We start from the raw sequence: 461,373 nt of genomic DNA, 5'->3' as shown, positions 1-461,373 counted from the left end.
CGAGCTCGAGCACCCGAACACCATCAAGGTCTACGACTTCGGGCAGACGAACACCGGGGAGCTCTACATCGCGATGGAGCTCCTCAACGGGCAGTCGCTGGAGACGGCGCTCGAGCGGGGCGGCGCGCTCTCTCCCGAGCGCGTCGATCGCATCATCGCGCAGACGTGCGGGTCGCTCCAGGAGGCCCATGAGAAGGGGATCGTCCACCGCGACCTGAAGCCCGCCAACATCTTCTTGACCAGGCGCGCCGGCGAGGAGGACTACGTCAAGGTCCTCGACTTCGGCATCGCGAAGCGCGACGAGCGCAGCGCCAAGGCCGAGCAGAAGTTGACCCAGCAGGGGACGGTGCTCGGCACCCCGCCGTACATGAGCCCCGAGCAGTTCACGGGGACCGAGCTCGACGCGCGGAGCGACATCTACTCGCTCGGCGTGCTGACCTACGAGATGCTCACCGGGCGCCTGCCGTTCGACGCCGACACGCCGTGGGCATGGGCGACGCAGCACATGACGGCGCAGCCGTTCCCGTTCGAGGCGGTGCCGATGGGCGCCGCGGCCCCGCCGAAGATGAAGGCGGCCGTCATGCGGGCCCTCAGCAAGAAGCGCGAGGACCGGCAGCAGTCGGCGCGGGAGTTCTACGAGGATCTCACGATCGGCGCGGGCGCCCGCCTCTCGGTGCTCGCGGCGGCGCCCCGTACGCTCGTCGGGAGCGACGCGCCGACCAGCGGGACGGCGCTGATGCCGTCGCGCTCGGGTCAGACGCAGCTCGGGGAACCGCTGTTCGTCGCGGGGCCGCCCACGGGACCGGGACCGGTGAGGACCGTCGTCAACCATCAGGCCCATCAGCCCCATCAGGCCGCGACGGTCATGGATCAGGCTGTCGTGCCGGCGCACCCGGCCGTGCCCACGGGCAGCGGCCAGGTGTTCCCTGCGCCGCCGCCAGCGCCGCAGAAAAGCAAGGCAGCGCCGATCCTCGCCGCCGTCGCGGCCGTCGCGGTGCTCGGCGTCGTGGGCATCGTCATGATGACGAAGGGGAGCGGCGGGAGCACGACGGAGGAGAGCACGTCGACCGCGATCCCGCTGCCCACGGGCGCGCCGTCGGTCACCGTGGCGTCGGATCCCGTGGGCACGCCCACGAGCACGCCCACCACCACCCCGGAGCCTCCCCCGCCCGAGCCCACCAGCCCGGACAAGACGGCTCCGGACACCCCGAAGAACACGTCGACCCCAACGACCCCGACCGCGACCACCGGGCCCAAGGCCCCGCCGCCTGGCAACGAGAAGGCGGAGCAGGAGTGCAGGGCCGCGATCAACCTGGCGAACGGCGGCAACACGGATCTCGCAGTGAAGCGCTTCGCGTCCTGCGATGGCCCCAAGAAGGCCGAGGCGAGGGCCGCCATCAGCGCGAGCGCCAAGCGGGCGGTCGCGTCCAAGGGGTGCGCGGCGAAGTCCCACGCCTTGGCCGCCGCGCGGATCGGGGCAGGCGAGGCGATGTCCCAGCTCCCATCGCAATGTCGATGAAGGAGGGGGGCCGGATCGGGCGCAACGCTCAGCGGGTCCGGACTGTTCCAGGCTTGCCTTGACGCCCGATTTTGACCGGTGCTAGATCCTGCCCCGACAGTTCTGAAAGTTCATTGCACGCCGCGCCCTGGCTTTGTTTGGTCGGCGCTTGACTTTGGAACATGGGGGAGAAGGTCGCTCACGGGAAATGGGCAGTAAGATTCGTTTGGTCGCGCCTCGAATGAGCTGGCGCGACATATGTCGATCTCAAGAGTTCGCTGGGCGATGGATCGCCCTTGACAATGTCAAATACGTTCAAGGCTGTTCCCAGCCGGCCGAGGCCGACGTTGTGGACGCTGACGATGACCTGGCCGACTTATGCGCGAGGATGCGCGAGGCCGACCGCACGGCGTGTGCGATCCTCTTCGTCGAGGACGACGCCGGAGTACCTGCGCGGGTCCAGCGACTGCCGCAGCTTTGGCGCCGCGTCGCGCATCACTGATCCGCCGGAACATCCTCATCCGCCCAGTCCGACCGTCTGACGAAGCGAGCGCGCCCTCAGGAGCGCCTCAGCCAGAGCGGGGTGCAGGTTCGTGTGATACGGGCTCAGCCGCCATGCAGGCGAGTGAGGCGTACGAAAGTACGCCGCAGCGAGCCGAACGACGCGGCTGAGCTCGTAGCGCACGAAGATGCGCCCCGCTCTGACCGAGCGTGGCTCGGAGCGCTCCTGCTCCTGGCGTTCGCCGCGTCGAACGTTGCTCGCGCGTCGATCGCTGCCTTGGGACGTCGCGTCCGCCCTGCCGCCAGCCGATCTTCGGCTACTTGAGGATCGGCTTCAGCAGGGTCTTGCCGTCCTTGACGACGACATCGTAGTCGACGGATTTGGCCGGGTTCGTCGCACGCAGCTTCGCGGCCTGCGCGCGAAGGCTCTCGGCCAGGCGCTCGTAGGTGACGCCGGCCGTTGACTCACGCGCGGCGCGCTTCGTCTCAACGTACTTCGCGTAGATCTGACGCAGCCGCTGCTCCGGGAGCTCGTCGTCGCGCGCAGCAGGTCGCTGCGGGGGCGCGGGTCGCGCGCGCACCGCGGCGTCGAGGCCGGCGCGCGCGGCCTCCGGGGGGCGCGACGGCGTCCGCGGCGCCGTGGGCCGAGCGCCGCTCGCCGCGCCGGTCTCCGCTGCAGGTGGCGCGGTGGAGCGACGGCGCCGGGCCGACGGCGGGCGCTCCGAGTGCACGCGCTCCTGTCGCCTCGCTCCGGCGCCCTTCGCCTCGCCCGTCGCAGCGGCAGCGACGGCTGGAGCTTCGGCCGGAGCGGCAGGAGAAGGCTTGACGGGGCTCGGGGGCGGTGGCCGCTTCGGAGCGGGCGAAGACTCGGGCGCGACGTCCGCCAATGCGTCCGGTGGCCCGGCTGCGGCCTTCGCCGCGTCGCCGGTCTTGGTGCGCTGAGCGCGCATCTCCGCCGCGAGCTCGGCGAGCCGCTGGCGGCTGTTCGCGCCCGCCGCAGGCTGGGCCTTGTCGACGGCAGGGCGCGCCGGCGACTTCGCGCCTGCTGGCGAGGCCTCGACCGGCTTCGCCTCTGCCGGCTTGCTCTCCGCCGACTTCTGCTGGGGCCTGGTCAGGCCGAGCCCCCGGGGCAGCCCTCCCAGCGGAGCGGGCTTCACGGCCGCGGTGGCCTGCGGCATGGCAGGCGGCGCGAGCGCGGGGCGCACCGCCGAGCTGGCGGGCGCCCCGCTCGACGCCTCCGGTGCGGTCAGCGGCGCGACCGCATCGCGAGGCGCGGCCTCCTCGGCGGCCAGCGCGGCCAGCGATCGCTTTGCCGCCAGCAATGCGGCGGGCAAGGGCGGGGGCGCCAGCGTGACCGCCTCGTCGTCGACGTCGATCTCGTCGTGATCGCCGCGGTCATCGGCGCGATGAGCGGGCTCGCGCTCTGTCTCCTGCTGCTCGGCGAGCTCCGCGTAGCGCTCTGCCCGCTTGCGGCCGACGATCGTGAGCGCTTCCTTCGCACCGACCCGCTTCGCTGCGCGGATGACGTCGCGGCGGTACGTGCCGTTCTCGATCTCGCGCGCGATGCGGCCCCAGTACTGCTGGAACGTGTTGTAGCGCTGGATCAGCATCTGGAACTTGAACCGGAGCCCGGTGTTCCTGATCTGCTCCCGCCGCATCACCCAGATGCGACGCTCGACGTCCTTGCGCGGAATGAGCGGCTCCAGCCGCTCGATCCCCATGAAATACTGCTCGTAGAGCGCGCGCAGCCGCTCGATGCGCGTCTCGAGCTCCTCGAGCTCCCGTTCGACCTCGCCCGATTCCATCGCGGCTAGAGGGGCGTGATGCGCAGGTTGTCGAAGCAGACCGGCGCATCCCATGCGTTGAAGCCCATGTGCTCGTGCCCTGGACCGGAGAGCGGCGCAGGGTCGCTGAGCTCCAGATACTCGACGTCGTTCACCGACCAGGAGAGGGTCCTGCCGTCACGACGCTCTATCCGGAAGCGATACGGTTGCCCCGGCGCGACCGGCCGCGCGCGGTCGTCGTCGCTGTCCGGATCCACGTCGATCTCCAGCCGTTCGGCGCTGTGCTCGTCGAGGCGCGCGAGCACGTGCTTCGTGTTCTTCCATCCTCCGAGGATCACGAGGTAGCTCGTCGCGTTCGTGTAGCTCGCCGCCGTCGCCCCGCTCCGACCGTCTCCCCAGAGCTCGGCCTTGAGATCGCCGTCTGGGGCCTCGGCGATGGCGTCGAACTCGATCCGGGCGTTCTCCGGCAGCGGCCGCTTCAACCACACGCCGCGGTTCCTCGCGGCGCGCACGCAGAGCTGCCCCTCGTCGATGGCCCACTTGGGGCTCAAGGCGTTCCAGTCAGGACCAAGCGCCGACCGGTTGAAGTCGTCCTCGAACACGCCCGTCCCCTGCGCTCCCGGAGCGGCGCCCGCGGTCGGCGAGGAGACCGACGGCGCGACCGTCCCGGCTGGCCGCGCGCTCGCGTCCCCCGTGGCCGGCCCTTCAGGAACACACGCCGCGCTCACGAGCAGCCCAGGCACTGCGAAGACCCCGACGGTGGCACGGCCAGAGAGCACGGAATCGATGCTAGCAGCGGCGCGCGCGGACTTCGAGAGCCGCCTCGCGGCGCCGTCGTCAGGGTGGGGAGAACGCCGCGCCGCGCACTGACGGCCCGGGCACATCGAGATCGCCCGACGCGGTTGGACCAGCGTCAGCGAGCGCTTTGGCTCGCTGCGTCATGCGCGAGAGACGATGCTTGATGGTCCCCAAGCCCAGGCGTAAGGAGAGGCGCCATGCATCCCATCCTGTTCCGCGTCCCGCTGCCCGCCTGGACCGTGCCCCTGCTCTGGGTCTTCCTGATCGCTGCGGGCATCGCTTTCGCGGGCGCGATCGGGCTGCTCCTCGCGAAGAACAAGCCAGGCGCGACGGCCGCGGGCATCGCAGGCGTCGCGCTCGCCGCGATCGCCTCCCAGGTCAAGGAGCAGACCTACACCCTGGGTCCGCTGCCCATCTACAGCTACGGTGTCATGCTCGGGCTCTCGCTCGTGGTCGGCTGGTACCTGACGCTCGGGCTCGCGGAGCGCGACGGCCTGCCGAAGGAGACGATGGCCAACTGCTACGTCGTCACCGCCATCGCCGCGGTCGTCGGGTCGCGCGTTCTCTACATCCTCACGAACCTCGACGAGTTCGACTCGTTCGGCGCGATGTTCGACATCCGCCGCGGCGGGCTGGTGGCGTACGGCGGCTTCCTGGGCGGCTTCCTGGGCTCGTACCTGTTCCTGCGCTCCCATCGCATCCCGCTGCTCCCCTGGGCCGACGTCGCCGTCCCGAGCCTCGCCTCGGGCCTGATGATCACGCGCATCGGGTGTTACCTCTTCGGCTGCGATTTCGGCCGGCCGCTCGGCGAGACGGCGCCCGCCTGGCTGAAGAAGCTCGGCACGTTCCCGCGCTGGGCCGAGGGCACGCTGGACCACGGCAGCGGGTCCCCGGCGTGGGTGCAGCACGTCAAGGAGCGCGGGCTGGATCCGACCGCCGAGGCGTCGCTCGCCGTGCACCCGACGCAGATCTACGAGTCGCTCGTCGGCGCAGGGCTGCTCGCGCTCCTGCTCCTCGCGCGCCGCCGGCAGAAGTTCCGTGGCGAGATCTTCCTCATCTTCACGTTCTCCTACGGCGTCTGCCGCTACCTGCTCGAGCTCCTCCGCGACGACGCGGAGCGCGGCTCGATCCCGCCGTCGCTCCCGGAGCACGTGTTGCTCCCAGCCGGCCTCGTGATCTTCGCCGTGGGGTACACGATCGGGTTCTCCCACCTCCTCCGCGACAACGTGGTGCGCAAGGCGACGCAGGTGCTGTCCTTCGTCCCCGCGGTCGCCCTGTACCTGGCCCTCAGGCCCGAGACGTTCGCCGCCTCCGCAACCCTCCAGTACTCGACCTCCCAGGCCGTCGCGCTGGCGACCGGGCTCGCCGCGTCGATCGCGTTCGCGGTCTATCACAAGGCCGCCCTGGACCACCCGGAGCAGGCGATGGCGCTCAGCCTCCCGGAGAGCCCCGCCGCGGCTGCCGACAGGCAAGCAGATGGCGACGACGACGAGGACCAGGACGACGAGGACCAGGACGAGGACGAGACGCCGAGAAAGAAGCGGAGCGCGCCGTCGAAGGCCGGCGACGCGCCGTCGCGGGCCAGGCGAGGCAGCGCAAAGGACGAAGGCCGGGCGACAGCCCGCGAACAGGGCGCCGCCGAGGCGCCCGACACCACCGGAGAGGCATAGACCGTGAAGATCGCATTCGGAGAGGGCAAGCTCGTACCGGCCGTCGTGCAGGATCGGCTGACCGGGCAGGTCCGGATGCTCGCGTACATGACGCGGGAGTCGCTCGCCAGGACGCTCGAGACGGGGCGCGCCACGTTCTTCAGCCGATCGCGCGGCGAGCTCTGGGAGAAGGGGGCGACGAGCGGCAACACGCTCGCGGTGACGAGCGTCCACGCCGACTGCGACGGGGATGCGCTCCTGATCCTTGCGGAGCCCCGCGGCCCGACGTGCCACACGGGGAGCGCGAGCTGCTTCTTCCGGCAGGTCGATGCCCGCGGCGACGAGGAGCCCGAGGCCGCCGACGAGGGGCAGGACGCGTCTGCGCTGATCGAGGCCCTCGAGCGCGAGATCGAGACGCGCAAGACGTCGTCGGCGACGAAGAGCTACACCCGGAAGCTGCTCGACGGAGGCGCGCCGCTCATCGGCGCAAAGCTCCGCGAGGAGGCCGGCGAGCTGGCCCAGGCGATCGCCGGGGAGAGCGACGAGCGCGTCGCGTCCGAAGCGGCGGACGTCATCTACCACCTGCTGGTCGGCCTCGCGTCGCGCGGCGTCCCGCTGCGCGCGGTGCTCTCGGCGCTCGCGTCACGCATGGGCACGAGCGGCCTCGTCGAGAAGGCATCGCGGGCACAGAAGGACAGCGCGGGAAAGCCGTGATGCGCCGCGCGCCGCTGCCTCGATGTGGCGGCGGCGCGCGCTTCGAGATCGACCGCGCTGCGCTGTCCGCGGCGCTGCGCTGCCAGCAACCACAGAGCCCGTTGTAGACGGACGAAGTCCTGTCACCGCAGCCGGGGCTACCGATCAGGATCACCCCGATGGCGGCGGCGCCCGCGAGAGCGAGGCTGCAGGCGGCGAGGCTTCGCCGCCGCAGCTGCGCGCCGGGCCCCGCCCTCCGTGAGGGCGGCGGATGGGCTATTCTGGATGGGTGAGCCCGTTCCGTGAGCCGCCCGGCATCGAGCTCGGCCCGCTGGAGGTCGGCCTCGGGCGCGCGGCGCGGCGGGCCATGGTGGGCCTCATTCCCAGCGGAGGACGGCTCATCGCGCCGGACCGCTACGCGCGGACCCTCCCCGGCGAAGGCGGCTCCTGGCGCGGCCGCCCGCACACCGCAGGCGCGCTGGGCTCCCTGGGGCTCTTGCTGGCGTCTGCCTGCGCCTTCGTCGCGGCGACCGGCGGCTGGAAGCTGCACGGCCTCGAGGCCACGGCGGTGACGGTCGCGCTCGTGATCGCGGGCGGGGTCTCGCTGGCCGCGGTGCTGCATGCCATCGATGCGCCGCGCGAACGGCTCACCGTGCACGGCGCGGTGGTCGGCAGGGCGGCGAGGCGCGCGCTCCGCAGGGCAGGGCGCCTCGCGCGCCACGCGGAGCGCGCGCCGGATAGGTTCGGCCCTCGCCGCATCACCGCGCTGCGCAAGACGTTATCCATGCTCGCGGATCCGCTCATCGCTGACTGGATCCCCGCGGACGTGCGCGGCCGCGCGGAGCTCCTCCTCGCCCGCGCCATCGCCGCGAGCGTCGGCGCGCGCTGGGCGCGCGAGGCCAGCGTCCGGACCGAGGTCCAGGCGCTGCTGCTCGCCGCGGCAGATCACCTGATCGAGCCGACGCCGGCCCGGCTGGACCTGCTCGTGCTGGCAGAGCACACCGAGCCCGCCCCGACGCCGCGCGATGCACGTTGGCCACAGCGCGTGACCGCTGCGGCGCAGATCCGCCGCGAGGCGCCGTCGCCCCCTGTCGCCTCTGACGCCGTCGCCGAGGACGCCGCGGCGGAGGTCGATCTCGACGCGAGCGATTCCTCCGGCGAGGCGATCGATCGTGCTAGGGTGCGCTGCTGAAGGGCGCGTCGCCGACGCCTCGGGAGGCTTCGGCGGCGTTGCAGGAATCCCGTGAATCCACCTCGATTCCGGAGCTCTTCACGCTCCCGGGCCTGCCCCCTGCCCCCTGCGCTCGGCCGCGCCCACCTCGCGCTCTGGTGCGTGTTGCTCCTGGGGACGTGCCCGAGGCGCGCGCTCGGGCAAGGCGCGGGGGCCGCGGCCGGCGCAGTGGCGACGGCGCAGGAGCGAGCGCCGCACGCTTCCGCGCCCGCCCACGCGGCAGCGCTGTCGCCCGGCGCGGCGCTCCAGGAGAGACATCGCGTCCGGTACACCCTCGACGGCATCGAGATCCGAGGCAACGTGCGGACCGCCGCGCGCGTGATCCTCCGCTACGTCAGGTTCCGCGCGGGGGACCTGCTCGACGTCGAGGATCCGGAGATCGAGCTCACGCGCTACCGCCTCCTCGGGACCGGGTTCTTCGCCTCGGTCGGGTTCTCGCTCCGCAAGGGGGCCGAGCGCGGGAGCGCGACGCTCGTGATCGACGTCGTCGAGCGCAACACGTTCGTCGTGCAGGACCTCTGGCTCGGCATCGCGGCGGACGAGGACACCGCGGGCAACGCGAGGCCGCTCTCCGCGTTCACTGGCGTGCAGGTCGCCGAGACCAACCTCGCCGGGACAGGGATCACGCTCGGCGCCGGCGTCGGGCTCGCGGCGGACCAGCTCGCGCTGAGGACCCGCTTCGTCGACCCCGCGTTCGTGGGGACCCGCTGGTCGGCCACGGTGACGGTGCTCTACAACGACGCCCGTGACTTCTTCGGCAACCGGGACGTCGTCTTCGAGTCCCCGTTGCTCGAGCAGCGCGAGGTCACGGGCTACGCCGTCGTCGCCTACAAGCGGTTCGGCGCGACGCTCGGCACAGGCCACGACGTCTCCTCCTCCTCGCGGCTGTCGCTCGACTACCACCTGGAGCAGATCGACGCGACCGTGCCCACGGTCGCCTCGCACATGCGCGGCAACAGCCGCGAGCCCATCGAATTCGACATCCTGGGCGGCAAGACGGTGCTCTCGTCGCTGCACGCCGCGATCGATCACGACACGCGCGACGCGCCCTTCCTTGCGACGCAGGGCACGCTCGCCTCGGTCTCGGTCACGGTGGGCGTACCGCCATTCGGCAGCGATTACGGCTACCAGAAGTTCGAGTTCGGCGCGCAGCGCTGGTTCCGCCTGCCGCTGCGGCACGTGCTCCGCGTCGAGGCGTTCGCCGGCGCGATAGCCGGGGACGCGCCCTTCTTCGAGAAATTCTACGTCGGCGATCTCACCGACCTCCTGCCGGATCGGCTGCTCGACCTCGCGCCCGATCGGAGGCAACCGCCGAACTTCCTCAGCACGGACATCATCGAGGTCCGGTACGGGGACTTCGCCGCGAAGCTCGAGGCGGAGTACCGGATCCCGGTCTACGCTGGCCGCGGCTCCATCTACGGCGTCGATCTCTTCGGCGCCGCGGGCCTGTACGGCCTCGCGACGCGCCGCGAGTTCACCGATGCGCCGACCGGATACGAGGGCTTCGCCCGCGTGCCCGTGGACATCACCTACAACCTCGGTCTGCGGGTCGACACGGCGGTCGGCGGGGTGACGCTCGCGTTCTCGAACCTGCTCGGGCTGATCCCGGCGCGGCGCGGTGAGCGGAAATGATCTGCTCGATCTGCTCGATCTGCTCTCGTGCACATCGCGGACCGAAGCGCGCGGCGCGCGATGCGCGGCGCGCGGGCGGTAGCCGCCGTGCCTGGCACCTCCGAGAGGCGCGGCGAGCGCTCGTGGCGCTCGGCCGCGGCGCGGCGCGCTGGCTCGGGATCGCGCTGCTCGCGACGCTCGCCCTCCGAGCGAGCTGGTCGATGGCCCAGGAGGGGCAGGGGTCCAAGGAGATCGCTGACGCGGACGCGCAGCAGGCGCTCGGCGCGCCGGCCGCGCTGCCCACCCGGGTGGCGAGCTTGACGCTCGACAAGACGATCGTGCAGCTCACCGTGGGCTTCCGCGACGTCGTCGACAGCGAGATCTCGAAGAAGCTGCTCAGCGGGCTCCCCACCGTCATCACGATGCGCGGCTACCTCTTCCACGAGAGCGGGGGCAACCCTGTCGCGCTCGCCGCCAAGAGCTGCCGGATCGTCTACGACCTCTGGGATGAGGTGTTCCGGATCCAGCTGATCCAGGCCGGAGGTCAGTCGAGCACGGTCGCGATCAACGTCGAGGGCGTGCTCCGCAACTGCGCCGAAGCGCGGCGGATGCCGCTCGTGGAGCGATCGCTCGTCCGCGACGGCAGCCGCTATTTCGTCGCCGTGCTGGTCGAGGTGAACCCCATGAGCGCCGAGATGCTCGATCGCATCAAGCGGTGGGTGACCCGGCCGCCCGGCTCGACGGCGATCGGGCCCGGCGACTCGCTGTTCGGCTCCTTCGTCGGCCTGTTCGTGACGCGCATCGGCAGTGCCGACCGGAGGCTCGCCTTCCGCACGCAGCCCTTTTTACCCCCGGTGCCACCGCCCAGCCCGCCTCCCCCTCCCCAACCCCAGAGGTCTCCCGGCCGCTGAGCCGCGCGCGCCGCGCCCTCGCTCGCCGTCACGCCCCTCACCCGTCGGGCGGCGCGTCGGTCTACAATCGCCGCCCGGCCCCCGCGTTCGTGTCGGCTCCACCCCCATGCGCCTCTTCCCCATCGCGCTCGATCTCAACGGCCAGCGGGCCCTCGTCATCGGCGCGGACGGCGAGGCGCCGTACACGGTGGAGCGCCTCCTCTCGGCGGGCGCTCGCGTCTCCGTCGTCGCGCCAGGGCAGGTCGACGGGTCGATCGAGCGGGCCAGCCGGGAGGGGCGGCTCGATCTGCACCGGCGAGCGTTCGTGGAGGGCGACCTCGCCGGGGCGGCGATCGTGTTCCTCGTGCCGGGCGACGAGGCGCTCTCACGGCGCCTCCACCGAGAGCTCGCGGGCGCCGGGCGCCTCGTCTGCACGCTGGATCGCCCGGAGGTGTCGAACTTCGCCAATCCTTCGGTGGTCTCTGCCTCCGGACTGACGATGAGCTTCAGCAGCCATGGCGTCAGCCCTGGAACGATACGGCGCATCCGGGAGGACCTGGGCGCCCTCTTCTCGGATCCTCGGTTCGCCCGCTACATCGAGGCGCTGCGGAGGCTCCGCGAGAGCCTCCCTCGGGGCCCCGAGCGGGCCGCGCGCATGCGCCAGGCGACCCTGGGCTTCGGGCTGGAGGCGAGCCTCCGGTTCCCTGCATGGCTGGAGCGAGGCGACGAGCCTTGATGTCCGAGGAGGCCGCGCCGGAGCGGGGGGGCGCGGCGGGGGCGCGAACGAGAGGGCGCGCGCCCCCGGATGAACGCGAAACCCCTTGTGTAGAGCGGCCTTCAAGGCTTAAGTGGGCGCCCACGCGACACTATCCGCGGAGGAGGGCTTACGGTATGCGTTCACGATCGGGCCGGCTGACGATGTTGACCTCGGCGGCGATGGTCTCTGGGCTCCTGACGCTGACGAGCGTCAGTCCGGCATCTGCGCAGACGGATGCCAAGCCGGCAGCGCCCCCGGCAGGTAAGCCGGCCGCCGCGGCGGCTCCTGCGAAGCCAGCTGCATCCGCGGCGCAGGCGCCCACCCCCGCTGCGACGCCGCCTGCGGCAGGCGCGACACCTCCCGCAGCCGGCGCGACGCCGCCCGCGGCCGCGGCTCCCGCGAAGGCGGGTACGCCCGCGACGGCGGCTCCCGCGAAGGCCGGTGAGCCCGCGACGAAGGTGACCACCACCAAGCCGAAGAAGGCGCTGACCGAGAAGCAGAAGAAGGACGAGGCGAAGAAGCTCTACAAGGAGGCCGAGGCCAGGTTCGACAAGGGCGAGTACACCGTCGCGGCCGACCTGTATCGCCAGGCGGACGAGTACGTGCCCGGCGCCGCACCGAAGTACAAGCTCGCTCTCTCGCTCGACAAGCAGGGCCTCGTCACCGAGGCCGTCGCGGCCTGGCAGGCGTTCCTCGATTCGAAGCCGGACGCCGAGAAGTTCAAGGAGAAGATCGCCGAGGGGCAGACGCGCGTCGAGGCCCTGAAGAAGACGCCGGCGAAGGTGAAGGTCGCGACCGTCCCGGAGACGCCGCCAGGCCTCAAGGTCGCGGTCGACGGTGTGGCCCAGACCGGCAAGGAGCTCTCGGTCCCGCCCGGCAAGCACACCCTCACCGTCTCTGCCGAAGGGTTCGCCGACGCGAGCCAGGAGCTCGACGTCACCTTCGCCGAGGCGCGCGAGGTCAACGTCACGCTGACGCCGCAGGCGCCCGCGCCGGTCGCTGCGACGCCGGCCCAGCCCCCCACCCCGCCGCCGCCCGCCGAGGTGCCGCCCGCGCAGCCGCCGCCGCCGGCAGCGCCGATCGAGCCGCGCTCGCCGGTGCCGGCCTACGTCACCCTCGGGCTCGCCGGCGCCGGTGTGGTGGTCGGGACGATCTTCGGCATCCAGGCGCTCGGCGCGAAGAGCGACTTCGATGACGCCCCGACGACCAAGACCGCGGACAAGGTCGATCGTTTCGCGCTCATCGCGGACATGTCCTTCGCGGTGGCGCTCACGTTCGGGGTCACCGGCGCGGTCCTGCTCCTCAGCGACGACCCGGCCCAGGCGAAGGCCGCAGCGTCGAGCGTGACGAAGAAGGCGTTCGTCACTCCGTTCGTCAGCCCGACAGGCGGCGGCGCCGCCGCGCGGTTTACCTTCTAAGGGGACTACTATGTGGAAGAAACAGCACCTTCTCGCGATGGCGCTCTGCGCTGGCGCGCTCTCGGCTCTCGGGATGGGCTGCGAGCTCATCGCCTCGGTCGATCGCTCGCGCATCCCAGGGGACGAGGACGTCCCCGACGACGGATGTTCTGACGGCAAGAAGAACAACGAAGAGACCGATGTCGACTGCGGCGGCTCCATCTGCCCGAAGTGCGACACCGCCAAGGCGTGCACCGCAGCCACAGACTGCACGAGCGGCTTCTGCGCCGACGACGTCTGCTGCGACGCCGCCTGCGACGCGGAGTGCGACGCCTGCACCGCCGCGCTCAAGGCGTCGGGCGACGACGGCACGTGCGGCCCGTCGAAGGCCGAGACGGAGTGCGGCGAGGCGACGTGCTCCGAGGGCGTCGAGACGAGCCGCGGCACCTGCGACGGTGAGAGCGTGGAGTGCGGGCCCGGCGAGGAGAAAGAGTGCGAGGAGTTCGCCTGCGATCCGGAGGCCGACGCCTGCTTCACCGAGTGCACGGAGGACACGCATTGCGCGAAGTGCCACGAGTGCGCAGACGGCGCCTGCGTGCTGGCCGCGGCCGGCACGGAGGACCTGGGCTGCGACGAGGGCCAGGCGTGCGACGCCGCGGGCGAGTGCAAGCCCGCGAACGGCGTGGAGTGCACGGAAGCGAGCGAGTGCGCCACCGGGCTCTGCGTTGACGGCGTCTGCTGCAACGCCGCCTGCGACACGGCGTGCATGGCCTGCAACGTAGCGGGGTCGGAGGGTACGTGCTCGAACATCCCGCTCGGCAGCGAGGACGAGGCGGACTGCAGCGGCATCAACGCGTGCGATGGCAAGGGCGCTTGCAAGCTGGTGGGTGGCGAGGAGTGCACCACGGACGACCAGTGCGCGAGCGGCAAGTGCCTCCCCAGCCCCCTCTTCACGTGTGACGAGATCCCGGAGACGCCCTGAGCTCTCCCGGGCTTCCGCCGGGCTCCCCAGGGAGCCCGGCGGAGCTCACGCCTCGAACGTCCCTCTCACACGCGAGCTGATCTCTCCTGCCCCGGAGCTCGAAGGCGGACCCAGCACCGTCATCGACTCGGCTTCCCCCTCGAACAGCCCGCCGTCCCCGAGCTCGCCCTCCGCGGCTTCCACCTCGTAGGCAGGCACCATCGCGGCCTCTTCCCAGCGGCTCTTGAGCCGCTCCGCGAGCTTCGCGAGCAGCTCCCGCGTCGTCTCCCGGTCCGTGGCGGACAGGACCACCGCATCCGGGTGCCCGAGGAGCAGCCGCCGCCCCTCCGCCGGGGCGATCAGGTCCGCCTTGTTGAACACCACGATGCGGGGGATGCCGATGAGATCGAGCTCGGTCAGCAGCGCCTCGGTCGTCTCGATGTGCTGGTCGCGCGCGGGATCGCTCGCGTCCACGACGTGGAGCAGGAGGTCGGCGTCGGCGGCCTCCTCGAACGTCGCCCGGAAGGCGGAGAACAGGTCCTTCGGTAGCTCCCGGATGAAGCCGACGGTGTCGGTGATCACCACCTCGCGCTCCTCGGGGAAGCGCAGCCGCCTCGAGCGGGTGTCGAGGGTCGCGAACAGCTTGTTCTCGGCGAGCACGTCGGCGCCGGTCAACGTGTTCAGCAGCGTGCTCTTGCCGGCGTTCGTGTAGCCGACGATCGAGACCACCGGCACGCCGAGCCGGGCGCGGCGTCGGCGGCGCTGCTCGCGCTGGCGGGAGAGCCGCTTCAGCTGCGCCTCCAGGAAGCTGACGCGCTCCTTCGCGCGGCGGCGCCCGATCTCGAGCTTTGTCTCGCCCGGACCGCGCCCGCCGATGCCGCCCGTCAGGCGGGACAGGGAGTCGTCCTTCTGCCCGAGGCGAGGGAGCGTGTACTTCAGCTGCGCCAGCTCGACCTGGAGCTTGCCGTCCGACGACTCGGCCCGCTGGGCAAAGATGTCGAGGATGAGCTGCGTCCGGTCGAGCACCTTGAGGTCCGTGTGCTTCGCGATCGCCGAGGCCTGGGAGGGCGTCAGATCCCGGTCGAAGACCAGCGTCTCCGCGTCGAGCTCCGAGGCGCGCAGCACGACCTCGTCCAGCTTGCCCTTGCCGAGCACGAGCCGCGGGTCGAGCCGATCGCGCAGCTGGAGGACCGTGTCCGCGACGTCGACGCCCGCGGTGCCGGCGAGCTCGGTCAGCTCGCGCAGGCTCTCTTCGGCCCGGGCGAGCGCGCCCACCTTGGATTTCTCGGCGACGTGGACGAGGATCGCGCGGCCGTCCTTCGCCGCGACCGACCGCGTGCGCGACCGCTTCGTGAACTCGTCCTCGAGCGCCTGGATGAGCGCGCCGAAATCGACGTCGGCGCGGCCGATCGCGACGGGGCCCACGGTCCGATACGGCAGCGCCGCCTCCCCGCGGCTGTCGCCGCGTCCCTCGGCCTCGTCCACGGTCACCGTGACCGCTTCCTTCCCGTGGACCGGCACGTTGTACGCGTACTGGAGTGTCCGCGGCTCGCCCTGCGGGGTGAGCTGCACGGCCGCGACCAGGTCGAGCCGGAGACGGACGAGATCCACGAGATCGTCCCGGGTGAGCGGCTCGTTGAAGAGGTGCGTGTGGACGAGCCGGAGCGCCCTGAAGCGGCCCTGCGCGGCGCGGAGGCGCCCGATGTCCGGCAGCATCAGCCGGGTCGCGTCGCCGACGATGACGTAGTCGATCTCGCCCGAGCGGTGGACCAGCGCGCCGACCTGGCGCCCCGTCTCATGCGACGCCTCGGCGAGCGCCTTGATGAGCTCGGGCGTGGCGATGCTGGCGAGCGGTACCTTGCGGCGGTAGATGCGCTCGAGGGTCTTGGTGGCCTGGGGGCTGAGTCCGGTGGTGTTTCCGTAGAGGGTGGGCATTCGATAGTCGAAGGGGGATGTCGCTCCCGCTCCCTCGATTTCATAACGCACGCAGGGCCGGTCCGCGACCAGGGGCACCGCGGATCTTCGTGCGGAGCGCGCATTTTCTCATCGCTCGTCCCCCTTCCGTTGCTCCCCGTCCCTCCTCGCCTCCCGCTCGGCGCGCTCCTCCAGGTTCCTGTAGAGGTCGCGCGCGAGACGAGGCTACCCTGCGCCGCGATGGCTATCCTGACCCCTCTCTCGCTCGCGGATGCCCGCCGCATCGGCGCGCTCTACGGCCTGGAGATCGCCGACGTGCGCGGCCTCCTCGCCGGGAGCGTCAACTCCAACTTCGCGCTGACGCTCGCCGACGGCCACGGACAGGTGTTCCTGCGGGTCTACGAGGAGCAGCAGCTCGGGGCGGCGTCACGCGAAGCGCGCATGCTCGAGCACCTCGCGGCCGGGGGCGTCGCCACCCCGCAGCCGCTCCGGCGCCGCGACGCCGCGATCGGGTCGGAGGGCGCCGCGTTCGTCGCGGAGCACGCTGGAAAGCCGGTCGCGCTGTTCCCGTGGGTCGCGGGCACGTCGCTCTGCCAGGCGCGCGTCACGCCGGACGCGACCCGCCGCGTCGGCGCGGCCCTGGCGCGGGTGCACCTCGTCGGCGCCTCGTTCGAGGGGGCGAACGCCAGCCGGTTCGACCTCGACGGCCTCGACCAGCGGCTCCAGGGGCTCCGTTCCCCTGCGCCCGCCGCGGGCGCGAAGTCGACGGCTCCCGCCCCGGCTCTCCCGCCCGACGTGGCCGCCGCCGTCGACGAGCTCACCGGCCGGCTCGAACGGATCCGCGCCGCGGCGCCGCGGACCCCCGGCCCCCAGACGCTGATCCATGGCGACCTCTTCCGCGACAACGTGCTCTGGGAGGCCGGCGAGATCTCGGCGCTGCTCGATTTCGAGAGCGCCTCGCGCGGGAGCGCCGCGTTCGACCTCGCCGTCACGATGCTCGCGTGGTGCTTCGGCGACGATCTCGACCCGGCTCTCGTGTCCGCCCTCGCCGCCGGCTACACGGCGGTGCGGCCGCTCTCAACCGAGGAGCGCGACCGTTTGTTCCACGAGAGCGTGATCGCGGCGCTGAGGTTCTCCATCACGCGCATCACCGATTTCGAGCTCCGCCCGAAGGGCAGCGGTGTCTACAAGGACTTCCGGCGCTTCCTTGCGCGGCAGCGGACGCTCGAGCGCCTCGGCCCGGAAGGGCTCCTCGCGCTGCTCGGCGTCTGACCCGCGTCGGAATCGCGCCCGGTCCACATCGAGCCCGCGCCAGATGTCTTCCGCTGTCTGATTGCTGTCTGAGTGCCGTCTGATCAGCGTCTACTTGCCGTCTGATTCAGATGTGAGCGGAGGTCGTCTGTGATTTTGCGTTAACTTCGCTGCGCCTGACGATGGCGGCGTTGCGCGGTCCCGGCCTGACCGTTACCTTCGCCGAATGGCACAGGTCGGAACGCTCGATTTCAAGGGCTTCATCGAGAGACGGAAGGGCCAGCGCGCGGGCGGCGGGGACGGCGCGGGCAACGCGTATGCCTACGTGTCCGACAAGAACACGCGGCTCGCCTTCGAGAAGATGCGTCCGGTCGAGCTCGCCGTGACCGCCGCGGTCAGGCTGTTCAAGACGGTCGGCAAGAACGAGCTGCTCGGCCACGCCGTCAAGGTCGGCCCCGCTCAGTTCCCGCGCGTCCACAAGCTCGCGGTCCACTGCGCCGAGACGCTCGGGATCGCGACCCCGACGATCTACATCGTCAACAGCCCCACCCTCAACGCGGCCACCTACGGGACGAACGACGACTCGTTCATCATGGTGCACTCGGCGCTCGTCGATCATTTCACCGACGACGAGCTGCTCAGCGTCATCGGCCATGAGTGCGGCCACATCCACAACAGCCACGTGGTCTACCTGACCGCCATGCACTACCTGACGCGGATGGCGTCGGTCTTCGTGAAGTGGATCGTCGGCCCGGCGATGCTCGCGCTCTCCGGCTGGTCGCGCCGGGCCGAGGTCACCTGCGACCGCGCCGGCCTGCTCTGCGCGAAGAGCCTCGATGTCTCGACGCGCGCGCTCACCAAGCTCGCGCTCGGCTCGACCAAGCTGTACGAGGAGCTCAACCTCGAGGCGTTCATCGCCCAGCACGAGGAGGGCAAGGGCGGCGTCGGCAGGTTCGCCGAGTTCACGGCCAGCCACCCGTGGCTGCCGAAGCGCGTCCTCGCGCTCCGGGCCTTCGCCGAGAGCGAGCTCTACAAGCGCCACGCCGGGCTCGGCGCGAGCGGCCTCTCCATGGAGGAGGTCGACGAGAAGGTGCACGAAGTTATCAAGATCTGGGGCTGAGGGGCTCCTGCTCCTGGCAAGGCGCAAGGCCGAGGTAGACGCACATGCTCGAATCCTTCCACAGCCGCAAAGACGACGTGACCGGGGCGCTCAGGGATCTCGTGACGTTCGCCGAGTCCCTCGGCGCCAAGAGCGTCGCGACGCGCATCACGAACGATCTCGTGAAGAAGCTCGACGCCGATCGGTTCCACCTCGTCGTGGTCGGCGAGTTCAACCACGGCAAGACGACGTTCGTGAACGCCCTGCTCGGCGCCTCGATCCTCCCCGTCGGCGTGACGCCGACGACGGCGGTGATCCACCACCTCGAGTACGCGGCCGATCCGCGCGCCGAGGTGGTCTACGCGTCGGGCGAGCGCACCGGCCTGCCGTTCGAGGACGTGCGGGCCTTCACCGTCGGCGGAGAGCGCTCGTCGAGCGCCGGCGAGGTGAAGTTCCTCGAGGTGGGGTACCCGGCCGAGCTCCTGCGCGAGCGCGTGGTCCTCGTCGACACCCCCGGGGTGAACGACCTCTCGCTCCAGCGGGCGGACATCACCTACAGCTACATCCCGCGGTCGGACGCCGTGCTGTTCCTCATCGACGCCGGCCAGCCGCTCAAGGAGAGCGAGCGGGTCTTCCTCCAGGAGAAGCTGCTCGGCCAGTCGCGCGACAAGATCCTGTTCGTCGTGACGAAGCGCGACATCTGGAGCCAGGACGAGGAGGTCGAGGCGCTCGCCTACATCCGGAGCGAGCTCGGGAAGCTCGTCAAATCGCCCGTGGTCTTCCCGATCTCGAGCGAGCGGGCGCTGGAGGGTGATCGGCCCGGCAGCGGGATGCCGGAGCTGCTCGATCACTTGACCCGGTTCCTCGCCGAGGAGCGCGGGCGCATCCTGCTCGACAACGCGCTCGGCGAGGGCCTCGAGTCCGCGCGCCTGCTCGGCAAGGGCGTGGACGCGCGGCGGCGGGCGACCGCGATGTCGCGCGAGGAGCTCAGCCGCCGCATCGAGATGATCGAGAAGGATCTGGCCGGCCAGTCGCGCACCATCGAGGAGCGGCGCGCCGGCATTCGCGAGGAGGTGAGCGCGATCCGGGCGTGGGTGCACCGCGACCTGGATCGCTTCGTCGACGATGTGCTCCGGCAGCTCCCGGCGATCATCGACGAGGCCCACACCGACGAGATCAAGGTCTACCTCGGGGCGTTCCTGGAGCGCACGTTCGCCGAGTGGGCGCAGGCCGAGACGAAGGAGATCGCCACGGCGCTCGAGGCGCTCGCCGAGAAGACGATCGCGCTCGTGCGCGAGGACGCGCACGACGTGGCGAAGCGGGTCAGCGAGGCGCTCGGCGGCGACGTGAAGACGCCGAACGTCGAGGTCGACACGTTCGGCTACGATGTCGGCGTCTTCGCGCTCTTCACCATCGGCCTCGGCGTGATGTTCACGAACGCCCTGCTCGGCGGGATCCTGGCGCTCGCGGCGCCTGTCCTGGCCGTGTACGTGAAGGAGAAGGTCGAGGCCGAGACCCGCAAGAAGGCGAAGGAGATGGCGCCGATCGCGCTGCGCGAGGCCGCCACCCGGATCGGGCCGAAGCTCGATGAGATGATCCAGGAGTTCGCGAGCCGGCTCGACGCATGGGTGGTCACGGCCGGCCAGGAGCTGCACCGGGAGGTCATCGAGGTCCTCAAGGCGGCGCGCGAGGAGCGGGTCCAGGCCGAGCCGAACAGCGAGAGCCAGCTGAAGGCGTGCGACGCCCAGGCCGAGGCGCTCCAGGCGCTGACGTCGCGCCTGGAGGGGCTGCGGAGCGCGCTCTGGACCGTCGAAAACGGTGAGAGCAGGCCGATCCCTCCGCCCGTGTCCAGCGTGCCCAACGCGCCCGGCGGCTCGGCCTGAGCGGGGCGCATGCCTCCTGACAAGGGAGGAGATCCGGCCCAGCCCGGCCTCCTCCGCCATGCGCCGTGACCATATCCAACCGTCGGGCGCTCATGCGAGAATGCGGCCGTGCAGCTCGACTTCGCAGCCCGTGAAGTGACGATCAAGCTCGTCTATTACGGCCCGGCGCTCAGCGGCAAGACGACGAACCTCGTCTCGCTGCATGGCCTCGCCGGGTCCGACGCTCGTGGACGGCTGATGACGCTCGAGACGCAGGACGATCGCACGCTGTTCTTCGATCTCCTGCCGCTCACCTTCCGCGCGAAGGACGGCGACGTCTCGCTCCGCATCAAGCTGTTCACCGTGCCCGGCCAGCCGATGCACGCCGCCACGCGGCGGCTCGTGCTCCAGGGCGCGGACGGGGTCGCGCTGATCGCCGACTCGCAGATCTCCGAGACGCAGCGCAACGCCGAGGCGTTCTTCGACCTCCGCCAGAACCTGCGAGAGAACGGCCTCGATCTCGCGAGGATGCCGCTCGTCATCCAGTTCAACAAGCGCGACCTGCCCGACATCCGGAGCGACGAGGAGCTGGCGCGGCTCGCCGCGCGGGGCAAGGAGCCGGTGTACAAGGCCGTCGCGACCCGCGGCGTGGGCACGGTGGAGACGCTCATGGGCCTGCTCCACCTCACGTGGGAGACGCTCGATCAGACGCACCAGCTCTCGAAGCGGCTGTCGATCAGCGGCGAGGAGCTCCTGAACAGCGCGGCGCGCCAGCTCGGGGTGACGAGCTCGGTGAACGACCTCCTGGCGAGACGAATGGGCGGCAGCCTCGAGAAGAGCTCCCGGATCGTTCCATGAGGCCCGACGCCCACAAGGGGACGCCGGCGGATTTCGGCCTCGACGACGAGGATCTCCTCAGCATGCCGGGCTCCGCGCCGATGCCGTCGGCGCGCGTCGCGGACGGGCCCAGCTCCTCGAAGCGCGACGGCGCGCCCAGCGCGCATGAGCCCTCGACGCTGCCTCCCCCCGCGGCGGCGCCGATGGTCGACCTGGTCGGCATCGGCCCGCTCTCGCTCGAGGATCTCGTGGATCGCCAGGCCCTCGGGGAGATGGCGGCGTCATTTCACAAGCTGTTCGGCCTGCCGATCCGGATCCAATCGATCAACGGCGCCACGCTCGCGGAGTCGGGCGCGCTCGCGCCGCTCCCGCCGCTCAGCAGCCTGACCGGCGGCGATCAGGAAGGCCGGCGGGCCAGCGTCGCGCCGGCGGATCGGACGGCAAAGCAAGGCGCGTCGGCCGGCAGCGAGGTCGCGGATCCCCGCTTCGAGGGCGCGCTCTACCAGGTGTTCCCGATCGAGTACGACGGGCGTGCGATCGGCCGGTCGATCCTGGGCCCCTACCTCCCCGACGGCCTCGACGAGCCCCCTGCCGCGCAGATCGAGGCGGCGTCCCAGCTCGATCTCGCGCCTGCGGCGGAGGGGCGGCTGCGGATGCCGCGGCTCCGGCCGGAGCGGCTCGGCGCGATCGCGGACCACCTCCGCTCGGTCCTCGATCTGATCCTGTTCAGCGGGCACAAATCGCTCCTCACCTCGACGATGCACGTCGCGTCGATCCGCGAGAGCTTCCGTGAGCTGTCGCAGAAGAACGCCGAGCTGGAGCAGGCGTACGAGCGGCTGAAGGAGCTCGACCGGCTCAAGTCGAACTTCCTGGCCACGGTGTCGCACGAGCTCCGGACGCCGCTCACGTCGATCATGGGGTACAGCGAGATGCTCGCCGAGGGCATCGGCGGGCCTCTGACCGATGAGCAGCGTGAGTTCATCGATACGATCCGGTCGAAGAGCGAGCAGCTGCTCGGGCTCATCATGAGCCTCCTGGACCTCTCGAAGCTGGAGAGCGGCACGTTGATCGTGCATCGCACCGAGGTGGCCGTCGGCCCGGTGCTCGTCGAGGCGGCGTCGACCATCGCGCCTGCCGCCTCGAAGAAGGGCGTCGAGCTCCGGATCCAGGCCGAGGACGATCTCCCGCCGGTGCTGGGGGACGGCGACCGGTTGCGGCAGGTGTTCATCAACCTCGTCGAGAACGCGGTGAAGTTCACGGAGGCGGGGGGCGAGGTGCTGCTCGTCGCGCGCGCCGTGAGCGAGGACATGGAGGACCTCCCCGGGCTGGTGCTCGTCGCGCCCCTTCAGCAGGCGGTCGAGATCCGCGTCGTGGACACGGGCATCGGCATCCCTGCCGGCGAGCGGCTGAAGGTATTCGACCCGTTCTACCAGATCGATCAGAGCTCGACCCGGGAGCACGGCGGCACGGGGCTGGGTCTCTCGATCGTCAAGCGCCTGGTCGAGGCGCACAGCGGCACGGTCCGCATCGAGCCGAACGAGCCACGCGGCACCGTGTTCGTGGTCAAGCTGCCCACGGTCGCTGGCTCGCCGGCGAACAGCGTCCTGCCGCCCATCTTCCAATGAGCGAGCGCTCCGAGTGGAAGCGCATCGACATGCTGCGCGCCGTGCTCGGAGGCGCTGCGGGCGATCATGTTCTGTGCGGCATCGGCGATGACGCTGCGATCCTCGCGCCCGTGGCCCCGCGGGACGGGGCCCATCCAGGCGCCCCGGAGCCGCTCGTCTGGACGGTCGACAGCGCCGTCGAGGGCGTCCATTTCCGGCGCGATCTCCTGGGCTTCGAGGATCTCGGCTACCGCGCGACGATGGCCGCGGCGAGCGATCTCGCGGCGATGGGGGCGCGCCCGGTCGGCCTGCTGGCCGCGCTGGTGCTTCCCCCGAGCGTGAGCGACGACGAGCTCGGCGCGCTGGCGAGGGGTCAGCGCGCCGCGTGCGACGAGATCGGCACGGCGGTCATCGGCGGGAATCTCTCGCGGGGCGGCGAGATCTCGATCACCACGACGGCGCTCGGCGTCGCGGCCGCGCCGCTCAGGCGCGACGGCGCGCGGCCCGGCGACGCGCTCGCGCTGGCCGGTCCGATCGGCCTCGCCGCGGCCGGCTTTGCGCTGCTCGATCGCGGCATCCCGCCGGCCAGCGCCGCGGCCGAGCAGGCGATCCGTGCGTTCCGCCGCCCGGTGGCGCGCATCGACGCGGGCTTCCGCGCGGCGGCGCGCGCCCGCGCAGCGATCGACGTCTCCGACGGCCTCGTCGCGGACGTGGCGCACCTCGCGCGCGCGAGCGGCGTGCGCGCTCTGCTCGATCCTGCGGCGCTCGTGAGCGCCGACCTCCGCGACGCCGCCGCGCTGCTCGGCGTGGACGCCCTGGATCTCGCGCTCTACGGCGGCGAGGACTACGCGGTCGTGGTCGCGGGCCCCGATGTCGGCGAGCTCGCCGGCTTCGTGGCGATCGGCCGCTGCGCGCCGCGCGAGGAGGGCGCGAGCGACGTGGCGCTGCTCGGGCCGGACGGGCACGCGACGAGCGTCGAGGTGCGGGGATACGACCACTTCGCGTGACGTGCTGACCGGGCTCCGGGTGGAGTCCCGCTCCTGGCATCCACCAGCAGTGCACGAAGCTCCGCTCCCCCCAGGTCGAGGCCACGCAGCCTGGTGCATGATGCTCCACCACACCGTGGCGGGTCCGGCTGAGCTAGCGGGTGTAAAGCGTGAAGAACAGATCGCGCGTCGCGGTCGACCAGGTGGCCCCGGCGTTCCCCGAGACGAGCAGACGGCCCGAGTAGGGGTTCGAACCGGGCGCCGAGGTACCGATATCGGCCATCGCGCTGGTTTGACCGCGCACGACCAGCCAGATCTTGGGATAGCTGCCTGGCACCCAGACCGGCACGTCTTGCTCGCCCGCTCGATCGGTTGTGTACGACGTCTCGTTGATCAACACGCCGGGCTTGCCGCCATTGTCGGTGAAGGCGCTGACCACGACCTGCTGCCCGGCGGGGCCGAAGAAGAGTCGAGCGCGCGCCACGTTCGCCCCTGGTGACAGGATTTCCTGCGCGTACCAGATGGTGTTGGTGATGCCGTAGCCGTCGACCCGCGAAGATTGCGACTGGGTCTCGTTGTCGCCCGTCCACACCCTGACGGGCTGCAGCGCGCCCTCGACGTACTTGCCATCGGACCCGCCGACGAAGATGAAGGCGACCCGCGGATCGTCGAGCAAGAGCGCCCCCGGCAGACCAGGCGCTTCGATGGCCCGCACGATGTCGTCGACGTAATACACCCACTTCCCGCCGTCGCCGCCGAAGTAGTCGAGGCGCAGCTTGTGCCAGGTATTCGGCGTCACGCTCAACAGCTCGGACGGGTCGCAGGAGCCTCCGGCATATCGCCAGAGCTTCATCGCGCCGCCGTCGCCGACGTAGGCGATCTGGCGGTAGTTCGATTCGCCGTTGTAGAGCACCACGCCGGCAAAGCAGGCGTCGGCCGCCGGGTCTGGCCCGCAGTACGCGCGCGCCGTGACCTCGACGCTGATGTACCCATCCTTGTCGAAGATCTGCTGAGAATAGAGGGGCAGACCTTCCCAGCCGCCCGTGGGCCAGCGGTCTTCACCGTGAAAATAGAGCAAGTTCGCCGAGGGCTCGGTGGCGAGGCAGCTGTTGGGCCCGGCGACGGTGCACTCGCCGAGCGCCAGGCTCGACGCGTTCGTCAGCCAGCGGTGGTTGACGTCATCGCAGGTGAAGCCGGTGAAGGTAGCGGAGCACTCGGCGCCGCTGGTGCATGCGCCGCCGACATCGACGTCGCTGCGAGCCCAGTCGTCTTCCCAGAAGGTGACGAGCGGCAAGGACGACTCTGCCAGCGAGCCCTCGGGCTCGCCGCCGCTGCACGCGGGTAGCTGCAGCGCCCCCGCGGAAGCCAGCGCTGCGGTGTGGGTCATGAGACGGGTAGCTCGAAGCCACGGACCTGAAGTGTGCAGGTGCGCCATCGTTGGTCTCCCTCGTCGAGGATCGACGTGATGCGGGCAGCCTACACACGCTGCAGGAACGGCTGCACGCGCTCGCTCGCTCGGTAGCTGAGCTTCCCGGGCACGGCGGGCTCGCGGCGGGTCACCCCAGCGCGTGCCTGCGCTGGCTGCCGCCGATCCGCCAGCGTGGCGTCACCGTTCGTCAGCGTTCGTCACCGTTCAGTTGCACTCGGCGGGCGGCGTGGTCCCTGCGAGGCTCGCTCGGATCTGGGTCAGCGCCTTGGCGCGCTGGGTCTTCCCGCTCTTCACGAGCTTCTCGATCCCGGCGCAGAGATGCGATGCCGTCGCCGCCTTCGACTTCGCTTCCGGCGACTTCCCCGACTTGGTGGCGACCGCGTGGAGCGCCGTGCAGCACGCCTGGATGGAGGCGCCTCCCCCGCGTGACGTCCCCGTCCCCGTCCCCGTCGCCCCCTCGCCCGTCGCCGTCCCAGCATCCGCTGCCGCCGCAGCCCCGGCGGAAGCCGCCGCGGCCGGCTCCTGAGCCGCCGCGGGCTCCTGCGTCGCCGCCGCCGTCGGGGTCGCAGCGGGCGTCGCCGCCGGCACCGGATCGGCCGCCACAGGCGCGACCGTCGGCGTAGGCGCGGGGATTGTCTCCGGCTCTGCTTCTTCTTTCCGGCAGGAGCTCGACAGGATGCTGCAGACAAGAACGACAAAGGCGATGGACGAACGCGACCGGATCATGCCCGTCTTCTACAAAGCTTCTCCGAGCGCATCCATACGGCTGCCCGAGTACAAGCCCGTACGGCCCCACCCGCCGCGCTCCCGCGCCCGCCTCACCCCATCACCCCAAACGCTCGGCGATCGCCCCCGCCCCCCTTCCCCCCCGAGTCGGCGGGGGTGGGGGTGACGAGGGAGGGGCCGGCGGGGGAGGGCCCCACGAACCCGAGCGCCGGCCCGCATCGCAGCGAACCCCCTCAGACCCGTCTCCCCCCGTTCACGAGGCAACAGCCACCAAAAGGCGCGAGTTCGTGGGAGGGCCCCCCGCCGGCCCCTCCCTCGTCACCCCCACCCCCGCCCGTCGCCGCTCAGCTGCACCCCATGCTGTTGCCGCAGTTGAGGCACTTGTAGCAGGCCCCGTTCCTCACGGTGATGTGCCCGCAGCCGTCGCAGACCGGCGCGTCGCCCATCATGTCCTCGAGCTGCGCATCGAGCGCGCTCGCCGTCCGTCCCCCGCCCTCGACCAGCGCCGCCGCGGCCGGCGCGGTTTGCGAGAACGACGCCGCGCCGCTCTCCTGCGCCCGCGACTCGACAGGGTCCTCCATGGCCGAGCTGACCGGCTGGACGTGGGCGAGGTCGTAGCGGTTCAGGTACTCGACCCCGAGCACGCGGAAGAGGTAGTCCACGATCGACGTCGACATCTTCACGTAGTCGTGCCCCTCGACGATGCCCTGCGGCTCGAAGCGGGTGAAGGTGTACTGCTCGACGAATGTCTCGAGCGGCACGCCGTACTGGAGCCCGATCGACACCGCCATCGCGAAGCAGTTCATCATCGAGCGGAACGCGGCGCCCTCCTTGTGGAGGTCGATGAAGATCTCGCCGAGCGTCCCGTCGTCGTACTCGCCGGTGCGGACGTAGATCTTGTGCCCGCCGACGCGCGCCTCCTGCGTGAAGCCCTTGCGCTTCCTGGGCAGGCGGAACCGCTCGGGCGCCGCCGCCGAGGGCGAGCGCGGCCGCGCCTGGCTCGCCAGCGCGGTCGCTGCCTGGACGATGGGCGCGGGGACCTCGGCCTTGTCGGCCTTGCCCTTGCTCTCCTTGCTGTCGCTCGAGCTCGAGGTCGACGAGAGCGGCTGCGACGCCTTGCAGCCGTCGCGGTAGAGCGCGACCGCCTTGAGCCCGAGGCGCCACCCCTCCTCGTAGATCCGCTGCACCTCCTCGACCGTCGCGTCGTTCGGCAGGTTCACGGTCTTCGAGATGGCGCCGGACAGGAACGGCTGCGCGGCCGCCATCATGCGGACGTGCGCCATCGGCGCGAGGTACCGCCGGCCCTTCTTGCCGCAACGGTTGGCGCAGTCGAACACCGCGTAGTGCTCCTCGCGCAGGTGCGGCGCCCCCTCCACCGTCATGCGGCCGATGATCGTCTCGTTCGCCTCCTCGATCTCCGCGGCCGAGAAGCCGAGGTGCTGGAGCAGCGAGAAGCCGAAGCGCGCCCGCGACTCCTTGGAGACGCCGAGCCTGTCATAGGCCTCCTCGCCGAGGATCCAGGGGCCGAAGGCGAGATCCAGATCGAAGACGCCGGGGATCGCGGCCTCGACCTTCGCGAGGTCGTCGCTCGTGAGCCCACGCGCCTTGAGCGACGCCCGGTTCACGTGCGGCGCCGCCAGGAGCGTGTTCGTGCCGGAGACGTACGCGACGATCTCCTGCACCTCGGCCTCGGGGTACCCGAGCCGGCGGAGCGCCTCGGGCACCGACTGGTTCACGATCTTGAAGTAGCCGCCACCGGCGAGCTTCTTGAACTTCACGAGCGAGAAGTCGGGCTCGATGCCCGTCGTGTCGCAGTCCATCAGGAGGCCGATGGTGCCGGTCGGGGCGAGCACCGTCGCCTGGGCGTTGCGGTAGCCGTGCTCCTGCCCGATCCGGACCGCCTCGTCCCAGTCGGCGCACGCCGCCCGCCAGAGCGACTCCGGGCAGCGGTCGCGGTCGATCGCGTAGGCGGCGTCGCGGTGCATGCCCATCACCCGGAGCATCGGCTCGCGGTTCCTGGCGAAGCCGGCGAACGGCCCCTTCGCGGCGGCCATCTCCGCCGAGACCCGGTAGGCGTGGCCGCAGAGGATCGCGGTGAGCGCGCCCGCGACCGAGCGCCCCTGATCGGAGTCGTACGGGATGCCCTGCAGCATCAGCAGGGTGCCGAGGTTGGCGTAGCCGAGCCCGAGCGGGCGGTAGTCGTGCGAGTTCTTCGCGATGCCGCGGGTCGGGTACGCCGAGAAGTCGACGAGGATCTCCTGCGCGACGAAGAACACCCGCACCGCGTGGCGGTAGCCCTCGATGTCGAACGAGCCGTCCTCGCGGAGGAACTTCGTGAGGTTCAGGCTCGCCAGGTTGCAGGCCGAGTCGTCGAGGAACATGTACTCCGAGCACGGGTTCGAGGCGTTGATGCGCGCCGTGTTCGGGCAGGTGTGCCAGCGGTTGATGGTCGTGTCGTACTGCACGCCCGGATCGGCGCAGCCCCACGCCGCCTCGGCGATCTGGCGCCAGAGGTCCTTGGAGCTCAGCGTGTCGACGACCTCGCCGGTCGTCCGGGAGCGCGTCTCCCACGCCGCGCCCGTCGCCGCCGCGCGCATGAACTCGTCGCTCACGCGCACCGAGTTGTTCGAGTTCTGCCCGCTCACCGTGTGGTACGCCTCGCCGTTGAAGTCAGAGGGGTACCCCGCGCCGATGAGCGCCATCGCCTTCTTCTCCTCGCGGACCTTCCACTGGATGAAGTCGACGATCTCCGGGTGGTCCATGTCGAGACAGACCATCTTCGCGGCGCGCCGCGTCGTGCCGCCGCTCTTGGTCGCGCCGGCAGCGCGGTCGAACACCTCGAGGAAGCTCATGAGCCCCGAGCTCGTCCCGCCGCCTGAGAGCTTCTCCTGCTTCCCGCGGATCGCGCTGAAGTTCGTCCCCGTCCCCGACCCGTACTTGAACAGCCGGGCCTCGCTCTTCACGAGGTCGTAGATGCTCATCAGGTCGTCCTGGACCGCCTGGATGAAGCACGCGGAGCACTGCGGCCGCTCGTAGGCATTCCGGGTCTCGACCATGTCGTCGACCGCGCCCGCAGCGCCCGTCCGCTGCATGGACGCCTTCCCGTTGGCGCTCCCGTTCCCCGCGTCGGCCGAGGCCTCGTTCCAGGCGTAGTTGCCGCCCGACCCCTCGATGCCGTACCGGTGGTAGAGCCCGCAGTTGAACCAGACGGGCGAATTGAATGCGCCGTACTGGTGGACGAGCAGGTAGGCGAGCTCCGCCTCGAAGGTGTCCGCGTCCTTCGTCGAGGCGAAGTAGCCACCGAAGTGCTCACCCGCTTCGCGGATGGTGCGCGCTAGCCGGTGGACGACCTGGCGGACGCTCGTCTCGCCTAGCTCCTTCTTGCCGTGGATCCCCGCCTTGCGGAAGTACTTGGAGACGACGATGTCGGTCGCTAGTTGCGACCAGCCGGCGGGGATCTCGGCCCCTTCCATCTTGAAGACGACCGAGCCGTCGGGGTTGGTGATGACGCTCGATCGGCGCTCCCAGGTGACCTCATCGAGGGGATCCGCGGCTCGGTGCGTGAACCGCCGGTCGAACCCGAGCCCGCGGGGGCGCGAGGCCCCTTTCTTGGCGCCCTTCTTCGAGGCTGCGCCGTTGACCTGCGCCTTGGCGGCCCCACCGGTCACCGGACGAGCCCCCCCATCTTCCTTCGTCCGTGCCGTCATCTTGCCGTTCCCGGCGGGGAGTTTACCGCCGTCACCCACAACTGCCGACTGGGCCATTTCCAAGTCCTCCTGTGAACCACCGCACCTGGCGGTGACCCGGGTCCTACCGAAAGCACAAAGAGTTCCCTGGAGAACGACGAGGCCTCATCGCCTCGATCTCCACAGGTCTCGTCGCTTCTCCCCTACTACCTGCTCAAACGTTCCGGCTTCAGACCAGTGAGCATAGTTTCAGGTGCCATGCCTGAAAGGCGTGCGCTGACATGCGGGAGCGCCTGACCGCTTGCTATCCAAACTCGCGAACGGTCCGTGCGTCAAGGAGAACCGCTACATGTTGGGATCTCCGTCCGAACAGGGCCCACATATAGGGCCTCTCTGTTCGGTACGGGATTCCTAGCGTTCTGTGATCAGTTCTGAACAGGTGCTACCCACCGGGCGCACAGATTACGCACAGCTTCTCCCGAGAGAAAATCCGCCTCTTCCCGGGAATGCGCCCAACCAACCACCAGCTCTTCCATGGAGCCATGGAGCCGGGCGTGTGGGCGCGTCCCCGCCCGGCCGTCGCCGTCTAGTCGAGATCGTCGGCCTCAGCGCAGTACGCGAGCACCCGCTCCCCCTCGCAGTGGATGGCGAGCGCCACCTCCTGGGCGATCCCGCGAAGCCCGACGAGCTCGAGCAGCGTGGGCACCGGCGCCGGCAGCAGCGGCGGAGGTGGGATGTACCGTGAAGCGCGCACGATGGCCGGCTCGATGGCGGCCGCCTTGGGCCCGATCATCTGGCGCAGCTCGTGGAGCGCCCGCTCGAACCCGCCGAGCATGTCGACGAGGCCGCGCGCCTGCGCCTCGGCGCCGCTGTAGACGCGCCCCTGCGCGAGCGGCTCGATCTCCTCGACCGGGCGGTGGCGGCCGCGGGCGACGACGCGGAGGAACGCCGCATAGATCGCGTCGAGCTCGCGCTCCACCACCGCCCGCTCCCCCGCGTCGAGCTTGCGCGACGGCGAGAACAGGTCGGCCCGCGCGCCGCGCTTCACGACGTCGGTCGAGACGCCGAGGCGCTCGAGCAGCGGACCGAGCGCGAAGCGCGCCGACACCACGCCGATGCTCCCCGTGATCGTCTGCGGCTGCGCGACGATCGCGTGCGCGGCCGCCGCCACGTAGTAGCCGCCGCTCGCCGCCACGTTCGACAGGCATGCCACGACGGGCTTCACCTCCGCGAGGCGGGTGACCTCGTGGTGGATCCTGTCGGACGCGAGCGCGGAGCCGCCGGGCGAGTCGACGTGGAGGATGACCCCCTGGACGCGCGGGTTCTGCCGCGCCGCGCGCAGGCTCGCGACGAGCCGCTCCTCGCTGGCCAGCGAGGCGCCCCGGAAGCGGGCGCGGCTGACGATCGCGCCGTGCACCTCGATGACGCCGAGGATGGGCCGAGGCCACACCGGCATCAGCGAGAGCGCGCGCCGCGCGCCCAGGTAGCGGTCCGCCGACACGAGGCGGTTCTTCGAATGCCGCGCAGCAGCACGAGCTCCTCCGCCCGGCGCGCGGTCCGCGTCTTCCGCGCCGATCTCGGCGCGGCGCGGCGCGGCGGTCGCGCAGGGGAGCGACCCCGCCACGAGCATGTGCTCGAGCTCATCCTCGTACGCGACGGCGTCGACGATGCCTCGCGCGAGGGCCTGCTCCGCGCCGAAGGGGGCCTCGTCGATCCACCGCGCGGCCGTCTCGCGATCGACGCGGCGCCCCTGGGCGAGCGCCGCGGTCAGGTCCCCGAGGCGCCCGTCGAGCAGGGCGCCCACCTGCTCGCGCTGCGCGGCGCTCATCGTGTCCCGCACGAGCACCTCGCCAGCGTTCTTGTACATCCCCTTCGCGAACACCTCGGGCTCGACGCCGACCTGCTCCAGCGCGCGGCGCACGTAGCGGCCCTCCACCGCGAACCCGAGCGGCGACACCATCGTCTCGGGCCCGACGACGATGGCCCGCGCGGCCGAGGCGAGCAGGAGCATCGTGGTGTCGGCGCCCATCGGCAGGTACGCGACGATGTCCTTGCCCCCCGCCCGGATCTCGAGGAGCGCGTCCCGCAGCGAGGCCACCACCGCTGGCCCCGCATGCACCGACCGCATCCGGAGGAGCAGCCCCGCCGGGCGCGGATCCCTCATCAGGTGCTTGCCGAGCTCGCGGACGCGCTCCACCGAGAGCGGAGCCCTCTTCCTGGGACGCCACGAGAGCGCCAGGCGGACCCTGGGCGGCTGAAGATCGACCACGCGGCCGTCGATTTCGAGAACGACATACCCGCCCCGGGGTGCAGCAAACGCCCAGCGGAGCGCGCTGACGGGGAGCAGCAGCAGGCGGAGGAGATTGACGAGCAGGGCAGCGATCACCGGAGGCTCCTCGGAATCAGGGGATGGGCGACGGAAAGGCAGCTCGGCGTCCGCCGGCGTTCACGATGAGGTGGGGGGGAGACAGGGTGTGCAGGAACCGGTCCGCGCGGCACGAGATCCGGTGGCGAGGTCGGCGCCGCCTGGCCCCGGCGCTGGAACTGGAAAGAGAGAGGGTGACGCAAGGGGCCACCCTGTGGCTACACTGTCGCTCCAAGTTTCGAAGGGGACGGCGAGCCAACGTGGGTTACGTCTTGAAGAAGTCGTCCTCTCTCTTTCAGACCAGCTCAGCAAGCCGCGGGCCGTAGGCCTCCGGCGCCCTGGGTGGCAGAGCCCCTCCACAGAACGTGCATCCCGAGCAGAGCGCCCCCGCCCCGAGCCAGCTCCCCCCGCCAGCGCCGTCCACCCTGCGTCTCGTGCCCCTCGGAGGGCTCGGCGAGGTCGGGATGAACTGCCTCGCGCTCCAGCAGGCGGATGGGCTGCTGCTCATCGACTGCGGGGTGACGTTCCCGAGCACGGACCTCGGCGTCGACGTGTACCACCCGCGCTTCGACCACGTGCTCGCGCTCCGCGATCAGGTGCGCGGCATCGTGCTCACGCACGGCCACGAGGACCACATCGGTGGGCTGCCGTTCCTCCTGCGTCACCTCGACGTCCCCGTCTGGGGCCCGCCGCACGCGCTGGAGCTGGTGCGCTACCGGCTCGCGGAGCATGAGCTCGAGGACAAGGTGCGCCTGCTGCCCACGCAGGTCGGGCGCGAGGTCGCGATCGGCGGCTTCGTCGTGGAGCCGCTCCGGGTGACGCACTCGATCGTCGACGCCACGGCGCTCGCGATCCACACGGCCGCGGGGCTCGTCGTCCATACAGGGGACTTCAAGCTGGACCCGACGCCGCTCGACGGCGAGCCGACCGACGAGGCCCGCTTCCGCGCGCTCGGCGACGCCGGCGTCCGGCTGCTCCTGTCCGACAGCACCAACGTGGACTCGCCCGGCGAGGCGGGGAGCGAGCGCGCCGTCGCCCACGCGCTGGCGGAGCTCGTCGAGACCGCGCCGGCGCGCGTCGTGGTCGGCGTCTTCGCCTCGAACGTCCAGCGCCTCCTCGCCCTCGGTCAGGCCGCGATCCGCGCGCGCCGCAAGATCTGCCTGCTCGGCCGCAGCGTGCAGACGCACGTGCGGGCCGCGCAGACCGTGGGGAGGCTCCCGTGGCCGAGCGACCTGCTCGTCCCGCCCGAGGTCGCCTCCTCGATGCCGCGCGAGCGGCTCCTCGTCATCGCGAGCGGCACGCAGGCCGAGCGGGCCTCCACGCTGACGCGGTTCGCCTCTGGAACGCACCCGCTCCTGCGCCTCGAAGAGGGGGATCGGGTCGTGCTCTCGAGCCGCGTCATCCCTGGCAACGACCGCCCGGTCGTCGATATGATGGCCGGGCTGCTCCGCCTCGGCGTCGAGCTCGTGACGTGGTCGACGGATCGGCGCGTCCACGCGAGCGGGCACGCGCACCGGACAGAGCAGGCGCGCATGATCGATCTCACCCAGCCGCGCAGCTTCCTCCCCGTGCACGGCGCGCTGCACCACCTGACGCGGCACGCGGAGCTCGCGCGGGAGCGCGGCGTGACCGAGGTCCTCGTCGCCGAGAACGGCCACGTCGTCGAGATCGGCAAGACGCAGCCGCTCGGCCGGAGCGGCCGGGCCGTCACCGGCCGGGTGGCGACGGCGGGCGGTGAGGAGCTCGGGGAGGAGATCCTCCGGGAGCGAGCGAACCTCGGTCGCCTGGGGGTGGCCTTCGTGTCGCTGGTCGTCGATGTGCACGGCGCCCTCGCGGCGCCGCCACAGGTCCTCGCCCGCGGGGTCACCGGGGAGCTCGAGGGCGGCGCGCTGAGGGCCGCGGCGCGCGCGGTCGCGCAGGCGGTGAACGACTGCGAGCCGCGCGCGCGGCGCCGCGACAACGACATCATCGAGATCGCCCGGCTCGCGGCGCGCCGGACGCTCGAGGCGAAGCTCGGGAGGCGCCCGCTGGTGACGGTGGCGCTCACGCGCCTGTGACGCCGCTCGAGGGGAGCCCCCCGCCCTCGGGCGACGATGGCACCGGAACCGGCGATGGCGGCAGCGCGAGGCTCTCCGCGCGAGATTTCCTGGGTCCGGTGCTGCTCTCCCACATCGAGCGCGTCCGCGCCGATGCGCGGCGCGTCGTCGCCGCGAGCGAGCAGGGCGAGAGCACGGAGCCGGACGTGGAAGCTGTGCACGACTTCCGGGTCTCGCTTCGCCGGCTCCGGACGCTGCTCAAGCCGGCGCGACGCATCTACGGCAGGAGGCGGCTCCGGCCCGTGGCCGAGGGGCTCCGGGAGTTCGCGCGGGAGACCGGCGCGCTGCGCGACGAGGAGGTGCTGCGCGAGACGCTCACCGCGCTCGAGCTGGACGAGGCGACCCAGGCGGCCGTCGCAGGGTGGGTCGCGCAGCGCGCGCACCGCGAGCGCGAGGCGAGGGACCACATCGTCGAGCTGCTCCAGCGGGATCGCCCGGATGGCGCGGGCGCGACGCAGGCCGACGCGCTGGCCGCGGGCGACACGGGCGCGACGCAGGCCGACGCGCCGGCCGCGGGCGAGCGGCTCCGGCTGGAGCCTCACCTCGCGCGCCTAGAGCGGCGCATCTCGCGCCGGAAAGCGAGGAAGCGCGGCGCCGAGGCGCTCGCGAGGCGAGCGATCGGCGATGCCCTGGACGACGTGCGAGCGCTCGCCGGGAGCGACCCGGGCGATGGCGCGGCCATGCATGCGCTCCGGATCCGCTTCAAACGGCTGCGCTACTCCGCGGAGACGTTCTCGCCGCTCTTCGGAGAGCGCGCCGAGCGCACCGCGAAATCCGCGTCACGGATGCAGCGCCGCCTCGGCCAGCTGCACGACGCCGACGAGGCGCTCGCGCAGATGAGGAGCGCTGAGGAGCTGCCGCCCGACGCGCGCGCTGCCGTCATCGAGGCGCTCGCCGCAGAGCGGACGCGGCTCGCTCACAAGGCGACGGAGGAGCTCGCGCGGGAGCTCGAGACGCTCACATCGCTCTGGTCGGACGATCCCCGCGCGCTCCCGAGCGGATGACGCAGCGCACGGGGCGCGGTGCAGCAAGGAGCGCCGCAGCAGGCGCGCTTCGGACCGGGCGAACGGGCACCGGGACCGCTGGCCACGGAGCTCGCCGTGCGGACAGGCGCTTCGTGGTACCGTCGGTCGGGCTCCTTCGAACCGAGGCGAAGCCCGCCGATCCCGGAGGTCGTGTTGCGCCGCTCTGCGTTCCAAAGCGTCACCGCGCTCGTCGCTCTCCTCGCGGCGAGCGCCTGCACCCAGGACTTCGACCAGTTCGAGCCCGAGCTCTTCCCGGGACCGTCCGGGAGCGGCTCCGGCGGGGCCAGCAGCTCCGGCGGAGCTGGAGGAGGCCAGACGTCGGCTGGGAGCACCACGACCAGCGGCGGCGCCGACGGCGGCGAGCGGTGCACCAACGGCGAGGATGACGACGGCGATGGCGCCGTCGACTGCGCCGACGACGACTGCGGAGGGTTCGCCTGCGTCGCCGTGCCCGAGGACTGGCAAGGGCCCGGCCTCCTGTACCAGGGCCCCGAGGCTGCCGACGTCGCCTGCCCCGAGGGCTTCCCCGAGCGGGTGGACGTGGGCGGCCGCGATCCCCTCGACACACCCGCGACCTGCAGCCCGTGCGCGTGCGGCGCGCCAACCGTGGCGTGCGAGACGCCCGCCGTCACGGTGTACGCGGGTGGCGCGTGTGGCGGGGGGAACGCGACGCTGCCGGTGCAGGCGGAGAACTGCATCAACCTCGGCGGCGACTTCCAGCCCGGCAGCTACAGCGGCGAAGCGCCCGACGTCGATTCGGCGACGTGCGCCGCGTCGGGCGGCGAGGCGACGTTGCCGCCGCCGCGCTTCGGTATCGAGGGGCTCGTGTGCGCCCCGGGGCCGGACGCCGGCGGATGTGAGGCCGGCGAGGCCTGCGCCCCGCGAGAGGTCGATGCGCCGTTCGAGCAGGGCGTCTGCATCTGGCGCGACGGGGAGCGGCGCTGCCCCGAGGGGTTCGGCGAGCGACACGTGTTCGCGAGCTCGATGGTCGACAACCGCGGCTGCACGCGGTGCACGTGCGACACGGACGGCGTGCGCTGCGCGGCGACGCTGACGCTCTTCGAGCAGACCCGCTGCCGGGGGCCCGGTGAGACCGTGCCGTTCAACGGGGCCTGCGTCGACGAGCCGCCCCCCGCCGCCTCGGTGTCGATCGAGGTGACCGGAAGCGGCAGCTGCCAGCCGCGCGGCGGCGACCCCAGAGGCGAGGTCGAGGAAGGCGACGACAGGATCACGGTCTGCTGCGCCCGCTGAACGAGCGAAGCACTGCGCTGGCCGCGCGGCGCTGAACGGCGCCGCGCGGCGCGCTGCGCGCTTACTGCCGGAAGATCTCGACGCGCTCGAGGACGACGTCCTGGTTGGGCCGATCGCGCGTTGTCGCCACGTTGGCGATGCGGTTGACGATGTCCTGCCCCCCCACGACCTTGCCGAACACCGTATGGCGGTTGTCGAGGTGCGGCGTCGGCCCGTCGGTGATGAACCACTGCGCGCCGTTCGTGTTCTTGCCGGCGTTGGCCATGGAGAGCACGCCGGGGCCGTCGTGCCTCAGCGAGGGGTTGAACTCGTCGGCGAACTTGTACCCGGGGCCGCCCGTGCCCCAGAGCTGCGCCTTGTCCGGGTAGCGCGAGAGCGGGTCGCCGCACTGGATCATGAACCCCGAGATCACGCGGTGAAAGCGGACACCGTCGTAACAGGGAGTCCCCTGCATCCCCTGGCCGGTCTTCGGATCGGTCCAGTTGATGGTGCCCGTGGCGAGGCCGACGAAGTTCTTGACCGTGTTGGGGGCGCCCTCCTCCTCGAGCCGGACCGTGATGTCACCGAGCGAGGTCTTGAGCCGAGCGTGAAGCTTGCCGGTGCCGGGCACGTTGATCGGGGGGAATTCCATCAGGCCTTCTCCTTTTTTTGGCCGCCGAGGCGGCGCCGTCAGTTCTTGGCCGCCGAGGCGGCGCCGTCAGCCGAGGGAGGTGAGCCGCGGGCCCCCCTTCCTGCGTTCTGCTGCGGCGGTCTTATCTCATCTGGCGCCGCGAACGAGCGGTGAAATGACCTCACGCGCGCTCGAAGAGCGTCGCGATGCCCTGGCCGACGCCGATGCACAGCGAGGCGACCCCGACCTTGGCGCCGCGCGCGCGCATCGCATGCACGAGGGTGCACGCGATACGCGCGCCCGAGCAGCCGATCGGGTGCCCGAGCGCGATCGCTCCGCCACGGACGTTGACGCGCGCCGGGTCGAGCTCGAGCGCGCGCGAGCACGCGAGCGCCTGCGCCGCGAACGCCTCGTTGAGCTCGAACAGATCCACGTTGGGGACGCGCAGCCCGGTCCGCTGAAGGAGCTTCTTCACGGCCGGGATCGGCCCCTCCCCCATGAGGTTGGGATCCACCCCGGCGGTCGCCGTCGCGATCACCCGCGCGCGCGGCGTCGCGCCGGCGGCCTGCACGACGTCGCTCGAGGCGAGCAGGAGGGCCGCGGCGCCGTCGTTGAGGGGGGACGAGTTGCCCGCCGTGACGGTCCCGCCCTCGCGGAAGGCAGGCTTCAGCTTCGACAGCGCCTCGAGCGAGGCGTCGGCGCGCACGCCCTCGTCGCGCTCGAACAGGACGGGCTCGCCCTTCTTCTGGGGGACGAGCACGGGGACCACCTCGGCGGCGAAGCCCCCCGACTCCCAGGCGAGCGTGGCGCGCTCGTGGGAGAGGAGCGCGAACCGATCCTGATCGTCGCGGCTGATGCCGTGCTTCTTGGCCACGTTCTCGGCCGTCTCCCCCATCGACTGGAGCTCGAACCGCGCGGCCATCCTCGCGTTCGGATAGCGCCAGCCGAGGGTCGTATCGTAGACGGTCGGCGCGCTCCGCTCGAAGCGCTCGGCCTGCTTGGGCATCGTGAACGGCGCGCGCGTCATGCTCTCGACGCCCCCCGCGATCGCGCAGTCGGCCTCTCCGGTGGCGATCATCCGCGCGGCGTCGGCCACCGCCTCGAGCCCCGAGCCGCAGAGGCGATTCACCGTGACGCCCGGGACCTCGTAAGGGAGGCCGGCGAGCAGCGCGGCCATGCGCGCGACGTTGCGGTTGTCCTCTCCGGCCTGGTTCGTCGCGCCGAAGACGACGTGATCGAGGCGCGGCGCAAGCGAAGCATTGCGACGCACGAGCGCGTCGAGGACGTGCGCTGCGAGGTCGTCGGGGCGGACCGTCGCCAGGGCGCCGGCGTAACGGGCGATCGGGGTCCGGACAGCGTCGACGACAAAGACAGGGCGCAGGGCAGCAGCCATGACGAGAGCGTAGCGTCGCCTGGTCAGCGCGCAGCGGGAGATCGCGCGCGCCCTGGAATCTTCGCTCGGTTCGACGCGCGCCGCGCAGGCGTCGATGTCGCGTGTGCCCGCCCGGTCACGCCAGGGGTGAGCGCAGCGGCCGATTCGGAAGGCCGGCGCGGACGACAGCCGATCGGCCCGATCCGTCCTGCACAGGGTGAAGAGAAGGCGCGCAGCGGCTCAATAGCTATCGCTGGATCCGCCCCCGCCGGAGCGACCGCCGCCCCCGCCACCGAACCCGGACCCACCGCCGCCGCTGCGGCCGCCGCCGCCACCTCGGAAGAGGATCGCCTGGAGGACGAGCCACAGGAACCAGCGGAAAGAGGGCGAAATCAGCGCGAGCACGAGCGCCGCCACGATGGCGACGACCGTCACGCCGATCTTGATCGGCGAGACCGGAGCGGGCGCCGGCGGGGCGCCGGGCGCCGGCCGCCGTTCCTCCTCGGGGGTCCCGGCGATGAGCGTTCTGGCGATCTCTGCCGTTCCCTGGTCGATCGCGTCGCGGAATCGATCCTGCCTGAGCAGCGGGTTGATGGTCTGCCGGATGATGTCGTTCGACTGGAGATCCGTGAGCGCTCCCCCCACGCCCTTGCCCGTCTCGATCCGGACGCGCCGCTCGTTCGGGGCGATCACGAGGAGAACACCGTTATCGGCCCCACGCTGGCCGAGCTGCCAGGTGTTGAAGGCCTTGTAGGCGACGTCCTCGATCGTCTCGCCTTCGAGGGATCCAGCCACAAAGGCGACGATCTCGAACCCTGTCTCGCGGCGGATGCGCTCGAGCTTCGCGTCGAGAGCGCGGATGTCGGACTGCTCGAGCCGCCCAGCGGTGTCGACGACATGCCCTGTGAGCGTCGGCGGCGTGAAGTCGGCCAGCGCCGGCCGGGCGACGAGCGCGCAGACCAGCGCGAACGCGGCCGCGACGGCCCTGGCCGCGGCCCGCAGCCGCGCCCCGCTCGTGCCGATCCGGCGCACCGCCGCGCCCCTCATCAGAACGAGACCTTCGGCGCCGACTGGACCTCGGGAGAGGCGGTGAAATAGACGCGCGGCTTGAACGGCTGGCCCGTCGCCTTGTTCACCACCTGCCCCCGGATCTTCAGGAGCTCCGCGTTGTACTCGCGCGCCGCCTGGTTGTACTCCTGGCGCGCTCGGAGGATCCGGTTCTCGATTCCCTCCAGCTGGACCTGGAGACTGTGGAAGCCCTGGTTCGCCTTGAGATCAGGGTATTGTTCCTGCACCACGAGGAGCCGCGAGAGCGAGCCGCTGAGCTGCTCCTGCGCCTTCTGGAAGGCCTGCACCTTCTCCGGATCCGTCAGATCGTCGGCCTTGAGCTGGACGCTGGTCGCGCGGGCGCGCGCCTCGGCGACGCTCGCCAGCGTCTGCTCCTCGTGCTTGGCCGACCCCTTCACGACCGCCACCAGGTTCGGGACCAGGTCGTAGCGCCGCTGGAGATCCGCCTCGAGATCGGACCATTTCTGGGCCGCGATCTGATCTTTCTCGACCAGCACGTCGTAGCGCTGGCAGCCGACGACGGACGTCATGACGGCGAGCACCGCCAAGAACAGGGAGGCCACCGCGAGGCGCTTCCGAAATGTCGATTTCTGAACAATCCGCATGACTGGCTCCAGGGTCGCTTGCATTACCCGTCGGGTAAGCGTCGCCAGACGCCTTGCAAAACCCGGCCCCATGGCGCTCGCGGCGGGCCGGCGTGCTGCGGCGCGCCCGCGACGTGATACCCTTTCCGTGTCGTGCCCTCGGCCGGCGCGCTCCCTGCACCGTGCAGGAGGGCCGCAGGGAGGCCACACGCGTGGCGCACCGCCACAATCGCCCATTACGATGAGCCACCGCCCGCGCATCGCAGCCCATTCGCTCAGCCCTGCAGCTTATGCGCCGTATGGCGACATCCTCATGGCCTCGCCGCACGGCCAGCCCGGCAGGCCTGCCAACCAGGGGACGGCGCGGCGCTTCGATCACCTCGCCGCGATCGAGAACCTCCGCCCCGGGCACGCCTCGCTGAACGTCTCGGTGTTCCGCTGCGCCCCGCGCTCGAGCTTCCCGCTCCCGATCGCCCTGCTCGAGAAGCACCCCGGCTCGACCCAGGCGTTCGTGCCGATGAGCGCGCGGCGCTACCTCGTCGTCGTGGCGCTCGGCGGCGACCGGCCCGAGCTCGCGACGCTCGGCGCCTTCATCGCCCACGGCGCCCAGGGCATCACCTATCGCCCCGGCGTGTGGCACCACCCCATGATCGCGCTCGACGCCGAGGCCGACTTCGTCTGCCTGGCCTGGGAGGACGGCTCTCCCGGGGACTGCGCCGTGGTCGAGTACGCAGAGAGCGAGCGGATCGCGGTCGCGATCGACGCGATCGACACGATCGTCCGCTGACGCCCGGACGTCTCCTTCCTTACTCGCCGATCCCGCGCGGCGCGATCGCCCGCGCCACCGCTGCTGGGAGGGACCGCGGCGGGCTGGCGGCGGGCTGGAGGGCGGTCGCCTCCGGGCCGCGCTGCGCCGCAGCCTCCGGGCGCGCGCCGCGCTATAGAGGCGCCCCCCGCCATGCGCCGCTCGACCCCCAATTGCTCGTTCGTCGCGCAGGAGCAGCGAAGGCTGCTCGCCGCGCTCGACGCCCTCGACGTCGCCGACGTCGCCCGCATCCTCGAGGAGTTCGTCACGAACGAGCGCAGGGCCCGGCTGCGCGGCGTCATCGCGGCGCGGCTCGACGCCGTCACCGTGGCCATGGACGCGCCTCACGATCCGCACAACGGGGCCGCCGTGCTCCGCTCCTGCGACGCGTTCGGCTTGCAGCGCCTGCACATCATCGAGCGGGCCGAGCAGTTCCTGGTCTCGAACACGGTCTCACGCGGCTCCGAGCGCTGGGTCGACGTGCGCACGCACGCGACCACCGAGGCCGCGATCGCCGCGCTCCGCGCCTCGGGGCACGAGCTCGTGGCGACCCACCCGGAAGGCGAGCTCACCCCGCGCGACCTCTCGAGCATCCCCCGCCTCGCGCTGGTGCTCGGCAACGAGCGCGACGGTATCCGCCCCGACCTGGCCGCCGCCTGCGCCCGCGCCGTGCGCGTCCCGATGCGCGGCTTCGCCGAGAGCCTCAACGTGAGCGTCACCGCGGCGATCCTGCTCGAGCACGCGACGAACGGCCGTCCCGGCGACCTGCCGGAGCCCTACCAGATCAAGCTCTATGCGCGCGCGCTGGTGCTCACCGTCCCCCACGCGGCGGAGATCCTGGCCGCGCGGGGCATGCACCTGCCGCTGCCCCTCGGAGGAACGCCGCCCCCTCCCCTGAAGCCGCGCGGCCCCAAGCCGCGGAAGCCGCCCGCGCCACCCACGCTCGAGGCGCACGGCGCCGGCGCCCCGCGGGAGCCTGAAGGCGGATAACATGCAGCTCCCCATGCGAAGCCCCGGTCCCCCGCGGCGCGAGCCGCGCGCCCGTCGCGCCGCAACGCGCCTGCCGGCGCCTCACGGCCTCCGCGCGCGCCTCGCCCGCGCGGCGATCGACGTCGCGCGCGTCGCGCGCGGCGCGGCCGCCCTCGCCCTGCTCCTCGCCGGCTGCATCGAGGTGCCGCCGCCCCCGCCCAGGCCGCCCCTCCAGCCGAAGGACATCAAGGTCTCCGAGGGCGTCGGGCTCGAGATCGCCTGCACACCGACGGGGGTCGAGCTCTGCTTCGACGCCCGCGACAACAACTGCAACGGCGTGATCGACGAGGGCTGCGGGCTCCACACCGGGATCCTCCAGTTCACGATCGCGTGGGAGGAGCCCGAGGCCGACGTCGATCTCAACGTCTATGACCCGGCGGGAGAGCTCGCACGCGTCGGGGAGCCGACGGCGAGCGGCCTCATGAAAGACCGCGACTGCCCGCGCGTGAGCGGCGAATGCCAGGAGCAGAACGTGGAGAACGTCTTCCTCACCGAGGGCGATCCGCCGCGTGGCCGCTACCGCGTCGTCGTGCGGCTCGACAAGCTGAACGACGCGACGGCCCCCATCCGCGTCCGTCTGAGCGCGCGGGTCGGCCAGCGCTCGTACAGCATGGCGCTCGATCTGTCTCCCTCTGCCGCGACCGAAGAAAAGAGCGTCGAGTTCACGCTCTGAGCCGCTCGCGCGGCGCGCCGCCCTCGCGACGCGCCGCCCGCGCCCAGCCGCCGCGCGAGGAGCCCCGGCGCACACCGACGTATCCGCCCTTGCAAGAATAGAAATCCGGCGAAGAAGCTCCGCGCGCTCCCTCGCCGCCGCGCGGTTGACGACCGGCAGCCGCCCACCTTAAAAGATGTGGCCATTTTACACCTGGAGACGCCCCGCGAATGAATCCCACGTGGATGCTCACATTGCTCGTCGGCCTCTTCGCCGCCTTTGCGTGGAGCGCCAACCGGCGTTGGCAGCTCCTCAAGGTCGGGCGCGGGGAAGACCGGCTCGACCGGATCGCCGAGCGCCTCAAAGGCACCTGGGAGTACGCGTTCCGGCAACGGAAGATGGGTTACTACCCGCTCGCCGGGCTGGCGCATAAGCTCATCTTCTTCGGATTCCTGGTTCTCCTGCTCCGGACGCTGATGCTGTGGGGGCGCGGCATCGACCCGTCGTTCGACCTGTGGATCCTGGGGCACGAGCCGGTGCGGCTTCCGGGCATCGGCGCGGTGCCGCTCGGCGGAATCTACGAGTTCGTGAAGGACGTCATGGCCACGCTGGTCATGACCGGCGCGCTCGTGTTCATCTACTACCGGGCGATCAAGCGCGAGCGGCGCATGACCCTGTCCGGCGAGGGGCTCCTCATCCTCGGCATCATCTTCACGATGATGGTGAGCGACATGCTCTATGACGGCGCCTCGCTGGTGCTTCACCACCGCTGGTCCACGGCGGCGTGCGGCCCCGCGGACGCGGCGCTCTGCGAGCGCGTCGCCACCGTGACGGCCCCGTTCGCGGGCGTTCCCGCGGACCCGGCGGCGCTCGGCTGGCACCTGTTCCCGGCCCCGGCGGGCTCGCTGTTCGCCGTGCTCCTGAGCGGCGCCAGCCCGGGGACGCTCGTCGTGCTCGCGCACATCGGGTTCTGGACGCACGTCACGCTGGTGCTCGTGTTCCTGAACCTGCTCCCGCACTCGAAGCACTTCCACATCATCACGTCGATCCCGAACGTCTTCACGCGCAACATCGAGGCGCGCGGCCGGCTGCCGCTCGTCGCGGGCACCGCCGAGGCGATCGGCGAGATGGTCATGAAGGCGGCCGAGGAGCCCGAGAAGGCCGCCCCGGTCGGCGTCTCGCGCATCGAGGACTTCACCTGGAAGGCGATCCTCGACTTCTACACGTGCACCGAGTGCGGCCGCTGCAGCGACAACTGCCCGGCCCACAAGACGGGCAAGATCCTGAGCCCCAAGCAGCTCACCCTGGACCTGCGCGATCACCTGTACGGCCGAGAGGGGGAGTTCATCAACAGGCCGGGCGGCCCGCGAGGCGAGCCGCGCGGCGACGGCCACGCGGCCCAGGCGAACGGGCACACCGACGGGGCGGCGGCGCAGGACGGCCAGGCAGCGGAGGCGGCGGAGACGCAGGAGGGCGCCGAGCACGCGGAGCAGGCGGCCCCGGAGAACCCGGTCCCGGTCCCCGAGGTCGCGTACAAGCCGGTCGACCTCGTGGCGAACGTCGTCCATCCGGACGTGCTCTGGGCCTGCACGACGTGCCGGGCCTGCGAGGAGCAGTGCCCGGTGATGATCAGCTACGTCGACAAGATCGTCTCCATGCGCCGCCACCTGGTCCTCGTGAAGGGCGAGTTCCCGGCGGAGCTCGGGAATCCGTTCAACGCGATGGAGGTCAACGGCAACCCCTGGAACCTCGCGCGCATCGACCGCGCCAACTGGGCCGAGGGTCTCGAGATCCCGACCATGGCCGAGAAGCCGCAGGCCCCCGTGCTCTACTGGGTCGGCTGCGCTGCGAGCTACGACGACCGCGCGAAGAAGATCGCCCGCGCGACCGCCAGGCTCCTGAAGGCCGCCGGCGTCGATTTCGCCATCCTCGGCCAGGAGGAGACCTGCACCGGCGATCCGGCGCGCCGCGCGGGCAACGAGTACCTCTTCGCGATGCTCGCCGAGCAGAACGCCGCGACCCTGAACGGCTACAAGGAGCAGGGCGGGATCCGGAAGATCGTCACGACCTGCCCCCACTGCTTCAACACGCTCGCGAACGAGTACCCCGACTTCGGCGCGAAGTTCGAGGTCGTGCACCACACCGACTTCCTGCTCGGCCTGGTCGCCGAGAAGAAGCTCGTCCCCAGCAAGCCGGTCGAGGGGAAGGTGGTCTTCCACGACTCCTGCTACCTCGGCCGCTACAACGACGTGTACGAACAGCCGCGCGACATCCTGAAGCGCATCCCCGGGTTGCAGCTCGTCGAGGCCGAGGGGTGGAACCGGCAGAAGGGGCTCTGCTGCGGCGCCGGCGGCGCGCAGATGTGGATGGAGGAGCAGAACAAGGACCGCGTGAACGTCAAGCGGACACTGCAGCTGCTCCAGACCGAGGCGAAGACCATCGCGACCGCCTGCCCGTTCTGCCAGACGATGATCACCGACGGCCTCAAGGATCAGTCCAAAGAGGAGTCGATCCGCCAGCTCGACGTTGTCGAGCTGCTCGAAGAGAGCTGCGCTCTCGACCGCTCGGCCGGCTCCCGCTCGGCCGCCGCCCAGGACGCCGCCGAGGCGGTCGCGTCCGCCAGCGCCTGATCCCGCCCAATTCCGTCGTCATTGCACGCTGGAACGGTACGTCATGCAGTCCATGACGCGCCGTTCCAGCGTGTTCGCCTACATCTGCGCCATGGAGCAGGCCTGATGGTGTTCAGGCGCAGCCTTCTCGTGCGTCCCGTCTCGGCCTGAGCTAGATTCGGCCCTGCCGCCGGAGGTGGATGTGATTGAAGGCGCTCTGAAGGGGACCGCGAACCAGGACCCCTGCCCTACGCCGGAGGGGACCGCAAGTGCGGATTACCGGCTCACTGGGACACTGGCCCATCCGATTTGCGTCTCGGTCGACGCGATCGCCGACCACGCGCTGCGCGCGCGTCAAGCAGCCTCAGGCGCAACCGAGCTCCGCTGCGACGTGTGCAATGTGGCCATCACGGGGGAGCCCCACGGGCGCGGCCTCTACGTGTGGTCGCGCGGCGATGAGCTCCGGTTCGAGGAGCCCGCCCTGTGCTGCCTCTGCTCGGTCGCCATCGGGATGACCGCGCTGTCCGCCTGGAACGTCGAAGAAGAAGAGGGCTGATCGCCTGCGGCCTTGCCGGGAGGCGTGAGCCGCGCCGCCCTCCGTCGCCCGCCGGACGGATCGCCGCAGGTCAGAACGCCTCGCCGATCGCCAGGTTCACGGCGATGGGCAGCACATCGAACAGCTTGCCCGGGCGCCGCTCGTCCTCGGGCCAGCCTGCTGCGTCTGTCTCGTGGCAGACGCCGAGCACCTGCAAGCAGGGGATGCGGTAGCCGAGATCGAAGCGCAGCGGTCCGACCGGCGTGACGTAGCGCAGCCCGAAGCCCGCCGAGAGGTGCAGGCGCTGCGCTCCCGAGCGGAACAGCCGGTGCTCCCGGGTGACGTCGCCGGCGTCGGCGAAGATCACGGTGCCGAAGCTCTCGCCGAGCGGTATCCGCAGCTCCAGACTCGTCTCCCACAGCAGACGGCCCCCGATGGGGACCAGCGGGGCGTCCTCCTCGTCGGCGCTGTCGCCGGCTGTCAGGCTCGGCACGCGGGCGTGCGGGCCGACCTCGTTGTACCCGTATCCGCGGTTGCTGGTCGCGCCGCCGCTGAAGAACCCACGGAACTGCATCAGCTGAAGGTCGGCCCCCACGTCTCTCCGGCAACGGTCCCTGTCCGCGCCCGCGAGGGCGTCGCACTGGGCAGGATCCACGGAGGCGTCGCCGTAGTCGCCCGTGAACAGCCACCCGGTCATCAAGCGGAAACCCAGGGTCCATCTCCTCGAAACAGGGAAGTAGGCGCGAAACTCGGGCTGAAGGCGGATATCGCGCGCCGAGTGAAACCGCTTGTCCCGCTCGTCCTGCGCCTTCTCGCCGACCAGGGCCTCCGCGATCGCGGTGTCGAACGCCAGATAGCCGGCCAGCTGCGTGTCCAGCGCGATGTAATAGCCGTGATGGGGGGTGACCCTGTCGGGCTTCCCCGCCTGGTTCAGGCGGCGGTCATAGGACACCAGCGCCTGGAGGTAAGGGATGAAGAGGGTCCCGAACCCGGAGGGCAGCCGCGCCGAATTGTAGGTGAACGGGCTGTTCAGCTGGACGTTGTAGAGGAGGGCCGCGTTCAGGTCCGATTTCAGGAAAGGCCGCTCGATGCCGATGGAACCGACGTACTCGCGGTAGCCAACGATCGCGTGCTCCGGAGCCTCCTGGGCGCCATCTGGTGCAGCTCCTGACTCCCCCTCGCCGGCGCCCTGCGTGTCCGGCTTGGTGCAGAACTCACCTGTCTGCGGGCAGTAGAGCTTGAACGAGCCGCGCAGCACCGCGGCCGTGCGCCGCTCGATCGCCCCGGGCTGGCGGAGCTCGGACCGGAGCTGGATCTCCGGCAGGAGACGGAACGTGTCCCCGAGCTCCTTGCCGAACAGGTTCGAGAACTCCACCGGGTAAAAGACGAGCCCCGGCCGGGCCTCGACGCTGAAGCGGCGCAGCCCCCCGAGGAAGTTGCGATCCTCCCACCCGGCGACGAGGTGCGCCTCGACGCGCGAGCCGACCTCGGCGCCTCCGCCGAGCCTCACGGCGCGCAGCGCGGACGGCTGCACGGAGAAGGTCACGGGGACGACCGGGTTCCGGGGCTGTCCAGGCGGCGCGAGCTCGGGCTTGACGGCGACGGAGCCGAACACGCCGAAGTCGGCGAGCGCCTGCTCTGCGTCCGCCAGATCCGCGGTCGAGAAGCGCTCGCCCTCCTCGATGCCTATCGCCGTCCTGACGGGTCCCTCGGGCAGCTCGCCGAGCCCCTCCAGCTTGACCTTGCCGAACCTGCACTCGGGGCCGAGCTCGATCGTGTACCGGATCCGCGCCTCGTTCTTCACGAGGTCGACGTCGACGTGCCCCTCCACGTTCGCGTAGGCGAAGCCGCGATCCGTGAGGACCCGGAGCAGGCGCTTCTTGAGCTCCTCGTACCGAGCCTCGTCCAGGCGCTCGCCGACCTTGAGCTCGTCCTTCGCCTCGGTCACCGGCCGGCCGATGTCCCTGCCCTTCTCCAGGGTCCAGTCCCGCCACGCGAGATCCACCGACGCGATCTTCACCGGCGCGCCCTCGGAGACGACGATGCGCACCCGCACGCGCCCCTCCTTGCCGGGTCCGCCGAAGCGCCGCACCCGCGCCGCCCGCACCCGCGCCCCGTAGAACCCGCGCGCGCGGTAGTACCGCTCGATGCGGGCCAGGTCCCGCTCGAGGACGAACCGGTCGAACCGCTCGTACTCGACAGTGAGCGCGTCCCAGATGCTCAGGATCGGCACCGGCTCGAGCGCGCCGCCGAGGAGGCGCGAGCTCTCGGCCGTCGCGATCCGCGCGGCGAGCTCGTCGCCGCTGATCACCTCGTCGCCCTCGAACGAGATGTCCTCGATGGCGCACCCGCTGAGGTCGGGACGCGTACATGCCGGCGGTTGACGCGAAGCGGCACAGGCGGAAGCCCCGAACACGGTGAACATCACGAGCGCTGCGGCGACGGGGCGAGGCATCGGGACCTGGACAACTGAGAGAGAACTTTCGGCTGTGCCGGCCGAAACGCAATCGCCCCGATGTGCGCGATGGCGAGGATTCAACGTTACGCCTGTGTTTTCGATATGCTGCGTCCGCTTCGGCCGCCGAGGGCCCCGCTCCAGTCTGGGCGGCCTTCGGAGAGCGGCGCGAGCGAGGGAGAGCCTACGAGATGGCAGAGCCGACGCAAAAGGAACCTGGTGCCGGTGGGTACCTGGAACATGGATTGCCGCACGAACCTGGGCCTCACGGGGTGCCCGCGAGCGCCGGCGCGCCGGCCCCCGAGGAGCGGCGTGGCGCCCTGAAGGCGCTCGTGGCGATCGGCGGCCTGGCCTGTGCCGGCGCGATCGCCGTACCGGCGGCGAGCTTCATCGCGGCTCCCGCCGCAGGCAGCGCCGGCGCCGCGGGCGGGCGCGAGCGCTGGGTCCGGGTCGGGCGCCTCGCGGACCTCCCGCCGGGCGAGCCGCGGCGGCTCAAGGTGATCGGCGAGGAGCGCGACGCCTTCACGGTCGCGAAGGACCAGATGCTCGGCGCGATCTGGGTCATCCGGGAGGGCGAGAAGATCCGCGCGATGAGCGCCACGTGCCCCCACCTCGGCTGCGGGATCGAGCTCAACGACGACAAGAAGAGCTTCAACTGCCCGTGCCACGCGTCACGCTTCGGCCTGTCGGGTGTGCCTGAGACGGGGCCATCCCCGCGCCCCATGGATCCGCTGGCGACGCGGGTCGTCGATGGCTGGCTCGAGGTGGATTTCCGGCGCTACCGTGACGGGGTCGCCGAGCTCCAGGAGATCGCAGGATGAGCCTCGGCGACTGGCTGAACGAGCGCATAGGGCACCGCGAGCCGCTGCGCCGATTCCTCGACGCGCCCATCCCCGGCGGCGCGCGCATCGGTTACGTGTGGGGAGGCGCGCTCGCGCTGCTGCTGCTCGTCGAGGTCGTCACGGGCGCGCTGCTCATGTCGGCGTACGCCCCGAGCGCGACCACGGCGTGGGCGAGCGTCGCGCACATCAACTTCACCCTGCGCGCCGGGTGGCTCATCCGAGGCCTCCACTACTTCGGAGCGCAGGCGCTCGTCATCCTGGTCGCGATCCACGTGGCGCGGATCGCGCTCCACGGGGCGTACCGCGCGCCGCGCGAGATCGGTTGGTTCCTGACCCTCGGCCTGCTCGGCGTGATCCTCGGCTTCGCCTTCACGGGCAACCCGCTCCCGTGGGACCAGGACGGCTACTGGGGCGCGCGCGTCGAGACGGGCATCATGGGCTCGGTCCCCGTGGTCGGGTCGTTCACGCAGCAGCTCGTGATCGGCGGGAGCTCGCTCGGCCACCTGACGCTGACACGGCTCTACGGCCTGCACGTCTTCGTGCTGCCGGCGGTCATGGCCTTGCTGCTCGCCGCGAGCTTCGCGCAGTTCCGCAGGCACGGCTTCGGCACGCCCCATGGCGCCGACCTCGGCAAGGCGGATCGGTTCTACCCGAAGCAGCTCGGCCTGATCCTGCTGGCCGTGGCGCTCGTGCTGGTCGTCGTGTTCGATCTCGCGGCCATGGATCACGGCGCCCCGCTCGAGGCGCCCGCGGATCCCGTCAGCGACTACAACGCCCGCCCCGCCTGGTACTTCCGCCCGCTCTTCGAGCTGCGCAAGTTCTTCCCTGGCTCGCTGGAGCTCATCGCGACCGTCGGCCTGCCGGGGGTGGTCGGGCTGTACCTTGCCCTGCTCCCGTTCATCGACAGGAAGCCCGGCCCGCTCCGCGCGCGGCTGCCGGCGCTCGCGCCGCTGTTGTTGATCGGCCTCGGGGCCGTCGGCCTGCTGGGGAAGTCGTTCGCGAAGGACGCGAAGGACGAGGGCTTCCAGCGCTCGGAGGCGCAGAGCGCCGCGCGGACCGCGCGCGCGGTGGCGCTGTTCAAGCAAGGCGTCCCGCCCGAGGGCGCGCTCGCGATGCTCCGGAACGACCCGGAGACGCGCGGCGAGGACCTCTACAAGAAGGAGTGCGCGAGCTGCCACCGGCTGAACGATCTCGGCCCGCCGAAGGAGAAGCAGACGGCGCCGGACCTCACCGGGTTCGGGACGAAGGCCTGGGCGCTCGAGGTGCTGAGGGATCCCGACGCCGACCACCTCTTCGGCAAGACGGCGTTCAAGGAGATGATGCCGTCGGCGGTGAAGCCGCCCGCGGATCCCGAGGCGGCGAAGGTGTTCACGCCGATGAGCGCGGCCGACCAGGAGACGATCGCCGCGTTCCTCGAGGGGCAGGCGCGCGGGGAGCCCGGCGCCGGGACGCCCGGAGAGAAGATGGTCCGGCAGCGGTGCACGAGCTGCCACCGCCTCGACGGCAAGACCGACGACGAGGAGTCGGCCGCCCCCGAGCTCCGCGGCTGGGCTTCGATCGCGTGGATCGAGGCGCAGATCACGAACCCCGGCAGCGGCAAGGCCTACCCGCCCGCGGCCATCGCGAAGGATCTGGAAGGCCACATGCCGGCGTTCGAGGAGAAGCTCTCCGCGAACGACCGGAAGGTCCTCGCTGCCTGGGTGTACCGCCGCGGCCGCGGTGAGTCCGGGACGACGGTCGCCGCCAAGGCGCCCGACAAGAAGCCCTGAGCGAGCCGCCCGCCGGCGCTCGCTGCCCCACCCTTTCCTTCTCTCGCTCCCCCTCTCGCTGAGCGCCACCGCGGCGCGCGATCGGCGTTCGCGCGGCTCGTGGACGCGCGCCGATCCGTTCGGGTCAAGGCGCGCGCTCTGACAGGTGCTCGCGCGGGGCGCGCGATCTGCCAGGTGCGCGCGCGGGGCACGCGGGCGCGACGGGCCGGCACGCGCGGTGCTGCGCGTCCCGAGAGGGAGGGTCGGTGGCGACATTGTGCACGGTCGCCTCCACGCCGGCGTGCGCGCGGCGCTCGCCTCGAGCGCGGGCAGCGATCGAGCCCCAGAAAGAGCAGGACCCGTGGACCTGGATGCGGCTGTGAAGCACCACTTCCTGTGGATCGCGGGCACGATGATCGCGTCCGCCGCCTACTTTCAGGCGTCGGGGGTGTCTCACTTGCTCGGGAGGACGATCATCCCGGACAGAGCCGACCGGCTCTCTTCCACGCCCCCTGCGCCCCACCGCGCGCTGCGCGACGGCCTCCACGCGACGAGCGCTGAAGCGATCCTCCAGCGCAACCCGTTCGACTCGACGACGGGGCCGCTCCTCCCGCCCCCGGGCGGCGCTCCCGAGGAGCGCGCGCCCGCGGCGCACGGCGATCCATGGAGCGATCCGACCTGCGACGCCGGACGCGTGGTGCTCATCGCGGCGTCGCAGGACGCCGCGTGGTCCTTCGCGGCCATCGAGGGCCCCGACGGGCAGACGCAGCTCCGCCGGCTCGGCGGCGACGCGCCGGGAGGCACGCTCACGCGCATCGCGTGGGACCGCATCTGGATCACCGCGGGCGGCGCGCGCTGCCAGATGCAGCTCGGGAAGGCCGGAAAGCCCGGGAAGAGCGCGCGCGAGGAGGCGCCCGCGCCGCCCCGGCCTCAGGCGAGGCCGGTCGGGAGCGACAACAACCTGAGCTCGATCCCGCCGGAGATCGCCGCCCGCATCCGGCGGGTGAGCGCCACGGAGTTCAACGTCGACCGCGCGGCGGTCGATCAGATCCTCGAGCAGCAGGCGCTCCTCATGCGCTCCGCCCGCGTGATCCCGGAGCGACGAGGAGACCAGATCGTCGGGCTGAAGCTCAGGATCAGGCGAGGCTCGCTGCTGGAGACGCTCGGGCTGGAGAGCGGAGATACCCTGAGGTCGATCAACGGCTTCGACATCACCGATCCCCAGAAGGCGCTGGAGGCTTACGCGCGGCTCCGGACCGCGAACCACCTGTCCGTCGCGATCGAGCGCGGCGGACAGCTGATGACGGTCGACTTCAACATCCGCTGAGGACTCGGGCCGGGCGCGCGCGGAGCTCAGCCGAAGGCGTCGACGGCCGCCCGGGCCGCCTGGCCCGAGAGCGACGGCGGCGCGACCGTCTCCCACCACGCCGCCGCGTGCTGCTCGGTCCACTCGGCGTCCATGTGGAGCGCGGCGAGCCGCTCGGAGAGCTCGCGCGCCGACTGCGGCCGCCGCGCGGGATCCTTCTCGAGGCAGTCGAGCACGAGGCGGTCGAGCGCAGGCGGGATCGTGCGCGCCGCGCGCTTCGAAGGCGCGACAGGCGCCTCCGTCGCGTGGAGCAACATCGTCTTCATCGCCGTCTCGGCCTCGAACACGAGGGCGCCCGTGAGCAGCCAGTAGGCGACGCACCCGAGCGCGTAGATGTCGGTCCGGCCGTCGATCGGGCGGTCGCCCAGCACCACCTCCGGGGCCATGAACGCGGGCGTGCCGGTGATCGCGTTGTCCGCCGTCAGCTTGGAGGGGTCCGCGTCCTTCCTGCGCTGGGCCACCAGCCCGAAATCGAGCACCTTCAAGAAGTCGAGATCTGCGCCGTAGCGGCACAGGAAGAGGTTGGCGGGCTTGATGTCGCGGTGCACGAAGAAGGCCTTGTGCGCCTCGTGGAGCGAGTGGCAGGCCTGCCGGAGCAAGTGGACCACGCGCGCGGGCGGCTGGGGGCCGTCCAGCTTGACGAGGGTGTCGAGGTCCATGCCGTCGAGCAGCTCCATCACGTAGTAGAACGACCCGTCGCGAGCGACGCCGAAATCGAAGATCCCGATCGTGTGCGGCGACCGGAGCGCGGCGGTCGCCTGCGCCTCGCGCTCGAACCGCGCCTTCGCGTTGCCGTTGCTCGATGGCTCGCCCTGGAACGCCTCGGGCCGGATCAGCTTCACGGCCGCGGGGCGGGCGAGCATCCGGTGCTTCGCCCGCCACACCTCGCCCATGCCGCCGCCGCCGAGCCGCTCGACGAGCCGGTAGCTGCCGAGCTCCCGCGCCGCGTCGAGCTTGCGCCCGAGCCCGAAGACGACGCGCGACACGAGGACGGAGAGCGCGAGCGCCATGATGCTCGGGAAGAAGCGGCGGAACATCGCCTCGCGCGAGGGCGGCTCCATGAAGCCCGAGCGGACGAGCACCCAGAGGCAGGCCGGATCGGTGAGGATCGCCACCGTCGAGGTGAACAGCGTGCGCACGCTCGGGGCGGGGACGATGATGGGGAACATCAGCACCCAGACGGCCACCGGCGGCCATCCCTGCAACATCGGCCCCTCCGGCCACGGCTGCGCGTTGGAGATGACCGAGAGCAGCGCGGCGCCCAGGATCTTGTAGGCGAACGAGAGATCGACGATCCGCGGCGGCGACAGGAGCCCCTTCCGCGCGATGACGAAGAGCGCGGCCGAGACCAGCATGAGCGGCAGGAAGACCGCGAAGCGGATCGGGTCAGGGCCGAGCGCGAGGCCCGGGATGAGCTCCGACACGATGAAGCCAAGAGCACCCGCCACGATCGTGCAGAGCGCCATCCACGCGACGCGCCTCGTCGCCTCCAGCTCGAGGTCCGGGGGGAGGCGCGCCGACAGCCACTCCCAGCGCGGCCTCGCGCAGGTCTTGCTGGCGTCGGGGCCGAGGAAGACGGTCTCGCTCATGGAGTCGCGCGCGCGGCCCACGGCCGCGTCGGTCTGCTCTAGGGGAGGAGGAAGGCGGCGGGAATAGAAGAGTCGCGCGCGAGGCGCCCGCCGCTCGGCGTGCGCACGGCGGCGCGCCTTCGCGTGCGGGCGGACTCGTCGGCCAGACCGCGCGGGGGCGTTACTTGATGAAGACCTGCGCGGCCGCGATCCCCGCGCCCTTCGTCGCCTTGAGGATCACCTTGCCCGGGCCGCCGATCGGCAGGGGGTTCTTCCAGCAGCCGGAGGCCTTGCCTCCGAGCGTCGCTGCGGCGCCGGTGGTGCTGTCCTGCGCGAGCACGACGGGCGGCAGCGCGGGCGCGGGCTGCGAGACGAGCTGGATGTCGAGCTCCTGGACCCCGAGGCCGATGCCGACGACCGTGTAGCACTTGCCGGGCGAGATGTTGATCTGCTGCTCGAGCGACTGGCCCTCCTGGAACTGCCCTGCGAACGGCCCGCCATCCGGCTTCATCCCCGGGGCCTCCGTCGTGCCCATCCCCTGCAGGATCGGCGTCGCGGCCACCGCGGCGACCGGCGGGATCGGCGTGGCGACGGAGCCTGCGGGCGCGGTGGTGGTGGTGGGCGTGGGCACCGCCGTCGCCGGCGTGGTCGGCACGGCGGAGGCGCACCACTGGCCCGGAGGGCACGGGTTGTTCGGGTCGATCGTCGGCTCGGGGGTCGACGAGCACGCGAGCGCTCCGAGCGCGGCGAGGGAGAGCGGGAGTACGTGGAAGACACGCATCATGAGAATGCTCCTTCGATGGGCATGAGCTCGCCCGATCGCAGAACGAGGTGCCAGCGCTTCTTACACCGGCTGCGGTTCGACGTGTGGGCCGAGCTCACGAAGCAGCGATCTCGACAGCGCGCGGGGTGCACGCCGTGCGCAAGCGGATGCAACCGGATGCAAGCGGATGCAACCGGATGCAAGCGGAACGCAACCGAGCCGCTTTGCGCCCCGCGCGTGGCGTGCTACCGAAGTCGGGCACGCGTGGTCTTGCAATCCCGAGTAGTTAAACTATACACGTGATCCGCGTCACCTGCGTGGGGGCGGCAGCGCGCGCCCAGTGGCGGACTCCGCAGCGTGCCTTGCCTCCTGGCCACGTTTGGCCCAGGCGGCGTGCTCACGCCGCACAGAGCCCGATCCGCTGCTTCCTGTGCGCCCGGCGTCGTCGCGCGGACAACGCGCATCGCCGGAGCAGCCATGAGCCAGGATCAAAAGCCCCCTCCCGCCGACGGCAGCGCCCTCTGGTACAAGGACGCTATCATCTACGAGCTCCATGTCCGCGCGTTCAGCGACTCCAACGCGGACGGCATCGGCGACTTCGAGGGGCTCGTCGACAAGCTCGACTACCTTCAAGATCTCGGCGTCACCGCGATCTGGCTTCTGCCCTTCTACCCCTCGCCGCTGCGCGACGGCGGATACGACATCGCGGACTACGCCAACATCAACCCGTCTTACGGGACCCGGCGCGAGTTCGCCCGCCTCCTGCGCGAGGCGCACCGCCGCGACATCCGCGTCATCACCGAGCTCGTCCTGAACCACACCTCGAACGAGCATGAGTGGTTCCAGCGGGCGCGGACCTCGCCCAAGGGCTCGCGCTGGCGCGATTTCTACGTGTGGAGCGACACGCCGCACCGCTACAAGGACGCCCGGATCATCTTCAAGGACTTCGAGACATCGAACTGGGCCTGGGATCCGGTCGCCAACGCCTATTACTGGCACCGCTTCTACTCCCACCAGCCCGACCTCAACTTCGAGAACCCGGACGTCCACGCCGCCGTCTTCAAGGTGGTCGACTTCTGGCTGGAGATGGGCGTCGACGGGCTCCGGCTCGACGCGGTGCCGTACCTCTACGAGCGCGAAGGGACGAACTGCGAGAACCTGTCGGAGACGCACGAGTTCTTGCGGAAGCTCAGGCGCCACATCGACGCGAACTTCGCCGATCGCATGCTCCTCGCGGAGGCCAACCAGTGGCCCGAAGACGCCGCGGCGTACTTCGGGAGCGGCGATGAGTGCCACATGAACTTCCACTTCCCGCTCATGCCCAGGATGTTCATGGCGGTCGAGCTCGAGGACAGCTTCCCGATCGTCAACATCCTGAAGCAGACGCCCGTGGTCCACGAGAGCTGTCAGTGGGCGACGTTCCTCCGGAACCACGACGAGCTGACGCTCGAGATGGTGACCGACGAGGACCGGGACTACATGTACCGCGTCTACGCGCAGGAGCACACGGCGCGGATCAACCTGGGCATCCGCCGGCGGCTCGCCCCGCTCATGAAGACGCGGCGCAGGATCGAGCTGATGAACGCGCTGCTCTTCTCGCTGCCGGGGACCCCTGTCCTCTACTACGGCGACGAGATCGGGATGGGCGACAACATCTATCTCGGCGATCGCGACGGGGTGCGCACGCCGATGCAGTGGAGCGCCGATCGGAACGCCGGATTCTCCAGGGCGAACCCGCAGAAGCTCTATCTGCCGATCATCATCGACCCCGAGTACCACTACGAGGCGATCAACGTCGAGGCGCAGCAGCAGAACCCTGCTTCGCTCCTCTGGTGGATGAAGCGGCTCATCACCCTGCGCAAGCAGAACAAGGTGCTCGGCCGCGGGACGATCGAGTTCCTGCACCCGGACAACAGCAAGGTGCTCGCGTTCATCCGCGCGCACGCGGACGAGCGGCTGCTCATCGTCGCGAACCTCTCTCGGTACGCCCAGCACGTCGAGCTCGATCTCGCGCGCTTCGAGGGCATGGTGCCTGTCGAGCTGTTCGGCAGGAGCCGCTTCCCGGAGATCACGAGCCGCGGTTACTCCCTGTCGCTCGGTCCGCACGACTTCTTCTGGTTCGCGCTGGAGCCGGCGACGCCGGCGATCTCCGCGGGCGACGCCGACGCAGCGCCCGCGATCGCGACGAAGGGCTCGTGGCGGACGCTCCTCTCCCCGGAGGGGCGCAAGGTGCTCGAGCCGGCGCTCGGGAAGTTCATCGCGGCGCGGCGCTGGTTCCGCGGCAAGGCGCGCACGCGGCGCGCCACGACCCTCGCGGACGTCATCCCGATCCTGCGCGGCGAGCAGACCGCGGCGGAGCACTACCTCCTGCTCGCGCGCGTCGAGTACACGGACGGCTCGCCGGACACGTATGTCGTGCCGATCGGCTTCGCCACGGGCGACTACGCGCGGACGCTGGCGACGCGCACGCGCCACGCGGTGATCGCGGACGTCACGATCCGCGATCCCGAGCCGGAGAGCGCGGCAGCGCCGGAGGGGATCCTGTACGACGCGCTGACGACCCCGGAGTTCGCCGCGCTGATCCTCGCCGCGATCCGGGCGCGGGGCGTCGCGACGGGCACGGCCGGCGAGCTCCATGCGCTGCCGCTCGGGACGACGCTCGAGTCGCTCGGCGAGGAAGGAGAGCTCCCGGCGCGCATCTCCGAGAGCGAGCAGAGCAACACGACCATCGTTTACGGCGACAGGCTGCTCCTCAAGATCTTCCGGCAGGTCGAGGAGGGCATCAACCCGGAGCTCGAGATCGGCAGGTTCCTGACGGACCAGCAGTTCCCCGCGACGCCGCGGCTCGCCGGGGCCATCGAGTACCAGGGCCGCGGTCGCGAGGCGACCACGGTGGCGATGCTCCAGGAGTACGTGCGGAGCCAGACCGACGCGTGGACGAGCACGCTCGAGTCGCTGAACCGCTTCTTCGAGCGGGTGCTCACCGACGAGGGGTCGGTGAAGGGGAGCGCGCCGCCGATGCCGGCCGGCACGCTCGTCGACGCGTCGCGCGCGGCGCCGCCCCCGGTGGTGAACCAGCTGATGGGCACCGAGCTCATAAGGATGCGGCTGCTCGGCGAGCGCACCGCGCAGCTCCACGTCACGCTCGGCAAGCCCAGCAAGGACCCCGCGTTCGGGCAGCAGTCGTTCTCGACGCTGCACCAGCAGTCGATCTTCCAGTCGGCGCACGGCATGCTCGCGCGCACCTTCGCGCTGCTGAGAAAGCGCGAGCGCTCGCTCCCCGAGAGCGTGCGGGAGCAGCTGTCGGCGATTCTGCCGCGCGAGGCCGAGATCAACGCGAAGCTCCAGCAGATCGTGTCGAGGAAGTTCGACATCCCCCGCATCCGGACGCACGGCGACTTCCACCTCGGCCAGGTGCTCTCGACGGGCGACGACTTCATCCTGATCGATTTCGAGGGGGAGCCGGCGAGACCGCTGAGCGAGCGCCGCTACAAGCGCGGCCCGCTCCGGGACGTGGGCGGGATGCTGCGCTCGTTCGACTACGCCGGCGCCTCGGCGCTCCGGGACGCTCGCCTCCGGCCCGAGGACATTGCCGTCCTCAAGCCGTGGACCGACGCCTGGGTGGCGTGGATCTCCGCGAGCTACCTCGCGGGATACATGGAGACGGTCGCGCGCGCTCAGGCGACCGCCGAGCCGCGGACCGACGAGACGGCGCCGTTCGTGCCAGCGAGCGACGCGGACACGGTGCTCCTGCTCGACTTCTACATGCTCGAGAAGTGCATTTACGAAGTCGGCTACGAGCTCAACAACCGGCCTGACTGGCTCGACATCCCGCTGCGCGGGCTGGAGCATCTGATCACGCCCAGAGCATAGGAACGCTGGTGGGGCGATGATCCGGCTGGAGCTTGCGGGCATGCATACGCGGTTGCACTCGACGTTGTGCGGCGCATGCCCGCAGGGCCCGACGGGCTGCTGCGCCAGCCCGCCGGGGGTCGAGTGGTCGGACATCGGTCGAATCGTCTCGCTCGGCGGCGCAGGCTGGCTGCTCGAGCAGATGGCCGCGGGCACCCTGCGCCCGGGCCCGCGCGGCCTGCTCATCTTGCGGGTCGAGCCCCAGGGCAGCGATGGCCGAGCGCTCCCCAAGAGGTGCGCTTTCCATGGTCATGAGGGCTGCACCATCCCCCCCGAGCGGCGCGCGGCGACGTGCAACTACTATGTTTGCGATGACGCCTTCGCGCACGGAGGCGAGCCTCGTGGCGCCCCAGAAGCGCTGGCCGGCCGCAAGGCCCATGACGCGCTCGTGGATCTCTACGGGACCTGGGATCTCGAGCTCGCCGACCGCATACGCGAACGCTGGCCCGACGGCCCTCCGTGGACCCACGATTTCCTCGACTGGCTCGGTCGAGAAGTCCGCCGCCTCTCCGCCAGGTCAGCCCCCTCCATGCGGGTCCTCAGGGCCGGCACCTGAAGTATCCCTCGAATTTTTCGGGGAAATTCACAGGGAGGCGAGGAGACGGGGAGTAAGATCCCTAATTCGAGGGAATTGTGCTGACGTCCTGACGCCGGAGCGCGACGGTGCGCTCGACGACGTCCGACGCGGAGAGCTGCAGGAAGATCGACACGTCGACCCAACCGGCCCTGGACACCACGACGACCTGCATCCCTTGAGGCAGCTCGACGCTGAGGGGTGTCTTGCCAAGCATGGTCCCGTTCCAGCTCACGTTCGCGTCCCCGGGCTCGCTCTTGATCGTGACCTTGGCCTTCATCGGGCTCGGTTCGATCGCCGTCGCAGCCGTGGACATGGCAGCAGGCTGCTCCGACGCGACGGGCTCCACCGAGCGCTCGCGGAACATCACAAATGCCCCCGCGGCGAGCAGCGCGACCACGCCGAGCACAGAGGCGAGATACCCACGCTGCCGCCAGGACGAGGCGCGCCCCACCGTCGCGCCCAGGCTGCCGGGGTCGACGGCCGGGGGCTCCTGATGATGATGGTTGGCCGGGCCGCTGTGGCTCTGATCGCTGAGGATGGGTAGACCGGTCGCGGAGGGCCACATCGAGCGGTTCATCCCCATGACCATCGAGGCGCGGGGGAACTCTCCGACCATCGAGGCGCGCTGGATGTCGCCCGCGACGTCCAGCGAGGTCAGGTACTCGAACTGCGCGGTGACCTGCTGGCGCACGAGCGCCCTGCTCTCCGCGAACATCTCGAGCACGTGCGCGCCGAGCTGCTCCGTGCGGACGTCCTCGCCCGAGCCCCGCAGGTAACTCTCCATGGCGTCGCCCATCTCCTGCGCGGTGGCGAACCGTCGATCCCGGTCCCGCTGGAGCGCCCTCGCCACGATCTCATCGAGCACCGGATCGATGTCCGGCACGACGGTGGAGAGCCGCGGGATGTCCCGCGTGAGCAGCTGGTGCATCACGGCGACATGGTCGCCATCGAACAGCCGCCGCATCGCCAGGAGCTCCCAGAGCACGATGCCGATGGCGAAGATATCGGCCCGCCGGTCGACGTCGCCGCTCGCCATCGCCTGCTCGGGCGCGGCGTAGGCCATCTTGCCCTTGAAGGTTCCGCTCTCGGTGTGCGCCGCGTTGAGGGCCGCCTTCGCGACGCCGAAATCGACGATCTTCACAGCTCCGTCGTACGTGACGAAGATGTTGTGGGGCGAGACGTCGCGGTGAACGATGCCGAGCAGACCGCCATCGAAGTCCGCGAGCTCATGCGCGTAGTGCAACCCGCGCAGCGCCTCGACGATCATCCTGACCCACGCCCCCCGCGTGAAGCTCGCGGCGCCAGGACAGCCGCTCACCACCGCCCTCACGACGTCCTTGAGCGGCTGGCCCTCCAGGTACTCCATCACGATGAAGTACCCGCCGCTCTCGCCCCCGATCTCGTAGGTCTGAACGACGTTGGGGTGATTGAGCCGGGCCGAGAGCTTGGCCTCGTCCAGGAACATCAGGACGTAGCGCGGGTCCTCCGCCATCCCGACGCGGAGACACTTCACAACAACAAGCTTGTTGAACGACCCGGGCCCGCGGGAGACGGCCAGAAACACATCCGCCATCCCACCACGGCCCAATTTTGCAATCAGGCGGTATCGACCAAGCAAGCTGTTGCTCGCTTGCTGGGTCGAAGAGATGGTTTGGCCGCCTGCATTCACGACATCCCCCGCTATAAGAGCTTAATTAGCCCGTTGACCTGGAGTTTGCAAAGACTTTTACGCCTGGAAACAATCCGCGCCCCCTGTAGACGCGTGCCGCGTTGCTCCATCGCCTGACCATCCATCGTGGCCCATCGTGGCGCTCTGGCGCAGTGCTCCATCGCCAGATCGCTGCGCAAGGACTCCCCGCCCGGGCGCCAGATGTCATGGCCCTAACGAAATGGACCCGATCGAACCGGTAAGCACGTGACCACACACCCATGGTGCTCCTGTCGGCACACCCGGTGTTCGGCCACCGCTCCATTGTACACCAGGTGCTTCACGAGCGGTGGAACTGGATGCGTGTCGCAGGTCGATCCTTGAAACCCTCCTCGGGGTCGCACAAAGCCAGCGGAACACAGGCCCGCAGGCGCAAGAAGGGGCCAGTCAGTAATGGCGCATACATGTTGGGCCTGGAGGCGACGGCTCCTGACCGGACCGGACGACGTCGGCTTCCCTGCGGAGCCGGGGGCACCGCAGGAAATCGACGTCCGCCCTGCGCAGAGCTCTCTACCAGGCTGTCCTGGTCGTTCTTTGGAGGAGATCTACCAAGGGTCCTGCGCCCAGAACCTGCGCACGGCATCGAGCGTGGCGTCGAGCTGCTCGAAGTGCGGGAGACCCAGCGTCGGCGCGATGCGGGCGACCTCCACGCGTGCGTTCTGCCGCGTGAGCTCGTCGAGGCGGTCGAAACGCGAATACGGGTCACGATCGTGGAGGATCAGCGTGGCGACGGGTAGACGCGCATAGATGCGCTGGAGAGCGTCGTCCGTGAACAGGGCACCGGCGATGAACGCGAGGGGGGCCCGGTGGGCAAAAGGCTCCTTCGATGCGCTGATGGCATAGTCGACAAGGCCTGGATCCGGCGCGCCGACGAAGCTCTTCTTCAGGAACCAGCGAATGCTGGGCGGCGCAGCCAGCACACGAAAGAGCGCCTCCGCGACGTAGGGAACGCGCGAGACAGCCCGGAAGAGGGCGCTCGCGCCGGGAGGTTCACGGCCGAGCCCCGTCGGGGAGACGAGCACGAGGCTGTGCACAATGCTCATCTCCTCGCAGGCGACGGCGGCGGCGAACTCCGAGGAGAGGGAGAGCGCGATGACGTCGGCGCCGCCCGGCGCGCGGACCACGTCCGTGAGGAAGCGGCGCAGCGCGGCGCGGTAGAGCTCGCGATCGTACACGCGGTCCGCTCGCTCCGAGAGGCCGAAACCGGGAAGATCGAGCGCATAGACCGGCCGCTCGCCGCGGAGCGCATCGAACAGGGGCGCCATCTCCCGGGACGAGGCGGCCGCGTCGACCCCGTGCACGAGCACCACGGGGCGCCCGGCAGCGCGGGCGTCCACGTAATAGGCGAGGCGCCCCGCGCTCCACGTGTCCACGTGCCGTACCTCCGCGTCGAGCGCCGGGGCGAGGGGCGCGCGCTCCGCAGGGCGGAGCGCGCTCGGCACGAGCCGATCGACGAGCCCATCGAGGCTCATCGCGCGTGCGCTCATCACGTCTCCCCCGGCGGCAGCATCCCCTCGTTATCGGCACGCTCGAGGTCGGCGATGCTCGGATTCCTCGGCGCCGGACGCGACTTCACGCCGCCCTCGCCGGGCCTCGCCTCCTGGCTGGCATCGCTGCGCTTCTCGCGCTCGCGACGCTCTGCTTGACCGGCGATCTCCTGCGCTGCGCGCACCAGCCGGTCCAAACGATCCACCTCCAGCTGATGGCGAGCTCCATCGGGACCACCGTGCCGATCCTCGAAACGGTGGTGCCCAGCGTCAGCATGGCCATGAGACACCGCGCGATCAGGTCGAACTGTCATGCTCAGCTCCTTCCGCACGAGGTCAAAGCACGGACCGTGCCCCCGCGGACCGCGGCCCCAGCAGCGCTCGTCGAGCCGATACCGGGCTGAACAGGGGCCAAGACGCCTCGAATGTGACCATTTGCCTCGGTCACCCTCGTTATCCCCGGTGATGGCAGCAGGGGAAGCCGGTGACGAGCCGTATCACGAACGGATGGAACCGGGTCCTCGACGCGGATCCGGAGGGGACATCGTCGCCGGTCAACCTCGCTGTTGCTGCGCCGCCGACGCGGAGTTTGCGCGGGTGCTGGAAGGTCTGGCACGGAGGGAAAGGGCGGCCGGCCCGCGGCCGCGCCGGCGCTGGAAGCCGACGGGGCTGCCCGGCCGCGACTCCCGGGCTCCGGACGTCAGCCCGAGACTTCGAGCTTCCGGCCGGCCGGCTTGTTGATGTCGGCGAAGAAGTCGTTGCCCTTGTCGTCCACCACGATGAAGGCGGGGAAGTCCTCGACCTCGATCTTCCAGACCGCTTCCATGCCGAGCTCGGGGTACTCGAGCACCTCGACCTTCTTGATGCAGTCCTTCGCGAGGCGCGCGGCCGGACCGCCGATCGAGCCGAGGTAGAAGCCGCCGTGCTTCTTGCACGCCGCGGTGACGGCGGGCGAGCGGTTGCCCTTGGCGAGCATCACGTAGCTGCCGCCGTTCGCCTGGAAGAGGTCGACGTACGCGTCCATCCGGCCGGCCGTGGTGGGCCCGAACGAGCCGGAGGCGTAGCCCGCGGGCGTCTTCGCGGGGCCGGCGTAGTAGACCATGAACTCCTGCAGGTAGCTCGGCATGCCGTCGCCGCGATCGAGGCGCTCCTTGATCTTCGCGTGCGCGATGTCTCGCGCGACGATCATCGGGCCGCTCAGCGAGAGCCGCGTGCGGATGGGGTACTTCGAGAGCTCCGCGCGGATCTCGCTCATGGGACGGCGGAGGTCGAGCTTCACGACCTCGCCCTGGAGATCCGCGTCCGTGGTGTCGGGCAGGTACTTCGCGGGATCGGTCTCGAGCTGCTCGAGGAAGATGCCCTCGCGCGTGATCTTGCCGAGCGCCTGACGATCCGCAGAGCACGAGACGGCGATGCCGACAGGGCACGAGGCGCCGTGGCGCGGCAGGCGGATGACCCGCACGTCGTGGCAGAAGTACTTGCCCCCGAACTGCGCCCCGATCCCCGTCCGCTGCGCGAGCTCGAGCACCTTCTGCTCGAGCTCGCGGTCGCGGAAGCCGCGCCCGCGCGCGTTGCCGTCGGCCGGGAGCGTGTCGAGGTAGCGCGCCGAGGCGAGCTTCGCGACCTTGAGCGTGTACTCGGCCGACGTGCCGCCGACGACGATGGCGAGGTGGTACGGCGGGCACGCCGCGGTGCCGAGCGCGCGGATCTTCGCCTCGAGGAAGGACAGCAGGCTCTCCGGGTTCAGGAGCGCCTTGGTCTCCTGGTAAAGATAGCTCTTGTTCGCGGAGCCCCCGCCCTTCGCCATGAACAGGAGCTTGTAGGCGTCGCCGTCCGTCGCGAAGATCTCGATCTGCGCCGGGAGGTTGTCGTTCGTGTTGACCTCCCGGTACATGTCGAGCGGCGCGAGCTGCGAATAGCGCAGGTTCTGCTCGCGGTAGGTCTCGAAGACGCCGCGCGCGATCGCCGCCTCATCGCCGCCCCCCGTGAAGACGAGCTGGCCCTTCTTGCCCATGACGATGGCCGTGCCGGTGTCCTGGCACGACGGGAGCACGCCCCCCGCGGCGATGCTCGCGTTCTTGAGGAGCTCGAGGGCGACGAAGCGATCGTTCGAGGAGGCCTCGGGATCGCCGAGGATCCGCGCGAGCTGCGCGAGGTGACTGGGCCGGAGGAGGTGGGCGATGTCGCGCATCGCCTCGCGCGCGAGCAGGGTGAGCCCCTCCGGCTCGACCTTGAGGAACGTCGAGCCGGCGGCCTCGAAGGTCGAGACATGATCGCGGCTGACGAGGCGGTACGTGGTCTCGTCATGGCCGAGGGGGAGCATGTCCTGGTACTGAAAATCGGTCATCGTTCGGGTCTCCGGGGGAGCAGAGAGGCAGAGCGGCTGCGGGTCGCTCCTTCTTTGCATGGCTCCGGCCCCGGGCTCAACACCCACCCAGCGCCGGCCGTCACCCGGGGAGCTCGCGCTCGACGTCGCCGAGGACGGCCGAGATCGACCGCAGGAGCGGCTCCCGGGCGCTCCGCAGGAAGAAGTGTCCGCCGGGGAACATCTCGACCCGGAAGGCCCCGCGCGTGTGATGGCGCCAGCCTTCGAGATCGGCGCGGTCCGCGCGCTCGTCGTCGAGGCCCCCGAACACGGAGATGGGGCACTCGAGCGGGGCCCCCGGGACGAACGGCTCGACCTCGTTGACCGCGAAATCCGCGCGCAGGACAGGCAGGAAGAGCGCCAGGAGCTCCGGATCGCGCAGCACCTCGTCGGGCGTGCCCCCCATGCGGCGGATCCGCTCCAGAAACTCGGGCTCGGGCAGGCCGTGGAGCGGATCCGAGCCGGGAATGTGAGGCGGGCGCCGGCCCGACACGAAGAGGTGGCGCGGCAGCGGAGCACCCCGGCGGCGGAGCTCGCGCGCGAGCTCAAAGCAGACGAGCGCGCCGAGGCTGTGGCCATACAGGGCGAACGGCTTCGTGAGCCATGGCTCGAGCGCGGTGGCGAGGGCCTGGACGAGCGGCGTGAGGCGCTCGAACGGCGGCTCGCTCATGCGCGCCTCCCGGCCAGGGAGCTTGACCGCGCAGAGCTCGGTGTGCGCGGGGAGCTCGCGCCACCAGGCGCTGTAGATCGACGAGCCGCCGCCCGCATAAGGTGCACAGAAGAGGCGAAGCCGGGCAGCAGGGTTCGGCCGCGGCACGCCGACCCAGGGGTCGCGGCTCGGGCTGGAGGTCGTCATCACGGGGCGATCAGCGTAGCTCACCCCCGCGGCGCTCGCTCCCTACCATTTGCTGCCCAGGGCGACGCGGATGGTGGCGACCTTCCCCTGATCGAGGCCGAAGCCGAGGTCGTCGTCGAGCGCGATCAGCGCGCCGACGCGGGTGAAGGAGCCCTTCACGAGCGGCTCCCAGTCGACGAACGGCTCCGCCGCGAGCTGGGCTGAGTTGCTCGAGGAGAGAGGGAACGCCGCCTGAAGGCGCATGCCGATGCCAAAGTTCCCGAACGGGCGGAACGCGATCTCGTTTCCCTGCTCGATCACGGTCTTCGTGTCCTCCCCGTCCCGGGTCGGAAAGAAGACCTGACTCGCGAGATCGTGGGTGAGAAACAGGACCTTACCGACGTTGATCTCGGTCCCGACGCGCGCCCGGAAGGCCCAGTGCGCGAGCAGCACGCGCTGCGCATCGAAGTAAGCCCGCGCGGGGAAGTTCGCCACCGACGCGACCTCGAGCTCCGTGCCCGGGTGCGGGTGGAGCGGGATCGTCAAGCTCATGCCGCCGAAGAGCGCGAGGATGGGCAGCACGTTGGCAGCGTAGTGGAGGCCGAACGTGGGATTGCCGATGAAGAACTGGCTGTATCCTGCGCGGCTGGAGAACGGCCTGCCGAACAGGTCTGTCGACTGGGGGCCTGAGACGTCGCCGTAGACGAACGGGATCTCCGCGTCGAGGTGGAGACCCGCGAAGAGCTTGTACTGGGTGGCGGCGGTGATGGCGACGCCGAGCCGCGACGACTCCTCGACGGAGGCCTCTTCGCCGCCCGCCGCCGCGATCTCTCGCTGGTAAGACGAGCTGAGGACGTCGATCTCGAATCCGAACCGGCCTCCCTGGCTCTTCGCCCAACGCTCCTTCGTCTTGTCCGTGACGGGCTGCCGCGGCGCCGCCTCTTGCCCGAGCGCAGGCGCGGCCAGGGAGAGCATGAGGAACAGGGTCCCAAGAGACGCTTTGGTCGTGCTCACCTGGTGTCTCCCATCTCGTTCTTGACTCGCGGGCAGCGCGGGCGATGAACCACCTTGTCGCACCGTCGCCGCAGCGTCGCACGGGAGAGGCCCCATGACCGCGGCGATCGCCCGGATCAATGCAGCTCCAGCGCCCTGGATGCAAGCGTTTTGACCGTCGCGACCCTGCGACGCTCTGCGTCGGTCCTAGAAAGAGCCCGCGAGCTCGAGAGACGCAGGCGCGATCTTGAGCGTCACCGGAGGGGATGACGCGCGCTCTCCGTCGGCGCGCTCCGGGCCTGCACCAGCGACAGTGAGGTAGATCGAGATGCCGCCGGCGAGCACGGCGGCGCCCGCGAGCAGGTCGGTGGTGAGCGCGAGCGCCTTGCTCCTCGCCCGCGTTCGTTCGATGGCGCGGGCGTCGCCGGGATACCGATCGAGCTCCGCGACGAGGTCACCGGAGGCGCCGAGCGCGAGGACCCCGGTGGTGGCCGCGCCCACGGCGAGCGCGCCGGTCGCGAGCCAGGGGAACACGGGCACGCTGCGCTGCTGGCGAGGCGCGCGGTCCATCGGCAGCGCGCCCGGCGGCGCCGGTGGCGGAGCCGGCGCGCCGCCCGCGCCCTCGCCGGGCCCTTGCGGGGCTCGCGCTTCGGGGAGCTCGATCTTGAGCTGGACGTGATCGCCACCGGCCACATCGACGACCCTCAACACGGCCGGGCGGCCCGGCGCCTCGGCGACGATGCGGCGGCGCCCGGCGCTCATCAGAAGGGGCTCACGGAGCGGCGTCTTGCCCACCGGCACGCCGTCCACGGAGATCTCGACGTCCGGCGCCGAGGTCGAGATCTCCACCGTCGCGACGCGGCTCCGCAGGACGGCGATGTCCCGCTCCACCTCGGCCCGCCGGCCGCCCGGGATCTGCTCGCCACCGTCGGCGAGGTATCTCTCGAAGGCGCGCAGCGCGCAGGCGTAGTCCTTGAGCTGATAACACGTACCCGCGATGTTGAAGAGCACCTGATACGCGGGCGCGAGCTCGTAGGCGCGGCGAAACTCGGTGAGCGCAGCGCCATAATCAACCTCGTTGTAGAGCTCGACGCCTCGCCGGAAGCGGGCGTCGGCCTCCTCGGTCTTGTTACCGGCAGGCTGAGCGAACGCGCCGAGCGGGGCGCTGAGCACGATCGCGGCGCAGAGGGCGAGCGCTGTCGGGGTTTTCATCGGGCGTACGGGCTCTCCAGATCGATCCCCCCACGCTTCGGCTTCTGCTCGACGGAGGGCGGCGCAGGCGCGCTCGACGGCGGCGCGGCGGACGCAGGCGGCGCCGCGACGACGCCCGCCGGGGCGCCCCGACCGATGGGGGCGAATCTCCCTGGCTGCGCTTCCGGTCCGCTCTTCAGCAACGCGAGGCTCAAGAAGAGATCGTTGCTCGCCGTGATCTTCTCTTCCTGCGCGACGAAACCCGGCGCCTCCACACGGATGACGTGCACGCGGCCATCCCGGGCGAGGCGGCCCTCGTAGGCGCCGATCGACGTCGGGGAGCCGTCGATGGAGACCTTCGCGTCGACCGGCGTGACGCGGACGACGAGGCGGATGTCCTCCTCCTGCTTCGGAGAGGGCTCCGCCGCGGGCGGCGCGGCGATCTGCGCCTGGCGGTGATCGACCGCGGCGATCCGCCATGGCTGCGCGCGCAAGACCCCGACGCTCACGGTGCCCCCGATGGCGACGAAGGTGGCCGCGACCAGGTAGATGGTGCGGTTCGGGCGCGCGGCGCGCTCCTTCGCCTCGGTCGCGCTCACCGAGGGCACCATCGACGTCGCGTCCGAGGAATGGCTGATCGCCGCGGGCGCGGTCATGGTCGGTGTCGTCGACATCCGACCGGTGCCCAGCTTCGGCAGATCGGGCGTCAGCGTGACCCTCGGATAACTCCCGGTCCAGCGCACGCCGCGCAGCTGCTCCTCCACGACCTGCTTGATCCGCGCCCGGTCGTCCGCGAACTGGCTGGCCACGATCTCGCCGGCCTCCCGCGCGGTCATGCCCCGGTGGCGCTCGACGAGCCAGCGCTCGAGATCCGCCTGCAGCTCGGCCGCGGAGGCATAGCGGCCTTCGAGCGCAGGCGCGAGCGCCTTGTGGCAGATCCGCTCGATCTCGGGGTCAACATCGACCTTGGACGCTTCTTCCCTGAGGCTCGGAACCTCTCCGATGGCGAGCCGCCCGAGGATCGCGAGGTCGTTGAAGCCCTTCCACATGCGCCTCCGGGCGATCGCCTCCCAGAGGATCACACCCACCGAAAAGACGTCGGATCGCCGGTCAACGCGCTCTCCGCGCGCTTGCTCCGGCGACATATACGACACCTTTCCCTTGAGCATTCCGGTGCGCGTCTCTGTCAGCGAGTCGGCCGCCTTGGCGATCCCGAAGTCGACCACCTTGATCACGCCGTCATAGGTGACGAAGATGTTTTGCGGGCTCACGTCGCGGTGGACTACCTGGATCGGTGTTCCGTCGAAATCGCGCAAATTGTGCGCGTAATGGAGCCCGGCGAGCGCGTCGCACAGGACGCGCACCTGGAGCGGGAGCGGCACTTTGTCATGCCCCATACGGGCGCGAATGCTGCCGAGCGGCTGGCCGTCGAGGTACTCCATGGCGATGAAGAAGCGCGCCCCCTCATCCCCGACCTCGTACGTCTGCACGACGTTCGGATGATTCAATCGGGCCGCGAGGCGCGCCTCGTCGAGGAACATCGCGAGGATGTCGGCGTCCTCCACGAGCTCGGCACGCACCCGCTTCAGCACGACAAGCTTGTTGAATCCCGCGGGCCCCTGGGCGACCGCGAGGCAGACGTCGGCCATTCCGCCCCTGCCGATCTCGGCAATCGGGCGATATTTCCGCCAACCGTTGGGATCGCTGGGAGCGCTCATTCGACCTGTGCCGGATCGATCCCCAGAGGGAGGCCAGCCCGGGCGGGAGAATGCCCTCGAGCTGTTACCTCGAAGCGGCTGCCATGTGACGTTCTCGCGAATAGGATGGGCTCTTAGCACCGGTTTTCCCCACCTCCTGTCGACCGGACATCACGGTCCTACTTGACAGAAGCAATTCTATTTGTTCTCCTCTGCGCCAGATTCGAGCGCCCGCTTCAGCCCTGCTAGCGAGGACGGCCGTGGCGTTCGCAAAGCCCTCGATGTCCGCCGCGCAGAGCGGCGTGGTGGCCCAGCTCGCTCCAGAAGAGCGCCGGCGCGATGGTCCGGCCCCGGTCCTGGCGCACGACCATCTCTCCCGAACGCGCAGTGCCCGCCAGCGCTCGGCGCGGCGTCAACAGCCCTCTTTGCTATCGGGTCATTGCCATGAACCACAAGCGCCGTCTCGTCGACTCATCACCTGCCGCCGCCCTCGCGCTCGCCATGGGCGCGCTCGCCACGGGCGCCTTCGCGTGCTCGTTCATCATCGAGCAGCGGGATGTGCAATGCAATTCCGACGCGGATTGCGCGCAGTTCGACGGCGCCATCTGCAATCTCACGGACAGCATCTGCGTCCCCTCGTCGAGCGGCTCAGCCGGCGGCGAGGGCGGCAACCCGCCAATCGGGTGCACGTCGGCCGACAAGCCGACCGTCGAGATCGCCGGTGATATCACGGAGAATTTCACGCTTAAATGTGACAAGAATTATATCCTCAAGGGGCAGGTGAACGTCTCGGCCAAGGCGACGCTGACCATCGAGAAGGGCACGACCGTCCTCGGCGAGACGAACCCGCAGGTCCCCGCCGCCCTCGTGGTGCACCCCGGCTCCAAGCTCATCGCCGTGGGCACCAGGGATGAGCCCATCGTGTTCACGAGCAGCAAGCCCCCGAAGGATCGCATGCCCGGCGATTGGGGCGGCGTCATCCTCCTCGGCAACGCGCCGACCAACCACGTGGACGCGAACGGCACGCGCACCCCGGGCCAGATCGAGGGATTGACGAACAACGGGCAATACGGGGGCATCGACGAGAACGACTCGAGCGGCACGCTCAAATACGTGCGCATCGAGTACTCCGGCGTGAAGCTCGCGCCGAACAACGAGATCAATGGGCTCACCTTCGGCGGGGTCGGCAGGGGGACGATCATCGATTTCGTCCAGGTGAGGCACGTGTCCGACGACTGCTTCGAGTTCTTCGGGGGCACGGTGAACGCAAAGCACCTCGCCTGTCAGTACAGCGGCGACGACGCCTTTGACTGGGACCAAGGCTATCGCGGAAAGCTCCAGTTCCTCGTGGCGCAGCAGGACCCGGACATCGCGGAGGAGACGAACGGGTTCGAAGGGGACAACGACCCGCTCGCGCTCACGCCGGCGCTCGAGCCCAGGAGCGAGCCGACGATCTACAACGCGACGCTCTGCGGGAAAGGCGTGGACGTGGACAAGGAGCAGTACGGCATCCTCCTCCGCCGGTCGACGAAGGCGAACATCTTCAACACGATCGTCACGGGCTTCGAGTCGGGCCTCGACGTGCGCGACGCGGACCCCGAGCAGAACATATCGAGCTCGATCTTCTCCAATCTGGTGAATGACTTCGCCTACGCCGAGACGAGCGACGGGACAGGCATTCTTCAGGACGACGACGGCGGCTTCGATGAGATCGCGTTCCTGAGCGAGCCCGATCGGAAGAATCGGGAGGAGGACCCCGGTATCCAGGACTGCTTCAACCCGTCCGCGCCGGTCTTCGGTCCCGCGACGTCCCTGACCAAGGACGCGGCCGTGCCGCCGGACGACTTCTTCGACGCGGGCGCCGCGTTCATCGGCGCGTTCAAGGATGCGAGCGACACATGGGCCACCTCGGGGAAGTGGGCCGTGTGGAGCCCGAACTGAAGCACCTCCCCGGATTTTTCGGGGAAATTCACAGCTAGCGCGGGAGGCGCTCCAGCCGCCTGGCGAGGTTACCGCGCTCCACCGACTCCGCGCCCCCCCGCGCGCGCAGCGCGAGCGCGAGCACGCGCGGGAGATCGAGGGCCGCGCCGCGCGCGCGCATCTCCAGATAGGACCGCTCGTAATCGCGAGGGACCCGCAGCGACCAGTTGTGGTCGCCCACCGTCCCGGGCGTGTTGTAGATCTCCTTCATTCCGAGCAGATCGGCGAAGAAGACCATCACGTTCGACGCACGGCTGGCGAAGAGGTCGGCGAGCTTGGCCTGCGCCAGCGCGCGAGGGTCGGACGCGAGCGCGCGCGCCATCGCGCCCTCCTCGGCCGGCGAGGGCGCGAGGCGCGTCGCCAGGTACGCCGCCTGGCGCCCCAGCGCGGAGGCGCGCTCCCAGGTGTCGAGGAGCCTCCAGAGCGGCGGCGTGTCGTGGGTCCCCACCATGATCCAATCGGCGGGCGCGGCGTTCTCGCTGCGATAGACGTCCTTCGGGTTGTCGAGATCGGCCTTCTGCGTGACCCGGAAGCGCCCCAGCCCGTGCCGCTCAAGGACGGCCCCGAGCGGGAACGGGAGCGTGCTCAGGACCTCGCACACGACGTCGGAGATGGCTCGCCCGCGGGCCTCCGCGCAGCGCGCGATCGTGTCGAAAACGACGCTGTAGCGCCCGACCTGCTCCGGGGACAGCGAGGTGACCCAATCGTCAGCATACCGGGGCACGGCGCGGTTCAGCTGCCCAGGAGAGACGATGGCGTACCGCGCGAGCAACGGGTGCTCCGGCAGGTCGGGCGACGAGAAGAGCCGCGCCCCACCCTGGACGGCGCGGAGCGGATCGGGGGCGTCGGCGGCATAGACCCAGGGGCAGACAAGCCCGTGCGGGTGATCGAGGCGCACCCCGTCGAACTCGTCGAACATCTTGTCCATCCGCGCCCGGACGAGCGCGAGCCCGCCGGACGACGCGTCCGCGTACTGCGCAGGATCCAGGACAGGGTAGCTCCACACCTGGCCCTCCGGGTTGGTCCGGCTCGGCGGCGCCCCCATCAGATAGCCCTTGAGGAAGACCGATTGATAGGCCCAGGCATCCTGAGGCGAGTAGCCGATCTGCAGATCGCCGTAGAGCTTGAGCCCGAGATCGGCCGTCACCGTCCGGAGCGCCGCGTGCTGCTCATGCGCGAGGAGCTGGCAGAAGGCGTGGAAGCGGAGCTCGTCTCGGTACCGATCGAGGAGCGCTCTCCTGCGCTCACCGCACGCGATCACCTCGCCGGGGCCAGGCGCGTAGAGGCGCCGGTCCAGATCCGGCTCGCCAGACCAGCCGTGAAACCAGCCGCTCCGGTGCTCGGCGCAGAGGGGGCCGTAGAGCCCGTCCCGCTCGAGCCACGCCGCGTTCTGCCGCGTGAACGCGTCGAGGCGGCGCTCGAGGTCGCCAAGATCGCCAAGATCGCCGCGCCTCCGCCGACCCTCGAACGACGCATACGCCTCGCGGAGCGCGGCGCGCTGCGCGCGGTAGGCATGGCCGTGCTGCGCGCGAGCCTCGCTGCCAGGAGGCCGCCCGGCGACGATCTCCCGGAGCGACTCGGGGCGGAGGAGCGCGCCTGAGGGGCCATCCTCGACCAACCGGGCGAGCGCGATCGACAGCGTGCTCCGCGAGAAGGTGGTGCCGTCATACGGAGACGCGTTGTCGGCAGACGTCTCCCCCTGCGGCCCCAGCTGGACGCCGTTGAAGCCGAGATCCCTCACAAACCGGAGGAATCGGCGCCCCCCCTCGGTGTACGGAGAGCCGCGCCCGATGTCCTCGGCGTCGTCCGAGGGAAAGCTCGGATCGTGGATCGCGAGCACCAGATTGCGGATGCCCAGCAGCCGCAACGCGGCCCCGACGAGCCCGCTCTCGTCATCGCCCCATCGAGCCTCGGCCGGCGCCGCATCGCCCCTGTCGTCCCCGACGTCCTTCATCGTGGCAAGGTATAGCGATGAACGGATCGGACCGCCAACGCACAAGGCGAAGAGCCCCTCTTGCCTCGGTGATGTGATTACACCGCTGTACGGCAAACCCCTAATGCCGCTATCAGGCCCCGAGGCGCGTGCCTGCCGCGACTCCTGAGGTCGCGCTCGTGGCCTCCACCATCGGCAGCGTGAAGAAGAACGTGCTGCCCTCGCCCACCTTGCTCTCGACCCAGATCCGCCCGCCGTGCACCTCGACGAGCGCCTTTGCGATCGAGAGGCCGAGCCCCGTGCCCTTGTGGGCCGTCTCCTTCGCTTGCCAGTAGCGCTCGAAGATCCGCGCCCGCTGGTCCTCCGGGATGCCCGGGCCGGTGTCGCGCACCGAGAGGCGCACCTCCCGGCCCCACGGCTCGGCCCGGACCGCGACCTCGCCGCCAGCCGACGTGAACTTGATCGCGTTGCCGACGAGGTTGGCGATCACCTGCAGGATCCGCTCGCGATCGCAGAGCGCTCGATCGACGCCGAGCTCGACGCTCTGCTCGAGGCGCAGCGACTTCTCCGCCGCCTCCTCCCGCAGGAGCTCGATGGCGTCGCCGAGCAGGCCAGCGACGTCGTGGGGCACCGGCTGGATCGAGATGTGGCCGCCGTCGAGCTTCGCCAGGTCGAGCAGATCGCGGATGAGGCGGTTCATGCGATCAGCCGCCTTCTGGATGCGCTCGACGGGGCGCCGCACCTCGACCGCCTCGTCCGCGCCCGGCAGCTTCCGGCGAAGGAGGCTCGTGTTCATGACGATGGTGGCGAGCGGGCTCTTGAGATCGTGCGACACCACCGCGACGAGCTCCTCCCGGGCCCGGATCGCCCGCTGCGCGCTCTCGTACAGCCGCGCGTTGTCGATCGCCAGCGCGGCCCTGCGCCCGAGATCCTCGGCGAGCGCCCGGTCCTCCACGCCGTACATCAGATCGTCGCGGCCGGACGCGATGGTGAGCACGCCGAGCATCGTGCCGCGCGTGACGAGCGGCACGGAGATGTAACGCCGGAGGCCGAGCTCCATGAGGAGCGCCTCGCTGGCCGATACCGGCGGCTCGCTGTCGTACGAGCCGCGCTCGCTCTCCGGGGCGAGGGGCGCGCCCGCGACCTCGCAGAGCGCCGCCTCGCCCGTCTCCAGCACGCGCGCGACGCCGGACGGGAGGACCGAGTCCATCGGCGTCTGGCCCTGCAGGAGGCGCGCGAGCTCGCTCTTCTGGGGATCGGCGTGGACGACGACCGCGCGCCGGAGCATCGCCTCGCGCTCGATGATGTCGACCATGCACCAGTCCGCGACGAACGGGACCGGCAGGCGCGCGACCCGCACCAGCGTCGCCTCGTAATTGAGCGAGCTCGAGAGCAGCCGGCTCGCCTCCGAGAGGAACGCCGCGCGCCGCTGCGACGCCTCCGCCGCCGCGCGCCCCGCCTCCGCGGCGGCGAGGTTCCGCGCCCGCTCGCGCTCGTTCTCGATCATGCGGGCGTAGAGCAGGCGATGCACAAGCGCCGTGCGGAAGGTCGCCGTGAGCCGGCGCATCATGCCCCGGTACCGGGGCGCGAACGGGGGCTCGCTCTCGAAGCAGAGGAGGAGGCTGGATGCGCCGCTGTCGCCCTGCCCCTCCAGCGAGAAGTGCCACGTCACGAGCCCGGGCCGCGCGAGCTCGGGGTACGGCAAGGAGAGGCCCGCGCCCCCGCCGGTGGGCCCTGCCGCCGCGGCGGTCGAGCGCGACGGGATGGGCAGCGCGCGCGAGCTCGCCGACAGGCCGGCGGCGTCGAGGAGCCGCGGGGCGAGCGGGGCCGGCTCGACGAGCACGAGCACGGCAATGCAGCTCAAGCGCTCGGCGAGCCGCTCCAGGAAGACCCCCATCGACTGGTGCGGATCGAAGAGGTCGAGCGCCGCGACCGTGAGCTCCTGGAGGACGCTGAGGAGCGCCAGCCGTTCCTCCTGGATCTCGTGCTCTTCGCCGCTCGCCATGACAGGGCTCCAACCGCTCCCGCGCTCAGGCCCCCAGGGCGAGCACGACAGCGGTCTTGTTGTGAAACTGCGGTACTCCTCGGCCCAGCGTACCGACTTCTCCAAAGGTCAGACAGCCCATCACCGGGACGCTGTCGCCGAGCTCGCTCTCGAAGGTGGTCAGCTCGTCGCGCACCGTTTCGCCGAGCATCATGCACCGCGAGATGCAGTCGAACACGAACGCGCCTGCGATGGGCCCAGCCACCGCGTCGCGCGCCGTGGTCGCGGCCTCGCGCGCGGCGCCGACGAGGCCGATGGGGTCGCCCTCCATGACGCGGATGAGGCACCCGTCCGGGACCTCGCCGACGCAGTAGAGCCCCCCCGGCGAGACGACGCGCAGCGGGTCCCGGATGACGTGCTCGCCGTCGGCCTGCGGGATGCCGAGCGGGTGGGTCATGGCGAACGTGGCGAAGCCGTCGATGTTCACCTGATCCCCCCTCGCCCGCGCGGTGCGTTGGTAGACCGAGAAGGCACCCTCGTACTCGAGCTCGGCGAGGACCGTGCCCTCGGCGCGGGTGACCATCGTGGGCGGACCATAAGGCCGGAAGCCGTGGCGGATGCCGGTCGCCATGCGCGCCGGCGAGTCGATCGCGACCACGACCACGCTGTCCGAGTACGCGCTGCCGCCCGCGAACTGCGCGGTGCGCACGAAGCGGAGGTTGTCGCCCGCGCCGCCGCCGGCCCAGACGACGCCCGTCCCGCCGACCTCGACCGCGCCGCGCACCACGTCGGCCGCGTTGCCCGTGACCGCGTCCGGCAGCACGATGAGCGCGCGGCTCCACCCGGGCGCGACGGACGACGGGAACGCCTCGAGGGCGCGCGAGGCGGCGAGCACGCCGGCGCGCCGCCCGTCCTGGCTCACCGGCTGCGCGACCCCGACGCCGACACGCACGGTCTCCGAGGCGACAAGCCCCACCACGAGCCCCTGCCGGAGCAGCCGGCTGCCGGCGAAGACCCCTGCAGTACAGCACCCCGCCCAGGGGATGCCCGGCAGCTCGCTCGTCACGGCCGCGGCGAGCGCGTCGGCGTCGTACTGGTCCGTCGATAAGACGAGGGCGAATGCCGGTCGCGCCACATGCTCAGTACGGGAAGACCCGCGGAGCGCCGTCGCCACGGCCTCTGAGGCAGCCTCTTTCGGATCCGCCGCGGAGCTCGCCCCGACAAATACCTGTGTCGCCATGTTCCCTCCCCCCCTCGGAATTTCGGCACTCGCGTTATACTGGAGATTCATCCGATCGTCACGGCGGGTGATTGTCCCGTGATGTCATCCGTACAGGGCGCTCCCGTTCGTCGAGCGACTCACGATTTTCCCGGCGCGACGCTCCTTGCCGAAGAGCCGAGCAGGGCCGTGAGAAAGCGCTGCGAAGCGCTGACGTGCGAGGAGAGAGGGAGGCGCCTGAGACCGAAGGGGCAGAACCCTCATCCTCCAATAAGACAACGTGCGCTGCAAGCTCGGCAGACATGCTGGACACACTCGAGTCGGCCGTACAGAAGCAATCAGGGTCTTGCGCAAATACTGGACAACACGGCACCACACGGCAGTATCGTGGCATTGCGAACCGCGCTCGATAGGGCCTTAATGCCCGAGGCGGAATCGAGGCGAGTTCACAGCGCGCTGCCAGGCGAGGCGTGGTCGTTCCGTCCGACGAGAGACGGTGAACACCGGAACCTCGCAGTTCATGGGATGATTCGGGAACAAGCTCAGGGATTCGCCCGCAAGAGCGAGTACGTCAGGGGGTGCCAGAACCCGCCCCGCTCCGCCCCCGGAGCAGCCCCGACGGCGACAAGCACGAACCCCTGACCGTCCCCGATGTCCGCCGCCGGCACGTCGCTGCTCGCAAGGATCTCGCTCATCGGCACCGATGACGTCACCGTCCCCTCGATGGGATCGCGGGTCTCGATCGCGATCTCGTCGAGCGCGCCGAGATCGCCCACCGAGAACCCGGTGGACGGTGGGAACGGCGCGATCGCGCCGTAGGAGAGGTCCTGCGCGAGCGTCACGCCGGTCGCGTCCTCGCGCCCGGGCGTCAGCTCCACATGGACCACGGGCGTCGCCGCGCTCGCGTGCGCGACCTGAAGGCTCACCCTGTCGAACCGCGTCTGCCGCGACATGGCGACCGCGACGAGGCCGGCGGTCGGCGTGTCGATCGTGTAGGCGTCGCCGCAGCCTTCCTTCTCGCTGTCGTGGGTGTGCCCCTCGCCGCCGAGGCATCCTGTGGCGACCACGAGGAGGCTCTTCTCCTCGGCGAACACGGGCGCCGGCAGCACGGGGAGCCCCGCGGCCACGATCGGGGCCGCGCTCTCCCCGGCCAGCGCGAGGATCTCCGCGCAGTCGAGCCCCTCCGTCGCGCGGAGGTCGCCAGCGATCACGTGCGCGCGCAGGCTCGTCCCCTCGGGGATCGCCGAGCCGAGCGGCTCGACCTCCTGGGCCCGGGCGAACGCGAGGCCCGCGGCGGCGCTCGGCCAGGGGTCCACGCCGGCGCCGGTCCCGTCGGGGTATGCGAGGAAGCAGAAGCGGACCGCGTCGTGATCGCTGATGCCGTTCACCACCGTGAGCTTCGTCGGCCCCGGCGGCTCGACCGCGCCTCCGCCCGCGCCCGTGGTCGTCGTCGCGACGCTCGTTGTCGCTCCCGGGCCGCCGCCGGCGCCCGAGGTGCTCGCCCCGCCCGACGGATCCCGGCCGAGGACGTCGTGGTCCTGCGTGCAGGCCGCCGCGACGGCAAGCGAGATCCCGCCGAGGCAGGCCCATCCGGACGAACGAACTCGGTGCAGCACGCTGCGAGCTTACCGTGCTAGGCGGGGTCGATGCGGGTCCATCTCACCGCGACAGCCGCCGCCGCCGTCCGCCGCGGCCATCCATGGGTCTACCGAGACGGCATCACGGACGGCGGTGGGCACGGGAGCAAGCGCGGCGAGGGCAAGCGCGGGGAGCGCGCGCATCGCGGCGGCGGCGCAGCGGCGTCAGGCGACGTCGTCGAGCTGTCGGCCGAGGGGGCGCCGTTCCTCGGGCGGGGGCTCTGGGACGCGGACTCGGCGATCGCCGTCCGCGTCTTCCAGCGCACGCAGGCGCCGCCGCTCGACGAACGGGCCATCGCGGAGCGGCTCGAGCGCGCCTTCGCCCTGCGCGACGGCTGGTTCTCCGGCCGCGACACGACGGCCTACCGGCTGTGCAACGGCGAGGGGGACCGGGTGCCGTCGCTCGTCATCGATCGGTACGACCGCGCCGCGGTGATCCGCCTCGACGGCGACATGCTCGCGCCCTGGCTCGATCGCCTGCTCCCCCACCTCGCGCGCGCGCTGGGCGCCCACGGCGTGCGCTCGATCGGCCTGCGCGCGCGCGCGTCGGCGGCGGGCGAGGACGCGGACGGGAAGAAGCTCGCGCACCTGCACGGGCCGCCGCTGCCGGATCGCCTCTTCGTGAGGGAGACGGGGGTCGCGATGGAGGTCGATCTCGCGCGCGGGCAGAAGACAGGGGCGTTCCTCGACCAGCGCGACAACCGCGCCCGCGTGCGCGCGCTCGCGCCCGGGCGCCGGCGCGTGCTGAACCTGTTCAGCTATGCGGGGGGCTTCTCGGTGGCCGCGGCGCTCGGCGGCGCGGGCCGGGTCACCTCCGTCGACTCGGCGTCGGCCGCGCACGCGTCGGCGCAGCGCACGTTCCGCGAGAACGGCGTGGATCCGGCGGCCCACGAGTTCGTGACGGCGGACGCATTCGACTTCCTCGAGAAGGCCCGCGCGCGCGGCGACCGGTACGATCTCATCATCTGCGACCCGCCGAGCTTCGCGCCGAGCGAGCGCGCCAAGCCGCGCGCGCTCGGCGCCTACCGGCGGCTGCACGCCGCGGTCGCGCGCGTGCTGGATCGAGGCGGCATATTGTGCGCAGCGTCGTGCTCGAGCCACATCACGGCGGAAGACTTCCTGGCGACGCTGGACGACGCCACGCTGGAGCGGGACGACCTGCGGATCCGGGCGATCCACGGGCAGCCGGAGGACCACCCGACGCTGCCGGCGTGGTGGGAGGGGCGGTATCTGAAGTTCGTGGTGCTGGAGTGACGCGCTGACGCGCCCGCCGGATTCGCCGCGTGTTCAGGGGTGCGCGTCCGGACGGGCCACGGCGCAGAGGAGGTGGCCGGAGCCGGCCGCCGCGAAGCCCCCACCGGAGATCCCCTGCGGGTCGGGGCGATTGACCATCGGACCGCCGGTGACCCAGGCGCTGCCGGCCTGGCGGAAACGGCTGTCCCTGGAATTCGCTATTGAGCACCGGCGCTGCCGGCGCAGCGGAAACGGCTGTCCCTGGAATTCAATGTCGATCCCAAAGACACGACCGACACGCGCCGCGTCCGTATCGGCTCTACCGAACGGCGCTCCACGGGATCGGCGGCATCGCGTCTCGACACTTCCGAGCTCCTCCAGAGATCGGCCTTCCCGGGCCACGCTACTACACTGGCCCAGTATTGTCCATTGCTTAGCCAACACACTGCTCACGTGCGTTACCCGCGCGACGCGCGACGATAGCGAGCGATAAAGTCGATTCGAAGCAGGGAATCGATCGAGCGCACCGCCATAGCGCGCGGTATCTTTGGAGAAGAGCCGCGCCGAGCGCTCCAGGAGCTCGGACGCGGCAGACAAGGGGGCTCTATCATGAGGACGCTGAAGATCACCACGGAGCAGATGCGCTCGCGCATCGCGCGGTTCGGCGAGCTCCGGGCTTACATGAATCACACCGTTGACACCAGCATCCCACAAGAGGCGTTCGACGCCGTCAACCCTCCTCTGTATCTCCTGATGGCGCACGCGGCGGAAGGCACGCGCGAGGGGACGGGGCCGGCCATCGTCGGCCCCAAAGGCATGAGCGTGGGCATCGTCAGCTGCATGCCCGGCGACAAAGTCCCTCTGCACGTACACCGTCGCTCGAGGGAGGTGTTTCTGTGCCTCACTGGCCGCTTCGCGCTGCGCTGGAACGAGGGCGCCACGGAGGAGACGACGCTCGAGCCGTTCGATATGATCGACGTGCCCGTGGGCGTCTACCGGCAGTTCGAGAACGTCGGCCAGGAGCCCGGGCTGCTCCTCGCCATCATCACGGACGAGCGGGAAGACGAGCCGGGCGACATCGTCATCTCACCCGAAGATAGGGCGCGCTTCGCCGAGCGCTTCGGGCCCGCAATCCTGGAGAAGCTCACGGCGACGACTGGTATGCTCTTCACCGATCCTCCCACAGAGTAGCGCCTGCCCTCGCGGTCCATCCGCGGACAGCCCCCGCCGAGCCGCGGAGGCGCTGGCTGTTCAGGGCCAGACCCGGCCCCCTGCCGGCGCGGGCCCGGGCGCAGCGCCGCGCAGACCAGAGCAGGGCGCGGCACAGATGAACTTGCTCGGGCAGGAACTCGGGCGGGAACTCCGGCGGGAACTCGGAGATGATCGAGATGAGCCTCCCGATCATCGCCCGAACGATTTTGATCATTCCGCTTGGCAATACTACGATAAAGGATCATTATTAATTCTGTAGACCAAGAAAACGTGTCGCCGGGGGAGGCGAAGACGTCGAGTTCTTGCGTGATGGTTCTGTGACAGGCGTACGCCTGATGCGCGCTCGGGGATCGATTGCGCGCTCGGGAGGACGAGCGCCATGTCACCGAGGACATCGCTGAGCCGACAGCCGGCGCGCGAGCGAGTGGAGTGCCTGACGACCTGCATGGTGCCGCCTGCGCGGCGCGCGTGAGCCCATTGCGAGGGCCCCTCCGAACGCTCGGAGCGGGAGGAGGGAGGTGCTCTCTGACATCAACGGACAGGAGGGCATGCGCCATGGTTGAGCTGACTTACGCGCCACTTTCCTTCGAGCAAGAGACGAAATGGCTCCTTGCTCGAGTCCATGGTCCCGCGCCGGTCATCCATGAACGAGGCGCGGCCTGGCTCGACGGGGATCTCGATGTGCCAAGGCTGCTCGGCGCCATGGAGGCGATCGCGGCGCGCCACGAGCCGCTCAGGACCTCCTTTGTCGAGCGCGAGGGAGAGCCCGCGCAGGTCGTCAGGCCCACGGTGGCGATCGACCTCAGAGAGGTGGACCTGGCCCCGAACCGACAGCCCACCTCGGACGAGGCGGCGCTCGCGGCCGCCCGCGAGGAGGCCACGCGCCCCTTCGATCTCGAGCGTGCCCCGCTCTGGCGGGTGACGCTCATCCGGGCGCACCCGCGCCGCCATCTGCTCGCGCTATCCATGCACGGCCTCGTCGGCGACGGCGCCTTCAGCGTGGGGCTGTTCTTCTCGGAGCTCTGCGCCCTCTATCATTCCATGACGCCTCCGGCGCTGCCCATACGTTATCAGGACCACGTCCGGCGCCAGCTCGACCGCGCCGCCGGCGCTCGCCTCGGCGCGCGGCTCGACCACTGGACACGGGAGCTCGCCGGCGCGCCGACTGCCCTGGATCTTCCGACGGACCGGCCGCGGCCCGCCGTGCACACCTTCGACGGAGGGTCGGTCGAGCGCGCGCTCGACGGATCGCTCCTGCAGCGCCTCGAAGCGGCGGCCCGGGACGAAGGAGCGCGCCTGTTCACCGCGCTGCTCGCGGGGATGCTGGCTGTCCTGCACCGGATCACCGGCGAGGAGGATGTCTTGATCGGCACGCCCCTGCCCGGGCGCGATACGCCGGACGTTCGGGAGCTCATCGGGCTCTTCGGCGGCCCGGTGATCGTGCGGGGCAGGTTCGGCGCACAGCCCTCGTTCCGACAGCTCCTGCGCCAGGTACACCGCTCGATCGAGGAGGGCAGAGCGAACAGCGAGGTTCCCGCCAGGGCGCTGCTGGAGAAGGTCGCCGCGCCGCGCGACCCGGGCCGCGCGCCGATCGTCCAGGTCCTCTTCGCGGCGACGCCCCCCAGCCCCCCGCCGTGCAATGGGCCGCTGCTGACGCTGACCCGAACGGACCTCGATCTGCCGTACGTCGGTCATGATCTCGTGGTGAGCGTCACGGACGCCGCCGCAGGGGTCGTCGCGAGGCTCGATTACCGCCGCGATCTCTTCGAGCAGGCGACGGCGGTCAGGCTGCTCGATCACTGGGAGGCGCTGCTCGGCGGCGCTGCCGAGGCCCCTGATCAGCGGATCTCGGATCTGCCTCTCCTGTCGGCCGACGCGCGGCGGCAGCTCCTTGTCGACTGGAGCAGCGGCGCGGCGACGGCTCCGCCGCGCGAGCTGGTCCACGAGCAGGTCGAGGAGCAGGCGCGCCGCGCCCCTTCCGCCGCCGCGGTGGCGTTCGAAGGCGAGCGCGTCACGTATGCCGAGCTGGATCGGCGGAGCAACCAGATCGCTCACCTCCTCAGGAAGAGCGGCACGGGGCCTGGCGCGCTCGTCGGCATCTGCCTGGAGCGCTCACCGGACTTGATCGTGGCCGCGCTCGGCGTGCTCAAGGCGGGGGGCGCGTACGTCCCGCTCGACCCGGCCTATCCGCCGGCTCGGCTCGCGTTCATGCTGGAGGACGCGAAGGTGTCGGCGCTCCTGACCAGCGACCACCTCGTCTGCCGCGTGCCGAGCCGCGGGCTCAACGTCGTTCACCTCGACGCGGATCGGGCGATGCTCGATCGCGAGCCCGTGGACAAGGTGCCTCCCGCCGCTGGCCAAGCGCCGGACGACCTGGCGTACGTGATCTACACGTCGGGCTCCACGGGCCAGCCGAAAGGGGTGCTCGTGGAGCACCGCGGGCTCACCAACCTTGTCGCCTGGCACCGGCGCCGATTCTCCCTGTCCAGCTCCGATCACGCCACCCTCATCGCGAGCCCGGGCTTCGACGCTTCGGTCTGGGAGATGTGGCCCGCGCTCTGCTCCGGGGCCTGCCTGTACATCCCCTCCGAGCCCCTCCGCCGCTCGCCCCTGGAGCTCCAGCAGTGGCTGATCGAGCAGCAGATCACCGTCTCCTTCGTCCCCACCCCGATCGCCGAGGAGCTGCTGCGCCTCGAGTGGCCCGCTCGCTGCGCGCTGCGCGCCCTGCTCACCGGCGGCGACAGGCTCAGGCGCTGGCCTCACCGCGCCATCCCCTTCGAGGTCGTCAACAACTACGGCCCCACCGAGGCCACCGTCGTCACCACCTCCTGCTCCCTCCCCAGGGGCGCCCACGACGACCACAGCCCCTCACGCCAGCCGCCCATCGGCAGGCCCATCGACAACGTGCGCGTCTACCTCCTCGACCCGCGACGCCAGCCCGTCCCCATCGGCGTACCTGGCGAGCTCTACATCGCCGGCCACGGCCTCGCCCGCGGCTACCTCCACGACCCGCAGCTCACAGAAGAGCGCTTCCTCCCCGACCCCTTCTCCGACGCGCCCGGCGCCCGCATGTACCGCACCGGCGACCTCGTCCGCTGGCTACCCGACGGCAACATCGAGTTCCTCGGCAGGCTCGACCACCAGGTCAAAGTCCGCGGCTTCCGCCTCGAGCTCGGCGAGATCGAGGCCGCGCTCAGGCAGCACCCCGCCCTCGACGACGCCGTCGTCCTCGCGACGGACGATGCCCACGGCGACAAGCGCCTCGTCGCCTACGTGGTCCTGACGAGCGGCGACGCGGCCTCCGCGGCAGGAGCGGAGGCGTCGCCGGCAGCGCTGCGCGCTCACCTCCAGGGCAGGCTGCCCGAGTACATGGTGCCGTCCACCTTCATCGCGCTCGACGCGCTGCCGATGACGGCGAACGGCAAGGTCGACCGAGCGGCGCTCCCGGCCCCTGGCCCCACGCGGACCGCGCTGGCGCACGCCTTCGTCGCGCCTCGCTCTCCGGTCGAGCGGGCGCTCGCCGGGATCTGGCAGGAGGTGCTGCGGCAAGAGCGCGTGGGGGTGCATGACAGCTTCCTCGAGCTGGGCGGCAGCTCTGTGCATGCCGTGCGGCTGCTCTCCCGCGTGCGCAGCGCGCTCGGGGTCGACATCGAGTTCCAGGAGCTCTTCCGCCTTCCGACCATCGCCGAGCTCGCGCCCCTCGTGAGGCGGGAGCGCGCGGCGCGCGGGGCCGAGCGCGCGATCTCGCCCGTCCCGCGCCTCGGGCCGCTGCCCCTGTCCTTCGGGCAAGAGCGCCTCTGGTTCCTCCAGCGGCTGGCGCCGGAGAGCCGGGCCTACAACTGCTTGTTCCCGTTCCGCCTGCACGGGCGCGTCGATATCGGAGCGCTGGACAAGAGCCTCCGCGAGCTCGCGCAGCGGCACGAGATCCTGCGGACGACCTACGCGGAACGCGACGGGCGGCCGGTCCAGATCATCGCCCCGCAGAGCTCGTTGCAGCTCAACGTGATGGATCTCCAGCACCTCTCCCCGGAAGAGCGAGAGGTCGCGGCGCACCAGCGCATCAACGCAGAGGCGCAGACCCTCTTCGACCTCGAGCGAGGCCCCCTACTCCGGGCTTGCCTGCTGAAGCTCGGGCCGGAGGACCACATCCTGTGGCTCCACCTCCATCACATCGCGACCGACGGCTGGTCCATCGAGCTCGCGTTCCGCGAGCTCGCCATCCTCTACGACGGCCACCGCCGGGGCGCCCCCGCGGCGCTGCCCGAGCTCGCGATCCAGTACGCCGACTTCGCCGCGTGGCAACGCGAACAGATGAGGGACAGCGCCCGGGCAGAGCTGCTCGCCTGGTGGAAAGAGCGGCTGCTCCACGCGCCGCCCCTGCTCGAGCTGCCGAGCGATCATCCGCGGCCGGCGATCCAGAGCCTGCGCGGCGCCACCGTCTCCTTCCGGATCGACGCGCCGCTCGTGGAGCGCCTCGGGGAGCTCAGCGCCCAGCGGGGGATGACGCTGACGATGGTCCTCATGGCCGCCTTCGCCGTCCTGCTGCACCGCTACACGCAGCGCGACGACCTGTTGATCGGAATGCCGAGCGCCAACCGTACGCGCATGGATCTCGAGGAGATCATGGGCTTCTTCGTGAACACGGTGCCCCTGCGCGTCGATCTGTCCGGCGACCCGAGCTTTGACGACCTGCTCCAGCGGGTGCGGCAGCTGTGCCTGGAGGCCTACGAGCACGACATGCTGCCCTTCGATGTGCTCGTGCAGGAGCTGAGGCCCGAGCGCAGCCCGGGCTACAACCCGGTCGTGCAGATCGCTTTCGCCCCGCAGAGCCCGGCGGAGCGCGATCTCGCGCTCGCCGGGGTCGAGGTCCGTCCCATCGAGGCCGACGCCAAGAAGACGATCTTCGACCTCTCGCTGTATTCCTGGGAGAGCCCCGACGGCGTGACGGGGATGTTCGAGTACAGCACCGATCTCTTCGACCGAGCGACGATCGAGCGGATGGCGGAGCACCTGCTGACGGTGCTCTCCACCGCGGCCTCGGGGCCGGATCAGCGGGTGTCGTCGCTGCCGCTGCTCACGCGCGTCGAGCAGCGGAGGCTCGTGATCGAGATGAACGACACCGCGGTCGACCCTCCAGGAGACCGGTGCGTCCTCGACCTGTTCGAGGAGCAGGCGGCGCGCGCGCCGCATGCCTTGGCCGCCGTGGCCGACCGCAGCTCGTTGACGTACGGCGAGCTCGATCGCCGAGCGAACCAGCTCGCCCACCGCCTGCGCGAGGCCGGCGTGGAGCCGGGGACGGCGGTCGCGATCCACGCAGAACGGTCGCTCGCCCTCCTGGTCGGCATCGTCGGGATCCTCAAGGCGGGAGGGGCATACGTCCCCTTCGGCCCCGAGAGCTCGAGCGAGCGGCTGGAGCTCATGCTGAACGACTCCAGGGCGCCGGTGCTCATCACCGGGGCGCGCCTCGCCGACCGCATTCCCGCGTTCGGCGGCGCGGTGATCCGCCTCGACGCCGAGGGGCGGGCGCTCACCGGGCAGCCTGACTCGGCGCCGCCAAGGAGCACAGGCCCCTCCGACCTGGCGTATGTCATCTACACGTCGGGCTCCACGGGCCGGCCGAAAGGGGTGCTCGTGGAGCACCGGGGGCTCGCCAACCTGGTGGCCTGGCACAGGCGGCGGTTCGCCCTGTCCAGCACCGATCGAACCACCCTCGTGGCCAGCCCGGGCTTCGACGCCTCGGTCTGGGAGATGTGGCCCGCGCTCTGCTCCGGGGCCTGCCTGTACATCCCCTCCGAGCCCCTCCGCCGCTCGCCCCTGGAGCTCCAGCAGTGGCTGCTGGAACAGCACATCTCGGTCTCCTTCGTCCCCACCCCCATCGCCGAGGAGCTGCTGCGCCTCGAGTGGCCCGCTCGCTGCGCGCTGCGCGCCCTGCTCACCGGCGGCGACAGGCTACGGCGCTGGCCTCACCGCGCCATCCCCTTCGAGGTCGTCAACAACTACGGCCCCACCGAGGCCACCGTCGTCACCACCTCCTGCTCCCTCCCCAGGGGCGCCCACGACGACCGCGACGCCTCACGCCAGCCGCCCATCGGCAGGCCCATCGATAACGTGCGCGTCTACCTCCTCGACCCGCGCCGGCAGCCCGTCCCCGTCGGCGTCCCCGGCGAGCTCTACATCGCCGGCCACGGCCTCGCCCGCGGTTACCTCCACGACCCGCAGCTCACAGAAGAGCGCTTCCTCCCCGACCCCTTCTCCGACGCGCCCGGCGCCCGCATGTACCGCACCGGCGACCTCGTCCGCTGGCTGCCCGACGGCAACATCGAGTTCCTCGGCAGGCTCGACCACCAGGTCAAAGTCCGCGGCTTCCGCCTCGAGCTCGGCGAGATCGAGGCCGCGCTCAGGCAGCACCCCGCCCTCGACGACGCCGTCGTCCTCGCGACGGACGACGCCCACGGCGACAAGCGCCTCGTCGCCTACGTGGTCCCGACGAGCGGCGGGCAGCCCGCGGAGCACGACGCGGGCCTCCAGGCGGGCCACGTCTCGGAGTGGCGCGCGCTGTACGACGATACCTACGCGAAGGACGTCGCCGTCACCGATCCAGACCTCGACACGACGGGCTGGAACAGCAGCTACACCGGCGCGCCCATCGAGGCGGCGGAGATGCGCGCGTGGCGCGATTTCACGGTCGAGCGGATCCTGTCCTTCCAGCCGAAGCGGGTCTGGGAGATCGGCTGCGGGACAGGCCTCCTGCTCCTGAAGACGGCGCCCCGCTGCGAAGCCTATCTGGGGACCGACTTCTCCGAGCAGGCCATCTCCCTGCTCCGCCCAAGGCTCGCCGCCAGGGGGTATACGCACGTGACGCTGGCGCGCCGCGAGGCCAACGACTTCAGCCAGGTCGAGCCCGGGAGCTTCGACGCGATCCTCCTCAACTCGATCGTGCAGTACTTCCCCGGCGCCGACTACCTGCGATCGGTGATCGAAGGCGCCGTCCGCTCGGTCGCTCCGGGTGGGCTCGTGTTCATCGGCGACGTACGGAGCCTCCCCCTGCTCGAGGCGTTCCACACGTCGGTGCAGCTCCACCGGGCGCCGCCGGATACCGCGGCCGAGGAGCTGCGTGGCCGGGTGCAACGGGCGATATCGACCGAGGAAGAGCTCGTCGTCGCGCCCGACTACTTCCGCGCCCTGCGCGGCCAGATCCCGGGCGTGAGCCGCGTGGAGATCTGGCTCAAGCGCGGCCACGGCGCCGAGGAGATGACCCGCTACCGGTACGACGTCGTGCTGTTCGTGGGCGCGGCGGCGGAGCCGACCGCGATCGCTCGATCGATCGGCTGGTCGGCGACGTCGGATCTCGACGAGATCGAGCGGTCGCTGCGGGCGGATCGCCCCGAGGCGATGGAGGTGCTGGGCATCCCGAACGCGCGCGTGCACGCGGACGTCGCCCTGGCAGCGGCGCTCTCGGCGGCGAGCGGGACCAAGGAGGACCTCCGCGCCGCGGGCCCCGCGCGCGCCGGCGTCGCGATCCAGCCGGAGGCGCTCTGGGAGCTCGGCGGCAGGCTGGGCTACGCGGTCCGCGTCACCTGGTCGCGGATCGGAGGCCCGGAGCGCATGGACGTCATCTTCGAGCGCGACGGGGATCCGCGGAGGCCGCGCGCGCTCCTCGGCGCGAGCGCCGCCGAGGGACAGGCGCGCTCGCCGCTGGCCAACAACCCGCTCCGCGCGAAGCAGGCGCGCGCGCTCCTCCCGGCCCTGCGGGCGTTCCTTGCGGCGAAGCTCCCCGAGTACATGGTCCCGGCGACCTTCATGAAGCTCGACGCGCTGCCGCTCAACGCGAGCGGGAAGGTCGATCGGCGCGCGCTCCCCGCGCCCGAGCGCCCGACGCCGAGCGCCGAGCCCAGGACCGCCGCGCCGGCCTCGGACATCGAGGCCGTCCTGAGCGAGATCTGGCGCAAGGTGCTCGACCTCGACCGCGTGGGGCTCGATGATCGGTTCTTCGAGCTCGGCGGCCACTCGCTCCTGCTCGTGCAGGTCCAGGCCGCGCTCCAGGCGCGCCTCGGCCGGAGCGTGCCGATCGTGGAGCTGTTCCAGCACCCGACGATACGCAGCCTGGCCGCTCACCTCGGGGCGGCCTCGCGGGCCGCGGAGGCAGACGAGACCGCAGCGCCGGCGCCGCCGACGCGCCCATCGAGCGGCCGGGGCCTCGCCCCGGAGCGCAAGGCGGCGCCCGCGAACGCCGTCGCGATCATCGGGATGGCCGGGCGCTACCCCAGGGCGCGCGACGTCGACACGCTCTGGTTCAACCTGCGCAACGGCGTCGAGGGCATCCGCTTCTTCACGCCCGAGGAGCTGGAGGCCTCGGGCGTCGATCTGGAGCTGATCCGCGCGCCGAACCTCGTGCCGGCGTGCGGCGTGCTGGACGACGCGATGTGCTTCGACGCGCGGTTCTTCGGCTACAGCCCGAACGAGGCGATGCTCATGGACCCGCAGCACCGGATCTTCCTCGAGTGCGCGTGGGAGGCGATGGAGCGGGCCGGCTACAACCCGCTCTCGTGCGAGCAGTCGGTCGGCGTCTTCGCCGGGAGCGAGGCCCCGCTGTACTGGCTGGAGCGCGTCGGCATGCCCAAGGCACCGCTGAGCGCCGAGTACTACCGGATCTTCACCGGGAACGTCACCGACGGCCTGACGACGCGGGTAGCGTACAAGCTGGGCCTCCGCGGGCCCGCCGTGACGGTCCAGACCGCGTGCTCGACGTCGCTCGTCGCGGTGCACCTGGCCTGCCAGAGCCTCGCCACGAAGGAGTGCGACATGGTCCTCGCGGGCGGCGTCGTGGTCCTCCCGCCGACGCGGCTCGGTCACGTCCACGAGGAGGGCTCGCTCGCGTCGCCGGACGGACACTGCCGGCCGTTCGACGCCGACGCGCAGGGGACCGTGGCCGGCAGCGGCGTGTCGGTGGTCGTGCTCAAGCGGCTGGAGGACGCGCTGAGGGACGGCGACCACATCCACGCCGTCATCCTCGGATCCGCGATCACCAACGACGGCTCGCGCAAGGTCAGCTACGCCGCGCCAGGCACGGACGGACAGGCGCAGGCGATCCTCAAGGCGCACGCCGCCGCGGGGGTGGAGCCGGAGAGCATCACCTTCGTCGAGGCCCACGGGACGGGCACGAAGCTCGGCGATCCGATCGAGGTCGCCGCCCTGTCGCGCGCCTTCAGAAATGGCACTGACAAAGTCGGGTTCTGCGCGCTGGGCTCGCTGAAGAGCAACGTGGGGCACCTGGGAGCGGCCGCTGGGATCACCGGGCTCGTCAAGGCCGCGCTCTCGCTCGAGCACGAGCTGATCCCGCCCACGCTCCACTTCCGGCGCCCGAACCCCGAGCTCCACCTGGAGAGCAGCCCGTTCTTCGTCAACGCCGCGCCGCTCGCCTGGAAGCGCGGAACGCGCCCGCGCCGCGCCGGGGTGAGCGCCTTCGGGATGGGGGGCACGAACGCCCACGTGGTCCTGGAGGAGGCGCCCGCCCTGGAGCCGTCCGGCCCGTCGCGGGCTTGCCAGCTGCTGGTCCTGTCCGCGCAGACGAGCGAAGCGCTCGAGGGCATCACGGATCGGCTGGCCGGGCACCTGCGGCACGCGGCGCACGTCTCCCTCCCCGACGTCGCCTTCACGCTGCAGCAGGGCCGGGCGCCGTTCGCGCATCGCCGCGCGGTCGTCTGCCGCGACCCGGTCTCGACGGCCGCCCGCCTGCGAGCGCGCGATCCCGCCCATGCCTTCAGCGACATCGCCGAGGGCCGCTCGCCGAAGGTCGTGTTCCTCTTCCCCGGCGGAGGCTCCCAGCGGATGGACATGGGGCGAGAGCTGTACGGGAGCGAGCGCGTCTTCCGGGAGAGCATCGATCAGTGCGCCGCGCTGTTCCAGCGCGCGCTCTCCATGGATATCCGGGCGCTGCTCTTCCCGGGCCCCGAGGAGCGGGAGCGCGCGGCCGAGCAGCTGCGCGCCCCCTGCGCGAACATGGCGGCCATCTTCTCGACCGAGGTCGCGATGGCGCGGCTCCTCCTGTCGTGGGGCATCCGCCCCGCGGCGGTCAGCGGACACAGCCTGGGCGAGTACACAGCCGCCTGCGTCGCGGGCGTGCTGTCGCTCGAGGCCGCGGTGACGCTCATCGCGGCGCGCGGGCGCGTGTACGAGCAGCTGCCCAGGGACGTGGCGACGCTCATCGTGCATCTGTCCGAGGACGCGCTGCTCGATCGGCTCGGCGACGGCCTCTCCCTGGCCGCCGTCAACGGCCCGGAGGTGTGCGTCGTCTCCGGGACGCTGCCGGCGATCGAGCGCCTCGAGCGGGCGTGCGCGCGCGAGGGCCACGAGACCCGGCGCTTGCCGATCGCCATGGCGGCGCACTCCTCGCTCGTCGGCCCGCTCGCGGACCGCTTGACCCAGCTGGCAGCCTCCCTGGAGCGACGGGCGCCGCGCATCCCGATGCTCTCGAACCTCACCGGCGCGTGGATGACGGACGCCGATGCCCAGGATCCGTCCTACTGGGCTCGGCACCTCCGGGGGACCGTCCGCTTCGGGCGAGGGCTCGCAGCGCTGCTCCTCGATCCAGATCACGTCTTCGTCGAGGTCGGGCCCGGGCGGACGCTGGCCACGCTGGCGAGCCAGCACCCCGACGCCGGCGCGGAGCGGCTCATCCTCACCACGATGGCGAGCTCGGGCTCCGATCGGACGGACCTGGAGGCGCTGCTCGCCGCCGTCGGCCAGCTCTGGTGCGCCGGCGCCGACGTCGACTGGGCGGCGTTCTCCCAGGACGAGCGGCGCCGGCGCGTCCCGCTGCCGACGTACCCGTTCAAGCGCACGCCGTACGTGCTCGGCGCCTCGCGCCCGGCGCCTGCGACGATGGCGTCCCCCTCGTCGGCGCTCGTCAGCAGCGACGCGGCGTCGTTCCCGGCGCCCGCGACGGAGCGGGTCGACGCGAGCTCCGAGGAGAGGGCGGAGGCGCCTGCAGATCACCTGGCGCGCGCGCTCGCAGACATCTTCAGGGAGGTGCTCGGCGTGGCCAAGGTGCGGCCGCACGACAACTTCTTCGACCTCGGCGGGGACTCCTTGAGCGCGATCGAGGTGCGGGGCCTGATCAAGGAGCGGCTGAAGGTCGAGCTCTCGGTGCACGCGCTGCTGGAGCTCCGCACCGCCGCGGCGCTCGCCGAGCACATCGACGAGAGCGAGCCTTCCAGCGCCTCCGCGCCGCTCAGCGCGCCCCCCACCTACAGGAGCGCGAGCGTCGCGTCAGGGCGCGGGCGCGGCCGGCTCCTCGTCCCGCTCCACGTCGGGTCGCACCGAAGGGCGCCGCTGTTCCTGGTGCAGCCCATCGGCGGCACGATCTTCATCTACCGCGAGCTGGCGCGGCAGATGGGCGCCGACCTGTCCGTCTACGGGATCCGGGCGTCGGGGATGGAGCCCGACGAGCCCGTCTTCACCGAGATCCCCGCCATGGCAGCGCGGTACGTTCAAGAGCTGCGCGCCGTCCAGCCGGAGGGCCCGTACCTCCTGGGCGGCCACTCGGCCGGCGGCGTGATCGCGTACGAGATGGCGCAGCAGCTCCTGGCGGAAGGAAAGAAGGTGCAGCTCCTCCTGCTGGACACCGGATCCCTGGCGTCCGTGCGGGGCGCGTCGATCGAGAGCGCCGACGACGTGCTCCGGCAGATGATCGGGCTCAAGGACGCGGCCCCCAAGGCGTACCAGGGCTTCGTCGCCGCGCTCCAGGAGGACGCGCCGTTCCGCGCCATCGTGCTGAGCACCTGGCGCGCCATGGCGCGCTACGAGCCGCGCCCCACGAAAGCCAGCGTCCTGTTCGTGGGCGCGCGCGAGCACCTCGGCGCGAGCGAACCCGACGACGTCGACTACTGGAGGGACCTCACCCGCGGGCGGTTCGTCGTGCACCAGGTCCCGGGCAACCATTTCACCATGATGGAGCCGCCTCAGGTCGCGTCCGTGGCCCGCGTCGTCCGGGCGCACATCACGGCGCGGAGCCGCGTGCGGGCCAGGATCCCCGAGGGCACCGCGCGCGCGGGGATGAACCGATGGAGCTCCCGGAGAAACGGCCCGGACAGCAGCCCCGACAGCGGACAGGCGAGGACCTGAGCCGGCCGAGCCAGCGCCGCGCTCAACGCGCGGCGCTCTTCACGAGGCCGTCGGGCCTCCCCGTCCTCTGCAGCGCGTACGCGATGCCGCTCTGAAGCGTCCCCCGCGTCACGATCTCTCTGAACTCGATCTCCAGGCCCGTGAGGGTCGTCGCGACCTCGGGGCGGATGCCGGTGAGCACCGCCTGCGCCCCGAGCATCCGGAGGGCCTTCGCCGTGGCCATCAGCGTGCTCGCGACGTCGCTGTCGACGAGCTTCACGCCGGTGATGTCGATGATCACGACCTCGGCGCCGTTCGATTCGACCCCGTGCAGGGCGGTGCTGAGCGCCTGCTGGGCCCGCGCGCGGTCCATCATCCCGATCAGCGGCATGACCATGATCCGGTCGGTGATCGGGATGATGGGGGTGGACAGCTCCGCGAGCCGGTCGTTCTGCACCCGGATGATCTCTTCCTGCAACGACAGGCGCTCCCGCTCGCTCCGCTCTCGCCCGGCGAACTCGACCCCGAGCCGCTGCTCGGCCTCCTGGAGCGCCGCCGTGCGGTGCTCCAGGTGCTCGTAGAGCAGCGCGTTCTCCACGGCCGTCCCGGCCTGGGTCAGAAGGAGCCTGACGAGCTCCTGCCGCGCCGGCTTGAAGGTGCTCGGGGCGAGCCGGTTCTCCAGGTAGATGATCCCCTTGGTGCGGCCCTGGTGGACCATGGGCAGACACAGGATCGACCTCGGGGCGCACGCGGCGATGTACGGGTCGCCCGCAAACCGGGCCTCCTGGGTCGCGTCCGCCAGGATCACGGGCTCCTTCGTCCTCGCGACGTACTGCACGATGGAGACCGGCACGTCGGCGCTCCCCTCGAGCGGGGCGGCCAGGCCTGCCCGGAGCGAGCTCGGCTCCGCCGTGACGACCGCCTCGACGAGCAGATGCTGTTCGCGAGCGAGGATGAGGGCGCCCTTCTGCGCGCCGGAGTTCTTGATGACGATCTCCATCAGCCGGCTCACGACGCTCCCGAGGACGACCTCGCCCGCGAGCGCCTGCGCAGCCTGGATGACCGCTTCCACGTCGAGGATGCTGGTGCTGAGCCGCGTCGTCGACGTGGTCTGCGCCCTGCCGGAGCGCGATGAGGAGACCACGCTGCGCGGCCCGATGAGCCCTCCGTCAGCAGGCACGAGGTGGGGAGCGACCCGCGCCAGGCTCTCCACCTTGGATGTCGCCCCCCACAAGAGGTACGCGTGGTACGCGTCCGTCATGAAGGCCCGAGCGGACCGGAGCAGCCCATCGGCCTCGTACACCTTCGCCGCGATCTCGTTCGCGATCGCCTCGTCGCGCACGAACCGGCTCGCCCTCGCCCCTTCGATCGCCTTCTCGTAGAGCATCATCGCGTCCCGCGTCCTCCCCGAGAGGCGCGCCACCTCGCCGGCCACGAGGGTGCTCTTGTGGGCGTAGTTGGACGGGCTCAGCTCCGCCCAGTGGTTCAGCTTCGCCTCGAGCCTCGCGAGCGCCTCCATGTGCTGCGCGCGCTCGTCCGCCGGCGCCGTGTCGCACGACGCCGCGAGCGTCAAGCAGCCGAAGAACACGATCTCCGTCGCCCAGGCGTGGGTCGTCCACCCCACGGCCTGCCGCTCGGCCGTGGCCAGGAAGGAGCGCGCGGACGCGTAGTCCCCGTGGAGGTAGCTCAGCTGAAGCTTGAAGGCGCTGTACCAGCTGGCCACGTAGCCGAGCTCCGGCCCCTCGATCGACCTCGTGAACTCGGCCTCGTTGAACGAGCCGCCGCTCAGGGAGTGCCCCCCTTCGGTTCGACCCGTGAGGTTCGCGACCACCTGCTTCGCGCAGACCAGGGCGTGGATCGTGGTCAGGTCGCCGATCCGCCGCACGAGCGCGAGGTTCTGCTCGATCTCGGCCGCGAGCGCGTCCAGATCGTCACCGAGGTTCAGCTTCGCCGCCGCGATGTGCATGCAGCAATACGACGCATAGACCAGGTCGCCGCTCGCCAGCCCGGCCTGGCGGGAACGCCCGAAACAGTCGATCGTCTCCGTGAGATGCTCGAACAGATGGAGTATCGCCGCGAAGTAGATCAGCAGCTTGCAGGTGAGGCGAACGTTGTTGAACTTCTCGTTGAGCGCGATCCCGAGCTTCGCGAACTCGTACCCTTCCTCGTATCGCTGAGGGTTGTCCCGGAACAGGGGCAGATCGTTCCCTAGCATGCTGCCGAACGAGACGTACCCGAGGGCCGACATGGCCGAGTTGCCGTGCTTTATCGACAGGTTGATCTGCTTGACCACCGCGAGCAGGCCGAGGGTGGGGTCCACGGCGTTCGCCGGCGTCGCCAGCTCGCCCAGGAGGCCCAGGATCATCTGCGTCTCGGCGCCGGAGGCCTGCGGCAGGTCGATGAGACTCGCTATCTCGCGCCTCTCGAGGCTCGCCCGCATGGCGGCGAGCTCCTCGCGCAGCATCGCATCGCGCTCCTCGGCGGCCCGCGGGAGCTCGACCCCGAGGAGCCCGAGCGCCTCCAGCGCCTGGTCGATCACCCGGTTGATCTGGCCGAGCATCAGGTAGAAGGTCATGCGCAGCACGCAGACGTTGGCGCGATCCAGCGTGCTCTTCGCCTGGGTCGAGAGGACGTCGAACAGCGGCTCGGCCGCCTCGAAGCCGCCGCTCAGGCACCTGCACTCCGCGAGCTCGGCGTGGAGCCCGAACGCGAGCTCGTACTCGCTGTTCCAGCTCTCCGGAGCGAGCAGCGATGTCCCGATCTCGAGGTAATGGACCGCGGCGTCATAGGCCGCCCCCATCTTCGCCCGCTTGCCGGCGTCGAGGTTCAGCCGCGAGAGCGCCCGCTTCTCGCGCTCGTCCGTGATCAGGGCGACGCCCCTGTTCATGTGGCCCACGATGTCGAACAGCTCGGCCTCGGACTGATCTCGCTTGCTGTCCTCCAGCATCAGCCGCCCGATCTGGAGGTGCGCCGCCTGCTTGTCCGCGTCGTCCATGAGCGCGTAGGCGGCCTGCTGCACGCGATCGTGCAAGAACCTGTAAGAGACGTTGAGCTCCTCGTCGGAGCCGTCCTCGGCGACGGCGAGCTCACCATCCATGGCGATATCGAAGAACCTGGACTCCGCGTCCACGGGGAGGATGAAGCCCTCGCGGAGCACGCCCCAGAGCTCGCGGGCCGCCTCCAGGCGCGACCGCCTCGTCACGATCGCCAGCGTCGTCAGATCGAACTGGTGGCCGACGCACGCCGCGAGGGAGAGGATACGCTGGGCGCGCTCGGGCAGCCGGCGCATCTTGCCCACCATGAGCTCGATCACGTTCTCCGAGGCCTTCGCCTCGCGGATGCGATCGATGTCCCATGTCCACGAGAAGCCGCCGGGATCGAACGAGAGGAGCTTCTCGGCGTGCAGGCTCTTCATGAGCTGGCTCATGAAGAACGGGTTGCCCCGGGTCTTGTCGAAGATGAGCCTGGCGAGGGGCTCCGCGCGGTGAGGATCGCAGCTCAACGTGTCGGCGACGAGCTGGTTCACGTCGGAGAAGACGAGCGGCTTGAGCGTCAGCTCGCTCACCCCCGCCGCCTTCTTGCGGAGCTCCCCGAGGACCACGGAGAACAGGTGGCTCGCGTCGACCTCGTTGTCGCGGTACGCGCCGATCAGGAGCATGTAGGCGATCCGCGCTTCGGCCGCGATGGTCTGAAGGAACTTGAGCGACGCCGCGTCCGCCCACTGCAGGTCATCGAAGAAGAGGACCAGGGGGCGCTCCTGGGAGGGGAAGGCGCGGCAGAAGTCGTGGAGCGTCAGCTGGAACCGCGCCTGCGACTCGGTGGGGCCGAGCGCCTGGACGGCCGGCTGAGGGCCGATGAGGAGCTCGAGCTCCGGTATCAGGTCGATGAGGAGCTGCCCGTTCGAGCCGACCGCCGCCGAGAGCCTGCTCTTCCACTCCGCCAGCGCCTCGGCAGGCTCCGCCATGATGTTGCGGATGAGCTCCTGGTAGACGTGCGCGACGGCCGCGTACGGCGTGGTCCGGTTGAGCTGGTCGAACTTGCCGGTCGCGAAATACCCTCTCTCGCGAACGACGTTCTTCTGGAGCTCGTTCACGAGGACCGACTTGCCGATCCCGGAGTAGCCGGAGACCAGGACAGACTCGCTCCCGCCCTGCCTCGTGCGGCCCCAGGCGTCGGAGAGGAGCGCGACCTCGGTCTCCCGGCCGTAGAGCTTCTGAGGCGTCCGCAGCTCATCGACGTAGTCGTATCGGCCGGCGGGGAACGGCTCGATCTTCCCCTTCGAGGAGAGCTGCGACGAGCACTCTTCCAGGTCGACCTTGAGCCCGTGGGCGCTCTGATACCTGTCGTCGGGGCTCTTGGCGAGGAGCTTCATCACGATGTCGGAGACGGCGCTCGGCACCGCGGGCGACACGGTCTGCGGCGCCGGCGGGGTCCGCGCGATATGGCTGTGCACGAGGTCCATGAGGTCCGTCGTCCGGAAGGGGAGGACGCCCGTCACCATCTCGTACAGGGTGACGCCCAGGGAGTAGAGGTCCGTGCGGCGATCGATGACGACGTTCAGCCGCCCGCTCTGCTCTGGCGACATGTAGGCCAGGGTCCCCTCGAAGGACGCGAAGCGGGTCGCTTTGTGGGCTTCCTGCGATAGGCGCGTCGCGCTGCCGAAATCCGTCAGCTTTGCCTGCAGCGTCTCCGCGTCGACAAGGATGTTGTGCGGCTTGACATCCATGTGGGTGACGCCTCGTCGATGGATCGACTCCAGGGCGTCCGCGATCGAGATCGCGATACGGAGCGCGTCCTTCAGCTTCAGCTTGCTCGCGCCGATGATCTCGTTGAGCGGGCGCTCGCCCGCGTCCTCCATGACGAGCGCCAGGCTGCTCCCCACCTTCTCGATCCCATAGACCCTCACGACGCCAGGCAGCGCGAGGTCTCGGGCGATGGCGTATTCGTACTTGAGCTTCGCGATCTCGACCGGCAGCGGGCGCTCGCTCTTGAGCCGCTTGATCGCCACCGGGGAGCGGTCGCTCTCTCGAATTCCCCGGTAGACCGTCGTCGCCGAGGATTCGTGGATGACGCCCGTCAATGTGTAAGCAGCCCCACTTGCCATAAATACATTCTCGCGGGTTCGGGTCATCACAGCAAGGGGATCCCTGACAGGGACAGCACGAGGCAGCCGCCCAGGTGATCAACTGGGGTCGCACGTAGCAGCCTGCGGCAGGCGAGCGTCGGAGTCGCGCGCGCCGTCTGTCAGGCGCGGCGGCCCAGCAGGAACGCCGCCAGCGCCTCCGCCTTGGGGACCAGCGTGCCCACCTCGACGAGCTCGTCCTTTGTGTGGAAGCCGCTCCCCCGCGGCCCCAGCCCGTCGATGGACGGGATCCCGATCTCGGCCGTCGAGCTGGCGTCGGATCCGCCGCCGAGGAGGGGCGCCTCGGCGTCGCCGAGCCCCGCCGCCCGCGCGCAGGCCGCGTACTCACGGTAGAGCGCCGCGCTCGCGTCGGTCCGGGCGAGCGGCGAGCGCGCGATCTCGCCGTCGACCTGCACGGCGGTGCCGGGCACCTCGGCGGCCGCCTCGCGCGCCGCCGCGGCGAGCGCCGCCAGGATCGCCTCGCCGTCCGCGCGGCTCACGAAGCGGACGTCGACCTGCGCCTCCGCCGCGTCGGGCACCGTGTTCCTGCCCTGCCCTCCGCTCACCTTGCCGACGTTGACGGTCACGCCCCGCCCGTAGTCGGTGAGCTGCTGCGCCCGGTCGATGAAGCGCGCGAGCGCCCAGATGGCGTTCGCGCCCTGCCGGTGCGCGTTGCCGGCGTGCGCCGCCTTGCCCGTGGCCCTCACCGTCGCGCCCCCCGTGCCCTTGCGCGCGGTGATGATCCGGTCGCCCTCGCGCCCCGCCTCGAACACGAGCGCGCACGCCGCGCCCGCGAGCTCGCGCTGCAGCAGCGGGCGCCCCTCGGGCGACCCGACCTCCTCGTCCGCCACGATCGCGAACCGCACCGGGATCGCCGGGAGCGCGCCGATCTGCTCGAGCGCCCTGAGCGCCTCGATCGCCACCACGAGCCCGCCCTTCATGTCGAGCACGCCGGGCCCGCGCGCGAGCTCGCCGTCCAGGCGGAAGCCCTCGAAGACCCCGGGGGGGAACACCGTGTCGAGGTGCCCGATGAGGGCGACGTGCCCCGCCGGCGACGCCTTGGCCGCCTCGCTCTCCACCACCCAGTGCGCCGCGTAGCGGGCGCTCGCGAACCGCCGCACGCACAGGCCGGGGATCGTCGAGAGCTCGTTGGCAAGGACCTCGCCCACGGCGTCACCGCCGCGTGGATTGTCCGTGAACGAGTTGAGGTTCACCAGCCGCTCGAGGAGCGCGAGCATCGGCTCCGCGCGGCTGGACAGCGCCTGTCGGAGGGCCTGGATCACCGCGCCAGCATGCCACGAAAGCCGCAGAGGGCCGAGCGCCGCCCCGCGCGAGGGCGCCGGCGACCTCTGCCCTGGCCGTTGGAGAAGTGATACGTGTGCCCCTCATGAAATGTCCCAGAGCAGCGCGGAGGCGCCCGTGACCACGGCGACAGGCCCGCTCGTCATCAAGCTCGGCGGTGAGGTCGTGGGCGGCCCTGCCCTCGCCATCCTCTCCAGCGACCTCGCGGCGCTCACCCGCGCGGGCACGCGCGCGATCGTCGTCCACGGCGGCGGCGCGCAGGCCACCCGGCTGCAGGAGCGCCTCGGCATCCCCGTCCGGCAGGTCGCCGGCCAGCGCGTCACCGACGCGGACACGCTCGACGTCATGAAGATGGTCGTCGCCGGCAAGCTCAACGTCGACCTGTGCGCCGCGCTCGTCGCCGCGGGCGCGAGGCCGGTGGGGCTCCACGGCGCGAGCGGGCCCGCCCTCTCGGCGGTCAAGCGGCCGCCGCAGGTCTACGCCAGCGCCGGGCCCGAGCCGGTGGACCTCGGCCTCGTCGGCGACATCACGGGCGTCGATCGCGGGCTGCTCGAGCTGCTCGGGAGCGGCGGTTACTTGCCCGTCCTCGCCTGCCTCGGGGCCGGCGCGGACGGGCAGGCGTACAACATCAACGCCGACACGGTCGCCAACCGGGTCGCCATCGAGCTCGGCGCGGCGGGGCTCTTCCTCGTGAGCGACGTGCCGGGCGTGCTGCGCGACGTCTCCGATCCCGCCTCGCGCATCCCGAGCCTCACGGTCGCCGAAGGGCGCGCCCTCATCGCGAGCGGCGCCGTCACGCGCGGGATGATCCCGAAGCTCGAGGAGTCGTTCGCCGCGCTCGCCGAAGGGGTCCGCCGCATCCACATCCTGGGGCGGCTCAAGCCGGGCGATCTCGCGCGCGAGGCGAGCGAGCCGGGCTCGATCGGCACCGTGCTCATCCCCTGAGCTGCCCGGCCCGACTCGCCCGAGCCGGCCGCGCGCCGTATGCTCCCCGCCTCACCGCCGTATGTTGCCCGCCTCATCGATGACGGATGCCACCGGAGCAGCGCTCGCGTTCGTCGAGGCGCACCGCGAGCAGTTCGCCATCGGCGTGGGCGTGTGCCTCGCCAGCTTCATCGCGGGCATGGCGCTCGTCGCTGTCGTGCTCGTCCGGCTGCCTGAGGACTACCTGGAGAGGGAGGACCAGGCGCCCTTCCTGGAAGGACGCCCGGCCTGGGTGCGCGTGATGGCGCGCATCGGAAAGAACCTGCTCGGCGTGATGGCCGTCGCGCTCGGGATCGTGCTGTCGCTGCCCGGCATCCCTGGTCCGGGCGCGCTGGTGATCCTGATCGGCGTGATGCTCCTCGACATCCCCGGCAAGCGGCGCCTGGAGCGGCGGCTCCTCGGGGCGCCGCAGGTGCGCGCCGTCGCCGACCGCGTGCGCGCCCGCTTCGGCCGCCCTCCGCTGCGGGTTCAGGCAGGCGCCCGCGGCTCTTCACCCGGCGCGCCCTGAGCGCCGCGGGCGCCCTGCGCGAGCGCCGCCGGCCCTCCCTTCGGGGCCCCGGCGCGCCGCCGGAGGTGCCACCCGAAGAGCGCCGCAGCGAGCGCAAGCGCGAGCCCCGCCGAGATCCACTCGCGCGGCGCGAGCAGGATGCAGCCGGACACGAAGGCGCAGCTCGCGAGGGCGAGGCGCTCTTCAGCGTCGGGCGCGTCGGGCGCGTCGGGCGCGTCAGGTGCTTCGGGCGCGTTGGGCGCGTTGGATATGGCGCGCACGTCGCCCTCCTCGTTACCGTCCCGCGCCGCGCGCATCAAGCGCGCCGTGCGGTCGCGATCCTGCCCACAGGGCGTGACCCGGCGCGCTCGCCCGTCGCGCCCCTGGTCGCCTCGTGCGGCGCCCGCGCGGTTGCGGTAGGTAGGGGATGGGAACGGCGAGCGCTCCGCTCGCGCAGCATCGATCTCGACGCCTTATGAACGCAAAAGACGATCGCGACGAGGGTGGGCCCGAGGGCGCGCTCCGGAACGAGGACCCCGGCGAGAGCCGCGAAGCAGGCCCGGAGGCCGCCGCCGCGAGAGGCTCCGGCGCGAGCGAGGGCGCGCGCGCCGACGACGGCGCAGCGCGCGAGGCGCAGCGCGACGGGGCCGCTGAGGACGATGGCGCCGCGGAGGGCGAGGACGACGAGGAAGGCGACGCGGAGCCGGAGCCGCCTCCCCGGCCGCGCGGGCCCTCGATGTGGGACATCCTCCGGGACAGCTTCTTCACGTTCGACCGGCGGACGCTCGGCTTCACGCGCATCCTGCTCGGCTTCTTCCTGATCGGTGACCTGTTCCGCCGCAGCTGGGCGTGGTCCGACATGTTCGCGGACATCGGCGTCCTGCCGAACCACGTGAACCTCTGGCGCCCGCAGGGCGGCGGGAACTTCTCGCTCGTCAACGCCTTCTCCACGCCGGGCGAGCTCTGGGTCCTCTGGGCCGTGATCTTCGTCACCTACGTCTGCCTGCTCATCGGCTGGAAGACGAAGCTCATGCAGGTGCTCTCGCTCGTGTTCGTCACGAGCATGAACGGGCGCGTCCTGCTCATCGAGAACGGCGGCTACGTCGTCCACAACCTGCTGCTGCTCTGGACGTGCTTCCTGCCGCTGGGCGATCGCTTCTCCGTCGACGCGCTCCTCGCGTCGCTGAAGCGGAGCCGCGAGCGGACCGCGGACGATCTGAACGACCGCTCCACGCTCGACGACCCCCGGAAGCCGGACGCCTATGTGACCGTCCTCGGGCCCGTCCTGCTGATCCAGCTCTCGGCGATCTACTTCTTCAACGTCGTGCACAAGACCGGCCCCGCCTGGAAGAACGGGACCGCGGTCCACTTCGTGCTCTACGTCGACCGGATGGTGACGCCGATCGTGGCGGACATCCGCGACTACGCGCCGAACTTCCTCATCCTGTTCATGACGAAGATGGTCATCTCGTTCGAGGCGGCCATCCCGGTGTGCCTGCTGTCGCCGATCGGCCGGGTGTGGGCGCGGCGGCTCACGCTCGTGATGATGAACCTGCTCCACGTCGGGTTCGGCATGACGTTCGTGCTGGGCCCGTTCGCGTGGGCGCTCTGCGTGTTCTCCACGCTCCTCATCGGCCGCGAGGACTGGGAGATCGCCGCGCGCACGATGCGGCGCATGCACCGGGCCCGCGTGGCGCTGTTCGACCCGCGCTCGCCGGGCGCCGTGCTCGCCTGCCGCGTGCTGAAGCGGATGGACCGGTTCGGGCTGCTCACCTTCGAGGCGTCGAGCTCCGCGCCCTACGGGCTCTCGGTGCGGCGTCCGGGCGGCGAGGCGGCCGAGGGGGCCGCGGCGCTCGCCGACATCGTCGCGGCGATCCCGCTCGGCCCCGCCGTGGCGTGGGCGCTCCGCCTGCCGCTCGTGCGCGACGCGGCGACCGCGGCGATGGCGGCGGCGCACCGCCGCAGCCTGGGCCGGGCGCTCGGCGCGCGGATCCCGGAGCGCTCGGAGATCGCGCCCCCGCCGGCGCCGCTCCGGCTGGCCGGCCGGAAGGCGCTCGCGACGTTGCGCGAGCTCGCCGTGCTCGTGATGTTCGTCGGCGCGGTCAACCAGGCGGCGGTCGAGCTCTGGGTCATCAAGAACCGCTGGAAGGTGCCTCACCCCGAGCCGACGCGTGTCCTCTCGCAGAAGCTCCGGTTCCTCCAGGGCTGGTTCATGTTCTCACCGAACCCCGTGATGGACGACGGGACGGTCGTCGTCGACGCGGTCACCGTCGACGGCCGCCACATCAACCCCTTCACCGGCGAGCCGCCGAACTTCGACCTCCTGCACGTGAAGAGCTTCGCGTACACCCAGATCTGGTGCGACTACTTCGCCCGCATCAAGCTGCCGGCGAACACCTCGTACCGGGACGCGATGAAGGAGTACATCTACCGCTACCCGGAGCGCACGGGCCGGCCCGAGGACGCGATCGTCTCCGGGGAGGTGTACTGGGTGAAGGACTGGAACCCGAAGTGGGGCAGCACGGAGAGCTACGGGGAGGAGCGCGAGAAGCTCTTCATCTTCCAGAACCCGAAGGCCCAGGCGCGCGCGCAGGCCGAGCCTCCGCCGGCGCCCGGCGCGCCCGCGGAGCCGCCGAGCCCTGCCAACTAGCACTTCCTGCCCAAGCTCTTCCCTGGCGCCGCGCCCACGGCAGGCGCCCGGGGAGGAGACGTCCTTCGCGCCGTTGCGCCCCGAGAAGGAGTTGCCCTACTTCTTTCCTCGCCGTGAAGGTGCGGCGCCGAGCGCGGGGATGCCGCTCAGGGGCAGCTCGACGCGGTGTAGAGCCCGTCGGCATCGAAGGCTCCGTTGGTGAGCTCGTTATGGGACCCGTACACCCTGCACGAGACCCCGCTCGCGTCGATGCTCAGGATCTCGATCGTGCCGCCGTCGAACACGCCGGTGACGAGCTCATCCGCCGTGCAGTCCGCGCTGCTCCACGAGTGGGTGAAGGACGCAGCGATGGCCGGATCCGTGAGGTCGAGGATCCCGGGCTTCTGGTAGGCCGGCGGGAGGCTCAACGTCACGCGCGTGGTGCCGGTGCACGCGATGGACGACCAGGGATCCGCGCAGCTCTCGGCCCCGCTCCCGAGGAACAGATGGAGCACGTCGGGATCCGGGATCGGCCCGCCCGGAGGCGCGGCCAGCGCGGCGCCAGGGATCGCGCGCCCCGGTGAGGGCGGGATCTGCGGCGGCGGATCGCCGCAATAGGTGGCCGTGTAGTCGCCGCCGAGGTCCAGATCAGGCTTGTACGGTTGGCCATTGATCTCGATCCGCCACGGCGGGGTCCCCCAATCGAGCTTCATCGAGACGGAGCTCGCGTCGCTGCTCACGATCTCGAGCGTCTTCTCGACATCCCCTCCCAGGGCGCCCCACGTCCCGCCGCCGACGAAGGTCGCGCCGCCGCGCGAGGTATCCCAGACGATTCCGTACGACGTGACGCGAAGGTCCCTGAGGTCGATGAGCCCGGGCCGATTGAGCTCCGGCGGGATGAAGAAGGCAATCTGCCAGAACGCGTAAGGGGCCGGAGGGAGGACCAGCCCGTCCGGCCCCTGCCCGATCAGCGGCTGGCTGCACTCCTGCACGGAATCACTGAAGAAGAGCGCGAGGGAGTCGGGGTGCGGCAGGTGCTGGAACTGCATCCCGTTCATCAACACCTCCCTGTTGAACGGGTCTGACAACAGGTCACCGAACCGCACGGCGATGGCGCTGCGCGAGGGCGGCCCCTCCTCCGGCTCCTCCTCCGCCGGGGTGAGCACCCTCTGGACGCACCCGCCGTTCACGATCACCACCGCCGCCGCGAGGGCCGTCATCCATCGCTTCATTCGATCACCTCCAAGGCGAGCTCCTCGAGTGAAGACCGCAGGGGTGTCGGCCACGGCTCATCAAAACCAACCGAGATCGACGCCGGCCGAGGAGAGCACGCTCGGCCTGCCCCAGGTCCCGGCCTCGCTGGAGACCGCCTCCGTCGACGCCTCGCCGCTGGCGCGCACGGGCGGCGTGGAGGAGGCGATCGCCGCGAGCGCCGAGCAGGCGACCGATCGCTCCGTGAACGACCCGGGCGATCTCGTCTTCCACGAATGCGACAGCGCGGCTCAGGATGCAGGCAAGCTCGGCAACCACGGCGGCCCGAGGCGGCGGGTTGCCCGTCGCGGGCTCTCCACGCCGCCCGTGCGCGCCGCCGGTTGGGCCCCGAACAACGGACGGGCGGTGGAGAGAAAACCGCGATCTATGCTTGACAGCGGCGCCCCGGCGAGTAGAGTCCGCGCTCTCGAAAGCGAGGGCCTGTAGCTCAGTTGGGAGAGCGCTAGAATCGCACTCTAGAGGTCGCAGGTTCGATCCCTGTCAGGTCCACCCTCGAAGCAGTTTCATTCACTTTCTTAGCCGTTCTTCTTCATCCTCCACGCCATCGCCACGCTCTCTCAAGCGTGCGACCGCATGAGAAGCGGTCCGCGGAGAGCGCGTGAGCTCATGCAGGCGTGTGGCCAGCGCCCGGATCGGGCGCGAGATGACCGCGATGAGGTGCTCCCGTCAGCATGGGGGCAGCGCGCTGCGCTGAGCGCCCGCTGCGGCGTTCCCCGGCGTCGCCCTCTGCCTTGCTGCGCTGAACGCCCGCCGCGGCGCGCCTCGACGTCGCCCTCTGCCTCGCTGCGCTGAGCGTCCGCGCGGCGGCTGCTGGCGCTCATCCCGCCGCGTGCGTCAGGCCGATCCGCGGTGGATGGGGCGGAGCGTCCACCGGGACGGCGCGATGCGAGGAGCACATCGGCGCGCGGAGACCGCGCAGCCGATGTGCTCACGCTGCCGCGCCTCTGCGCTATCCGCGGCGCAAGGCTCGCCGAGACGGCGCAGAGGAGCAGCTCGCTCACTCGTCGATAGGCTCGAAATCGGCCTTGGTCGCGCCGCACTCCGGGCACATCCAGGTGTCAGGCAGATCCTCGAACGAGGTCCCCGGCGCGACGCCGGTGTCGGGGTCACCGACCGCTGGGTCATAGATGAATCCGCAGACCAGACACCGATATTTCTTCATCCGTGGTCCTCCTCAGGGGCTCGACGAGCGGCGCCTGACGCTACCACGAGGGCGGACATGGCCGCAGATGAACCTTCTGGTCCGCAGCTCTCGCCGAGGCGCCCAGATCCTGCGCCTCGGCGCGCCGCCCCGGCGACCGTGGCCGCCACGACGCGCGCCTCACGGCGGCGCCGGAGCGCCGCGCACCGCGAGCTGCTTCTTCCGCAGCACGCGCGCGATCGGCCAGTAGGCGAGCCGGAGCAGCCACCGCGGGCAGATGACGCCGAGATGGATGACGAGCCACGCCACCACCCCGGGGACCACGAGCGCGCGGTCGCTGTCCACCGCGCGGACGAGCGTGCGCGCGCAGCGCTCCGGGGAGATCGACAGGAGCGCGGGAGGCTCGAGGCCCGTGAAGTTGCCGGCCACCTCGTTGAACTCGGTCCGCACAGGCCCCGGACAGACCTGCGTCACCCGCACGCCGGTGCCGGCGAGGTCGAGGCGGAGCGCTTCGGTAAAGCTCGTGACGAAGTGCTTCGTGCCGACGTACGCGGCCATCCCGGGACCGAACGTCAGCCCGAAGCCGGAGCTCACGTTCGCGATCGCGCCGCGCCCGCGCGACACCATCGGGCCGACGAGCTGGTGCGTGAGGTACGCGAGGCTCGTCACATTCAGCGCGATCATCTGCTCGGTGCGCGACCACGCGGAGAGATCGAACGCGCCGATGTCGCCGAAGCCGGCGTTGTTGACGAGGACGTCGACCTGCCCGACCTCGGCCGCGACGGCGAGCAGCATCGCGTCGACCGCCGCCCGATCGGTGACATCGCAGCCGAAGACGAGCACGGCGAGCGCCGGGCGCGCCGCGGCGAGCTCGGCGCGCAGCGCCTCCAGGCGATCCTTGCGGCGCGCGACCAGCACGAGCGCCCGGGCGCGCTGGGCGATCTCGTGGGCCAGCGCGCGGCCGATGCCCGACGACGCGCCGGTGATGAGCACGACCCCGCTGTCGATCGGCGATTGCACGGCCGAAAGGGTTGCCCGGCGCCCCCCGGGCGCGCAAGGGGCCCCTCGCCGGCCGGCCTCGCGTCGTCCACGCTCCCGCGCTTCCACGCTCCCGCGCTTCCGCCCTCCCGCGCTTCCGCCCTCCGGCGTTTCCGCGCTTCTACGCTTCCGCCATCTGGCGCTTCCGCTCTTCCGCAGCCCGCCGCTGCATGCCGCAGACCGCGCGAGCGCGCTGGGCAGCACCTCGGAGAATCGGGCGAAGCGGAGAAGCGCACCTCGGAGGAGATAGGCGCGCAGGAGGCACCTCGACACCCATTGCGCTACCTTCGAGACCGCGAGTCGCAACCGACCGGTAACACGCATCACCCGGGGGTGCCCCCCCGCGACCGCCGCCAGCTCCGCGCCTTGGCCGGCGAGCGCGGCGACGGCGCGGCCGCGGCGCGCGTTGACGTCCACGGCGGCTCTCTCATACCGTGGACGGCGTCCTCACGAGCCAGGAGACCTCATGCGTTGGCCCTCATCTCTCATCAGTGTGCTCTTCATCGCCGCCGGGCTGGGCGCCTGCGAACGATCCGCGGAGTACGAGCACAAGGCCGCCCCGGCCTCGAACACGGCGAAGCCCGCCGCGACCGCCGCGGCGACGAGCGACGTGAAGCCGCTCGTCTTCGATCCTAAGGACGTCAAGTCCTTCAAGGTCCTGCCCGCCAAATTCGAGACGGACAAGAACACGATCACCGATGACAAGGTGACCCTGGGAAGGATGCTGTGGTACGAGACGCGCCTCTCGAAGAACCAAGAGATCTCCTGCAACTCGTGTCATGGCCTCTCGACCTACGGCGTCGACAACAAGCAGTTCTCCTCCGGGCACAAGGGCCAGCTCGGCGGCCGTAACTCGCCCTCTGCGTACAACGCGGGCCCCCACATCGCCCAGTTCTGGGACGGCCGCGCGGCCACGCTCGAGGACCAGGCCAAAGGGCCTATCCTGAACCCCGTCGAGATGGCCATGCCCGACGAGAAGCGGGTCATCACGACGCTCAAGTCGATCCCCGACTACGTGAAGCTCTTCAAGGCGGCCTTCCCCGACGACAAGGAGCCGATCACGTACGACAACATGGCCAAGGCGATCGGCGCGTTCGAGCGCGGCCTGGTCACGCCGTCGCGCTTCGACAAGTTCCTGGGCGGCGACGACAAGGCCCTTACCGCCGAGGAGAAGGCCGGGTTCCACAAGTTCATCTCGCTCGGGTGCCCGACCTGCCACACGGGCGTCGCCGTCGGCGGCTCGACGTTCCAGAAGCTCGGCCTCGTGAAGGAGTACCCCGGCCTCAAGGACAACGGGCGCTTCGACGCCACGAAGGACGAGAAGGACAAGTTCTTCTTCCGCGTCCCGAGCCTCAGGAACGTCGAGAAGACCTTCCCGTACTTCCACGACGGCTCGATCGCGACGCTCGACGAGACCGTGACCAAGATGGCGTGGCACCAGCTCGGCGTGGAAGCCAAGCCCGAAGAGGTGAAGGCGATCGTCGCCTTCCTCAAGTCGCTCACCGGCGACCTCCCGACCGACTACATCAAGCAGCCCGAGCTGCCCAAGAGCGGGCCGACCACGCCCAAGGCCGACCCGACGTGAGCTGATCACGCTGATCACGCCGTTCACTCGGTTGCGCCGGGAGGGCGGATCGGCTCTGCTCCGCCCTCTCGGATGAGCACGAGCTCCAGCGACGACGGACGATCCGCGCCCGCTCCAGAGGACGGAGCGGGCGCGTCCGCGGAAGGGGCTCGCGACGCGAGCGAGGGGCGCACCGCGAGGGCGCTCGTCTTCGTGCGCGAGCGCTTCGACGGCGCGTGCCTCGCCTTCCCCGTGGCGGCGCCGGACGTCGCGAGCTTCGGCCGCGACGAGGACGTCCTCATCGAGCAGCAGCTCTTCCTGCGCGAGCACGCCGCACGCGCCCGGCCCGAGGCGGTCTCCCGGCTCTCGTTTCCGCAAGGGACAGGGCTCCTCTCCGTGAACGTCCCCGTCCCGCGCGACGACCTGCCGCGCAAGCTGCGGAACGAGGTGCCGGTGAGCTTCCCCTGCGTCATCGTGCCGGCCGGCGAGCTGGGCGCGCGCGGGCCGACGGAGACGCCGGCGGCGGAGCGCGGCGATGGCGACGCGTGGGTGCTCGTGCCGGGCCTCGGGCACGCGTTCTACGTGGAGGCGGCCGAGCCGATCGAGGCGGCGATCCGGCACGAGGTGCGCCGGCTGCTCGCGTCGCAGGTCCTGTCGACATGGGAGCACCTGGGGCTCCTGCCCGGGAGCGCGCACCGCCTGGAGGTGCTCCACGCGCCGCTGCCCGAGCCCGAGCGCGCGGGCGGGCACGGGCCGCGCGGCGCCTCGATCGTGGAGCGCGCGCGGCGGAAGAAGGCCGTGGAGACGCTCGTCGCGGTGGCGACGCCGCTCCACGTGGCGGCGCAGCGGAGCCCGCTCGCGACGCCGCCGCTCGCCTGCCGCGACGCGGAGCTCGCGCGCCTCGCGGCGCTGCTCGACGGCGAGGAGCGCCTCGGCGTGCTGCTCGTCGGCCCGGAGCACGCCGGGAAGACCGCGCTCGCGCTGGCGTACGTCGCCCGCCAGACGCGGCTCGTCTACGCGACGTCGGGCGCGCAGCTCATCGCGGGCATGAGCGGGCTCGGGCAGTGGCAGGAGCGCATCCACGGCGTGATGGAGGCCGCGGCCGCGCTCGACGCGGTGCTCTACTTCGAGAACCTCGACGACCTCCTGGCCGAGCGCGTCGACGGGGGGCACGTGGACCTGGCCGGCGCGATGCGGCCCTACCTCGACGAGGGGCGGGTGCGCGTCCTGTGCGAGCTCCGGGACGACCGGCTCGACGCGCTCGAGGGGCAGCACTGGGCGTTCTTCGCGGGCCTGAGCCGCATCCGGATCGATCCGCTCTCGGCCGCCGACACCCGGAAGGCGCTCGCCGCGCGCGCGGAGCGCGACGGCCGCGTCGAGCCGCACCGCCCCGCGGTCGCGGGCGACGCGCTGACGGCGCTCGTCGATCTCGCGGAGCGCTACCTGCCCTACAGCGCCTTCCCGGGCAAGGCGGTCCGCCTCTACGAGGACCTGCGCGCCGTGCACGAGCGGGAGCGCACCGCGCAGGGGGAGCCGGTCACGCTCGGGCGGAGCGATCTCCACGAGCTGTTCTCGATGCGCACGGGGATGCCGGCGTTCCTGCTGCGCGACGATCTCCCGCTCCGCGTCGACCGCGTGGCGCGCGACCTCGGCGCGAGCGTGGTCGGGCAGGAGCGCGCGGTGCGGGCGCTCGCCGAGACCATCGCCGTGGTGAAGGCGGGGCTCTCGCCGCCGGACAAGCCGCTCGCGGCGTTCCTCTTCGTGGGGCCGACGGGCGTCGGCAAGACCGAGCTCGCCCGCGCGCTCGCCGGGCTGCTCTTCGGCTCGCCCGATCGGCTCTCGCGGTTCGACATGAGCGAGTTCTCGAGCGAGGGCGCGGCCGATCGCCTGATCCGCGGGACCGACGGCGCGGGCGGGCTGCTCACGCAGCGCGTGCGCGAGCAGCCGTTCTGCGTGCTCCTGCTCGACGAGATCGAGAAGGCCCACCGGGCCGTGTTCGATCTCCTGCTGCAGGTGCTCGGCGAGGGGCGCCTGTCCGACGCGCGCGGCAGGACGGCGTACTTCCACAACGCGATCGTGATCATGACGTCGAACCTGGGCGCGGCGGAGCGGCGCGCGCGGGCGGGGTTCGCCGGCGAGCGAGGCGCGGAGCGGCCGGAGGAGCAGGCCGCGCTGGACGAGGCGCACTACCAGCGCGTCGTCGCGGGCGCGTTCCGGCAGGAGTTCGTGAACCGCATCGATCGCGTCGTGCCGTTCCGGGCGCTGACCCGCGCGGAGCTCGCCGAGGTCGCGCGCCTCACGGCGCAGCGCCTCGCCCAGCGCCGCGGGCTGTCCGAGGCGGGCGTCGCGCTCGAGGTGTCGGAGCGGGCGCTCGCGCGGCTCGCCGAGGACGGCCACGCGCCGGCGTACGGGGCGCGGGCGCTGCGCCGCCACGTCGAGGAGCACCTCGCGGCGCCGCTCGCGCGGCTGCTGGCGAAGCTCGGGGGCGACGCGCGGGATCTCACGGTGTGGGTCGCCGAGGCGGGCGAGCCTGATGCGGCGGCGCCCGCCGACGGCGCCGTGGTCGCCCACGCCGAGACGCCAGCGCTCCGCCTCGTGGCGCGGCGGCGGCGCGCGGCGAAGGCCGCGCAGCAGGCGTTCGGCGTCGAGCAGGTCGGCGAGCTCCGGCGCGAGGTGGACCGGTGGATGGGCCTCGGGCCGCTCGAGCAGCTCAAGGAGCAGATCGACTTCCTGCTGACGCAGCTGAGCCTCGCGAGCGGGCCGTCGCGCGATCGGCGGAAGGAGATCGACGCCGCGGCGCTGCAGGCCGAGCACCACCGGCTGAGCGAGCTCTGGGGGCAGCTCGAGCGCGCGCAGGAGGAGATGCACGGCGTCGAGGAGCTCGCCTTGATGGCGCTGCTCGAGGGCGAGGAGGTGCGCGGGCTCGCGGGCGAGGCGCGCGCTGCGTGGGAGGGCGTGCGCAAGGTGCTGCCCCGCGCCCTCGTCGCGACCGAGTCGCGGCGCGACGCGATCACGCTGATCCTGGAGGAGCTCGACGTGGGGGCGTTCGAGCGGTGGCTCGTGCCGCTCCTCAGGGAGCTCCCGCGGCGCGGGTGGGGCGCGACGCTGCACATCGACGGCGAGCGGGCCGGGCCCGGCGACGGCGCGTGGCCCGCGAGCCGGCGGTGGGGCCCGCCGCGCGCTCCGGGCGACGTGCTGGACGCGCTCGACAAGCCGAAGCGCGGGTTCCGGAGCGTGCTCTTCCGCTGCACCGGCGCGTACGCCGGGGCGTTCCTCTCGCTGGAGCGGGGCCTCCACCGGGTGGTCGCGCGCAAGCGGGACGCGGGCGAGGCGTCCGACGACGGCCGGCTGCACGTGTTCGTGCACTTCGTCGCGCACGCGGCCGACATCGCCGAGGACCAGTGGGAGCACAGGTCGCTCGCCCCGCCGCCCGCCGGCTCGGCCGCGGCGCGGCGGCGCGGGGCGGCCGCGCGCGAGCTCGACGAGGTCGAGGGCGCGGCGCTGATCGCGGGGCGCAGGGCGCGGATCGCGATGGATCCGGCCTGGTACTGGGGGCGGCTCGACGAGGTCGCGCTGACGCACCTGCTCCTGTTCGAGGACGAGGGGAGCGGGCTGGATCGGAGCGAGTACTTCAGCGCAGGCGAGGACGGCGCGGCGCTGGATGATTTGGACGACGCCTGACCGGGCAGAGCCACTACCCTGAGGCCGTGCACTTCACGATCCCGCTCTTCGAACGGCGGACCACGAACGTCGAGTGCGTGACGCTCGGCCTCGGCCCGAGCACGCGCTCGCGCCAGGGGCGGCACTCGGAGCGCGTCCGGCGCCTGCTCACCGAGGAGCTCAGGGCCGTCTTCGAGAAGGTGCGCGCGGCCGAGGTCGCGCGCTTCGAGTTTCCCCGCGGCATCCGGCTCGAGAAGGTGCGCCTCGAGCTCACGCTCTCCGGGACCGCCGAGCGGCGCAAGGTGAGCGGGCTCTGCCCCGTCGTGCTCGAGCCGCGCTGGGCCTCGGAGCACGAGCGCATCGTCTTCGCCTACCACCCCGCGCGCCAGGGCGAGGCCGCGCCGATCCGCGAGGATCTCCCGCTGGACGAGCAGCTCCGCGCGCTGTTCCAGGTCGCGTGGGCCGCGCTCGACGACGACGAGATCGCGCGGCTCTGGAGCCGGGGCAAGGAGCGCATCACGGCGCTGTCGTTCTCGTGCGCCCCGCGCTCGGCGCTCGCGGACCTGCCGGATCGACCGGGCGACGACGACACCGGCGCCGATCCGGCGTTCCGGTGGAAGAAGCGCCGGGGCCTCAAGGTCCTGCCGAACCTCGGCGTGAGCCTCACGCAGCGCGCGGCCCAGGGCAATCTCGACGCGGGCGTGCCGCGATCGCCGCAGCGCGAGCAGCTCGCGCTGCTGCTCGGCGCGGGCAGGGCGCAGCCGGTCGTCGTCGTCGGCCCGCCGGGGTGCGGCAAGACGACCCTGATCCACCGGGCGGTGGTCGACCTCCTCGCGGCCGACGGGTACGGCGCGCACAAGAACCTCGACCGCGTCCGCGACGTCGTCGCCGTGAGCGGCCGCAGGCTCATCGCCGGGATGAGCCACCTCGGCGACTGGGAGAAGCGGTGCGTCGAGCTCGTCGAGGACGCGCGCAGCCGCGGCGCGATCCTTGTCATCGACGACCTCCACCACTTCGGCCGGATCGGCAGGTCGCGCGAGAGCGAGCGCTCGCTCGCCGACTTCTTCCGCGGCCCGCTCTCCCGCCGCGAGATCGTGATGGTCGGCGAGTGCTCCCCCGAGGCGTTCCGCCTCCTCGAGCAGGAGTCCCCGTCGTTCGCGGCCCTGTTCACGCCGCTCTTCCTCCCCGAGGCGACGCCCTCCGAGACGTTCCGCCTCATGGTGCGGGAGGTCCGCGCGCTCGAGCAGCGCCACGCCGCCCGCGTGAGCCCGTACGTGCTGCGGACGATCCTCGACCTCGGCGGCTCGCTCCTGTCGGCGCAGGCGCTGCCGGGCAAGGCGCTCGACCTCTTGCGCGAGGTCGTCCGCGCGGGCGTGACGCCCTCGCCCTCCGGGGAGCCGGGGACGGCGCGCGGCCATGCGCCGCGGCCAGTCGGCTCGCAGGACGTGCTGCGGCTCCTGTCGCAGAAGACCGGCGTACCGCGGCTCCTCCTGGGTGGCGACGAGCCGCTCGACGCCGGCGCGCTGGAGGAAGAGCTCGGCCGGCGGGTGATCGGTCAGCCGGAGGCCGTGCGCGCCGCGGCGGACCTCGTGGCGCGCATCAAGGCGGGCCTCGTGGATCCTCGGCGCCCGTACGGCGTGTACCTGTTCACCGGGCCGACGGGGACCGGCAAGACCGAGCTCGCCAGGTGCATGGCGGAGCTCATCTACGGCAGCGCGTCGCGCCTGCTCCGCTTCGACATGAGCGAGCAGAGCGGCCCGGACGCGCCGGCGCGGCTCGTCGGCGATCGCTACGCGCCCGACGGGCTCCTGACGCAGCGGGTGCGGGAGCAGCCGTTCTCGCTGGTGCTGCTCGACGAGATCGAGAAGGCGCACCCGTCGGTGCACGGCCTCTTGCTCCAGCTCTTCGAGGACGGGCGGCTCACGGACGCGGCGGCGAGGCCCGCGCACTTCCACCACGCGGTGGTGGTGATGACGTCCAACCTGGGCGCGCGATCGCGGGCGCTGGTCGGCTTCGGCGGCGCGGGGTTGTCGGAGGCGCGGGCGCTCGCCATGGCGGAGGAGTCGGCCCAGGAGGTCGCGCGGGCGGTGCGCGACTTCTTCCCGCCGGAGCTGTTCAACCGGATCGATCGCGTCGTGCCGTTCCGGCCGCTGACGCCCGAGGTGGCGGTGCGGGTGGCCGAGAAGGAGCTCGACCGGCTGCTCGGCCGGCGCGGGCTCGCCGAGCGGAGCGTCTTCGTGCGCCGGGGCGCCGGCGTGGCCGAGCGGATCGCGCGCGAGGCGTTCGTGGCCGAGGACGGCGCCCGGTCGGTGAAGCGGTTCATCGAGGACGAGATCGGCTCGCTGCTGAGCGACGCGCTCACCCGCGGCGCGCCCGCGGCGATGCAAGTGATCCGCATCTTCACGACCGCGCGCGGCGACGGCCCTGCGTCCCCCGAGTCGCCCGTGTCACCCGCGTCACCCGAATCACCCGCGTCCCCCACGTTTGCGCTGCACCGCGAGGCGCTCGCGGAGGCCGAGCCCGCGGCCGCGGCGTGGGCCCTCGCGCCGCTCCTGGCGAGGCCGCTCGGCGCGCTCACGGCGGAGCTCTCGCCGCTGCTCGAGTTCGTCGACGTGCTCGATCGGAGCGACGGCCTCGCGCGCCTCTCCGAGCGGATCCGCTACCACCTCGCGGAGCACGGCCGGACCGCCGCGGAGGGGCCCGAGGCGCACGAGCACGCGGAGGCGGTCTACAACCTCGACGCCATGCGCGGCGCGATCCAGGCGTTCCGCGAGCGGATCGACCTCGTCCAGCGGCGGAGCGGCGACGACGACGAGCAGCAGCACTTCGACCTGGAGGTGCGGCGGTTCGGCTACGTGACGGTCGAGGACGAGTGGAGCCGCTCCCGGGTGCGCCTGTTCCACCGGCGCCAGCTGCCGGGCCCGCTGCGCCGGCCGGCGAAGCAGGAGGTCCTGGAGTGCATCGCGGAGGGCCACGCGCTCCGGCGCGCGCTCCGCAAGGTGGACGAGCCGGGCCAGCACGCGGTCCTGATCGAGCTGCTCCGCGCGGCGCGCTTCGACGAGGGGCCGGCCGGCGCGCGCGACGAGCCCGAGGAGGGGCTCTTCGAGGCGCTCGCGCGCGCCTACAGCGAGGCAGGGGGCGAGGTGGAGGGGTGGGCGTGCGCGCCCCTCAGCCGCGCGTCCGACGGCGACGGGCACGCGCGCGTGGTCGAGCAGGGCCGCGGGGCGGCGGGGCTCGAGGCGATGCTCGCCGCCCCCGGGCGCGGGGCGGAGCTCCTCGTCCTGAGCGTCGTGGGCCTGTGCGTGATGGACTTCTTCGAGCTCGAGACGGGCGCGCACGTCTGGACGTCGCTCTCGCGCGGCCCCGAGGTGGTGCGGGTGCGCGTCCTGCCGGCCCGGCCGGGCCTCTCGCCCGCGGGCGCGGTCCGGGAGCACCTCGAGCAGCAGGCGGCGTTCGACGAGGCGGCGCGGCGCGGGCGCGCGCTCCCGCCGAACCCGGCCGAGCTCCTCCCGGTGGTGCGGCGGGTCCGGTTCGACCCGCCGCGCCGCCCGGGCGCGACCGCGCCGATCGAGATCGAGGACTACGTGATGGGGTATGCCGAGTCGTCGCTGGTGCGGAGCCTGTCGCAGGCGCTGGCGCCGCTGTGGCTGCTCCGGATGAGCCGGGAGGACGTGGCGTGAGCCGCGCGCCCCGGGCTGCTGCTCCGGGAACGCGCAGGCGACGGCGGGCGGCCTCTCAGGGCAGCCGGAGCAGCGGGCGGCCGTAGGCCATGAAGGGCCAGGGGATGGCGGCGAGCACGATGAGCAGCGTGAAGACGACGCCGAGCGCCAGGCGCCGGTGCTGCGCGGTGGGGTCCGGGGCTCGCTTCGCCCGGGCCCAGGCGACGTGGGCGACCGCCACCGCCACGATCATGGTGAAGATGTGCTCGACGGCGAAGAAGCGCAGCGCCGGGATGGGCATGGCGGCCTTCAGCGCGGCCATCGACGTGGGCCTGAGCGGGCTGAGCGCGGTGTAGAGCAAGAGGCCGAGGAGGAGCTGGGCGTCGAGCGAGCCGACGAACGCCGCGCCGACCTTGCGATCCGCCGCCGTCCACGGCCCGCGCTGGGCCCAGCCACGGACCGACCGCGCGAGCGCCAGGAGCCCGAGCAGCAGGACCACCCAGCGCAGCCACGAGTGCGCGACGAGGACGAACGAATAGATCATGGACCCTGCTTTCCGGCCGCGGTGCCGGCCTCGATGATGTACTGCGCGATGTCGGCGAGATCCGACTCCCGGACGCCGCGGAAGCTGGGCATCGGGGGGACGTCGGTGCGCTTTCGCCCCGGAGTCACGGCCCAGCGGACGATGGCCGCGGGATCGGTCCTGTAGAGCCCTGCGATCTCGCTGAGCGGAGGGCCGACCAGCTTGGCGCTGGGGGCGTGGCACGCCGCGCAGAGGGTGGAGAACAGGGCCTTGCCCTTCGCGGCCTGCGGCGAGAGCGCGACCGCCTCCTCGGCGGGGTCGGGCCTCTTGCACGCGGCCACGAGCAGGAGCAGGGCGGCGAGGATCGGCGACCACTTCATGCGGGCGGCCCGGAACATAGCGCGCGATGGCCCGCGTGGGGCCCGCGTCGCGCTGCGAGGCTCACCAGGGCGCCGCGCGCCCGGCCAGCCCGGGCTGGGGGCCGCGGCGCAAGGCACCGAAGAAGCGCGGTCGCGTCGCGACGGTCACTGCGTCTTGAAGAGGTCCAGGATCCCCTGCCCGATCGCAGCCGGGTCCGGCACCGCGACGCCGGTCGGCTCGGTGCCCTCGAGGAACACCTCTTCCACCGCGCCCTCCTGGCCAGGAAACGCCGCCATCCCGCTCTCCGGGTCGATCGCGAGGCGCACGATCCCGAGCGGCTCCGGGAAGTCGGTCGCCGGCCGCCCCGCGTGCGCCTTCTCCATGAACGCCACGAAGGCCGGCAGGGCGGCGCTGCTGCCCACCTCGCGCGCGCCGAGCGTCGCGGCGTCGTCGAAGCCGGTCCACACGGCGCACGCGATGTCGGTCGAGTAGCCGACGAACCACGCGTCCCTCGCGTCGTTCGTCGTCCCGGTCTTGCCGGCGATCGGCCGGCGCAGCGAGAGCGCCTGCTTCGCGGTGCCGACCTTCACGACCGAGGTGAGCAGGTCCGTCGTGATGTACGCCTCCGCCGCGGTCATCACAGGGCGGGGCGGGGGCCGCGCCGGCAGGGGCAGCGCCTCGCCGCGCGGGCCCGTGATCTTCGTCACGAGGGCGGGCTCCTGGTACGCGCCGCCCGCGGCGAACGTCGCGTAGGCGGCCGCCATCTCGCGCGGGGTCACCTCGTAGGAGCCGAGCGCGAGGGACAGGTCGGCGCCGAGCTTCGACGTGATCCCGAGCTCGCGCGCCCACGCGACCACGGCCTCGGGGCCGACGTCCCGGAGCGCCGACACCGCGGCCACGTTCACGCTGTGGGCGAGCGCCTCGCGCAGGCGCTTCGGGCTCTGCCCCTCGCTCTCGTCGTAGTTGCCGGGCCGATAGCCCTCGAGCGCCGCCGGATCGGTCTCGAGCATCGACGCGGCCGTGAGCTTGCGCGAGTGGATGCCGTAGCCGTAGACGAGCGCCTTGAAGGTCGATCCTGGCTGGCGGTGCGCGTTGCTCGCCCGATCGAGGCCGCCGCGCGCGCCCTCGTAGCCGCCGGCGAGCGCGACGATCTCGCGCGTGCGCGCGTCGATCGCGATGAGCGCGCCCTGCGGCCCGAGGTCGAGCCGGAGCTTGCCGGCCTCGGGGTCGCCCTCGAAGCGCACGCGCAGCACCTTGCCGACCTCGGCGAAGCGGCTCGGCGCGAGCCCGCGCGGGTTGTACCGGCGCTCCTTGCGCAGATCGACGGTGCCCTGCGCCGTGCCGACGCGGACGGCCAGCGTGCCGCGCGCGTCGTCGGCGCCGGTCACCGCGCCGAGGTAAGCGCGGCCCGCATCCTTGGGCGCGCCCTGGAAGGGCGCCGGATCCCCCTTGGCGCGGGTGAACGGCGCGACGAGCCCGTGCCGCGCGGCGTAGGCGTCGAGGTTCTGGCGCACCGCCGCGCGCGCCGCGGCCTGCATCTTCGGGTCGATCGACGTCACGACCGTGTAGCCACCGTACCTCGCGTCGGGCCCGACGGCCTTTCGCAGCGCGCGCTCGGCCTCGGCCAGAACCTCGGGCGCGAGCTCGTCCAGGTGCTCCGGCTCGGGCGCGAGGCGGATCGGCTCCGCGAGCGCGGCGTCGATCTGCGCCGCGGGCAGGAAGCGCTTCTCGCGCATCTGACCGAGCACGAAGGCGCGGCGCTTCTCGGCGCGCTCCTTGTTCACGCGCGGCGAGTAGATGGAGGGCCCCTTCACGAGGCCCGCGAGGAGCGCCGCCTCGGCCAGCGTGACCTGACGGACGCTCTTGCCGAAGTAGAACCGCGCCGCCTCCTCGACCCCGTAGCGCCCGTGCCCGAAGTAGATGTGGTTCAGGTAGAGCTCGAGGATCTGGTCCTTCGTGAGCTCCTGCTCGATGCGGCGCGCGAGGAGGAGCTCGCGCATCTTCCGGTCGAGCGTGCGCTCGTGCGTGAGCAGCACGTTCTTCACGACCTGCTGGGTGATCGTGCTGCCGCCCTGGCGCGCCTCCGCCGAGCGCAGATTGACGATCAGCGCGCGGAGCATGCCCAGGTAATTGAGGCCGTCGTGTTTGTAGAACCTGGCGTCCTCGGCCGCGAGCGCCGCGAGGCTCATCACCGGCGGGATCTCGATGACGGGCACGAGCGTCCGGCGCTCGACGAAGAGCTCGCCGATGACGGTGCCGTCGCGCGCGAGGAACCGCGTCACCTGCGGCGGGTTGTAGCTCTTGAGCTCCGCGGTGGTCGGCAGGTCGCGCTCGTAGTGGTGGACGACGAGGAAGAACGCGACCACGGCGGCGACGAGCAGGCACGCGAGGGCGATCGCGAGCCGCTTGCCCCAGCGGGCGAGCTGGGCGCGGAGCGGCGGCCTGGGCCCGGCGGCCCGGGGTTTCCGCTGGAAGGCCGCGCGGAGCGCCGCGCCCGCGCGCGCCCACAGCGGGTGATCGAGCGCTGCCCTGACGAGATCGCGGGCTCGGCGCGGCGTTTCCTCCGGCGCGCGGCGGCCCGGCGGCGCTGGCGGGAGCGGCCCAGACGACCACGGGAGGGTCGCGCGCGGCGCGGCGGGCGGAGGCTCCGGGGGCGGCGCCTGCGCGGGGCCTCGAGGCGACCAGAGCCGCGTCGGCGCGCGATCGCTCGGCGGCGGGTCGGAGCTCGCCGCGCCCGCGTCGTGCGGGAGCGTGGGCTCCACCGGGGCGGATCGTGGGCCGGGTCCTTCAGGCGGCGCGGCGGGTTTTCGTGGGAGATCCGAGGCCATGCGTCCGCGCGCCGGTGCCAGCGGCGCCACCGCGGCGCCCGGATGGGGTGTTCCTGCCGCGCCACGGTATCACGAGGATGGGCGCCGCGGAGGGCGCCGGTCTGTCGCCGGTCAATCGATGTTCCGCTCGCAGCTCATCCCCTTGTCCTCGAAGGAATTGCCCGCGAGCAGCCGCGGCGATGGTGGGGCGTGATAGCGTCTGTGGCGCCTGCCATGACCGACCAGGAAATCGACGCCCTCATCGCCGAGAACCAGTTCCATCCGAACGTCGTGTGGCGCCGCATCCCCGGGAAGGGCCGGGGCGTCTTCGCTCGCCGGTTCCTGCCGAAGGGCACCGTCGTCGAGTGGGCCGCTGTCAGCTGCTTCCCGGCCGCGGATCTGAAGACCGAGGAGCACCGCGGCTGCCAGGCGCTCCATCACGTGTTCACGTGGGGGAAGGAGCCCGGGCGGGAGAAGGCGTATGCGTGGGGGTTGCTCGCGCTCTACAACCACTCGGCGACACCCAACGTCGCGATGGATGACGGTCCAGTGCCGGACTCGATGGCTGCCACCGCGCTCCGCGACATCCAGGCGGGCGAGGAGCTCTGCTTCGACTACGGCTACACCTGGTTCGATCCTCGCTGAGGCGAGGACGCCAGCGCCGCGGCCACGGCCGTATCGCTCCGGCTCACATCGACGACACCGTCGCGCTGGTGACCGCCGGGCAGCCTCACCGGCGCTCCGCGCTCGCCTCTTGCGGCAGCGGCATCCAGGTCAACGCCTGGACAACACACAGGCCGGACTGTCGTCGTTGCGGAGGTGAGGACGGGATTCGAACCCGCGTATAACGGTTTTGCAAACCGTTGCCTAACCACTTGGCTACCTCACCGACTGTTCGAAGCGGCGGGAGGTCATGCCTCATCTCTGCCCGGCTGTCAACGCCTTTGATCTCCCCGTCCTCCGTTCACGCGGCCGAGCTCTCGCTTCAGCCGGCGCTCCGCCGCGCTCGTTCCGTCGTCGTTTCTTCCAGCTCCCTCCCGTTCCGATCCTGGAGCCGGCGGAGGGGGGCTCCGGCGCGTTCCCCCCCGCAGCCCTCCAGAAATCCGCGCCGCGCTGCTTACTATTCGCGCCCGTCGCCGCGCCGCGCCCTTCGCGCGCGCGGCACCCTCTCCCGCCCCCCCAGGGCTCGCCCGATGTAGCTGGCCGTGTAGACCGCCCGCCGCGTCGCCTGGAGCAGCCCGCGCGGCACGATCCCCTTCCCCGTCTGGAACGGGTTGAAGCGGAGGGCGCGCTGGTCGATGTCCACCGGCTCGTACAGCTCCATATCGGCCACTGCCATCCACCGCGCGCGCGAGCCCCCTCGCCTCACCTCGAGGCGCAGCAGCGCGAGCCCCGCCGCAGCCGCGCGCTCCAGCTTCTCCCGGCGGTTGCCTTTCACCACCGACACGTGCATCGGCACCAGGCGGAACTCCGCGCGACCGAAGCCGGCCACGTCGAACCGCGCCAGCGCGTAGTAGTCGTTGTCCAGGAAATCGTGCCTCTTCGTCGTGAAGAGGGCGATCGGGAGCAGCAAGAATCGGCGCGCGCTCACGAAGATGAGGTCCTGATCACCGGCGCTCGCGGCCGGCGTCACCTCTTCGCTGGTCCGGAAGCGCACCGCGACCCCCAGCACGTCCGGACGCCGCTCGCCCTTGCCGTCCCGCCACCGCCACATCCCGCCCGAGAGCCGCACGAGCGCCGGCCCCGCCAGCCGCTGCGCCAGCGCGCCGACCTCGCCCTCCGCCGCGAGCGCCTTCACCCCCGCGCAGTAGACCACGCCGTCGGGATGGAACAGCCTCGCTCTCCGGACAAAGCTGCCTCCCACGGCGAGGGGAGACAGCGCTCCCCCGATCACACGCCCCACCGCTTCCAAGAACCGCATGGTGACCCCTCCCTCGAACCTGGAGCGCAGGGGGCCAATCGCAAGTTGGGCGCGCCCCGACAGCGCACATCTCGCGGCGCTCACGCGCGTCGAAGCGCCGGGATCTGCTGTTCTCCGCGCGCCATCCGTTCTCCCGCGCAACGGTGATTCCAGGGAAGCGCCGTGTCCCCGGCGCTCCCGCTCGTGCCGCTCGTGCCGAGTCCTCCAGCGGCCCTCGCTCCTCCGCGCACGCTCTGTCCTGCGCGAGCGCTGGACAGAGCGCGCGCTCTGTCCGACGCGAGCGCGCGCGTCAGCCCACGCCGGCCTTCGCCGCCGGGTCGATCTCCGGAGCGGCGTCTCGCTGCGCCCGGTACTCGATAAGGCGCTTCGCCACGAGCGTCAGGAGCGCGAGCAGGACGAGCAACGAGGCGACGGCGAACGCCGCCGAGAAGTGGAACTCGTTGTAGAGCACCTCGACGTGCAGCGGCATGGTGTTGGTCTGCCCCCGGATATGCCCGGAGACGACCGACACCGCGCCGAACTCGCCCATCGCCCGCGCGTTGCAGAGCACCACGCCGTAGAGCAGGCCCCACTTCGCGTTGGGGAGGGTGATGCGGAAGAACATGCTCCACCCGCTCGCGCCGAGCGAAAGCGCCGCGTGCTCCTCGTCGGCCCCCTGGCTCTCCAGGAACGGGATGAGCTCGCGCGCGACGAACGGGAACGTCACGAACGTCGTCGCGAGGATGATCCCCGGACGGTCGAAGATGACCCGGAGGTCGTGGTCGATGAGCCAGGGGCCCAGCACCCCTTGCGCCCCGAAGAGCAGGACGAAGATCATGCCGGAGATCACCGGCGAGACCGCGAACGGCAGATCGATGAGCGTGACGAGCAGGCTCTTTCCCGTGAACTCGAAGCGCGCGATCGCCCAGGCCGCGGCCACGCCGAAGACGAGGTTGAGCGGCACGGCGATGATCGCGGTCGTCAGCGTCAGCTCGATGGCGGCGATGGCGTCCGGCGCGGTGATCGCCCGCCAGTACCCCCCGAGGCCGTCCTTCAACGCCTCGATGAACACCGCCACGACCGGCAGGAAGAGGAAGAACCCGAGGAACGCGAGCGCCGCCGCCGTCAGCGCCCAGCGCACCAGCGGGGGCTCGGACGTCGCGCCGCGCACCGCCCCGCGCGACCTGACCCGCAGCTTGCCGGCCGCGCCAGCCATTACGACGCGACCCCGGACGCTCTGGCCCCCGAGGGCCGCTCGGGCGCGGGCTGGGGCGCTTCGACAGGGCTCCGCGACGACCCGCGCGCGCCGCTCCAGGACTGGAGTCGGTTGATCAGGAAGAGGAGCACGAAGGAGCAGAGCAGCATCACGAGCGCGAGCGCCGTCGCGCCCGCGTAGTCGTACTGCTCGAGCTTGGTCATGATGACGAGCGGCGCGATCTCCGTCTTGAGGGGCATGTTCCCGGAGATGAACACGACCGACCCGTACTCGCCGAACGCCCTCGCGAACGACATCGCGAACCCGGTGAGGATCGATGGCCAGAGCGCGGGCAGGAGGATGCGACGGAAGATCTCGAAGCGGCCCGCGCCGAGCGACGCCGCCGCCTCTTCCTGGTCGACCTCGAGCTCCTCCATCACCGGCTGGACGGTCCGCACGACGAACGGGAGCCCCACGAAGGTGAGCGCAATGACGACGCCCAGGCGGCTGAACGCGCTCTGGATCCCGAGCGGGTACAGGAACCGACCGACCCACCCCTGCTGCGCATAGATGGCCGTGAGCGCGATGCCACCGACCGCCGTCGGGAGCGCGAAGGGCAGGTCGACGAGCGCGTCGACGATCGACTTGCCCGGGAAGCTGTAGCGCACGAGCACCCACGCCACGAGGACGCCGAAGACCGCGTTGATGCCCGCCGCGATGAGCGACGCGGAAAAGCTCATCTTCAAGGAGGCGACGGCGCGCGGCGAGGTCACCACGGCCCAGATCTCTGCGGGCTGGAGCGTCGCTGTCTTGAGGAAGATCATCGACAGCGGGACAAGCACGAGCAGCGACAGGTACGTTACCGTAATCCCCATCGCCAGCCCGAAGCCGGGCAGAACGCTCTGTCGCCGCCAGAGGATAGCCACGAAGTCTACTTACCGGCCTGGTAGATCTGGTCGAAGACGCCGCTGTCGGAGAAGTGCGTCTTCTGGGCTTTTTGCCACCCGCCGAACACGTCGTCAATCGAGAAGAGCGCCACCTTCTGGAAGACACCCTCCGACTCCGCCGCCGCGAGGATCGTCGGGTTACGCGGGCGGTAGAAGTGCTTCACTGCGATGCGCTGCCCCTCCTCCGTGGAGAGGAAGGCGAGGTACGCCTCCGCCGCAGCCCTCGTCCCGCGCTTGTCGACCACCTTGTCGACCACCGTGACAGGCGGCTCGGCGAGGATGCTGATCGACGGCACGATCACCTCGAACTTGTCCTTACCGTTCTGCCCGCTCTGCTTCACCGCGAGCAGCGCCTCGTTCTCCCAGGCGATCAGGACGTCGCCGAGGCCACGCTCGACGAACGTCGTGGTGGAGCCGCGCGCCCCCGTGTCGAGGACGGGCACGTTCTTGAAGAGCCGGCCGACGAAATCCTTCGCCTTCGCCTCATCGCCGCCCGTCCGCTTCAGCTCGTACCCCCACGCGGCGAGGTAGTTCCACCGCGCCCCGCCGGAGGTCTTCGGGTTCGGGGTGATGACCGCCACGCCCTCCTTCACGAGATCGTCCCAGTCCTTGATGCCCTTGGGGTTGCCCTTGCGCACCAGGAAGACAATGGTCGACGTGTAAGGAGCGCTGTTGTCCTTGAGGCGCGCCTGCCATCCCTCCTTGATCAGCCCGGCGGACGCGACCGCATCGACGTCGTAGGCGAGCGCCAGCGTGACCACGTCCGCCTCGAGCCCGTCGATCACCGACCGGGCCTGCTTGCCCGAGCCGCCGTGCGATTGCTTGATGGTGACGTCCTGTCCGCTCTGCTCCTTCCAGCGCTTCGCGAAGGCGGCGTTCACCTCTTCATAGAGCTCACGCGTGGGGTCGTACGAGACGTTCAGTAGCTGCAACGACCCCGACTTCGAGGCGCCGGCCGCATCGCCCTTCGAGCACGCCGAAAGCGCCAGCGCCAGCACACAACAAAGCATCGTCATCAAGCATCGCATCGCTCGTCCTTGCTCCCTCATCCGGCCGCGAGATAACGCGATTCCCGCTGCGCGAGCGCGTCGAGCAGCTGCTGGAAGCGCGAGGCGCCGCAGCGCCGGGCCATGAACGCCGCGCGGCCGAGCTTCTGGCAGAGCTTCTTGGCGAGGAGCACGCCGCCGTGGCTGTTCACGTCGGTCAGCACGATCACGAGATCGGCCCGCTCGATGGCCGCCCGCAGCTCGGCCGCCCCGCGGCCGCCCGTGTTGCCCGTGTGAAACTCCAGATGGTGCCCCGCCTGCACCGCCATCCGCTCCAGCTGAGCCTGGTTGCGATCCAACCCACCAATCCAGGTGATCCGCATCGCTCCGCCTCCTTGCTCCTCGCAGCGGGTGACCGCCGCTATAACGGACATATCTCACGCTAAAGCAGAGGAGGCAAGGGAGATCTGCCAAAATAACGGAGGACATGTCTTGGATACCGGAGGGACACTGGACGGGTGGGGTCCGAAAACGCGGCGGGGCTACCCGCGCGAACCGTAGGTCATGACGAGGTACATGACGGCCTCGGAGCTGCCCGGGTTGCGGTAGCTGTGCGGGCTGTCGGCCTCGAACAGGATGGCGTCGCCGGTCTCGAGCAGGCGCCGCTCGCCGGCCACGGTGATCTCCACCGAGCCCTCGGTGACGACCAGGTTCTCTGCTGTGCCCGGGGCGTGCGCGTCGGCGTGCTCGACAGAGCGCGGCGCGAGGCGGAGCTCGTAGAACTCCACGTTGCGCGGCCGGTCCATCGGGAAGAGCGCCCGGGAAGAGAAGTCGCCGTTGCGCGAACGCAGGATGCGCGCGTGCGAGGACTGCATGACGGTCGTGACGGGCGAGGTCGCCTGGCTCATCAGCGCCGAGAAGGGGACCCCGAGGGCGCGCGCGATCTTCCAGAGGACGTTGATGGTCGGCGTGCTCTGGCCCAGCTCGATCTGCCCGAGCATCGCCCGGCTCACCCCGGACGCCTTCGCCAGGCGCTCGAGCGACAGGCCCCGCTCGGCCCGGAACCGCTTCAGGTTGGAGGCGACGACCGGCGTGAGGTCCGACGACTCGTCGAGCGCCGGGTCGTCCCCGCCAGGCTCGCTCGCCGGGGGCGGGGGTGGGGACGGCGGCTCGGCGGCCGCCGATCGCGCGGGTGTCTGGGCTCTGCGTGCCTTCACTGGACGCGTATCCGCCATGGTGGAGGGCGCGCGTCAAGCAAGCGGGGGGAAAGGCGCGCTCAGGGGCCGCCGGAGACGACCTCCGCGACCGGACTCGCGGGCGACGGGCGACGCACCGAAGGCACGGGCGCCGCCAGGAGCACCGGCGAGGTATGGCCGGTGATGAGCCGGGCGCCGCGCTTGAAGGTGATGTACTGCCACATCCACGCGAACATGACGGTGAAGCGGTTCCTGAAGCCGATAAGGAACAGCACGTGGACGGCCAGCCAGGCGAGCCACGCGAGCATGCCCGACATCTGCAGGCGCCCAACCTTCGCAATGGCGCGCGAGCGGCCGATGGTCGCCATCGTCCCCTTGTCGAGGTAGGCGAACTGCCCGCGCGGGCGGCGCTCGATATCGTCGAGAATGCAGCGCGCGACGAAGCGCCCCTCCTGGATCGCGGCAGGGCTGAGGCCGGGCACGTCGACGCCGTTCCGGTCGCGGAGCATGGCCATGTCGCCGATCGCGAAGACGTTCGGGTGCCCGGGGAGGGAGCAGTCCGGCCCGACCTTCACGCGGCCGACGCGATCGAGCTCGACGCCGAGCGCGTGCGCGAGCGGGGTGCCGCGGACGCCCGCGGCCCAGATGACGGTCGCGGCGGGGAGGCGCTCGCCGTCCTCGAACTCCAGGCCGTGCTCGTCGATGCGGCGAAAGCGGCGCCCCTTGATGACCTCGACCCCGAGGGACGTGAGCTGCTCCTCGGCGCTCGCCGAGAGGCTCTCCGGGAAGGCCTGGAGGATGCGGGCGCCGATCTCGACGAGCAGCACCCGCGAGAGCGAGGGGTCGAGGGAGCGGAAGTCGCGCGCGAGGATGTAGCGCGCGAGCTCGGCGAAGGCGCCGGCCATCTCGACGCCCGTGGCGCCGCCGCCGATGACGACGAACGTGAGCAGCCGCCGCCGCGCTGCGGGGTCCTCCTCGCGCTCGGCGGCCTCGAAGGCGAGCAGCATGCGCTCGCGGATGGTGAGCGCCTCGTCGAGGTTCTTGAGCGCCGGCGCGAACCGGGCCCACTCCTCGTGGCCAAAGTAGTTGTTCGTCGCGCCGACCGCGAGGACCAGAAAGTCGTAGTCCAGCGGGTCGCCGTCGACGGTGATGCGCCGGCCGGCGAGGTCCACGCCCGTCACCTCGCCGAGCAGGACCCGGACGTTGCGCTGGCGCGACAGGACCGATCGGATCGGGACCGCGATGTCGGCCGGCGAGAGGCTGGCCGTCGCCACCTGATAGAGCAGCGGCTGGAACAGGTGGTGATTGGTCCTGTCGATGAGGGTGACCCGGACGGGCGCGTCGCGGAGCGCCTTTGCCGCGTTCAGGCCGCCGAACCCTCCGCCGACGATCACGACGTGAGGCTCTCTCGCGGTCGTTGCCATGGTGCCTCCTGGCGAGGAACGCTTCCTCGGTGGCACGACGATGGTAGGGGTCGCAGATCACCGCGGCAAGCAGGCGCAGCGCGCGAGCGCGGCAGACAGGCGCGGCGCGCAGGCGGCCGCCAGAGCCCTCGTTGCGACGGCGAATCGGGCCGCAGAAGCGCAGCGCAGGGGCGACGTGATGCCCGGTCGCGGGCGACGGAGATCGCCGCCGCGATCGCTCACGCGGCCGCGGCCTTCACGTCGCTCCTCGCCTCGGTCTTGCCGTCCGGCGCTTCGCCCTGCAGCACCTCGGCGAGCAGCTTCCGGCCGCGGTGCAGGCGGCTCATGACGGTGCCGACCGGGACGCCCAGCCGCGTCGCTGCGTCCTTGTAAGACATCTCCTCGAGGTCCACGAGCACCAGGGTGTCACGGAAGGTCGGCGGGAGCGTCGCGAGCGCGCGCCGCACGCCGGGCGAAAGGGCGTGCATGTCGGCGCAGCGCTCCGGCGCGGTCCACGCGCACGGGTCGGTCGCGAGCACGTCGAGGGCGTTGCGCTCGCGACGGCTGCGCCGGCAGCGGGTGATGAAGACGCTGAAGAGGATCTGGTGCACCCACGCCCGCAGGTTGGTCCCGGGCTCGTAGCTCCCCGCGAACCGGATCGCGCGCTCCACCGTGTCCTGCACGAGGTCCTCGGCCGTCGCGGGCGTCCGGGAGAGCCGCAGCGCGCGGCCGAAGAGCTCCGGTGTCATTTCGACAAGGCCCCGGAGCAGCTCGTCGACCGCTCCCCGCGGCCCCTGTCCGGGCGCCGTCCGCGCCGCGCCGAAGGACGGCCCGCGCCCGAGCGCGCGCGCCGCGCCGGGCGACGGCGGCGCTGGATTCGAGGACCGGGCGGGGGCATGGGCGGCGTGGACGAGCATGGCGGGGACCTCCTGCGTACCGGCACTGGCAAGGCAGGTGCCACCGCGCGGACCTCACGAAGGCCGCAAATCACGCTGAACGGCGCGGGCGGAGACACGCGGGCGCGTGTCAAATCGACAGCAGGGAGAACGGGCGCGCCAGGGTGGCGAGCCGACCTGCGGCGCGCCCGGGCCGGCGGCCCCACCCGCACGGGCGCTGGGCGGGGCGCGGAGCAGGCGCTCGCGTCACGTCGAGAGCGGGTCGCTCCCGGCGACCAGCGCGGCGATCAGGCCCGGGACCAGCTCGGCGATCTCGCCCGCGAGCAGCCCCCGATCGCTGCCCGTCTGCGCGCGCCACACATCCCCGGCGAGCGCGTGAATCAGCACCCCGGCGCTCGCCGCGGCGGAGGGATCCATCGAGCACAGGAGGGCCGCGATCATCCCGGTCAGGACGTCGCCCGAGCCGGCGGTGGCGAGCGCGGGGTTGCCCGCCATGCAGATGAACATGCGGCCGTCCGGGAGCGCGATGACCGTGCGCGCCCCCTTGAGCACGACGATCGCCCGGGTGAGCGCCACGGCCTCGCGCACCGCGCCGAAGCGGTCCTCCTCGACGGCCCGAGCGCTGCGGCCCAGGAGCCGCCCGAGCTCGCCGGAGTGCGGCGTCAGGATGAGGCTCCCGCGCGCGGTAGCGAGCGCCTCCGGGCGGCCCACGAAGTGCGTCAGGGCGTCCGCGTCGACTACCTTCAGGCCGTCCCAGCCGAGCACGACGTGATCCACCGCGGCCCGCGCCCGCTCGTCGAGGCCGAGGCCCGGGCCGATGGCGACCGCCCGCCGCCCGGCGAGCGCGCCGTCGAGCGACGCCGCGATGCGGGCCGGATCGATCGAGGTCGTCATCAGCTCCACGACGCGCGACTCCATCGCGCGCGCGGTGTCGGCCCAGGTGCAGATCGTCACGAGGCCCGCGCCCGTCCGCATCGCCGCGCGCGCGGTCAGCAACGCGGCGCCGAGCTTGCCCGGCGAGCCGGCGATGACGAGCACGTTGCCCGCCTGGTGCTTGTAAACGCTCGTCTCGCGCGGGCGCAGCGACGAGCCGATCGTCTCCTTCCGGAGGACCTCCGCGACGTGGCCCACCTGGGCGAGGATCGGCCGGTCCGGGACCCCGAGATCGACGACGTGGACGTTGCCCGCGAGCCGCGCGCCCTCGGGCGTGAGCAGGCCGATCTTGAGGTGGCCAAAGGTGACGGTCTCGTCGGCCTGCACCGCGGCGCCGAGCGGCGCGCCGCTGTCGGCGTCGAGGCCCGAGGGCACGTCGAGCGCGATGCAGAGGCAGGTCGCCGTGTTGAGGACGCCGATGACGTCGGCGAGGTGGCCCTCGATGGGGCGGTCGAGGCCCGTGCCGAAGATCGCGTCGACGACGATGTCGGCCCCCGCGAGCGCGACCTCGAGCGGGGCGAGGGGCGCGCCCGGGGGGAGCTCGGTCAACGCGCCACCGAGATCCACGTACGCGTCGTGGTTGATGCGGCTATCGCCGGTGACCTTCTCGGACCGGGCGGCCAGGAAGACCTGGACCTCCGCGCCGCGGGCGAGGAGGTGGCGCGCCACGACGAAGCCGTCGCCGCCGTTGTTGCCGGCCCCGCAGACGACGACGACGCGGGCGTGGAGGGGGTACGTCGCGGGCTGCCCTGGGCTCGGGACATGCCGCACCGGGAACGATCGGATGCGCGCGGCGCGGGCCTCCTCGGCGTCGCGGCGGCCGTTCGGCGGCGGCGGGACGCTCCCGGGCCGGCCCCGGAGACCCGCCCCGGAGGGCAACGTCGCCGGCCAGAACGCCCGCGCGGGTGAAAGGCCGGACGCGGGCGGGTGCGGCGCGCGGTGCGCGGCCTCGCCGGGCCGCCCGGCGCTGCGCCCCTCGATGATCGCCGAGATCACGTCGGCAGCGCCGCGGCCGGCGTTCTCCATGAGGACCACGCCGGGGACGTGGCACTGGTGGATCGCGTGTTTGTCGAAGGCGCGCATCTGCGCGCGCGATAGGACCGGAATCACGAGCGCTCTTTCCCTTCGTCGTCCAGGCTGGATCGGCTCTCGCCGTCCTCGTCCGCTTCGGTCGGGGATCGGCTCTCGCCGTCCTCGTCCGCTTTGGTCGGGGATCGGCTCTCGCCGTCCCCTTCCAGGATAGCCACCGCCGCCGCCACGCCTGCATCATGCGTGATCGACAGGTGGACCCGCTGGACGCCCATGCGCTCGGCGAGCGCGCGCGCCGGGCCGTGGAGGGCCATCGTCGGCGGCATGCGCGGCGCGCCGCGCACCTCCAGGTGGTGCCAGCTGACGCCCGGCGCGCCGGCCATCGCCTTCACCACGGCCTCCTTCGCGGCGAAGCGGCCCGCGAGCGCCGTCGCCCGGTCCACGCGGTGCGCGAGCGAGCGGCGCTCCGGCTCGGACAGCACCCGCTCCCAGAACCGCTCCCCCCACCGCGTGAGCGCCTCCTCCATACGTCCGATGCCGCAAACGTCGATGCCGATGCCGAGGATCACACGACCCCCTCGCTCGACCGAGCGTCCGGGTCGGCGGCCGGCGGTTGCACGGCGCCTCCGCAGGCGACGCTCGCCGCGACGCGATTGGCGGGACAGACAGACAGGGGGAAGGCCATGAGGCGACTCTACCCTATTCGATGGCGACGCCCCCTGAAACGGGATCCGCGCCTCGCCCCGGGCGCGGAAGCGGAAGCGGAAGCGGAAAGCGCCTCAACGACGGCACGGGAGCGGGGAAGAGGCCCGGGGCGAGGCGGCCGGCCGCGGCCTCGAGCGCCGCGACCGCGCGGCGAGCGCGGCCGTGGAGCGTCGCCCGCGCGCGCCGATCGCGGCTACCATGCTCGCGGCGCCAATGCAGACAGCCCTCGATCTGACGGTCATGCTCCCGCAGAGCGCCTACGATTACGGCGAGCGCTCGTCGGGCGAGGCCCACGGCGTGGTGCTGACCAAACCCCACGTCGTGAATCTCATCCTGGATCTCGCGGGCTACACCGAGGACCGGGATCTCGCATCGCTGTCGCTCCTCGAGCCAGCCTGCGGCCACGGCGCGTTCCTGGTCCCCGCCGCCGAACGGCTGATCCAGTCGGCGCGCCGCCACGATCGCGACCTCCTCGAGATCGAGCCGGCGATCCGGTCGTACGACGTCGAGCGAGATCACGTCGACCGCGCGCGCCTCGCGGTCGCCGGCGCCCTCGCGCGGCTCGGGCTGCCGCACGGCGACGCGACGCGCCTCTCGGAGGCCTGGATCGCCCACGGCGACTTCCTGCTCACCAGCCAGGGACGCCGGTTCGACGCGGTGGTCGGCAACCCGCCCTATGTCCGGATCGAACAGCTCTCGCCCGAGCTCCAGGAGGAGTATCGACACCGGTACAGGTCGCTCTACGACCGCGCCGATCTCTATGTGGCGTTCATCGAGCGCGGCCTCGAGCTCCTCGCGCCCGGCGGGGTCCTCTCCTTCATTTGCGCCGACCGGTGGACCCTCAATCGGTACGGCGCGCCGCTCCGCCGGATCCTGTCGAGGTGGTTCCGGGTGCGGTGCTACGTCGATCTGCGCGGCGCCTCTCCCTTCGAGTCCGAGGTCGTCGCTTACCCGTCGATATTCGCCGTGTCCCCTGGCAAGACGGGCAGCGTCCCTGTCGCGACGCTGCGCACCGCCTCGCCGGAGGAATGCGAGGCCGCCTCCGCCGCGCTTCGACGCGCGGAGGGACGCGCGGAGGGACGCGCGGAGGGACGCGCGGAGGCGGGCGCGGCGGAGCGCGGCTCCGGCGTCGCCGTGTCGGAGTACGCTTCCTGGTTCGAGGGCGACGACCCATGGGTGCTCGGCTCGCCAGCGCACCTCGAGGCCCTGCGCGCGCTCGAGGCGCGGTTCGCGCCGATCGAGGAGGTCGGCGGGACCCGCGTCGGCATCGGCGTCGCCACCGGGAGCGACAGGATCTACATCGTCGGTGAAGAGGTGGATATCGAGCGCGATCGCCTCGTGCCGCTCGTCATGCGAGACGATATCGAGGACGGCCGCATCCGCGACGCCAGGCGGTTCGTCATCAATCCCTTCGGATCCGACGGCAAGGTGGTCAACCTCGAGGAGTACCCCAGGCTCTCCGGGTACCTGCACGCGCACGAGGCCGAGATCAGGAGGCGCTACATCGCCCGGCGGGGCGGCGCTGGCTGGTTCCGCACCATCGATCGCGTGGTTCCGGCGCTGGCCACCGCCCCGAAGCTGCTCGTCCCTGACATCGCGGGCGCCAACGAGGTGGTCTATGACGAGGGCAGGTTTTATCCGCACCACAATCTCTATTTCATCACCTCGGAGGGCTGGGACATGGAGGCCCTCGGCGGGCTGCTCGGCTCCAGGGTCGCGCTCTTCTTCGTGTGGTCCTATGCGGTCAAGATGCGCGGAGGCTACCTGCGCTTCCAGGCCCAGTACCTGCGGCGGATCCGCCTGCCCCCGCCGGAGAGCGTCGCGGAGGAGCTGATAAGCGATCTCCGCAGCTCCTTCCGGCGGCGCGATTTCGACCGGCTCGACGAGCTCGCGCTGCGCGCCTACGGCATCGACGCGCTCCCCGGGTTCGGCTTCCTCGACACGAGGAGATAGCCCGCTATCCGGGGCCACGCGCGGCGTGATACCGTCGCGCTCTCACGGGGCCTTCGCGGGCGAGGGGACGAGCGATGACGGCCGAGAAGATCGAGTGCGCTAGCCGTATCGAGGGGGTCGTCGTGTACGCGCGCGGGGCGATCGTCACCCGCCGCATCGAGCTAGCGGCGCCGCTCCCGCGGGGGGCGGTCGAGATCTCGGTGCCAGGGATCACGCCCCTCGCCGAGCCGGGGAGCTTCCGCGCGCTCATCACCGCGGCCGCAGGCGCTGACGCCACGGGCGGCGCCGCCGCAGGCGCCCCGGCGGGCGCGGCGGCGGCCTCCGGGCCCCCGCGCGACGTGCGCGACGTGATCGGCGTGCGCGCGCGGCTCGTCGTGCCCCCGGCGCCCGTCTCGAGGAGCGCGCTCTCCGCCGAGCTCCGCGAGCTCGAGCTCGCGATCGCGCGGCTGTCGGCAGAGCGCGACCACCTCCGCCTCTGGCGCGACCAGCTCGGCGCCGTCGCGCTCGATCCGGAGCTCGCGCGGCGCTTTCGGCCGGGCGACCCGGCGGCCCGCATCCGCGACGCGCTCGCGGTGAGCCGCCTGCTCTCGGACGAGCTCGCCGCGCTCGACGCCCGGGCCGCCGCGCTCGACGCGGAGCTCGAGCGCGCCCGGAAGGAGCTCCTGGCCGCGCAGGTCGACGCCGCCCAGGCCACGAGCGGAGAGGTCGAGGAGCGTGACCCGGCGCGCCTCGACGTGGTCGTGCGGCTCGCGCCGGAGCGCGGCGGCGCGGCCGGTGAGCCGGCGCTCCGGCTCGAGTACGCCGTGTTCGCCGCGCGCTGGTGGCCCGCCTACGCGGCGCGGTTCTCGCGCGGCGCGACCGAGGTCGCCATGCAGCTCGACGCGCTCGTCGCGCAGGCTTCCGGCGAGGACTGGAAGGACGTGCGCCTCGCGCTCGCCACCGCCGATCTCGTGCAGGACACGCGGCTGCCGGAGCTCGCCTCGCTGCGGCTCAGCCGCGCGCAGCGCCCCCCGCGCCGCGGCTACCGCCCCGCGCCGGAGGGGCTCGACGCCATGTTCGACGGGTTCGACCGCTTCGTCGCCGCCCTCCCCCAGCCCGCCGCGCGGACCACCGCCGCGCCTGGAAAGCTCCCGCCCGCGCGGGACGGCGACGAGGCCACGCGGAACCGGGCCAGCCCGGAGTCCATCGCGGCGATGAAGAGGCTGGCGCCGCCTGCGCCGTCCGGCGCGGGCGCGCTGCCGCCGCCGGTGCCGGCCGCCGCGCCGATGGCGTTCGCCCCGCCGATGCCGCTCGCCGCGCCGGCGCGCAAGTCGCGCGGGCTGTCGCTCCCGTCGTTCGGCGGCGGCTACGGGGCGCCGCCCCCGGCGCCGGCTCCCCAGGCGAGCGCGCCCCCGGTCCCCCGGAGCGCCCTCAGCTCCGCGGCGAGCGTCGAGATCACGGCCAGCCTCGAGGAGGAATGGCTCGCTCCCGAGCAGGCGCAGGAGGGCGCCGGGGCCGCCCCGGCGCCGCTCGAGCCCGCGCAGGTCGAGGAGTGGCTCGACTTCGACGCGCTGCACCTCCCCGGAGCGGGCAAACAGCGCGGCCGGCTCGAGCGCGACGAGCCTGGGCCCTCGAGGCGCAACGCGCATCGGGCAGAGCAGGACATCGCGGACCTCGGCGCCCCACCCCGGGCCGTGGATCCGCGCGACTCGCGCGGGCAGTTCGACCACCTTTACGTCGGCGAGAGCGCCGCCGACGTGCCGTCGAACGGCAGGCTCCACCGCGTCGCGCTCGGCGCCGCGCGCGCCCCCGCCGCGCCCCGGTTCGTGACCGCGCCCCGCGAGGCCGCCGAGGTCTACCGCGAGGCGCGCGTCGAGAACCCGTTCGACGCCCCGCTGCTCGCTGGGCCGGTCGACATCTTCGTCGACGGCGCCCTCGCGGCGCAGGCCGCGCTCGGCCGCGTGGACCGGGGCGGCCTGCTCCGCGCCGGCCTCGGCGTCGAGGAGCGGATCCGGGTCGCCAGGAACGCGCGCGTGGACGAGTCGAGCGCCGGCCTGCTCGGCGGCTCGCTCGCCGTCGAGCACGCGGTCGTCATCGATCTCTCCTCTTCGCTCGGGATGGGCGTCGAGGTCGAGGTCCTCGACCGCATCCCGGTGACGGACGACAAGGACGTCGAGATCAAGCTCCTCTCATCGCAGCCGAAGGCCGAGCCGTACACCCAGGAGGAGCTCGGTGAGCCGGTGCGCGGCGGGCTGCGCTGGCGCGTCCCGATCGCGCCAGGCGGCAAGGCCTCCGTCGCCTTCACCTACCGCGTGGTGTTCTCGTCCAAGAACGAGATTGTCGGCGGTAACCGTCGGGAATAACAAAGGAAACGAGCGCACCATGGCAACGGATGCGAGCGGTTCGGACCTGGCTGGGCGGAGCGCCAGCGGAAGCGGCGGGAGCGACGGGAGCGGCGCGCACGAAGGCGCCCGCGCGCCGCTCCCGAGCGTCGCGCGCGCGGTGACGCTGTTCGAGGATCGCGCCGAGGTCGTGCGCGCGGCGCGCGTCGAGGTCCAGGCCGGGGCGCAGTGGATCGCGATCGGCGGCGTCTCGGTGTTCGTCGACGAGCGCACCGTGCAGGCGCGCATCGCGGGCGCGGGCGCGGACGAGGTGCGCGTGACGGCGGCGCGCGTACGGTGGAGGGCGCACAGGGAGGCGGCGCTCGGTCGCGAGGCGATCGACGCGCTGGAGCGCGAGGAGCGCGAGGCGTCGCTGCGGGCCGGCGCCGCGGAGCGCGCGCGGGACCGGGCGTCGCGCCGCGAGGCCCACCTCGACCAGCTGCTCGCGAAGTGGGCGCGGGCGATGAGCGAGGTCCCGAAGGACGCCGGCGAGCCCGAGCGCCTCGCCTCGTGGCGCGGCGGCGCCGAGGCGCTGCACGCGGCGCTCGCCGAGGCGCTCGGCGCGTCGGCCGACGCGCGCGCAGCGCGGGCGCGCGCCGAGGAGGACGCTCGGCGCGCCGCGGCGCGGCTGCGCGAGGGGTCGGTCGAGCAACCGCGTTATGAAGCGGTGATCGAGGTCGAGGTGCAGGCCTCCGCGCCGCAGCCCGTCGATATCGAGCTGACGTACCGCGTCGCGTGCGCGATCTGGCGCCCCGAGCACCTGGCGCGGCTCGCTGCCGGCGCCGCGGGCGGCGCGGCAGCGCAGGGGCCGGGCGGCTCGATCGAGCTCACCACCTGGGCGGCGGCGTGGCAGGCGACGGGCGAGGTCTGGGAGAACGTCACCGCGCGCTTCTCGACCGCGCGGCCGTCGAGGAGCGCCGAGGCGCCGCTGCTCGAGGACGACGTGCTTCGTGTGCGGCGCAAGACGGAGATCGAGCGCCGCCGCGTGATCGTCGAGGCGCGCGACCAGGCGATCGCCGCGGCCGGGCTCGACCGCGGGGCGCGGGCTGTCGACGAGATGCCGGGCGTGGACGACGGCGGCGAGCCGCTGATCTTCGAGGCGGCGGAGCCGGTGACCCTCCCCTCCGACGGCCGCCCGACGCGCATCGAGATCGCGCGGCGCTCGCTCCCCGCCGAGCTCGCGCTGGTGCTGTACCCCGAGGTCCACCCCGCGGCCCACCTGCGCGCCACGGTGACGCTGGACGGCGGCGGCGCCGGTGGACGGCCGCGCCCGCTGCTGGCGGGCCCGGTGCGCGTCGCGCGTGGCGGCAGCCTCATCGGCCGCGCCCGGCTCGATTTCGTGGGCGCCGGCGAGCCGTTCGAGCTCGGCTTCGGCGTGGACGACGCCGTGCGCGTGCGGCGCACCATCGACGAGGAGCAGGACACCGCGGCGCTCACGGGGACCCGCAAGATCCGCCGGCGTGTGAAGCTCTCCGTGTCCAACCTCTCCAGCAACGTGAAGCGGGTGCTGGTCACCGAGCGGATCCCTGTCAGCGAGGTGGCCGAGGTAGAGGTCGCGCTCGGCGAGGCCCCCGGCTGGACGCTGGACGAGAAGGACGGATTTCTCCGTGGCCACGTCGAGCTGCCCCCGAAGGGGTTGAAGACGATGTCGTTCAGCTACGAGCTCCGCGCCGCCGCGAGCGTGGTGTTGCCTTTTTGAAGCAGGAAACGCAGAGGGCAGGCGCGGGGAAGGTGAGAAGCAGGGAAGCAGGGAAGCTGAGAGTCTGACGGCCGCCGTCGCACGGTTTGGACGGAGCGCCGTTGACAGGACGCGGTGCGCTTATGTAACGGATCGATCTCCCAGCGGCTTCACTCGCGGAGAAGGAGGATCGCCATGAGGCAGCAGATCGACGGAGCCGTAGTGCTGACCGCGGCCGACGAAGACGTGATGGAGTATCTGCCCAACCGAGGCGTCTTCATGGCGCAGCTGCTGGGAAGAGATCGCGGGCAAGCCTTCGGCTTCTACAAGGGCACGATGGGCCCCGGCTGTGAGATCTCGCGCGAGCTCCACACGGAGACCACCGAGACCATCTACATCCTGGCCGGGCAGGCGCTCGGCATCGTCGGCGACCGCGAGGTGCCCCTCGGTCCCGGCCAGATGATGCACGTCGAGACGAACGTACACCACGGGCTGCGCAACACAGGCGCCGGGCCGCTCGAGTTCCTCGTCATCGGCCATCCTGATTTCTGATCGCGCGGTTCGCTCCTTGAGGTGCGCCGCGCCCCTCCGGTTCGCCTCCAGCGCGCTCGCCGTGGCTGCGCTGCTCGGCGCTGCAGCGGCGCGAGCCGAGCCGTCCGCGGCGCCGTCCGGCGCGGCGACACGGGGAGCCGGCGACACCACCACCCTCCGCTCCGGGGCGATGGTGCCGAGCGCGCCGCGCCGGGCCGCGGCGGAGGAGCTCTCGCGCGCGCGGCCCGAGGTCGCGTGGGATCCGGCCTGGCCGCGCTTCCGCGTCAGCGAATATGTGGCCACGGGGCTCCTGGCCGCGACCGCCTTCGGCACGCTCGCCATCCCGCCGTCGGAGGGCCGGTGGACGACCGTGAACGGCTTCGACGGCTCGGCGCGCGACGCCCTGCGCATCCGCAGCGATCGCCAGCGCGAGATGGCGCGGGACGCGAGCGATCTCCTGCTCACGCTGATGACCAACCACCTCGCGGTGGACGCCCTGCTCGTGACCTGGTGGGGGCACGGCCGCGGCAGCGTCGCGTGGGAGATCGCGATGATCGACGTCGAGGCGCTCGCGCTGAACGCGGCCCTGAACGGCGTCGTCGCGGGGCTCACGAGCCGCGAGCGCCCCTACCGCGCCGGCTGCGCCGGGCCAGAAGAGCAGCAAGACCGAGACTGCCGCGAGAGCAAGCGCTACAGGAGCTTCTTCAGCGGCCACAGCTCGACCGCCTTCACGGCGGCGGGGCTCGTGTGCTCGCACCACGCACACCTGCCCCTGTACGGCGGCGGCGCGCCCGACGCGCTCGCGTGCGCCGCGTCGCTCGGGACGGCGGCGGCCGTGGCGACGCTCCGGGTCGTCTCCGACCAGCACTTCGCGACCGACGCGCTCACGGGCGCGGCCGTCGGCGCCCTGACCGGCCTCGGGCTCCCGTGGCTCCTGCACTACCGCGGCGGCGCCCGCGCCTCGGACGCGCCGCGCGGGGACGGCATCACGCTCAGCTTCGCGCCCGCGCCGCTCGGCGGGTACCTGGTGGGCAGGTTCTAGCGATGGCGCTCCGCCGCGCGCTGGCCGCCGCCGCGGCGCTCGCCGCCCTCACCCTGCTGCCCGCCGGGGCTGGTGCCCAGGATCCGGCCGACCTGCCGTCGCCCGCCGGCGAGCCGCCGCCGGTGCCCTCGGGCATCGACCTCCTGCAGAAGCGCTCTTACTGGGCGCGGAGCGCGGCCGCGCGCCCGTTCCTCTCCGCGCTGATGGATCTCGGCGTCATCTATTTCAGGCCGAGCCTCGCGCTCGGCGTGGGCAAACCGCACTGGTCCTGGCTCGGGATCGAGGCCTACGCGAGCGTATCTCCGAACGGCGGCGCGGAGTACCTGGGCCTCCGCGCCGCGCTGCCCAGCGTGGAGATCCGCGGCGGCGCGCGATACGCCTTCTCGACGACCCAGTACTTCCTCGAGCCTCGGGCGTCGTACACGCGCAGGGACACCGAGCTCATGCAGGGCCCCCCGTCGCGGTACGTCGCGGGGGAGATCGAGGTGTCGGGCTCGATACCCTTGCTTGGAGGCAGCCTGTTCGGCGTCGCGACCGGCTATGCGGTGCTGGGGACGCCGCAGGGGTTCTACCTTTACGAGGAGGCGCTCCACGCGGTGATGAAGCCGCCGTACCTCTACCGGGCCCGGCTCGGCTACATGGCGGAGATGGACCGGTTCGGCGAGCTCCGCCTGGGCGCCGCCGCCGAGGTGCTCGGCAACCCTGGCCGCGACAGCATCGTCGTGCGCGTCGGCCCCGTGCTGGCCGTGTCGCTGACGCACCACCTGGACGCAGTGGGGACGGTGATGGTGGTGGCCGCGACGCCCGATCAGCTCGGCCTGCTGGGCGCGGATCTCGGCCAGCTCGGCCTTCGATACCGGTGGGCGACCGGCGATCGCTGGCCGGAGTTCCCGTGACACATGCGCCTGGCGCGACGCGTGGTAAGCGTCCCCCTATGAACAAGCTCATTTCCCTGACGTTCCTCGCCGCGGCCCTCGCGGCGTGCACCCAGCCCGGCGAGGCGAGCGCGCCCGCGGCCACCGGCGCCGCCGCGCCGCAGCCCGCCAAGGCCGACGCCCCGAAGGCGAAGGCGGCGGACGCGCCGGCGGCTCAGGCGAAGGCGGCCCAGGCCAAGATCGGGCAGCCCGCGCCCGATTTCACGCTGCCGGACCTCGACGGCACGCCCGTCAAGCTGGCCGATCACAAGGGCAAGACGGTCGTCCTCGAATGGTTCAACCCCGGTTGCCCGTTCGTGCAGCTCGCGCACCGCCAAGGCGGCCTGAAGGGCGTGCCGGCGCAGCACACCCAGAAGGGGGTCGTGTGGCTCGCCATCAACTCGGGCGCTCCCGGCAAGCAGGGCACCACCAAGGAAGAGAACGTGAAGGCAAAGGGCGAGTTCGGGATGAGCTACCCGGTCCTCATCGACGAGAAGGGCGATGTCGGGCGCGCGTACGGCGCCCAGCGCACACCGCACATGGTCGTCATCGATCCCCAGGGTACGGTCGTCTACGCCGGCGCCATCGACAGCACGAAGGGCGGTGAGCCCGAGCCGGGCGAGCAGGTCACAAACTACGTCGATGCCGCGCTGACCGAGCTCGCCGCCGGCAAGGCGATCTCCACGAAAGAGACCGAGGCGTTCGGCTGCACCGTCAAGTACTGAGCAGCCCGCCGGCGGGCCCATGAGCAGCGGAGCAGCTGAACCCACCTCGGCATCATGTCGCGCGCCCCACAAATAGCGTCGCGGACGGCGTCCCGCTCCTCGCTGCTCTCTCGCCGGGCTCTCTCGCTGGATCGTTCATTGGCGCTGTCGTCGGCGCGGCTGAACGTCGCTGAACGTCGCTGACCCCGCGCCCGCCGTCTGTTCCCGCCCGGCGCCCATCGCCGCGTCGAGCGCATCGCACCCTGGCCCCCTGCTGGAACATTACAAAACATTACAAACCAAAAGCGCGGTGATAGGCCCCGTCCGGGGTGTTGACATGGACGTAAACTCAGGTTTACCGTTGGGTGACAGTTTTGTCATATCGCTCGTAGCTCACGCCTGAAGCGAGACGCTCGCTGGCAAGCGGCCAGGGGGTCCGGGATGATGGCGATTCGAGGCCATGCGCTGGGGGGCTCCGCCTTCGCTGTTAAAAAGGGTCCGAGTCATGAGCCGAATGGGAGGAGCGGGCCCGGAGAGTGCGAACGCCGCGTGGTCGGCGAACGAGGAGCCCACGTCCCGCCCCGTCTCGATCGCGCCCCAGAGCAGGCCTTCCCGCTCCGCACCGCCGGGGAGCTCGGGCGCCGCGCAGGAAACGGTCTTCATGTGCGTCGAGCCGCCCTCGTCGCGCGTGCCGAGCAGGTTTCCGATCCGCAACTGGGATCGGTATGAGTGCGAGTCGCTCATCGGGAAAGGGGGAATGGGCACGGTCTACAAGGCCAGGGACCCGCGACTCCACAGGTACGTGGCGCTCAAGCTGATACGGGGCAACGATCCGGAGCTCGCCCAGCGCTTCATCTGGGAAGCGCGGGCCCAGGCCCGGGTCGAGCACCCGAACATCTGCAAGGTGTACGAGGTGGGCGAGGCGCAGGGCCAGCCGTTCATCGCCATGCAGTACATCGACGGCCAGCCGCTCCACCGGGTGGCGCAGCAGATGTCCCTCGAGCAGCGGGTGAAGATCGTGGCCGACGTCGCGGAGGGCCTGCACGCCGCCCACCGGCTCGGGCTGATCCACCGCGATATCAAGCCGGCGAACATCCTGGTGGAGCGGACCGCCGAGGGCGCCTTCCGCCCCTACCTCCTCGATTTCGGGCTCGCGAGGGACACCGCGGCGGACGCCCGGGCGACGACGAGCGGCGAAGGGACGCCGGCGTACATGGCGCCTGAGCAGGTGTCCGGGGGCCAGCGCCAGCTCGACCGCCGCACGGACGTCTACTGCCTCGGCTCCACGCTCTACGAGGTGCTCGCCGGGCGCCCTCCGTTCGTCGACCCGTCGGTGACGAGCCTCATCGCCCGCGTCGCGCACGAGCTGCCGGCGCCGGTGCGAAAGATCGACAAGAGGATCCCCGTCGATCTCGAGACCATCGTGATGAAGTGCCTCGAGAAGGAGCCCCAGCGGCGGTACGACTCCGCGAAGATGCTCGCGCTCGATCTCGAGCGCTACCTCGAGGGGGAGCCGATCGACGCGCGGCCGATGGGCCTCGGCTACCGCGCCCTGAAGCGCGCCAGGAAGCACAGGCTCGCGGTCGCGGCGGCCGTCGTGGCGCTCGTCGTGCTCGCGCTCTCGGGCGCCGTCGCCCTCCGCGCGAAGCTCGCCGCCGCGCGGCAGGCCGAGCTCGCCGCGCGCGTGGCGTCCCTGGCCGAGGGCTTCGGTCAGGACGTCAAGGAGATGGAGCTGTTCATGCGCTACGCCTACGCGCTCCCCCTCCACGAGGTGTCGCGGGAGAAGGAGGTCATCCGGGCGCGCATGGGCGAGATCGACCGGAAGATGCAGGGCATGCGCGAGACGACGGGCGATCTCGTCGAGGGCCCTGGCCGCTACGCGCTCGGGCGCGGGCACCTCGCGCTGCACGAGCCCGAGGAGGCGCTCGCGCACCTCGAGGCGGCGCTCGCGAGCGGGTATGCCACGCGCGACGCGAAATTCGCGGCGGGCCTCGTGCACGGCATGCTCTACCTGAAGGGGCTCGATCGGGCGCGGCGCCTCGCCGACAAGGGGGAGCGGTCCGCGCACCAGCTCGAGCTCGAGGAGCGGCACAAGCAGCCGGCGATCAGGTACCTGAGGGACAGCGTGAGATCCGCCGCGGAGCCGCCGTCGTACGCCGTGGCGCTCATCGCGCTCTACGAGGGGCGGTTCGACGAGGCGCTCGCCGACGCGCGGCTAGCGTTCGCGCGATCTCCCTGGGAATACGAGGCGAAGAAGCTGGAAGGCGACATCCTGCTCGCGAAGGGCACGGCGGCGCGCGACCTCGGGGAGCACGCGGCGGCGCTCGTCGAGTTCTGGGGCGCCGTCGCCTCGTACGACGCCGCGGCGGAGATGGCCGAGAGCGATCCCGACGTCCACGAGGCGGCCGCGCGCGCCCTGAGCGAGATCATGCTGATCGAGGCGCAGCGCGGCGGAGACGCGGAGGAGGTCGTCGCGCAGATCATCGCCCGGTGCGACAAGGCGCTCCGGGCCAACCCGCGGGCGAGCGGCGCGCTCGCCAAGAAGGCCTGGGCGCTCGTGCACCGCGCCAGGCGCGACCTGTCGCGCGGCTCGGACCCGAGGTCGGACCTCGTCGAGGCGGTCGCGGCCAGCGAGCAAGCGGTCCAGGGCGACCCGTCGGACGCGACAGCGTACGGCGCGATGGGAGCGAGCTTCTTCCTCCTCGCGTCGCACGAGAGCGCCGTGGGGCTCGACGCGTGGCCCTCGCTCGGCCGCGCGGTCGACAGCGCGCAGCGCTCGCTCGCCCTCGACCCGAACTCCTTCTGGGCGTGGAACGACGCCGCCATCGCCTACGGCATGATGGCCGAGTACGCCGCGTCCCGCGGCGCCGATCCCCTCCCCCTCTTCGAGATCGGCGCGTCGTACGCCGAGCGGGCGCTCGAGATCGCGCCGAACGACATGCCGCCGCTGCTCAACCAGGGCTGGCTCTACGCGCGGCGCGCGCAGTACGAGCTCGACCACGGGGCGTCGCCCGAGGAGTCGCTCGACGTGGCCAAGGACAGCCTCGAGGCGGCGCTGCGGCGGCGCCCGGACAGCTACCGCGCCTACAACAACCTGGCCCTGACCTACCTGATCCAGGCCCGGCACGAGCGGCTCACCGGCGGGAGCCCGGAGGTCTCGCTCGCGCGGTCGATCGAGGCGTACGGCGCGGCGGCGCGCCTCAACCCGGACGATCTCGAGGCGAAGCAGGGGGCGGGCCTCGCGCGCATCGAGGCGGCGCACTGGGCGCTCCTCCGGGGGGAGGATCCGACGGCCGCGCTCCGCGCGGCGAGGGGCGAGCTCGAGCCCATCGTGGCCGCGAGGCCGCAGAACGCGGGGGCGCTCCTCGCGCTCGGCCACATCGAGCTGCTCTCGGCGCGGTGGGCCGCGTCGCGCGCCAGGAGCCCTGCGGCGGCGCTCGACGCCGCGGAGCGGTCGCTGCTCCGCGCCCTCGAGGCGAACGGGGGCAATCCGAGGATCTTTGGCACCCTGGCCGAGGTCCACCGGCAGCGCGCCGCCCTGACCGGACTCGGGCTCCTCGACGTGCGCTCGGAGGTCGAGGCGGGGCTCGCGCTGATCGAGCGCACGCTGGCCATCGACCCGGGCTTCCCGCTGGCGAGCGCCAGGAAGGGCGCGCTGCTCCTCCTGAGGGCGAAGGCGGAGCGCGAGCGCGCGGCGCGCCTGGATCTGGCCCAGCGCGCCGGGGCCTCGCTCGAAGAGGCGCTCCGCGGCAACCCGCTGCTCGCGCGCGAGTACGCGCCGCTCCTCGACGAGGCGGGCAAGGTCGCCGCAGCGAGCCACCCTTAGCCCCGGATCCCCGTAGCGGCGCTACCTGCGTCTAGGCCGGGCGAGCCTGGCCATCGCCTCGTCGTGAGCCCACTTGACGCGCATGAACTCGCGCGCATCGCCGCCGCGATCGGGGTGCGTGACGAGCGCGAGCCGGCGGAACGCCTGGCGGATCTCGTCCGCGCTCGCGGCCTCCGCCAGGCCGAGCACCGCGAACGGCGACACGCCGCGCGCGGACGCTGGCCGCGACGGCGCGCGGCTCGACGGCCCGGGGGGCGGGGGCGCCTCCCGCCGCGCGCGCGGCTTGGGCCACGGGGGCTCGCCGCGCAGGATGCGCGTCCAGGCCGTCGCCCACGCCGGCTCGATCTCGACGAGCGGGCGCCCGGCCGCGCGCTCGGCCTGCGCCCGCGCCTCCTCGACGGTCCGCGCGCCGCCCTGGCTCGCGTCCGGGGGGCGGAACGGCTCGCGCGCCGGCTCGGCCGTCCACCAGGCGGCCCATAGAAAGCGGCGGCGGCGGGTCGGCGTCACCGCGTAGACGCCGCGGAGCGGGAGCGTCATCGGGGCCGGGCCTTCAGAAGATCTCGGGGCACCACGGGGCGCGCGCGGCGCGGAACAGGCTGTCCGCGCGCTCGATGGCGCCTCCGGAGAGCTCATCGACCTGCCCCGCGTCGGCCATGCAACGGAAGGAGACGCCGCCGAGGTACGCCGAGCCGAGCGCCGTGATGTCGAGGCGGAGGTCCGGCGCCGCCGTGGTCCGCGCCGCGCGCCGCTCGCCCCCGTGCAGCCTGAACCGGCCCGCGTTCCAGGGGCAATCGCGGTCGGTGATCTCGAGCGTGAGCGCCTCGCCGCTGCCGTAGGCGCGCGCCGCGAGCGCGGCCTCGACGTCCAGGATGCGCACCCACAGCCCGTCGCTCGCCGTGAGGCGCAGCCGCCGCGGCTCGACGAGGAGCATGCCGAGGGGATGATCGGGCGGCAGGAGGCTCGCCTCGATCCGCTGCGCCAGATCGAGGTCGAAGAGGTACCGCCAGACGAGCCTGGTCCCGAGCGGCGAGGCGCCGATCGCCTCGATGACGCGGATCGAGCCGATCGGGATCGAGGACGCGTCCCACCGGTGGTGCATGCAGTACAGCGCGTAGGCCTCGGCGCGCCCGTCGACCTCGATCACGACGCGCTGGAGCGGGCCGCCCCCCTGGCGGATGAAGTCGTTGTCGCTCAGCCGCCGGCCCTGCCACCACGGCTCCGAGCGCGCCAGCATCCCGGGGACAAGCGGGCGGGCGCGCTCCCAGACCGGCGCGAACGCCTCGAGCGCCTCGGCTTCCCCGAGCAGCCGCGCCCGGCCCTCCGCGCTCGCCTCCCCACGGAACGCGCTGCGATCGCGCTCGATCGAGATGGAGCACGCCTGCGACGCGAGGCCATAGCCGAAGCGGCCGTAGATGGATCCCTCCGTGGCCCAGAGAGAGGAGATCGGCTGCCCCGCGGCCCGCGCCTCGTCGAGGTGCCGCCGGATCAGGCGCGTGAGGATGCCGCGGCGGCGGTGCGTCGGCATGACCGCGACCGCCGTGAGCCCGGCGACCGGGAGGGCGCCGCCCGGCGTGGTCATCGTGAGCGAGAACGTGCCGGCGGCGCCGACGAGCGACTCGCCGTCATACGCGCCGAGGCGCAACGTGAGCTCCTGGAGCCGCTTCATCGCCTCCAGGCGCTCGGGGTTCACGAGCGCGCCGAAGGCGGTGAGGATGGGTTGGACGAACTCGCCGTGCTGCTCGGGGGCCAGCTGCCGCAGCTCGATGTTCATCGGGCCACGATAGCAGTCGCGCCGGCGCCCTCGCGCGGCGTCCTACGCGCTCAGCTGCTCGCGCTCCCTCGCCGCCGCCCGCCGGATGCGGGTCTTCAGCCAGGCCTCGATGAGCGGCCACACCGTGAGCGGCGCGTCCCGGCCGACGACGATGTCGAGGTGGCCGCGGGGGAACGCGCGGTACGTCTTGTCCGAGGAGCGGCTGAAATCGTACGCCGGCTTCACCGATGCCGGCGGCGCGAGGTCGTCGTGCGTGCCCGCGATGACCAGGAGCGGCAGGTCGAGCTGCTCGAAGCGCTCGGCGTAGCCGAAGAGGCTCCCCATGTGGTGGCCGCTCTTCCGCGACGCCGCCGCGTCCAGGAACATGTTCCGGAGCACCGTGATGCTGCCGCTGTCCATCGCCAGCGACATGTGCTGCGTGAGCACCCGCGTTTCCATCGAGCCAGGCACGAACCCCCGGATCGGCAGCGGAAAGATCGGGCTCTCGACGAACGCCCGCACGAACCGGAACGGCTCGCCCCACGCCGACAGCGGGAGCGCCCCCTGCCCGAGCGGGACGCGCCGGTCCACCGTCAGCATCAGCCGGCCGAGCAGCGCGAGCGACCGCGACCCGTGCGTGAACAGGTACGGGCTCCCGAGCGTGACGATCCCGCCGACCGCGTCCCCCATCGTCGGCGCCGTCGCGTAGCTGACGAGCCCGCCGAGCGAGTGGCCGATCAGATACACCGGCCGCGGGCCCGAGATGCGCCGGATCTCCTCGATCGCCGCCGGCACGTCCTCGCGGACGAAATCGGTCACGTGCGCCGGCCGCCGCGCCCCGAGGTGCCGCGACCGACCGTGCCCTCGGAGGTCCAGGTTGAAGACGTCGAAGCCCGCGCGCGCCAGGTAGTTCGAGAAGCTCCGCGACGGCAGGTGCCAGATGTACCGGTTCTGGCCGTACCCGTGGATCAGCAGCACGCTCGCCACCGTGCTCCGGAGCCGCGCGCTCCGCTTGCGGATCATCGCCAGCGGCACGTCCCGCTCCACCGGCTCCGCGTCCTCCACCCCCGGCGCGCGCGCCCCCTCGATCCCACGGCTCGCCGGCGGGGACTCGTGCGCGGTGCTGCGGACCCGCACCACCACGAGTTCCTTGATGAACCTGTCCCGCTCGTCGCGGTCGACCGTCTGCTCGACCTGGGCCTGATGCAGGATCATCCTTTCCGTCTATTGCGGATTATTTTGCTGTACGCAACCTCGTTTGACCCACCAGCGAGGCCATCGCTGTGGGGCCTTGCCACGCCAACATCGCACGGCCACCCACGGCGATCACGAGCAGGCGCGCTCTGGCGCGCCGTCGTGGAAAAAGCTCCGCCGTGGGCGGTCCGCAGGCGTCACACGGCGCTGCGTCTCGTGTACCCTCCCCTCGCTGGTGCCCGGTCCACCGGGGCGCGCGGAGAACCCGAGGCTGGCCTCGGCGCGCCCGTTCCGTGGGCGCCGGAGCCCGGCCCTGAACTTACGCATCGCTAGGTGACCTACAATGTACCACTTGAAGATGGGTCGGCAGCTCGCGGTCGGGGTGCACGCAAGGGCCGCCGCGCTCGCCGCGTTGCTCGGCGCCGTGTGCTTCTCGTCGAGCGCCAGCGCGCAGCCCAAGGACGACGCCAAAGGCGACCTGGACGACTCCCCCGCTGCCGAGAAGCAAACCACGGACGAGAAGGCGCAGGACGACAAGGCGGCCGGCGAGAAGGAGAAGCCGCAGGAAGCGCCGCCCGAGGCGGCGGATGAGAACGCCCCGTTCGAGAGAGAGGGCAAGACCTATCGGTTCGCCGGGCTCCGGTTCCGGAACCTCATTGTGCCGAAGGCCATGATCAACCTCTTCGCGGACGGCGGGTCGAGCGTGAACGTGTTCACGTTTGGCCCGGAGCTCGCGACGCGCAGGGACGGGCTCGAGATCGATCTGGCGATCTCCTACGCGGACTACTCGATGAATCCCTTCCTCTTCAAGGGGAAGAACGACGGCAACGACGCCTGGGAGATGGTGTCGAGCAGCATGAAGCTCGTCTACTTCACGACCGATCTCCTCTACGAGATCCCGCTCGACAAGGAGAAGGGCCGCTTCTCCCTGCTGATCGGCGGCGGCGTCGGGCTCGGCGTCGTCTTCGGCAACCTCTACCGCGCGCAGGCGTACCCGAACAACCCGTCGCGCCTCGACCCCGACGACGTGGGCTCGTGGAACAAGTGCACCGGCCCGACCGGCGGCTTCTGCGACGGCTCCAACGACCATTTCGGCGACTACGACGAGCCGAGCTGGATCAACGGAGGATCCAAGCCGTCGGTGTTCCCATGGATCTCGCTCCCGCAGCTCAGCTTCCGGTACAAGCCGATCAAGCAGCTTCAGACGCGGCTCGACGCCGGCTTCTCCATCACAGGGTTGTTCTTTGGGCTGTCCGCGGGGTATGGGCTCTGATCGAGGGATGAGGTGACGTCGCGTCCGCTGTTTCCCCCGCGCTATGAGCCGATCGGGGCGCTCGGAAAGGGCGGTGGTGGCGAGGTGTGGGCGGTGCGCGACCGCCTCACCGGCAAGACGGCCGCGCTGAAGACGCTCGGCGAGGAGGCGGACGAGCCGGAGGTGCTCGCGCTCGTCCGCGAGGCGGCGGCGCTCTCGGGCGTCGAGGGCCTCGGCGTGCCGCGCGTGCTGCGCTTCGGCCGGCTGCCCGCGTCAGGGCGGCCCTTCATGGTGCGCGAGCTCGTCGAGGGGACGAGCCTCGCCGATCTGCTCGCGCGCAAGGGCGACCTGGCCAGGAACCTCGCGGCCATCGCCGACGCGGCCGATCAGCTGACGCGCCTGCACCGCGCGCTCCTGCTGCACGGCGACGTGAAGCCCGCGAACATCATCGTCGGCGAGGGCGGCCGCGCCACGCTCGTCGACCTCGGCCTCGCCGCGCCGTTCCGGGACGACGGCTCGCGGCCCGTGGGCCTCACGCCCCGCTACGCCGCGCCGGAGCTCTTCAAGGGCGACGCGCTCACCGTCCGCGCCGAGGTGTTCGCGCTCGGCGCGACGCTCGCCGAGGCCCTCCGCGACAGCGGGGGCGAGCGCGATCCGAAGGTCGTCGAGGCGCTCCAGGGGGTCGTCGACCGGGCGACCGCCAAGGACCCGAACGCGCGCTACCCGAGCGCGGACGAGCTCGCGAACGCGCTCCGGCGCGCGGCGCGGCTCCCCTCCGGGCCGGGCGAGGAGGCTGCGAGGCCGGGCGAGGAGGCCGCGAGGCCCGACGCGGACGCGGGCGCCGTGGTCTGGCCGATCGTCGGGCTGGACGCGCCCTCCACGCGGCTGCTCGCGCAGATCCTCGCGCTGCCCGCGGGCGGCGGGCTCTCGATCGACGGCCCGCGCGCTTCCGGGCGGAGCGCGCTGCTCCGGCGCATCGCGTGGTCGCTCGAGGTCGGCGGGTACGCCGTCGCGTGGGTCGAGGCGGCCCGCGTGGCAGACCCGCGCGAGGCGCTCTCGATCGAGCTGTCGGAGCACGATCTCGGCCGGGTGACGGCGCTCGTCGACGACGCCGATCGGCTAGGCGACGCGGCGCTCGAGCGGCTCGACGAGGTGCGGAAGGCCGGCGGCAAGCTCGTGCTCGTGCTCGGCGATCCATCGGAGAGCGGCGCGAACCGGGCGCCAGGCGCGCGGCGCGCCGCGCGCCGCGCGCCCGCTGACGACGCGCCTTCACCCGCGCGCCTGGGCGGCGGGTTCGAGCGCTTCGAGATGGCGCCGCTCGACGAGCAGGTCGCCCGCGAGCTCGTGCAGCGCACCATCCCGTCGCTGAGCGACGCGGTGGCGGCGCACGTCGTCTCTCGCGCGGGGCGGTGGCCCGGGCGCATCCGCGAGATCGTCGCGTGCATCGCGCGCGCGCCCGTCGCGTCGACGGAGGACGTCGATCGGCTGCTCGACGCGCCCCCGACGAGCGCGGCGGCGTCCGGGCCGGGCGGCGCGGGCGCCGAGGGGGCGGCGCTGCCGCCGGCGGAGATCCACCGGCTGCTCGACCGCGGCCACTTCGACGCGGCCGCGGAGGCGCTTGGCCGGCACGAGGGCGACGGCTCGGCCGCCGCGGTGCCCACCTTGACGATCGCGCGCGCGCGGCTCGCCATGAACCGCGGCGACACGGCGAGGGCGCTCGCCGAGCTCGGGCGCGTGAAAGACCAGGTAGAGGCCTCGAGCGATCACGCGCTGGCGGCGTTCTGGTCGCTGCAGATGGCCCGCGCCCTCGTGCGCACCGGCGACTACGGCGAGGCGGAGCGCCGCGCTGGCGAGGCCGTGGAGCGGGTGGGCCCGCTCAAGATCGAGGCGGCGGAGCTCACCGGCGCATCGCGCTCCGAGGTCGCGACCACCGCCGCGTTCGGCGCCTCGCCCGAGGCGATCGTCGCCGAGGCGGTGGCGACGCGCGGGCTCGCGCAGAGCTTCGCCTCGCGGCACGAGGACGCGAAGCGCACGCTGGAGCACGCGGTCCGGCTCGCGCGGCTCACGGGAGAGCCGCGGATCCTGTCGGTCGCCCTCGTGTCGCTCGCCTTCGCGCTCCAGCGGGACGACCGCCTCAGCGAGGCGAAGGCGGTCTACGAGGAGGCGCTCACGGCCGCGGAGCAGGCCGGCGACGCGGGCACGCTCGCGACGACCCGCCTGAACCTCGCCGCGCTCACGAAGCTCCAGGGCGACCTCGGCGCGGCGATCCGCCACCTCGAGGCCGCCGTCGATCTGGGCCGGCGCTCCGGCCGCGTGGCGACGATCCGCCAGGCGCTCCTCAACCTCGCGAACCTCGACCTCTACCTCGGGCGGCTCGCGCGGGCCCGGGTGTCGCTCGACGCGCTCGCCGCCCAGCGCGCGGATCTCGCGCCGCAGCAGCAGGCGCAGCTGCTCGCGCTCGAGGCGGAGCACGCGGCGCGCTCGGGCGATCTCGAGCAGGCCGAGCGGCTCTGCCTCGAGTGCGCCGAGGCGTACGAGGCGATGGGCCGGCGCATCGACGGGGTCGAGGCGCGGCTCGAGCGCGTGCTCTTCGCGGTGGCGCGCGCCGGCGCGGATCCGCGCTCCCTCGGCGAGGAGATCGACGTGGCGTCGGAGCGCCTGGGGACGACCGGCGCCCACCGCGCCCTGCTCGCGCTCGCGCGCGGCCGCGTCGCGGCGCTCGCGCGCGACGAGTGGCGGGCCCGGGCGGCGTACGACGAGGCGCTCGACGCGGCGCGCGCCGCGGGCCAGCGCGACTGGATCTGGCGCTCGCTGGAGGCGCGGGCGCAGCTCGAGACGGAGCGGGGGCACCTCATCCGGGCGCGTCACGACCGCGAGGAGGCGCTGATCACGCTGGAGGAGATCGCCTCGAAGCTGCCGCGCGACCTCCGGGAGGTGTTCTGGAACGACGCGCGGCGCAAGGAGATCCGGGCGGCCGCGATGCTCGAGCTGATGAGCAGCCGCACGGTGCCGTTCACCCAGCAGAGCGCGGGCGCTCAGGCCGGCGCGGCGCCCCCGCAGGGCGAGGACCGGCTGGCGCGGGTCCTCGAGATCAACCGCGAGATCGCCGGCGAGCACGATCTCACGCGCCTGCTTGCGAAGGTGACCGATCATGCGATCGCGCTCCTCCAGGCGGAGCGCGGGTTCATCATCCTGCAGCGGCCGCCGCGCGACGAGCTGCAGCAGGTTGCGGGCGAAGGCGCGGTCGATCTCTCGATCCACGCCTCGCGCGACCAGGCGGGGGACGACCCGCACGCGCGCTTCTCCAGCTCGATCGCCGAGCGGGTGATCTCCACGGGCGAGTCGGTCGTGACCGCGAGCGCGCGGGACGACGCGCGCATGAGCGATTACGTCTCCGTGCACCAGCTCATGCTGCAGTCGGTCGCGTGCGTGCCGATCCGGCAGCGGAGCGGGCAGGTGAGCGGCGCGCTGTACCTGGAGACCCGGCTGAGCGCGGCGGCGAAGTTCGAGGTGGAGCTCCCGACGCTGACGGCGCTGGCTGATCAGGTCGCGATCGCGATCGAGACGGCGCGCCTCGTGAGCGAGAACGAGCGCCGCGCCCGCGAGCTCGAGCGCGCGAACGAGGAGCTGCGCGCGGCGCGCGCCAAGCTGGAGGAGCTCCTCGGCCACCGCACCGCGCAGCTGGCCGCGACGCGGCGGGATCTGCGCTCGGCGCGCGCGGTGATCCGCGGCCATTTCGGCTACGAGGGCCTGGTCGGTACGAGCGAGGCGATGCGCCGCGTGTACGCGCTCATCGACCGGGTGAAGGACACGGACATCCCGATCCTGATCACGGGCGAGAGCGGGACGGGCAAGGAGGTCGTCGCGCGGACGATCCACAACGCGAGCCCGCGGGCGAAGAAGCCGTTCGTCGGCGTCAACTGCGGCGCGATCCCGGAGCACCTGCTGGAGAGCGAGCTCTTCGGGCACGTCCGCGGCGCGTTCACGGGCGCTGATCGCGACCGGAAGGGGCTCTTCCGGGAGGTGACCGGCGGCACCATCCTGCTCGACGAGATCGGGGAGATGCCGCAGAAGATGCAGGCAGGGCTCTTGCGTGTCCTGCAGGAGAAGGTCGTCCGTCCGGTCGGCGGCGCGCGAGAGGAGCCGGTCGACGCGCGGGTCATCGCGGCGACGCACCGGGATCTCTCCGACATGGTCTCGAGGAGCACGTTCCGCGAGGATCTCTACTACCGGCTGCACGTCGTCGAGGTGCGGGTGCCGTCGCTGCGCCAGCGGATCGAGGACATCCCGCTGCTCATCGACTACTTCCTCGGGATCTTCGCGGCGCGCTACGGCCGCGATCGCCGCAGCGTGTCCCGCGCCGCGCTGAAGCGGCTGTCGGCGTACACCTGGCCCGGGAACGTGCGGCAGCTCGAGAACGTGCTGCTCAACGCGTGGGTCCTGTCGGATCGCCCCGAGCTGGAGAGCGAGGACTTCGAGCTCCCCGACGCGGCGCCTCGGTCGCTGCGGGGCTCGCTCGACAGCGGCGCCACGCCCCCGCCCCGAGCGCCCGCTGGCGGCGGGGCGCCCGCGAGCGCGGGCCGGGCTCCGCCGTCGAGCGAGCCGCACCGCGTGGAGACGTCGCTGGACGCGCACAAGGCGAGCGAGCGGGAGCGGATCCTGGTCGCGCTCTCGAGCTGTAACTGGAACCGGGTGAAGGCGGCGCAGGTCGTGGGCCTGCCGCGCCGGACGTTCTACCGGCGCCTCAAGGAGTACGGGATCCAGTGAGCGATCGTTCGAACCTCGCCGCCTCCATCGACGGCGCGCCCCTCGCCGACGAGGAGGCGCGCGATCTCTGGACGCGGTTCAGCCGGTACATGGATGAGCACCGCGGCGACATGGCGGGCTTCGCGCGGGAGAACGGCTACGTGAGCGTGACGCCGACCTTCGAGCGCGGGCAGGCGCTGCTCGTCGTCCGGACGACAGAGGCGCCGCCGGAGAAGCCGGCCCAGCGCCCCAGTGGGGAGAAGCCGGCCCAGCGCCCCAGTCGGGGGAAGCCAGCGCGCGGCAGGCGGCGGCGCTGAGCGCTCACCGGACGGGCGCGAACCGCGAGCTGCCTCGATCCCGGCGGAGAGGCGCCCCGATCGGCCGGAGCCTCACCGCGACTTCCCGGCCCCTCCGGGGAAGTCCTTGCGCTTGATCTTGGCGCGCCGGCCGTCGGGGTGGTGAAACACGATCCCCTCGGCGAGGTGGCCCGGGGCGAAGCGGCTCTCCAGGTGCTGGAACAGGCCATGGAGGCCGTCATAGGTCCTCGGGACGTCGTCGTAGACGGGAATCTCGAGGTTGAACGGCACGACTCTATGCCTGGCGAGCCCGAGCGGGTTGCCCTGAATGCTCGGTCCGAGCGCCTCGGCCGAGTGCTCGCCGTCCGGCCAGCCCTGGAACTCCGTCTCGCGAACCGCCTCGAAGATCCACTTGTCTTCCGGCCCGTGCTCGTCGGCGTCGACGTACCAGCCGTCGATGATTCCCTGCTGCTTCTGAAGCTTGCTCGGGTTCCTGCGCTTCTCGACCCGGACCACGTGGCCCGAGCGAATCGTCAACCGCACATTCGTGCCGTCGAGCTTCTCGGTGGGACGGCCCTCGCCCGCAAAGACCCACTCGCACCCCTGGCGCGGCTTCGGGAGCACCTTGAAGTCGTCGCCGCGATCAAAAATCGTCGGAATCTTCTCCATGACCTGAATGCCCTTTCGTACCTGACCGAGCAGCTCGTCAGGGGTGATGACGCCTGCAGCGAGCCCGCTCGCCAGGGCACGCACCAGCTCCGCGACGGAGGTGCTCGCCTCGAGCGCGACGCGCTTCAGCGCCATCCGCTCCTCCGGCGAGATCCACGCGACCAGGCGTGACCAGCCTTCGGGCGGAACCCATGTCGCGAGCTGCTGCGGATCCTTCCTTGGTCTGCCGCGTGGGCGGCCTGGCGCTGTCACGAGCTTCAGGATAGCCCGATTTTCTATTGTGTCAATTGGCAAAACAATAATTGGGCACGACGCGGGAGAGGTGGGAGCAGGTAGGACGTCGAGCGTTGCCCTCGTGAAGATCGGGAGTCAGGGCGAGCTCCGCGAAGGCGCGCGTGGACGCGCGCCTCGGGACATCGGGGCTCCGTGCGCGGTGACGCCCTGACCCTGCAATGGGGCTGCTCGCCTGCCGCCGCGGGTTCAGTCGAGGACGGTCCAGGTGGCCTTGGCAGTGCAGCCGTAGGCGTCGAGCGCGCCCGGGTGCGAGAGGGGCACGAGCTTGGTCTGGCCCTTGGCGAGCGGCCCGGTGACCGTGCGGGTGTAGGGCCCAGGATCGCCGTAGTAGTGCGTGACGGTGAAGGTGATCTTCGCCGAGTCCGGAACGCCAAAGAGCGAGGTGTTCTTGATCGCGGCGTTCGGGTTGAAGATGCTGGGATAGGTGATCGAGCAGGAGAGGTTCACGGTCTTCGTGACCGGGCCGCCGCCGTCATCGCCGCCAGGACCGATGATCGCCTCTGCACCCTCGCCCACGACCTCGGCGGCGTCGCTCGCGCCCTCATCGACGCTATCGCCCTCGAGCGGCTCGGCGATGCAGCCGACGAGCGAGAAGGACGAGATGAGCGAGCAGAGGAGCAGGTTCTTGATGTTCATGGTGGTGTGTCCTTGGGTCGGGTGTTCGCGCTCGCGAGATCGCGTGTCGGCGGCCTCCGGCGAGCTCGAGCTCGCCTCGGCGTCCCTCGTCGCTGTCTCGCGGCGTCGCATCCGGATAGAGCAACCGCCGGGCCAGGTTGTCGGGGCGCTTCGGGCCGCCCCCGGCACGCCCAGGATCCGCGGGGAAGACGGCCTATCTCGGGGTTTTCGCGCTCCACCGCGCCGCGCCGGCGGGCGCCCGCGCGGCGCGGTGGAGGTCAGAGCCCCCACGCCGACGGCGTGGGCCTCCACCAGGTGTCCTCTCAGGTGTTCTCTGGTCCGGAAGATCGCGGCGGGCCCAGACTCGATCCACGCCGCCGCGGGGGCCGGTGCTCCCCCTGAAGCCCCGTGACCGGACGCTCAGCGCCGGCGCCGTCGCGACGCCAGCGCGCCGAGCACGCCGAGGAGCATGACGCCACCGAGATCAGCCGATGATCGGCTGGTCGTCGAGCAGGAGCACCCGGCATCGCCGCCAGAGTCCTCATCGCCGCTCTTCGGCGTGTCGTCCGGATCGGCGCCGCCCGCGCCCCCCACCCCGCCGCTCGAGGCGACCGACGAGCTCACGGTCGCGCCCACGGTCGATCCGCCGCCGGCCGATGAGGAGGAGGAGGTGGACACGCTGCTGCCGTCCGCTCCGCCATCGCCCCCGCTGCCGCCGGCGCCGCCGGCGCCGCTGCCGCCGCCATCGACGCCAGCGCACTCGGTGGAGCACTCGGTCGAGCATTCCCCGCAGACGCACTCGAGGATGCGGATATACATGCCGGCCCCCTCGGGCTGGTCATTCAAGCATCGCTCGACGCACGCGTCGTCCGAGCACTCGTTGACACAGCCGATGAATCCCCTGCACGCGAGCGACGCACCGCACGCGTCATAGGCCGCTTTGCAGGTGTTCGCGAGCGAATCGTTCGAGCAGCTATCGCAGCTGCCGCCGCCGCTGGCGGCGCTCGTGGCGCTCGCGGCGTTCGCGGCCGTGGTCCCGCCCACGGGATACAGCGCGCACACGCCCTCGATGTCGTCTGCCTCGATGGTGCGCATCGAAGAGCCCACGACATAGTAAGGGGTCATCGTCGCGTTCCGCTCGCTGGAGTGGCCGAGGCCCAGAAAATGCCCCTCTTCGTGCGTGGCGATCGACTGTGTGTCGACACAGCCGTTGTTGCCGGTGTCGTTCCAGCAGAACCCGACGTCGTTGAAGACCATGTCGGCGTCCACGATGGCGCCGTCGAAGCTCCAGACCGGCATCGTGACGCCGATGACCGAGTTGACGTCGCCGAGCATGTTCGGCCAGGAGGAGCTGATCCACTGAAACACGTTCTTGCCGTCGTTGTAGTTGTAACGATCGGTGGTGTCGCCGACGAGGTTGACTTGCCAGGCCGTACACCCCGCGTTCGACCACGTCTCGAACCCGGTCTCGACACGGTCAACGGCGAAGGCGGAGATCTCGCCCGGGATCGTCGAGCGGTTGATGTAGTAGGCGACGGGCAGCTTGTCCCAGCGGGGGACCACGTCATCGAGCGGCGTCCACGCGGCGGCCTCACGGGCCACTGCGAGGGACGAGGCGGCGCCGAGCAGGGCGGCGAGGGCGACGCGGCGCCTCACCTCACTTCCCTCCCGCGATGCGCACGACGTCCGTCATGAGGCTCTCGATGGGCTCGACCTCCTCGATGGGCGCCTCGATGGGCACGAGCGCGGCTCCGGTCCGCCGGACGAGGTGCAGCCCATCGAGGATGCGCCGCGCCATGCCCTTCTTGTCCACGTGATAGGCCGACAGCGCCAGCGCCGTGAGGTGCCACCGCCCCTTGTCGCCCGAGCGCAGGAAGACCACGGCGTCCTCGCCAGGCGAGAGCTTGGCGTCGCCGAGCAGCCGCTGTGTCTTGCCGTTGTAGGTCCCGCCCATTTGCTCCAGCACAATCATCTTCGAGCCCCCCTTGTCCGCAGCGCCACCCTTGAGCGGCTGGGTGATCGTGAGCTCGGTGCGGGTCACGATCGATTTTCCGTCGTCGGATTCCGCCGTGTACGATCGGCCGACGATCACGCGCGCGATCGTCGCCGACTGGCGCACGAGCTCCTCCCGCGAGAGCAGGACGGCCGTCGTCGCGTCCGCGGGCGCACCGATGCCGAGCAGAGCGAGCGCAGCGGACAGGGCGAGCACTGCTTTCAAGCCTCTCTTCATGTAGATGACTCCTTAAGACCCTCTTTTCTATCCCGAAGCGCGCGCGGCGGCCAGACAGGAAACAGCACTGCAACGTGCTCGCGATGCCGTGGTATTGCCCATCTGTCGTGACGGCGGATCATCACACCGCGGCGCGAGGCCATGCCGACATGTACGGAAGCGCGCATTACCACCCGCGCCGTGGTGCGCCTGGATTTGTGCCGTACACGTAGACGACGCACTCGGGAGCTCTCCCGCAGGCTCTCGGCGATGAGACACCCTTATCGGGTCATCCCCGCTCTCGACAGCATCGGGCGGAGTCAGGGTGGCTGTCCGTCGATCGGGTCAACTCGCCATCAGCGCCATCCAAGGCTGTCTCCGCTCGCCGTGAGCGGCGCTCGGGTCCTCGGTGCGGCGCCGCGCCGCCCGTGGGGGCACAGGCGCGCGGAGGCTCGCCTCGACGCCGTCCGCGCGCCTGTGCCTCCGCGCGCGGCTCAGGGCCTCTCTCAGTCGAACCGCTTCAGGCCGTTCGGTACCCTGGAGTCGCGCTTCGCGAGAGCCTCGTCCCGCGGCACGATGCGGCCGGCGAGGACCGCCTCCGCGAGCTCGCGGCACTCGGCGCTCGTCGCGCGATCGGCCCGCGCGAGCGCCTGCTCCGCCGCGGCGCGCGCCTCGGCCGCGCGGCCCGCGAGCGCGTGCGTCCGGGCGATCTCGGCGAGGGTCGCCGAGAGCTCCGCGGCGTTGCCCGACACCTCAAGGAGCCGCTTCGCGCCAAGGTAGAGCGACAGCGCCCCGGCGAGATCCCCCTGGATGCGCGCCAGATCGCCCCGCGCCCGCAGCACGCCGGCCTGGCCCGCGCCGTCCTCGAGGACCTCGAACAGGGCGAGCGCCTGCTCGTAGTCCGAGAGCGCCTCCTCCAGGTCCGACGCGTCGGCCGCCGCGACGCCCACGAGCTCGGCCACCAGCTCGAACTGCTTGCGGCGGAGATCGCCCCGCACCTTGAGCGTCGCGGCCTGCCCGCGGCGCTCGAAGCCCGTGCGGAACAGCGCGAGCGCTCGGTCGTAGTCGCGCACCGCGTCCACGAGGTCCTCCTGCACGGAGCGCAGATCGCCCCGCGCCTTCAGCACCGCGGCCTGGCCGAGGACGTCGCGCGTCGCCGTGAACAGCTCGAGCCCCTGATCGTAATCCTTCTCGGCGCCCACCAGATCCCCCTGCCGCACCCGGAGATCGCCGCGCGCCTTGAGCACGCCGGCCTGCCCGAGGTGGTCCTCGGTCGCCTGGTAGAGCGTGAGCGCCCAGTCGTAGTCGCGCGCGGCGCCCGTCACGTTGTCCTGGCCGAAGCGCATGTCGCCCCGCGCCTTCAGCACGCTGGCCTGCCCGCTCCGATCCCCCGTGTCCTGGAAGAGCGCGAGCGCGGTGCTGTAGTCGCGCGCCGCGCCCGCCAGGTTGCGGAGCCGGACCCGCAGATCGCCGCGTGCCTTGAGCGCCCGCCCGTGCGCGGCGCCGTGCTGGCGGGCGCGAGGAGGCTCCGAGGGGCCCGGGACGTCGACGTCGGCGGCCGCCCCGCGCGACCCGGCCCGGGGCTTGAGCGGCTCGCGATCGCCGAGCTGCAGGAACAGCTGGATCGCCAGATCGTAGTCGCACACCGCGCCGCCGAGATCGCCCTCCTCGGCGCGCGCGAAGCCCCGCGCCCTCAGCGCGTCGCCCTCCGCCGCGCGATCGCCCGCGGCCTGGAACAGCGCCAGCGCCTCGTCATAGTCGCGCACCGCCTGCACGGAGACGCCTTCCCGCAGGCGCAGCGCGCCCCGATCCATGAGCACCTGGGCCTGCCCGAGCACGTCGCTCGTCGCCCGGAACAGCGCGAGCGCCTCGTCGTAGTCGCGCGCGGCGCCCGCGTAGTCGTTCCGCCGGAGGAGCAGGTTGCCGCGCTCCCGCAGCGCGTTGCCGCGCGCCTCCGGCGGGGTGCTGTTGAGGCTCGGGGGCGCCGCGCTCGAACGGGGCCCCCGCACCACCCCCTCGCCGAGCACGTCGGCCAGCGATCCGCTCCTCGGCGTACAGCGATCCGTCACGCTGTCGAACGAGCGCTGCGTGGGAGGATCGCCATCCACGCCCTTCAGCTCGGACTGGACTTCGGGGAGGCGACGCATGCCAGGCGGAACATCATACCGCGCCGGCGCCCCCCTCGTGGAGACATTGCGCGATCAGCGCGGCGGCAGCGTTCGGTCTCAGCTCCGCCCCGCCTCTGCCGCCGTCCAGGTCGCGAGCGGAGGCGGCGGAGCTGAGGCGACGGCCGAGGCCGCCGCCTCAGCGCACGTTTGCTCGCTCACGCAATCGCGGGCTCGCCCCCGGCCACCCCGGCCGTGAAACGCCGCAGATGGCCGGTCAGAGGCCCTTGCGCGAGACCAGCACCGCGTCCCGCTCGACCTCGTACATCGCGTGGGTCACGAGCGCCGCAGCCGTGCGCTCGCGCACATGCACGACCCGCAGCTCGGCGTAGGTCTCGTCCGGCAGCAGCTCCTCGTCGACGCCGAACTTCGGCTCGTCGACCTGCGCCGGACGCTCGTCCTGCACCCGCGGCCGGACCGTGGCCAGCTTGCCCGCGCCCCCGATCTGCTGCAGCCAGCGGTCGCCCCGCCGGACCGCGAAGAAGCGCTGCCCCGGCTTCACGCCGTCCTTCTCGCCCTTGTCGATGAACACCACCTGGTGCTGCCCGACGAGCTGGTAGGGGTAGACAGCCGCGATGATCTTCGCCTCGAGATCCGCCTCGGCGCCCACCGGCGGCACCACGTCGAGGCGCCGCAACACCGCGCCGACCCTGTCCGTGCGCTCGACCACGTCGAGCGACTCGATGAGCCGCGCGCGCACCATGTGCGTCTTCGGGTTGTAACGATCCACGCGCGCCGTGCCGCGCACCGTCACGAGCTCGCCCTTCACATCGCCGCTCTTCACCTTCTTGATCTCGCGGAAGATCGTCAGCTCCTGGCCGATCGAGACCTCGTGATCGTCCGAGAGGCGGAGGTAGACATCGTCGCCCTCGCTGAGGAGCATCTGGTCGTCGGGGCTCGCGACGAGCTCCCCCCACGTGTCCTTCTTCACGTCGTCGACCCAGCCGAGCTCGCGCAGGAAGATCGTCTTCGCCGGCACGCGCCCCCCTCGCCCCAGCTGGTTCGCGCCGACCCCGATGCTGCCGCGGGTCGGGCCCTCGCTCGGGTCGCGGAGCCGGATCCGGTCGCCCGGGTAGATCCAGTGCGGGTTCTGGAGCTGCGGGTTCAGCGCCCAGACCTGCGGCCACGCATAAGGGTTCGTGTAGTACCTGCCCGAGATGTCCCAGAGCGTGTCGCCGCGCCGCACCGAGTGCGACTCGGGCACGAACTGCCCCTCGACGACGTAGCTGCCGTTCGCGCCGCCCTTCACCGAGGCGGGGCCCTCGCTGCGGCGGCCCAGATCGAAGCCGTCCGACGGGCGGGACGTGTCCGTCGTGCCCCGCGAGCTCGAGGGCAGGTGGGCGTTCGGATCGAACCCCGGCTGCGGATAACCCGGCACCACGACCTGCGTCTCGACGGTCGGCTCGCCCTTCGGGAGCTGGACCACGGTGACGCCCGGCGCCTGGCCGGCGCCCTCTTCGCCGCCCTGCTGATCCTGAGCGCGCGCCAGCGGCGGCGCCGCGACGAGCGCCAGGGAGATCAGGACCAGCGTTGCCTTCGCGGGGAACTTCATCGCTTGCGCCTCGACAGGGGTGAGGGTGGCGGGCTCGGCGGCGGCGATCCGCCCGGGGGCTCTTCGATCACGACGCCGGTCGCGGTCGAGCGGAGCACCGGCGGCCGCGCGCCGTTGTCCTCCGGCACGAGCCGCACCACCTCGAGGTCAGGCCTGTCCGGCTCCTCCGGGGGCACGGCGCGCGCCCCGGCCTCGTCAGGGCGCGCCGCGCTGCGGACGCCGCCCCGCGAGCGCTCCAGCGAGCCCACCCGATCCGCGAGCACCGCGTTCTCCGCGCGCACCCTGACGAGCTCCGCGCGCAGCTCGGAGAGCTGTCGTTCGACCGCGTCGTGCCCTCCGCCGCAACCGACGTTGAGCGCGGCGAGCGCGAGCGCCATCGCGCCGATGCCCAGGCCAATCCTCATGGGACGCCCAGCCTACCCGCCGCCGCGCCGGCCGGCCAAACGCGCGGCGATCTCCGCGCACCGCGACGGGACGCCGCGCACCGCGACGGGGCGCCGCGCCGCAACAATCCGACGCGACCCGAGGTGGGCGGCGCGACGTCACGCGTTACGGAGCGCGCGCAGTTCTGCTAGGGTCCCACCCCGACATCTGGGTGCGAGGGGTGAACGTGCGGAAACTCTTCCTGATTTTCCTTGTCGCGACGGCCTGCGCCGGCGCCGGCTGCGGCGACGACGGCCCCGGGCCCGCGGCGACCGAGTGCTTCGACTACAGCAAGTTCGACGGCACCACGCCCGAGGTGAGCTTCGCGGCCGAGGTCCTCCCCATCTTCCAGCGGTCCTGTTCGTTCAGCTCGACATGCCACGGCGCCGAGGCCGGCTCGGCCGGGTTCGCGTACCTCGGCCCGACGCTGAGCGAGCAGGCCACGCAGGCGCAGATCGACGCGATCGCGGCCCAGAACATCGGCGCCGCGTCGAGGGCGCCCTCGGGGATGCCGCGGATCACGGCCGGGGACCCCGCGAACAGCTTCCTCCTGCACAAGCTCGACGACACGCTGAGCTGCGGGGACCTCGAGTGCGCCCCCGACGGCTGCGGGGACCCGATGCCCTTTGGCGGCGACCTCCTGCCCTCGGCGGAGCGCGACGTCATCCGCAGGTGGATCCAGCAAGGGGCCAAGGTCAATTGATCGGCCGGCTCTCCGGCCACGTCGTGGAAGAGGGCGACGAGGGCACGGTCGTCCTCGACGTCAGCGGGGTCGGCTACGAGGTGAGCGTCCCGCTCGGGGCCGTGGGGCGCGCGCGCGGCATCGCCGCGAACGCGAAGCCCGGCTCGGACGCGATCACCCTGTTCGTCCACACCCACGTGCGCGAGGACGCGCTCCTCCTGTACGGCTTCGCGACGCGCGAGGACCGGGCGGCCTTCCGCGTGCTCATCGGCATCTCCAGCATCGGCCCGAAGATCGCGATGGCCATCCTCAGCGCGCTCGGCGCGGGGGAGCTCGCCGCGGTGATCGCCCGCCGGGAGACCGCGCGCCTCACCGCCATCCCCGGCGTCGGTAAAAAGACCGCCGAGCGGCTCGTCCTCGAGCTGAAGGACAAGCTCGTCCACCTCCCCTCGGCCCCGCTCTCCCCCGCGGCCCCCCCGCCCGCGGCCACCGGCGCCAATCAGGACCTCCTCCACAGCGCGCTCACCCGCATGGGCTACCGCCCTGCCGAGGCGGAGCGCGCCGTCACCACCCTCGGCGCGCGCGTCGACAGCGCCCCGCTCGGCGACCTCGTGCGCGAGGCGCTCGCGCTCCTGTCCAAGTGAGCCAAGCCGCCAGCGCCCGACGAGCCCGGCAGGCCCGGCCGCCCGCGCCCGGAAAACCGCGGCTGCCCGCGCCCGGCAAACCGCGGCCGGCCGCGCCCGGCGAGCCGCGGCTGCCGCGCGGAATCGCCCCAGCGAACGGGCGGACGGCGGCGCGCGACGCCCCGCGCGAGGTCGGAGGAGCGACAGACAGTCGACAGAGGGCCGCCGCGGCGAATATGCTCCCGCCGCCGTTCGCCCTGGCACCCAGTCCGGTCGCTCGTTGTGAGGAGGCGTGGTGATCACCTGCCCGAAGTGCTCCAAGGAAAATCAGGACCATTACAAGTTCTGTCTCGGCTGCGGCGCCGAGCTGCCTCGCGACGTTTCGCCCAAGAAGTTCGCGGCAGGCACCCCGCCCCACGGCGTGCCCGCGGCTTCGCGGGCGAAGGACTACGGCGATGAGCCGACCGCCATCGGCACAGGCGCCCAGAAGGGCCCCGCGGTCGCGCCCCCGCCGCCCGCGCTCGTCGATCCCGCGGCGTTCATCGCCCCGGCCCGCGGGGAGGACACCGGCGCCAGCAAGAAGGCCGCTGCGGCCGCGGCCGCGGCCGCGACGCCGGCAGCGGCGGCCGGCGCAGGGACGGTCGTCTGCCCCCAGTGCCAGGAGCCCAACCCGCCGTCGAACAAGTTCTGCGCGCTGTGCGGCTTCAAGCTCGTCAAGCCGGCGGGCCAGGCCGCGCAGCCCTCCACGCCGGTCGTCTCCACGTCGGGCGCCGCGAACGTCGTGCTGACGGCGCTCCGGGCCGACGGCACCGAGGCCGGCTCGTACACGCTGCCCACGAACCCCACGCTGATCGGGCGCGACTCGGGCACGATCTTCGGCGGCGACAGCTACCTCTCCCCGCGCCACGCGACGTTCTCGATCAAGGGCGGGCGGCTCTTCGTCAAGGACGAGGGCTCGCTGAACGGCGTCTACCGCAGGCTGCGCAGGGACACGCCGGTGCAGCTCGACAACGGCGACGTCTTCCGCATCGGCCAGGAGATCGTCCGCGTCGAGCCGCTCTCTCCGGCGCCCACGACCCCCGACGGCGTCGAGCGGCTCGGCAGCCCCTCGAAGGGCTACGTCGCGCGGCTGGCCCTCATCATCGGCAGGGACGCGACCGGCAACGCGTTCCCGGTCCCCGACACCGGCCTGCACCTCGGGCGCGAGCGCGGCGACATCCTCTTCCCCGAGGACGGCTACGTCTCCGGGCTCCACTGCCAGATCTCGCTCCAGGGCGGCCGGCTGTTCCTCACGGACCTCGGCAGCTCGAACGGCACCTTCCTCCGCGTCCTCGGCGAGACCGAGATCACGAGCGGCGACATCCTGCTCATGGGTCAGCAGCTGTTCCGCATCAACGTCTGAGGGCGCGCCACCGGCGCCCCGAGGGCGCGACCGTCCCGCTCGCACAACCCGTCGCCCCATCGTACGCTCAGCATCCCTGAGGCACTCGCCATGGAAATGGTCCGCACCATCCGCGTGGTCGCCGCCGTGATTGAACAGGACGGCCGGTACCTCATCACCCAGCGCCGCCCGACCGCCGTGCTCCCGATGCTCTGGGAGTTCCCCGGGGGACGCGTTGAGGAGACCGAGACGGACGCGGCTGCGCTGAAGCGCGAGGTCCGCCACCGGCTCGACGTCGAGATCGAGGTGGGCCAGCTGATCTCGTTCGTGAGCCACCCCTACGAGCGCTACGTCGTCGACCTGTACCTCTACGAGTGCCACATCAAGAGCGGCGAGCTCGCGTCGCTGGCCGTGAACGTGTTCCGGTGGGTCACGAGCGCCGAGTTCGATCGCTACCCGTTCACGCCGGCGGACGAGGCCAGCATGAACAAGCTCCTCGGCATGACCTGACGCGCCCGCGCCTGCGCCCTCACAGACGCGGCGAGCGCCGCAGCAGCACGAGGAACATCGGGCCGCCCAGCACCGCGGTCACCGCGCCCACGGGCGGCTCCGTGCCGAGCCACCGGAACAGGAGCCGCGCGACGAGGTCGCACGTGGTGAGCAGGACCGCGCCGGCCACGAGCGACAGCGGCAGGAGCCGCCGGTGATCCGCGCCGCAGAGCCGGCGGACCGCGTGCGGGACGATCAGCCCGACGAAGCCGATGAGGCCGGTGCGGCTGACGATCGCGCCGACGACGCACGAGGACGCGAGGAAGACCCGGCGCTCGACGGCGCGGACGTCGACGCCCAGCGTCCCGGCCGACTCGTCGCCGAGCGAGAGGAGGTTCAGGCGCGCGGCGTCGGCGAGGAGCACGGCGCAGCCGGCGGCGACATAGGCGGCGACGCCGAGGAGGGCCGAGGTCGTGGGCAGCTCGACGAAGCCGATGAGCCACCGGAGCAGCTGCTGGGCGCGCGAGGGGGAGACGAGCGTCTTGAGGAAGGAGATGAGGCCCGCCGCGATGGAGTTCACGATGACGCCGGCGAGGAGCATCGAGGCGCCGGAGGTGCCCTCGGCCGCGCCGCGCGCGATGGCGTAGACGAGCAGCGTCGCAACGAGGCCGCCGGCGAGCGCCGCCGCGGGCAGGAGCGTGGCGCCGAGGACGGTCGTCGCGCCGATGCCGAGCGCGATCGCGACCGCGGCGCCGAGCGCGGAGCCGCCGGAGACGCCCAGCACGTACGGCTCGGCCAGCGGGTTCCTGAGCAGCGCTTGGAACGCGGCGCCCACGGCCGCGAGGCCGGCGCCGGAGACAGCCGCGAGGAGCACGCGCGGCAGGCGCACGTCGATGAGGAGGGTCCGGTCGAGGCCGGGCTCGGCGACGGCGCGCGCGATCGAGACGGGCTCGGCGCCGAGGAGGACGGCGAGGAGCAGCGAGAGCACGAGCGCCGCGGGCGCCGCGGCGAGGACGAGCGCGCGGCGGAGGCCCCGCCCGGACGCCGGCGGCGCCGGGAGGGAGGGCGCGCTCGCTGGGCGCGGGGCGCGGCCGGACACGGGCGACGTCAATCCTGGCCGCCTCCGCCCGCTGCGGGCGGCAGCGGGGCGTGCCCTCCGCCTCGCTCGGCGTTCCGCTCGTAGATAAGGCGCAGCCCGGTGAGCGTCAGGTCATCGTCGACCCCCTCGATGGTCTCGGTCTGCGGCGCGATGAGCCGCGCGAGGCCGCCCGTGGCGATGACCCGGCAGGGGTAGCCGAGCTCCCGCCGCAGGCGCCCCACGAGCCCGTCGACGAGCCCCGCGTAGCCGTACACGATGCCCGACTGCATCGAGTGGACGGGGTTGCGGCCGACGACCCGGGGCGGGAGCGCGATCTCGACGCGGGACAGCCGCGCGGCGCGGGAGAAGAGCGCCTCGGCGCTGATCTGGATGCCCGGCGCGATGACGCCGCCCAGGTACTCTCCCTTCGGGGTCACGCAGTCGAACGTCGTCGCCGTGCCGAAGTCGACGACGATGACGCCGGCGGCGGCGTGATCCCCCCGGTCGGGCTCGGCCGCGTGCGCTCGCGCTGGTGCGGCGCGGGGCGCGGGCTCGGGCTGCCGCCGCACCCACTCGTGCGCCGCGACCGCGTTCACGATCCGATCGGCGCCGACCTCGCGCGGGTTCTCGTAGAGGATGGCCATGCCGGTCTTGATGCCGGGCCCCACGACGAGCGGCTCGATCCCGAACGCCCGCTCGACGAGCCCCACCATCGTGTCGGTCAGCGTCGGCACGACGCTCGCGACGATCGCGCTGTCGATGCGGGCGAGGTCGACGCGGCGGAGGTCGAGCATCTGCCGGACGAGCACGGCGTACTCGTCCGAGGTGCGGGAGCGCGCGCTCTCGCAGCGGAGGTGGTGCTGAAGCACCTCGCCCTCCAGCACCCCGAAGCTGATGTTGGTGTTCCCGACGTCGATGGCGAGCAACATGCTGGCCCGACTCTAGCGCCGCGCGCCCGGGATCCGGCCAGGATTTCGGACGCGCTGCCGGCGCTCGCGGCGCGCCCGGCCTTCAGCGCTTGCGCGCGAGCGTCACCCCGTCGCGCACGGTGAGCATGACCTTCTCGACCCGGGGATCGCGGAAGACGAGATCGTTGAAGGCGACGATGGCGCGGCCATCCGCGCTCTCGGGCGCGAGGACCTCGCCGCTCCAGAGGGTGTTGTCGGCGACGATCAGCCCGCCGCGGCGGAGGCGCGGGAGGGCCTCCTCGTAGTAGGCCGGATACCGCTCCTTGTCGGCGTCGATGAACACGAGATCGAAGGCCGGGCTCGCCGGCATGGCGCGGAGGGTGGCGAGCGCGTCGCCGAGCGCGATCCGGATCTTCCCGCCGTGCTCGCTGCGGTCGAAGAACGATCGGGCGATGCGGGCCACTTCGGGGTCGCGATCGCACGTGATGAGCTCGCCGTCCGGCGGGAGCGCCTCGGCCATGCTGAGCGCCGAGTAGCCGGTGAACGTCCCGATCTCGAGCACCCGGCGCGCCTGCATGAGCGCGACCAGCATCCTGAGCAGGGCGCCTTGGACCCGCCCGACCTGCATGACCGCCCTCGGCTCATGGGCCAGCGTGAACTCGCGCAGCTCGTCGAGGAGCGCGGCCGGCGGCTCGGAGTGGTCGTGGACGTAGCGATCCAGGTCTGGATTGACGATAGGGATCATGTCGAGGTTCCTCGGCCAGGCACCGTAGCATCGGTGCGCGCTCGCTCCTCACCTTGAGCCGCCGGCGGCCTTCGCGGTAGCGTCGACCATGGCCTTCTCTTCCTGGACGACGTGCGCCGCAGCGGCGCTCCTGGCGGCGGCCTGCAGCTCGACGGACGGCCCCCCCGGGACGGGCGGCGCTGGCAGCACCGGCACGGGCGGCTCCGGCGGCGCCGGCCTGGGCGGCTCCGGCAGCGCCGGCATGGGCGGCTCCGGCGGGGGCACGGGCGGCGCCGGCGGCTCCGGTGGCGCCGGCGCCGGCGGTGGGACGAGCTCCACGACGGCCGGCGGCGGCGCGGGGGGAGAGGCGGTCTACGATTGCGCGTCGCTCGGCGATCCGTGCACGACCTGCCTCGCCCTGCGCTGTCAGGAGAGCTATTGCGCGTGCCAGCGGAGCGCGGAGTGCGCCGCGCTGGGCAACTGCCTCCTCGGCTGCGCGGCGGAGGACGTGGCCTGCGAGCAGGCGTGCCTGACGGCGCACCGGGCGGGCATCTCGGGCATCTTCCTCGAGGGCGGCTGCGCGTCCGAGCGGTGCAACGCGCAATGCCCGTCGCGAGACGCGCTGTCCCCTTGTGCGTCCTGCCGATTGACAGGCTGCGCCGCCGAAATGAACGCGTGCGTCGCCGAGCCGTCGTGCAGGGCGATGCTCGCGTGCGTGGATACGTGCCGTGCGGACGGAGATGGGTGCCTGGACGGTTGCGCGGCGATGCACGCGGACGGCGTGCAGGCTGCCGGGGCGGTCTTCGCGTGCGAAGAGGCGCAGTGCGGGGCGGATTGCGAGTGACCGGTGATCCGCCGCGAGCTGCCATGCCGCGCGGCGTCGCGGGGGTCGACGCCCCGGGCGAACAGGCATACCATTCCGTCGTGGCCTTCCTCGGATTGCGCGAGATTGAGCGGGACCCGTACACGGTCGTCCATCACGACCCCGCTCAGCACCTCGTGTTCATCAAGCGATGTTCGCTGAACTATCCGAGCATCGCGGCGATCGAGCTGAGCTTCGATCGCATTGATCGGTCGCTCGAGGCGATCGCCAGGCAGCGCACGCTCCTGCTCGTCGACGCCCGAGACGCACCGCTGCGCAACGACGACGGATTCGAGAATGCGTTCGCGCACTGTCACACGCGGCTGACGGAAGGTTTCAAGAAGACCGCGGTCCTCCTGAAGAGCGCGACCGGGGTGCTCCAGCTCGGCCGGCTTTCGAAGGGCTATACAAAGCCGATGGGCATCTTCACCCGCCCCGAGGACGCGCTCCACCACCTCGGCGTCAGCGTCGACCTGAAGCAGCTCACCAATCCCTGACGCGCCCCTCTCTAGAGCACCGATCGCGTTGATCAAGCGAGAGATGAACCGCCAAGGACGCCAAGGACGCCAAGAAAACACAAAAATCTTGGCGTCTTATGGCGTCTTGGCGGTTCGAAATTCTGCTCTTTTTAGGCAATTTTAACCTGTTTGTCGCTCTAGGAGAGGGGTTTGCCGCCGGTGACTCCGAGTATCTCGCCATTGATGTAGCTCGCCTCGTTCGAGGCCAGGAACACGAACGCCGGGGAGAGCTCGACCGGCTGTGCCGGGCGCTGCATTGGATAATTCTTGCCGAAGGTGGCCACCTTCTCCTTGTCGAACGACTGCTGGATGAGCGGCGTCCACACGGGGCCGGGCGCCACGGCGTTGACGCGGATGCCACGCTCGATGAGGTCCTGCGCCAGCCCCTTGCTGAAGGTGACGATCGCCCCCTTGGTGGACGCGTAATCGAGGATATCCGAGCTCGGCTTGTACGCCTGGATCGAGGCGACGTTGATGATCGAGCTGCCTTTCTTCATGTGCGGCAGCGCGTACCGGATCATGTGGAACATGGCCAGGATGTTGACGCGGAAGGTGCGCTCCAGGCGCGCAGCGTCGATGTCCTCGAACCGCTCGACCGCCTTGCCCTGCTCCGCGGCGTTGTTCACCAGGACATCGATGCGACCGAACTTGCGCGCCACCTCCTCGACGACCTTCCTGCAATGGGCCTCGTCGGCCAGGTCGCCGGGTATCGTGAGCGCCTCGCGCCCCGCCTCTTTGACGACGCGCGCCGTCTCCTTCGCGTCCTCGTGCTCGCTCAGGTACGAGATCGCCACGTGGGCCCCCTCGCGGGCGAACGCGAGCGCGACGGCCCGGCCGATCCCGCTGTCCCCTCCGGTGACCAGCGCGATGCGGTCCTTCAGCCGGCCGAGCCCCTTGTACGACGACTCGCCGTAATCGGGCCTCGGATCCATCTTGGCTTCGACTCCGGGACGCTCCTGTGTCTTGCCCTCGAAAGGCGGCTTCGGGCCCGCGCCTTTCGGATCCGCTGTCGGTCCAGTGTTCTGCATAACCTCCTCCTGACGCTGCGCTGTGGTGAGAGGCCGAACGCGCTCCCAGCGAACCCTGGGCATAAGGGCGGCGGGACAGCCCAGCCATCGGTGGCCGCCTGCTCTCCCGATCGGAGCTCCCCCTACACCGGCGCAGCGACCGGCGAGCGGCGCGCGCCGTCGGATCGTCGCCGGGCGCTCGCGAGCGGACACGGCAGCAGGCATCTCTCGGTGATGGACGTGGATGGAGGTGATGGACGTGATCGGGCAGACGACGCGCGCCCCCGCCGCGACCTGTCACGTCAAGGCTTGACAGGCGACAGCTGGTCCGGTGTCTTCACCCTGCGTTGTCCCGCGGCATGCCGCCAGCGAAGACGCGGAGGAGAACCGTCGTGATGAAACACATCGACGAGAGCCGTCTGGAGTCAGATCTCGAGTATCGGTTCGGATATCTCATCGAGTTTGTCGGCTTCGGCGAGGCGGACATCGCGGCGATCCACGGCGCCGCGCCGCACCTCGCCCCGCGGGTCGAGGCGCTCGTCAACGCGGTGTACGAGAAGCTGTTCCTCTACGACGCCACGAAGCGCCACTTCGTGCCGAAGCAGCACGGCTACGAGGGGGCGGCCCCGGCCGACCTGGCGTCGCTCACGCTGGACCACGAGCAGATCAAGTTCCGCAAGCAGCACCTCTCAACCTACCTCGTCCGGCTCGTGACCCACCCGTACGATCCGAAGATGGTCGCCTACCTCGACATGGTGGGGAAGATCCACACCGCGAAGGCCGGCAATCCCGAGGTCGTCGTCCCGCTCGTGCAGATGAACGCACTCATGGGCTTCGTGTCGGACGCCCTGCTCCAGACCATCCTGTCGCTGGGCCTCGACCGGGAAACCGAGGTGGGCACCCTCCGCGCGTTCAACAAGCTGCTCTGGCTCCAGAACGACCTCCTCGCGCGCCACTACCTCTCGGCGGCCTGATCCCCCTCCCCCTCCGGCCATGCGTCGCCCGCCGGGACGGACCGCAGCGGCGGGCGGCGCGCTGGCATCCCGGGGGCAGCGGCGCGTCGAGCGGACGGCCCATTGCGCAATTACGCGACCGTTTGCGCAAGCGCACAACAGCGCCCGCCGCGCCGCCCCGCCACGCGCGCCGCGCGCCGGCAGGGCCGCCTTCGGATCGCCTGGGTCGGCCGGGAACGCCGCGACGAGGAGCCCGGCACATGCGGTGCTAGGCGCCCGCCCACCATGAACCGATTCTTCGATGGCATCGCGCTTCTCGTGGGGCTGTCCGTCATCCCGACGATCGCCGGCTGCAGCGACGAGCCATCCGAGGAGGAGCGCCGCTTCGCCCGGCTCGCGAAGCGCGCCGAGCAGGTGCGCGAGCTGTCGTTCCGCAACGCCGTGCCGGTCGTCACGATCACGCGGGACGAGTTCGAGGCGGACCAGGAGGCGGCCGCGGCCGCCGCGGAGGAGGACGATCTCGCGGAGATGGCCGCGACCTACGGACGGCTCGGCTACTTCGCCGTCGACGCGGACCTGCGGGAGACGCTGGCTCGCTCGAGGGACTGGGCCGCTGCCTGGTACTCGCCTGAGAGCAAGGGCATCGTGCTCATCGGCGAGGTGGACGACTCCGTCCTCATCCACGAGTATGTGCACGGGCTCCAGGATCAGCATTTCGACCTGGGGCCGGACCAGGACGACGCGCTGACGAGCGACGCGTTCCTCGCGCAGCGGGCGGTCACCGAAGGCGACGCGACGCTCACGGAGGGGCGCTTCATCATGCAAGAGCACCTCGACGCCGATCTGCACCTCGTGGACTGGGGCCCGCTCCTGTCCTCGGTGCATGCGCGCCGGGAGGAGCTCCTCGCCGGGAGCGAGCTCCCCCTCTTGTTCATGGCGTATCCGTCGTTCGCCTACAGCTTCGGGCTCGAGTACTGCGCTCACAACCTGACAGGCGCGAGCGCGGCGACGCCCTTCATCGACAGGCTCCCGCCGTTCGACTGGTCGAGCGAGGACGCGCTCTTCACGACGCGGGCGCCCGCGAGCACCCAGCAGGTCCTCGCCCTCGACGCCCAGGACCCAGAGGTCGGCGTCGGCCTGGACGAGATCCCGTCCACGCTCGACGATCGGATCGAGCGGCTCAACTGGGACACCCTCGGTGAGTGGCTCACCTACCTGCTCCTGCGCCCGCTCGAGGGCGCGCCCGATCTCGGCGACATGCGCGCGCTGGCGGCGGCCTGGGATGGCGATCGCGCCCTGTTCGTGCGCGATCGGAAGACGGACACGATCGGTACGGCGTGGGCGTCGGCGTGGGACGACGCCGGCGCCGCGGCGGGCGTCGAGGCCGCGCTGTGGCAGCTCTACGACGGCTCGCCGATCGCCGGCGAGGAGCCGCGGCTCGGGCGCGCCGGCGACGGCGAGCTCATCTGGATCGAGCGGAGGGAAGAGCGCGTGGTCGCCCTCAAGAACGTCGATGAGGCGCTCATGCCCTCGCTCGCCGAGGCCGCCTTCCCCTCCGGGATCCGGCCGATGCGGCACATGATCCGGACGCGCCCGTCGCTCGCGGCCAGGCTCTCGCGGCGCCTGCCCGGGCGACATCACTGAACCAGCGACGGCGCGGCGCGCTCAGATGCAGAGCGAGTCGCAGTCGTGATCTTCTTCGCACGCCGTGACGCAATCGCCGTCGTCGTCGCACGCCGATATGCAATCGTCTCGTTCCGTCGAACACGCCGTGATGCAGTCGTCGCCTTCGTCCTTGTCGTCGTCCGTGTCGACGAAACAGCCCGTGGCCAGGGGAATCGTGGAAACCAAGAGCACTGCGAGCACCTTGCGCAACATGGGTTGTCCTCCTTCGTGGTGTACTGTCCGCATGCGATGCAGGGGACATCGAACACTCAAGCAGGGGGCGTACCAATCGCTGTTCTGACGCGACTCACCTGTTGGGCCGCAGCCCCGGAGAGCCGTGATGCCGCGCGAGGCGAGCTCGGCGCCGGAGTTCCGGGTCATCCGAGCACGTCGGCCGGCGGACGTGGGGTATCCCGCGAGAAGGCAAATCGCCACAGCGGAGGAGGCCGTGGCGGCGCTCGGCGCCACCGGCGCCGGGATTTTCCGCGCGGCGCGCTGGGCGTGCGCGCCGGGCCAAAGTGTCACACCCGCCTCGACCGTGGCCGACGGACCTCCGTCCAGGCGAGCCTCCGGCCGCGCTGGGTCTCACCGCAGCGCGGCCCCGCAGCTCACCCCTCGTCCTCGGGCTTCTGCGGCTTGGGCGGCGGCCGGTCCACGGCGTAGCGCCGCAGATCCAGCGTGTAGGGCGCGTCGCCGTGGGCGATCGCCTGCTTCGCGGTCACCGGCCAGGGCGTCGGCCCCTCGATCGTGAACCGCTGCGCGCGCCGCGCCGACGCCTCGAACCGCGTGAGCGGCGCGGCGTCGAAGGCGCGGCCCTCGGGGTGCCACACGTGATAGGCGCACGCGCCGATCGAGCGCTTGCCCCACGTGTCCAGGATGTCGATGTGGACCGGGTGGTGGATGCCGAGGTGCGCGTGCAGGCTGTGCGGCGGCGCCCAGGCGCGGAACCGCACGCCGCCCACGTGCTCGCCCGCCGTCCCCGTCGGCCGGAGCGGCAGCACGTGGCCGTTCACGAGCACCGTGTGGCGCTCCGGCGTGAGCCCCTGCACGCGCACCTCGATGCGCTCCATCGACGAGTCCACGTAGCGCGACGTGCCCGTCGTCGTCAGCTCCTCGCCGAGCACGTGCCACGGCTCGATCGCGTTGCGCACCTCCAGCACCACGTCGCCGGCGTGCAGCGTGCCCACCACCGGGCAGCGCAGCTCGATGAACGGCCGGTACGCGTCCGCGGGCAGGGCGAGCCCGCGCTGCTTCAGGTGATCGAGCACGTCCTCGAAGTCGCGCCACAGGTAGTACGGCAGGAGGAAGCGGTCGTGCAGCGCCTGGCCCCAGCGCACGAGCCGGCCCGTGTACGGCGCCTCGGCGAACGAGGCGAGGAGCGTGCGGACGAGGAGCGCCTGGGCGACCGCCATCCGGAAGTGCGGCGGCATCTCGAAGGCGCGCAGCTCGACGAGCCCCTGCCGGCCGTGCGCCGTCTGCGGGTCGAACAGCTTGTCGATGCTCACCTCGGCGCGGTGCGTGTTGCCCGTCATGTCCACGAGCAGGTGGCGGAACAGGAGGTCCGAGAGCCACGCCGGCTCGTTCTGCCGGCGCTCGAACGCGCGCGAGAGCGCGATCTCCAGCTCGTAGAGGTTCTCGTGGCGCGCCTCGTCCACGCGCGGCGCCTGCGAGGTCGGGCCGACGAAGAGGCCGGCGAACATGTACGAGAGCGACGGGTGGTGCTGGTTGAACGTGAGCAGGCTGGCCAGCAGATCCGGCCGGCGCAGGAAGGGGCTCGAGAGCGGCGTCGGGCCGCCGTACGTGAGGTGATGGCCGCCCCCGCTCCCCGCCATGCGCCCGTCGATCAGGTATTTCTCGCAGTGCAGGCCGCTGTGGAGCGACGCGTCGAACACCGTCTCGAGGAGCGACGCGTACGCGCGCACCCCGTCGGAGGGCGGCAGGTTCACCTCGAGCACGCCCGGGTCCGGCGTCACCGAGAAGCGGAGCACGTTGGCGCCGGCCGGGGGCGGGTACCCCTCGAGCAGCACGTCGATGCCCGTCTCCTGCCGGGTCGCGTCGATCGCGGCGATGAGCTCGAAGAAGTCGGCCGGCGAGAGGAGCGGCGGCAGGAAGACGTGGACGAGGCCGTCGCGCGTCTCGACGCAGAGCGCCGTGCGCACGCCGTAGCCCGATCGCCCCGCGGCGGGCGCGGCGCGCTGGGCGTGCACGGCGCGCTTGTCCTCGGAGGCGTGCCGCTGGGCGGCGCGCGCGCGCGCCGCCTCGGCGTGCTCTGGGTCGCCGTCGCCGTCCAGCGGCTCGACGCGGCGCTGCTTCTCGTCGTCCTCGTCGAGCTCGAGATCGCCGCGCCGCGGGTCGTGAGGCGACACGAGCTCCTCGATCGGCGGCGGCGGGGCCACCGCGACGAGCGAGCGGAGCGGGAGGCGCAGGCCAATGGAGCTGTCGCCCGGGAGCAGGAAGAGGTGCCCGCGCCGGAAACCCCATCGCTCGCTGATCCACGATCCCCACTGGCGCGCGAGGGGCAGGACGAAGCCAACCTCTCGCCCGAGCCCGCGATCGAGGACCCGCGCGAGGCGCCGCCGCTCCTCCGGGTCGTCGAGGTTCGCCTTGAGCGGGTCGACGTCGGTGGGCAGGCTCGCCTCGTCCTGGAGGTGGCGCCAGGGGTCCTCGAGGGCCGGGATCAGGAAGTCGGCCAGCCCGAGCCGCGTCGCGAGCGCGTCCGCGAACTTCCGCGAGAGCTCGACGCCGCGCCCGCGCGACGCGCTGGTCGCCGGATCGGCGTGGCGCGCCTGGGACATCTCGGTCCAGATCGGGACGCCGTCGCGCCGGCCGATGATCTCGAGCGCCCAGCGGGGCAGGCTCTCGCCGGGGTAGTGTTTGCCGGCGCGGAGCAGCAGGACGCCGCCCGGCGTGATCCGGCGCCGGAGCTCGTGCGCGAGCCGGAGCCCTTGCGACCACTTCGTCGGGCCGAGCGCGCCCTCGCACCACTCGGGCGCGTCCGGATACTCGCGCGAGTTGAACGTCGGCTCGCCGCCCATGGTCAGGGAGAGGCCCGCGGCGGTGAGCCGCTCGTCCGCGCGATCTGCTACGGACAGGAGCTCCTGCCACACCGGCTCCTCGTAGGGCGTGGTGGGCCGCGGCTCGTGGCCGAGCCGCCCGACCTTCATCTCGAAGGTCACGTCGGTCGCGCGCGTGTCGCTCGTGCCCTCGACCGGCGCCGCGAGCGCGGGCGAAGCGGTGCAGGCGAGCGGGATGTGGCCTTCGCCGCAGAGCAGGCCGCTCGTCGCGTCGAGGCCGATCCAGCCGCCGCCGGGGAGGAAGACCTCCGCCCACGCGTGCAGGTCGACGACGTCGCGGCTCACGCCGCGCGGCTGGTCGGGGATCATCCCCTCGTCCGTGAGCTGCACGAGGTAGCCGCTCACGAAGCGCGCGGCGAGCCCGCGCGACCGGAGCGCCGCGATGAGCAGCACCGCCGAGTCACGGCAGCTGCCGCGCCCTTGCGCGAGCGTCTCCTCCGGCGTCCAGATGCCGGCCTCCTCGCGGATGACGTACTTGATGCGCCGGTTCACGGCGGTGTTCAGCGCGACGAGGAGCGACACGGTGTCGCCCTTCGAGGGCAGCCCGGCGAGGAACTCATCGAGCAGCGGGCCGCGGGCGAACGAGGGGTCGGTGCTGTCGAGGAAGGGGGCCAGGTCCTGCTTGAGCTCGGCCGGATACGCGAACGGGACCTCCTTCGCGCGCTCGTCGAGGAAGAAGTCGAACGGGTTCACGGGGCGCACGCTGACCGCGAGCTCGACCAGGACGTCGAAGTGAGGGACGCGCTCGCCCGCGGGCAAGAGCACCCGGGCGACGTGGTTGCCGTACGGATCCTGCTGCCAGCGCGCCGCGATCGGCGGGTCGATCTTCAGGCTGTACGACTCGATCTTCGCCTTCGCGTGCGTCGCGGGCCGCAGCCGGATGAGCTGCGGGCCGAGCGAGGCGGGACGGGGATAGTTGTAACGGGTCCGGTGCTGGATGAGCAGGCGCACGGTGGTTTGTCTCCGGGGGTGGCCCTATCCAACCAGAAGTGCCCCGTTCCGTCTCGCCTTCCGTGACGCGCGTGAGGCGCGCGGCGAGATCGTTTCGAGGACGATTCGGCCAGGGATCGACGGCGTGGCGGCGCGTGGGCGCGATCGTGCGGCGGGCGAGCGCGCGGGCGTGTGGCGAGCGCGCGGGCGTGCGGCGGGCGAGCGCGTCGCGGCACGACGGGGCGAGCGCGTCGCGGCGCGAGCGCATGACGGTGCGTGGACGCGAGCGCGCCGCAGCGTGCGGACGCGATAACACGAGCGTCTGACGGCGATCGTGAGGCAACGCGACCGCATAGCAACGCCAGCGTGTGACGGAGCGACCGCACAGCGACGCGAGCGTGTGACGGAGCGATCGCACGCCAACGCGGCCTCGCGACGGCGCGAGCCGTGGGACGAAGCGACCGTGCGGCGGCGCAAAAACCCCGTGTTGCGGCGCCTTTGGCGTCGTTCTGTCCGCCTCGCCACGCCGCGCCCCGACACCGGCGCCTCCCGCCCTTGCCGTCCGAGGGCGAAGCGGTGATCATCGCCCGCTGTGTCGGGTTCGGAGACGAAACAGCCCTCGCTGCCCCCGGTCGAGCCGGGGACCGTGCTCGCCGGCAAGTACCGCGTGGAGCGGGTCATCGGCCAGGGCGGCATGGGCGTGGTCGTCGAGGCCCGCCACGTCGTGCTCGACGAGCGGGTCGCCCTGAAGTTCCTGCTCCCCGAGTTCACCCAGCACCCCGAGGGGTCGGCCCGCTTCCTCCGCGAGGCGAAGGCCGGCATGAAGATCAAGAGCGAGCACGTCGCCCGTGTTTCGGACGTCGGCACGCTCGAGAACGGCGCCCCCTACATGGTCATGGAGTTCCTGATCGGGAGCGACCTGGCGCGCCTGCTCCGCGATCAAGGCGTGCTCGGCATCGAGGACGCGATCGATTACATCGCGCAGGGCAGCGAGGCGATCGTCGAGGCCCACGGGCTCGGCATCGTCCACCGCGATCTCAAGCCGGCGAACCTGTTCCTGACGGCGCGCGTCGACGGCTCGCCGCTCGTCAAGGTGCTCGACTTCGGCATCTCCAAGATGGCGACCGGCGCGGTCGACGTCCTGACGGGCACGGACGCGGCGCTGGGCTCGGCCCTGTACATGTCGCCGGAGCAGATGCGGCAGACGCGCTCGGTGGATCACCGGACGGACATCTACGCGCTCGGCGTCTCGCTGTATGAGCTGCTCGCCGGCAGGCAGCCGTACTACGCGGAGACGCTGCCGCAGCTCTGCGCAGAGGTGCTGACGGGCACGCCGACGCCGCTGCGGGAGATCCGCCCCGACGTGCCCGCCGCGCTCGCGGCCGTGCTGGAGAAGGCGTACGCCCGCGAGCGCGAGCACCGGCACGCGTCGGTCGCCGAGCTCATCGTGTCGCTCGCGCCGTTCGCGCCCGCGCGCACGTACACGACCCTGGCCCGGATCGCGCGCATGGGCGGCCTGTCGCTGCACGCCGCGATCCCCGGCGGGCAGCGCGCGTCGCAGCCGTCGTTCCCCGCCGTGGACTCGAGGCTCCCTGGCCCGGCCGCTCGCGAGCCGTCGTGGCCGGGGCCCACCTCGCATCCCGCCTGGCAGCGCGACACCGCGCAGCCGCGCCCGCCGACGCCGCTCCCCCACGGGATGCCGTTCTCGCAGGCGCCGTCGCCCACCGCCCACGCCTCGACGCCTTACCCCCATCCATCGTCGCCGTTTTCCCAGCTCCCGTCGTCCGGCGGCGGCGCCTTGGGGCCTCACCCTGCCGAGGACGGCAGGCCAAGCCCGATCCCGCCGAACGGCTTCCCGGCGCCCACGCCGCATCAGCAGATCGTCCCCGGTCCGTACAGCGCGCCGATGAGCTCCCGCGCCGCCGCGACCTTCGCGTCGTCGACCCACCTCGGGATCTCGTCGGACGGGCGCCGGATCCCTGGGCTATCGGTCTCGCCTTCCGCGATCCTCGCGATCGCGCTGATCTCCGCGACCCTCCTCCTGGGGGTGATCGTCGGCAGTGTCTACGTGCTCCGCCGGGGCGGCGCCGACGGGACGGAGGGCACGGCGGCGGCCCCCACGGTCGCCGTGAGCGCGACGGAGACCGCCGCGCCGGCGCCAGCGCCGACCCCCGAGCAGCCCGCGCCTGCCGCCGCGACGACGACGCCGGACGGGCCGACGATCCGACCGACAGGGGCGGCAGCCGACGCAGCGACGACGGCTGACGCGGCGGCGAGCGCCTCCGCTGCCGCGAGCGCCCCCGCGGCGAACGCCGCCGCGGCCGCGAGCTCCCCCGCGGCGTCGCCGAGGACGGCGCCCACTGCCGCCCGGGGCGGCGCGCCTGCGGGGCGCACCACGCCGGCCGCCCGCCCGTCGCAAGCTGCGACGACGCAGCGCCCTCCGAAGGGCATCGACCTGAACGACCCGCACTGAGCCCACAGCCATGATCCCCTCGATAGTCCATGCCCCCCGCGCGCTGCGTCGCGCCCGCCTCGCCCTCGCCGCGGTCGTGCTCGCCTCGGCCGCCCTGCTCGCGCCCTCGGGCGCCGCCGCGCAGGGCGCGGGCGGCGATCCGACGCTCGCCCAGACGCTGTTCGAGGAGGGGCGCCGCCTGATGGAGGCGAAGTCGTACGCGCAGGCGTGCCCCAAGCTGGCCGAGAGCCAGCGCCTGCGGCCCGGCACGGGGACGCTGCTCAACCTGGCCCTGTGCAACGAGGGGCTCGGCAAGACGGCGACCGCGTGGGGGCAGTTCAAGGAGGCGCTCTTCGCCTCGAAGAAGGAGGGCAACGCCGCGCGCGAGGCGTTTGCGCAGGAGCACATCGACGCCCTGGAGCCGAGGCTCTCGAAGATCCAGCTCAACGCGGAGAACACGCCCGGCCTGCTGGTCCGCGTCGACGGCGGCGACATCCCCGCGGCCGCGCTCGGCACGCCGATCCCGATCGATCCTGGGGCGCACGAGGTCGAGGCGACGGCGAGCGGCTACACGGTCTGGTCGACGACCGTCCAGGTCGGCGAGAGCGCCGATCTGAAGACGATCGCCATCCCGAAGCTCCTGCCGGTAGCGCCCACGAGCAAGACCGCCGGGCCGCAGGTGCCGCCGGCCGGCGGCGCCGTCAGCGGCCGCAGCGGCGGCGGCCTGCAGACCGCGGGCTTCGTGATCGGGGGCGCTGGCGCGGCGGTGCTCGGCGTCGGCGCCGTGTTCGGCATCCTCGCCGCGGGGCAGGCGAGCGACGCGGAAAAGGACGAAGCGCTCTGTCCGGAGAAGCTGTGTACGCCGGAAGGTCGCAAAGAGATCAACGCGGCGGAGACCAAGGCGCTCGTGTCCACGATCGGCGTCGGCGTGGGTGTCGCCGCGCTCGCCGCGGGGGCGGTCCTCGTGCTGACCTCGGGCCCATCAAGGGCGGAGGGCGCGAGCGCCGCGGGGGCACGGCAGGGCTCGCCAGCGCGGGTGCACGCGCGCATCGTGCCGCTCATCGGCCCGGAGGGCGGCGGGGTCGGGGTGCTGGGCGCGTTCTAGCGCCGAGGCGCGGCAAACGCCGATCGGCCGGGGCCTTACGCGCCGGCGGGTCGAGGGCGCAGACATCGGGCCCGGTGGCCGAGGGCGGAGATGTCGGGCCCGGTGGCCGAGGGCAGAGGCGTCGGGCCCGGTGACGGTCACTTACGCGCCAATCAGGGGGTGTCCTCACGTGACATCTGCGCCGGCGAGCGCTCGCTTTGTATCGATGGATGACGCCGGCCCGCTAGCAAAGACCTCCGCTGCCTCCCGGCTCCGCAGCTGCAAGCGCGACGTGCTCGATCGCTGGACGCGCCGGGTGCTCGACGATCCCAGGGCGCCGACGCCGCGGCGGGGCGAGCGTCCGGTGCTCGTCGACGCGGCGCCGGCGCTGCTCGAGCACCTCATCGAGGCGCTCGCGGCGAGCCGGCTCTCCGGCGAGGACACGGCGCTCCGCGGCGCGTACGAGCGGGTCGAGGACCACGCGCGCCGCTGCGTCACGCGGGGCCGCTGCATCGAGGCGGCGCTGCGGGAGCTATCGCACCTCCGGGCTGCGCTGATCGAGGAGTGCGTCGCCCAGGACATCGCGCTCGGGGCCGGGGAAGCGCAGGTCCTCCACGCGGTGGTGGACGCGAGCATGTGGACGAGCGCCCTCGAGATCGAGCGGGCGACGCGCGCCGCGCTCGAGGACAGCGGCGCGCGCCTGCGGCTCGCGACGCAGGCCGGCGGCGTTGGCGTCTGGGATTACGACACGGTGACCGGCAAGCTGCGCTGGGACGACCGCTGCCGGGAGGTGTGCGGGCTGGAGCCGGCGTCAGACGTCGATTACGAGCTCTTCCTTTCGGCGATCCACCCGGACGATCGCGCGCGCGTGCAGGAGGCCGTGCGGCGCTCGCAGGCCCCGGAGAGCGGCGGCGAGTACAACATCGAGTACCGCCTCGTGGGGATCCGCGACGGGATCGAGCGCTGGGTCTGCGTGCAGGGGCGCACCTTCTTCGACGCGACCGGGCGCAGCGTCCGGATGGTCGGCACGGCGATCGACATCTCCGATCGCAAGCGTGCGGAGGCTGCGCGGCTGGACGATCTCGCGTTTCGCGATCGATTCCTGGCCGCGCTCAGCCATTACCTGCGCACGCCGCTCACGGCGGTCACGCTGGCGTCGAGCACGCTGATGCGCCACGGCAACCTGACGCCGCGCCAGGCGACGAGCGTCGAGGGGATCGCGGCGAGCGCGCGCCGCATGGCGCGGACGATCGACGACCTGCTCGACCTGACCCGGAGCTGCTTCGGCGACAGCATCCCGATCGCGCGGAGGCCGGGGAACCTCCATGTCCTCTGCAAGGGGGCGATCGACGAGCTCCGGGCGACGCACGCGGGGGTGCCGATCCGGCTCGATCTGCGGGGGAGCGGCGCGGGGCTGTGGGATCCCGAGCGGATCGCCCAGATGGTGACGAACCTCGTGCAGAACGCGGTCGACCACGCGGAGGCCGGGAGCGCGGTGCGGGTGGCGATCCGGCCGCGCGGGGGAGACGTGCTGATCGAGGTGCACAACAAGGGCCCGGAGATCGCGCCGGAGCGGCTGGCTACGCTGTTCGAGCCGTGGCAGCAGGCGTCGCCCGCGGAGGGGCGAGCGAGCGCGGGGCGCGGGCTCGGGCTCGGGCTGTTCATCGCGCATCAGATTGCGCGGGCGCACGGCGGGGTGATCGAGGTGGCGAGCCAGGCGGAGCGGGGGACGACGTTCACGGCGCGGCTGCCGCGGAGGGGGGCGGAGGCGAGGGGCTGAGGAGCGGCAGCCGTGTCGCTCGAGCATCAGCCTTTCGAGCTCTGGAAATAAGACCTCCCCCGTCAACCCGCCGAGCGTGAGGGCGATTCCCCCACGATCGGTCCGATAGCCAGGCCTATCCTGGCTTCCGGTATCTCATGGGTGCTCGACGCCACCTCAGTGACCCGCTCGTACAGATCGCCGAAGTAGATCGTCTCCTTTTCCCGGGTGGTCTTCCGGATCCGCTGTTGGTCGCCGTCGTAGTCGAACGTAATGCAGCTCGCGCCCTGCGTGATCTGCTCCGGCAGATCGAATGGGGTGTAGCGCACCGTCATGCCACCCGGGCACGCGATCTGCGCGATCTGATTGCCGACGGCGTCGGCTGATGGACCGCTGCATGTGAGCCCGATCCGACCGGACAGGCAATGCATCAGTCGAATTTGACGCGCTTGTATGGGGCGCCAATGGGTCCGGCCGGTGTCTTTACCAGCATTGGCTGCTTTGTGAATGGATTGGTTATCGTGCGTTCGTGAAATGTGAACATCTTCCCAAACAATTTTTCACCTCTGAGCCAATCGATCAACCACGTATGGAAGCTCCAGGGTGTCTCAGTGAGGCCGCTTTCGTCCAATGTGAGCACGGCACCTGTCTCCTCGTCGATGCAAGACCAAATGGAGTCGCCCCAGTCGCACAAAGCGAGTACCCTTTCTGGTAATCCGGCGCTCTCCGGGCCGTTCCACAGAACGTGCCGAAGCTCCACGATAGACCGACCATTGTCATCCAAACGTCCGCCGGGAAGACCAATGAGACCATCACCAGGACCGAAGCCACCGTTACCGACGTCCATCAGCAACCGCCTGTGGAGTGGATGCAGCGGGAAGCCCAGCACGGACTCAGCCTGGGCCACGGCGTATGGCGCTGCTGGGGGCGCTAGCTCAGGACAGTCCCGGTCCGCGTAGTCCGTGCGCGTCCTCACGTCCTTGGCGCGCTGCTTTAAGGCGTGGATAAGCCCGTCTTGGCTCATCGAGATGTCGACCTCAGAACTCATAGGTATACTTTCCGACTGTAGCGCCTAATCCACGGAGAAAGTCGGCGCACCCTCCCGGACCACTGCAGATGATGGTGGACGTGGCTCCCCTCGTCGGGGTCAAGCCCAGCTCTCCGGCACCAGCAATCGCCGTCTTCTCAGCGTGAAAGCCCGGCATCGGGGGCGCGGGGACCAGCCCCAGCCTATGGGCCTCGGCAATCTGAGCGGCTGACAGATCACTTGCGCCGCCTGCGACGAGTGTTGGCCCTTCTGCGGTTTCTAGGACAGTGACCGTCCAGCTGAAGTTCATCGGCGCGCGCTCGACGTTCGCGACTTGCTGCGCCAGTGCGCGTGTCGCCACTGGTCCTCGAACGACTCCAGCCGCCGCCGAGCCCTCCGCCGCCGCGCCCAGCCCTCTGCCCGCACCGAACACCGTCGCCGCGCCGCGCCGCGCCGAGGAGAATCGTCTTCACCCCCGCCGCGCCCGCCGCCCGATAGTCGCTCCGGTCGATAGCAAGGGCCGTGTCGGCGCCGTTGCGCCCAATCTCGTAGAGCGGGTTGACTGCATTGAGCGCGCCGGCGAGGCCGTCTTCCTCATAGCCCTCCCACATCGCGCTGCCGAACTCGTAGCCGCTGTACATCCCGAGCGTCAGCGCATTCAGCACGAGCATCCGCGCGATCCCTGCTCCGAGGTCGCGCGTCCCCTCCGCGGCGCCCAGCAAGGTCTGGCCGACCACGGTGCCTGGGCCGCCGGCGCCCGAGTGCTCCGGCGATACGGTCACCGGCTGCGGCACGTACCCGGATGAGCTTCCGGTCGTGCCCACGTCGATAGGCGCCGTCGTGGCGCCGACCTCCACGGCCTCGCGCGGCCCTTCTTCAGGCTGGTTTGCTTTCGGCGGCGAGTAGAAGAGCTCTACGGCGTATTGTTCCGGGCGCACCACCGAGTAGACCGGCAGGATCGGCGCCTCCACCGGCTCTTCCTGGAACCCGCTCGGATCCACGTGATTGAGTGGGCTGTTGCGCACGTAGCTGTACGGATTCCAGCTCTGCCCGAAGGACGGAATCGAAACGATCGGGTCCGTCGTCAAGAACCGTCCGATCCTTGGATCGTAGATCCTGCCCTTCATGTTCACGAGCCCGAGCTCGTCGTCGCTCTCGTGCCCGGTGAACCCCTGCGTCGTCTCGCTCGGGAACGACGCAGGCGGGCGCTCCCCCCACACGGGGTTCCTGCGCTGTCCGAACGGGTCGTAGCTCCGCCGCTCGATCACGTCGCCGTCCTCGTCGGTGAGGATTGGCATGGTGCTCGTCAAATCAGTCCCGTCCCAAGAACGTGGCGGCTTCGGCTCTTGCTTGCTCTCGGATCTCTCGGACCGTCCTGGCGATTTCTCGATTGTTTGCGGCGAGCAGGGTGCGAACATCTCGCTCCTGTCGACCTAGCTCTGCTTGGATAAGTGGGTGTGAGAGCACACGCAGCTCGTTGTCCGGTGTGTTCGTGTCGATGCTCTCCTTGTTGATAACAAAATTGTCGAGCGCTTCGTACGCGACTCGTGCCGCCCACGCGGCCTCCTGCGCGTCGCCAGCTAATTTCGTGCGCAAGGCGTAGGCCACGGCCATGCCGGCGTTCTGTGCGTTCGTGGCCTCCTGCGTCCACGGTCCTTCGACGCAATTCTCCTGCGGGATCTGACTCATGATTGCCTCGATCTGGCGCTCGAGGTCAGTCGCGTTCTCTGTCGCGTTAGGGTCCGCCCATACCGTCTCCAAGGCGATCTCCATGGAGTTCGCTGGGTTTCGCTCTGTCCGCATTGCAAAGATTCGATAGGCCAGCATCTGTCGCTCGGCGCAGGCTGCTGCAAAAGCAACCCGAAACGGGACAGGCAAGCGCTCCAGGCTTGAGATCAAGCTTCTTTCGTCGAACCTTCGCATTGTTGTCACCTGGGCCATGTGGCTGCTGTTGGACTTGTCAGTTTCCCGCCGCTCGATTCGATCGACGCTGCACACTGCGGACAAATCGCACGTGTGACGGCCAGCGCCTGTGGTGTCATGCCCGCTTGCTGTGCATGGGTAAGCGCGGTTATTTCGGCGTGGGAGTTGGGCAAGCTCGCACCGATTTCCCCTGGAACGAGCAACGCACGTTGTGCAGGGGTGAGGTCCGTTCCGCCTCCGGCAATGATTCGGCCACCGGTCGTATCGAGCGCCGCTGTCGTTCGCATCCGTTGAGCGACCGGATGCAGCGCGCCGTGGATCTGCTGTACCCTCACTGCTAGCGGTGTCGCGGTTGCGGCTCCCGCCGCTGCCGCCTCCTCCGCCGCCCCGAGCCCCCTTCCCATCCCGAAGACGGTGGCCGCGGCGAGGACCATCGTCTTGGTCCCCGCCGCGCCCGCTGTCCGATAGTCATCCCGATCGATGGCGAGGGCCGTGTCCGCCGCGCCGCGGCCGATGTGGTAGAGCGGGTTCACGGCATTGAGCGCGCCGACGAGGCCGTCTTCCTCATAGCCCTCCCACATCGCGCTGCCGAACTCGTAGCCGCTGTACATCCCGAGCGTCAGCGCATTCAGCACGAGCATCCGCCCGATCCCTGCTCCGAGGTCGCGCGTCCCCTCCGCAGCGCCCAGCAAGGTCTGGCCGACGACGGTGGCTGGGCCGCCGACGCCCGAGTGCTCCGGCGATACGGTCACCGGCTGCGGCACGTACCCGGATGAGCTTCCGGTCGTGCCCACGTCGATAGGCGCCGTCGTGGCGCCGACCTCCACGGCCTCGCGCGGCCCTTCTTCAGGCTGGTTTGCTTTCGGCGGCGAGTAGAAGAGCTCTACGGCGTATTGTTCCGGGCGCACCACCGAGTAGACCGGCAGGATCGGCGCCTCCACCGGCTCTTCCTGGAACCCGCTCGGATCCACGTGATTGAGCGGGCTGTTGCGCACGTAGCTGTACGGATTCCAGCTCTGCCCGAAGGACGGAATCGAAACGATCGGGTCCGTCGTCAAGAACCGTCCGATCCTTGGATCGTAGATCCTGCCCTTCATGTTCACGAGCCCGAGCTCGTCGTCGCTCTCGTGCCCGGTGAACCCCTGCGTCGTCTCGCTCGGGAACGACGCCGGCGGGCGCTCCCCCCACACGGGGTTCCTGCGCTGCCCGAACGGGTCATAGCTCCGCCGCTCGATCACGTCGCCGTCCTCATCGGTGAGCGCGTCGATCGAGCCGAGGTGATCGACATGCACGTAGCGCGTGCCGTCGTCCGAGCCTCCCCGGGTCGCGATCGCTACCACGCGCTCCGGCGAGTGGACGTGGTACCGGTGCTCCACGGCGCCCGACGCCGCCTCGATGACCCGTTCGTACAGATCGCCGAAGTAGAGCGTCTCCTTTTCCGGCGTGGTCTTGCGGATCCGCTGCTGGTCGCCGTCGTAGCCGAACGTGATGGTGCTCGCGCCCTGCGTGATCTGCTCCGGCAGGTCGAACGGCGTATAGCGCACCGCCGTGCCGCCAGACCGCGCGGTCTGATTGCCGACAGCGTCATGCGCGTAGCTGTCGGTGCCCGCGCCGGTGACCGCGTGCGGGTGCAGCGGGTCGTCATACGAGAGGTCACCGACATCCGACTTGAAGGTGAGATTGCCGTTCGGATGGTGGCGGTAGCTCAGGGCGCAGGGCGCCGTCGCGCTGTCGAGATCGCCGAAGTACGCGCAGGTCAGCCGTTGGATCGGATCATACCGGAAGCGCTCCGTCGTGTTCTCTGGCTGGAGCGCGTCAGTGCGACGCGTGAGATTCAGGAGATCGTCGAACCCATAGTCCAGGTCTTGCACCTCCCCCGCGCCGCTCTGCGTCGCCATGTGCCTCAGGCGCTGCTTGTCCGCGAAGTAGCTCCGCTCCGTGACAGCGCCGTTGCCGAACACCTCCTCCCGGAAGCGCCCCGCATCGTCCACGTCCGCCAAGCGCCAGTAGGCGAGGTTCGTTCCGCTGTCGCGCACGGCGATCACGTGGCCGTGCGCGTCGTGGCCGTGGGCGACGACGAACGGCGTCGCGCCGGCCGGCGCCGGGTAGGCGACCGTCTCGACGCGGCCGAGCTCGTCGTAGCCCAGCCTGGCCTCCAGGGGAGAGCGCTCGCCGTCGATGCGGAGCGCGATCGTGTCGAGCTGGCCAAGGCCCGTGTACCCGTACGTCTTGTCCCCGTCCGGGCTCGCGAGTGTATGGAGCTTGCCGACGCCATGCGCCGCGGTGTCCCAGGTCCACGTGGTCGTCCGGCTCTCGGCGCCGTCCTGGTCCACGCGCGAGCGGGGTCGACCGAGCGCGTCGTACGCCCACGTGGTCTCTCGCCCGAGTGCATCGCTCTGCGAGATCTGCTCGCCGAAACCATCATGCACCGAGACCGTCGTGCCCCGATCGGGATCGTCGAGCTGCCGGACACGGCCGAACGCGTCGCGCGTCGTGCGCGTCACTGCCTCGCCCGGATCGGTGACCGTGTGCAGCAGTCCGAAGGGGCCGTACGCGTAACGGGTGATCCCGTCGGCCGCGTCGGTGATGGTCTTGATGCGCCCCAGCGTGTCCTGCTCGGTCACGGTCACATGGTCGAGCGGGTCGGTGACGCGCACCTGCAGGCCATCGTACTCCGTCGTCGTGGTCGCGTTCCAGGGCGTCGTATGGCGCACCTCGCGGCCCACGGCATCGTACTCGTAGCGATCGTACAGGATCGCGCTCTCGGGCGTGTCCTCCCTGACCGGCACCGAGCGCCGCGCGATGTGCTCGCCCAGCGCGTCGTACCCGATCTCCTGCATGATGCGCTTCGCACCGCCCGAGCCCTCCGACGGCTCCGGTTCGGGCCCGTATCCCAGCCATCGGATCGGGCGGCCGAGGCTGTCGAACTCCACCGTATCGTCGGCCCCGCCGGTCGTGATGCTCTGCTGCCTCACCCGCCACGCATCCTGCTCCGGGCCACCATCCTTGCTGCGAGCGAGGGAGACGGTCGTCGTCGTGCCGTCCGGGCGCCTCTCGACGCCGAGTCGCCCGAAGCCGTCGTGTGCCCACGTCGTCACGAGCTGATTCGGATCGACCCGCTTGAGGAGCACGCCGAGCGCGTCGTCGAACTCCACGAGCGTGGCGTGCCCGGCCGCGTTCACGTACTTCTCGGGGAACATGCTCTCCTCGTCGAAGTCCGTGCTGGATGTCCGCTTGTGCCCGAAGGCATCCTCCGCCGTGACGCCGGTGATGTTCCCGAAGTCATCGCGCTCATAGGTGAGCTTCAGCTTCGTGTCCGGCAGGCCATCGTCGCTCTCGGTGGACTCGGTCTCGACCTCCCCGTAGATCGTGGTCGTTCGCGTGAGGGTCCGGCACTGCGACATCCCCGCCGCGGCGCTGCACTCCTTCTGCGTCTCGAGCTGGCCGAGGACCCAGCGCTCGGTGTCGTTCTTGAACGTCCGCGTGACCTCGAGCGTCAGGTCGACGCCCTCCGTCGAGACCTCCTCGGCGCGCACGTTGCCAAACGTGTCGAAGTCCGTCACCTTCGATACCGAGTCGCGCAGCAGCGTCGCGCCGTCGCCGCCGCCCTCGATCTCCCGCACGTACGCCTCGACGGAGGGCGTCGCGCCGCCCGGTGGCGGATAGACCCCTTGCGCTTGCCTCACCCGGCGCTCGGTGGGCAGCGTGAAATACGTGGCGCCGTTGTTGGTCGGCACGAGCGTCCGCGTCACGTCGCTGAACGAGAGCTCGATCTGCTCCGATCTGGGCTGGCTCGCGAGCCCCGGAGCCCCGCGCAGCGTCCGCTGGACGCTCCCCGCGAAGGGAAAGACCTGGAGCTCGTCGTTGAAGGTGACGTGGTCGTAGACATCGATCGTCACGGCACCCGTATCCAGGTCGGTGACGATCCGCTCGCCGAACCCGAGAAATCCGCGGCCCAGCCGGTGGTAGCGTCCGTCGCGATACCCGACCTCGAAGCGCCTCGCTCGATCCGCGCCGTTGTTGAGCGCGTACGCGCTGACCACCCGGCGAGGGCCCACGACGCAGCGCCGCGGATAGCCGCAGTCGTCCGCCGCGCCGGAACGCGCGACGTAGAGCGCGCTCCTCCGGTCCGGATCCTCCTCCGCGCCTCCGCTCTTGACCGGCGCATCGGTCAGGTGGCCGTACGAGATGCTCACGTTGGGCACGAAGCCCGGCTCGGTCGGCTCGTGCGCGTTCATCCCGTCAGAGACTGCGACCAGGAGATCCTGGTCGGCCGAGAGGTTCTGGAAGACGTTGAACACGCCGCCGAGCGCCAGGATCACGTCCTGGGCCCCGTCCCCGTTGAGATCGCCGGTGCGCGGCCCGCGCGGATCGGCGAGCGTGATCGCGTCACCGAGCTTGGCCTCGAAAGGAACCCCTGCGTCGACGAGCTTGAACGGCGGCCCCGCCAGGTCGCCCGTCGCTTGCAGGACGGCCCAGGAGGGGAGGACATTGGAGCCACTCAGCAGCATGCCTGGTGGGACGGGCATGAGGAGATCCTGCCGTCCATCGCCGTTGAAGTCGAGCGGCACCGCGAGGCGGAAAAGCGCGTCCTGGTCCGGGACCCCCAGCAGATCGCCGAAGCTGAACGCGTCGACGGTCCGGAACGGCGATATCACGAACGTCGACCCCGTGTTGAGGTAGGTGGTGAGCTGGCCGCTGAAGCCGGATTCGACGGCATCGGGCAGGCCGTCGCCGTTGACGTCGAGAAAGACGACGCGGCCCCCGCGCGGCACGACAGGGAGCTTGGTGTCGATGACCCCCCAGCGTCCCTCGCCCCGGCGCATGATCGCCTCGTAGCTATCTTTGATGAGGGCCGTCCCGTCACCAGACAACCTCACGGAGGGCACGATGAGATCGATCTTGCTGTCGGCGTCGATGTCGAGCGTGTGGAGCTCCATTGCGCAGGGATAGCCGGTGAGCAGCTCGATCGATTCGCCCGTGGGGTCGAACCCCGCGGGCGTCGCGCCGCGCGCGGGCCTCCAGAGGTGGACGGTCCACACGGCGGAGAGCGGGTTCGGTACCAGCTCCTCGGCGTGGTCCTGGCACTGGATCAGATCCGGCACCGAGTCGCCGTCGAGATCGGCGAGGTGCACCGAGGCGCCGGGGCGTCTCAGGCTCGGCGGCGCAGGCGTGACCCCGAGCGGGAACGGCCGGCGGATGCCCGTGTCATGGAGCGCGAAGGTCCGGTCCGGCTGGGACAGGAGCACGTGCCATGTGGTCTTGGTGTCGAAGACGTCGTGAAGAAAGACGTCCATCTGCCCGTCGTCGTTGAATTCGAGCACCGTCCCGAGCTCGGGCTGAAGAAGGGCCGGGTCGGACGGGCCATCCGGATCGGCGACGAACAGCCAATCCTCGAGGAAGGCGAGCTCCGGCGTCGCCAGAAAGGACGGCGAGGCGCGGGGCCCGAGGTTGCGCGCCACCTGCCACGCGGTGATCGGATGCGACGGAGTGCTGGGCCCCGCGACAATGTCCGGAATCACGAGATCGTCGAGGCCATCGGCGTCGATGTCGAACACCATCGGGCTCGCCTTCTCGGAGACCGGCTTGTCGATGTCCGTCGTGAGCCGCTCGAATCCGGGCTTTCCGCGGCTGTACTGAAACCGTGTCGGGGGCTTGCAGACCCCGTCGCCCGCGCACTCTTCGACCTGCGTGAGGAGCGTCCGGCTCGTCGTCGGGCTGAGCTCGTAGCGGAAACCGTAGCTCCGGACCAGCGCGTCGCCCGGACCGAGCATCTGGATCTCCTCCAGGCGAAGCGAGCGCTGGAGCGCCACGCCGCCCGAGTAGCCGGTGCGAACCGCAGCGGAGTCCTTGATGCGATGGGCGCAACTGGCTAAACCGGCCGGACAGGGGGATCGCATGCTCGATGTTGATCTGGCTGCCCGTCACCACGACGCGCTCGATCAAGAGCCGGACGATATGCTGCCGGTCCGCGAAGTCCAGCTTGTCCAGCCCGACGCGTAACGTGGCAGCGAACGCATCCAGGTCCTCCGCCAGCCGATCGAGCCGAGCCTGATCCTGGTCCTGCACCGCGAGTTCCTCGAGGCGTGCGCGCGTGGCCTGCTTGCTGGCTTCCAGCCGCTCGCGCCTCGCCTTCAGCTCCGGAGCCGTGATCGCGCCCGCCATGTATGCGTCCACGAGGCGCTCGACTTGCGCCGCGAGTTGCCTCTCTGTCTTCTCAAGGCGAGTACGATCGCGTGTCCGCTGCGCTGCCCCTTGCTGACTCGTGCGCCACGTCTCGATCTCGTGCTGAAGCATCTCGGGTTGCTGGAGCCATGCGACGACCGCCTTCCAGACCACATCATCGAGATCATCGCGCCGCACGTTGCGCGCTGGACATCGCTGAAGCCGACCTCGATCTTCAGGGGAATCGGAAGGACATACGTAGTAGTCGTACGCGGGGCGACCAGCGCGGGGCGCCTGATGAATGCAGGTCATCCTTCGGCCGCATTCGCCGCAGACAACGAGCGTTCGAAGCAGGTACTCCCATTGTACGTTCCGTGTTGACGTGAGCTTGTTCTTCGCCAGCGCACGCCTCACCTGCTGCTGGGTCTTTTCTTCGATGAGCGGCGGGATCGGCACGATGACCCACTGGTCTTCGGGACGCCTACGCACGGAGCTCTTCTGGCGCTTGCGATAACTTCCGAGCTTCTTCGGTCGCTTGGGCTCGCAGGACTCCCATTTTCCGTAGCCAGCTTGCCCGATGTAGCAGGGGTTGGTCAGCACATTGTAAATGCCGCTCCAAGTCCAGAACTCTGCCTTGCGAGGAGCCACGCCATTCTTGTTCAAACGCCTCGCGATCGCGCGTGTACTCAACCCTTCTTCGATCACCCAGCGGAACATGTCCCGCACGTGCTGCGCCTCAACTTCGTTGATCACCACGATCGGAGGCACGTCTCGATCGCGCTCGAGGATCGCGTAGCCGTAGGGCGGGTTGCCGTGAAAAGGCAGCATCTGCCCGGTGCGCAGCTTGTGCAGCCGGCCGCGTCGGGTGCGTTCGAGGATCTTGGCGCGCTCGTACTCCGCGATCACCCCTTGCATCTGCGCGAGCAGTCGATCCTCGGCGCGCTCGCCCAGCGGGTGCTCCACAAAGTGCACAGCGACGCCATGTCGGTTCAGCTCCTCGATCAGTACGTGCTGGTGGACGTAGTTGCGTGCAAGCCGGTCGGGGCAGTACACCAGCACCCCATCGATCAGCCCATCCGCGGCCGCATCACGAAGGGCGTCGAGACCAGGCCGATCGAGGCGCGAACCGCTGATCCCCTCATCGAGGTAGCGTCGCTCGGAGGGCACCGTCACCCCCATCGCGGCCGCTGCATGCTCCAGGGCCGCGATCTGTGAGGCGATGGTCTGCTCCTGCTCTTGATGCGACGTCGAGACGCGCGCATACAGTGCCATCCGCTCGCTCATGATCCCCCTCCCCTCCGTCGGTCTCCACGTTGCTCTGCGCGCTTGTGTATACCGCTTCCGCTTCGTTCCGTCCCAAGGGTGAGATCGCGTGGTCGATCGCGATCCGCACGGCCATGCCGAGCCGTTGGTTGCCCTCGGGCTGTGGTCGAGCGGTCCACTCGACTGTCCAGACGTGCTTGCTCACCGCGCCCGGCCCTCCCTCCAGGCGTTGCTTCATGCGGGCGAGCCAACGTTGGCAGAGGAGTGGGCCGACTGGGCGCGCGCTTGCTCAGCGGCTGAAGCTGCCGGCGGAGCACAAGCCTCAGGACAGGTTTGTCGATTGTGCCCAGAGCCTCTTGGTCCCGTACACGAAGCGCACCGCCCGGGAAGGCTCAAGCGACGTCGTGCCCTCGAAGCTCGTATAGCGGATCTCGTCCACCGCATATTCGGCGGTATGGCCGTCCTCGGCCTCTGCAAGGCAATATGCGTACGTCATGGCGTTGCCGCGGCCGTCACGCGCCTCGTTCGCGAGCCACGCGCGCGGGACGCCGCTCCGCGCGAGGGGCTTGCTGCCATCGTTGCGCCCGTACTCGACGACGCGGCCGGAGGGCAGATGGGCTTCGAAGAAGAGCGCCTCGGCGGGCGCGCCGCGTTCCGGAGGGTAGTGACCGACCACCTTGACGAAGGTATCCGGGAACGTGCGGTACTCGATGGTTCCCGGCCCCTCTCCCACGGGGACGAGGCGCTGGCCGTCGAGGCAGAGCGCGTCATCCCCGTCGTACCGCACGCCGCGGATCTCACCGTCTTGCGCGAGGCTCTTCGGACATCGCGTGATCGCGGACAGCCCGGTGATGGAGAAGCCGTTGCCGAGCACGCCGTCGCCGCCGTCGCTGCGATAGACGAGTTGGAGCCCGGGACCCATGCCCGCGCGCGAGGGCGGGGAGGCCAGGTCCATGGTGTACACAGCCTCGCCGGTGCTCGTGATGGAGAACGTCCCCGGGATGGTGCCCACGGCGACGGTCTCGACCTCCGGCGCGGGGCGAGACGTGGCAGGGCTGTGCGCGCGCTGCGTCCGGCAGGCGACGAGGCCAGGCGGCTCCGGAATCGGTTCGCCGAAGCTGCACTGGCACCCGCCCGACGCGAGCACGCAAGCCAGAAACATCCAGAGCGGGATCAACGCCCGGAGCAACCGTCGCGGAACTGACGCCATCGCAGCCTCCCCGGCGAACAGCCGTGCCACGGCGCCGCATCGCGAGTCAAGCGCTGCGCTCCTACTGAGCCGCATCATCCATGCCGAGATCGAGTCATTCGAGAAACATCTGTGCCTGCTCGGCGTTCACGCCGGGGGCTCCACGGATGCCTCTCGTCGAGGCGAGACGGGTCGTCCTGATGGAGCCACGACAGGTACCACCGGGTCGATTTCTCGGCCCATGTCGGTGCTCATCGCGTCCCGCGTCGGGTCGGTGAAGATCGCGGCCACGTGATCGCCGGCGTTCACCATTCACCGCCAGCACCTACGCCGACCTGGGTCGCGGGCGCGTTCGTCTCGACGACGGCGGAGCGGACGGGAGGCGACGCGGCGGCGGTGCGCGAGGAGGCGAGGGAGAAGAGCGGTAGCATGAGCAGGCCGGACCGGAGCGCGCGCTGCTCCTCTCGGGGCGCAGGCGCTTCACGGCGGCGCGGTAGTCTTCGCGCGCCAGGCGCAGCCGACTTGAAGCGGTGCTCTCGTTGAGCCCGAGGGAGCGAGCGATCTCGCGCACCGGGATCTCGACCATGTCGGTCATGATCAGGATGGCGCGCCGTTCGGGCGCGATCGTCGCCAGCAGGCGGATCGCGATCGCGATCCGCTGGTTCGTGACGATGCGCTGCTCGCTGCTCGGCGCGACGTCGGCGCTTTCGAAGCATGCCTCGTCTGCAAGGCCCACCGAGCAGCGCTTTCAAGAGCGAGGGGAACGTCGCTCGGGATCGCCGCCCGCTCGTTCCACGTCGTGGTTCACACAGATCCGCGTTGAGGACAGGCGAGACGGAACGCGCGGCTCAGCAGGCCGCGCAACGACGACGAGGCGAAGGCCGTATAACGAGATCCAGCGCTCCGGGCCATGTCTTGTCCCTGAGGGACAGCACGGCTAGGGACGGGGAATGCGCAAGACCGTTTCGACTCGCAGCATCGTCTCGATCGCCATCACCACCTTCGTCTTCGCGACAACGGCCTGCGGCTCTGACGAAGAGTCGCCTGCTCCGGACGAGGAGGTCGTGGTCGCCATCTCCGAAGCCCGCGGCCTGGCCGAGGGCTCCACGGCCACGGTCGACGGTGTCGTGACCGTCGCGCCCGGCACATTCAATTCGGCGACCGGCGAGCAGGGCTTCGCTCTGCAGGACAACACCGGAGGCATCTACGTGAGCCTGCCCGACGCGCTCGATCTCGACCTCGACACCCGGGTGCGTGTCACGGGGACGCTCGGGCAGACGGCCCAGCAGACGGTGCTCAACGCCAAGACAGCCGAGGTCACGACGCTCGGCGAGGCCGGAGCCGTTGGACCGAAGGACGTGACGACCGGAGAGGTCGGAGAGCCCGTCGAGGGCCTGCTGGTGCGCGTGGGCGGCCGCGTGACCAAGGCCGTGGAGGACGACCTGCCCTACGGCTTCAAGGTATACATCGACGACGGCTCGGGCGAGATCCAGGTCTTCGTGCATATCGTGGACGGTCAACCTGTCATCGACACTGCGTCGCTTGCGGTCGATCAGGACATCACGGTGACCGGCCTCGCCGCGCAATACGAGACGACCTACGAGGTCGCGCCGCGCTCGACAGGAGACCTCGCGGTGCAGTGAGCGAGCCGGCCGGCGGGCGAGGGCCACCATCCACTCGTGGCCCTCCTCCAGGTGCCGAGACCCCGTGTCCACGTCGCTCAGAGATCCGGCAGCGAGCTGAGGACGACCCTATGCCCGGCGGGTGATGCATCCGCTTCCGCCGCCGCGAGCCTCGGCCTGCGCCTCACCTTCGCCGAGCCCGTCCGCGGCCCCATCGCCCTCGGCTACGCCTCGCACTTCGGCCTCGGCGCGATGGCCCCATCGCCGTGATCCGCCTCCGCGGATCTCCTTCATCCCCTCCCCCCGCCGCCGTATCCTCCTCGCAGGAGGCTCCATGCCGACCGCGACGCGCCCCCAGAACGCCACGCTCACGGGCACGCTGCCGCTCGACCGCCCCACGGCGGAGCGGCCGCACCGGCTCTACGTGGCCACCTCGAACCACTGCAACCGCTCCTGCCCGTGGTGCTGCACCTGCTCGTCGCCCCGGGGGCAGACGTTCCTCGCCCTCGACCGCTACCTCGCGAGCTTCCCGGCCGAGGGCCCCTTCGAGGTGCAGCTCGAGGGCGGCGAGCCCACGATCCACCCGCACTTCGACGAGATGGTCCGCCTCGCCCGCGCCGAGCCCCGCTGCGCGCGCGTCGTCGTCGTGACCAACGGCGTCGAGATCCCGCGCGATCCGGCCGGGCTCGACGCCTGGCTCCAGAAGCTCGGCGAGCCCGCCACGATCAAGCTCTCGGTGAACCACCACCTCCTCGAGAACGACGGCGGCCTGCTCGCCCTCGCCTGCGCCCTGCGCGAGCGGCTCTCCGCGCTCGGCGGAGATCGCCAGCTCGTCCTGAACGTCCGGTTGCGGAAGACCGAGGCCGACGGCGATGTGTGGGTCGTCGAGGCGGTGCGCAACGCGGGGCTCATCGAGCTCGCCAACGTGTTCCACCTGCAACGCTATGGCTTCGCGCAGAAACGCGACGACTGGGACGAGCCTTTCCTCGTCGGGACCCATTTCACGATGCTCAACCCGGACGGCAGCACCTTTGGCCCCGACCTTGTGGCGCGCTCCGACGCGATGAGGAGGCTGCCGTGAGCGCGCGTCTCTTCCGCGAGGAATGGCGCCGCCTGAAGAGCCGCGCCTTCGATCTCAAGGGCAACAGCACGGCCGGCGACACGGTGCGCTTCGACCTCTGGGGCCAACCGGTCGAGGTCTATCGCAACGCGAACTTCTCCATCTACAGCCGTCAGCCCTGCAACGCGAAATGCCACTTTTGCGTCGAGGAGCTCAGGCCAGCGTCGCGCGGGCGCAGCCTGTCCGTGCAGAAGACCGTCGAGGACGACGACGGGCGCTATTTCGATGCCATGGCGGCGTCCCTGGAAGCGCTCCGGCCGCTCGATCCGACGGTCTCGGTGACCGGCGGAGAGCCGAGCCACGATCCGCGATTGCCCCGCATCCTCGCGCTCGGGCAGGCCCACCGGGGCCGCAAGCGGACGCTCACCACGAACGGCTCGGGGCTGCTCCAGCAGCGCGAAGGAAAGCGGGTGATCGACTGGATCGTCGACACCGGCATCCAGCACCTCAACATCAGCCGTGCCCACCCCGATCACGACAGGAACGCACGGCTGATGGTGATGAAAGACGGCCTCCGCGCCGACGAGCTGCGCAGCGTCGTGGCGGCAGCGACGGCGGGCGGCACCCGGGTGCGCCTCTCCTGCGTGCTCCTCGACGGGCAGATCGACGCGGTCGAGCCCATCGTGGATTACCTGCGCTTCGCCCGGTCGCTCGGCGTGGACAACGTGATCTTCCGGCAGCTGATGAAGACCGACCCGACCGCGGTGGTCGAGAACCACGTCGTCAAATACAGCGATCGCGCCCGCGTCCGGCTCGAGCCGCTCCTCGACGCGCTGAGCGCCGACGCGCGGTTCTCGTTCGAGCGGCAGATCGTGGGTTATTACTACTACGTCGAGGTGTTCCGCTTCGAGGACATGGATGTCGTCTTCGAGGAGGCCGACCTCGCCCAGCTCGAGGAGACGAAGCGCTCGGGCCCGGGCATCGTCCACGAGCTCATCTTCCATCCCAATGCGAGGCTCGCCTCGACCTGGCAACCCTGGGACGGCATCCTCGGCCCTCCCCCTTCGATGCGCGCCTCGCTGCCCACGTCATGACACCGCTCATCATCCCGCTTCCCTACATCGGCCGGAACCTGCTCTTCCTCGAGGAGGTCCTGGACGAGCTCGAAGGGCGCGGCACTCCTCATCCTCTCCTGTTTCGCGCGAGCGAGGCGGACAAGCTGGCTCGCCTCATCGAACACGGCACCGACCGCGCCGGATACCCCGGAGAGAGAGCCTGGACCGACGGCCCGGATCAAGGGCGGCCAATCCGGCACGAAGACGTGGTCTTCGCGACGACCGAAGGCGAGATCCGGAGAGGGGAGCGGGAGCCCGAGCGGTCCACGTCGCTCAAGAAATTCGCCGTGATCGAGCGGCCTCTGTTCATCGCGCACGACGCCCGCTGCTTCGTCAAGCTGTGCGACCGGCAGTACGAGTACCGCGATCCGGCGCAGAAGCGAGCAGCGCTGCTCGCGCTGTTCCCGGTGGCCCGGGTCGCGCCCATCCAGGGCTGGTTCTCCGAGGAGGACGGCCTCGCCTACCGGGCGCTGGTGCGCCCCCTCCGGGGCGGCGCGATGGTCGAGGTGGGCTCGTGGAAGGGGCTCTCCACGGCGTACGTCGGGCGGCTCGCCGCGAGGAACGGGGTCGCGCTCCATTGCGTCGACACCTGGGGAGGCTCGAGCGACCAGTACGCCGACAGGTATCGCGCCATGCTCGCCGCGGAGGACGTGCCCGGCGCGTTCAGGGCGAACATGGCGGCGCTCGGGATCCAGCCAGACGTCCTCCAGATGGCGTCCACGGCCGCGGCGGCGCGCTTCGCCGACGCCAGCCTGGATCTCGTGTTCCTCGACGGCTCACACGACCGCGCGGCCGTGCTCGCCGATCTCGAGGCGTGGTGGCCCAGGCTCAAGCCGGGCGCCGTTCTGGCCGGCCATGACCACAACGAGGATCACGCGGGCGTCATGGAGGCTGTCGCTCACTTCATGTCCCGCGCCGGGCGGGCGATCGAGGGCGGCGCAGGCTCGGTGTGGTGGGCGCGGCGATAGATGGGATGGTGATGAGCAAACCTCTCTTCGTGGCGACAGGGGCCTACTCGTGCGGCAAGACCACGACGCTCCGTCACCTCGCGTCCACGCGGGGCTCTCGCATCCACGGCGAGGCGCACCGGCGCGTGCTCGACGAGCTCGGCGCGCGCACCCACGGCCACGCACCGGACGCGCCTTTTCGCCCGATCGACACGCCGGAGCACCTCTGTCCGATGTGCCGAAAGCGAGAGTTCGCTGCGCGGGTGCTGGAGACACAGAAGGCGATCGAGGCGGACGCGCGGGATGGCGACTGGCTGGAGCGTGGGTACCTCGATCCGGTCGAGTATTACCTCCGCACGAGCGGAGAGGCGGAGTATCCTTGGCCGGAAGGCGAGCCCGCGTTCGAGCGCTATGCGCTGGTGTTCCTGTTCGCGGTGATGCCAGAGCTCCAGCAGCCGCGCTGGGGCAAGAGCAGAGAGGCACGCGCCGCCGAGGCGGAGCGGATCAACCAGCGGCTCAGCGCGCTCTACCGCGCTGCGGGCTTCGAGGTGATCGACGTCGGCCCTGGCACGGTGGAGGAGCGGGCGGAGGTCCTGGCGAGCCGCGCGCGGCACATCGAGCGTGCTATCCTGCGTACGAGCCCATGGTAGCCGCTGCGCACATGCCGCTTCCGTCCTCGACCGCTCCTGCGGGGGAGCAGCGGTTCGTGCTCCACGGCGTCCCCTGGCAGACCTACGTGAGGCTGCGGGACGAGCTCGACACGCCTGGCCTGCGGATGACCTTCTGCGAGGGAACGCTGGAGCTGATGAGCCCGTCGACCGATCACGAAGTGGCGAAGAAGAGCATCGCCCGCCTCATCGAGCTCTTCGCGCTGGAGCGGGACGTGCCTCTCTACGGCTACGGCTCGACCACGTTCCGGCGCGAAGCCAAGTCACGCGGCCTCGAGCCCGACGAGTGCTATTGTGTTGGCGGCACGCTGAAGGAATTCCCCGATATCGCGATCGAGGTGGTGTTGACGAGCGGCGGGCTCGACAAGCAGCCTGTGTATAGCGGGCTCGGCGTCCGCGAAGTCTGGTTCTGGGAGCGCGACGCATTCCACATTCATGCGTTACGAGGCGAGCAGTACGAGCCGATCGCGGCCAGCGAGCTCATTCCGGATCTGGATCTCGCCGCGCTGGCGCGCTTCGTGCGCTGGCCGGATCAACATGAGGCGGTCAAGGCGTTCCGCGGCTGGCTGCGAAGCGGAGACTGAGGCCACCCCGCCGCCAGCGCACGGCCATGCTCGTCGCACCAGGGCGCATGGCGCGGCGACGCGGGGCCCTCACCCCTCCGCGAAGTCCTGAGCGAGCCGCACGTCCTTGAGCTCCGCGCCGAGCAGCTCGATCGCGGCCGTGACGAGCGGGTGGTCGGCCACGGCGCGCTTGGCGGCCTCGATGCGGGCCTTGCGCTCGGCGGTCTCGACCTGGGCGAGCGACGGTCCGGCGCTGCCGCGGGTGATCGTCTCGAAGACCAGCTCGGCGGGGGCGCCGAAGTGGGAGCCGAGGACGCGGGCGAGCAGCTCGCGGGCCGCCGGCTCGGTCGCCTGGCCGGACAGGAACGAGTTCGCCTCATAACCGAGGGCGACGCGGGTCGGCGTGAGCTCCAGCACCGCCGCGTGCTCGAGGACGGAGGCGAGCGCTGGCCGCTGCACCCTGACCGCGGCGATCACCGCGCGCCAGGTGGCGAGGTCCTCGGCGCTCATCGCTGGCGGCGGCGGCGCGCTCGACGCTGGCGCCGGGCTCTGCGCCGAGGGCGGCGCGCTCGACGCTGGCGCCGGGCCCTGCGCCGCGGGCGGCGCGCTCGATCTCGGCGCCGCGAACGGCGGCGCGCTCTGCGGAACGGAGTACAGCGCGCCGCGCGGCGACGGTGGCGGAGCGCTGTCGGCGCGGAACGCGGGCGCGGCTGCGCCGCTCGCGAACGGCGGTGCCTTCGCAAAGGCCGGCGCGGCGCCGCCGCTCGCGAAGCTGGTCGCGGCGCCGTGGACGCCCGGCGCGCCGTTCACGAAGGGGACGACGTTGGCAGCCGACGTGCCCGCGACACCGCCGTTCGCCGCCATGCCGCCGTGCGCTCTCGCCACCCCGCTCCCGCCCGGCGCGCCATAGACAGCCGCCGCACCGTTCACTCGCGCCACGCCGTTCGCCGCCGCCACGCCGTTCGCCGCCGCCAAGGGGCTCGCCGCCGCGCCGTTCGCCGCTGCGCCCGCCGGTCTCCCCGCCGCGCCCGCGCCCGCTGCGCCGCTCGCGAAGGCGACGCCGTTCGCCGGTGCGCCGGTGGCCGCCACGCCGTTCGCCCTCACCACGCCGTTCGCCGCCGCTGCGTCGTTCGCTCTCGCTGCGCCGGCCGCCGCCATGCCGGAGGCGCGCGCGTCCTCGGGCGCAGCCTCGGCCGAAGCCGCCCCGCGCCGGGGCGCCGCCGCTCCGCCGGATGGCGCGCCGGGCCGCTGCGGCCCGCGCTCCGGCGCACCGCCGCCGCCACCCCCGCCGCCGCCTCCGCCGTTCAGGCGCCGCTCGAGATCGCCAAGGCGGCGCAGCAGCTCGTCGATCGGCAGGAGCGGCGGCCTCCGGGCGAGCCGGACGAGCGCCATCTCGAACGAGGCGCGCGGCTGGCCGCTCCGGGCGATGTCGTCGAACGCGCGCGAGAAGCCCTGGTGCAGCCGCGTGAGATCGTCCGCGTCCGCCCGCGCCGCGAGCGCGCGCGTATCGGCGACCTCCTCGTCCGCGAGATCCAGGAGCGGCGCCGGATCCTCGCAGACCTTGGCCACCACGAGATCGCGCAGGTGCGCGAGGAAATCGCGGGCCACGTGGGGCAGATCGTACCCCTCCTGCGCGAGCTCGCCGACGATGCGCACGCACGCCGCCGGGTCGCCGTCCACGAGCGCCCCCGCGAGCCGGTGCAGCACGACGCGGTCGGCGACGCCGAGCACCTTCGCCACCCCCTCGGCCGTGATGCGATCGCCGCTCGTCCCCACCCACGCGATCACCTGGTCGAGCAGGCTCATCGCGTCGCGCATGCTCCCCGCCGCCTCCCGCGCGAGCGCGCTGAGCGCCGGGTCGTCGGCGGGGATCTTCTCCTGATCGAGCACCCAGCGGAGCCGCGCCGCGATCGCCTGCGCCCCGATGAGCTTGAAGTCGTAGCGCTGGCACCGGCTCAGGATCGTGACCGGGACCTTGTGCACCTCCGTCGTCGCGAAGATGAACTTCACGTGCGGCGGCGGCTCCTCGAGCGTCTTCAAGAACGCGTTCCACGCCGCGTTCGAGAGCATGTGGACCTCGTCCACGATGAAGATCTTGAACCGATCGCGCGCCGGCCGGTACGGCAGGCTCTCCTGGAGCTTGCGCACCTCGTCGACGCCGTTGTAGCTCGCGCCGTCGATCTCCTGGACGTCGACGTCTGCGCCGACCGTGATCTCGGCGCACGGCGCGCACGTCTGGCAGGGCGTCGCCGTCGGGCCGCGGACGCAGTTCAGCGCCTTCGCGAGGATGCGGGCGCTCGTCGTCTTGCCGACCCCGCGGACGCCCGTGAAGAGGAACGCGTGGGCGACGCGATCCCGCGCGATGGCGTTGGCGAGCGTCGTGGAGACGTGCTCCTGTCCGACGAGATCCTCGAAGGACTGCGGGCGCCATTTCCGCGCGAGGACGACGTAGCTCATACGCTGCTCGACTAGCACCTTCTCGCGGGCGCGTCGCCGCAGCTGTGGCCGGTACGGAAGTCGCCCTGCATTCCGGAGAGTTTGCCAGAATTGCCGCACAAAATGCACCCCGCCCGCGCCAGGGCCGGGAGCGGGCCACAGCCCGCGCCAAGGAGCCCCTGGAGAGCGCGCCAACCAGCCTCCCGAACGCGCCAACCAGCCCCCGAAGGAAAGAGCCCCTGAAGAGACGGAGACGGAGGAGCCCGCTCGCAGCGGGCAGCCCCGGAAGCTCTCCGCGCGCGAAAGCGGAAACGGAAGCGTCCGCTCGCAGAGGACAGGGGCGTCCACCGCGGAGAGTGGACGCCCCCGCAGCGGAGCCGGCGAGCGCCAGGCCGGCGCCCGCTCCCCGGAAGCGAGACGCCCGTGGTGCCGCGCGCTGCGTCGAACGGCCGCGCGCTGCGTCGGCGGGCCGCGCGTCCCTCGCCCCACCTCGTCCCCGTTCCCCTCCCCTTCACGGTTGCGGCGCGGCGCGGTTCACGGCATAGACGCCGATCTGAATATGCAATTTCGCGGCGGAATGAACGAGCTGGTTCGCCAGGCGGCGCGCGTGCAGCGCAAGATCGACCAGGTGAAGGGCGAGCTGAAGGACCGCGAGGTGAGCGCGACCGCCGCCGGCGACAAGGTCACCGTCGTGGTCTCCTGCGAGGGCAAGGTGCGCCGGATCGAGGTCGACCCCGCCTTCCTCGCCAGCGAGGGCCTGGAGATGGCGCTCGACGCCATCGTGGCCGCATCGAACTCGGCGCTCGACGCGGCCGACAAGCTCGTCGAGACCGAGATCACCAAGGTGACCGGCGGCGTCAAGCTCCCCGGCATGCACACTTGACGGCGTTGCGCTCCCCGGCGTCGCTCCCCGGCTCCTCGAAGGTCCCGAACGGCGACCGGGGCGCGCCCGCGGCCGGCTTCCGGAGCGCCCCCGGCGGCCTGCCCGGCCGGCTGTCGCGGGTCGCCCAGCTGCTCGCGCGCCTGCCGGGCGTCGGCGAGAAGACGGCGCAGCGCTTCGCCCTCTTCCTCGTGACCGCCGGCGAGGACACCGCGCGCGACCTGGGCGGCGAGCTCGTCGAGCTCTGCGATCACATCAGGCCGTGCATCCGGTGTGGCCACATCGCCGAGCTCGACGACGACGGGCGGGCGCTCTGCGCCATTTGCCTGGATACGCGGCGCGACGGCGCGCTCCTGTGCGTGGTCGCGCGTGTCCAGGACCTCCTGGCGATCGAGCGGAGCGGAGCGATGCGCGGGCGGTACTTCGTGCTCGGCCGGCTCCTCTCGCCGCTCGAAGGGGTCGGCGCCGAGGAGCTGCCGCTCGAGGCGCTCCGGGCGCGCGTGCGCGACCCCGAGCAGCCGGTGCGGGAGGTGCTGGTCGCCACCCCGCCTTCCGTCGACGGAGAGGCGACCGCGCTCCTGCTCGCGCGGGAGCTCGGCGCGATGGGGATCCAGGTCACGCGGATCGCCAGCGGCGTGCCGCACGGGGGAGATCTGGAGTTCGCCGACCAGGTGACGCTGGGGCGAGCCATCGAAGGCCGGAAGAGCTTCGGCTAGCAGGAAACTCGAGAATCGGCCCCAGCCCACGAGAGCGAGGGCCGGGGCGGGCGGGCGTTCTTCACGCCGAAGCGCTCACGAATTTCAGAGGTCGACATGTCCAAAATCGCCATCACATCCGATCGGGCTCCGCGCGCCATCGGCCCCTACTCGCAGGCCGTCAAAGCCGGAGATCTCGTGTTCTGCAGCGGCCAGATCCCGATCGATCCCGCGACGGGCGAGCTCGTCGCCGGGGGGATCGAGGAGCAGACGGCCCGGGTGATCAAGAACCTGACCGAGGTGCTGTCCGCGGCCGGCGCGAGCTGGAGCGACGTGGTGAAGACCACGATCTACCTGACGGACCTCGCGGATTTCGCCATCGTCAACCAGGTGTACGGAGCAGCCGTCGGCGGCGTGCTGCCCGCACGGGCGACGGTGCAGGTGGCGGCGCTGCCCAAGGGCGCCGCCGTCGAGATCGAAGCTGTTGCCCATCTTTCGCGATAATCGGGGAGCCGCGCCGCGGTCCCCATCTCCAATATGTCCCCGGGAGCCTCGACATGAGCACAAAGAACGAGAGCGAGAGCACGGAGCGGACCGCCAGCGCAGTTTCCGAATCTGCGCGCGAGGGCGCCCCCGATGCAGAGAGCGGAGACAAGCCGCGCGCGCGGAGGGTCGTCCGCTCGGCGAGCACGTCCGTCGGCGCGAGCGGCGCCAGCGGCGTGAAGCGGGCCGACGAGCCCTCCGAGGGCGCGCCGGCGCAGCCGGCAGGCGAGGCGTCGCGTCCCTCGGCAAAGGCCGCCGCAAAGGAAGCGCAGGGCTCGCTGCTGGACGTCATCGCGCCCCGCAAGCGGCCGGCGCTCGCAGACGCGCCGCCGCCGCCGACGACCGAGGACGCTGCGCCGCCGCCGGCCGCCGCGCCGCGGGTGGTGCGCGACTACCGCGCGCCCAGGCCCGAGCGGCCCGCCGCGGCATCCGGCGGGCCGAGGCCCGACCGCGGGCCCAGGCCCGATCGCGGCCCGCGCCCTGACCGTGGACCGAGGCCCGACCGCGGGCCGCGCCCCGACCGCGGGCCCAGGCCCGACCGCGGGCCCAGGCCTGAGCGGGCCCCTGGAGAGGCGCAGGTCGCAGGCGCAGAGCAGGGCGCGAGGCCCGACCGCGGACCGCGCCCCGACCGCGGTCCGCGCCCCGACCGCCCCTGGTCCGACCGCGGGCCCAGGCCCGACCGTGGGCCCAGGCCCGACCGCGGGCCGCGCCCCGAGCGCGGGCCGAGGCCCGACCGCGGCTTCTCGGCGCGGCCGGCTGGAGAAGGCGGGCGGCCGCAGGGCCCCGGAGGCGCCGAAGGACGAGCGCCCGCCGCGGCGAAGCAGCAGCAGAGCGACCGGATGGTGACCGTGGTCGGCCAGGGCGCGGCCGCGACGGTCGTGACGGGCAAGAGCGCCCGGCAGCCGCAGGGCCCGGCCAAGCCGGCGCACCTCCTCTTCGCGCTGCCGGCGGCCAAGGCGAAGCCGGTCGCAACAGCGGACAAGCCGGCGCTCACGGCGCGTGAGGCGCTCGGCGCGCGCACCGCGAAGGCCCAGCAGGCCGCGGCCACCGCGAAGAGCAAGGCCGAGGGCGGCGCCCGCCCGGAAGGCAGCCCGAGCGCCGGGGCGGCGAAGGTCGACTTCGACGCCGAGGTGCTCGCGGCGGGCTGGGATCGGGCGCTCGAGGCGCTGAAGTCAGCGGGCGACGCCGCGCCGGCGCTCGTCGACGCCTGGCTCGGCGCCTCCAACGCGGAGGCGATCGCGGCGGCGGCCGAGTCGGAGGACGCCTCCGGCGCGGCGCGGAAGGCGGCGCGGCGCGCGCTCAACGTGCTCAAGTCGCGCGGGGCGACGATCCCGACGCGCCCGCGCGTGGTGCGGCTCGCGGAGGAGCGCGCCGAGGTGGTCGAGGCGACGCTCATCCCGCCCGACTCGAGCGGAACCGAGGCCATCGCGATCACGAGCCGCGACACCAGCGGCCGCTACCGGATCGCCGAGGTGATCGTGCGCGACTCGGTCGGCGTGCTGCACGCCGGCGCGGGGTGGCTCAGCGGCTCGCAGATCAAGGAGGGCCGCGCGCGCGCGTACGAGAACCTGGGGACGGCGCCCGTCCCGATCTCCCTGGAGTGGGCGCGCCACCGTATCGCGGCCGCGAAGCGGCAGAACGCGGTGTCGGGGCAGGTCGTGCCGCTCGGGTTCGAGGGATGTCGCGATCTCATCGAGCCCGCGCCGGACGCCGAGCCGAGGCACCCGGTGGCGGACCTCGAAGAGAGCCTGACGGACGAGCTGGTGACGGCGCAGGTCGCTGGCTCCGCCGCGCTGCACGAGGAGCCTGAGTTCCGGCACTGGCTGCCCGCGCGGCCGGCGCTCGACGAGCTCCTGCAGAAGGTCGGCCAGCGGCTCGGAGCCGCCGGGATGCGCGATCCCGGGCTGGTGAACACGGCCCTGCGAGAGGAGATCGAGCTCGCGACCGACCGGTTCTTCTCGCCCGAGGTGCGCGGGCAGCTCGCGACGCGGATGCGAAGCAGCGCCGTGTCGCTGCGGGCGCGCAAGGGCGACGCGGCGGCCACCACCGCCCTCGCCGTCGCGCGCGCCGTCAAGGAGGCCGGGCTGATCACCTCGCCGCCGCGGGAGATCCCCTTCCTGGCGGCCTTCTTCCAGAAGGCGCTCGGCGTGCTGGCGCAGCAGGGCGGCGGGCAGCTGCGGATCCCGGTCCCGGCCGGCGCTGTCCCGCCCGCGAGGGACGCAGCGGCGGGCGGCGAGGAGCCCGCCGAGGGCTCCGGCGCCGAGGCCGAGGCCCAGCCGTCGACCGGCGGGTGATCGGGAGCGCCGGCGCCGCCGGCGCGCCGGTCCTACGAAGCCGGTGACACAAAGACCAAGAGGCGAGCCCGGGGCGACCCGGCGCTCGCCTCTCGGCTTTTGTCCTGGCGCAGCTACTTCACCGCGATGGTGATGTCGCCGTTCTCGGTGAAGAGCTCGAGCAGGCCGCCGTCGCCGTCACCCATCGTGTACGACGTCGCGCTGCCCTCGCCGGCGGTGGCCCACGTCGAGGGGATGCCCTGCTCCACGACGTCGCCGTTGAGCGTCTGCGCGGTCATCGTCCCGTCCACCCCGGCCGGCACCGAGAGCTCGATCGCGCCGTTGCCGGAGCTGATCCCACCATCGGAGCTGCTCCACGCGTCGAGGTCGACGAAGACGTGGCCGTTGTCGGTGGCCACGTCGATCGCGCCGCGCGCGCCGACCACATCGATGCTGCCGTTGTCGCTCACCACGGTGGTGCCGCGGGACGGAGCGCCGTCCAGGTTGATCTCGACGCCGCCGTTGTCCTGCTCGACGCGGAGCCCGCCGTCGAACTCGGCGGGCAGGACGACCTGGATATCGGCGCCCAGCCCTCCCCACCCGCCCGAGACGCGCTGCGTCGAGATCACGACATCGCCGTCGGTGATCGCGGAGAGCTCGAGGTCGTTCTCGATCTCCTCCACCGCGATCTGGTTCTCGTCCTTCTTGCGCATCGTGAACGGGGAGAAGGTGACCTCGACCTCGCTCACGTCCCCGGTGACGACCTCGACGTCGCCGTTCTCGCTCACGATGCGGACGCTCTGGGTCGGTAGGTAGTCGACGCGCGCGCTCTCCTTGCTGCCCTCGTAACGCACGAGGGTCTCAGCGGTGATGGAGTTGTCGTCGATGCTCAGGGCACACCCGGCCGTCGCTGCAGCGGACACGGAGCACACCAGGAAGCAGGCGATTCGAAGCGAGCGATTCATCATGGATTCCTCTCGGGCAGATTGTACGGCGGGCGAAGTGCGAGCCCCATCCGACCCGCGCAGGGAACGTGCCGACCAGTTCTTTGGACGCGCGCTCCGAGCGGCACGTCATGGATCGCAAGATTTCGACGCTGTCGAGCCGGCTACAGCGGGCTCAGGGCGCCTCCCACGGGAGAGGAATCGCACCAGCACCCACCCGCTTGCGGAAAGCGGCATGCAGCGCCCGGGTCTTCGGGCCGGGGACACCTGCGCCGATCGTGAGGGCGTCCACGCGGACGAGCGGGACGATCTCGCGGAGGCTCGAGGTGATGAACGCCTCCTCTGCGGCGAGGAGCCTGGCCATCGTGACCGGCTCGCAGCACACCGGCATGCCGAGCTCGCCCGCGACGTGAATCACATGGGCCCGGGTGATGCCGACGAGGATCCCCGCCTCCTTGGGCGGCGTGATCAGCAGGTGCCCCGGGTCCCCAGCGCCCTCGCGCACCACGGGTCGCCGCTCGACAAGGAAGACATTGGACGTCGTGCCCTCCACGACATGACCTGACGGATCCAGGATCAGCGCCTCGTGCGCCCCCGCGGCCCGCGCATCGCGCAGGGCGAGCAGGCTCTCGAGGTAGTTCGAGACCTTGGCGCCGGGCGCCGCGTCGCCGGCCCGCTGGGTGCGGATCGTGACGGCCGAGATCCCCTCACGGTAGAGCGCGCCCGGCAGCGGCTTCAGCGGCTCGATGAGGATGACGCGGAGGGGCGCGCCCGCGAGCGCGGGATCGAGCCCGAGCGGGCCGCTGCCGCGCGTCAGCATCACGCGGATGGTGCTCTCGAGCGGCGCGGCCGAGCCGCCGCCGGAAGCCGAGCCCGGGGCCCCCGCCGAGCCCTCCGTGGCCCCGGCGCTCCCGGCTGCGGTCGCTACGCGGAGCAGCGCAACAACCTCGCGGCCGAGCTCGTCGCGCGGGATCGGCAGGGCGATCGCGATCCGCTCGGCCGAGCGCTCGAGGCGGGCGAGGTGCTCCTCCAGAGCGAACGGCTCGCCGCCGTAGGTGCGGATGGTCTCGAAGACGCTATCGCCGTAGAGGAAGCCGCGGTCGTAGACCGAGACCCTGGCCTCCTCCGGCCGGTGGATGACACCGTCGATGCTGACAAGCCGCGTCACGCGGCGAGATTACGTCACTTCTTGAGCTGCGCCAGGAGCTCCTTCGCCGGGGCGAAGTCGCGCTCGTTGTCGAGCGCGCGCTCCAGCATCTGGATCGCCTTCTTGTCGTCGTTCTGACGATGGCTGATCACGCCGAGGTAATAGAAGACCTCGCCCTTGCTGATCGGCGCGCCCTCGTCGAGCTTCTGGAGGAGCAGGGCGCGGAAGGTCTTCTGCGCGCGATCGATGTGCGCCGCCTTCGCCGCGTCGTCGCCCGACTCCGACAGATCGAGCGCCAGCACGCCGAGGTCGCGGAGGATGGCGATCGAGCCCGGGTCGATCTTGAAGGCGATGTCGAGCTCGGCGAGCGCCCGCTCCCGCTGCCCCTCAGCCAGGTAGGCCTTGGCGAGGCGGTGGTGGATCGCGGCGAGATCCTTCGAACGGCGGCCGCCGTAGGACTCGACGATCTGCTGGAGCGCCTCGGCGGCCTTCTGGCCGCGGCCCGAGGCGCTGTACGCGTCGCACAGCGCGAGCAGGAGCTCGCGGTCGCCCGGCACGAGCTCGGTGGCCTTGACCAGGAGGTCCGCCGCGCGGCCGGGATCGTTCCGCTTCGCCAGGTGGATGCCGGCCGCCTTGCGGTAGAGCGCCACCTTCTCGGCCGGCTGCGCGGCCGTCTCGGCGTCGCCGGTGATGAGATCGGCGAGCTCGGTGAAGGCCTGCTGCTTCTCGTAGAGGGCGAGGAGCTGCTTCCTGATCTCCTGCGCCGACCCGTCCGCCGCGAGCCCCCGCTCGAGCACGCGCCGGACCGCGCCCTCGTCGCCGAGGGACCGGTGCAGATCCGCGAGCCGGAGCGCCGTGGCCACCGCCTCCGCGGCGCGGGCGTCCTCGAGGATCACCTCGAGCCGCTGCGCCGCCTCGCCCTTCTCCCCGCGCTGCTCGTGCAGGCGCGCCAGCGCGAGGAGCGCGCCGTGGTGGCGCGGCTCGCGCTCGAGGACCGCGCGGTAGGTCTCGATCGCCCGCGCCGTGTCGTTCAGCCGCGCCTCGTAGACCTCGCCGAGGCGAACGCTGTACGAGAGCTCCGCCGCGACGTCGCCGCGGTCCTTCGCGCGCTCGATCTGCGTGACGAACAGGTCCGACAGCTCCTGGTCGCGGCCGGTCTTCTCGAGCAGCTGCGCGAGCAGGACCGTCGCCTTCTCGTTGTCGGGCTGCTCGTCGAGGACCGCGCGCAGGTGCTCGGTCGCCTCGCTCACGGCGTCGAGCCGCGAGAGGCAGATCTCCGCGCTCTCGAGGCGCAGCGCCGAGCGGGCCTCGGGCGACTCCGCCAGGTCGGTGAGCCGCTCGAGCAGCGCGAGGAGCTCCTTGTGCTTGCCGGCCTTCGCGTAGAGCTCGCGCAGCGCCGTCGCGGCGCGCGCGTCGCCCGGATCCGCCTCGAAGAGCGTCTCGTAGAGCTCGATCGCCGCCGCGTCGTCGCCGAGCCGCTCGCGCGCGACCGCCGCGGCGGCGTGCCGCGCGTCGCGGATGCGCTCGGCCTCAGCGTAGAGCTCGGACTGGCGCACGAGCAGCCGGAAGACCTCCTTGTGGTCGCCCGCCTCCTCCCGCACCTTCGTGAGCTCGGCGAGCGCCCAGGTGTCGCCCTCGTCCGCGGCGATCATCTCGCGCAGGATCGCCTCGACGAGCTCGCGGTCGCCCAGCGCGCGCTCCGCCAGCTCCTTCGCCTCGCGGCGAAGCTCGCCCGCGCTCCCTTCCATGCCGTCGAGGGCGGCGATCCGGCGCAGCGTGCCGATGAGGTCGCGCTCGCGCCCAGGCGCCCGCTGCAGCTCCTCGATCGACCGCAGGATGTGCTCGCTCGTGGCATCGTGCGTGAGCGCCGCCTCGTACGCCGCCTCGGCGGCCTTGGCGTCGCCCACCTTGTTCTTCTGCCACTCGGCGATGCGCATCCAGAGGTCGCGCGCCGTGTCGCCGTCGAGCTCGGTCCCGGCCCGCACCGCCCGCTCCAGGGCGGAGGCGGCGCTCGCCCAGCCGCCCGTCAGCGGGGCCAGGCGCTCGATCTCGCCGAGCACGTCGGGGTCCGACGGGTCGTCGGCGAGCGCCTTCTCGAGGGTCTCCAGCGCCGCCCTCGGGTCGTTCGAGCGCACCTCGAGCACCTTCGCCAGGTCGAGGCGCATGCGGATCCGCTCCGCGCCGCCCGGCGCGAACCGGATGCGCTTCTCGTAGAGGCGCGCCAGCGCGGCGTTGTCGCCCCGCGTCCGGTAGACGCCCTCGAGCGCCTCGGCCGCCTCGTCGAAGAGCGCCGGGTCCTCGGTGAGCGCCTCGAGCGCGCCGCTCGCCCGCTCGTGATCGACCGCGCGATCGAGCGCTTGCCGCAGGGTGTTCAGGCCCTGGGGCTTGTCGCCGAACGACCCGATCTGGATCACCGCGAGCCGGTAGAAGAGATCCGCCTGGTCGCGATCGCCGGGCGTGACCGCGACGCGGCGCTCGAGCACGTCCGCGAGCGCCCGCTCGTCGCCGAGGCGGCCGTAGAGGCGATCGAGCGCCTCGAGGAGCTCCGGCGTGTCGCCGGCGTGCTCGACGGCCTTCGCGTAGGCCTGGGCGCTGCGCCGGTCGTCGCCGAGCTTCTCCTCGGCGATGCGGCCGATCCGCAGGAACAGGTCCTTGGCGATCGTCGCGTCGAACGTCGCCGCGGCCCGCTGCGCGAGCGCGTCGCAGTAGCGGCCGAAGCCGTCCGTGCGCTCCGCGAGCCGCTCGATCTCGCCGTGCAGCGACGCGTCGTCCGGCGCGTCCTCCAGCGCGCGGAGCAGCGCCTGCTCCGCCTCGAGCGGGCGCCCGAGCTGGACGTCCTGCACGAGGGCGATCGCCCGGAGGGTCGCGGCCCGGTCGGCCGGCTCGGTCTGCGCGCGCAGGCGCAGCTCGAGCGCGGCGGCGAGCTCCTCGTGGCGGCCGGCCGCGCGGAGGACGGGCTCGAGCACCTCGGCGGCGTCGAGCCGCAGCTCCTCCCGGCCCTCGCCGATGGCGCGGACCGCCTGGATCGCGTGGTTGTTCACCGCGTCCTCGTCGAGGACGAGCCGGTACTGCTCGATCGCGTCGCTCGGGCTCTCCAGCTCCCCCGCGTAGAGGTCGCCGATCGCCGTCCGCAGCTTGATGCGCGCGTCCCTGTCCGCGGCCGCGCTCGCCTGGAGCATCAGGTTCGACAGGAGCTCGTCCCACATCCGCTCGGCCCGGTAGAGCCGCTCCAGCGAGGACAGCACCGCCGGATCGCCCTGCTTCGCCTCGAGCGCCGCGTTGAGCGCCGCGATCGCGTCGCGCGGGCTCGAGAGATCCCGCTCGTAGCGCTCGGCGGCGCGCACGTTGAGGTCGTAGCGCAGCTCCTCCTCGTCGGGGCCCGCGAGCTCGACGCGCCGGCCGTACAGCTCGACGAGGCGGCTCGCGGCGCCGCGCGGCTCGTGCAGCTCGATGAGGGCGTCGATCGTCATCGCGCTCTCGGGATCGAGCTCGAGCGCCCGCTCGTACGCCTGGATGGCGCCCTCCGTGTCCTCGAGCATCTCGAGCTTGGTCTCGGCGATGCGCCGGCAGATCGAGGCGTTCTCCTCGTCCGACGCCATCTCGCTCTTCTTCTCGAGGACGGAGATGAGCGTGTCCCAGTCGCTGAGCAGCACGGCCAGGGTGTCCATCTGCTCGAGCGGCTCGGGATCGCTCGGATCGAGCGCGGACAGGCGCGCGTAGGCGCGGAGCGCCCGGCGCGGGTCGTCGATGCGCGTGTCGTAGACCTTGGCCAGCGACGAGAGCAGCTCGCGCTTCGTGAGCTCGTCCGACGTGGTGCTCACGCCCGCCTCGAGGCTCTCCGCGAGCTCCTCCCAGGCGCCGAGCTGCTCGGCGAGCCGCTCGAGCTCGCCGCGCGTCTCGCCGTCGTCCGGATCGAGGCCGAACGCCGTCCGCGTCGCGTCGAAGGCGCGCAGCTCGTCGTTGCCGCGCGTCTCCCAGAGCTTCGCCGTCTCCCGGAGCACCGCGACCTTCTCGCGCGCGTCCGAGGCGAGGCCGAACCGCTCGTCGTTGAGCCGGACGAGCTGCCGCCAGTCGTCCGCCCCCTCGTAGAGCGGCCCGAGGATCTCGACGACCCGCGCCTTGTGCTGCGGGTCCTGGATGAGCGCCTCGAGCGCCCGGATCGCCTCGGCGTGCGAGGGCACCTCGCCGACGATCGCCTCGAGCTGATCGATCGCGCCCGAGGTGTCCTCGAGCCGCGTGCGCAGCAGCGCCGCGAGCGCGAGCCGGTAGGGCGCCGCCCGCTCGCCGTTCGGGGCCGCCTCGGCCCTGCGCAGGTAGAGGTCGGCGAGGTCCCGCGGCCGGTCGAGCTCGCGGTAGAGCTCCGTCAGCGCGTCGAGCGCCCGGGCGTCGTTCTCGTCGACGTCGAGCGCCGCGCGGTACGTCTCGATCGCGAGCGCGGGCTCGCGGAGCTCCGTCCGCTCCAGGCGCGCGATCGTGTGGAGGGCGTCGAGGCGGTCCTCGTCCTTCCGGTAGTCGAGCGCCGCGCGGTAGAGCTGGATGCGCTCGGCGTGGCGCCCTTCCTTGACGAGCAGCCCGTCGATCGCGTCGAACAGCTCGCGCGAGTCCGGCTCGAACTCGTGCGCGCGCCGGTACCACCGCAGCGCGTCGGCCACGTCGCCGAGCTCGGCGTAGAGCTCGCCGGTGCGCCGGCTGAGCTTCGCGCTCGACGCGTCGTCCGAGGTGAGCTCCCCGAGCTCCGCCGCGTAGATCTCCGCGAGCCGCCGCTCCGCGCTCGCCACCTTCGCGAGCCGCTCGAGCTCCGCCCAGACCCCCTCGTCGGTGAGGTCCTCGTGGAGGAGCTTCGCCACCGTCTCCAGCGCCGCGCGGTAATCCTCGAGCTGCTCCTCGTGCAGCGTCGCGAGCCGCTGCAGCAGATCGCGGCGCTCGACCGGGTCCTGGCTCGCGGCGAGGCGCGCGTCGAGCGCGATCTTCACCCGGTTCCAGTCCGCCCGGCGCAGGTACACCGGCTCGAGCATCTCCCCGGCGCGCGCCCGGTGCTCCGCCTCGGCCGAGCCCTCGAGGATCGCCTCGAGCAGCGAGACCGCGCCCTCGTGCGCCGGATCGATGAGCAGCGCCTCGGAGAGCTCGTCGAACGCGCGCTGCAGGTCCTCGGTGTGCCGGTGCGCGACGAGCGCGATCTTGACGTGCAGCTCGGCGAGGTCGCCGGCGCGCACGTCGAGCTGCCGCTCGTAGAGCCGGATGAGGTCCTGGAAGCGCCCCGCCTCTCGGTAGAGGCCGTCCAGCGCCGCGATCGCGTCCGGGTGGAGCGCGATGTCGAGGATCGTCTCGTAGGTCGCGATCGCGCCGGCCTGGTCCCCGAGCGGGCCCCGCTCGAGCTCGGCGATCCGGAAGAGCAGCCCCGTCTTCTCCTCGTCGCTCTCGGCGTGCTCGACCCGGAGCTTCAGGATCTCGAGCAGCCGCCCTGCGTCGCGCGCCTCGCCGTAGAGCTCCTCCAGCGCGATCATCGCCCGCCGGTCGTCCCCTCGGGCCTCGAGCGCCTTCTTGTACTGCTCGACCGCGAGCTCGCGGTCGTCGAGCTTGTGCCGCGCGAGCTCGCCGACCCGCAGCCGCACGTTCTGCTGCACGTCGCCGTCGACGATGTCCGGCGCGATGCGCTGGAACAGCTCGCACACCTCGGACCAGCGCCCGGTGGCCTCACCGAGCCGCTCGACCGTGGCGATCCAGGTCGTCACCTCGGGCTCACCCGCCGCCTCCCGCACGCCGCGGAGCGCGTAGCCGAACGCCCGCGACGTGTCGCCGAGCGGCCCCTCCGCGGTGCGGAGCGACTTCTGCAAGGTGGCGAGCCGCTCGCTCGGGAGATCCGAGGTCTCGACCTTGATCTCCAGGACCCGGAGGAGGCGCTCGGCGTCGCCGTCCGCCTCGTAGAGCGGCTCGAGCGTCTCGGCCGCGTCGCGCCGCGCGTCCTCCCGCGCGAGCATCGCCTCGAGCGCCGCGCGGCAGCGCGCGTTCGACGGGTCGAGCGAGAGCGCCTGGCGGTACGCCTCGAGCGCCCCCGTCGCGTCGGCCTGGTGCAGCCGCCGCACGTCGCCGAGCCGCGCCAGCAGATCGAGCCGGGCGGGCGTCTCCACGGCGAGGGACAGGTCCACCTCCAGCGTCTCGGCGAGGTCGACCCAGCGCTCGTCGAGCTCGTAGAGCTCCTCGAGGGCCGCGAGCGTCGGGCGCTCGGGGCCGAACTCGTCGAGCACCGCGCGCCACGCGTTGATCGCCTCGGGCACGTCGGCGAGCTTCTGCGCGAGCGTCTCGGCCGCCTTGGTCATCGCGCGGCGCCGCTCCTCCGGCTCCGTCGTCGACTGCTCCCGGGCCCGGAGCACGGAGACGAGCTCCCGCCACTGCGACGTCCGCTCGTAGAGCCGCTCGAGCGCCGCCAGCGCCGCCACGTCGGCGCCGTCGTCGCCGAGCCGCGCCTGCCAGGCCTCGATCGCCTTGGCCGGATCGTCCAGCACCGTTTCGTGCAGCGTCCCGATGCGCTCGTAGAGCGACCGCCGCGTCTCGACGTTCTCCTCGAGGCGCACCTCGATCGCGAGCACGCCCGCGAGCGCCTGGTGCTGCTCCTTCGCCGCGTAGATGCGGCCGAGCGCCTGCGCCGCCGGGATCACCAGCGTCGGATCGGTCGGATCGATGGCGAGCACGCGCCGGTAGACCTTCTCGGCCCGGTCGGCGTCGCCGAGGAGGTCCTCGCAGATCCTCGCGACTTCCATCAGGATTTCGCCGCGGATCAAGGCCGTCCCGCACGCGTCAGCGGCCGCCGTGAGCACCTCGGCGACCTGCTCGTGCTCGCCGAGGCGCCGGCCGATCTCGATGAGCCGCTCGCGCGCGGCGAGGTCCTCCGGCTCGAGCGGCAGGAGCTCCGACAGGCTGGCGAACGCGCCCGCGTCGTCCCTGAGCCGCTCGTCCTGGAGCACGCTGACCCGGCGGAGCAGCTCGCGCCGCTCGGACTCGGTCTCGGCGCCCTGGCGCCGGATCTCGAGGACCCGCACGAGCTGCCGGATCTCGTCCCGCGCCTCGTACACCGCCTCGAGCACGCGCGCCGCCCGGAGCCGGAGCGCCCCGATGTCGAGCAGCCGCTCGACGAGCTCGCGCGCCTTCGGGTCGTTCTGGCGGATCCGGAGCACGTCCTCGAGGTGCCCGAGCGACCCCTCGGGCTCGTGCAGCCGGTCGAGGTAGATGCTGCCGAGCGACAGCTTGATCTCGACGCTCTCGGCCTCGGTCGCCGTCTTCAGGCGCTGCTCGAGGAGCGCCGCGAGGTCGCGGAAGCGGCCCTCGCGCTCGTAGAGCTTCTCCAGCGAGTCGAGCGCCGCCGTGTAGAACGGATCGAGCTCGAGGATGCGCTCGTAGTAGCCGATCGCCTTGGCCGCATCGCCGATGATCTCCTCGGCGATGAGCGCCACCTCGTTGAGCAGCTCGATGCGCTCGCTCTGGTCCGTCGTGCCCTTCGCGGCGCGGTCGTAGAGCTCCTCGAGCTCGCCCCACCGCTCGGCCGCCGTCAGGATCTGCTTCAGCCGCTCGAACGCGCGGTGGTTGTTCGGGTCGAGGCTCAGCACCCGCTCCAGGTAAGGCTTCGCGCCCTCCGGGTCGCCGAGCTGCTCGTCGTGGAGGCTCGCCGCGCGCTCGCAGAGCTCGACCTCCACAGAGCTGCCGAGCACCTTGTCGCCCTCGGTGCGGCCCGCGACGAGGTGCACGCGGTACGCCTCCGCGAGGTCGGTCGGGCGGCCGGCGCGCCGCGACAGCTCGGCGGCGCGATCCCAGAGCTCGATGTCGTCCGAGAACTCGTGCAGCGCCCGGAGGAGCGCGTCGAACGCCGTCCCGGCCGCGTGCAGCTTCGTCTCCTCGACGCTCGCGAGCGTGACGTAGAGCTCCCGCCGCCGCGCCGGATCCCGCTCCGACTCGAGGATGACCCGGAGCGCCATGGCTTCGCGCCGGTGGTTGCCCGTCTCGGCGTACTCGACGGCGAGCACCTTGGCCGCGCGCACGCGCGTCCCCGGGCGCTCGACGAGCCGCGAGAGGACGGCGATCGCGTCCGGGTCGTGCGCCGACAGCTCGAGCGCGCGCACCGCCGCCTCGAACGCGTCCGCCGGCCGATCCAGCCGGTCCAGGTAGAGCGTCGCGAGCTCGATCTCGCGGCGCGCCCGCTCGTCGCCCTCGCTGACGTCGCGGTGCGTGGCCACGATCTCGGACGCCGCCTCGTACTCGCCCGCGGCGTTCAGGAGGCGCGACAGCACCCGCAGCGCGTTGATGCGCCCGGGCGTCAGCGCGATGACCTTGCGCAGGAGCTCGATCGCCTTCGCCGGGTCGCCGAAGACCTCCTCCTCGAGCGTCGCCCACTCCTCGAGGATCTCGGCGCGATCCTCGCCCCCGACCTGGCTCGCCCTGAGCTCGAACAGCCACCGCAGATCGGCCTGCCGCTCGTTCGCCCGGAGGAGCGCGTCGAGCGCCCGCACCGTGTCCTCGTCGGACGGGTCGTCCTCGACGAGGCCGCGGTAAACGGTCACCGCCTCGTCGAGCTTGCCCATCTCGCGCGCGTACACCTCGGCGAGCTTCAGCCGAAGCGTGCGCTGCACGTCGGTCGCGAGGTCCTCCGCCGTCCGGAGCCGGCCCTCGACCGCCTCGACGAACGGCCCCCACGAGCCCGCCGCCCGCGACCAGGCCTCGAGCAGATCGAGCCCCTCGTCGTCCGGCTTCAGCTCGTAGGCGCGGCGCGCATAGCCGAGCGCGCTCGGCTTGTCCGAGAGCGGCCCGCCCGTCACCGCCGCGAGCTTGCGCAGCATGCCGACCTGCGCCTCGGCGTCGTCCGTCGCGTCGAGGAGGATCTCGTAGAGCGCCGGCAGCCGGGCCCACTTCTCCTCCTCCTCGTAGATCGGCACGAGCGCCGCCGCGGCGCGCGCGTCCTTCGGCGAGACGCTGAGCACACGCTCGTACGAGCGCGCCGCGCGCTCGGGCGCCTTGAGCTGCTCCTCGAAGATCCGGGCCGCGCGGAAGGAGATGTCGAGCTTCGTGGCCGGGTCGGTCGCCTTGTCCGCCGCGCCCGAGAGGAAGTCGACGAGGCCCTCCCAGTCGTTCTGCGAGGCGTAGAGCTCCTCGAGCCCGTCCCAGTCGCCCGCGGCGAAGTACGCGTCGCGCAGGACGCGGAGCGCGCGCGCGTGCCCCGGCGAGAGCGTGAGCACACGCCGCCACGTCCGCGCCGCCTGGGCCGGATCCTTGAGGCGCTCGGCGTACACGGCCCCGAGCTTCTGCAGCGAGACGAGCCGCGCCGCGTCGTCGGGCGCGAGGTCGACGCGGCGCTCGAGCACCTCGGCGACCGTGGCGAAGTCCTTCTCGCGCTCGGCCTGCTTCTCCAGCGCGTCGAGCACCCCGGGGGCGCTCGGATCGAGCTCGAGGATCCGCTTCTGCAGCGCGATCGCGTCCGCGCCGCGGTCGAGCCGCTCGGCGGCGAGCTTGGCCATCTCGCCGAGGAGCTCGATCTTCGCGGCGCCCTCGGCGCCCTCGAGCTTGCGCTCGTAGAGCGAGTAGAGCTGCGGCCAGGCGCGCCGCTTCAGGTACAGCTCGCGGAGCTTCTGCTGCGCCTCCTCGTCGATCGGCTCGACCGTGAGCAGCGCCTCGTACGCCGCGATGGCGTTCTGGACGTTCGAGAACTGGTCGAACCAGCGCCGCGCGACCGCGCGGTAGAGCCCCGCCTTCTCGGCGCGGCTCTCGGTCAGCTCGGCGAGGCGCTGCTGGTACGAGAGCAGGTCGCGCCAGCGCCCGAGCGACTCGTAGATGCGGGTCAGCTCCCGGACGGCGTCGACGTCCTTGTCGTCGAGCTGGACGATCTGGGTGAGGACCGTGACGAGGGCCGCGTCGTTCTTGGCGCGATCGCGGTAAATCGCCGCGATCTCGCGGAGCACCGCGACCCTGCCGGCGACGTCGTCGGCGGGCGTGCGCTCCAGGTCCTGCCGGTGAAGCTCGACGAGGGCGTTGTACCCCTCGGTCTGCAGGTAGAGACGCTTCAGGGCGTCGCGCGCCTGGCGGTTCTCCGGATCGGTCCGGAGCACGGACTTGTACTGCTCGATCGCCTTGGCGGCGTTCTCCTGCGACTCGGCGAGCCGCGCGAGCTCCGTGGCGATGGCGCGCTTCTCGGCGCCGTCGGGCACGGCGCGCTGCGCGTCCGTGAGGATCGTCGTGAGCCGCGGCTTGTCGCCGCGCTGCTCGAGGACCTCGCGGTAGAAGTTGAGCATCCCGGCGTGCGCCGGGTCGGCGCGGCGCACGCGGTCGAAATAGGGCTCGGCCGCCTGGGGCTGGCCGCGCATGCGCCAGTGGACCATGGCGATCTGCACGAGCATGCCGAGCTCCTCGCCGGGCTTCACGCCGCCGCTGCGGAGCTGGTCCTCGTAGAGGGCGACCAGGCGATCCCAGTCGCCCGCGGCGGAGTAGGCCTCGGTCAGGAACGAGAGCGCCTCGGGCTGGCCGGGCGAGAGGTCGAGCAGCTCCTCGTACGCCGCGACCGTGCGGGCCGGATCGCTCAGGCGGGCCTTGATGGTGCGCGCCGCGCGGACGGCCGCCGCGATGCGGTCCTCCTTGATCTGGGCCTCGCCCTTGACGATCGACTGGACGCGGACGACGGCGTCCCAGTCCCCCGCGGTGGAGAAGGCGATCTCGGCGAGGTTGGCCGCGCGGAGGTTCTTCGGGTCGAGCGTGAGGGCGAGCTCGATGAGCTCCGCCACCCTGGCGCCGAGCTCGACGCGGCCGTAGCGGTAGCCGATGTCGGCCGCGCTCGTGTAGAGCGCGCTCTTGAAGGCGCCGTCGGTCGCGCCCTCGGCCTCGGCCACGTACCGGTCCACGAGGTCGCGCCACCGCTCGCGCTTCGAGGCGTCGGTCTCGAGCGCCTCGGCCGCGGCGTCGTCGTCGGGGCGCAGCTCGAGCAGCCGCTTGTACGCGGCCGCCGCGCGGTCGACGTCGATGAGCTCTTCGTGGTAGACGCGGGCGAGCTCGGCCTGCATCGCGGGCTCGACGGCGCTGCCTGCGGCGAGGGCGATCTCCAGCTCGAGGAGGCGGGCCACGGCCTGCCATTCCTTCCGCTGCTCGTGCCGCCCGCGCGCCGCGCCGAGCAGGCGCTCGACGTCCCCGGGGCCCGCGCCGTTGTTCGGAGCGGTCACGGCCTCCGCGAGCTCGTTCCAGGCTGCCTCGTTTTCGGGCTCATCCTGCAGACGCCCAAGGGCCATCCGAATCGTCTCAACGCTCATCGTCTCTCCGCGGACCTCGCGAATTCGGTCCGGTCCGTTCACGGGCCGGGCGAAGATAGCCGGGCGGACGACACGGTTTCAAGGTTCCTCGCCCCCGCGGGCCTGGAAGGTGGGGCGGAGCTTTCGCGCGCTTCTGCTTCTGTGGCGCGGGGACGTCCGAGCGGGCGGGCCGTCGGGCGGTCTGGCCGCGGCGAGGGCGGTTCACCGCGCTCTCGGGTTCGGCTATCAACCGCGGCCATGGAAGCTACGACGATCAAGCGCTTCGGGGTGATCGGCGCGGGCCAGATGGGGCGAGGCATCGCCCAGGTCGCCGCGGCCGCGGGCCTCGAGGTGGTCCTGTGCGACGTCTCGAGGGCGCTGGCGGAGTCGGGCAAGGCCCAGATCGCCGCCATTCTCGCGAAGCAGGTGGAGAAGGGCAAGCTGGCCGCGGAGGCGCGGGAGGCGCTCCTCGGCCGCGTCGCGGTGGCCGACGGGATCGCGGGCCTGGGCGGGGTCGACCTGGCCGTGGAGGCGGTGACCGAGAACTTCGAGGTGAAGAGCGGGATCTTCAAGCTCGCCGACGCGGCGCTGCCGAAGGGCGCGATCCTGGCGTCGAACACGTCGTCGATCTCGATCACGCGGCTGGCGGCGGTGACCGGGCGGCCTGAGCGGGTCATCGGGATGCACTTCATGAACCCGGTGCCGCTGATGAAGCTGGTCGAGCTCGTCCGTGGGGTCCAGACGTCGGACGCGACGTACGAGGCCGTCCGGGCGCTCTCGGTGGAGCTCGGCAAGACGGTGATCACCTCGAAGGACCAGCCCGGGTTCATCGTGAACCGGATGCTGATCCCGTTCCTCAACGAGGCGTGCTTCGCGCTCCAGGAGGGGCTGTCCACGCCGGAGGACATCGACGCAGGGGCGCGGCTCGGGCTGAACCACCCGATGGGGCCGCTCGAGCTGGCGGACCTGATCGGGCTCGATACGGTGCTGTCGATCGCGGAGGTGCTGCACCGGGAGTTCGGGGACTCGAAGTACCGGGCGGCCACGTTGCTCCGGAACCTGGTGGCGGCGGGGTGGTACGGGAAGAAGAGCGGGCGGGGGTTCTACGTGTACGACGAGAAGGGGCAGAAGAGCGGGCGGGCGGTGTAGGCGGCTGCTGCGGAGCCAGGGAGGGAGGGGGCGCCGCGCGGGGGGCCGGCGGGGTAGGGCCCCTCCCACGAACTCGCGCCTTTTGGGGGGCTATGGCCGGCTGAACGGCGGGGCCGGTCCGGGAGGGCGTCGCAGGGAGCGGGCCGGCGCTCGGGTTCGTGGGGCCCTACCCCGCCGGCCCCCCGCGCGGCACCCCCTCCCTCCCTGGCTCTCTCCAGGGGGGATCCAGGGGGGATGATGACGGGGAGCGACGACGGTAGCCGCGCGAGGCGAATACGGGTGTGCGGCTCGGAGGACGGGCGGTCTGCTCGACTCACTACGATCGCACGCGGGCTCGCGACAGGGGCGTCACGTCGCGCGCACCCGCACTCAATCGATGAGTTCGGATCGTCGAGCGACGGGCCGTGTCCCGGAACAGACGCGTGACATCCTCTGGAAATCGCTCGCTTGGAAATCGCTCGCTTGGAAATCGCTCGCTCGTCGGCTCGGCAACGGCCTCGACACAGCGGGATCGGGCGGACACGGAATGACGCCTTCCATGGCCCACGGCAGGCGCTTCCCCCCGGCGCGGGGCGCTGCTAACCACGCTCCATGACCGCTCAAGAACAGCAGCCGGGGGCCCCTGCTCGCGGTACGCTCCAGTTCGTCGCCGTCGAGCGCGCGGATCACGTCGCCACCGTGACCATCCAGCGGCCCGACAAACTCAACGCCCTGAACCCCGCCGTCCTCGGCGAGCTCACCACGGCCTTCCGCGATCTCCTCGCGCCCGCCGACGGCAACGAGGTCCGCGCGGCGGTGCTGACCGGCGCCGGCAAGGCGTTCGTCGCCGGCGCCGATATCGCGGAGATGGCGGCCATGAACAGCATCGCCGCGAAGCGGTTCGCCGACGCAGGCCACCGGCTCGCCGAGCTCATCGAGACTGCCCCCTTCCCCGTGATCGCCGCCGTCAACGGCTTCGCGCTGGGCGGCGGCTGCGAGCTCGCCCTCGCCTGCGACTTCATCTACGCCGCCGAAGGCGCCAAACTCGGCCAGCCCGAGGTGAACCTGGGCGTCATCCCAGGGTTCGGCGGGACCCAGCGGCTGCTGCGACGGGTCGGGCCCGGACGCGCGCGCGAGCTCGTCTATTCAGGAGACATGATCACCGCCCAGCAGGCGCTGTCGATCGGGCTCGTCAACGCCGTCTTCCCGGCGACCGAGCTCCTCGCGCGCGCCCGCGAGACCGCCCTCAAGATCGCCTCGCGCGGGCCGCTCGCCGTCGCCGCCGCCAAGCGCGTCCTCCTGCGCGGCGAGAGCCTCGACCTCGCCGCCGCCAACGAGCTGGAAGCCCAGGCCTTCGCCGCGCTCTTCGGCAGCGATGATCAACAGCTTGGAATGAAAGCGTTCCTGGCGAAATCGCAGGCCACGTTCACCGGGAAGTGAGAGCTCCGAAGGCGCGAACCGCGCTCGACGGCAAAAAAATACCGCGCATCACGCTGGAGGGGGGCCCAGAATGACCGCGGCAGGGACACCGCGCCGGAGTCTTGAACGTCCGTCACGGTGCTAAGAAACAAGACCGCATGCGCTCCGGGCTGGGGGGTCCGCGCCGGTGCGCATGCGGTAGTCAGATTGTGGCATCCGCAAGCGCGTTGTCGATAACAAAGTGCAACGCCTGCACGCCGAGCGAGCAGAGCGCTCAAGGCGCGAAGACGGCCAGGCGGGCGCGCGACCCACAACCACCAGCTCTGCGGGAATTCACGTTCGAGCCGGGCATACCCCTCCACCGAAGACAGCGCTCAGCGCAGCGTTCGTCTCGCATTCCGAGACGAGCGAACACGAAATCCCCCATCTCTTCAATAAGAGATGCCACGAGGCAACGGGCCGTACACCGGACACCTGCTCCCGAGTAAAGAGCCAGGACGAACAAAGCACACTGCGGAAAGAACGCGCCGGCGCCTTGTATTCAAGCGCACGAGAGACCCCATGCGGGCGCAGCCCGCGACAGGCGCTGGACCCTCGCGGCGATAAAGTAAACAGATTTTATCTAAGGCGGACATAATTCAAGACGTGTGCTCGACGACTCTTCGCATGATGCGTCTGGGTCAATTTCTCGGCCATCGCATCACAGGGCCTCGATCGCTCGCCGGCGCGTCCATGTCTGCTCGATGGGGCGCCGACGGGCGCGCGGCGCGCCTCGGCAGTGATGGCCTCGTGCGCCTCGGCAGCGCCCCCGAGGGCGGGGTGCCCACCTGCGCGGGCATCACCGCCGCACCGACGCTGTAGACGAGGGCGCTCGCGGCGGGCCGCGGCGAGCCGGACCGCGCAAGGCGGAAGCTCGCGCCCCCGGGTCGACGCACCCGGGTTCGCCCGGTCCGCGCCCTCAGGTGGGCGCGCCCGGCTCCCGCGATCGCGTCGCCAAGACGCGCAGGCCGACGCGCAAGGCAGCGCGCGCGAGGCGGAGCTGGCCCGCGCTCGACGGGAAGCTCGTCTGACATGCCGTGCCGCATGCAGCGCCCGCTGAGCACCTCCTCGGCGATCGGGGCGCGACGTCCTTGACGCCGGGCGCGAAACGGGATTACCGAGCACCGGCCTGACAATCCATTCCTCGGGTGCCCTCCGGGGCATAACAGGGAAGCCGGTGCAAAACCGGCGCGGTCCCGCCACCGTGAGTGGGGAGCTGCCTCCGAAGACCACTGGGCCTCCTTGGAAAAGGCCTGGGAAGGTGGACGCAGCGCAGGGAGCTCGATCAGCTCCCTGAACCCATGAGCCGGGAGACCTACCCGAGCCCCCCACGAGGTGCAGCTTGCGCACGTCTTCGTGGCGTTCGGGTGCGGACTTCACCCGGAGCGCCGAAATCGGTCTTCACGGCCGCGCTGTGTCGATCGCCGCCGTGTCTATAGGGACGCTCCTCTCGCCCCGGCCCGCGGCCGCGATGCACCTCGCGGAAGGCGTCCTGCCGCTCGGCTGGTGCGCCGTCTGGAACGCGCTCGCCCTGCCCTTCGTCGCGATCGCCCTCCACCTGCTCCGGCGCCGCACCCAGCAGGACACCTTCTACAAGCCGTTCGTCGGCCTCATCGCCGCCGCCGTCTTCGCGATCTCGTGCATGCCCGTGCCGGTGCCGACCGCCGGGACCTGCTCCCACCCGTGCGGCACAGGGCTCGCGGCGGTGCTCATCGGCCCCTGGATGACCGTCCTCGTCACCGTGGTGGCGCTCCTTATCCAGGCCCTCTTCCTCGCGCACGGCGGCCTCACCACGCTCGGCGCCGACGTCGCGTCGATGGGCATCGCGGGCGCCTTCACCGGATATTTCGCCTTCCATCTCGCGCGGCGCTGCGGCGCGAACCTGTGGGTCGCGGGGTTCCTGGCGGGCGTGACGTCGGACTGGGCAACCTACGCCACCACGGCGCTCGCGCTGGCGCTCGGGCTCTCGGGCGAGGGGTCGGTGACGTCCATGTTCACGGGTGTCGCCCTCGCCTTCGTCCCCACCCAGCTGCCGCTCGGCCTTCTCGAGGGCGTCATGACGGCGGGGGCGCTCGCCTTCCTGCGCGCCCGGCGGCCCGACATCCTGGACCGGCTCCAGGTCGTCCGGCTCGCCCCGAGGGCGTCGTGATGCGGCGGCTCGGACAGCGCCCGATGTCCGCGCTGCTCGCGCGGCGCGCGCGCGCGGCGCTCCAGCTCGCCGCTTCCCTCTGGCTCGCCGCCTGCGGCAACGCGTCCTGGGACGGCGTCGACGAGGCCGTGGTCCGCCGCGTCGCCGAGGACGCAGGGCGCCACGACACGGGGCCGCTGTTCGCGGGCCTCGAGGGCGACCTCCTGCTCTTCGCGTTCCTCTGGGCGGGGCTCCTCGCCGGCTTCGCCCTCGGCTATTTCTCGCGCGTGCTCTTCGTCGAGCGCGCCGGCGCGCCCGCGGGCAAGGCCGGCGGCGAAGGCCTCCGTGCGGACTGATTCCCCCGCGCGGCTCCGCGACGTGGACGCCCGGCTCCGCCTCGGGGCCGCCGTGGCGGCGTGCTGCGTCGCCGCGGGCGCGCGCTCGTCCGTCACCCCGGCCGCGCTGCTCCTCCTCGCGTGCGCGGCCCTCCGCCTCCAGGGCACGCCGGCGCGCGCCGTCCTCCGCGCCGCCGCGCCCGCGGCGTGGATCGGCGTGGTCGCGGCGGCGCTCGCGCTCGCGCTCACGCCGGGGGCGCCGCTCTTCCCCGGCGCGCCGTTCCCGGTCGACGCGATCACGGCCGAGGGGGCCCGCCGCGCCGTGGCCATCGGCGCGCGCGTCCTCGCGGCGGCCGCGGTGCTCCGCTGGCTCGCCGGCGCCGCCGCGCCCGCCGAGATCGAGGCGGCGCTCGCCGGGCTCGGCGTCCCCGCGGCCCTGGTCGAGCTGCTCGCGCTGACGCGGCGCTTCGCCGGCGTGCTCCAGCGCGCGGCCGACAGCGCGTGGAGCGCCGCCGCGCTCCGCGGCGGGTTCACCCGCCCCGGCGCCGCCGCGCGCTCGGCCGGCGCCGTCGCGGGCGTCGTGGCGCTCCGGACGCTGGAGCGCTCCGAGAGCGCCGCGCTCGCGATGCAGCTCCGCGGCTACCACGGGAAGCTCCCCGTCGCTGACCGAAGGACGAGCGCGCCCGCCGCGAACCTCGCGTTCGCCGCCGCCGCCCTCGCGGCCCTCGGGCTCAGCGTCGCCGCGGGAGAGGCCGGATGATCGCGATCGCGCTGCGCGCCCCCCGGCTCGGCTACCGGCACAGCGAGCCCGTGCTGCGCGACGTGCACCTCGACGTCGCCGAGGGCGAGTCCGTGGCGGTGCTCGGCGGCAACGGCGCCGGCAAGACAGCGCTGCTCCGGACGCTCGTCGGCCTCCTCCCGGCGCCCGGCGGCGGCGTCGAGATCGCCGGCCGCCGCGTGGGCTCGCCCTCGGACGCCGTCGCCGCGGGCGCCGCGCTCGTGCTCCAGGACCCGGACGACCAGCTGCTCGGCGCGACGCTCCTCGACGACGTCCTGTTCGGCCCGAGGAACCTCGGCCTGCCCGCGCCCGAGGCGCGGCGCCGCGCCGAGGAGGCGCTCGCCGCCGTGCAGATCGCGCACCTCGCCGATCGAGCCATCGAGGCGCTGAGCTTCGGCGAGCGCAAGCGCGCGTGCATCGCCGGGATGCTGGCGATGCGGCCGCGGGTGCTGCTGCTCGACGAGCCGACCGCGGGGCTCGACCCGGAGGGCGAGCTCGCCCTGTGCCAGACGCTGCGCGCGCTCTCCGAGCAGCAGGGGACCACGCTGGTCACCGCGACACACGCGGTGGATCTCGTGCCGCTCTTCGCCACGCGCGCGGTCCTGCTGGGCGACGGTCACGTCCTCGCGGACGGGCCGCCGCGCGAGGTGTTCGCGCGGGGAGAGCTCCTCGCGCGGGCGCGGGTGCGGCGGCCGTGGGTCGCCGAGCTCTGGACCCGGATGACCCCCGTGCCGCCGCGGGGCGGCGCGGGCCTACCGCTCACCCTGGAGGAGGCGCTCGCGTGCATGACGACGGTCTCCTGCTGATCGGCCACGGCAGCCGCGACGCCGCGTCGAACGCCGAGTTCGAGGCGATCGTGGCCGATTACGCCGCGGCGCGGCCCGGGATCGCCGTGCAGCACGGCTACATCGAGCTCGCGACGCCGCACCTCGCCGACGCGCTCGCGGCGCTCGCGGCGCGGGCGTCGCGGGTGGCTGTCGTGCCGCTCTTCCTGTTCGCGGCGGGGCACGTGAAGAACGACATCCCGCTCGCGCTCGATCGGGCGCGGGCCGCGCACCCGGGCGTGCGCTTCTCGGCGGCGCGGCCGCTCGGCGTGCACCCGGCGCTCGCGGAGCTCGCGTTCGAGCGCGCCGCGACCGCGCTGCCGGCCGACCCGGCGGCGCGGGCCCGATCGGCGCTCGTCGTCGTGGGGCGCGGGTCGAGCGACCCCGACGCGAACGGCGACTTCTGCAAGACGGCGCGCCTCATCGGCGAGGGCCGCGGGCTCCAGCTCGTCGAGCCGACCTTCATCGGCATCACCCGGCCCTCGGTCGAGGAGACGCTGGAGCGGGTCGCGCGGCACCGGCCGGAGCGCGTCGTGGTGGTCCCCTACTTCCTCTTCGCCGGGCGGCTCATGACGAAGCTCGCCGAGCAGGTCGACCGCTTCTCGTCGACGTACCCGTGGATCCGGGCGTCGCTCGCGCCGCACCTCGGCCGGTCGAGCGCGCTCGAGGGCCTGATCGACGAGCGCGCGCGCCAGGCGTTCGCCGGCGAGGCGCCGCTCCCCTGCGACACGTGCATGTACCGCACCGCGCTGCCGGGGCTCGCCCGGGAGGTCGGCGGGCTCAAGGCGATGCTCTACAGCGTGCGCCACACGCTCACGCACACGCAGGCGTCGAACCACCCGCACGCCCACCGCTCGCTGCGCAAGCACGTGCTCGTCTGCGGCAACGCCGACTGCGTCGACCGCGGCAGCCTGGCGCTGCTCGAGTCGGTGCGCCGCCTCGTGAAGCAGGCCGGCCAGCAGCAGCAGATCCGCGTGACGAGGACGTCGTGCATGGGGCGCTGCGGCGAGGGGCCGACGGTCGCCGTCTACCCCGACGGGGTCTGGTACCGCGGCGTCCGCGAGGAGGACGCGAAGGACCTCGTCGAGGAGCACCTGCTCGGCGACCGGCTGGTGGCCCGGCTCGTCGACGACATCATGCAATGAAGGATGGATAGGAGAGAACCGATATGGCCTGTCACGAGATCGCCGCGCTCCGCCTTGGGCTCATGAACATCCTGGGGATCGACGATCCGGGCGAGCGCGCGCACGAGCTCGCCGAGCTCGGCGCCGCGGCCGCCGAGCCCGGGCCGGTCTCGGCGATGCTGCGCGCCGGCGACCTGAAGAACCTCTCCCGCCTCTTCGAGGGGTCGCTCGTGGAGCTCCAGGAGAAGGTCGCGAAGACCCCTCCAGGGGACGCCAAGCTGCCTTACCTGCGCTCGCTCCTCATCCTCACGAAGCAGGTCGAGCTCGATCTGCGCGCCCAGGTCGACGGGCTCGGCCGGCTCTACCGGGAGCTCGAGGAGATGCACGACTTCGTGCACGAGATCTACCCGGCCGAGTGAAGCGCGCGCCGTCCACCTGAGGGCTCATGTGGCGAACTCTCGCAAGGTACGAGCGCGTCGATCGCATCGGGGCGGCCCACGGCCGCCTCGTCGCCCGCGTCGACGGCGCCGTGCTCCTGATCATCGATCTCGATGACGGACGCGCGCTCAGGCGCGAGCGCGGCACGCGCTGGGCTATCGGGCCGAGCGGCATCGCGATCGCCCACGGCGAGCACGTGACGGGCGTGGCGCTCGACGGGGTGACTCCCCTCGGCGCGCGTCGCATGAAAGCGAACGTGAGCGCGCTCGCGCTGGCGACGGACGGGCGGCTCGCGATAGGCACCAAGGATCAGGTGGCGCACGTCGGCGATTGGGCGCGTGACCACTTCACCTACGCCCCGCCACAGGTCCCCCATGGCGCCGCCGACGTCTATTCGCCGTGCATCCACGGCATCGGATTTCTCGCTGACGGCGGCGTCCTCGTCGTGGGCGCCACGGGCACCGTCCATCGGCTCGACAAGGGCGGCGCGCTCGTTGCGAGCCTGTCCTGGGATGACCTCGCGTACAGCGATGAGGTGGATATCCATGCTGTCGGTCACAGCGGCTGCCTGATCAGGACCGATCTCCTGCTGACCGAGGGGATCGGACGCGTGACGCCGGACCACGCTCTCGTCGATGAGCAATGGGGGGGCGTCGACCTCGCATTCCCCTGGCTCCTCATTCGCGGCGAGGCGATCGTTCGGTTCGACCACGACGGGAATCAGGTGGCGCGGATCCCGATCGACGATCCACGCGCGGTGGCGGTCGGGTGCGACGGCGATGCCGCGGTGATCGGCCGCAGCGACGGGACGCTCGCATGGCGTTCGCCCGATGGCGGTGATGTGCTCGAGGAGCTCGACCTCGGCCTCGGGACCTTGCGCACCGTCGTGGTGGCGGAGGATCGGCTCATCGCGCTCGACGCCGATGGATCGCTCTTGCTCGCCGCCAGAGGGGGCGCCTCCGGGCGCGCGCTGGGAGCGCCTGTGCGGCCCGCCGGCCTCACCCCGGCGAGCGTCCTTGATCTGGGCCCTGTCGGGATAGCGTCGTGGGGCCCGGCAGCGCGCACCATCGGCGTCCTCGACGAATCGTTCCGGGTCCATGACGCCGAGGACGGGCGCTGCCTTACCGAGCTCGCCGACGGCGAGGCGATGGACCTCTTTCGCGCCGAAGGCGCGTGGATCGTCTACTTCCGCAACGCGATTCACGTCGTCGATGGGGCGACGTTGACCACGATCGCACGCGCGCGTGTCCCGCCCGACAACCTCCGTTACGCGGCGACGTCGGGGCACGGCGTCATCCTGGCCTCGGTCGCTGGCCTGGTGCGCGTCGACGTGCGACGAGCGTTGATCGAGCGCATCGACGCCGGGGCGTATCTCGCCGAGGGTACCCTGCGCGCGAGCGTGGACAACGTCATCGCGACCGCGAGGCGCCTCGTCGTGCAGCGCAGGAGCAGCACCACCTGGCTGATCGCGCTGCCGAGCGGCCAACGAATCGCGGAGTTTCCCGAGCAAGACGCGCGCTGGTCGGCCTCACCGGACGGCGCGCTCCTCGTGGATGCGAATTCGGGTGTGATCCGCCGCACGAGCGACGGCGCGAGGGTCGGCCAGCTCGACGACGTCGGCGATACCGCGTCCACGGTCCGTCACAGGCGCCACGTCGCGTGGTTTCCCGACGGCCACGCCCTGGTGCGGGCGGGGGACGGCGCAGCGATCTTCCTCCGCGACGGCACGCGCAGGCGCACGCTGTCCGAACGCGGCGAATCACGCGTCAGCGTGTCGCCCGACGGCGCGCGGTTCGCGCTTGGAGACGAGGGTTATCTTGCGATCCACGACGGAGCTGGCGCGCTCGTCGCCGAGCATCGCTGGAGCGGGCTGGCGCGCATGCCGCACTTCATCACGCCGTCGCGCATCCTCGCGACGACGCGCAATATTTCAAGCGACAACCAGGTCCCATGGCTGCTCGACGCGCTCACGGGGGAGCGCATCGGTCTCTTGCGCGGTCTCCATGGCGCTCCGCACACGAACTCCGAGCTCCTCTGGCGCGGCGATCGCATCGTCCTGGCGACGTGGTCCGATCAGCAGGCGCACGTGTACCGCCTCGACGACGCCGCTCCTCTGGGACCGCTCGCGGGCCACGGCGGGGAGCTGCGCTCCCTGGATGTCGATGCGAGCGGCGCTTCGCTGCTCGTGGCCGACGAATCCGGCCGCGCGAGCGTATGGAGCCGTGTCGATGGCTGACGCGGCGACCGAGACGCGCTGCATGCGCCGTGGTCGCGGCCCGCGGCGTCGTGCAGAGTGCGCGGGAAGACAGGAGTGACGTCATGGCAACACAAGGCAACCCGAAGATCAGGATCGCCCACGCAACGCCGCTCGGCGACGCCGCCCGGCTGCTCCGGCTCGAGCGCGTCGACGGCGCGGAGCTCGGCTTCGCCGGCGGGCAGTACGTGATCATCAACACCGGCGTCACCCTGCCTGGCGGCAGGCTCGCGAAGCGCGCCTACTCGCTGCTCTCCAGCGACGCCGAGCAGCGCACGGTCGAGATCGCCGTGAAGCGCATCGGGGCCGGGCCGGGCTCGAACGTGCTCAACGACATCGCCATCGGCGCCGAGCTCGAGTGGAGCGGCCCCTGGGGCAAGCTGCGGCTCGCGCCGGGCTTCTCCGGCCGCGCGCTCGTGATCGCCACCGACACCGGCATCACCGCCGCCCTCGGGATCGCCCGGAGCGCGGCCGCCGCCGGCGCGGCGCAGCTCGACCTGCTCTGGCTCGTCGAGCCGGGCGAGACCTTCGCCTCCGAGCCGTTCGTCCGCGAGCGCCTCCCCGCCGCCGTCCGCCTCGCGGTCGCCCGCGATCTCCCCCCGATCGGCCACCCCGAGCGGCCGGCGCGCGCGTGCGCCCTCGTGGAGCAAGAGCTCGCGGCGGGGCCCTACGACGCCGTGCTCTGCGCGGGCGACGGCGCCATCCTCTACCCGCTCCGCGACCGGCTCGCCTCGCTCGGCGCGCCCGAGGGCAGCGTGCTCCTCGAGAGCTTCTTCAACAACCCGATGAAGAAATCCTCGTAATCGTTCAGGATCCCTGGATGGTAGAGGTCCGGCCGAGAGACCCGAAAGGGCAGCGCGAGGGGTTCACGACGGGCGCGTGCGCGGCCGCCGCGGCCAAGGCGGCGGCGCGCGTGCTCGCGCGCGGCGCGGCGGTCGACGCCATCGAGACCACCCTGCCGAACGGGCAGAAGGTCACCTTCCCGCTGAAGCGCTGCGATCGCGACGGGCCGCGCGCCACGTGCAGCGTCATCAAGGACGCCGGCGACGATCCCGACTGCACCCACGGCGCCGAGCTCGTCGCCGAGGTCGAGCTCCGCCGCGAGCCGGGCGTCGAGATCCGCGGCGGCGCGGGGGTCGCCGTCGTCACCAAGCCGGGGCTCGGGCTGCCCGTCGGCGCGCCGGCGGTGAACCCCGTGCCGCGCCGGAACATCACCGAGATGGTCCTCGAGGAGCTCGAGGGCTCGGGCTTCGCGGGGGCCACGGTCACCCTCAGCGTCCCCCAGGGCGAGGAGATGGCGAAGCAGACCATCAACGCGCGGCTCGGGCTCCTCGGCGGCATCTCCATCCTCGGGACGAGCGGGATCGTGAAGCCGTACTCGACCGCCGCCTTCCGCGCGAGCGTCGTGCAGGCGATCGACGTCGCCGCCGAGCGCGGCATCGCGACGCTCGCGCTGACGACCGGCGGCAAATCCGAGGCGTACGCGATGAAGCTCTACCCGGAGCTCCCGGAGGAGGCGTTCATCCAGGTGGGCGACTTCATCGGCACCGGGGTCCGCCACGCCGCGCGGCGGCGGATCGCCCGCGCGATCATCGTCGGCATGATCGGCAAGCTCTCGAAGATGGCCGACGGCAAGATGATGACGCACGCCGCCGGCTCGGAGGTGAGCATGGAGCTGCTCGCGCAGATCGCCGAGGAGCTCGGCGCGCGGCCGGAGATCGCCGCCGAGATCCGTCAGGCGAACACCGCGCGGCACGTGCTCGAGCTGTGCCAGCGCGAGGGGCTCACCGGCGTGCCGGGGGGGATCTGCCGGCGCGTCGTCGAGCACACCTCGCGTCACGCGGGCGGCGCCCTCGAGGTGCACGCCTGCCTTGTCGATTTCAACGGGGCGCTGCTCGGCCGATATCCGGCCGGCGACGCCGGTGCCATCGGTGCGGACAGAGCGGAGAGAGCGGAGGAGCCATGAGTGGTGATGAGGTGCGCGCGGTGAACGACATGCGGCAGATGACCGCGCTCGGGCGGCGCATCGAGGACAGGAGCTTCGCGATCATCGACGAGGAGGTCGGCGCGCACGGCTTCCCGGAGGCCGAGTGGCAGGTCGTCCGCCGCGTGATCCACGCGACCGCGGACTTCGAGTTCTCGTCGCTCATGCGGCTCCACCCCGAGGCGATCGCGCGGGGCATCGCGGCGCTCCGGGGCGGCGCGCCGGTCCTCGTCGACGTGAAGATGATCGGCGTCGGCCTGAACGAGCAGCGGCTCGCGTCGTACGGCTGCGCGATCCACTGCTTCATCTCGGACGACGACGTCATGCAGGCCGCCTCCGCGGCCGGCTCGACCCGCGCGATCGAGTCGATGCGCAAGGCGCACCGGCTCGGGCTCCTCGACGGCGCGATCGTCGCGATCGGCAACGCGCCGACCGCGCTGCTCGAGGTCGTGCGCCTCGCCCGGGAGGAGGGGGCGCGGCCGGCGCTCGTGATCGGCGTGCCGGTCGGCTTCGTGTCGGCGGCGGAGTCCAAGGAGGCCCTGATCGAGTCCGGGCTCCCCGCCATCGTGGCGCGCGGCCGCAAGGGTGGCAGCCCCATCGCCGTCGCGATCGTCCACGCGCTGCTGCTCCTGTCGGCGGAATCGGCGGAACCGACGGGCTCCGCCGGCTCGGCCGAGCCGGCCAAGGTGGCGCGATGAGCGCGCGCCGCGCCGTCACCGTCGTCGGCATCGGCGACGACGGGTGCGCCAGCCTGTCGAGCCGCGCCGCGTCCGCCGTCGCCCGCGCCCAGGTGCTCGTGGGGGGCGAGCGGCACCTCGAGTTCTTCCCGCAGTTCCGCGGCGAGAAGATCGCCCTCAAGGGCGGCCTGTCCGCCGCGCTCGACCGCGTGGACGCCCTGTCCGCCGAGCAGAACGTGTGCATCCTCGCCTCGGGCGACCCGCTGTTCTTCGGCATCGGCGCGCTCGTCGTCCGGAAGCTCGGCGGCGAGCACGTCGAGATCATCCCGAGCCTGAGCTCGGTCCAGTGGGCGTTCGCGCGCACCGGCATCGCCTGGGACGACGCCGCGTTCGTCTCGGTCCACGGCCGCTCCCCCGAGGGGTTCGCGACGCGCCTCCGCCGGCTCTCGAAGGTCGCGGTGCTGACCGACGGGGAGAACAGCCCGGCCCGCCTCGCGGCGCGGCTCCTCGAGCACGGCGACGCCGGCTGGAAGGCGTGGGTCTGCGAGAGCCTGGCGGGCGCCGGCGAGCGCGTGCGCGCGTTCGATCTCGCCGCGCTCGCCGCCTGCGAGGACATCGGCCCGCTGAACGTGCTCCTGCTGCTGCGGAGCGATCCCGCGTGGCGCCCGCCGCCGGCCGTCCCTTACCTGCACGAGGACGCGTTCGCGAAGCGCATGCCGAAGAACGGCCTGATCACGAAGCGCGAGGTGCGCCTGCTCTCGATCGCCTCGATGGCGATCCGCCCTGACGCGGTCGTCTGGGATGTCGGCGCCGGCTCGGGGTCGGTCTCGATCGAGGCGGCGATGCTCTGCCCCCTCGGGCGGGTCTATGCGATCGAGGTCGACCCGGAGGGCGTGGAGATCTGCCGCGACAACGTCCGCACGCACGGGGTGGACAACGTGCGCGTCGTCGCGGGCCGCGCGCCCGAGGCGCTCGCGGCGCTCGAGGACCCGGACGCGGTGTTCGTCGGAGGGAGCAAGGGGAGCATGGAGGAGATCGTCACGGTGGCGCTCGATCGGCTGCGTCCCGGCGGCCGGCTCGTGGTCAACGCCATCACGATGGAGAACGTCGCCGAGACATACCGCGCGCTGCGGGCGCGGGGGCTCGACCCCGAGGTCACGCTGCTCTCGGTCTCGCGCGGCGTCCCGCTCGCGCGCTACGTGCGCTACGAGGCGCTGAACCCGATCCACATCTTCGCCGCGACGAAGCCGGCGAAGGCGCAGGAAGCCGTGGACGCAGCGGAGAGCGCGGAGCCGGCCCGGCCCGCGCTGGCCGGTACGCGTACGCCGCGGTCCACCTCGGAGGCGTCATGAGCGGCCTCGGCAAGCTCTATGGCGTGGGCGTCGGCCCTGGCGCGCCGGACCTGCTCACGCTGCGCGCCGTGCGCGTGCTGCAGGAGGCGGACGTGCTCGCGCTCCCCCGCAGCTCGGACTTCGGCGCCTCGATGGCCTACCGGATCCTCGAGCCCGTCGTCGGCAAGCAGCGGGACAAGGAGCGGCTGCTCCTCACCTTCCCCATGAGCAAGGACCCGGATCGCGTCCGCCCCTACGTGGACGCGGCCGTCGAGAAGATCGGCGATCGGCTCTCGCGCGGCCTCACCGTGGCGTTCGCCACCGAGGGGGATCCATCGCTCTTCAGCACCTTTGTCTATGTGCGCCGCGAGGCGCTCCGCCGCTTCCCTGGGCTCGAGGTCGAGGTCGTCCCCGGCGTCACCTCGGTCACGGCGGTCCCTGCCGTGAGCGGGCTCGCGCTCGCCGACGGACAGGAGCGGATCGCCATCCTGCCCGCCACGTACGGCGTCGACGACCTGACCGATGTCCTCCAGCGCTTCGACACCGTGGTCCTGATGAAGATCGGCTCGGAGATGCCGAAGGTGACCGAGGCGCTCACGCGCGCTGGCCTCCTGGATCGGGCCGTGTTCGTGTCCAAGGCGACGATGCCCGAGCAGCGGATCGTCCGCGACCTCCGGGCCGCGCAGGGCGAGCGGGGCGACTGCTTCGCCATGGTCGTGGTCACGCGCGGGGAGCGGAGCGGGCTGCTCGTCGGGGAGGTCGAGGCCTCGCCGCCGGGCGGCTTTGATAAAGCTGTTACCGAACCGGAGGCCCCATGATCGCCGAGCGCAAGCCCTACGCCATCTACGCCATCACGCGGCACGGGATCTCCATCGCGCGCAAGCTCATCGAGGGGCTGCCGGACGCGGATCTCTATGTGTCGCAGAAGCTGTTCGACGGGGCTCCGGCCGGTGCGAAGCCGCTGCCATTGCCGATGGGGCCGCTCTTGACCGAGGCGTTCACGGCCTACGATTGCCACGTCTTCGTGATCAGCGTCGGCGCAGTCGTGCGCATGATCGCGCCCCTGCTCAAGAACAAGAAGGTCGATCCCGCGGTCGTGTGCGTCGACGACACGGCGCGCTTCTCGATCTGCGTGCTCTCCGGGCACGTCGGGCGGGGCAACGCGTTCACCGAGAAGGTGGCCGGGCTGCTCGGCGCGCAGCCGGTGGTGACCACGGCCTCTGACGCGCTCGGGACGCTGACGGTCGACATCCTCGGCCGGGAGCTCGGGTGGACCCTTGACGATCCCGACCGCAACGTGACGCGCGGCTGCGCCGCCGTCGTGAACGCCGCCCCTGTGCTGTTCGTCCAGGAGACCGGCGAGCCGTCGTTCTGGCCCGAGGCGACGCCGCTGCCGCCGGGCGTGCGCTACGCGACGTCGCTCGACGGCGTGGACCCCGGCGCGTGGGAGATCCTGCTCGTCGCGAGCGACCGCGATCTCGGGCGCTCGCACCCCGAGATCGTCGAGCGCGCCGTCGTCTACCGGCCAAAGAGCCTGGTGCTCGGCATCGGCTGCGATCGCGGCGCGCCGCTCGACATGGTGGAGCGCGGCGTCGACCGGCTGCTCGAGGAGCACGGGCTATCGGCGAGATCGGTGAAGGCGCTGGCGACGATCGACAAGAAGGCCGACGAGGAGGCGCTGCTCGCGCTGTCGGCGCGGCGGGGGTGGCCGCTTGTCACGTTCACGCCCGAGGAGCTCGACGCGACCGAGGGCATCGAGAACCCGTCGGAGACGGTGAAGAAGCACGTCGGCGCCCGGGGCGTCGCCGAGCCGGCCGCGCTGCGGGCGGCGGGGGCCGCCAAGCTGCTCGTGCCAAAGCGGGCGTACACCGAGGAGGGCGTGGGGCGGTCCATGACGCTCGCGGTGGCGCGCGTCCCCTTCTCGAAGCGCAACGTGGAGGAGAGTCATGGGTGACAGCAAAGGAGTCCTGTCGATCGTCGGGATCGGCCCTGGCGCCGAGGAGCACGCGTCCCGCGCCGCCCTCGAGGCGATCGCGGCCTCGGACCTCATCGTCGGGTACACGACGTACATCCGGCTGGTGAAGCACCTGATCGAGGGCAAGGAGGTGATCAAGACCGGCATGACCGAGGAGATCGGCCGGGCCCGCGCCGCGGTGGAGCGGGCGCGCGACGGCGCGCGCGTGGCGATCATCTCGTCGGGCGACGCGGGCGTTTATGGCATGGCCGGGCTCGTCTTCCAGGTGCTGGAGGAGATCGGCTGGAAGCGGGGCGAGTCGCCGGAGCTCCGCCTCGTGCCCGGGATGACGGCGCTCAACGCGTGCGCGTCGCTCGTCGGCGCGCCGCTCGGCCACGACTTCTGCGCCATCTCCCTGTCCGACCTCCTGACCCCGTGGCCCGTGATCGAGCGGCGGCTCGAGGCTGCGGCCGCGGCCGATTTCGTCATCGGCCTTTACAATCCTGCGAGCGGGCGGCGCACGCGCCAGATCGTGCGGGCCCAGGAGATCATCCGCCAGCACCGCGCCGGGACGACGCCGGTCGCGCTGGTGAAGAGCGCCTACCGCAAGCTGGAGAGCGCCGTGCTCACCGATCTCGACCATTTCCTCGAGTACGAGATCGGGATGCTGACGACGGTGCTCGTCGGGTCGACCAACACCTTCATGTTCGAGGGGTACATGGTCACCCCGCGCGGGTATACCAACAAGTACACATGGGATGGAGCCGCGCTCCCCGGCCAGACGCCGGGGCGCTCGCTCGTGCTCTCGGACGAGAGCGTCACTGCGGAGGAGGTCTAGATGGCACGCGTAGGGAGGCTGGGCGGCGCGATCCTCGCCGAGACCCAGGGGGCGTATTACCTCATCGGCAACACCAAGGCGCCGTGCGACTTCCGCGCGGCGGGGTTCGAGCCACCGGACGAGGTCGACCTCGTGAAGGGGGCTTATGTCCGGCTCAAGCCGCTGCGCGACGCGAGCGAGATCGAGGTGGCGCCGCCGGTGCTGCTGCTCGACGTCGAGGGCGAGGAGCTCGCGAAGAAGCTTGTCCATCGCTTCGTGATCGACCGGAATGGCTCGGTGAGCGAGCGGCTGTGGCGGCTCGTCTACAGCCACGACGACCCGCTCGACGACGCCGAGGCGCCGGTCGAGCGCGACGCGCGCTGGCTGGGCGGGATCCCCGAGCCGATCTGGCAGCTCGTGCGCGACAACGTCCTGCGCTGCTTGTAGGCCGATCCGGCACGGGGAGGACGCTCAGGCAGCTCGCCTGAAGGTCGGGGTGCTCGAGGCGACCCGCACGCTGGCCGCGCGGGGACACCGGGGAAGAGGTGCGTCCCACGCCCGAGCTTCTGTGACGTCAAGGATGCCGCTGTTCCATGGCGCACCATGGCCACGACGGCGGGATGCCGCTGCTCCCTGGTGCAACAAGGCGATGACGGCGCTACGCTTCGCGACGTGCAAGCGCTCAAGGCCCGCGTCCAGAACGGTCGCATCGTCGTGGACGAGCCCACGGATCTGCCGGAGGGCATGGTGCTCGATCTCGTCATCGCAGATCCGGGCGACGAGCTCGACGACGAGGAGCGCGCGGAGCTGCACGCAGCCCTCGAAGAGGGGCTCGCTGAAATGCGGACAGGGGCGGGTATCGAGGCCGACGTGCTGCTCGCTGAGCTGCGGGCGCGCGGGTGAAGGTCCGATTCCTGGGGAGATCGGCCGAGCAGGCGCGCGCGGTGGATGCATGGTGGCGCGAAAACCGTCCCGCGGCGCCGTCGCTGTTCGCCGATGAACTCGCCTCAGCGCTCCGCGTGCTCCGGCGTACGCCGGAGATGGGGGCCCCCTACGGCCCCAAGGCGAAGGATGGAGTGCGGCGTGTCTTGCTGTCGCGAACGCGGTTGAACCGGAGGCGCGCCTCATCGGAGTGCTCGCTGTCTGGAGCTGCCTGCGCGGCAAGCCACCCAGCTTAAATCCCGTGAAGGGAGTAAAGAAGATGCGCTGAGGTGGCGTGCTCCCCCCGTGCGAGCCGGCTCATGACCAACATGATTGCGGCGTTGCTCGCCCCCCTCAGTGCCAACGTCGGGTGAGAAAAACTGCCCCTGGAAATCGGGCAACGGACCGGGCGCACGAAGTCTACAGCGGGGTAGGATGGTGAGAATGTATAATTTACTAGTAACGAGGGACGCTGAGACATGGGACAGGAAACCCTCTCGCTACAGCTACCATCCACTTCGATTTCTCGATCGATCTTACCCGGAGTTCACAGACGCGAAGATCCGGGACAGATTCGAGAAGCTCAGCGCCGAGACGATCGCCGAGCTGTGCTCTCTGCCCACGCTCTTCGCGTACGAGGACGAAGTCAATCAACCTGCCAGGGTTGGCAAGATCCGCTCAATCGCGCCAAACGGAGATAGCATATCAATCACGTTCGAGCTTGATCCCAAGGAGCCGCCCATTCCGCCGGATACCCTGCTAGAGTCGAGGAGCCACTTCAAGGCTCGTCCCCCTCGAATGCACTCCGGACGTCGTCGTGGCGTGGGGCGTCGAAGTCTTCCTTGAGTTTGATTTGCCCGAGCAAGCCGCCCGCGACCGGCGCGACAGGAGACGGCGGCTGCGCCTCCCCCAGCGCGATGAGCTCGACCCGCTGCCCACGGAGAGGCGAGAGCGCAGGCAGAGCGCGGACGCCGGTCGAGCGCGACGCGCGCTGGCTGGGCGGGATCCCCGAGCCCATCTGGCAGCTCGTGCGCGACAACGTCCTGCGCTGCCTCTGAGCTCGGCTTCGGATCTGGCGCGCCCGCCGCCCCCCTCGCGATGCCGGCATCGCTTCACCCGGTGAAGCGACGCTTCATCGGGTGAAGCAAAACCGGCATCGCTTCACCCGGTGAAGCGACGCTTCATCGGGTGAAGCGACGCCTCGCCATCCCCCCCGAGGGATCCCGCGGGACTATCGGACGATCACGCGCCTCTGGGCGGATACCGTGGAGCAATCGCCCCCTGTGCTGGGTACCCCGAGGGCCGACCCAGGTGGCACATCGCTTGCGAACCTCTGCGATCGATCGAGGCGAAAACAGGCCGGCGCGGCGTCATGGCTGCTTTGGCAATCGGGGAGGCTCGTTTGCGCTGAACGCTCCTCCCCGCGTGCTGCCGCGTCGCGCTCCTCGCAAAGCATGCCTCGACATGGAGGAAGAACATGGGCGTGTCTGATAAAGATGCCATCGGAAGCCAGGACATCACGATCTTCGAAGATGGGGCTCTCCAGATCAAGGCCACAGTCCCCAAGACCATCTCGATGAATCAGCAGGGCGACTGGGAAGGGTCCCTCGTCACCCTCAAGTTCTACAACAGCGGACAGTACCAGTTGACGGTGGACTCGATCGTCCTCCTGGTCTCCAAGCAGGAGCCCAACAACAACAGCAATTTCCGCACTCGATGGAAGGAGACGTTGACGGACCAACTCACACTCACCCCTCCGAACGGGCTGCTCGTGCCCCCTTCTTCGAACTCCTACACCCCCTACAACGCAGGCACCTGGCAATGGTGGGTGACGTCCGGCGGCGGAGGGACCGCGCAGGGTTACCTGACCGCAAAGACGGCGTCGTATCACGTCCAGATCACCAAGGACAACGTACAGGGAACCGGCGCTCAGGCCGGTCCCAACGTCATCGTGTGAAATGCTGATGTCGTGGCCGCGCGGGCGACGCCCGCGCGCGTCCCATCCAGCGCCAGACGCCTGCGCGCGCGACCACGCGCCAGAGGCCGTGCCCATCGAGCCGCACGGGCTATCCCGGAGGATCGGTCGCGGCGCTTCATCGCCGAGCGCGACGCGCTGGGCCATCATGTCATCTCGCCTGCGCAGCTCCTCGGCAGCTAGACGAACAGAGGGGCCGGGTTGAGCTCGCCCTCGGCGAGCGGGCCGGCGAGCCACCCGAGCGCGCACGGCACCTCATAGAGCCTCCCCGGGCCGAATCGGGGCCAGAAATGGCGTAGCCCCGGGACGATCACCTGGACCACAGGCAAGCCGATGTCGGGGCGGGTCTTGTCCACCGCGACGAGCTCCAGGCCCGCCTCGTCGAGGCGACCCAGGCAGTGCTCGATGTCGGCGCGCAGATCGGCGCCGCCGATCCGGGGAAGGTGCTCGGCCGCGACCCGGGGGAGATCGGGGCCGGGGAAGAGATGCGCGCGGTCAGGCAGCCGCTCGAGGTCCCACGGCGCCCGGCGCGCCGCGCCGGGATCGAAGAGCTGGTTCAGCTCGGTGAGCGATCGCTGCACGGCGAGGCGCGGGTCGAGGTGGCATCCGAACCCGATGGTGAATCGATCCTCCCGGGCCTCGTGGGCGAGCGCGACGCAGGTGGGGATACCGAGGTCGTGCGTCAGATCGAGCACCCAGACGGCCCAGCCGAGGCGGGCGTAGTCTGCCTCAAGGGCTTCGAAGTACGGGTCCCCGAAGCTGTCGAGCGCGATGGCCGGGCGCGCGACCCGGTTGTACCACCAGACCGCAGCGGCATCGCGCTCCACGAGCTCGAGCACGGCCTGCAGCACGGCCTCTTCGAGGCAAGTGCCGGCCGCCACGCCGTTGCTGCAGGGGCCGCAGAACGCGGTACCGCTCTCGGCCGGGGCCTCGGCGTAGCAGTAGGCCAGCGGGACGTAGCGCCGCTCGCGCTTGCTCAGCGACCAGGCCGGGGTCCAGTCGATCGGGGTGCTCGCATCGAGCGGCTCGGGTACCCACTGGCGACGATCCGCTGCCCGCGCGTTGAGGTGAGCGCGCTCGCGGTACTGCGCCTCGCTGAAGTTCAGCAGATCGCCGAGCGAGAGCGCCGCCGCGCCGAGCTCGGCCTTGCTTGCGCGGACGCGCGCCTCGTCCCCCTGGCAGACGCCGCTGTAGCGCTCGAGCGCCTCGCAGAGCGCGCTCACCCTGGCCTGATCCGCGCTGCGCCCCTTGCCGGCGCAGCCCTTGTCGAAGACGTTGGTGCGCGGCACGCCCTCCCGAGGGCAGGCCAGGTAGCCGGACGCGTACACGGCGCGGAGCTCGGTGTCCCGCCCCGGCATCGGCACGAGGTACGTCACGGCTCCGGTGATCGGGCTGACGAGGTGCTGATAGCGCTCGTAGGTCCGCCGCGGGGTCTGCCGGCGATATCCACCGTCCTCGTAATGGGCCTTCTCCACCGGCTGCAATTCGATCGGGCGCTCGCCGACGGCCGCCATCCGCGCCGGATCGCCGCACGCGGGGCACTGCGGCCTCCGGACGACCGCGTGCGCGGTGATCTCGAACGTGGCCAGGTCGAGGGCGAGCACCCGGGAACCGAGCGCCTGGGGAGAGCTTGTCTCCTTCCTGGCGAGCGCGCGGGCGATGGCCGAGGCGCCGAGCCCGCAAGCGGTCCGTACGCTCGCCTCGGTGGCCGCCCTGGGGGGAGGGACGTGGCCTTCGTGCCCCCGGCGCCGGCGAACAAGCTCCTCGACCGGGCGGTTCTGGCGGATCCAGAACGCCAGGCAATCCCAGCAGGGGCCGGCGCCGGGCTCGAAGACGGGCCCGATGAGCGGCTGGACGCCGGCAGGCTTGATCAGGAACCAGCGCGCTCCTTCACGCAGCGCGCGGCGGTTGATCGAGGCAATTTCGGGCTGCACATAGTCGTCGGCCACGACCACCTGCACCGCCGCCTCGCCGTCGATCCGCACGCCTGCCTGTTCGAGCGCCTCGGTCATCCATCCGGCGGGAGCGGCTTCGCCGACGGCCAGGACCGACACCGGGGTCCGGCTCAGGGCCTCGGCGGCCGCCTTGCCGTCGAGACCCACCCCGCGCCAGAACGCCGCGTGCTCGGAGGGGAGCTCCGGCGTTGCGGGGACCAGGTAGCCGCGCGCCGCGAGCCGGCTCAGGGCATACAGGGTCTCAGGCTCGGAGAACCGATCGCGCGCGGCGCTCAGGATCTCGCCCACCGTGCGCCGGCCGTCGACGAGCGCGGCCACCTCGGCGGCGCAGGCGCCGGAGACGACGAAGCGCTCGCGCTCGCCGATCAGGAAGACCACGCCCGCATCCATGCGCTCGACGCGCAGCGTGGGCTTGAACGCCAGCACCTGGCTCAGCTCCAGAGGATCCATCGTCGTTCCTGGTTTCACCCGCCGATGAGCAGGTGCAAGTGGCGCGCTCGAGGAGAGCGACCGCTGGATGGCCGGGGATCGCCTCGCCCCCAAGACCCGTCAGAATCCGGGCGGAGTGGAGTCGCACGCGGGCGTTCCACTACATCCCCATGAGGCCGCAAGGGCTCTCCCAGAGGATCGCCCGCAGCGCTTCGTCTCCGAGCGCGCCCCGCAGCGCCATCACCTCGTCGACCATGCCGGGCCCGTGGTCGAGATGGGGGAAATCGGTCCCGAACATCATCCGCGTCGCGCCGATCTCCCTCACCACCCGGTCGAGCATCGCCTCGCCGGGCTCGAGCGCGATCCAACACTGCCGCTGGAAGTACTCGGAGGGCGGCCGGCGCACCCGGCCGCGCACCTCGCCGCGCATCTGCGCGTATTCGACGTGGTCGAGCCGCCAGAGCCAGTAAGGCAGAAAGCCGCACCCCGCCTCGAGCAGGCCCACCCGCAGCGTCGGGTGGGCCTCGAGCACGCCGCCCTCGATCAGCGAGAGCAGCGCCATCATCGCCTCCATCGGGTGAGAGCACGCGTGCTGGCCGAACCGCGTCTCGAAGCGATCGGCCCCCGCCGTGGCGACGCGCGCGTGCGTGCCCTCGTGGAGGAGCACGGTGACACCGTGGTGCGCGCACGCCGCCCAGAACCGCGCGTGCGCAGGGGCGCTCAGCGTGCGGCCCTGCACCGGGTTCGGCCGGAGCACCACGGCGCGCGCGCCGTCGCGCGCCGCCTGCTCCAGATCGCCCGCCATGGCCTCCGGATCATGGCGCGAGAGCAGGGCGGGGCCGAGGAGCCTGTGCGGCGCGCTCGCGCAGAAGTCGCCCAGCCATCGATTGTAAGCGCGGGAGTAGGCGCGCGAGCGCTCGGCGTCGATGCCGTCGTCGTGAACGAGATAGGACGCGTACGTCGGGAGCACGACGGCGACGTCGACCCCGGTCGCGTCCATCTCGGCGAGGTGCCCCCGAGGCGTCTCCGCGGCGGCGAGGAGCGCGCGACGGCGCTCGGTGACCAGCCCGAGTTCGAGGTAAGCCACCTCGGGGACGCGCAGGATAGGCTCGCCGGCCACGGTGAGGATGGGGGGCGCAGGCAGGAGCGCGTGCTCGCCCAGGCGGTTCACCCGCTCGATCAGGGTCTCGGGCGGGCCGAACGGCGCGAGCCGCGGCGCATACGCCCGCATCTGCGCTGGCAGGTACTCCGGCCAGAGGGAGACGGGCTCGAGGACGTGACGGTCCACGTCCATGATCCGGAATCCATCTCGCATGCGCGGATCCTCGGCGGCTAGACGACCAGAGGGACCGGGTTGAGCTCGCCGTCAGCGAGCGGGCGAGCGACCCCGGCGAGCTCACCCGATCGATCCTCCTCCGCCGTCATTGCCTCCATCAGCAGCAGCAGGTGAAGGGGTACTCTGCTCCCGTGGCGTTGTAGACGGCGAGCGCAACGGGCTCGGCGCTCTCGTCGCTCGGCGCCGTGGGCAGGTAGAGCCTGAGCGTGTGCGGTCGAGAAAACGTCCAGTACGACTGGCCCTTCGACGGCGGGTCGCTCGACGCGTCAGGCTTGGTCCATCTGGCCCCGTCGTCATTCATGACACAGATATTCATGTTCCAGGGTAGCTTGTAGCCGCGGATGGTCCGCAGAGCTGCGGCGCAGTCGATCAGGAGCATTTGCTTGAAGTCCTCGCTGGTCCAGGCTTTGGCCATCGCCGCAAGCAGCACGACCTTGAACGCCTCGAACCCCTGGTCGGTCGGGACGAAACCGCCGACAGGAGCGGGACTCTGAGTGCCCACGGCCGGCGTGAGGAGGAATGGTTGCTGCCCGGCCGGACCGTACTCCTTCCCCCAGTCGTCGCTGAACAGCGACGCGCGCTGGCTGTAAAAGTCCGCGAGCGCCATGGCTCGCTCGGCCGCTTCCGCAGACGGGGCCGTGAGCGGCAGGTACATCGTCAAGCTGTCGAGAAGATCCTTGGACCACACCCATTCATCGCCGATCCACTCGAACCGCCCCGGGGGAAGATCGTCGCTCGCGCGGTTGCCGCGCTGCTCGGGCTGGCCGGCGCTCACGATGCGGAGGGTGCATGCGTTCTTCCACGACCCCCAGTCAAAGCCAAAGTAATCGAGCAGTGTATCGGTGGGATTGCTCGTGAGCTTGTCTTCGAAATCGGGATCGGCCCACGCCTTCGCGATCGCGCGCAGGTAGGTCGTGCGAAACGCCATCAACTTGTCCATGCTCATCCAACGGCTCCTTCGTGGCTGTCGGCCTGGATCGCTCGCAGGCCAGGGTGAAGCCTGAGCAGCTCGTCGAGCCGCGCTCGCCGCTGCTCGTCGCCGCTGGAGCTCCGCAGCAGCTCCAGCGTCGCCAGCGCCTCGACCCTCGGCATGGCGAAGCGCCGCGCGAGGAGGGCCGCTTGTTCCAGCGAGGTCCACACGTCTTCGGCCGCAGGAGCCTGCCGCGCCGCGACGATGGCTCGGCGGAGGTGGAGCTCGGGCTCGTAGAAGTGCTCGTCGTTCTCACGACACATGGCGAGACAGCGGTCGATGCACTCGATGGCCGCGGTGAGCTCGCCACGCGCTGCCTGGGTATCGGCGACCAGAGAGGCGTAGTACGAGAGGCCGAGCTTGCACCCGAGGTCCGAGAGGGTGCGCACGATGGCCCGGGGGCGCTCCTCGTCGCCTGCCGCCCAGTCGTGGAGGACCACCCCGTATCCTTCGTAGGCAGGTAGCCCGTATTTCCCGCTCAGGGCGAGGAGCTCTCCGGCCATGGCGGCGACCGCGCGCCGATCGCCGGCGAGCTGGTGGACCATGGCCCCGTACATCAAACAGAGGGCGATCGATGGCACGTGGCCGACCTCTCGAGCCCACTCGAGGGCGCTCGCGATGAGCGCGAAGGCAGCGGCGGTGTCCCCGAAGAACCAGCGGAGCAGGGCCACGAATGACTTCGCCAGGACGAGCGAGTCCAGCCCGAAGCGCGCCCCGTGGTCCCGGTGCAGCTCGGGATCGTAGAGCTCGACGGCGCGGTCGACGGCGCGCCTCGCGTCCGCGTGGTCGCCATCCATGAAAAGGGCAAGGCCGTGGAGCGCCGCGGCGGCAGCGCGGAGCCCCTGGTCGCCGGAGCGCTCGGCGATGGCGACCAGCTCTTCTGCCACCCCGCGCGCGGCTCGGCGGTTGCTGGCCACGTGGTGATAGGTGAACAGGAACCACAGCGTCGGCACCCTGTGCTTGCTGTCCTGATCGAGCCGTTGCAACAGGCTTGCCGAGCGATCGGTCGTCGCCTTGACCTGCGGATCGGCCCAGCCTCTGGTCGCCATCAGAGCCTGGGTCAAGACGCCATTCGCGGCCAGCGCTGCCTCGACCCCTTCGGCGCCCGATAGTGCTTCGGCCCACGCCACGGCATTGGAAGCGTGGACAATGGCCTCGGCATAGGCCGAGCGTCGCAGCGCCTGCTCCGCGGCCCGCTGCGCATAACCGACAGCTTGCCCCTTCTGCTCCGCCGCCGCGTGATGATGTGCGACCAGATCCGGCCGCGTCCGCACCACCTCCGGAAACCGCTCCTCCAGCGTCGCAGCCATCCGCGCGTGGATCCTCCGCCGCGCGCCCGTGGAGAGCGACTCATAGGCCGCATCCCGCACGAGCGCGTGCTTGAACACCCCCACCGCGTCCTTCTGCCGCCGCCTGAACAGCAGGAGCCCCGCGCTCATCAGCCGCTCCAGGTCGTCCTTCACCGCCGCCGGGCCGAGCGGGCTCGCTGCCGAGAGCACCTCGACGCTGAACTCCCGTCCCAGCGCGGCCGCGAGCTGGGCCGTCTCCTTGGCGCGCTCCAGCCGATCCAGGCGCGCCGTGAGCAGCGCCCGCAAGGTCCCCGGGATCGCTGCCCCCGAGAGCGGCCCCGTCAGCTCGTAGCGATCCTCCCGCTCCACCACGAGCCGCGCGTCGAGCATCATCCGGAGCAGCTCCTCCGCGAAGAGCGGCACCCCGTCCGCGCGGTCCGTCACCTGCTCGATCACCGCGGGAGGCAGCGCCTTGTGGCCCACCAGCCCGGCGAGCATCCCCTTGATCTGCGGGCGCTCCAGGCGGCTCAGCGGGAGCAGCAGCACCTCGGCCGTCGAGAACGACGGCGAGAACTCCGGACGAGCCGTCATGACGACGCACATGGGGACCGCGGGCGCCTCGCAGACGAGCTGTGCGAGGAACTCCATCGTGGTGGGGTCGACCCAGTGCAAGTCTTCAGCCAACAGGAGGACCGGCCGCCTGTCGGCCATCGCGAGGAGCAGCGACGCGACCGCGTTGAGCGTCAGCGCCTTCTGCCGCTGCGCCGAGATGTCGGGCGGGGCGTACCGCTCGCCGAGGGGCGCGGGGGAGAAGAGCGGCGCGAAGAGCGGCATGGACTCCGCCAGCGCGAAGCCGTGGCCGGCGAGCTCCCCCTCGAGCCGCGCGATCTTGCTGCCCGCGTCCGGCTCCTGGTCGAGCCCAAGCGCGCGCTCGAGGAGCTCGATCACCGGACGGAGGGGGCTGTTTTGCGTGTCGGGCGAGCACCGCGCCTCAAGGAAGGTGGGGTCCTCCTGCGCTACCCGATCGCGCAGCGCGCGCGCCAGCCGGCTCTTGCCGATGCCGGGCTCGCCCGTGATGAGGATCGACTGGCCCGCCCCATCGCGCGCGCGGCGCCACCGCTCCACGAGGAGCCCGAGCTCCTGATCTCGGCCGGAGAGCGGCGCCTTCGAGCCGTCGGGGGTCGGCCAGCTCGCCGCGGCGCCGTGCTCCTGCCGGAGGCGGTAGGTCTCCACCGGCGCCGCGATTCCCTCGATGGATCGACCCCCTTCGCTCTCGAGGTCGAAGGAGGCGCGCAGCAACGCTTGCGACGCGGCGCTGACCGCCACGGATCCCGGCGGCGCCAGCGCGGCAAGCCGCGCGGCGAGCCGCGGGGTGGCACCGGTGACCAGGTACGCGCCTTCGAGATCCCCCAGATTCCCGTCGACGACCAGGCCGGTGTGGAGGCCGACGCTCACGTCGATCCGCGCGCCCGGCGCAGCGCTGCGCGGGTCCTCGGCGTCCTCGGCTTGCGCGGCACCGGCCATCGCCAGCGCCGCGCGGGCAGCGCGCCTGGCGTCGTCCTCCGCCGCGCTGGGGTAGCCGAAGTAGACGAGCAGATCGTCGCCGAACGCCGCGGCCACGTACCCCCCATGGCGGCGCCCGATGTCCGCGCAGAGGGCGAGCGCCGCGCGCAGGGGGTCGTCCAGCCGCTCGACGTCGACGACGTCGAGGGCCTGCGCGACGGCCGCGCGTGCCCTCAGGTGACAGCAGAGGGCCGTCAGCTGCCGGCGCTCGCCGTCGAGCGCGGGCGGAGCGGGCCCCCTCCGCCGGTCGAGCGACGTAGCGATCGTCGCGATCGAGGACCGAGACCGCGTGTCCGCGCCGGGCGTGTCACCGTCGGACGAGCGGCCGCAGGCGCCGAGCATCGCCTCGCGCGAGAGCCCGCGCAGGTTGCAGGCCTCGAGCGCCTCGAAGAGCCCACGGGCGGTCACGTCGCGCGCGCCTTCGTCCTTGCGGAGAGCACGGGCGAGCAGGTCGCCCAGGGGGTGGCGCTCGAGCGCGGCGGGGATCGGGACGGGATCGGGGCCGAGCAGCCGATAGAAGATCTCGGCCTCTGTGCCGCCGTACGCCGGCTTGCCCGTAAGGCACTCGAGGAACACGAGGCCCCACGAGAACAGATCTGCGCGCGGCGAAGCCTCGGCGCCGCGCCACTGCTCCGGCGCCCCGTAGCCGGGCGTGCCCAGCGCGTCGTGGCTGCCGGTCAGGCGCGTGGATCGCCCGTCGTCGAGCGTGGCGCCGATCCCGAAGTCGAGCACCAGCGCGTTGCGGCGGGCGCCCGTGGGGATCACCATGATGTTGCTGGGCTTGAGGTCGCGGTGGACCACGCTCGCTGCGTGGGCGCAGGCGAGGGCGTCGAGCACCTGGAGCATCAGGTGCCGCGCCTCGGACGGCGCGAGCGCGCCCTCTCGCTCGAGCAGGGCGGCGAGGTTGTCGCCAGGCGCGAAGGCGAACGCGGCGTAGAGGGTCCCATCTTCTGCCTGCCCCGCGTCGACGAGCTGGACGATGTTGGGGTGGTGAAGCTGGGCGCAGAGCCGCGTCTCGCGCAGGAAGCGCGTGATCCGCCTGTCGGCCTGCGCGACGCCTCCCTGCTCGGCGAGGCGCAGGATCTTCAGGGCGATCGGCTGCCCGGTGGTGAGCTGGCGGGCCTTGTGCACCACGCCGAAGCCGCCCTCGCCGAGCCTGGCCAGGATCTCGTAACGCCCGTCGAACGTGGCGCCTGGTGCGAGCGCGGCCCCCTCTGCGACATAGCCCTGCATGCTCGATCTCGTGGTCGCTGGAGGCGCTCGGAGAGCGCTGGCACCGCTCCCTCAGGGCTCCTTGTCGGCGTCGAGCACCGCCAGGAGATCCGGATCGACCTCACCTCCAAGCAGGTCCAGGATCTCGCGCACCCGCGAGAGCTCGCGCAGCAGCGTCCGATGATGGTTGCGGTTCTTGAGCAGCATCTCCTGGCCGAGCAGCGTGAAGGCGTGGTCACGGTTGCCCGTCCGCTGCACCGCCGCGCCGAGGACCATGCCTCGAAATGCGTCGGTCAGATCGAGCGGGAGCGGGGCGCTGCCGCCCCGGCGTCGCTCGGCCTCGTTCACGAAGCTGAGCGCCGCCCGCCAGAGCAGCTTGGTCAGCGCGCTCGGCTCGGCGTCGCTGTCGAAGGTGAGCGCGCGCTCGACGTGGCGCCGCTGGATCACCAGATCGCCGCCGAGGCCGCTCTGCCCGGCGAGCTGGAGCGCGTAAGCGCGCCGGACGATGTTGTCGAGCTGCCGCAGGTTGCCCGGCCAGGGCGCGGACACAAGGAGCTTCATGGCTTCGGGCTCGAAGCGCGCCGTACCCTTGCCGTCGGCCTCCTGATGGCGCCGGTTCAGCATGAAGTCGGTCCAGCGCGGGAGCTCGTCGAGCCGCTCGGCGAGCGGGAGCAGCCGCACCGGCAGGACGTTGATGCGGTAGTACAGGTCCTCGCGGAAGCGGCCGGCGCGCACGGCGGCGCGCAGATCGGCATTGGTGCCGACGAGGAGGCGCGCGTCGGCGCGGCGCTCCCCCGCCCCGTCATCGCCCAGCATCCGGTAAGCGCGCTCCTCGATGAAGCGCAGGAGGCCCGCCTGGGCCTTGAGCGAGAGCTTGTCGATCTCGTCGAGGAAGAGCGTGCCCTTCGCGGCGCGGGCGACCGCGCCTGGGTTGTCCTTGACCGCTCCGGTGAAGGCGCCCCGCTTCCAGCCGAACAGCTCGGCCATCTGCAGGTCCTCGGGCACGCCGAGGAGGTCCAGCGATTCGAAGGGCTGGCCCCGGCGCTGCGAGTGCTCGTGGCACCAGCGCGCGAGCCTGGATTTCCCGGCGCCGGTCGGGCCGGTGATCAGGATGGTGTCGTCCCGTGGGGCGAAGGCGCGGAGCAGCTCGACGAGGTGCGCGGTGCTCTGACCGACGACCGGCAGGAACTCGTCCGGGCTCGCTGGCTCGTCCGAGCGAAGCGGCAGCGCGCGGGCGGCGATGAAGGCCCCGGCGATGCTGGCGAGGATCGCCAGCTCCTCGTGGCACTCCGCCCAGGGGAGCTCGAGCCCGACGGCCCCCCTGCAGTTCACCTCGATCGTGATCATGCCGTCGACGCTGCCGCCCGGCGCGCGCAGCGGGACGACATGGACGTGGGTCGCGTCGCGACCGAGCATCCGCTCGCGTGTCGCGTCGCCGGGCATGCCGGCCGCCCCTGGCGGGTGGCGGAGCGCAATGGCCCCGTCCGGCATCCAGGAGCGGAGCGACGCGCGCTGGACGTCGATCGAAACCGAACAGCGGTGCTTCTCGATCCAGCTCCAGACGCTGCCGGAGGTGAGATAGCCGGTGCCTTCGATGCGCGCGCCGCTCAGGCGGTCGATGCCGAAGAGGCGCTGGTAGCTGTCCTCGGGACGGAGGTGGACGACGCCACGCAGGATCCGAGCGCGGCTGGCGAACGGGCTGCCGGCGAGCGCCTCTTCGACGCAGGTGAACATGGCCTGGAGGACCGCCGTGGCAGCTTCGTCAAAGTACGTGGCCGACACGAGGCGGGGGACGAGGGAGATGAAGCTCTCGTCACGGGATGCGGTCACGGTAGGCAGCAGGAGAGCAGGAGAACCGGGGCGGGTCCAGGTGGAACGAACAGATTCGCGTCTCCAGCGGACGCAGCGCGTCCGGGCGGGACGCAAGCCCCTCTTGCCTCGGAGGCCGTGGCAGCGCCGGCGTCCTGCCCGAGGGACCACGGGGGCCGCCGCGGGTCCGAAAGCCGGACGGCACGCCCGGACGTCGGGGTGTTCGAGGGCCCCCGTACACTGGCCGCGCGGAGACACCCGGGGTAGGCATTGAGGCCGACGTGCGGCTCGCCGAACTGCGGGCGCGCGTGTGAAGATCCGATTAGTTTACGCGGTTGAACCGGAGACACGCTTCATCGGGGCGCTCGCTGCCTGGAGCTGCTTGCGCGGCAAGCCCCCCAGCTTGAGTCACGTGAAGGACGTGAAGAAGAACCGCTGAAGCGGCAGAGCGCTGCCGTCATGCGATCTCGGCCCGCGATCGACGAACTCCTCACCGATTCGCCTCAATTTATGCAATTGAAATGCGATTTTGCCTGCTCGCAGGCGTGCTCTGGCTCGCCTGACGGTGAAGCATGTTCTGGACCTCGTTCAACCGCGGTTCGGTAGCTCAATGTCGAGCGCCGCGCTCGCATAGAGGATCGGGAGCTTCTCCCGCAGCCATAGCGTCTTCCACGTGCGCCGGTACGTGCGGACCCCGATATTCACGAGCAGCCGGACCTTCTCCGTCTCGCGCGCGACCTTTAGTACGAGGAAGCTCCTGAAGTCGTTCTTGCCCTCGAGCGCGCGTCGAACGCGGTACACCCAACCGATGTCGCGATCCCCCTCGCCCGAGACGTCCAGCTCGGTCTGCCCGATGTCGATCGTGAAGGGGCCGGCCAGCACCTTGGCCTCCGCCGCCGCGTCGACGCCCGCGCGGGTTGCGGAGTCGGCCTCGACTGAGAACTTCATGGACGCCTCCAGCGCGACGGAGAGCTGGGCCGAGGCCTGGAAATACGTGGCGTGCACGCGCTGCGGGAAGACCTCGACGGCCCGCGACGCGCGCGGGCCGTCGACACCGTCACGGATCTTCACCACGAACTCGGCATGGTCCGGCGATTCGTCGTCGTCGAGGCGCAGGCTGAACGTGAGCGCCACGAGGAGGAACTCATAACGTTGCTCCTCGCTCGCCACGCGGAGGGGCGGAGGGAGCTCTCGACCGAGCGCCGCATAGAGCGGCAGGAGCGGCGTCGTCTCTGCAAATGGCGCGACGCGCACCCCCCTCCGGACTAGCCCGATCGCGTCTTCCGGATCCGAACACATCGCCGCGGCGGGGCGGAACGGGTCGAAGAACGCCTCGAGCTCCGGCCCGACGGGCGCCTCGCCGTCACCACGGGCCGCCGCCCGGAGCGCTTCTTCCCAGCTCGTCACTGCTTCGGCCGGCAGCACCGCGATGACCTCGCGCATCGATACCTCCAACCGTCAATAGAGCCGACTCGACCCGCCCGGACAAGGCCCGCGCGCCACGCCGCTTGCCCGCGTGCGGCGACTGCGGGTACCCTCGCGTCGTGACCGCGTGCGCCGGCCGCCTGGTTCGCCTGTTCGGACGCGTCGGGCTCGTGCTGGGCTTCGCCTCTTTCGGGCGCGAGGCCCACGGTCAGGCTGCCGCAGGGCCATGCCCGTGGGGCCGCGATCCCGCGACGTTGAAGTGCCTCCCCGAGCCGATCAAGCCGCCGCTTCCTCCTCCTCCGACGCTGGAGCTCACGAGCTCGCCGAGCGAGGCGGAGGTGTTTCGCATCCCGGCGGCACTGGAAGGGTGCCAGTCGGCCGAGGGACGATCCCTCGGCCGGACGCCTTTGACGCTGTCGCCGAAGAACGGGTTGAGGTCGGGCACGCAGAAATTCTGCCTGAAGGCGGCGGGGTTCGGGCCGACGCCCGTCTCGGTGAAGGTCGCCCCGTCGGGGCTCACCAGATCGCCTCCCGTCACGCTGGCCCCGTTCGTGCGGGTCAAGCTCAGGTGGGATCCGGTGTGCGCTTACCCCAGTCCACCCGAGTGGGTCCTCATCGTCCCGGAGGCCTCCGACGCGAAGGTCGAGCCGTCGAGAGCCCCTTTTCCGCCTGATCCCATGCCGCTCCCGCAGGGCGATCACAGATTTGTTGTGTCGGCGGACGAGTTCAAAAAGAAGGAGATCACCGTGACGGTGGGGGCGCCGGGCGGCCCCGACCTGGATGCCTTCATCTGCCTCGAACCGGAGACGTCGGTCACGATTCGCAACGGGGAGAAGAAGCACCCGCTCGATGGCCTGTTCATCCAGCTGGTGAATCGTGAAACGCGGGTGCTGTGGAGCGGTGAGGCCCCCGTCGGCTCGAAGTCCGTCGAGGTGCCTGTGCGGCCGAGGGACGTCGACGACATCCGGGTCTTCGCAGACCGCGATTATACCCTGCGTGTGCCGGAGCAGCACGTCGGGCGCCAACACGGGAGGACCGGCAAGGCGGAGAAGTCCATGCAGAGCGCCGAGGAGCTGGCCCGGTGGGAGGTGTGGCTCGATCTACGCTCCGAAAAAAAGGAAGGAAACGCGAATCACAAATTGATTCGCAAATCGATGACGAAAAAGTGTCTCGATCGCGAGAACCACGACGGCGAGTATTGTGCAAGCGAAGCCTACCTGCGCGTCCACAAGGACCACGTGAACCCGTCGGGCGCGAAGGTCCTGGAGCTCCTCAGGGCCGGCTGCCGGAAGGGCGACATCGCTTCTTGCGCGGCGATGCCCTCGCCGGACGCAGGTGCGCTCGTCAAGCTCGACGCGCAGTGCCAACAGGGCAAAGCCGACCTCTCGTGGCTCGCGTGTGTGCGCCGCCGGCAGGGCTCGCGCCCGGGAAGCGCGTTCCTCTACCTCGATCGCGTCGCGGATCCCTACGAGTTCGAGACGACGCTAGAGCTCAGCTTCGGCGGAGCGACGGCCCTGACCGTCCAGGGGCGGCCGGGGCTCGTGCAGTGGGCCGAACTGGGGTTTGTGGTATTTCCGACGGAATTGTTCGGGATCAAGTTTGCGTTGCGTCCGCTCGACATCGCCGTCCTGCCGGCGCAGAGCGAGTCGGGCCGGCCTCGCGGCTACTTCGGCCTCGCGGGTGCCGGCCTGGAGCTCGGGGCCTCGGTCAAAGCTGCGCCGAGCGTGCGCCTGGATCTCGCGGGCTTCGTGACCGGGTACTACACGGCCTCTGCCTCCAGCGCCGGCGGCTACCTCGACCTGAACGTTTCCATTCCGACGACGGACGACGAGTTCTTTCTTCAGCTCCGCGCCCGCGGCGGGCTCGCGCGCTTCCCGCAGTTCACGTCCATCCGCGACGACGAGCGCGTGCCGCAGGGCGGCGCCGTGCGTCTATTCGTCGGGTTGGGGGTCAACTGGGGGGATCGGGAGCAATGAGGGCTCATCGCTCCGGAAACACGTCCTCGAAGCGCCGGACGCGCTGAGGCCCCACCTCGTCGAACCGCTCGATGCGCGCGCTCTTCCCGTAGCGGATCGTCAGGCCGAAGCGGCGCTGGGCCGCCTCCCACGATCGATCGGTCGAGCGCTCCCACGCGTGCAGCCTCATCCTCCCGACGAGCGGGACCGCGGCCACGACCTGCGTCTGCCAGGCTCCGACCGCCACATCGGCCGGGCTCTCGTCCAGGAGCGTCACGTCGGGCTGGCCCTCCCGCACGAGCACCAGCCAGGCCCGAGATGGGCTCGGGTCATCGACGACCGCGTCGACCAGCAGACCCGCGAGATGAGCCTCGTCGACGCCCGCCACCGCCCGAACGACGCACGACGGCGCGTTGCAGAGGGTCAGGGGCCACTGCTGCTGGATGGCCACCTGATCACCCGAGCGCGCCAGCACACCGAGAATGGGTACGGTCACGGTTTCTCGTTCGACGAAGCTCCCCGTGCCGAACGCGACGAGGCGCGGATTCCCCGCGAAGCTCGCGAGCGCATGAACGAACGGGAGGCGGAGCCCCGGGCCGCCGTTCACCTTCACGCGGCCCTCGCGGCCGGCCGTGGCGATGAGCAGCTGGTCGCCGAGCCACGCCGCCGCGCGGGCGCCATAACCTCCGTCCACCGGAGGCGACTTGTTTCCTTTGGTCAGCCCCTCGAACCAGGCGTCGAGGCGGGCGATCGACTGCCGCCCGTAGGTCCCGTCGGAGCAGACGTAAGCGATCATCTCGCCATCGCCGGACGGCTTGATCTCCAAGCTGATGACGTATGTCGACCGGCGCGCGTCCCGCGCTCCCTGCGCAGGGCATACCGGCAGCGTCACCGCGCCTTCCCGTCGGTTGATCACCAGCGCATCGTCCGCGGCGCCGATCGACCAGCTCCCCTCAGGCCGGATCTGCACGCGCCGGGTCCCGGATCCGGCGATTGATATCGGCGCGCGGTCCGGGCGAAAAACGACGAGCTTACCCGAGCACGAAGCCGTCAGCGTGCCATCCGAGAGCTCCAGCCGATCGCAGGCCTCCGTGCGCCGCTCCTTGCAGCGATCCACCTCGGTGCCCTCGTTGAGCCGCGCGGGGAGCCAGAGCGTGGCTGCGATGTCCGGCTCCGGCACGGCGGGCGCACGGTCAGCCCCACGGCGCGCGGCAGCGAACGCCCGGACAACAGCCGCCTCCTCGGAGCACGCCGCGGCGCCGAGCTGGTCGGCGAGCTCGTCGAGCTCTCTCCCGCGTCGCTCCCAGTAGGCGCGCGCCGCCTCGCGCGCGGGCGAGCCGTCGCCGGCGAGCCCGTAGGCCTGGAGGCTGCTCCAGATCGCCGAGACATTGTCGTCGTCCGTGGCCTCCTGGATCACCTTGGCGCCCCGTCGCGCCTTCTCCTCGATCGCCTCCTGCTCCGTTCGATCCCTGTTGCGCTTCCACATGACCCCGCCCGCCCCGGCGCCCGCGAGGACGACCGTGGCGAGCAGGGCCCAGACCCACCGCGGCACGGGCGGCGCAGGCAGGATCTCCCGGACCCAGCGCTCGTCGAACCGCAGCCCGTAGATGCGATTGCGCAGGCGGAGGCTGCCATCGGCGTTCCGGTGGACCAAGCCGGCGAGGAGCAGGGCTTCCTCGTCGCGCTCGGGCACACCGGGCACGCTCTTGCGCTTGAGCATGGTGAGGTAGCGCGAGCGCGCGTGCGAGGATCCGGCGATGCGCTCCCGGACGATCTGCTCGATCCGGTTGAAGTGGACCTTGAACGTGGTCGGGTCGTTGATCTCCGCGAGCGCGAAGGCCTCGACGTCGGCGCTGCGCGCCCGCGCGGCCTTCTCGCACAGCGCGATCGTGAGGAACGGCTGTCCCGACGTCCAGGCGAGGATCTCGTCGACGACCGCCGCGCCCGGGAGCCCGTGGCCGGCGAGGTAGGCATCGAGCGGCGTCAGGTCGCACCGCTCGCGCGAGAAATCGGTCAGGCGGATGGTGCTGCCCACGTTGTACGGCGTGCTGGTCGAGCGCTTGATGAGCTCGTCCGCTGTGAGGACCCCGACCAGGCAGAAGGTCAGCCGGTCGAGCTCCGGCCGCGAGGCGCGCTCGTTGTGGAGGGAGCGAATGGTGAGGAAGAGGTCGTCTGTGAAGCCGAGGCCTTGCGTGACGTCGACCTCGTCGAAGACAACGACGATCGATGTCGGATCCGCCAGGAAGAACGCCTCGACGAACGCCTGGAATCGAGCGCCCATGGCCTCCTCCGCCGGCCGCTCGGACCACCACGCCTTGAAGGGTCGGCTCGCGCCCATGCTCAGCGCCATCTTGAGGAGCAGAGCTCGGTACCACGCTGTCCCGTCCTTCAGCTGGTTTCCGCCGAGCGCGCTCAGGTCGACCGACACAACCCGGATGCCCGCCGCCTGGAGGCGCTGCATGACCCGGTGGACGAGGCTCGATTTCCCCATCTGGCGCGACGTGAGGATGTTGCAATACGTACCGGCCGCGAGGAGGTCATGGACCTCCTCGTCCTCGGGTCGCGTGATGTAGATCGCGAGGTCGGGGACCGTCCCCCCGACCTTGATGGGTTGCAGCTGACGGATGTCGTCCAGCGGGCTCACGTGAGGGCGCCGAAGAACTGCGCGTAGGCGAGGTTCAACGCGACGAAGCGCGGCGTTGGACGGCCCTCGGCGCGCACGAGCCCAAGCGTCACCAGCGCGGCGGCGGCTCTCGCTTCCGCCGGAGAGAGCGTCCTGTTGTGGACGATCTTGCGCATCACGGAGACGAGCTTCGGTTGGTCCGGGAGCTGCGGCGGGATGCTCCCGATTCGACTCAGCAGGGCCTTGAGGCTCATGGAGAAGGGGCCAGTCAAGGAGCCGCACTGCTCGTGAAGAAAGGCGACGCGGTCGCGGATTTCGGCCGGCGTCGGCGGCGCCGAGGGCTTGCCTTTCCCGGGGGCGAGCACGTAGGCCAGGGCCTGGCGGGTGAGGGCGGGGTGCCCGCCCGTGGCTTGATGGAGCAGATCGACCTGGGCCGCGCCCAATCTGAAGCTCGCCCGCTCCGCGACGATCGCGATGTCACCAGGCGCGAACGTATCGAGCTCGATCGGCCCCTTGTCGATGTTGAACGGCGACCGCGCGATGTCCGTCATGAGGTCGGACGGCTCGGTCGCGATGCACAGCACGAAGCTGCAGCTCAGGTGGACGGCGTCGATCCAGGAGCGGATCGACGAGAAGAACTCCTCGGCGTAGGGGCGCTCGATCACGCGGTCCACCCCGTCCAGGATAAGGACCAGCCGAGGCATGTCCTCGAGGGCCATCATCAGGACCTCCTCGAAATCCGTCGGGCTCTCGAGCGGCTGCGTCGGGAGCGGGAGCTTCAGCCCTTTGCAGAAGACGCGCGCGAGGTCGTTCAGGAACGTCACGTACCCGCGGTTCTCTCCGTCGTCCTTCGGCAGCCGTCCGAACGAGCGAAAATTGATCAGCAGCACCGGGCGCCCCTCGTCCTCGCAGCGCTGACGCAGGCGCAGGGCGAGGCTCGTTTTACCGAAGCCGGACGGGCTCAACATCGTGAGCACGAATGTCTCCGAGCCCATGCGATCGTACGCGTCGGCGTCCACGGGCCGCTCCAGATAGAAGAGATCGCCAGGCGGGAGGGCACCCGCGCTCATCCGGATGCGCTGGAAGTCGGCTTTCGGGAGCGACGGAGGCGCGGCCGGTGCCTGGGGGGCGCTGGGCTCGACGGCCTGGTGGCCAATCGCCGCCATGATGGCGCGGACAGCGCTGGGCGTGTCCTGCTCGCCGCGCCATGGCGCGTACTGGAGCCGCCCGAGGTAGGTATCGAACTCGAAGGGCAGCGCTTCCAGCGCCGGGTCACGCACAGGGAGCAGGATCGGTCGTCCGGTCTGCCGCCATCGGGCGTACGCGATGCGCACCTCTTGCAGGAGCATCTGGCTCTCCAGCGCCTCGGACGTGAGGACGGGGACGAACACGTCGGCCCGCTCCAGCGTGGTCTGGATGCGCCGGGCCCAGTCCTCTCCGACCTTGATGTCGAGATCGACGAATGCCTCGTGCCCCGCGCCCTGGAGCGCGCGCTGGAGCTCCGCGACGAACGTGGCCTCCGGCTCTTTGCGACGGTAGGCGAGGAACACGCGCGACGAGCCCGCGATCGAGCGGAGGAACGAGGGGATCGACTGGAGGAGCCGGGTCGGCACCGCGAACGCCTTCGCGAACGCCGGGCTCACCGAGGGCTTGCCGCCGCCGTCCGGCACGACGCGCCTGTAGAGCTGGTGACTGACCAAGCCAACGACCCCTCGCTCGGTGAGGACGGGCGCGCCGGACATACCCTCGATCGGAGCCGGGTCCCCGTTGACGTGGAGCGAGAGCAGCCAGCCGTCGGTGCCAGCGGCGCGCCGGGCGATCGACCCGTCGACCGTGCCACCCAGCCAGAGCGGCGCCCGCTCGATGGAGAGCGGGTGGCCGAAGCTCCGCCAGTCGGGGCGCTCGGCGAGATCCTCCCCCGAGAGCGGGAGACATGCGGTCCCTTCGACCTCGCGTGGAAGCTCGAGGACCGCGATGTCGAGGCCGACGTCGGGATCGAAGCGCTCGAAGACGACCTTGAACGGGACCTCCGACGCGTCTCGCGCCTGGGTGAAGGAGATGCTCCCCTGCGCAGCCTTCTCCTCCGCTGGCCCTCGGAGGCAATGGGCACATGTGAGGACGCGCGTCGGCGTCACAAGGAAACCCGTGCCGTAAACCGAGCCCCCTCGATTGAGTGTCGCGCGGATCCGCCCGACGGACCTCGGGAGCGCGTCGTGCTGTAGGGTCATAACCGTGGCCTCTCGCCCAGGATCGGGAGGAACCGACGCGGCGTCAAGGCGGGCGGGCGACGGGCGCGCCCTGACACGCGAAGTCGCCATCCAGACGTGCGCCGCTTCGATGGCCAGCTCCCGCACCGTTGGATAGCCAAGCCGCCAACTCCGAAGCTGCTCCGGCGGGAGTCTGCCTTCCAGCTGTCCGATGGCGTGCTTCATCGCAAGCTCCCACCACGATGCGACCGAAATCAGTATCTGCGCACCGGGATCCTGGACCGCATCGACGACCTCCCGCCGTAAGCGGTTGGGGTCGGCGGCGAACCAGATTGCGACGTGCGTGTCGAGGAGCGACTTCAAGGCTCGTCTCCCTCGAATGCACCCCGGACGTCGTCAGGGCGAGCGGCCGTGGCGGCTCATCTACGGCCACGATGACCCGTTCTGACGACGCCATGTCGCCCGTCGAGCGCGACACGCGCTGGCCGAGCCCGCGCTGGCTGGGCCACCTCTTTGAGCCCATCTGGCAGCTCGTGCGCGACAACGTCCTGCGCTGCCTGTAGTCTCGGCCGGATCGCTTTCCCGCGGCACCCGTGGGAGCGACAATCGGAGGTCGAACGTGAAACGGTCTTTCCTCGCCCTCGCGGCGGCGTTGCTCGCGGTGGGTTGCTCGGCGAAGTCGAGGACGTTCTCCGGCGAAGAGCCCCAGGGCGGGGGCAGGAACGACGGCGGCGGCGATGCGGGCACCGGCGGCAGGAGCGACGGCGGCGGGGGGAACGACGGCGGCGGCGACGCGGGCGCCGGCGGCGGGCCGCTGTGCGCCGGCGTGGACTGCGGCCACCTCGACGGCCGCTGCATGCGCGGCGTGTGCATCGAGGGCGAATGCTTCGCCGAGCCGCGACGAGCGGGGACCGAGTGCGCGGCCGCGGCCGGCGAGTGCGACGCGGCCGACACGTGCGACGGCGCGGGCGAGTGCGTCGCGAACCGCGCGCCGGAGGGCACGGCGTGCACGGGGTGCCCAAGCGGGGCGTGCGGCGGCTGCACGATGGGGGTGTGCGCCGATGGGCCCGCGGTCACCTGTGGCCTCCGCTTCGCCGACGTGACCGCCGCCTCGGGCCTGCCGGTGACGGGGAGCTCGGTCGTCGCGTGGCTCGACGTCGAGAACGACGGCGACCCCGACGTGTTCCTGCGCGGCAGCGGCCTGTACATCAACAACGGCGCGGGCGTGTTCACGCAGGAGGCCGCCGCGCGCGGCATCAGGGATCTCGGCACCACCTCCGAGCACTACCCGGTGATCGCCGCCGACTTCGACAATGACGGCGACATGGACATCTTCATCGCCAACGACACCCTCTACGGCACGATCCCGAACCGGCTCTATCGCAACGACGGCAGCGGCACGTTCATGAACGTCGCGCTCTCGGCCAACCTCGAGCTCACGATGACGACGCCCGGTCCGGCGGTGTGGATCGATCATGATCGCGACAACGACCTCGATCTGTTCTTCGGCTCGGAGTTCGGCACGTCCGCCATGTTCCGAAACGACGGAGCCCTGCCGTTCGCCGATGACAACGCGCGCTTCAGCACCTTCCTCCAGGGCGACAGCGCGGCGTGGGCCGATCCAGACGCCGACGGCGATCTCGACCTCTACGTGGCCACCGGCTCGACCGGAAACGGCAACCGCTTCTTCCGCTTCACGTCGCCGAGCTGGACGGACGTCGCGACGTCGGCTGGGCTCGAGGACGCGCCGACGGCCAGCTCCCGCTGGGGCGGCGCGACCTGGATCGATATCGACGCCGACGGCGACCTCGATCTCCTCTCGGTGCGCGACGGGGACGCGGACGATCTGCTCTATTACAATGCCGGCGCCGGCGCGCCGTTCTCCGGCGCCATGGCGGAGAGCGTCGGGCTCGGAGACGGATCGTTCATGAGCGCGAGCGTGTGGGCCGACTGGGATCAGGACGGCGACCTCGACGCGTACGCGGGCAATACGCTCTACCGCAACGACGCGGGCAGGTTCACGGCCGCGGACGCCTCGCTCGGGGTCACCCCGCGGCAGGTCGGCTCGTTCGCGGACGTCGACGGCGACGGCGATCTCGACCTCCTCAGCACGAGCTTCGGAGAAACGGCGCTCTACCGCCGCGACGTGACAGGCATGCCGTGCCGCGCGCCGAGCTACGCGGTCGTCCGCGTGCTGACCGATCGGGACGGCAATGCGACTGACGCGAACGTGAGGGAAGATCGCGACGCGATCGGCGCGCGCGTCGACGTGGACCTCGACGGCGACGGCGACTTTCGCGCGGGCGGCTATACCGGGGCCGATCGCGTGGCGACGTACCTCGTGGGCGCCGGCCAGTGGGGCAACCGGCAGCAGAGCCAGCTCCCGCTGATCATCGGGATGGGGGCCGCGGCGTCGGTCGATATCCGCGTGACGTTCCCCGACGGCTCCGTGGTGACACGCAACGACGTCGCCTCGGGCGCGCGCATCACGATCAACGATGTCTGACGAAGATGGTAAGCGACATCGGCGCGATCTGGAGTGGCGGGTCGATTGTCCAATACGGGTTCAAGGCGCTCTACCCCGAGTTGGGTTATCCGCCCGGTTCGGAAGGTGACTTGACAAATGCCGGGCGAAGATCGGAGCCTGGTGTCGATGGCTCAGGCGCGTGGCGCAGCACGGTGGACCGCGGGATGGCTCGCGGCGGTGCTCGCTGCTGGCTGTGCCCAGATCCTCGGCGCGGACTGGGATAGCTACACGCCTCCCGGAGCGCACGGCGGAGGTGGCACGGGAGGCGGCTCCGCATCCGGCCAGGGTGGCCATAGTGGCGGCCCCGAGCAGGGGAGCGGCGGCGGAGTGGCCGGAGGCGACGCGTCCGGTGCTGGCGGCAGCAGCACCAGCAGCAGCGGAAGCGGCACGGGCGGACAGGACGGCACAGGCGGTCACGGCGGCACAGGCGGCAGCGGCACAGGCGGCAGCACCAGCAGCAGCGGCTCCGGCGGTGGCGATAGCACCAGCAGCAGTGGCGCCGGCGGCAGCGACGGCAGCGGCGGCTCCGGCGGCGGCGTAACCGCCCCAAGCTGTGCGACCAGCCCGCCTGAGACAGGCCCCCTCTGCGGGCCTCCTCCCGGCATCAGCTGCTGTGACAGCCGTGAGGTCCCGGGCGGCACGTTCAACCGGAACAACAACCCTGCGTTCCCCGCGACGGTCAGCAGCTTCCATCTGGATACGTTCGAGATCACCGTGGGGCGATTCAGAGCCTTCATGGAGAGCGGGCACGGCGTGCGGACCTCGCCGCCCGCCGCCGCAGCGGGAGCGCACCCGAAGATCCCGGAGAGCGGATGGCAGTCCGCATGGAACGAGGCGCTCCGCCCGGACGCCACCTCGCTCTCGGCAGCGCTGAGCTGCACCAGCTCGACCGCGACGTGGACCCCCGCGGCTGGACCCAACGAGGCGCTGCCGATCAACTGCATCACCTGGTACGAAGCGTTCGCGTTCTGCGTCTGGGACCGCGGGCGGCTGCCCACCGACGCCGAGTGGAACTACGCAGCTGTTGGAGGGAACATGCAGCGGAAGTTCCCCTGGGGCGATGTGATCACCCATGACCACGCGTCGTACGCCTGCACGGCGCCGTGCACCTTGAGCAGCCTCCTTGAGGTCGGCTCGCTGCCGCTGGGACGGGGACGGTGGGGACAGTTCGATCTCAGCGGCAACGTCTCGGAATGGGCGCTGGACTGGGCCAGCAACTACACCGTTCCCTGGAACGACCAGGCCCAGCTCTCGGACGTGGAGGGCGATAATCAACGCACCCGCCGCGGCGGCTACTTCGCCTCGGATGAGTACACTGCGAGCAACGCGCACCGAGGCACCGACCCTCCAACGGTGCGCGGCCCCTGGACGAGCGCGCGCTGCGCGAGAGACCTCCCTCCCTAACGCCGCGCCCGCAGCGCGCCGAGCCGCGCTCGCGCCTGCTCCGCGGAGATGGATCGCGGGCGCGCCTTGCCCCAGCGCTCGAGGACAGCCTCGTACGCCGCCGCTGCGCCGCGCAGATCGCCTGTCGCCTCGAGGGCCATGCCGAGGTAGAGCCGCGCCTCCGTGATCGAGAACGGGTCGGCCAGGGCCGCGCATGAGCGCGCCACGCGCGTCAGCGGCCCGATCGCCTCCTGCCCCTTCCCCGCGAGCGCGTACACCTTGCCGATCCGCAGATCGAGCAGGAGCCACCGGCCGCTCTCCGACGGGAGCGGCTGGTCGAGCGGCATCGTCTTGAACGCCTCCGCCGCGTCGGCCGCGGTCTCCACGCCGGCGGCGTACGCCTCGGTCCAGAGCAGCCAGCGGTGCTCCGGCTTGATCTCCTGCGCTGCGGCGCGCCACTTCGACTGGACCCGCTCCACCCACGCCGAGCGCGCCGCGTCGTACGCCTCCTGCGTCATCGACGCTGCCCGGAGGCTGTAGGGCAAGAACGCGATGGTCCAGTCGGCCGTGGTCGCCGGCTCGGACCAGGCGCTCATCCGGCGGAGGAAATCGTCCGCCACCCGCCCGGCCTCCCGCGGCAAACCCATCTCACGGTAGAGCTCCGCCAGCTTGAGGGCCGGGCTCGCGTGCGCGTCCTGATCGTTCCTGCCGGCGACCTCGCGCTGCCACGCGCGGGCGTGCTCGACCGCCAGCTCGAAATCGCCGTCCAGGACCGCGAGCGAGATCCGATCGAGCAGCTCCTTCGCCCTCCGCTCGCCCTCGGGGACCGCCGCCCAACCCTGCTCCAGGGCCACGAGCACGCTCTCGCGCGGCGCGCCCCGCGCGTGGAGCGCCAGCGCCAGGTGCCGGTGCGCCGGCGCCGCCTTCGGATCGATCGAGAGCCAGCGGCGCGCGTGCTCCTCCACTTGCTGGCAATCGCCCTGGCGATGGAGGAGGCGCACCCGGTTCGCGAGGCAGAGCGTCGCGCCGGGAGCCGTCTCGGCGCAGGCCTGGTAGGCGGCCAGCTCCGCCGCGACATCCCCCTTCATCCCGAGCGACTCTCCCTTGAGCCCCCACGCGAGCACGTGGCCCCGGTCCAGGGCGAGCGCGCGATCGTAAGCCTCGACGGCGGCGTCGAACCGGAGCTGCGCGAACCTCGCCGCGCCCAGGTACACGAGGAGCTCCGGATCGGCCGGGAACCTCGCGGCCGCGGCGTCGAGCCGCCGCTCCCATGCGACGGCGTCGGAGGGCTGGCGCACGTACGGCTCGGCCGCGTCGAGCAGCGCCATGTCGCGCTCGCCGAGGGCGGCCCGGTGCCGGAGCGCGAGCTGGAAGTGCTCGCGCGCCACGGCCGGCCTCTGTCGAAACGTCCAGATCGCCACGCGCAGGTGGCCGGCGCCGAGGCTGCGATCCAGCTCCACGGCGCGCTCCATCGTGCGCGCGGCCACGTCCGGCGCGCCGTCACGGTAGGCCTGCAGCGCCTCCTGGTAGAGCGCCGCGGCCTCCGGGTTGCTCGAGGCGGGGCGCGGCGGCTCCGGAGCAGCGATCGGCGCGCGGCTGGGCTGTGGCGGCGGCTCCGGGGGGCGCCGGAGCACCGCCACCGCGGCGCCGGCCACCGCCGAGGCTGCGAGCGCGAGCGCGACGAGCCCGCGCCGGCCCGGGCGCGCGCGCTCGTTGCGTGCGGTCCGCACCACCACGGCCTCGCCCGACGCGGCGGCCCTGGGGTCCGGCGGCGGCGCAGGCTCCGCCCCGCCGGCCGCGGCCGCAGCCGGCGCGCCGCCGGGGCGCTGCGGCGCCGGGTCGCTCCGGTGCGGCACGGTCGGCTCGAAGCCGAGCCACTCGGCCGTGCTCACGTGCTCGGCGCCTCGCGCGCCACCGCGCCGCGCGTTCGCGCTCTCGACCCAGGTCTCCGCCTCTCGCGCCGCTGGCGGCGAGCGCGACGGGAGGCTCGGCAGCTCGTCCTCGAGCCCCTCGGCGGCGATCAGCGCGCGCCAGAACGCGCCGGCGTCGGGGTACCGGTCACGCGGAGAGACGCTCAGCGCCCGCGAGAGCACGCGCTCGACCGCGTCCGGCGCCGAGACGCCGCGCGCCCGCAGCGTGGGGCGCAGCGCAGGATCGACGACCACCGAATAGAGCTCGACGATCCCCTCCCCCGCCAGCGCCCGAGCGCCCGTCACGAGCTCCACGAAGACGAGCGCGAGCGCGAAGACGTCGGTCCATGGCCCCGTCGCGCCCCGCTGTTTGTCGAACTGCTCCGGAGCGCCGTAGCGGGGCGTGAACACCGACGGCCCCTGCGCGGTGCTCGCGAGCGCCGCGGTGCGCGAGCGCTGATCGCCGATGATCTTGGCGATGCCGAAATCGAGGACCTTGAGCGTCGTCGCGCCCCCCGCGTCGGCGAGGAAGAGGTTCTCCGGCTTGACGTCGCGGTGCGCGATGTTCTGCTCGTGCGCCACCGCGAGGGCGCGCGCCGCGGGGTCGAGCAGGAGTATCGCCTCGCGGCGGGACAGGGTGCCGACGCCTCCGGCGCGCAGGCGCTCGAGGTGGCTGGCGAGCGTCTCGCCGTCCAGCCACTCGAGCACCAGATAGGGAACGCGCGCGCCGTCCTGGGCCGTGAAGGCGCCGATGTCGAGCGCCTGCACGATGCCGGGCGAGAGGCGCGAGAGCTGGAGCAGGAGCCGCCCCTCGTCGCGCAGCCGTCGGATGAAATCCTGCTGCGCCTCGGGCGAGAGCTCGTCGGGCAGCTTGAGGCACTTGATGGCGACGGGCGCGTCGAACCCCTCGTGCACGCCGCGATAGACGACGCCGAACCCCCCGGCGCCGACGGCGGAGAGGACACGGTATTTGCCGTCGATCGTGGTCCCGCAGAGCCGAAATACGTCGCGCTGGGCGCCGGACATCGGCGGGAGTATACGCCATCTCCGGAGAACGACTCAGGGCGACTCGGGGTTCGCCATGGCGGCCCGGAGCCGGCCGCAGGCGTCCACGAACCCGGTCGAGAGGATCTGGTCGAGGTGCCAGAAGTTCCTCTGCCGCTCGTGCTCGTAGAACCGGGCGATCGTCACCAGGAGCAGGTCCACGCACAACGCCGGGTCGCGCCAGGCGAGCTCCGTCTGCGGCCCGCTCCGCGACCCGCTCCGCGGCCCGCCCGCGCACGACGCGGCGAGCGTCTGCTCGAGCACCGCGGCGACCTGCGCGAGCTGGAGCACCATCCGGCGGCATGCGCTCGCGCGGATCCCTCCGCCCTTGGCAGCCACCGGCCGCAGCGTGTCGTCGAACGCCGTCGCGAACTCGCGCCACAGCAGCGCGCCCGCCTGCTCCACCGCCTCCTTGAGCCCCGCAGCCGGAACGCGCGGCGAGAGCGCGTCGACGAGGCGGGCGCGCGCCCCCTCGTCCTCGGCCAGCGCGCGGTACGGCTTCGACCAGCGGGCGACCTGGCGGCGAACGTCACCCACCGTCAGGTCGAGCTTGAGCCCTGTGATGGGGAGGAGCGACGCATCCGGGAGCTTCAGGGTGGGCCTGTGCCACGCGTACTTGCTCTCCATGAAATCGGCGAGCATCTCGGCGATGCCGTTGCTCGCGGCCACCTGGAGTCGCGCCCTGATGTCGGCTTCGGCGAAGCGGAGCAGCGCCGCCTCGTCGAGCTCGGTGCGGCCCCCGCGCTCGATGAAGGCCGAGGCGATGCCGGGGCCAACCGCGCCGGGAAAGACGGTGTCGAGCGCGAGGGGCTCCTCGAGCCGCGGCAGCACCGCGTACTCCCACTCGAACTCGGCCAGCGCCTCCTGCCACGCATGGCCCCAGGCGTCATGAACCACGTAGTCTTCGACCTCCGGCGTCCGGAGGACCATCACCATGGTAGCGAGGGTCTGTGTGATGACCTCCGTCGGGACCGAGGCCGCGTCCGCGAGGGTGCGCGCGAGCGCCGGATCGATGGCCGCGCGGTCGAAGTAGCCGAACGCGGGAAACCGCGCCGTCGCCGCGGTGTTCGTGTCGTCGCATCGGGCGATGAAGGCGGAGATGGCGCGCCGCTCCTCCTCCGGGCGCTCGTCCCAGCCGGGCACCTCGAGCCGCGGCGCCTCGCTGGAGCCCCCCGCTCCGGGCGAGCCGGCCGCCGGCGCCGACGCGCGGATGCACAGGAAGATCGCGGTCGACGTCATGAGCAGATCCACGTCACCCGGGCGCCACGGCAACGGGCCGTAGATCGCGCTCATGAGCTCGGCGCACGCGGCGGGCGACGGGCCCCCCTTCGCGGCGAGCTCCGAGGCGATCGCCTTCGTGATGCTGTGCTTCACCGCGAGGTTGGAGGTCATATGATCCATCGCGGCCTCGACCTGCGCGAGCTCCGCCTCGTCCCACCCGAGCGCCTCTCGCAGCGCCCGCCGGACGCGCGGGATCCCCTCGCTGCCCGCCGGTAAATCGAGCGGGAAATCGAGGAGCGGGCGCGACGCGACCGTATCGATGAGCGGCGCGGAGCTGCTGCCGGCGAACCGGAGCCAGAGCAGCACCGCCTCGGTGAACCAGGCCCGGAACGACGCGCTCGCCGCGTGGAACTCGTCCGGGGTCGGCTCGCTCAGGGCGTCGATGCCGCGCATCAGCCGATCGTGAAGATCGCGCCCCCTCGCCTCGCGCTCCTCGCGGGTGCCCTTCGTCGCGTCTTGCAGCTCCTCGATGTCGGCGAGCAGATCGAGCGTGGGTCCCCACGCGGCCGGGAGCGTCGGCTCGAAGAGGGCTGCCGCGCACAGGATTGGCGTCGAGGGCTGCGACCTTCCGTTCTGTTGGTCCATGGCCTTTCCTTCAAGAGGGGTGCGACCTGCCATCGCATCACAAGGCGCATGCCCTGAGCAAGGCCCCGGACCAGCACGTCCCAGCGAGAAGACGGGAGCCTTCCGGCACACACCGCAGGTTCATCTCCGCGGGCCTGCGATGTGTCTCTCGGGCCTCCGCACCGAGCGCACAGGCTCCACCATGAACGCTGGCGTCCGCTTCAGGACCGCTCTCGTTTCACGCGCCCGCGGTGCCTTCCGGGATCGCCAGCGCACGAAGCGCACCCAAGTAGTGGTCTCTCGTAAGCGACGAGAGCACTGGATTCATTGGCGGGGGTGCAGGGCGCTCACCAGTGGAGTACCCTCAGTCCCGGTATTCGTGGGAAGCTGCGGTCGTCTCGGGTTGCCACATCATACCCGACTGCGAGCGCCGTCGCCGCAATCAAAAGGTCGTGCGCACCGACAGGTGAGCCCTTCGCCGCGAGTTCAGCAGAAAGGCGAGCGTGCACGCGTGCAACCACGAGATCGAACGGAATCAAAGACAGGTCGGCGAGCAGCCGCTCGACGAACGCCTCTCGCCGGGCGCGTTGCGAAGCTTCCACCGCTCGGTGAACGCCGTGCAAGAGCTCCGATGCGGTGATCGTCGCGATGGCCACCGGTTCGTCCCCGTGGTCACGAAGCACGCGCTCGAGGTCCAGCTTCCCACGCTCGGCCGCGATGAGCACGCTGGAGTCGATCAGCGCTCCCACGGGGTCTCCGGCAGCATCGGCTGGTTCTGTGCGACCTCCTCGACGGCGTCGAAGTAACCATCGTCCGGGCGCGGCGCGGTTTGCAGCAGTCGAACGAGGTCTCGGACCGTGCGCCGCGCGGGAACGATGGGTTCGATCCGGCAGATCGGTTCACCTTCGCACTCGACGACAAACACGTCCCCATGCAAACGGACGCGCTCGAGTACGTCCGGAAACGTCTGCGTGGCCTCAGCTGCGGAAATGTAGGACGCCATGCGGCTCATGGTACCCGGTCCAGCCCACCTGACAACCCGCCAGGCGCTGCCCCTCTCTTCGATGGCTGCGCCCACGCATGCGCGGGACCGGGCGGTGGGCCGAGGCCCCGCTGAAGCGCAGCGGCGGAAGGGGTGGACGCGGCGCGTGGCGCCGCGATGCGTCGAGTGGAGCGAGGCTCGGCGGCAGCGTCAGCACCCGCCGTTTGTTGGGCGGCGCGGCGCAGTTTACAAGCTTCTTCCGAACCAAAGCTTGAGCGCCTTATTGAGGAGGTCCTTTCCACGCTTCTGGATCGCCTCTTCGTCCCACGTATCGTGATCATGAAGCTGCTGATTGATCGGTAGCAATGATGCACTCATGAGTGCAGGCCTCTTCGTTACCCACGCCGAATTCGACACGGTGCCTGCTCTTGAGCAAAGACTGACGAGGCGTAGGGATACGCTGTGAGCTCCCCCCGGAACTCGCCCCTAGCGTTCCTTAACGCCGCAAAGGGCTCGGGCGACCGGCGGTCGAGCTTCGCCCACCAACGCCATGGCGTCAAGCATCGCGTCCGCCTTACCCGAGGTCCTTCGCGCGCCGATCCGGCCTCGGTCTGCGTACGCAAAGCCTCTTCGGTTGCCCCGTCGGCTAGCGTAAGCCTTCGCCCGCCCAACGTCACCACGAGCTTTCGGCAACCCGCGGAGCCTTTCTGCACGCTCCAGAGCACCATCTTTCGCGGAGTTGGCAAGCGCCGACCAGGCTCCGGTCAGTTTCCTCGAGGCTCCGCCTCGGAGGCTCGGCCCCACCCCCTGGCGCCCGCCTCGCGATCGCTCTAGCTTCGCGCGCCCCGCGGTCCCTTCCGGGATCGCCGGCACGAAGCAAGGAAAGAACCCCCATGCGCGTCTACATCATCGGCGCGGGCCCGGGCGATCCCGGGCTCATCACGGTGCGCGGCGCCGAGCTCGTCGCTCGCTGCCCGGTCGTCATGTACACGGGCTCGCTCGTCCCCAAGGAGATCGTGGCCTCCGCGCGGCCGGACGCCCGGGTCATCGACTCCTCCGGCATGACCCTCGACCAGATCGAGGAGGTCTTCGTCGAGGCCAGGGACGCAGGGCACGACGTGGCGCGCGTCCACACAGGCGATCCCGTCCTCTTCGGGTCGACGGCCGAGCAGATGCGCCGGATGGATGCGCTCGGGATCCCGTACGAAATTATCCCCGGCGTCTCGTCCTTCACCGCGGCGGCCGCGGCGCTCGGGCGCGAGCTCACGCTGCCCGAGCTCTCGCAGACCGTCATCCTGACGCGCGCCGAGGGGCGCACGCCGGTGCCGCCCGCCGAGCGGCTCGAGGAGCTCGCCCGCCACCAGGCGACCCTGTGCCTGTTCCTGAGCATCACCCTGCTCAAGGACGTGACCGCGGCGCTCATCCCGGCCTACGGCGCCGATTGCCCCGTCGCTGTCGTGCACAAGGCGAGCTGCCCCGATCAGAAGATCGTGAGAGGCACGCTCGCCGACATCCGCGAGAAGGTGCGGGCCGAGGGCATCAAGACCCAGTCGATGATCCTGGTCGGCCGGGTGCTCACCTCCACGGATTTCGCCGACTCGCGGCTCTATGATCCGGAGTTCAGCCACCGCTTCCGCAAGGCCGAGAAGAAGCTCCTCGTCCCTGGCACGACCGAGGAGGGCTCGTGAGCGCGGACGAGAGCGCCGGGACGGGCACGACGGCCACCGCGGCGACCGCCGGTCGACGAGGGCTCGTCATCGTCTATACGGGCCACGGCAAGGGCAAGACGACGGCCGCGCTCGGGATGGTGTTCCGCGCGCTGGGCCGGGGCATGCGCGTCGCGGTCGTGCAGTTCATCAAGGGGAAGTGGAAGACCGGAGAGCGGCTGTTCGCCGAGACGCTCCCCAACCTGACCTTCCTCGTCATGGGGCGCGGCTTCACCTGGGAGAGCGACGACCTCTCGCGCGACAAGGCGGCGGCGCGCGCGGCCTTCCAGGAGGCCGCGGCGCTCATCGCGGGCGGCGAGCAGGACATCGTGGTGCTCGATGAGATCACGTATGCGCTCCATTACGGCTTCATCGCCGAGGACGAGCTGCTCGCGGCGCTGCGCGCGAGGCCCCCGCACGTGCACGTCGTGATCACCGGCAGGAACGCGCCCGACGCGCTCCTCGCGCTCGCCGACCTGGTGACGGAGATGAAATCGGTGAAGCACCCGTTCGAGCAGGGGCAAAAGGCCCAGATCGGAGTCGATTTCTGATGTCCCGGGCCATCCCCCGGCTCGTCGTCGCCGGCACGGCGAGCGGCGTCGGCAAGACGACCGCCACGGTGGCGATCGCGCGCGCGCTCCGCACCCGCGGCCTCAAGGTCGCGCTGTTCAAGTGCGGCCCCGACTACCTGGATCCGACGTACCACGCCCGCGCCGTGGCCGGGACGTCGCACAACCTCGACGGCTGGATGATGGGCCGGGACGCGGTCCTGTCGACGTTCGCGGCGGAGGCCGCCGGCGCCGACGTCGCGCTGATCGAGGGCGTGATGGGGCTGTTCGACGGGGCGAGCCCGACAGGGGAGGAGGGCTCGACCGCCGAGATCGCGAAGTGGCTCGAGGCGCCGGTCGCGCTCGTGGTCGACGCGTCCGGGATGGCCCGCAGCGTCGCGGCGCTCGTCCAGGGCTTCGCGGGCTTCGATCCGGCGCTGCGCGTCGCCGCTGTCGTGTGCAACCAGGTCGGCAGCCGCGGCCACCTCGACATCCTCCGGCAGGCGCAGGCGCAGGTGAACCGGTCGCTGCCGGTCCTCGGCGGCCTGCCGCGGGACGAGGCGCAGCGCTTCCCCGAGCGCCACCTCGGCCTGCGCACGGCCGACGAAGCCGCGCTCCCCGAGGAGCGCCTCGACCACTGGGGCGCCCAGGCCGAGGCGTGGATCGGGCTCGATGCGCTGCTCGAGATCGCGCGCGGCGCGCCGCCCTTGCCGGCGGCCGACGCGGCCGCGACGCCCTCTGCCGCCGCCGGCGCGCAGCGCGGCCGGGCGCGCATCGGCGTGGCGTTCGACGAGGCCTTCCACTTCTACTACGCGGACAACCTGCGACGCCTCGAGGCCGCCGGGGCCGAGCTCGTGCGGTTCTCGCCGATCCGCGACGCGCGCTTGCCCGACGTCGACGCGCTCTACCTCGGGGGCGGTTACCCCGAGGTGCACGCGGAGCGCCTGGCCGCAAACGCCGCGCTTCGCGACGAGATCCGCGCGTTCGCCGCCCGTGGGGGCCCGATCTACGCCGAGTGCGGCGGGCTCATGTACCTGACCGAGGCGATCCGCACGCTGGACGGGCGCGCGCACCCCATGGTCGGGCTCGTGCCCGCGGAGGCCGTGATGTGCGAGAAGCTGCAGGCGCTCGGGTACGTGGAGGTCGAGACGCAGGCGCGCACGATCCTGGGCGGCGCCGGGCTCCGCTTCCGCGGGCACCAGTTCCGCTATTCCGAGCTCCGCCCGTCGCAGCGCGCGGCGCCGCCGACCGAGCCGCCGCCCGCACAGGCGCCGTCGCCGCCCGAGCAAGCGCCCTTGCCGATCGAGCACGCCTACTCCGTGCGGCGCCGGCGCGGCGGCCAGGTCTCGCGCGAGGGGTACCGGGCAGGGAGCGTCCTTGCCTCGTACGTGCACGCGCACTGGGCCTCGAACCCGCTCGTCCCCGAGGGGCTCGTCGCGAGCGCCGCCGCGCACCGGCAGGAGCGCGCGCGATGACCGGCCCGGGCACGGCGCCGCGCCGGGTCGCGCTCATCGGCGGCGGCGTGCGCTCCGGCAAGAGCGCGTTCGCGCTCTCCCTCGCGCGCTCGCTCGGCGAGCGCCGCGCCTTCATCGCGACGGCCGAGCCGTTCGACGACGAGATGCGGGCGCGCATCGACGCGCACGTCCGCGAGCGAGGCGGCGCGTTCCTCACCGTGGAAGAGCCGATCGCGCTCCCCGAGCGCATCGCCGCGCTCTCCGGCGTCGATGTCGTCGTCGTCGACTGCCTCACGCTCTGGCTCTCGAACCTGCTGCTCCGCGACGAGACCGAGGGCCGCGCGCTCGGGCCCATCGAGGAGCGCATCGAGGCGCTCGCCGCAGCGGTCGAGTCGGCGACGCCGCACGTCGTCCTCGTCTCGAACGAGGTCGGCATGGGCGTGGTCCCGGAGAGCCGGCTCGGCCGGGCGTTCCGCGACCTCGCGGGGCGCGCGCACCAGCGGCTCGGCCGCTCGGCCAGCGAGCTCTACATGGCGGCGATGGGCGCGATCCTGCGCCTGCGCCCCGGCCCGGTCGCGCTCGTCGGCGGCGGCGAGGACGAGCGATGACGGCCGCCGCCGCGCTGATCGTCGCGGTCGCGTTCGACCTCGCCTGCGGCGAGCCCCCCGCCGCCATCCACCCCGTCGTGTGGATGGGCTCCGCGATCCAGGCCTTGAAGCGCGCCGCGCCCACACGCAGCCGCGCCGCAGAGCTCCTCTGGGGCGCGCTCATGGCCCTCGCCGTCCCCTGCCTCTTCGCGGCGCTGGGCGCCGGCGTCGCGGCCCTGCTCGCCCCGCACCCCGTCCTCGCGCTCGCTTTGTCAGGTCTCTTGCTGAAGCCCACCTTCGCGCTCCGCGCGCTCCGCGACGCGGCCTTCGGCGTGCGCGACGCCCTCGAAGCGGGCGATCTCCCCGCGGCCCGCGGCGCGCTGCGCAGCCTCTGCAGCCGCGACCCGTCGGAGCTCGACGAGCCCGCGCTCGTCGCCGCGTCGGTCGAGTCGGTCGCGGAGAACGCGTCGGACAGCTTCGTCGCGCCGCTCTTCTATTTCGCCCTCTTCGGGCTCCCGGGCGCGCTCTTCTACCGCGCGGTGAACACGCTCGACGCGATGATCGGCTACCACGGCCGCTACGAGTACCTGGGCAAGGCGTCGGCGCGGCTCGACGACGCGCTGAACTTCGTGCCGGCGCGGCTCACCGCGCTCCTCCTGCTCGCCGCTGGGTGGCTCCGCGGCGCCGACGCGCGGCGCGGCCTCGCCGTGCTCCTGCGCGACGGCGGCCTCACCGAGAGCCCGAACGCCGGCCGGCCCATGGCGGCGATGGCCGGGCTGCTCCGGGTCGAGCTCGAGAAGCGCGGCCACTACCGCCTCGGCGACCCCGTGGAGCCGCTCCGGCGGGGGCTCATCGACGAGGCCTGCCGGATCGTGGTGCTCGCGGCGCTGCTCTTCGCCGGGCTCGCGGCGGCCCTCCTGGCGGCGGCTTCCTTTGGACAGGAGCTCTTCCGATGACGGCGCTCACGGTGATGGTTCAGGGCACGGCGTCCTCGGTCGGCAAGAGCCTCCTCTGCACGGCGCTCTGCCGCATGTTCCAGCGGCGGGGCCTCCGGGTCGCGCCGTTCAAGTCGCAGAACATGGCGCTGAACTCGTTCGCGACCCTGGACGGGGGCGAGATCGGCCGCGCGCAGGCGGTGCAGGCCGAGGCGGCGCGCGTCGCGCCGACGGTCGACATGAACCCGGTGCTGCTCAAGCCCGAGGGGGACTCCCGCTCTCAGGTGATCGTGCTCGGCAAGCCGATCGGCAGCCTGCACGCGCGCGACTACTTCGCGTACCGGGGAGAGCTCAAGGACATCATCGCCCGCTCGCTCGGGCGGCTGCGCGAGGCGCACGACGTCGTGGTGATCGAGGGGGCGGGCAGCCCCGCGGAGATCAACCTGAAGGACCGCGACATCGTGAACATGCACGTCGCGCGCGTCGCCGACGCGCCGGTGCTCCTCGCCGGCGACATCGACCGAGGCGGCGTGTTCGCGGCGCTGGTCGGGACGATGGCGCTGCTCGAGCCCGACGAGCGCGCGCGCGTGGCCGCGTTCGTGATCAACAAGTTCCGCGGCGACCTCAAGCTGCTGGAGCCGGGGCTCGACATGCTGACGGCGCGGACGAACGTCCCGGTGCTCGGCGTGGTGCCTTATCTGAAGCAGCTGCGCATCGCGGACGAGGACTCGGTGTCGCTGGAGGGCCGGCGGCACCGGGCGCCGGCGGGCCCGGGAGAGCTCGACATCGCGGTGGTCCGGCTGCCGCGGATATCGAATTACGACGACGTGGAGCCGCTGGAGCACGAGCCCGGCGTGGTGGTGCGGTTCATCGAGCGGCCGGACGAGATCGGCAATGCAGACCTCGTGGTGCTCCCCGGGACGAAGAGCACGATGGCCGATCTCGCGTGGCTGCGCGCGAGCGGCCTCGCGGAGGCGGTCGCGGCGCGCGCCCGGCAGGGCGGCTCGACGCTCGGGATCTGCGGCGGCTGCCAGATGCTCGGCGGGGCGATCGAGGATCCGGAAGGCGTCGAGTCGGCCGAGCCCTCGGCGCGGGGGCTGGGGCTGCTCGAGGTGTGGACGCGGTTCGAGCGGACCAAGACGGTGGCGCAGGTGCGGGCGCGGCTCGCGGGCGGCTCGTTCCTGGGGGCGGCGGGCGGGGCGAGCGCGGGAGAGGCCGAGAGCGAGGGCGCGGGAGAGCTGACCGGCTACGAGATCCACATGGGCCGTGTGGAGCGGGTGGGCGGCGCGACCGCGGCGTTCGCGATCGGGTCGAGGGGCGGCAAGGCCGAGTCGGCGCTCGACGGGGCCGTGTCAGCGGACGGCGCCGTGGTCGGCACGATGATCCACGGGATCTTCGAGAACGACGGACTCCGGCGGTCGCTCCTCGCGGCGTTGCGCGAGCGGAGGGGGCTCCCCAGGGCCGCGAGCGAGCCGGCGATACCGAGCCGGCACGAAGAGTACGACCGGCTCGCCACGGCGGTCGAGGAGAGCCTCGACCGGGCGCTGCTCGACCGCATCGTGGGGCTCGACCGGCGCTGAGCGGCGCCCGGAAGACCGGGCCCGCCGCGGCTCACTCCTTCGTGAACCTCACGTAGTGCTTGATGGTCCCCGAGGCGTCCGCTCCCGTCGATATCGGGAAGCCCATCGTGAGCGAGGATCCCTGGGCGCAGAACGGGTTCTCCTCGGGCTCTTCGCCCTCGGACTCGAGGGTCAACGTGGAGCCGGAGACCGACCAGGTGCCCGTCGTCGTCGACGTGCTCGGCGCGAAGACCAGCGTACACGCGCAGCCGGTGCCCGCAGAGGCACACTGAGCCGACGTGAACGGCGAGTCGCCCTCAGCCGCTTGCTGCTGCAGCACGTCGTTGAGCTGCGCGCACGTGACCGTGGTGTCCTCGACCGTGAGACACGCCGGGGGGTACACCACCCTCAGCGGCCCTTGCAGCGTGCCGGTCGTGACATAGGTGTTATCGGCCCGGAACTCGGCGCGCCCGCTCATATCGAAGTCGCTGAGGTCGATCTCCGCGTCACAGCCCTCGAAGAGCCCCTCGAACATCGAGGAATCGAGGCACGTCTCATCGATCGTCCACGAACCTGTCGGATCGCCGCCGCACGCCGCGACCTCTCCGCACGAGGCGCCTCCGCCATCGCTGTTTCCGCCGTCATCGCCGCACGCGGACAGCGCCAGCAGGGACGTCACGATCACAGCCGAGAACACACGAGAAGCGGATTTCATCCTGTCCTCCCTTCGTAAGAATCGCCACTGGAAGTAAATTCCACGCCAACAGGGCCACACACCCGTTCATTCCGCGACTGCACTGGAATACGTGAGCTGCATCAAAATTCTTCCTTCTCGCCGCCGTCGTTTCGCCCCATCGTGCTCCGCGAGCATGAACACGACACGGGCGATGCACGGCCGCCGGAAGCGGCGTTCTTCCCTCGCGATCGCGGCGCTCCCGGCGCTGCTCGCCGTCCTCGCGGGCTGCGGGGACCGGCGGCGGGAGCCAGGCGGGCCGCCCGGCGACGGCGGGCCCGCGGCCGAGGCGCCGCCGCCCGACGCGGCGGCGTCCTCGCCGGCGCCGGCGCCAACGGCCTCCTCGTTCGCCGCCGCCTCCGCGCACCCGGCCGTCCCGACCGCGGTGCCGAGCGCGTCGAGCGACGTGGTCGCGGGCGCGTCGCAGCGCTACGAGGCCGGGCCCTCGGTGATCGCGTCGGACAGCATCGACGGCGCCGCCCTCAGGAAGCGGCACGTCGAGCGCATCAAGGCCGACGACTCGGCCGTGACCGTGCTCCGCGGCCAGGGTCCCCTGGAGCTCGGCAAGCGCATCTGCGAGGCGGTGGTGCCGAGGCGCCCCGCGGCGACTCCCGTGCTCCTCAAGCCGAACATCTGCGGGTTCGACAGCGTGAAGGACCCGGCGAAGTCCAAGGGCGACGACGGCGTGACCGGCCGGATCACCCAGCCGGAGTTCGTGCGAGGCGTCGTCCAGTGCCTCAAGGCGCGCGGACACACGAAGATCACGATCGCGGAGGGCTGCGGCCACTCACACAAGTTCTGGAAGGACATCGCGCAGCGCACCGGCTATGAGGCGATGGCCGCGGAGGAGGGCGCCGCGCTCGTCGCGATGGACGACGACGGGGTCTACGACGTCGCCGGGGACAAGCCCGGAAAGCCCCTCGCCATCCGCGGCATCCAGGCGACCCACGTCCCGACGCTGCTCATGCCGAAGGTGCTGGCCGAGCACCTCGACCACGGGCTCTTCCTGTCGCTCCCCCGGCTCAAGATGCACCGGTACGCGGTCATCTCTGTCGGTATCAAGGGCATGCAGGGCACGGTCATGCTGTCGGACAGCGCGCCTGCCTACAAGCAGAAGTGGAGGATGCACAGGGAGCTCAAGGAGTACCTGGACACGAAGTCCGCTGGCCAGGAGGACAGAGCTCTTTACTTGTCGTCGCTCCGCGTCTTCGCCGAGCGGATGGTCGACGTGCTCGAAATATCGGCGCCGGACGCGGTGCTCGGCGACGGTGCGCCGGCGATGGGCGGAGACGGCTTCCAGGTCCTGCACCCCACGGCGGAGATGGTGGCCATCGGCGGCACGAACCCGGTGCGGGTCGACCGCGTGGCGGCGGAGCTCCTCGGCGTGTGGAACAGCCCCGCGCTCGCGCGCGAGCTCGGCGGCCACAGGACCTCGCCGCTCATCGACGCCGCGGCGAAGCGCTTCGGGCTGGATCTCAAGGCGACGGCGATCACGGGAGATGGGGCAGAGCTCCTGAAGAGCCCAAGGCCCGTCCACTACAAGGCGATGGCGCCCTTCCGGCTCGACTGGGAGCCCGGACAGGCGCCCTTGCCCGGCGGGCCCGCGAAGGGGCTCGATCCCGCGCCGCCGGCCTCGCAGAAGGCGCCCGGCGGTGAGCAGGGCGGCGGATCCGACGGAGGCCCCGCCAAGCCGGAGGCGCACGCGTCGCCGCTGCCGCCGGGAGAGCAGGTCGTGCTCGACGGGAAGGCCGACGACGCGGCATGGAGCCGCGCGAAGGCCGTGCAGTGGGAGACCGACTATGCCGGCAAGCGCACCGGGGTCGCCACGCGGGCGCGCTTCCTCTGGTCGAAACAGGGGCTCCACGCGCTCTTCGAGCTCTCGAGCGCGGGGCTCAACACGGATCGCTCGAAGCCCGTCGGCGCGGAGAGGAAGGGGCTTTACAAAGAGGATTGCATCGAGCTCTTCCTGACGCCGGCCCCGAGCGCGCCAAGGCGGTATTTCGAGGTGGAGATCGGCCCGTTCGGCCATTTCTTCGATATCGCGATCGACCGCGACGCGCGCCAGGAAGACACGGCGTGGTCGAGCGGCGCGACGATCGCGACGAGCCAGGACGCGCGGGCGCGCACGGCCGTCATCGAGGCGCTGCTGGCGGCGCCGGGGATCGTGGGCGCGCTCGCCCCGAACGCGCGGCTGCCCATGAACCTGTACCGGATGGAGGGCAAGGATCCGCGGCAGTACCTCGCGTGGAGCCCGCCCCGCACGAGCAAGCCGAACTTCCATGTCCCCGAGGCGTTTGGAACGCTCGTGATCGATCCCTGAGCCGGACACGCGCTGGTTCCGCCCGTCAGAGGTCCGGCCAGGGATGCTCGCGAGAGATTTCAACGCAAAGGCGCAAAGGCGCAAAGGCGCAAAAAAGAACAAATTCTGTCCATTTTTTGCATTTTTGCGTCTTTGCGCTCTTGGCGTCTTTGCGTCAAAATCTCTCTTCGTTCGCGAGATAGATCCGTGGCGGGATTCCTGACACGCGGAACCAGAGCGATCGCTGTTCACGGGAGAAGCTCCGCGGATTTGACCCGACAGCGCCTCCTCGGTTACGAGCGCGGGATGCCGATCGATCTCGCCGCCCTGCTCCGCTCGGTCGAGCTGCGCCGCGAGGACGAGAGCCCGGATCCCGGGCCGCTCTCGGCCACGTGGGAAGACCCCGCGGCGTTCCGGCGCGCCCTCTTCGCCTTCGCCGCGGAGCGGACTGGCACGCTCAAGAGCCGCGCTGGAACAGCCTATGACGTCTACGCCGACGCCGTGCTGCGACACGCCGCCTCGGACAGGATCGCCTTCGTCGAGGTGCCGAGTCGAGGGGTCCCGGCGCGGCTCCGCTTCTCCGAGCTCCACGCGCGGGCCTCCGCGCTCGCCGCGGCGTGGACGCCCCTCGGCGTCAAGCCCGGCGCCGCGATCGCGATCGTCCTCCCGCCCGGCGTGACCGGCGTCGTGGCGCTCGCCGCCGCGCTGTACGCCGGCGCGTGCGCCTCCTGGATAACGCCCAAGGGCGATCTCGCGCTCGCAGCCGCCATGGAGGCCCTCGCGCCGGCCCACGTCGTGCTCGATCCGAAGGCGCCCGCGAAGGTGGGCGAGAAGCTCGCGAAGAAGGCGCTCCCGGTCGCGGCCCCTCCGCGCGCCCCAGGCGTGGGCCCGCACGCCTACGCCCCGAAGGAGCCGTGCCTCGGCGCGCTCTCCCCCCTCCGCGCGCCGTTCGGGACAGCCACCCTCGTCCCCGCGGAGACGGTGGTCTCCAGCGCCCTCTCGGACGCGATGCTGGTCCATCGCCTCGCGCCAGGAGAGCGGCTGTCAGCGCCGGGGTTCCACCACGAACAGGCCTTCTTGCCCATGGTGCTGTCAGCGTGGCTCGCGGGCGCGGCGTATGTGTCTGTCCCGCTCGCCACCTTCCAGTCGACCCCCGCCGTCCTCGACGCGGAGGGCGTCAACGTGCTCGGCCTCTCTGCGTCCGCCACCGCGGCGCTCCGCGCCTCGCCCCGCGCGTGGCCGGGCTCGCTCAAGGCGCTGTTCCGCGACGTGGGGGAGCCGCTCGACTGGATGGAGACGCGCGCCGCGCTCGCCGGAAATAACCTCGGCAAGCTGCCCCTCTCCAACCTGCTGATCGACACGGCCGCCGGGGGCACCGTGCTGTTCTCGGCGCGGCGCCCTCAGGGGATCAACGCCAAGACGCTGCCTTCCCCCGGGGTGCCGTGGGACCTCTTCGATCCCGCCACGAAGAAGCCCACGACCGGCGACGCCGGCCTGTTCGTGCGGCGCGGCGACAAGCCGGACAAGGACGGGTATTTCCTGCTCGCCCGCGTCGCGTCGGAGTACCTGTGGGGCAGCACGCTCACCCCTCGGAGGTCAGCGCGGGTGTTTCCGGGAGAGGCCTTGTCGCTCGCGGTGAGCGAGCTGCCCTTCTGCGAGGGCGCGGCCGTGGTGCCCTTGCCGGGCGCGGCCGCGCGCGGCGACACGCGGTTCGTGCTGTGCGTGTTCATCGGCGCACGGCAGAACGACCCGAGCTTCACCGACGCGATCGACAAACTCGTCCGCGAGCGCCTCGGGCCAGACTACACCCCGGACGCGGTGGAGCTCTTCCCGCTGTACGGACGCGGGAAAGGCAAGAAGGTCGACCCGGAGTGGTGCGCCTCCAACTACCGCGCCGGCCGCCTCCACGCGCGCGCCGCGAACCCGGGAGTCGCCGCGCTCGTGGAGCTGCGGCGGCGGCTCACGCCGGCATGACGCCGCCGGACGAGGCGTCGCGACCACGGCGTCCCCTCGCCCGCAGACCAGAAGTCGAGGGTCGCCAGGTTCTGGACCGTCAGCGAAAACTTCACCTCTCCGCCGCCCCCGGGCATGCTCGCGCTCCTGCGAGAGGAGCGCTTTCCATGTCCGGTCCCCAGGTCGTCGCCGGCGCGACCATGATGTGCAGCTTCGGGCTCGCCCCCTCGACGCTCGCCGTGCTCCCCGTGAAGGGCGTGCTCTCGAGCGCGCCCTCCGCGAACATCGCCGACATGGCGGCGATCGCGACCATCCCCCCGTTCGGCGCCTGCACCTCGCTCGCCAATCCCACCGTCGCCTCGGCCACCGCGGCCGCGCTGGGCGTGCTCACGCCCATGCCATGCGTGCCGGTCCCGGCCGGGACGTGGCTGCCGGGCAACACCAAGGTGATGATCAAAGGGCCGCCGGCCACCGACGTCTCCTGCAAGCTCATGTGCTCCTGGGGCGGGGTGATCCAGGTGCTCAATCCGGGGCAATTCAAGGTGATGGACGTCTGAGGCATGCTCGATCCCGCGCTCCCCGACAAGGCGCTCTCAGGCGGCGGAAAGGACGCCGAGGACGGCCGCCTGCCCGCGCTCGAGAGCGCCATCGCGAACGACCCGATCGGCGGCGCGGATCTGGCCAGGAGCGCCCTCGAAAAAGGGGTAACCGACGTGCGCGTCATCACCGCGTATGCGCTCGGCCTGTTCGCGGAGCAAGGGCCCCCGGCGCTCGCGCCGATCTTCACCTCCCTCCGGAAGGCCGTCACCGAGAGGTGGAGCGCGCTGCGCCCCGCGGAGCGCAAGGAGCGGACGGTCGATGGGGCGTATTCGACGCTCTTCCGGACGCTCGTCCAGCACATCGACGTCCACGAGAGGATGAAGGACGCGACCTTCAAGCAGTGGAGCCGCGCCGATCACGACGCCGTCGGCGGCCCCGCGCTCCTCGCCTCGGCCGCGCTGCGAGAGGCCATCACCCAGGTGCTCCCGGCGCCGCGCTCGACGGACGCGCTCTCCGAGCTGGAGGCGCGCGTGAGGACACACTTCGATAAGATCGCCGCGCCCGCCAGGCCGGCCCCCCGGCCCGAGCCCGCGCCCGAGCCGCCGGCCCACGTCGCGCCCGAAGCCCCGGAGGCTCCCGAGGACGACCCAGCTCCCGTCTCGGAGACAGTACCCGCCCGTGTCGCTCCCGCGCGCGCGCCGGACACCTCTGCTCCTGCGGGCACGCTGCGCATCTCGCCGGCGTTCGCGCACCTCCTCCGGAAGCTCGACGCCTTCAGCACGCTGGTCGAGAGCGGGCAATATCCGAAGGCGGCGGTCATCGCCGACGACCTCCGTCGCACCCTCAAGAGCTTCGATCCCAAGGTGTTCTTCCCCGACGTCTTCGTGCCCTATTTCCAGGCGCTCTCCTCGCACATCGACGAGATCGCGCCCTGCTGGGAAGAGATGGGCAGCCCGCGGTGGGAGGCGCTGGAGCAGCTCTACCAGGTGGATCTGGACGCCTTCGTGGACGGGTGACCGGCGGTGGCCGCGCCCGAATTGCCCGCCTCCTCCGGCCCGCCGGACGCGCCCCCCGCGGGAGAGCTGGAGTCGGCGCTCGTGAAGCACGCGCGGCGATTCGAGCCGTGGGCGCTCTACCGGCTCGTTCAGCGCCTCTTTCCGGGCCGCCCCATCCACCTCCGGGGCCGCTCGTCCGCCGCGCCGCAGCCCTCGGCCGTGGACTCCATCGGGTTCGGCCCCGCCGGAGTGACCATCACGCTGAACCTGGGTCTCCGGTCGGCCACGTCGGCGCTCCCGTCGTATTTCCGGGAGCTGGAGGCCGATCCGCTGCTCGGGCCGCCCCTCTTCACGCTGATCGAGTGCATCGACGCGGCGCTCCTCCGCGACAGGCTCGAAGCCCTCGACCCCGGCTCGAGCGGCTGGCTCGCTCCGGCGGGGGGGTACCTCGGCGACAGGCTACGCCAGATCTCGCGGCTCGCGACACCCTCGGGGCTGCATTGGCTCTTTTCGCGGGCATTCCCCGAATTCCATGTCTCCGTCCGACGAGGGATGTTCAGCGAGAGCCTCGCCGCCATGGCGGCAGAGCTCGGGCGAGCGGCGCTCGGCTCGGCCATGCTCGGCGGCACCGTGCGCTCCCCGACGTGGGGGTTCGACGTCGTGCTCCACAAGACGTGGAACGACACGTGGATCGACAATGATTGGCCCGTCGAGGTGATGCGCCGGCTGGAAAACACGGTATGGAGCGGGCTCGACCCCACCGAGGCGCTCCTCCGCGTCTGGCTCGTCGATCCGGACGGGCGCGCGGCGCTCCGGCTCGGCGACGGCAGGGTGGGAGTGGAGCCCCTCGTCGTGGCCTCGCGGCCCGAGGTGCGCCTGATCTTCGAGGGTCGCGCGCCGCGCTCGCGCGGCGATTGAAGCGAGGGGCACCGGGGCTGCACCGCGCTTCTTTGGCCCTGGACGCTGGACCGTGAAATGCTTTCCGTATCGCGCTGGAAGGCGGTCAGGCTCGTGACGCCTGCTCCGCGGTGTGAGAGCCCGCGCCCAGGAGAAGATCGTGAGCAATCAATTTCCCTATCCTTTCCCAGAACGGTTCCGTTCCCGGCTGATGCTCCGCTACCGGACGCGCATCAGCGGGACGGAGGCGCAGAAGAAGCTGCCCTTCCGGCTGCTCGTGCTCGGCAACTTCACCGGGGACCACGCTCACGCCGAAGGTGAGTACGCAAACCGGGTCTCCAACCTCCCCTCCCTCTATGACAGGCCCATTCGCTCGTACGTCTTCGGCGTGCTGGGCGCCAGGGTGGACAAGTTCATGGGGGAGCTGCTCCCCTATGTGAAGCTCGAGCCGTGGCTCGCCACCGACCTGCCCGGGACCATCACGGGCCTCCAGCTCACTGGCGCTCTCCCGGCCAGCAAAGCGCCCGAGGGAACGCCCGAGAGCGTGCAAGTGAAGCTCTCCGGCACGGCGAGCTTCACGAGCACCGAGGACCAGAACGGCCTCTGCAAGGTGGCCGGCAAGCTCTCCTTCGGCGCCCAGGTCGAGCTCGTCGCTGACAGCCTGCCCACGATGATCGACGCGGGCCTCGGCGGCGGCGGCAAGGTGCGCGGCCTGTTCACGATCCCGGCGCGGGACGAGCCCGTCGGCGTCGTCGCGGGCGTGGTCGAGACGGTCGGCAAGGGCGAGAGGGCCTTCAGGACGAGGCTTTACGTCCAGAAATCCGAGCAGGACGACACCAAGGTCGTGGCCACGCCGATCACGATGGATCAGTGGGCAGGCCTGGTCCCGGACGAGCAGAAGGGCTTCACCGTGGACGCGACGGCGGCCGTCGATCGAGCGACTCAGCAGGTCACGGACGCGGGCGCGCAGAAGACCGCCACCGACGCCCTGACCGTCGATGCCCTGCCGGACGCCGTCAAGACCGCCCTCGGCGCCACGACGCTGCAAGACGCGAAGGACGCCGCCGACGCCTCGGTCAAGGCTGCGGCCGCGGCCAAGGGCGCCGCGGACACCGCGAAGACCGCCACCGATGCCTCGGCGACCAAGGTCACCGCGCTCGATGGCAAGAACGGCGCGGATCTGGACAAGGCCGCTGCCGACGCGGAGGCCGCGCTGCAGAAGGCCCGCGATCTGATCGATTTCGCGAAGTCGGCAGGCGGGGCCGCCACGGACGCCGCCAACGCCGCGAAGGCGGCCCACGACGCGCTCGCCGCCTTGATCGCCAAGGGGCAGAACGCCACCGCCACGGACGCCACCGACGCCAGGACCCAGGTCCGGAAGGACGTCGCCACCAGGGCCCAGACCAGCGCCGAGGGCGTGAAGACGTCGTCGGACGCGTTGAACGCCGCCCCCCTTTCGCCGATCCCGCCGGTCGTGCCGAACGGCAAGATCCCCTTGAACGCCGAGCGCGTCCTGCCGTTCGACTCCATCGCTGCGTTCAATCCGGACACCATCGCGTCGAACATCCCGGAGCTGAACCGCCTCGGGATCATCAGCGAGCTGGTCGGATCGCTCAAGAGCGAGCTGCGCAACGTGCCCGCGCTCCGCGACACGATGCGCGCCGCCCTGGAGAACGACACGTCAGGCCTCCTCGCCCTGCAGGCCGCTCTGCAGCCCGGCTACCAGCAGCTCGCCATCGTGAAGTCCGCGGCGCCCCCCGGCGCACCGGGCAACGGCTCGCCGGGCGCCCCGCCGGAGCTCCAGAGGGCGGTGCTCAGCGCGGTCGGCTCCTCCGTGGGAGAGACGGTCGACAAGAACGGGGCGCTGGCGCTCGTCAAGCTGCAGGGCCCGGCCCCCCAGAACGGCGCGCCCGTGCGCTACTCGAAGGTCGAGTTCCGCGATCACGACGTCACCGTGAGCGACGGCGCGAGGCTCATGAACGAGCTCGCCGCGCTCCTCCTCAACGTGGACATCGTGACGACCAAGCCGACCGGCCCTCTGGCGCCCGGCGCGAAGCTCAAGCTGTATTCCGGCAAGGGCGCCAACCTGAGCGAGCTCCTCGACGTCTGCTCGAAGCTCAGCGCCCAGGTGGATCGACAGCTCAGCGAATACCTGGACAAGATCTACCACGCCCCCGGGGTCCAGGAGCTGGAGCGGAACTGGAAGGGGCTCGAGGATCTCTGCCAGTACGTGCAGCAGGAGAACATCGTGATCGATTTCCTGGACGTCACGCGCGAGGAGCTGCGCAACGACTTCCTGGATCACGACTCCGACATCTTCTCCAGCGCGCTCTTCCGCAAGGTCTACATCGAGGAGTACGACCGGTACGGCGGGGAGCCGTTCGCGACCATGCTCGGCCTCTACGAGTTCGAGGACGTGCGGGGCGACGGCGCCGACATCAAGTGGCTGCGGACCATGTCGAAGATCGCGGCGTCCGCGCACTGCCCGTTCCTCGCCTCGGCGAACAGCAAGTTCATGGGCAAGGACTCGATGCAGGACGTGGCCGATCTGGCCGATCTCGACGCCGTCCTGTCCAACCCGAAGTACGGCAAATGGGACGCCTTCCGCGACGAGGACTACGCCGCCTACATCGGCCTGATCCTGCCGCGGTACCTCGTCCGGACGCCGTGGGGTTCGACGGGAGAGCCCGAGCTCGGCAACGAGATCGCCTATGAAGAGACGGTGCACCCCGAGCGGCCGGGCGACGAGAACAACTTCCTCTGGGGCAACCCCGTGGTGCTGTTCGGCAAGAACCTCATCCGCTCGTACGCGACGAGCGAGTGGGCGCAGCACATCCGCGGCCCGAAGGGCGGCGGCAGGGTGGACGGGCTCACCGTCTTCTCGTACACGCGCAAGGACGACGAGATCGTCTACGGCAAGAAGGCCATCGGGATCGACGGCAAGGAGGAGTTCCTCCCGCCCGTCGAGATCGTGATCCCCGATTACCGAGAGTACCAGTTCGCGAGGAACGGGCTCATCGCGCTCGTGCACAAGAAGGGCGAGGCGGTCGGCACGTTCTTCAGCGCCCAGTCCGTGAAGAAGGGCAGGAACTTCCTCGAGGACGTCGCGACGAAGAACTCCTTCCTCGTCACGAACCTCGCGTACACCTACTCGATCACGATCATCGCGCATTACGTCAAGGCGATGGTGCGCGACTACATCGGATCGACCGCGGACGGCGACTACATCCAGAAGTCGCTCGCCGAGTGGCTCTCCGGCTACGTCACCACCGTGACCAACCCGGACGATCTCACGCTCCGCTACTACCCCTTCAAGGCCACCTCGGTGACCGTCGAGCCGAAGCCCGGGCCGTTCGGCTGGTACAAGTCGGTCATCTCGGTCCTCCCGCACGTGCAGTTCGAGGGCATGGACGTCGAGCTGCGCCTCGAAGCCAGCCTGGGCGGCAAGTGATCCTGAAGCGATCCGAGGAAAGGACGAGCTGCCATGCCTGAATACAGAAGAAGTCTCGATATCTACCAGGGATATAACTACAAGAAGGACAAGCAGACCCCGGTCGGCTACCTGACCAAGATCAAGGTCGCCGGCACGGATCTCACGGTCGATCAGACCTGCAAGGACCCGACGAACCCCACCACGGATCTCAAGTGCGTGGCGGTGCTGAGCGGCGCCCTGTGGGAGACGGGCGTCACCGACGCGGTGTACCTCTCCGGCCAGGTCTCGGCGCCGAACCGGCAGACCCTCGCGAGCCTGATCATCAACAGCCTGACGAGCGTCGAGGTCGTGTACCAGTTCGCGGTGTACGACTACGACCCGGTCGCCAAGAAGTACTACCTCGCGTTCCACGCGAACCAGACCGACATGAACGGCCTGCTCGAGAAGCGCGGGGAGGACCTCAACGTCTCGGTCGCCGACGACGCCGCCACCGAGGTGCAGTCTCCGATCAACTACGCGTTCCAGATCGGGATCAAGCCGCAGCCCAGCGCGCAGACCCTCCACATCGCGACCGCCGATCAGAAGAACGTCGTCAAGTCCTGGGGCCTGGCCCTCGGCTGACGGGAGACGAGATGGAGAGCCTCGCCCGCGTCGACTGGCACCTCGGACAGATCCTCCGCCCGGAAGACTTCGAGTCTCTGGAGGAGTCCCTGTCCGAGGAGTTTCGCGCGCGGGCCGAGGCTCCCGGGCTCCCGGCGTACGGCTGGCTCGAGCTGGCGTGGGATCCCGGCGACCTCTCGCGCGGGATCCTGCGGCTCGAGAGGGCGACGGCCGCCATGCCCGGCGGGCCGATCGTCCGCTCCTCCGACAACCTCTCTCTCCCTGAGCCCGTGAAGCTCAAGGCCGCGGGCACGCCCGAGGTCGACGTCTACTTCCACGCGCTCCCCGCGGAGCCCACCGAGGGCCAGCGGGCGGGCGCCGTGGGGACTCCCCGCATCACCCTCCGCTCCGAGCTGTCGTTCAAGGAGGCGTCCGCGCGCGGCCGATCGCTCCACGTCGGGCGCTTCGAGACGCGCGACGGCAAGGCGTTCCACGTCGCTCCCGCCGTCGTCCCACCCCTCCTCCGGCTCCGATCGACTCCCCATCTCCACGCGCGCCTCGTCGGGCTGCGAGACCGGCTCACCCGGTACTCCGACGAGCTCCGCAAGCACGTGGCCCAGGCCCGAAGGTCGGCCGGCCCCACGCAGGCCTTCCTGCGCGGGCGCGCCGAGGTGATGAAGGCCGTCGCGCTCCTCGACGACGCGCTCCTCGACGCCCCGCAGGGCGCCGAGAGCCGCTCGCACGCGCGCCTGCACCCGCACACCGTGCTCGCGGCGCTGCGGTCGCTCCTCGTGGAGCTCCACCTCATCGAGGGCATGCTGCCCGACGGCCTCCTTCCGAGGTATGATCACGACAACCTCGGCGGCCTGTTCGGCGACTTGATCTACGCGATCGAGGCCCGGATCGACGGGCTGCCCCTCACGACGCCGACCATCCAGCTCATGGAGTCGGAGGGCCGCTTCGTGGCGCAGGACATCCCCGAGGACGTGCTCGACGCGCCGGAGATCTACCTGGTCATCGAGCGCCCGACGCCGTACGGCGAGATGCCCCTGGAGCGGTACAACGTGCGCCTCGGCGAGCCGAGCCGGCTGCCCTGGATCAATCAGCATTCCACGCGCGGGATCCGGCCCGCCCGGACGAGCGCCTCCCCCGCCGACTTCGGCGCTCGGTTCGACGTCTACGCGCTCCCGAAGCCCGACGGCAAGCAGCGGCAGCGGCTCGACGGGCACCGCGTGGACACGCAGCGCATGGAGCCGCACCGCGCGGACACGCAGCGCACGGAGCCGCACCGCGCGGACACGCAGCGCGTCGCCACGCTCGAAGAAGAGTGGAAGTACGTGCGTGCCAGCCGCTCCATCGGCTTCTGGCGCCCGAAGGAGCTGGAGGGCATCCGCGCCGCCCTCTACTGGACCTATCCGGCGAGCACGGCGCGCTGAGGGCGGACGATGGGCCTCCTGGGACGTCTGGCCGGTGAGCGCATGGAGCCCGCCCTGAAGTCGGTCGCGCGGAACCTCGCGACCGTGCTGAACGCGAAGAAGGGATATGCCGAGGCGGCCGAGGTCTTCGGCCTCGGCGACTACGAAGAACACCTCGCGACGAACCCGCTCATCGAGACCCTGGGCCGCGAGATGCTGAAGCTCATCGAGGACTACGAGCCGCGCGCCGAGAAGCCGGTGCTCACCTTCCTCGGCGCGGACAGCACCCTGTACGCGGCCTTCCAGCTCCAGTGCGAGGTCGAGGGGAGCCCCGCGGCCTTCTGGATCCGGATGCACACGATCCTGCGCTACGTGACCGTCGAGCCCATGGCCCCGGGGCCGGACGGAGGAAAGGCGCCCGCGTGAACGACCGGCTCGCCGCCACCCTGACGCTCACCTGTGGCGGCACGGCCCACACGATCCAGGGCGGCAACGTGCGCGGCTTCTCGCTCCGGCTCACGCCGTGGGGCGCCGAAGGAACGGTGGAGTTCGTCCTCCAGGACGACCAGACACGAGGCGGCCAGTACACGGACGACGTGCTCGCCGACTTCCAGAAGCCCGATCTCGCCGAGGTGAGCCTCTCCGTCACCGCCGTGCGCTCGGACGCGAAGAAGGACCCTACCCTCCCGGCGATCGCGACGCGCGGCCTCGTCGTCGAGCGGAGCGTGACCGAGAAGATCCACGACAGGGGCTTCACGGAGCGCCCGGTGCTCTACCGCAGATATCGCGTCCGCTTCGTGGACGCGGCGCGCGCCCTCTGGAGGCAGCACCACCCGACGCTGCTCTACGTGGATCAGTCGTTCCAGGACGTCCTCGACGCCAACAAGGGCGACAAGATCACGCTCTCCTACGACTGGGACACGCTGTCCGCCGCGGTGCCGATGGTGTTCTTCCACCTCCACAAGGCCGCGGGCGCGAGCTTCTACGATCTCGTGACCTGGTACGTGAGCGACAGGGCGGGCGTCCTGACGTTCGATCACACGGCCGGGACCTACAAGCTCTCGAAGACCAAGGACGCCTCGGGGACGGCGGCGATCCTGCCGCGCGAGGACGTGGTCGACCTGACCTGGGAGATCGCCGAGCCCGCGCGGTACGCCCCGCGCGTCGTCAACGTCTCGGCGGCGTCCCCGAAGCTCTCGGCGATCACGAACCAGGACGCGGCGACTGGCATTTACGAGGACGTGGTGATCTGCACGGATGTCGCGCAGGAGGGCGACGATCAGGTGACCGCCGAGACAGCGCGCGCGCGCGCGCCCGCGACCCGGTTGGCGCTCTCGTTCGCGCGGTTCCCCACCGTGCCTGTCTCCCCGGGCAGCCTGGTCACCGTGTCGGCGAGCGGCGGGTTCTCCAGCTCCATCCGCACCCCCCCGGGCGACCTGCGCGTGCTCGATCTCTCGATGTCGGCGCGCGCGCTCGACCAGGGCCCCGAGGCGGACTACGGCGACACCGCGACGGGGTTCGAGATCGAGCTCGGCCTCCTGCTCGAGGACCAGGACGACCCCTTCGTGTCCCTCTCGCCGTTCGTACGCCCGAGGTTCCCGGGTTACCTCGAAGGAAAGTGCGTGAGCGCGGTCGGCGAGGACACAGACGTCACCTACGAGATCACCGCGAACGAGACAACGTCCGTGGACGAGTACAAGGTCGAGATCCCGTCCTTCGAGAGCAAGCAGATCAAGGCGCCGTACATGTCGGCGCAGGCGACAGGCACCTTCTACCTGCCCGTCTACAAACAGGAGCGGGTGCGGCTCGCGTGCTTCTTCGATCGCGCGGAGATCGTCCGCGTCCTCGATCACCGTCCCGGCGCGCGGGTGCCGCAGGACGGCCAGGGACAACACCTGCTCTTCGGAAAATCCGACAAGAGCAACACCTCGATGCTCCACGACTACCAGAGCGACAAACCGGTCCTCCGCGTGCTCCGCACGAACGAGAAGGACACGGTGCTCTTGCGCCTCGAAGAGGGCAAGATGACCCTCAAGGTCGAGGAGACGGAAGGGGGAGGGTCCTAGTCGTGGGCAAGCTGGTCTGCACCGTGGAGCTCGACAAGGTGGAGGGGATCACCGTCACGATCGAGAACAAGGACGACCAGATCACGCAGACCGTCGCCATGAACGGGACCTCGATCACGCTCACCGTGAAGGGCTCCGACGCGACGAGCACCATCACGCAGACCTCCGCGAAGGTCAGCGTCTCGTGCAAGGAGTTCGAGGTGACGGCCTCCGAGACGATCACCATGAAGTCGACCAAGGCGTCCACCTACCAGAGCGACGACACGATGACCGTGAAGAGCGCGAAGGACATGACCCTCTCGTCGGAGAAGGACATCTCGGCGACCGGCACCAACGTGAGCGTCACCGGCAACACGAAGATCGCCCTCTCTGGAGGCGGTCAGAGCACGGTGGATCTGACGTCCTCCGCGGCCAAGGTCGCGTCGATGGAGGTCGACGCCGCCGGGCAGACCAAGGTGAGCGTGTCCGGGGCAATGGTGCAGATCAAGGCCGACGCGACGCTCAACGCGGAGTCGACGGGCACGGCCACATTCAAGGGCAGCCTCACCAACGTGCAAGGCCAGCTCGTGAACGTGGGCTGAGGGAGCGGCGATATGGACGAAGGACCCCAGTTTCGCGCCCTGTTCCACGAAGAGCTCGCGGCGCTCGATCACACCATCGAGAGCGGCGTCCGCAGGGGCGACCTCGCGGCCGGGACGGACGATCCCGACGTGCGGAGGCTCATCGAGGCCATGGCGTTCTTCTCGGCGCGCACGCGCGCGTCCGCGAGCGCCGCGATGCGGGCGGCGATCATCCGCCTGGCCGGCGGCCTGCTCGACGATCTGTTCGCCCCGATGCCCGCGGCGGCGCTCCTCCAGGCGGACGGGTGGGGCCTCCTGGACGCGCCGATCGAGCTGCCCGAGAGCACCCAGATGCGGGTCGAGACCTATGACGGGCGAGCGTCGGTCTTCTCGACGCGAGCCCCCCTGTCCGTGCGACCGATCCGGATCCAGAAGGCCGAGATCGCGAGGAGCGCGCGCGGCGCGGAGCTGCGCATCCACCTCGCGGCCAGGGTGCCGCAAAAGGGCCAGATCGAGCTCCCGTTCTTCGTCCGGCGGCACGGCGACTACAACGCCGCGGCCGAGCTGCACGAGGAGCTGCGCCGCCACTTCCTGCGCGCGGTCGCCACCAAGGACGACGGGATCGACCGCGCCTGCGACGTGTCGTTCGAGCCGCCCGCGCCCGCGAGGCCGTGGGACATCGGCGAGAGCGGCTCGCCGATCGACCGGATCCGCTCCTTCTTCCACGCCCCCGAGCAGGCCTTGCTCTTCCGCGTCTCCGTGCCGGCCGAAGGGCCCGCCCCCGAGCGGATGACGCTGACGATCTCGCTCGGCGCGAGCTTCCCGGAGCAGCTCTCGGTCACGACCGACACGTTCGCGCTCTTCGTCGTGCCGATGCAGAACGCATGGAGTGATCTGGCCGAGCCGATCTCCGTGGACGGCACGAGCGACGCCCGCCAGGTCCGGCTGCTCCACTCGGCGCTCGAGGGCGTCGAGCCGGTGACGGTGCGCGGCGTCTACAGGCCTGTCCAGAAGGTGCTGACGCCTGTCCCGCCGCGCTCGCTCTCGGGCGAGGAAGGGGACTCGTACGAGGCGCTCTTCCCCGAGGACGGCAGCGTGATGGTGCGGGTCTCTTCGCCCGACGCGGTGACCGCGCCGTGGATCGCGCAGGTGGACGCCGTCTGGTCACAGCCCTCGCTCTGGCAGAACGCGCGGGGCCCGCTGACCGTGCGGCCGCAGCGCAAGAAGGCCCTCGACGGCCTGGCGCTCCGCGTGCTCGGCAATGTGCGGCCGCCCCTGCCGAGCCCCCTCGCCCTCTCGCCCGACAAGGGGCTGGACGTGCTCGCGCTCAAGCAGAAACCCACGCTCGAAGCGCGCGACCTCCGGGCGCTCCTCACGCTCTTCGGCGCCTCCGGCGCGAGCCCATTCGCCCGGTTTCCCGGCCGGATCGCCGGCCTCACCGCGTCGTTCGCGCCCGATCCGATCGGCGCGCGCGGCCCGCGAAAGCGGGTGTATCGTGTGGAGATGCAGCGGCCCGCGGCAGGAGAGGAGGCGCTCGCGCCCTGGTTCCACCGGCAGGTCTCGGCGCTGCTCGACGCGTGGAGCCCCGAGCCCGCGGACGTCGAGACGACCTCCCCGCGCGCGGGAGATCAGGAGATCTCGCCATGACGCAGGCGGGCGGTCCATCCAGCCCGGCCGCGGCGCCTCGCGAGGACGGGGTGCTCCACCTCTTGCGTGACGTGACGGCCGCGCACGCGAAGCTCGAGAAGATCATCGAGGACGCGTTCGACGCCGGCCCAGGCCTGCCCGATCTCGTGGTGCTCTCGACCGACATCTCGGACGAGCTGGACCACCTGCGAGGGCGGGTGTCCCGGAGGACGCGCGCTGCGCCCGAGAACGTGCTGCTGCCGCTCGTGTGCCTGTATGACGAGCGCGTGCTGCTCCGCGCCGCCCCGCTCGGCGGGAGCGAGGAGTGGCTGCGCGTGCAGCGGCGCGACTACGCGCCTCGCGAGGACGGAGGAGACCTGTTCTTCGAGGAGCTCGCGCCCCTCGTTCCGCGCGCCGAGCAGCTCGCGCAACAGCCCCCTTCGGACGAGCGCGATCGGGTCCTGTTGCTCCTGACCCTCTATCGATTCTGCCTCTCGGAGGGCTTCACCGGCGGCTACGCCGGCGCCCCCGATCTGCTCCGCGAGCGCACGGAGGAGGTGCAGAGCGCGCTGCGGCTGCTCGTGCCCCCGGCGCCCCGCGCCGCGCCCCTCACGATTCCAGAGCCCCCGGAATCCTGGCTCGCGAGGCTGCGAAAGGCGCTCTCGCTCTGAGCGCCGATCGCCGCGGGTGAGGGCAGAGACAGCGCAGACGCCTTTTTTTTGTGGCCGCGCGCCGCCCGTGGTCAGATCCCCCCATGGAGCGCCTTGGCCCGGGGTCCGACGATGCCGCACCGGCGCCGCGCCCGTCCGCGCCGCCGGCGAAGGGCGGAGTCTCGCCCGAGCAGGCGCTCCTCGCCAGCGTCGAGGCCCGCCTCTCTGCCTCGCTCTCGAAGACGGCCGTCGCCGCCGTGCTCGCGCCGCTCCACGAAGCCGTGGCCCCGGGGGCGAAGGTCGACCCAGCGAAGCTCGTGGCCACCTTCGAGACCATCGAGGACCTGCTGGAAGCAGTGGGCTGAGCTGGGATGGATGTCGCGGGCGGCTCCGGCGTGGACGGGTGGTTCATCCTTGGGATCATCGCGCTCATCGTCGGGATCCTCTGCTTCGCCCTGCTCGCCGTGGGGTGGATCCGGAAGCGCCGCGCCGCCCAGGGGAAGAAGGCCGAGGACCTGGACTTCGCGGCCACATGGCGCAAGGCCGTCGCCGCGATGCCCCAGCGCGAGCGCGACGGCCCCGTGCTCGTCGTGCTCGGAGAGCGGCTGTCGGGGAAGACGACCCTCATCCGCGGAGCCCTGAAGCAAGGCGACCGGTACACGCCAGACGGCCGCGATCTGGACGTCTATTCAGGCAATGGACAGCGCGTTCAGGAGATCGCCGCAGACCTCCTGTTCGACCCGCGGCCCGAGGCCGAGGACGCGCTCCGCAAGCTCTGGAAGGGCGTGGCGCTCGACGCGCTCCGCGTGATCGCGGTGGTCAATGCGAGCTCGCTCTCGTGGAACGACGCCGGGCTGCGCGATCTCGGCCGCGTGGTGCGGCGCAAGCTCGATATCCTCACCGATCTGCGCGGCTCGCCGGTGAACGTGCGCGTCGCGGTCACGCACTGCGACGCTCGCTCCGCCGGGTTCTTGCCGCTCTGCGACATCCTCGAAGAGACCAACGCCCGCGGCCCGATAGCGCCGAGGGAGTCCGACGAGCTCCCCCCCGAGTGGCGCCGCGTGGCGCCGCTCGGCGCCCGGACCACGAGGTTCCCTGAGCTCGTGGGCTTCGTCTCGTCGGAGGGCCCGGAGACCGTGCGGGCCCTCGCGCCGTTCTTCGAGTCGCTCCTCGCCTCGACGAAGGACGCGCCGATCGTCAACGGCGTGTTCCTCTCGGCCGCGACCGAGGTGGAGCCCTTCCGCTCCACCGGCGACGCGCTGGCCGAGGATCCCGAGCTCGCGAACAGCGACCGTCGAGCCCGGGAGCGCCGCTTCATCACGCGCGTGGGGCTCGCGCTGGCCGCGGCGCTGGCGCTCGGGGCGATCGTGTTCACGATGCAGCGCAGCTCGGTCGAGCGCACCGCGAGCGCCGTCACGGTCATGGCGGACGCGGTGAGCCACGGCGACAGGGTGTCGAGGACCGTCGAGGAGAAGGCCGCGGCCGAGGTGCTCCGGATGGACCGCTCGGCGTGGCTGTTCGAGTCGCGGCGCGCCGAGGTCGAGGAGCAGTATCGGACCGCCGTCGAGGCGGGCATGCTGAATCCGAAGCTCCAGAGCACCGACCGCGCCGCGCGGATCCGCGCGCTCTCCGTGCTCGACGCGGGCAAGGAGGGCGATCCGCTGCGCGCGATCATCCAGAAAGACGAGGCAGCGTGGGCCGCCGCGCTCGGCATGTCGCCCCGGACCCTGAAGAGCTATCTGACCGTGAGCGACGGCGCGGGTCCGACCGAGAAGGAGCTGTCGAGTCTGCCCGAGATCACCGCGTTGCCGCGGGGCTCTTCCCGCGCGGACTGGGCCTCTTTCTTCCGCCGCCTGTCGGACGTGCTGCACGGACAGCGCCTGCGAACAGACCCCTTGAAGGAGCTCCAGGACAGCGCGGGCGAGCTCGATCAGGCGGTCCGCGACGCCGCGGAGCAGACGGAGCTCGACGAGGCGGCGCGGATACTCCAGGCGCGTCATCCGACCCAGAAGAACCTGTTTGGAAAGGGCACCACCAGCGACGCGGGCCCGTGGATGCAGGAGAACGCGGGCACGCTCCAGCACCTGCTCGCGGCCGTGCGGGGAGCCTCGCTCGACGGGCCGTCGGGCGCGGGCAAAGGCTTGCGACAGGCCGTCCTGGACCTCCAGGTGATCGCCGTGCCGCCCGAGATCGTGGAGCCGAAAGAGAAAGAGGCCACGGCGGAGTCGCAGTCTGCCAATCTGCTCGATCGATTGAAGCAGCTCGTCGGAACGGCCGCCGCTTCAACAGGCGGGGTCGGCTCCGCCGCCCCTTCGGCGGCAGGGGTCGCCTCCGCCGCCCCGAGGTCGAGCGCCACGCCGGCGGCCCCCACCGCGCCGGCCTCGGCGAGCGCGGCGCCCTCGGGGAGCGCGTCCTCGACCGCGGCGGCCAGCGCCGAGCCGGAGGCGAAGAAGCCGCCTGTCTACAACGTGGTCCTCGACGCCCAGTCATGGAGCTTCGACATGGCCCAGTGGGCCCAGGCCATCGTCGCCGGCCGCGCGCTCGTCTACCTCGACGCCCTGTTCGCGGATTCGTCCAGGCGATCGGTGCTGTTCCCCAAGGACGCGGCGTATCCCCCCGTGCTCCCGCAGCCCGGGCGAGGCGCGTCCACGTACATCGATGGCCTCTATTCCCACGAGGCGTTCACGGCGGAGGTCGAGCCCGGCCTCGCGGGCTTCGAGGCCGCGCTCGCGGGCACGGGCCTCGACGTCTCGGAGCGCGAGATCTACCTGCGGCCCACGCGCTCGGCGGCGTCGAGCTACGGCGCGGGGCTGCGCGACGCGACGGACGCGTATTACAAGAGCTTCCAGCTCTCGCGAGGGGGCGCCTCCGCGCTCGCGGCGGACGTCGCCGACATGGTGTCTCCGTCCTCGTTCTTCACCACCTTTCAGAAGCGCGTCGCCGATCAGGCGAACATCCCGGGATCGCCGGGGACGCTGCTCCGGCTCGTGGGAGACCCGGTCGCGGACTTCGGCCCGATCGCGCGGCTCCTGACCGGAGAGAACGGCAAGTATCCCGCGCTGGAGCCTTATTACAAGCTCCTCATCACGCTCGTCCCCTCGCTCTCGGACAGGGCCCCTCCGGCGCCGAAGAGGGACGCGCCGCTCGACGATCGCCTGGCCCCGATCGGCGCGCTCGCGCTCTCGGCCCTGCGCATCCCGGCGAAGTCCCCCGACGCCGAGGTCGAGGCGTGGCTGAACGACGCGTCCGTGACCGAGTCGCTCCGCCGGCCGTTCCGCCTCGCGGTGCAGCGGGCGCTCGCGCTCGGGAAAGCCGATCTCGACCGCGCGACGGCCGACGCGTACACAGCGGAGCTCCGCCCGTCGGTGACCCCGATCCTGGGGCGCTTCCCCTTCGACACGCGCTCGACGGTGGACGCGCAGGCGGCCGACGTGGAGGCGACGTTCGGGCCCAAGGGCACCTTCTTCGCGTCGTTCGCGTCGCTGATCGGGCCGGTGTGCCGCGAGGGCCCGGCGGGCAGCTACACGCCGCTGGAGGTCCCCTCGGCGGGCGCGGTCGAGGTCCCGGCGGGGGCGCTCCGGCTCGCGTCGTGGGCGCAGGGCCTCCAGAAGATGCTCTTCGGGCCCGACGGCAAGCCGCAGCCCATCGCGTTCCGCGTCAAGGCCCCTCCCCTCTCGCCGGTCGAGCCCGAGCGCACGATCACCCTGGCGCTCCTGCAGTCGGGGACAGCCACCTTCTATGCCTTCAATCAGGCCCCTTCGTGGCAGCCATTCCCGGTCGCGTGGTCGCCGGCAGGGGGCCAGTCCAACACCTCGAGCGTGGGGATCCAGACCACGCCGACCGGCGGCGGCGAGCCCCGGATCCAGACCATCGACGTCGCGGCCGCGGACTTCTCGTTCTTCCACCTGGTCCAGCGCGCCGAGGTCACGGGCTCGAAGATCACATGGAAGGCCCCGCCCGAGTCCCCCGGTGACCCGCGGAGGTACGCTGCGTTCCTGTTCGAGCCGAACCCCGCCGGGCTGCTCCGGGCGCCGTCCCTCGATTGAGCGCGGATCGCCGAGGAACCGGGCAGGACGGCGGGAGGACGGGGAGGGCGCCGCGGGCGCTCGCCGGCAAAGTGGATTCCTTTGTGCTGTCACGGGATAATCGCCGCGTGCGACTGCCCTACCTGCCCCTCCCCTTGCTCGCGGCCGCCCTCGCGGCGCCGGCGGCGCTCGGGTGCAAGTCGCAGGTGGAGTTCCACGTCCGCCCGGACGACGCGCTGAACGAGAACCGGCCGTGCTACCTGGTGGTCCGCAACGTCGACTCGAAGACGTACCTCGAAGAGACCTACCAGGCGGCCTCTCTCCAGGTGACGGCGCCGGACGACTCGGTGCTGGAGACAGCCGTGGTGTTCCCCGGCACGAAGAAGGAGATCTCGGTGTCGCCGCCCGCGAAGGGGATGGTTGCGCTCTACGTCTTCTTCTACCACCCGACCGGCGACTGGAAGGCGCTCTTCCCCTCCTCCGAGGCGACGTACGACGTCGTGCTGGAGGGGAGTCGGCTGCGCGTCGAGAAGAGGTGAGCCCGGGGCGGAGGCCAGCGGAGAGCGTGCTCGTGAACGGCGATAGGGCGCCGCGGCCCTCAATCGTATGTCTTGCTACCGCCCGTCGACGTGCTGCCCGGCTTCTTCGACCCCGTGCCGGAGCCCGTCGCGGAGGGATCGTACAGCGTGTCAATCTTGGCGGGGTCCGTCAGCCATTCGAGCTTCGTGTTCGGGTACTCGTTGGCGAGGACCTGTGTCATCAGCGGAGAGATGTCCGTCCGCCTCTTCAAGACCGCCTCTTTGTAGTTGTCCATTCCCCAGATGAACGAGTCGAGCACGCCGAAGTTGGGCTGTGCCTTCGGCTTCGAGGAGCTGAGCTTCAGAGAGAGGCTGCTCAGCGGGGCGACCTCGGTCTTCAGCTTGGCGACCAGGACGCAGTCGAAGATCAGCGTGGAGTGGCTGCCCGCCGCGCTCGCATAGTCCTTGTGCCGGAACGTCCTCGTGGCCGGCTGACCCTTCAGCGGCTTGTAGTACGCCGAGTTGTAGGCGAAGAAAGGATACGTGCTGTGCGGCGCCTCCGGCCCGATGCGCAGGCGCGCCGGGGCCCCCACCTTGCCGCCGTCGATCGTGGCCAGCCCATCCCCGAACGTGGTGAGGCGGTCCATGTCGAAAGAGTTCTTCTCCAGGACCGCACGATCGGTGTCGGGCACCCACAGGACCTGGATCATCATCAGGTATCCGAGCCTCCTGGGATAGGAGGCGATGTACTCGATCGACATGGTCGGCTTGTCGACCCCGACAGGCCGCCTGCCCCCCGCGTCCCACCACCACTGGTCGAGCTTCTCGGGCTCGGTCTGGTCCACTGCCAGCGCCCTCGTCGTCGGCATGTAGCCCACCACGACCCTGACATCGATGGTATCGTTCAGCAGCTTGTAGACGAGCCGTTGCCCGGGCATGGCGTCCTGTCTCCTCGCGAGCAGGAAACGCCAGCACGCCCCCGCGTGTCAAATTCCGAGTCGACGGCTCCACCAGGCGGCCGCGATCGTTCAGGTGAGGCGAGCCAGCAGGCGCCCTGCCGCGGCCGTGAGCAGGCGAGGTGAACGGGAGCTTGCGGCCCGCGCGGGGTGCGCCATCGTCCCTCGGGCATGCCGATCATCACGGGAATCACCCCCTCGCCTGACAAACCCGGCCACGTCGTCATCCTGGTGGATGGGGTGCCCTTCGCCACGGTGCCCGAGCAGGCCGCCGCCGGCCTGACCCCCGGCCAGGACAGCCCCGGGGCTGCGGCCGAGCCGCTGCGCAAGGCCGGCGAGGCCGCGGAGAAGACCTACGAGCGGGCGCTGCGGCTCCTGTCGTTCCGGGCGCGATCGGCCAAGGAGCTGGAGAAGCGCCTGATCGAGAAGGGCGAGCCCAGGGAGCACGTGACGACCGCGATCGAGCGCCTCACCTCGAGCGGGCTGCTCGACGACGCGCGCTTCGCGGAGGCCAAGGCGCGCTCCGGCATCGTGGGCAAGCCCCGGTCGCGCCGCCGGATCGAGCAGGACCTCGCCCGCAAAGGCGTCTCGCGCGACGTGGCGGACGCGGCCATACGTCAGGTGATGACCGAGGAGGGGACGGACGAGTCCGCCGTGGCCGAGCGGGCGGCGCGCAAGAAGCTCCGCTCGCTCTCGGGGCTCGCTCCGGCGGAGCAGCGGCAGAAGCTCTATGCTTTCCTCGCGCGCCAGGGCTATTCGCCCGACGTTGTGCGCCGGGCGCTGCGCGCGGTGCTCGACGCGCCGCCGTGAACGGCGCCGGCGCGCCGGCCCCTCCACGTGCGGCGGATCACCCGGGCAATCAAAACCCATCGTTTTCTGCCCTTCTCCCGCCACCCACCGCACGCTACAAGGAGCCCTATGTCGCACGAGCTGGATGGCTCGCCGCCGGATCGCGCGGACGCTCGCGCGGTCCTCGCCGGGGGAGGAGAGATGGGCGCGCGCATGCGCGCGATCGACTGGTCGACGACGCCGCTCGGCCCGGTCTCGTCGTGGCCGCAGAGCCTCAAGACGTGCGTGCGCATCGTCCTGACCTCGCGCCAGCCGATGTTCGTCTGGTGGGGCGACTCGCTCATCAACCTCTACAACGACGCTTACAAGTCGATCGTCGGCGGCAAGCACCCCGAGGCGCTCGGACAGCCCGCGTCCGTCGTGTGGCGCGAGATCTGGGGCCAGGTCGGGCCGCGCGCCGCGTCCGCGATGCGCCGCGACGAGGGCACCTACGACGAGGCGCTCCTCCTCATCATGGAGCGGAACGGCTATCAGGAGGAGACGTATTACACGTTCTCCTACAGCCCTGTGCCGAACGACCAGGGCGGCACGGGCGGGATCATCTGCGCCAATACCGATGACACGCGGCGGATCATCGGAGAGCGGCAGCTCTCGCTCCTCCGCGACCTCGCGGCGCGGACCGCGGACGCGCGCTCGTGGGAAGACGTGTGCGCGCGCAGCGCGAGCGCGCTCGCGACCAACGCGAAGGATCTCCCGTTCACGCTCCTCTACGTCGTCGACCCGGACCGGCGGCGCGTGCAGCTCGCGAGCAGCACGGGGTTCGAGCGAGGGCACGCCGCGGCCCCGGAGACGATCGCGCTCACGGACGAGTCGCCGTGGCCGCTCGCCGCGGTGCTGCGGGAGCACGATGCCTGCCGCGTCGTCGATTTACCGCCACACCTCCGGGCTCTCCCGGCCGGCGCGTGGAAGAAGCCGCCGACGCGGGCGGCCGCGCTCGCGATCTCCCCTCCGGGCGAGACGGGGCGCGCCGGGGTCCTGATCGTCGGGCTGAATCCATTCCGCCTCTTCGACGACGATTACCGCGGCTTCCTCCACCTCGTCGCCGGCCAGATCTCGGCCAGCATCGCCAACGCGCAGGCGTACGAGGAGGAGAAGCGGCGGGCGGAGGCCCTCGCCGAGCTCGATCGCGCGAAGACCACGTTCTTCAGCAACGTGAGCCACGAGTTCCGCACGCCCCTCACGCTGATGCTCGGGCCGATCGAGGACGCCCTCGCGTCGGCGGAGCGGAGCCTGTCGGGCGCGGATCTCGAGACCGCGCACCGCAACGCGGTCCGGCTCCTCAAGCTGGTCAACGCGCTGCTCGACTTCTCGCGCATCGAGGCGGGCCGGATCCAGGCGTCGTATGAGCCGACCGATCTCTCCGCGCTCACCGCGGACCTCGCGAGCGCCTTCCGCTCGGCGATGGAGCGCGCGGGGCTCGCCTTCGAGGTCGATTGCCCGCCGCTGCCCGAGCCCATCCACGTCGATCACGACATGTGGGAGAAGATCGTGCTCAATCTCCTCTCGAACGCGCTCAAGTTCACGTTCGAGGGGACGGTCTCGCTCTCGCTCCGCGCGCACGGCGATCGCGCCGAGCTCACCGTGCGAGACACCGGGACGGGCATCCCGGATCGCGAGCTTTCGCACCTGTTCAAGCGGTTCCATCGCGTCCAGGGCGCGCGCTCCCGCACGCACGAGGGGTCCGGGATCGGGCTCGCGCTCGTCCACGAGCTCGTCCGCCTCCACGGCGGGACCATCCACGTCACGAGCGAGCTCGCCGTGGGGACGTCATTCACCGTCTCCCTGCCTCGCGGGACCGCACACCTGCCGAAGGACCGCGTGAACGCCGCGCAGACGCTGGCGTCGACGACGATGGGCGCAGCGCCTTATGTGCAGGAGGCGCTCCGCTGGCTGCCCGGCGCAGAGGGCAGTTCGCCCCCAGGCGCAGACGGCGGCTCGCCTCCCGGCGCAGAGGGCGGCTTGCCCCCCGGCGCAGAGGGCCGTGACGACGTCGAGCACTTCGCCCCGGCGGCGTGGGCGTCGTCCGACGACGCCGCGCTCGAGGCCGGCCCGGCGGCGCGCGTCCTCCTCGCGGACGACAACGCCGATATGCGCGAGTACGTCGGGCGGGTGCTGCGCGAGCGCTGGACGGTCGAGGCCGTCGCCGATGGCGCCGAGGCGCTCGCGTCGGCGCGCCGCAGCCCGCCGGATCTCGTGCTCACCGACGTGATGATGCCGAACCTCGACGGCTTCGGCCTGCTCCGCGCGCTGCGCGAGGACGAGCGCACGAGGGGTGTCCCGGTCGTCATGCTCTCCGCGCGCGCCGGAGAGGAGTCACGCGTCGAGGGGCTCGAGGCGGGCGCAGACGACTACCTCCCCAAGCCGTTCTCCGCGCGCGAGCTCGTCGCTCGCGTCGCCACGCACCTCCAGCTCGCCCGCCTGCGGACAGCGGCCGAGCGCGAGCGCGAGAAGCTGTACGAGCTCTTCATGCAGGCGCCGGTCCCCATCGCGGTGTTCGGCGGCCCCGAGCACCGCTACGAGGTCGCGAACCCGCCGTACTGCGAGATGGTCGGCCGGCGGGATCTCGTCGGGAGGAGCGTGCGCGAGGTGTTCCCGGAGCTCGGCGAGCACGAGGCGATCGCGATGCTGGACCGCGCGTTCACGGCCGGCCAGCCGCTGCGCATGACCGAGCTGACCATCCCCGTCCGGCGCGGCGGCGCGGTGAGCGAGGCCGTCTTCAACTACGTCGCTCAGCCCATCCGCGACCCCTCCGGCGCCGTCGCGGGCGTCATGGTGGTCGCCTTCGAGATCACCGATCAGGTGCTCGCGCGGCGCCGCATCGAGCAGCTGAGCCAGCACCGAGAGGAGCTCATCGCCGCGCTCGCGAAGACGAACCAGGAGCTCGACCAGTTCGCCTACGTCGCCTCGCACGACCTCAAGGCGCCCCTCCGGGGGATCGCGAACCTGTCCGAGTGGATCGAGGAGTCGCTGGCAGGGAAGCTGGACGGCGAGACGCAGGAGCACATCCACCTCCTGCGCGGGCGCGTGCGCCGCCTCGAGGGGCTCATCGACGGGATCCTCCATTACTCGCGGGCAGGGCGCCTGCGCGGCGACGTGGTCAGCGTCGACACTGGCCATCTGCTCGCGGAGGTCGTCGAGCTGCTCTCGCCGCCCGAGGGCGCCCGGGTCGACATCGCGCCCGGGATGCCGACGATCGCCGCGGAGCGCGTCCCGATGCAGCAGGTGTTCCAGAACCTCATCAGCAACGCCCTGAAGCACGCGCGCCGCAGCGACGCGCGCGTCGAGGTGACGTGTGATGACGCCGGCGCCTACGTCGAGTTCGCCGTGCGGGACAACGGGCCGGGCATCGCGCCCGAGTACCACGAGCGCATCTGGGATCTCTTTCATACGCTCGAGTCGCGCGACAAGGTGGAGGGCACCGGGATAGGGCTCTCCGTCGTGAAGAAGATCGTGCAGAGCCGCGGAGGGAGCGTGTCCGTCTCATCGCGCCCGGGCGCAGGAGCGACCTTCATCGTGCGCTGGCCCAAGCGGATGAAGGACGAGGCCTGACCAATCCCCTCATTTTGTTGGCATTTTTAGCGAAGATAAAATTGAACAGGGAGGCGGGGAGACGGGGAGACGGGGAGACGGAGAGACGGAGAAACCGAGAGATTGATGGGATTTTCTCCCCGCCTCCCCGCCTCCCTGTGAATTTTCTCGAAAGGGAGCTGACGCCCTCGATCGTCGACCCGCGCTCCCCTCCTGCGCAGCCCCGGCGCGTCCCGCGAGCTGCCCCCGGTTGACGCAGGCGTCGCGACGGTCGAGGGTGCGGGCATGCATGCGCGCCGAGAGTCGTTGGAGCCGTGGCTTCGGAGCTTCGTCGCCGACAACGGGGGTATCGCTGGCACGGTGCACCTCGTCGAGGGTGATGCGCTCGCGCTGGCCGCCGCCGTGAACATCCCCGAGAAGGTGCAGGAGATCACGCGCCGCGTCCCGCGGGGCAAGGGGATGGCCGGGCTCGCCTGGGAGCGCGACCAGCCCGTGCAGACGTGCAACCTGCAGACGGACACGTCCGGCGACGTGCGCCCCGGCGCCAAGGCGGTCGCGGCGCAGGCGGCGGTGGCGCTGCCCGTGCGCGACGCCTCCGCGAGCGTGCACGCCGTCGTGGGGATCGCGTTCGCCGGCGAGCGCGAGCTCGGTCAGGACGAGCTCGATCGCCTCGCGCAAGGCGCTGGCGCGCTGCCGACCTGACAAGAGCGCTCCCGCGCCGGCCCACCTCGCCGCCCGCCGCAGCGCCGCCGTACTACCGCGCCGCTGCGCTACTGCCCTGCTGCACCGCCGCGCCGCCGCGACACAAGGCCCTTGTTTTTCGCGGCCGCGATGCTAGCGATGCCCGCTCTCTCATGGAGACGAACGGACGCAGCGCCCCGAAAGCCGCGATCGACGCTCCGCTTGATGCGCTCGATCCGGGCGCCCGCCCGCACGTCCGCGTGGAGGACCTCGTGCGCGGCGCCGCGAACGAGCCCGCGTGCGAGCGCGCCGCGGCCGGGCCTGGCGAGGGCGGCGCTTCGGGCGAGCCCCTCACGGCGAAGCTCGCCCGCCGCACCGTGCCCGGCGCGCTCTACGAGCCCGGTCCCGAGGCGGGGTATCTCCGGTGCACCGCGTGCGCGCACCGCTGCGTCCTCGCGCCGGGGCGCGCGGGCGCGTGCGGGATCCGCTTCGAGAAGGACGGCGAGCTGCGCGTCCCGTTCGGCTACGTCGCGCGCCATTACGTGCGCTCGGTCGAGACGAACACGATCTTCCATGTGCGCCCCGGCGCGAGGTCCCTCACCTTCGGGATGTTCGGGTGCGACCTGCGCTGCCCTTATTGCCAGAACTGGAAGGTCTCCCAGGCCCTCCGTGAGCCGGAGGGCGACGGCGAGCCCATCGACATCAGCGCCGCGGATCTCGTCGAGGTGGCCGTCGCGGCGGGCTGCGGGGTGCTCGCGAGCGCCTACAACGAGCCGATGATCACCGCCGAGTGGGCGCACGCCGTCTTCGCCGAGGCGCAGCGGCGGGGGCTCGTCACGGCGCTCATCTCGGATGGCAACACGACGCCCGAGGCGCTCGCGTACATGCGCCCGGTCGCCGACGTGTTCCGCGTCGACCTGAAGGGGTGGAGCGCGGATCAATACCGGACGCTCGGCGGCCGCGTCGAGCCGGTGCTCGCGGCGATCGGCGAGGCCCGGCGCCTCGGCTACTGGGTCGAGGTCGTGACGCTCGTCGTCCCCGGCTTCAACGACAAGGCGGCCGGCCTCCGCGCCCTCGGCGCCGAGATCGCCAGCGTCGACCCCGACATCCCCTGGCACCTCAACGCCTTCTATCCGCGGTACAAGATGCGCGATCGCATGACGACCGACCCGGCGTTCCTCGTGGACGTGGCGGGCGTCGCCTATGCGCGTGGGATGAAGTACGTTTACGTCAGCAACGTGGCCGACCGCGTCCGTGAGCTCTCACATACACGCTGCCCCGCCTGCCACGAGGTCGTGGTGCGGCGGTTCAACTACGAGACGCAAGAGGTCCTCCTCTCCGGCGGCGCGTGCCCTTCGTGCGGGACGCGCGTGCCCGGGCTGTGGGGACCGGCAGCGCCATAGCGCCGCACAGGCGGACGTCCGGCTCCCGCTGAACCCGCGCGCGCCTCGCCGCCCGGGAGCCGACTGGGCCTGTTGCCGTGAGGTTTCTATCTCATTTCATCAGACGCCCTGTCCGGTGCTCCGCGCATCCCGACAGAACCATATTGCGTCCCTGCCGAACTCCCCCGCTCGCAGGAGCATCGCTGACCGTCTGGCCGCCCAGGCCGACTGGATTAGGCGCCGCCCGCTGATCGGACTGGCCGGCCAGTCGATTGGCCGGCCAGCAGGCCCTCCGATCACCGAAGCTCCCACAAGGGGGCTTGCTACGGCGCCGCATGTGGTAAATTTCGAGCATGTCGTCGCCGTCCGAACGTCTCGCGCAGATCCTTGCGGAAGGCCGAGTCATCGCGACACGCGAGCTCGGCGAAGCGTGTGCGGCGGAGCTTCACACGCACGCCAAGCAGCGGTATCTCGCGCTGGAGGCGACGATGCCGCAGTTTCGAAGCAGCATGAATCGCAAGCTCTTCGAGTTCGGCCCGCCGGTGCTCGCGATCTACCAGGCGCTGCTGCACGACCTCGGCGTGGACCGGGAGCCGGCCCTGCGCCTCGCCGAGGACATGCTGCTGGCCTTCTACCGCAAGCAGCTGAACCGGAGCCCGCTGCTCGGCGCCGCGCTGGATGTGATGTTCCGGCTGAAACCAGCGCGGAGCCTGCTCATGATCAGCCTGCGCGCGGACGAGCCGGACGGCATCCGCTTCGAGGAGGCCAGCGGCACCGGCGCGCTCCTGGCCTTCGACGTGCACGCGTGCCCGATCGTGGCGTTCGCGCGGCGGCACGGCGCGCCGGAGATCGTCCCCATGATCTGCCGCCTTGACGACCTCAAGGTGAAAGAGCTCCACGGAATCGAGCTCCACCGCACCGGCACCCTCGGCACGGGCGCCGAGCGGTGCGACTTCCGGTACGTGACCGCAAAGAAGTAGCGTCGCCATCCGGGGCCCTGGGGTCGACGCGAGCTCGTCCGCGTAGCGCGCGGTGGCGCCCCGTCCTCTCCTTATCTCGTCTTCCGTCCATCCACCGCGTCGGCGCCCCGCTCAGGGCGCCATGCCGGCGCCCCCCAAAGGCCCGTCGCGCTCGAGATCGAGCCCTGTGCCCGAGGGGACACGCCGGGCACCGACGCACCGCCAGAACGCACATGGACTCACCACCCGTCGCTCGGGTGCGCCGTTGGGCTGCACGCGTCACGCCAGCGCGTCGCCATTCAATGCTTGCCTCATGACGCGCCGCACCCCTGAAAACGGTCATGATCGTGGGGCGGTGTACGATGCGCGCTGCGCGCATTTCAACATTGAAACATAAATGCTCTTTCCTGGATCCCCAAAGAGCGTGTCTGTGTTAGTTGTTGAATGATCACTCGATCCCCGATCGCTCCTGAAGTCGCTTTCTCGAGGAGGTCACATGAAGTCACCGTTCGCCCTGCGAAGGGTCGCTGGCGGCCTTTTGTCCGCCGCGACGTCGTCTCTTGTCCTCGCGGCCAGCGCCCCCGCCCTGGCCGAGTCGTCTTACACGCTCTTCGAGAGCGGGCAGGTGCGCCCGCTCACGCTCTCTCCCAGCGGAAACCTGCTCTTCGCGCTCAACACGCCGGATGGCCGCCTCGAGGTCTTCCGCGTCCATCACGGCGCGCTGGTCCACCGGAGCTCGATACCGGTCGGGCTCGATCCGGTCGCCGTGGCGGCGCGGAGCGACACCGAGGTGTGGGTCGTGAACCACCTGTCCGACAGCGTCAGCGTCGTCGAGCTGTCCCCTGGCGGATACGGCGGCCGCGTCGAGCGCACGCTGCTCGTGGGCGATGAGCCGAGAGACATCGTGTTTGCCGGCCCCGGGCGGCGCCGCGCCTTCATCACGGCGGCGCACCGCGGCCAGAACAACCCGAACGATCCAGAGCTCACCACGCCGGGCGTGGGTCGGGCCGACGTCTGGGTGTTCGACGCGAACCACCTGGGCGCGTCGCTCGGCGGCGAGCCGCTCGCGATCCTCACCCTCTTCACCGACACGCCGCGCGCGCTCGCCGCCACGCCCGACGGCGCGCGCGTCTACGCCGCCGGCTTCCACTCGGGCAACAGGAGCACCGTCGTCACCGAGCTGCTCGTGCCCGACGGCGGCGCGGTGAACGGCGGCTCGCCGGGCCCCATGACCAACGCATTCGGCGACCCGGCGCCCGAGGTCAGCCTCATCGTGAAGTTCGACGGCGCGCACTGGGTCGACGAGCTCGGCCGCACCTGGGACGACACGGTGCGGCTCTCGCTGCCCGACAAGGACGTGTTCGCCATCAACGCCATGGCGAACCCCCCGCGGCCGATCGCCGGGCCCTCAGGCCATTTCACCGGCGTCGGGACGATCCTCTTCAACATGGTCGTCAACCCGGTGAACGGGAAGGTCTACGTCTCCAACACCGACGCGCGGAACGAGCAGCGGTTCGAGGGCCCCGGCGTCTTTGCCGGGCAGAGCCTGCGGGGCCACCTCCACGAGAGCCGTATCACGGTGCTCCGCCCCGGCAACGCCCCTCCGCGCGTCGCGCCGCGGCACCTCAACAAGCACATCGATTACTCGGTCTGCTGCGCCCCGACGCCGAACGCCGAGAGCGAGGCGAGCCTGGCCCAGCCGGTCGACATGGCCGTCACGAGCAACGGCGCGACGCTCTACGTGGCCGCGCTCGGCTCCAGCAAGGTCGGCGTGCTCAGCACGGCCGCGCTCGAGGGCGACACGTTCGTGCCCGACGCGGCCGACCACATCGAGGTGAGCGGCGGCGGCCCGTCGGGGCTCGCGCTCGACGAGGCGCGAGGCCAGCTGTTCGTGCTGACCCGCTTCGACAACTCCATCTCGATCGTCGACACCGCGACCCAGGCCGAGACGGCGCACATCGCGATGTACAGCCCCGAGCCGCCGAGCGTCACGCTCGGGCGGAGCTTCCTCTACGACGCGCGCGTGAGCTCGGCGCACGGCGACTCCTCGTGCGCGAGCTGCCATATCTTCGGCGACTTCGACAGCCTCGGGTGGGATCTCGGCAATCCGGACGAGCCGGTCACGACCAACCCGGGTCCCTTCGTCGGCCCGCTGCTCAACCTCTTCACGCAGCAGCCGATGCCCCGGGAGTTCCACCCGATGAAGGGCCCGACCACGACCCAGAGCCTGCGCGGCATGGCCAACCACGGCCCCATGCACTGGCGCGGCGATCGCACGGGCGGCAACGACGCGCCCACCGCGCAGCCGGACAGCGGCTCATTCGACGAGCGCGCCGCGTTCATGAAGTTCCAGGCCGGCTTCACCGACCTCCTCGGCCGGAGCGGCCCGATCCCGGCCGCCTCCATGGAGGCGTTCGCGGACTTCATCCTGCAGGTGACCTATCCGCCCAACCCGATCCGCCGTCTGGACAACGCGCTCACGCCGGATCAGCAGGCCGGGCGCGACACCTTCGTGAGCAGCAACCTGGACGGCACCGCCATCTGCAATGGCTGTCACGTCCTCGACCCGGAGGGCAATCCCGGCGTCAACAAGCCGGGATTCTTCGGAACGAACGGCAACATGACGTTCGACTTCCAGCCGCAGCTCATCAAGACACCGCACCTGCGCAACATGTACCAGAAGGTCGGGATGTTCGGGATGGCCGCCCCGCTGTTCGGCATCCTGCCCGGCGACAACGATCCCATGGGAGACCAGGTACGGGGGTTCGGCTTCCTGCACGACGGGAGCTTCGACACGCTGTTCCGGTTCTTCCGCGGGATGGGCTTCTCGCCGTTCACCGGCTTCACCAACCAGTTCGGCACCTTCCCTGACAACCCGAACGGCCTGCCGGACTCGCCGGCGGGCGACGCGGTCCGCCGGCAGCTCGAGTCATTCCTGCTCGCCTTCGACTCGAACGTCGCGCCGATCGTCGGCCAGCAGGTCACGCTCACGTCCGGCAACCAGGCCGCCGCCGATCCGCGCATCGATCTCCTGATCGCCAGGGCGGACGCCGGCGAGTGTGATCTCGTGGCGAAGAGCCACCTGGCCTTGCAGGAGATCGGCTTCCTTCACACCGGAGCAGGGCAGTTCGTCGCCGACCGGATGGCGCTGCCGCCGATCCCGGACGCGGTGCTCCGCCAGATCGCCCTCGCGGCGGGGCGACCCCTGACCTACACGTGCACTCCGCCGGGCTCCGGCTACCGCATCGGCCTCGATCGCGACGAGGACGGCTTCCTCGACGGCGACGAGCGCAGCGCCGGCAGCGACCCGGCGGACCCGACCGACACGCCCTGAGCTCCGCCTCGCAGCGCGGCGCGCGGCCGGCGCCCGCTGGCCTTTACCTCTGTCCAGTCATCGCACCTGCACGCCGGCGCGGAGCGCGCAGTCCGGGTCGGCCGGGGCCGCGCAGGCGAGGGCGCACACCCCATCTTGGCCGCAGTGGAAATCGGCGCAATCGGGGTCGACGATCTCGGGCCCGACATCACACGCCGCCTCGCAGAGGCCGTCCGCGCGGCACAGGTTGTCCGCTTCGAACTCGTCGATCGTCGGCTGGATGAAGCGAGATATCTGGTCGAGATCGGTGCGCGCCTGCACCCCGTCCAGCGTGCAGGGGTCGTCGCCGAACGAGGTCACGCCGGCGTGGCGCTCGACGCCTCCGCGCACGAGGAACGCCGGACCTCCGGAGTCGCCGGCGCACGTGTTCATGTCGGGGACCTGGTAATAGAACTGGGTCGCGTCGATCGTCCCCGGCGTCCCGCCGACCTGGGCGGGGCCGACCGCCAGGATGGGGAACGTCACAGCGCGGCGCATGCCGAACCCCGTCCCCGCGACGCCGTCGGAGACACCGTAACCGACGAAGGTGTAGCCCGGCCCGACGTACCCGCTTGTATTCTCCATTGATTCGCGCAGGAGCGGCGCGGGTTGCACGGGCGCGTCGCTCTCCAGCCGGATGAGGGTAAGGTCGTTCTCGAGGGTTGCGGGATTGAAGGCGGGGTGCCTCCTCGACGTCTCGATCCGCACGCTCTCCGACCGCCGCCCGAGGGTCGGGCCGAAGAAGACGCGCGTGAGCGCACCATGGCAGTGTCCCGCCGTGATCACGGTGCGCCGCGAGATCACGGTCCCGCTGCAGTACGCCCGGTTCCGGTTGCCCACGCCCACGACATAGGCGTGCGTCGTGTCCGTGGCGCCTCCGACAATCCGCTGCCGGGACGTGAGCAACGGCTGCTCGCCGTCGCCCCCCGCGGGAACGTCGGCGCAACCGGCGCCGACGAGGCACAGGGTCACGATCGGGATGGCATTCTTCATACTGCAACCTTTCCGTCCAGAAATGGTGTCTAGAGCGGCCGATTGCGGAGGCGCCCACGGTCCGGCGCCGCTCGGATCCGCGGGCGAGCGGGGGGCATAACAAGCGTGGTGCCAGCAGCGCGGCGCTCGGCGAGCGCGCAGGCCACGGGGCGCCGCGGTGCTCCTGGAATGGCGCGCGAGCGCGGGGATCTCGGCAGGTCGATCACCGCTGGAGGGACGGCGCGGACGTTCGCTCCGCTCCGGAGAGGGGATGACGCCGCGATCGCGGCCCTCGCGCTCGATCCGATGGAGATCGCCGGTCCGCCGGCGCGTCAGGACGCCGGCGTCGCCCGGGCCGGCAGGGCGAAGCTCTCGGCGGTGCTGACGATGCCAGTATAGCGGAGGACCGCGGGCGGGGCAGCGGCCGTCAGCGAGCTCGCCCGCTGGTCGACCCGCGGCGCCGCCCCAGGGCTTACGCCTGCTCACCCAGGGGCGCCTCGCCGCCGCGCTCGCGATGCCGGCGCTCGCCGGGCCTCGGCGAGCGCCCACGCAGACGCCAACGCCAGGACGAGCTACGTTGCACCTCGACCGCGGCGGCGCCAGCGCTGGGCGCTTTCGCTCTCTGGAGGAGACCATGGAGACCGCTAGAGCAGACGTCGCCCCCGCAGCGGGCGTGAGCGATCTATTGACGCTGCCAGGACCGCGGAGGCTGCCGTTCCTCGGCAACCTTCTCGAGATCCGGCCGACCCAGTTCCACCTCACGCTCGAGGGCTGGAGCCGCAAGTATGGTGATCTCTACACCTTCTGGCTCGGCCGCACGCCGGTCGTCGTCGTCGGCAGCGCCGAGCTCGTCCAGCGCATCCTGCGCGAGCGGCCGAAGGAGTTCCGCCGCTGGAGCCCGCTGCAGGAGCTCATCGACGAGATGGGCTTCGGCGGCGTCTTCTCGGCCGAGGGGGACCAGTGGACGCGGCAGCGCCGGCTCGTGATGAGCGCGTTCAACGCCGGGCAGCTGCGCGAGAGCCACGGCGCGCTCTCCACGATCACCCGCCGGCTCCGGGAACGATGGCGCGCGTCGGCCGCGCGGGGGGCGCCCGTCGACGCGCGGCGAGACCTCGCCCGTTACACGGTGGATGTCACCACCGCGGTGGCGTTCGGCCTCGACATGAACCTCATCGAGCGCGGCACCGACCCCCTGTCGCACCAGCTCGAGACGGTCTTCGCGGCGCTCAACCGCCGCATCTTTGCGCCGTTTCCGTACTGGCGGCACATCAAGCTGCCCGCCGATCGGGCCCTCGATCAGGCGCTCTCGGAGGTGCGCACGCGGATGCTGGACATCCTCCGGACGACGCGCGCGGAGCTCGACAGGGATCCGGCGCGGGCCGCGGCGCCTCGCTCCCTGCTGGAGGCATTGCTCGTGGCGCGCGACGCCGACGACCCGAAGGCGCGGCTGTCGGAGCAGGAGGTGCTCGGCAACGTGCTCACGCTGCTGCTCGCCGGGGAGGACACGACGGCCGACACGATGGCCTGGATGCTCCACTTCATGGCCCTGCGCCCCGACGTGCAGGCGCGGATGCGGGCTGAGGTCGACGCCGAGCTCGGCGACGCCGACCTGCCCGAGAGCCCGGAGCACGCGCAGCGGCTGCGCTATCTCGGCGCGGTCGCGCAGGAGACGCTCCGCCTGAAGTCCGCCGCGCCGATCCTGTTCATGGAGGCCTGCGCGGACACGGTGGTCGGCCCGCTGGGGCTCGCGGCGGGGACGCGGATGATCCTGCTGACGCGGCAGATCGCCCTGAAGGAGGAGCACTTCCACGACGCGGCCTCGTTCATGCCCGAGCGTTGGCTGACCCCGCGGCCGGCGGGCGCCGGCAAGCACGACCCGCGCGCCGCGCTCGCCTTCGGCAGCGGCCCGCGGGTCTGCCCCGGGCGCGCGCTCTCGATGGTCGAGAGCGCCATGGTAGGCGCCATGGTCGCGCGCGACTTCGATGTATCGCTGGTCGACCCGGGGCGGCCCGTGAAGGAGCTCCTCGGGTTCACGATGAAGCCGGAAGGGCTGTTCGTCCGCTTCACCCCCCGCCGCCGCTGACGTCCCATCGAGCCTCGTTCCGGGGCAATGCTGGGGTTGATCCCACCGAGAAAGACGCCCTGAGCCCATCGGGACAAGACGTGCATCCCTCCTTCCAATCCGCAAAACTGCGCTACCTCCTGGTCCTCGGTGTCGCCGTCGTTTCCTTTGCGCTCGGATGGTTCCTTAAGCCATCCGTCCGCGTCGCTGGCTTTCCGGAGATGGGGGAGCTGCAGCCGTTCACGAAAAGGGGCTGCACGAAGGTGGGAAAGCCATTATCGGAGCTCGAGGCGTTCTCGGAGGCCTCGCTCCGCTACTCGCCCGGCGACAGCGCGCGGCTCCAGGTGGTGGCCTTCCGCCGCACAGGCCCGGACGCGGAGCTGCTGCAGCTCGACGCGGGCGAGTACGATGACGAGTTCGACGCCAGCGGGGAGGTGTTCAACCTCCGCTGGGATGCCACCAAGGGCTGGCTGGTCGGCGACTGTCACACGGTCGTGAGGTACTGGCCCGGAAGGCCCTGAGTCGGGCGTCGTGCTCATTCGCCCGAGCCGAGCGGCAGTCTCACGCGACCGACAATGATTTGCACACAACTGGCTCTCCCTGCCGGTAAGTGCATGTTCTCTCCTGCTGCATTACGTGCACAGCTCTACTTTCGCAGCGCAATTGCGACCCTCCGGTTCGCACCGAACAGAGCTGGACATGCCGCGATGATGAATTAGAGTCGCGCGCCAATGCACAACCGCTCCGACCAGTTCACCAAGAGCTTGCTGCGGGACGGGCTGAGCCTCGTCTCGGCGGCCGAGACCGAGGTCGAGGTGCTGGCGGCGACACAGAAGATCGATGTCTACAGCGTGCCTGACCCCGCGCGTGCGTCCGAGCGCGCCGCCATGGGTCTGCTCGGCGAGCTCTCGGCGGAGCCGAGCCTGTTCGAGCCGTTCCACGGCACGCCGAGCCTTCGTCAGGTCCGGCAATGCCTGCGCAAGCAGCTCACGTGGCACCATGAGCTCGAGCGCCGCGCCCGCTCTGCAGCGCGCTCCGTCGCGCCAGACGAGGACACGGACACGCCACCGCAGGCGGCGGTCGCCTTCCCTGCCCTGGTCGTCATCAGCCCGGGGCGTCCTGAAACGGTGCTCGACGCCTACCGGTGCGAACCGGTGCAAGCCGGCGTCTACCACGCCGTGCCGGGCCTGGTGATGCGCGTGCTGGTGCTCGCGGAGCTGCCCCGGACGCGTGCGACGCTGCTGCTGCGGCTGCTCGGCTCGGGCCGCCGCTTGCGCGAGGCGCTGACGGATCTGGCGGCACTGCCAGACGATACCTGGGAGAAGAGCGTCGCCACGCCGCTGCTGGTACACTTCCGGCACGGAATCCAGGAGCCGACGACCGACGAGGAGGACGATGTGAGCGCAGAGATCCGGGCGTGGTTCAAGGAGTACGAGCAGAAGCTCCGCGCCGAGGAGCGGAAGGAAGGTCGTGACGAGGGGCACGCCCAGGGGCGCGCCGAGGAGGCAGCGCGTGCCGTGCTGACCGCGCTCCGGGTCCGCGGTATCGCCGTGCCGGACGCCGCGCGTGAGCGCATCCTGGCCGAGAAGGATCCTGAGATCCTGGAACGGTGGCATGAACGGGCCATCGTCGCGGCATCGATCGCCGATGTGCTCCCGGACCTGAGCTGAGCGATGGCAGCCGGCGGCAGACTGCCCAGCTGCTAGTCCCTCTTACCCCTTTCGGGGCCGTCCACCGAATCTTCATCGCCCTCTGCCGCCTCTCGAGCCACCCCGTGCCCCACGCCGTCATCACCTCCCCCAGCGCCGCCGCCCGCCTCGATCGGGCGGTGGGCTGGCTGCGCCGCCGGCGCCCCGCGGAGCGCGTGCTCCTCGTCGGCGCCTCGGTCGAGGCCGTGAGCGAGCTCGCCCGCGTGTCGATCCGCGGCCGCCGCGCCACCTTCGGCTGGCACCGGCTCACCCTGGGGCGCCTCGCCGCCGCGCTCGCGATGCCGGCGCTCGCCGAGCGCGGCCTCGTCCCGGCCAGCGCGCTCGCCATCGAGGCCCTCTGCGCGCGCACCATCGACGGGCTCGCGCAGGACGGGCTGCTCGGCCGCTTCGCCCGCGTCGCGGATCGACCCGGGCTGCCGCGCGCCGTGGCGCGGACGCTCGACGAGGCGCGGCTCTCCGGCGTCGCGCCGGACGCGCTCGCGCCGGCCGATCTCGACCGCATCGCCCACGCGTTCGACGCCGCCCTCGACGACGCGGGGCTCGCCGATCGCGCGATCGTCCTGCGCCTCGCGGCCGAGCGCGCCCGGGCCGCGGACGACGGCGACCCCCGCTCGCGCCACCCGCTGCTCGGGCTGCCGATGCTCCTGCTCGACCTGCCCGTGCGGTTCGCGCTGGAGCGCGAGCTCCTCGAGGCCGTCGCCGCGCGCTCGCCTGACGCGCTCGCCACCGTTCCGGCCGGCGACGCCGCGTCGCTGCGCCACCTGCAGGCGGCGCTCCGATCGCCGCCGCGGCGGGTCTCGCTGACCGCGGTCTCGGCCGCGCACGACGGCGCCGGCGCGGGCAATGGCGTGGACGACGGCGCCGACGACGGCGCGGGCGACGAGCCGCCGCCGGTCGCGCCAAGCACCTCGCTCGCGCGCCTGCAGGAGCACCTGTTCGACCCGCTGACCGACGAGGCCCCCGGGCTCGGCGACGAGGTCGAGATCCTCTCCGCGCCCGGCGAGAGCCGGGAGTGCGTGGAGCTCGCGCGCATCGCGCTGCGCGAGGCCGCCCGCGGCGTGCCGTTCGAGCGGATGGCGATCCTCCTCCGCGCGCCCGAGCAGTACCGCGCGCACCTCGTCGAGGCGCTGCGCCGGGCCGGGATCCCTGCGCATTTCGCGCAGGGCTCGGTGCAGCCCGACCCGGCGGGCCGCGCGCTGCTCGCGCTGCTCGCGTGCGCCGCCGAGCACCTGTCGGCGTCGCGCTTCGCCGAGTACCTCTCGCTCGGGCAGGTCCCCGACGCGACGCCCGCGGGCGAGCCGCCGCCGGCCGCGCCCGAGGCCGACCGCTGGGTGCCACCGGACGACGAGCTCTTCCCCGAGCTCCTGCGCGGCGGCTTCGACGAGGCGCCTCCGGACGACGACATGCTGGCGGAGGATCACGGGTTCGATCCGTCGGGAAAAAGCTTCAATCCGACGACCCTCAACCCCGGTCCGACGGCCCCCAACCCCGGTCCGACGGCCCCCAACCCCGGTCCGACGACCCCCAACCTCGGTCCGACGGCCCTCAACCTCGGTCCGACGGCCCTCAACCCCGGTCCGACGGCCCTCAACCCCGGTCCGACGGCCCCCAACCCCGGTCCGACGACCCCCAACCTCGGTCCGACGACCCTCAACCCCGGTCCGACAGCTCACGGGGCCGATCCGACAGCCCAACCCCCCGATCCGACAGCCCCAACCCCCGATCCGACAGCCCAGGGCCCCGACGCCCCCGTGCACGACGGCACCCTGCGCGCCCCGCGGCGCTGGGAGCGCATCCTCGTCGACGCAGCGGTGATCGGCGGGCTCGATCGGTGGGAGGCGCGGCTCTCGGGCTTCGAGAAGGAGCTCCGGCTGGAGCTCTCCCGCGCCCCCGAGGACCGCGACGCCGCGCGCATCGCGCGGACGCTCGCGGACCTCTCGGCCCTCCGCGCCTTCGCGCTGCCGCTGCTCGCGGCGCTGCCCGGCCCGGGCGAGCGCGCGACCTTCGGCGAGTGGCAGCGCCGCCTCTCGGCCCTCGCGACGCGCGCGCTCCGGCGGCCCGAGCGCGTGCTCGCCGTGCTCGCCGAGCTCGCGCCGATGGCCCACGTCGGCCCGGTGGATCTCGGCGAGATCCGCCTCTGCCTCTCGCGCCGCCTCACCGACCTCGTGCTGCCACCGGCCGCCCGCCGCGACGGGCGCCTCTTCGTCTCGCCCATCGAGGGCGCCCGCGGGCGCTCGTTCGACGTGGTCTTCGTCCCCGGCCTCGCCGAGCGGATCTTCCCGCAGAAGGTCACCGAGGACCCGATCCTGCGCGACGCCCTCCGCCGGACGATCGCCGGGGGCGACTCGGGCCTCGACACGAGCGACGACCGCGTGGCGCGCGAGCGCCTCGCGCTCCGGCTCGCGGTCGGCGCGGCCCGCCAGCGGCTCGTCGTGTCGTACCCACGCGTGGACATGGATCAGTCCCGCCCTCGAGTGCCGTCGTTCTACGGCCTCGAGCTCCTGCGCGCGGCCGAGGGCAGGCTGCCCGGCTTCGGCGAGCTCGAGCGCCGCGCCGAGCAGGGCGGCGCCGCGCGCATCGGCTGGCCCGCGCCCGCGCGGCCCGAGGACGCCATCGACGCGGCCGAGCACGACCTCGCGCTCCTCGAGACGCTCTTCAGCCTGCCGGAGGCGCAGACGGTCGGCACCGCGCGCTACCTGCTCAACGCCAACCCCCACCTCGCGCGGGCGCTCCGGTTCCGCGCGCGGCGCTGGATCCCGGGCTGGACGAGCGCCGACGGGCTGTTCAAGCCGATCGCGGAGGCGCGCGAGGCGCTCGCGAAGCACGCGTTCGGGCGCAGGTCGTTCTCGCCGACCGCCCTCCAGCACTTCGCCGCGTGCCCTTACCGCTTCTTCCTCTACGCCGTGCACAAGCTCGCCCCGCGCCCGGCGCCCGAGGCGATCGAGGAGCTCGACCCGCTCCAGCGCGGCCGGCTCGTGCACGACGTGCTCTACGAGGTGCTGGTCGCCCTGCGCGACGCGGGCAAGCTGCCGCTCGGCCTGCCGTCGCTCGACGAGGCGCGGGCCGAGCTCGATCGGGCGCTCGACCGCGTCGCCGCGCGCTACGCGGACGAGCTCGCGCCAGCGATCCGGCGCGTCTGGGACGACGGCATCGCGTCGGTGCGGGCCGACCTCCGGGAGTGGCTGCGGCGCGCCGCGGAGGACCGCGACTGGGAGCCGATCCATTTCGAGCTGTCGTTCGGGCTTCCGCGCCGCCTCGCCACCCGCGATCCGGGGAGCTCGGACACGCCCGTGGAGCTCGACTGCGGCGTCCGGCTCCGGGGCTCGATCGACCTGGTCGAGCGGAGCGTGTGGGGCGCGATGCGGGCGACCGACTACAAGACGGGCAAGGCGCGGGCGCCGCGCGATGCGGTCGTGAGCGGCGGCGGCACGCTCCAGCCGGTCCTCTACGCGCTCGCGCTGGAGAAGCTCATGCCCCCAGGCACGCAGGTCGAGTCCGGGCGGCTCTATTACTGCACCTCCGCCGGCGGGTTCACGGAGGTGCCGATCTACCTGGACGCGCGGGCGCGCGACGCGGCTGCCCAGGTGGCGGGGATCATCGGGGACGCGATCGACAAGGCGGCCCTCCTGCCGATGCCGGCGGAGGGCGCATGCGCGCAGTGCGATTACCGGCCGGTGTGCGGGCCCTACGAGGAGCTCAGGACCGGGAAGATCAAGCGGCGCGACATCGAGCCGCGGCGGCGGCTGGAGCAGCTCCGCCGGCTCGCGTGAGCGCGGGTGTCACGCACGCGTCACGCCCAGGCAGCGGCCCGCGATCGCCGCGGGCGTGGCCGGGGATGTATACACTCCATCATGCACAGCAAGATCGCTTTGCCCTGCGCCCTGCTCGCGCTCGCGGCGACGGGCACCGGTTGCAATCTCATTTTCGGCATCGAGCCTGGCACGGAGGGGGCTTCCGCCGCTTCCTCGATGACGAGCGCCGGATCCGGGGACGGAGGCTCTACCCAGACGACGTCGGGCGCCGGCAGCGACGGCGGTGACGGCGGTGACGGCGACGGCGGACACGGCGGTGACGGCGGTGACGGCGCCGGCGGACACGGCGGGGGAGCGCCCTCGTGCCCCCGGCCGAGCTGCGCCGCGGGGGAGTGCCCCGTGACCCAGATGCAAGGGGAGCTCGGATCCAACGTGAAGGGCATGGCGGTCACCCGGGACCTCGTGCTCCTGGCCAACGATGGAGCCATCGTCGCCGTCCCGAAGGATGGCGGGGCCGCGCGCACGCTCCCGGGCACCCTTGGCTTCGGCGACACCGCCTGGGTTACCTACTCGGGCGGGCAGCTCTCGTGGACCAACTGGGGCAACGGCGACGTGCTGGGGATCTCCATCGATCCGCCGAGCTCGAGCCCGATCCGGATCGCGACGGTCCCCCCGCCGGAGGGCGAGCATGTCGTCACGGGCTTCGGCCGCATCGCCTCGTTCGGCGACAGCGTCTACTGGGCGACGCAGACGCCCACGGCCGTCTGGCGGGCGAAGGCCGACGGCAGCCAGGCGCTGGCCGAGCAGGTCGCCTCCGGCGAGCGGGTGATCGGCGTCGCCGTCGACGCGACGCACGTCTACTGGTCGGAGTATTTGGCGCGCCAGATCCTGCGCAAGAGGAAGGACGCCCTCGGCGAGACCGCCGAGGTCTTCGCGGAGACCAACGGCTACCCGTCCGCGCTCGTCCTCGCCAACGGCGTCGTGCACTGGGTGACCGACGGTACCGGCGCGATCCAGTCCAAGGCGACGGACGCGGCGCCGAGCGCCCCGCCCTTCACCACCACGGTCGACGCACAGGCCATCTCCAAGTCGCTCGCGGTGGACGACGAGTTCGTCTACTGGACCGTTTACGAGAACAGCCAGGGGCAAGGTGAGGTGCGGAGGGCGCACCTCGGCAAGGGGGACACGATCACCCTGGCGACCGGGCAGCCGTACTTCTTCGAGATCGCCGTCGATTGCGGGTCCATTTACTGGAACGTCAACAATATAGAAGCCGAAGAGGAAGGCGTGGTGTTCCAGATGCCGAAGCCCTCGAACTGAGCACCTCGTCCCCCGCGTCCGCGGCGGATTGCACCCTTCCGGGCAGCTCGGCATGCGCGGCGGCTACGCGGCGCCCTCCGCCTCTTCCCTCCTGGGCCACGTGAACCGGAACGTCGCGCCGCTCTTGCCGTCCGACTCGACCCACGCTCGCCCGCCGCGGCTCTCCACGATCTTTCGCACGATGGCGAGGCCGATCCCCGTGCTCTCCACCTTGTCCCTCGCCTGCAGCGTCTGGAACATCCCCCACACCTTCTCCTGGAACGCAGGCGCGATACCAGGTCCGTTGTCGGACACGGAGATCTCGATCCTGTCGCCTTGCTCCCGGGCGGACACGGAGACCGCCGCGTCCTCGCGGCCCGCGTGCTTGAGGCCGTTCGTGATCAGGTTCATCAGCACCTGTTGCAAGGGCACCTTGTACGTCCGCAGGGTCGCCGGCGGCACGTCGAGCGTCACCCGCGCGGGCGGCCTCGGGGCGATGAGCTCGACCACCTCCTTCGCCAGCCTCTCGAGATCGACGCTCTCCGGCTTCTCGCGGAACCTCGTGGCGCGAGAGTAGGCCAGGATCCCCTCGATCAAGGCCTCCATGCGCCGCACGCGCCCGCGCAGGAGATCCATCTGATGGCGCGTGTCCGCGGTGAGCTTGTCCGAGAGGTCCTCCTCGATCCACTGGGCGAGGCTCGCGATGCCCCGGAGGGGCGCCTTCAGATCGTGGCTCGTCACGTACGCGAACTGGTCGAGCTCGGCGTTGGTCCGCTCCAGCGCGCGGATGAGCGATTGCGCCTCCTGGAACCGCCTCGCGTTGTCGATCAGCAGGGCGACGCGGCTCCCGAGCTCCTCGGCGAGCGCGACGTCCGCCTCGCAGAAGCGGCGGCCGGACTCCGCGTGGACCAGCGTCAGCGCGCCGATGGTCCGGTCGCGCCCCCGGAGCGGGACGACGACATAGGACCTCAGCCCGAGCGACCGGATCAGGCGCAGGTGCTCCGGGCTCAGCGCCGCGGACTCGATGGCGGCGTCGGGGATGTCGGCCATCCACTCGGAGCGACCGGCGCGGATCACCGCGGACACGCCCGCCGGGGCGTCGGGCCGAGGCGGGGCCATCGCCCGGAGGCGCTCGGCGAGCTCGATCTTCGCGGGATCGCAGTGGTGAACGGCCACGCGCTCGATGGAATCGCCGTTCAGCATGTCGACCGCGCACCAGTCGGCCAGGGTAGGGACCGCCAGGTGGGTCAGGTGCGTGAGCCGCGACGCGACGTCGAGCGAGCCAGAGAGCGCCGCGCCCGCCTCGCTCAGGAGGCGGAGCGTCGCCTGCTGTCGCTCGAGCTCCGCCGCGAGCATCTCCGCGCGCGCCCGGGCCTCGCGCTCCCGCTCGAGGAGGCGCGCCCTGTCCAGCGCCGACGCGCACTGCGCCGCCACGCTGAGCAGGAACTCGCGCTCTTCGGGGCTCCACGCCCGCTCGTTCGCGAACGAGAACGCGAGCCCGCCGAGCAGCGCCGCGTGGGCGACGATCGGCAGGACGGCGAGGCCCTTCACGTCGTCGCGGACAGGCCGCAGGGCCGCGAGCTCGGGGTACGCGGCGTGCAGGCTTTGCCTCGTGTCCACCCAGATGGGGCGGCGCTCCCGGAGCGCAACCGAGAGCGGCAGTCGGGCGTCGAGAGGCACCCTCGCGTAAGGGCTCGTGCGCTGCTCCTCGAGCCCCGAGTGGCCGACGAGCGTCGCGACGCCGGCCGCCTCGTCCGCCGTGTACATCATCGTCGTCGAGGCGCCGAGCACCCGGTGGATGTCGCTCACGACGGCGGCGGACACCTGCTCGACCGTCACCGCGCTGCTCAGCGCGGTGCTGACCGCGAGCAGCGCCTGGGTGAGCCGGGCGCGGCGATCGAGCTCCTCGACCCGCTTCGTGAGCTGCGCGGCGAGCTCGCCGCGCTCGGCCTCGACCTGCTTGAGGCGCGAGATGTCGGCGAACACCGAGATCCCGCCCTCGAGCTCGCCGTCAGGCCCGATGATGGGCGCGGCGCTCCCGAGGACCATGCCATACGTCCCGTCGAAGCGCTGAATCCGGGTCTCCTCGCTCTCGATGACCTGCCGTGCGGACATCGCGCGGGCCATGGCCCAGTCCTCTGCCTCGTACGGGCGGCCGTCCTCGTGGAAGGCGCGATAAAGCGTCCAGTCGTTGATCGATTCGGTCGAGGCGCTGCCGGCCCAGATGCGCTCCGCCGCCCGGTTGTGCAGGACGAGCTTCCCGGACGCGTCGCAGAGGATGACGCCGTGCGGGCTGTGCTCGAGCACGGCGTCAAGCCACCCGCGATCCCGGGACCCCACGGCGCGGAGCCGCTCGAGCTCACGCTTCAGGGCCTCGATGTCCGTCGTATCGACGCGGGCTGCGGGCCCGGGAGACGGGCCGGTGTGCGCGGAGGTTCTCATAGGATGACGGCGACCGGCGCCTCGGCAGAGGGCCGAGGCGGCGCTCGGTCGGACGCCGCCCGGAGCTTACGCGCATCGATGGCGCGGCGGAAGGCGGCGCGACCCGGCCGAGCGGGTTCCTCAGCGCGCGGCGCCGCGCAGGCGCGGGCGGACGGCGCCGACAGCGGCACGCCCTCGCGCGGGCGAGTGCCCGAGCGGGTCCTTGGGATCATCATGGTCGATCGCCGGGCCGGCCGCTGCGCATCGGCTGGGTCTGGGTCAACGCCGAGCGGGACTGCGACTCTCGCGGCGATCGCGCAGGGGGCGCAGGAGCGCTCGGGGAAATGACGATGCTGGCTTAGGGCTCCACCTCGCTCACCATCCTCGCTTCCCGAACCCAGATGTTCGGGGCCGATAACCGGCAGGTGAGCGCGACAGCGCGCCGGTGTCGGGCAAGGAGCAAGCAATGATGGGCAATCGTTCAGGTCGCCTCATGGCGATCATGTTCGCTGGGAGCTTTGTCCTCGCGGGGGCCGGCGGCTGCATCGGCAGCAGCGATGACGCCGAGGCGGACCGCGATGGAAACCAAGAGCGGACCGGCGCGGGCCCCGATGGCAGGAGCCACGGACAGACGGGCCGAGACGGCGCGCGAGGCGCCGGCGGGAGGGGCGGTCGAGCGCAGGCCGGCGGCAGGCAGGGCGGCGAACGGGCCGGCGGCCAGCGCGCGGGCGACAGGCAGATGTGCGGCGAGGAGGCGGGCTATCAAGGCGGCAGGCAAGGAGGCCGCGGACAGATCGGCAGTCAGGGCGGCAGGCAGGGCGGCCGCGGTGAGCGCAGCGCGACGCAGCAGCCGTCGGACGCGGAGCTCACGATGCTGATCTCGTTCATCCACCAGAAGGAGGTGGACCTGTCGCAGATCGCCTTGGACAAGGCCGAGTCCCCGGATGTGAAGCGCTACGCCGAGCAGATCGTCGAGGAGCACTCCCAGTCCGAGCAGATCGGCGCGGGCTCGAGGGGTTCAAGGTTCAAGATGGAGTCGTGCTCGCGCTGCCGAGAGCTCGACAAGAGCTCGACCGAGGTGAGCGGAGCGCTGGAAGAGGAGGAAGGAGCCGAGTTCGACACGGCCTTCATCTGGGCTGAGATCTCCTTCCATCGCCGCGCCCTCGAGCTGCTCGACATGCCGCGCGTCGCGAACGCGGAGAACGCCAAGATACGAACTCGCGTGAAGGCGATGCGAGCGGACGTCGAGCAGCACCTGACGGAGGCCCAGCAACTGTTCTGCTTGCTGCTCCACGAGCAGCAGGCCGGTGACCAGCAGCAACGCACCCAGCAGGAAGGCACCCAGCCCGGCCAGCAGCAACGCGGCCAGTTCGGCTGGGCGCAAACCGGCCAGCAGCAGGGCATCCAGGTCGGACAGCAGCAGGGCGTTCAGACCAGCCAGATGCAGCCTGGCCAGCGGCAGGGCACCCAGATCGGCCAGCAGCAACGCGGCCAGCAGCAACGCGGCCAGGCGAGCCAGATGCAGCCTGGACAGCGGCAGGGCACCCAGCTTGGCCAGCAGCAACGCGGCCAGCAGCAACGCGGCCAGGCCAGCCAGATGCAGCCCGGCCAGCGGCAGAGCACCCAGATCGGCCAGCAGCAACGCGGCCAGGTCAGCCAGGCGCAGCCCGGCCAGCAGCAACGTGACCAGTTCGGCCGACTGCAAACCGGCCAGCAGCAACCCAGCCAGCAGCAAGGCCCCCAGGCCTACGCGCAGCGGCAAGGGGAATCGCAGAAGTCCCAGTAACAGGGCTTCTTGTCCCGCAGGGCGGCGGCGACGGCGCCTGCTCGCGGCCTTCGCGAGCGCCGAGTTCCCCGAGCGCGACCCCGCCTACCCCATCCAATCACGCCGTCCATGATCTCGTGACCGCGATCGCGGGCGAGTAGGCGCCTGCGCGCGGTCGCTCAGGCGAGCCGCGCGCGTCATGGGTCGATCCACGTCCACGGGAAGTCGACCTCCACAAGCGTGTCGGCGCCGTCGAGCACGTCGACGCTCTCGATGCGCACGATGTCGCTCATCGCGTCCCCGTCGAAATCCACGAGCCAGACATCGACGTCATAGTACCCCTCGGAGAGGCCGTCGATGGTGAGGCCGAGATCATCGCAGTCCCCCACGGCGTCCACGATGAGGAAGCCATCCTCGTCCTCGACGCTGACCGCGACCCCGCTCACGTCGTGATCGAAGCACGCCCAGGGGTCGTCGCTGCCGTCGATGGTCAGGGCAACGGTGAGCGAGCCGCGCGTGAGGTGATCGTGGTCATCGTCATGATCGACGACGATGCACCCCGTGAGGGAGGCAGTGGCGAGGACGCAGCCAGCGAGGCCGGTGAGCACCTTCGAAAGTTTCATGGGGATCGTCTTCCTTTATCCAAGTCTGGCGCTGTCGCGCCGATGCGCGGCACGGCAGCAAGCGCTATACCAGCGAGCGGCGCCCTGCGATGCGCCGGGGGCGACGCTCCGCCTTCGCCGCGTGGCATCGCAGTTGCTCCTGTGAACCCCCATGGAGATGAACGTGCCAGTCCTCGATATTTCCTCCCCCAGAGCTGCGGCGCGCGCTCAGCAGCGCAGCAGCAGGCTTGCCGTGCTGGCCGCGCTCGTTGCGCTCGCGCTCCTCGGCGCGACCGGGTGCGCGGCAGAAGTCCACACCAGGGCGCCGGCGCATGCGACCGTCACGTACCAGGAGTTCGCGGTGTACGAGGAGCCGGTCGTTCACATCGCAGCGGCGCCGGTCCACGTCGAGACCTACCCGCGCGTGTACTACCGCGGGACCTACGTTTACTATGTGGACGGCCGCTGGTACTACCCGTCGCACCACGGCTGGGTCTACTACCGCGACGAGCCGCGCGCCTTGGTGCGCTACCGCGTCGACTTCGAGCGACACGGCCACCACCACCATCACCATCACCACGTGCACCGCACAACCACGGTCAGGCCGGCAGCGACGGTCCGGGCGGCGGCCACGGTCCGGGCGGGGGCTTCGGTCAGGCCGGCAACCTCGGTCAGGCCGGCAACCTCGGTCAGGCCGGCAACCTCGGTCAGGCCGGCAGCCTCGGTCAGGGCAGGGGCCTCGGTCAGGGCGGGGGCGACGGTGAAGGCGGGGGCCTCGGTCAGGCCGGCGACTCCGGCGAAGCCAGCGAAGAAGCATCGCGTGGAGCGTCGACGGCACCACGTCGAGGAGAGGCGCCCCGAGCGCTGACGGCCGCCTCGTCGCTGGCACAGACGTTGCCCATGCACCAGCGACGAGGCGGCGACGCGGGTCGCGGCACCACCGCGCTTCCTTCGGGGCCGCCTCGGCCCGTACGCGGGCCCAGCCTCCCCCGATCCCCGGGCCCGCCCTTCCCGCTACCCGCCCTTCGCGGCGTCGGCAAAGGCCTTCCAGGTCGCCTCGGCCGCGCCCACGCAGGCGCGCGTACCGTCGCGCACGATGGGCGTGCGGAGCAGGAGCGGATCGTCGACGAGGAGCTCCGCGAGCCGCGCATCGCTCGGGCCGAGGTGCTGGAGGCCACGCTCCTTCACCCGCGCGCTCTCCGCGTCATAAAGCGCGCGCACGCCGCCCACCGCGCGCGCTACGCTCGCGAGCTCCCCCTTGGAGAGGCCCTTCTCGCGCAGATCGACGAGCTGCACCTTGATGCCCCGGTCGGCGAAGAACCGCTGCGCCGCCCGCGTCGCCTTGCACTTGGCCGTGCCGAAGATCTGGATCATGCGCGTCGCTCCTCGATCGAATGGCTACCTGCGCGCTCCGGAGGGCAGCGCGGGCGCGGAGCATAGCAACCGCTGCCCGGACGGCGCAGGGCCAGCGGCGCGCAGGACGCTCCGCGTCGTGCCCGAAGCGCCTCGCCCCGAGGCGCGGCTCAGCAGCAGCACCGCCACGCGCAAGGGTCAATTCTTCCGACCTACGGTGCCGTCCGCTGCCGTCTCGGATCGCTCCGCCCCGTCGCGGCGGCTCCAGCAGGTGGCGACCTCGCTCCGCCCCCTCCGAGGCCGCCCGCTCCGGTCTCGACCCGCTCCGCTCCCCCCGCCGGACGGTCACGGCATGTCGCGACCTCGCCGTGTCCCCCCTCCGAGGCCGCCCGTGTCGGTTCGAGAGCGCCCTTCAGCGCCTGCCTCTCCGCCCCCCAGCGCCATCAAGCGGGACGCGTCCGCTCGTCCGGCAACGTATGCTCGTCCGGCAACGCACACGCGCGCGCCGCCATCCCAGGACAACGAGAACGCGCCGCGCCGAGCGGGGCAACAACACCGAAAAACGCCGGGGAAATGCGCCATGTCGGCGGTCGATTCGTTTTCCTATTTACGTCCTCAGCGGTTAGGATATCGAGGCGCATCGATGATCGTGCCCCCTCACACCCTTCGCGGTCGGGTACGACGCAGCGGCAACACTGGAGCGCATTGAATGAGGTTCCGTCCCTCGCTCTCGACGAGCGAGTCCGAATCGAGTCATCCCGTTTCCATCGCTTCCGCGGGCGGACGCGCGGGCGAGCGCGCGCCAGCTCGGCGCGCGAAGGCCGCCGGCGCGCAGGCCACGCTCGGCGCGACCGAGCTCTACTTCCGGTCGCTCGCCGGCAGCCAGCCGCTGACGCGCGAGGGCGAGGTCGCGATCGGCCGTCGTATCGAGGCGGGCGTGCTCGCCTGCTTCGAGGCGTGGGTCCGGTCGCCCGTCGCGCTGCGCGAGCTCGCCTCAACGGCGGAGGACGTCCAGGTCGGGGCGCTGAGCCTCCGGGATCTGCTGTGCGAGGCCGACGCGGGTGATCCCGAGGCGGACGCCTCCGCGAAGCGGCTCGCGGAGCTGCTCGCTCTCGCCCGCTCGCTCCTCGGCCGGTCGATCGCCGAGGACGGCGTGGAGACCGCCCTCGCGGGCCTCGCCGCGGGCCTCGCCGAGCTGCGCCTCGATCCGACGTTCGAGGAGCGCATCGAGCGGAGCCTTCGCTCAGCAGCGGCCGAGGCGGACAAGGCAGAGCGCGCCTCGATCGAGGCCACGATCGCGGCGATCGCTCGGGGGCGCCGCGCCGTCGCCCAGGCGAAGTCCGAGCTCGTCCAGGCGAACCTCCGGCTCGCGGTCGCCATCGCGCGGGAGCACCAGCGCTTCGGTGTCCCGCTGCTCGACCTCGTGCAGGAGGGGAACCTCGGCCTGATCCGCGCCGCCGACAAGTTCGAGTACCGCCGCGGCCACCGCTTCGGCACCTACGCCGCGTGGTGGATCAAGCAGGCCATCAAGCGGACGATCCTCAACCAGGGAAAGCCCGTTCGGATGCCGGTCCACCTCACCGCGATCCGCAGCCAGGTGGTGCGCGCCCGGCGAGATCTGGTGCAGGAGCGGGGGCGCGAGCCTTCCGTCGAGGAGATCGCGGAGCGCAGCGGCCTCACTGTGGAGAAGGTGCGGGTGATCAGCGAGCTCGCGCTCGAGCCGCTCAGCCTTGACGCCCCCGTCGGCGAGGAGGGGGATACCCGGTACGGCGATCTGCTGGCCAACGACGAGCCCACGCCCGCCGACATGCTGGCCCGGCGCCGGCTGATCGAGCAGACGCGGGAGCTGCTCGACTCGCTGCAGCCGCGCGAGCGCGAGCTCCTGCGGCGCCGCTTCGGCCTCGACGGCAACGAGGACGAGACGCTCGAGGAGATCGGGCAGTCGTTCTCGCTGACGCGGGAGCGCATCCGTCAGATCGAGGCGAAGCTGCTCGAGAAGCTCCGGACGCGCTCGCGGCAACGAGAGCTCGGCTCCTATCTCGAGGGGTGAAGGCGCGGGAAGCGCCGGCGCGCTTCAGAAGCTGTACCCCACCGCCCCGCCCAGCCGGTGAGACGAGCCGGCCGCGTTCTCGTACGCGACCTCGACGTGGTTGGGGACGAGGAAGAGCATGGCGTCGACGAGCAGGCAGTCGTCCTTGCCGTCGCACAGCCGCTCGTCCCGGCTCCCGAAGATCATGCGCCACTTCACGGGCAGGCCGAGGCCGAGGGCCGCGCGCACGCCGAGCGCGCCGCCAGCCTCGGGGAGCCTGTCGCTCAGCGTCCCGGCGAAGAGGTAGACCGGCGCGACGGCCAGATAGACGTAGTGGTTCATGGTGCCGCTCTCGCCGGCGAAGCCGGCGCGGAGCTCGGGGCCGAGCGCGTAGCGCGCGACGCGCACCTCGCCGTCGAAACCACGGCGATCGTCAACGTCGGTCGAGCCGGCGCTCGCTGAGAGCCCCGCGGAGAAGTACGGGACCCACGATGCGCTGTCGGGGCCGGTAGACCCGCACCAGCCGAGGAACAGCCTGCCCTCGAAGACCCGTACGCCGCTGCCCGCGCGCGCGCCGAAGGCGAGATCCATCTGAAAGGGCCGCACCGGATCGGCGAGGGCTGGGCCCGGGGCGAGGGCGCAGGCCATCCCTGCCACGGCCGCGAGCAACCACGCGGCGCGCGTCACTGCCGCCCGGTCCCGACCTGGCCTTGGCCGTCGCTGCCCCAGCAGAACACCCCGCCCTCCTCGTCGAGCGCGCAGGTGTGCTCTCGCCCGGCGGCGAGGGCGACGGTGCGCACGTCGAGCGCCACCCGCACCGGCGCGGAGACCAGGTTGGTCTCCTCGGAGCCCAGCTGTCCGCTCTGGTTGGAGCCCCAGCACACGACGCCGCCGTCGTCGAGCAGCGCGCAGCTGTGGCGCCCGCCGGCGACGACGGCCTTCGCACCGGCAACGCCCTCGACGAGGGTGACGCCGACAACCTCGTCGGCGCTGTCGACGATGGGCTCGCCGCTGCTCTGGCCGTTGAGGTTCCAACCCCAGCACGCCACCTGTCCCGTGCCGAGCGCAGCGCAACTGTGGCGCCCGCCCGCCGCAACGTCGGTCGCGCCACGCACGCCCTCCTTGCGGGCAGCTCCGGCGGCACCGTCTCCCCAGCACCACACGTCCCCCTGCGCATCGAGGGCGCACGCGTGCGCTTCGCCGGCGGCGACGCGCGTCACACCGCGCAGCGGGAACCCACCCAGGTTGAGGACGAGCGCGGGCTCGCTCCTCACGGCGGTCTCGGGATCGGAGCCGAGCTGGTGGCTCCGGTTGTCGCCCCAGCAGACCACGGTGTCGGCACCGCGCACGGCGCACGTGAACCCGAGCGATGGGTCGCCCGCCTCCACGAGCCCGCCGGCCGCGAGCTCAACCACGTCCTCCAGGCCGGGCACGTCGCGCGGTGGCACCGGGCAACGCCCTCCAGCCACGACATCCGCGCCCCCGGAAGTGCCGGCGCAGCCCGCCGGCACGACGCCGAGGGAGCCACCCACGTCATCCCCCCAGCACATGACCCTCCCCTCGTCGAACAGCGCGCACGTGTGCCGCGGACCTGCGGCGAGACGCACGGGGTCCGCGGCGAGCGAAACCCACCTCGGGGAGGTACTCAGCGAGCCGATGGAAACGTCGCCAAGCTGGCCCGCGTCGTTGTCGCCCCAGCACGCGGTATTACCGTTCCTGAGAATCGCGCAGGTATGGTAGGCACCAGCGACGATCTGCGCCGCGGGTTCGAGCGCCTTCACGCGCACGGGCGTGAAGTGGTAGTCATCCGAGCAGCCGCCGGCGAGGGGCGCCGTGATGAGCAGCGAGGCGGCCGCCCATCGTCGGGAGATGAGACCTCTTCGTCCAATCATCATTCGCCCTTGTGCGCGCGCCTGGGTGCGTGCGCCGCACCTGTTCCCACGGCTTCTACCATAAACGACCCTACCCAGGTTGCGCCACGCCCCAAAACGACCGACCTACGTTGCGTTGCGGCTAGGTTGGGTTCCGGCCATGGTGTGGCGGCGGCAAGCCACCCCCGGAATGACTATCCCATGGGTCCACCTTTCGAGAGGAAATCATTCCGCTCGGCCAACCATGACGTACAGCTCTCTGCCCCTGACGCCGCTTCCTATGCGTTCGGCACCGCCTGCAGCCGTACGAACCGCCGCACGACGATTCGGCCGTCCACACCGCCGGTCCCAGACGGACGCGCCCCACAACAAGGCACGGACACCTCGCCCGTCTCGCCCGCCTCGCTGCCACGCCGCCGCTAGGGCTCTACACCGAGAGCACGACGTCGGCCACGCTGGCGCCGTGAAACGTGCGCATCCACCACGTTCCCGCAGGGAATACAGCGCTGCGTACGCCGGCACGCCATCGCTCCAGTGCCGCACGGTACAACGTTCGAAACGCACGCACAGCGGCACCAGCGATTCGCCACGCGTCTCCCTGCTCGCGACCAACCGCAAACGTCGGATTGCCGTCGCGCAGCGGTTCAAAGCTCGTCACGCGCTCGTAAGGGGACACCTTGCTAGCTCTCTGGGCGCCCAAGAAGCGAAGGCCTCGCCGCTGCACCTCCGCGCGGGCCCGGGCTTCCTGTCGCTCGAGCTCGGCAGAGACGTCCTGGCGAAAGCCCTCCGCGCTGTCCTCCTCGATAGCCGGCGGCAGCGCGAGCGAGACCGTCATCTCCTCGGGCCACTGGGGGTTTTCCGGGTCGAGATACACCGAAGGCCGTGCCGCGCGCAGTACGCCGCGACCGAGCTCGTCCACATCCACCTTGGCGCCCGGCCACTCGCGAGCATGCGGCACCAGGCCAGCGGCGACGGGATTCGCCATGACATAAGCGATCTTCTCCACCACCGCCGCGCGCGTCAGCAGCCGCACTACGCTCGTGGCCTCGTGGTCCCACACCGGGCCTTCCCACCCGCGAAGCACCTTCGTGCCAAGCGCGACGATGCGATGGAAGAATTGCAAGAACCGCGGCAGGACGCCCCGCGAGTCGGTCACGACCAGGTGCAGATGCGTTGACATGGCGCAGAGCGCATGAACCTCGATGCGGTAACGGCGGGTCGCCACCGCGAGCACATAGACGAGGAGCTGGGTGATTGCCGCATCCGGGCGGAAGAGCAGGTGCCGGCGCAGAACGCGACGGGTGATGAGGTAGGTGGCTCCGGCAGCGATCTCGCGGGGCTGGCTCATGACAGGCGCAACAAGGCAAGCGCCGCGCCAGGGATTGCAGCCAATCATTTCGCTGATATACCAAGCTTCGTGGGTGGCGTGGGTGGCGGCCGCCTGGCGGTCGCCACCTGAGTTGGAGCCGTTGCTACTACTCCTAGCCTGACCTGGGTTGCGGTTAGTCCGACCCAGGTTGGGACGGGACGCCAACCCCGGTCTGCCAACCTGGCCCACCGCCAACCTGGGTCGACCCCGATACCGATGGGACCCGATGCGGCTGCAACCTGGTCGGGGCCACCGCCAACCGGCATCGGATCCGCTGCACCTGGTCGGTCCACCGGGTCCGCCCCGCCAACCTGGGTCGGGTCCGCCGCCGCCATCCAGTGTCCGCAACGCTCACACTGTAATTCACGTTTTCTCTTGCGCATCGATATCGCCCAGCCGTATGGCATCGACGGGTCGCAAAGACCCTTCTGAATGGGGGAGGACGAAAGCCACCTAGAACCTCGCCGCGCAAGCGCCCGGGGTCTTCCTGCATGGCGTAGTTCACGGGTTGCGCCTCTGGGCACACCGCGGGGAAGCGTCGCTCTCGGCTCGGTGGTTCACCGGAATGCCCCTGTCCCGGTGTGATTGGCCATCACCCAGCCAGACCCCGCGCGCCTGTGAGGCGCAACCAAGGTATGCCACCTCTGCACGCCGGGGTGCGCGCGACGGCGTTCGACCCCTACAGCGACGATGAGAGGTTGCCGTCAGTATACAAATCGCCCACGCACGTCGAGAGGTGCGGGGGCGCCTGGCCTTCGCCACGAGGAAGCGACGCCGCCCAGTAGCCTCCTCTCCGCGCGCTGCCCGTTGCGCCATTCCTCCCCGGCGTCCTCCTCGGCCGGCGCAGGCGCCGCAGACCCGCCGCCGGCCGTCGACGGCCCGGGCCGTCGACGGCCGCGTGAACCAGGTTGCGGCGCGAAGGCTCCGCGCGAACCAGGTTGCAGCGCGAAGGCTCGTGATAGTCTCGCTTCGCGCTCACCAGGATCCGGGTAGAAGGCGCGAGGGGCGGATTGAACAGCGACGACAGAGGCCGCGGTGCCGAACGGGGTGGACCGTCCAGGGAACGACGTCGCGGGGATCCGCCAGCGTCGGGCGACACGCTGGCCCGCGCCGTGGCCGACGCGTCGATGGCCCTCTCGCGCGCCGGCGACGACAGCCCGCAGCAGGCGATCGTGGCGGCGGCGTCGCGCCTCCTCCACGTCGACATCGCCTGCCTCTACGATGTCGCGCAGGCGCCCCGCACGCTCGGGCTCGTCGCCTGCGCAGGCGGCAGCGCGGGCTCGCTGGACGCCCTCCGGCGCCTGCCGCTCGACGCCCCGAGCCTCGCCGGCGCCGCCGCCCGCTTGAACATCGCGCAGGTCGCGCCCGACGATGAGAGCGCCGACGCGCTCCTGGACGCCGGCCACCTGCGCCGACACTGCGGCTGCACCCACGCGTTCGCGATCCCCATCGCCTTCGCCGGCGCCCTGCGCGCGGTGCTGCTCTGCGCCACGGCGCAGCCAGCCCTCCCGCAGGCCGAGCTGGTCGAGATCGCGGGCGCCCTGTCGAGCCTCTTCGGGATGGCGCTCACCGCCGCCGAGCTGCACGCCCAGCGCGCACGGATCGAGCAGCTCGAGCGGGAGAACCACGAGCTCGAGCGCTCGCGCGAGCAGCTCCACGCGACGATCGCGGAAGCCAGGCAGACGGAGGCAGCGCTCCGGCTGAGCGAAGACAGCCTCGCCCGCGCGCAGAGGTTGGCGAAGCTGGGCAACTGGGACTGGCACATTCTGAGCAACGAGCTGCTCTGGTCCGACGAGTGTTATCGAATGCTGGGCCTGTCCCGCGACGCCGGCGCGCTCACGTACGAGCGGTTCCTCACCTGCATCCACCCGGAGGACCGCGAGGGTGTGATACGCTCCGTCGACCTCGCGCTCCAGGGCACCCTGCCCTATTGCGTCGATTACCGGATCATTCGCCCGAACGGCGAAGAGCGCTTCCTCCACACCGAGGCGGACGTGATCCGCGCCGAGGACGGCGCTCCGCTCCGGATGATCGGCACGGCCCTCGACGTCACCGAGCAGCGGCGCGCCGATCGAGCCTTGCGGCTGAGCGAGGAGCGCCTGCGAATGATCGCGGAGCACGCGAGCGACGTCATCTTCCATATACGGCTCGGCCCGGAAGGGGGCTACGAGTACATCAACCCCGCCGTCCTCGAGCACACCGGCTATCCACCCGAGGCCTGGTACGAGAACCCTGAGCTGTTCGTCACCCTGATCCATCCCGAGGACATCGGGCGTTATCATGCGTTCGTCGAGCACATGGCCGCGGCCGGCGGACGGCTCACCTTCCGGATCGTCGACAGCAGCGGCCGGACCCGCTGGGTCTCGACCCACATGACCATCCAGCGCGACGAGCACGGAAACCCGATCGCCGGGATCGGCATCTCGCGCGACGTCACCACGGAGAAGCTCGCCGACGAGGAGCGCGAGCAGCTCCTCGGACAGCTCGCGGCCGAGCGGCGCTGGCTCCACGCGGTCATCGAGCGCTCGCCGGTCGGCATCCTCCTCCTCGACCGGGCCGGCGCGCAGATCGCCCGGAATCGCCGCGCCCAGGAGCTCGCCGGGACAGACTCGCCGCCCGGGCTCCCGGGCGCATGGTGCCTGTGCCTGCCCGACGGGCAGCCCCTCACGGACGAGGAGCAGCCGTCGGCGGGCGCGCTGCGTGGCGAGGTCACGAGCTCGCGGGAGCTGTCGCTCCGGCGCGCCGACGGCAGCATGCTGGCGGTGCTCGCGAGCGCTGGCCCCATCGTCGACGGGAACGGCAAGCTGCTCGGCGCGGTCGTCGTGTTCGACGACATCACCCGGCTCAAGGACCTGGAGCGGCTCAAGGAAGAGTGGACGTCGGTCGTCGCGCACGACCTGAAGCAGCCCGTGACGACGATCATCGGCTACGCGACGCAGCTCGAACGGAAGCCCCAGGTCGCGGCCGCGGTGAAGACGAGGGCGGGACACATCCTGGCGAGCGCCAAGCGGCTCGGGCGGATGGTCTCCGATCTCACGGACATCTCCCAGATCGAGTCGCGTCGCCTCGCGATCGAGCGCGCTCCCACCGACCTGCGCGCGCTCGTGGAGGCGGTCGTCGAGCGGATGGAGAGCGAGACCGAGGGGCGCGCTGTCGGCGTCGAGAGCCGCGGAGAGATCCCGCTCGTGCGCGCGGACGCCGGGCGCGTCGAGCAGGTGCTCAGCAACCTCATCTCCAACGCCGTGAAATACGGTGATCCAGAGACGCCGATACAGGTGGCGCTGGAGCGGCGCGACGACGCGGTGCAGATCTCAATCCGGAACAGCGGCCGCGGGATCCAGGCCGAGGACCTCCCGCTCCTGTTCGAACGCTTCTTCCGGGGAAAGGCGAAGGAGGAGCGCGTGGTCGGCCTCGGCCTCGGCCTGTACATCGCAAAGGGGCTGGTCGAGGCCCACGACGGCAGGATCTGGGTCGAGAGCCCCGAGGGGGGTCACACGACGTTCCATTTCACGCTTCCGGTGGAGGCGGCGCCGCGCCGGGATGCAACGTAGCCACGAGCCGCCCGGCCCTCGGAGGCGGCCTACCGAGCGGAGGTGCGCGCTACGGAGAGCACCTGGATGATGCGCTGTGGAGCACGGAGGCCCTATCTACCTTTGCTCTGCTTCTTCTGTGCGCTGCCGCTCTAATTCTCTCTCCATCATGAACTGATAGAGATGCAGACCCGGCGTGCACGCCGGCCGAACCGGGTCCATCTCTCGGTGATAGAAGTAGGCGTCGCCGGCGAGGAGCAGTCACGGACGCATCTCCCCCTTCGCGGCTACCCTGCTCGCACGACGACCGCTCGACGAGCTGGCGCCGACGCGGGGCCGCGGCGCGGTGTGCGCTCGAACTGCTCATCGCGACCCGCTCGCCGGAGATCGCAGGACCAGAGCCTGGGCTCACCAGAGCGCATGAGGCCCTGTGACTGCATGGGGTATGCCGATCTCCGGGTTCCAGACGGCGTAAACGATGGAAAAATGGACGCCTGGCCACACGGGGAGGCGCCCCGCACGGGCGGCGCCCTGGATGGGCCGCCTTGACTTTCGTGCCGCGCCTGGACAGTTCCTGACCCCGAGCGCCCCCATGTCCTTCGCCCGCGCCACCGCGCGCCACCCCGAGTTCCGCCGCGGCGCGCGCGAGATGCTGCACGTGTCGCCCGGCGTCGCCGCCTGGGGCCTGGTGACCGGCGTCGCGATGGTCAAGAGCGGGCTCACGGCGCCGCTCGCGGTGCTCATGTCGCTCGTGGTCTTCGCTGGCAGCGCGCAGCTCGCCACGATGCCGCTGCTCGCGTCCGGCGCGCCGCTCTGGGTCGTCTGGGCCACCGCCACCTGCGTGAACCTGCGCTTCGTGATCTTCAGCGCGATGTGGCGGCCCTACTTCGCGCATCTCCCCAGGTGGCGACGGTGCCTGTGCGGCTATTTCAGCGGCGACCTGAACTACGTGATCTTCAGGAAGCGCTTCCCCGCGCTCGATCCGGCGCCCGAGCAGGAGCCCTACTACTGGGGCGGCGTCGCGATGAACTGGTCTGCATGGCAAGGCGCATCGCTGAGCGGCATCGCGCTGGCCAACGTGATCCCGGTCGAATGGGGCCTCGGCTTCGCCGGCGTGCTCGCGCTGCTGGGCATCACCTGCTCGCTGCTCCAGGACAGGGCCACCTGGCTGGCCGCCGGCACCGCGGCCAGCGCCGCGGTGGCCGCCTACGCGCTGCCGCTGAAGCTCAACATCCTCGTCGCAATCGCCGCCGCGGTCGCGGTGGGCCTGGGCCTCGAGGCGGCCGAGGAGGCGCACCGGCGCGCGAGCAAGGTGACCGAAGAGGCCGGACGATGAGCGCCTGGGAGACCCTCGTGGCCATCCTCGGCCTCTCGCTGATCACGGCGTTCACCCGCGCCTTCTTCCTGTACCCCGACCGGGATCTGCCGATGCCAGCTTGGCTCAGGCGCGGGCTGCGCTACGCGCCGCTGGCGGCCCTGGCGGCCGTGATCGTGCCCGAGGTGGTCATGACCCAGGGACACCTCATCGCGACCTTCCAGGACGCGCGGCTGCCCGCGAGCGTCGCGGCCGGCGCCTACTACTTCTTCCGCCGCGGCATCCTGGGAACCATCGTGATCGGGATGGCGGTGTTCTTGCCGCTGCGCATCGGGCTGGGCTGGTAGTGCGCGGGTGCGCAGGTTCTCCTGAGGCGCCAAGGCTGGTACGCTGGGCGACATGTCGGATGAGGGTGCCCGCCGACCGGACCAGGCCACGAAGTCATCCGCTCGCGGGAGCGACTTGACCGGGGCCAGGAGCGTTGGCCCGGGGGATGTCGTCGGCCAGCACTTTCGGATCGACGAGCTCCTGAAGAAGGGCGGCATGGGCCGGGTCTACCGGGCAACCGATCTTCGCCTGGGCGAGCCGGTCGCGCTCAAGCTGATGGATCCGGCGATCGTCGGCACGGAGCGGGCGCGCGCCCGCTTCTTCCGCGAGGCGCAGACAGCGGCGAGGCTGCGGAGCAAGAACGTCGTGCAGCTCCTCGACTTCAACGTCGATGCAGCCACGCAGGTGCCCTACATCGCCATGGAGCTCCTCCGCGGCGAGGACCTGGCACAGCGGATCGCCCGCGGGCCGCTCTCCTATGAAGAGACGAAGGCGATCCTCGGTGGTGTCTGCAGCGCGATCGCCAAGGCCCACCGCATGGACATCATCCATCGCGACATCAAGCCGGCCAACGTCTTCCTCGTCGAGGACGACGATGGCCCGCTCTGCAAGGTCCTCGACTTCGGGATCGTCAAGCTGGGTGACCTGGGGCTCGACCCCCATGGAGCGCCGCAAACGGACGCCGGCGCCACCCTCGGCACGGTGAGCTACATGAGCCCGGAGCAGATCGCCGACGCCCGTGGGGTCGACCTCCGCGCGGACCTGTGGTCGATCGGCGTGATCGTCTACGAGTGCATGACCGGGCAACGGCCCTTCCGCGGCGAGTCGCTCTTCGAGCTCGTCCACAAGATCTGCTTCGATGTCCCCGTCCCGCCGTCGCGGCTGGCGGACGTCCCGAGCGGCTTTGACGCCTGGTTCGCCCGGGCGACCCACCGCGACATCGACCGCCGGTTCACCTCCGCCCGCGAGCTCCTCGACGCGCTCCGGGCGCTCGCCGGGCGCCCGCCGGATCCGCCCCAGCCCCGGCCCTCGCCGCCCGAGCCCCCCACGAACCAGAGCTGGGCCTCGGACGCCAACCAGATCGACATCGGCGCCCTCAAGGACCTGACCTTCAAGAACGCCGTGGTCCGCGAGTTCCTCGACAGCGCCAACAAGCACTTTGTCTCGGGGAGCAAGGGGCTCGGCAAGACCCTCCTCCTCACGTACAAGCGCTCGGTCCTCAGCGAGATCTACCTGGCGGCGACCGGCCGCGAGCGCCGCCACGCCGCCGTGCAGTTCATCCCGGAGGGGCGGCCGTACCTCGATCTGATGGGCGATCTGCCCAGCGTCGATCAGACCCGGAGCGACCTCATGTCGGGTCTCCACGAGTGCAAACGCCTCTGGAGCTTCAGCTTCCGCATGTCGATCGTCTCCCACCAGTCCGCGGCCGCCGGCGCCGGCGATCCCGCGGATCTGGCGCCGCTCCCCCGGAGCCTGCGCGGGCTCCTGGAGGGAAGGCCGGTCGAGCCGACGATGGTGCTGAAGGAGCTGCTCTCGCTGACCGTTCGCCAGATCAACCAGGTCGTCGACGCGATGGAGCGCCCGCTCGAGCGGCGGCTCCGCTCGCTCCACAGCGGCGTCTTCATCTTCATCGACAAGCTCGATCAGGCGCTCCGGCGGCTCCCGCGGGCCGCGTGGATCCACATGCAGGCAGGGATGATCGAGGCCGCGTGGGATCTGATGAACGCCAACCGGCACGTCAAGATCTTCGCCACCATCCGCGAGGAGGCGTTCTCCGCCTACGAGTCCGACATCAAGAACAACCTCTACGGGGCGACGTCGACGCTCCGCTACGCCAAGCACGAGCTCTTCGAGCTGCTCGAGAAGCTCACGTATTATTACGAGCGGCTGCCGCTCCGCGAGTTCATCCACCTCGACGTGGTGAGCGCGGGGCGCTCGGCCCGCGGCGAGTCGACCTTCGACTTCCTCCACCGCCATACCCTCGGGCGGCCGCGCGACCTCGTGATCCTCGCCTCGGAGATCTCGCGCAACCGAACGGCCCTCGACGAGCGGACCTTCACGCAGATCGTGCAGCGCACCAGCGCCGGCCTCCTCGTGGCCAACATCTTCGATGAGATGCGGGTCTTCCTCGAGGTGCTCTGTCACCGCGACAAGCGGTCTCGCTTCCTTGGCCTCCTCCCCTGCGACGTCCTCACCCACGACGAGCTGGTCGAGGTCTGGTGCAAGTTTCATGAGGTCGATCGCGCGTTCTACGACGCCCACGGCCGGGACGCCGACGACGTCTACCACCCTTTCCGAGAGCTCTTCGAGTGCGGCCTCCTCGGGGTGCTCGGCGCCGATCCGGGAGCCGAGCGCCAGGTCCAGCGCTTTCGCCAGCCGCACGACGCCGTGGTCGGCTCGCGCCACGCGCTGCCGCGCTCGCGGTATTACCTGCTCCACCCGTCCCTCCGCGCGTTGATCGAGCCGCTCCCCGGCGGCGGCCCGTTCCACGCGATCCGCCACGTGGTCATCGGCCACGGGGAGCCCTGGCCCCGCCACTGGGACCTCATGGTCGACGTCCAGCGCCAGCTCTTCCGGCGCCCGGACGCCGACGAGGAGATCGCCGGGACGGTGTTCTCCCTCCTCGACCGCCTCTCGACAGAGGTCGCCGACGGCGAGAGCCCCGACGCCGCGCGGCGGGCGATCGCCGCCTCCCCCACCTTCGCCCGCCTCAGCGCGCACCTCGAGCGAATCCACTGGGACGATCTCCACATCCCGCTCCTCGAGCTCTTCCCCGACGAGCGACGGGAGAAAACGGAGCCGACCGACCGGGTGGAGGTGGCGATGCTGCTCATCGACATCGTCCGGTCGACCCACATGATCCGCAGCATCGGCGACACCGGCTTCGTCGACCACCTTCACCGGCTCCGCGGCTCCCTCCGAGGGGCGACGAATCCGCGCCTGCTGAAGGGGACCGGCGATGGGTACCTCGCTGTCTATCCCACGGTGGCCCGCGCCGTCGACGCGGCCCGCATGCTCCGTCGCACGGTCGACGACCCTGCCCAGCTGCGCCTCGTCGTCCACTGGGGCTGGGTGCGGATGAGCGATCACGACGTCATCGGCAGGGAGGTCCACCGGCTCTTCCGGATCGAGGCGGTCACCGAGGAAGATCGCATGGACGAGCCGAGCTCCGGGATCGGCCTGCCGCGCCCCGGCCGCGTGACGCTCTCGCGCTCCGCGGCCGCCGCGCTCCCCGACCCGTCGCGCGCGGACTTCCGCCGAGCGGGCGCGTTCCGCCTCAAGGGGTTCGACGATCCCGAGTCGATCTGGGTGGAGACCGACGAGACCGACGAGATCGACGCCTGCCCGTGAGATCGCTCGCGGTGAGCCCGAGGGCCCACCGGCGGGCCGCGCCCTCTGCCCTCGAGCGATCGGCCCGAGACGCGCGGCGGCGTGTGGTAGTCTGCCGGCGCCATGACCGAGCTACTTGGCCTCGTTTTCTCGCCGTGGACCGAGAAGGCCCGCTGGGCGCTCGACGTCCGGCGCGTCCCCTACACCTTCCGGCACTACCAGCCGCTCGTCGGTGAGCCGGCGCTCCGCGTGAAGCTCCGCCGGCTCACAGGCCGTGTCTCGGTGCCGGTGCTCACCACCGACGACGGGCGCGTGCTCGGGGACTCGGCCGACATCGCGCGCTGGGCTGACGGGCGCGGCGCGGGACCGACCCTGTTCCCTGTCGAGCACGAGGCTGACATCGCGCGGCTCATCGATCTCTCGGAGCGCGGCCTCGCCGCCGGACGCGCCCGCGCGCTGGCGCGCATGCTGGCCGACGAGGAGGCGCTCGCCGAGATGGCGCCGAGGCCGCTCCGCCGCGCGCTCGGTCCCCTCGCCTCGCGGCTGGGAGCGCTGGGGGTCGCCCGCACCCTCCGCAAGTACGACGGCGACAAGACCGACGGCGAGTCGCACCGGCAAACGCAGGTCGCCGTGCTGGAGGAGATCCGCGAGACGCTCGCGCGGGCGGCGCCGTCCGGAGACGCGCCACGGACGCTCCTCGGCCGCTTCACGTTCGCCGATATCGCGATGAGCCAGGTCCTCGTGAACGTCGCGCCGCCCGCCCAGCTGAAGCTCGGCGCGGCCAGCCGGCGGTGCTTCTCCGACCCCGACCTGCGCGATCGCTACGACGACCTGATCGCGTGGCGTGACGAGCTCTACCGCGCCTTCCGCACGAGCTGATCCGCCGCGTCGGGCGAGCGCGCGACCGCAGTATCTCAAGCGCGGTGAAGCCCGGCCAAACCAGCATGACAATGCGCTTCATCGGGGAGCTCTCTCCTTCAGGCGTCGAGGGCGACTGACCGGGAGCGCGGTCGCCCAGCGCTCACCCCCGACCGTTGGCAGGCTCATCCGCAACGCTGGTCCTCGCGTTGCGCCAGAGGCTCGATCATGGACGCCGGATCTGATAGCGGTGGATTTTACCATGAAACAAGCGTGGCAAACGGACGAGGTGGGGCGCTTCTTCGAGATGTCCGTGGATCTGATCGGCACCGCCGGTTTTGACGGGCGCTTCAAGCGGATTGGCCAGGCGTGGGAGCGCACGCTCGGGTTCTCGCGCGAAGAGCTCTTGTCGACGCCGTTCATCGACTTCGTGCACCCCGACGATCGAGAGCGCACGTTGACCGAGTCGGCGCAGGTGTTCTCCGGTAGCGGCAGCGTGACGTTCACGAACCGTTACCGGTGTCGCGACGGCTCTTACCGGTGGATCGAGTGGAACTCGTCGGTTCACCCGGAGGAGGAGCTCGTCTATTTCGTCGCCCGTGACGTCACGGATCGCAAGCGCGCGGAGGAGTCGCTGCTCGCGGCCGAGTCCCGGTTCCGGGCGGCGGTCGAAGGGAGCCTGGACGCCTTCTTCGTGCTCCGGAGCGCGCTCGACGAGGCCGGGACACTCGTGGATTTCGTGATCACCGACGCCAACCAGAGGGCCGTCGAGGGGATGTCGATGCCCCGCGAGGAGATCGTCGGCAAGCGGCTCAGCGAGCTTTCGCCCGCCACGCGCCGCCTCGGGCAGCTGGACAAGTACGCGCGCGTCGTCCGGACCGGCGAGCGGCTCCTCGAGGAGCAGCAGATCGAGAGTCCAGGGCACGAGGACCGGTGGCTCCAGCACCAGGTCATCCCGCTGAGCGATGGTGTCGCGATCGCGATCAGGGACATCACGCCCTTCAAGCGGCTGGAGGCCGAGCTCAGGGAGGCGCTCCAGCGCCGGGCGATCCACGCGGAGGAGCTCGAGGAGAAGAACCGCCTGCTCGCGGCGGAGAACGCCGAGCGCGAGCGCGCCGAGGCGCTGATGCGCCAGCAGCAGGAGACGATGCGCGCCATGTCCACGCCCATCATCCAGGCGTGGGAGGGGGTCCTCGTGCTGCCGATCATCGGGACCGTGGAGACCGGGCGGGCGAATGACATCATGGAGCGGCTCCTCACCGAGATCGTTCGGACGAGCGCGCGCTTCGCCATCCTCGACCTGACCGGCGTGAACGCGGTGGACGCCGCGACCGTGGCGCACCTCCTCGCCGTGGTGCGCGCGGCCAACCTCCTCGGCAGCAGCTGCCTCGTCTCCGGGATCTCGCCCGAGATCGCGCGGACGATGACGGAGCTTGGCGCGGTGGATGGCGGGTTCAAGACCTTCGGCGTGCTCCAGAGCGCCTTGCGTTACGCGCTCTCCCGCTGCGCCGATGGCGCGCGGTGAGCCGCCCGGGCGCGCGGCGCGCGAATCGACGCGCGCTCGAGCTGACGTGAGGTGGCGGGGAGCACCTCTGAGTCGCTCGACGGCTGCCGAGCCGCTCACCCGCGGTTGCGCGCCCGCTTGCCCTCGGCGGGGGCGAGCCATCGATCGAGCTCGTCCGAGATGAGGTGAAAGTCGAACGCTTCGGCGTTGACCCCGAGCTGGGTCATGGCGCCGATGATGAAGGACGTGACCACGCGGGCCGCGGCGCGAGGATCCAGATCGGAGCGCAGCTGTCCGGCGCGCACGCCTTGCCGCACGAGGTGCTCGACAGCGAGGTTCCACTCCTTGTGGGCGGCGCGGAGCGCCGCCTGCGCCGCCGGATCGCGCTGCGCACGCAAGGAGAGCTCCTGAAGGACGGTCGCCAGGCGCGGATCCTCCTGGAAGCTGCGCCATGAGTTCTCGAGGTGTGCTCTCAGGCCCGTGAGCGCGTCCCCCGGACCTGCGGGCCGGCGCTGCTCCTCGACGAATTTGTCCGTCACGTGCTCGACGATGGCGACGAGGAGCGCGTCCTTCGTCCCGAAGTAGTAGTGCAGCGTCGAGATGTTGACGCCCGCGCGCGCCGCGATATCGCGCGTCCGCAGCCCCTCCAGGCCCTTCTCCCCGATGAGCGAATACGCCGCCTCGAGCAGGTCGCGCCTCCGCGCTGCGCCGAGCTCCGTGGCCGAGGTCTTGCCGGCCGAGGCGACGTGTCTCGTCTTCGCCAAGTCCGCGCAAAGCTACAGGTTTCCTCCGTTTCGAGCAAGCGCCCGCGGCGCGCACCTTGACTGGCCGGCCGCCGTCGCGTAATTTCAATCAACTGATTGATTGATTAATTCCCATCGCATGGAGGAGATGCATGATGTCCTCGGAGCTCACCGCCGCGCCGCTCGCCGCACGGGTCCAACGAAAGGCGATCGGCGTGGGGATACGTCTGTTCTTCGCCTGGTCGCACCTTGCGTATCGCCTGCTTCCACCGTGGGGCGGCAAGCTGCGCGCTGTCGATCACCTCACCGTGCCTTGCTCGGATCTTCGGGTGGCGGAGCGGTTCTATGTCGGGCTGCTCGGCGCGCGCCTGATGATGCGCGTCGACGCCCCGTCGCTCGCGCGGATGGGGCGTCCTGCGGACGAGATCGCGCGGAGTGTTCATCTGACGGTCGTGTTCGCGGGGGGGCCACGACTCGACCTCTTCGAGTCGCCGATCGGGCAGCCGCCCCGCGCAGCGGCTCATCCGCACTGCGCGCTCTGGGTCGCGCCGGGGAGGCTGCTCGCCTGGAAGAAGCGCCTGACCGACGCTGGCGTGCCGACGTACGGCCCCACGCGGCTCGGCCCCCCGGGCCAGGCGTCGCTCTATTTCAACGATCCATTCGGCAACCGCCTCGAGCTCACCACGCTCGGCTTCACCGCGGAGATACCGGCCGGGGCGCCCGACGTCTCCGCGCTGGACTACACCTGGGCTGGCCCGTGAGCTGCAAGCGAACTGCAAACGGACTGCAAGCGGACTGCAAACGGACTGCAAACTGCGAGCTCATACCAAGCGGATGACGCCGCGCGGTCGACGCCGGGCGTGATTTCCGGGTGACGTCTCCTCCCGCGGTTGCCCGGGAGGAAAGTGGGGACTATGGGAGCGTACCCGAACGGCGCTGCCCGGTCGGGTCGTGCCCGGCGGGGACGAGCTGCCCGTGACCGGGCTCATCGCCACGAAAGGAACGCTCCAATGCCTGTTGACGTGAAGTACACGACGCAAGCCACGGCCCATGGCGGCCGCGATGGCCACGCTGCCACTGCCGACGGTGCTCTCAAGGTCAAGCTCTCGACGCCGAAGGAGCTCGGCGGCGCTGGCGGCGAGGGGAACAACCCGGAGCAGCTGTTCGCGGCGGGTTACGCGGCCTGCTTCCTGGGCGCCCTCAAGTTCGTGGCCGCGCAGGAGAAGGCCCGGATCCCGGCCGAGGCCACCGTGACGGCGAGCGTCGGCATCGGCCCGCGCTCCGAAGGCGGGTTTGGCCTCGACATCGGCCTGCGGATCGCGCTGCCGGGTTTGGAGCGGTCGCAAGCCGAGCACCTGGTCGAGAAGGCGCACCAGGTTTGCCCCTACTCGAACGCCACCCGCAACAACGTCCCCGTCCGTCTAGAGGTCGCCTGACCCTCTGACGCCACGCGCTCCCTCCATGGGGGCCGGCCCCTTGTGGACGAGCTCCCGGTGGAGCGCCGCAAACGCTCCCCCCCGCGCGAGCAGCTCGGCGTGCGTCCCCTGCTCGACGACCCGCCCGTGGTCGAGCACGACGACGCGATCGGCGTGCCGGATCGTGCTCAGCCGGTGGGCCACAACGAAGCTCGTCCGCCCTCGCAAGAGCCTCCCGAGCGCCGCCTGCAGACGGGCCTCGGTGAGCGCGTCCACGGCGCTCGTCGCCTCGTCGAGCAGCACGATGCGCGGGTTGGCGACCATGGCGCGCAGGAAGCACACGATCTGCCGCTGCCCGAGCGACAGCGCCGTCCCTCGCTCGCCGACCTCGGTGCCCAGGCCGTCCGGCAGCGCCTCGAGCATGTCGAGCACGTCGAGGCCCCGCGCCGCGTCGCGGATCTCGGCGTCCGTCGCGGCGGGGTTGCCCAGGCGCACGTTGTCGAGCACCGTCCCGCTGAAGAGGAAGTTGCTCTGCAGCACCAGCCCGAGCTGCGCGCGCAGCGAGGCGGACGAGGTCGCCGCGAGATCGTGGCCGTCGACGGTGATCGACCCCGCCGTCGGCAGGTAGAGCTTCGCGAGCAGGTTCAGAATCGACGTCTTGCCGCTGCCCGTGTGCCCGACCAGCGCGATCATCTGCCCCGGCTCGGCGACGAGATCGACGCCGTGGAGCACCGGCTTGCCCGGATCGTAGGCGAAGTGGACCCCCTCGAACACGACCCGGCCGTGCGCGGGGGGCAGCGCCGGGAGGCCACGCTCGTCGGGCCAGTCGGGCGCCGTGTCGAGCACGCGGAAGAGCCGTTCGGCGCCCGCCATCGCCGTGAGGGCCTGGTTGTACTGATTGCCCAGGATGGGGATCGGGTTGAACAGGAGGTTCGCGAGGAAGAAGAACTCCACGAGCACGCTCAGCTCGATCGCGCCGTGCAATGCCTGATAGCCGCCGACGACCACGAGGACGGCCAGGAACAGCTGCCCGTTGAACTCGAGGAGCGGGAGGAACGTCGCCGAGTGGCGCGCCGCATCCATATTGTAGCGCGAGTGGTCGAAGATCAGCGCGCGGAACAGCCCGCCGTTGATGTCCTGCCGCACGAAGCCCTGCGTCACGCGCACCCCCGTGACCGACTCGGCGAGCGTCGCGGTCACGCGGGTGAAGCTCTCCTGCGCGCGCTGGTGGGCGGCCCCGAGGCGCTTGTGGAAGTAGACGATCAGCCCCCAGAAGATGGGGACCATCGCGACCACCACGAGGAAGAGCTGCCAGTGCGCGTGGGCCATCAGCGCCATCGCGACCGCCATGGTGCCGAGGTTCACCGTGCTCACGAACACGACGTCCTGCACCGCCACCCGGATCGCGTCGATGTCGGACGTCATGCGGCCGATGAGGCGCCCCACCTTCGTCTTCACGAAGAAGCGCATCGGCATGCGCAGGAGGTGGCTCTCCAGCCGATCGCGCATGTCGAACACCACCGCCTCGCCGAGCTCGAGCGCGAGCCGCGCGCGGTAGTGGAAGACGATCTCGGTGAAGAGGACGAGCGCCGCGAAGCCGAGGACGGCGAGCAGCGTGGCGCGCGCGTCGCGCCGGGCCACGGGGCCGCTGATGATGGCGCCGACGGCCCAGGTCAGGATCGGGAGCTGGATCGACCTGACCACCACGAGGGCGAAGAGCGCGTTCCGCTTGCGCGCGTACGGGCGGGTGAAGGCGAACACCCGCCGCACGAGCCCGAGATCGAGCGTGCGGTGGTGCTGGTCCGACTCGTCGTCGAGCGCCACGCGCGTGAGGCCGAGGCGCACGTCGATCGGCGCCACCTCGACCGTGGAGCGAGCCGTCCCCGACGTCGTCGCGGGGCGGACCGGCGCCTCGGCCCCGCGGCTCACGCCGACTCCTCGGCCGGACGCGCCCCCGCGCGGCGCGAGGGGGTCTCGTCCGCCCGCGCCCCGGAGACGTGGGCGTCGTGCAGCGCGAGGGCGCTCGCGTAGTGGCCGCGCCGCCGGAGCAGCTCCTCGTGGGTCCCCCGCTCGGCGATGCGGCCCCGGTCGAGCACGATCACCTGGTGCGCGCGGCGGAGCAGGTGCGCCCTGTGTGTCGCCATGATCGTCGTCCGCCCCCGCGTCGCGCTGAGGATCGCGTCGAGGATCTCGCGCTCGGTGCTCGCGTCCACCGCCGCGGTCGGGTCGTCGAGCAGGAGCAGCGGCGGGTCGAGCAGCACGGCGCGCGCGATGGCGAGCCGCTGCCGCTGGCCGCCCGAGAGGTTGACCGCCGCCTCACCGAGCTCGGTGTCGTAGCCCTCGGGCAGCTCCCGGATGAACTCGTGGGCGCAGGCGATGACCGCCGCGCGCTCGATCTGCTCGCGCGTCGCGTGCGGGGCGCCGAACGCGATGTTGGCCGCCACCGTGTTGCTGAAGAGGAAGTTGTCCTGAAAGACGACCCCCATGCGCCGGCGGATCTGGTCGAGGTCGTGGCGGCGGAGGTCGATGCCGTCGAGGAGGACGCGCCCCGACGTCGGATCGTAGAAGCGCGGGATCAGGCTGAGCAGCGTGCTCTTGCCGGCGCCGGTCGGGCCGATCACGGCGACGAACTGCCCCGGCGCGACGTCGAGGTGGACGTCGTGGAGGACGGGCCGCTCCGGATCGTACCCGAACGTGACGCGCTCGAACACGAGGCCCCCCTCCACCCGCGCGGGGCGCGCCGGCGCCTCGGGGCTCGTGATCTCGACGGGGGTGTCGAGCACCTCGAAGACGCGCTTCGCCCCGATGAGGCTCTGCTGCGCGGTGTTGACGATCGTCGCCATGCTCGCGATCTGCCCCGAGAATTGCTGCAGGATGCCGGCGAACACAACGAGCTGCCCGAGCGTCATCCGGTCGCGCGTGACGAGCAGCCCGCCCATGCCGAGCAGGATGACGAGGTTGAGCTGCCCGAGGAGATCGATGGTCGGGCTGAGCACGCTGACCGTCCGGAAGGTCTCCTGCTGCTGCTCGCGCACCTCGCGGCTGCGCTCGTCGAAGCGGCGATGGGCCTCGCGCTCTCGCCCGAGCCCCTTGATGACCTGGATGCCCTGCAGCCCCTCCGTGAAGCTCAGGACCATGCGATCCACGAGCTCCCGGTTGCGCAGGTAGGCGGGCTGCGCCCACCGGGCGAAGAGCGTGCTCGCGATCCAGAGGAGCGGCGTCGGGGCGAGGCACGCGAGCGTGAGGAGGACGTGCGCGCGGAGCATGTACGCGACGTACACGCCGAGCGACAGGACCATGATGACGCTCGGGAGCAGCACCCCGTCCACGAAGGAGCGCACGAGCTGCACGTCGCCGGTGACGCGGTTGATGAGCGAGCCGCTCTTGTTGGCGTCGAAGAACCGGAAGCTCAGCCGCTGGAGCTTGTCGTACACCCGCGCCCGGAGATCCGGGACGATCTCCATGTGGACGAGGTAGCCCACCGAGAGCGCGTAACCGTAGTTGATCACCGCGCGCGCGGCCGCCATCGCGAGGATGGCAGCGCCGATCGAGAGGACGGCGCGCATGGGCTCACGCTCGGCATCGACCAGCGCGCCGAGGCCGACCGGCAGCTCGGGGAGGCGGTTCGACGGATCGAGCCGGTGGCGGAGGATGTCGATGGCGAGCCCGGTCAGGCCGAGCCCAGCGAGCCCCAGCGAGAGCAGGACGATCTGGTAGCCGAGGACACGCAGGACGCGCCCCCGGTACGCCCAGCTCAGCCCGAGGAGCCGCAGCAGGAGCGAGCCCCCCTCGCGGGAGCGCCCTGTTTCAGACGAAGCAAGGGAACCGACATCAGGACGTGAACCGGACAACATCAGCGCAGGGCACCTGGCATACCGGCCATGCCGGGGCCCGTAAGCTACCGATTTGTGCGGCGTTCGCCAGCGGCGGGGACACGAACCCCGGGGCGCGCTCCGCCTGTCGTCCAGACCGCTGGGCCAGCGCCCCGACAGGGCTCCTGGCGCTCCGCTAGTACATCAGGTTGCCCTTGCCGAGCTGGAAGTTGATGTTCGATCCGAACTGATCGCGCGCGTTCTGGACGCGCGAGATCGCGTTCGAGATCCGGCCCTGGCGCTGCGACCAGGTCGTCGCCGAGAGGCCCGCCGCGATCTCGGTCTTCGCCAGCTGGAGGCGATCCTTGGAGACGGGGTGCAGCGGCGTGCCGCCGGCGTCGAGGACCTCGAGCGCATCGTCGATCTCCGCCTCGGCCAGCTCCATCAGGCGCTTCTGGACGTCGGCGCGCGTGTCGCGGAACCGGCTCACGAGCACCTGGGCGGCGTTCAGGCGCTGCTTTGCGATGTCGAGGTTGAACGCGGCGTTCAGCACACGAAGGAACCGCCCGATCTTGCCGATGTCGGTGTCGGGGAACTGGACGGGGCTGCCGAACCGCGCCTCCAGCTCCTTGCCGGCCGGCGAATCCTTGAAGAAGTTCGACAGATAGAACGCCACCGCGCCCTCGATCTGGTTCCCGAAGGCGTTGGTATGGAAGAACGGCGGCGTGTCCACAGCCTCGATGAGGGGCGGGGTGCTGAACGTGCCGTCGCCGAAGCCGTTGAGAAAGCCGATGTCCAGGACATCGATGTTGGGCGAGGCCAGCCCGGAGCCGCCGAAGCCGCCGTCGAACGCGCCGATCGAGCCGGTCGCGGGGGCCTTCCGGGTGCCCGTGTCCAGGTTGCGGTTGCGCCCCGTGTCCAGGTGGTTGGCGCCCGCGTTCGCGTGGCACACGTTGCAGCGGCCCCGCGCCGGATCGAGGAACGCCTGCCGCCCCTCGTTCGCCTCGGGATCGGCGAGGTTCACCTGCGTGATGTTGAGCTCGTTCGTCCGGCCCAGGCTCATCTGGAAGGCGAGCGTCAGATCGAGCTCCTGCGCGGTCGGGAGCCGGAAGGCCACCCCCGGCTCGCGGCCGAGATCCGTCGGGTAGTGCTGCGTGATCGCCCCGGTGAGGAACTCGCGCAGCGAGCCGGTGCCCGGGGCGCCGTCGCCCGACCAGCCCGTGCGATGGACCGGCGGGTTCGCTATCCCGTCCACCGGATCCGGCGTGATGCTCGTCGCCAGCGAGAGCGTGTGGGGGACGGCGCGCATCGAGAACTTGTTGTCGAGATCGTCGAAGCCATCGATGTTCTCGCGGATCAGGCCGAGCGTCTTCAGCTCGGGCGTCTCGAGGTCGGTCAGCTCCGGGTCCTGCTCGAAGACGAACAGCGGGTCGAGGGGGTTATCCTCGAGCAGCGCATCGATGAAGGGGATGTCAATCGTGAAGTTGTTTCCGACAGGATGGCACGTCCCGCAGGAGCGGCCGTTGCCCTCGAAGGTCTCGCGAAAGAAGATGTCAGCACCCGCGCAGATCTCCCTCGTGACGAGCCCGGCGATCACGCGAGGATCCTGGTCGCAAGCCGCGAGCCGCTGCTGAGCCGTGAGCGCGCTCGACGCCGCGCCGAGGGTTTCTACCTCGCCCTCGCCCTCCGGCGCGGACGGGGCGCACGAGGCGAGGAGAGAAACAGAGACGATGGGAGCGAGGATCAAGGAACTCAATCTCGGACTTGGCATGACGCTCTCTCTTCCTGTTACGGTTGTTCGACACCGATTTCGAACCACGGCGTTCATGGATGCGGCGCGCCGTTCGGCGGCAGCGCCGGGGAAACACAGTTGAAACCAACCTGGCGCTACGCCGACGACCGACGACCGACGGCTGACGCGGCGCCGGCGCTGCGGGCGAGAGCCGGAGACGAGATGGCCGATTCAGGCCATCCGCGCGGCCTTGAAGGCACGCCGGAGGCCCGAGGCCCGGTCGTCGCGCGCTCCGTGCGACAAGCGCGCTCGGGCCGCTCCGCCTCGATACGACCCCCTACGGGGATCGCGCCACAGGCGATCTCAGGCGGCGACTACTTAGCGGACCGGACCAGATACAGCAATGTTCACGGACGCTCGCAGCACAATTCTGACTTCTTAACGAACCTTTCCAAGCAGGATCACGAGACGACATTCCCCGGCTGCTCGGCCTGCGGCATCGCCGCGTATCGCCGCGACGGCAGGCGGAGCGGGCGCGAGGAGGAGCCGTGAGCCGGGCTCCACGGGCATGCTCGGGAGATCGAAGCGGGACATGGGCGCGAAGCGCCGGCGGCATCCCCCCACCGCTCCTGGTGAGGTCAGTGACCGGGCCGGCTCAACAGCGAACCTGTAGGTCGGCCGATGGCGCGCTTCCAACTCATTAGTAGCATGGGCCCCATGCATCCCGTGCATCTTGCTTCGATCGACCTGAACCTGCTCGTCGTCCTCGACGCCCTGCTGGCGGAGGGGAGCGTCACGCGCGCGGCGGCGCGCGTCGGGCTGAGCCAGTCGGCGATGAGCCACGCCCTCGGGCGCCTCCGCGCGTTGATCGACGATCCCGTCCTGGTGCGCACGCCGCGGGGGATGATCCCGACGCCGCGCGCGCAGGAGCTCATCGGCCCCATCCGCGAGGCCCTCGCCAAGATCGAGGCGACGGTCGCGCGCAGCCCTCGCTTCGAGCCCGCGACGGCGCGCCGCTCGTTCACCGTCGCCACGGCCGATTACGTGGAGCTCATCCTGCTGCCGCGGCTCGTGCAGAAGCTCTGCTCTGACGCGCCCTTCATCGACCTGATCGCGCGCCCCTACGACAGCGAGATGTGGACCTCCATGGAGACCGGCAAGGTCGATCTCGCGATCGGCCTGCTCCCCACCTTGCCCGCGGGGTTCTACCGGCAACGGCTCATCGAGGAGCATTACATGTGCATCGTGCGGAGGGGCCACCCCGTGGTGCGCGGCAAGCTCACGCTCAAGATGTACGCGAGCTTGCCGCACGCGCTCATCAGCCCGCGCGGCGAGGGCGGAGGCCGGGTGGACGAGGTCCTCGCCGAGCGGGGGCTCTCGCGCCGCGTGGCGCTGCAGATCCCGCATTTCTTGGTGGCCGCCCACATCGTGGCCCAGACCGATCTCGTGATGACCGTGCCGGCGCGCATCGCGCGCGAGTTCGCAGAGAGGGAGGAGCTGCAGGTCATGAAGCCGCCCGTGGAGCTCGGCGGCTTCTCGGTGGACCAGGTGTGGCACGAGCGGCAAGCGAAGGACCCGGCGCACATCTGGCTGCGCGGCGTCTTCGCGGAGATCGCCCGCGACAGCTGACGCGCTCTCCCGCGCGGCGGCCAGGTCTCGCGGGAGCGGGGCGAGCCGACGTGCAGAGTCGCGAAAGAATGAACCGGTTAACCGTCGCCTTCGTTCAGACGATGAACGGGGCGCCCTCGGTCTCGGCGAGCTGCCGGTGGAGCGAGGTCAGGCGGGCCGTGACGGGGCCGCGCTCGCCGCGGCCGATCGTGCGCCCGTCGAGGCTCCTGACGGCGATCACGCCGGCGCCGGTGCCCGTCAGGAACGCCTCGTCGGCGGCGAAGAGGTCGAGCCGCCCGATCGAGCGCTCCACGACCGTGAGCCCGATGCCGCGCGCGAGCTCCATGACGGCCGCGCGGTTGATGCCCTCGAGGCACCCGTCGGTGGCCGGCGGCGTCGCGAGCACGTCGCCGCGGAGCGCGAACACGTTGGCCACGGAGGCCTCCGCCACGTGGCCCCGCGCGTTCAGGAGCAGCGCGTCGTCGGCGCCCCGCTGCCTCGCCTCGAGCTTCGCGAGGGCGGAGCCGAGGTAATTCAGGCTCTTGATCCGCATGTCGAGCGCGTCCGCGTTGGGCCTCCTGTGGCTCGACGTGATGAGCTCGAGGCCGCGCCGGCGCTGCTCGTCGTCGAAGAGGCGGATGGCCCCCACGATGCAGAACAGCCCTGGCCGCTCGCAGGTCGTCGGGTCGACGCCGAGCGGGCCCACGCCGCGCGTCACCACGAGGCGCACGTAGGCCTCGGGCTGGCCGTGCGCGCGCGCGGTGTCCTCGACGATGGCGCGGAGCCCGTCGAGCGAGCGCGGGAGCGCGATGCCGAGCGCCCTCGCGCCGATCTCGAGCCGCGCGAGGTGGCGCTCGATCCGGAAGACGCGCCCCGCCGCGACGCGCATGCCCTCGAACACGCCGTCGCCGTAGAGCAACCCGTGATCGGTCACGTTCACGGTCGCATCCGCAGCGTCGACGATCCGCCCATCGATCCATGTCTTCATGCCGTTCACCTCCTGCCCTCGCCCTGGAGGGCGCGCGCGACCCGCTCGGCGGCGTCGCGCGTGTGATTCACCGCGGCGTCACGACGATCGCCGCGCAGGCTCTGGGCGGCCGCGGCGCAGGCGACGCAGCCGTGCAGGCCGCCGCGCGCGAGCACCGGGGCCGCGATGACGGTGAGCCCGTCGATCCACGCCCCCTCGTTGACGTCGTAGCCGCGCTTCGCCGCGCGCCGCGCGGCGCGGAGCGTGGCGGGGTCCGCGCCGGAGGCGCCCACGAGCTCCGGCGCGTGCGCGAGGTAGAGCCGGCCGCTCGCGGTGACGTCGACCGGCACCTCGGCCCCGACGGTGGGCGCCGCGCGCAGGAGGCCCGTGCCCTCCGCCTTGTCGAGCACGACGAGCCTGCCAGCGCGCGCGGCGACGAGGAAGAACGTCTCGCCGAAGGCGCGCGCCGCCAGCTCCAGCTCGGGCCTCGCGACGCGCGCGACCGCGTCGAGCCCCTGCGCCCCGAGCCCGAGCCGGATGAGGCCTACGCCGAGCCGGTAGCGCCCCTCCCCGTCCTGCTCCACCAGCGCGTGCACGGCGAGCGACGCGAGCAGCCGGTGCAGGGTCGCCTTCGGCATGCGGAGCCGCTCCGCGAGCTCCGCGAGCGAAGCGCTGCCGCCGCCCTCGCGCAGCGCCTCGAGGGCACGCACCGCCTTGTCGACCGTCCCGGATCGCTCCATGCTAGTTCCACTATTCGGAATGACGTTCCGATTATTGGTATACCTCCATCCAGGGCCGCGGTCGAGGGCGCGCCTCGGGTGCTGCGCGGCGCCGCGGGATCCCCGTGGCACGGAGGGCGGAGGCGCGCGGGGACCGGCGGAGGCGCAAGGAGAGCGGGCTCGGCGCTGCGGGCGACGCGCGCTGGTGTCGCTCGAGGGGGTCGGATAGCGTCCTTCGGTCCCGCGGTGAGCTGCGGAGGGAAGGAGCACATGCGCAAGATCTCATCGGTCGTACTCGTCCACGGCGCCTGGCACAGCCCGTCCTGCTGGTCCCAGGTCGCGTGCCGGCTGCTCGCCGGCGGGCTCGACGTCCGGGTGCCAGAGCTGCCGAGCGTCGGGCCCGCCGCGGGCGAGCCGGGCAGCCTCGCGGCGGACGCGGAGGCGGTGCGGGCAGCGCTGGCCGAGGCGCCCGGCGAGGCCATCGTGGTCGCGCACTCCTACGGGGGATTGCCGGTCACGGAGGTGGCGGCACGCGCGGGCAACGTCGCCCACCTCGTCTACCTGTGTGCGTTCATGCTCGGGCCGGGGGAATCCCTGCTCTCGGCGATCGGAGGCCAGGAGCCGCCGTGGTGGATCACCTCCACGGACGGCCGGACGATGATGCCCGACCGCGCGCGCGACATCTTCTACAACGACTGTAGCGACGAGGTCGCGGCCGCCGCGGCAGCGGCGCTGCGGCCCCAGTCCAAGGCGTCCTTCGCGGAGCCGCTGAGCGCCGCGGCCTGGCAGGAGCTGCCCTCCACTTACGTGATCTGCGAGCGCGACAACGCCATCCCGGTGTTCGCGCAAGAGGCCATGTCGCGGCGCGCGAGGGACGTGCGGCGCCTCGACGCGGGCCACTCTCCGTTCCTGTCGCAGCCAGACGAGCTGGCCGCGCTCGTGCGCGACATCGTCGCGGCCGCGGCTGACTGAGCCGACGTCGGCGCGCGGCGCGGCGACGTCGGGGGCGGCCGTCGCCCGCGCCTGGCCTCCGGAGCCGCATCGACATTTCGGCTCGGCCAGCGAAACGGCGGCGGAGGGCTGCCGTATCCAGCGAGCAGGGCGGCCTGTCGCGACGGCCTGTCGCGCCAGGCCGACCCGCGCCCGATGCTGCCGTGGAGGATCAAGCCATGACTGTCCTGAACATCGCCTCGATCGAGAAGCTCAGCCTTCCCGGGCTCGCCCACCAGACCCTCGCCGGCCCTCGCGACGGCCTCCGGACGCTCGAGGTGTGGATGCAGACCGTTGCGCCGGGCGCGCAAACGCCGCGTCACCGGCACGCATGTGAGGAGGTGATCGTCGTCCTCCGCGGCTCCGGGACATGCGAGATCGATGGAGTGGCCCTCACGTTCGGCCCGGGCTCGACGCTCATCGTGCCGGCGGGCGTCCCGCACCAGATCGCGAACACGGGTGAGGAAGAGATGCACGTCGTCGCCGCGCTCGGCGCAGCGCCGGTCACCGTGGAGACGCCTGCCGGCGAGCGCATCGAGCTGCCGTGGGATCAGCACCGCTTCGCTCGCCAAAGGAGCGAGATCTGACGTTCGACGCCAGTGCGCCAGGCTGAGCCAGGCCGCCTGTCGCTTTTTGGCGACGTCGCCTTCGCCGAGCAGCCGGGCGGGCGTGCAGTCTTGTTCTGCCCGGTCGCAGGACGCGACCTGCACCGGAGCCAGGCGCGGCGTCCTGGCTCGTGGCACAGGGGTTGCCGCCTGGCACAGACATGAAACCGAACACGCTCTTCAAGGTCCTTGCGCTGGTCGCTAGCTTCCCGTTCGCCGCCGGCTGCGCTGTCGGCTCCGAGGAGGAGCCAGCGCCTGGGCAACAGTCGCTCGGCGCCTCGTCCGAGGCCGAGGGGATCTGGCTCTCCACGAAATACTCCTTCGGGTTCTGCGCCGGCGAGTGCATCACGACGGTGTCCCGCGACGGCGTGGAGTTCTCGCTCACCGCCTGCACGCACACCCAGGGCTGTCCCCGCTCGAACCAGGCGACACTGACGGACGAAGGCTCGCGAAAGCTCGACGAGATCGAGGGCGCGCTCTCGGGCGTCGCCCTCAACAACCGCTACGGCTGCCCTGACTGCGCCGACGGCGGCGCAACGTCGGTGCGCCTGCGCCGCGATGGTCTCGAGACGTCGCACAGCTATCAGTACGCCGACGCGCCTGCGCCCCTGTCGGCGCTCGACCACCTGGTGGCCGACCTCCGGCTCGGCCTGGACTCCTGCACACCGGGACCGCTCCTGAAGCTCTCGCCGGGGTGCACGCCCAGGTGAACGCGCTCGATCGGAGGCTCCGGGCCGGATCGTCTGGGTGAGACCGCCGCCGCCGGAGCCGCGCCCGGCCAGCGCCGCCCGCCGGAGCGGGCGCTACCCGTCGTCCGGCAGGTAGAGCTTCACGTCGTCGAACTCGGCGGTGCCCTCGTAATAGTTGATGTGCGGATCACCGAAGAAGAAGTGATCCGGGTAGGCCGACCCCGCCGGCCAGGTCTCGAAGGTCTTGCCGAAATCGACCGTCTCGTTGTGGTGTTCCGCCGCGATCTCATCGGGGCGCTGGTTGTAGTGCCACGTCACCGGCGGCTCGCGGAAGTCCCTCCGCGCGGCGTACGTCGTGCTGCCGCCGTGGTGGAACCTGCCCGCGGCGGACATCGCATAGCCCCGGCCGTCGCGCTCGACGGTGACCACGTAAGCCTCCCTGTCGAGGTACTTGTCCACGAAGATGGGGCCGTCCTTCCACCCGCCCGCGGTGTACGACGTGAACCCATTTCCGGTCCACGGGCTCCCGAACGCGTCGCCGCGGAGCCATATCATGCTCACATAACGTGATCCATCCTGCTCGGCCTGGCCGGTCAACGGGTTCCAGACCGCCGACCAGGGGCCGTCTTCGCCGAAGTTGCTGTCGGTGTCCATCACGACCTTCCGGTGATGATGGATGAAGACGTTGTTGTGAGGGGCTGGCCGCGGATAATCGGTGATGCAGAGAAAGTAAACACCATTATCGAACGTCGCCGACCGGGGCGCGGTGCTGCGATCGCTGAACCGCCACGGGTCGGCCAGCTCGTCCCCGTCGTAGCCGTTGGTCTTGCCCCCGTGCGTCCAGCTGCCCTCGCGCAGGCCGCCAAAGTCGATGTTCGAGACGGTCACCTCGACGCGGTAGCGTGCGGGCAGCGGCGCGGTCGAGCGGAGGATCGCGCCGTCGTAATGGCGGGTGGAGACGAGCCTCGCCTTGCCGCCCACCGCCTCGAAGCGGCCGCCTGTCTCGGGGACGCCGTCGCGGTCGCTGTCGCGGCCATACAGCTCGACCGTGAGCCAGCCGCCCTCACCATACGTGAAGGACTTCCGGAACGATCGGAACCTCCGCAGCCCTTCCCGGAACACCTCGCCGCCCCGCGCGGAGAAGAACTCACCGTCTTCGTCGAAGACATCGACGTGATAGGGGCTCTCGTCGCCATACCGATCCTCGGTCCACGCCGCGGGCTCCTGGAACGGCGCATCGAAGGTCTCGTGGTGGACGAGCTTCCAGCCGGCGCCGGCGGCCCGCGCCGCCGGCTTCGGCCCGCCGCCGCTCGCCCCGAGCGCCTCGGGCGCGGGCGCGCGCGAGCACGCCGCCAGCAAGACCAGGGCGAGCGCGGCGAGGCGTCGCGTCGACGCCTCGCGCGCGCGGGCGGCGCCACGCCGCATCAGCGGTTGGGCTGAGGGGTGAGGCGCAGGTACGGGCGGACGGCGTTGTACCCCTTGGGGAACTTCTGCGCGAGGACGGCGGGGTCCTGGAGCGAGGGGACGATCACCACCTCATCGCCGTCCTTCCAGTTCGCGGGCGTCGCCACGGAGTGGCTGTCCGTGAGCTGAAGCGAGTCGATGAGGCGCAGGATCTCGTCGAAGTTGCGCCCCGTGCTCGCCGGGTACGTGAACGTCGCGCGGATCTTCTTGTTCGGATCGATGACGAACACCGAACGCACCGTGAGCGTGTCGTTCGCCTGCGGGTGGATCATCCCGTAAAGGCCCGACACCTTCCGGTCCACGTCGGCGAGGATCGGGTAGTTCAGCTTCGTGCGCTGCGTCTCCTCGATATCCACGGACCAGCGCTTGTGCGAGTCGACGTCGTCGACGCTGAGCGCGATGGGCTTCACGCCGCGCTTGTCGAACTCCGCCTTGAGGTTGGCGACCGCGCCGAGCTCGGTCGTGCAGACCGGGGTGAAATCCTTCGGGTGCGAGAACAGGATCACCCACGAGTTCCCGGCCCACTCGTGGAATCGGATGGTCCCGTGCGTGGACTCTTGCTCGAAATCAGGCGCGATGCTTCCGAGTTGCAGGCTCATGACATTCCCTCCTGGCCGCGGCCTATTCTCCGCTATGGCGGAGGAATCTCCGTCAAGCCGCTCAGCGTGTCAAGCCGGGAGCGGCGGTGTTTCGCGCCGGGATGCCGCCGGCGCGCTCGACCGCACCGCACCGCAACGCGCCGCGCTTGGCCGGCGCGGCCGCGCCTCAGAGCGCGCCGACCTCACGCCGGAGGCCGCGCCAGGGGATCTCCCGCGGCGGCGAGGCGCGGCGCTCGCTCGCCCCGTCCGGCTGCGCCGCGGTCGAGCACTCGCCGTGCTCGAGCAGGTGCAGGGCCTCGGCGAGGCCCGTCTCGCCCGCGTCGCCGAGCTCTGCGCTGAGCGTGTCGTCGGCGGCGCAGTCGGGGGGGAAGCCATCGTAGAAGTCGCCCTCTTCCTTCACGTTGAGCACGCGGAACGCGATCGGGTGCACGACCATGTCGCAGTTGTCCCATCCGTACATGCCGACGGGTTTGCCGTGCGTGGTCGAGCCGACGATCTTCACGTCCATGTAGGCGCGCAGGCTGTTGATCAGCGTCTCGCTCGCGGAGGCCGTCCCGCCGGACGTGATGACGACCAGCCGGGACAGGGGGAGCGACGGCTGGTCGAGATCCTCGAACGTCTCCCGCTTGTCCCAGTCGACGTGCCTGTCGTTGTGCGCGGTGATGTCGAGCAGCGCGCCGGCCTCCGCCGGCCGGTGGATCAGGCTCGCGAGGTGCCTCTCGACGGAGAGGCGCCCACCGCCGTTGTAGCGCAGATCGAGCACCAGCTCGTCGACCTGGCTCTCTCTGAACAGCGCGAAGGCGCTGTCGAGCTCGCTCACCGAAGGCTCGATGAAGGTGGTGAGCATGAGATATCCGACGGTCGCGGACCCTGCCTGCAGGACACGCGGGCTCACGACCGTGGTGATGCCATACCACGCCTTCCGGAGCGCGACCGTGAAGGCCTCGGCGTCCGCGCGCTCGATCGTCAGCGACATCTCGTAGCCTTCCTCGTCGGGGCCTGCGAGCTCCTCCCAGAGGTCGTCGCTCACGACCTGCTCGACGTCGATCCCGTTGATCGCCACCACCGCGTCGCCCCGCCGGAGGCCGGCCTCTCCGGCAGGCGAGCCCGCCTGGATCAGCGCGAACCGGAGGCTGCCCTCCTGGTCGAAGCTCCACCGCATGCCAAACCCGAGGGTCTGCCCTTCCCGGAAAAATGCGTCGTCGACGGTCTTGGTCGAGATGTAGCTCCAGCGGTCTCGCGGCTCGGTGACGAGATCCACGAGCAGCGCCTCGGGCGAGGGGTACGCCCGGTAGTCCAGGTCGGGTACGCCTTCGTACCAGAGATAGGCGTCCTTCATCAGCTCGAACAGAAATTGGTTCTGTCCCTGCAGCGAGCAGTCTGCCTTTGGCTCCGCGTCACCGTCCGAGGCGGTGCAGCCTCCCGTCGCGGAGGCGGCCAGCGCGAGGGTGCATGTGGAGAGGACCGCGACGAGCTTCGAGGCGACCATGCGCCTCAGCACACCACGAAACGGAAAGGGCGAGCAACGGGGTTGGGTTGGCGGTTCGACCCGACCGGGGTTGGGTTTGCCGGCATCCCGAGCGGGGTTGCAGGTCGATCCCCGACCCAGGTTGGGTTCACCGACCGAGGTTGGGTTCACCGGCCCGGGTTGGGTTCACCCCGAGCCCCGACCCAGGTTGGGTTCACCGACCGAGGTTGGGTTCGCGAGCTCCGACCCAGGTTGGGTTCACCGACCGAGGTTGGGTTCGCGAGCCCCGACCCAGGTTGGGTTCACTGGGTTCACCGACCGGGGTTGCGGCCTACCAACGTAATCCACCTCACTCTGCTGCGACCAGATCCCGACCGGGGTTGAGGTTTGCCGGCCGCGGCAGCCCATAGTTGTCCCGCAACGTCTTCCCCTCATATTCCGTCCGGAACAGCCTGCGCTTTTGCAGGATCGGGACCACGTGCTCGACGAACGCCTCGAGCCCCGACGGCAGCACCGGCGGCATCACGTTGAAGCCGTCGGCCGCCCCCTGCTCCCACCAGTGCTGGATCGCGTCCGCCACCTGCTCGGGCGCGCCGGCGAACGTCCGGTGGCCACGGCCGCCGCCCAGCCGCCCGATGAGCTGGCGCACCGTCAGCCGCTCCCGCCGCGCCAGGCTCACGATCAGCGTGTAACGGCTCTTCGCCCCCTCGATCTGATCCTCGCTCGGAAGATCCCGCGGCAGCTCCGCGTCCAGGTCGAGATCCTCCGGCTTCACCCGCAGCGTCTGCGCGAGCTGGCGCTTCGCGTACTCCGGCTTGATGAGCCGATCGAGCTCGGCGTCGAGCGCGTGCGCCTCGGCCTCCGTGGCGCCAATGACCGGCACGATCCCCGGCAAGATCTTGATCGACTCCGGATCGCGCCCCAGCGCGCGGGTGCGCGCCTTGAGATCAACATAGAACCGCTGCGCGTCCTCCAGCGTCTGCTGCGCCGTGAACACCGCCTCCGCGTACCGCGCCGCCAGCTCCTTGCCGTCGTCCGACGAGCCGGCCTGCACGAGCAGCGGATACCCCTGCGGCGAGCGCGGCACGTTGAGCGCCCCGTCGACCTTGAAGTACCGCCCCACGTGCCGCGGCGGGTAGATCTTGCGGTCATCGCCCCAGACGCCGTTCTCCTTGTCGCCGAGCGGCGCGTCGTCGGCCCAGCTGTCCCACAGCTTCAGCGACACATCGATGAACTCCGCCGCCCGGGCGTACCGATCGCTGTGCGCCGGCAGGTCATCCAGGTTGAAGTTGCGCGCCGCATCCACGCCCGCCGTCGTGACGATGTTCCAGCCCGCCCGCCCGCCGCTGAGGTGGTCCAGCGAGGCGAACCTCCGGGCCAGGTTGAACGGCTCGTTGTACGTCGTCGAGGCGGTCGCGATCAGCCCGATGTGCTCGGTCACCCCCGCGAGCGCCGCGAGGAGCACCGTCGGCTCGAGCGTCCCGGCCGGCCTGCGGCCGACGTTGTTCCACAGCACCGGGCTGTCGGCGAGGAACACCGAGTCGAGCTTCCCCCGCTCCGCGATGCGGGCCAGGTTCTTGAAGTGCGCGACGCTCGTGTTCGCGAACGGATCGCTCTCCGGCAAGCGCCATGAGGCCTCGTGGTGGCCGACGCTCATGAGAAACGCGTTGAGATGCAGCTGTCCGGGTCGTTGGGTCACGGGGAACTCCGTTCCAGTTCAGGGTTCGAGTCAGAATCTCCGGCAGCGGCCGCGCCCGGCGTGACGCCCAGCGCCGAAAGCAGCGACTCGCGGTGGGCGAGGAACCGCGGATCGCGCAGCGGGCGCGGCGCCGGCAGATCGATCCGCCGCTCTTCGGCGATCCGGCCGCCCTCGATCACCAGCACCCGATCGGCGAGCGCGATCGCCTCGTCGACGTCGTGGGTGACCAGCAGCACGGCCGGCCGGTGCCGCGCGCACAGCTCGCGCAGGAGATCATGCATGCGCGCGCGGGTCAGCGCGTCGAGCGCGCCGAACGGCTCGTCGGCCAGCACGAGCTCCGGATCGCGCACCAGCGACCGCGCCAGCGCCACCCGCTGCTGCTCGCCGCCGGACAGCTCGACGGGCCACGCGCGCTCCCGCCCGGCGAGCCCCACCTCCGCGAGCGCGTCCAGGCCGCGCTCCCGGGCCTGCGGCACATCGAGCCCCAGGATCACGTTGTCGAGCACCCGCGCCCACGGCAGGAGCCGCGTGTCCTGGAACACGACCGCCCGGTTGTCCGGCACGTTCAGCTCGCCCGAGCCGGTCACCTCGTCGTCCAGCTCGGCGATCGCCCGCAGCAGGGTGCTCTTGCCCGATCCGCTGCGGCCGAGCAGCGCGACGAACTCGCCCCGCTCGATCGTGAGATCGATCCCGTCGAGCACCACGCGGGCGCCGAAGCGCCGGACCAGGCCGCGGATCCGCACCGCGGGCGGGACCGCCGTCAGCCGGCCAGGATGCGGCGCCATGACAGGGCCTTTCGCTCGATGAGCCGCACGGCCGAGTCGGAGGCCAGGCCGAACAGCCCGTACACGACGAGGCCAAGGAGGATGATCTCCGTCTGCCCGTACGAGCGCGCCAGCGACATCATGTAGCCGATGCCGCTCGTGGCGTTGATCTGCTCGACCACGACGAGCGCCAGCCACGCCCCGGTCACCGCCAGCCGGAGGCCCATCAGGAAGCCCGGCAGCGCCCCCGGCAACGCCACCTTCCGGATGAACTGCCACCTCGTCAGGCGGACCGTCTCGGCCAGCTCCACGTAGCGCGCGTCGATGGTCCGCAGCGCTGCGTGGGTGTGGACGTAGACCGGGATGACGACGCCGAGGGCGATGGTGAGCACCTTCATCTGCTCGCCGATGCCGAACCAGAGGATCAGCAGCGGGATGAGCGCCAGCGTCGGGATCGCGCGCTTGATCTGCACCGGCCCGTCGAGCAGCGCCTCGCCGACGCGCGTCAGCCCGGCAAGGAGCGCCAGCACCGTGCCCAGGCCGGCCCCGAGCGCGAGCCCCAGGAAGGCCCGCTGCGCCGAGGTGAGCAGGTTGGACAGGAGCCGCCCGTCGGCGATCAGCTCGTGGGCCGTGGTCACCACGGTCCACGGCGCGGAGAGCACCCGCGCGTCGAGCGCGCCCGTCGCCGAGGCGACAGCCCAGAGCACAAACAGCAGCGCCGGGCCGAGCGCGAGGCCGTACGGGATGCGCCGCCCCGGGCCCAGGCGGCGCCGCAAGCGGCGGCTGGACACGCGGCGACCGATCGGGGCGCCGGACGGCGGCGCGGAGACGTCCGCGGTCGCGGTGAGATCCGGGAAGCTGGCGAGGCGCGACGAGGTGGCGCTCGTGGGCAGTGCGGTCGTCATGGAGTGCTCCTGTCGGCCGTCGCCGGCCGGTCCGTCGATCCGGCGCCCTCGGCGGCGCCAGCTACCTCCGCTCCGATCGTCTGGAATCGGAGGTCGAAGATCGTCCTGGCCTCGAACCGCTTCTGGCCGGAGGCCTCGGCGAGCAGGTCGGCGGTCTCCTGGGTCAGCGCGATCGCCTCGGACCAGTCGCCCGGATACTGCGGCTTGCCGGCGGCCTCGAAGAGGAATCGCCCTTCCTTTGCCGAGAGGCCCTGGTCCTTGACGTAGTACGCCTCGATCCACGCCTCCGGGTGCGCATAGGCCCACAGCTGGGCCCTGGCCCGCCACTTCGCGTAGTCGTACAGCGCAGCCGCCTTGTGAGCGTCCTTGAGCACCTCGGCGCGCACATGAAGGAAGCCGAGGTTGTCGCGGACGCCGTGCGCGATCGACGAGGCGCCCTCGGCGCGGTACTCGTTGAGATAACGCAGCAGGGTGACGCCGGACAGCGGCGCGACGTCGACCTGGCGGCTGGTAAGCGCCTCCTTGAACTCGGTGCTCCCGAGCTGGACGAGCGTCACGTCCTTTTGCGACAGCCCGGCCTTCTTCAGCGCGCGCAGGACGAGCGCGCCCTGGGCCTGCCCCGGCGAATAGGCGATCTTCTTGCCGCGGAGATCGCCAATGGACGCGACCCGCGCGCCCGGCGCGGTGGCCAGCTCGTAGATGGGCTTCTCCCGGACCTGCACGGTGAGGATCTTCACGTCGAGCCCGGTGAACGTGGCGTGGATGGGCGGCGTGTCGCCGACCGCGCCCGCGTCGAGCACGCCGGCGCGGAACGCCTCGATGGTCTGCGGCCCTCCGCTGATATTTTGCCAGTCGACGCGGAACGGCAGCCTGTCGATGTCGCCGGAGAGCTGGAGTTGCTTCTGCACCGTCGGATCACCGATGCTGAGCCGCGTCTCGCGCGGGATCTCGGCCGGGATCGGGGCGTCCGGGGCGAGCGTGGCAGCGGCGCTCGCCTGACCGTCGCGCTTGCACCCGGACGATGCGATCAGCGCAGAGAGCGCCACGAGCGTCGCGAGTGAGCGAATCCTGTCGATGAACGAGCGCAGATGGACCTCGGTGCGGGGCTGGAAGCGGTGCCGTTTTGCTGCTGCCCAGGCGCCGCCCAGCCGCCCAGCCGGCGGCGGAGAGGAGCGCTCGGGAGACGCCGGGATGGGCCTCATCGAGCCGACGGCTCGCGGCCCGTCCTCCGGAGCGTCTCGCCATGACCAGCAACGCCCATGCCGCCGCGCCGCTCGTCCGTGGACGGCGCCGTCCAGCGGCCCGCGCCCGCCGTGGCGCGGCGACCGCCGGCCGCGGGACGGCCGTGCCAAGGCCCCGCTGCTTCCCCAGCAACAGCCGGTGGTGATCCGCTGCTCCGGCGCGAGCACGGGGCCAGCCTCCCTCCGGCGGGAGCGGGCGCGGGGGGGCGGCCCGCTACCGCGCCGCGGCGGGGGCGTCGCGCCGGCCCTGGACGCCGAACGCGTCGAGCAGGTAGTCGCGGAAGGCGCGGATCTTGGACGGCAGGAAGCGCGTCCCCGGGTGAACGAGGTACAGGGAGGCGGCGCCGTGGATCGCGTAGTCCTTGAGCACAGGCACGAGCCGCTTCGCGTCGAGGTCGCCTCGCACATTGATCGCGGGGACCAGCGCGATCCCGCCCGCGGCCAGCGCGACCTCGCGGCAGAAGGAGAAATCGGAGGCCGAGATCGCCGCGCGCACCCGGAGCTCCGCGCGATCGCGGCCGTCGCGCGCCGAGAGCGCGATCGTCGCGTGCCCGCGCGCGGTCTGGGCGAGCAGCAGCCGGCGCCCCGCGAGGTCCTCGGGCCGGCGCACGGCCCCGTGCTTGCGGAGGTAGGAGGGCGCCGCGAACAGGCCGACCTCGATGTGCTGCAGCTTGTGGGCGATGAGCGACGAGTCCGGGAGGCTCGCTGTCGCGCGCAGGGCCACGTCGACCTGGTGGGCGTCGAAGTCGAGGAGCGCCTCGGTGAGCAGCAGCTCCAGCGAGATCTCGGGGAAGCGCTCCGCGAACCCGGCCGAGAGCGGCGCCAGGATGCTCAGCCCGAGATCGAACGGCGCCGTCACGCGCAGGTGCCCGCGCGGCCTCGAGCGCGCCTGCTGCACCGCCACGTTCGCGTCCTCCAGCAGCTCGAGCGCCCGGCCCACGCGCATCCGGTAGGCGAGGCCGTCCTCGGTCGCCTGCACGAGCCGCGGGCTGCGGCGGAGCAGCTCCACCCCGAGCGCGTGCTCCAGGCGCGTGATGCGGCGGCTGACGCTGCCCTTCGTCTCGCCCAGCGTCCTCGCGGCCGCCGTGATCGATCCGAGGTCGACCACCAGGCAGAAGGCCCGCAAATCGGCCACATCTGCGTCGATCGTTTCCGTTTTGGCAACCTGGCGTTTCATTGCAGGGTCATTGTACCACTCCTGGAAACGACCTAGGGTGAGCGCACCATGGATCGCCGGGCTGCATTGAGGCTCCTCCTTGCCGCGGGCGGGGCCGTACCGATCGCCGGCGCCTGCGGGCGCTCGACGTCGAGCGCGCCCGGCCCGGCTCCGGCGTCGAGCTCCACGTCCACCGCGGCCGAGAGAGGTTCGATGTCCGACACCCAGCACAAGGCGCGCGAGGGGCGCATGCCGGCCCTGTTCCTCGCGCACGGCTCTCCCTTCCTGCTCGACGATCGCGCGTGGGTCGCCGAGCTCGCCGCCTGGGCGCAGGCGGTGCCGCGCCCCACGGCCATTCTCATGATCTCGGCCCACTGGGTGGACGCGCCGGTCACGCTCGGCGCCACCGAGGCCGTGCCCCTCGTCTACGACTTCTACAACTTCCCCGAGAAGTACTATCGCGTGAAGTACCCCGCGCCCGGCGCTCCCGCGCTCGCGCGGCGCGTCCGGGAGCTGCTCAGTCCGCTGGGGCCGGTCGCCGAGGATCCTCGCCGCGGGCTCGACCACGGCGCCTATGTGCCGCTCGTCTGCATGTACCCGGGCGCGGACGTCCCGGTGCTCCAGATCTCTTTGCCGACGCTCTCTCCAGCTCCGCTCCTCGAGATGGGGCGAGCGCTCGCGCCGCTCCGCGACGAGGGGGTGTTGATCGTCGGCAGCGGTTTCTTGACCCATAACCTCCGCGCGGCAGACTGGCGCGGAAATGCGGTCGCGCAGCCCTGGGCCACGGAGTTCGACGCGTGGTGCGCCGAGGTCCTCTCGCGCCGCGACGTGGGCGCGCTCATCGAGTACCGCGCCCGCGCGCCGGGAGTGCGCATGGCGCTCCCGACCGACGAGCATTTCGTGCCGGTCGTCGCCGCCCTGGGGGCGTCGATCGACGTGAGCGAGCCGGTGCAGTTCCCCATCACGGGGCTCACCTATGGCTCGTTCACGAGACGTTCTGTGCAGTTTGGCTGACAGATAAGGAGATTGTCTCTCATGTTCACCGCTCGTTTCGCTCGCATCGCCCTCCCCGCCGCCCTCTTGCTCTCGCTCGCGGGGTGCGAAGATCCGACCAAGGACAAGCCCAAGGCGACCATCTCGACCGCCGCGCCCGCGCAGACCCAGGCCGCCGCCGCGCCCTCGGGCCCCGCCGAGACGCTGCCGCTCGACGCGGCGGCCTCGACCATCGGCTTCGTCGGCTCGAAGGTCACGGGCAAACACGAGGGCAAATTCGAGAAGATCTCGGGCTCGATCACGCTCGCCGGCGGCAAGGCCGCGGGCGGCAAGCTCGCCATCGAGGCCGACGCGTCGTCGGTGAAGACGGACGCCGAGAAGCTCGACGGCCACCTCAAGTCGCCGGACTTCTTCGACGTCGAGAAGTACCCGAAGGCGACGTTCACCTCGACCGAGATCAAGGCCGGCGGCGAGAAGGGCGCGACGCACACCATCACCGGCGAGCTCGATCTTCACGGCGTGAAGAAGACCATCACCTTCCCCGCGACCATCACCGAGGGCGCCGATGCCGTCTCGGGCAACGCCGAGTTCGTGATCAACCGCAAGGACTTCGGCATCGTCTATCCGGGCAAGCAGGACGATCTGATCCGCGACGACGTGCTGCTGAAGCTCTCGCTCAAGGCGCCCCGCAAGCAGGGCTGAGCGCCGGCCGAACACCGGGCGCGCCGCCCGCGCGGGCGGCGCTGTCCCCCAGGTGAGAGGCCCTCGCTGTTCGAGGGGCCGCCGCAGGAGCTGAAGCGCTGCGAGAGGAGCATCACGGCGCGGTTCATCTGAGTGCGGCGAGGGCGGAGAAACTACCGGCGTGGTGGCCTGTCAAGGCCGCCTCGCTGGAGACGACGCCGGAGGTTCACGATCAGATCGTAACCGACAGGATCGACGAGCTCTCGCTCGAGGAAATCGAGCAGCCGGGCCGCTTCTTCCAGCGTCAGATCATCGGAGCGCCACCCGGTGCCGAGCTCGTCGTCGCCGTGGAGGAGCACGTAGGTGAGCGCCCGGTCCGAGTCCGCGATCGCCGCGGGGATTCCTAGCGAGATGAGCTGAGTCCGATGACGGAGGCGCCAACCCGAGCTCCCGGGGGCGAGGGTCGAGGGCCGGCGGTAGGACATGCCGTGTTTCCAGGAGAGAGCGGAAAGGGCATACTGCTCCAAGTCTGGCGAACGGTCTGGCGCTCAGCGGCGGCGCGAAGCGCTGCCCTCGTTAACACCTTGTTGGGCGACGTCCTCGGCCGACACAGGGTCGTGTGAGTCAGGCGCTTTTCGGGCAGGCGGTGTGACACGTGGCCTTCCGCTGGTCTCTTCCATACGCCGAAACGCCTCGAAGATGGCGTCAATATCATAGCCGTGCTCCCTGGCGATGGCATCGCGGATCGCGCGGACTTCTTCCACGATCGGGTCGGGCGTCATGTCTCCTCCTCGGGTGCGAGCTGCTCCGGTGTACAGATGATGGGCGGTCGAAATCCGCTCTCGCGGCACGCGGCCTCAATATGGTTGCGCATCGCCGCGTTGGCGAGATGAGCGCAGTTCCACGTCAACAGAAAGTCGACGTCGTGAACCGCTGCGACCGCCACGTGCACAGCGTCGATCGCTGCCTTCCGTGGCATCGCTGCCGCGTCGAGAAGTCTCTTCGCGACGGCCTGCGCTTCGACGGTCGCAGAGAGCACCGGCAGACCCTCTGCAGCGGCGACACGGCGCGCAGCCGCGGCAGGATCGCCTCTGCTCGCTTCAGCAAGGACGGCCTCGGAGACGACCAGCTCGAAGCGGTCCCGTCGGGTCCACCACTCGATCGTGATCTGCTGGTGCGCGGCTTGAATCAGGTCACGGCTGGGGCGGGCGGTGAGATAGCCGAGGATCGAGGTTTCGATGTAGACGCGGGGTTTCACCGTGGGTTGCCTCTCGCCGCTGGATCCTGGCTCGATTCTAGCAGATACGTGCGAACGGCGCCGCAGGGTCGTAGACGCGTCTGGCAGGCCGCAGGTCGCTATCCGCGCTCGGTCGGGTCGAGCGGCTGCGGATCCCGACGACCCCGCTCAGACGGCTTGCCCGCACGCTGTCCAGCGCTCCACGCAGGGCTCCGGTCTGGACGGTGATCGTCGTTCTCAGCGGCTCTTGGACGCGGTGAACGACCGGACCACGGTCGAGTCGGGAGACGTCGAGCGCGCCTCCCGGCTCGGGCCGGAGCAGCTCGTCGCGTTGGGGTCGCCAGCAGCCGTGCCTGCCAGAGCCAAGGGCAGGCGATGCGGCCGAGCGGCGTGCGCGGGGCCGGGAGGGCCGGGCGGCGTGCTGCCCCTGGAGCCGACCGCAGAAGAGTAGCTGCTCTTCACGCCGGACGGGGCATCCCACGGGCAGCGGCCGGGAGCATATTCCCCGTGGCCCCCGGTCACCGATCCCCGCCAACACGCCTCCGCCTTGATCTTTTCAGGCCAGATCGCGTAACGAGGGCGTAATGAGTGCGTAACGAGCGGCCAATCTGCCGCGTAGCGAAGCGGCGCCACGTCAGCCGACGCGCTCGCCGAGCACCACCGCGACATCGTCCTGCAGGTTGCCGGAAGGAAGCGTCACCGCCTGGATCAACGCCTCGAGCGCCGATTTCACGTCGCCCGTGCGCGCAAGAGCGTTGATGGTCGCAAGCGACGTGTACTTCAGCAGGCCATCGGTGGCGACCAGGAGGCGCCCCGAGAGCGGCTGGCGGGGAATGATCGCGGGCCTGCACGCGCCGCTGCCGACCAGCGGCTTGCGGCGCTGCGCCGCCGTCAGTTCGATCGGTCCGTCGGGCGTGACGAGGAGCGCGCCGGAGTCCCCCACGCTGGCGCCCCAGAGCTCGCCTCGGCTCACCTGGACCACAACGAGGGTCGTCTCGCCACATCTGGGCTCCGCTTCCAGCTCACGGTCGAGCTGGCTGAGGCGCTCGCACCAGCCGCCCGCGTCGAGCTCCATCTCGGCGCCGAGCGCCACCATCACGCTCGTCGCCGAGCGGGCGGCGGCCGCACCGCCCGAGAGCCCACCCGCCCCGTCGGCGATGGCCACGGTCCACCGATCGCCACGGCAGCTCAGCTCGAGACGATCCTCGTTCGCGCTACCTGCCACGCGGCGTGACCAGAAGCGCATCCAGCCAGAGGGAGGTTCGAGCCGCTCCCACTCGCCGCCGCCCTCCGAGAGCGTGATCTCTATCGCGTGAACAACGTTGTCGCGGAACCAGAGGGCTGCGCCCTCGCCGAGGCCGCATTTCGAGCAGCCGCTTTCGACGAACCCAGGCACTGTGACGAGCCCGCCCACGTTCTCGCCATCATCGCTGAGCGGCGCCGGACGCCCAGGCGGATCGAACCAACAAATTCGGTCACCGAGCCTGTACTCGTGATGCCAGCAGGAGCCATACTTGTACTGGACGCGCCACTCCTGGAAATGTCCGCAGCTGGGGCAGTCCGCTCGGGCGATGACGACGTCGAATACTCCCATGACGCTTCGCTTGGCTAACCTATCACGGATGTCTCTGCACCAGCATCGCCGCGCGGGCGAAGGTCACCAGCACCAGCGCGAACAGGTGCACGACGCCAAAATGCTCCAGATTCCGCTCGAGCCCACCGAAGGCCCTCCGGACCACGAAGAAGGCCACCGCGACCACCACGTACACCCCTCCGAGGTGGCCGGCCGGGATTCGCAGCAGAGAGCCAACGCCGAAGACGGTGAGGGCGAGGCCGGACAGCAGGAGAACGCTGAGCCAGGGATCGCGCCCGCGGCTGAGTAGGATCGCGGGGACCGAGTAGACCCCGCCGAACAGGATCCCGAGGAAGGGCACGCCCAGGCACAGGAGGAGCGCTTCTCGTGCGCGGTCGCCAGGGGTCGGGGGAGTCATGGGCCAGGCAACGTCAACCATCCACGGCGACCAGCTCTTCCGAGTCCTCGGCGCACAATCCGGGCGGCTCGGTTCACCGAGATTCCTCGCGGAGGATCTCGATGCAGAGACGCACGCAGGGACTGCAGATAGTGCTCCGGCCGCCCCCTAACAGCGCGGGCACATCGACCAGCGAACGCTTGCAGAACGAGCACGCAAGATGCGGGTCCCGATAGCTGAGCCCGGTCCGCGTCTTGCTCGGCTCGCCGTCCTCCCAGAATCGCCACCAAGTGCGCCATCCGAGGACGTTACGGCGGCGAAGACGGCGGGCGCATTCCTGAACGCAGGCGCTGCAAATGCTGACATCAGCGGCAGCGATGAGGCGCTCGAGAACGGCCACCCCGCGTCGACAGAACGAACACTGAGAACGCGCATCAGCGACGCTGTCGCTGGCCACCACCCTGTCCGATAGTTCAATCCAGATGCCCGACATGCGAACAAGCTCTCATCACGCCTCGAGCTGTAGCCTGTCATCATAGGGCCACAGATCATCGTGCGGCTTCACCGTGAAGATGAAACAGCGGTTGGTGAGCAACTCGACGCGCTCCTCCCGCGTCAGGCCATCGTCACCTTCGGCCGTTGACTCCAGCGTGCCTGGATCGCGCTTGCCGTCGACGTTGTAGCACAATGTTTGGCCTACCCGATAGTCTCTGCGGAAGGCGGTACGCCACTGCGAGTTGCTGCCCCAGCCATAGGACAGGTCCTGCGCGGGGCGGTTCTTCCGCCGGTACGTCCAGTACATGGTAGATGATTCGGCGATGTCCTTGCGGATGATCTCGCTGCCGCCGCGCACGCGCACTCCGGCCCGAGAGAAGAGCAGGTCGCCGAGCATCAGGCACGGCCAGGCGTAACTGACGATCGACACCGGCTGACGGCGGTCATCGGCGTACTCGACCTCGACGATCTCATGATAGAACGGCGAGAACGAGGAAGTCTCGGCGATGGTGAGCCCTAGCGCCTCCGCGAACGCCAGGTACTCGGCCTGCGAGAGCAATGGCCCCGGCCAATCCGATCCGTCCGCCATCCCGCGCTGAAACCGCAACAGCAATGTATCATTGACGCGACTCAAGGCATACAGCCGCCACAGGTCCTCGACGTCTGCGGACGGAATGGGGCTTCCGCGCCGGGAAGCGAAGGAGCGGAGCCAGATCCGCTCGTCGGCATTCGCCTTGAGCCAGGGCGCGAGCACATCCGGATAGAGCGATCCCTCGTCGTACTCGAGGAGCGAGTCATAGAGCTCACGGTAGCTTGCTTGTGCGCTGTGCATTGCGTTCCCGGATGCCCCTGACGATACTGTCGTTCAGCTGCGGGTGCCAGGCCGAGCGTGGCGAGGGAGGGCGCCGTCATCCGCAACGGCTTGTTGGCGGCGTCGCCGGCCTCACCTAGGCTCCTGTTCTCGCGGGCCAAATACTTCGTCTATGCGGGCTTGGAGTAGCCTCTTGGCGTCGTCACGAAGCGGCTCACCATGAGCGCTGATAAGATGGCGAAACGGCAGGTCGGCGAGGCGGCGAAAATCGGAAATATCGGGGGTACACGCCTCTCGCCAGGTCGCGGGGATGTTCGCCGCACCGATCAACCCTTGAGCGAGGAACAGCGCGCCCGTTTCATCGGAAAAGAAGGGATCGACGTGTGACCAGTTCTGGACGGCGTCACAGGTAATGAGGACCCCGCCCTCCCTCGGAAGTAAAACGGCGGCTTCAGGGAACCGCGCGGTCGTGAACACGAATACGATGCCTCCGTGAGCCGGAAACGGGCCCCCTGCTGCGAGCGCTCGGTCGGCAGGTCGGCCGTCGGCCGCCGCTGCCTCGGGGAGCGCCCACAGGGTGGCGCCGTAACGGTCGCAATAGAAGGGATCATCTCGGCCATGGAATGCTCCGAGCCGCACGATGTGGCGGACCTGGCCGAGGGCGTCGAGCTGGCGCAACCCTTCCTCGGTCAGACGCACGGTGTTCACGAGCGTGAGCTCTCGCCCCTCTCGGAGCACGGTCATCGTGCGGCTCGTCTGGAGATCGATCCCAGCGTGGTGAGTCCTGTTCGTACCCACGACGTAAAAGACCTCTGGGAATGCGTCCTGAACCTCGCCATGCGGCCATGCGGCGCTGTATTCGAGCATCTGGGATGTCTCCACACGGTTGCGGTGCCGCGGCGTTGCGCCGCCGCCGCGAGCCTAACCTGGGCCGCCCCGCGATGGTATGGCATTCGTGTTTCCAGGACGCGGTTCTGAGGGTGGACTATCCGACGATCCGCTGGTCATGCTCGCCTGGAATGCGCTGAGAACCGGCGGCCGAACGCGCGCTCAGGGGGTCAGCTCCTTGGTCATCATGATCCGCGGCGAGACCTTGAACCCCTGCCCCTCGTACAGAGTGAGCGCTCGCTGATTGTCCGGTCGCACCATGAGATGGACGGCGTTCACGTTGCGCTCCCGCAGGTGTTGTATGGTCGATTCCAGCAGGGTCCGCCCGAGGCCCCGTCGTCGGGACCCAGGCTGCACGAAGATTTCTGTCACGAAAGCATCACGCCCCGCGAACTCAAGATCATACCCGAACGTCGCCAGGCTATAACCGACGAGGGTGTGACGCGCGCCGACACGCGCAACCAAGATCAGCCCGAGGTCCTTGTCGGTGAGCACACGGTGCAGAGCGGGAATCATGGCCTCGGGCCTCCATGGAATGCCCTCGGCCTCGTTGAAGGCGACCATCAACGGAAGGATGTCGTGCGCGTCTTCACTCCTGGCGAGCGCTATTTCTTCGGGCTCTTCCATGTTCGTTCACCCGCTCCGCTGTCTTGGTCCGCACGGCGCCGCGCCTCGGCCGCACGGGCTTCCCGCGTCGGCTGCGCACGCAGGTAACCGATACTACATGGGCCTGCGGCCGCTGTCAGGCGGCCCTTCGCGTCTGCTGAGCGCCACGATCGTGCTCGCCGCGCCGGTCTCGGCCAGGGCGTGAGAACGATGCGCGCATGTTCCACAGCGACGTCTCTCGACACGCCCTCTGCCTACTCGCAGCCTTCTCCGCCTCCGCGCTCCTCGCCGGCTGCGGCGCTCAGGACGCCGTGCCGCCGCACGAGGGCGATCCGGTCTGCACCGGTTGGGGCGACGAGGCGCCTGCCGACGGCGTCCTCGAGCTGCCCCGCCCGACCGGCCCACACCCGGTCGGCACGCAGATCCGCGCCCTGACGGACAGCGCGCGTGGAGAAGAGGCGACCGAGGATCCCGACGACCGCCGGGAGCTCGTTGTGCAGCTCTTCTACCCGGCCGATCCTTGCGGCACAGGGCAGCTCGCGCAGTACCTGTCGCCGGAGGAAGGCGACAGCCGCCGTACGACCGGCGGCCTCCCGATCGAGGACGGCTTCGAGGCGAGCATCCTCACGCACGCGCGCGTGGGCGTGCCGCTCGCTGAAGACGGCGCGCCCCACCCGGTGCTCCTCTTCTCGCACGGGTTCGGGATGCTCCGCGCCGACTACACGAGCCTCCTCGAGGACCTGGCGAGCCACGGCTTCGTGGTGGCCGCCATCAGCCACACCTACGACACCGAGCTCACGGTGTTCCCCGATGGCCGCGCCGTGCCCTTCGGCTCGGTCGTCCTGACGCCGGCGATGGACGCGTCGGAGGAGGAGATCGAGGCCTTTTCTCAGGCCATGAACGAGCACGTCGCGGTCTGGGTCGACGACGCGCGCTTCGTGCTCGACGAGCTCACGGCCGCCGCGCAGGACGACCCGGGCGGGCTGCTCACGGGCCGGCTCGACCTCGAGCGGGTCGGCGTGCTCGGCCACTCCTACGGCGGCGCGATGGCCGCCGAGGCGTGCGCCCGCGACGACCGCTTCGACGCCGGCCTCGACATCGACGGCAGCCTCTTCGGGCCGCAGAACGGCGCCGGCGGCAGGAGCCTCGCGCAGCCCTTCTTCATCATGCTCGCGACGGACCACCCCGACGATGCGAGCATCGACGAGACCTACGGCGCGCTGAACGGGCAAGGCTACCGGGCGCGGGTCGACGACACCGCCCACCTCACGTTCTCGGACCTGCCGCTCGTCGTCGAGCACTTCCTTGGCGAGGGCGTCGCCCCGGAGCTGCTCGGCACGCTCGATCCGGCCCGCGCGGTCGAGATCACGAAGGCGTACACGCGCGCCTTCGTCCAGGCGCACGTGCGCGGCGAAGCGGCGCCGCTGCTCGACGGTCCCTCGCCGGAGTACCCGGAAGTGGCCTTCGAGAAGCGGCCCTGACGCCGGGCAAGTTGTTGAGCCCGCTCGTCCACGCGCCGCGCCCGCCCGCCGGCTCCACGCCCGCCCACCCCGCGCTCCTCGCCCTGGCGCTCTGGAACGTTGAAGATGTCACCCCCCCATGTCCGCGGTACACCCACGTCGTGGGCGCTGTAGAGTCGGTCTGCGGAGATCGCCGCCGTCCTCAAGCCCCTGGAGAGGTTCATGCTGACGAAGCTCAACGAGCGTGAAGCCGTCGCGTCCTGCGAGCGCTGCTGGGAGCAGGAGATCGTCCCCGCGCTGCACGACTACATCCGCATCCCCAACAAGTCGCCCGCCTTCGACCCCGCCTGGCGCGAGAACGGCCACATGGACAGGGCGGCGTCGCTCATCGCGGCCTGGTGCGAGGCGCAGCCGATCCCCGGGCTCACGGTGGAGGTGGTGCGCATCGGGAGCCGCACGCCGGTGATCCTGATGGAGGTGCCGGGCACGCGCGACGACACGGTGCTCCTCTACGGGCACCTCGACAAACAGCCCGAGATGACGGGGTGGCGCGAGGGGCTCGGCCCCTGGGAGCCGGTGCGGGAGGGCGACAAGCTCTATGGCCGCGGCGGCGCCGACGACGGCTACTCGGCCTTCGCATCGCTCGCGGCGCTGCGCCTCCTGCACGAGCAGGGGATCCCGCACGCGCGCTGCGTGGTGCTCATCGAGGGCTGCGAGGAGAGCGGCAGCCCGGACCTGCCGGCCTACATCGACGCGCTCGCGGGGCGCATCGGCAAGCCGAGCCTCGTCGTGTGCCTCGACTCCGGCTGCGGCAACTACGACCAGCTCTGGACCACGACGTCGCTCCGCGGGCTGCTCCAGGGCACGCTCGACGTGAACATCCTGCGAGAGGGCGTCCACTCGGGCGTGGGCAGCGGCGTCGTGCCCTCGAGCTTCCGCATCCTGCGGCAGCTCCTGTCGCGCATCGAGGACGAGCGGACCGGGCGCATCCTCGTGGACGCGCTGCACGTGCAGATCCCGGACGAGCGAGCGGCGCAGGCGCGGGCCGCGGCCGACGTGCTGGGCGCGTCGGTCGTGTGCGAGCTGCCGTGGGTGAAGGGCGCGTGCCCGGTGACCGGCGACACGGCGGAGCTCCTCCTGAACCGCACCTGGCGCCCCGCGCTCTCCGTGACGGGCGCCGACGGCCTGCCCCCCATCGCCAGCGCGGGCAACGTGCTGCGCCCGTTCACGAGGGCGAAGCTCTCGATGCGCCTCCCGCCGCGCCTCGACCCGAAGAAGGCGGCGACGGCCCTGAAGGAGGCCCTGGAGAAGGACCCGCCGTACGGCGCGGAGGTCCGGTTCCACGTGAGCGAGCCGTCGTCCGGATGGGACGCGCCGGCGACGGCGCCCTGGCTCGACGCGGCGGTGCGCAAGGCGTCGAAGACGTTCTTCGACCGGCCGGCGATGGGGATCGGCGAGGGCGGGACGATCCCGTTCATGGCGATGCTGGGAGAGAAGTTCCCGGAGGCGCAGTTCCTGATCACCGGCGTGCTCGGGCCGCAATCGAACGCGCACGGTCCGAACGAGTTCCTGCACCTCGGCATGGGGAAGAAGCTGACCTGCTGCGTCGCGAGCGTGATCGCGGACCACGGGGCGCGGCCGCGCTGAGGGGCGCGGCCGGCGCGCTTTGCAGACGCGCGCGCGTCCACGGCGGGGGTGGGCGCGAACGGGAGCCCGCGCGCGCCGCCCGTTGACGCACGGTTGACACACCGCCGAGATCGCCGTGTGCTGGGGCCGAGGAGAACATCGTGATGGCACAATTTCGATACGCCGCGCTCTGCCTCGCTGCGCTCTGCGCGGGAGGCTGCGGTTCGAGCGACGAGCCCGGGGACACGGGCACGCCGGGCACGGGCGGCACGGGCGCGACCACCACGTCCCAGAGCTCGAGCGGCACAGGCGGCGGCGACCAAGGGGGGACGGGCGGCGGGACCACGACGACGACCGTCGTGGTGAACGAGATCTCGGCCAAGGGCGGCGACTGGATCGAGCTCGGCAACCCGGGCCCGGGCTCGGCCGACCTCGGCGGGCTCGGCCTGTGCGACTCCGACGACAGCGGGCAGTGCAACACGGTCGACGCGCTCAGGTTCCCCGAAGGCACGCAGCTCGCCCCGGGCGCGTACCTGCTCATCCTCGGCGACCAGCTGCCCGAGGACGGCCCTGGGCCCCACACCGCGTGCTTGCCGGACGGCGGCCCGAGCAGCTGTTTCTATGCGACCTGGAAGGTGAGCGCCTCCAGGGGCGAGACCGTCTACCTCATCTCCGAGAGCGACCACGTGCTCGCCCAGTTCGAGTACCCGATCGAGGCGGCAGCCGATGGGCAGACGTGGGGCAGGCTGCCCGACCTGACCGGAGAGGGCGCCGCCACGGCGCCGACCCCCGGGGCGGAGAACGCGGCGCCCTGACGCCCAGCGGAGCCGTGGCTCTCTGACGCTCCGGCTGAGCCGCGGCTCCTCCCAGGCGCCCGTCGGCCATCGACGCCTATCCCGCCATGCCGAGCGGCCGTGCCGAGCAGAGCGAAGCGTGCGAAAACGTCACCGAACCGCAATGCTCATGTCACCGACGTCTGCGCTCGAGATCCTTCGCGCTCCGCAGCTGCCACCGCGCCGCCTCCAGGCGCCCCATCCGGAGGGAGGGCCTGCACCAGGCGCCTTGGCACGGCGCTCTGCGGCGCCGGCGCTCGCGCTCTCGCTGCTCCTGGCGGCTTGCGGGGCCTCGGATCCGCCGGAGGTGCGGGAGTCGGGCTGCCCTCGTTGCACGGGGGCCGCGCGAATCGGCGCGCTCCCGCCGGGCGACATCGACGAGTGCTCCGGTGTCGTCGCCAGCGGGCTGCACCCGGACACGCTCTATGTTCACAACGACCACGGCGATGACCCCCGGTTCTTCGCCATCGGGTTCAACGGCGCGCTGCGGGCCGAGGTGACCGTGGCCGGCGCGGCAGCGATCGACTGGGAGGACATCGCGCGCGGGCCCTGTCGTTCGGGCGGGGGCAGCTGCCTCTTCCTCGCGGACATCGGCGACAACGACGGCGAGCGCGACAGCTACACGATCTACGGCGTGCCGGAGCCGGACACGCTCGGAGGAGCGCCGCTCGCCTCGACCGCCGAGGTGTTCGTGCTCTCGTACCCCGACGGAGGCCACGACGCGGAGACGCTGCTCATTCACCCCACCACCGGAGCGATCACCCTCGTGACGAAGGTCAATGACGGCAGCTCGGGCGTCTACGAGCTGCCCGCGCTGCCCGCCGCCGGCGCGCCAGCAACGCTCGTCCGGACGGGCTCCATCGAACCGCCCGCCGGGAGCGCGCGCTTCACCAGCGGCGACGTCCACCCGGACGGCACAGGCGTGCTGCTGCGCACTTCCTCGCACGTGCTCTACTACCCGATCCCACCGGCTCAGACCGTGGCGCAGGCGCTGGCTGGCCCGCCCTGCGTGCTGCCGTCGCCCGACGAGGAGCAGGCCGAGGCGATCGCGTGGGTGCCCGGCGGATGGGACTACGTGACGGTCGGTGAAGGGAAAGAGGAGCCGATCCACCGCGTGTCCTGCCAGGCGCCCTGAAGGACGCGCGAGGTCCCGAGTCCGCGCTGGTCATTGCTCGCGGGACACGGCTTCTCGGTGGACAAGGCTTTCGGTATCCTCATCCTCCTCCGACCACCGAGTCCGCAAGGAGGACCATCATGTCGCCACATGGGAAGACCGCGGCCGCACTGCTCGCCATTGCGCTGCTCGATGCCGGCTGCGCGTCCCCCGAGCAGGACACATCCTCCGGCGCGACGGGCGGCGGATCCACCTCGGTCAGCTCCGCGTCCAGCGCGACCGGCGGAGCCTCGTCGAGCGAAGCCAGCAGCGCGTCGACAGGCCAGCCGCCCGTCAATCCGGGCGAGGTCGACTGCCGCACCTCCGGGGATGGGAAGACCACCCTGGCCTTCGTCAACAAGTGCGACCAGCCGCTCCAGTTCCTCGGGAGCCTCATCGAGGGCGGGGAGCTCGGCCCGGGGCAGTTCGCGTGCCGCGACGTGGGCACCAGCGAGGAGCCGCTGTCGTCCCTGCGTTACTGGGCGTATGCCGGGTCGGACCCCGGCGGCGGCCGACACACGCTGGCCGAGATGACCCTCAACACCGATTTCAACGACTTCGATTGGTACAACATCAGCCACGTGGACGCGCACAACCTCCCCCTGGCGATCGTGCCCGTCGGCCTGCCGGACTGCCGGACGCTGTCGTGCCCGACGAGCCTCCTCGCGGGGTGCCCGGAGGTGGGTCGCTACAAGGACGCAAGCGGCGCGACGATCTCCTGCGTGAGCCCTGATCGGGACGATCCCGCGAGCCCCGTGGCCATGTACTTCGAAGAGGCATGCAAGGACGCGTATTCGTGGTCCGGGGATGATCAGGAGTCGATGGCCGCCTGCGCCGGGGAAGACTACGACATCGTGTTTTGCCCCTGAGCTGCCGCTGGGCCTCCGCTGGCTCAAACGCCAGCGAGGGGCCGATTCACACCGTGATCCGCGTGCCGTCGAACCTGGTGAACGTGAAGCCCTCGAACGGCTCGCGGAAGGTCCGGCGCTCGTCCCGGAGCAGGCTGATCGCCACCTCCTCACCGAGCGCCAGCGACGCCGCGGCGTCCGTGCGCCAGTGGATGCCCGCCCAGTTGCGCCCGAAGGCGGCGTTGGTCGCCAGCTTGTTCAGCTCACCGCCCACGGTCAGGGGCGGCCCGCTGTACGGAACGAGCCGGGTCGGATCGGCCGGATCGGGGACGAACGGATCCTCGATGACATGGTCCTCGTCGAAGAAGGCCTTCAGGAGCGTCACATTGACGCCCGCGATGGCGGCGGCGCCGCCCGGATAGGACCCATGGATCGGGGCGCCCTCCGGGAAGGCCTGCGGAAGCAGGTAGCTCCCGAACGTGTCGAACGTCAGCTCGACCGCCAGCGAGCTCAGGATGTCGTCGTGCAGCGGGTACTCTCGCGCGTCGTCCGCGAGCCGGCGGTGGACCAGCCCGCCGTACGCCTCGGGCCGGATGCTGCGGTGCACGAACCACTTCTGCCAGTAGGCGGCGCGGATCACGCGCGACGTGCCGAAGGGGAGCAGGCCCTGCAGGTAGGCGAGCGCGAAGGTCGCGGCCGCGGAGGCCTGCGTCTCCGACGTGAGGTAGGGGTTCGTGGGGCTCAGGGGGGCCGCGATGCCCCCCGGGGCGTTCGGGTTCGCGCTGCGGGCCGCGCCGAGGAGCAGCGCTGCGCCCCAGAAGCTGGACGCGCCGCCATGCACGTACTCCGCCAGATCGCGCCCAGTCGAGATGTAGCGGCGCACCGGGTCAAATGCGATCGATCGGGTGGGAGCGCGCCCATTCTGCACCGCGAGCCACTCGGCGTAATCGGTCTGGAAGTCGTTGCCCGGCAGCGCCGTGCGGATCGCGCCCCCGATCACCTGCGGGCCATAGGGGATGTCTCGCAGGAGGAACTGCGAGATGTAAGGGCCGTCGAGCACGCCGGGAGGAACCACGTGCCTGGCCGTCCTGCCCGAGCGATCCCGGGGATCGACGTAGGTGACGCTGCCTCGGAACAGCGTGTCCAGCGTGACGCGGCCGCCGACCCGGGGGCCGGTGTAGCCCGACAGGCGATCGATCTCGTCGAGCGCGTCCTCCACGTCGCTGCTGCTGGCATAGCTCTCGAACGGCACGTCCCGCAGGAGCGCCTTCCAGTAGACCTCGACCGCCTCGGAGGCCTTCTGGGCGCTCGCCAGCGCGGGGGCCGGGGGCACACCGAACTGGGCCGGGGTCTTTCCGATCAGGCTGGCGGCGAGCGTGCCGATCGGATTGACCAGCTTGCGCGTGCCGCCGAGCGGGATCGCCTCGAAATCGTCCCATTCGCGCGACGCGTGGGCCTTCGCCGCCACGCGGTACGCTGCCAGGTCCACCTCGCCTCGCTCGTCGTGCGGCAGGCCGCGCGTGTCCGTCCCGATCTTGTTCCGATAGCGCGCCTCGTCGCCGTTGTCCGGGTGCGGCGCGATCGGCTCCTCGAAATCGTCGACCGCGGCCTCCACGCGCACGCGCAGCGCGCGCAGGCGGAGCTCGTGGTCGAGCGGTGAGACGCGCGGATCGCGGCGCGACAGATCGATACCGTCGAGCAGATCGTCGACGCCCCTGCCCCGCGCTGCATTGGCGACACCGGGGCTCGCGGCGAGGACGCCTCCCACGGCGAGCGAGCCGGCAACACTCATGAAGGCGCGCCGGCCTGCGACCTTCTCGGCCCCCGGTCGCCTCGCGGCGCCCTCGGAGCTCACGGGCTTCGGGGCGTCGGGAGTCGAAGCATCGCTCCTGTGATCGCTGTCATGAGAATCGATGGTCATGGCGTTCAGCTCCGTTCGTTGGATAGACCTTCGCGTCCGCCCGCCGCGGCGTTCGCGGCCAGGCACCTTTGAGAATCGGCCTGTGAGCTCAGATCGCAGCGCGTCGTCCCGGAAGCGGAGACGGTGAGGTCGAGCTTCCGACAACGCGCGCGCCTCGAGCGCCGACGAGGCCAGGAAAGGAGCGGACAGCGGCTTCAATCCGCTTCGTCCGTTTTATAGGACAAATATCTACTATAACGGACAGGCTCGAGCAAGGACTTTGTTTCGCAGCGCACCGGCATGACTTCTGTCGTCCGGGGCGCGGTGATATCGAATGGAGATGCGACAGGGCGGCGATGAGCGGGCGGGCTCTGCAATACTCGACGGCATTGTCCGTGGGGCGCAGGCGGGGGATCTTCCGGGGGTCCTGGGGCTCTATCGAGATCTCCACCCCGAAGGCGCGCTGTTCCCTTCCGCCGGCGACGCCGCGGGGCGCCGGGCGGGTCACGGCACCGCGTGGCCGTCGACCCGGAGCTGGAACAGGAAGTACGGCGGGATGCAGGCGCCCTCGCCCGAGCTCGTCCTGGCGCACACGTAGTCCTCGCGGCAGGGCGCCTCGCTCGAGCAGCGGCGCAGGCCCGCGGGCGTGACGTGGCGGCTCAGGCACTCGGTGAACACCGTCCCGCGGGCGAGGCAGCGGTTGAACGGGTCGAGCACGGCGATGGCGCCGCAGACGCCCTCCTCCGGGAGCGCGACGCAGCTGCTTGTGCACATGCCGCCGGGGAACCCGACGGGGCTCGTGTTGCACACCGCCGCGAGCGGGCACGCCCCGGGCTGCGCCGCCGCGGCGCGATCGCGGTGCGGGTCGGCGTGGGGGACGACGGCGCCGACCTGGCACGGGTCGCCGACCTCCGGCGCCGCCGGCAGGCAGACACCGACGGTCGCGCGGTCCTCCTGAGGCGCGTCGTACGCGGAGCACACGAGCCCTTCCGCGCAGGCCCAGCCCGCGAAGCTCGGGTCGCCCAGCCCGCAACGCGCGCCGTACCCGCCGCGCGCGCCGTCGCCTCGCTCGGGATACGGCACCTCGTAGTCCGGGGCGGCGCCCCGAGCGATGGCCTCGACCACCGCCCGCCGGCGCGGGAGATCGCCCGCGAGGTGCGCGGACTCGACGGTGAACAGCGCATCTTGGACGCGGCCAGGGGGCTCCTGCCCGAGCAGGTGGAAGCCGGCGACGGACCCGCTCTGGTGGCACCCGGGACAGGTCATCTGGTCGAGCCGCCGGAGCAGCCCCTCGGGCGAGCGGACGCGCGAGAGGCCGCCGAAATCGACGCCTGCGAAGTCGCGGGGCTCGAACAGCACGCGGAAGGGCCGGTTGGCGCGGCGCGCGAGCCCGTGGGGCGTCGCCGACAGCGCCTTCGTGGCGAGGAACTCCTCGGGCAGGAGCGCGGTCCCCTCGTCGAGGCGCGCGAGGTTCTCGGGGGCCGACAGCCAGGCGCGCAGCCGCTCGCGCCGCGCCGGGTCGCGCGAGAGCCGGGCGACGTCGGGGGTGTTCTCGAGGGCGAGCGGCGCGTAGCGCCCGGCGCGGGCGTCCCAGCGGAAGGCGCGGAGCACGTACTCCGCGTGCCCGCCGAGGTCCGGGCGCACGGTGGAGGGCCACCGGACGCTCTGCAGGTTCACCACGAGCTGCGCGAGGTTCGCGCGATCGGCGGCGCCCGGGGCGAGCGGGCCCTCGGGCGAGGTGAGAAAGCGGACGAGGTCCGGCCCCGAGAGCGCGCCGGCACGCGACCAGGCCTGCGCGAGGCGGCGGCACGAGAGGGGGTCGCCGGCGGGCGCGAGGAGCTCGAACGACGCGGTCATCGGGAGGCGCGAGCGAGCTCCGGCCGGGGCCTCCGCGGCGTAGGCGAGCCGGTACACGAGGCGGGTCTCGCCGCAGCCGGAGGCGTGGAACGGACGGCGGTCCATCCGGTTCACCACGCCGACGAGCTCGAAGCGCGCGCTCTCCGCGGAGAGCCACCGCTCGTCGAAGAGGCGGTGGGCGTGACGGGCGACGCTGGTCCCGCTCCTCGGATCGGCGCGCTGGACCTGCCGCAGGTCGTCGGCGAGCACGCGCGCGATCGAGGCGAGCTCGGCGGTGCGGGACAGCGCGGCGAGGGAGGCGGGCGCGCGCGGCGCCCCCGTGAGAACCGAGCCGAAGTCGAGGCCCGCGGCCTCGAGCTCGGCGAGCGCCGCGTGGTCCGTGATCGACAGGAGAGGCCGCCCCGGCGGCGCGGGCTCCTGCGGGGCCGCGCCGGGCGCGGGTGCGCTGGGGGCGGGAGACGGGCCGGAGGGCCGCTGCAGCGCGGCGTCCCCTGCCCCCGCGACGTCCTGTCCCGGCGCGGCGGGGCGCTCGGAGGGCCACCGCGAGCACCCGGCGAAGCTGGCGCCGGCGAGCGCGACGAAGGCGAGGGCGAGGCGCAGCCGGCGCGGAGGCATGATGCCGAGGCTACACCCGCCCTGGCTGCGCTGCGCAGGGTGCTCTCGGTCCGCCGTCGTGAATGTGCTGCCCGGGGGTCGCATCAGAGGCGGTGACATGCGCGGCGGGCGCCGCGGGAAGGCCGGGTGGCGCGGGCTGCCCGGCGGACGCACGGGTCTATCCGAGAGTCGGGGGCTGAACATGAACTGACATTCAAAGCAGGCTCTGCCACCGGAGCGCTGCGGGCGTGCTCTCGTTTTCCGTGGAGCCCGCCGCGCTGCTGAGTTTCCTCTCGAGGAGTCTTGCGCTCGTCGCCGGCTGCACAGGCGCAGATCCGGCAACGACGATCACGCGGAGACGCAGGAGGCGCAGCGTCGTTCCAGCGCGTGCACCCCAGGTCCGGCGATCGCTCCTGATTCGAGGTCTTCCACTTCGCACCTTGACGCCGCCTCGCGTGCGACAAGCGTGCTGTGCCGCGCCCAGAGCCAGCGTTCCTCGATGGTCCTCACCGCAACCACCATGACGTGCTGATGCGTTTCACGCTCATCGTACGCTGAATGCCGCACCCGTCCCGAGCATCGGAAGCGGCATGGCCAGAACCCCCGAAGCAATCGATTCAACATCCAGGCTTCCCCTCCACGGCCCAGCCTGGGTATGTCTCGCGGCGCTCGTCACGATGGCCGCGTGCAAGCCGCCCATCCGAGGCGGCGATGGTGGCGGCGGCTCCGCGGCCGATGGCGGCGGCGGCTCCGCGGCCGATGGCGGCGGCGGCTCCGCGGCCGATGGCGGCGGCGGTTCCGCGGCCGATGGTGGCGGTGGTTCCGCGGCCGATGGTAGCGGTGGTTCCGCGGCCGATGGCGGCGGTGGTTCCGCGGCCGATGGCGGCGGCGGTTCCGCGGGCACGGGTGGCTCCTCGGGCGAGGGCGGCAATGGCGACTCCGCAGGCAGCGGCGGCTCTACAGGCAGCGGCGGCTCCGCAGGCAGCGGCGGTTCCGCAGGCGGCGGTAGCGGCGGGGAGAGCAGCTCTACCGGCGGCGGCGGTAGCGGCGGGGAGAGCAGCTCTACCGGCAGCGGCGGTTCCGCAGGCGACGGCGGTAGCGGCGGTTCCGCAGGCAGCGGCGGCTCCGCAAGCAGCGGCGGCTCCGCCGGCAGCGGCGGCAACGGCGGCTCCGCAGGCAACGGCGGCTCCGCAGGCAGCGGCGGCTCCGCCGGCAGCGGCGGCAACGGCGGAGCCGCAGGCAGCGGCGGCTCCGCAGGCGACGGCGGTAGCGGCGGGGAGAGCAGCTCGACCGGCGGCGGCGGCTCGCCAGCGACATGCGTGCCGGGTGCCATCGTGGCGTGCTACTCCGGGCCTGACGGGACCAGGAACGTCGGACGCTGCACTGCCGGGACGCAAACCTGTCGGTCCGACGGATTTGGCTACGGCCCCTGCACGGGTGAGGTGCTCCCTGCGGAGGAAGCTTGCGCCACACCGGAAGACGAGAGCTGCGACGGCGTCCCTCATTGCCCTCAGCCGGCGGCGTGGGCGCGCGGCTTTGGCGGTCTCGGCGCCGATAGCGGATTGTCCATCGCCAGCGACACCGCGGGCAACTACTATGTCACGGGCTCTTTCGAACGGACGGTCGACTTCGGCGCCGGCCCTCTGACCAGCGCAGGTAAAGAGGACGTCTTTCTGCTCAAGCTCGATCCCTCGGGCGCGCTGATGTGGAGCAAGCGCTTCGGCACAATCCACACAGAGATCGGCGGTGCCGTGACCGTCGACGGGAACGGTGACGTCTTGCTCTCCGGCCGCTACGACGACGGCTATACGGGCTGGCCGACAGGCCTCGACTTCGGCGGATGCGCCCTGCCGGGACCTCTCAATTTCTACGGGTTGTTCGTGGCCAAGCTCGACCAAGACGGCAACCACATCTGGAGCACGGGCCTCGAGAACGAATCCGGCGTACCAACTCACTTCACCGTTCAAGAGATGGTCGCCGATGCCCTGGGGAATGTGTACGTAGCCTACGACGTGAATGAGGTCACGCGAGTGACGAAGCTGGACACCGCGGGCAACACCCTCTGGACGCGTTCCATGATAGGGTTCATCAGCAGAGAGATAAGCCTCACGGTCGACAGCGCAGGCAATGCGATAGTGGCACACTCAGCCCTTTACCCCGACGAATTCCACAACGGCCTGTTCATATCCAAGCTCTCTCCGTCGGGAGATTTGCTATGGCAATACCAGAGCCCCGAAGACACATGGAACTGGTTTGCCGTATCGGTGGCGGTCACCTCGACAAACGATATATTCGCGGGGATCGTGAACTACGACACGTTCTCCTACATTCTCATCAAGCTCGAGCCGGACGGCGATCATGTCTTCGACCGCCCGATACCAGGCGCGAGGATCACCGTCGATCCCGCCGACAACCTCCTCGTGGCCGGGCCGGGGCTCACCCTGCTCGACGCCGAGGGCACCGAGCTCTGGTCGGTCGACTTCGCCGCCGGCCCGTCGGATATCACTATCGCTCCGAGCGGCACGGTCGCTGTCACCGGCAGCGCGCGGAGCGCGGTGGACTTCGGGACTGGCCCGATCGCGTACGCTGGAGGCTCGGATATCTATGTAGCCACATTCAATCCCCCGGCGATCAGCGGCGGCACGGGGAGCGGCAGCGGCGCGGGCGCCAGCGGCGCGGGCGGCAGCGGCGGCGCGGGCGGCAGCGGCGGCGCGGGCGGCAGCGGCGGCGACCCGGCAGAGCCTTGCGTGCCGGGCTCGGTCGTCGTGTGTTACTCCGGCCCTACCGGGACGAGGGGCGTCGGGGCCTGCGCTGCCGGGACGCAGACCTGCAGGCCCGACGGCTTCGGCTACGGCCCCTGCACGGGCGAGGTGACCCCGACACAGGAGATCTGCGCCACTCCGGCGGACGAGAGCTGCGACGGCGAGCCCTCGTGCCCCGTGCTGCCGCCGTGGGCGCGCGGATACGGCGGCACCGGCGCCGACGAGGGCCTGCTCATCGAGAACGACGCCGCAGGCAACACCTACGTCGCGGGCACCTTCACGGGGACCGTCGACTTCGGCGCAGGCCCGATCACCAGCACCCCGTTGTGGAGGGACGGCTTCCTGCTCAAGCTCGATCCCTCGGGCACGCTGCTCTGGAGCAAGCGCTTCGAGGACCGTCCGTATGCCATGACCGTCGATGAGAGCGGCGATGTCTGGCTCGCCGGCGCCTACGGGTCGGGGCTCCCCGCCATGGGGTTCGGCCAGTGCCTACCCATCTTCGACCACGGCATACCCTCAGATGCAGCCTTCGTGGTCAAGTTCGACCGCGATGGCAATCCGATCTGGAGGCAGGGACCTATCGAGGGGACGATAGGCGTCGACTACAGCCTCGACTTCACCCCAGAGCAGATCGCGATCGACGCCCTCGGCAACGCATATCTCGTCTACGTCAACCACGAGGACCTGCCGAACGCCTTCCTGGCGAAGCTGAGCCCCGCGGGCGACGTCCTCTGGAAGCAGCGGATCGCAGAATGGGCCGACTCGATATACAACGCAGATCTCGCGATCGACGGCGCCGGCAACGTGCTGACGGTGACCTCGCCGGAGTCCGCCGTCGGGCAGCTCACCGTCACCAAGCGCGCCCCGACGGGCACCGTGCTCTGGAACCGGCCGTTCACGCCGGATCCGTCGATCCCGCCCGGCAGCACCGCCGCGGATGCGAGCTGGTCAGTCGCCGTCAACGCGGCCGGCGAGGTGCTCGTGGCCGGCACCACGGACGGCACCGTCGACTTCGGCGGCGGCGTGCTGCCTACCGGCCCCGTGCTCCTCAAGCTGGACGCCGCCGGCGCGTACGTCTTCAGCGACTCGGTCCCCTTCGGCAACGCCGTCGCGGTGGCTCCCACGGGCGACATCGTCGTCGCCGGGCACGGGCTCGCCACGCTCGACGCGAGCGGCGCGGAGGTCTGGACCCTCAGCTTCGGGGCCGACACGAACGACATGACCATCACTCCGAACGGCACGATTGCGCTCACCGGCGCCGCGAGCTCGGCGGTGGACTTCGGGACGGGCCCGATCCCCTACGCCGCGGGCTCCGACGTCTTCGTCGCCACGTTCAACCCCTGAGCGCGTCTCCTGCAGAGGGCGCGGGCGAGCCGCTCCCGGCGCCGTCCGCCGCCCCTCCGCTCGAACCCGCGTTCGCCTCGATCCAGCAGCGGAAGAGGCGGGCCTCGCCCGGCGGGAAGAAGGCGGTGGGCGGCACCTCGGCGTGGTAGCGCCGGAACGCGGCGCTGAACTCCGCAGGATCGCGGTCGAACCACGCCTCGGCCTCGGGCGAGCCGCGCAGGAGCCGCTCGAAGCGCAGCCGCGCCACGAGCAGCGCCGACATCTTCACGCCGTCCTCGTCCGCGCCGAGCAGCGCCCGCCGGAGCACGGGTGGCAGCGCCGGATCCTCGGCCGCGGCGCGCAGCGCGGCCACAAAGTCATCTCGAACGGGCGTATCCTCGCGGCAGCGCGGCCCGGTCCGGAGCTTGCCGGCGCCGCTGTGGGAGGCTTGAAATGCGGAATCGTTGGGGATTGCTTGTTTTGACAGGCGGGCTTCTGGGGGGATTGACCGCGGCGTGCTCGCCAGGGGACGGCAGCGAGAGCCCCGGCGGGAGCGGCGGCGCGGATGGCTGCGGGTGCGTGGCGGACACGATCCGCTGGGGAACGCTCGGAGGATTCGGACCTACCCAGGAGACCAGCACGCTTTCGCCGTGCCGTGCCTTCTCGTTCGAGCGGCGCAGCATCGGGAGTGAGACGTCGCTGCCGGTGTGCTCGCAGGAGCTTGGAAGCTGCGGGGAGGCGGTGAGCGCCGGCGACGTCGCGGATGCGCTCGACCACCCCGATGTTGTCGCGGCGCTCACGGCGGCGCCCGTGCTGTATGGGGTCGACACGCGAGAGGTGGACGGGATCTTGTTCCGGATCCAGGTCGACGGCGCGGTCGTCGATGTCGGGGACGAGTGCGGGGAATGGCCGGCCTGCGTCCCGATTCCGGCCGGGGTGGCCGCGCTGGTCGACATGCTCCAGACGCTCACGCAGGAGCAGCTCGCGCGCCAGACGTGCGGGGCAGTCATGGCGCAGTGAGCGCCGCTCAGGCTTCACGCACGTCAGATGAGCCACCGAAGGCGGAAAGCAGGAAGACGATCCGACCACGGCCTGGCGGTCATCGAGGCTGTGGGTCGCGCGCAGCGGAGGATTGCGCCTCGATCCACCCGCGGAACAGGCGGGCCTCGCCCGGCGGGAAGAAGGCGGTGGGCGGCACCTCGGCGTGGTAGCGCCGGAACACGGCGCTGAACTCCGCAGGATCGCGGTCGAACCACGCCTCGGCCTCGGGCGAGCCGCGCAGGAGCCGCTCGAAGCGCAGCCGCGCCACGAGCAGCGCCGACATCCTCACGCCGTCCTCGTCCACACCGAGCAGCGCCCGCCGGAGCGCGGGCGGCAGCGCCGGATCCTCGGCCGCGGCGCGCAGCGCGGCCACGGGATCCTCGGCGGTCATCGCGCGGGCCACGAGCGCTTCGTAACGCGCGTGCGCCTGCGCCCCGCTCACCCGCGCCTCCCGCGCCGGCCGAGCGCGCGCCGCGCGCGGCGGAGCTCCTCCCGCACGGCGGCCGCGTCGTCGGCGCCGTGCACCGTGCCCTCCATGCGCTCCAGGGTCACCCCGCGCAGGTTCGGGCAGCGCGGCGCGACCTCGTCCAGGAGGCGCCACACCGGCTCCGGCACGGCGTCGTCGTGGCCGTCGAGCCGCAACACCCGGCCGGAAGGCAGCCAGCCCGGATCGCTCGGGCCGCCGCCGGAGAGGTGGATCTCGATCACCCGGGCGAGATCGAGCCGCGCCACGTACTCCGCCGGATCGAAGCCGAAGTTCTCCGCCATGGTGTGGACGTTGTGCAGGTCGAGCAGCAGGTGCGTCCGCGGCGCCCTCAGGATGCGCTCGAGGAAGCGCGGCTCGTCCAGCGGGTCGCCGAGCACGAAGTAGCTCACGCTGTTCTCGACGCCGACGTCCTCCACGACGGCCTGCATCGCCCGGAGCGCGCGGCGGGCGACCGCGGCGCTGTGCGCGCTCATGGGCATCGGGAGCGGCAGCCCGGCCGAAAGCCCGGCGGGCGCGCTGATCCCGAGGTGATCGGTGTACCAGCGGAAGCGGAAGATCGCGTTGTCTCGCCGGAGGGCCGCGAGCCAGCGGGCGCGCCGGCCCGCGTCGGCGGCCGAGGCGCCGCCGAGCGACCAGCCGACGCCGTGGGCGACGAACGGCCGGTCCGACAGGCGCGCGAGCTCGGCGAAGCGGCGGTGAAAGCCGTTCTCCTGGAGATCGGCCTCGGCGGCGTCCGGCACGCGCCAGAGCGTCTCGGGCGCCACCTCGTAGTAGTCGGCGTCGCGCAGGATCACCTCGGCCAGCAGGTCGAGGAACGCCGCGTCGGGCTGGAGCGTGAGGCCGACCGGGATCAACGCGTGGAGGCCCCGCGCCCGTCGACCGCGAAGAAGTACAGGAAGCGCCGTGACTTGGAGGGCACGTGCCCCATGCCGCAGGCCATGAGCCCGCTGTCCCTGGCCCCCTCGACGTCGATCCCGCAGCCGCTGGCGATCGCCCAGTGCGCGCCCGCCGGCGGCGCCTTCACGAGCCGCGCGCGCACGCTCGCGGCGCTGGCCTCCACGTTGCGCCCGTCGGCGCCAAGGCCCTTCCGGAGCAGCGCGCCTAGCGCGCCGATCCGCTGCGCAGCGATCTTGTCGTCGTGCTTCAGCTGCTCCTCCCAGCCCCCGGCCGCCATGCGGCGCATTCCGTCGTAGCTCGGGAGCGCGACGTCGAGCTGCGTCGCGGCGACGGGCACCTTGTCGGTCCTGACCACCACCAGGAGCGGCTCCCCGTTGCCGGCGCCGGGCACGAGCTTCTTCAGATCGGCCATGGTCGCGCAGACGACCTCGACGCCCGCGAGCGGTGCGAGATCCCCGTCCGAACCGAAGTTGAGCAGCTCGCCGAACGCGTGGCCGCGCTCCCATTTGGCGCTGTCATCGACAGGAATGACGAAGACGAGCAGCGCCCTGTTCGCCTGCCGGGCGCGGCGGAACGCGGCCGAGACCTGGACGAGCGACCCCGGGGCGGCCGCCGGCTTGCCCGTCTCGTCGCACGCGGCGCCGTCGCCGAACGCGTCGCGGATGAACGCGGGCCACGCGGTGGCCGCGAGCCCTGCTGCAGTCGCTCCCAGCAAATGCCTGCGCTTCATGGTCACTCCTCACCGCCGTTCCCGAGCAGCTCGCTTTCCGTCTCGCCGCGCCCCGAGGGCTCGGGCGCGAGCGGCGCGAAGGCCACCCCGCCCGGCTGCAACAGCCTATCCTGCTGCCGGCCCAGCACCATCGGCGCCGCCCCCGCAGATCGCAGCATCACGCGATCGCCCGCGGCCGAGTACTCGCCGGTCGCGACCACCTCGCCGGTGCAGCGGTCCTCGAGCGTGAAGCCCCCGGACGCGTCCAGGAGGAGCGTCCGCAGCCCCGCGGCGTAGAGGCCGACCAGCTCCGCCTCCGCGCTGCCAGGCTCCAGCGCGCCGCCTCTGGCGGCCGCGGGCACCGCGGCGAGCGCGTCCAGGGCGTCCTGCGCCGCCGAAGGCGCGAACGCGGCGGGATCGCCGGGATCGCGCTGCGCGTCGGGCAGGGCCTCGATCACGCCCTCGGGCGGCTCGAGGAAAGAGCCACGCTCCAGCAGGTCCGGCGCTGTGAGCGTCCACATGCCGTCGCGGCGCGGGGAGATCTCGCCGCCGACGAGCGCCGCGAGCGCCGCCGCGGCCGCTTTGCTCGAGTGCAGCGTCAGGCGGTCGTCCCGCGCCTCCTCCCCCAGCGCGAGCCATCGGATCTCGCCCTCGGGGCCGCGCACGTGCGCGAGCATGCCCCCGCGCAGAGGAATCCGCTCCGCGCCCTCCGGGCCGCGCAGCACGGCTGTCTCTTCCACGTCGAGGGCGACCGGCAGGATCGGCGCGCCCTGCCAGCCGTCGCTGGCCACGGTCCAGCGAGCGCGCGCCGCGGGATCGAGCAGCACGTACGCGGTCGCGTCGGGAGCGTCGATCGGCTGGGCACACCCGGCGGAGAGCAGCGCCGGGCAAAGAAGGGAGAACGCAAGGAAGAGACCACGACGTCTGGGCATCGGGCGGAACCTCCGGGGAGCTGAGACGCTCCACCGCGGCAAAAGTTTCATCCACCACCACGGGCGCACCCTGCCCGTGGGGCGCCCGGGGCGCCCCGAGCCTTCGCTTCACCTCCACGCCGCGCGCCGGTATAACGAGGAAGCGATGAGCGCCGACGCGTCGGGCCTGAGAAGGCCAAGGCACCCGATCCCCGATTTCGTCGAGAACGCGCTGAACGAGCGTGGCTTGATGGATGCCTACAAGGCCCGCCCCGCGTACCAGCAGAACGATTATATCGGATGGATCGACAAGGCGAAGCGGCAGGAGACCAGGGAAAAGCGGCTCCACCAGATGCTGGATGAGCTCGAAGCGGGCGGGGTTTACATGAACATGGAGCATCCGGCATCGGCGAAGACGTGAGGTATTCCGAGGAAAGGACGAACGGCGAGTCCATGCTGGCCTATGTCTTCTGGCACTGGAGACGACCTGAGACCGCAGCGGAGGAGTACGAGCGCCGGCAGCGAGCCTTCCATGCGGCGCTCGCCGCGGCGCCCGCGTCGGGCTTTCTCCGGTCGTTCAGCGTCGGGCTCTCCGGGGCGCCGTGGGCGGCCGGCGGCGGCGACGTCTACGAGGACTGGTACCTGGTGAACGACTTCGGTGCGCTCGGCGCGCTGAACGAGGCCGCGGTCTCCGCCAGCCGCACGGCGCCGCACGACGCGGCGGCCGCGGTGGCCAGCGGCGGGGCTGGCGGGCTGTATCGCCTGCGGGGCGGAGCAGCCCTGAGCGCGCCCGGCTACGCCCACTGGTTCGGCAAACCGGACGGCGTGTCCTACGGTGAGCTCTTCGCTCGGCTCGCGCCGGCGCTGGACCAGGGGAGCGCCGGCCTGTGGATGCGCCAGATGGTGCTCGGGCCTGGCCGGGAGTTCTGCTTGCACGCGGCGACCCCGGTATCCCTGCCCGCGGCGCTCGATGTGCTCGTCCTCCCGCTCCGGCCAGCCTGGCCGGCGCTCGACGAAGGGGGCATGGCTCCGGCTCGCTGAGGCGCGCGCCTCGCGGCCCCTCTCGCCAGACACGATGCGGATGGAGATCGATCTCGCGTTCGTCCCCGGCTTCTCCGCGTCGCTTGCCGGCTGGGAGGCCACGCTGACCGCGGGCGGCCATGGCGCGGTGAGGTGCCACTGGATCGGGCCTTCGGGCTCCGAGGAGCGAACCGGGACACGCCACGATCTCTTGTTGACCCCGGAAGCCTTCGAGAGGCTCAGTCGCGCGCTCCGCGAGCTCCCCGAGGAGCTCCACCGGTGGGCGCTCGACGACGCTCCTGTCCGGCACATCCGGTGCCGCACCGGAGATGGGGTCATCGAACGTCGCCGGTCGGTATCGGGGAGGACCGCGACGCCGCTCGAGGCGGAGTTCGATCGCATCTGGCTCGAGCTCTTCTCCCTCGTGCGGCCGACCCTGGTCGACCTCGGAATGCCCGAGTCGCTCGTCGCGCTGGCCCGCTGACACGACAGCGCCCGACAGCGGCGATCAGCACGAGCGCTCCGAGGCAGGCTCGCCGACGTGCTCCCGCGTTCCGTGTACACTACGCGCCATGAACCGCTTCCTCCTGATGAGCGTGCTTGTTTTGTCCGCGTGTAGCCCCGAAGATCGAGACTTCGATCCTGAGAGCTCCGATGCCACGAGCTCGGGGACCTCCGGCGGGGGCGGAGGCGACGCCGTGGCCGTGGCCGCGACGGGGGCCGGGGGCGACGCGCCCGGCTGCCAGGATGGCCTGTCCTTCTGCGGCGGCGCCTGCGTCGACAAGACGTCCGATCCGGATCACTGCGGCGCTTGCGGCCATTATTGCCTGGGAGCGCCGTGCGAGGCGTCGCGCTGCCAGCCCCTCGTCCTGGCGTCGGGCGGCGTCGAGCCGACGGACATCGCGGTCGACGACACCACGGCGTACTGGGTCGATCCCGTCGCTCGACAGGTGATGACAGTGCCTATCCGCGGCGGCAATGCGGCGTTCCTCTTCGAGGGAGACCCGCCCTTCGCCCCCCAGAGCATCGCGCTCGACCCCTCCGGCCAGATCTATTTCACCGACTCCGGCCTCGAGATCATCATGCAGGCGTCGTTCGAGGGCGATTCCACGATCCTCGCGGACGGGCAGACCTACGCCATGGGCATCGCGGTCGACGCCGCGAACGTCTACTGGACGAGCGCCGACCAGGGCACGGTCATGAAGGTGCCTATCGCGGGCGGCGCCCCCGTCGCGCTCGCGGAGGGGCAAGACTCCCCGCTCGGCGTCGCGGTCGACGCGACCCACGTCTACTGGGTGAACGAAGGAGGCACGGTGATGAAGGTGCCTGTCGCGGGCGGCGCCCCCGTCGCGCTCGCGGAGGGGCAGCTCAAGCCGAAGGACATCGCCGTGGACGCCGCCGCGGTCTACTGGACGAACGACGGCGGAGGCACCGTGATGAAGGTGTCGCTCGAGGGCGGCAGCCCCGTCGCGCTCGCGGAGGGGCAGCGCAACCCGCAGAAGCTCGCGATCGACGCCGAGAACGTGTACTGGACGAACGACGACGGCAGCGTGAAGAGGGTGCCCATCGGAGGCGGCGATCCCGAGACGCTCGCGACAGGGCAAGATCATCCGCTGGGCATCACCGTGGACGCGACAAGCGTCTACTGGACGAACAGCGCCGCAGGCACGGTGATGAAGCTCCCGAAGTGACACCCCACTTGCCAGGGGCCCGGTTCGAGCGCGACGATCGGCGCATCCATGAAGCGCGCCGCCCTCCTCCCGATCGCCCTCGTCACCGCGTGCGCCGGCGCTCCAGCTCCCCAGCGAGCTCCCGTCGCGCCGCTGCCCGCGGCGCCGCGCCCCGCCATCACCGCGCCCTCGGTCGCGGCGGCGCAGCCCGCGACCGAGCCGGCGGAGCTCGCCTTCGTGCTGAGGATCGCCGATCCGAAGCGGACCTGGGACAACGCCACGCAGCTCCTGCCGAGCAGCGCGCTCGTGTTCACCATGGGCTCCACGGACCCCACGAAGGTGCTCGAGCAAGCGGTGGGCCCGGACCTCGCCGGGATCGTCGATCTGGACAGGCCGCTCGACGTCGCCTTCCTGGGCACCACGGGCGATCACGCCGTGGCCTCGCTGTCGGTCGCGGAGCGGGACGTGCCGCGGCTGGCCGATCGCTTCGTGCTCAAGGAGCTCAAGGAGCACCCGGGCCTGTTGCGCGTGGAGCGCGCGCGTAACGCCGAGCCCGACGAGGAGGCGCCGCCCTGGGCCTGCGCGTTCGATCCCGGCGAGCGGCGGGACGGCGCGCGCCTGCTCTGCGGCACGGACGTGGAGGACATCGAGACCGCCGCGGCCTACCTCGTCCAGGTCGTGGCCCGCGAGCCGCTCGACGCAGACGCGCGGATCGAGCTCTCGGAGCGGACCCTCCGCCAGGCCGTGGAGGAGGCGAGCGACACGGACGACGCGGACGAGGACGACGGCAGCGCGGGGGCGCTGGGCGAGGAGCTCGCCGCGGGGTTCCTGCGCGAGATCGAGAGGTTGAACGTCGACCTCACGTGGGGCCGCGCGGACGTCGAGGTCGGCCTCACGCTGCGCTTCGCGAGCCGGCGGTCGCCCCTCACGCTGGCCCTCGCGCCGGCCACGGCGCAGGACGCCGCGCCGCCGCCGGCGTTCTTCCGCCTCCCGGCCGACACCGCGGTCGCCTTCCACACGCAGGGCGCGTCGCGCGCCGAGCTCACCCCGCTGCGGGAGGCCGCCTTCAAGGCGCTGCGCGACGACATGATCGACGACGGCTACGACGAGACGCGGCTCGATCAGGTCCTCGATCGCCTGGAGACCCTGGCGCTCACGGGCGGTTCCCTCGTCTTCGGCGCGGGCGCGAACGGCGCGGCGGCGGAGAAGGCGCTCGCGGCCTACCAGCGCGACAAGGGCGCGCCGCGCGCGCGAAAGGCGGCGCGCCTCGCGCTCCAGGGGTGGATGCTGGCCTCGGTCGAGGAGCCGGCGCAGACCTGGATCTCCGGCATAAAGGAGCTCCTCCAGCGCGGCGATGAGCTCGACAAGTTCAAGCGGAGCGCGCCGAAGGACGGGGCTCGCAAGGACGACGAGGACAAGCAGCACACGACGCACGCGGTCGTCCGCGCGCCCGCCTCGCTGCCCGCTGGGACGCTCCACGTCGAGTTCCGCTCGAAGCCGCTCACGAAGGACGCCCCACCCGCGCACACGACCCACCTCTACGTCGTCCCCGCCGGCCCGCGGACGTGGTTCGGGATCAGCGAGGACGACGCCGCCCTGGTGGATCGGCTGCGCGTCGCGGTGGCGCCGGGGCGCGACGAGGGCACGCTCGGCGCGGCGCCAGACGTGGACGTGCTGCGGCGGCGCGGGACGCTGGCCGGCGGGCTCTTCTCGCTGGCTGGCTTGGCGCTGCTCGTGGCGAACGGCGACACGCCGGAGGCGCTGGACAAGGCCGCCAAGGATCTCGCCGCGCTCGCGGCGCTGCCGGCGCGGGGCGGGGTCGCGATCCCGCTCGCCGTCACCTCCGAGGTGCTCGGATCCGGCGCGGCCCGCGTCGACGTCCGCGTACGGCTGACACACGCCGGGCTCCAGGACGTGATCGCGCTCCTCGCCCGCTGACGTCGGCCCACCGCGAGCGAGGCCCGGACCGCGCTCGAGGCAGCGTCCTATCGAGACGTTGATCGTGGGGCGGCCAGGGCTGTGCACGCGCACCGTGATCTGGCAGCCGGCCACCGCGTCGTTGACAGGACGCTGCGGAGCTGGCCGCCGCGCTCACGCCCGCTTCGGCGGGATCGGGTACATCGCGGCCAGATCGTCGTTCCGCCGGAACCCGAGCGCCTCCCGGTGCACGCGCAGCTCCCAGACCGCGCGCGCCGCCACCTCTCGCTGCTTGTTGAAGTCCACGATCATCGCCGCCCGCTCCGTCGAGCCCGCGCCCTTCCGGAGGGCGAGCTCGTCGAGCGCTTTGCCTTGCAGCTCGAGCTCGAGCAGCGCGACGTTGACCTTGTCCTCGGACCGCCCGAGCGCCGACGCCATCTCCCTGAGGATCTCACCGGCGAGGTCCGTCGGGCCCGCGGCGGGCAGGCGCTGCCGGAGGCGGTCGAGATACGGGCTCTTGTGCCCCTGGTCCTTGAGCTGCTCGACGAGCTTCTTCCACGCCGGCTCGGTCATGCCACCGCAGCGTAGCAGCGCCGCGGGAACGCACCGCCTGCGCCGCGGATGCGGCAGGCGCGCCCGCGGGCGTCGCGAGCGCCCGGCCGAGCCGCCTGCGCCGGGCCCTCGGCTTCACGAGCGGCCCGGCGACGAGCGGACCCGCGCGCCTCGCGGTCAGCCCCACCCCTCCAGCACCAGCTTGCCCACCGCCCGCCCTGACTCGATGCGGGCGTGCGCGGCGCGCAGGCTCACCGCGCTGATCCGGCCGAAGTGCTCGCGGCGCGTCGTGCGGACCCGCCCCTCGTCGACCCACGCCGCCACGCGCGTGAGGATCGCCCGCTGCGCGGCCATGTCCGCGGTCTCGTAGAGGGACCGCGTGAACATCAGCTCCCACGCGAAGGTCGCGCTCTTCGACATGAGCTTCCCGAGATCGAGCGGCGCCTTCGCCTCGACGATCCCCACGATGCGCCCGCGCGGCGCCACGACGTCCGCCATCGTGTCCCACCACGCCTCGGTGCTCTGCGTGTTGAAGATGAGCTCCACGTGCTGTATCCCCGCGGCCTCGAGCTGCGGCCGGAGCGGCGCGTGGTGGTCGACGACGATGTCCGCGCCGAGGGAGCGCGCCCACGCCCGGCTCTCCTCGCGCGAGGCGGTGGCGACGACCCGCAGCCCTGCGGCCTTGGCGAGCTGCACCACCATCGAGCCCACGCCGCCGGCGCCGCCGAGGACGAGCACGGTGCTCCCCGCGTCGCGCCCCTCGGGGTCGACGCCGAGGCGCTCGAAGAGCCCCTCCCACGCGGTCAGCGAGGTGAGCGGCAGCGCCGCCGCGTCGGCGAACCCGAGCGACCGCGGCATCGGCGCGGCGAGGCGCTCGTCGACGAGGTGCACCTCCGCGTTGCTGCCCGGCCGCGCGATGCTGCCGGCATAGTAGACCTGGTCTCCCGGACGAAACACGGCGACGTCCGCGCCGACCGACTCGACGATGCCTGCGGCGTCCCAGCCGAGGATGCGAGGCGGGTTCTCGACCCGGGGCTTCGGCGCGCGGACCTTCACGTCGACCGGGTTCACGGCCACCGCGCACACCCGCACGCGCAGATCGCGCGGCCTCGGCGCCGGCTCCGGCAGCTGGAGATCGAGCAGGCTCTCGGGGTGCTCGATGGGAAGGTAGCGGTGGACTCCTACGGCGTGCATGGCGTTACTCCTCTGCGGGACCGGCAAGAGGCCCCGTCACGCGCCGCAAGGTGACCCTCGCCGGCGCGACGGACAATCCACGCGCGGCGACGAAGATCTGTGAATGCGGTTCACAGATCGACCCGGTCGTATCCTTGCCACTGCCTATCTCCGCAGGTTGGGCCTGTTACTTCTACGGTATGCGAAGAGGCTTACTCCTGTTTCTCTTGTTCATGAGCGCTGGCCTCGCGTGCCAGCCGGCGCCCCCCGGGTCGGACACAGGCGTCGAGGAGCCGCTCCCTGACGACGGCGAGGAGCCGCTCCCTGACGATGGCAGCGGCCCCAACCCGCTCTGCCCCGGCCCCATCGAGCCGGAGACCAGCGAGGTCGCGGCGCTCTCGCTCCCGGCGCGCACGATATCGACGCCGACCATCGCTTACTACGTGAGCGACCAGCGCTCGACGCGGACGCGCATGGTCGTGGAGGGCCAGGCCGCGCTGGCGCTCGGGCCGGACGCTCCGAGCTCCGTGACGATGGCGCTGGATTCGGTCATCGACGCGCGCTGCTGCTGCAATCCGATCCCGGGCGCGATCACCATTGACCAGATAGGCGCCATCCAGGGTGCGATCGCCGTCGAGCAAACGGGGCCCACGACGTTCTCCGTCCGCGTGAGCGAGGAGGGGACATCGACCTTCGAGGTCTCGGGCGTGATCGCGGTGCCGGAGGGCGGCCTCGACGCGTGCTCCGCGTACGACGACACCCGCGAGCTCCCCGTCACGCTGTTGATGACCGTCCAGGCGGCGCGCCTGAGCTGGCAGATCGAGACCCCGGCGGAGTGCGGCGCGAGCGCCGTCATCCAGTCGAACCGGCCTCTCCCGATCACCACGGCGGCGTTCGACGCGGCGGGCCAGCGCTTCTATCCACAGAACATCGAGCACCCGGCGGTCGACGTGGTGGGGACCGGCGTGGGGCTCCGGGTGCGCGAGGGGGGCGCGCCAGCCGATATCGTCGCGACCGGGGACGGCAGCGTCGTGATCACCGCGGCCGACAGCGGCGCATCGCGCGAGGTCTCGGTGATCCCTGCCGCCCGCATCGACGCCATGGACGTGGCGTTCGCGCTCCCGGGCGTCGCGGGGGGCGTCAGGGCCCTCGTGGATGGCGAGACCCTCGATGGGTTCCACCGCAGGGGGAACCGGGTGGTCGCCGTGATCTCCGGGCTCGCGTCCGGCGGTGTTCCGCTATGCAGCGAGGCGAGGACCGAGGATTTCGAGGTGACGTCCTCCACGCCGGAGGCTTGCGCCGTCGATGGCCGGCTCTGCGAGAGCATCGAGATCCCCCGCGGGGATCTGCTGACCCGCTCCGCGGAGGTCATCGCCGACGGGACGTGCGCGGTGCGCGTCGATGCGCCGGCGTTCGCCGGCGGGGCCGGCCTGGGCGCGGAGATCTCCGTGACCCTGAAGAGCACCGAATCGATGATCGATCTCACGCCCTAGGTTTACCGGCCGCTCGTGATGCTCGAGCTGCAGGCCATGGGGCTGCCGCAACATCAACTTCGTCACGCCCGAGCTCGAGGTGTCCGCTGACACCTACGTGAACAAGGTGGCCCTGCCTTCTTCCTTGCGTGTGAAAGCCGCCCAACGTACTTCTTGGTGCGAGAGCCGTCTCCGCTCGAACAGCTCGAGGAGATCACCATGCCGTGGTATGTCTATTTCGCGTACTTCTTCGGTGGGGCGTTCCTCGCCAATGCGCTCCCCCACTTGATCGCCGGCGTGTCCGGCCAACCGTTGCAAACCCCGTTTGCATCACCGCCATTCAGGGGGTTGTCGCCGCCGCCGGTGAACGTTGCCTGGGCGCTGGCCAACCTCGCCGTCGCGTACCTCTTGCTTGTGCGCGTCGAAGCCCTCGACCTCCGGAGCTGGTCTGACGTTGGTGTCTGTTTTGTCGGGTTCGGCGCCATGGCCCTCCAGTGCGCTCGTTCTCTCGCTCGCCTTCGCAAGCAGGCCGTCCCCTGACCTGCCCCTCCGCGGGGCGACGAAAGCACGCGCCGCGAACGCCATGAGGCCACGGCGAGAAGATTGAATTTTTGCGACGGGCACCACGCACGCCGCCGGCCGCCGGAGATACGGCTCGTCCCCACAGGAGCTCGGCAAACCGCATGGGACCGTGCGGCAGATCCGCGTCGTCACGACGCGAGCCTCGACCGCGTGCTCCAGGCGCGCTCGCGCTCCGATGGGTCGAGGGCGCCGTGCGGCGCAGACCGATGCCGACGTCTTCAGTAAGCTGAATTGTTTGCCCTCGCAGTACTGCGACGGCACCGCGACGCCCTGCTCCGAGCTCGCTCTCGAGGACTGCCGCGACGTGCCGGGCTGCCGCGTCGAGCGGTGATCGGCGGGGCATCTTTCCGCTCGGCGAACGCCCCCGGCCGAGCGAATTACAAATACGTTCACGCGCCCGCGGGGATTATGGGGGGATGGAGACGTGGCAAACGCGGGCATCCGGGGGGCGCTCCGAGTGTCAGCCGGGCGCTGTTTCCACTTAGGCAGGAAAAATACGATCATGGCAAAGCGCGTGAACCGAAGAATTTTCCTCCGGGGGCTGGGCGGAGCTTGCGTCGCGGCGCCGTTCCTCGGCTCGATCTTCGACCGCTCTGTGATGGCGCAGCCGGCCACGCCACCGAAGCGGCTGATCGTGATGTACACGCACTATGGCTGCATCACGACGCGGTGGTTCCCGAAGAAGTCGCACGGCCCGCTCACCGCCGCAGACCTCGAGTCGACGACGCTCAAGCACCTGGCGCCTTACGTCGACAAGCTCCTCATGCCCCGAGGCATCCGCGCGATGAACGAGTGGACGGCGACGATGGTTCGGGGGCAGGGGAACGATGAAAACACGCAGGTGAACGGGTCGTACTTCACTTGCCACCCGGTCACTCCCAACAGCAACGACCCGTTCAGCTTCAACACGGCGACGAAGTTCAACGCCATGCCGATCGGTCCCTCGCTGGATCACGTCATCGCACGACAGCTCAGCCCGCAAGGCACTCCGTTGCTCTTGAACACAAGTGGTCAGAATGATAACTCTCAGTCGGCGATCTCCTACTCCGCCGCCGAGACCCTCTTCAGGGGCTTCAACGCGCAGCAGGCCTTCAGCAGCCTCACGGGCGTCTTGGAGACGGGGAAGCCGCCGTCTCCGGACACCTACGCGGCGATGCGCGGTAAGAGCGTCCTCGACATCGTGAAGGATGATCTGCAGAGGCTCGAGCGGTTCGACATGAGCCGTGCCGACAAGCAGAAGCTCGCAGCCTGGAAGGAGCTCATCCACTCGACAGGCAACGTGGTGGCTTCTGCGCAGTGCGACACGTCCCTCGCCACGGCGCTCGGCGTGACGCAAGCAAACATCGACCTGGTGAGCAACGTGAACTACTCGGACAAGCTGACGCGGCCAATCTCAGGCAGCCTGGACGGAGCGGACCTCTATTCGAACCTCGCCGTGCTCGCGGCGGCGTGCAACGCGAACCCCGTCATCTTCCTGAAGTACCCCCCGGCCTACAGCTTTGGGGGGCTCGGCCTGACGCAGGAGGCCGCGGGTCTCGCGAGTCGCTTGGACCACGCGGGCATGCAGGGCACCTGCGTCCCCGGTGTGATCGAGATGATCCTCAAGATCGACGACTACTATGCGAGGAAGTTCGCCAACCTCGTCGGGCAGCTGAACGGTATCGACGAGGGCGACGGGACGCTCCTCGACAACTGCGCGGCCGTCTGGTTCCAGGACGCGTCGGACGGCTGCGCCCGCAACCTCAACAACCTGCCGATCGTCCAGGTCGGCAGCGCCGGCGGCTATTTCAAGACCGGCTGGGCCGTGAACGTCGAAGACGGCTCGCCCGATCTCACGACCGGCAACAGCGAGATCACGTGCGCCGACGGCACTCCGGACCAGGTCGACGCGATCTCCCAGGAAACGGGGACCGATCCGTCGCTCGCCAACGCGCCGATCAACAAGTACTACTGCAGCTTGATGAACGCCCTCGGGGTCAAGGCAGGCCCGGATGGTTTCCCGGCAAAGGGCGGTTCGGCGCCGGTGACCCACTTCGGCATGTACGACCGGACGGAAGACTTCATCGGTGGCGGGACCAATCCCCCCACCATCCACGATCCAGGCGAGTTCGCCGCGCTCAGGGCGAACTCCTGAGCGGTCTCGTCCCCGAGCCTGCCGCGCGCCCGGGTCATGAATGCGCCGCGGGCGAGGCGACCACCGCAGCCCGACGCGACGGCTCGGTCACGGCGAGCTCCCCGGGCCCGGGGCTTGACAGCTGGGCCCGGTCTGGGTCCATGCCGTCCGAGGAGCTGCGCTCCGCCGTCACGCCCCCCTGAAACCGCACCCGCGCGATCAGCCGGCGCGCGATCGGCCTTCATGTCGGCCGAAACGTCACCCCGCTTGCATCGGCTGCCCGTTCCTGGCTACCCGTCCATGCAAGGAGGGTCCCGATGGCAACGACCGCTGTTCTCCAGTTCCTCCCTGACTGGCAGCACGCGCAGCAGGGTCCGATCGAGCGCGGGGGGAAGCTCAGGATCGACTATGAGCTGAGCCGCCTTTCGCGCTGCTTCACGACATGGCGCGGCGCCGAGATCGGCGACATCACCGCCTACGTCCGCTTTCACCCGCGCGGCGCGATCGTGCAGGGGAGCGTCGTCGAGGAGGTGCGGGCCCCGGGGAACCCGCCCGGGCACGTCATCGCGCACAGGGCCGCGGCCCTGGAGATCTCGGTGCCCGACGACGCGACCCAGGCGGAGATCTGGTTCCACGGCTTCTCTCAGACCAGCCGCCGGTGCGAGACGTGGGACACTCGCTTCGGCGACAACTACTGGTTCGACGTGGGCGGCCCGCCGCCGCGGATCCCCGCGCAGCCGGTCGTCTACCGCGCGGGGGCACAGCGGCGACCCGACATCACGAACGTCCGGGCCTTGCGGGTCTCGAAGGTCAACGCGTTCCCGAGGCCCGCACAGGGGCCGATCATGGGGAAAGACATCCAGACCCACGTGGACCTCGACGCGTGGGTCAGCCATTCGGCGTGGGGCGCCAAGGCATGGATCGATGTTCACGTGTTCGACGGCCACGACGCGCTCGTCCACGCCGAGACGATCCCGCTTTCGTATACCGGGTGGGGCCCGAACCAGCAGTTCAGCTTCGCGGGCAAGATTTTCCAGGGATCTACCGCGACGCCGGGCTCGGTGTCGCCACGGCCGGACGCGCGCAAGGTGCAGTTCCGGCTCTATTACGAGATCGACGGCCAGGTGTTCACGGATGGAGTCCTGCACCAGGCCGAGCTCCCCGAGGACGCGCGGATCTGATCGACGCCGCGCCGCCTCGCCGCGGGAGAGCGCCCCATGCTAAGAGGGCGTTCCCATGGCGAGCCGCTTCTACGTCACGACGCCCATCTATTACATCAACGACGTCCCGCACCTCGGCACCGCCTACACGACGATCGCCGCGGATGTGCTGTGCCGCTACCACCGGCTGCGCGGCCACGAGAGCCGCATGCTCACCGGCACGGACGAGCACGGCCTCAAGATCCAGCGCGCCGCCGAGGCGCGCGGCGTCGCGCCGGGCGCCCACGCCGACGAGATCGCCGCCGTCTTCCGCGCCACGTGGCCGCAGCTCGGCTGCGCTCCCGACGACTTCATCCGCACGAGCGAGCCGCGCCACAAGAAGGCCGTGCAGGAGCTCTGGAGCCGGATCAAGGCGCGCGGGGACATCTACCTCGGCCACTACGAGGGGCTCTACTGCGTCGGGTGCGAGGCCTACTATACCGAGAAGGACCTGGAGCAGCCCGGGAACGTCTGCCCGCTGCACAAGAAGCCCGCCGAGAGCGTCAAGGAAGAGAGCTACTTCTTCCGCCTGTCCAGGTACGGAGACGCGCTGCTCGACTACTACAAGCGCAACCCGACGTTCGTGCAGCCGGCGAGCCGCCTGAACGAGGTGGCGAGCTTTGTGCGCGAGGGGCTCCAGGATCTGTCGGTCTCCCGCACCACGTTCGAGTGGGGCATCCCCGTCCCTGACGACCCGAAGCACGTCATGTATGTCTGGTTCGACGCGCTGGCGAACTACATGACCGCCCTCCGGGAGCCGGAGGACAACACGCGCTTCTGGCCCGCGGACGTGCACCTCGTCGGCAAGGACATCCTGCGCTTCCACGCCGTCTACTGGCCTGCGTTCCTGCTCTCGGCCGGCTACAGCGAGGCGGAGTTGCCGCGTCAGGTCTTCGCCCACGGGTTCCTCACGTACAGCGGCCAGAAGATGTCGAAGACGCTCCGCAACACCATCAGCCCCGTCGAGGTGGCGGCCGCCCTCTCCGAGGCGGCCGCGGCGGCCCTGCCCGGCGGCCCGGGCGCGCCGCCCGTCGGGGTGGACGTGGTGCGGTATTGCCTGATGCGCGCGATCTCGTTCGGCCAGGATGGCGATTTCGGCCTCCAGGATGTGCTGTCGCGGTATGGCTCGGAGCTCGGCAATGCGCTCGGCAACCTGCTGAATCGCGTGCTCCCGTTCGCCGAGGAGGTCCCCGTGAAGGGGGCGTTGGGCCCGCTCGAGGAGGAGCTCGCCGGGGCGCAGCGGCAGGCCGCGACGGGCGCGGCGGCGGCGTTCGACGCGAACCAGCCGACGCGCGCGCTCGACGCGATCTGGACGGTGATCGCCGCGGCGAACCTCTACATCGACAAGGCCGCTCCGTGGGTGGCCAAGAAGACGGACCCGGCGCGCCTCGGGACGATCATCGCGACGTTGATCGAGCAGCTCGAGGCGATCAGCGTGATGATCTCCCCCGTGATGCCGGTCGTGGCGGACAGGATGCGCGAGCAGCTCGGGCTGCCGCCGATCGCGTTCGAGGCGGGCAGCGATCGCTGGCCGATGGCGCTCCCTGCGCGAGCGCCGGGCGAGAAGCTCCGCCGGGGCTCGCCCATCTTCCCGCGCCTCGAGAAGGAGAAAGAGGCCGAGCTGCTCGCCCGGTTTGCCCCGCCGCGGCCGGACGCCGAGCCGGCGAAGGCCGATGCGAAGGCCGGCGCGAAGGCCGATTCGAAGGCCGCCCCGGAGGCGAAGGCCGCGCCCGCGGCGAGCGGCGGCGCCGAGGTGGCCGCCCCGCCGGCGCCCCAGGGAAAGAGCCCCGTGGCGTTCGACGATTTCGCCCGGCTGGACCTCCGGATCGGCGTGGTCACGAGCGCTGAGCGCGTGAAGAAGAAGGACCGGCTGCTCGATCTGCGCGTCGACACCGGCGACGGCGCTCCGCGGCGCATCATCTCGGGCATCGCGGCGAGCTACGCCCCGGAAGAGCTGGTGGGCAAGCGGGTCGTCGTCATCTGCAACCTGCCGCCGCGCGACTTCGGCAAAGGGCTCGTGTCCGAAGGCATGCTGCTGACCGCCGATGTCGAGGGGCGAGTCCGCACCATCACGGTCGAGGACGCCGCGCCGGGCACGCCGGTGCTCTGATACCACACGTCAACAGACACGCGATTCACAGCGCAGCGACACGACGGGAGCGACACACCGGCCTCTGGTGGTGGGGGACTTTGGCCGCAGGTGGGAATCTTTGAACCGCCAAGTCGCCAGAAGACGCCAAGAAAAACCCAAAATCTTGGCGTCTTCTGGCGACTTGGCGGTTCCATCATTCCGGCAGGGTGGGGGAATCTCCTCACCACCCCGCCTCCGCGGCCGCGCGGCGTGTTCGCGATCGCCGCGCCGCGATCGTGCTTTTCACGCCGGGGGGCCGGGGACCACCGGGGATGCCGGTCCGCGCGCCGGGGGGCGTGCTAGACCTGGTCAATGCGCGCTTGCCTTGGCACGAGGAGGCGGTGAGCATCTCCCTGCGGGGGCGCGATGCCGTGGCCCTGGCCATGGCGGTCGCGGCGCACGCCGCGATCCTCACAGCGCCGACGCCGGAGCGGTTGCCGGAGAGCCCTGCCGAGCCGTCCGCGCTCGTGGATGGCATCGATTTCGAGCTGGAATCACCGGCTCCGCAGGCCGCAACCACGGCGCCTGTGGGGAGCGAGCCGGAGGCGGCCGGCGAGATCGGCAAGGCCGCTCCGGCCGAGAAAACACAGGCGCCCGCGCCGGGCGCCGCAGCGGCCAAGGTCGCCTCGGTGGAGCGCGCGAGGCCTGCGCCGGCCGCTCCCGCCGCAGAGCCGAAGGCCGCGCCTCCGGAGACCACGCCGCCCGCAGCCGAAGCCGCCGCCCGGCCTGCGGCCGAGGCCCCAGCGCCCACCGCAGAGGCTCCCGGCGCCCCCGCGCCCACCGCCGAGGCCCCTGCGCCCGCCGCAGAGGCCCCGGGGGCCCCGGCGGCGGCGCCGCCCGGCGACGAGTACGGCGGGGCACCGCCCGCTGAGGGCGGGGGCATCGCGCTCGCGCCAGGGCTCGGGACGCCCCTCTGGACGGTGCCCGGCGTGCTCCCCGGCCCCGACGCGCCGCGCGCCGCCCCGACGGCCGCCCCGCGCGCTCGCCCCGTGGATCCGGCGATCGCGGGCACGGTGCTGAACGAAACGCTGCACAGCAAGGACAAGAGCGTGGGGATCAGCATCCCCGCCGCAGGCGCGGTGGCGAGCACCCTGGCGGACATGGTGCGCTCCTCGACCGCGCCCCTCGATGCGCGGGCGACCTTCGAGGTCAAGCTCGGCGCCGACGGCCAGGTCCTCGGCGTCCGGCTGGTGAGCGCGTCGGCCGGGGACGGCCCCACGTGGGATCGCATCGTGGACGGCGCCAAGGGCGCGCTCGCTGGGAGCGCGCTGCAGATGGGGCCTGACCGGCAGCCGGTGACCGTCACGGTCAAGGTCCAGTCCAAGGTGCAGTATCCGTCCGGCAGCAGGAAGAAGCCCAAACCGGAGCTCGTGTGCGCCGAGGAGGTGCTCGAGCAGCTCCAGCTGGCGATGGAGGATCCGAGTCGGCTCGGCCAGCTGCGTGGCCCGGGCGACGGGGCGCCGCCGGCGGGCGACATGGATGAAGAAGAGCGAAAGAGGATGTTCTGCATCCCGCTCGGGCTTCGCGTCAAAGGCGATCTGTCCGATATCGGCGCGCACAAGGTCAACGTGGTCTCGGCGTCGTTCGCGGTGAAGCGCGAGGGCGAGCGCGCCCTGCCGCACGAGGACATCCTGCCGATCGACACGCGCGTGCCGTGGGCGCCCAAGGACCCGAAGAAGACGAAGCTGCCGCCGCCCAAGAAGAAGAAGTGGAAGAAGAAGAAGGAGCCTTGACGGCCCCGACAGCGCCCGGCGCGTCACCCAGCCGGGGCACGGAGCGTCGCCTCGGTGACGGCCCGCGTGACGGTGACCGGGAGCGTGCGCTGGCCGGTCTGGCGTCGTCCGTCGCAGCTCGATCAGCGCGACGAGGCCTTGATGGCGGCGAGCGCAGACGTGTACTCGGCCATCGCCGCCGAGATCGTTGCGGCTTGCCGATCGAGCATCGATGCACGTTCGAGCGCCTCGCGCTGCAGGCAGAGCGCGTGGCGCGCGAGATCATCGTTACCCGCTCGAACCGCGAGCTTCGCGTTTCGTTCCCATTCACGGGCGTTCGCAGCCTCCCACGCAGCCCCTTGTGCCAGCTTCGCCCCGTATTTCTCAAGTGATTCCAGACAGCGTTGAGCCTCTTCAAATCGACGAGCTCCCTCGTCCTCGGCGCTCGGCTGAGCCGTCAAACCACGTCGAAGCTTTGACAGGACGCGAGTCAACCAATGAGGCACCCTTTCCGGTGCCCGCACAGGTTTGAGCCGAGCAGCAACTGCAGCATCATCGATACGCTTCAAATAGCGTTCAAATCGCTCGGCGAGCTCGGCAAGCTTCTCGGCCTGGGAATCCATCTCGATTGAACCGCCTGCTTCTCATCTTATGCCGGAGCCACGTCCGTTGGAAGACGGGTACCAGCCCCCTGAGCCGTGCCGTCTCCCTCGGCAACGAGGACGCCGCCCGTGTCGTCCACGGGGCGCGATGCACGAGGAGCTGGCACCCCGTATCGCGCGGGCCGTCGAGATCGTCCTCGCCGAGGAAGACCCGGAGGATGTAGCCTGATCCGATAACGGGAGGGTTGCCGTGATGCACACATGCCGGAATGGCCTCGTGGTGGGTGCTTCGATCGTGCTGACGACGGTGGTCCTGGGAGCGTGCGGCGGCGACGACGACGGCGGTGGGACGGGCGCTCAGTCTTCCACCGGAGGGAGCCTCGTCTGTCCCATGTCGCAGCCGACGGCGTGTCCGCCGGCCGCGAGCACCTACTGCGCCGACACCACGAGCGACGCGAACAACTGCGGAGGGTGCGGCATGAAGTGCGGCGCTGGCCAGGCGTGCTCGGAGAGCGCGTGCGTGTGCCCGCCGGCGAACCCGGACGCGTGCTCCCAGGAAGGCTCGACGATCTGCACGAAGCTCGCGACCGATCCGGAGCACTGCGGCACCTGCGACAACGCATGCGCGACGTCGGAGGCGTGCGTCGAGGGCACCTGTCGCGTCGTATGCGAACCGCAGCAGACGACGTGCCCCGCGAGCGGCGGGCAGCCCGCTTACTGCGCGTCGTTGAGCACGACCAAGGACTGCGGGGCGTGCGGAAACGCCTGCGCGTTGGACCACACCTGCTCCGGCGCGGAAGGGAGCGTGGGATGCGTCGTATGCGTTCCCAGCGTCGCGAGCGCGACCGACGACGTGCCCACGCCGCCCGCGGGCTGGAAGGTCACCTGCCTCACCACGCCGTGCCCGATCGTGCGCTGCGGGGAGCTCACCTTCTGGGTGTACTCGGACACCAACAACGAGGAGCTCTTCGGCGTGACCGGGTACGACGCGCAGGACAACCTGGTCAAGGGCCCGGTGACGGTCACGGGCGATCGCTACATCTCGTCGATCACGCTGGACCCCGCGACGGAGACCGCGAACCTGATCGGCCAGAACGGTGGTACCGGCGTCCAGGTGCCCTGGTCGATGTTCCGTCTCCCCTGACGCGAGGGGCCGCGCCGTTGGCTCGGTGAACTCCACAGCCTGCGGCGTGGCGAGAGCGCGCTCTCGTCCTTGTCATCCCCGCGAGGGGAGGCCGACCTTGGCAAGGTAGGCTTCCAGGGCCGGTGCATGATCGGACGACACGATGGCGCCAATGTATCCGTCCGGCCGGACGAGCACCCAGTCGCCGAGCGACACGCCATAAGCAGCGCGGAGATGGCCGCCATCATCGACAATGTCGCCGCGCGGCCCGACGGCGTGGATGTGAAGTCCGGGGCGCGGCTCGACGGCCGAGAGCCGGTCCGGCCCATAACCCAGCAAGGTCCAATGCGTACCTTGGAAGAGCTTGAAGAGCCGTGTCGGCATCCCCGCCACGCCACGGACGGGCGCGTCTGGCGCTCGGTCGCCCGCGAGGACGCCGCCGCTGCGCTTCGGCTTCTCCATGGCCAGCGACGATTCCGGGTATCCGAGATCGAGCTGATGCACCTCGCGACCGCGGCGCATGACGCCTCCCTTGGCCGCCTCCAGGAGCTTCGTTGTCAGGCCGAGCGTCTCCGCGGCGATCGGCCGGCGCTCCTCCTCGTAGGTCGCGAGCAGCGCCTCCGGGGCACCTGCCAGGACGGCGGCGAGCTTCCAGCCGAGGTTGTAGGCATCCTGCACGCTCGTATTGAGGCCCTGCCCACCCGTCGGCGGGTGAATATGCGCGGCATCGCCGGCGAGGATGACGCGCCCGTCCCGGTAACGATCGGCGAGGCGCGCGTTCATGGTGTAAGCGGAGGCCCAGGAGACCGAGCGGATCACGATGTCGCCTCGGCCCGTGCGGCCCGTTACCATCGCTGTAAGGCCTTCCGCGGAGAGATCGACATCGCCCTCGAGAGGAATCGGCGCCTGCAACTGGAACATGTCGGTGCCGGCGAGCGGGCACAGCGACATGTGCTTTTCCATCGACCGGTCGTTGAAGCGATGCCAGGCGGCCCTGCTGAGTCCCTTCAGGACGACGTCGGCGACGACCGCGCGCACCCCCAGGGTCTTGCCGGGAAAGCCGATCGCGAGCGCGTGCCGTACGACGCTGCGGCCGCCGTCCGCTCCGACGAGATAGCGGACGCGGACGGTCTCCTCGCCCATCGGGCCAGCGATGCGCGCGTTAACGCCCTCGCCATCCTGCTCGAAGCTCTTCAGCTCGCGGCCGAACTCCGGGTACGTCCCGAGCTCCGCCAGACGCTCGCGCATCACGGCTTCGGTCAGGAATTGCGGCACGAGGAGCGGCAGACGATAGGGCTCACCCGGCGTCGGGTCCTGAGGCTCCATGATCTGCGACTCCTCGTAGCCTCCGTCGTCGCGATATACCCGCGGGGGTGGGTACAGGCCGCCGGCCGCAACGACGCGGTCAAGGATGCCCAGATCCTCGAACACCTCCTGGCTGCGCGGCTGGATCCCTTTGCCGCGCGAGCCGCGAAATGGCCCGTCCTGCCTGTCGATGAGCCGGAACGCAACGCCCCGACGGGCGAGCTCAATGGCGAGGGTCAACCCAGCAGCACCTGCACCAACGATCAGGACATCCGTCGAAAAAATAGATTCCACAGCGAGCTCCGCTTTGTTGGACCGCGTTTCAGATATGTGTATCATGCATATAACTGCGCCCTCCGAAGCGTCAAGGGAATTTGTGCAAAATACACGCATCACAAAAAAGAAGCTCCGCGAGCTCCACGGAGCCATGGTCGATCTGACGGCGCTCATGAACCAGCCGCAGCGCGATCAGGCGCTGCTCGCGGAGGCAGGCCTCTCCCTGGATCAAGCCCTCTTTCGGCTGCTGGTGGGGATCGAGCGCTTCGGGCCGATCGGCGTGGTCGAGCTCTCGAACCGAGCCGGGCGCGATTACACGACCGTCAGCCGCCAGGTCGCGAAGCTCGAGAGCCTGGGGCTGATCGAACGCCGACCGAGCCCAGCCGATCGTCGCATCCATGAGGCCGTGATCACCGACAAGGGGCGGCAGATGACGGACGCCTTGGACGCCGCGCGTCAGAGGCTTGCGGCACCTATCCTCGCCAAGTGGAGTGAGGAAGACTTCAGCGACCTGGTGCGCCTGATGCGCCGGTTCGTGGACGACTTGATGGCGCCGTCCAGCGGAACGGACAAGACCTGAGGTGGTCGCCGGCCTCCTGCGGCGCCGCCGACGTCCTGGCGCCCTTCAGCACGGCGTGTGCGCCCCCGCGGCGTGCACCGCGGCGCGCCTCCCCGGCTCGAAGCGGATCGGCAAGCGCGCCGGGCCGTGCACGATGATCGCCTTGCGCGGCTCCCACGGCTCGTCGCTCGCGAGCCGGAGGCCCTTCAGCCGGCAGAGCAGATCCGGCAGCGCGATCCGCGCCTCCAGGCGCGCCAGCGCCGCCCCGATACAGAAGTGGATGCCGTGGCCGAACGCGACGTGCGGGTTGGGGTCGCGCCCGATGTCGAAGCGGCCGGGGTCGTGAAACTGCAGCGGATCCCGGTTCGCGGAGCCGATCACGGGCAGCACCAGCTTGCCGGCCGGGATCACCTGGCCGTGCACCTCGACGGCGCGCCTCGTCTCGCGGAACACCATCTGCAGCGGCGAGCGGTGGCGCAGGACCTCCTCGATCGCCGAGGGCAAGCGCTCGGGCGCCGCCCGGAGGCGGAAGAGCTCCGCCGGGCTCTCGATGAAGCACAAGATCGCGTTGTCGATCAGGTTCGTTGTCGTCTCGGTGCCCGCCGCGAGCAGGAGCTGGAAGAAGTTCAGGATGTCTCCCTCGGTCAGCCGCTCGCCGTCCACCTCGGCCTCGACGAGCCGGGTCAAGAGATCCTCCGCCGGCGCCCTCCGGCGCGCCTCGATCAGGTCTGCGAGATACGCCTTCATCTCTTCCTTCACCACGGCGTGCTCGCTCACGGCCCTCGCCGCCTCCTCGCCGCCGGAGATCGCGTGGCTGAGGTTCATTATCACCTCGCTCCATCGCAGCAGCCGCGCCCGGTCCTCGGGGGGAATGCCGATCATCTCCGCGATCACCATCGTGGGCAGCGGCCCCGCGTAGTCCACCGCGACGTCCATCTCCCCGCGCTCGATCCACGGATCCAGGAGCTCGCGCGACAGCTCCCGGATGCGCGGCTCCAGGCCCGCGATCGAGCGCGGCGTGAACGCCCGCAGGACGATGGATCGAAGCTTCGTGTGGCGCGGCGGGTCGGAGAAGATGATCCAGTCCGGCGCCTTGCCGGTGGGAGGCGTCACCGCGGAGCTGAACGCGTCATGATCGGTCAGCGCCCGCTTCACCCCGTCGTAATCAAAGACCATCCAGAGATCGAGCGGAGCGACATGGAATACGGGAGAGCCGGTCCGCAGCTGATCGTAGAGGGGATAAGGATCCCGCCGCATCTCGTCCGGGAAAAGGTTCATCGTCGAAACCTCCGTCGTCTGGAGTCGCCGGTGGCAGCCGCCCTTCGGAGACGATGGTAATCGATGCACCCACGAGATGGAGCGCCGGAACGCGCCTCCCGCGCGGAATGCGCCAGTCGACACGACCCGGACGGACGCGTCGCGCGATCGTCGCGCGCCGCGCGCCGCCGGCGGCCCCTGATGAGCCCGCGGCGCCCGACGTAGCGAGTCCTGGGCGGCGCCTGACACGGGCCCTTTCGCGCGGACGCTGGAACCGGTCGGGGCCCGGCGCCCGTACCCAGGCCGAGACCTCGACGCGCCGGCGCCGCTCGGTAGCGCAATGCCCGCGTTCCCAGGGCTCGAAAGGACATGGACCATGCGTATCGCCTCCTCGTTTGCCGTCGCCGCCCTTGGAGCTTCCTTTGCCCTCGCCGGCTGCATCGCCGACACGTCCGAGCCCGAGCCGCTCGACGGAGAGGGCTCCGCGCAGGAGGACGCGGGCGAGGCCGCTGCCGCGCTCGGCACCTGCTACGGCGCCTCGTGCACCGGGCAGGACCCTGGCGCGACCGGGTGCGAGGCCGACGCAGTAACGCGGGCGTCGAGCGACATCATGTCGGGCACCACCGCGATCGGCAAGATCGTGATCCGGTACTCGCCGAGCTGCAACGCGGTGTGGGCAAGGACCGTCGTGACGAGCGGCAGCGCGTATCTCCGGGCAGAGATCACGAGGAGCTCGCCCTACGCGACAAGCCAGGCCGAGTCGAGCTCACCGACCGACGCGCTGCGCTCGGCCATGCTGGCCGTCACGCCAGGATCCAGGTTCACCGCCGTTGGCAAGATCGGCTCGAACCCTGGCATCTTTCAATTCAGCGGCACCGTCCGAACGAACTTCTGATCCCGCGGTGAACCCGGGCCCCCGGCGGCGCAGCGCAGGCGCCGCGAGCACCGCAGAGCCCGCCAGCCGGGCGCGGCGGCGCGCCCCCGCTCGATCCCGGTCGATACCGCCGCACCGGGGCCGCAGTGCTGATGTCTGTAGACATCAATCGGCCCGCCGCAGAGCCGGCTTGAGGCGCAACATCCCCGACAGACCACCGGCCCCACGCGACGGCGAGGCGCGCACACGCCTTGCATAGACCGCGCTGCGACGCGCTGCGAAGCGCGGCTCGCAGGAGAGCCGCGCTGTCGAGGCCGATCCGAATTCGGCCGGCCGCCCATCGAAAAGTCCACCAGTAGCGTCCTGCGAAGCCTATAAGACGGCCCGGGATTTCGTCGCAGCTCGCCGATCCTCCTCGTCGAGCATGCGGCGTTTCCCCCAACTTGCCTGCGCGCCGGAGCAGTCGACGGCCGCTCGCCCAAAGCACCCAAGGTGATCCTGCGCATGAGAGCTCCCTTGCCCCCCCGATGGATCTGCGGCGCCGCCGCGCTAGCCGCGGCGGCGTGGGCCGCGCCAGCGTCCGCTCAGGAAGCGGGACCGGCGCGCGGCCTAGCCCTCAATCGCTTCAGCCCCGCGCCCGCTGGCGACCGGATGTTCGGTGTGCCGTCGCCGTATGCAGCGTCGCCGAATCAAGACGGCAGCGCGACGCTCCACGTGATGCTGCTCGGTGACTACGCGCACAACCCGCTCGTGCTCACGCGGGAGGGCAGCGACGAGCACCTCGGCGCAATCGTCGGCCACCAGCTGTTCCTGCACCTGAACTCCTCGCTCACGCTCTGGGACCGGCTGCACGTCAACGTCGACCTGCCGCTCGCCGTGCTGCAGCAGGGCGACAGCCCCGCGGCCGAGGGCCTCTCGTTCAGGTCGCCGAGCGACGTGCAGCTCGGCGATCTCCGGGTCGGGCTGCGCCTGCGCCTCCTCGGCGATTACTTCGACCCGTTCCAGCTCGCCGTCGGCGGCTTCGTGTGGGTGCCGACGGGCGACCGCGACGGCTCGTTCGTGGGCGAGGACTCGGTCCGCGGCCTGCCTCAGATCCTCGCCGGCGGCCGGATCCCGGGCTTCGTCTGGTCGGCCGCGGCCGGCGTCGATCTGCGCCCCGCGCAGACGTTCGCGCAGGTGCGGCAAGGCCTGATGTTCAACGGCGGCGCGGGCGTCGGCCTGCTGCTCGGCTCGGAGGAGCAGCTCCAGATCGGCCCCGAGGCGACCGTCTCGACGGTGCTGGAGGACCCGGAGGCCCGCAACACGAACGTCGAGGCGCTGCTCGGCCTGCGCTACCGCTTCGCGCCCGCGCTCCGCGATTTCGAGCTCGGCGTCGCCGCCGGCCCCGGCTTCACCTCGGGCATCGGCACCCCGGACTTCCGCGCCGTCGCGATGCTCGCGTACTCGCCCGAGGTCCGGCGCGCGGACCCGGATCGCGACAAGGACGGCATCGTCAACGAGAAGGACGCCTGCCCGGACGTGCCCGGCGTCGGCGACCCGGATCCGAAGAAGAACGGCTGCCCGCCGTCGGATCGCGACGAGGACGGCATCCTCGATCGCGTCGACGCGTGCCCGGACACGCCCGGCGTCGCGAACGACGACCCGAAGAAGCACGGCTGCCCGCCGCCCGGGGACCGCGACAAGGACGGCATCACGGACGACGTCGACGCGTGCCCGGACGAGGCCGGCCCGGCGAACGAGGATCCGAAGAAGCACGGCTGCCCGCCGCCGCCTGACAGGGACGGCGACGGCGTGATCGACGCGGAGGACGCCTGCCCCGACATCCCCGGTATCCGCACCTCGGATCCGGCGACGAACGGCTGCCCCGGCGACCGCGACGGCGACACGGTGCGCGACGACAAGGACGCCTGCCCCGACGAGAAGGGCAAGCCCGATCCGGATCCGGCGAAGAACGGCTGCCCCGTCGCGGTGCGCGTGACCGAGGCGGAGATCGTCATCCTCCAGCAGGTGCAGTTCGACACCGGCAAGGCGACCATCAAGAAGGTGAGCGACGAGCTCCTCGATGAGGTGGCGGGTGTGCTGAAGGAGCACCCGGAGATCACCAAGATCGAGGTGCAGGGACACACAGACCCGCGCGGCGGACGCGCGTACAATATCAAGCTCAGCCAGGCGAGGGCCGAGTCGGTCACGAAGGCGCTGGTCCAGCGCGGCATCGAGGCCGAGCGGCTGGCGTCGAAGGGCTACGGGCCCGACGTCCCGATCGCGGAGAACGACACCGACGAGGGACGCCAGAAGAACCGCCGCGTGCAGTTCAAGATCCTCGAGAAGAAGTCGAAGCAGCAGCAGGAGGCGCCGTGAAGAGACGTTGGGTCATAGGTAGTCTTGTCGGGCTCGCCTGCGTGGGCGGGCAGAGCGGCCCCGCGCACGCCGCTCCCTTTCTGCGCAAGCAGGTCGACCAGCGGGGCGACTTCATCCTCATCGGGAACACGCTGGGCCACGAGTGCGGCAGGGACGACATCGACGCGCCCGTGGTGGGCGACATCGGTGCCTGCGGCAGCAACATCGGCGACAGCGCGCCCGACACGTACTGGCGCTCCGACTCGCCCGCGGAGGGCGAGGCGGAGGCGAGCACCAGCATCACCGCCGCGCAGGCGCGCACCACCGCCGTGCTCCAGGTGCCGGCCGGCGCGACGGTCACCCACGCGTACCTCTACTGGGGCGCGCACCTCGGGACCAGCGGGACCGCGGACCAGGCCGTCACCCTGGATCGGCCCGGCGCGAGCGGCTTCTCCGAGGCGGTGACCGCCATCGACAGCGTCGAGACGATCAGCTCGAGCCGTGTCTACTACCAGTCGGTCGCGGACATCACCGCCGTCGTGCAGGCGCGAGGCTCCGGCGCCTACCGGGTGAGCGGCGTCAACAGCGACAGCTTCACGAACAGCAACTTCAACAACCACTTCGCCGGGTGGTGGCTGGTCGTGTTCTACGAGCTCGCCTCCGAGCCGCCGCGCAACCTCGCGCTCTTCGACGGCCTCGACACCGTCACCGACGGGTCGCCCCAGAACACCATCCTGGACGGGTTCCTGGTGCCAAACGCGGGCTACGACGCGAAGATCGGGATGGTCGCGTTCGAGGGGGACCTGGCCCACGAGGGAGACCAGTTCTCCTTCAACGGGACCGCGCTCGGCGACACGCTGAACCCGGTCGACAACTTCTTCAACGGCACGCGCTCCTACTTCAGCGCGCCGGTGTCGAACGTCGGTGACCTCCCGCAGCTCGCCGGGACCCAGGGGTCCATGGCCGGCATGGATATCGACGTCTTCAACATCACCTCCCTGGTGACCCCGAGGCAGACCTCGGCGCCCATCGTGGCGTCGAGCACCCTGGACCTGTACTTCCTCGCCGGCTTCATCACGTCGATCTCGACCTTCAGGCCGGACTTCACGTCCTCCTCGAAGTCGGCCGTCGACGTGAACGGCGGGCTGCTGCTCCCGGGCGACCAGCTCCAGTACACGATCGAGGTCGTCAACAGCGGCAACGACGCGTCGAGGGGCACCGTGCTCACCGATCCGCTGCCCGCGGGCGTGACCTACGTGCCGGGCTCGCTCTCCGTCGCGACGGGCGCCAACACGGGCGCAAAGACGGACGCGGCCGGCGATGATCAGGGCGAGTACGACGCCGGGACGCGCACGGTCCGCGTGCGGCTCGGCACGGGCGCGAACGGGACGGCGGGGGGGTCGATCCCCGCCGGGCAGTCGACGCGCGTGACCTTCCGGGTGACGGTCGACGCCAGCGCCGCGGGGGTCATCGCGAACCAGGCGATCGTCCGCGCCGCCGGACAGCAGGGCGCGCCCGAAGAGGACACGCCGACCGACGGCAACGGCCCGACCGACGGCGTGCCGCCGACCGAGGTCGTCATCGACGAATGCGAGACCAACGCGCAGTGCGCCGCGCCGACGCCTCACTGCGACACGGCGGCGGAGCCGAACGAGTGCGTCGAGTGCCTCACGGACGCGCACTGCGGGCCGCTCTCGCCGACGTGCGATCCCGACACGCACGCCTGCGTCTGCGAGCCGACGGGCGCCGAGGTCTGCGGCGATTCGATCGACAACGACTGCGACGGCGTGCTCAACAACGGCTGCGACTCGGACAACGACGGGATTGAGGATCCCGACGAGCTCGAGGCCGGCACCGACCCGAACGACGCGGACAGCGACGACGACGGCGTGATCGACGGCGATGAGCCGGACTTCGATGAGGACTCCGACGAGGACGGCCTCATCAACGCGCTCGACCCCGACAGCGACAACGACGGGCTCTACGACGGCACCGAGCTCGGTCTGCCTTGCAACAACGCCGCCACCAACGCCGCCGCGGGCCATTGTCGCGCCGACGGGGACGCCGGGGCGACCAAGACCGACCCGCTCGACGCCGACACCGACGACGGCGGCGTGCCCGACGGCCACGAGGACTTCGATCTCGACGGCGTCGTCGACGCGGGCGAGACCGATCCGAACGTCCGCGCCGACGACGTGCCGCCGACGGACACCGACGGCGACGGGCTGAGCGACGATCTGGAGGAGACGATCGGGAGCGATCCGCTCGACGCCGACACCGACGACGACGGCGCGCTCGACGGCCAGGAGCCGAACCCCGCCGACGACACCGACGGCGACGGGCTGATCAACGTGCGCGACGTCGACAGCGACAACGACGGGCTCTACGACGGCACCGAGCTCGGCCTGCCCTGCGACAACGAGGACACCAACGCCGCCGCGGGCCACTGCCGCGCCGACGCGGACGAGGGCGCGACCAAGACCTCGCCGGTCGATCCCGACACCGACGACGGCGGCGTACCCGACGGCCAGGAGGACCTCGATCTCGACGGCGAGATCGACGCGGGCGAGACCGATCCGAACAACGGCGCCGACGACGGGACGCCGACGGACACCGACGGCGACGGGCTGATCGACGTGATCGAGGAGGAGATCGGCACCGACCCGAACGACGCCGACAGCGACGACGACGGCGTGATCGACGGCGATGAGCCGAACTTCAGCGACGATCACGACGGCGACGGCCTCATCAACGCGCTCGACCCCGACAGCGACGGCGACGGCCTGTTCGACGGCACCGAGCTCGGCCTGCCCTGCGACAACGCCGCCACCGACGCCGCCGCGGGCAACTGCATCGCGGACGCCGATCCCACGACGACGACGCACCCGCTCGATCGGGACACGGACGACGGCGGCATCTCCGACGGCGCGGAGGACGCGGATCACGACGGCGCCATCGACGAGGGCGAGACCGATCCCAACAACGGCGACGACGACGCGGTGGACGAGGATCGTGACGGCGACGGGCTGCCCGACGCGGAGGAAGAGGCGATCGGGAGCGATCCGGACGACGCCGACACCGACGACGACGGCGTGATCGACGGCCAGGAGCCGAAGCCCGGCGAGGACACCGACGGCGATGGCCTCATCAACGTGCGCGACGTCGACAGCGACAACGACGGGCTCTTCGACGGCACCGAGCTCGGCCTGCCCTGCGACCACGAGGGCACCGACGCGGAGGCGGGCCACTGCCGCCCCGACGGGGACGCTGGCGCGACCAAGACCGACCCGCTCGACGCCGACACCGACGACGGCGGCGTGCCCGACGGTCAGGAGGACGTCAACCTGAACGGCGTCATCGACGCGGGCGAGACCGATCCCAACCTCGGCGAGGACGACGGGACGCCGGCGGACACCGACGGCGACGGGCTTGTCGACTCGCTCGAGGACGAGATCGGCACCGACCCGAACGACGCCGACAGCGACGACGACGGCGTGATCGACGGCGATGAGCCGAACTTCAGCGACGACCACGACGGCGATGGCCTCATCAACGCGCTCGACCCCGACAGCGACGGCGATGGGCTGTTCGACGGCACCGAGCTCGGCCTGCCCTGCGACAACGCGGCGACCGACGCGGACGCGGGGACCTGCATCGCGGACGCCGATCCCACGACGACGACGAACCCGCTCGATCCGGACACGGACGACGGCGGCGTGGCCGACGGCGTGGAGGACGCGAACCACAACGGCGCCATCGACGAGGGCGAGACCGATCCCAACGTCGGCGCCGACGATCAGACGCCCCCTCCCTCGTGCCGGCAGGACAGCGATTGCGGCGGCGCGACGAGCGGGATGATCTGCGAGGAGCACACCTGCGTGGAGGGCTGCCGCGGCGCCGAGGGCAACGGCTGCCCGTCCGGCGAGGTGTGCAGCTCGACCGACAGCACGGCGGGCACCTGCGAACCCTCGACCGACAACGACCCGAGCGGCATCTTCGCCGAGGGCAACGGCTTCTGCGCCGCCCGGCCCACGCCCGCGGGCAGCACCCGCGGCGCCGCCGCGCTCCTGCCCATGCTCGCCGCCCTCGCCGGCCTCGCCCTGCGCCGGCGCCGCGCGGGCCGCTAGCCGGCAGATAGAGAGGCCCACGGCCGCGCACCGCCCCGCCCACCTGGCGGGGCGGCGACCCCTCCAGCGGCCGCGGGCACCTCTCGCCGCGAGCGCCCTCAGGGGCGCCGAAATCCCCCCACCCACTCCCCTCCCCGCGTTCGCCCTCGACCCGCTGCAGCGCGGGGCGCTACCGTGTAAGTTTCTTGTCCACCTGTAGCCGTCCTCCGTAGCGTACCGCGCCAAGGAGAACGACCATGGAGATGCTGCTCGCCAGTGAGCGCCGCGCCACGCGCCGCGCCGCGATCGTGGAGTGCCAGGCCGTGCGCGAGCGGGGCTTCCGGCTGCTCGGGACCCAGGCGATCGACCTGTCGATCGACGGCATGCTCGTGCTGACGAGCGCCCGCCCGCTCACGGGTGAGCCGGTGATCGTCTCGTTCAGGATCCCGGACACGAACGTCTGGATCGACGCGACAGCGACGATCGCGCGCACGCTCCACGGCCGTCGCCAGGGCGACCCGGGGCGCGCCGTGGGCCTGCGCTTCGACCCGCTCGACAGGGCGTCGAGCCGGCGCCTCCGCGAGGCGCTCGAGCGCTTCCCGCCGACGTACCCCTACCGCGCGCGGCGCGTGGACTACGCGGCGACGGCCGCGATGATCGCGCTCAGCTGATCCGCGCGCTCGAGCGGCCCTGACGCCGCTGCGGGGCAACTCCCCGCGGTCGTGCTAATTGGCGCCGATCGAGCTGAGGAACTGGTAATAGGCGTCGATCTTGTCCGACGCGACCACGTCGAGGCCCGTGTTGAGCCGGTAGTCGTCGTTCATCTGCGGAGCGAGGATCGCCTTGGTCGCGTCGAGGCCGATGGCTCGGATGCCATAGAGGATATAGGGCACCAGGTACCCCTCGTAGTACTGCCGCTGCGTGTGCGTGGCATCGATGAGCCCCGAGCGCATGTACTCGACGGTCTTCGGATCGAAGTCGAAGGCGACGATGGGGATGTTCATGCCCGCGGCTTCCGCGGCCATCGCACACCGATACGAGGTGTTGAACAATCCGATCATCCCCACCACGGGCGGGTCGGCGGCCTCGAGCTCCGCCGTCATCCATTCGACGTCCACAGCCTCGCCGTCGGGCTCCCAGTTGGCGTTGCGCACCACGACCTCGTAGCCGGCGTCCTCGAACACCTTCTGGGCCCCCTGCGTTCGTTCGAGCCCGTCGACCCACCCTTCTTCGAGGTTGCCGTGGATCATCACCGTCCCCGGCGGGTCGGGCAGCAGCTTGAGCAGGGTCTCCCCTGCCGTGGCCCCGGCAGCCCGGTTGAGCGTCCCGACGTAAATCGAGCGCTTCGAGCCCGCCACATCGGTGTCGAGCGTCACCACGTTGGCGCCGTTCGCGATCGCCTCCTCGAGGGGGGCCACCTGGGTATCGCCGGAGGGAGCGATGCCGATCCCTTCCACGCCATCCGTTATCGCTTGCTCGATCTGTCGCGTCTGGAGCGCCTCGGATTCCGCGATGTCACCCGACGCCACGACGCACCCGAGGACGTTCCCCTCGACTGCGAGCTCCCCCATGGCGCGGTGCGCAGCCGTGGCGATCGGCGCCCAGAAGCCGGTGACCTGCTTCAGGAGGATCGACATGTGCATCGGCTCGATCGAGCCCTTGTTGATCTCGGCGACGAGGTTGTCGACCGTCTTCTCGAGATCCGCTGGAGTGAATTCGTTCGCCGGGGTCGGCGCTCGCTTGATGGGCGCGGGCTGCTGCCCCGCGTCGTCCGTATCGCTCGATCCGCACGCCGCCGTCGCCAGCGTGAGCCCGATGGCAGCCATCCACGTTCGTCGAAACGTCCCCATGAGCTTCGGCCCCTTTCATGATTCGCCCGGCCGCGCGCGGCGCCGTTGCGCCGCGCGGCTCACCGAGAGATCAATGTCCCATGTAACAAGCGACGGAGACCGGAGCGACGTCGACAAAGGCGTCGCCGTCGATGGTCCACCGCTGCATGATGTAATGCTTGTTCGCCCCGTAGATATCGAACTCGTACTCGGCGGCCGCCCCGGCGTAGCGGAGAGGGATCCCCGCGCGCAGCTTGGCCATCGCCGTCTTCAGATCCCGCCACGAGGCCACCTCGTGCTCAGGGCTGTTGAGCTCGCGGATGATCTCCCGCAGCTCACGTCCAGATGACGGGATCGTCCCGCTGGTCGCCTGGGAGTACACGAGCCCCATGGCGATGAGGACGATACCGTCGTAGTAGATGTGTGCCGCGGGGAACGGCGTCTCGCCGTTCCACCGGTGAGAAAAGTGCCCGCTGAAGGCCGCGGCGTTGCCGGTCGTGCACTCGACCGTCTCCTCCACCTCGTCCACGATGTCGCACTCGCTCCGAAGGCTGAGCGAGGGCGAGACCCCGTAGTATCCATCGAGAGAGCCGGCGGGGATATTGGCGAGGAACACCTCGGTGCGCAGCGCAGGGCCGAGCAGCCACGTGCCCGGGCGCCCGGAGACGGTCCACTCGGTCACGATGGTCGCGGCGGCGGCGGGATAGGCGGACAGCAACGTCTGGTCGCCGTTCCAGTCGAAGGCAGAATGGATGCTGCTCGCGTACGACTGCTGTCCCGACATGAACGTCACCGAGGGCAGGGCTCTACCCCCGAGCCCCCCGAAGATCGTCGTGAACTCGCCGCTGACGCTGGAGCTGTAGTCGTCCCGCGCAGCGAGGCTGTTCACGGTGCCGGCACCCTCGTGGAATGCGACCTTCGCCAGCGCGCAACCGACCGCGAACGGCGTGGGGGCGAGCCGCATCCAGCCCCCTCTCGTCTCGCTGCGCTCGATGGAAGGCGCGGCGTAACCCGGCAACATGTGAAGGATGTCGAGCTCCTTCACGTCCGGCTCGATCTCGCGGGCGAGATCGTTCTCCTCGGGCCCTACGAGGTAGGCGACCTTGTCCACGTAGAGCAGCTCGACCAGCTGCTCGAGCCCACGCTCGCGGTCCGAGTGGCTGTCTCGGCTCAGGAGGTGGAACGGCCTCCCGTCGAGCCCCCCCGCGGCGCTCACGTCGTCGACCGCGAGCAACATGGCTTGCTCGAGGTTGCGGCCGATGGCTGACTCGCTCCCTGAGAAGGGCAAGAGCGCCCCGATGACGATTGCATTCTCGGGACGATCGGACGCCCGGGGCGAGCATGACGCCGAGAGCAAGGATGCAACGGTTACGAGCAGGCAGATCTCGGTACAGCGCGCGCGCCGTCTGCCACGAGCGAACCACCTGCCGGCTCGACGCACGCAATGCAGATCGGCAAGCGTCCCAAGAAACATGCGCATTTTTGCACGTAGGACATAAAATCTAGAAGGTCAAGTGGCGCCTATATAAACAAAGACCGTGGTAAAGAGTGGGGATAGACCACACTCTATGAGAGCAGCCGCGACCTGTGCGGACCGGTAGAGGCAGCTACCACATTGCGCCGTTCACCGAGCGCGACGCGCCAGAGAGGCGACAGTTGCGCCGGCCTCGGAGCGAACACCGGCGGACGCCCGTCCTTGGGCGGCAGTACCTCGCTGCCGAAGTTCTTTGCTGGTTGCGTGTGAGGGAGAGACGAGCCGCGTGGCGCGCGGGCGACGCGCCGTCAGTGCGCGCCGATCGAGCTGAGGAAGTCGTAATAGGCGTCGATCTTCTCCGCCGGGACCACGTCGAGGCCGGTGTTGAACCGGTGATCGTCGGCCATCTGCGGATCGAGGATCGCCTTGGTGGCGTCGAGGCCGATCGATCGGATCCCATAGAGGATATAGGGCACGAGATAGCCCTCATAATACTGCCGCTGCGTGTGCGTGGCCCGGATGCGCCCCGCGCGCATGAAGTCGACGGTCTTCGGCTCGAAGTCGAAGGCGACGACGGGGAGCTCCGGCATGTTCGCGGCCTCCGCGGCCATCGCGCACCGATACGAGGTGCTGAACAGGCCGATCATCCCCACCACGGGCGGGTCGGCGGTCTCGAGCTGGGTCTTCATCCAGTCGACGTCCTCGGCCTCGCCCGCGGGCTCCCAGTTGACGCTGCGCACGAGGACCTGGTAGCCGGCTTCCTCGAACACGCGCTGCGCGCCTTGCGTTCGATCGATCCCGTCGACCCAACCTGGGTTGAGGTTGCCGTGGATCACCACCGTTCCCGGCAGCCCGGGCAGCATGGTGAGCAAGGTCTTCCCTGCCGTGGCCCCGGCAGCCGCGTTGAGCGTCCCGACATAGATCGCGCGCTTCGAGCTCGCCGCGTCGGAGTCGAGCGTCACCACCGGGACACCGCGCGCGATCGCCTCATCGAGCGGGGCCACCTGGACGTCGCCGGTGGGCGCGATCCCGATCCCCTCCACGCCATCCGCGACCGACTCCTCGATCTGTCGCGTCTGGAGCGCATCGGCTTCGTTGACATCGCCCGACTGCGAGGTGGTCCCAAGGACGTTCCCCGTGACCCCGAGCTCACCCATGGCGCGGTGCGCGGCCGTGACGACCGGCGCCCAGAAGCCGGTCAGCTGCTTCAGGAGGATCGCCATGTGCATCGGCTCGATCGAGCCCTTGTTGATCTCGGCGACGAGCTTGTCGACCGTCAACTCGAGATCCACCGGAGTGAACTCGTTCGCCGGAGTCGACGCTCGTTTGATGGGCGAGGCCTTCTCGCCCGCGTCGTCCGTATCGCTCGATCCGCACGCCGCCGTCGCCAGCGTGAGCCCGATGGCAGCCAGCCAACCTCGTCGAAACATCCCCATGAGCTTCCTCCCCTTCCACGGCTCTCCCGGCCGCGCGCGGCGCCGCCGCGCGGAGCAGGCCGTCCGACAGATCAATTCCCCATGTAACAAGAGACGGAGACCGGGGCGAGGTCGACGAAGGCGTCGCCGTCGATGGTCCACCGCTGCATGACGTGATGCTTGTTCGCCCCGTAGATATCGAACTCGTAGTCGGCGGCCGCCCCGGCGTACCGGAGAGGGATCCCCGCGCGGAGCTTGGCCATCGCGGTCTTCAGATCCCGCCAGGAGGCCACCTCGTGCTCAGGGCTGTTGAGCTCGCGGATGATCTCCTGAAGCTCATGTCCGGACGAAGGCGCCTTCCCGCTGGTCGCCTGGGCGTACACGAGGCCCATGGCGATGAGGACGACGCCGTCGTAATAGAAGTGCGCCGCGGGGAACGGCGTCTCGCCGCTCCACCTGCGAGAGAAGTGTTCGCCGAAGGCGGCGGCGTTCCCGCTCGTGCAGGCGATCGTCTCCTCGGCGCCGTCCACCGGTTGGCACTCGCTTCGCAGGCTGAGCGAGGGCGAGACGCCGTAGTATCCATTGAGAGAGCCGGTGGGGATATTGGCGAGGAGCACCTCGGTGCGCAACGCGGGGCCGAGCATCCAGGTGCCCGGGCTTCCGGAGACGGTCCACTCGGTCACGATCGTCGCGGCGGCGGCGGGATAGGCGGACAGCAACGTCCGGTCGGCGCGCCATCCGAATCCGGAGCGGATCCCGCTCGCGTACGACTGCTCTCCCGACGAGAACAACACGGATGGCAGGGCTTTACCCCCGAGCGCCCCGAAGAGCGTCGTGAACTCGCTGCTGACGCTGGAGCTGTAGTCGTCCCGCGCGGCGAGGCTGTTCACCGTGCCGGCGTCCTCGTGGAAGGCGACCTTCGCCAGCGCGCAACCGACCTCGAACGGAGAGGGGGCGAGCCGCATCCGGCCCCCGCGCGTCTCGCTGCGCTCGATGGAGGGCGCGGCGTAACCCGGCAACATGTGGAGGATGTCGAGCTCCCGCACGTCCGGCGTGATCTCACGGGCGAGCTCGTTCTCTTCAGGCCCTACCAGGTAGTCGACCTGATCCACGTAGAGCAGCTCGAGCAGCTGTTCGAGCCCCCGCTCCCGGTCCGAGTGGCTGTCTCGGCTCAGGAGGTAGAACGGCCTCCCGTCGAGCCCGTCCGCGGCGTTCAGATCGTCGACCGCGAGCAACATGGCTTGCTCGAGGTTGCGGCCGATGGCCGACTCGCTCCCTGAGAAGGGCAAGAGCGCCCCGATGACGACCGCATTCTCGGGACGATCGGACGCCCCGGGCGAGCACGACGCCGAGAGCAAGGACGCAAGCACGACGAGCAGGCAGATCTCCGTACCGCACGAGCGTCGTGTGCCATGAGCGAACGACCTGCCAGGTCGATGCACGCAATGCGGAGCGGCAGGCGTCCCAAGGCACATTGCAAATTTGAAATAAGGCACCAGGGACCGAAGCGTCAAGCGGGACAAAAATAAAACATCGGGAGTGTGACGCAGACTTGGAGGATACTTCACACTCCTGAGCGTGGCCGTGACTCACTCGGATAGATGGTGGCCATTGGCCCGCGGCTCCGCTCTCATCATGGCGCCGCGCGATTCGGCAGCGAGGCGAGACATGCGCCGGTGTGAGGGACTGGACACCAGCGGGCGAGCGTGCCCTGAGGGATCAGTGCGAGCGAGGGAGCTCGACGTCGGCGACCGGGAACTCGGCCTGGAAGCTGGAGAGCCGGACGGCGAACACCACACGACCCTCGTCGACGCGCGGCATGCGCCCCGGATCGAGGCGCGCCTCGAGCAGGCGCGCGTGGCGGGCGCTCCCGCGCGCGGTCGGCGCGCAGAAATAGTCGTGCCCGTCGCGGTGGTGCACCAGCCGGCGGAGGCGCGTGGGCACGAGCGCGCTCGAGGCGGGTAGGCTCGGGCCGGCGACCGCGAACCGCAGATCGGCGAAGACATCGCCGCCCTGCGACGCCCGGAAGCGCTCGCTCCCGTCCGCCTCGCGCGCGATCTCGAAGTCGGCGTGCTCCTTGGGGATACCCCAGTTGCGCTGCCCGTTCACCACGCTCTCCCACGAGCTGACGTAGATCTTGCTGATGGACCAGCAGAGGCCGCGGCGCGTGCGGAAGCGCCCGGGGATGAACAGGAGCTCGCGATAAGGCCCCACGTTCGATGACGTGTAGTCGAGCGCCATCAGCAGGCTGTAGCGCCCCTCGAAGCGCGGGCGGAGCGCCTCCGGGATGAAGCTCTGCTCCTTGAGCAGCCGCTCCGGGAGCTCGAGCATCACGATGGTCGCATCGCCGGCCAGCATCCACGGCGCTGGCGCTGTCTTCACGTCAGGAGGATGACTTCCGGCGCTGTGGCTCATGACGACCTCTCCTCGGGCTCGATGGGATCAAGGTACCTCGAGCAGATCGATCGCCCCCGGGGGGCGCCGCGCGCTCGCGAGCTCCGACCTCTCGAGGTGGGCGAGGACGGCGAGGACGGCCGCTTCGTCCCACGCGTCGCCGAGGATCTGCAGGCCGATGGGCAGGCGCTCGGCGTCGACGCCGACGGGCGCCGTGCCGGCGGGGAGGCCGGTGAGGTTGCCGAGGAAGGCGAAGCGGCACATGCCGTCGAGGGCGATGGGATCCAGGAAGGCGCGGCCTTCCTCGGCCTGCGCGTAGGGAGGCGCGGTGATCGCCGTCGTCGGGAGCGCGAGGACGTCGACGCCGGCGAGGGCGCGCGCCACCTCGCGCCGCATGCCCGCGCGCAGCCGCGCGGCGTCGATCTGCTCGAGCGCGGTGACGCCCGAGAGGAGGCTGAAGGTGACGCGCAGGTCCTCGCTGATGAGGTCGCGCTGCTCCCTCCAGGCGCGCTGGAACGCCGCGAGCGTCTCGGGGCCGATGACGAGGTAGCCGATGGAGGCCGCGTGCCTGGCGAGGGGGATCTTCACGTCCACGAGGGTCGCGCCCTCGCGCTCGAGCGCGCGCAGCGCCCCCCAGCACGCGCTCGCGACCGGGGTGGAGGCGTCGCGCCACTCCGCCTCGTCGACGCCGATGCGCAGGCCGCGCACGCCGGCGCCGAGGCGCGCGCCGAAGCCTCCGGGGGGCGGCGGGGGCGCCCATGCGGTGAGGTCGTCGTCGGGGTCGGGCTCGCTCGCGACGGCGTCGAGGAAGCGCGCGAGATCGGCCGTGCTGCTGGCGATCGGGCCGGCGTGGGCGACCGAGCCCTTGAAGCCGTCGCCGGCCCGGCTGACGCGGCCGAAGGTCGGCTTGAGGCCGAAGACGCCGTTCAGCGCGGCGGGCGCGCGGATGGAGCCCCCGCCGTCGCCGCTGGCCGCGAGCGGCGCGAGCCCGAGGGCCACGCCGACGGCGGAGCCTGTGGAGGAGCCGCCCGCGGCGCGCTCCTTGTGGTGCGGGTTGTGGGGCATGCGCTGGTGGACGCTGTTGCCGATCGGCGACATGCCCCACTCGGTGAGCACGGTCTTGCAGAGGAACACGGCGCCCGCCTGCCGGAGCCGGGCGACCACGGCCGCGTCGCGCGGCGCGGGCGGTTGCGGGCCGCAGGGCGAGCCGAGCGTGGTCGGAAGGCCCTCGACGTCGAACTCGTCCTTGACGAGCAGGGGCACGCCGTCGAGCAAGCCGCGCGGCCGCCCGGCGGCGTGGCGCGCGGCCGACGCGTCGGCGTCCCTGAGCGTCGCCTCGCGCGAGGTGGCGACGGCGATGTTCATGCACGGGCGCTCGGCGGCGAGCGCGTCGAGCGCCGAGAGCGCGCGCTCGGCGACGTGGAGCGGGGTGGTGGTGCCCTTGCGGTAGGCCGCCGCGTAGGCCACCGAGGGCCTGGGCCAGTCGCGGACGGGGGGCGCGCCGAGCCCAGCGTCCTCCCAGCGCCGCGGCGGCGCGGCCTGGACGGGGCGCGCCTCTGCAGGGACGTCGTCGCGGAAGGCGTCCGGAAGCGAGGCGAGGCGATCGATGCCCAGGCTGCGCTTCATCACTTCCCGGAGCGCCGCGGAGGATCCGGGCGCCTCGGCGGCGAGGCGCGCCGCGGTGAGCGCGCGGCCGGTGAGTCGGGGGACCTTCATGCGGCGCAGCTTACTCGACGGGCCGGGCGGCGCGGCGGCTCATGGTCAGGGTGCTCCGCGAGATCACGCCGTGGCTGCGTGTCGTCGATGACGGGATCGCTCGTCGTTCCTTGTCGATCCACGCGCGTGGGAGGGCATGGGGCGTCGGCCGACGCGACCCGGAGCTCAGGCCGATGAGGTGAGGTCGTCCCAGACACCCACCGCCTCGGGGCGCAGCTCGCGCAGCCACGTCACTGCGCGCCCCTCGGACAGCCTCCGCTCGAACACCAGCGCCGCGTCACCGGCGTAGAACGTGCCGGTCGAGTCGGTCGCCTCTTCCACCTCGTCCAGGCCGAGCGCCTGCGCGAGCTCACGACCGTGCGACGACCGTGAGACGTGAGCCGGCACTTCCTTGGGGTGTCCCCACAGTGCAATGCGGGAGACGAACGCGCGCACGGAGTCGCTCGTTCGTTCCCACTCGTCCCAGCCGAACCCATACGCCCACATCCTGCCGTCCTCCGTCACGCATGCGAGGGTGTCAGGGTTGTCGACGTCTCGCGGACTCACCAGGATCGCCGGGCCATCCGGCGTCTGCTGAAGCGGCCACTCGGCCACGCTCCCTTCGCCGAGGGCTCGATCGAGCATCTGGATCCCGCCGAAGCGCTGGATCCGATCGACGCTGCGTAAACCACCGAACGAGCCCTCGGCGTCAGCGGCCGTCCTGGCGAGCGCCTCGCTACCGCCGTTCTCCAGCACCCACGAGGCGAGCCGCGCGGGGTCGCCGGGATCGTGCAGCCGACAAAGCCAGCGCGATGCCGCCTCTCTCGCGCGGGGCGATAGCGGAAGGGTCTTCGACGCCGGATCGACGGTTGCGCAGAGAAACCCGACCACGCTCTGCCGAAACCGAGGGTTCGCCTCTTCGAGCGGGAGATCGAGGTGCACGGCTTCGTTGTCCAAAGCCGCACGCGCCGTTAAATCGGCATAGTTGTCGCGGAACTCGATCCAGCCAGTTTCGGGCGCACGAGGCGCCTCTCCCGTCGCTCGCACCACCGGAAAGACGCACTGTAACCGCAAGGTCGCGCACTCTTCGAGCCAGGGCCGCAGGCTCGTTGCTGTAGGGCCCAGCACGCGCAAGAACACGTCGTCGCGCAATGCGAGCACCCCGTCGCAGACATGCCACACGAAGCCGTGCAGGCGAGACGAACGACTCGCTTGGCCGATCCGGCCAGCAACGCCCTTGACGAGAGCGTTCGTCTTGTCAAGAGCGGTGACCCGTCCCGTCTCGGCGTAGAAGTTACCGAGATCGGCACGCACGCGCAGCTCGAACTTTGGCGAGCGCCACCGTTCGAGCCTCTCCGCCACCTCGTTCAACTGGGAAATGGACGCCGCGAGCGGCTTCGTTCCGCACATGGATCGGAGCTCGAGGCCAAACGTGCCCTTCGCTGTGGTTCCGAGGAGGGGATGGCTGAATCGAGGCTTCACGTCGGCCCCCAGTCGTTGTTCAGGCCGGTACCTCCGAAGACGCCTGGCGTCATTCCGGCCACGCGATTGGTGCGGTGCTCAATCTCTGCATCCGAGCCACCTCTATCTGAAGCGACCTGCGATGGCCAGCACGTCGGACACGCTGGACACGCGGCGGGACATTCGCTGAATACCGCACGCCTCGACGAGCCAGACGGCATCCCCGTCCACGAAGACCTGCGCTGCAGCGTCAGAGAGGTCTCCGCGGAGTCTGAGTCCGTGGGGCAGCACCTCCTCCGAACGGCATGTGGCCTCCGATGCGTAACCGTTCTCGAGAAGGTAGACTTGACGCTCGAACCAGCGCTCGACACTCGTGCCCACAAGGCGCAATTGCACATCGTCGTCGTCGGGCTCCTGCCACGAGGCCCACACGCCGCCTGTATCGTCGACGTACAGGCTCGTGCGCACCGTCGTGTTCTCAATCCAGCCGATGAACCAGGCGCCGTTGTAAGGATGGACTGGCTCAGACCAGATGCCAGGTCCAGTCCGCTCCCGGATTGCGCCCGCCGCCCATGGGGCGACGAGCGAAATTCCCCGCCGCGGAAGCCCCCCACGAGCTCGTCCACAGCGAAGACGGTATTGGTAAGCGCCTCCGACGCCCGGTATCGCTCGAGCTGGGCGCGCAGACCATCACGATTCTGCAGACCAGGCTGCCACTCTCCGAATGAGTTGGCGCCCGCGAGTCGATCGGGATGACGCGGAACCGTGGCGATGCTCCCACCGGCCGTCATGTGGAATTGCGTCTCGAAAGCGCCGTCGAGCACCCCACGAATCCAGCAGCCGGTCGCCGTCTCGTACAGCTCGAACGCCTCCGGGAAGTATCTATCCATGTGGTCCACCGACCCGAGCAGCGGTCCATGCGGCGGGACGCCGGCGATTGATCCGTACGAGTACCTCGCCGGCGCGGGCGAGAGGCCACGCGGCAGGGGATATGCGAGCAAAGCTCGAAGCCGCTCGCTGGTCGCGCACGCCACCGTCAGCGCGTCGCACAGCAGCAGGACGATCGCTCCTTCGAACCAGAGCAATTGCTCCGAACGCCCGATCGAGCGAACTGCGCACGGCGGTCCCAGCGCGCCTTCGACCCACGCGGTCATGAGCGCTCCCTGCGCCCCGTGGTTGTGGCGCTCGCGGAGCACGAGTCCCTCGGAGACCAGCCGCGCTGCCTCGCGGAGGACGGCAGGGTCGTCGACGGGCACCGGAGGTCGCGGCTCGAAGGGGTTCCCAGAGAGTGGAACGCGCACCACCGCCCCGTCGTACAGGGCGAGTGAGCCCAGTGGTCCCAGATTCTCGAGCCCCGCGGCGCTCGGCAGATCGTCGCGCTCGGTGAACATCACAGGCGTGGCCTCCAGCACCCCGACGAGTGATGGCAGGGGATCGGCAGGTGGCTCGCTCGGCGCTCCTGGTCGGGCCAGGCGTACGCACGCCCGCCGACCCGGAGCATGCGCTGCTGTGCCGCCAAAGGGAGCGGAGACCGCCGCAACGGAGGACCTACCCTGCGAGGGTCTCGCACACCCGTGCCTCGGCTTGTGGGGTAAAGTACTTCAACAGCGCTCGCTCACCGGAGCGCTGGAACGCTACGATATCGGCAGAGACCGCCAAGGAGGCGAAGTCGTCCGTTCCAATCGGGTCGACCACGAGCCCCAGGCGCTCGCATAGCTCGTTCATCGGGAGATCCGACTCGCGCGTGGCCGCCACCCTCGCGTCGAAGCGGAGGATTCGCTCGACGTAGGCGGCGTAGCTCGATGCCGAGATGGACCACAGGCCCTCCTCGAACGCGTACCGGTGGATGCGGCGGTCCTCACCGAGGTAGACGAACGCGTCCGACGTCCCGATGTCCCAGTATCCGACCAGCAATCGCGATGGCTCACCGGGCAGGAGCCACGCGTCGCCGGAGACTAGGAGCGGCGATTCGAACGCCTGCGCGGAAGCGGCGCCCGCGAAGAACTCGGCGTGGCAGAGCACAGGACCGCACATGGCAGTTCGATCGAACCGCCGGACGCCGTGCGCAAGGCCGAGCGCTTCCGAGACGACATCGCCAAGGCGGGACGATGCTCCCTGTGCGTGGAACCATGCGAGGAAAGACGGGATACCGTCGCTGTTGACGACCACGAACCGCGGGGCCATGGTCACGTCGTTAAACGACGATTGCCACGGAGCATGCAAGCGTACGATCGCTCGTTTCCCGAGCCCCAGCGATACCCCTCCGCCAGGGAGGCGGTAGCGGACGGCCGCGCTGCCGTTGCGCACCCCAAAGGATCCCTCGACGCCCGGCTCCCGGTCGTCGAAAGATAGCCCCTCGCCTTCGACTGGCTCGCCCTCGGCGAGCACGGCCGAGTAGGCAGGGAACCAGATCGGCTTGCGTGGCCGCCGCTCGCCGAAAGCATGGATCCAGGGGATGAGCCGCTCGGCGCTCCGCACGTAAAGGCACCACGTGTCCCGGCTCTCGGTGACCAGCACAGAGCCCTCATACCATCTGAATGAGCCACACGACTCCGGAGCAGGTGGCACATCACCACCGAGTACGCGGACGGCGTCGAGAATCTCATCGCGAGCGACGGTGGGGGCGCCCGTGCAGGCGAGATAGCTGTCTTCCCAACCCGCGAAGCGCGAACGGAGCTGCTCGCGGTCCCTGGGTGGGATGCCAGGGAGAGCAGGGAAATCGAGCCTCTGTAGCGTCTGCGGTGAGGTCACAGCTTCCTCGATCTACTGTGAATACCACGTCGCGTTGGCCCGACGAGCGTCGTCCGGGGCTGCTGCGCTCTCCCCGGGTAACCTGTTGCCACACAGGAGCCAGGAGTGTCCCGTCGCTGCGGACCTGAAGCCGAAGTGCGGGTCCGCCTTTCGAGGATGACGTGGAAATCTTCCCACGCAGCTGGCCCGTGCCCACCAGTGCGTGCGAGCCAACTTCTGCGAGCAGTTCGCGTTCATGGACCGCGGCACCTCAGGCAGACGAGGTGAGGTCGTCCCAGGCAAGCACCGCCTCGGGGCGCAGCTCACGCATGCGCGTCACGGTTCGGTCAGGTCGCCTCCGCTCGAACACCAGCGCCGCGTCGCCCGCGTAGAACGTGCCGATGGAGTCGCTAGCCTCTTCGACCTCGCTCAGGCCGAGCGCCCGCGAGAGCTCACGGCCAAGCGGCGACAGCGCGATACGGGTCGGCACTTCTTTGGGGTGTCCCCACAGCGCAATGCGAGAGACGAACGTGCTCACGGAGTCGCTCGTGCGCTCCCATTCGCCCCAGCTAAAATCGTATGCCCACATACTGCCGTCCTCCGTCATACAAGCGAGCGTATCCTGGTTGTCGAGATCATCCTGGCTCAGGAGAATCGCAGGGCCGCCAGGAGTCTGCTGAATAGGCCACTCCGCCACGCTCCCCTCGGCGAGGGCACGATCGAGCATCAGCATCCCACCGAAGCGCTGGATCCGATCGACGCTGCGCAGACCGCCAAACGAGCTCTCGGCGTCTTCTGCCGTCCTGGCGAGCGCCTCGCTACCACCGTTCTCCAGCACCCACGAGGCGAGCCGCGCGGGATCTCCGGGATCGTGCAGCCGGCACAGCCAACGCGATGCCGCCTCTCTCACGCGGGGTGACAACGGAAGCGTCCTCGACGCTGGATCTACGGTTGCGCAGAGAAACCCGACCACGCTCTGCCGGAATCGCTTATCTGGCGCCGCAAGCGGGAGATCCAGATGCCAGGCTTCGTTGTCCAGGGCTGCTCGCCCGGTCGCATCGACTAGATTGTCGCGAAACTCGATCCAGCCAGACTCCGGCGCGATAAGCGACTCGCCGGCCGCTCGCACCACCGGAAAGACGCACTGTAACCGCAGGGCCGCGCACTCTTCGACCCAGGGCCGCAGGCCGGCCGCCGTGGAGCCTAGCACCCGCAAGAACACGTCGTCGCGCAAGGCAAGCACCCCGTCGCAGACATGCCATACGAAGCCGTGCATTCGAGACGAACGACTCGCCTGGCCGATCCGGTGAGCAACGCCCTTGACGAGGGCGTTCGTCTTGTCGAGAGCGGTGACCGGTCCCGTCTTGGGATAGAAGTTCCCGAGATCGACACGCGCGCGCAGCTCGAATTTCGGAGCACGCCACGGCTCGAGCCTTTCTGCCACCTCGTTCAGCTGCGCCAGGGAGGCGGTGAGCTGCTTGGCCCCGCAGATGGATCGGAGCTGGGGGCTGAACGTACCTTTCTCGATGGTTCCGAGAAGGGGATGACTGAATCGAGTTTTCACGTCGGCCCCCAATCGTTGTTCTCCCCGGTGCCTCCGAAGACGCCCGGAGTCATTCCGGTCACGCGATTGGTGCGGCGCTGAATCTCCGCATTTGATAGATTATTGCGCCCTGCTGCTCGCTCAGCCTCGAGCTGCGCGCGGTACCGCGTCGCGTTGGCCCGGCGAGCGTCGTCCAGGGGCGCTGTGTTTCCCTGGGCGGCCTGTTGCCGCGCGCGATCCAGCGTTGCCCCCGTCCCTGCGGGCCTGAAGTTGAGGGGCGGTCCGCCTCTCGGGGGCGACGCGGGAATCGTCTCGGGCTGCTGGCCTGTGCCCGCCAGCGCATGCAGACGAGCCAAGGTCTGCGAGCAGTTCGGACACGGTGCGCATGCGGTTTCATTCACATCGGTGCTTCCGATCGGTCCCATGCGACGCAAGGCGCGGCGAAGGTGCCGCTGGCCTTCCGATGTACCCGGATCGCATCTCACCCCATTTCGGTCTTCGTAATCACGGAGATAGTTGCTAATCGCATGGGGCTCGGAGCACCAGGACGGATCCCTGCCCTGGCCACGCCCGGAGTCTTGAGGAAGCGCGGCGGCGACGGCAGGATGCAGATCGTACAGCGGCCCCTGGCCCTGAGGGTTGCGGTAGCGGGCTGACTGTCCGGTGAACTCCCGCGTGCCGCCTCCTTGAGATTGTGGAAGGCGCCGGGTGCTGAGGTCGGAGCCCATCAGCCCATCGAGGTCGACCAACGCGAGCGGCCTCCCGCTCACGTACCCGTACGCTTCGAGCCCCCCTTCGAGCCCCAGCGGCTCCGGGCTCAGGTACGTCGCGCTCGCCGGATCGAAGTAGCGCCAGCGGTTGTAGTGGAGCCCCGTCTCTGGCTCGTACCAGTGCCCCGGGAATCGGACCAGCGTGGCTGCAGCGTCGCCTGCGATCACCCGACCGTACGCGTCGGTCTCGAATACCTGGTCGACGCTCCCGTCAGCATTGACCAGCCCGAGCGGCACAGGCGCCCCGTCCCGGTGCACGAAGTACTTCCAGGCGCCGGGGCCCGCCTCGGTGTCGATCGCCTGCGCGACCGGCGCCGGCGAGCCCGGCGAGTACGCGTAGCGCCGGCGCTCCACCAGCGTGAACGCCGCGGATGCGCCTGTGGCGCTCGCCTGGCGCTCCACCGTCTCCTCCAGGAGGTCCTCACCATCCCAGCGGTAGCGGTGCCGCACCATCGCAGCGTCCCGCCGCAGCACCCGCTTCTCGATCCGCCGCGCGAACCCGTCGTGGACGAACTCGATCCGCGTGTCGTCGGGCAGCGTCATGCCCGAGAGCAGGCCGAGCACGCTCCACGCGTACGTGGTCACCGCGGTGCCCTCGACCTTCTTCGACAGCCGGCCGCGCGCGTCGTACGTGAGGGCCGCGCCGTTCGTGGTCACGAGGCGGCCGCCGCTGCGGTGGGACTGCGCACGGCCGTCAATCCACTGCACATCGCCTCGCGGCGAGAGCACGTAGTCCTCGGTCCTGGCCCGCCCCTCATGCTGCTTCTGCGCGATTCGGCCGCGCGCGTCGTACAGGAAGGACTGCGCCCCGCGATCGCGATCGGCGAGCACCTGGAGCTCGTCGGCAGGCGACCATCGGTAGTCGAACCGCAGGGTCTCCGGGCCGCCCAGGCTGCCGACCCACATGGGCTCGCCCGGGCGTATGACGGCGGTGCCACCGCCAAAGACCGCCGAGCGGAGGACGTTGCCGTGCGCGTCTCTCGTGAGCTCGATTCGGCCACCGCCGGCAAAGAAGCGCCCCGTCTCGCCGTCCGTCGGGTCGTACGCGAACGTCGCGATCGGCTGGTCCGCACCCCGGGTACCCGAGAGATCCGAGACGACGAGCGCGGCGCATCGCCCGACGGTGTCGCGCGGGGCGGCGATCGAGAAAGCGCCGAGCACTTCCACCTTCGTGCGATGCAGACCGGCGTCGTAGACGTGCCGGAGCGATGTCGCGAACGATGGATCGTCCTTCCGCTCCGTATCTTCGCGGGTGCAACGCCCTCGCGCGTCGTACGTATAGAGCGTGTAGACAGCCTCCGTCTCGAAGCTCAGGAGGCGCCCGCGCTCGTCGTACTCCAGCTTGTGGGATGTGTCGTCCGAGAAGGTGCGCGCGATCAGCCGATCGAGTTCGTCGTAGACGAGCTCGACGAATTCGCCATCTTCGAAGGTGATCCTCGACAGCCGCCCGGCCTGGTCGTTCCTGTACCGCAGCAAGCGACCGTCGAAGGTGCGCTCCGAGAGGATCCGACCCTCGAGGTCCCGTTCGATGGTGTGCACATCGCCCTCCTCGTTGACGATGCGTACCATGTCGAGCTCTCGATCGTAGGCGTACGAGACGCGCGTGCCGTCGCTCCGCTCGACCGCGATCACCTCGCGGAGGCCCGCGTAGATCAGCCGGAACCAGCGGCCATCCGCGTCGCGCTCGCCTGCGAAGCGGCCGGCCTCGTCGTAGCTCGTGACCGTGCGAGCGCCCAGCGGCGAGCGGTGCTCGACCACGCGCCCCATCGCGTCGTAGATCCAGCGGTGGACCCCGCCCTTCTCGTCACGCATCTCCACGAGTCGCCCGAGGAAATCGTAGCGGAGCGCCCGCGCTCCGCCGTCCGGCTCGACGATCCCGACGCGGTTGCAGAGCGCGTCGTACGTCATCGCCGTCTTGCCGCCGTCGGCGGTCTCGGCGTGGACAAGGCAGCCGCGCTCGTCATAGCGGAAGCTCGCGACGAACCCCATCGCGTCGGAGAGGTAGATCAGGTTTCCGCTAGGATCGCGCGCGTGCTGCGTCTCCAGGCCGTCAGGGCCGCGCGTGGTCACGACGTTGCCGCGATCGTCGTAGCGGTACTCCGTCACATGAGCGAGCGGGTCGACCACGCGGTACGCGCCGTCAGCCTCGCCCATCCGCCATACGCGCCCGAGGCCGTCGCGATAGCCCACAAGCTCGCCTGCGTCGTCGAACACATTGTCGTGCACCTGCCCCGCCCACACGATCCGGTCCGCCTTGCCAAAGGCGTTGACCCCGATCCTCCGCAGGGCGCGCGAGGTGATGACGTTGTTCTCGCCCGCGCCGTATTCGATCTTCGCGTGCAGGAAGCCCTTCGCGCGACTTCCGTCCGCGAGCACCTCGGGCACGCCCTCGGCCAGGAGCGCGCGTTCCTCGGGATCGTTGCACCACGTCTCCACGCAGCGACCGCGGTCATCGTAGCGGTAGTGCACCTCGAGGCCCGTGGGCCAGCGCTCCAGCACGAGCCGATGGTCTACGTCATACGCAAAGGTCATGGCGTGCCCCAGGGCGTCGCGCGCGACCACGAGATCTCCGCGTTCATCGTATTCGTATGTGCGGAAGGACGTCCAGGCGCCTCTCGATGACGCGTTCTTCACCTCGAACGCGGCGATGCGGCCGTCGCGGTGACGACGCACGCGGAGCAGGCGGCCCACGCTGTCATTCACGAACTGGAGCGGACCGGTGCCGTTTTCGTAGAAGAGCCGGGCCTGGTTGCCGTTGTGATCGAGGAGCGCGCTGAGGCGGAACTCGTTGTCGATGGCAAAGACGTCCTCGAAGACCCGCGTGATCCCGTCGTCGGCCTTGAGGAGATAGCCATCGCGGGTGCGCGTCAGCAAGCCGACGGGGAGCTTCACGGTCTCTCCCTCGCCGGGACAGCGGCCCTCGCACGCGAGCGCCGTCGCGGTGACGACGCGCACCCTGCGGCGGCGGAGCTCGATGACGCGCCAGCCGAGCGAATGGTTCCAGCCGTAGCCAAGGCCGTAGTCGAGGTCGCGCTGCGCAGAGTTATAGGCGCGCTCGATCACGAGCGGGAACGCTCCCGGCAGCGCCATGTCGGTGACGGCGAGGGTGTAGACGCGGCCCGTGACCGGATCGATGGGGTGCCCCGCGTGCGTTCCTCCCCCGCCCCCATGCGTCGGGTTGGGGCAGCCGCCGCCGCTGCCCTGACCGCAGCTGCCGGCGTTGCGGCCGCCGCCCTGGGCGCCGTCGCCGCCGTTCTTGCCGCCCGCGCCCTGATCGCCGCCGGCGCCGGTGCCGCCCCGCCCGCCGCTGCCACCGCCGCCCGCGCCGCCGCCGAGGATGAAGACACCAGGGTTCATCCCGGGGATCGCGGGGATGTTCGGAACCGGAGCTGTGCGCGCCATGATGCGATGGTCGCCCAACGAGCCACGGAGTCAATACCCGCTGCCACGCAGAAATGTGCTGGGATGGTGCAGCCCATGATGGGTCGACGGAGCGTGGATGGCGCGCGACGAACCGCAGATTCCAGCGGGTGCGCCATGCCGCCTGCAAGGCCTCTGTGCTGGGCGGCGTTCGCCGCGGGTGGCGGGCGATCGGACGCGGCCTCGCCAGGGCTGCTGACCGCAAGCGCCACACCATCGCTGCTCTGTCTTCAACGTCTCCACGTCGGCTCGTCCATCGGTGCTGCGCTGGATCGCATCTCGGCAGCCGTCTCCTTTGCCGTCGATGCCGCCGATGGTCACGCCCGCATACAGCACCTCTCTAGACCACAAGAGGCATAGACAAGGCACGCCGTCGCGCGCTGCCTCAGCGACCTCGATCTCCCGCCAAACGAACTTCCGCACGCGCGCCCCGCCCCGTGTGTCCCCACGCGCACGCCGCCGCTCGCTCCCTGGCACGGCGCCCGCATACCGACCGTCACGAAGGACGTGGCGGGGGGACCACGCGGAGGAGACCCATGAGCCAGAGAGCATCCGATCAAGCCATCCAGGTGAAGCCGCTCGCAGGGCACATCGGCGCCGAGATCCACGGCGCCGACATCTCAAAGCCGCTGCCCGACGAGGCCGTGGCGGCCATCCGTGCGGCGCTGCTGAAGTGGAAGGTCGTCTTCTTCCGGAACCAGCCGCTCGGCCACGCCGAGCAGATCGCCTTCGCCGCGCGCTTCGGCGAGGTGACCTATGCCCATCCGCACGAGGACGAGCCGTTCGACGAGCACCCGGAGATCCTCGCCATCGACAGCCGCCGCTACGATCGGCGCTACGGCAAGCGCTTCAGCTACGAGAACCGCTGGCATACCGACGTCACCGCGGCCGTGAACCCGCCGGCGGCGTCGATCTTGCGGGCGCACATCCTGCCGCCCTACGGCGGCGACACGACCTGGACGAACCTTGTGGCAGCCTACGAGGGGCTGTCCGCGCCGCTGCGCGCGCTCATCGACGGCCTGCGCGCGGAGCACCGGTTCGGGCTGCGGTTCGCGCCGCAGGACCAGGACAGCCCGTACCTGCGCAAGGTGCGCGAGAACCCGCTGATCTCGATCCACCCCGTGGTGCGCGTCCACCCCGAGACCGGGGAGCGGGCGCTGTTCGTCAGCCCCGGCTTCACCAGCCACATCGTCGGGCTGTCGCCGCGCGAGAGCAGCGCGATCCTCGACCTGCTCTTCGAGCAGATCAGCCGCCCGTCGTACACGGTGCGGTTCCGGTGGGAGCCGGGCAGCATTGCGTTCTGGGACAACCGGGCCACGGCGCACCTGGGGCCGCAGGACCTCGGGCACCTCGACGTCGAGCGCGTCCTCTACCGGGTGACGCTGACCGGAGACATCCCGGTGGGGGTCGACGGGGTCCGCTCCGAGATCGTGGCCGGGGAGCCGTTCGGCAAGCGGCCCCCGAGCAAGCTGAAGCCCGCCCGCAAGGACAAGGCGCCCGAGGCGGAGGTGCAGGCATGAGCGCCGCGAGCGGAGGCGTCGAGAGGACGTCGTTCGAGGGGCCCCACGGGCCAGTGGAGGCGGTGCAGGTCCGCCCGGCGTCGGGCGGGCGCTCGCCGGTGCCGGCGGTGCTGATCCTCCACGAGGGGCTGGGACTCACGGTCCATACGATCGAGCTGGCAAGGCGCTTCGCGCAGGAAGGGTACCTCGCATTTGCGCCGAACCTGTATTCGCACGACGCGACGCACCGGACCTTCACCGAGGCGGAGGTGGCCCGGGGGGTGAGCTTGCTGCGCGCCGCCGACCGCGACGAGGTGGTCGCGCGGTTGCCGGCGAGCGAGCAGGAGCGGCTGAAGAAGGTGTTCGCCTGGTTCGGTAGCCGCGATACGTCGACCTACCTGCCCGACGCGAGGGCGGCGGCGGCGCACCTCGTCGGCCGGTCGGACGTGCGGCCGGGGGGCGTCGCTGCCGTCGGGTTCTCGCTGGGCGGAGGGCTCGTGGGGCAGCTCGCGGTCGCAGGCGTGGCGCTGGCGGCGGGTGCGGTGTTCTATGGGCAGGCGCCGGCTCTGGAGCAGGTGAAGAACGTGCGGTTTCCGCTGCAGGTGCATTATGCGGAGGAGGATCCGGCGATTACCCCGAGGGCACCTGCGGTGGGAGAGGCGTTCAGGGCTGCGGGGCGAGAGCTGATCTCGTTCGTGTACCCTGGGACGCGCCACGGGTTCTTCAACGAGACGCGGCCGGCGTACCACGCGGACGCGGCGCAGCTCTCGTGGCGGCGCACGCGGGAATTCTTCGCCGAGCGCACCGGCAACGTCGCGCAGTGGCGGCCGCAGACCGCCGCCGGCGAAGGCGCACGCGCGGCGGGGTAGCAGCGGCTCCGCCGCTGGCACCTCTGGCACCTCAACCTGTGGCACCTCAACCTGGGTCGGGTCGGAACCTCCGGCACCTCAACCTGGGTCGGGTCGGAACCTGGAACCTCAACCTGGGTCGGGTCGGAACCTGGAACCTCAACCTGGGTCGGGTCGGTCCGTGCCAGCCCCTCAACCTGGGTCGGGTCAGTCCCGCTTCATGGCACGGAGGCTGCTGGGCGCCCGCCATGACCGCCTCCACGCCCATCGCCGAGAGCAACGCTCCGAAGCCCATCCATACCGACGACGCCGGACTCATCGCCGGCGCGATCACCCTTCCCGCTCCCGCCGGTGACCTCCCCGGCTACCGCGCCCACCCTGCCTCCGGTGGCCCCTTTCCTCTGGTGCTGGTGATCCAGGAAATCTTCGGCGTCCACGAGCACATCCGCGACGTGGTCCGCCGCTTCGCGCACCGCGGCTACTACGCCCTCGCCCCGGATCTGTTCGTTCGGCAAGGCGATCCGAGCCACCTCCGCACCGTCGACGAGTTCCGCGCGCTGGCGGGCCGCGTGCCCGACCGGCAGGTACTCTCGGATCTCGACGCGAGCGTGGCCTTCGCCGAAGCCTCCGGAAAGGCCGACGTCCACAAGGCGGCCGCGGTCGGCTTCTGCTGGGGCGGGCGCATCACGTGGCTGTACGCCGCGCACAACCCGGCGCTGAAGGCGGCCGTGGCCTGGTACGGACGCCTGACCGGCGATCGGACCGAGGCTCAGCCCAAGCACCCGATCGACGTGGCGAGCGCGCTGCAGGTGCGCGTGCTGGGCCTCTATGCCGGACAGGACCAGGGCATCCCCCTCCCGACGGTCACCGAGCTGCAGGAGGCGCTCCGTACCGCCTCCGAGACCGGCAGCGCGCCCGGCGCCGCACACTCCGAGATCCGGGTCTACCCTGACGTCCCGCACGCCTTTTACGCCGACTACCGGCCGAGCTACCGGCCGGAAGCCGCCGCCGACGCCTGGCAGCGCCAGCTCGACTGGTTGGCCCGACACGGCGCCGCCTGACAGCGACCGGCCGCGACAGCGCCCCGGCGACCCCTGCTGCGCCGGCAACAAGCTGCGCCTCCACTGCTACTCCTTACGCACCCCGCCCGCGCCACCACGCCCCGCAAATCGGATACCCTGACGCGGTGCGCGCCAGGATCCGAGACACCGAGCTCTACTTCGACGTCGAGGGCATGGGCCTCGTCCCCGACGGCCCGCGGATGCGCGAAAAGCCGGTCGTATTGGTCGTACACGGCGGACCTGGCGCAGATCACTCCTCGCACAAGGGCGGGATGACGCCGCTCGCCGACCAGGCGCAGCTCATCTACTTCGATCATCGCGGACAGGGCCGCTCCGCGCGCGGGCCGAAGGAGACATATACCCTCGAAAACAACGTCGAGGACATGGAGGCGCTGCGCCTGCACCTCGGCCTCGATCGTATCGTGGTGATGGGCACCTCCTATGGTGGCATGGTGGCCATGGCCTATGCGCTCGAATACCAGCAGAACATCTCTCATCTCATCCTGGTGGCCACGGCAGCCAGCCATCGCCTCATCGACCGTGCGAAGCGGATCGTCGCAGAGCGCGGCACGGAGCAGCAGAGAGCGGCGTGCGAGCGCCTCTGGGCCGGCGGGATCGAGAGCGACGAGCAGTTCGCCGACCTCCTCCAGATCATGGGGCCGCTCTACTCGACCACCTTCGATCCACAGAAGGCGGCCGAGGCCCGCGCGCGCACCATCTACAATGTCGATGCGTGGAATGTCGGCCTGGAGGGGTTCATGCGGAGATTCGATTTCACACCGCGCCTCCCCGAGATCACGGTGCCCACGCTCGTCATCGCCGGCCGACACGACTGGATCTGCCCACCCGATCTCTCGGAGGAGATCGCGCGGCTCATCCCGGGCGCCGATCTACGTATCTTCGAGCGCAGCAGCCACTGGGTGCGCGCTGACGAGCCGCGGGCGCTGCTCGACGCCATCGCCGGCTTCCTGGCCCAGACGCGGTAGCGCGTGGAGCGCACCGCCGAGCGCCGCGCCTTCTACTGGATCCCGGCCTTCTTCATCGCCGCGGGCATCCGCTGGACGATGACCGTCCCGACCTTCTTCCCCACCTCGCCGCTGATCTCCGGCAGGAGCTTCGCGGCCTTCTTTCCGACCGGCGTGCCGTAGAACTTGATGAGCTCCTTCAGCTCATCGGCGGTGAACTTCCCCGCGTAGATCTCGACGTTCCACTGGACGAGCTCGTCATACGGCAGCACCTCGGCGACCACCGCCTTCAGCTTGCTGGCGTCCTTGGGCGAGATCTTCGCGCCCGCTTGCTGCATCGAGGCTCCCATGTTGGTCATCAGCTGATCGAGGAGCGCGTTGTAGACGTCCTTCGGCATGACGAGGTGCGTGAGCTCCAGGGCGAGCTTCTTCTCCGCCTCTCCGGCGTACGCGTTACCGAGCGACACGATGGAGAGAAGGGTCACAACGGCGAGCGAGACGATCCATGAACGAAGCGCGTGCTTTCTCATGGGCCCTTTGTATCACGACCGCGCCGCGATCCGCGCCGCGCAGGGTGGCCCGCCGCATCCCCTCCCCGGAACCGCGGCGACACCTGAGGGGCCGCCACACAGGAGCCGTTCGGGCGCTCGGTCACACGACCGTCACCTCGTCCCCTACGCGCAATGTGCCGGATTTCGTCTCCTGGATGTAGTTCTGTCCGAAGTTCACCTCGCCGGGCCTCTGCGCGTCGCGCCGGTACGTGGCCAGCGTGCGGAGCGGCTCCGGGCCGCGCTCTGCGGTGAGCTGGTCGGTCGTGGTGACGACGCAGCGGCCGCACGGGCCGCCGGCGCGGAGCACGAGGTCTCCGACGCGGACGCGGCTCCAGCGGTCCTCGTCGAAGGCAGCGCAGCCGCTCACGACGAGGTTGGGCCTGAAGCGATCCATCGGCAACGGCGCGGCGCCCCGGCCCTCGAGGTGAGCGTTCAGATCGGCGAGGGAGGCCTCGGAGATCACGAGCAGCGGGAACTCGTCGGCGAACGACACGACGTCTTCCGGGCGTGCCACCGAGGCCTTGAGGACGGGCCGCCGGAACGCCTCGCCGATGCGGACGAGCCGCGCCGGGTGCTCCAGGACGCCGCTGAGCCACGCGGCGGCTTCATCACCGCAATCTTCGGCCAGGAGGCCGCTGCTGCTCCAGACCTCGACCGTGAGCAGGCGCGCGCCCTCGGCCCTGCGCGGGACGGAGATCGGCGGCCCGCCGGCGAAGCCGAGCGTGAGCGCGCTCTCGGAGAGCTGCGTCTCGATGAGCGCCATACGCGGCAGCGGGCGCTGCGTGAGGGGCTTTCCCTCGGGGTCGACGATCATGAACCGCCGGTCACCGGCGAGGCCGAGCGCGTCGACGGCGGCCGCGTCGACCGTGAGGCCCCGGCAGCCTTTGACGGGATAGATGTGGATCGCGGAGAGTCGCATTCCGGAGCTTATAACACCCCTCGGGCGCTCGGCGCCCGGAGAAGCACGGAGCGCGCGTTCCGAGCGCCCGCGCCGCCCGTCATGCCACGTCGCCTCCCGCCGCCGGTATCCCGAGCACCTGCCGCAGGTCCATGCCCACGACGACGTCGGCGTTCTGCCGCACCCATTCGACGAGCGCGGGGCGCAGAGCGCGCGCGATCTCTTCCTTGACGAGCCCTTCCACGACGCTCGGCCCGAGGCGCTGCGGGTCGAGCGCGACGCCGCCGCCCGCAACCAGGGCGCCGAACAGGCGCACGAGCGACTCCGCGCCCGCTGCCTGGCGTGCCGCGCCGAGCGGCTCGACCCGCTCGACGGCGATCTCGCCGCCGCGCTTCACGACGAAGCGACGGACGTCGGCCTGGTCGACTCCCCCCTTGAGGAGCACCGCCGAGGAGCAGTCGACCTCGATGCGCTGCACCCGCGGCGCAGTCTCGATCTCCTGCCGGGTACCCTCGATATCGACGCTGGCCGCGATGGTCGCGCCGGTCGGAATGCGGAACCCGTCCGAGCCCACCCCGCCAGCGATCTCCTGGCGCAGCGTCAGCCGCGCGGACAAGCGGGCGCCCCGCACGGCCGTGCTGGCGCCGGACTCGAGGTTCGAGAGCACCTGACGCACCGTCACGACGAGATCGGGATCGCGGGTGGGGTCGTACGGGGGCATGGCCATGGGCGTCGACGTGACGAGTCCGCGCATGAAGGCGCGCGCCTCGTCCTCCGCCGATCCCTTTCCGACCCGGATGAGCCCTCCCGTGTAGAAGACGTTCGGCGCCATCGCGCCTGAACGGAAGTCGTACTCGATCTGCTGGAGCCCCATGTCGCCGAGCGGCGGCGGCAGGTTGATGACGAGGTACGGCTCGAAGGCGATCCGCAGGAGCGCCGGCGCGAGCGTCAGGCGGAGCGCCGTCGCGCTCGACGTGGCGAGCGCGGCCACTCCGGTGCGCTTCAGGACGGTGCGAGCGGGGAGGTCGAACGAGATCGAGACCGACTCGAGATCGATCCACGACGGCAGGAAGCACCAGGCCATTCGAGGAGGGTACACCCACCTGGCCGCCGGAAGCGCGGCCTATTGACCCGCCGCACGGGGCGCGCCCATCATGCCCCGCATGAAACCAGAGGAATTCCTCGACGAGCTCGACCGCAAGGTCGGTGAGCGCCTCGCCCACATCGGCGCAGTGGCCCGCGCGGCGGAGCCGGCGAGCGGCGTCGGCATCCCGGCGCTGCTCGCGACCGCGCTCAAGAAGGAGCTCGAGGCGACCGAGGAGGCCGCGCTCTGGCTCACCACCGAGACCGACGTGGAGGTGAAGCTCGCCCTCGCCCGCCAGTGCGGCGACGAGGCGAGGCACTACCGGCTCATCGCCGAGCGCCTCCGCGCGCTCGGCGTCGACCCCGGCGCAATCCCGGCGAAGTTCGGGCCGCCCACGCCGATGTTCGGGTACTTGAAGGGGCTCGGCTCCACGGTCGAGCGCGTCGCAGCGGGCCAGTTCACGCGGGAGGCGCTCGCGAAGGTGCACAACCAGGCGTTCATCGACTACTGCGAGTCGCAAGGCGACGCCGAGACTGCGCGCCTTTACCGCGAGGTCATCCAGCCGGACGAGGGCCATCACCACGAGATGGGCCGGCGGCTCCTCACGCGCCTCGCGGTCACCGAGGAGGCCCAGGCGCTCGCGCGCACCGCAGCGATGCGCACGCTCGAGATCGCCGAGGAGCTCCAGGAGATCGCGCGCCTGAAGATGGGTATCTGCCGCGCGCCTGGGTGCTAGTGTTCAGGCGCGGTCCTGACGGACCGCCGCCCTGCTCGATCCAGCTGATCCGATGCGGTTCGCCGATCTGACCGTCGACGTCCGGGCGTCGATCGCGAGCTAGCGTGTCGCTGTGTTTCGCTCAGGGAGCGACCAGGGCGGGAGCAGCCGTTCGGGCGGGGCGTTCGCGCATGTCTCGCGGCGTCCCGGCTGTTCGAGAGGCGCGTTCAGGGCACGGCGGTCTCGGCGTCGGTCGCTGTTCCGAGGCCTATATGCGGGATGGCCCGACATGCGAAAGCCATCGAATCCATGCACGCTCCAGATACCCAAGTTGCCGCCTTGTCGCGAGGCGTACCCGCCGCGAGGGGCGGCCAGTTGGATCAAGGGGGTTCTCATGATCAAATTTCCGGGGGACAGATCGTTCCGGGAGGTAGCCCGGTTCACCCAGGATTGTGGTTTGATCTGCACGCATGCGGCTCAGTATTGCCTCGAGATGGGAGGCTCTCACGCGAGCGCCACGCACATGCGGATGCTCCAGGACTGCGCCGACATCTGCGAGGCGGCATCGAAGCTCCTCCTGCGCAGCTCGCCGCAGATCACCCAGATGCTGAGCGTGTGCGCGAGCCTCTGCGAACAGTGCGCGGCGAGCTGCGATAAGCTCACTGGTGATATGCAGATGAAGACGTGCGCTGACGAGTGCCGCCGCTGCGCTGCCGCCTGCCGGCAGATCTGATGGCGGCGGAGACATCGTGGTCCTCCGGACCGTGAGCCGAGGAACGGAGTAGCTTTCCTCGCCTTTTGCGGATCGGCGCCATCCTCCGCGCCAGAGCCCTCGCGCGCGGCGGCCCGACGGCGCCGCGGTCGCGTGTAGTCCGGCAGCGGAGCGACGCCGACAGCGGCGGCGTTCTGGCTCCCCATGGTACCCTCGCGCGCATGCGTTATCGAAGGACCATGGGAGCCGCCGGGTTCGCTCTCCTGTGCGCCGGGTGCGGCGGGGATGCGCCCGAGGCTGCGGTGCGTGCGGTGCGCGACCTGGGTGCGCTGGAGTTTGCCCCTGCGATTCGAGGGCGGGACGGCGGCTACAGCGCGCGGTGGGGCGACCGCTCGGTGTGGGTGTTCGGCGACACGACCCTGGAGATGCCGGGGGAAGACGGAGCGCTCTGGAGGTCGAGCACCTTCTGCGCGACCGACGATCTGGATGCGTCGGATGGGCTCTCGTCGCTCACCGAGCCGCTCGACGCGGCCGGCGCGCCGCGGGAGTTCCTGCCGTTCACCGAGGAGGAGCTCGCGTTCAACCTCGCGCACTTCGACCCTCGGGCGGAGGAGACGTGCAAGGAGGACTGCGGAGCTCGCTATGCGCTATGGCCGGGCCCCATCGTCGTCGACGAGGCGACCGGTCGTGCGCTCGTCTTCTACAGCAAGGTGATGGGGCGGATCGAGGCGTTCGACTTCGACATGCTGGGTTCGTCGATCGCGGTCTGGGAGAGCCTCAATGCGCCCCTCGCGCGTCCGGAGGTGCGCCCGGGCGCTGAGGATCCGACGCTCCTCTTCGGCGCGGATGAGCCCTCGCTCACGTCGGCGGCGCTCGTCCGCGAGGGGATGCTCTACGCCTACGCCTGCGCGTGCTCGGGTCTCACGTGTCCGTGCCTCGTCGCGCGCGCCCCGCTCGCGGAGGCAACGGAGCGCGACGCGTGGCGGTTCTTCTCCGACGAGCGCTGGGTGGAGGGCTATGATGAGGCGGAGCCGGTCATGGCGGGGGCACCGATGATGTCGGTGCATTGGAACGAGCATGTCGGCAGGTACGTCGCGCTGTACAGCGAGCCGGTATCGTCGGAGATCTCGCTCCGGACGGCTCCGGCGCCGGAGGGGCCATGGTCGGACAGCGCGGTGGTTTTCACCGCCGAGGTCCCGCCTACCCCGGAGGCGTGGCCCTATGCCGGCCTCGTGCACACGGAGCTCGCGCGGGAAGGAGGGCGGGTGGAGTACGTGACGTACTTCCGGGAGACGGGATTCCTGGAGGGAGAGATCCGACTCGTCGAGCTGGAGCTCGAGTCGACGACCCGACCCTAGACGAGACGACCCGACCCAGGTTGAGACCGGCGAAGACGACCCGGGCGACCCAACCCGCAACCCAGTGCAGTGACCCGACCCAGGTAGTGACCCGACCCAGGTTGAGCCCTGACGGACGACCCGACCCAGGTTGAGGCCTGCGGGGCTGCCGGAGACCGCCCGACCAGGTGAAGACGGCCGAACCCGGGTTGAGACGATCCGGCTCGGTCGACCATCCGCCATCAACTGAACCCGAATCGCCCCAGCCGGATCGCTCCATCGGTTGGGCTGGTCTACCTTACCCGCACGCAAGGCACCATTCGCTCAGACCCAACCGACCACAACCTTAACGCGGCTTCGTGCGAGCCCAGCGCGGCAATCCATCCCCAGCGCCACGTGAACGCGCTGCCGCTCGCTTCACCGTCCCCAGACGGACCTTCCCCACGACGACGCCTTCGTCCGCCCCGCTGTGGCGCTGTGGCGCACCGCCGAGGCGCCTACATCGTGAGCACGACGTCCGCCACGCTGGCGCCGTGATAGATGTGCATCCACCACGTCCCCGCTGGAAAGACGGCGCTTCGTACTCCGGCACGCCATCGTTCGAGCGCCGCACGGTATGACGCACGAAACGCTCGCACAGCGGCACCAGCGATTCGCCATGCATCCCCCTGATTACGGCCGACGGCAAACGTCGGATTGCGATCGCGTAGCGCCTCGAAACTCATCGCGCGGCTGTAAGGGGAGACCGTACTGGCGCCTTTGATGCCTAATAATCGGAGCCCTTGCCGCTGCAACTCCGCATGGGCTTGCGCTTCCTGTCGCTCAAGCTCGGCCGCGACTTCACGGCGAAAGCCTTCTGCGTTGTCGTGCTCGATGGCGGGTGGTAGCGCCAGCGAAAGCGCTACTTCCTCCGGCCACTGCCGATTCTCCGGATCGAGATACACGGAGGGGCGCGCTGCACGGAGCACGCCACCGCCAAGCTCGCTCACATCCGACTTGGCCCCCGGCCACTCGTGCGCGTGGCGGACGAGACCAGCGGCTACGGGGTTCGCGAGAACGTAGGCGATCTTTTCCACCACAGCCGCGCGCGTCAGCAGCCGCACCACGCTCGTGGGTTCGTGGTCCCACACCGGTCCTTCCCACGTGCGGAGAACCTTCGTTCCAAGCGCAACGATGCGGTGGAAAAACTGCAGGAAGCGCGGCAAGACGCCTTGCACATCGGTCACGACGAGGTGCAGATGCGTTGACATCGCGCAAAGAGCGTGGACTTCGATACCAAATCGACGGGTCGAAACGGTGAGAGTGTAGACCAGGAACTGGGTGAGGGCAGCATCCGGGCGGAGGAGGAGATGCCGGCGCAGGACGCGACGGGTGATGAGGTAGGTGGCGCCGGGAGCGATCTCGCGAGGCTGGCTCATGGCTGGGGCATATGAACAAATGCCGTACCACGGATCGTGTTCAATCATTTCAATGACTTATGCCGACGCGACGGGTGCGACGGGTGGCGGCCGCCACATGGTCCGCCACCTGGACCGCCGTCGCAGCGACGGCTGCTAGCCTTGGCACCATCGTGCTGGATAGCGGAACTTCCGGCTCACACAAACCGGGGCGCGCGATCTGGGTGGGGTGCGCGCAACCTGGGTGCGGTCGCCTTGACCGTCGTCGGTCGCAACCTGGGTGTGGTCATCTTCTCCCTGCCGATCACCTCAACCTGGGTGCGGTCGCCTCGCCGCCAACCTGGGTGCGGTCGCCGTCGAACCTGGGTGCGGTCGCCGTCGCCCCGAGGCACTTTTTTCTGCAACCAGCCATCAGCTACCCTCCGCCTGTGGCAACGTCCGACAGGAGCCGCGCCGAGTACCGGCGGCGGGTAAACCGCGTGATCGACTACATCCAGGCCCATCGCGCGGAGGACCTCTCCCTCGACACGCTGGCGGCTGTGGCTGCGTTCTCGCCGTTTCACTTCCACCGCGTGTTCAAGTCCATGACGGGCGAGAACCTTCGCGAGTTCATCCAGCGAACGCGCCTCGAGACCGCGGCGAGCCACCTCGTGCTGCGGCCGCGCGCCGACATCCTCGAGATCGCCCTCGAGAACGGCTTCAGCTCTGCGAGCGCCTTCGCGCGCGCCTTCAAGGAGCGCTTCGGCATGAGCGCGTCTGCCTGGCGCAACGGTAGCGCCGCGGGCGCGCGCAAGGCGCGGCAAGCGGATCGCAAGCCGGGTGAAGTCGAGCGCAATCCGGGCAAAGCAGCGGCCTGCGCGCCCGACCAAGATGCCTCCTCGTCGGGCACGGACGCCCGCCAAGACGAGGAGGAGATCATGAACGTGACCGTGAAGACCCTGCCGAGCTACCACGTGGCCTATGTCCGAACCGTCGGCCCCTATGGCCCGGAAGGGAGCGTCAGCGAGGCCTGGCAACGGCTCGTGCGCTGGGCCAGCGCGCGCGACCTGTGGACCCCGGACCGCATCTGCCTCGGCATCGCGCACGACAACCCCAAGGTCACCGAGCCTGCCAAGTGCCGCCTCGACGCCGCCATCGTGATCCCGCAGGACTTCAAGGCGGACGGCGACGTCAACGTGACCGACGTCGCCGGCGGCAAGTACGCCGCAGGCGCGTTCGTCGGCGACGGGTACACGATCGGCGCCGCCTGGGACCTGCTCTTCGGGAAGTGGCTCCCTGAGAGCGGCTATCAGCCCGACCACCGGCCCTGCTTCGAGCTCTACCAGGGCGAGTTCCACGATCCCAAGACCAACAAGGTCCGCTGCGAGATCTGCTTGCCGGTGCGCCCGCTCTAGCTTCGCCCCCCAGGGAGCCCGGTCATCCTGTCCGGGCTCCTGCACCGCCTCGCCGCAACACAGGCGGGCGGCCGGGCCCCGGTCGCCTCGTACCTCGCGCCGCCCTTCAGAGCCCGCCGTTGCACCCGCAAACCATCGATATTACACGACTTTCACAGGAGAGCGACGCCGCTCGCGTTTGACAGCCGGGGATCCTTGCACTAGGAGCCGACATGGCATTCATCTACGATGAGCCGAGCAGGACGTTTGGCGAGTACCTGCTCGTCCCGAATCTGACGACGAAGGACTGCGTCCCCGCAAACGTCGATCTCACGGCCCCTGTCGTCCGGTTCAAGGCCGATCCGGGCGCGACGCCGCCGGATCCGAGGCTCGCGCCCCTCACGATCAGCGTGCCGGTCACCAGCGCGATGATGCAGTCGGTCTCGGGCGCCGAGCTCGCGATCGCGCTCGCGCGCTGCGGCGGCCTGTCGTTCGTGTACGGCTCGCAGGGCATCGAGGAGGAAGCCGCCATGGTGCGGCGCGTGAAGAACTACAAGGCCGGGTTCGTCGTGAGCGACTCGAACCTGCGCCCCGACGCGACGCTCGGCGACGTCCTCGCGCTCACCGATCGCACCGGCCACTCCACGATTGCGATCACCGAGGACGGCACGCCCACGGGCAGGTTCGTCGGCATCATCACGAGCCGCGATTACCGGCTCGGCAAGACGCCGCTCAGCACGCCGGTGCGCGAGATCATGACGCCGTTCAAGTCGATCCACTGCGGCAAGGTCGGCCTCGATCTGCAGGAGGCGAATGAGCTCATCTGGCGTCACAAGCTCAACACCCTGCCCGTCATCGACGAGCGTCAGCACCTCCAGTACCTGGTGTTTCGCAAGGACTACGAGTCGCACCAGGCGCACCCGCTCGAGAACGTGGATCACGAGAAGCGCCTGATCGTCGGCGCCGGCATCAACTCGCGCGACTACCGAGATCGCGTGCCGGCGCTGGTGGAAGCGGGCGCCGACGTGCTCTGTATCGACTCGTCGGACGGCTACTCCGAGTGGCAGGGCGACACCATCGCCTTCGTGAAGTCGCTCGGCAAGCCGGTCTATATCGGCGCCGGCAACGTCGTCGATCGCGAGGGCTTCCTCTACCTGGTCGAGGCCGGCGCCGACTTCGTCAAGGTCGGCATCGGCGGCGGCTCGATCTGCATCACGCGCGAGCAGAAGGGGATCGGCCGCGGCCAGGCGTCGGCCGTGATCGAGGTGGCCAAGGCGCGCGACGAGTACTTCCAGCGGACCGGCGTCTACGTGCCGATCTGCTCCGACGGCGGCATCAGCCAGGACTACCACATCACCATCGCCCTCGCGATGGGCGCCGACTTCGTCATGATGGGCCGCTACTTCGCGCGCTTCGACGAGTCGCCCGGGCGCAAGGTCCGCGTGAACAACCAGTTCATGAAGGAGTACTGGGGCGAAGGGAGCAACCGCGCGCGCAACTGGCAGCGCTACGACCACGGCGATACCAGCAAGAAGAAGGATCAGCTCGAGTTCGAGGAGGGCGTCGACAGCTACGTGCCGTACGCCGGCAAGCTGAAGGACAACCTCGACGTCACCCTCGCCAAGGTGCGCTCGACGATGTGCAACTGCGGCGCAACCTCGTTGCGCGACCTGTACATGCGCGCGCGCCTGACCGTCGCGTCGGCGGTGAGCATCCACGAGGGCGGCGTCCACGACGTGATGCTGAAGGACACGCGCGGCAACACGCGCGAGCCCTAGCCAAGCAGGCCGGCCGCGCCGACCGTCCCTCTCGCGCCCCGGGGCGCACACGCTGGTCGACGAAGCGAGTCACCGTGTCGCGCCCCCATCCAACCTGCCAAGCGGCGGCGCGCCTCGAGCGGTGTCAGCCGCCGAGGAGCGCGCGTGTCCGCTGCTCCGCCCGGCGCCCCTCGGCGGCGAGCCGCTCGACGAAGCGCTCGACGATCGGATTGCGCCGGAAATTCTCGCGCGTCATCAGCTCGACAGGCAGCGGGTCGACCTCCGCGACCTCGACGTCGAGCCGCGAGCGCGCCACCTTGGTCAGCGCGAGCGCCGGCGCGAGGCCGATGCCGAGCCCGCCGGAGACGTACGAGACAAGGAGCGACACGCTCGACACGTCGATCGTCGAGATGGGCCGGATCCGCTCGCGATCCAGGTACGCGTCGAGCATCCGCCGCCCCACACTGCCGGGCGCCAGCCGGAGCAGCGGCTCGTGCCGGAGCCGCTCGCGCAGCGCCGGCGCCGTGCCCTTGAGCCGCGGCCCTACCCAGAGGAACGGCTGCACGAACAGCGGCTGCTTCACGAGGTCGCCGCCCGCCGAGGACGCGGACGCGAGGCCCAGATCCACCTCGCCGCGCTCCACCCCCCGCGCGGCGTCGACCGAGTTCGCCGTCGTGATCGCGAACCGCACCGGCGCGCGCTTCTCGAGCATCTGGCGGATCACCGGCACGAGCAGCCCCTTGCCGAGGTAGTCGCTCGCCGCCACGCGCAGGGTCGTCGACGGCTCCCCCGCCAGCTCCGAGAGCAGCTCGAACACCCCCTCCGCCTGGTCGAACAGCCGCGTGATCGCGCCGAGCGCCGCCTCGCCCGCCGGGCTCAGCCGCACGCCGCGCCCATCGCGCTCGAACAGCGCCACGCCAAAGCGCTCCTCCACCCGGCGCACCTGCTGGCTGATCGCCGACGGCGTCTTGTGCAGCCGCCGCGCCGCCTCGGCGACCGAGCCCGACCGGGCCACCATCAGCACATCCTCGAGCGCGGGGAGCAGCGACGCGTCCATGTAGCTTTACTTAATCGATCGTGAAAAAAGTTTCATTCGACTTAATTCTCTCGCGCCCGCATAGTCATGCCGCCCGCCCGACGTTGGGCCGCCAGACCGGCGGCGGCCGGCCGCCTCCGAGGGAGGCCGCTGGCGCGCCCTGGCGCCTGCGCTCGGGCCGGTCCGCTTCGCTTCGCACGCCGTCCCCTTCACCCGTATCCAGCGCACCGCGAGAGGCCATCATGGGTAAGAGTCTCTATGACAAGGTTTGGGACCTCCACAAAGTCCGCACGTTGCCGAACGGCGAGGATCAGCTGTTCATCGGCCTTCACCTGATCCACGAGGTGACGAGCCCCCAGGCGTTCGGGATGCTCCGCGATCTCGGCCTGCGGGTGAGCATGCCCGAGCGGACGTTCGCGACCCTCGATCACATCGTCCCGACCGACAACCGCAAGCGGCCGTTCAAGGACACGCTGGCCGAGGGGATGGTCGACGCGCTCAAGAAGGCGTGCACCGAGCAGGGCGTCACGTTCTTCGATCTCGAGTCGGGGCGGCAGGGCATCGTGCACATCATCGGCCCCGAGCTCGGCCTCACGCAGCCGGGCATGACGATCGCGTGCGGCGACTCGCACACGTCGACGCACGGCGCGTTCGGCGCGATCGCGTTCGGGATCGGGACGACGCAGGTGCGCGACGTGCTCGCCACGCAGACGCTGAGCCTCCAGCGGCTCAAGGTCCGGCGGATCCAGGTGGAGGGCAAGCTCGGGCCGGGCGTCTACGCGAAGGACATCATCCTCGAGATCATCCGCCGGCTCGGCGTGTCCGGCGGCACGGGCTACGCGTACGAGTACGGCGGGTCGACCATCGAGGGGTTCTCGATGGAGGAGCGGATGACCCTGTGCAACATGTCGATCGAGGGCGGCGCCCGGGTCGGCTATGTCAACCCGGACCAGGTGACGTTCGAGTACATCAAGGGGCGTCCGTACGCGCCGAAGGGCGAGGCGTGGGAGAAGGCGCTCGAGTACTGGCGCTCGATCGCCTCGGACGAGGACGCGCGTTACGACGACGTCGTCCGGATCGACGCGAGCGAGATCGCGCCGACGGTCACCTGGGGCATCACGCCGGGGCAGGCGATCTCGGTGAAGGAGAAGGTCCCGGCGGCCGAGGACGTGGCGAACGAGTCCGAGCGGGCGCTGATCCGCGAGGCGCTCGAGTACATGCGGCTCGAGGGCGGCAAGCCGATCGAGGGGACGAAGATCAACGTGGCGTTCATCGGGAGCTGCACGAACGGCCGCATCTCGGATTTCCGGGAGGTCGCGCGGCGCATCCAGGGGCACAAGGTCGCGCCGCACGTGCGCGCGCTGGCCGTCCCGGGGTCGATGGAGGTGGCGCGCGCGGCCGAGGCCGAGGGGCTGGACCGGGTCTTCCGCGAGGCGGGCTTCGAGTGGCGCGAGCCGGGCTGCTCGATGTGCCTGGCGATGAACCCCGACAAGCTCATCGGGGATGAGCTGTGCGCGTCCTCGTCCAACCGCAACTTCAAGGGCAGGCAGGGGAGCCCCACCGGGCGCACCGTGCTCATGAGCCCGGTGATGGTCGCGGCTGCCGCGGTCCGCGGTGAGATCACCGACGCTCGTGACGTGTTCGGAATCTGACGACGCTCGCACCCGAGGGAGATCCCAATGGCACTCGATTTGATTCAATCCGTCACCGGTAGCGCCGTTCACGTTCCGGGGGACGACATCGACACGGACCGCATCATCCCGGCGCGCTTCCTGAAGTGCGTCACCTTCGACGGCATCGGCGAGCACCTCTTCCGGGACGTGCGCTTCGACGAGCGCGGCGAGAAGCGGGAGCACCCGCTGAACGACCCGCGCTTCGCGGGGGCCACGGTGCTGATCGCCGATCGCAACTTCGGCTGCGGGTCGTCGCGCGAGCACGCGCCGCAGTCGATCGCGAAGGCGGGTTTCAAGGCCGTCATCGCCGAGAGCTTCGCCGAGATCTTCTTCGGCAACTCGACGACGCTCGGCATCCCCTGCGTCTCCGTGAGCCGCGAGGACCGCGCCGCGCTCGTGGCGCGCGTGAATGCGGACCCGACGACGCCCGTCACGGTCGACCTGAAGGAGCAGGTCGTCCGGGCAGGGAGCGATCTCACGGTGCCCTTCACCATCAAGCCGGGCGCGCGCGAGTCGCTGATCCGGGGCACGTGGGATCCGATCGCCCAGCTGCTCGAGGGGGCCTCGGAGGTCCAGCAGGTGGCGGCGCGGCTGCCCTACGTTCGGCCCGCCTCCGCGCAGTAGCTCCGCGCTCGATCGGGGCGCTGCCCCAACCTGGGACGCGCGAGCACCTCAACCTCCGAGCACCTCAGCCTGGGTCGGGTCATCCAAACCTCAACCTGGGTCGGGTCAACCGCCTCCGAACCTCAACCTGGGTCGGGTCATCCAAACCTCAACCTGGGTCGGGTCAACCGCCTCCGAACCTCAACCTGGGTCGGGCCACCACGCCCACGCCCCCGGCCGAACCTCAGCCTGGGTCGGGTCATCCAAACCTCAACCTGGGCCGGGTCACCTCCGAACCTCAACCTGAGTCGGGTCAACCGCCTCCCCGAACCTCAAGCTGGATCGGGTCATCCAGGGTCGGGGCATCCAAACCTCAACCTGGGTCGGGTCATCCAGGGTCGGGGCATCCAAACCTCAACCTGGGTCGGGTCATCCAGGTCACGAACCTCAACCTGGGCCGGGTCATCCACGAGAAGATTCCGCCATCCTTCCATCCGCTTACCTGCCGGCACCCCCGTAGCGTCGGTTGGCTCAACGTGACACGTAGGCAGCGCTCCCCGTCACACTGTGGCCCGGTCGCGCCGTGCGGTTGCGCGCAGCGGACGCCCCGCCACCGCGAAAAGCCGGCCGATATGCGTCGCTCCGGGCGGCCGGCGACGCCACCGAGCAGGCGGACGCGCCTGGCATGTCCAGTGCTTTATCTCCACGCGAGCTCTCCGAGTCGGCGCTGAGACGCCGCGCGCAGCAGCGCTCCGCATGCCGCGGCGCAGAGCCATCGTTCCTTGATCGCGTGTCTCGCACAGGCACGCAGGACGGAGTACCCCATGCGTTTCGCGATCTTCTCCTCTCTTATCTCGCGTTCGTCAGCCGCTCGTTCCTCTCTCCAGGGGCTCATTGCGCTCTCCGCGCTCGTTGTGCTCACCGGCGCCAAGGGGCAGGGCTGTGGAGGCGTGGAGGAGCCCTCACCGCCACCAGAGCCCGACTGCGGGCCTGGCTTTCACTGGGAGACGGTCTGTTCACCGTGCGAGATTGGCGAGATGTGCGAGCAGCAGTGTGTGCCCGACAGCATCTGTCCTCCTGACTGGAGCGAGCAGACCATCTGCAGCGGCGGCACCACGTCTTCGGGCCAGGGTGGCTTCGCCGGCGGCACCGCCATCCCCGTCGATCCGGGCGAGTGCTGGACCGAGTGCACCCCGCCGCAGCCGTACTGCCCGCCGGGCACGATCGAGCAGACCGTGTGCGGCGGCACCACCACGGTCGGCGTCGGCGGCTCCGGCGGCTGGGGCACTGGCGGCATGCCGATGCCCTCTGAGCCGTGCTGGACTGAGTGTGTGCCCGTCGGGCCCTACTGCCCGCCCGGCACCACCCCGCAGACCTTCTGCGACGAAGGCACCACCGTTTCCAGCAGCACCAGCGGCGGCGCCGGCGGCTCGGGTGGCTGGATGAACGCCGGCGGCGCCGATGCGGGCGCGGCCCCGCCGTACCCCGGCGGCGGTTGCTGGACCGAGTGCGTGCCCACCGAGCCCTACTGCCCGCCCGGCACCACCCCGCAGACCTACTGCGACGGCGGCACCTCCGTCACCAGCAGCAGCAGCGTCGGCGTCGGCGGCTCGGGCGGCTGGGCGGGCACCGGCGGCGCTGGCGGGGGCACCGCCGGCGGGGGCATCGGCGGCTCCGAGCCATCCGATCCAGGCTTCGCCGCGCCGCGCCCCCCCGGCGGTAGCTGCTGGACCGAGTGTGTGCCCACCGAGCCCTACTGCCCGCCGAACACCATCCCGCAGACCGTCTGTGGCGGCAGCGCGGTCTCGGTCGGCAGCTCGGGCAGCACCGGCACCGGCTACGGCGGCGCCGGCGGCGCAAGTCCGTACCCCGGCCAGGAGTACTGCTGGACCGAGTGTGTGCCTGTCGAGCCCTACTGCCCCCCGGGCACGACCCAGCAGACCATCTGCGAGGGCGGCGCGCCCATGCCCGACACGAGCAGCAGCGGCACCGGCGTGGGCGGCATGCCCTACCCCGGCGGCGGCTGCTGGACCGAGTGCGTGCCCACCGAGCCCTACTGCCCGCCGGACACCATCCCGCAGACCGTCTGCGGCGGCGGCAGCTCCGTCTCTGTCGGCAGCTCCGGCAGCACCGGCACCGGCGTGGGCGGCATGCCCTACCCCGGCGATTGCTGGACCGAGTGCGTTCCCGTCGAGCCCTACTGCCCGCCCGGCATGATCGAGCAGAAGGTCTGCTCCGGCGAGAGCAGCAGCAGCAGCACCGGCACCGGCATGGGCGGCATGGGCGGCGCTGACGCCTACCCCCCCGGCGATTGCTGGATCGAGTGCGTGGAGGGAGCCACCTGCCCCCCCGGCGCGACCATCCGGACCATCTGCGAGGAGATCAGCGCCGGCGGCTCCGCCCCGATCTGCCGGACCGAGTGCGTCCTGATGCTGCCGTGACGCGAAGGGCGCGGGCGATCCCCCCGACCGCGGGAGGTTTCGCGAGCGAAAAGCCGCCGCCCGCGCCCTGGAGCGCCGCCGCTCCGATCGAATGACGAAGGCGCCGGGAGCGCCAGGGGAAGCACGACCCCCTGGCGCTCTCGGCGCGTCGGCGTTCCAGGACGGCACCGCCCTCTCACCGCGCGGCCGCGCGGCCCCGCCGTCAGCCCGCGCGCCGCCCCACCGGAAGCGCCTTCGCGTACCTGAACCCAAAAGCCCACGCCGGGAACACCGTGGCCGCGAAGCCCGCGCCGAGCCCGTAGAGGATCTCGTCGAGCGGCACGCCGAGCAGCGCCCTCCCCGGCAACAGCGCGCTGGGCCGCCAGGTGCGCTCGAACACGGAAGGCACGAGCGCCGCGAAGACGAGGCACAGGCCGAGATAGAGCGCCGCCGACAGGAGCGCTCCGAGCAGGCCCGGCACGAGCAGATCGCCGCGCAGCGCGCCGAGCACCGCGGCGCCCCCCGCCATCGCCGCCACCGACGCATAGAGCACGGGCACCCCCGCCGCGAGCAGCGCCCCGGCCACCGCGATCACGAGCGCGATCGCCGCCCCCGCCCGCCGCCACGGCCGCGCCCCCGGCGCCGCGCAGGGCACCGGCGCGCGGCGGAACACCACGGCATAGACGGTCGAGGAAAATCCGCTGAGCCCGACGACGAACAGCACGTCCTCGATGCCGAACCCGATCCGATCGGCCAGGTCGAACAGGAACTTCGGGGCCCAGTACCTCGGGTAGAACAGCCGCTCGGTCGCCGCGAACGGCAGCGAGGCGAGCGCCATCCGCTTCATCACGGGGCGCAGATCCGGGCGCGCGAGCCAGATGACGGCCCCCGGCAAGAGGAAGAGCAACGAGAGCAGCAGAAACTCGTGCGACATCGCGCCCTCGCTCCTCAGCGCGCGGCGAGGGCGATGACGGTCGCGCCGACCAGCGACAGCGTCGCCGCGCCCGCCGCCGCGACCCGGACCAGCAGCAGGCGCGAGCCCGGGGGCGCTGGGCGGGCCAGCAGCACGACGAGCGCCGCCGCCGCCGGCACGAGCAGGCCTGCCCCAGGGCTCAGGCCCACCGCACCCAGGCCGACCGGCGCGAGCACGAGCGAGAGCCCGTTCAGGAGGACCACGCACCGAGCCGCCCGCTCTCCGCCCACACGCACGGGCAGCGTCCGCTTGCCGCTCTCGCGATCCGAGGGCTCGTCCGGGAGCGCGGTGGCGATCGCGCAGCCAAGGTGGCTCGGCAGCAGGAACGCGAGCAGCGCGAAGGGAAAACGCGCGGGGTCGCCCCCCTGGGCGATGTAACCGTAGAGCGGCAGGACCGCGCCGACGCCGACCATCTGGAGCAGCTCCCCGCCGCCGCGGTACGACAGGCGAAGCGGCGGGTAGCTGTAGGCCCAGAGGAGCAGGAGCGCCGCGATCGCGAGGAGCACGAGGAGCGGCGCGGCGGCCGTCGCCAGCGCCGCGGCGAGCGCCGCCGAGACGGCCACGAGCGCCGCGGCGCACACGACGGCCGCCGCGCCGAGCGCGCGGGGCGAGAGGCGCCCCTCGACCAGCACGCGCGAGCCGCCCGAGAAGGGCGTGGCGGTCCGGTTGCGGCGATCGGTCTCCTGATCGGCGACGTCGTTCGCGTAGACGATGAAGAGCTGGTCCAGCAGGCCGAACAGCTGGACCGCCGCGAGCGTCCCCGCGTCGAGCGGTCGGCCGGCCGCCTGCGCGCCGACGAGCTGCCCGAGCAGCAGCGGGAGCGCGATGCTCGGCTGCGAGGCCAGCCGCGACGCATCGAGCCACGCTCGAAGCGCGCCGGGCCGGACGCTCATCACCCCTCGCCCCGCGACAGACCGAGGCGATCGGCCAGCTTGGCGCGCAGATCGGTGAAGGGGAGGTCCCAGCGGCGCTCGCCGTCGAGGCGCCAGGCCTTGAGCGGGATCAGGTCGACCTGGGCGAGCAGGCAGTGGAGCTGCGACTCCTCGGGCGGCTCGCGGATGAACGAGAAGGGGTTGCGATACTCCCGGCCGTTCAGCTGCGAGTACTTGCGGTCGTTGCTGGCCACGAGCTCGACGAGCGTCCTCTGCCGGCCATCGAGGTAGTCGAAGAACGTGACGTCGAAGGGCCCGATGCCCGCGCGCTCCTCCGGCTTGCGCATCACCCAGCGGGCCCAGTCGTAGCCGTAGAGGAAATCGTGCGCGTAGCGGAAGCGCAGCTTCGACTTGTTGCCGAAGCCCAGGCAGAGCGACACCACGCGGCGGGCGAAGTCGCCGATCGCGGGCGCGCTCCCGGCCTGCCACAGGCAGCAGGCCAGGTAGTCGAGATCCCAGAAGATGTTGTCGGGGAAGTTGTCGGCGACCGCGCAGATCACCTCGCCGAGCCCACGGGCGAAGGCGCACGCCCGCTCGGCGTCCTCGCTGCCGTTCACGATCAGCTCGACCAGGGCGACGGGGGTGGGCGCGCACGGCCGGCCCGGCGCGACCGAGGCCCGCGCGCCCAGCAGGGGCGTGAGGCGCGCGAGCGCGTCGCGCTCCTCCGGGGGGATGACCGCGACGCCCGTCATGTCGGCCCTCCTCCGGCGCGGAGCCCGGCGGCGAGCACGGCCGCCGACAGGGCGGCGATCCCCCACTGGATCGCGCGGTGGAGCTCGCGCTTGTAGCCCGCCTGCGCGGCGAAGGCGTTCGTCACCGCCTCGGGGCTCTTCTTGAGGAGCCGCGCCCTGAAGAAGAGCGCTACGGCCGCCGCTGGCGCGACCGACCAGGCTGGCGGCGCGTCCTCGGCGAGGAGGGACGCCGCGAGCCAGAGGAGCGGACCGAGGCCTGCGAGGGCCTCGGTGGCCCGGCGCGTGGCCGCATTGCCGAGCAGCGTGGCCACGGTGCGCTTGCCGCCGGCGCGGTCGCTCTGCTCGTCGGACAGCCCGCTGGCCAGCGCGCTCGCGAGCGCGAGCACGAGCAACCCCGGCAGGAGCGCGACGAGCCACGCCGGCGCCAGCACGCCGCACTGCGCATACGCGTGCAGCACGGGGAGCACGGCGCCGACGCCGGCCATCTCGAGGAGCTCGCCGCCGCCGCGGTAGTTGAGCCTGATCGGCGGCAGCGTATAGGCGACGAAGACGAGCTGGCCGAGCGCGGCCAGGGGGAGCAGCAGCGGGCGATCGAGCGCGACACCGGCCCCCCAGGCCATGAGCAATGCGGATACACCGGCCCCGAGCCCGGCGAGCAGGAGGGCACTGGCGGGAAGGATGCCGTCCGGGATGGTCTTCGGCGAGCAGCCGTCCGGAAACATACGTCGCTTGAGGGCGTCCACCTCGCGATCGCCCCAGTCGTTCAGGAGCACGACGAAGGCGACATCGGCCATCATCCACAGCGCTCCGAAGGCGAGGGCCCCTGCGGACAGCCGGCCGGCGACGGCCGCGCCCACCGCGTGCCCGCATACGGCCGGGACAAGCACCTTGGGCCAGCTCGCGGGCTTGAGCGCGTACGCCCAACGCGCTCCAGGGCTCATCGACTCGAGGCGCATGGATCAGCTCTCCCTGCTGCTAGCACAAGAACATCCACGCTTACGGGCAACATGAGCCCGTCCGGGAACCGGAGCGCCTTCCGCCGGGCACGGCAGCGTTTCCTTCCACGCCGATCTGAGCCACCTTACTCCCCCCGCTAGCCTCCCCACGCGACCCAGTGCGGCACGTCCTCCTCCCCTCCCCGAGCCTGGCCGGCGCGCTCCTGCCGCGCGCCCCCGGGCAGCGCCTCGAGCCCTCGCGGAGGCGCGCGTGACCGCCGACGGGGTCCGATCGCGCAGCGCGCGGGAGCTCGCGGATGAGCCCGCCCGCCGCCGCATCCGCGACGATCTGCGGACGACGCTCGTCGTCGAGGCCGCCGCGGGCACCGGCAAGACCACCGCGCTCGTGTCGCGGATCGTCGCCGTGCTGCGGAGGGCGCCCGAGGAGGGCGGCGGGACGCTCGATCGCATCGTCGCGGTGACCTTCACGGAGAAGGCAGCCGGCGAGATGAAGCTGCGCCTCCGGGCCGAGATCGAGCGGGCGCGCAGCGATCCGAGCGCCGGCCCGGCGGAGCGCGCGCGGCTCGACGAGGCGCTCGCGCACCTGGAGGCGGCGCGCATCGGGACCATCCACTCCTTCTGCGCCGACCTCCTGCGCGAGTGGCCGGTCGAGGCGCGCGTCGACCCGCTGTTCCAGGTCGCGGCCGCGGATCAGGCCGAGGCGCTCTTCGATCAGGCCTTCGACGCCTGGTTCCAGCGCACCCTGAACGACCCGCCCGAGGGCGTGCGCCGCATCCTGCGCCGGCGCCCGCGCGACGGCGCGCAGGGCCCGCGCGACCTGCTCCGGAGCGCGGCGTTCAAGCTCGCCGAGCACCGCGACTTCACGCGCCCCTGGCGGCGCGACCCGTTCGATCGCGAGCGCGCCATCGACGAGATCCTGGACCGCCTCGCGGCGCTCGCCGACCTGGGCGCCGAGGCCGACCGGGAGGGCGACTACCTCGCGCAGAGCCTCCGGAACCTGGACCGCTACCTCGCTGAGCTCCGCCGCCGCGAGGAGGTCACGGGCGGGCGCGACCACGACGGCCTGGAGGCCGAGCTCGGCGACGTCGCGCGCTGGAAGGAATGGCGCTGGAAGGGGACCGGCAAGGCGTTCGGCGGCGATCTCACGCGCGCCGAGGTGCTCGCGCAGCGCGACCGCGTGAAGGCCGACCTCGACGCCGTGCTCACGGCCGCGAGCGCCGATCTCGCGGCCTGCCTCTCGCGCGAGCTCCGGCCGCCGATCGAGGCGTACGACGCGCTCAAGGCCCGCGCCGGCAAGCTCGACTTCCTCGACCTGCTGCTCTGCGCCCGTGACCTCCTCCGATCGAGCCGCGGCGTGCGCGAGGAGCTGAACCTCCGCTTCTCGCACCTCTTCGTCGACGAGTTCCAGGACACCGACCCGCTCCAGGCGGAGATCCTGCTCCTGCTCGCGGCCGACGACCTCTCCGAGACCGACTGGACGCGGGCGCGCCCGGTGCCCGGCAAGCTCTTCGTGGTCGGCGATCCGAAGCAGTCGATCTACCGCTTCCGCCGCGCCGAGGTCGCGCTCTACGAGGCGACCAAGGCCCGGCTCGTCGCGTGCGGCGCGAGCGTGCTGTACCTGTCGACGAGCTTCCGCAGCGCCCCGTCGATCCAGGAGGCCGTCAACGCGGCGTTCGCGCCGCTGATGCAGGGAGGGACCGCCGAGGGCGAGCGCGCGGCGACCCAGGCGCGGTACGTCGCGCTCGAGCGGTTCCGGGACGATCCACCGGAGCAGCCGACGGTCATCGCGCTCCCGGTGCCGCGGCCTTACGGCGACTTCGGCAAGATCTCCGATTTCCGGGTGCGCCAGTCGATCCCGGACGCGGTGGGCGCCTTCGTCCACCACCTCATCCACGGCGGCGCGGGCGCCGGCGCGGCGTCGGGCGCGCGGCGCTGGACGGTGACGGAGCGCGAGCGCCCGGGCCAGCGGGTGCCGCTCGAGGCGCGGCACATCTGCCTTTTGTTCAAGCGGTTCCAGACGTTCGGGGAGGACGCGACACGCGCTTACGTGCGGGCGCTCGAGGCGCGGCGGATCCCGCACGTGCTCGTGGGCGGGCGGTCGTTCCACGATCGCGAAGAGGTGATGGCGGTGCGGAGCGCGCTGCTCGCCATCGAGTGGCCGGACGACGAGCTCAGCGTCTACGCGACGCTGCGCGGGCCCCTCTTCGCGCTGACGGACGACGTGCTCCTGCTCTACCGCGACCGGTTCCGGCGCTTGCACCCGCTGTTTCAGCCGCCGGACGACGGCGCGCTCGATCTCGCGGTGGAGGGTGGGGCGCGGCCGCTCCGGGAGGTCGCTGAGGCGCTCGCGGTGCTCGGGAGGCTGCACCGCGAGCGCAACCGGCGGCCGATCGCGGACACCATCGGCGGGCTCCTCGACGAGACGCGAGCGCACGCGGGCATCGCGATCTGGCCGACGGGGGAGCAAGCGCTCGCGAACGTGCTGCGGATGATGGATCTCGGGCGGCGCTTCGAGGCGGCCGGCGCGACGTCGTTCCGCGCGTTCGTGGAGCGGCTCGAGCTGGACGCCGAGCGGGGCGAGGTCGCGGAGGCGCCGGTCGTCGAGGAGGGGACGGAGGGCGTGCGGATCATGACGGTGCACCGGGCCAAGGGGCTCGAGTTCCCGGTGGTGATCCTTGCGGATCCCGCGTCGCCGGCGGTGCACCAGCTCCCGTCACGGCACGTGGATCCGGAGCTCGGCCTGTGGGCGGAGCCGATCGCCGGCTGCGTGCCCGCGGAGCTCGTCGAGCGCCGCGACGAGGTGCTGCGGCGCGATCGCGAGGAGGCGGTGCGGCTCGCGTACGTGGCGGCGACGCGCGCGCGCGAGCTGCTGGTGGTGCCTGCGGTGGGCGACGCGCGCCCGGGCGACGGCACGAGCGACGGCTGGCTCGACGTGCTGCACCCCGTGCTCTACCCGGCGCCGCGCGATCGGCGGAGCCCTCGGCGCTGCGACGATCTCGGCTGCCCTCCGTTCGGGACCGACACGGTGCTGGAGCGCCCGGCGCGGTGCGAGGCCGACGAGCGGGAAGCGGTCGCGCCCGGGGAGCACGCGCCGATGGCCGGATCTCACCGCGTTGTGTGGTGGGATCCTGGCGCGCTCGATCTGGATCGCGAGCCGGAGGCGGGGCTGCGGCAGCAGAGGATCCTGCAGGCGGACGCGAGCGGCGCGGCAGCGGGCGTGGCGGCGGCGGGCACCGGGGTCATCGGAAGCGCCGGGGCGACGGCGAGCGCC

The 461,373-nt window shown here is 71.1% G+C and carries 333 protein-coding genes, 2 tRNA genes, 2 pseudogenes and 1 riboswitch (2 of these 338 only partly in view); of the genes and pseudogenes, 184 read left to right on the top strand and 153 right to left on the bottom strand.

Going from position 1 to position 461,373, the window contains the following annotated elements; all coding sequences use genetic code 11:
• Positions 1 to 1,519, top strand: partial view of a serine/threonine-protein kinase gene (locus tag WME79_RS02115; RefSeq protein ID WP_437531314.1) — the 3' portion only. The gene continues 293 nt to the left of window position 1, outside the view; only the last 1,519 of its 1,812 coding nucleotides appear in the window; its start codon lies beyond the left edge, outside the window; it ends in the stop codon at positions 1,517 to 1,519.
• Between the two features lie 797 nt (positions 1,520 to 2,316).
• On the opposite strand, the gene WME79_RS02110 is transcribed toward WME79_RS02115, so the two are convergent.
• Both WME79_RS02110 and WME79_RS02105 read right to left on the bottom strand, forming a co-directional pair.
• Positions 2,317 to 3,804: an MXAN_5187 C-terminal domain-containing protein gene (locus WME79_RS02110; RefSeq protein WP_437531313.1), complete on the bottom strand. Its 1,488-nt coding sequence runs from the start codon at positions 3,802 to 3,804 to the stop codon at positions 2,317 to 2,319.
• A gap of 5 nt (positions 3,805 to 3,809) precedes the next feature.
• Entirely contained in the window at positions 3,810 to 4,562 is a 753-nt protein-coding gene (locus WME79_RS02105; RefSeq protein WP_437531312.1) for a hypothetical protein, read from the bottom strand.
• A gap of 216 nt (positions 4,563 to 4,778) precedes the next feature.
• On the opposite strand from WME79_RS02105, the gene WME79_RS02100 reads away from it, so the two are divergent.
• The 8 genes from WME79_RS02100 (at position 4,779) to WME79_RS02065 (ending at position 13,791) form a co-directional block, all read left to right on the top strand.
• Positions 4,779 to 6,251, top strand: a complete 1,473-nt coding sequence (locus tag WME79_RS02100; RefSeq protein WP_437531311.1) for a prolipoprotein diacylglyceryl transferase — start codon at positions 4,779 to 4,781, stop codon at positions 6,249 to 6,251.
• 3 nt (positions 6,252 to 6,254) lie between these two features.
• Entirely contained in the window at positions 6,255 to 6,944 is a 690-nt protein-coding gene (gene hisIE, locus WME79_RS02095) for a bifunctional phosphoribosyl-AMP cyclohydrolase/phosphoribosyl-ATP diphosphatase HisIE (protein ID WP_437531310.1), read from the top strand.
• A 250-nt stretch (positions 6,945 to 7,194) separates the two neighbouring features.
• Positions 7,195 to 8,115: a hypothetical protein gene (locus tag WME79_RS02090; protein ID WP_437531309.1), complete on the top strand. Its 921-nt coding sequence runs from the start codon at positions 7,195 to 7,197 to the stop codon at positions 8,113 to 8,115.
• Positions 8,116 to 8,166: 51 nt separating this feature from the next.
• Positions 8,167 to 9,786, top strand: a complete 1,620-nt coding sequence (locus WME79_RS02085) for a BamA/TamA family outer membrane protein (protein WP_437531308.1) — start codon at positions 8,167 to 8,169, stop codon at positions 9,784 to 9,786.
• Between the two features lie 122 nt (positions 9,787 to 9,908).
• Positions 9,909 to 10,676 carry a hypothetical protein gene (locus tag WME79_RS02080; RefSeq protein WP_437531307.1) on the top strand — a complete coding sequence of 256 codons (768 nt, stop codon included), beginning with the start codon at positions 9,909 to 9,911 and terminating at the stop codon, positions 10,674 to 10,676.
• A gap of 106 nt (positions 10,677 to 10,782) precedes the next feature.
• Complete coding sequence (locus tag WME79_RS02075) at positions 10,783 to 11,391, top strand: precorrin-2 dehydrogenase/sirohydrochlorin ferrochelatase family protein (protein ID WP_437531306.1); 609 nt, start codon at positions 10,783 to 10,785, stop codon at positions 11,389 to 11,391.
• Between the two features lie 155 nt (positions 11,392 to 11,546).
• Positions 11,547 to 12,830 (top strand): PEGA domain-containing protein, encoded by a 1,284-nt coding sequence (locus WME79_RS02070; RefSeq protein WP_437531305.1) that lies wholly within the window; start codon positions 11,547 to 11,549, stop codon positions 12,828 to 12,830.
• A gap of 10 nt (positions 12,831 to 12,840) precedes the next feature.
• A complete protein-coding gene (locus tag WME79_RS02065; protein WP_437531304.1) occupies positions 12,841 to 13,791 on the top strand; it encodes a hypothetical protein in 951 nt (316 codons plus the stop codon).
• Between the two features lie 45 nt (positions 13,792 to 13,836).
• On the opposite strand, the gene hflX is transcribed toward WME79_RS02065, so the two are convergent.
• Positions 13,837 to 15,705, bottom strand: coding sequence for a GTPase HflX (hflX, locus tag WME79_RS02060; RefSeq protein ID WP_437531303.1), 1,869 nt, complete (start codon positions 15,703 to 15,705; stop codon positions 13,837 to 13,839).
• Between the two features lie 219 nt (positions 15,706 to 15,924).
• On the opposite strand from hflX, the gene WME79_RS02055 reads away from it, so the two are divergent.
• From WME79_RS02055 to thiL, 6 genes are all read left to right on the top strand, one after another.
• Positions 15,925 to 16,956 carry a homoserine kinase gene (locus tag WME79_RS02055; RefSeq protein ID WP_437531302.1) on the top strand — a complete coding sequence of 344 codons (1,032 nt, stop codon included), beginning with the start codon at positions 15,925 to 15,927 and terminating at the stop codon, positions 16,954 to 16,956.
• Positions 16,957 to 17,161: 205 nt separating this feature from the next.
• The gene (locus tag WME79_RS02050; RefSeq protein WP_272097504.1) at positions 17,162 to 18,055 is read left to right on the top strand and encodes a M48 family metallopeptidase; all 894 of its coding nucleotides are present in this window, start codon (positions 17,162 to 17,164) and stop codon (positions 18,053 to 18,055) included.
• 44 nt (positions 18,056 to 18,099) lie between these two features.
• Positions 18,100 to 19,917: a dynamin family protein gene (locus WME79_RS02045; RefSeq protein ID WP_437531301.1), complete on the top strand. Its 1,818-nt coding sequence runs from the start codon at positions 18,100 to 18,102 to the stop codon at positions 19,915 to 19,917.
• A gap of 108 nt (positions 19,918 to 20,025) precedes the next feature.
• A complete protein-coding gene (locus WME79_RS02040) occupies positions 20,026 to 20,754 on the top strand; it encodes a GTP-binding protein (protein WP_012233021.1) in 729 nt (242 codons plus the stop codon).
• Positions 20,751 to 22,358, top strand: coding sequence for a sensor histidine kinase (locus tag WME79_RS02035; protein WP_437531300.1), 1,608 nt, complete (start codon positions 20,751 to 20,753; stop codon positions 22,356 to 22,358). The genes WME79_RS02040 and WME79_RS02035 overlap by 4 nt, the downstream gene beginning before the upstream one ends.
• Positions 22,355 to 23,344, top strand: coding sequence for a thiamine-phosphate kinase (thiL, locus tag WME79_RS02030; protein WP_437531299.1), 990 nt, complete (start codon positions 22,355 to 22,357; stop codon positions 23,342 to 23,344). The genes WME79_RS02035 and thiL overlap by 4 nt, the downstream gene beginning before the upstream one ends.
• A gap of 133 nt (positions 23,345 to 23,477) precedes the next feature.
• On the opposite strand, the gene WME79_RS02025 is transcribed toward thiL, so the two are convergent.
• The 4 genes from WME79_RS02025 to sppA all read right to left on the bottom strand — a co-directional run bounded on the left by WME79_RS02025 (position 23,478) and on the right by sppA (position 31,550).
• Positions 23,478 to 24,710: a hypothetical protein gene (locus WME79_RS02025; protein WP_437531298.1), complete on the bottom strand. Its 1,233-nt coding sequence runs from the start codon at positions 24,708 to 24,710 to the stop codon at positions 23,478 to 23,480.
• 246 nt (positions 24,711 to 24,956) lie between these two features.
• Complete coding sequence (locus tag WME79_RS02020) at positions 24,957 to 25,478, bottom strand: hypothetical protein (RefSeq protein ID WP_437531297.1); 522 nt, start codon at positions 25,476 to 25,478, stop codon at positions 24,957 to 24,959.
• 344 nt (positions 25,479 to 25,822) lie between these two features.
• Positions 25,823 to 29,242 (bottom strand): vitamin B12-dependent ribonucleotide reductase, encoded by a 3,420-nt coding sequence (locus WME79_RS02015; protein WP_437531296.1) that lies wholly within the window; start codon positions 29,240 to 29,242, stop codon positions 25,823 to 25,825.
• A gap of 508 nt (positions 29,243 to 29,750) precedes the next feature.
• Positions 29,751 to 31,550: a signal peptide peptidase SppA gene (sppA, locus tag WME79_RS02010; protein ID WP_437531295.1), complete on the bottom strand. Its 1,800-nt coding sequence runs from the start codon at positions 31,548 to 31,550 to the stop codon at positions 29,751 to 29,753.
• Positions 31,551 to 31,993: 443 nt separating this feature from the next.
• Between sppA and WME79_RS02005 the strand changes: the two genes are divergently transcribed.
• The 3 genes from WME79_RS02005 to WME79_RS01995 all read left to right on the top strand — a co-directional run bounded on the left by WME79_RS02005 (position 31,994) and on the right by WME79_RS01995 (position 35,901).
• The gene (locus WME79_RS02005) at positions 31,994 to 33,586 is read left to right on the top strand and encodes a ribonuclease J (RefSeq protein ID WP_437531294.1); all 1,593 of its coding nucleotides are present in this window, start codon (positions 31,994 to 31,996) and stop codon (positions 33,584 to 33,586) included.
• On the top strand, positions 33,583 to 34,629 hold the full coding sequence (locus tag WME79_RS02000) for a CHAD domain-containing protein (RefSeq protein WP_437531293.1): 1,047 nt from the start codon (positions 33,583 to 33,585) through the stop codon (positions 34,627 to 34,629). Before WME79_RS02005 ends, WME79_RS02000 begins: the two co-directional genes overlap by 4 nt.
• Positions 34,630 to 34,800: 171 nt before the next feature.
• The gene (locus tag WME79_RS01995; RefSeq protein ID WP_437531292.1) at positions 34,801 to 35,901 is read left to right on the top strand and encodes a hypothetical protein; all 1,101 of its coding nucleotides are present in this window, start codon (positions 34,801 to 34,803) and stop codon (positions 35,899 to 35,901) included.
• Between the two features lie 61 nt (positions 35,902 to 35,962).
• On the opposite strand, the gene WME79_RS01990 is transcribed toward WME79_RS01995, so the two are convergent.
• The 4 genes from WME79_RS01990 to WME79_RS01975 form a co-directional block, all read right to left on the bottom strand.
• Positions 35,963 to 36,532, bottom strand: a complete 570-nt coding sequence (locus tag WME79_RS01990) for a peptidylprolyl isomerase (protein WP_437531291.1) — start codon at positions 36,530 to 36,532, stop codon at positions 35,963 to 35,965.
• A gap of 160 nt (positions 36,533 to 36,692) precedes the next feature.
• On the bottom strand, positions 36,693 to 37,904 hold the full coding sequence (locus WME79_RS01985; protein WP_437531290.1) for a thiolase family protein: 1,212 nt from the start codon (positions 37,902 to 37,904) through the stop codon (positions 36,693 to 36,695).
• Between the two features lie 219 nt (positions 37,905 to 38,123).
• Positions 38,124 to 38,930 carry a TPM domain-containing protein gene (locus tag WME79_RS01980; protein WP_437531289.1) on the bottom strand — a complete coding sequence of 269 codons (807 nt, stop codon included), beginning with the start codon at positions 38,928 to 38,930 and terminating at the stop codon, positions 38,124 to 38,126.
• Positions 38,930 to 39,556 carry a LemA family protein gene (locus WME79_RS01975; RefSeq protein ID WP_437531288.1) on the bottom strand — a complete coding sequence of 209 codons (627 nt, stop codon included), beginning with the start codon at positions 39,554 to 39,556 and terminating at the stop codon, positions 38,930 to 38,932. Before WME79_RS01975 ends, WME79_RS01980 begins: the two co-directional genes overlap by 1 nt.
• Before the next feature lie 220 nt (positions 39,557 to 39,776).
• On the opposite strand from WME79_RS01975, the gene WME79_RS01970 reads away from it, so the two are divergent.
• The 5 genes from WME79_RS01970 (at position 39,777) to WME79_RS01950 (ending at position 45,186) form a co-directional block, all read left to right on the top strand.
• Positions 39,777 to 40,322, top strand: a complete 546-nt coding sequence (locus tag WME79_RS01970; RefSeq protein ID WP_437531287.1) for an ureidoglycolate lyase — start codon at positions 39,777 to 39,779, stop codon at positions 40,320 to 40,322.
• A 171-nt stretch (positions 40,323 to 40,493) separates the two neighbouring features.
• Positions 40,494 to 41,330, top strand: coding sequence for a TrmH family RNA methyltransferase (locus WME79_RS01965; protein ID WP_437531286.1), 837 nt, complete (start codon positions 40,494 to 40,496; stop codon positions 41,328 to 41,330).
• A gap of 13 nt (positions 41,331 to 41,343) precedes the next feature.
• Positions 41,344 to 42,042: a hypothetical protein gene (locus WME79_RS01960; RefSeq protein ID WP_437531285.1), complete on the top strand. Its 699-nt coding sequence runs from the start codon at positions 41,344 to 41,346 to the stop codon at positions 42,040 to 42,042.
• 224 nt (positions 42,043 to 42,266) lie between these two features.
• The gene (locus tag WME79_RS01955; protein ID WP_437531284.1) at positions 42,267 to 44,651 is read left to right on the top strand and encodes a (Fe-S)-binding protein; all 2,385 of its coding nucleotides are present in this window, start codon (positions 42,267 to 42,269) and stop codon (positions 44,649 to 44,651) included.
• Positions 44,652 to 45,030: 379 nt separating this feature from the next.
• Entirely contained in the window at positions 45,031 to 45,186 is a 156-nt protein-coding gene (locus WME79_RS01950; protein ID WP_437531283.1) for a hypothetical protein, read from the top strand.
• A gap of 70 nt (positions 45,187 to 45,256) precedes the next feature.
• On the opposite strand, the gene WME79_RS01945 is transcribed toward WME79_RS01950, so the two are convergent.
• Positions 45,257 to 47,620 carry a POTRA domain-containing protein gene (locus tag WME79_RS01945; RefSeq protein ID WP_437531282.1) on the bottom strand — a complete coding sequence of 788 codons (2,364 nt, stop codon included), beginning with the start codon at positions 47,618 to 47,620 and terminating at the stop codon, positions 45,257 to 45,259.
• A 245-nt stretch (positions 47,621 to 47,865) separates the two neighbouring features.
• Here WME79_RS01945 and WME79_RS01940 point away from each other — a divergent pair, with 245 nt between their 5' ends.
• The 3 genes from WME79_RS01940 (at position 47,866) to gspC (ending at position 51,537) form a co-directional block, all read left to right on the top strand.
• Positions 47,866 to 48,441, top strand: a complete 576-nt coding sequence (locus WME79_RS01940; protein ID WP_437531281.1) for a ubiquinol-cytochrome c reductase iron-sulfur subunit — start codon at positions 47,866 to 47,868, stop codon at positions 48,439 to 48,441.
• Entirely contained in the window at positions 48,438 to 50,231 is a 1,794-nt protein-coding gene (locus WME79_RS01935) for a cytochrome b N-terminal domain-containing protein (protein WP_437531280.1), read from the top strand. The genes WME79_RS01940 and WME79_RS01935 overlap by 4 nt, the downstream gene beginning before the upstream one ends.
• 340 nt (positions 50,232 to 50,571) lie before the next feature.
• On the top strand, positions 50,572 to 51,537 hold the full coding sequence (gene gspC / locus WME79_RS01930) for a type II secretion system protein GspC (RefSeq protein WP_437531279.1): 966 nt from the start codon (positions 50,572 to 50,574) through the stop codon (positions 51,535 to 51,537).
• 26 nt (positions 51,538 to 51,563) lie between these two features.
• On the opposite strand, the gene WME79_RS01925 is transcribed toward gspC, so the two are convergent.
• Both WME79_RS01925 and WME79_RS01920 read right to left on the bottom strand, forming a co-directional pair.
• Positions 51,564 to 53,165, bottom strand: a complete 1,602-nt coding sequence (locus WME79_RS01925) for a serine/threonine-protein kinase (protein ID WP_437531278.1) — start codon at positions 53,163 to 53,165, stop codon at positions 51,564 to 51,566.
• 160 nt (positions 53,166 to 53,325) lie between these two features.
• The gene (locus WME79_RS01920) at positions 53,326 to 53,928 is read right to left on the bottom strand and encodes a hypothetical protein (RefSeq protein WP_437531277.1); all 603 of its coding nucleotides are present in this window, start codon (positions 53,926 to 53,928) and stop codon (positions 53,326 to 53,328) included.
• A 456-nt stretch (positions 53,929 to 54,384) separates the two neighbouring features.
• Here WME79_RS01920 and treS point away from each other — a divergent pair, with 456 nt between their 5' ends.
• The gene (treS, locus tag WME79_RS01915) at positions 54,385 to 57,780 is read left to right on the top strand and encodes a maltose alpha-D-glucosyltransferase (protein ID WP_437531276.1); all 3,396 of its coding nucleotides are present in this window, start codon (positions 54,385 to 54,387) and stop codon (positions 57,778 to 57,780) included.
• Positions 57,781 to 57,820: 40 nt separating this feature from the next.
• The gene (locus WME79_RS01910; protein ID WP_437531275.1) at positions 57,821 to 58,375 is read left to right on the top strand and encodes a hypothetical protein; all 555 of its coding nucleotides are present in this window, start codon (positions 57,821 to 57,823) and stop codon (positions 58,373 to 58,375) included.
• A gap of 61 nt (positions 58,376 to 58,436) precedes the next feature.
• Here WME79_RS01910 and WME79_RS01905 read toward each other — a convergent pair whose 3' ends face one another.
• The 8 genes from WME79_RS01905 to WME79_RS01870 form a co-directional block, all read right to left on the bottom strand.
• Positions 58,437 to 60,065: a protein kinase domain-containing protein gene (locus WME79_RS01905; RefSeq protein ID WP_437531274.1), complete on the bottom strand. Its 1,629-nt coding sequence runs from the start codon at positions 60,063 to 60,065 to the stop codon at positions 58,437 to 58,439.
• A 584-nt stretch (positions 60,066 to 60,649) separates the two neighbouring features.
• On the bottom strand, positions 60,650 to 61,591 hold the full coding sequence (locus tag WME79_RS01900) for an alpha/beta fold hydrolase (RefSeq protein WP_437531273.1): 942 nt from the start codon (positions 61,589 to 61,591) through the stop codon (positions 60,650 to 60,652).
• On the bottom strand, positions 61,591 to 61,797 hold the full coding sequence (locus WME79_RS01895) for a hypothetical protein (protein WP_437531272.1): 207 nt from the start codon (positions 61,795 to 61,797) through the stop codon (positions 61,591 to 61,593). The genes WME79_RS01900 and WME79_RS01895 overlap by 1 nt, the downstream gene beginning before the upstream one ends.
• Positions 61,798 to 62,291: 494 nt before the next feature.
• Complete coding sequence (locus WME79_RS01890) at positions 62,292 to 63,938, bottom strand: fumarate hydratase (protein WP_437531271.1); 1,647 nt, start codon at positions 63,936 to 63,938, stop codon at positions 62,292 to 62,294.
• Between the two features lie 100 nt (positions 63,939 to 64,038).
• Positions 64,039 to 64,812, bottom strand: coding sequence for a thioesterase II family protein (locus WME79_RS01885; protein ID WP_437531270.1), 774 nt, complete (start codon positions 64,810 to 64,812; stop codon positions 64,039 to 64,041).
• A 42-nt stretch (positions 64,813 to 64,854) separates the two neighbouring features.
• On the bottom strand, positions 64,855 to 65,805 hold the full coding sequence (locus tag WME79_RS01880; RefSeq protein WP_437531269.1) for a hypothetical protein: 951 nt from the start codon (positions 65,803 to 65,805) through the stop codon (positions 64,855 to 64,857).
• A 186-nt stretch (positions 65,806 to 65,991) separates the two neighbouring features.
• Positions 65,992 to 66,996 carry a PEGA domain-containing protein gene (locus tag WME79_RS01875; RefSeq protein WP_437531268.1) on the bottom strand — a complete coding sequence of 335 codons (1,005 nt, stop codon included), beginning with the start codon at positions 66,994 to 66,996 and terminating at the stop codon, positions 65,992 to 65,994.
• Positions 66,993 to 68,693 carry a serine/threonine protein kinase gene (locus WME79_RS01870; RefSeq protein WP_437531267.1) on the bottom strand — a complete coding sequence of 567 codons (1,701 nt, stop codon included), beginning with the start codon at positions 68,691 to 68,693 and terminating at the stop codon, positions 66,993 to 66,995. Before WME79_RS01870 ends, WME79_RS01875 begins: the two co-directional genes overlap by 4 nt.
• A gap of 423 nt (positions 68,694 to 69,116) precedes the next feature.
• Between WME79_RS01870 and WME79_RS01865 the strand changes: the two genes are divergently transcribed.
• Positions 69,117 to 70,613, top strand: a complete 1,497-nt coding sequence (locus WME79_RS01865) for a hypothetical protein (RefSeq protein WP_437531266.1) — start codon at positions 69,117 to 69,119, stop codon at positions 70,611 to 70,613.
• A 34-nt stretch (positions 70,614 to 70,647) separates the two neighbouring features.
• Here WME79_RS01865 and WME79_RS01860 read toward each other — a convergent pair whose 3' ends face one another.
• From WME79_RS01860 to WME79_RS01845, 4 genes are all read right to left on the bottom strand, one after another.
• Complete coding sequence (locus WME79_RS01860; protein ID WP_437531265.1) at positions 70,648 to 72,606, bottom strand: 4-alpha-glucanotransferase; 1,959 nt, start codon at positions 72,604 to 72,606, stop codon at positions 70,648 to 70,650.
• A gap of 112 nt (positions 72,607 to 72,718) precedes the next feature.
• Complete coding sequence (locus tag WME79_RS01855) at positions 72,719 to 74,590, bottom strand: GAF domain-containing sensor histidine kinase (protein ID WP_437531264.1); 1,872 nt, start codon at positions 74,588 to 74,590, stop codon at positions 72,719 to 72,721.
• A gap of 25 nt (positions 74,591 to 74,615) precedes the next feature.
• Positions 74,616 to 75,704 (bottom strand): FIST signal transduction protein, encoded by a 1,089-nt coding sequence (locus tag WME79_RS01850; RefSeq protein WP_437531263.1) that lies wholly within the window; start codon positions 75,702 to 75,704, stop codon positions 74,616 to 74,618.
• Positions 75,705 to 76,330: 626 nt separating this feature from the next.
• Positions 76,331 to 77,404: a hypothetical protein gene (locus WME79_RS01845; protein ID WP_437531262.1), complete on the bottom strand. Its 1,074-nt coding sequence runs from the start codon at positions 77,402 to 77,404 to the stop codon at positions 76,331 to 76,333.
• 30 nt (positions 77,405 to 77,434) lie between these two features.
• On the opposite strand from WME79_RS01845, the gene WME79_RS01840 reads away from it, so the two are divergent.
• Positions 77,435 to 78,679 (top strand): class I SAM-dependent rRNA methyltransferase, encoded by a 1,245-nt coding sequence (locus WME79_RS01840; protein WP_437531261.1) that lies wholly within the window; start codon positions 77,435 to 77,437, stop codon positions 78,677 to 78,679.
• 588 nt (positions 78,680 to 79,267) lie between these two features.
• Positions 79,268 to 79,849, top strand: a complete 582-nt coding sequence (locus WME79_RS01835) for a cupin domain-containing protein (RefSeq protein WP_437531260.1) — start codon at positions 79,268 to 79,270, stop codon at positions 79,847 to 79,849.
• Here WME79_RS01835 and WME79_RS01830 read toward each other — a convergent pair.
• Complete coding sequence (locus WME79_RS01830) at positions 79,827 to 80,084, bottom strand: hypothetical protein (RefSeq protein ID WP_437531259.1); 258 nt, start codon at positions 80,082 to 80,084, stop codon at positions 79,827 to 79,829. The genes WME79_RS01835 and WME79_RS01830 overlap by 23 nt on opposite strands.
• 341 nt (positions 80,085 to 80,425) lie before the next feature.
• Here WME79_RS01830 and WME79_RS01825 point away from each other — a divergent pair, with 341 nt between their 5' ends.
• Positions 80,426 to 91,993, top strand: a complete 11,568-nt coding sequence (locus WME79_RS01825; RefSeq protein ID WP_437531258.1) for an amino acid adenylation domain-containing protein — start codon at positions 80,426 to 80,428, stop codon at positions 91,991 to 91,993.
• A 22-nt stretch (positions 91,994 to 92,015) separates the two neighbouring features.
• Here the strand turns inward: WME79_RS01825 and WME79_RS01820 are convergent, their stop codons facing one another.
• Positions 92,016 to 97,076, bottom strand: a complete 5,061-nt coding sequence (locus WME79_RS01820; RefSeq protein WP_437531257.1) for a protein kinase domain-containing protein — start codon at positions 97,074 to 97,076, stop codon at positions 92,016 to 92,018.
• Between the two features lie 140 nt (positions 97,077 to 97,216).
• Entirely contained in the window at positions 97,217 to 98,377 is a 1,161-nt protein-coding gene (locus WME79_RS01815) for a M20 family metallopeptidase (protein WP_437531256.1), read from the bottom strand.
• Between the two features lie 109 nt (positions 98,378 to 98,486).
• Here WME79_RS01815 and argB point away from each other — a divergent pair, with 109 nt between their 5' ends.
• Both argB and WME79_RS01805 read left to right on the top strand, forming a co-directional pair.
• On the top strand, positions 98,487 to 99,341 hold the full coding sequence (gene argB, locus WME79_RS01810; RefSeq protein ID WP_437531255.1) for an acetylglutamate kinase: 855 nt from the start codon (positions 98,487 to 98,489) through the stop codon (positions 99,339 to 99,341).
• Positions 99,342 to 99,420: 79 nt separating this feature from the next.
• Positions 99,421 to 99,888 (top strand): hypothetical protein, encoded by a 468-nt coding sequence (locus WME79_RS01805; RefSeq protein WP_437531254.1) that lies wholly within the window; start codon positions 99,421 to 99,423, stop codon positions 99,886 to 99,888.
• Here the strand turns inward: WME79_RS01805 and WME79_RS01800 are convergent.
• Positions 99,849 to 100,148, bottom strand: coding sequence for a hypothetical protein (locus WME79_RS01800; protein ID WP_437531253.1), 300 nt, complete (start codon positions 100,146 to 100,148; stop codon positions 99,849 to 99,851). The two genes, WME79_RS01805 and WME79_RS01800, sit on opposite strands and share 40 nt — an antisense overlap.
• A gap of 194 nt (positions 100,149 to 100,342) precedes the next feature.
• Here WME79_RS01800 and WME79_RS01795 point away from each other — a divergent pair, with 194 nt between their 5' ends.
• Positions 100,343 to 102,517: a hypothetical protein gene (locus WME79_RS01795; protein WP_437531252.1), complete on the top strand. Its 2,175-nt coding sequence runs from the start codon at positions 100,343 to 100,345 to the stop codon at positions 102,515 to 102,517.
• Between the two features lie 146 nt (positions 102,518 to 102,663).
• Here WME79_RS01795 and WME79_RS01790 read toward each other — a convergent pair whose 3' ends face one another.
• The gene (locus WME79_RS01790) at positions 102,664 to 103,728 is read right to left on the bottom strand and encodes a hypothetical protein (RefSeq protein ID WP_437531251.1); all 1,065 of its coding nucleotides are present in this window, start codon (positions 103,726 to 103,728) and stop codon (positions 102,664 to 102,666) included.
• Positions 103,729 to 103,756: 28 nt separating this feature from the next.
• Here WME79_RS01790 and WME79_RS01785 point away from each other — a divergent pair, with 28 nt between their 5' ends.
• Together WME79_RS01785 and WME79_RS01780 are read left to right on the top strand one after the other, a co-directional pair.
• Positions 103,757 to 104,194, top strand: a complete 438-nt coding sequence (locus tag WME79_RS01785) for a hypothetical protein (protein WP_437531250.1) — start codon at positions 103,757 to 103,759, stop codon at positions 104,192 to 104,194.
• A tRNA-Ala gene (locus tag WME79_RS01780) sits at positions 104,185 to 104,257 on the top strand. The genes WME79_RS01785 and WME79_RS01780 overlap by 10 nt, the downstream gene beginning before the upstream one ends.
• Positions 104,258 to 104,765: 508 nt before the next feature.
• Here WME79_RS01780 and rd read toward each other — a convergent pair.
• Positions 104,766 to 104,930: a rubredoxin gene (gene rd, locus WME79_RS01775; protein WP_437531249.1), complete on the bottom strand. Its 165-nt coding sequence runs from the start codon at positions 104,928 to 104,930 to the stop codon at positions 104,766 to 104,768.
• A 159-nt stretch (positions 104,931 to 105,089) separates the two neighbouring features.
• The gene (locus WME79_RS01770) at positions 105,090 to 105,929 is read right to left on the bottom strand and encodes an SDR family NAD(P)-dependent oxidoreductase (protein WP_437531248.1); all 840 of its coding nucleotides are present in this window, start codon (positions 105,927 to 105,929) and stop codon (positions 105,090 to 105,092) included.
• A gap of 484 nt (positions 105,930 to 106,413) precedes the next feature.
• On the opposite strand from WME79_RS01770, the gene WME79_RS01765 reads away from it, so the two are divergent.
• The 3 genes from WME79_RS01765 (at position 106,414) to WME79_RS01755 (ending at position 114,851) form a co-directional block, all read left to right on the top strand.
• Positions 106,414 to 107,532 (top strand): cytochrome-c peroxidase, encoded by a 1,119-nt coding sequence (locus WME79_RS01765; protein ID WP_437531247.1) that lies wholly within the window; start codon positions 106,414 to 106,416, stop codon positions 107,530 to 107,532.
• 72 nt (positions 107,533 to 107,604) lie between these two features.
• Positions 107,605 to 111,192 (top strand): AAA family ATPase, encoded by a 3,588-nt coding sequence (locus tag WME79_RS01760; RefSeq protein WP_437531246.1) that lies wholly within the window; start codon positions 107,605 to 107,607, stop codon positions 111,190 to 111,192.
• Between the two features lie 26 nt (positions 111,193 to 111,218).
• On the top strand, positions 111,219 to 114,851 hold the full coding sequence (locus WME79_RS01755) for an AAA family ATPase (protein WP_437531245.1): 3,633 nt from the start codon (positions 111,219 to 111,221) through the stop codon (positions 114,849 to 114,851).
• A gap of 55 nt (positions 114,852 to 114,906) precedes the next feature.
• Here WME79_RS01755 and WME79_RS01750 read toward each other — a convergent pair whose 3' ends face one another.
• The 3 genes from WME79_RS01750 to WME79_RS01740 form a co-directional block, all read right to left on the bottom strand.
• Positions 114,907 to 115,374, bottom strand: a complete 468-nt coding sequence (locus WME79_RS01750; RefSeq protein WP_437531244.1) for a hypothetical protein — start codon at positions 115,372 to 115,374, stop codon at positions 114,907 to 114,909.
• Positions 115,371 to 115,733: a c-type cytochrome gene (locus WME79_RS01745; protein WP_437531243.1), complete on the bottom strand. Its 363-nt coding sequence runs from the start codon at positions 115,731 to 115,733 to the stop codon at positions 115,371 to 115,373. Before WME79_RS01745 ends, WME79_RS01750 begins: the two co-directional genes overlap by 4 nt.
• A gap of 144 nt (positions 115,734 to 115,877) precedes the next feature.
• Positions 115,878 to 118,475, bottom strand: coding sequence for a penicillin-binding protein 1A (locus WME79_RS01740; RefSeq protein ID WP_437531242.1), 2,598 nt, complete (start codon positions 118,473 to 118,475; stop codon positions 115,878 to 115,880).
• Between the two features lie 279 nt (positions 118,476 to 118,754).
• Between WME79_RS01740 and WME79_RS01735 the strand changes: the two genes are divergently transcribed.
• A complete protein-coding gene (locus WME79_RS01735) occupies positions 118,755 to 119,165 on the top strand; it encodes an SET domain-containing protein (protein WP_437531241.1) in 411 nt (136 codons plus the stop codon).
• 172 nt (positions 119,166 to 119,337) lie between these two features.
• Here WME79_RS01735 and WME79_RS01730 read toward each other — a convergent pair.
• The 11 genes from WME79_RS01730 to acpS all read right to left on the bottom strand — a co-directional run bounded on the left by WME79_RS01730 (position 119,338) and on the right by acpS (position 129,574).
• A tRNA-Cys gene (locus WME79_RS01730) sits at positions 119,338 to 119,409 on the bottom strand.
• 231 nt (positions 119,410 to 119,640) lie between these two features.
• Positions 119,641 to 120,441, bottom strand: a complete 801-nt coding sequence (locus tag WME79_RS01725) for a hypothetical protein (protein WP_437531240.1) — start codon at positions 120,439 to 120,441, stop codon at positions 119,641 to 119,643.
• A gap of 289 nt (positions 120,442 to 120,730) precedes the next feature.
• Complete coding sequence (cysW, locus tag WME79_RS01720) at positions 120,731 to 121,636, bottom strand: sulfate ABC transporter permease subunit CysW (protein ID WP_437531239.1); 906 nt, start codon at positions 121,634 to 121,636, stop codon at positions 120,731 to 120,733.
• A complete protein-coding gene (gene cysT / locus WME79_RS01715) occupies positions 121,636 to 122,541 on the bottom strand; it encodes a sulfate ABC transporter permease subunit CysT (RefSeq protein ID WP_437531238.1) in 906 nt (301 codons plus the stop codon). The genes cysW and cysT overlap by 1 nt, the downstream gene beginning before the upstream one ends.
• 5 nt (positions 122,542 to 122,546) lie before the next feature.
• Positions 122,547 to 123,572, bottom strand: a complete 1,026-nt coding sequence (locus WME79_RS01710) for a sulfate ABC transporter substrate-binding protein (protein ID WP_437539739.1) — start codon at positions 123,570 to 123,572, stop codon at positions 122,547 to 122,549.
• 35 nt (positions 123,573 to 123,607) lie between these two features.
• The gene (locus tag WME79_RS01705) at positions 123,608 to 123,931 is read right to left on the bottom strand and encodes a DUF2325 domain-containing protein (protein ID WP_437531237.1); all 324 of its coding nucleotides are present in this window, start codon (positions 123,929 to 123,931) and stop codon (positions 123,608 to 123,610) included.
• Between the two features lie 159 nt (positions 123,932 to 124,090).
• Positions 124,091 to 124,765, bottom strand: coding sequence for a helix-turn-helix domain-containing protein (locus WME79_RS01700; protein ID WP_437531236.1), 675 nt, complete (start codon positions 124,763 to 124,765; stop codon positions 124,091 to 124,093).
• 59 nt (positions 124,766 to 124,824) lie between these two features.
• On the bottom strand, positions 124,825 to 126,168 hold the full coding sequence (locus WME79_RS01695) for an NAD(P)/FAD-dependent oxidoreductase (protein ID WP_437531235.1): 1,344 nt from the start codon (positions 126,166 to 126,168) through the stop codon (positions 124,825 to 124,827).
• A gap of 218 nt (positions 126,169 to 126,386) precedes the next feature.
• Positions 126,387 to 127,064 carry an RNA polymerase sigma factor gene (locus tag WME79_RS01690; protein WP_437531234.1) on the bottom strand — a complete coding sequence of 226 codons (678 nt, stop codon included), beginning with the start codon at positions 127,062 to 127,064 and terminating at the stop codon, positions 126,387 to 126,389.
• A 225-nt stretch (positions 127,065 to 127,289) separates the two neighbouring features.
• Positions 127,290 to 129,086, bottom strand: coding sequence for an NAD(P)H-hydrate dehydratase (locus WME79_RS01685; protein WP_437531233.1), 1,797 nt, complete (start codon positions 129,084 to 129,086; stop codon positions 127,290 to 127,292).
• On the bottom strand, positions 129,083 to 129,574 hold the full coding sequence (gene acpS / locus WME79_RS01680; protein ID WP_437531232.1) for a holo-ACP synthase: 492 nt from the start codon (positions 129,572 to 129,574) through the stop codon (positions 129,083 to 129,085). The genes WME79_RS01685 and acpS overlap by 4 nt, the downstream gene beginning before the upstream one ends.
• Positions 129,575 to 129,923: 349 nt before the next feature.
• Here acpS and WME79_RS01675 point away from each other — a divergent pair, with 349 nt between their 5' ends.
• The 8 genes from WME79_RS01675 to WME79_RS01640 all read left to right on the top strand — a co-directional run bounded on the left by WME79_RS01675 (position 129,924) and on the right by WME79_RS01640 (position 142,718).
• Positions 129,924 to 131,663, top strand: coding sequence for an Eco57I restriction-modification methylase domain-containing protein (locus WME79_RS01675; RefSeq protein WP_437531231.1), 1,740 nt, complete (start codon positions 129,924 to 129,926; stop codon positions 131,661 to 131,663).
• A gap of 74 nt (positions 131,664 to 131,737) precedes the next feature.
• Positions 131,738 to 134,005 (top strand): DUF4139 domain-containing protein, encoded by a 2,268-nt coding sequence (locus WME79_RS01670; protein WP_437531230.1) that lies wholly within the window; start codon positions 131,738 to 131,740, stop codon positions 134,003 to 134,005.
• Positions 134,006 to 134,024: 19 nt separating this feature from the next.
• Positions 134,025 to 135,722: a DUF4139 domain-containing protein gene (locus WME79_RS01665; protein ID WP_437531229.1), complete on the top strand. Its 1,698-nt coding sequence runs from the start codon at positions 134,025 to 134,027 to the stop codon at positions 135,720 to 135,722.
• 174 nt (positions 135,723 to 135,896) lie between these two features.
• The gene (locus WME79_RS01660; RefSeq protein ID WP_437531228.1) at positions 135,897 to 136,253 is read left to right on the top strand and encodes a cupin domain-containing protein; all 357 of its coding nucleotides are present in this window, start codon (positions 135,897 to 135,899) and stop codon (positions 136,251 to 136,253) included.
• 16 nt (positions 136,254 to 136,269) lie between these two features.
• The gene (locus WME79_RS01655; protein WP_437531227.1) at positions 136,270 to 137,274 is read left to right on the top strand and encodes a phosphatase PAP2 family protein; all 1,005 of its coding nucleotides are present in this window, start codon (positions 136,270 to 136,272) and stop codon (positions 137,272 to 137,274) included.
• A 2-nt stretch (positions 137,275 to 137,276) separates the two neighbouring features.
• Positions 137,277 to 138,170 (top strand): hypothetical protein, encoded by an 894-nt coding sequence (locus WME79_RS01650; protein ID WP_437531226.1) that lies wholly within the window; start codon positions 137,277 to 137,279, stop codon positions 138,168 to 138,170.
• 38 nt (positions 138,171 to 138,208) lie between these two features.
• On the top strand, positions 138,209 to 138,913 hold the full coding sequence (locus WME79_RS01645; RefSeq protein WP_437531225.1) for a thioredoxin family protein: 705 nt from the start codon (positions 138,209 to 138,211) through the stop codon (positions 138,911 to 138,913).
• 484 nt (positions 138,914 to 139,397) lie between these two features.
• Positions 139,398 to 142,718: a protein kinase domain-containing protein gene (locus WME79_RS01640; RefSeq protein WP_437531224.1), complete on the top strand. Its 3,321-nt coding sequence runs from the start codon at positions 139,398 to 139,400 to the stop codon at positions 142,716 to 142,718.
• 21 nt (positions 142,719 to 142,739) lie between these two features.
• Here WME79_RS01640 and WME79_RS01635 read toward each other — a convergent pair whose 3' ends face one another.
• Genes WME79_RS01635 through WME79_RS01625 form a run of 3 tightly spaced genes read right to left on the bottom strand, consistent with a single transcriptional unit; the run spans position 142,740 to position 145,683 of the window.
• The gene (locus tag WME79_RS01635) at positions 142,740 to 143,255 is read right to left on the bottom strand and encodes a J domain-containing protein (protein WP_437531223.1); all 516 of its coding nucleotides are present in this window, start codon (positions 143,253 to 143,255) and stop codon (positions 142,740 to 142,742) included.
• A gap of 13 nt (positions 143,256 to 143,268) precedes the next feature.
• Positions 143,269 to 144,489, bottom strand: a complete 1,221-nt coding sequence (locus WME79_RS01630; RefSeq protein WP_437531222.1) for a GNAT family N-acetyltransferase — start codon at positions 144,487 to 144,489, stop codon at positions 143,269 to 143,271.
• Between the two features lie 42 nt (positions 144,490 to 144,531).
• On the bottom strand, positions 144,532 to 145,683 hold the full coding sequence (locus WME79_RS01625; RefSeq protein WP_437531221.1) for an alpha/beta hydrolase: 1,152 nt from the start codon (positions 145,681 to 145,683) through the stop codon (positions 144,532 to 144,534).
• Positions 145,684 to 146,005: 322 nt separating this feature from the next.
• Between WME79_RS01625 and WME79_RS01620 the strand changes: the two genes are divergently transcribed.
• From WME79_RS01620 to WME79_RS01610, 3 genes are read left to right on the top strand one after another with little or no spacing between them, the layout of a single operon-like run.
• Positions 146,006 to 146,935: a hypothetical protein gene (locus WME79_RS01620; RefSeq protein WP_437531220.1), complete on the top strand. Its 930-nt coding sequence runs from the start codon at positions 146,006 to 146,008 to the stop codon at positions 146,933 to 146,935.
• A 12-nt stretch (positions 146,936 to 146,947) separates the two neighbouring features.
• Complete coding sequence (locus tag WME79_RS01615; RefSeq protein WP_437531219.1) at positions 146,948 to 151,681, top strand: sigma 54-interacting transcriptional regulator; 4,734 nt, start codon at positions 146,948 to 146,950, stop codon at positions 151,679 to 151,681.
• On the top strand, positions 151,678 to 151,977 hold the full coding sequence (locus tag WME79_RS01610) for a hypothetical protein (protein WP_437531218.1): 300 nt from the start codon (positions 151,678 to 151,680) through the stop codon (positions 151,975 to 151,977). Before WME79_RS01615 ends, WME79_RS01610 begins: the two co-directional genes overlap by 4 nt.
• Positions 151,978 to 152,049: 72 nt before the next feature.
• Here WME79_RS01610 and WME79_RS01605 read toward each other — a convergent pair whose 3' ends face one another.
• The 7 genes from WME79_RS01605 to WME79_RS01575 all read right to left on the bottom strand — a co-directional run bounded on the left by WME79_RS01605 (position 152,050) and on the right by WME79_RS01575 (position 159,864).
• Positions 152,050 to 152,760, bottom strand: a complete 711-nt coding sequence (locus tag WME79_RS01605; protein WP_437531217.1) for a hypothetical protein — start codon at positions 152,758 to 152,760, stop codon at positions 152,050 to 152,052.
• Between the two features lie 345 nt (positions 152,761 to 153,105).
• On the bottom strand, positions 153,106 to 153,555 hold the full coding sequence (locus tag WME79_RS01600; RefSeq protein ID WP_437531216.1) for a hypothetical protein: 450 nt from the start codon (positions 153,553 to 153,555) through the stop codon (positions 153,106 to 153,108).
• 399 nt (positions 153,556 to 153,954) lie between these two features.
• Positions 153,955 to 155,190 (bottom strand): matrixin family metalloprotease, encoded by a 1,236-nt coding sequence (locus WME79_RS01595; protein ID WP_437531215.1) that lies wholly within the window; start codon positions 155,188 to 155,190, stop codon positions 153,955 to 153,957.
• A gap of 1 nt (position 155,191) precedes the next feature.
• On the bottom strand, positions 155,192 to 155,764 hold the full coding sequence (locus tag WME79_RS01590; RefSeq protein WP_437531214.1) for a hypothetical protein: 573 nt from the start codon (positions 155,762 to 155,764) through the stop codon (positions 155,192 to 155,194).
• Between the two features lie 485 nt (positions 155,765 to 156,249).
• Positions 156,250 to 157,890: a tetratricopeptide repeat protein gene (locus tag WME79_RS01585; protein ID WP_437531213.1), complete on the bottom strand. Its 1,641-nt coding sequence runs from the start codon at positions 157,888 to 157,890 to the stop codon at positions 156,250 to 156,252.
• A 235-nt stretch (positions 157,891 to 158,125) separates the two neighbouring features.
• Positions 158,126 to 159,460: a LysM peptidoglycan-binding domain-containing protein gene (locus WME79_RS01580; protein WP_437531212.1), complete on the bottom strand. Its 1,335-nt coding sequence runs from the start codon at positions 159,458 to 159,460 to the stop codon at positions 158,126 to 158,128.
• Positions 159,457 to 159,864, bottom strand: a complete 408-nt coding sequence (locus WME79_RS01575; RefSeq protein WP_437531211.1) for a hypothetical protein — start codon at positions 159,862 to 159,864, stop codon at positions 159,457 to 159,459. The genes WME79_RS01580 and WME79_RS01575 overlap by 4 nt, the downstream gene beginning before the upstream one ends.
• A gap of 200 nt (positions 159,865 to 160,064) precedes the next feature.
• Here WME79_RS01575 and WME79_RS01570 point away from each other — a divergent pair, with 200 nt between their 5' ends.
• The 4 genes from WME79_RS01570 to WME79_RS01555 all read left to right on the top strand — a co-directional run bounded on the left by WME79_RS01570 (position 160,065) and on the right by WME79_RS01555 (position 163,079).
• Positions 160,065 to 160,586, top strand: a complete 522-nt coding sequence (locus WME79_RS01570) for a hypothetical protein (protein ID WP_437531210.1) — start codon at positions 160,065 to 160,067, stop codon at positions 160,584 to 160,586.
• On the top strand, positions 160,583 to 161,209 hold the full coding sequence (gene ruvA / locus WME79_RS01565; protein ID WP_437531209.1) for a Holliday junction branch migration protein RuvA: 627 nt from the start codon (positions 160,583 to 160,585) through the stop codon (positions 161,207 to 161,209). Before WME79_RS01570 ends, ruvA begins: the two co-directional genes overlap by 4 nt.
• 274 nt (positions 161,210 to 161,483) lie before the next feature.
• Positions 161,484 to 162,590: an FHA domain-containing protein gene (locus WME79_RS01560; RefSeq protein WP_437531208.1), complete on the top strand. Its 1,107-nt coding sequence runs from the start codon at positions 161,484 to 161,486 to the stop codon at positions 162,588 to 162,590.
• Between the two features lie 90 nt (positions 162,591 to 162,680).
• Complete coding sequence (locus WME79_RS01555) at positions 162,681 to 163,079, top strand: (deoxy)nucleoside triphosphate pyrophosphohydrolase (RefSeq protein ID WP_437531207.1); 399 nt, start codon at positions 162,681 to 162,683, stop codon at positions 163,077 to 163,079.
• Between the two features lie 19 nt (positions 163,080 to 163,098).
• On the opposite strand, the gene WME79_RS01550 is transcribed toward WME79_RS01555, so the two are convergent.
• The 3 genes from WME79_RS01550 to WME79_RS01540 all read right to left on the bottom strand — a co-directional run bounded on the left by WME79_RS01550 (position 163,099) and on the right by WME79_RS01540 (position 165,789).
• Positions 163,099 to 164,169, bottom strand: coding sequence for a FecCD family ABC transporter permease (locus WME79_RS01550; protein WP_437531206.1), 1,071 nt, complete (start codon positions 164,167 to 164,169; stop codon positions 163,099 to 163,101).
• A complete protein-coding gene (locus tag WME79_RS01545; protein WP_437531205.1) occupies positions 164,166 to 165,065 on the bottom strand; it encodes a type III pantothenate kinase in 900 nt (299 codons plus the stop codon). The genes WME79_RS01550 and WME79_RS01545 overlap by 4 nt, the downstream gene beginning before the upstream one ends.
• Before the next feature lie 82 nt (positions 165,066 to 165,147).
• Positions 165,148 to 165,789 (bottom strand): O-methyltransferase, encoded by a 642-nt coding sequence (locus tag WME79_RS01540; protein ID WP_437531204.1) that lies wholly within the window; start codon positions 165,787 to 165,789, stop codon positions 165,148 to 165,150.
• 88 nt (positions 165,790 to 165,877) lie between these two features.
• Between WME79_RS01540 and WME79_RS01535 the strand changes: the two genes are divergently transcribed.
• Complete coding sequence (locus WME79_RS01535; RefSeq protein WP_437531203.1) at positions 165,878 to 166,612, top strand: hypothetical protein; 735 nt, start codon at positions 165,878 to 165,880, stop codon at positions 166,610 to 166,612.
• A gap of 80 nt (positions 166,613 to 166,692) precedes the next feature.
• Positions 166,693 to 167,127 carry a hypothetical protein gene (locus WME79_RS01530; protein ID WP_437531202.1) on the top strand — a complete coding sequence of 145 codons (435 nt, stop codon included), beginning with the start codon at positions 166,693 to 166,695 and terminating at the stop codon, positions 167,125 to 167,127.
• Positions 167,128 to 167,285: 158 nt separating this feature from the next.
• Here the strand turns inward: WME79_RS01530 and WME79_RS01525 are convergent, their stop codons facing one another.
• Entirely contained in the window at positions 167,286 to 168,176 is an 891-nt protein-coding gene (locus tag WME79_RS01525; protein ID WP_437531201.1) for an SDR family oxidoreductase, read from the bottom strand.
• A gap of 374 nt (positions 168,177 to 168,550) precedes the next feature.
• Between WME79_RS01525 and WME79_RS01520 the strand changes: the two genes are divergently transcribed.
• Together WME79_RS01520 and WME79_RS01515 are read left to right on the top strand one after the other, a co-directional pair.
• Positions 168,551 to 169,129 carry a protoglobin family protein gene (locus tag WME79_RS01520; protein ID WP_437539737.1) on the top strand — a complete coding sequence of 193 codons (579 nt, stop codon included), beginning with the start codon at positions 168,551 to 168,553 and terminating at the stop codon, positions 169,127 to 169,129.
• A 264-nt stretch (positions 169,130 to 169,393) separates the two neighbouring features.
• Entirely contained in the window at positions 169,394 to 170,752 is a 1,359-nt protein-coding gene (locus tag WME79_RS01515) for a hypothetical protein (protein WP_437531200.1), read from the top strand.
• 21 nt (positions 170,753 to 170,773) lie between these two features.
• Here WME79_RS01515 and WME79_RS01510 read toward each other — a convergent pair whose 3' ends face one another.
• Both WME79_RS01510 and WME79_RS01505 read right to left on the bottom strand, forming a co-directional pair.
• Positions 170,774 to 170,986, bottom strand: coding sequence for a hypothetical protein (locus WME79_RS01510; protein ID WP_437531199.1), 213 nt, complete (start codon positions 170,984 to 170,986; stop codon positions 170,774 to 170,776).
• A 395-nt stretch (positions 170,987 to 171,381) separates the two neighbouring features.
• The gene (locus WME79_RS01505) at positions 171,382 to 174,798 is read right to left on the bottom strand and encodes a DUF2126 domain-containing protein (RefSeq protein WP_437531198.1); all 3,417 of its coding nucleotides are present in this window, start codon (positions 174,796 to 174,798) and stop codon (positions 171,382 to 171,384) included.
• Positions 174,799 to 175,369: 571 nt separating this feature from the next.
• Here WME79_RS01505 and WME79_RS01500 point away from each other — a divergent pair.
• The 3 genes from WME79_RS01500 (at position 175,370) to WME79_RS01490 (ending at position 180,093) form a co-directional block, all read left to right on the top strand.
• Complete coding sequence (locus tag WME79_RS01500; protein ID WP_437531197.1) at positions 175,370 to 177,250, top strand: serine/threonine protein kinase; 1,881 nt, start codon at positions 175,370 to 175,372, stop codon at positions 177,248 to 177,250.
• A gap of 10 nt (positions 177,251 to 177,260) precedes the next feature.
• On the top strand, positions 177,261 to 178,334 hold the full coding sequence (locus WME79_RS01495) for a hypothetical protein (RefSeq protein WP_437531196.1): 1,074 nt from the start codon (positions 177,261 to 177,263) through the stop codon (positions 178,332 to 178,334).
• A gap of 205 nt (positions 178,335 to 178,539) precedes the next feature.
• The gene (locus WME79_RS01490) at positions 178,540 to 180,093 is read left to right on the top strand and encodes an ATP-binding protein (RefSeq protein ID WP_437531195.1); all 1,554 of its coding nucleotides are present in this window, start codon (positions 178,540 to 178,542) and stop codon (positions 180,091 to 180,093) included.
• 62 nt (positions 180,094 to 180,155) lie between these two features.
• On the opposite strand, the gene WME79_RS01485 is transcribed toward WME79_RS01490, so the two are convergent.
• From WME79_RS01485 to WME79_RS01450, 8 genes and pseudogenes are all read right to left on the bottom strand, one after another.
• Positions 180,156 to 180,503 carry a hypothetical protein gene (locus tag WME79_RS01485; RefSeq protein WP_437531194.1) on the bottom strand — a complete coding sequence of 116 codons (348 nt, stop codon included), beginning with the start codon at positions 180,501 to 180,503 and terminating at the stop codon, positions 180,156 to 180,158.
• A complete protein-coding gene (locus tag WME79_RS01480) occupies positions 180,503 to 181,096 on the bottom strand; it encodes an SMI1/KNR4 family protein (RefSeq protein WP_437539735.1) in 594 nt (197 codons plus the stop codon). Before WME79_RS01480 ends, WME79_RS01485 begins: the two co-directional genes overlap by 1 nt.
• A gap of 239 nt (positions 181,097 to 181,335) precedes the next feature.
• Positions 181,336 to 182,397: an RHS repeat-associated core domain-containing protein gene (locus WME79_RS01475; protein WP_437531193.1), complete on the bottom strand. Its 1,062-nt coding sequence runs from the start codon at positions 182,395 to 182,397 to the stop codon at positions 181,336 to 181,338.
• A gap of 13 nt (positions 182,398 to 182,410) precedes the next feature.
• Positions 182,411 to 182,998, bottom strand: a complete 588-nt coding sequence (locus tag WME79_RS01470) for a DUF416 family protein (protein ID WP_437531192.1) — start codon at positions 182,996 to 182,998, stop codon at positions 182,411 to 182,413.
• 29 nt (positions 182,999 to 183,027) lie between these two features.
• Positions 183,028 to 188,922 (bottom strand): RHS repeat-associated core domain-containing protein, encoded by a 5,895-nt coding sequence (locus WME79_RS01465; protein WP_437531191.1) that lies wholly within the window; start codon positions 188,920 to 188,922, stop codon positions 183,028 to 183,030.
• Positions 188,923 to 189,355: 433 nt separating this feature from the next.
• A pseudogene (locus tag WME79_RS01460) lies at positions 189,356 to 190,459 on the bottom strand (recombinase family protein); the annotation flags it as partial.
• A gap of 313 nt (positions 190,460 to 190,772) precedes the next feature.
• On the bottom strand, positions 190,773 to 191,612 hold the full coding sequence (locus tag WME79_RS01455; RefSeq protein ID WP_437531190.1) for a SpvB/TcaC N-terminal domain-containing protein: 840 nt from the start codon (positions 191,610 to 191,612) through the stop codon (positions 190,773 to 190,775).
• A 352-nt stretch (positions 191,613 to 191,964) separates the two neighbouring features.
• Positions 191,965 to 192,375 (bottom strand): RNA polymerase sigma factor, encoded by a 411-nt coding sequence (locus WME79_RS01450; RefSeq protein WP_437531189.1) that lies wholly within the window; start codon positions 192,373 to 192,375, stop codon positions 191,965 to 191,967.
• A 214-nt stretch (positions 192,376 to 192,589) separates the two neighbouring features.
• Between WME79_RS01450 and WME79_RS01445 the strand changes: the two genes are divergently transcribed.
• The 6 genes from WME79_RS01445 (at position 192,590) to WME79_RS01420 (ending at position 197,635) form a co-directional block, all read left to right on the top strand.
• Positions 192,590 to 193,282 carry a DNA-binding protein gene (locus WME79_RS01445; RefSeq protein ID WP_437531188.1) on the top strand — a complete coding sequence of 231 codons (693 nt, stop codon included), beginning with the start codon at positions 192,590 to 192,592 and terminating at the stop codon, positions 193,280 to 193,282.
• Between the two features lie 313 nt (positions 193,283 to 193,595).
• Positions 193,596 to 194,342 carry a radical SAM protein gene (locus WME79_RS01440; RefSeq protein WP_437531187.1) on the top strand — a complete coding sequence of 249 codons (747 nt, stop codon included), beginning with the start codon at positions 193,596 to 193,598 and terminating at the stop codon, positions 194,340 to 194,342.
• Positions 194,339 to 195,415 (top strand): radical SAM protein, encoded by a 1,077-nt coding sequence (locus WME79_RS01435; RefSeq protein WP_437531186.1) that lies wholly within the window; start codon positions 194,339 to 194,341, stop codon positions 195,413 to 195,415. The genes WME79_RS01440 and WME79_RS01435 overlap by 4 nt, the downstream gene beginning before the upstream one ends.
• A complete protein-coding gene (locus WME79_RS01430) occupies positions 195,412 to 196,404 on the top strand; it encodes a class I SAM-dependent methyltransferase (RefSeq protein ID WP_437531185.1) in 993 nt (330 codons plus the stop codon). The genes WME79_RS01435 and WME79_RS01430 overlap by 4 nt, the downstream gene beginning before the upstream one ends.
• An 11-nt stretch (positions 196,405 to 196,415) precedes the next feature.
• On the top strand, positions 196,416 to 197,033 hold the full coding sequence (locus tag WME79_RS01425) for an ATP/GTP-binding protein (RefSeq protein ID WP_437531184.1): 618 nt from the start codon (positions 196,416 to 196,418) through the stop codon (positions 197,031 to 197,033).
• A complete protein-coding gene (locus tag WME79_RS01420; RefSeq protein WP_437531183.1) occupies positions 197,027 to 197,635 on the top strand; it encodes a Uma2 family endonuclease in 609 nt (202 codons plus the stop codon). The genes WME79_RS01425 and WME79_RS01420 overlap by 7 nt, the downstream gene beginning before the upstream one ends.
• 69 nt (positions 197,636 to 197,704) lie before the next feature.
• Here WME79_RS01420 and dnaX read toward each other — a convergent pair whose 3' ends face one another.
• Positions 197,705 to 200,071 (bottom strand): DNA polymerase III subunit gamma/tau, encoded by a 2,367-nt coding sequence (dnaX, locus tag WME79_RS01415; RefSeq protein ID WP_437531182.1) that lies wholly within the window; start codon positions 200,069 to 200,071, stop codon positions 197,705 to 197,707.
• A 538-nt stretch (positions 200,072 to 200,609) separates the two neighbouring features.
• On the opposite strand from dnaX, the gene WME79_RS01410 reads away from it, so the two are divergent.
• The 4 genes from WME79_RS01410 (at position 200,610) to WME79_RS01395 (ending at position 204,462) form a co-directional block, all read left to right on the top strand.
• The gene (locus WME79_RS01410; protein WP_437531181.1) at positions 200,610 to 200,933 is read left to right on the top strand and encodes a YbaB/EbfC family nucleoid-associated protein; all 324 of its coding nucleotides are present in this window, start codon (positions 200,610 to 200,612) and stop codon (positions 200,931 to 200,933) included.
• A complete protein-coding gene (gene recR, locus WME79_RS01405; protein ID WP_437531180.1) occupies positions 200,930 to 201,646 on the top strand; it encodes a recombination mediator RecR in 717 nt (238 codons plus the stop codon). Before WME79_RS01410 ends, recR begins: the two co-directional genes overlap by 4 nt.
• 96 nt (positions 201,647 to 201,742) lie before the next feature.
• Positions 201,743 to 202,129 carry a RidA family protein gene (locus WME79_RS01400; RefSeq protein ID WP_437279214.1) on the top strand — a complete coding sequence of 129 codons (387 nt, stop codon included), beginning with the start codon at positions 201,743 to 201,745 and terminating at the stop codon, positions 202,127 to 202,129.
• Positions 202,130 to 202,182: 53 nt separating this feature from the next.
• Positions 202,183 to 204,462: a hypothetical protein gene (locus tag WME79_RS01395; protein ID WP_437531179.1), complete on the top strand. Its 2,280-nt coding sequence runs from the start codon at positions 202,183 to 202,185 to the stop codon at positions 204,460 to 204,462.
• Positions 204,463 to 204,575: 113 nt separating this feature from the next.
• On the opposite strand, the gene WME79_RS01390 is transcribed toward WME79_RS01395, so the two are convergent.
• The 3 genes from WME79_RS01390 to WME79_RS01380 form a co-directional block, all read right to left on the bottom strand.
• Positions 204,576 to 205,409: a hypothetical protein gene (locus tag WME79_RS01390; protein WP_437531178.1), complete on the bottom strand. Its 834-nt coding sequence runs from the start codon at positions 205,407 to 205,409 to the stop codon at positions 204,576 to 204,578.
• Positions 205,410 to 205,560: 151 nt separating this feature from the next.
• Positions 205,561 to 206,553 (bottom strand): aminotransferase class IV, encoded by a 993-nt coding sequence (locus tag WME79_RS01385; protein WP_437531177.1) that lies wholly within the window; start codon positions 206,551 to 206,553, stop codon positions 205,561 to 205,563.
• Positions 206,554 to 206,567: 14 nt separating this feature from the next.
• Complete coding sequence (locus WME79_RS01380; protein ID WP_437531176.1) at positions 206,568 to 217,787, bottom strand: tetratricopeptide repeat protein; 11,220 nt, start codon at positions 217,785 to 217,787, stop codon at positions 206,568 to 206,570.
• A gap of 258 nt (positions 217,788 to 218,045) precedes the next feature.
• Between WME79_RS01380 and WME79_RS01375 the strand changes: the two genes are divergently transcribed.
• The 18 genes and pseudogenes from WME79_RS01375 to WME79_RS01290 all read left to right on the top strand — a co-directional run bounded on the left by WME79_RS01375 (position 218,046) and on the right by WME79_RS01290 (position 235,920).
• Positions 218,046 to 218,936, top strand: coding sequence for a 3-hydroxyacyl-CoA dehydrogenase family protein (locus WME79_RS01375; protein WP_437531175.1), 891 nt, complete (start codon positions 218,046 to 218,048; stop codon positions 218,934 to 218,936).
• Between the two features lie 591 nt (positions 218,937 to 219,527).
• A complete protein-coding gene (locus WME79_RS01370) occupies positions 219,528 to 220,355 on the top strand; it encodes an enoyl-CoA hydratase/isomerase family protein (RefSeq protein ID WP_437531174.1) in 828 nt (275 codons plus the stop codon).
• A gap of 711 nt (positions 220,356 to 221,066) precedes the next feature.
• Positions 221,067 to 221,195: a hypothetical protein gene (locus WME79_RS01365; protein ID WP_437531173.1), complete on the top strand. Its 129-nt coding sequence runs from the start codon at positions 221,067 to 221,069 to the stop codon at positions 221,193 to 221,195.
• 307 nt (positions 221,196 to 221,502) lie between these two features.
• Positions 221,503 to 221,710, top strand: a riboswitch (cobalamin riboswitch).
• Between the two features lie 98 nt (positions 221,711 to 221,808).
• Positions 221,809 to 222,522, top strand: a complete 714-nt coding sequence (locus tag WME79_RS01360; RefSeq protein WP_437540114.1) for an energy-coupling factor ABC transporter permease — start codon at positions 221,809 to 221,811, stop codon at positions 222,520 to 222,522.
• Positions 222,523 to 222,545: 23 nt separating this feature from the next.
• Positions 222,546 to 222,857, top strand: coding sequence for a hypothetical protein (locus WME79_RS01355; protein WP_437531172.1), 312 nt, complete (start codon positions 222,546 to 222,548; stop codon positions 222,855 to 222,857).
• Positions 222,847 to 223,596: a CbiQ family ECF transporter T component gene (locus WME79_RS01350; protein WP_437531171.1), complete on the top strand. Its 750-nt coding sequence runs from the start codon at positions 222,847 to 222,849 to the stop codon at positions 223,594 to 223,596. The genes WME79_RS01355 and WME79_RS01350 overlap by 11 nt, the downstream gene beginning before the upstream one ends.
• Positions 223,593 to 224,420 (top strand): energy-coupling factor ABC transporter ATP-binding protein, encoded by an 828-nt coding sequence (locus WME79_RS01345; protein WP_437531170.1) that lies wholly within the window; start codon positions 223,593 to 223,595, stop codon positions 224,418 to 224,420. The genes WME79_RS01350 and WME79_RS01345 overlap by 4 nt, the downstream gene beginning before the upstream one ends.
• Positions 224,396 to 225,583 carry a CbiX/SirB N-terminal domain-containing protein gene (locus WME79_RS01340; protein WP_437531169.1) on the top strand — a complete coding sequence of 396 codons (1,188 nt, stop codon included), beginning with the start codon at positions 224,396 to 224,398 and terminating at the stop codon, positions 225,581 to 225,583. Before WME79_RS01345 ends, WME79_RS01340 begins: the two co-directional genes overlap by 25 nt.
• Before the next feature lie 23 nt (positions 225,584 to 225,606).
• Positions 225,607 to 225,981, top strand: a complete 375-nt coding sequence (locus tag WME79_RS01335) for a DUF3209 family protein (RefSeq protein ID WP_437531168.1) — start codon at positions 225,607 to 225,609, stop codon at positions 225,979 to 225,981.
• 26 nt (positions 225,982 to 226,007) lie between these two features.
• Positions 226,008 to 228,236, top strand: coding sequence for a WD40 repeat domain-containing protein (locus WME79_RS01330; protein WP_437531167.1), 2,229 nt, complete (start codon positions 226,008 to 226,010; stop codon positions 228,234 to 228,236).
• Between the two features lie 83 nt (positions 228,237 to 228,319).
• Positions 228,320 to 229,057 carry an FAD-dependent oxidoreductase gene (locus WME79_RS01325; RefSeq protein WP_437531166.1) on the top strand — a complete coding sequence of 246 codons (738 nt, stop codon included), beginning with the start codon at positions 228,320 to 228,322 and terminating at the stop codon, positions 229,055 to 229,057.
• A gap of 17 nt (positions 229,058 to 229,074) precedes the next feature.
• Positions 229,075 to 230,220 carry a cobalt-precorrin-5B (C(1))-methyltransferase gene (locus tag WME79_RS01320; protein WP_437531165.1) on the top strand — a complete coding sequence of 382 codons (1,146 nt, stop codon included), beginning with the start codon at positions 229,075 to 229,077 and terminating at the stop codon, positions 230,218 to 230,220.
• A complete protein-coding gene (locus WME79_RS01315; RefSeq protein ID WP_437531164.1) occupies positions 230,217 to 230,936 on the top strand; it encodes a precorrin-8X methylmutase in 720 nt (239 codons plus the stop codon). Before WME79_RS01320 ends, WME79_RS01315 begins: the two co-directional genes overlap by 4 nt.
• Complete coding sequence (gene cbiE / locus WME79_RS01310; protein WP_437531163.1) at positions 230,933 to 232,267, top strand: precorrin-6y C5,15-methyltransferase (decarboxylating) subunit CbiE; 1,335 nt, start codon at positions 230,933 to 230,935, stop codon at positions 232,265 to 232,267. Before WME79_RS01315 ends, cbiE begins: the two co-directional genes overlap by 4 nt.
• Positions 232,264 to 233,064, top strand: a complete 801-nt coding sequence (gene cobI, locus WME79_RS01305) for a precorrin-2 C(20)-methyltransferase (protein WP_437531162.1) — start codon at positions 232,264 to 232,266, stop codon at positions 233,062 to 233,064. Before cbiE ends, cobI begins: the two co-directional genes overlap by 4 nt.
• Entirely contained in the window at positions 233,061 to 234,200 is a 1,140-nt protein-coding gene (locus tag WME79_RS01300; protein WP_437531161.1) for a cobalt-precorrin 5A hydrolase, read from the top strand. The genes cobI and WME79_RS01300 overlap by 4 nt, the downstream gene beginning before the upstream one ends.
• Positions 234,193 to 235,464: pseudogene (gene cobJ / locus WME79_RS01295) on the top strand (precorrin-3B C(17)-methyltransferase). The gene WME79_RS01300 and the pseudogene cobJ overlap by 8 nt, the downstream one beginning before the upstream one ends.
• A gap of 225 nt (positions 235,465 to 235,689) precedes the next feature.
• Positions 235,690 to 235,920, top strand: coding sequence for a hypothetical protein (locus WME79_RS01290; protein WP_437297307.1), 231 nt, complete (start codon positions 235,690 to 235,692; stop codon positions 235,918 to 235,920).
• 796 nt (positions 235,921 to 236,716) lie between these two features.
• Here WME79_RS01290 and WME79_RS01285 read toward each other — a convergent pair.
• On the bottom strand, positions 236,717 to 236,956 hold the full coding sequence (locus WME79_RS01285; RefSeq protein WP_437531160.1) for a hypothetical protein: 240 nt from the start codon (positions 236,954 to 236,956) through the stop codon (positions 236,717 to 236,719).
• Positions 236,957 to 237,415: 459 nt separating this feature from the next.
• On the opposite strand from WME79_RS01285, the gene WME79_RS01280 reads away from it, so the two are divergent.
• Positions 237,416 to 237,895, top strand: coding sequence for a hypothetical protein (locus WME79_RS01280; RefSeq protein ID WP_437531159.1), 480 nt, complete (start codon positions 237,416 to 237,418; stop codon positions 237,893 to 237,895).
• Between the two features lie 197 nt (positions 237,896 to 238,092).
• Here WME79_RS01280 and WME79_RS01275 read toward each other — a convergent pair whose 3' ends face one another.
• The 6 genes from WME79_RS01275 to WME79_RS01250 form a co-directional block, all read right to left on the bottom strand.
• Positions 238,093 to 240,318: a TOMM precursor leader peptide-binding protein gene (locus tag WME79_RS01275; RefSeq protein ID WP_437531158.1), complete on the bottom strand. Its 2,226-nt coding sequence runs from the start codon at positions 240,316 to 240,318 to the stop codon at positions 238,093 to 238,095.
• A gap of 139 nt (positions 240,319 to 240,457) precedes the next feature.
• Positions 240,458 to 241,612: an amidohydrolase family protein gene (locus tag WME79_RS01270; RefSeq protein ID WP_437531157.1), complete on the bottom strand. Its 1,155-nt coding sequence runs from the start codon at positions 241,610 to 241,612 to the stop codon at positions 240,458 to 240,460.
• A gap of 118 nt (positions 241,613 to 241,730) precedes the next feature.
• Positions 241,731 to 242,579 (bottom strand): BMA_0021/BMA_0022 family TOMM bacteriocin, encoded by an 849-nt coding sequence (locus WME79_RS01265; protein ID WP_437531155.1) that lies wholly within the window; start codon positions 242,577 to 242,579, stop codon positions 241,731 to 241,733.
• On the bottom strand, positions 242,576 to 246,688 hold the full coding sequence (locus WME79_RS01260; RefSeq protein WP_437531153.1) for a TOMM system kinase/cyclase fusion protein: 4,113 nt from the start codon (positions 246,686 to 246,688) through the stop codon (positions 242,576 to 242,578). Before WME79_RS01260 ends, WME79_RS01265 begins: the two co-directional genes overlap by 4 nt.
• Positions 246,689 to 246,739: 51 nt before the next feature.
• On the bottom strand, positions 246,740 to 248,497 hold the full coding sequence (locus WME79_RS01255) for a sigma-54-dependent transcriptional regulator (RefSeq protein WP_437531151.1): 1,758 nt from the start codon (positions 248,495 to 248,497) through the stop codon (positions 246,740 to 246,742).
• 567 nt (positions 248,498 to 249,064) lie between these two features.
• Entirely contained in the window at positions 249,065 to 249,919 is an 855-nt protein-coding gene (locus tag WME79_RS01250; protein ID WP_437531149.1) for a hypothetical protein, read from the bottom strand.
• A 236-nt stretch (positions 249,920 to 250,155) separates the two neighbouring features.
• Between WME79_RS01250 and WME79_RS01245 the strand changes: the two genes are divergently transcribed.
• Positions 250,156 to 251,877, top strand: a complete 1,722-nt coding sequence (locus WME79_RS01245; protein ID WP_437531147.1) for a hypothetical protein — start codon at positions 250,156 to 250,158, stop codon at positions 251,875 to 251,877.
• Between the two features lie 4 nt (positions 251,878 to 251,881).
• On the opposite strand, the gene WME79_RS01240 is transcribed toward WME79_RS01245, so the two are convergent.
• Both WME79_RS01240 and WME79_RS01235 read right to left on the bottom strand, forming a co-directional pair.
• On the bottom strand, positions 251,882 to 254,500 hold the full coding sequence (locus tag WME79_RS01240; RefSeq protein WP_437531146.1) for an AAA-like domain-containing protein: 2,619 nt from the start codon (positions 254,498 to 254,500) through the stop codon (positions 251,882 to 251,884).
• Positions 254,497 to 256,707 carry an AAA-like domain-containing protein gene (locus tag WME79_RS01235; protein ID WP_437531144.1) on the bottom strand — a complete coding sequence of 737 codons (2,211 nt, stop codon included), beginning with the start codon at positions 256,705 to 256,707 and terminating at the stop codon, positions 254,497 to 254,499. The genes WME79_RS01240 and WME79_RS01235 overlap by 4 nt, the downstream gene beginning before the upstream one ends.
• 413 nt (positions 256,708 to 257,120) lie before the next feature.
• Here WME79_RS01235 and WME79_RS01230 point away from each other — a divergent pair, with 413 nt between their 5' ends.
• From WME79_RS01230 to WME79_RS01220, 3 genes are all read left to right on the top strand, one after another.
• A complete protein-coding gene (locus tag WME79_RS01230) occupies positions 257,121 to 257,249 on the top strand; it encodes a hypothetical protein (RefSeq protein ID WP_437531142.1) in 129 nt (42 codons plus the stop codon).
• 56 nt (positions 257,250 to 257,305) lie between these two features.
• Positions 257,306 to 259,192, top strand: coding sequence for an FG-GAP repeat domain-containing protein (locus WME79_RS01225; protein WP_437531140.1), 1,887 nt, complete (start codon positions 257,306 to 257,308; stop codon positions 259,190 to 259,192).
• 147 nt (positions 259,193 to 259,339) lie between these two features.
• Positions 259,340 to 260,617, top strand: coding sequence for a formylglycine-generating enzyme family protein (locus tag WME79_RS01220; RefSeq protein ID WP_437531138.1), 1,278 nt, complete (start codon positions 259,340 to 259,342; stop codon positions 260,615 to 260,617).
• Here WME79_RS01220 and WME79_RS01215 read toward each other — a convergent pair.
• The 5 genes from WME79_RS01215 to WME79_RS01195 all read right to left on the bottom strand — a co-directional run bounded on the left by WME79_RS01215 (position 260,614) and on the right by WME79_RS01195 (position 266,794).
• Positions 260,614 to 263,532 (bottom strand): protein kinase domain-containing protein, encoded by a 2,919-nt coding sequence (locus WME79_RS01215; RefSeq protein WP_437531136.1) that lies wholly within the window; start codon positions 263,530 to 263,532, stop codon positions 260,614 to 260,616. The genes WME79_RS01220 and WME79_RS01215 overlap by 4 nt on opposite strands.
• Positions 263,533 to 263,565: 33 nt before the next feature.
• Positions 263,566 to 265,416: a hypothetical protein gene (locus WME79_RS01210; protein ID WP_437531135.1), complete on the bottom strand. Its 1,851-nt coding sequence runs from the start codon at positions 265,414 to 265,416 to the stop codon at positions 263,566 to 263,568.
• A 326-nt stretch (positions 265,417 to 265,742) separates the two neighbouring features.
• Positions 265,743 to 266,144, bottom strand: coding sequence for a type II toxin-antitoxin system VapC family toxin (locus WME79_RS01205; RefSeq protein ID WP_437297291.1), 402 nt, complete (start codon positions 266,142 to 266,144; stop codon positions 265,743 to 265,745).
• Complete coding sequence (locus WME79_RS01200; protein WP_437531133.1) at positions 266,132 to 266,398, bottom strand: hypothetical protein; 267 nt, start codon at positions 266,396 to 266,398, stop codon at positions 266,132 to 266,134. The genes WME79_RS01205 and WME79_RS01200 overlap by 13 nt, the downstream gene beginning before the upstream one ends.
• A gap of 225 nt (positions 266,399 to 266,623) precedes the next feature.
• Positions 266,624 to 266,794 (bottom strand): GmrSD restriction endonuclease domain-containing protein, encoded by a 171-nt coding sequence (locus WME79_RS01195; RefSeq protein ID WP_437531132.1) that lies wholly within the window; start codon positions 266,792 to 266,794, stop codon positions 266,624 to 266,626.
• 476 nt (positions 266,795 to 267,270) lie between these two features.
• Between WME79_RS01195 and cobM the strand changes: the two genes are divergently transcribed.
• Genes cobM through WME79_RS01165 form a run of 6 tightly spaced genes read left to right on the top strand, consistent with a single transcriptional unit; the run spans position 267,271 to position 273,187 of the window.
• Positions 267,271 to 268,065, top strand: coding sequence for a precorrin-4 C(11)-methyltransferase (gene cobM / locus WME79_RS01190; RefSeq protein WP_437531130.1), 795 nt, complete (start codon positions 267,271 to 267,273; stop codon positions 268,063 to 268,065).
• Positions 268,062 to 268,634: a cob(I)yrinic acid a,c-diamide adenosyltransferase gene (gene cobO, locus WME79_RS01185; RefSeq protein WP_437531128.1), complete on the top strand. Its 573-nt coding sequence runs from the start codon at positions 268,062 to 268,064 to the stop codon at positions 268,632 to 268,634. Before cobM ends, cobO begins: the two co-directional genes overlap by 4 nt.
• Positions 268,634 to 270,106, top strand: coding sequence for a cobyrinate a,c-diamide synthase (locus WME79_RS01180; RefSeq protein WP_437531126.1), 1,473 nt, complete (start codon positions 268,634 to 268,636; stop codon positions 270,104 to 270,106). Before cobO ends, WME79_RS01180 begins: the two co-directional genes overlap by 1 nt.
• A complete protein-coding gene (gene cobU / locus WME79_RS01175; RefSeq protein WP_437531124.1) occupies positions 270,103 to 270,693 on the top strand; it encodes a bifunctional adenosylcobinamide kinase/adenosylcobinamide-phosphate guanylyltransferase in 591 nt (196 codons plus the stop codon). The genes WME79_RS01180 and cobU overlap by 4 nt, the downstream gene beginning before the upstream one ends.
• Positions 270,690 to 271,628: an adenosylcobinamide-phosphate synthase CbiB gene (gene cbiB / locus WME79_RS01170; protein ID WP_437531122.1), complete on the top strand. Its 939-nt coding sequence runs from the start codon at positions 270,690 to 270,692 to the stop codon at positions 271,626 to 271,628. Before cobU ends, cbiB begins: the two co-directional genes overlap by 4 nt.
• Positions 271,625 to 273,187, top strand: a complete 1,563-nt coding sequence (locus WME79_RS01165) for a cobyric acid synthase (protein ID WP_437531120.1) — start codon at positions 271,625 to 271,627, stop codon at positions 273,185 to 273,187. Before cbiB ends, WME79_RS01165 begins: the two co-directional genes overlap by 4 nt.
• A 31-nt stretch (positions 273,188 to 273,218) precedes the next feature.
• On the opposite strand, the gene WME79_RS01160 is transcribed toward WME79_RS01165, so the two are convergent.
• Positions 273,219 to 273,881 carry a hypothetical protein gene (locus WME79_RS01160; protein ID WP_437531118.1) on the bottom strand — a complete coding sequence of 221 codons (663 nt, stop codon included), beginning with the start codon at positions 273,879 to 273,881 and terminating at the stop codon, positions 273,219 to 273,221.
• Positions 273,882 to 274,035: 154 nt separating this feature from the next.
• Here WME79_RS01160 and WME79_RS01155 point away from each other — a divergent pair, with 154 nt between their 5' ends.
• The 16 genes from WME79_RS01155 to WME79_RS01080 all read left to right on the top strand — a co-directional run bounded on the left by WME79_RS01155 (position 274,036) and on the right by WME79_RS01080 (position 295,497).
• A complete protein-coding gene (locus WME79_RS01155; protein WP_437531116.1) occupies positions 274,036 to 276,219 on the top strand; it encodes a DUF362 domain-containing protein in 2,184 nt (727 codons plus the stop codon).
• A 249-nt stretch (positions 276,220 to 276,468) separates the two neighbouring features.
• Positions 276,469 to 278,172, top strand: a complete 1,704-nt coding sequence (locus WME79_RS01150) for an AMP-binding protein (RefSeq protein WP_437531114.1) — start codon at positions 276,469 to 276,471, stop codon at positions 278,170 to 278,172.
• Between the two features lie 146 nt (positions 278,173 to 278,318).
• Entirely contained in the window at positions 278,319 to 278,708 is a 390-nt protein-coding gene (locus tag WME79_RS01145; RefSeq protein ID WP_437297278.1) for a DUF4280 domain-containing protein, read from the top strand.
• Positions 278,709 to 278,711: 3 nt separating this feature from the next.
• A complete protein-coding gene (locus tag WME79_RS01140) occupies positions 278,712 to 279,707 on the top strand; it encodes a type VI secretion system protein IglI family protein (protein ID WP_437531112.1) in 996 nt (331 codons plus the stop codon).
• Between the two features lie 6 nt (positions 279,708 to 279,713).
• A complete protein-coding gene (locus WME79_RS01135) occupies positions 279,714 to 280,604 on the top strand; it encodes a hypothetical protein (protein WP_437531110.1) in 891 nt (296 codons plus the stop codon).
• A 139-nt stretch (positions 280,605 to 280,743) separates the two neighbouring features.
• On the top strand, positions 280,744 to 284,034 hold the full coding sequence (gene tssC, locus WME79_RS01130; protein ID WP_437531108.1) for a type VI secretion system contractile sheath large subunit: 3,291 nt from the start codon (positions 280,744 to 280,746) through the stop codon (positions 284,032 to 284,034).
• A gap of 33 nt (positions 284,035 to 284,067) precedes the next feature.
• Positions 284,068 to 284,637, top strand: a complete 570-nt coding sequence (locus tag WME79_RS01125) for a hypothetical protein (RefSeq protein WP_437531107.1) — start codon at positions 284,068 to 284,070, stop codon at positions 284,635 to 284,637.
• An 11-nt stretch (positions 284,638 to 284,648) separates the two neighbouring features.
• A complete protein-coding gene (gene tssK / locus WME79_RS01120; protein WP_437531105.1) occupies positions 284,649 to 286,052 on the top strand; it encodes a type VI secretion system baseplate subunit TssK in 1,404 nt (467 codons plus the stop codon).
• A gap of 42 nt (positions 286,053 to 286,094) precedes the next feature.
• Positions 286,095 to 286,457 carry a GPW/gp25 family protein gene (locus WME79_RS01115; RefSeq protein ID WP_437531103.1) on the top strand — a complete coding sequence of 121 codons (363 nt, stop codon included), beginning with the start codon at positions 286,095 to 286,097 and terminating at the stop codon, positions 286,455 to 286,457.
• On the top strand, positions 286,454 to 288,097 hold the full coding sequence (locus WME79_RS01110; protein WP_437531101.1) for a hypothetical protein: 1,644 nt from the start codon (positions 286,454 to 286,456) through the stop codon (positions 288,095 to 288,097). The genes WME79_RS01115 and WME79_RS01110 overlap by 4 nt, the downstream gene beginning before the upstream one ends.
• Positions 288,098 to 288,099: 2 nt before the next feature.
• Complete coding sequence (locus tag WME79_RS01105; RefSeq protein ID WP_437531099.1) at positions 288,100 to 288,678, top strand: hypothetical protein; 579 nt, start codon at positions 288,100 to 288,102, stop codon at positions 288,676 to 288,678.
• 12 nt (positions 288,679 to 288,690) lie between these two features.
• Positions 288,691 to 290,304, top strand: a complete 1,614-nt coding sequence (locus WME79_RS01100) for a type VI secretion system baseplate subunit TssF (protein WP_437531097.1) — start codon at positions 288,691 to 288,693, stop codon at positions 290,302 to 290,304.
• Positions 290,301 to 290,954 carry a hypothetical protein gene (locus tag WME79_RS01095; RefSeq protein ID WP_437531095.1) on the top strand — a complete coding sequence of 218 codons (654 nt, stop codon included), beginning with the start codon at positions 290,301 to 290,303 and terminating at the stop codon, positions 290,952 to 290,954. The genes WME79_RS01100 and WME79_RS01095 overlap by 4 nt, the downstream gene beginning before the upstream one ends.
• Before the next feature lie 83 nt (positions 290,955 to 291,037).
• On the top strand, positions 291,038 to 291,298 hold the full coding sequence (locus WME79_RS01090) for a hypothetical protein (protein ID WP_272097272.1): 261 nt from the start codon (positions 291,038 to 291,040) through the stop codon (positions 291,296 to 291,298).
• Between the two features lie 6 nt (positions 291,299 to 291,304).
• Complete coding sequence (locus tag WME79_RS01085; protein ID WP_437531093.1) at positions 291,305 to 294,979, top strand: hypothetical protein; 3,675 nt, start codon at positions 291,305 to 291,307, stop codon at positions 294,977 to 294,979.
• A gap of 107 nt (positions 294,980 to 295,086) precedes the next feature.
• Positions 295,087 to 295,497 carry a hypothetical protein gene (locus WME79_RS01080; protein ID WP_437531091.1) on the top strand — a complete coding sequence of 137 codons (411 nt, stop codon included), beginning with the start codon at positions 295,087 to 295,089 and terminating at the stop codon, positions 295,495 to 295,497.
• A gap of 59 nt (positions 295,498 to 295,556) precedes the next feature.
• On the opposite strand, the gene WME79_RS01075 is transcribed toward WME79_RS01080, so the two are convergent.
• The gene (locus tag WME79_RS01075) at positions 295,557 to 296,414 is read right to left on the bottom strand and encodes a hypothetical protein (RefSeq protein ID WP_437531089.1); all 858 of its coding nucleotides are present in this window, start codon (positions 296,412 to 296,414) and stop codon (positions 295,557 to 295,559) included.
• A 189-nt stretch (positions 296,415 to 296,603) separates the two neighbouring features.
• Here WME79_RS01075 and WME79_RS01070 point away from each other — a divergent pair, with 189 nt between their 5' ends.
• The 6 genes from WME79_RS01070 (at position 296,604) to WME79_RS01045 (ending at position 307,165) form a co-directional block, all read left to right on the top strand.
• Positions 296,604 to 297,242 carry a regulatory protein RecX gene (locus WME79_RS01070; protein WP_437531087.1) on the top strand — a complete coding sequence of 213 codons (639 nt, stop codon included), beginning with the start codon at positions 296,604 to 296,606 and terminating at the stop codon, positions 297,240 to 297,242.
• A gap of 108 nt (positions 297,243 to 297,350) precedes the next feature.
• The gene (locus WME79_RS01065) at positions 297,351 to 300,830 is read left to right on the top strand and encodes an ATP-binding protein (protein WP_437531085.1); all 3,480 of its coding nucleotides are present in this window, start codon (positions 297,351 to 297,353) and stop codon (positions 300,828 to 300,830) included.
• Between the two features lie 264 nt (positions 300,831 to 301,094).
• Positions 301,095 to 301,511 carry a GAF domain-containing protein gene (locus WME79_RS01060; protein WP_437531083.1) on the top strand — a complete coding sequence of 139 codons (417 nt, stop codon included), beginning with the start codon at positions 301,095 to 301,097 and terminating at the stop codon, positions 301,509 to 301,511.
• Between the two features lie 152 nt (positions 301,512 to 301,663).
• Positions 301,664 to 302,893, top strand: a complete 1,230-nt coding sequence (locus WME79_RS01055) for a radical SAM protein (RefSeq protein WP_437531081.1) — start codon at positions 301,664 to 301,666, stop codon at positions 302,891 to 302,893.
• Positions 302,894 to 303,381: 488 nt separating this feature from the next.
• Complete coding sequence (locus WME79_RS01050) at positions 303,382 to 303,852, top strand: L-2-amino-thiazoline-4-carboxylic acid hydrolase (RefSeq protein WP_437531079.1); 471 nt, start codon at positions 303,382 to 303,384, stop codon at positions 303,850 to 303,852.
• A gap of 475 nt (positions 303,853 to 304,327) precedes the next feature.
• A complete protein-coding gene (locus tag WME79_RS01045; protein WP_437531077.1) occupies positions 304,328 to 307,165 on the top strand; it encodes a hypothetical protein in 2,838 nt (945 codons plus the stop codon).
• Positions 307,166 to 307,222: 57 nt separating this feature from the next.
• On the opposite strand, the gene WME79_RS01040 is transcribed toward WME79_RS01045, so the two are convergent.
• Positions 307,223 to 308,176 (bottom strand): S1 family peptidase, encoded by a 954-nt coding sequence (locus WME79_RS01040; RefSeq protein WP_437531075.1) that lies wholly within the window; start codon positions 308,174 to 308,176, stop codon positions 307,223 to 307,225.
• A 168-nt stretch (positions 308,177 to 308,344) separates the two neighbouring features.
• On the opposite strand from WME79_RS01040, the gene WME79_RS01035 reads away from it, so the two are divergent.
• From WME79_RS01035 to WME79_RS01010, 6 genes are all read left to right on the top strand, one after another.
• Positions 308,345 to 308,554 (top strand): hypothetical protein, encoded by a 210-nt coding sequence (locus WME79_RS01035; protein WP_437531073.1) that lies wholly within the window; start codon positions 308,345 to 308,347, stop codon positions 308,552 to 308,554.
• Between the two features lie 235 nt (positions 308,555 to 308,789).
• Complete coding sequence (locus tag WME79_RS01030; protein WP_437531071.1) at positions 308,790 to 310,238, top strand: cytochrome P450; 1,449 nt, start codon at positions 308,790 to 308,792, stop codon at positions 310,236 to 310,238.
• A gap of 242 nt (positions 310,239 to 310,480) precedes the next feature.
• Positions 310,481 to 310,738, top strand: coding sequence for a hypothetical protein (locus tag WME79_RS01025; RefSeq protein ID WP_437531069.1), 258 nt, complete (start codon positions 310,481 to 310,483; stop codon positions 310,736 to 310,738).
• Between the two features lie 210 nt (positions 310,739 to 310,948).
• Positions 310,949 to 311,887 (top strand): hypothetical protein, encoded by a 939-nt coding sequence (locus WME79_RS01020; protein WP_437531067.1) that lies wholly within the window; start codon positions 310,949 to 310,951, stop codon positions 311,885 to 311,887.
• A 104-nt stretch (positions 311,888 to 311,991) separates the two neighbouring features.
• On the top strand, positions 311,992 to 315,696 hold the full coding sequence (locus WME79_RS01015; protein ID WP_437531065.1) for a PD-(D/E)XK nuclease family protein: 3,705 nt from the start codon (positions 311,992 to 311,994) through the stop codon (positions 315,694 to 315,696).
• An 81-nt stretch (positions 315,697 to 315,777) separates the two neighbouring features.
• On the top strand, positions 315,778 to 316,998 hold the full coding sequence (locus WME79_RS01010; RefSeq protein ID WP_437531063.1) for an ABC transporter permease: 1,221 nt from the start codon (positions 315,778 to 315,780) through the stop codon (positions 316,996 to 316,998).
• A 63-nt stretch (positions 316,999 to 317,061) separates the two neighbouring features.
• Here WME79_RS01010 and WME79_RS01005 read toward each other — a convergent pair whose 3' ends face one another.
• Complete coding sequence (locus WME79_RS01005; protein ID WP_437531061.1) at positions 317,062 to 319,419, bottom strand: ATP-binding protein; 2,358 nt, start codon at positions 319,417 to 319,419, stop codon at positions 317,062 to 317,064.
• A gap of 472 nt (positions 319,420 to 319,891) precedes the next feature.
• On the opposite strand from WME79_RS01005, the gene WME79_RS01000 reads away from it, so the two are divergent.
• Positions 319,892 to 321,184, top strand: coding sequence for a DUF4142 domain-containing protein (locus WME79_RS01000; protein WP_437531059.1), 1,293 nt, complete (start codon positions 319,892 to 319,894; stop codon positions 321,182 to 321,184).
• Between the two features lie 176 nt (positions 321,185 to 321,360).
• Here WME79_RS01000 and WME79_RS00995 read toward each other — a convergent pair whose 3' ends face one another.
• The gene (locus tag WME79_RS00995; protein ID WP_437531058.1) at positions 321,361 to 321,786 is read right to left on the bottom strand and encodes a hypothetical protein; all 426 of its coding nucleotides are present in this window, start codon (positions 321,784 to 321,786) and stop codon (positions 321,361 to 321,363) included.
• Positions 321,787 to 322,018: 232 nt separating this feature from the next.
• On the opposite strand from WME79_RS00995, the gene WME79_RS00990 reads away from it, so the two are divergent.
• Entirely contained in the window at positions 322,019 to 322,633 is a 615-nt protein-coding gene (locus WME79_RS00990) for a hypothetical protein (protein ID WP_437531056.1), read from the top strand.
• Positions 322,634 to 322,779: 146 nt separating this feature from the next.
• Here WME79_RS00990 and WME79_RS00985 read toward each other — a convergent pair whose 3' ends face one another.
• Positions 322,780 to 323,139, bottom strand: coding sequence for an arsenate reductase family protein (locus WME79_RS00985; RefSeq protein ID WP_437531054.1), 360 nt, complete (start codon positions 323,137 to 323,139; stop codon positions 322,780 to 322,782).
• A gap of 688 nt (positions 323,140 to 323,827) precedes the next feature.
• Between WME79_RS00985 and WME79_RS00980 the strand changes: the two genes are divergently transcribed.
• Positions 323,828 to 325,168 carry a sigma-70 family RNA polymerase sigma factor gene (locus tag WME79_RS00980; protein WP_437531052.1) on the top strand — a complete coding sequence of 447 codons (1,341 nt, stop codon included), beginning with the start codon at positions 323,828 to 323,830 and terminating at the stop codon, positions 325,166 to 325,168.
• Positions 325,169 to 325,192: 24 nt separating this feature from the next.
• Here WME79_RS00980 and WME79_RS00975 read toward each other — a convergent pair whose 3' ends face one another.
• The 3 genes from WME79_RS00975 to WME79_RS00965 all read right to left on the bottom strand — a co-directional run bounded on the left by WME79_RS00975 (position 325,193) and on the right by WME79_RS00965 (position 328,366).
• The gene (locus WME79_RS00975) at positions 325,193 to 325,804 is read right to left on the bottom strand and encodes a hypothetical protein (protein WP_437531050.1); all 612 of its coding nucleotides are present in this window, start codon (positions 325,802 to 325,804) and stop codon (positions 325,193 to 325,195) included.
• A 26-nt stretch (positions 325,805 to 325,830) separates the two neighbouring features.
• Positions 325,831 to 327,042 carry an RCC1 domain-containing protein gene (locus WME79_RS00970; RefSeq protein WP_437531048.1) on the bottom strand — a complete coding sequence of 404 codons (1,212 nt, stop codon included), beginning with the start codon at positions 327,040 to 327,042 and terminating at the stop codon, positions 325,831 to 325,833.
• A 403-nt stretch (positions 327,043 to 327,445) separates the two neighbouring features.
• Positions 327,446 to 328,366 (bottom strand): transposase, encoded by a 921-nt coding sequence (locus tag WME79_RS00965; protein ID WP_437531046.1) that lies wholly within the window; start codon positions 328,364 to 328,366, stop codon positions 327,446 to 327,448.
• A 1,133-nt stretch (positions 328,367 to 329,499) separates the two neighbouring features.
• Between WME79_RS00965 and WME79_RS00960 the strand changes: the two genes are divergently transcribed.
• The 6 genes from WME79_RS00960 to WME79_RS00935 all read left to right on the top strand — a co-directional run bounded on the left by WME79_RS00960 (position 329,500) and on the right by WME79_RS00935 (position 339,272).
• Positions 329,500 to 331,938: a PAS domain-containing protein gene (locus tag WME79_RS00960; protein WP_437531044.1), complete on the top strand. Its 2,439-nt coding sequence runs from the start codon at positions 329,500 to 329,502 to the stop codon at positions 331,936 to 331,938.
• Between the two features lie 571 nt (positions 331,939 to 332,509).
• Complete coding sequence (locus WME79_RS00955) at positions 332,510 to 333,253, top strand: AzlC family ABC transporter permease (protein WP_437531042.1); 744 nt, start codon at positions 332,510 to 332,512, stop codon at positions 333,251 to 333,253.
• Positions 333,250 to 333,579, top strand: coding sequence for an AzlD domain-containing protein (locus WME79_RS00950; RefSeq protein WP_437531040.1), 330 nt, complete (start codon positions 333,250 to 333,252; stop codon positions 333,577 to 333,579). Before WME79_RS00955 ends, WME79_RS00950 begins: the two co-directional genes overlap by 4 nt.
• 52 nt (positions 333,580 to 333,631) lie before the next feature.
• Positions 333,632 to 336,910: a P-loop ATPase, Sll1717 family gene (locus WME79_RS00945; protein ID WP_437531038.1), complete on the top strand. Its 3,279-nt coding sequence runs from the start codon at positions 333,632 to 333,634 to the stop codon at positions 336,908 to 336,910.
• A gap of 102 nt (positions 336,911 to 337,012) precedes the next feature.
• Positions 337,013 to 337,768, top strand: a complete 756-nt coding sequence (locus tag WME79_RS00940; RefSeq protein WP_437531037.1) for a glutathione S-transferase — start codon at positions 337,013 to 337,015, stop codon at positions 337,766 to 337,768.
• Positions 337,769 to 338,009: 241 nt separating this feature from the next.
• The gene (locus WME79_RS00935; RefSeq protein WP_437531036.1) at positions 338,010 to 339,272 is read left to right on the top strand and encodes a PAS domain S-box protein; all 1,263 of its coding nucleotides are present in this window, start codon (positions 338,010 to 338,012) and stop codon (positions 339,270 to 339,272) included.
• A 95-nt stretch (positions 339,273 to 339,367) separates the two neighbouring features.
• Here WME79_RS00935 and WME79_RS00930 read toward each other — a convergent pair whose 3' ends face one another.
• Positions 339,368 to 340,015, bottom strand: a complete 648-nt coding sequence (locus WME79_RS00930; RefSeq protein WP_437531034.1) for a TetR/AcrR family transcriptional regulator — start codon at positions 340,013 to 340,015, stop codon at positions 339,368 to 339,370.
• Between the two features lie 131 nt (positions 340,016 to 340,146).
• Here WME79_RS00930 and WME79_RS00925 point away from each other — a divergent pair, with 131 nt between their 5' ends.
• Together WME79_RS00925 and WME79_RS00920 are read left to right on the top strand one after the other, a co-directional pair.
• Positions 340,147 to 340,755 carry a VOC family protein gene (locus tag WME79_RS00925; protein ID WP_437531032.1) on the top strand — a complete coding sequence of 203 codons (609 nt, stop codon included), beginning with the start codon at positions 340,147 to 340,149 and terminating at the stop codon, positions 340,753 to 340,755.
• Between the two features lie 249 nt (positions 340,756 to 341,004).
• Positions 341,005 to 341,430, top strand: coding sequence for an organic hydroperoxide resistance protein (locus tag WME79_RS00920; protein ID WP_437531030.1), 426 nt, complete (start codon positions 341,005 to 341,007; stop codon positions 341,428 to 341,430).
• Here the strand turns inward: WME79_RS00920 and WME79_RS00915 are convergent.
• From WME79_RS00915 to WME79_RS00905, 3 genes are all read right to left on the bottom strand, one after another.
• Positions 341,416 to 343,338 (bottom strand): ABC transporter ATP-binding protein, encoded by a 1,923-nt coding sequence (locus tag WME79_RS00915; RefSeq protein WP_437531028.1) that lies wholly within the window; start codon positions 343,336 to 343,338, stop codon positions 341,416 to 341,418. The genes WME79_RS00920 and WME79_RS00915 overlap by 15 nt on opposite strands.
• Positions 343,335 to 345,263, bottom strand: a complete 1,929-nt coding sequence (locus WME79_RS00910) for an ABC transporter ATP-binding protein (protein ID WP_437531026.1) — start codon at positions 345,261 to 345,263, stop codon at positions 343,335 to 343,337. Before WME79_RS00910 ends, WME79_RS00915 begins: the two co-directional genes overlap by 4 nt.
• 154 nt (positions 345,264 to 345,417) lie before the next feature.
• Positions 345,418 to 346,968, bottom strand: coding sequence for a hypothetical protein (locus WME79_RS00905; protein ID WP_437531024.1), 1,551 nt, complete (start codon positions 346,966 to 346,968; stop codon positions 345,418 to 345,420).
• Positions 346,969 to 347,670: 702 nt separating this feature from the next.
• Between WME79_RS00905 and WME79_RS00900 the strand changes: the two genes are divergently transcribed.
• A complete protein-coding gene (locus WME79_RS00900) occupies positions 347,671 to 348,582 on the top strand; it encodes a LysR family transcriptional regulator (RefSeq protein WP_437531022.1) in 912 nt (303 codons plus the stop codon).
• Between the two features lie 94 nt (positions 348,583 to 348,676).
• Here WME79_RS00900 and ilvE read toward each other — a convergent pair whose 3' ends face one another.
• Together ilvE and WME79_RS00890 are read right to left on the bottom strand one after the other, a co-directional pair.
• Entirely contained in the window at positions 348,677 to 349,549 is an 873-nt protein-coding gene (gene ilvE / locus WME79_RS00895; RefSeq protein ID WP_437531020.1) for a branched-chain-amino-acid transaminase, read from the bottom strand.
• A 5-nt stretch (positions 349,550 to 349,554) separates the two neighbouring features.
• The gene (locus WME79_RS00890) at positions 349,555 to 350,268 is read right to left on the bottom strand and encodes an IclR family transcriptional regulator (protein WP_437531018.1); all 714 of its coding nucleotides are present in this window, start codon (positions 350,266 to 350,268) and stop codon (positions 349,555 to 349,557) included.
• Between the two features lie 249 nt (positions 350,269 to 350,517).
• On the opposite strand from WME79_RS00890, the gene WME79_RS00885 reads away from it, so the two are divergent.
• The 3 genes from WME79_RS00885 to WME79_RS00875 all read left to right on the top strand — a co-directional run bounded on the left by WME79_RS00885 (position 350,518) and on the right by WME79_RS00875 (position 352,552).
• On the top strand, positions 350,518 to 351,219 hold the full coding sequence (locus WME79_RS00885; protein WP_437531016.1) for an alpha/beta hydrolase: 702 nt from the start codon (positions 350,518 to 350,520) through the stop codon (positions 351,217 to 351,219).
• Between the two features lie 197 nt (positions 351,220 to 351,416).
• Entirely contained in the window at positions 351,417 to 351,824 is a 408-nt protein-coding gene (locus WME79_RS00880; protein ID WP_437531014.1) for a cupin domain-containing protein, read from the top strand.
• 179 nt (positions 351,825 to 352,003) lie between these two features.
• Positions 352,004 to 352,552: a hypothetical protein gene (locus WME79_RS00875; protein WP_437531013.1), complete on the top strand. Its 549-nt coding sequence runs from the start codon at positions 352,004 to 352,006 to the stop codon at positions 352,550 to 352,552.
• Between the two features lie 93 nt (positions 352,553 to 352,645).
• On the opposite strand, the gene WME79_RS00870 is transcribed toward WME79_RS00875, so the two are convergent.
• The 8 genes from WME79_RS00870 to WME79_RS00835 all read right to left on the bottom strand — a co-directional run bounded on the left by WME79_RS00870 (position 352,646) and on the right by WME79_RS00835 (position 361,806).
• The gene (locus WME79_RS00870; protein WP_437531011.1) at positions 352,646 to 353,956 is read right to left on the bottom strand and encodes a hypothetical protein; all 1,311 of its coding nucleotides are present in this window, start codon (positions 353,954 to 353,956) and stop codon (positions 352,646 to 352,648) included.
• Complete coding sequence (locus WME79_RS00865; RefSeq protein WP_437531010.1) at positions 353,956 to 354,594, bottom strand: peroxiredoxin; 639 nt, start codon at positions 354,592 to 354,594, stop codon at positions 353,956 to 353,958. The genes WME79_RS00870 and WME79_RS00865 overlap by 1 nt, the downstream gene beginning before the upstream one ends.
• 166 nt (positions 354,595 to 354,760) lie before the next feature.
• On the bottom strand, positions 354,761 to 356,083 hold the full coding sequence (locus tag WME79_RS00860; protein ID WP_437531008.1) for a S41 family peptidase: 1,323 nt from the start codon (positions 356,081 to 356,083) through the stop codon (positions 354,761 to 354,763).
• Between the two features lie 328 nt (positions 356,084 to 356,411).
• Positions 356,412 to 357,761 carry an LLM class flavin-dependent oxidoreductase gene (locus WME79_RS00855; protein ID WP_437531006.1) on the bottom strand — a complete coding sequence of 450 codons (1,350 nt, stop codon included), beginning with the start codon at positions 357,759 to 357,761 and terminating at the stop codon, positions 356,412 to 356,414.
• Positions 357,758 to 358,546 (bottom strand): ABC transporter ATP-binding protein, encoded by a 789-nt coding sequence (locus tag WME79_RS00850; protein ID WP_437531004.1) that lies wholly within the window; start codon positions 358,544 to 358,546, stop codon positions 357,758 to 357,760. Before WME79_RS00850 ends, WME79_RS00855 begins: the two co-directional genes overlap by 4 nt.
• Positions 358,522 to 359,430 (bottom strand): ABC transporter permease, encoded by a 909-nt coding sequence (locus WME79_RS00845; RefSeq protein ID WP_437531002.1) that lies wholly within the window; start codon positions 359,428 to 359,430, stop codon positions 358,522 to 358,524. Before WME79_RS00845 ends, WME79_RS00850 begins: the two co-directional genes overlap by 25 nt.
• A complete protein-coding gene (locus tag WME79_RS00840) occupies positions 359,427 to 360,632 on the bottom strand; it encodes an ABC transporter substrate-binding protein (protein ID WP_437531001.1) in 1,206 nt (401 codons plus the stop codon). Before WME79_RS00840 ends, WME79_RS00845 begins: the two co-directional genes overlap by 4 nt.
• A gap of 253 nt (positions 360,633 to 360,885) precedes the next feature.
• Entirely contained in the window at positions 360,886 to 361,806 is a 921-nt protein-coding gene (locus WME79_RS00835) for a LysR family transcriptional regulator (protein ID WP_437530999.1), read from the bottom strand.
• Positions 361,807 to 362,040: 234 nt separating this feature from the next.
• On the opposite strand from WME79_RS00835, the gene WME79_RS00830 reads away from it, so the two are divergent.
• On the top strand, positions 362,041 to 362,841 hold the full coding sequence (locus tag WME79_RS00830; RefSeq protein ID WP_437530997.1) for a dioxygenase family protein: 801 nt from the start codon (positions 362,041 to 362,043) through the stop codon (positions 362,839 to 362,841).
• 21 nt (positions 362,842 to 362,862) lie between these two features.
• Entirely contained in the window at positions 362,863 to 363,522 is a 660-nt protein-coding gene (locus WME79_RS00825; RefSeq protein ID WP_437530995.1) for a YceI family protein, read from the top strand.
• A gap of 152 nt (positions 363,523 to 363,674) precedes the next feature.
• Here the strand turns inward: WME79_RS00825 and WME79_RS00820 are convergent, their stop codons facing one another.
• The 9 genes from WME79_RS00820 to WME79_RS00780 form a co-directional block, all read right to left on the bottom strand.
• Positions 363,675 to 363,986, bottom strand: coding sequence for a hypothetical protein (locus tag WME79_RS00820; RefSeq protein WP_437530993.1), 312 nt, complete (start codon positions 363,984 to 363,986; stop codon positions 363,675 to 363,677).
• A 63-nt stretch (positions 363,987 to 364,049) separates the two neighbouring features.
• A complete protein-coding gene (locus WME79_RS00815) occupies positions 364,050 to 364,283 on the bottom strand; it encodes a hypothetical protein (protein WP_437530992.1) in 234 nt (77 codons plus the stop codon).
• A complete protein-coding gene (locus tag WME79_RS00810; protein WP_437530990.1) occupies positions 364,280 to 364,759 on the bottom strand; it encodes a type II toxin-antitoxin system VapC family toxin in 480 nt (159 codons plus the stop codon). The genes WME79_RS00815 and WME79_RS00810 overlap by 4 nt, the downstream gene beginning before the upstream one ends.
• A 613-nt stretch (positions 364,760 to 365,372) precedes the next feature.
• The gene (locus WME79_RS00805; protein ID WP_437530989.1) at positions 365,373 to 366,332 is read right to left on the bottom strand and encodes a protein phosphatase 2C domain-containing protein; all 960 of its coding nucleotides are present in this window, start codon (positions 366,330 to 366,332) and stop codon (positions 365,373 to 365,375) included.
• A 22-nt stretch (positions 366,333 to 366,354) separates the two neighbouring features.
• A complete protein-coding gene (locus WME79_RS00800; RefSeq protein ID WP_437530988.1) occupies positions 366,355 to 366,729 on the bottom strand; it encodes a hypothetical protein in 375 nt (124 codons plus the stop codon).
• Positions 366,730 to 366,802: 73 nt separating this feature from the next.
• Positions 366,803 to 367,201 carry a ClpX C4-type zinc finger protein gene (locus WME79_RS00795; RefSeq protein WP_437530987.1) on the bottom strand — a complete coding sequence of 133 codons (399 nt, stop codon included), beginning with the start codon at positions 367,199 to 367,201 and terminating at the stop codon, positions 366,803 to 366,805.
• A gap of 15 nt (positions 367,202 to 367,216) precedes the next feature.
• Entirely contained in the window at positions 367,217 to 368,035 is an 819-nt protein-coding gene (locus WME79_RS00790; RefSeq protein ID WP_437530985.1) for a hypothetical protein, read from the bottom strand.
• A 111-nt stretch (positions 368,036 to 368,146) separates the two neighbouring features.
• Entirely contained in the window at positions 368,147 to 368,881 is a 735-nt protein-coding gene (locus tag WME79_RS00785) for a hypothetical protein (protein ID WP_437530984.1), read from the bottom strand.
• A gap of 183 nt (positions 368,882 to 369,064) precedes the next feature.
• Positions 369,065 to 369,529: a GNAT family N-acetyltransferase gene (locus WME79_RS00780; protein WP_437530982.1), complete on the bottom strand. Its 465-nt coding sequence runs from the start codon at positions 369,527 to 369,529 to the stop codon at positions 369,065 to 369,067.
• A 197-nt stretch (positions 369,530 to 369,726) separates the two neighbouring features.
• Here WME79_RS00780 and WME79_RS00775 point away from each other — a divergent pair, with 197 nt between their 5' ends.
• From WME79_RS00775 to WME79_RS00755, 5 genes are all read left to right on the top strand, one after another.
• Positions 369,727 to 370,989 (top strand): alpha/beta hydrolase family protein, encoded by a 1,263-nt coding sequence (locus WME79_RS00775; protein ID WP_437530980.1) that lies wholly within the window; start codon positions 369,727 to 369,729, stop codon positions 370,987 to 370,989.
• 201 nt (positions 370,990 to 371,190) lie between these two features.
• A complete protein-coding gene (locus WME79_RS00770) occupies positions 371,191 to 372,615 on the top strand; it encodes a M20 family metallopeptidase (RefSeq protein WP_437530978.1) in 1,425 nt (474 codons plus the stop codon).
• A gap of 143 nt (positions 372,616 to 372,758) precedes the next feature.
• Positions 372,759 to 373,409: a lamin tail domain-containing protein gene (locus tag WME79_RS00765; protein ID WP_437530976.1), complete on the top strand. Its 651-nt coding sequence runs from the start codon at positions 372,759 to 372,761 to the stop codon at positions 373,407 to 373,409.
• Between the two features lie 247 nt (positions 373,410 to 373,656).
• Positions 373,657 to 374,562: a hypothetical protein gene (locus tag WME79_RS00760; RefSeq protein ID WP_437530974.1), complete on the top strand. Its 906-nt coding sequence runs from the start codon at positions 373,657 to 373,659 to the stop codon at positions 374,560 to 374,562.
• 119 nt (positions 374,563 to 374,681) lie between these two features.
• Complete coding sequence (locus tag WME79_RS00755) at positions 374,682 to 375,449, top strand: thaumatin family protein (protein WP_437530972.1); 768 nt, start codon at positions 374,682 to 374,684, stop codon at positions 375,447 to 375,449.
• Between the two features lie 46 nt (positions 375,450 to 375,495).
• On the opposite strand, the gene WME79_RS00750 is transcribed toward WME79_RS00755, so the two are convergent.
• Positions 375,496 to 377,349, bottom strand: a complete 1,854-nt coding sequence (locus tag WME79_RS00750) for a vanadium-dependent haloperoxidase (RefSeq protein WP_437530970.1) — start codon at positions 377,347 to 377,349, stop codon at positions 375,496 to 375,498.
• A gap of 483 nt (positions 377,350 to 377,832) precedes the next feature.
• Positions 377,833 to 379,800 (bottom strand): hypothetical protein, encoded by a 1,968-nt coding sequence (locus WME79_RS00745; RefSeq protein WP_437530968.1) that lies wholly within the window; start codon positions 379,798 to 379,800, stop codon positions 377,833 to 377,835.
• Positions 379,801 to 380,369: 569 nt separating this feature from the next.
• Between WME79_RS00745 and WME79_RS00740 the strand changes: the two genes are divergently transcribed.
• The gene (locus WME79_RS00740) at positions 380,370 to 383,885 is read left to right on the top strand and encodes a hypothetical protein (RefSeq protein ID WP_437530966.1); all 3,516 of its coding nucleotides are present in this window, start codon (positions 380,370 to 380,372) and stop codon (positions 383,883 to 383,885) included.
• Here the strand turns inward: WME79_RS00740 and WME79_RS00735 are convergent.
• Positions 383,875 to 384,237: a hypothetical protein gene (locus WME79_RS00735; RefSeq protein ID WP_437530964.1), complete on the bottom strand. Its 363-nt coding sequence runs from the start codon at positions 384,235 to 384,237 to the stop codon at positions 383,875 to 383,877. The two genes, WME79_RS00740 and WME79_RS00735, sit on opposite strands and share 11 nt — an antisense overlap.
• 206 nt (positions 384,238 to 384,443) lie before the next feature.
• Here WME79_RS00735 and WME79_RS00730 point away from each other — a divergent pair, with 206 nt between their 5' ends.
• Complete coding sequence (locus WME79_RS00730) at positions 384,444 to 384,884, top strand: hypothetical protein (RefSeq protein ID WP_437530963.1); 441 nt, start codon at positions 384,444 to 384,446, stop codon at positions 384,882 to 384,884.
• Positions 384,885 to 384,963: 79 nt separating this feature from the next.
• Here the strand turns inward: WME79_RS00730 and WME79_RS00725 are convergent, their stop codons facing one another.
• From WME79_RS00725 to WME79_RS00710, 4 genes are read right to left on the bottom strand one after another with little or no spacing between them, the layout of a single operon-like run.
• The gene (locus tag WME79_RS00725) at positions 384,964 to 385,347 is read right to left on the bottom strand and encodes a hypothetical protein (RefSeq protein WP_437530961.1); all 384 of its coding nucleotides are present in this window, start codon (positions 385,345 to 385,347) and stop codon (positions 384,964 to 384,966) included.
• Entirely contained in the window at positions 385,344 to 386,246 is a 903-nt protein-coding gene (locus tag WME79_RS00720) for a DUF692 domain-containing protein (RefSeq protein ID WP_437530959.1), read from the bottom strand. Before WME79_RS00720 ends, WME79_RS00725 begins: the two co-directional genes overlap by 4 nt.
• On the bottom strand, positions 386,243 to 387,019 hold the full coding sequence (locus tag WME79_RS00715; protein ID WP_437530958.1) for a hypothetical protein: 777 nt from the start codon (positions 387,017 to 387,019) through the stop codon (positions 386,243 to 386,245). Before WME79_RS00715 ends, WME79_RS00720 begins: the two co-directional genes overlap by 4 nt.
• Positions 387,020 to 387,021: 2 nt before the next feature.
• Complete coding sequence (locus WME79_RS00710; protein ID WP_437530956.1) at positions 387,022 to 387,930, bottom strand: hypothetical protein; 909 nt, start codon at positions 387,928 to 387,930, stop codon at positions 387,022 to 387,024.
• Positions 387,931 to 388,075: 145 nt separating this feature from the next.
• Between WME79_RS00710 and WME79_RS00705 the strand changes: the two genes are divergently transcribed.
• The 5 genes from WME79_RS00705 to WME79_RS00685 all read left to right on the top strand — a co-directional run bounded on the left by WME79_RS00705 (position 388,076) and on the right by WME79_RS00685 (position 392,537).
• Complete coding sequence (locus WME79_RS00705) at positions 388,076 to 388,330, top strand: YdeI/OmpD-associated family protein (protein WP_437530954.1); 255 nt, start codon at positions 388,076 to 388,078, stop codon at positions 388,328 to 388,330.
• Positions 388,327 to 388,950 carry a hypothetical protein gene (locus tag WME79_RS00700; RefSeq protein ID WP_437530953.1) on the top strand — a complete coding sequence of 208 codons (624 nt, stop codon included), beginning with the start codon at positions 388,327 to 388,329 and terminating at the stop codon, positions 388,948 to 388,950. The genes WME79_RS00705 and WME79_RS00700 overlap by 4 nt, the downstream gene beginning before the upstream one ends.
• Positions 388,951 to 388,990: 40 nt before the next feature.
• Entirely contained in the window at positions 388,991 to 389,413 is a 423-nt protein-coding gene (locus WME79_RS00695) for a hypothetical protein (protein WP_437530951.1), read from the top strand.
• An 88-nt stretch (positions 389,414 to 389,501) separates the two neighbouring features.
• Complete coding sequence (locus WME79_RS00690; RefSeq protein WP_437530949.1) at positions 389,502 to 390,620, top strand: hypothetical protein; 1,119 nt, start codon at positions 389,502 to 389,504, stop codon at positions 390,618 to 390,620.
• A gap of 48 nt (positions 390,621 to 390,668) precedes the next feature.
• On the top strand, positions 390,669 to 392,537 hold the full coding sequence (locus WME79_RS00685; protein WP_437530947.1) for a hypothetical protein: 1,869 nt from the start codon (positions 390,669 to 390,671) through the stop codon (positions 392,535 to 392,537).
• 153 nt (positions 392,538 to 392,690) lie between these two features.
• Here the strand turns inward: WME79_RS00685 and WME79_RS00680 are convergent, their stop codons facing one another.
• Both WME79_RS00680 and WME79_RS00675 read right to left on the bottom strand, forming a co-directional pair.
• The gene (locus tag WME79_RS00680; RefSeq protein ID WP_437530945.1) at positions 392,691 to 393,089 is read right to left on the bottom strand and encodes a hypothetical protein; all 399 of its coding nucleotides are present in this window, start codon (positions 393,087 to 393,089) and stop codon (positions 392,691 to 392,693) included.
• Between the two features lie 156 nt (positions 393,090 to 393,245).
• Positions 393,246 to 394,262, bottom strand: coding sequence for a zinc-binding alcohol dehydrogenase family protein (locus WME79_RS00675; protein WP_437530943.1), 1,017 nt, complete (start codon positions 394,260 to 394,262; stop codon positions 393,246 to 393,248).
• Positions 394,263 to 394,441: 179 nt separating this feature from the next.
• On the opposite strand from WME79_RS00675, the gene WME79_RS00670 reads away from it, so the two are divergent.
• The 6 genes from WME79_RS00670 to WME79_RS00645 all read left to right on the top strand — a co-directional run bounded on the left by WME79_RS00670 (position 394,442) and on the right by WME79_RS00645 (position 403,471).
• Positions 394,442 to 395,734: a hypothetical protein gene (locus tag WME79_RS00670; protein WP_437530941.1), complete on the top strand. Its 1,293-nt coding sequence runs from the start codon at positions 394,442 to 394,444 to the stop codon at positions 395,732 to 395,734.
• Positions 395,735 to 395,932: 198 nt separating this feature from the next.
• Positions 395,933 to 396,253 carry a hypothetical protein gene (locus WME79_RS00665; protein ID WP_437530940.1) on the top strand — a complete coding sequence of 107 codons (321 nt, stop codon included), beginning with the start codon at positions 395,933 to 395,935 and terminating at the stop codon, positions 396,251 to 396,253.
• A gap of 556 nt (positions 396,254 to 396,809) precedes the next feature.
• Complete coding sequence (locus WME79_RS00660) at positions 396,810 to 398,429, top strand: DUF1552 domain-containing protein (protein ID WP_437530938.1); 1,620 nt, start codon at positions 396,810 to 396,812, stop codon at positions 398,427 to 398,429.
• A 296-nt stretch (positions 398,430 to 398,725) separates the two neighbouring features.
• Positions 398,726 to 399,589, top strand: a complete 864-nt coding sequence (locus WME79_RS00655; protein ID WP_437530936.1) for a DUF6209 family protein — start codon at positions 398,726 to 398,728, stop codon at positions 399,587 to 399,589.
• Positions 399,590 to 399,644: 55 nt separating this feature from the next.
• Positions 399,645 to 401,717 carry a methionine--tRNA ligase gene (metG, locus tag WME79_RS00650; protein ID WP_437530934.1) on the top strand — a complete coding sequence of 691 codons (2,073 nt, stop codon included), beginning with the start codon at positions 399,645 to 399,647 and terminating at the stop codon, positions 401,715 to 401,717.
• Between the two features lie 362 nt (positions 401,718 to 402,079).
• Complete coding sequence (locus WME79_RS00645; protein ID WP_437530933.1) at positions 402,080 to 403,471, top strand: hypothetical protein; 1,392 nt, start codon at positions 402,080 to 402,082, stop codon at positions 403,469 to 403,471.
• A gap of 122 nt (positions 403,472 to 403,593) precedes the next feature.
• Here the strand turns inward: WME79_RS00645 and WME79_RS00640 are convergent, their stop codons facing one another.
• Positions 403,594 to 404,073, bottom strand: a complete 480-nt coding sequence (locus WME79_RS00640) for a hypothetical protein (RefSeq protein WP_437530931.1) — start codon at positions 404,071 to 404,073, stop codon at positions 403,594 to 403,596.
• Between the two features lie 232 nt (positions 404,074 to 404,305).
• On the opposite strand from WME79_RS00640, the gene WME79_RS00635 reads away from it, so the two are divergent.
• The gene (locus tag WME79_RS00635; RefSeq protein WP_437530929.1) at positions 404,306 to 405,196 is read left to right on the top strand and encodes a hypothetical protein; all 891 of its coding nucleotides are present in this window, start codon (positions 404,306 to 404,308) and stop codon (positions 405,194 to 405,196) included.
• Between the two features lie 72 nt (positions 405,197 to 405,268).
• Here the strand turns inward: WME79_RS00635 and WME79_RS00630 are convergent, their stop codons facing one another.
• Positions 405,269 to 406,774, bottom strand: a complete 1,506-nt coding sequence (locus WME79_RS00630; RefSeq protein WP_437530927.1) for an FAD-dependent oxidoreductase — start codon at positions 406,772 to 406,774, stop codon at positions 405,269 to 405,271.
• 43 nt (positions 406,775 to 406,817) lie between these two features.
• Here WME79_RS00630 and WME79_RS00625 point away from each other — a divergent pair, with 43 nt between their 5' ends.
• Entirely contained in the window at positions 406,818 to 407,336 is a 519-nt protein-coding gene (locus WME79_RS00625) for a MarR family winged helix-turn-helix transcriptional regulator (protein WP_437540112.1), read from the top strand.
• A gap of 45 nt (positions 407,337 to 407,381) precedes the next feature.
• Here the strand turns inward: WME79_RS00625 and WME79_RS00620 are convergent, their stop codons facing one another.
• On the bottom strand, positions 407,382 to 408,593 hold the full coding sequence (locus WME79_RS00620; protein ID WP_437530925.1) for a cytochrome P450: 1,212 nt from the start codon (positions 408,591 to 408,593) through the stop codon (positions 407,382 to 407,384).
• A 355-nt stretch (positions 408,594 to 408,948) separates the two neighbouring features.
• On the opposite strand from WME79_RS00620, the gene WME79_RS00615 reads away from it, so the two are divergent.
• From WME79_RS00615 to WME79_RS00600, 4 genes are all read left to right on the top strand, one after another.
• Positions 408,949 to 409,467 carry a DUF2690 domain-containing protein gene (locus tag WME79_RS00615; RefSeq protein WP_437530923.1) on the top strand — a complete coding sequence of 173 codons (519 nt, stop codon included), beginning with the start codon at positions 408,949 to 408,951 and terminating at the stop codon, positions 409,465 to 409,467.
• 630 nt (positions 409,468 to 410,097) lie between these two features.
• The gene (locus tag WME79_RS00610) at positions 410,098 to 411,804 is read left to right on the top strand and encodes an OmpA family protein (RefSeq protein WP_437530921.1); all 1,707 of its coding nucleotides are present in this window, start codon (positions 410,098 to 410,100) and stop codon (positions 411,802 to 411,804) included.
• Complete coding sequence (locus WME79_RS00605; RefSeq protein ID WP_437530919.1) at positions 411,801 to 415,910, top strand: DUF3344 domain-containing protein; 4,110 nt, start codon at positions 411,801 to 411,803, stop codon at positions 415,908 to 415,910. Before WME79_RS00610 ends, WME79_RS00605 begins: the two co-directional genes overlap by 4 nt.
• 236 nt (positions 415,911 to 416,146) lie before the next feature.
• Entirely contained in the window at positions 416,147 to 416,560 is a 414-nt protein-coding gene (locus WME79_RS00600) for a PilZ domain-containing protein (RefSeq protein WP_437530917.1), read from the top strand.
• A 54-nt stretch (positions 416,561 to 416,614) separates the two neighbouring features.
• Here the strand turns inward: WME79_RS00600 and WME79_RS00595 are convergent, their stop codons facing one another.
• The 11 genes from WME79_RS00595 to WME79_RS00545 all read right to left on the bottom strand — a co-directional run bounded on the left by WME79_RS00595 (position 416,615) and on the right by WME79_RS00545 (position 434,602).
• Positions 416,615 to 417,715, bottom strand: coding sequence for a substrate-binding domain-containing protein (locus WME79_RS00595; protein WP_437530915.1), 1,101 nt, complete (start codon positions 417,713 to 417,715; stop codon positions 416,615 to 416,617).
• A 94-nt stretch (positions 417,716 to 417,809) separates the two neighbouring features.
• Positions 417,810 to 419,159 (bottom strand): ABC transporter substrate-binding protein, encoded by a 1,350-nt coding sequence (locus tag WME79_RS00590; protein WP_437540110.1) that lies wholly within the window; start codon positions 419,157 to 419,159, stop codon positions 417,810 to 417,812.
• 341 nt (positions 419,160 to 419,500) lie between these two features.
• Positions 419,501 to 420,622, bottom strand: coding sequence for a substrate-binding domain-containing protein (locus WME79_RS00585; RefSeq protein ID WP_437530913.1), 1,122 nt, complete (start codon positions 420,620 to 420,622; stop codon positions 419,501 to 419,503).
• Positions 420,623 to 420,699: 77 nt separating this feature from the next.
• On the bottom strand, positions 420,700 to 421,977 hold the full coding sequence (locus tag WME79_RS00580; RefSeq protein ID WP_437530911.1) for an ABC transporter substrate-binding protein: 1,278 nt from the start codon (positions 421,975 to 421,977) through the stop codon (positions 420,700 to 420,702).
• Between the two features lie 349 nt (positions 421,978 to 422,326).
• The gene (locus tag WME79_RS00575) at positions 422,327 to 423,022 is read right to left on the bottom strand and encodes an acetoacetate decarboxylase family protein (RefSeq protein WP_437530909.1); all 696 of its coding nucleotides are present in this window, start codon (positions 423,020 to 423,022) and stop codon (positions 422,327 to 422,329) included.
• A gap of 27 nt (positions 423,023 to 423,049) precedes the next feature.
• Positions 423,050 to 424,717, bottom strand: a complete 1,668-nt coding sequence (locus WME79_RS00570) for an amidase (RefSeq protein ID WP_437530908.1) — start codon at positions 424,715 to 424,717, stop codon at positions 423,050 to 423,052.
• Between the two features lie 165 nt (positions 424,718 to 424,882).
• The gene (locus WME79_RS00565; RefSeq protein WP_437530907.1) at positions 424,883 to 426,106 is read right to left on the bottom strand and encodes a hypothetical protein; all 1,224 of its coding nucleotides are present in this window, start codon (positions 426,104 to 426,106) and stop codon (positions 424,883 to 424,885) included.
• A 174-nt stretch (positions 426,107 to 426,280) separates the two neighbouring features.
• Positions 426,281 to 426,625 carry a hypothetical protein gene (locus tag WME79_RS00560; protein WP_437530905.1) on the bottom strand — a complete coding sequence of 115 codons (345 nt, stop codon included), beginning with the start codon at positions 426,623 to 426,625 and terminating at the stop codon, positions 426,281 to 426,283.
• 1,080 nt (positions 426,626 to 427,705) lie between these two features.
• Positions 427,706 to 428,674, bottom strand: coding sequence for a hypothetical protein (locus WME79_RS00555; protein ID WP_437530904.1), 969 nt, complete (start codon positions 428,672 to 428,674; stop codon positions 427,706 to 427,708).
• A 484-nt stretch (positions 428,675 to 429,158) separates the two neighbouring features.
• Positions 429,159 to 430,451, bottom strand: coding sequence for a hypothetical protein (locus WME79_RS00550; protein ID WP_437530902.1), 1,293 nt, complete (start codon positions 430,449 to 430,451; stop codon positions 429,159 to 429,161).
• Positions 430,448 to 434,602 carry a YwqJ-related putative deaminase gene (locus WME79_RS00545; RefSeq protein WP_437530900.1) on the bottom strand — a complete coding sequence of 1,385 codons (4,155 nt, stop codon included), beginning with the start codon at positions 434,600 to 434,602 and terminating at the stop codon, positions 430,448 to 430,450. The genes WME79_RS00550 and WME79_RS00545 overlap by 4 nt, the downstream gene beginning before the upstream one ends.
• A 554-nt stretch (positions 434,603 to 435,156) precedes the next feature.
• Here WME79_RS00545 and WME79_RS00540 point away from each other — a divergent pair.
• From WME79_RS00540 to WME79_RS00525, 4 genes are all read left to right on the top strand, one after another.
• Entirely contained in the window at positions 435,157 to 436,140 is a 984-nt protein-coding gene (locus WME79_RS00540) for a TauD/TfdA dioxygenase family protein (protein WP_437530898.1), read from the top strand.
• On the top strand, positions 436,137 to 436,988 hold the full coding sequence (locus tag WME79_RS00535; protein ID WP_437530896.1) for a dienelactone hydrolase family protein: 852 nt from the start codon (positions 436,137 to 436,139) through the stop codon (positions 436,986 to 436,988). Before WME79_RS00540 ends, WME79_RS00535 begins: the two co-directional genes overlap by 4 nt.
• A 227-nt stretch (positions 436,989 to 437,215) precedes the next feature.
• The gene (locus WME79_RS00530) at positions 437,216 to 438,028 is read left to right on the top strand and encodes a dienelactone hydrolase family protein (RefSeq protein ID WP_437530894.1); all 813 of its coding nucleotides are present in this window, start codon (positions 437,216 to 437,218) and stop codon (positions 438,026 to 438,028) included.
• 125 nt (positions 438,029 to 438,153) lie between these two features.
• On the top strand, positions 438,154 to 439,014 hold the full coding sequence (locus WME79_RS00525; RefSeq protein WP_437530892.1) for an alpha/beta fold hydrolase: 861 nt from the start codon (positions 438,154 to 438,156) through the stop codon (positions 439,012 to 439,014).
• Between the two features lie 32 nt (positions 439,015 to 439,046).
• Here the strand turns inward: WME79_RS00525 and WME79_RS00520 are convergent, their stop codons facing one another.
• The 3 genes from WME79_RS00520 to WME79_RS00510 all read right to left on the bottom strand — a co-directional run bounded on the left by WME79_RS00520 (position 439,047) and on the right by WME79_RS00510 (position 441,526).
• Positions 439,047 to 439,523: a DUF2059 domain-containing protein gene (locus WME79_RS00520; protein ID WP_437530891.1), complete on the bottom strand. Its 477-nt coding sequence runs from the start codon at positions 439,521 to 439,523 to the stop codon at positions 439,047 to 439,049.
• Between the two features lie 121 nt (positions 439,524 to 439,644).
• Positions 439,645 to 440,463, bottom strand: coding sequence for an MOSC domain-containing protein (locus tag WME79_RS00515; protein ID WP_437530889.1), 819 nt, complete (start codon positions 440,461 to 440,463; stop codon positions 439,645 to 439,647).
• A 79-nt stretch (positions 440,464 to 440,542) separates the two neighbouring features.
• Positions 440,543 to 441,526 carry a hypothetical protein gene (locus tag WME79_RS00510; protein ID WP_437530887.1) on the bottom strand — a complete coding sequence of 328 codons (984 nt, stop codon included), beginning with the start codon at positions 441,524 to 441,526 and terminating at the stop codon, positions 440,543 to 440,545.
• A gap of 79 nt (positions 441,527 to 441,605) precedes the next feature.
• Between WME79_RS00510 and WME79_RS00505 the strand changes: the two genes are divergently transcribed.
• The 3 genes from WME79_RS00505 to WME79_RS00495 all read left to right on the top strand — a co-directional run bounded on the left by WME79_RS00505 (position 441,606) and on the right by WME79_RS00495 (position 444,311).
• Positions 441,606 to 442,262 carry a ferritin-like domain-containing protein gene (locus WME79_RS00505; protein WP_437530885.1) on the top strand — a complete coding sequence of 219 codons (657 nt, stop codon included), beginning with the start codon at positions 441,606 to 441,608 and terminating at the stop codon, positions 442,260 to 442,262.
• Between the two features lie 436 nt (positions 442,263 to 442,698).
• Complete coding sequence (locus WME79_RS00500) at positions 442,699 to 442,974, top strand: four-helix bundle copper-binding protein (RefSeq protein WP_437530884.1); 276 nt, start codon at positions 442,699 to 442,701, stop codon at positions 442,972 to 442,974.
• Between the two features lie 218 nt (positions 442,975 to 443,192).
• Positions 443,193 to 444,311: a DUF4185 domain-containing protein gene (locus WME79_RS00495; RefSeq protein ID WP_437530882.1), complete on the top strand. Its 1,119-nt coding sequence runs from the start codon at positions 443,193 to 443,195 to the stop codon at positions 444,309 to 444,311.
• A gap of 476 nt (positions 444,312 to 444,787) precedes the next feature.
• Here WME79_RS00495 and WME79_RS00490 read toward each other — a convergent pair whose 3' ends face one another.
• On the bottom strand, positions 444,788 to 445,708 hold the full coding sequence (locus tag WME79_RS00490; protein ID WP_437530880.1) for a transposase: 921 nt from the start codon (positions 445,706 to 445,708) through the stop codon (positions 444,788 to 444,790).
• Between the two features lie 407 nt (positions 445,709 to 446,115).
• Between WME79_RS00490 and WME79_RS00485 the strand changes: the two genes are divergently transcribed.
• On the top strand, positions 446,116 to 447,081 hold the full coding sequence (locus WME79_RS00485; RefSeq protein ID WP_437530878.1) for an AraC family transcriptional regulator: 966 nt from the start codon (positions 446,116 to 446,118) through the stop codon (positions 447,079 to 447,081).
• A 212-nt stretch (positions 447,082 to 447,293) separates the two neighbouring features.
• A complete protein-coding gene (locus tag WME79_RS00480; RefSeq protein ID WP_437530876.1) occupies positions 447,294 to 448,838 on the top strand; it encodes an IMP dehydrogenase in 1,545 nt (514 codons plus the stop codon).
• A 124-nt stretch (positions 448,839 to 448,962) separates the two neighbouring features.
• Here WME79_RS00480 and WME79_RS00475 read toward each other — a convergent pair whose 3' ends face one another.
• The gene (locus WME79_RS00475) at positions 448,963 to 449,874 is read right to left on the bottom strand and encodes a LysR family transcriptional regulator (protein WP_437530875.1); all 912 of its coding nucleotides are present in this window, start codon (positions 449,872 to 449,874) and stop codon (positions 448,963 to 448,965) included.
• 221 nt (positions 449,875 to 450,095) lie between these two features.
• Between WME79_RS00475 and leuC the strand changes: the two genes are divergently transcribed.
• From leuC to WME79_RS00460, 3 genes are all read left to right on the top strand, one after another.
• Positions 450,096 to 451,505: a 3-isopropylmalate dehydratase large subunit gene (leuC, locus tag WME79_RS00470; protein ID WP_437530873.1), complete on the top strand. Its 1,410-nt coding sequence runs from the start codon at positions 450,096 to 450,098 to the stop codon at positions 451,503 to 451,505.
• Positions 451,506 to 451,532: 27 nt separating this feature from the next.
• Positions 451,533 to 452,150, top strand: coding sequence for a 3-isopropylmalate dehydratase small subunit (leuD, locus tag WME79_RS00465; protein ID WP_437530871.1), 618 nt, complete (start codon positions 451,533 to 451,535; stop codon positions 452,148 to 452,150).
• Between the two features lie 1,034 nt (positions 452,151 to 453,184).
• Positions 453,185 to 454,570 carry a hypothetical protein gene (locus WME79_RS00460; protein ID WP_437530870.1) on the top strand — a complete coding sequence of 462 codons (1,386 nt, stop codon included), beginning with the start codon at positions 453,185 to 453,187 and terminating at the stop codon, positions 454,568 to 454,570.
• A 202-nt stretch (positions 454,571 to 454,772) separates the two neighbouring features.
• On the opposite strand, the gene WME79_RS00455 is transcribed toward WME79_RS00460, so the two are convergent.
• Genes WME79_RS00455 through WME79_RS00440 form a run of 4 tightly spaced genes read right to left on the bottom strand, consistent with a single transcriptional unit; the run spans position 454,773 to position 458,102 of the window.
• Positions 454,773 to 455,483: a lycopene cyclase domain-containing protein gene (locus WME79_RS00455; RefSeq protein WP_437530868.1), complete on the bottom strand. Its 711-nt coding sequence runs from the start codon at positions 455,481 to 455,483 to the stop codon at positions 454,773 to 454,775.
• A gap of 14 nt (positions 455,484 to 455,497) precedes the next feature.
• On the bottom strand, positions 455,498 to 456,415 hold the full coding sequence (locus tag WME79_RS00450; protein ID WP_437530866.1) for a prenyltransferase: 918 nt from the start codon (positions 456,413 to 456,415) through the stop codon (positions 455,498 to 455,500).
• Positions 456,415 to 457,146: a ferrochelatase gene (locus tag WME79_RS00445; protein WP_437530864.1), complete on the bottom strand. Its 732-nt coding sequence runs from the start codon at positions 457,144 to 457,146 to the stop codon at positions 456,415 to 456,417. Before WME79_RS00445 ends, WME79_RS00450 begins: the two co-directional genes overlap by 1 nt.
• Complete coding sequence (locus WME79_RS00440) at positions 457,143 to 458,102, bottom strand: prenyltransferase (protein WP_437530862.1); 960 nt, start codon at positions 458,100 to 458,102, stop codon at positions 457,143 to 457,145. Before WME79_RS00440 ends, WME79_RS00445 begins: the two co-directional genes overlap by 4 nt.
• A 250-nt stretch (positions 458,103 to 458,352) precedes the next feature.
• Between WME79_RS00440 and WME79_RS00435 the strand changes: the two genes are divergently transcribed.
• Positions 458,353 to 461,373, top strand: the 5' portion of a protein-coding gene (locus WME79_RS00435; protein WP_437530860.1) for a UvrD-helicase domain-containing protein. Its footprint extends 699 nt past the window's final position; the window shows 3,021 of its 3,720 coding nt (coding positions 1–3,021); it begins with the start codon at positions 458,353 to 458,355; the stop codon falls past the right edge of the window.

This window comes from Sorangium sp. So ce726 (genome assembly GCF_051521405.1).
Taxonomy (GTDB): Bacteria; Myxococcota_A; Polyangia; order Polyangiales; family Polyangiaceae; genus Sorangium.
Note: the sequence above shows the minus strand (reverse complement) of the source record. Positions and strands in the feature narration are given on the sequence as shown.

Coding starts and splice junctions, on each gene's coding strand:
- WME79_RS02110 (WP_437531313.1), bottom strand. CDS start 3,804: ATGGAATCGGGCGAGGTCGAACGGGAGCTCGAGGAGCTCGAGACGCGC.
- WME79_RS02100 (WP_437531311.1), top strand. CDS start 4,779: ATGCATCCCATCCTGTTCCGCGTCCCGCTGCCCGCCTGGACCGTGCCC.
- WME79_RS02090 (WP_437531309.1), top strand. CDS start 7,195: ATGGGCTATTCTGGATGGGTGAGCCCGTTCCGTGAGCCGCCCGGCATC.
- WME79_RS02075 (WP_437531306.1), top strand. CDS start 10,783: ATGCGCCTCTTCCCCATCGCGCTCGATCTCAACGGCCAGCGGGCCCTC.
- WME79_RS02070 (WP_437531305.1), top strand. CDS start 11,547: ATGCGTTCACGATCGGGCCGGCTGACGATGTTGACCTCGGCGGCGATG.
- WME79_RS02065 (WP_437531304.1), top strand. CDS start 12,841: ATGTGGAAGAAACAGCACCTTCTCGCGATGGCGCTCTGCGCTGGCGCG.
- hflX (WP_437531303.1), bottom strand. CDS start 15,705: ATGCCCACCCTCTACGGAAACACCACCGGACTCAGCCCCCAGGCCACC.
- WME79_RS02055 (WP_437531302.1), top strand. CDS start 15,925: ATGGCTATCCTGACCCCTCTCTCGCTCGCGGATGCCCGCCGCATCGGC.
- WME79_RS02050 (WP_272097504.1), top strand. CDS start 17,162: ATGGCACAGGTCGGAACGCTCGATTTCAAGGGCTTCATCGAGAGACGG.
- WME79_RS02045 (WP_437531301.1), top strand. CDS start 18,100: ATGCTCGAATCCTTCCACAGCCGCAAAGACGACGTGACCGGGGCGCTC.
- WME79_RS02035 (WP_437531300.1), top strand. CDS start 20,751: ATGAGGCCCGACGCCCACAAGGGGACGCCGGCGGATTTCGGCCTCGAC.
- thiL (WP_437531299.1), top strand. CDS start 22,355: ATGAGCGAGCGCTCCGAGTGGAAGCGCATCGACATGCTGCGCGCCGTG.
- WME79_RS02025 (WP_437531298.1), bottom strand. CDS start 24,710: ATGACCCACACCGCAGCGCTGGCTTCCGCGGGGGCGCTGCAGCTACCC.
- WME79_RS02020 (WP_437531297.1), bottom strand. CDS start 25,478: ATGATCCGGTCGCGTTCGTCCATCGCCTTTGTCGTTCTTGTCTGCAGC.
- WME79_RS02015 (WP_437531296.1), bottom strand. CDS start 29,242: ATGGCCCAGTCGGCAGTTGTGGGTGACGGCGGTAAACTCCCCGCCGGG.
- WME79_RS02005 (WP_437531294.1), top strand. CDS start 31,994: ATGAACTGCCTCGCGCTCCAGCAGGCGGATGGGCTGCTGCTCATCGAC.
- WME79_RS01990 (WP_437531291.1), bottom strand. CDS start 36,532: ATGGAATTCCCCCCGATCAACGTGCCCGGCACCGGCAAGCTTCACGCT.
- WME79_RS01985 (WP_437531290.1), bottom strand. CDS start 37,904: ATGGCTGCTGCCCTGCGCCCTGTCTTTGTCGTCGACGCTGTCCGGACC.
- WME79_RS01980 (WP_437531289.1), bottom strand. CDS start 38,930: ATGAGGGGCGCGGCGGTGCGCCGGATCGGCACGAGCGGGGCGCGGCTG.
- WME79_RS01975 (WP_437531288.1), bottom strand. CDS start 39,556: ATGCGGATTGTTCAGAAATCGACATTTCGGAAGCGCCTCGCGGTGGCC.
- WME79_RS01970 (WP_437531287.1), top strand. CDS start 39,777: ATGAGCCACCGCCCGCGCATCGCAGCCCATTCGCTCAGCCCTGCAGCT.
- WME79_RS01965 (WP_437531286.1), top strand. CDS start 40,494: ATGCGCCGCTCGACCCCCAATTGCTCGTTCGTCGCGCAGGAGCAGCGA.
- WME79_RS01960 (WP_437531285.1), top strand. CDS start 41,344: ATGCGAAGCCCCGGTCCCCCGCGGCGCGAGCCGCGCGCCCGTCGCGCC.
- WME79_RS01955 (WP_437531284.1), top strand. CDS start 42,267: ATGCTCACATTGCTCGTCGGCCTCTTCGCCGCCTTTGCGTGGAGCGCC.
- WME79_RS01945 (WP_437531282.1), bottom strand. CDS start 47,620: ATGCCTCGCCCCGTCGCCGCAGCGCTCGTGATGTTCACCGTGTTCGGG.
- WME79_RS01935 (WP_437531280.1), top strand. CDS start 48,438: ATGAGCCTCGGCGACTGGCTGAACGAGCGCATAGGGCACCGCGAGCCG.
- WME79_RS01925 (WP_437531278.1), bottom strand. CDS start 53,165: ATGAGCGAGACCGTCTTCCTCGGCCCCGACGCCAGCAAGACCTGCGCG.
- WME79_RS01920 (WP_437531277.1), bottom strand. CDS start 53,928: ATGATGCGTGTCTTCCACGTACTCCCGCTCTCCCTCGCCGCGCTCGGA.
- treS (WP_437531276.1), top strand. CDS start 54,385: ATGAGCCAGGATCAAAAGCCCCCTCCCGCCGACGGCAGCGCCCTCTGG.
- WME79_RS01910 (WP_437531275.1), top strand. CDS start 57,821: ATGCATACGCGGTTGCACTCGACGTTGTGCGGCGCATGCCCGCAGGGC.
- WME79_RS01900 (WP_437531273.1), bottom strand. CDS start 61,591: ATGAGCGCACGCGCGATGAGCCTCGATGGGCTCGTCGATCGGCTCGTG.
- WME79_RS01890 (WP_437531271.1), bottom strand. CDS start 63,938: ATGACCGATTTTCAGTACCAGGACATGCTCCCCCTCGGCCATGACGAG.
- WME79_RS01885 (WP_437531270.1), bottom strand. CDS start 64,812: ATGACGACCTCCAGCCCGAGCCGCGACCCCTGGGTCGGCGTGCCGCGG.
- WME79_RS01875 (WP_437531268.1), bottom strand. CDS start 66,996: ATGAAAACCCCGACAGCGCTCGCCCTCTGCGCCGCGATCGTGCTCAGC.
- WME79_RS01870 (WP_437531267.1), bottom strand. CDS start 68,693: ATGAGCGCTCCCAGCGATCCCAACGGTTGGCGGAAATATCGCCCGATT.
- WME79_RS01865 (WP_437531266.1), top strand. CDS start 69,117: ATGAACCACAAGCGCCGTCTCGTCGACTCATCACCTGCCGCCGCCCTC.
- WME79_RS01860 (WP_437531265.1), bottom strand. CDS start 72,606: ATGAAGGACGTCGGGGACGACAGGGGCGATGCGGCGCCGGCCGAGGCT.
- WME79_RS01855 (WP_437531264.1), bottom strand. CDS start 74,590: ATGGCGAGCGGCGAAGAGCACGAGATCCAGGAGGAACGGCTGGCGCTC.
- WME79_RS01840 (WP_437531261.1), top strand. CDS start 77,435: ATGCGGGTCCATCTCACCGCGACAGCCGCCGCCGCCGTCCGCCGCGGC.
- WME79_RS01835 (WP_437531260.1), top strand. CDS start 79,268: ATGAGGACGCTGAAGATCACCACGGAGCAGATGCGCTCGCGCATCGCG.
- WME79_RS01830 (WP_437531259.1), bottom strand. CDS start 80,084: ATGATCAAAATCGTTCGGGCGATGATCGGGAGGCTCATCTCGATCATC.
- WME79_RS01825 (WP_437531258.1), top strand. CDS start 80,426: ATGGTTGAGCTGACTTACGCGCCACTTTCCTTCGAGCAAGAGACGAAA.
- WME79_RS01820 (WP_437531257.1), bottom strand. CDS start 97,076: ATGGCAAGTGGGGCTGCTTACACATTGACGGGCGTCATCCACGAATCC.
- argB (WP_437531255.1), top strand. CDS start 98,487: ATGTCCCAGAGCAGCGCGGAGGCGCCCGTGACCACGGCGACAGGCCCG.
- WME79_RS01805 (WP_437531254.1), top strand. CDS start 99,421: ATGACGGATGCCACCGGAGCAGCGCTCGCGTTCGTCGAGGCGCACCGC.
- WME79_RS01795 (WP_437531252.1), top strand. CDS start 100,343: ATGAACGCAAAAGACGATCGCGACGAGGGTGGGCCCGAGGGCGCGCTC.
- WME79_RS01790 (WP_437531251.1), bottom strand. CDS start 103,728: ATGAAGCGATGGATGACGGCCCTCGCGGCGGCGGTGGTGATCGTGAAC.
- rd (WP_437531249.1), bottom strand. CDS start 104,930: ATGAAGAAATATCGGTGTCTGGTCTGCGGATTCATCTATGACCCAGCG.
- WME79_RS01765 (WP_437531247.1), top strand. CDS start 106,414: ATGCGTTGGCCCTCATCTCTCATCAGTGTGCTCTTCATCGCCGCCGGG.
- WME79_RS01760 (WP_437531246.1), top strand. CDS start 107,605: ATGAGCACGAGCTCCAGCGACGACGGACGATCCGCGCCCGCTCCAGAG.
- WME79_RS01750 (WP_437531244.1), bottom strand. CDS start 115,374: ATGATCTATTCGTTCGTCCTCGTCGCGCACTCGTGGCTGCGCTGGGTG.
- WME79_RS01745 (WP_437531243.1), bottom strand. CDS start 115,733: ATGAAGTGGTCGCCGATCCTCGCCGCCCTGCTCCTGCTCGTGGCCGCG.
- WME79_RS01735 (WP_437531241.1), top strand. CDS start 118,755: ATGACCGACCAGGAAATCGACGCCCTCATCGCCGAGAACCAGTTCCAT.
- WME79_RS01725 (WP_437531240.1), bottom strand. CDS start 120,441: ATGCGGTTCTTGGAAGCGGTGGGGCGTGTGATCGGGGGAGCGCTGTCT.
- cysW (WP_437531239.1), bottom strand. CDS start 121,636: ATGGCTGGCGCGGCCGGCAAGCTGCGGGTCAGGTCGCGCGGGGCGGTG.
- WME79_RS01710 (WP_437539739.1), bottom strand. CDS start 123,572: ATGCTTTGTTGTGTGCTGGCGCTGGCGCTTTCGGCGTGCTCGAAGGGC.
- WME79_RS01705 (WP_437531237.1), bottom strand. CDS start 123,931: ATGCGGATCACCTGGATTGGTGGGTTGGATCGCAACCAGGCTCAGCTG.
- WME79_RS01695 (WP_437531235.1), bottom strand. CDS start 126,168: ATGGCAACGACCGCGAGAGAGCCTCACGTCGTGATCGTCGGCGGAGGG.
- WME79_RS01690 (WP_437531234.1), bottom strand. CDS start 127,064: ATGCTCGTCCACGCCGCCCATGCCCCCGCCCGGTCCTCGAATCCAGCG.
- WME79_RS01675 (WP_437531231.1), top strand. CDS start 129,924: ATGCAGACAGCCCTCGATCTGACGGTCATGCTCCCGCAGAGCGCCTAC.
- WME79_RS01670 (WP_437531230.1), top strand. CDS start 131,738: ATGACGGCCGAGAAGATCGAGTGCGCTAGCCGTATCGAGGGGGTCGTC.
- WME79_RS01665 (WP_437531229.1), top strand. CDS start 134,025: ATGGCAACGGATGCGAGCGGTTCGGACCTGGCTGGGCGGAGCGCCAGC.
- WME79_RS01660 (WP_437531228.1), top strand. CDS start 135,897: ATGAGGCAGCAGATCGACGGAGCCGTAGTGCTGACCGCGGCCGACGAA.
- WME79_RS01650 (WP_437531226.1), top strand. CDS start 137,277: ATGGCGCTCCGCCGCGCGCTGGCCGCCGCCGCGGCGCTCGCCGCCCTC.
- WME79_RS01645 (WP_437531225.1), top strand. CDS start 138,209: ATGAACAAGCTCATTTCCCTGACGTTCCTCGCCGCGGCCCTCGCGGCG.
- WME79_RS01640 (WP_437531224.1), top strand. CDS start 139,398: ATGAGCCGAATGGGAGGAGCGGGCCCGGAGAGTGCGAACGCCGCGTGG.
- WME79_RS01635 (WP_437531223.1), bottom strand. CDS start 143,255: ATGACGCTCCCGCTCCGCGGCGTCTACGCGGTGACGCCGACCCGCCGC.
- WME79_RS01630 (WP_437531222.1), bottom strand. CDS start 144,489: ATGAACATCGAGCTGCGGCAGCTGGCCCCCGAGCAGCACGGCGAGTTC.
- WME79_RS01625 (WP_437531221.1), bottom strand. CDS start 145,683: ATGATCCTGCATCAGGCCCAGGTCGAGCAGACGGTCGACCGCGACGAG.
- WME79_RS01620 (WP_437531220.1), top strand. CDS start 146,006: ATGTACCACTTGAAGATGGGTCGGCAGCTCGCGGTCGGGGTGCACGCA.
- WME79_RS01605 (WP_437531217.1), bottom strand. CDS start 152,760: ATGGCGCTGAAGCGCGTCGCGCTCGAGGCGAGCACCTCCGTCGCGGAG.
- WME79_RS01600 (WP_437531216.1), bottom strand. CDS start 153,555: ATGAACATCAAGAACCTGCTCCTCTGCTCGCTCATCTCGTCCTTCTCG.
- WME79_RS01590 (WP_437531214.1), bottom strand. CDS start 155,764: ATGAAGAGAGGCTTGAAAGCAGTGCTCGCCCTGTCCGCTGCGCTCGCT.
- WME79_RS01585 (WP_437531213.1), bottom strand. CDS start 157,890: ATGCGTCGCCTCCCCGAAGTCCAGTCCGAGCTGAAGGGCGTGGATGGC.
- WME79_RS01580 (WP_437531212.1), bottom strand. CDS start 159,460: ATGAAGTTCCCCGCGAAGGCAACGCTGGTCCTGATCTCCCTGGCGCTC.
- WME79_RS01575 (WP_437531211.1), bottom strand. CDS start 159,864: ATGAGGATTGGCCTGGGCATCGGCGCGATGGCGCTCGCGCTCGCCGCG.
- WME79_RS01555 (WP_437531207.1), top strand. CDS start 162,681: ATGGAAATGGTCCGCACCATCCGCGTGGTCGCCGCCGTGATTGAACAG.
- WME79_RS01545 (WP_437531205.1), bottom strand. CDS start 165,065: ATGTTGCTCGCCATCGACGTCGGGAACACCAACATCAGCTTCGGGGTG.
- WME79_RS01540 (WP_437531204.1), bottom strand. CDS start 165,789: ATGATCCCTATCGTCAATCCAGACCTGGATCGCTACGTCCACGACCAC.
- WME79_RS01535 (WP_437531203.1), top strand. CDS start 165,878: ATGGCCTTCTCTTCCTGGACGACGTGCGCCGCAGCGGCGCTCCTGGCG.
- WME79_RS01525 (WP_437531201.1), bottom strand. CDS start 168,176: ATGCAGAACACTGGACCGACAGCGGATCCGAAAGGCGCGGGCCCGAAG.
- WME79_RS01520 (WP_437539737.1), top strand. CDS start 168,551: ATGAAACACATCGACGAGAGCCGTCTGGAGTCAGATCTCGAGTATCGG.
- WME79_RS01515 (WP_437531200.1), top strand. CDS start 169,394: ATGAACCGATTCTTCGATGGCATCGCGCTTCTCGTGGGGCTGTCCGTC.
- WME79_RS01510 (WP_437531199.1), bottom strand. CDS start 170,986: ATGTTGCGCAAGGTGCTCGCAGTGCTCTTGGTTTCCACGATTCCCCTG.
- WME79_RS01495 (WP_437531196.1), top strand. CDS start 177,261: ATGATCCCCTCGATAGTCCATGCCCCCCGCGCGCTGCGTCGCGCCCGC.
- WME79_RS01490 (WP_437531195.1), top strand. CDS start 178,540: ATGGATGACGCCGGCCCGCTAGCAAAGACCTCCGCTGCCTCCCGGCTC.
- WME79_RS01485 (WP_437531194.1), bottom strand. CDS start 180,503: ATGCATTGCCTGTCCGGTCGGATCGGGCTCACATGCAGCGGTCCATCA.
- WME79_RS01480 (WP_437539735.1), bottom strand. CDS start 181,096: ATGAGCCAAGACGGGCTTATCCACGCCTTAAAGCAGCGCGCCAAGGAC.
- WME79_RS01475 (WP_437531193.1), bottom strand. CDS start 182,397: ATGCCAATCCTCACCGACGAGGACGGCGACGTGATCGAGCGGCGGAGC.
- WME79_RS01465 (WP_437531191.1), bottom strand. CDS start 188,922: ATGCGATCCCCCTGTCCGGCCGGTTTAGCCAGTTGCGCCCATCGCATC.
- WME79_RS01455 (WP_437531190.1), bottom strand. CDS start 191,612: ATGTTTCTGGCTTGCGTGCTCGCGTCGGGCGGGTGCCAGTGCAGCTTC.
- WME79_RS01445 (WP_437531188.1), top strand. CDS start 192,590: ATGCGCAAGACCGTTTCGACTCGCAGCATCGTCTCGATCGCCATCACC.
- WME79_RS01440 (WP_437531187.1), top strand. CDS start 193,596: ATGCCGACCGCGACGCGCCCCCAGAACGCCACGCTCACGGGCACGCTG.
- WME79_RS01430 (WP_437531185.1), top strand. CDS start 195,412: ATGACACCGCTCATCATCCCGCTTCCCTACATCGGCCGGAACCTGCTC.
- WME79_RS01425 (WP_437531184.1), top strand. CDS start 196,416: ATGAGCAAACCTCTCTTCGTGGCGACAGGGGCCTACTCGTGCGGCAAG.
- WME79_RS01420 (WP_437531183.1), top strand. CDS start 197,027: ATGGTAGCCGCTGCGCACATGCCGCTTCCGTCCTCGACCGCTCCTGCG.
- dnaX (WP_437531182.1), bottom strand. CDS start 200,071: ATGAGCTACGTCGTCCTCGCGCGGAAATGGCGCCCGCAGTCCTTCGAG.
- WME79_RS01410 (WP_437531181.1), top strand. CDS start 200,610: ATGCAATTTCGCGGCGGAATGAACGAGCTGGTTCGCCAGGCGGCGCGC.
- WME79_RS01400 (WP_437279214.1), top strand. CDS start 201,743: ATGTCCAAAATCGCCATCACATCCGATCGGGCTCCGCGCGCCATCGGC.
- WME79_RS01395 (WP_437531179.1), top strand. CDS start 202,183: ATGAGCACAAAGAACGAGAGCGAGAGCACGGAGCGGACCGCCAGCGCA.
- WME79_RS01390 (WP_437531178.1), bottom strand. CDS start 205,409: ATGATGAATCGCTCGCTTCGAATCGCCTGCTTCCTGGTGTGCTCCGTG.
- WME79_RS01380 (WP_437531176.1), bottom strand. CDS start 217,787: ATGGCCCTTGGGCGTCTGCAGGATGAGCCCGAAAACGAGGCAGCCTGG.
- WME79_RS01375 (WP_437531175.1), top strand. CDS start 218,046: ATGGAAGCTACGACGATCAAGCGCTTCGGGGTGATCGGCGCGGGCCAG.
- WME79_RS01370 (WP_437531174.1), top strand. CDS start 219,528: ATGACCGCTCAAGAACAGCAGCCGGGGGCCCCTGCTCGCGGTACGCTC.
- WME79_RS01365 (WP_437531173.1), top strand. CDS start 221,067: ATGTCTGCTCGATGGGGCGCCGACGGGCGCGCGGCGCGCCTCGGCAGT.
- WME79_RS01355 (WP_437531172.1), top strand. CDS start 222,546: ATGTCCGCGCTGCTCGCGCGGCGCGCGCGCGCGGCGCTCCAGCTCGCC.
- WME79_RS01345 (WP_437531170.1), top strand. CDS start 223,593: ATGATCGCGATCGCGCTGCGCGCCCCCCGGCTCGGCTACCGGCACAGC.
- WME79_RS01335 (WP_437531168.1), top strand. CDS start 225,607: ATGGCCTGTCACGAGATCGCCGCGCTCCGCCTTGGGCTCATGAACATC.
- WME79_RS01330 (WP_437531167.1), top strand. CDS start 226,008: ATGTGGCGAACTCTCGCAAGGTACGAGCGCGTCGATCGCATCGGGGCG.
- WME79_RS01325 (WP_437531166.1), top strand. CDS start 228,320: ATGGCAACACAAGGCAACCCGAAGATCAGGATCGCCCACGCAACGCCG.
- WME79_RS01320 (WP_437531165.1), top strand. CDS start 229,075: ATGGTAGAGGTCCGGCCGAGAGACCCGAAAGGGCAGCGCGAGGGGTTC.
- WME79_RS01315 (WP_437531164.1), top strand. CDS start 230,217: ATGAGTGGTGATGAGGTGCGCGCGGTGAACGACATGCGGCAGATGACC.
- cbiE (WP_437531163.1), top strand. CDS start 230,933: ATGAGCGCGCGCCGCGCCGTCACCGTCGTCGGCATCGGCGACGACGGG.
- cobI (WP_437531162.1), top strand. CDS start 232,264: ATGAGCGGCCTCGGCAAGCTCTATGGCGTGGGCGTCGGCCCTGGCGCG.
- WME79_RS01300 (WP_437531161.1), top strand. CDS start 233,061: ATGATCGCCGAGCGCAAGCCCTACGCCATCTACGCCATCACGCGGCAC.
- WME79_RS01285 (WP_437531160.1), bottom strand. CDS start 236,956: ATGGGCTCGGGGATCCCGCCCAGCCAGCGCGCGTCGCGCTCGACCGGC.
- WME79_RS01280 (WP_437531159.1), top strand. CDS start 237,416: ATGGGCGTGTCTGATAAAGATGCCATCGGAAGCCAGGACATCACGATC.
- WME79_RS01275 (WP_437531158.1), bottom strand. CDS start 240,318: ATGGATCCTCTGGAGCTGAGCCAGGTGCTGGCGTTCAAGCCCACGCTG.
- WME79_RS01270 (WP_437531157.1), bottom strand. CDS start 241,612: ATGCGAGATGGATTCCGGATCATGGACGTGGACCGTCACGTCCTCGAG.
- WME79_RS01265 (WP_437531155.1), bottom strand. CDS start 242,579: ATGAGCATGGACAAGTTGATGGCGTTTCGCACGACCTACCTGCGCGCG.
- WME79_RS01260 (WP_437531153.1), bottom strand. CDS start 246,688: ATGCAGGGCTATGTCGCAGAGGGGGCCGCGCTCGCACCAGGCGCCACG.
- WME79_RS01250 (WP_437531149.1), bottom strand. CDS start 249,919: ATGCGCGAGGTCATCGCGGTGCTGCCGGCCGAAGCAGTGACGAGCTGG.
- WME79_RS01235 (WP_437531144.1), bottom strand. CDS start 256,707: ATGACCCTACAGCACGACGCGCTCCCGAGGTCCGTCGGGCGGATCCGC.
- WME79_RS01230 (WP_437531142.1), top strand. CDS start 257,121: ATGACCCGTTCTGACGACGCCATGTCGCCCGTCGAGCGCGACACGCGC.
- WME79_RS01220 (WP_437531138.1), top strand. CDS start 259,340: ATGGCTCAGGCGCGTGGCGCAGCACGGTGGACCGCGGGATGGCTCGCG.
- WME79_RS01215 (WP_437531136.1), bottom strand. CDS start 263,532: ATGTCCGGCGCCCAGCGCGACGTATTTCGGCTCTGCGGGACCACGATC.
- WME79_RS01210 (WP_437531135.1), bottom strand. CDS start 265,416: ATGGACCAACAGAACGGAAGGTCGCAGCCCTCGACGCCAATCCTGTGC.
- WME79_RS01200 (WP_437531133.1), bottom strand. CDS start 266,398: ATGGCGTCCTACATTTCCGCAGCTGAGGCCACGCAGACGTTTCCGGAC.
- cobM (WP_437531130.1), top strand. CDS start 267,271: ATGCGCGTCTACATCATCGGCGCGGGCCCGGGCGATCCCGGGCTCATC.
- WME79_RS01180 (WP_437531126.1), top strand. CDS start 268,634: ATGTCCCGGGCCATCCCCCGGCTCGTCGTCGCCGGCACGGCGAGCGGC.
- cobU (WP_437531124.1), top strand. CDS start 270,103: ATGACCGGCCCGGGCACGGCGCCGCGCCGGGTCGCGCTCATCGGCGGC.
- cbiB (WP_437531122.1), top strand. CDS start 270,690: ATGACGGCCGCCGCCGCGCTGATCGTCGCGGTCGCGTTCGACCTCGCC.
- WME79_RS01165 (WP_437531120.1), top strand. CDS start 271,625: ATGACGGCGCTCACGGTGATGGTTCAGGGCACGGCGTCCTCGGTCGGC.
- WME79_RS01160 (WP_437531118.1), bottom strand. CDS start 273,881: ATGAAATCCGCTTCTCGTGTGTTCTCGGCTGTGATCGTGACGTCCCTG.
- WME79_RS01155 (WP_437531116.1), top strand. CDS start 274,036: ATGAACACGACACGGGCGATGCACGGCCGCCGGAAGCGGCGTTCTTCC.
- WME79_RS01145 (WP_437297278.1), top strand. CDS start 278,319: ATGTCCGGTCCCCAGGTCGTCGCCGGCGCGACCATGATGTGCAGCTTC.
- WME79_RS01140 (WP_437531112.1), top strand. CDS start 278,712: ATGCTCGATCCCGCGCTCCCCGACAAGGCGCTCTCAGGCGGCGGAAAG.
- WME79_RS01125 (WP_437531107.1), top strand. CDS start 284,068: ATGCCTGAATACAGAAGAAGTCTCGATATCTACCAGGGATATAACTAC.
- tssK (WP_437531105.1), top strand. CDS start 284,649: ATGGAGAGCCTCGCCCGCGTCGACTGGCACCTCGGACAGATCCTCCGC.
- WME79_RS01115 (WP_437531103.1), top strand. CDS start 286,095: ATGGAGCCCGCCCTGAAGTCGGTCGCGCGGAACCTCGCGACCGTGCTG.
- WME79_RS01100 (WP_437531097.1), top strand. CDS start 288,691: ATGGACGAAGGACCCCAGTTTCGCGCCCTGTTCCACGAAGAGCTCGCG.
- WME79_RS01095 (WP_437531095.1), top strand. CDS start 290,301: ATGACGCAGGCGGGCGGTCCATCCAGCCCGGCCGCGGCGCCTCGCGAG.
- WME79_RS01090 (WP_272097272.1), top strand. CDS start 291,038: ATGGAGCGCCTTGGCCCGGGGTCCGACGATGCCGCACCGGCGCCGCGC.
- WME79_RS01085 (WP_437531093.1), top strand. CDS start 291,305: ATGGATGTCGCGGGCGGCTCCGGCGTGGACGGGTGGTTCATCCTTGGG.
- WME79_RS01075 (WP_437531089.1), bottom strand. CDS start 296,414: ATGCCCGGGCAACGGCTCGTCTACAAGCTGCTGAACGATACCATCGAT.
- WME79_RS01070 (WP_437531087.1), top strand. CDS start 296,604: ATGCCGATCATCACGGGAATCACCCCCTCGCCTGACAAACCCGGCCAC.
- WME79_RS01065 (WP_437531085.1), top strand. CDS start 297,351: ATGTCGCACGAGCTGGATGGCTCGCCGCCGGATCGCGCGGACGCTCGC.
- WME79_RS01060 (WP_437531083.1), top strand. CDS start 301,095: ATGCATGCGCGCCGAGAGTCGTTGGAGCCGTGGCTTCGGAGCTTCGTC.
- WME79_RS01055 (WP_437531081.1), top strand. CDS start 301,664: ATGGAGACGAACGGACGCAGCGCCCCGAAAGCCGCGATCGACGCTCCG.
- WME79_RS01050 (WP_437531079.1), top strand. CDS start 303,382: ATGAATCGCAAGCTCTTCGAGTTCGGCCCGCCGGTGCTCGCGATCTAC.
- WME79_RS01045 (WP_437531077.1), top strand. CDS start 304,328: ATGAAGTCACCGTTCGCCCTGCGAAGGGTCGCTGGCGGCCTTTTGTCC.
- WME79_RS01040 (WP_437531075.1), bottom strand. CDS start 308,176: ATGAAGAATGCCATCCCGATCGTGACCCTGTGCCTCGTCGGCGCCGGT.
- WME79_RS01035 (WP_437531073.1), top strand. CDS start 308,345: ATGGCGCGCGAGCGCGGGGATCTCGGCAGGTCGATCACCGCTGGAGGG.
- WME79_RS01030 (WP_437531071.1), top strand. CDS start 308,790: ATGGAGACCGCTAGAGCAGACGTCGCCCCCGCAGCGGGCGTGAGCGAT.
- WME79_RS01020 (WP_437531067.1), top strand. CDS start 310,949: ATGCACAACCGCTCCGACCAGTTCACCAAGAGCTTGCTGCGGGACGGG.
- WME79_RS01010 (WP_437531063.1), top strand. CDS start 315,778: ATGCACAGCAAGATCGCTTTGCCCTGCGCCCTGCTCGCGCTCGCGGCG.
- WME79_RS01005 (WP_437531061.1), bottom strand. CDS start 319,419: ATGAGAACCTCCGCGCACACCGGCCCGTCTCCCGGGCCCGCAGCCCGC.
- WME79_RS01000 (WP_437531059.1), top strand. CDS start 319,892: ATGGCGATCATGTTCGCTGGGAGCTTTGTCCTCGCGGGGGCCGGCGGC.
- WME79_RS00995 (WP_437531058.1), bottom strand. CDS start 321,786: ATGAAACTTTCGAAGGTGCTCACCGGCCTCGCTGGCTGCGTCCTCGCC.
- WME79_RS00985 (WP_437531054.1), bottom strand. CDS start 323,139: ATGATCCAGATCTTCGGCACGGCCAAGTGCAAGGCGACGCGGGCGGCG.
- WME79_RS00980 (WP_437531052.1), top strand. CDS start 323,828: ATGAGGTTCCGTCCCTCGCTCTCGACGAGCGAGTCCGAATCGAGTCAT.
- WME79_RS00970 (WP_437531048.1), bottom strand. CDS start 327,042: ATGATGATTGGACGAAGAGGTCTCATCTCCCGACGATGGGCGGCCGCC.
- WME79_RS00965 (WP_437531046.1), bottom strand. CDS start 328,366: ATGAGCCAGCCCCGCGAGATCGCTGCCGGAGCCACCTACCTCATCACC.
- WME79_RS00955 (WP_437531042.1), top strand. CDS start 332,510: ATGTCCTTCGCCCGCGCCACCGCGCGCCACCCCGAGTTCCGCCGCGGC.
- WME79_RS00950 (WP_437531040.1), top strand. CDS start 333,250: ATGAGCGCCTGGGAGACCCTCGTGGCCATCCTCGGCCTCTCGCTGATC.
- WME79_RS00945 (WP_437531038.1), top strand. CDS start 333,632: ATGTCGGATGAGGGTGCCCGCCGACCGGACCAGGCCACGAAGTCATCC.
- WME79_RS00940 (WP_437531037.1), top strand. CDS start 337,013: ATGACCGAGCTACTTGGCCTCGTTTTCTCGCCGTGGACCGAGAAGGCC.
- WME79_RS00935 (WP_437531036.1), top strand. CDS start 338,010: ATGAAACAAGCGTGGCAAACGGACGAGGTGGGGCGCTTCTTCGAGATG.
- WME79_RS00925 (WP_437531032.1), top strand. CDS start 340,147: ATGATGTCCTCGGAGCTCACCGCCGCGCCGCTCGCCGCACGGGTCCAA.
- WME79_RS00920 (WP_437531030.1), top strand. CDS start 341,005: ATGCCTGTTGACGTGAAGTACACGACGCAAGCCACGGCCCATGGCGGC.
- WME79_RS00910 (WP_437531026.1), bottom strand. CDS start 345,263: ATGTTGTCCGGTTCACGTCCTGATGTCGGTTCCCTTGCTTCGTCTGAA.
- WME79_RS00900 (WP_437531022.1), top strand. CDS start 347,671: ATGCATCCCGTGCATCTTGCTTCGATCGACCTGAACCTGCTCGTCGTC.
- ilvE (WP_437531020.1), bottom strand. CDS start 349,549: ATGAAGACATGGATCGATGGGCGGATCGTCGACGCTGCGGATGCGACC.
- WME79_RS00890 (WP_437531018.1), bottom strand. CDS start 350,268: ATGGAGCGATCCGGGACGGTCGACAAGGCGGTGCGTGCCCTCGAGGCG.
- WME79_RS00885 (WP_437531016.1), top strand. CDS start 350,518: ATGCGCAAGATCTCATCGGTCGTACTCGTCCACGGCGCCTGGCACAGC.
- WME79_RS00880 (WP_437531014.1), top strand. CDS start 351,417: ATGACTGTCCTGAACATCGCCTCGATCGAGAAGCTCAGCCTTCCCGGG.
- WME79_RS00875 (WP_437531013.1), top strand. CDS start 352,004: ATGAAACCGAACACGCTCTTCAAGGTCCTTGCGCTGGTCGCTAGCTTC.
- WME79_RS00870 (WP_437531011.1), bottom strand. CDS start 353,956: ATGCGGCGTGGCGCCGCCCGCGCGCGCGAGGCGTCGACGCGACGCCTC.
- WME79_RS00865 (WP_437531010.1), bottom strand. CDS start 354,594: ATGAGCCTGCAACTCGGAAGCATCGCGCCTGATTTCGAGCAAGAGTCC.
- WME79_RS00860 (WP_437531008.1), bottom strand. CDS start 356,083: ATGGTCGCCTCGAAGCTCGTCGCGGTCCTCTCCACATGCACCCTCGCG.
- WME79_RS00850 (WP_437531004.1), bottom strand. CDS start 358,546: ATGGCGCCGCATCCTGGCCGGCTGACGGCGGTCCCGCCCGCGGTGCGG.
- WME79_RS00845 (WP_437531002.1), bottom strand. CDS start 359,430: ATGACGACCGCACTGCCCACGAGCGCCACCTCGTCGCGCCTCGCCAGC.
- WME79_RS00840 (WP_437531001.1), bottom strand. CDS start 360,632: ATGAGGCCCATCCCGGCGTCTCCCGAGCGCTCCTCTCCGCCGCCGGCT.
- WME79_RS00830 (WP_437530997.1), top strand. CDS start 362,041: ATGTCCGACACCCAGCACAAGGCGCGCGAGGGGCGCATGCCGGCCCTG.
- WME79_RS00825 (WP_437530995.1), top strand. CDS start 362,863: ATGTTCACCGCTCGTTTCGCTCGCATCGCCCTCCCCGCCGCCCTCTTG.
- WME79_RS00820 (WP_437530993.1), bottom strand. CDS start 363,986: ATGTCCTACCGCCGGCCCTCGACCCTCGCCCCCGGGAGCTCGGGTTGG.
- WME79_RS00815 (WP_437530992.1), bottom strand. CDS start 364,283: ATGACGCCCGACCCGATCGTGGAAGAAGTCCGCGCGATCCGCGATGCC.
- WME79_RS00805 (WP_437530989.1), bottom strand. CDS start 366,332: ATGGGAGTATTCGACGTCGTCATCGCCCGAGCGGACTGCCCCAGCTGC.
- WME79_RS00800 (WP_437530988.1), bottom strand. CDS start 366,729: ATGACTCCCCCGACCCCTGGCGACCGCGCACGAGAAGCGCTCCTCCTG.
- WME79_RS00795 (WP_437530987.1), bottom strand. CDS start 367,201: ATGTCGGGCATCTGGATTGAACTATCGGACAGGGTGGTGGCCAGCGAC.
- WME79_RS00790 (WP_437530985.1), bottom strand. CDS start 368,035: ATGCACAGCGCACAAGCAAGCTACCGTGAGCTCTATGACTCGCTCCTC.
- WME79_RS00785 (WP_437530984.1), bottom strand. CDS start 368,881: ATGCTCGAATACAGCGCCGCATGGCCGCATGGCGAGGTTCAGGACGCA.
- WME79_RS00780 (WP_437530982.1), bottom strand. CDS start 369,529: ATGGAAGAGCCCGAAGAAATAGCGCTCGCCAGGAGTGAAGACGCGCAC.
- WME79_RS00775 (WP_437530980.1), top strand. CDS start 369,727: ATGTTCCACAGCGACGTCTCTCGACACGCCCTCTGCCTACTCGCAGCC.
- WME79_RS00770 (WP_437530978.1), top strand. CDS start 371,191: ATGCTGACGAAGCTCAACGAGCGTGAAGCCGTCGCGTCCTGCGAGCGC.
- WME79_RS00765 (WP_437530976.1), top strand. CDS start 372,759: ATGGCACAATTTCGATACGCCGCGCTCTGCCTCGCTGCGCTCTGCGCG.
- WME79_RS00755 (WP_437530972.1), top strand. CDS start 374,682: ATGTCGCCACATGGGAAGACCGCGGCCGCACTGCTCGCCATTGCGCTG.
- WME79_RS00750 (WP_437530970.1), bottom strand. CDS start 377,349: ATGACCATCGATTCTCATGACAGCGATCACAGGAGCGATGCTTCGACT.
- WME79_RS00745 (WP_437530968.1), bottom strand. CDS start 379,800: ATGCCTCCGCGCCGGCTGCGCCTCGCCCTCGCCTTCGTCGCGCTCGCC.
- WME79_RS00740 (WP_437530966.1), top strand. CDS start 380,370: ATGGCCAGAACCCCCGAAGCAATCGATTCAACATCCAGGCTTCCCCTC.
- WME79_RS00715 (WP_437530958.1), bottom strand. CDS start 387,019: ATGAAGCGCAGGCATTTGCTGGGAGCGACTGCAGCAGGGCTCGCGGCC.
- WME79_RS00710 (WP_437530956.1), bottom strand. CDS start 387,930: ATGCCCAGACGTCGTGGTCTCTTCCTTGCGTTCTCCCTTCTTTGCCCG.
- WME79_RS00705 (WP_437530954.1), top strand. CDS start 388,076: ATGAGCGCCGACGCGTCGGGCCTGAGAAGGCCAAGGCACCCGATCCCC.
- WME79_RS00695 (WP_437530951.1), top strand. CDS start 388,991: ATGGAGATCGATCTCGCGTTCGTCCCCGGCTTCTCCGCGTCGCTTGCC.
- WME79_RS00690 (WP_437530949.1), top strand. CDS start 389,502: ATGAACCGCTTCCTCCTGATGAGCGTGCTTGTTTTGTCCGCGTGTAGC.
- WME79_RS00685 (WP_437530947.1), top strand. CDS start 390,669: ATGAAGCGCGCCGCCCTCCTCCCGATCGCCCTCGTCACCGCGTGCGCC.
- WME79_RS00680 (WP_437530945.1), bottom strand. CDS start 393,089: ATGACCGAGCCGGCGTGGAAGAAGCTCGTCGAGCAGCTCAAGGACCAG.
- WME79_RS00675 (WP_437530943.1), bottom strand. CDS start 394,262: ATGCACGCCGTAGGAGTCCACCGCTACCTTCCCATCGAGCACCCCGAG.
- WME79_RS00670 (WP_437530941.1), top strand. CDS start 394,442: ATGCGAAGAGGCTTACTCCTGTTTCTCTTGTTCATGAGCGCTGGCCTC.
- WME79_RS00665 (WP_437530940.1), top strand. CDS start 395,933: ATGCCGTGGTATGTCTATTTCGCGTACTTCTTCGGTGGGGCGTTCCTC.
- WME79_RS00655 (WP_437530936.1), top strand. CDS start 398,726: ATGGCAACGACCGCTGTTCTCCAGTTCCTCCCTGACTGGCAGCACGCG.
- metG (WP_437530934.1), top strand. CDS start 399,645: ATGGCGAGCCGCTTCTACGTCACGACGCCCATCTATTACATCAACGAC.
- WME79_RS00640 (WP_437530931.1), bottom strand. CDS start 404,073: ATGGATTCCCAGGCCGAGAAGCTTGCCGAGCTCGCCGAGCGATTTGAA.
- WME79_RS00635 (WP_437530929.1), top strand. CDS start 404,306: ATGCACACATGCCGGAATGGCCTCGTGGTGGGTGCTTCGATCGTGCTG.
- WME79_RS00625 (WP_437540112.1), top strand. CDS start 406,818: ATGCATATAACTGCGCCCTCCGAAGCGTCAAGGGAATTTGTGCAAAAT.
- WME79_RS00620 (WP_437530925.1), bottom strand. CDS start 408,593: ATGAACCTTTTCCCGGACGAGATGCGGCGGGATCCTTATCCCCTCTAC.
- WME79_RS00615 (WP_437530923.1), top strand. CDS start 408,949: ATGCGTATCGCCTCCTCGTTTGCCGTCGCCGCCCTTGGAGCTTCCTTT.
- WME79_RS00610 (WP_437530921.1), top strand. CDS start 410,098: ATGTTCGGTGTGCCGTCGCCGTATGCAGCGTCGCCGAATCAAGACGGC.
- WME79_RS00600 (WP_437530917.1), top strand. CDS start 416,147: ATGGAGATGCTGCTCGCCAGTGAGCGCCGCGCCACGCGCCGCGCCGCG.
- WME79_RS00595 (WP_437530915.1), bottom strand. CDS start 417,715: ATGGCTGCCATCGGGCTCACGCTGGCGACGGCGGCGTGCGGATCGAGC.
- WME79_RS00585 (WP_437530913.1), bottom strand. CDS start 420,622: ATGTTTCGACGAGGTTGGCTGGCTGCCATCGGGCTCACGCTGGCGACG.
- WME79_RS00575 (WP_437530909.1), bottom strand. CDS start 423,022: ATGAGCCACAGCGCCGGAAGTCATCCTCCTGACGTGAAGACAGCGCCA.
- WME79_RS00570 (WP_437530908.1), bottom strand. CDS start 424,717: ATGAAGGTCCCCCGACTCACCGGCCGCGCGCTCACCGCGGCGCGCCTC.
- WME79_RS00565 (WP_437530907.1), bottom strand. CDS start 426,106: ATGTGCGGAACGAAGCCGCTCGCGGCGTCCATTTCCCAGTTGAACGAG.
- WME79_RS00545 (WP_437530900.1), bottom strand. CDS start 434,602: ATGGCGCGCACAGCTCCGGTTCCGAACATCCCCGCGATCCCCGGGATG.
- WME79_RS00540 (WP_437530898.1), top strand. CDS start 435,157: ATGAGCCAGAGAGCATCCGATCAAGCCATCCAGGTGAAGCCGCTCGCA.
- WME79_RS00535 (WP_437530896.1), top strand. CDS start 436,137: ATGAGCGCCGCGAGCGGAGGCGTCGAGAGGACGTCGTTCGAGGGGCCC.
- WME79_RS00530 (WP_437530894.1), top strand. CDS start 437,216: ATGACCGCCTCCACGCCCATCGCCGAGAGCAACGCTCCGAAGCCCATC.
- WME79_RS00520 (WP_437530891.1), bottom strand. CDS start 439,523: ATGAGAAAGCACGCGCTTCGTTCATGGATCGTCTCGCTCGCCGTTGTG.
- WME79_RS00515 (WP_437530889.1), bottom strand. CDS start 440,463: ATGCGACTCTCCGCGATCCACATCTATCCCGTCAAAGGCTGCCGGGGC.
- WME79_RS00510 (WP_437530887.1), bottom strand. CDS start 441,526: ATGGCCTGGTGCTTCCTGCCGTCGTGGATCGATCTCGAGTCGGTCTCG.
- WME79_RS00505 (WP_437530885.1), top strand. CDS start 441,606: ATGAAACCAGAGGAATTCCTCGACGAGCTCGACCGCAAGGTCGGTGAG.
- WME79_RS00495 (WP_437530882.1), top strand. CDS start 443,193: ATGGGAGCCGCCGGGTTCGCTCTCCTGTGCGCCGGGTGCGGCGGGGAT.
- WME79_RS00490 (WP_437530880.1), bottom strand. CDS start 445,708: ATGAGCCAGCCTCGCGAGATCGCTCCCGGCGCCACCTACCTCATCACC.
- WME79_RS00480 (WP_437530876.1), top strand. CDS start 447,294: ATGGCATTCATCTACGATGAGCCGAGCAGGACGTTTGGCGAGTACCTG.
- WME79_RS00475 (WP_437530875.1), bottom strand. CDS start 449,874: ATGGACGCGTCGCTGCTCCCCGCGCTCGAGGATGTGCTGATGGTGGCC.
- leuC (WP_437530873.1), top strand. CDS start 450,096: ATGGGTAAGAGTCTCTATGACAAGGTTTGGGACCTCCACAAAGTCCGC.
- leuD (WP_437530871.1), top strand. CDS start 451,533: ATGGCACTCGATTTGATTCAATCCGTCACCGGTAGCGCCGTTCACGTT.
- WME79_RS00455 (WP_437530868.1), bottom strand. CDS start 455,483: ATGTCGCACGAGTTTCTGCTGCTCTCGTTGCTCTTCCTCTTGCCGGGG.
- WME79_RS00450 (WP_437530866.1), bottom strand. CDS start 456,415: ATGAGCGTCCGGCCCGGCGCGCTTCGAGCGTGGCTCGATGCGTCGCGG.
- WME79_RS00445 (WP_437530864.1), bottom strand. CDS start 457,146: ATGACGGGCGTCGCGGTCATCCCCCCGGAGGAGCGCGACGCGCTCGCG.
- WME79_RS00440 (WP_437530862.1), bottom strand. CDS start 458,102: ATGCGCCTCGAGTCGATGAGCCCTGGAGCGCGTTGGGCGTACGCGCTC.